The organism is Ollibium composti (assembly GCF_004801285.1).
Lineage (GTDB): Bacteria > Pseudomonadota > Alphaproteobacteria > Rhizobiales > Rhizobiaceae > Mesorhizobium > Mesorhizobium composti.
Genome location: NZ_SSNY01000002.1, coordinates 112125 through 526022 on the forward strand (window position 1 = coordinate 112125; position 413898 = coordinate 526022).

General features: G+C 66.3%; 385 protein-coding genes, 2 tRNA genes and 2 pseudogenes (1 of these 389 cut by a window edge). 208 read left to right on the forward strand and 181 right to left on the reverse strand.

The annotated features are described in order from the left end of the window. The 5 genes in view from hisA to hisB are tightly spaced (at most 8 nt apart) and all read right to left on the reverse strand, a layout consistent with a single transcriptional unit that may run on beyond the window. Positions 1-734, reverse strand: the 5' portion of a protein-coding gene (gene hisA, locus E6C48_RS03890; protein ID WP_136354238.1) for a 1-(5-phosphoribosyl)-5-[(5-phosphoribosylamino)methylideneamino]imidazole-4-carboxamide isomerase. 13 nt of this gene lie to the left of the window's left edge; 734 of the gene's 747 nt are visible here — the first part of the coding sequence; it begins with the start codon at positions 732-734; its stop codon lies beyond the left edge, outside the window. A 4-nt stretch (positions 735-738) separates the two neighbouring features. Next, positions 739-1029, reverse strand: a complete 291-nt coding sequence (locus tag E6C48_RS03895) for a DUF1330 domain-containing protein (protein WP_136354241.1) — start codon at positions 1027-1029, stop codon at positions 739-741. An 8-nt stretch (positions 1030-1037) separates the two neighbouring features. Beyond that, positions 1038-1688 carry an imidazole glycerol phosphate synthase subunit HisH gene (gene hisH, locus E6C48_RS03900; protein ID WP_136354243.1) on the reverse strand — a complete coding sequence of 217 codons (651 nt, stop codon included), beginning with the start codon at positions 1686-1688 and terminating at the stop codon, positions 1038-1040. A gap of 1 nt (position 1689) precedes the next feature. After that, complete coding sequence (locus tag E6C48_RS03905) at positions 1690-2157, reverse strand: DUF2628 domain-containing protein (protein WP_136354245.1); 468 nt, start codon at positions 2155-2157, stop codon at positions 1690-1692. Between the two features lie 2 nt (positions 2158-2159). Next, positions 2160-2759 carry an imidazoleglycerol-phosphate dehydratase HisB gene (gene hisB, locus E6C48_RS03910; protein ID WP_136354247.1) on the reverse strand — a complete coding sequence of 200 codons (600 nt, stop codon included), beginning with the start codon at positions 2757-2759 and terminating at the stop codon, positions 2160-2162. Between the two features lie 132 nt (positions 2760-2891). Between hisB and E6C48_RS03915 the strand changes: the two genes are divergently transcribed. From E6C48_RS03915 to E6C48_RS03950, 8 genes are all read left to right on the forward strand, one after another. Continuing rightward, positions 2892-3296, forward strand: coding sequence for a VOC family protein (locus E6C48_RS03915; protein ID WP_136354249.1), 405 nt, complete (start codon positions 2892-2894; stop codon positions 3294-3296). 128 nt (positions 3297-3424) lie between these two features. Further along, positions 3425-3979 (forward strand): ATP-dependent protease subunit HslV, encoded by a 555-nt coding sequence (gene hslV, locus E6C48_RS03920; protein ID WP_136354251.1) that lies wholly within the window; start codon positions 3425-3427, stop codon positions 3977-3979. Then, complete coding sequence (locus E6C48_RS03925; protein WP_136354253.1) at positions 3966-4484, forward strand: GNAT family N-acetyltransferase; 519 nt, start codon at positions 3966-3968, stop codon at positions 4482-4484. Before hslV ends, E6C48_RS03925 begins: the two co-directional genes overlap by 14 nt. Positions 4485-4525: 41 nt before the next feature. Next, positions 4526-5089: a DUF2585 domain-containing protein gene (locus tag E6C48_RS03930; protein WP_136354980.1), complete on the forward strand. Its 564-nt coding sequence runs from the start codon at positions 4526-4528 to the stop codon at positions 5087-5089. A gap of 20 nt (positions 5090-5109) precedes the next feature. Next, entirely contained in the window at positions 5110-6420 is a 1311-nt protein-coding gene (gene hslU, locus E6C48_RS03935) for an ATP-dependent protease ATPase subunit HslU (RefSeq protein WP_136354255.1), read from the forward strand. A gap of 154 nt (positions 6421-6574) precedes the next feature. Further along, entirely contained in the window at positions 6575-7534 is a 960-nt protein-coding gene (locus E6C48_RS03940) for a DUF1402 family protein (protein ID WP_136354257.1), read from the forward strand. 111 nt (positions 7535-7645) lie between these two features. Beyond that, complete coding sequence (gene iolG / locus E6C48_RS03945) at positions 7646-8638, forward strand: inositol 2-dehydrogenase (protein ID WP_136354259.1); 993 nt, start codon at positions 7646-7648, stop codon at positions 8636-8638. Positions 8639-8850: 212 nt separating this feature from the next. Continuing rightward, the gene (locus E6C48_RS03950; RefSeq protein WP_136354261.1) at positions 8851-9942 is read left to right on the forward strand and encodes a 3-deoxy-7-phosphoheptulonate synthase; all 1092 of its coding nucleotides are present in this window, start codon (positions 8851-8853) and stop codon (positions 9940-9942) included. A 39-nt stretch (positions 9943-9981) separates the two neighbouring features. On the opposite strand, the gene E6C48_RS03955 is transcribed toward E6C48_RS03950, so the two are convergent. The 4 genes from E6C48_RS03955 to E6C48_RS03970 all read right to left on the reverse strand — a co-directional run bounded on the left by E6C48_RS03955 (position 9982) and on the right by E6C48_RS03970 (position 14101). Beyond that, complete coding sequence (locus E6C48_RS03955) at positions 9982-11100, reverse strand: Gfo/Idh/MocA family protein (RefSeq protein ID WP_136354263.1); 1119 nt, start codon at positions 11098-11100, stop codon at positions 9982-9984. Between the two features lie 30 nt (positions 11101-11130). Then, complete coding sequence (locus E6C48_RS03960) at positions 11131-11934, reverse strand: ATP-binding cassette domain-containing protein (protein ID WP_136354265.1); 804 nt, start codon at positions 11932-11934, stop codon at positions 11131-11133. Between the two features lie 11 nt (positions 11935-11945). Next, the gene (locus E6C48_RS03965) at positions 11946-13067 is read right to left on the reverse strand and encodes an ABC transporter permease (RefSeq protein ID WP_136354267.1); all 1122 of its coding nucleotides are present in this window, start codon (positions 13065-13067) and stop codon (positions 11946-11948) included. Between the two features lie 77 nt (positions 13068-13144). Continuing rightward, the gene (locus E6C48_RS03970; RefSeq protein WP_136354269.1) at positions 13145-14101 is read right to left on the reverse strand and encodes a sugar ABC transporter substrate-binding protein; all 957 of its coding nucleotides are present in this window, start codon (positions 14099-14101) and stop codon (positions 13145-13147) included. 220 nt (positions 14102-14321) lie between these two features. On the opposite strand from E6C48_RS03970, the gene E6C48_RS03975 reads away from it, so the two are divergent. From E6C48_RS03975 to iolB, 6 genes are all read left to right on the forward strand, one after another. Beyond that, the gene (locus E6C48_RS03975) at positions 14322-15173 is read left to right on the forward strand and encodes a MurR/RpiR family transcriptional regulator (RefSeq protein WP_136354271.1); all 852 of its coding nucleotides are present in this window, start codon (positions 14322-14324) and stop codon (positions 15171-15173) included. 89 nt (positions 15174-15262) lie between these two features. Continuing rightward, on the forward strand, positions 15263-17233 hold the full coding sequence (locus tag E6C48_RS03980; RefSeq protein WP_136354273.1) for a bifunctional 5-dehydro-2-deoxygluconokinase/5-dehydro-2-deoxyphosphogluconate aldolase: 1971 nt from the start codon (positions 15263-15265) through the stop codon (positions 17231-17233). 153 nt (positions 17234-17386) lie between these two features. Then, positions 17387-19237: a 3D-(3,5/4)-trihydroxycyclohexane-1,2-dione acylhydrolase (decyclizing) gene (gene iolD / locus E6C48_RS03985; RefSeq protein WP_136354275.1), complete on the forward strand. Its 1851-nt coding sequence runs from the start codon at positions 17387-17389 to the stop codon at positions 19235-19237. A gap of 36 nt (positions 19238-19273) precedes the next feature. Further along, positions 19274-20191 carry a myo-inosose-2 dehydratase gene (iolE, locus tag E6C48_RS03990; protein ID WP_136354277.1) on the forward strand — a complete coding sequence of 306 codons (918 nt, stop codon included), beginning with the start codon at positions 19274-19276 and terminating at the stop codon, positions 20189-20191. A 46-nt stretch (positions 20192-20237) separates the two neighbouring features. After that, positions 20238-20453 carry a DUF3329 domain-containing protein gene (locus E6C48_RS03995; protein ID WP_136354279.1) on the forward strand — a complete coding sequence of 72 codons (216 nt, stop codon included), beginning with the start codon at positions 20238-20240 and terminating at the stop codon, positions 20451-20453. An 11-nt stretch (positions 20454-20464) separates the two neighbouring features. Further along, positions 20465-21277 (forward strand): 5-deoxy-glucuronate isomerase, encoded by an 813-nt coding sequence (iolB, locus tag E6C48_RS04000; protein ID WP_136354982.1) that lies wholly within the window; start codon positions 20465-20467, stop codon positions 21275-21277. A 4-nt stretch (positions 21278-21281) separates the two neighbouring features. Here the strand turns inward: iolB and E6C48_RS04005 are convergent, their stop codons facing one another. The 3 genes from E6C48_RS04005 to E6C48_RS04015 are packed head-to-tail and all read right to left on the reverse strand — an operon-like array spanning position 21282 to position 26580. Continuing rightward, positions 21282-24377, reverse strand: coding sequence for an efflux RND transporter permease subunit (locus tag E6C48_RS04005; protein ID WP_136354281.1), 3096 nt, complete (start codon positions 24375-24377; stop codon positions 21282-21284). Beyond that, the gene (locus E6C48_RS04010; protein ID WP_136354283.1) at positions 24374-25450 is read right to left on the reverse strand and encodes an efflux RND transporter periplasmic adaptor subunit; all 1077 of its coding nucleotides are present in this window, start codon (positions 25448-25450) and stop codon (positions 24374-24376) included. Before E6C48_RS04010 ends, E6C48_RS04005 begins: the two co-directional genes overlap by 4 nt. Next, a complete protein-coding gene (locus E6C48_RS04015; protein ID WP_136354286.1) occupies positions 25447-26580 on the reverse strand; it encodes an efflux RND transporter periplasmic adaptor subunit in 1134 nt (377 codons plus the stop codon). The genes E6C48_RS04010 and E6C48_RS04015 overlap by 4 nt, the downstream gene beginning before the upstream one ends. A gap of 228 nt (positions 26581-26808) precedes the next feature. Here E6C48_RS04015 and E6C48_RS04020 point away from each other — a divergent pair, with 228 nt between their 5' ends. After that, the gene (locus E6C48_RS04020; protein ID WP_136354288.1) at positions 26809-28083 is read left to right on the forward strand and encodes a 4-aminobutyrate--2-oxoglutarate transaminase; all 1275 of its coding nucleotides are present in this window, start codon (positions 26809-26811) and stop codon (positions 28081-28083) included. A 142-nt stretch (positions 28084-28225) separates the two neighbouring features. Here the strand turns inward: E6C48_RS04020 and E6C48_RS04025 are convergent, their stop codons facing one another. Next, positions 28226-29467 carry an NAD(P)/FAD-dependent oxidoreductase gene (locus E6C48_RS04025; protein ID WP_136354290.1) on the reverse strand — a complete coding sequence of 414 codons (1242 nt, stop codon included), beginning with the start codon at positions 29465-29467 and terminating at the stop codon, positions 28226-28228. Between the two features lie 514 nt (positions 29468-29981). Between E6C48_RS04025 and E6C48_RS04030 the strand changes: the two genes are divergently transcribed. The 6 genes from E6C48_RS04030 (at position 29982) to E6C48_RS04055 (ending at position 36224) form a co-directional block, all read left to right on the forward strand. Then, positions 29982-31283: an imelysin family protein gene (locus E6C48_RS04030; protein WP_136354984.1), complete on the forward strand. Its 1302-nt coding sequence runs from the start codon at positions 29982-29984 to the stop codon at positions 31281-31283. Between the two features lie 57 nt (positions 31284-31340). After that, positions 31341-31652: a (2Fe-2S)-binding protein gene (locus E6C48_RS04035; protein WP_136354292.1), complete on the forward strand. Its 312-nt coding sequence runs from the start codon at positions 31341-31343 to the stop codon at positions 31650-31652. Beyond that, positions 31618-32115 (forward strand): bacterioferritin, encoded by a 498-nt coding sequence (bfr, locus tag E6C48_RS04040; protein WP_136354294.1) that lies wholly within the window; start codon positions 31618-31620, stop codon positions 32113-32115. Before E6C48_RS04035 ends, bfr begins: the two co-directional genes overlap by 35 nt. A 12-nt stretch (positions 32116-32127) precedes the next feature. Next, positions 32128-33693 carry a di-heme oxidoreductase family protein gene (locus tag E6C48_RS04045; protein WP_136354296.1) on the forward strand — a complete coding sequence of 522 codons (1566 nt, stop codon included), beginning with the start codon at positions 32128-32130 and terminating at the stop codon, positions 33691-33693. 209 nt (positions 33694-33902) lie between these two features. Beyond that, positions 33903-34961, forward strand: coding sequence for an imelysin family protein (locus E6C48_RS04050; protein WP_407940943.1), 1059 nt, complete (start codon positions 33903-33905; stop codon positions 34959-34961). Between the two features lie 162 nt (positions 34962-35123). Beyond that, entirely contained in the window at positions 35124-36224 is a 1101-nt protein-coding gene (locus tag E6C48_RS04055) for a DUF1513 domain-containing protein (RefSeq protein ID WP_136354300.1), read from the forward strand. Between the two features lie 729 nt (positions 36225-36953). On the opposite strand, the gene E6C48_RS04060 is transcribed toward E6C48_RS04055, so the two are convergent. The 11 genes from E6C48_RS04060 to E6C48_RS04110 form a co-directional block, all read right to left on the reverse strand. Beyond that, the gene (locus E6C48_RS04060) at positions 36954-37703 is read right to left on the reverse strand and encodes an ABC transporter ATP-binding protein (RefSeq protein WP_136354302.1); all 750 of its coding nucleotides are present in this window, start codon (positions 37701-37703) and stop codon (positions 36954-36956) included. A 139-nt stretch (positions 37704-37842) separates the two neighbouring features. After that, positions 37843-38679 carry an ABC transporter ATP-binding protein gene (locus tag E6C48_RS04065; RefSeq protein WP_136354986.1) on the reverse strand — a complete coding sequence of 279 codons (837 nt, stop codon included), beginning with the start codon at positions 38677-38679 and terminating at the stop codon, positions 37843-37845. An 11-nt stretch (positions 38680-38690) separates the two neighbouring features. Then, the gene (gene nikC, locus E6C48_RS04070) at positions 38691-39617 is read right to left on the reverse strand and encodes a nickel transporter permease (protein WP_136354304.1); all 927 of its coding nucleotides are present in this window, start codon (positions 39615-39617) and stop codon (positions 38691-38693) included. Between the two features lie 148 nt (positions 39618-39765). Then, positions 39766-40830 carry an ABC transporter permease gene (locus tag E6C48_RS04075; RefSeq protein WP_136354306.1) on the reverse strand — a complete coding sequence of 355 codons (1065 nt, stop codon included), beginning with the start codon at positions 40828-40830 and terminating at the stop codon, positions 39766-39768. A gap of 16 nt (positions 40831-40846) precedes the next feature. Further along, positions 40847-42487, reverse strand: coding sequence for an ABC transporter substrate-binding protein (locus tag E6C48_RS04080; protein ID WP_136354309.1), 1641 nt, complete (start codon positions 42485-42487; stop codon positions 40847-40849). A gap of 118 nt (positions 42488-42605) precedes the next feature. Beyond that, positions 42606-43664, reverse strand: coding sequence for a D-alanine--D-alanine ligase family protein (locus tag E6C48_RS04085; RefSeq protein ID WP_136354311.1), 1059 nt, complete (start codon positions 43662-43664; stop codon positions 42606-42608). Positions 43665-43759: 95 nt separating this feature from the next. Then, positions 43760-44635, reverse strand: a complete 876-nt coding sequence (locus E6C48_RS04090; RefSeq protein WP_136354313.1) for an SMP-30/gluconolactonase/LRE family protein — start codon at positions 44633-44635, stop codon at positions 43760-43762. Continuing rightward, positions 44632-45273 carry a 2-dehydro-3-deoxy-6-phosphogalactonate aldolase gene (locus E6C48_RS04095; RefSeq protein WP_136354315.1) on the reverse strand — a complete coding sequence of 214 codons (642 nt, stop codon included), beginning with the start codon at positions 45271-45273 and terminating at the stop codon, positions 44632-44634. The genes E6C48_RS04090 and E6C48_RS04095 overlap by 4 nt, the downstream gene beginning before the upstream one ends. Beyond that, complete coding sequence (locus tag E6C48_RS04100; RefSeq protein WP_136354317.1) at positions 45270-46214, reverse strand: 2-dehydro-3-deoxygalactonokinase; 945 nt, start codon at positions 46212-46214, stop codon at positions 45270-45272. Before E6C48_RS04100 ends, E6C48_RS04095 begins: the two co-directional genes overlap by 4 nt. Next, complete coding sequence (locus E6C48_RS04105) at positions 46211-46975, reverse strand: SDR family NAD(P)-dependent oxidoreductase (RefSeq protein ID WP_136354319.1); 765 nt, start codon at positions 46973-46975, stop codon at positions 46211-46213. The genes E6C48_RS04100 and E6C48_RS04105 overlap by 4 nt, the downstream gene beginning before the upstream one ends. Before the next feature lie 150 nt (positions 46976-47125). Next, positions 47126-48475 (reverse strand): putative bifunctional diguanylate cyclase/phosphodiesterase, encoded by a 1350-nt coding sequence (locus E6C48_RS04110; protein WP_136354322.1) that lies wholly within the window; start codon positions 48473-48475, stop codon positions 47126-47128. A 224-nt stretch (positions 48476-48699) separates the two neighbouring features. Between E6C48_RS04110 and gshB the strand changes: the two genes are divergently transcribed. Beyond that, positions 48700-49641 carry a glutathione synthase gene (gshB, locus tag E6C48_RS04115; RefSeq protein ID WP_136354324.1) on the forward strand — a complete coding sequence of 314 codons (942 nt, stop codon included), beginning with the start codon at positions 48700-48702 and terminating at the stop codon, positions 49639-49641. A gap of 872 nt (positions 49642-50513) precedes the next feature. Here the strand turns inward: gshB and E6C48_RS22475 are convergent. Further along, positions 50514-50675, reverse strand: coding sequence for a hypothetical protein (locus E6C48_RS22475; protein ID WP_168734445.1), 162 nt, complete (start codon positions 50673-50675; stop codon positions 50514-50516). Between E6C48_RS22475 and E6C48_RS04125 the strand changes: the two genes are divergently transcribed. Next, positions 50674-51330, forward strand: coding sequence for a DUF3800 domain-containing protein (locus E6C48_RS04125; RefSeq protein WP_136354326.1), 657 nt, complete (start codon positions 50674-50676; stop codon positions 51328-51330). The genes E6C48_RS22475 and E6C48_RS04125 overlap by 2 nt on opposite strands. Before the next feature lie 233 nt (positions 51331-51563). On the opposite strand, the gene E6C48_RS04130 is transcribed toward E6C48_RS04125, so the two are convergent. Then, positions 51564-52529: an IS1595 family transposase gene (locus E6C48_RS04130; protein WP_136354328.1), complete on the reverse strand. Its 966-nt coding sequence runs from the start codon at positions 52527-52529 to the stop codon at positions 51564-51566. Positions 52530-52691: 162 nt separating this feature from the next. On the opposite strand from E6C48_RS04130, the pseudogene E6C48_RS04135 reads away from it, so the two are divergent. Next, positions 52692-53333, forward strand: a pseudogene (locus E6C48_RS04135) (magnesium chelatase domain-containing protein); the annotation flags it as partial. Positions 53334-53398: 65 nt separating this feature from the next. On the opposite strand, the gene E6C48_RS04140 reads toward E6C48_RS04135, so the two are convergent. From E6C48_RS04140 to E6C48_RS04155, 4 genes are all read right to left on the reverse strand, one after another. Continuing rightward, complete coding sequence (locus E6C48_RS04140) at positions 53399-54355, reverse strand: MrcB family domain-containing protein (RefSeq protein WP_136354332.1); 957 nt, start codon at positions 54353-54355, stop codon at positions 53399-53401. Between the two features lie 321 nt (positions 54356-54676). Continuing rightward, a complete protein-coding gene (locus E6C48_RS04145; protein ID WP_136354334.1) occupies positions 54677-55738 on the reverse strand; it encodes an AAA family ATPase in 1062 nt (353 codons plus the stop codon). Next, a complete protein-coding gene (locus E6C48_RS04150; protein WP_136354336.1) occupies positions 55735-56418 on the reverse strand; it encodes a hypothetical protein in 684 nt (227 codons plus the stop codon). Before E6C48_RS04150 ends, E6C48_RS04145 begins: the two co-directional genes overlap by 4 nt. Before the next feature lie 731 nt (positions 56419-57149). Then, positions 57150-57830 (reverse strand): recombinase family protein, encoded by a 681-nt coding sequence (locus E6C48_RS04155; protein ID WP_407940944.1) that lies wholly within the window; start codon positions 57828-57830, stop codon positions 57150-57152. Between the two features lie 900 nt (positions 57831-58730). Here E6C48_RS04155 and E6C48_RS04160 point away from each other — a divergent pair. Next, a complete protein-coding gene (locus E6C48_RS04160; RefSeq protein ID WP_168734446.1) occupies positions 58731-60116 on the forward strand; it encodes a reverse transcriptase domain-containing protein in 1386 nt (461 codons plus the stop codon). A 132-nt stretch (positions 60117-60248) separates the two neighbouring features. Here E6C48_RS04160 and E6C48_RS04165 read toward each other — a convergent pair whose 3' ends face one another. Continuing rightward, the gene (locus E6C48_RS04165; RefSeq protein ID WP_136354343.1) at positions 60249-61778 is read right to left on the reverse strand and encodes a recombinase family protein; all 1530 of its coding nucleotides are present in this window, start codon (positions 61776-61778) and stop codon (positions 60249-60251) included. Positions 61779-61811: 33 nt separating this feature from the next. Here E6C48_RS04165 and E6C48_RS04170 point away from each other — a divergent pair. Both E6C48_RS04170 and E6C48_RS04175 read left to right on the forward strand, forming a co-directional pair. Continuing rightward, positions 61812-62714 (forward strand): annotated as a pseudogene (locus E6C48_RS04170) (YifB family Mg chelatase-like AAA ATPase); the annotation flags it as partial. A 232-nt stretch (positions 62715-62946) separates the two neighbouring features. Beyond that, positions 62947-63465, forward strand: a complete 519-nt coding sequence (locus E6C48_RS04175; RefSeq protein WP_206086434.1) for a GNAT family N-acetyltransferase — start codon at positions 62947-62949, stop codon at positions 63463-63465. Between the two features lie 206 nt (positions 63466-63671). Here the strand turns inward: E6C48_RS04175 and E6C48_RS04180 are convergent, their stop codons facing one another. The 3 genes from E6C48_RS04180 to E6C48_RS04190 all read right to left on the reverse strand — a co-directional run bounded on the left by E6C48_RS04180 (position 63672) and on the right by E6C48_RS04190 (position 66382). Next, complete coding sequence (locus tag E6C48_RS04180; RefSeq protein ID WP_136354347.1) at positions 63672-64295, reverse strand: transglutaminase-like cysteine peptidase; 624 nt, start codon at positions 64293-64295, stop codon at positions 63672-63674. Between the two features lie 191 nt (positions 64296-64486). Beyond that, positions 64487-65764: a polyhydroxyalkanoate depolymerase gene (locus tag E6C48_RS04185; RefSeq protein WP_136354349.1), complete on the reverse strand. Its 1278-nt coding sequence runs from the start codon at positions 65762-65764 to the stop codon at positions 64487-64489. Positions 65765-66022: 258 nt separating this feature from the next. Beyond that, complete coding sequence (locus E6C48_RS04190; protein WP_136354352.1) at positions 66023-66382, reverse strand: septal ring lytic transglycosylase RlpA family protein; 360 nt, start codon at positions 66380-66382, stop codon at positions 66023-66025. Between the two features lie 435 nt (positions 66383-66817). On the opposite strand from E6C48_RS04190, the gene E6C48_RS04195 reads away from it, so the two are divergent. Beyond that, entirely contained in the window at positions 66818-68194 is a 1377-nt protein-coding gene (locus E6C48_RS04195; protein WP_136354354.1) for an ATP-binding protein, read from the forward strand. Between the two features lie 156 nt (positions 68195-68350). On the opposite strand, the gene E6C48_RS04200 is transcribed toward E6C48_RS04195, so the two are convergent. Then, positions 68351-68435: transfer RNA gene (locus E6C48_RS04200), tRNA-Leu, on the reverse strand. Positions 68436-68568: 133 nt separating this feature from the next. Between E6C48_RS04200 and E6C48_RS04205 the strand changes: the two genes are divergently transcribed. Continuing rightward, positions 68569-69942, forward strand: a complete 1374-nt coding sequence (locus E6C48_RS04205; RefSeq protein ID WP_136354356.1) for a lipopolysaccharide biosynthesis protein — start codon at positions 68569-68571, stop codon at positions 69940-69942. 15 nt (positions 69943-69957) lie between these two features. Here E6C48_RS04205 and E6C48_RS04210 read toward each other — a convergent pair whose 3' ends face one another. The 8 genes from E6C48_RS04210 to E6C48_RS04245 all read right to left on the reverse strand — a co-directional run bounded on the left by E6C48_RS04210 (position 69958) and on the right by E6C48_RS04245 (position 78528). Next, positions 69958-70575, reverse strand: a complete 618-nt coding sequence (locus E6C48_RS04210; protein WP_136354358.1) for a 2,3-bisphosphoglycerate-dependent phosphoglycerate mutase — start codon at positions 70573-70575, stop codon at positions 69958-69960. Between the two features lie 29 nt (positions 70576-70604). Beyond that, the gene (gene dapB / locus E6C48_RS04215) at positions 70605-71444 is read right to left on the reverse strand and encodes a 4-hydroxy-tetrahydrodipicolinate reductase (RefSeq protein ID WP_136354360.1); all 840 of its coding nucleotides are present in this window, start codon (positions 71442-71444) and stop codon (positions 70605-70607) included. Beyond that, positions 71441-73342 (reverse strand): ABC transporter ATP-binding protein, encoded by a 1902-nt coding sequence (locus E6C48_RS04220; protein WP_136354362.1) that lies wholly within the window; start codon positions 73340-73342, stop codon positions 71441-71443. The genes dapB and E6C48_RS04220 overlap by 4 nt, the downstream gene beginning before the upstream one ends. Before the next feature lie 43 nt (positions 73343-73385). After that, complete coding sequence (locus E6C48_RS04225) at positions 73386-74411, reverse strand: glucokinase (protein ID WP_136354364.1); 1026 nt, start codon at positions 74409-74411, stop codon at positions 73386-73388. Between the two features lie 70 nt (positions 74412-74481). Beyond that, positions 74482-75648, reverse strand: a complete 1167-nt coding sequence (mepA, locus tag E6C48_RS04230) for a penicillin-insensitive murein endopeptidase (protein WP_407940945.1) — start codon at positions 75646-75648, stop codon at positions 74482-74484. 25 nt (positions 75649-75673) lie between these two features. After that, positions 75674-76579, reverse strand: a complete 906-nt coding sequence (locus E6C48_RS04235; protein ID WP_136354368.1) for an SDR family oxidoreductase — start codon at positions 76577-76579, stop codon at positions 75674-75676. Positions 76580-76718: 139 nt separating this feature from the next. Next, the gene (gene queG, locus E6C48_RS04240; protein WP_136354371.1) at positions 76719-77855 is read right to left on the reverse strand and encodes a tRNA epoxyqueuosine(34) reductase QueG; all 1137 of its coding nucleotides are present in this window, start codon (positions 77853-77855) and stop codon (positions 76719-76721) included. After that, complete coding sequence (locus E6C48_RS04245) at positions 77836-78528, reverse strand: glutathione S-transferase family protein (RefSeq protein WP_136354374.1); 693 nt, start codon at positions 78526-78528, stop codon at positions 77836-77838. The genes queG and E6C48_RS04245 overlap by 20 nt, the downstream gene beginning before the upstream one ends. Positions 78529-78696: 168 nt before the next feature. Between E6C48_RS04245 and E6C48_RS04250 the strand changes: the two genes are divergently transcribed. Then, positions 78697-79635: an undecaprenyl-diphosphate phosphatase gene (locus tag E6C48_RS04250; protein WP_136354376.1), complete on the forward strand. Its 939-nt coding sequence runs from the start codon at positions 78697-78699 to the stop codon at positions 79633-79635. A 173-nt stretch (positions 79636-79808) separates the two neighbouring features. On the opposite strand, the gene E6C48_RS04255 is transcribed toward E6C48_RS04250, so the two are convergent. Continuing rightward, positions 79809-80798, reverse strand: coding sequence for a complex I NDUFA9 subunit family protein (locus E6C48_RS04255; RefSeq protein WP_136354377.1), 990 nt, complete (start codon positions 80796-80798; stop codon positions 79809-79811). Positions 80799-80925: 127 nt separating this feature from the next. Continuing rightward, complete coding sequence (locus E6C48_RS04260) at positions 80926-81255, reverse strand: hypothetical protein (RefSeq protein WP_136354379.1); 330 nt, start codon at positions 81253-81255, stop codon at positions 80926-80928. Between the two features lie 586 nt (positions 81256-81841). Between E6C48_RS04260 and E6C48_RS04265 the strand changes: the two genes are divergently transcribed. Next, positions 81842-83188, forward strand: coding sequence for an NAD(P)/FAD-dependent oxidoreductase (locus E6C48_RS04265; protein WP_136354381.1), 1347 nt, complete (start codon positions 81842-81844; stop codon positions 83186-83188). Between the two features lie 211 nt (positions 83189-83399). Here the strand turns inward: E6C48_RS04265 and E6C48_RS04270 are convergent, their stop codons facing one another. Then, positions 83400-85682 carry an NADP-dependent malic enzyme gene (locus E6C48_RS04270; protein WP_136354383.1) on the reverse strand — a complete coding sequence of 761 codons (2283 nt, stop codon included), beginning with the start codon at positions 85680-85682 and terminating at the stop codon, positions 83400-83402. Between the two features lie 189 nt (positions 85683-85871). Between E6C48_RS04270 and mutS the strand changes: the two genes are divergently transcribed. Continuing rightward, entirely contained in the window at positions 85872-88568 is a 2697-nt protein-coding gene (gene mutS, locus E6C48_RS04275; protein WP_136354992.1) for a DNA mismatch repair protein MutS, read from the forward strand. Positions 88569-88789: 221 nt separating this feature from the next. Here the strand turns inward: mutS and blh are convergent, their stop codons facing one another. Continuing rightward, positions 88790-90085, reverse strand: coding sequence for a bifunctional sulfur transferase/dioxygenase Blh (gene blh / locus E6C48_RS04280; RefSeq protein WP_136354385.1), 1296 nt, complete (start codon positions 90083-90085; stop codon positions 88790-88792). Positions 90086-90261: 176 nt separating this feature from the next. On the opposite strand from blh, the gene E6C48_RS04285 reads away from it, so the two are divergent. Beyond that, positions 90262-90954, forward strand: coding sequence for a DUF899 family protein (locus E6C48_RS04285; RefSeq protein ID WP_136354387.1), 693 nt, complete (start codon positions 90262-90264; stop codon positions 90952-90954). A 24-nt stretch (positions 90955-90978) separates the two neighbouring features. Here the strand turns inward: E6C48_RS04285 and E6C48_RS04290 are convergent, their stop codons facing one another. From E6C48_RS04290 to E6C48_RS04305, 4 genes are all read right to left on the reverse strand, one after another. Beyond that, positions 90979-91365, reverse strand: coding sequence for a tautomerase family protein (locus tag E6C48_RS04290; protein WP_136354389.1), 387 nt, complete (start codon positions 91363-91365; stop codon positions 90979-90981). Positions 91366-91467: 102 nt separating this feature from the next. Next, on the reverse strand, positions 91468-92307 hold the full coding sequence (locus tag E6C48_RS04295; RefSeq protein WP_136354391.1) for an aldo/keto reductase: 840 nt from the start codon (positions 92305-92307) through the stop codon (positions 91468-91470). A gap of 289 nt (positions 92308-92596) precedes the next feature. Beyond that, positions 92597-92989, reverse strand: a complete 393-nt coding sequence (gene copM / locus E6C48_RS04300) for a CopM family metallochaperone (protein ID WP_136354393.1) — start codon at positions 92987-92989, stop codon at positions 92597-92599. Positions 92990-93026: 37 nt separating this feature from the next. Then, positions 93027-95618, reverse strand: coding sequence for a heavy metal translocating P-type ATPase (locus tag E6C48_RS04305; RefSeq protein ID WP_136354396.1), 2592 nt, complete (start codon positions 95616-95618; stop codon positions 93027-93029). 423 nt (positions 95619-96041) lie between these two features. On the opposite strand from E6C48_RS04305, the gene E6C48_RS04310 reads away from it, so the two are divergent. Both E6C48_RS04310 and murJ read left to right on the forward strand, forming a co-directional pair. Beyond that, positions 96042-98837: a [protein-PII] uridylyltransferase gene (locus E6C48_RS04310; protein ID WP_136354398.1), complete on the forward strand. Its 2796-nt coding sequence runs from the start codon at positions 96042-96044 to the stop codon at positions 98835-98837. 241 nt (positions 98838-99078) lie between these two features. Beyond that, on the forward strand, positions 99079-100677 hold the full coding sequence (murJ, locus tag E6C48_RS04315) for a murein biosynthesis integral membrane protein MurJ (protein ID WP_136354400.1): 1599 nt from the start codon (positions 99079-99081) through the stop codon (positions 100675-100677). 57 nt (positions 100678-100734) lie between these two features. Here the strand turns inward: murJ and E6C48_RS04320 are convergent, their stop codons facing one another. Beyond that, positions 100735-101121, reverse strand: coding sequence for a hypothetical protein (locus E6C48_RS04320; RefSeq protein ID WP_407940946.1), 387 nt, complete (start codon positions 101119-101121; stop codon positions 100735-100737). 2 nt (positions 101122-101123) lie between these two features. After that, complete coding sequence (locus tag E6C48_RS04325; protein ID WP_230978665.1) at positions 101124-101582, reverse strand: lysozyme inhibitor LprI family protein; 459 nt, start codon at positions 101580-101582, stop codon at positions 101124-101126. Between the two features lie 145 nt (positions 101583-101727). Here E6C48_RS04325 and trpS point away from each other — a divergent pair, with 145 nt between their 5' ends. The 3 genes from trpS (at position 101728) to E6C48_RS04340 (ending at position 104095) form a co-directional block, all read left to right on the forward strand. Beyond that, positions 101728-102807, forward strand: coding sequence for a tryptophan--tRNA ligase (gene trpS, locus E6C48_RS04330; RefSeq protein ID WP_136354402.1), 1080 nt, complete (start codon positions 101728-101730; stop codon positions 102805-102807). A 105-nt stretch (positions 102808-102912) separates the two neighbouring features. Next, positions 102913-103404, forward strand: a complete 492-nt coding sequence (locus E6C48_RS04335; RefSeq protein WP_136354404.1) for a universal stress protein — start codon at positions 102913-102915, stop codon at positions 103402-103404. A 121-nt stretch (positions 103405-103525) separates the two neighbouring features. Then, on the forward strand, positions 103526-104095 hold the full coding sequence (locus E6C48_RS04340) for a NifU family protein (protein ID WP_136354406.1): 570 nt from the start codon (positions 103526-103528) through the stop codon (positions 104093-104095). Positions 104096-104152: 57 nt separating this feature from the next. Here E6C48_RS04340 and E6C48_RS04345 read toward each other — a convergent pair whose 3' ends face one another. Continuing rightward, positions 104153-105118, reverse strand: coding sequence for a threonine ammonia-lyase (locus E6C48_RS04345; RefSeq protein ID WP_230978666.1), 966 nt, complete (start codon positions 105116-105118; stop codon positions 104153-104155). After that, positions 105115-105876 (reverse strand): GntR family transcriptional regulator, encoded by a 762-nt coding sequence (locus tag E6C48_RS04350; protein WP_136354408.1) that lies wholly within the window; start codon positions 105874-105876, stop codon positions 105115-105117. The genes E6C48_RS04345 and E6C48_RS04350 overlap by 4 nt, the downstream gene beginning before the upstream one ends. Positions 105877-106028: 152 nt before the next feature. Between E6C48_RS04350 and E6C48_RS04355 the strand changes: the two genes are divergently transcribed. The 4 genes from E6C48_RS04355 (at position 106029) to kynU (ending at position 110052) form a co-directional block, all read left to right on the forward strand. After that, complete coding sequence (locus E6C48_RS04355; RefSeq protein WP_136354410.1) at positions 106029-107015, forward strand: ABC transporter substrate-binding protein; 987 nt, start codon at positions 106029-106031, stop codon at positions 107013-107015. A gap of 66 nt (positions 107016-107081) precedes the next feature. Continuing rightward, a complete protein-coding gene (locus tag E6C48_RS04360; protein WP_136354412.1) occupies positions 107082-107861 on the forward strand; it encodes an ABC transporter ATP-binding protein in 780 nt (259 codons plus the stop codon). Between the two features lie 6 nt (positions 107862-107867). Continuing rightward, positions 107868-108791, forward strand: a complete 924-nt coding sequence (locus E6C48_RS04365; protein WP_136354414.1) for an ABC transporter permease — start codon at positions 107868-107870, stop codon at positions 108789-108791. Positions 108792-108804: 13 nt separating this feature from the next. Further along, a complete protein-coding gene (gene kynU, locus E6C48_RS04370) occupies positions 108805-110052 on the forward strand; it encodes a kynureninase (protein ID WP_136354416.1) in 1248 nt (415 codons plus the stop codon). 240 nt (positions 110053-110292) lie between these two features. Here kynU and kynA read toward each other — a convergent pair whose 3' ends face one another. Together kynA and E6C48_RS04380 are read right to left on the reverse strand one after the other, a co-directional pair. Continuing rightward, on the reverse strand, positions 110293-111132 hold the full coding sequence (kynA, locus tag E6C48_RS04375) for a tryptophan 2,3-dioxygenase (protein ID WP_136354418.1): 840 nt from the start codon (positions 111130-111132) through the stop codon (positions 110293-110295). 2 nt (positions 111133-111134) lie between these two features. Beyond that, complete coding sequence (locus E6C48_RS04380) at positions 111135-112754, reverse strand: AMP-binding protein (RefSeq protein WP_136354420.1); 1620 nt, start codon at positions 112752-112754, stop codon at positions 111135-111137. A 307-nt stretch (positions 112755-113061) separates the two neighbouring features. On the opposite strand from E6C48_RS04380, the gene E6C48_RS04385 reads away from it, so the two are divergent. Then, a complete protein-coding gene (locus tag E6C48_RS04385) occupies positions 113062-113889 on the forward strand; it encodes an alpha/beta hydrolase (protein ID WP_136354422.1) in 828 nt (275 codons plus the stop codon). Between the two features lie 210 nt (positions 113890-114099). On the opposite strand, the gene E6C48_RS04390 is transcribed toward E6C48_RS04385, so the two are convergent. Beyond that, positions 114100-114999: a D-alanyl-D-alanine carboxypeptidase family protein gene (locus E6C48_RS04390; RefSeq protein WP_136354424.1), complete on the reverse strand. Its 900-nt coding sequence runs from the start codon at positions 114997-114999 to the stop codon at positions 114100-114102. Positions 115000-115310: 311 nt separating this feature from the next. On the opposite strand from E6C48_RS04390, the gene E6C48_RS04395 reads away from it, so the two are divergent. The 3 genes from E6C48_RS04395 to E6C48_RS22790 all read left to right on the forward strand — a co-directional run bounded on the left by E6C48_RS04395 (position 115311) and on the right by E6C48_RS22790 (position 117609). Beyond that, positions 115311-116411: a hypothetical protein gene (locus tag E6C48_RS04395; protein WP_136354426.1), complete on the forward strand. Its 1101-nt coding sequence runs from the start codon at positions 115311-115313 to the stop codon at positions 116409-116411. 114 nt (positions 116412-116525) lie between these two features. Beyond that, complete coding sequence (locus E6C48_RS04400) at positions 116526-117146, forward strand: nucleoside triphosphate hydrolase (protein ID WP_136354428.1); 621 nt, start codon at positions 116526-116528, stop codon at positions 117144-117146. A gap of 70 nt (positions 117147-117216) precedes the next feature. Continuing rightward, complete coding sequence (locus E6C48_RS22790) at positions 117217-117609, forward strand: hypothetical protein (protein ID WP_230978667.1); 393 nt, start codon at positions 117217-117219, stop codon at positions 117607-117609. Positions 117610-117639: 30 nt separating this feature from the next. Here E6C48_RS22790 and E6C48_RS04410 read toward each other — a convergent pair whose 3' ends face one another. The 4 genes from E6C48_RS04410 to E6C48_RS04425 all read right to left on the reverse strand — a co-directional run bounded on the left by E6C48_RS04410 (position 117640) and on the right by E6C48_RS04425 (position 120491). Continuing rightward, the gene (locus E6C48_RS04410) at positions 117640-118344 is read right to left on the reverse strand and encodes a glutathione S-transferase N-terminal domain-containing protein (RefSeq protein WP_136354430.1); all 705 of its coding nucleotides are present in this window, start codon (positions 118342-118344) and stop codon (positions 117640-117642) included. 92 nt (positions 118345-118436) lie between these two features. Then, positions 118437-119645 carry a beta-ketoacyl-[acyl-carrier-protein] synthase family protein gene (locus E6C48_RS04415; protein ID WP_136354432.1) on the reverse strand — a complete coding sequence of 403 codons (1209 nt, stop codon included), beginning with the start codon at positions 119643-119645 and terminating at the stop codon, positions 118437-118439. A 9-nt stretch (positions 119646-119654) separates the two neighbouring features. Further along, positions 119655-119912 (reverse strand): acyl carrier protein, encoded by a 258-nt coding sequence (locus E6C48_RS04420; protein WP_136354434.1) that lies wholly within the window; start codon positions 119910-119912, stop codon positions 119655-119657. Between the two features lie 138 nt (positions 119913-120050). Then, positions 120051-120491 (reverse strand): hypothetical protein, encoded by a 441-nt coding sequence (locus E6C48_RS04425; protein WP_136354436.1) that lies wholly within the window; start codon positions 120489-120491, stop codon positions 120051-120053. Positions 120492-120655: 164 nt separating this feature from the next. Between E6C48_RS04425 and E6C48_RS04430 the strand changes: the two genes are divergently transcribed. The 5 genes from E6C48_RS04430 (at position 120656) to E6C48_RS04450 (ending at position 123581) form a co-directional block, all read left to right on the forward strand. Continuing rightward, the gene (locus tag E6C48_RS04430) at positions 120656-121012 is read left to right on the forward strand and encodes a GFA family protein (protein WP_136354438.1); all 357 of its coding nucleotides are present in this window, start codon (positions 120656-120658) and stop codon (positions 121010-121012) included. 8 nt (positions 121013-121020) lie between these two features. After that, positions 121021-121617, forward strand: a complete 597-nt coding sequence (locus tag E6C48_RS04435) for a hypothetical protein (RefSeq protein ID WP_136354440.1) — start codon at positions 121021-121023, stop codon at positions 121615-121617. A gap of 27 nt (positions 121618-121644) precedes the next feature. Continuing rightward, a complete protein-coding gene (locus E6C48_RS04440) occupies positions 121645-122229 on the forward strand; it encodes an urease accessory protein UreE (protein WP_136354442.1) in 585 nt (194 codons plus the stop codon). A gap of 57 nt (positions 122230-122286) precedes the next feature. Further along, positions 122287-122727, forward strand: coding sequence for a DUF3995 domain-containing protein (locus tag E6C48_RS04445; protein WP_136354444.1), 441 nt, complete (start codon positions 122287-122289; stop codon positions 122725-122727). 86 nt (positions 122728-122813) lie between these two features. Further along, positions 122814-123581: a class II aldolase and adducin N-terminal domain-containing protein gene (locus E6C48_RS04450; protein ID WP_136354446.1), complete on the forward strand. Its 768-nt coding sequence runs from the start codon at positions 122814-122816 to the stop codon at positions 123579-123581. A gap of 141 nt (positions 123582-123722) precedes the next feature. Here E6C48_RS04450 and E6C48_RS04455 read toward each other — a convergent pair whose 3' ends face one another. Next, a complete protein-coding gene (locus E6C48_RS04455) occupies positions 123723-124361 on the reverse strand; it encodes an HAD family hydrolase (RefSeq protein WP_136354448.1) in 639 nt (212 codons plus the stop codon). A gap of 186 nt (positions 124362-124547) precedes the next feature. Between E6C48_RS04455 and E6C48_RS04460 the strand changes: the two genes are divergently transcribed. Continuing rightward, entirely contained in the window at positions 124548-125510 is a 963-nt protein-coding gene (locus E6C48_RS04460) for a sugar-binding transcriptional regulator (protein ID WP_136354450.1), read from the forward strand. On the opposite strand, the gene E6C48_RS04465 is transcribed toward E6C48_RS04460, so the two are convergent. Then, positions 125470-125706: a hypothetical protein gene (locus tag E6C48_RS04465; RefSeq protein ID WP_136354452.1), complete on the reverse strand. Its 237-nt coding sequence runs from the start codon at positions 125704-125706 to the stop codon at positions 125470-125472. The two genes, E6C48_RS04460 and E6C48_RS04465, sit on opposite strands and share 41 nt — an antisense overlap. A gap of 117 nt (positions 125707-125823) precedes the next feature. On the opposite strand from E6C48_RS04465, the gene gcvA reads away from it, so the two are divergent. From gcvA to E6C48_RS04505, 8 genes are all read left to right on the forward strand, one after another. Then, a complete protein-coding gene (gene gcvA, locus E6C48_RS04470) occupies positions 125824-126720 on the forward strand; it encodes a transcriptional regulator GcvA (protein WP_168734447.1) in 897 nt (298 codons plus the stop codon). A gap of 172 nt (positions 126721-126892) precedes the next feature. Continuing rightward, the gene (locus tag E6C48_RS04475) at positions 126893-128206 is read left to right on the forward strand and encodes an ABC transporter substrate-binding protein (protein ID WP_136354457.1); all 1314 of its coding nucleotides are present in this window, start codon (positions 126893-126895) and stop codon (positions 128204-128206) included. 231 nt (positions 128207-128437) lie between these two features. Beyond that, complete coding sequence (locus E6C48_RS04480) at positions 128438-129310, forward strand: carbohydrate ABC transporter permease (RefSeq protein WP_136354459.1); 873 nt, start codon at positions 128438-128440, stop codon at positions 129308-129310. A gap of 9 nt (positions 129311-129319) precedes the next feature. Beyond that, a complete protein-coding gene (locus E6C48_RS04485) occupies positions 129320-130144 on the forward strand; it encodes a carbohydrate ABC transporter permease (protein WP_136354461.1) in 825 nt (274 codons plus the stop codon). A 224-nt stretch (positions 130145-130368) separates the two neighbouring features. Beyond that, positions 130369-131370 (forward strand): ABC transporter ATP-binding protein, encoded by a 1002-nt coding sequence (locus E6C48_RS04490; protein ID WP_136354463.1) that lies wholly within the window; start codon positions 130369-130371, stop codon positions 131368-131370. A 9-nt stretch (positions 131371-131379) separates the two neighbouring features. Continuing rightward, entirely contained in the window at positions 131380-132150 is a 771-nt protein-coding gene (locus E6C48_RS04495) for an L-iditol 2-dehydrogenase (protein ID WP_136354465.1), read from the forward strand. Between the two features lie 176 nt (positions 132151-132326). Then, positions 132327-133799 (forward strand): mannitol dehydrogenase family protein, encoded by a 1473-nt coding sequence (locus E6C48_RS04500; RefSeq protein ID WP_136354467.1) that lies wholly within the window; start codon positions 132327-132329, stop codon positions 133797-133799. A 248-nt stretch (positions 133800-134047) separates the two neighbouring features. Then, entirely contained in the window at positions 134048-135634 is a 1587-nt protein-coding gene (locus E6C48_RS04505) for an FGGY-family carbohydrate kinase (RefSeq protein WP_136355000.1), read from the forward strand. A 234-nt stretch (positions 135635-135868) separates the two neighbouring features. Here the strand turns inward: E6C48_RS04505 and E6C48_RS04510 are convergent, their stop codons facing one another. After that, positions 135869-136453, reverse strand: coding sequence for a histidine phosphatase family protein (locus E6C48_RS04510; RefSeq protein WP_136354469.1), 585 nt, complete (start codon positions 136451-136453; stop codon positions 135869-135871). Between the two features lie 226 nt (positions 136454-136679). On the opposite strand from E6C48_RS04510, the gene E6C48_RS04515 reads away from it, so the two are divergent. From E6C48_RS04515 to E6C48_RS04555, 10 genes are all read left to right on the forward strand, one after another. Continuing rightward, positions 136680-138080, forward strand: coding sequence for an MATE family efflux transporter (locus tag E6C48_RS04515; protein WP_136354471.1), 1401 nt, complete (start codon positions 136680-136682; stop codon positions 138078-138080). Between the two features lie 66 nt (positions 138081-138146). Beyond that, entirely contained in the window at positions 138147-138275 is a 129-nt protein-coding gene (locus E6C48_RS23015) for a hypothetical protein (protein ID WP_269142497.1), read from the forward strand. A 153-nt stretch (positions 138276-138428) separates the two neighbouring features. Further along, positions 138429-139730: a nicotinate phosphoribosyltransferase gene (pncB, locus tag E6C48_RS04520; protein ID WP_136354473.1), complete on the forward strand. Its 1302-nt coding sequence runs from the start codon at positions 138429-138431 to the stop codon at positions 139728-139730. 218 nt (positions 139731-139948) lie between these two features. Further along, positions 139949-141328, forward strand: coding sequence for a hypothetical protein (locus E6C48_RS04525; RefSeq protein WP_136354475.1), 1380 nt, complete (start codon positions 139949-139951; stop codon positions 141326-141328). Between the two features lie 154 nt (positions 141329-141482). Next, positions 141483-142787 (forward strand): ABC transporter substrate-binding protein, encoded by a 1305-nt coding sequence (locus E6C48_RS04530; RefSeq protein WP_136354477.1) that lies wholly within the window; start codon positions 141483-141485, stop codon positions 142785-142787. Between the two features lie 66 nt (positions 142788-142853). After that, positions 142854-143138: an antitoxin of toxin-antitoxin stability system gene (locus E6C48_RS04535; RefSeq protein ID WP_136354479.1), complete on the forward strand. Its 285-nt coding sequence runs from the start codon at positions 142854-142856 to the stop codon at positions 143136-143138. Between the two features lie 406 nt (positions 143139-143544). Further along, positions 143545-144426: a branched-chain amino acid ABC transporter permease gene (locus E6C48_RS04540; protein WP_136354481.1), complete on the forward strand. Its 882-nt coding sequence runs from the start codon at positions 143545-143547 to the stop codon at positions 144424-144426. Continuing rightward, complete coding sequence (locus E6C48_RS04545) at positions 144423-145385, forward strand: branched-chain amino acid ABC transporter permease (RefSeq protein ID WP_136354483.1); 963 nt, start codon at positions 144423-144425, stop codon at positions 145383-145385. Before E6C48_RS04540 ends, E6C48_RS04545 begins: the two co-directional genes overlap by 4 nt. A gap of 14 nt (positions 145386-145399) precedes the next feature. Continuing rightward, positions 145400-146137, forward strand: a complete 738-nt coding sequence (locus tag E6C48_RS04550) for an ABC transporter ATP-binding protein (RefSeq protein WP_136355002.1) — start codon at positions 145400-145402, stop codon at positions 146135-146137. Beyond that, the gene (locus tag E6C48_RS04555; RefSeq protein ID WP_136354485.1) at positions 146134-146847 is read left to right on the forward strand and encodes an ABC transporter ATP-binding protein; all 714 of its coding nucleotides are present in this window, start codon (positions 146134-146136) and stop codon (positions 146845-146847) included. The genes E6C48_RS04550 and E6C48_RS04555 overlap by 4 nt, the downstream gene beginning before the upstream one ends. Before the next feature lie 221 nt (positions 146848-147068). Here E6C48_RS04555 and nagA read toward each other — a convergent pair whose 3' ends face one another. From nagA to E6C48_RS04575, 4 genes are read right to left on the reverse strand one after another with little or no spacing between them, the layout of a single operon-like run. Further along, positions 147069-148223 (reverse strand): N-acetylglucosamine-6-phosphate deacetylase, encoded by a 1155-nt coding sequence (gene nagA, locus E6C48_RS04560; RefSeq protein WP_136354487.1) that lies wholly within the window; start codon positions 148221-148223, stop codon positions 147069-147071. A 13-nt stretch (positions 148224-148236) separates the two neighbouring features. Further along, positions 148237-149268 carry an SIS domain-containing protein gene (locus E6C48_RS04565; RefSeq protein WP_136354489.1) on the reverse strand — a complete coding sequence of 344 codons (1032 nt, stop codon included), beginning with the start codon at positions 149266-149268 and terminating at the stop codon, positions 148237-148239. Next, entirely contained in the window at positions 149265-150053 is a 789-nt protein-coding gene (locus E6C48_RS04570) for a GntR family transcriptional regulator (protein ID WP_136354491.1), read from the reverse strand. The genes E6C48_RS04565 and E6C48_RS04570 overlap by 4 nt, the downstream gene beginning before the upstream one ends. Further along, positions 150050-150922, reverse strand: coding sequence for an N-acetylglucosamine kinase (locus tag E6C48_RS04575; RefSeq protein ID WP_136354493.1), 873 nt, complete (start codon positions 150920-150922; stop codon positions 150050-150052). The genes E6C48_RS04570 and E6C48_RS04575 overlap by 4 nt, the downstream gene beginning before the upstream one ends. A gap of 203 nt (positions 150923-151125) precedes the next feature. Here E6C48_RS04575 and E6C48_RS04580 point away from each other — a divergent pair, with 203 nt between their 5' ends. From E6C48_RS04580 to E6C48_RS04605, 6 genes are all read left to right on the forward strand, one after another. After that, positions 151126-152064 carry an N-acetylmuramic acid 6-phosphate etherase gene (locus E6C48_RS04580; protein ID WP_136354495.1) on the forward strand — a complete coding sequence of 313 codons (939 nt, stop codon included), beginning with the start codon at positions 151126-151128 and terminating at the stop codon, positions 152062-152064. Positions 152065-152086: 22 nt separating this feature from the next. Next, entirely contained in the window at positions 152087-153346 is a 1260-nt protein-coding gene (locus E6C48_RS04585) for an ABC transporter substrate-binding protein (RefSeq protein WP_136354497.1), read from the forward strand. Positions 153347-153606: 260 nt separating this feature from the next. Beyond that, the gene (locus E6C48_RS04590) at positions 153607-154527 is read left to right on the forward strand and encodes a carbohydrate ABC transporter permease (RefSeq protein WP_136354499.1); all 921 of its coding nucleotides are present in this window, start codon (positions 153607-153609) and stop codon (positions 154525-154527) included. Between the two features lie 10 nt (positions 154528-154537). After that, on the forward strand, positions 154538-155377 hold the full coding sequence (locus E6C48_RS04595) for a carbohydrate ABC transporter permease (RefSeq protein WP_136354501.1): 840 nt from the start codon (positions 154538-154540) through the stop codon (positions 155375-155377). Between the two features lie 11 nt (positions 155378-155388). Further along, positions 155389-156441, forward strand: coding sequence for a Gfo/Idh/MocA family protein (locus E6C48_RS04600; RefSeq protein ID WP_456238541.1), 1053 nt, complete (start codon positions 155389-155391; stop codon positions 156439-156441). A gap of 11 nt (positions 156442-156452) precedes the next feature. After that, positions 156453-157451, forward strand: a complete 999-nt coding sequence (locus E6C48_RS04605) for an ABC transporter ATP-binding protein (protein ID WP_136354505.1) — start codon at positions 156453-156455, stop codon at positions 157449-157451. Positions 157452-157467: 16 nt separating this feature from the next. On the opposite strand, the gene E6C48_RS04610 is transcribed toward E6C48_RS04605, so the two are convergent. The 3 genes from E6C48_RS04610 to E6C48_RS04620 all read right to left on the reverse strand — a co-directional run bounded on the left by E6C48_RS04610 (position 157468) and on the right by E6C48_RS04620 (position 159443). Further along, positions 157468-158082, reverse strand: coding sequence for a pseudaminic acid biosynthesis-associated methylase (locus E6C48_RS04610; RefSeq protein ID WP_136354507.1), 615 nt, complete (start codon positions 158080-158082; stop codon positions 157468-157470). 28 nt (positions 158083-158110) lie between these two features. Further along, on the reverse strand, positions 158111-159013 hold the full coding sequence (locus E6C48_RS04615) for a class I SAM-dependent methyltransferase (protein WP_168734448.1): 903 nt from the start codon (positions 159011-159013) through the stop codon (positions 158111-158113). A gap of 139 nt (positions 159014-159152) precedes the next feature. Beyond that, a complete protein-coding gene (locus E6C48_RS04620; protein ID WP_136354511.1) occupies positions 159153-159443 on the reverse strand; it encodes a DUF1127 domain-containing protein in 291 nt (96 codons plus the stop codon). Between the two features lie 176 nt (positions 159444-159619). Here E6C48_RS04620 and E6C48_RS04625 point away from each other — a divergent pair, with 176 nt between their 5' ends. Continuing rightward, positions 159620-160579 (forward strand): LysR substrate-binding domain-containing protein, encoded by a 960-nt coding sequence (locus E6C48_RS04625; protein WP_136354513.1) that lies wholly within the window; start codon positions 159620-159622, stop codon positions 160577-160579. A gap of 18 nt (positions 160580-160597) precedes the next feature. Here E6C48_RS04625 and E6C48_RS04630 read toward each other — a convergent pair whose 3' ends face one another. After that, positions 160598-161545: a DMT family transporter gene (locus E6C48_RS04630; RefSeq protein ID WP_136354515.1), complete on the reverse strand. Its 948-nt coding sequence runs from the start codon at positions 161543-161545 to the stop codon at positions 160598-160600. A 146-nt stretch (positions 161546-161691) separates the two neighbouring features. Here E6C48_RS04630 and xseA point away from each other — a divergent pair, with 146 nt between their 5' ends. Then, a complete protein-coding gene (gene xseA, locus E6C48_RS04635) occupies positions 161692-163302 on the forward strand; it encodes an exodeoxyribonuclease VII large subunit (protein ID WP_136354517.1) in 1611 nt (536 codons plus the stop codon). An 18-nt stretch (positions 163303-163320) separates the two neighbouring features. Beyond that, positions 163321-164457 (forward strand): DmpA family aminopeptidase, encoded by a 1137-nt coding sequence (locus E6C48_RS04640; protein WP_407940947.1) that lies wholly within the window; start codon positions 163321-163323, stop codon positions 164455-164457. 54 nt (positions 164458-164511) lie between these two features. Here E6C48_RS04640 and E6C48_RS04645 read toward each other — a convergent pair whose 3' ends face one another. The 3 genes from E6C48_RS04645 to E6C48_RS04655 all read right to left on the reverse strand — a co-directional run bounded on the left by E6C48_RS04645 (position 164512) and on the right by E6C48_RS04655 (position 165711). Further along, a complete protein-coding gene (locus tag E6C48_RS04645; protein ID WP_136354519.1) occupies positions 164512-164772 on the reverse strand; it encodes a DUF768 domain-containing protein in 261 nt (86 codons plus the stop codon). Positions 164773-164928: 156 nt separating this feature from the next. After that, positions 164929-165005: transfer RNA gene (locus E6C48_RS04650), tRNA-His, on the reverse strand. A gap of 247 nt (positions 165006-165252) precedes the next feature. After that, entirely contained in the window at positions 165253-165711 is a 459-nt protein-coding gene (locus tag E6C48_RS04655) for a phasin (protein WP_136354521.1), read from the reverse strand. Between the two features lie 231 nt (positions 165712-165942). Here E6C48_RS04655 and E6C48_RS04660 point away from each other — a divergent pair, with 231 nt between their 5' ends. Then, positions 165943-169581 carry a histidine kinase dimerization/phospho-acceptor domain-containing protein gene (locus E6C48_RS04660; protein ID WP_136354523.1) on the forward strand — a complete coding sequence of 1213 codons (3639 nt, stop codon included), beginning with the start codon at positions 165943-165945 and terminating at the stop codon, positions 169579-169581. 259 nt (positions 169582-169840) lie between these two features. Here E6C48_RS04660 and E6C48_RS04665 read toward each other — a convergent pair whose 3' ends face one another. Next, entirely contained in the window at positions 169841-171799 is a 1959-nt protein-coding gene (locus E6C48_RS04665) for an acetoacetate--CoA ligase (protein WP_136354525.1), read from the reverse strand. A 173-nt stretch (positions 171800-171972) separates the two neighbouring features. On the opposite strand from E6C48_RS04665, the gene E6C48_RS04670 reads away from it, so the two are divergent. Then, positions 171973-173922, forward strand: coding sequence for an AsmA family protein (locus E6C48_RS04670; protein WP_136354527.1), 1950 nt, complete (start codon positions 171973-171975; stop codon positions 173920-173922). Between the two features lie 36 nt (positions 173923-173958). On the opposite strand, the gene E6C48_RS04675 is transcribed toward E6C48_RS04670, so the two are convergent. From E6C48_RS04675 to E6C48_RS04700, 6 genes are all read right to left on the reverse strand, one after another. Then, positions 173959-174777: an ABC transporter permease gene (locus E6C48_RS04675; protein ID WP_136354529.1), complete on the reverse strand. Its 819-nt coding sequence runs from the start codon at positions 174775-174777 to the stop codon at positions 173959-173961. A 4-nt stretch (positions 174778-174781) separates the two neighbouring features. Next, positions 174782-175750, reverse strand: coding sequence for an ABC transporter permease subunit (locus E6C48_RS04680; RefSeq protein WP_136354531.1), 969 nt, complete (start codon positions 175748-175750; stop codon positions 174782-174784). A 10-nt stretch (positions 175751-175760) separates the two neighbouring features. Further along, positions 175761-176900 (reverse strand): ABC transporter ATP-binding protein, encoded by a 1140-nt coding sequence (locus E6C48_RS04685; protein ID WP_136354533.1) that lies wholly within the window; start codon positions 176898-176900, stop codon positions 175761-175763. A 116-nt stretch (positions 176901-177016) separates the two neighbouring features. Beyond that, positions 177017-178072, reverse strand: coding sequence for a polyamine ABC transporter substrate-binding protein (locus E6C48_RS04690; RefSeq protein WP_230978676.1), 1056 nt, complete (start codon positions 178070-178072; stop codon positions 177017-177019). 352 nt (positions 178073-178424) lie between these two features. Continuing rightward, entirely contained in the window at positions 178425-179375 is a 951-nt protein-coding gene (locus E6C48_RS04695) for a DMT family transporter (RefSeq protein WP_136354537.1), read from the reverse strand. 141 nt (positions 179376-179516) lie between these two features. Then, positions 179517-180968, reverse strand: coding sequence for a helix-turn-helix domain-containing protein (locus tag E6C48_RS04700; protein ID WP_136354539.1), 1452 nt, complete (start codon positions 180966-180968; stop codon positions 179517-179519). 249 nt (positions 180969-181217) lie between these two features. Here E6C48_RS04700 and aceA point away from each other — a divergent pair, with 249 nt between their 5' ends. The 3 genes from aceA (at position 181218) to E6C48_RS04715 (ending at position 183549) form a co-directional block, all read left to right on the forward strand. Continuing rightward, positions 181218-182507, forward strand: a complete 1290-nt coding sequence (aceA, locus tag E6C48_RS04705) for an isocitrate lyase (RefSeq protein WP_136354541.1) — start codon at positions 181218-181220, stop codon at positions 182505-182507. 118 nt (positions 182508-182625) lie between these two features. Next, positions 182626-182868, forward strand: a complete 243-nt coding sequence (locus E6C48_RS04710) for an SMc00767 family acetate metabolism repressor (protein WP_136354543.1) — start codon at positions 182626-182628, stop codon at positions 182866-182868. A gap of 162 nt (positions 182869-183030) precedes the next feature. Further along, positions 183031-183549: an ANTAR domain-containing protein gene (locus tag E6C48_RS04715; protein WP_330998558.1), complete on the forward strand. Its 519-nt coding sequence runs from the start codon at positions 183031-183033 to the stop codon at positions 183547-183549. A 45-nt stretch (positions 183550-183594) separates the two neighbouring features. Here the strand turns inward: E6C48_RS04715 and E6C48_RS04720 are convergent, their stop codons facing one another. Next, positions 183595-184296, reverse strand: coding sequence for an HAD family hydrolase (locus E6C48_RS04720; protein WP_136354545.1), 702 nt, complete (start codon positions 184294-184296; stop codon positions 183595-183597). Positions 184297-184392: 96 nt separating this feature from the next. Here E6C48_RS04720 and E6C48_RS04725 point away from each other — a divergent pair, with 96 nt between their 5' ends. The 4 genes from E6C48_RS04725 to E6C48_RS04740 all read left to right on the forward strand — a co-directional run bounded on the left by E6C48_RS04725 (position 184393) and on the right by E6C48_RS04740 (position 188610). After that, positions 184393-185814 carry a glutamine synthetase family protein gene (locus tag E6C48_RS04725; RefSeq protein WP_136354547.1) on the forward strand — a complete coding sequence of 474 codons (1422 nt, stop codon included), beginning with the start codon at positions 184393-184395 and terminating at the stop codon, positions 185812-185814. A gap of 45 nt (positions 185815-185859) precedes the next feature. Further along, positions 185860-186234, forward strand: coding sequence for a four helix bundle protein (locus E6C48_RS04730; RefSeq protein WP_136354549.1), 375 nt, complete (start codon positions 185860-185862; stop codon positions 186232-186234). Between the two features lie 40 nt (positions 186235-186274). Continuing rightward, positions 186275-187561 carry an NAD(P)/FAD-dependent oxidoreductase gene (locus tag E6C48_RS04735; RefSeq protein ID WP_136354552.1) on the forward strand — a complete coding sequence of 429 codons (1287 nt, stop codon included), beginning with the start codon at positions 186275-186277 and terminating at the stop codon, positions 187559-187561. Between the two features lie 176 nt (positions 187562-187737). Then, positions 187738-188610: an SH3 domain-containing protein gene (locus tag E6C48_RS04740; protein WP_168734449.1), complete on the forward strand. Its 873-nt coding sequence runs from the start codon at positions 187738-187740 to the stop codon at positions 188608-188610. A 24-nt stretch (positions 188611-188634) separates the two neighbouring features. Here E6C48_RS04740 and E6C48_RS04745 read toward each other — a convergent pair whose 3' ends face one another. Genes E6C48_RS04745 through E6C48_RS04760 form a run of 4 tightly spaced genes read right to left on the reverse strand, consistent with a single transcriptional unit; the run spans position 188635 to position 191552 of the window. Next, positions 188635-189384 carry an SDR family oxidoreductase gene (locus E6C48_RS04745; protein ID WP_136354556.1) on the reverse strand — a complete coding sequence of 250 codons (750 nt, stop codon included), beginning with the start codon at positions 189382-189384 and terminating at the stop codon, positions 188635-188637. Beyond that, positions 189381-189734: a HepT-like ribonuclease domain-containing protein gene (locus tag E6C48_RS04750; RefSeq protein ID WP_136354558.1), complete on the reverse strand. Its 354-nt coding sequence runs from the start codon at positions 189732-189734 to the stop codon at positions 189381-189383. Before E6C48_RS04750 ends, E6C48_RS04745 begins: the two co-directional genes overlap by 4 nt. Continuing rightward, a complete protein-coding gene (locus tag E6C48_RS04755; protein ID WP_136354561.1) occupies positions 189724-190020 on the reverse strand; it encodes a nucleotidyltransferase family protein in 297 nt (98 codons plus the stop codon). Before E6C48_RS04755 ends, E6C48_RS04750 begins: the two co-directional genes overlap by 11 nt. A gap of 56 nt (positions 190021-190076) precedes the next feature. Continuing rightward, positions 190077-191552 carry an aldehyde dehydrogenase family protein gene (locus E6C48_RS04760; protein ID WP_136354563.1) on the reverse strand — a complete coding sequence of 492 codons (1476 nt, stop codon included), beginning with the start codon at positions 191550-191552 and terminating at the stop codon, positions 190077-190079. A 193-nt stretch (positions 191553-191745) separates the two neighbouring features. On the opposite strand from E6C48_RS04760, the gene zwf reads away from it, so the two are divergent. The 3 genes from zwf to edd all read left to right on the forward strand — a co-directional run bounded on the left by zwf (position 191746) and on the right by edd (position 195897). Beyond that, a complete protein-coding gene (zwf, locus tag E6C48_RS04765) occupies positions 191746-193215 on the forward strand; it encodes a glucose-6-phosphate dehydrogenase (protein WP_136354565.1) in 1470 nt (489 codons plus the stop codon). Continuing rightward, positions 193197-193934, forward strand: coding sequence for a 6-phosphogluconolactonase (gene pgl / locus E6C48_RS04770; RefSeq protein ID WP_136354567.1), 738 nt, complete (start codon positions 193197-193199; stop codon positions 193932-193934). Before zwf ends, pgl begins: the two co-directional genes overlap by 19 nt. Positions 193935-194076: 142 nt before the next feature. After that, entirely contained in the window at positions 194077-195897 is a 1821-nt protein-coding gene (gene edd / locus E6C48_RS04775) for a phosphogluconate dehydratase (RefSeq protein WP_136354569.1), read from the forward strand. Position 195898: 1 nt separating this feature from the next. Here edd and E6C48_RS04780 read toward each other — a convergent pair whose 3' ends face one another. The 5 genes from E6C48_RS04780 to E6C48_RS04800 form a co-directional block, all read right to left on the reverse strand. After that, positions 195899-197548, reverse strand: a complete 1650-nt coding sequence (locus tag E6C48_RS04780) for a vWA domain-containing protein (protein WP_136354571.1) — start codon at positions 197546-197548, stop codon at positions 195899-195901. 108 nt (positions 197549-197656) lie between these two features. Next, on the reverse strand, positions 197657-198439 hold the full coding sequence (locus E6C48_RS04785; protein WP_136354573.1) for a hypothetical protein: 783 nt from the start codon (positions 198437-198439) through the stop codon (positions 197657-197659). 114 nt (positions 198440-198553) lie between these two features. After that, positions 198554-199504, reverse strand: a complete 951-nt coding sequence (locus E6C48_RS04790) for a GlxA family transcriptional regulator (RefSeq protein ID WP_180375726.1) — start codon at positions 199502-199504, stop codon at positions 198554-198556. 78 nt (positions 199505-199582) lie between these two features. Next, positions 199583-200482, reverse strand: a complete 900-nt coding sequence (gene folD / locus E6C48_RS04795) for a bifunctional methylenetetrahydrofolate dehydrogenase/methenyltetrahydrofolate cyclohydrolase FolD (protein WP_136354577.1) — start codon at positions 200480-200482, stop codon at positions 199583-199585. Positions 200483-200649: 167 nt separating this feature from the next. After that, the gene (locus E6C48_RS04800) at positions 200650-202800 is read right to left on the reverse strand and encodes a GumC family protein (RefSeq protein ID WP_136354579.1); all 2151 of its coding nucleotides are present in this window, start codon (positions 202798-202800) and stop codon (positions 200650-200652) included. Between the two features lie 270 nt (positions 202801-203070). Between E6C48_RS04800 and proC the strand changes: the two genes are divergently transcribed. The 4 genes from proC (at position 203071) to E6C48_RS04820 (ending at position 207699) form a co-directional block, all read left to right on the forward strand. Then, the gene (proC, locus tag E6C48_RS04805) at positions 203071-203886 is read left to right on the forward strand and encodes a pyrroline-5-carboxylate reductase (protein ID WP_136354581.1); all 816 of its coding nucleotides are present in this window, start codon (positions 203071-203073) and stop codon (positions 203884-203886) included. 288 nt (positions 203887-204174) lie between these two features. Then, on the forward strand, positions 204175-205269 hold the full coding sequence (locus E6C48_RS04810) for a branched-chain amino acid ABC transporter substrate-binding protein (RefSeq protein ID WP_136355008.1): 1095 nt from the start codon (positions 204175-204177) through the stop codon (positions 205267-205269). A 200-nt stretch (positions 205270-205469) separates the two neighbouring features. Then, on the forward strand, positions 205470-206792 hold the full coding sequence (locus E6C48_RS04815) for an NAD(P)H-dependent oxidoreductase (RefSeq protein WP_136354583.1): 1323 nt from the start codon (positions 205470-205472) through the stop codon (positions 206790-206792). 67 nt (positions 206793-206859) lie between these two features. Further along, on the forward strand, positions 206860-207699 hold the full coding sequence (locus E6C48_RS04820; protein WP_136354585.1) for an amidohydrolase family protein: 840 nt from the start codon (positions 206860-206862) through the stop codon (positions 207697-207699). A gap of 19 nt (positions 207700-207718) precedes the next feature. Here the strand turns inward: E6C48_RS04820 and E6C48_RS04825 are convergent, their stop codons facing one another. Then, positions 207719-209149 (reverse strand): aldehyde dehydrogenase family protein, encoded by a 1431-nt coding sequence (locus E6C48_RS04825; protein ID WP_136354587.1) that lies wholly within the window; start codon positions 209147-209149, stop codon positions 207719-207721. Positions 209150-209326: 177 nt separating this feature from the next. Here E6C48_RS04825 and E6C48_RS04830 point away from each other — a divergent pair, with 177 nt between their 5' ends. Then, on the forward strand, positions 209327-209680 hold the full coding sequence (locus tag E6C48_RS04830) for an ArsC family reductase (RefSeq protein WP_136354590.1): 354 nt from the start codon (positions 209327-209329) through the stop codon (positions 209678-209680). An 8-nt stretch (positions 209681-209688) separates the two neighbouring features. On the opposite strand, the gene E6C48_RS04835 is transcribed toward E6C48_RS04830, so the two are convergent. After that, positions 209689-210045 carry a DUF488 domain-containing protein gene (locus E6C48_RS04835; protein ID WP_136354592.1) on the reverse strand — a complete coding sequence of 119 codons (357 nt, stop codon included), beginning with the start codon at positions 210043-210045 and terminating at the stop codon, positions 209689-209691. Positions 210046-210073: 28 nt separating this feature from the next. Further along, positions 210074-211333: an aminopeptidase gene (locus E6C48_RS04840; protein WP_136354594.1), complete on the reverse strand. Its 1260-nt coding sequence runs from the start codon at positions 211331-211333 to the stop codon at positions 210074-210076. A gap of 124 nt (positions 211334-211457) precedes the next feature. Here E6C48_RS04840 and E6C48_RS04845 point away from each other — a divergent pair, with 124 nt between their 5' ends. Together E6C48_RS04845 and sbmA are read left to right on the forward strand one after the other, a co-directional pair. Then, entirely contained in the window at positions 211458-212615 is a 1158-nt protein-coding gene (locus E6C48_RS04845) for a YbfB/YjiJ family MFS transporter (protein ID WP_136354597.1), read from the forward strand. A 140-nt stretch (positions 212616-212755) separates the two neighbouring features. Then, complete coding sequence (sbmA, locus tag E6C48_RS04850; RefSeq protein WP_136354598.1) at positions 212756-214033, forward strand: peptide antibiotic transporter SbmA; 1278 nt, start codon at positions 212756-212758, stop codon at positions 214031-214033. An 18-nt stretch (positions 214034-214051) separates the two neighbouring features. Here sbmA and E6C48_RS04855 read toward each other — a convergent pair whose 3' ends face one another. Next, positions 214052-215083, reverse strand: a complete 1032-nt coding sequence (locus tag E6C48_RS04855; protein ID WP_136354599.1) for a polysaccharide deacetylase family protein — start codon at positions 215081-215083, stop codon at positions 214052-214054. A gap of 204 nt (positions 215084-215287) precedes the next feature. On the opposite strand from E6C48_RS04855, the gene E6C48_RS04860 reads away from it, so the two are divergent. The 10 genes from E6C48_RS04860 (at position 215288) to E6C48_RS04905 (ending at position 222323) form a co-directional block, all read left to right on the forward strand. Further along, complete coding sequence (locus E6C48_RS04860) at positions 215288-215968, forward strand: tetratricopeptide repeat protein (RefSeq protein WP_136354600.1); 681 nt, start codon at positions 215288-215290, stop codon at positions 215966-215968. Between the two features lie 11 nt (positions 215969-215979). After that, entirely contained in the window at positions 215980-217413 is a 1434-nt protein-coding gene (gene der / locus E6C48_RS04865; RefSeq protein ID WP_136354601.1) for a ribosome biogenesis GTPase Der, read from the forward strand. A 64-nt stretch (positions 217414-217477) separates the two neighbouring features. Next, on the forward strand, positions 217478-217774 hold the full coding sequence (locus E6C48_RS04870; protein ID WP_136354602.1) for a type II toxin-antitoxin system HigB family toxin: 297 nt from the start codon (positions 217478-217480) through the stop codon (positions 217772-217774). Continuing rightward, positions 217774-218166, forward strand: coding sequence for a helix-turn-helix domain-containing protein (locus E6C48_RS04875; RefSeq protein ID WP_136355010.1), 393 nt, complete (start codon positions 217774-217776; stop codon positions 218164-218166). Before E6C48_RS04870 ends, E6C48_RS04875 begins: the two co-directional genes overlap by 1 nt. Positions 218167-218271: 105 nt before the next feature. Further along, on the forward strand, positions 218272-219462 hold the full coding sequence (locus tag E6C48_RS04880; protein ID WP_136354603.1) for a cell wall hydrolase: 1191 nt from the start codon (positions 218272-218274) through the stop codon (positions 219460-219462). Positions 219463-219706: 244 nt separating this feature from the next. Then, positions 219707-220105: an AtpZ/AtpI family protein gene (locus E6C48_RS04885; RefSeq protein WP_136354604.1), complete on the forward strand. Its 399-nt coding sequence runs from the start codon at positions 219707-219709 to the stop codon at positions 220103-220105. 34 nt (positions 220106-220139) lie between these two features. Then, positions 220140-220901, forward strand: coding sequence for a F0F1 ATP synthase subunit A (locus E6C48_RS04890; RefSeq protein WP_230978668.1), 762 nt, complete (start codon positions 220140-220142; stop codon positions 220899-220901). Between the two features lie 39 nt (positions 220902-220940). Beyond that, positions 220941-221165 carry a F0F1 ATP synthase subunit C gene (locus tag E6C48_RS04895; protein WP_136354606.1) on the forward strand — a complete coding sequence of 75 codons (225 nt, stop codon included), beginning with the start codon at positions 220941-220943 and terminating at the stop codon, positions 221163-221165. Between the two features lie 71 nt (positions 221166-221236). Continuing rightward, entirely contained in the window at positions 221237-221821 is a 585-nt protein-coding gene (locus tag E6C48_RS04900) for a F0F1 ATP synthase subunit B (RefSeq protein ID WP_136354607.1), read from the forward strand. 10 nt (positions 221822-221831) lie between these two features. After that, positions 221832-222323: a F0F1 ATP synthase subunit B gene (locus tag E6C48_RS04905; protein ID WP_136354608.1), complete on the forward strand. Its 492-nt coding sequence runs from the start codon at positions 221832-221834 to the stop codon at positions 222321-222323. Between the two features lie 212 nt (positions 222324-222535). Here E6C48_RS04905 and E6C48_RS04910 read toward each other — a convergent pair whose 3' ends face one another. Together E6C48_RS04910 and E6C48_RS04915 are read right to left on the reverse strand one after the other, a co-directional pair. After that, positions 222536-223207, reverse strand: a complete 672-nt coding sequence (locus E6C48_RS04910; RefSeq protein WP_136354609.1) for a ribonuclease HII — start codon at positions 223205-223207, stop codon at positions 222536-222538. Positions 223208-223367: 160 nt separating this feature from the next. Next, on the reverse strand, positions 223368-224522 hold the full coding sequence (locus E6C48_RS04915) for a PA0069 family radical SAM protein (protein ID WP_136355012.1): 1155 nt from the start codon (positions 224520-224522) through the stop codon (positions 223368-223370). Between the two features lie 151 nt (positions 224523-224673). Between E6C48_RS04915 and E6C48_RS04920 the strand changes: the two genes are divergently transcribed. Further along, positions 224674-225180, forward strand: a complete 507-nt coding sequence (locus E6C48_RS04920; protein ID WP_136354610.1) for a glycosyl transferase family 2 — start codon at positions 224674-224676, stop codon at positions 225178-225180. Between the two features lie 9 nt (positions 225181-225189). Here E6C48_RS04920 and E6C48_RS04925 read toward each other — a convergent pair whose 3' ends face one another. Further along, the gene (locus E6C48_RS04925; protein WP_136354611.1) at positions 225190-226212 is read right to left on the reverse strand and encodes a substrate-binding domain-containing protein; all 1023 of its coding nucleotides are present in this window, start codon (positions 226210-226212) and stop codon (positions 225190-225192) included. 355 nt (positions 226213-226567) lie between these two features. On the opposite strand from E6C48_RS04925, the gene E6C48_RS04930 reads away from it, so the two are divergent. The 5 genes from E6C48_RS04930 to E6C48_RS04950 all read left to right on the forward strand — a co-directional run bounded on the left by E6C48_RS04930 (position 226568) and on the right by E6C48_RS04950 (position 233182). Further along, complete coding sequence (locus E6C48_RS04930; protein WP_136354612.1) at positions 226568-227923, forward strand: ABC transporter substrate-binding protein; 1356 nt, start codon at positions 226568-226570, stop codon at positions 227921-227923. Between the two features lie 273 nt (positions 227924-228196). Then, a complete protein-coding gene (locus E6C48_RS04935) occupies positions 228197-229210 on the forward strand; it encodes a carbohydrate ABC transporter permease (protein ID WP_136354613.1) in 1014 nt (337 codons plus the stop codon). A gap of 1 nt (position 229211) precedes the next feature. Next, complete coding sequence (locus tag E6C48_RS04940; protein ID WP_136354614.1) at positions 229212-230366, forward strand: carbohydrate ABC transporter permease; 1155 nt, start codon at positions 229212-229214, stop codon at positions 230364-230366. Between the two features lie 2 nt (positions 230367-230368). After that, entirely contained in the window at positions 230369-232036 is a 1668-nt protein-coding gene (gene bglA / locus E6C48_RS04945) for a beta-galactosidase BglA (RefSeq protein WP_136354616.1), read from the forward strand. Positions 232037-232066: 30 nt separating this feature from the next. Next, a complete protein-coding gene (locus tag E6C48_RS04950) occupies positions 232067-233182 on the forward strand; it encodes an ABC transporter ATP-binding protein (RefSeq protein WP_136354618.1) in 1116 nt (371 codons plus the stop codon). A 115-nt stretch (positions 233183-233297) separates the two neighbouring features. On the opposite strand, the gene E6C48_RS04955 is transcribed toward E6C48_RS04950, so the two are convergent. The 4 genes from E6C48_RS04955 to E6C48_RS04970 all read right to left on the reverse strand — a co-directional run bounded on the left by E6C48_RS04955 (position 233298) and on the right by E6C48_RS04970 (position 236716). Then, positions 233298-233543, reverse strand: coding sequence for a hypothetical protein (locus E6C48_RS04955; RefSeq protein WP_136354620.1), 246 nt, complete (start codon positions 233541-233543; stop codon positions 233298-233300). A gap of 387 nt (positions 233544-233930) precedes the next feature. Further along, positions 233931-234650 (reverse strand): MBL fold metallo-hydrolase, encoded by a 720-nt coding sequence (locus E6C48_RS04960; protein WP_136354622.1) that lies wholly within the window; start codon positions 234648-234650, stop codon positions 233931-233933. 15 nt (positions 234651-234665) lie between these two features. Beyond that, positions 234666-235832 carry a diphosphate--fructose-6-phosphate 1-phosphotransferase gene (locus E6C48_RS04965; RefSeq protein ID WP_136354624.1) on the reverse strand — a complete coding sequence of 389 codons (1167 nt, stop codon included), beginning with the start codon at positions 235830-235832 and terminating at the stop codon, positions 234666-234668. Positions 235833-235990: 158 nt separating this feature from the next. Then, positions 235991-236716: a L,D-transpeptidase gene (locus E6C48_RS04970; protein WP_230978669.1), complete on the reverse strand. Its 726-nt coding sequence runs from the start codon at positions 236714-236716 to the stop codon at positions 235991-235993. Between the two features lie 278 nt (positions 236717-236994). Here E6C48_RS04970 and E6C48_RS04975 point away from each other — a divergent pair, with 278 nt between their 5' ends. Together E6C48_RS04975 and xylB are read left to right on the forward strand one after the other, a co-directional pair. Further along, positions 236995-237618: a LysE family translocator gene (locus E6C48_RS04975; protein WP_136354628.1), complete on the forward strand. Its 624-nt coding sequence runs from the start codon at positions 236995-236997 to the stop codon at positions 237616-237618. A gap of 115 nt (positions 237619-237733) precedes the next feature. Then, positions 237734-239185 (forward strand): xylulokinase, encoded by a 1452-nt coding sequence (gene xylB, locus E6C48_RS04980; RefSeq protein WP_136354631.1) that lies wholly within the window; start codon positions 237734-237736, stop codon positions 239183-239185. Between the two features lie 29 nt (positions 239186-239214). Here xylB and E6C48_RS04985 read toward each other — a convergent pair whose 3' ends face one another. Continuing rightward, entirely contained in the window at positions 239215-239577 is a 363-nt protein-coding gene (locus E6C48_RS04985; protein WP_136354633.1) for a nuclear transport factor 2 family protein, read from the reverse strand. A gap of 118 nt (positions 239578-239695) precedes the next feature. Between E6C48_RS04985 and xylA the strand changes: the two genes are divergently transcribed. Together xylA and E6C48_RS04995 are read left to right on the forward strand one after the other, a co-directional pair. Continuing rightward, positions 239696-241006, forward strand: coding sequence for a xylose isomerase (gene xylA / locus E6C48_RS04990; protein WP_136354635.1), 1311 nt, complete (start codon positions 239696-239698; stop codon positions 241004-241006). A gap of 124 nt (positions 241007-241130) precedes the next feature. Continuing rightward, on the forward strand, positions 241131-242387 hold the full coding sequence (locus E6C48_RS04995; RefSeq protein WP_136354637.1) for a hypothetical protein: 1257 nt from the start codon (positions 241131-241133) through the stop codon (positions 242385-242387). Here the strand turns inward: E6C48_RS04995 and E6C48_RS05000 are convergent. From E6C48_RS05000 to E6C48_RS05020, 5 genes are all read right to left on the reverse strand, one after another. Then, positions 242378-242884, reverse strand: coding sequence for a hypothetical protein (locus tag E6C48_RS05000; RefSeq protein ID WP_136354639.1), 507 nt, complete (start codon positions 242882-242884; stop codon positions 242378-242380). The two genes, E6C48_RS04995 and E6C48_RS05000, sit on opposite strands and share 10 nt — an antisense overlap. A gap of 29 nt (positions 242885-242913) precedes the next feature. Further along, on the reverse strand, positions 242914-243507 hold the full coding sequence (locus E6C48_RS05005; protein WP_136354641.1) for a hypothetical protein: 594 nt from the start codon (positions 243505-243507) through the stop codon (positions 242914-242916). Beyond that, positions 243504-244097, reverse strand: a complete 594-nt coding sequence (locus E6C48_RS05010; protein ID WP_136354643.1) for a hypothetical protein — start codon at positions 244095-244097, stop codon at positions 243504-243506. The genes E6C48_RS05005 and E6C48_RS05010 overlap by 4 nt, the downstream gene beginning before the upstream one ends. 191 nt (positions 244098-244288) lie before the next feature. Then, positions 244289-244558, reverse strand: coding sequence for a hypothetical protein (locus E6C48_RS22700; protein WP_206086436.1), 270 nt, complete (start codon positions 244556-244558; stop codon positions 244289-244291). Between the two features lie 7 nt (positions 244559-244565). Further along, positions 244566-245546, reverse strand: a complete 981-nt coding sequence (locus E6C48_RS05020; RefSeq protein ID WP_136354645.1) for a GlxA family transcriptional regulator — start codon at positions 245544-245546, stop codon at positions 244566-244568. An 81-nt stretch (positions 245547-245627) separates the two neighbouring features. On the opposite strand from E6C48_RS05020, the gene E6C48_RS05025 reads away from it, so the two are divergent. The 6 genes from E6C48_RS05025 to E6C48_RS05050 all read left to right on the forward strand — a co-directional run bounded on the left by E6C48_RS05025 (position 245628) and on the right by E6C48_RS05050 (position 252885). After that, on the forward strand, positions 245628-246545 hold the full coding sequence (locus E6C48_RS05025; RefSeq protein ID WP_136354647.1) for a BKACE family enzyme: 918 nt from the start codon (positions 245628-245630) through the stop codon (positions 246543-246545). Between the two features lie 12 nt (positions 246546-246557). Further along, a complete protein-coding gene (locus E6C48_RS05030) occupies positions 246558-247634 on the forward strand; it encodes a 3-hydroxyacyl-CoA dehydrogenase NAD-binding domain-containing protein (protein ID WP_136354649.1) in 1077 nt (358 codons plus the stop codon). Positions 247635-247802: 168 nt separating this feature from the next. Beyond that, positions 247803-248966 (forward strand): acyl-CoA dehydrogenase family protein, encoded by a 1164-nt coding sequence (locus tag E6C48_RS05035; protein WP_136354652.1) that lies wholly within the window; start codon positions 247803-247805, stop codon positions 248964-248966. Between the two features lie 9 nt (positions 248967-248975). Further along, positions 248976-249710: a DUF2161 domain-containing phosphodiesterase gene (locus E6C48_RS05040; RefSeq protein WP_136354654.1), complete on the forward strand. Its 735-nt coding sequence runs from the start codon at positions 248976-248978 to the stop codon at positions 249708-249710. Then, complete coding sequence (locus tag E6C48_RS05045) at positions 249707-252106, forward strand: acetate--CoA ligase family protein (protein WP_136354655.1); 2400 nt, start codon at positions 249707-249709, stop codon at positions 252104-252106. Before E6C48_RS05040 ends, E6C48_RS05045 begins: the two co-directional genes overlap by 4 nt. Beyond that, positions 252103-252885, forward strand: coding sequence for a carnitinyl-CoA dehydratase (locus E6C48_RS05050; protein ID WP_136354657.1), 783 nt, complete (start codon positions 252103-252105; stop codon positions 252883-252885). Before E6C48_RS05045 ends, E6C48_RS05050 begins: the two co-directional genes overlap by 4 nt. A gap of 9 nt (positions 252886-252894) precedes the next feature. Here E6C48_RS05050 and E6C48_RS05055 read toward each other — a convergent pair whose 3' ends face one another. The 8 genes from E6C48_RS05055 to puuE form a co-directional block, all read right to left on the reverse strand. Continuing rightward, complete coding sequence (locus E6C48_RS05055) at positions 252895-254559, reverse strand: ABC transporter ATP-binding protein (RefSeq protein WP_136354660.1); 1665 nt, start codon at positions 254557-254559, stop codon at positions 252895-252897. Beyond that, positions 254552-255382 carry an ABC transporter permease gene (locus E6C48_RS05060; RefSeq protein WP_136354662.1) on the reverse strand — a complete coding sequence of 277 codons (831 nt, stop codon included), beginning with the start codon at positions 255380-255382 and terminating at the stop codon, positions 254552-254554. Before E6C48_RS05060 ends, E6C48_RS05055 begins: the two co-directional genes overlap by 8 nt. A gap of 9 nt (positions 255383-255391) precedes the next feature. Beyond that, positions 255392-256351 (reverse strand): ABC transporter permease, encoded by a 960-nt coding sequence (locus E6C48_RS05065; RefSeq protein WP_136354664.1) that lies wholly within the window; start codon positions 256349-256351, stop codon positions 255392-255394. A gap of 91 nt (positions 256352-256442) precedes the next feature. After that, the gene (locus tag E6C48_RS05070) at positions 256443-258032 is read right to left on the reverse strand and encodes an ABC transporter substrate-binding protein (protein ID WP_136354666.1); all 1590 of its coding nucleotides are present in this window, start codon (positions 258030-258032) and stop codon (positions 256443-256445) included. 209 nt (positions 258033-258241) lie between these two features. Continuing rightward, entirely contained in the window at positions 258242-258835 is a 594-nt protein-coding gene (locus tag E6C48_RS05075; protein WP_136354668.1) for a nucleoside deaminase, read from the reverse strand. Continuing rightward, positions 258832-259341, reverse strand: coding sequence for an ureidoglycolate lyase (locus E6C48_RS05080; protein ID WP_136354670.1), 510 nt, complete (start codon positions 259339-259341; stop codon positions 258832-258834). Before E6C48_RS05080 ends, E6C48_RS05075 begins: the two co-directional genes overlap by 4 nt. A 2-nt stretch (positions 259342-259343) precedes the next feature. After that, the gene (locus tag E6C48_RS05085) at positions 259344-260177 is read right to left on the reverse strand and encodes a bifunctional allantoicase/(S)-ureidoglycine aminohydrolase (RefSeq protein ID WP_136355014.1); all 834 of its coding nucleotides are present in this window, start codon (positions 260175-260177) and stop codon (positions 259344-259346) included. Between the two features lie 28 nt (positions 260178-260205). After that, on the reverse strand, positions 260206-261636 hold the full coding sequence (puuE, locus tag E6C48_RS05090) for an allantoinase PuuE (RefSeq protein WP_136354672.1): 1431 nt from the start codon (positions 261634-261636) through the stop codon (positions 260206-260208). Between the two features lie 181 nt (positions 261637-261817). Between puuE and uraH the strand changes: the two genes are divergently transcribed. From uraH to xdhC, 4 genes are all read left to right on the forward strand, one after another. Beyond that, positions 261818-262189, forward strand: coding sequence for a hydroxyisourate hydrolase (gene uraH, locus E6C48_RS05095; protein ID WP_136354676.1), 372 nt, complete (start codon positions 261818-261820; stop codon positions 262187-262189). A gap of 2 nt (positions 262190-262191) precedes the next feature. Continuing rightward, positions 262192-263673 (forward strand): xanthine dehydrogenase small subunit, encoded by a 1482-nt coding sequence (xdhA, locus tag E6C48_RS05100; RefSeq protein ID WP_136354678.1) that lies wholly within the window; start codon positions 262192-262194, stop codon positions 263671-263673. A gap of 3 nt (positions 263674-263676) precedes the next feature. After that, entirely contained in the window at positions 263677-266031 is a 2355-nt protein-coding gene (xdhB, locus tag E6C48_RS05105; RefSeq protein WP_136354680.1) for a xanthine dehydrogenase molybdopterin binding subunit, read from the forward strand. A gap of 62 nt (positions 266032-266093) precedes the next feature. Further along, a complete protein-coding gene (xdhC, locus tag E6C48_RS05110) occupies positions 266094-267119 on the forward strand; it encodes a xanthine dehydrogenase accessory protein XdhC (protein WP_136354682.1) in 1026 nt (341 codons plus the stop codon). 245 nt (positions 267120-267364) lie between these two features. Here the strand turns inward: xdhC and dps are convergent, their stop codons facing one another. After that, positions 267365-267853, reverse strand: coding sequence for a DNA starvation/stationary phase protection protein Dps (gene dps / locus E6C48_RS05115; RefSeq protein ID WP_136354684.1), 489 nt, complete (start codon positions 267851-267853; stop codon positions 267365-267367). A 119-nt stretch (positions 267854-267972) separates the two neighbouring features. Further along, the gene (locus E6C48_RS05120; protein ID WP_136354686.1) at positions 267973-268893 is read right to left on the reverse strand and encodes a LysR family transcriptional regulator; all 921 of its coding nucleotides are present in this window, start codon (positions 268891-268893) and stop codon (positions 267973-267975) included. A 136-nt stretch (positions 268894-269029) separates the two neighbouring features. On the opposite strand from E6C48_RS05120, the gene E6C48_RS05125 reads away from it, so the two are divergent. From E6C48_RS05125 to E6C48_RS05140, 4 genes are all read left to right on the forward strand, one after another. After that, positions 269030-270247, forward strand: coding sequence for a urate hydroxylase PuuD (locus tag E6C48_RS05125; protein ID WP_136354689.1), 1218 nt, complete (start codon positions 269030-269032; stop codon positions 270245-270247). A 184-nt stretch (positions 270248-270431) separates the two neighbouring features. Next, complete coding sequence (guaD, locus tag E6C48_RS05130; RefSeq protein ID WP_136354691.1) at positions 270432-271754, forward strand: guanine deaminase; 1323 nt, start codon at positions 270432-270434, stop codon at positions 271752-271754. Positions 271755-271801: 47 nt separating this feature from the next. After that, the gene (locus E6C48_RS05135) at positions 271802-272305 is read left to right on the forward strand and encodes a heme-degrading domain-containing protein (protein ID WP_136354693.1); all 504 of its coding nucleotides are present in this window, start codon (positions 271802-271804) and stop codon (positions 272303-272305) included. A gap of 177 nt (positions 272306-272482) precedes the next feature. Beyond that, positions 272483-273745, forward strand: a complete 1263-nt coding sequence (locus E6C48_RS05140; protein WP_136354695.1) for a glycerate kinase type-2 family protein — start codon at positions 272483-272485, stop codon at positions 273743-273745. Positions 273746-273932: 187 nt separating this feature from the next. Here E6C48_RS05140 and E6C48_RS05145 read toward each other — a convergent pair whose 3' ends face one another. The 7 genes from E6C48_RS05145 to E6C48_RS05175 form a co-directional block, all read right to left on the reverse strand. After that, the gene (locus tag E6C48_RS05145; protein ID WP_136354697.1) at positions 273933-274556 is read right to left on the reverse strand and encodes a UdgX family uracil-DNA binding protein; all 624 of its coding nucleotides are present in this window, start codon (positions 274554-274556) and stop codon (positions 273933-273935) included. A gap of 54 nt (positions 274557-274610) precedes the next feature. Next, positions 274611-275999, reverse strand: coding sequence for a glutamine synthetase family protein (locus E6C48_RS05150; protein ID WP_136354699.1), 1389 nt, complete (start codon positions 275997-275999; stop codon positions 274611-274613). A gap of 31 nt (positions 276000-276030) precedes the next feature. After that, on the reverse strand, positions 276031-277410 hold the full coding sequence (locus tag E6C48_RS05155) for an aspartate aminotransferase family protein (protein ID WP_136354701.1): 1380 nt from the start codon (positions 277408-277410) through the stop codon (positions 276031-276033). Between the two features lie 74 nt (positions 277411-277484). Further along, positions 277485-277781 carry a type II toxin-antitoxin system RelE/ParE family toxin gene (locus E6C48_RS05160; RefSeq protein WP_136354704.1) on the reverse strand — a complete coding sequence of 99 codons (297 nt, stop codon included), beginning with the start codon at positions 277779-277781 and terminating at the stop codon, positions 277485-277487. Continuing rightward, on the reverse strand, positions 277778-278053 hold the full coding sequence (locus tag E6C48_RS05165; protein ID WP_136354705.1) for a ribbon-helix-helix domain-containing protein: 276 nt from the start codon (positions 278051-278053) through the stop codon (positions 277778-277780). The genes E6C48_RS05160 and E6C48_RS05165 overlap by 4 nt, the downstream gene beginning before the upstream one ends. Before the next feature lie 57 nt (positions 278054-278110). Beyond that, entirely contained in the window at positions 278111-279085 is a 975-nt protein-coding gene (locus E6C48_RS05170; protein ID WP_136354708.1) for a WD40 repeat domain-containing protein, read from the reverse strand. Between the two features lie 161 nt (positions 279086-279246). Continuing rightward, a complete protein-coding gene (locus E6C48_RS05175) occupies positions 279247-280266 on the reverse strand; it encodes a CobW family GTP-binding protein (RefSeq protein WP_136354710.1) in 1020 nt (339 codons plus the stop codon). A gap of 273 nt (positions 280267-280539) precedes the next feature. Here E6C48_RS05175 and E6C48_RS05180 point away from each other — a divergent pair, with 273 nt between their 5' ends. The 4 genes from E6C48_RS05180 to E6C48_RS05195 all read left to right on the forward strand — a co-directional run bounded on the left by E6C48_RS05180 (position 280540) and on the right by E6C48_RS05195 (position 283694). Beyond that, positions 280540-281034 carry a MarR family winged helix-turn-helix transcriptional regulator gene (locus tag E6C48_RS05180; protein ID WP_136354712.1) on the forward strand — a complete coding sequence of 165 codons (495 nt, stop codon included), beginning with the start codon at positions 280540-280542 and terminating at the stop codon, positions 281032-281034. Between the two features lie 122 nt (positions 281035-281156). Continuing rightward, positions 281157-282179, forward strand: coding sequence for a LacI family DNA-binding transcriptional regulator (locus tag E6C48_RS05185; RefSeq protein WP_136355016.1), 1023 nt, complete (start codon positions 281157-281159; stop codon positions 282177-282179). A gap of 51 nt (positions 282180-282230) precedes the next feature. Next, the gene (locus E6C48_RS05190; RefSeq protein WP_136354714.1) at positions 282231-283223 is read left to right on the forward strand and encodes a 2-hydroxyacid dehydrogenase; all 993 of its coding nucleotides are present in this window, start codon (positions 282231-282233) and stop codon (positions 283221-283223) included. A gap of 81 nt (positions 283224-283304) precedes the next feature. Beyond that, positions 283305-283694 carry a hypothetical protein gene (locus E6C48_RS05195; RefSeq protein ID WP_136354716.1) on the forward strand — a complete coding sequence of 130 codons (390 nt, stop codon included), beginning with the start codon at positions 283305-283307 and terminating at the stop codon, positions 283692-283694. Positions 283695-283710: 16 nt separating this feature from the next. On the opposite strand, the gene E6C48_RS05200 is transcribed toward E6C48_RS05195, so the two are convergent. After that, positions 283711-284484 carry a gamma-glutamyl-gamma-aminobutyrate hydrolase family protein gene (locus tag E6C48_RS05200; RefSeq protein ID WP_136354718.1) on the reverse strand — a complete coding sequence of 258 codons (774 nt, stop codon included), beginning with the start codon at positions 284482-284484 and terminating at the stop codon, positions 283711-283713. 239 nt (positions 284485-284723) lie between these two features. On the opposite strand from E6C48_RS05200, the gene E6C48_RS05205 reads away from it, so the two are divergent. Continuing rightward, the gene (locus E6C48_RS05205) at positions 284724-285833 is read left to right on the forward strand and encodes a TRAP transporter substrate-binding protein (protein WP_136354720.1); all 1110 of its coding nucleotides are present in this window, start codon (positions 284724-284726) and stop codon (positions 285831-285833) included. A gap of 93 nt (positions 285834-285926) precedes the next feature. Here E6C48_RS05205 and E6C48_RS05210 read toward each other — a convergent pair whose 3' ends face one another. The 3 genes from E6C48_RS05210 to E6C48_RS05220 form a co-directional block, all read right to left on the reverse strand. After that, on the reverse strand, positions 285927-287765 hold the full coding sequence (locus E6C48_RS05210) for a TRAP transporter large permease (RefSeq protein WP_136354722.1): 1839 nt from the start codon (positions 287763-287765) through the stop codon (positions 285927-285929). Then, positions 287762-288346 carry a TRAP transporter small permease subunit gene (locus tag E6C48_RS05215; RefSeq protein WP_136355018.1) on the reverse strand — a complete coding sequence of 195 codons (585 nt, stop codon included), beginning with the start codon at positions 288344-288346 and terminating at the stop codon, positions 287762-287764. The genes E6C48_RS05210 and E6C48_RS05215 overlap by 4 nt, the downstream gene beginning before the upstream one ends. A gap of 300 nt (positions 288347-288646) precedes the next feature. After that, the gene (locus tag E6C48_RS05220) at positions 288647-289552 is read right to left on the reverse strand and encodes a branched-chain amino acid ABC transporter permease (protein WP_136354724.1); all 906 of its coding nucleotides are present in this window, start codon (positions 289550-289552) and stop codon (positions 288647-288649) included. 93 nt (positions 289553-289645) lie between these two features. Here E6C48_RS05220 and E6C48_RS05225 point away from each other — a divergent pair, with 93 nt between their 5' ends. The 10 genes from E6C48_RS05225 (at position 289646) to E6C48_RS05270 (ending at position 301595) form a co-directional block, all read left to right on the forward strand. Further along, positions 289646-290257, forward strand: a complete 612-nt coding sequence (locus tag E6C48_RS05225) for a CGNR zinc finger domain-containing protein (protein WP_136354726.1) — start codon at positions 289646-289648, stop codon at positions 290255-290257. After that, complete coding sequence (locus E6C48_RS05230) at positions 290250-290780, forward strand: hypothetical protein (protein ID WP_136354728.1); 531 nt, start codon at positions 290250-290252, stop codon at positions 290778-290780. The genes E6C48_RS05225 and E6C48_RS05230 overlap by 8 nt, the downstream gene beginning before the upstream one ends. Before the next feature lie 110 nt (positions 290781-290890). Continuing rightward, entirely contained in the window at positions 290891-294415 is a 3525-nt protein-coding gene (locus E6C48_RS05235; protein ID WP_330998561.1) for an indolepyruvate ferredoxin oxidoreductase family protein, read from the forward strand. A 140-nt stretch (positions 294416-294555) separates the two neighbouring features. Then, the gene (locus E6C48_RS05240) at positions 294556-296874 is read left to right on the forward strand and encodes a putative bifunctional diguanylate cyclase/phosphodiesterase (RefSeq protein WP_136354732.1); all 2319 of its coding nucleotides are present in this window, start codon (positions 294556-294558) and stop codon (positions 296872-296874) included. Between the two features lie 150 nt (positions 296875-297024). Then, complete coding sequence (locus E6C48_RS05245) at positions 297025-297786, forward strand: N-acyl amino acid synthase FeeM domain-containing protein (RefSeq protein WP_136354735.1); 762 nt, start codon at positions 297025-297027, stop codon at positions 297784-297786. 92 nt (positions 297787-297878) lie between these two features. Beyond that, on the forward strand, positions 297879-298028 hold the full coding sequence (locus E6C48_RS05250) for a DUF3096 domain-containing protein (RefSeq protein WP_136354737.1): 150 nt from the start codon (positions 297879-297881) through the stop codon (positions 298026-298028). Between the two features lie 156 nt (positions 298029-298184). Then, complete coding sequence (locus E6C48_RS05255) at positions 298185-298412, forward strand: aa3-type cytochrome c oxidase subunit IV (RefSeq protein WP_136354740.1); 228 nt, start codon at positions 298185-298187, stop codon at positions 298410-298412. Positions 298413-298499: 87 nt separating this feature from the next. Continuing rightward, positions 298500-299768, forward strand: coding sequence for a Re/Si-specific NAD(P)(+) transhydrogenase subunit alpha (locus tag E6C48_RS05260; RefSeq protein WP_136354742.1), 1269 nt, complete (start codon positions 298500-298502; stop codon positions 299766-299768). Beyond that, positions 299768-300193 (forward strand): NAD(P) transhydrogenase subunit alpha, encoded by a 426-nt coding sequence (locus E6C48_RS05265; protein ID WP_136354744.1) that lies wholly within the window; start codon positions 299768-299770, stop codon positions 300191-300193. The genes E6C48_RS05260 and E6C48_RS05265 overlap by 1 nt, the downstream gene beginning before the upstream one ends. 1 nt (position 300194) lies before the next feature. Continuing rightward, positions 300195-301595 carry an NAD(P)(+) transhydrogenase (Re/Si-specific) subunit beta gene (locus E6C48_RS05270; RefSeq protein WP_136354746.1) on the forward strand — a complete coding sequence of 467 codons (1401 nt, stop codon included), beginning with the start codon at positions 300195-300197 and terminating at the stop codon, positions 301593-301595. Positions 301596-301656: 61 nt separating this feature from the next. On the opposite strand, the gene E6C48_RS05275 is transcribed toward E6C48_RS05270, so the two are convergent. The 3 genes from E6C48_RS05275 to E6C48_RS05285 all read right to left on the reverse strand — a co-directional run bounded on the left by E6C48_RS05275 (position 301657) and on the right by E6C48_RS05285 (position 305110). Further along, positions 301657-301857, reverse strand: coding sequence for a hypothetical protein (locus E6C48_RS05275; protein WP_136354748.1), 201 nt, complete (start codon positions 301855-301857; stop codon positions 301657-301659). 4 nt (positions 301858-301861) lie between these two features. Beyond that, complete coding sequence (gene gyrB, locus E6C48_RS05280) at positions 301862-304339, reverse strand: DNA topoisomerase (ATP-hydrolyzing) subunit B (RefSeq protein WP_136354750.1); 2478 nt, start codon at positions 304337-304339, stop codon at positions 301862-301864. 198 nt (positions 304340-304537) lie between these two features. Continuing rightward, complete coding sequence (locus E6C48_RS05285; RefSeq protein WP_136354752.1) at positions 304538-305110, reverse strand: NADPH-dependent FMN reductase; 573 nt, start codon at positions 305108-305110, stop codon at positions 304538-304540. A gap of 273 nt (positions 305111-305383) precedes the next feature. On the opposite strand from E6C48_RS05285, the gene E6C48_RS05290 reads away from it, so the two are divergent. Next, the gene (locus E6C48_RS05290; RefSeq protein ID WP_136354755.1) at positions 305384-306775 is read left to right on the forward strand and encodes a cytochrome P450; all 1392 of its coding nucleotides are present in this window, start codon (positions 305384-305386) and stop codon (positions 306773-306775) included. After that, positions 306772-307053, forward strand: coding sequence for an acylphosphatase (locus tag E6C48_RS05295; protein WP_136354757.1), 282 nt, complete (start codon positions 306772-306774; stop codon positions 307051-307053). The genes E6C48_RS05290 and E6C48_RS05295 overlap by 4 nt, the downstream gene beginning before the upstream one ends. Positions 307054-307098: 45 nt before the next feature. Here E6C48_RS05295 and E6C48_RS05300 read toward each other — a convergent pair whose 3' ends face one another. The 5 genes from E6C48_RS05300 to E6C48_RS05320 all read right to left on the reverse strand — a co-directional run bounded on the left by E6C48_RS05300 (position 307099) and on the right by E6C48_RS05320 (position 311421). Then, entirely contained in the window at positions 307099-307476 is a 378-nt protein-coding gene (locus E6C48_RS05300) for a YraN family protein (RefSeq protein ID WP_136354759.1), read from the reverse strand. Then, positions 307469-308368, reverse strand: a complete 900-nt coding sequence (gene rsmI / locus E6C48_RS05305) for a 16S rRNA (cytidine(1402)-2'-O)-methyltransferase (protein WP_168734452.1) — start codon at positions 308366-308368, stop codon at positions 307469-307471. Before rsmI ends, E6C48_RS05300 begins: the two co-directional genes overlap by 8 nt. A gap of 197 nt (positions 308369-308565) precedes the next feature. Next, complete coding sequence (locus E6C48_RS05310; protein ID WP_136354763.1) at positions 308566-308997, reverse strand: EamA family transporter; 432 nt, start codon at positions 308995-308997, stop codon at positions 308566-308568. 117 nt (positions 308998-309114) lie between these two features. Continuing rightward, a complete protein-coding gene (locus E6C48_RS05315) occupies positions 309115-310296 on the reverse strand; it encodes an ABC transporter substrate-binding protein (protein ID WP_136354765.1) in 1182 nt (393 codons plus the stop codon). A gap of 186 nt (positions 310297-310482) precedes the next feature. After that, positions 310483-311421 (reverse strand): LysR substrate-binding domain-containing protein, encoded by a 939-nt coding sequence (locus E6C48_RS05320; protein ID WP_136354767.1) that lies wholly within the window; start codon positions 311419-311421, stop codon positions 310483-310485. Positions 311422-311526: 105 nt separating this feature from the next. On the opposite strand from E6C48_RS05320, the gene E6C48_RS05325 reads away from it, so the two are divergent. The 12 genes from E6C48_RS05325 to E6C48_RS05380 all read left to right on the forward strand — a co-directional run bounded on the left by E6C48_RS05325 (position 311527) and on the right by E6C48_RS05380 (position 322968). Then, entirely contained in the window at positions 311527-312684 is a 1158-nt protein-coding gene (locus E6C48_RS05325) for an FAD-dependent oxidoreductase (protein ID WP_136354769.1), read from the forward strand. A 2-nt stretch (positions 312685-312686) separates the two neighbouring features. Continuing rightward, entirely contained in the window at positions 312687-313481 is a 795-nt protein-coding gene (locus E6C48_RS05330) for an alpha/beta fold hydrolase (protein WP_136355020.1), read from the forward strand. A gap of 2 nt (positions 313482-313483) precedes the next feature. Beyond that, positions 313484-314365 carry an alpha/beta hydrolase gene (locus E6C48_RS05335; RefSeq protein WP_136354771.1) on the forward strand — a complete coding sequence of 294 codons (882 nt, stop codon included), beginning with the start codon at positions 313484-313486 and terminating at the stop codon, positions 314363-314365. A gap of 42 nt (positions 314366-314407) precedes the next feature. Then, positions 314408-315364, forward strand: coding sequence for a dihydrodipicolinate synthase family protein (locus E6C48_RS05340; RefSeq protein WP_136354773.1), 957 nt, complete (start codon positions 314408-314410; stop codon positions 315362-315364). A 47-nt stretch (positions 315365-315411) separates the two neighbouring features. After that, on the forward strand, positions 315412-315966 hold the full coding sequence (locus E6C48_RS05345; protein WP_136354775.1) for a 3-hydroxyanthranilate 3,4-dioxygenase: 555 nt from the start codon (positions 315412-315414) through the stop codon (positions 315964-315966). Positions 315967-316079: 113 nt separating this feature from the next. Continuing rightward, positions 316080-317246: an ABC transporter substrate-binding protein gene (locus tag E6C48_RS05350; protein WP_136354777.1), complete on the forward strand. Its 1167-nt coding sequence runs from the start codon at positions 316080-316082 to the stop codon at positions 317244-317246. Between the two features lie 82 nt (positions 317247-317328). Beyond that, on the forward strand, positions 317329-318243 hold the full coding sequence (locus E6C48_RS05355) for a branched-chain amino acid ABC transporter permease (protein ID WP_136354780.1): 915 nt from the start codon (positions 317329-317331) through the stop codon (positions 318241-318243). A gap of 13 nt (positions 318244-318256) precedes the next feature. Then, positions 318257-319240: a branched-chain amino acid ABC transporter permease gene (locus tag E6C48_RS05360; RefSeq protein ID WP_136354782.1), complete on the forward strand. Its 984-nt coding sequence runs from the start codon at positions 318257-318259 to the stop codon at positions 319238-319240. Beyond that, positions 319237-319995, forward strand: a complete 759-nt coding sequence (locus E6C48_RS05365) for an ABC transporter ATP-binding protein (protein WP_136354784.1) — start codon at positions 319237-319239, stop codon at positions 319993-319995. Before E6C48_RS05360 ends, E6C48_RS05365 begins: the two co-directional genes overlap by 4 nt. After that, positions 319989-320690: an ABC transporter ATP-binding protein gene (locus E6C48_RS05370; RefSeq protein WP_136354786.1), complete on the forward strand. Its 702-nt coding sequence runs from the start codon at positions 319989-319991 to the stop codon at positions 320688-320690. Before E6C48_RS05365 ends, E6C48_RS05370 begins: the two co-directional genes overlap by 7 nt. After that, complete coding sequence (locus E6C48_RS05375; RefSeq protein ID WP_136354788.1) at positions 320677-321504, forward strand: aspartate dehydrogenase; 828 nt, start codon at positions 320677-320679, stop codon at positions 321502-321504. Before E6C48_RS05370 ends, E6C48_RS05375 begins: the two co-directional genes overlap by 14 nt. A gap of 24 nt (positions 321505-321528) precedes the next feature. After that, positions 321529-322968 carry an NAD-dependent succinate-semialdehyde dehydrogenase gene (locus E6C48_RS05380; protein ID WP_136354790.1) on the forward strand — a complete coding sequence of 480 codons (1440 nt, stop codon included), beginning with the start codon at positions 321529-321531 and terminating at the stop codon, positions 322966-322968. Positions 322969-322981: 13 nt separating this feature from the next. Here the strand turns inward: E6C48_RS05380 and E6C48_RS05385 are convergent, their stop codons facing one another. From E6C48_RS05385 to E6C48_RS05405, 5 genes are read right to left on the reverse strand one after another with little or no spacing between them, the layout of a single operon-like run. Continuing rightward, complete coding sequence (locus tag E6C48_RS05385; RefSeq protein ID WP_136354793.1) at positions 322982-323761, reverse strand: cyclase family protein; 780 nt, start codon at positions 323759-323761, stop codon at positions 322982-322984. Positions 323762-323784: 23 nt separating this feature from the next. Beyond that, complete coding sequence (locus E6C48_RS05390) at positions 323785-325014, reverse strand: SDR family NAD(P)-dependent oxidoreductase (RefSeq protein WP_136354795.1); 1230 nt, start codon at positions 325012-325014, stop codon at positions 323785-323787. Further along, a complete protein-coding gene (locus tag E6C48_RS05395) occupies positions 325014-326195 on the reverse strand; it encodes a thiolase family protein (protein ID WP_136354797.1) in 1182 nt (393 codons plus the stop codon). The genes E6C48_RS05390 and E6C48_RS05395 overlap by 1 nt, the downstream gene beginning before the upstream one ends. A 3-nt stretch (positions 326196-326198) precedes the next feature. Next, positions 326199-326630, reverse strand: coding sequence for an organic hydroperoxide resistance protein (locus E6C48_RS05400; protein ID WP_136354799.1), 432 nt, complete (start codon positions 326628-326630; stop codon positions 326199-326201). A 19-nt stretch (positions 326631-326649) separates the two neighbouring features. Then, positions 326650-327441: an aspartate/glutamate racemase family protein gene (locus E6C48_RS05405; RefSeq protein ID WP_136354801.1), complete on the reverse strand. Its 792-nt coding sequence runs from the start codon at positions 327439-327441 to the stop codon at positions 326650-326652. Between the two features lie 269 nt (positions 327442-327710). Here E6C48_RS05405 and E6C48_RS05410 point away from each other — a divergent pair, with 269 nt between their 5' ends. Then, complete coding sequence (locus E6C48_RS05410; protein ID WP_136354803.1) at positions 327711-329324, forward strand: AMP-binding protein; 1614 nt, start codon at positions 327711-327713, stop codon at positions 329322-329324. A 16-nt stretch (positions 329325-329340) separates the two neighbouring features. Here E6C48_RS05410 and E6C48_RS05415 read toward each other — a convergent pair whose 3' ends face one another. Both E6C48_RS05415 and E6C48_RS05420 read right to left on the reverse strand, forming a co-directional pair. Then, a complete protein-coding gene (locus E6C48_RS05415; RefSeq protein ID WP_136354805.1) occupies positions 329341-329820 on the reverse strand; it encodes an acyl-CoA thioesterase in 480 nt (159 codons plus the stop codon). 154 nt (positions 329821-329974) lie between these two features. Next, positions 329975-330661: a GntR family transcriptional regulator gene (locus E6C48_RS05420; protein WP_136354807.1), complete on the reverse strand. Its 687-nt coding sequence runs from the start codon at positions 330659-330661 to the stop codon at positions 329975-329977. Between the two features lie 136 nt (positions 330662-330797). On the opposite strand from E6C48_RS05420, the gene E6C48_RS05425 reads away from it, so the two are divergent. From E6C48_RS05425 to E6C48_RS05470, 10 genes are all read left to right on the forward strand, one after another. Beyond that, the gene (locus tag E6C48_RS05425) at positions 330798-331925 is read left to right on the forward strand and encodes a cupin domain-containing protein (protein ID WP_136354809.1); all 1128 of its coding nucleotides are present in this window, start codon (positions 330798-330800) and stop codon (positions 331923-331925) included. Positions 331926-331954: 29 nt separating this feature from the next. Next, a complete protein-coding gene (locus tag E6C48_RS05430) occupies positions 331955-332875 on the forward strand; it encodes a fumarylacetoacetate hydrolase family protein (RefSeq protein WP_136354811.1) in 921 nt (306 codons plus the stop codon). Positions 332876-332908: 33 nt separating this feature from the next. Next, on the forward strand, positions 332909-333562 hold the full coding sequence (locus E6C48_RS05435; protein ID WP_136354813.1) for a flavin reductase family protein: 654 nt from the start codon (positions 332909-332911) through the stop codon (positions 333560-333562). A gap of 91 nt (positions 333563-333653) precedes the next feature. Next, the gene (locus E6C48_RS05440) at positions 333654-334706 is read left to right on the forward strand and encodes a peptidase M29 (protein WP_136354815.1); all 1053 of its coding nucleotides are present in this window, start codon (positions 333654-333656) and stop codon (positions 334704-334706) included. An 82-nt stretch (positions 334707-334788) separates the two neighbouring features. Next, on the forward strand, positions 334789-336099 hold the full coding sequence (locus tag E6C48_RS05445) for an acyl-CoA dehydrogenase family protein (protein ID WP_136354817.1): 1311 nt from the start codon (positions 334789-334791) through the stop codon (positions 336097-336099). Positions 336100-336105: 6 nt separating this feature from the next. Beyond that, positions 336106-337395 (forward strand): alpha/beta fold hydrolase, encoded by a 1290-nt coding sequence (locus E6C48_RS05450; RefSeq protein ID WP_136354819.1) that lies wholly within the window; start codon positions 336106-336108, stop codon positions 337393-337395. Further along, positions 337392-338075 (forward strand): TetR/AcrR family transcriptional regulator, encoded by a 684-nt coding sequence (locus tag E6C48_RS05455; RefSeq protein WP_136354821.1) that lies wholly within the window; start codon positions 337392-337394, stop codon positions 338073-338075. Before E6C48_RS05450 ends, E6C48_RS05455 begins: the two co-directional genes overlap by 4 nt. Next, positions 338072-339412 carry a glutamine synthetase family protein gene (locus E6C48_RS05460; RefSeq protein WP_136354823.1) on the forward strand — a complete coding sequence of 447 codons (1341 nt, stop codon included), beginning with the start codon at positions 338072-338074 and terminating at the stop codon, positions 339410-339412. The genes E6C48_RS05455 and E6C48_RS05460 overlap by 4 nt, the downstream gene beginning before the upstream one ends. A 5-nt stretch (positions 339413-339417) precedes the next feature. Continuing rightward, positions 339418-340617 (forward strand): LysR substrate-binding domain-containing protein, encoded by a 1200-nt coding sequence (locus E6C48_RS05465; RefSeq protein WP_136354826.1) that lies wholly within the window; start codon positions 339418-339420, stop codon positions 340615-340617. Positions 340618-340657: 40 nt separating this feature from the next. After that, the gene (locus E6C48_RS05470) at positions 340658-342115 is read left to right on the forward strand and encodes an APC family permease (protein ID WP_139954360.1); all 1458 of its coding nucleotides are present in this window, start codon (positions 340658-340660) and stop codon (positions 342113-342115) included. A gap of 162 nt (positions 342116-342277) precedes the next feature. Here E6C48_RS05470 and hemW read toward each other — a convergent pair whose 3' ends face one another. From hemW to rph, 4 genes are all read right to left on the reverse strand, one after another. Further along, on the reverse strand, positions 342278-343435 hold the full coding sequence (gene hemW, locus E6C48_RS05475) for a radical SAM family heme chaperone HemW (RefSeq protein ID WP_206086438.1): 1158 nt from the start codon (positions 343433-343435) through the stop codon (positions 342278-342280). 172 nt (positions 343436-343607) lie between these two features. Beyond that, a complete protein-coding gene (gene rdgB, locus E6C48_RS05480; RefSeq protein WP_136354830.1) occupies positions 343608-344255 on the reverse strand; it encodes an RdgB/HAM1 family non-canonical purine NTP pyrophosphatase in 648 nt (215 codons plus the stop codon). A 1-nt stretch (position 344256) separates the two neighbouring features. Next, on the reverse strand, positions 344257-344685 hold the full coding sequence (locus E6C48_RS05485; RefSeq protein ID WP_136354832.1) for a VOC family protein: 429 nt from the start codon (positions 344683-344685) through the stop codon (positions 344257-344259). A gap of 10 nt (positions 344686-344695) precedes the next feature. Beyond that, on the reverse strand, positions 344696-345412 hold the full coding sequence (gene rph / locus E6C48_RS05490) for a ribonuclease PH (protein ID WP_136354834.1): 717 nt from the start codon (positions 345410-345412) through the stop codon (positions 344696-344698). Positions 345413-345561: 149 nt separating this feature from the next. Between rph and hrcA the strand changes: the two genes are divergently transcribed. Further along, positions 345562-346647 carry a heat-inducible transcriptional repressor HrcA gene (hrcA, locus tag E6C48_RS05495; protein ID WP_136354836.1) on the forward strand — a complete coding sequence of 362 codons (1086 nt, stop codon included), beginning with the start codon at positions 345562-345564 and terminating at the stop codon, positions 346645-346647. Positions 346648-346680: 33 nt separating this feature from the next. Continuing rightward, a complete protein-coding gene (locus tag E6C48_RS05500; protein WP_136354838.1) occupies positions 346681-346866 on the forward strand; it encodes a hypothetical protein in 186 nt (61 codons plus the stop codon). 104 nt (positions 346867-346970) lie between these two features. Here E6C48_RS05500 and E6C48_RS22480 read toward each other — a convergent pair whose 3' ends face one another. Beyond that, the gene (locus E6C48_RS22480) at positions 346971-347141 is read right to left on the reverse strand and encodes a hypothetical protein (protein WP_168734454.1); all 171 of its coding nucleotides are present in this window, start codon (positions 347139-347141) and stop codon (positions 346971-346973) included. A gap of 253 nt (positions 347142-347394) precedes the next feature. Between E6C48_RS22480 and E6C48_RS05505 the strand changes: the two genes are divergently transcribed. The 3 genes from E6C48_RS05505 (at position 347395) to E6C48_RS05515 (ending at position 350881) form a co-directional block, all read left to right on the forward strand. Beyond that, positions 347395-348723 (forward strand): PQQ-dependent sugar dehydrogenase, encoded by a 1329-nt coding sequence (locus E6C48_RS05505; RefSeq protein ID WP_136354840.1) that lies wholly within the window; start codon positions 347395-347397, stop codon positions 348721-348723. Positions 348724-348895: 172 nt separating this feature from the next. Then, on the forward strand, positions 348896-349876 hold the full coding sequence (gene cysK, locus E6C48_RS05510; RefSeq protein ID WP_136354842.1) for a cysteine synthase A: 981 nt from the start codon (positions 348896-348898) through the stop codon (positions 349874-349876). A 378-nt stretch (positions 349877-350254) separates the two neighbouring features. Continuing rightward, on the forward strand, positions 350255-350881 hold the full coding sequence (locus E6C48_RS05515; protein ID WP_136354844.1) for a glutathione S-transferase family protein: 627 nt from the start codon (positions 350255-350257) through the stop codon (positions 350879-350881). Between the two features lie 200 nt (positions 350882-351081). Here E6C48_RS05515 and E6C48_RS05520 read toward each other — a convergent pair whose 3' ends face one another. Beyond that, the gene (locus E6C48_RS05520) at positions 351082-352338 is read right to left on the reverse strand and encodes an RNA polymerase sigma factor (protein ID WP_136354846.1); all 1257 of its coding nucleotides are present in this window, start codon (positions 352336-352338) and stop codon (positions 351082-351084) included. A gap of 10 nt (positions 352339-352348) precedes the next feature. Continuing rightward, positions 352349-352711, reverse strand: a complete 363-nt coding sequence (locus E6C48_RS05525; RefSeq protein ID WP_136354848.1) for a YciI family protein — start codon at positions 352709-352711, stop codon at positions 352349-352351. 266 nt (positions 352712-352977) lie between these two features. Here E6C48_RS05525 and E6C48_RS05530 point away from each other — a divergent pair, with 266 nt between their 5' ends. The 3 genes from E6C48_RS05530 to E6C48_RS05540 all read left to right on the forward strand — a co-directional run bounded on the left by E6C48_RS05530 (position 352978) and on the right by E6C48_RS05540 (position 356676). After that, positions 352978-353934, forward strand: a complete 957-nt coding sequence (locus E6C48_RS05530; protein WP_136354850.1) for a TAXI family TRAP transporter solute-binding subunit — start codon at positions 352978-352980, stop codon at positions 353932-353934. Between the two features lie 274 nt (positions 353935-354208). After that, entirely contained in the window at positions 354209-356311 is a 2103-nt protein-coding gene (locus E6C48_RS05535; protein ID WP_136354852.1) for a TRAP transporter permease, read from the forward strand. Beyond that, positions 356308-356676 carry a DUF1850 domain-containing protein gene (locus E6C48_RS05540; protein ID WP_136354854.1) on the forward strand — a complete coding sequence of 123 codons (369 nt, stop codon included), beginning with the start codon at positions 356308-356310 and terminating at the stop codon, positions 356674-356676. The genes E6C48_RS05535 and E6C48_RS05540 overlap by 4 nt, the downstream gene beginning before the upstream one ends. Positions 356677-356680: 4 nt before the next feature. On the opposite strand, the gene E6C48_RS05545 is transcribed toward E6C48_RS05540, so the two are convergent. Both E6C48_RS05545 and E6C48_RS05550 read right to left on the reverse strand, forming a co-directional pair. Next, on the reverse strand, positions 356681-356827 hold the full coding sequence (locus E6C48_RS05545) for a hypothetical protein (RefSeq protein ID WP_136354856.1): 147 nt from the start codon (positions 356825-356827) through the stop codon (positions 356681-356683). Between the two features lie 203 nt (positions 356828-357030). Then, a complete protein-coding gene (locus E6C48_RS05550) occupies positions 357031-357711 on the reverse strand; it encodes an ArsR/SmtB family transcription factor (protein ID WP_136355024.1) in 681 nt (226 codons plus the stop codon). An 80-nt stretch (positions 357712-357791) separates the two neighbouring features. Between E6C48_RS05550 and E6C48_RS05555 the strand changes: the two genes are divergently transcribed. The 3 genes from E6C48_RS05555 to E6C48_RS05565 all read left to right on the forward strand — a co-directional run bounded on the left by E6C48_RS05555 (position 357792) and on the right by E6C48_RS05565 (position 358739). Continuing rightward, positions 357792-357995, forward strand: coding sequence for a DUF1127 domain-containing protein (locus E6C48_RS05555; RefSeq protein ID WP_136354858.1), 204 nt, complete (start codon positions 357792-357794; stop codon positions 357993-357995). A 70-nt stretch (positions 357996-358065) separates the two neighbouring features. Continuing rightward, on the forward strand, positions 358066-358398 hold the full coding sequence (locus E6C48_RS05560; protein ID WP_136354860.1) for an NIPSNAP family protein: 333 nt from the start codon (positions 358066-358068) through the stop codon (positions 358396-358398). Continuing rightward, positions 358395-358739 (forward strand): antibiotic biosynthesis monooxygenase family protein, encoded by a 345-nt coding sequence (locus tag E6C48_RS05565; protein WP_136354862.1) that lies wholly within the window; start codon positions 358395-358397, stop codon positions 358737-358739. Before E6C48_RS05560 ends, E6C48_RS05565 begins: the two co-directional genes overlap by 4 nt. A 3-nt stretch (positions 358740-358742) precedes the next feature. Here the strand turns inward: E6C48_RS05565 and mbfA are convergent, their stop codons facing one another. Continuing rightward, positions 358743-359726: an iron exporter MbfA gene (gene mbfA / locus E6C48_RS05570; protein ID WP_136354864.1), complete on the reverse strand. Its 984-nt coding sequence runs from the start codon at positions 359724-359726 to the stop codon at positions 358743-358745. A 162-nt stretch (positions 359727-359888) separates the two neighbouring features. Between mbfA and E6C48_RS05575 the strand changes: the two genes are divergently transcribed. Then, a complete protein-coding gene (locus E6C48_RS05575; protein ID WP_136354866.1) occupies positions 359889-360206 on the forward strand; it encodes a hypothetical protein in 318 nt (105 codons plus the stop codon). Positions 360207-360572: 366 nt separating this feature from the next. On the opposite strand, the gene E6C48_RS05580 is transcribed toward E6C48_RS05575, so the two are convergent. After that, positions 360573-360965, reverse strand: coding sequence for a hypothetical protein (locus tag E6C48_RS05580; protein WP_136354868.1), 393 nt, complete (start codon positions 360963-360965; stop codon positions 360573-360575). Positions 360966-361206: 241 nt separating this feature from the next. Between E6C48_RS05580 and E6C48_RS05585 the strand changes: the two genes are divergently transcribed. Continuing rightward, the gene (locus E6C48_RS05585) at positions 361207-362190 is read left to right on the forward strand and encodes a threonine/serine dehydratase (protein WP_136354870.1); all 984 of its coding nucleotides are present in this window, start codon (positions 361207-361209) and stop codon (positions 362188-362190) included. 7 nt (positions 362191-362197) lie between these two features. Here the strand turns inward: E6C48_RS05585 and E6C48_RS05590 are convergent, their stop codons facing one another. The 4 genes from E6C48_RS05590 to E6C48_RS05605 all read right to left on the reverse strand — a co-directional run bounded on the left by E6C48_RS05590 (position 362198) and on the right by E6C48_RS05605 (position 366312). Beyond that, positions 362198-363334 (reverse strand): ABC transporter permease, encoded by a 1137-nt coding sequence (locus tag E6C48_RS05590; protein WP_136354872.1) that lies wholly within the window; start codon positions 363332-363334, stop codon positions 362198-362200. 316 nt (positions 363335-363650) lie between these two features. After that, entirely contained in the window at positions 363651-364568 is a 918-nt protein-coding gene (locus tag E6C48_RS05595) for an ABC transporter ATP-binding protein (RefSeq protein ID WP_136354874.1), read from the reverse strand. A 92-nt stretch (positions 364569-364660) separates the two neighbouring features. Beyond that, the gene (locus E6C48_RS05600) at positions 364661-365623 is read right to left on the reverse strand and encodes an HlyD family secretion protein (RefSeq protein WP_136354876.1); all 963 of its coding nucleotides are present in this window, start codon (positions 365621-365623) and stop codon (positions 364661-364663) included. Next, the gene (locus E6C48_RS05605) at positions 365620-366312 is read right to left on the reverse strand and encodes a CerR family C-terminal domain-containing protein (RefSeq protein ID WP_136354878.1); all 693 of its coding nucleotides are present in this window, start codon (positions 366310-366312) and stop codon (positions 365620-365622) included. Before E6C48_RS05605 ends, E6C48_RS05600 begins: the two co-directional genes overlap by 4 nt. Before the next feature lie 110 nt (positions 366313-366422). On the opposite strand from E6C48_RS05605, the gene E6C48_RS05610 reads away from it, so the two are divergent. Next, the gene (locus E6C48_RS05610; protein ID WP_136354880.1) at positions 366423-366896 is read left to right on the forward strand and encodes a CYTH domain-containing protein; all 474 of its coding nucleotides are present in this window, start codon (positions 366423-366425) and stop codon (positions 366894-366896) included. A gap of 268 nt (positions 366897-367164) precedes the next feature. Further along, positions 367165-367995 (forward strand): YiiX/YebB-like N1pC/P60 family cysteine hydrolase, encoded by an 831-nt coding sequence (locus E6C48_RS05615; protein ID WP_136354882.1) that lies wholly within the window; start codon positions 367165-367167, stop codon positions 367993-367995. Here E6C48_RS05615 and E6C48_RS05620 read toward each other — a convergent pair. The 5 genes from E6C48_RS05620 to E6C48_RS05640 form a co-directional block, all read right to left on the reverse strand. Next, positions 367992-369716: a SulP family inorganic anion transporter gene (locus E6C48_RS05620; protein WP_136354883.1), complete on the reverse strand. Its 1725-nt coding sequence runs from the start codon at positions 369714-369716 to the stop codon at positions 367992-367994. The genes E6C48_RS05615 and E6C48_RS05620 overlap by 4 nt on opposite strands. 166 nt (positions 369717-369882) lie before the next feature. After that, positions 369883-370134 carry a helix-turn-helix domain-containing protein gene (locus E6C48_RS05625; protein WP_136354885.1) on the reverse strand — a complete coding sequence of 84 codons (252 nt, stop codon included), beginning with the start codon at positions 370132-370134 and terminating at the stop codon, positions 369883-369885. Positions 370135-370224: 90 nt separating this feature from the next. Continuing rightward, entirely contained in the window at positions 370225-370950 is a 726-nt protein-coding gene (locus E6C48_RS05630) for a phosphatase PAP2 family protein (RefSeq protein ID WP_136354887.1), read from the reverse strand. Then, positions 370947-371285 (reverse strand): hypothetical protein, encoded by a 339-nt coding sequence (locus tag E6C48_RS05635; protein ID WP_136354889.1) that lies wholly within the window; start codon positions 371283-371285, stop codon positions 370947-370949. The genes E6C48_RS05630 and E6C48_RS05635 overlap by 4 nt, the downstream gene beginning before the upstream one ends. Further along, on the reverse strand, positions 371286-372452 hold the full coding sequence (locus tag E6C48_RS05640; RefSeq protein ID WP_136354891.1) for a flavin-containing monooxygenase: 1167 nt from the start codon (positions 372450-372452) through the stop codon (positions 371286-371288). A 154-nt stretch (positions 372453-372606) separates the two neighbouring features. Between E6C48_RS05640 and E6C48_RS05645 the strand changes: the two genes are divergently transcribed. Further along, positions 372607-373647, forward strand: coding sequence for a phosphatidylglycerol lysyltransferase domain-containing protein (locus E6C48_RS05645; RefSeq protein WP_136355026.1), 1041 nt, complete (start codon positions 372607-372609; stop codon positions 373645-373647). 181 nt (positions 373648-373828) lie between these two features. Here the strand turns inward: E6C48_RS05645 and E6C48_RS05650 are convergent, their stop codons facing one another. From E6C48_RS05650 to E6C48_RS05660, 3 genes are all read right to left on the reverse strand, one after another. After that, positions 373829-374590, reverse strand: coding sequence for an ABC transporter permease (locus tag E6C48_RS05650; protein WP_136354893.1), 762 nt, complete (start codon positions 374588-374590; stop codon positions 373829-373831). Beyond that, positions 374587-375513: an ABC transporter ATP-binding protein gene (locus E6C48_RS05655; RefSeq protein WP_136354895.1), complete on the reverse strand. Its 927-nt coding sequence runs from the start codon at positions 375511-375513 to the stop codon at positions 374587-374589. The genes E6C48_RS05650 and E6C48_RS05655 overlap by 4 nt, the downstream gene beginning before the upstream one ends. 321 nt (positions 375514-375834) lie before the next feature. Further along, positions 375835-376164, reverse strand: coding sequence for a hypothetical protein (locus tag E6C48_RS05660; RefSeq protein ID WP_136354897.1), 330 nt, complete (start codon positions 376162-376164; stop codon positions 375835-375837). A gap of 495 nt (positions 376165-376659) precedes the next feature. On the opposite strand from E6C48_RS05660, the gene E6C48_RS23105 reads away from it, so the two are divergent. Together E6C48_RS23105 and E6C48_RS05675 are read left to right on the forward strand one after the other, a co-directional pair. Further along, positions 376660-376926 carry a PepSY domain-containing protein gene (locus E6C48_RS23105; RefSeq protein ID WP_136355028.1) on the forward strand — a complete coding sequence of 89 codons (267 nt, stop codon included), beginning with the start codon at positions 376660-376662 and terminating at the stop codon, positions 376924-376926. 59 nt (positions 376927-376985) lie between these two features. Continuing rightward, the gene (locus tag E6C48_RS05675) at positions 376986-378290 is read left to right on the forward strand and encodes a glucoamylase family protein (RefSeq protein ID WP_136354899.1); all 1305 of its coding nucleotides are present in this window, start codon (positions 376986-376988) and stop codon (positions 378288-378290) included. Between the two features lie 200 nt (positions 378291-378490). On the opposite strand, the gene E6C48_RS05680 is transcribed toward E6C48_RS05675, so the two are convergent. The 3 genes from E6C48_RS05680 to E6C48_RS05690 all read right to left on the reverse strand — a co-directional run bounded on the left by E6C48_RS05680 (position 378491) and on the right by E6C48_RS05690 (position 382064). Then, a complete protein-coding gene (locus tag E6C48_RS05680) occupies positions 378491-380413 on the reverse strand; it encodes an acyltransferase family protein (protein ID WP_136354901.1) in 1923 nt (640 codons plus the stop codon). A gap of 473 nt (positions 380414-380886) precedes the next feature. Continuing rightward, a complete protein-coding gene (msrA, locus tag E6C48_RS05685) occupies positions 380887-381603 on the reverse strand; it encodes a peptide-methionine (S)-S-oxide reductase MsrA (RefSeq protein ID WP_136354903.1) in 717 nt (238 codons plus the stop codon). A gap of 143 nt (positions 381604-381746) precedes the next feature. After that, positions 381747-382064 (reverse strand): hypothetical protein, encoded by a 318-nt coding sequence (locus tag E6C48_RS05690; RefSeq protein ID WP_136354905.1) that lies wholly within the window; start codon positions 382062-382064, stop codon positions 381747-381749. A 197-nt stretch (positions 382065-382261) separates the two neighbouring features. On the opposite strand from E6C48_RS05690, the gene E6C48_RS05695 reads away from it, so the two are divergent. The 3 genes from E6C48_RS05695 (at position 382262) to lepA (ending at position 385313) form a co-directional block, all read left to right on the forward strand. Beyond that, positions 382262-382798 carry a sigma-70 family RNA polymerase sigma factor gene (locus tag E6C48_RS05695; RefSeq protein ID WP_136354907.1) on the forward strand — a complete coding sequence of 179 codons (537 nt, stop codon included), beginning with the start codon at positions 382262-382264 and terminating at the stop codon, positions 382796-382798. A 1-nt stretch (position 382799) separates the two neighbouring features. Further along, entirely contained in the window at positions 382800-383435 is a 636-nt protein-coding gene (locus tag E6C48_RS05700; RefSeq protein WP_136354909.1) for an NrsF family protein, read from the forward strand. Positions 383436-383498: 63 nt separating this feature from the next. Next, positions 383499-385313: a translation elongation factor 4 gene (lepA, locus tag E6C48_RS05705; protein WP_136354912.1), complete on the forward strand. Its 1815-nt coding sequence runs from the start codon at positions 383499-383501 to the stop codon at positions 385311-385313. An 88-nt stretch (positions 385314-385401) separates the two neighbouring features. Here lepA and E6C48_RS05710 read toward each other — a convergent pair whose 3' ends face one another. Beyond that, positions 385402-385590, reverse strand: a complete 189-nt coding sequence (locus E6C48_RS05710) for a hypothetical protein (protein ID WP_136354914.1) — start codon at positions 385588-385590, stop codon at positions 385402-385404. Positions 385591-387090: 1500 nt separating this feature from the next. On the opposite strand from E6C48_RS05710, the gene E6C48_RS05715 reads away from it, so the two are divergent. After that, a complete protein-coding gene (locus E6C48_RS05715; RefSeq protein WP_136354916.1) occupies positions 387091-387708 on the forward strand; it encodes a hypothetical protein in 618 nt (205 codons plus the stop codon). Here E6C48_RS05715 and hutC read toward each other — a convergent pair. Further along, entirely contained in the window at positions 387651-388412 is a 762-nt protein-coding gene (gene hutC / locus E6C48_RS05720; RefSeq protein ID WP_136354918.1) for a histidine utilization repressor, read from the reverse strand. The genes E6C48_RS05715 and hutC overlap by 58 nt on opposite strands. Next, on the reverse strand, positions 388409-389755 hold the full coding sequence (locus E6C48_RS05725) for a formimidoylglutamate deiminase (RefSeq protein ID WP_269142498.1): 1347 nt from the start codon (positions 389753-389755) through the stop codon (positions 388409-388411). Before E6C48_RS05725 ends, hutC begins: the two co-directional genes overlap by 4 nt. 148 nt (positions 389756-389903) lie before the next feature. On the opposite strand from E6C48_RS05725, the gene hutI reads away from it, so the two are divergent. The 10 genes from hutI (at position 389904) to E6C48_RS05775 (ending at position 400675) form a co-directional block, all read left to right on the forward strand. Next, positions 389904-391118 carry an imidazolonepropionase gene (gene hutI, locus E6C48_RS05730; protein WP_407940951.1) on the forward strand — a complete coding sequence of 405 codons (1215 nt, stop codon included), beginning with the start codon at positions 389904-389906 and terminating at the stop codon, positions 391116-391118. 10 nt (positions 391119-391128) lie between these two features. Further along, positions 391129-392664 carry a histidine ammonia-lyase gene (hutH, locus tag E6C48_RS05735; protein WP_136354925.1) on the forward strand — a complete coding sequence of 512 codons (1536 nt, stop codon included), beginning with the start codon at positions 391129-391131 and terminating at the stop codon, positions 392662-392664. Between the two features lie 237 nt (positions 392665-392901). After that, positions 392902-393702 (forward strand): N-formylglutamate deformylase, encoded by an 801-nt coding sequence (gene hutG, locus E6C48_RS05740; protein ID WP_136354927.1) that lies wholly within the window; start codon positions 392902-392904, stop codon positions 393700-393702. Between the two features lie 15 nt (positions 393703-393717). Further along, complete coding sequence (gene hutU, locus E6C48_RS05745; RefSeq protein ID WP_136354929.1) at positions 393718-395403, forward strand: urocanate hydratase; 1686 nt, start codon at positions 393718-393720, stop codon at positions 395401-395403. A 9-nt stretch (positions 395404-395412) separates the two neighbouring features. Next, positions 395413-395982 carry a HutD/Ves family protein gene (locus E6C48_RS05750; RefSeq protein ID WP_136354931.1) on the forward strand — a complete coding sequence of 190 codons (570 nt, stop codon included), beginning with the start codon at positions 395413-395415 and terminating at the stop codon, positions 395980-395982. Positions 395983-396043: 61 nt separating this feature from the next. Continuing rightward, positions 396044-396529, forward strand: coding sequence for a hypothetical protein (locus tag E6C48_RS05755; protein ID WP_136354933.1), 486 nt, complete (start codon positions 396044-396046; stop codon positions 396527-396529). 121 nt (positions 396530-396650) lie between these two features. Continuing rightward, positions 396651-397529 carry an ABC transporter permease gene (locus tag E6C48_RS05760; protein WP_136354935.1) on the forward strand — a complete coding sequence of 293 codons (879 nt, stop codon included), beginning with the start codon at positions 396651-396653 and terminating at the stop codon, positions 397527-397529. Continuing rightward, complete coding sequence (locus E6C48_RS05765) at positions 397526-398368, forward strand: ABC transporter permease (protein ID WP_136354937.1); 843 nt, start codon at positions 397526-397528, stop codon at positions 398366-398368. Before E6C48_RS05760 ends, E6C48_RS05765 begins: the two co-directional genes overlap by 4 nt. Further along, positions 398365-399507: an extracellular solute-binding protein gene (locus tag E6C48_RS05770; protein ID WP_136354939.1), complete on the forward strand. Its 1143-nt coding sequence runs from the start codon at positions 398365-398367 to the stop codon at positions 399505-399507. Before E6C48_RS05765 ends, E6C48_RS05770 begins: the two co-directional genes overlap by 4 nt. A gap of 4 nt (positions 399508-399511) precedes the next feature. Then, positions 399512-400675 carry an ABC transporter ATP-binding protein gene (locus E6C48_RS05775; RefSeq protein WP_136354941.1) on the forward strand — a complete coding sequence of 388 codons (1164 nt, stop codon included), beginning with the start codon at positions 399512-399514 and terminating at the stop codon, positions 400673-400675. 18 nt (positions 400676-400693) lie between these two features. Here the strand turns inward: E6C48_RS05775 and dapF are convergent, their stop codons facing one another. After that, positions 400694-401593 carry a diaminopimelate epimerase gene (gene dapF / locus E6C48_RS05780; RefSeq protein WP_136354943.1) on the reverse strand — a complete coding sequence of 300 codons (900 nt, stop codon included), beginning with the start codon at positions 401591-401593 and terminating at the stop codon, positions 400694-400696. A 366-nt stretch (positions 401594-401959) separates the two neighbouring features. On the opposite strand from dapF, the gene E6C48_RS05785 reads away from it, so the two are divergent. Further along, entirely contained in the window at positions 401960-404290 is a 2331-nt protein-coding gene (locus tag E6C48_RS05785) for a membrane-bound PQQ-dependent dehydrogenase, glucose/quinate/shikimate family (protein WP_136354946.1), read from the forward strand. A 24-nt stretch (positions 404291-404314) separates the two neighbouring features. Here the strand turns inward: E6C48_RS05785 and E6C48_RS05790 are convergent, their stop codons facing one another. The 4 genes from E6C48_RS05790 to E6C48_RS05805 form a co-directional block, all read right to left on the reverse strand. Further along, a complete protein-coding gene (locus E6C48_RS05790) occupies positions 404315-405430 on the reverse strand; it encodes a helix-turn-helix transcriptional regulator (protein ID WP_136354948.1) in 1116 nt (371 codons plus the stop codon). Between the two features lie 160 nt (positions 405431-405590). Then, positions 405591-406928, reverse strand: a complete 1338-nt coding sequence (locus E6C48_RS05795; RefSeq protein ID WP_136354950.1) for an AcvB/VirJ family lysyl-phosphatidylglycerol hydrolase — start codon at positions 406926-406928, stop codon at positions 405591-405593. After that, complete coding sequence (gene mprF, locus E6C48_RS05800; RefSeq protein ID WP_168734455.1) at positions 406925-409543, reverse strand: bifunctional lysylphosphatidylglycerol flippase/synthetase MprF; 2619 nt, start codon at positions 409541-409543, stop codon at positions 406925-406927. The genes E6C48_RS05795 and mprF overlap by 4 nt, the downstream gene beginning before the upstream one ends. Positions 409544-409725: 182 nt before the next feature. Then, a complete protein-coding gene (locus E6C48_RS05805; RefSeq protein ID WP_136354954.1) occupies positions 409726-411264 on the reverse strand; it encodes a DegQ family serine endoprotease in 1539 nt (512 codons plus the stop codon). On the opposite strand from E6C48_RS05805, the gene E6C48_RS05810 reads away from it, so the two are divergent. Next, the gene (locus tag E6C48_RS05810) at positions 411263-411478 is read left to right on the forward strand and encodes a hypothetical protein (RefSeq protein WP_136354956.1); all 216 of its coding nucleotides are present in this window, start codon (positions 411263-411265) and stop codon (positions 411476-411478) included. The two genes, E6C48_RS05805 and E6C48_RS05810, sit on opposite strands and share 2 nt — an antisense overlap. A gap of 193 nt (positions 411479-411671) precedes the next feature. Here the strand turns inward: E6C48_RS05810 and uxuA are convergent, their stop codons facing one another. Next, positions 411672-412862 (reverse strand): mannonate dehydratase, encoded by a 1191-nt coding sequence (gene uxuA, locus E6C48_RS05815; protein ID WP_136354958.1) that lies wholly within the window; start codon positions 412860-412862, stop codon positions 411672-411674. A 213-nt stretch (positions 412863-413075) separates the two neighbouring features. On the opposite strand from uxuA, the gene E6C48_RS05820 reads away from it, so the two are divergent. Together E6C48_RS05820 and E6C48_RS05825 are read left to right on the forward strand one after the other, a co-directional pair. Continuing rightward, positions 413076-413525 carry an Rrf2 family transcriptional regulator gene (locus E6C48_RS05820; RefSeq protein WP_136354960.1) on the forward strand — a complete coding sequence of 150 codons (450 nt, stop codon included), beginning with the start codon at positions 413076-413078 and terminating at the stop codon, positions 413523-413525. 85 nt (positions 413526-413610) lie between these two features. Continuing rightward, positions 413611-413787, forward strand: coding sequence for an MFS transporter (locus tag E6C48_RS05825; RefSeq protein WP_136354962.1), 177 nt, complete (start codon positions 413611-413613; stop codon positions 413785-413787). Positions 413788-413898: the final 111 nt, after the last annotated feature.

A 413898-nucleotide genomic window follows, 5' to 3' on the forward strand; every position in this document is an offset into this window, starting at 1 on the left:
TCCACGGCGGCTCCCCGCAGCACGTCCAGCGCTTCCGCCGGATCGATGCGGCCGTCATAGAGCGCGCGGCCGGAAATCGCGCCTTCGAGACGGGCGGCGTCCGACATGGTCATGCGCACGATGTCGGCGATGGAGGCGAGGCCGCCCGAGGCGATGACGGGGATGGAAACGGCCTCGGCAAGGTCGATGGTGGCATCCCAGTTGATGCCGGAAAGCACGCCGTCGCGGTCGATGTCGGTATAGACGATCGCCGCCACGCCGGCGCCCTCGAATTTTTGCGCCAGTTCGATAACGCCCAATTCGGACGCCTCCGCCCAGCCCTCCACCGCGACCTTGCCGCCCTTGGCGTCGATGCCGACGGCGACTTTTCCCGGATAAAGCCGGCAGGCTTGCCTGACCAGATCGGGGTCGCGCACCGCCGCCGTGCCGAGGATGACGCGGGCGAGCCCCTTGTCCAGCCAGCTCTCGATATGGGCCAGCGTGCGGATGCCGCCGCCGAGTTGCACCGGGTTCTTCGTCGCCTTGAGGATCGCCTCGACCGCCGCGCCGTTGACGCTCTGTCCCTCGAAAGCGCCGTTGAGATCGACCACGTGTAGCCACTCGAATCCCTGAGCCTCGAAGGCTCTGGCCTGCGCCGCCGGGTCGGCGTTGTAAACGGTGGCGGTCGCCATGTCGCCGAGCTTCAGGCGCACGCACTGGCCGTCCTTGAGGTCGATGGCGGGGAAGAGGATCATCCGCTCAGGCGCCTTCGACGATGACGATGCGCGCTTCCGAGGCGGGGAGGCGATATTTCAACGCCTCCTGGTATTCGGGCGACTGGTAGCAGGCCAACGCCGTCTCGTATGACTCGAACTCGATGATGACGTGTCTGTTGCCGGTCGGCCCCTCCGGGTTGGAATACTGCCCGGATCGGACGAGAAAACGAGCGCCGTATTTGGAGAAGGCGGTGGCGTTGGCCTCGATGTATTTCTTGTAGGTGTCGGGGTCGCGCACATCGACCATCGCCATCCAGTAACCCTTCTTGCCCATGCTCGCTCCTATGGTTTCCACCGCAGAAAATTGGCGATGAGGGCCAGGCCGAGCGCCTGGCTCTTTTCGGGATGGAACTGCGTGCCGACGCGGTTTTCGTGAGCCACGGCGGCCGTCACCGGCCCACCATAGTCGGTGACGGCGAGCACCTCGCCCGCGTGTCTCGCCGCCAGATGGTAGGAATGAACGAAATAGGCGTGCAGCCCGCCCTCGCCAGTCGCGATGCCGTCGAAAAGCGGATGCTCGCGCCTCAATTCGATGGTATTCCAGCCGATCTGCGGCACTTTCAGCGCCGGGTCGGCGAGCTCGATCAGTTTCACGTCGCCGCCGACCCAGCCGAAGCCCTGCGTCACCGTCTTTTCCAGCCCGCGTTCCGACATCAGCTGCATGCCGACGCAGATGCCGAGGAACGGCCTGGCCTTCGGCCCGGTCGCTTCCTCGATCGCTTCCCACATGCCCGGAACGGCATGCAGCCCGGCGGCGCAGTCGGCATAGGCGCCAACGCCCGGCAAGACGATGCGGTCGGCCGTACGGACCCGCTCGGCGTCCGCCGTAAGTTCGATTTCGGCCGCGATGCCGGCCTCGCGCGCGGCGCGCTCGAACGCCTTGGTGGCCGAGCGCAAATTGCCGGAACCGTAGTCGATGATGGCGACGCGCATGTCAGACCCGTCCCGGATTGTGCGACAGGCCGAGCGCCATGCCGGTGTGGATCGGCCGCGCGCGCGCCGCATCCGGCACGAGCGCCGGCGCCTGCGGCTCCGGTTGGGCTTCCAACGTCGCCGCATAGCGGATTTCGCCGTCGGCCAGCCCTTGCGCCTCGACCACGCCGCTCTCGCGCCAGCCGCGCCGCCGCAGCGCCGCGATCTTCAAGCCCTGCCCCTCCAGCCCGACGAAGAGCGAGACGAGCAGGGTCAAAAGCGATCCGGCAAGGCCGAGGCCGGCCGTTTCGCTCAGCGCCGAAAGCAGGCCGAGCACGATGAAAGCCAGCAGCGCTTCGACCCACAGCCGGTGCCACAGCAGCCACAGCGGCGAAAAGAAGAAGGCGAGCCACGAAAAACCGTCGCGCACCAGGATGGCCTCGCCGTTGCCGGCCCGGCCCGGAGGCTCCATGACGACATAGGAGGCCATGGCTACCCTTTCAGCGAGCCCTTGGTGGAGGGCACGGCGTCGGGCTGGCGCGGGTCGCGCTCGACGGCGGTGCGCAGCGCCCGCGCCACGGCCTTGAAGCAGGTCTCGGCGATATGGTGGTTGTTGGCGCCGTAGCGGTTGTTGACGTGCAGGGTGATGCCGGCGTGCTGCGCGAAGGCCTGGAAGAATTCGCGCACCAGTTCGGTGTCGAAGGTGCCGATCTTCGGCGCCGAGAAGGCGACGTTCCAGACAAGGAACGGCCGGCCGGACACGTCGATGGCGGCCGCCGTCAGCGTCTCGTCCATGGCGAGGTCGATCGAGGCATAGCGCATGATGCCGCGCCTTTCGCCGAGCGCCTTGGAAAGCGCCTGGCCGAGCGCGATACCGGTGTCCTCCACCGTGTGGTGGTCGTCGATATGCAGGTCGCCCTTGGCCTCCACCGTCATGTCGATCAGCGAATGCCGGCAGAGCTGGTCGAGCATATGGTCGAAGAAGCCGACGCCGGTGGCGATGTCGGCCTTGCCGGTGCCGTCGACATGAACGGACACGGAAATCTCGGTTTCCTTGGTCTTGCGGCTGACTTCGGCGGAACGGGCGGCCATTGTCTATCCCTGGACCCTGATGCTGTAACGCGAGCCTTCTAGCAGCATGATCCCGCGATGACCAGTTGGAGCATAGCCGACAATTGTATGTCGCGGTTTGGAACCGATCGGCAAGCCGGGTATTGTATTTTCATGCTCGACCACACCGGCATCGTCGTAACCGATCTCACGAAGGCGCGCCGCTTCTACGACGCGATCGCCGAAGCTCTCGGTCTCGCCACGAAAACCAATAGCGAGCAATCGTTTCTGTTCGGCCGCAGCGCCGAGGAGCCGATCCCGTATCTGTGGATCGGGACCTTGCGTCCGTCCTACTGGGTGGAAGGTTCGCGCGCCGGGCTGAACCAGATGCACATCGCTTTCATCGCTGACAGCAAACAGATGGTCGATGCCTTTTACGATGCTGCTCTGAAGGCTGGCGGGCGCGACAACGGCCCGCCCGGCCCTCGCGAGGGAGCCGGCGACTACTATGGCGCTTTCGTCCTTGATCCGGACGGCAACAACCTGGAAGCCTGCGTGCGCGGGCCGGCGGCGCGCTGATCTGTTTTTCGACAAGGTGCTGCCCTTGCGACGACCGTTTGCAAAGGGCTCTCCGTTGCATACATAGTGACCAACCCAACTCGTACCGCGCGGCTGCCTGAGCGGGGCCGCGCGAATCGGAGCAAGACATGGCAAACGAATTGAGCATGCACGCCACGACCATCGTGACGGTGCGCAAGGGCGGCAAGGTGGTCATCGCCGGCGACGGCCAGGTGAGCCTTGGCCAGACCATCATGAAGGGCAACGCCAGAAAAGTGCGCCGCATCGGCAAGGGCGGCTCTGTCATTGCCGGATTCGCCGGCGCCACCGCCGACGCCTTCACCCTGCTGGAGCGGCTGGAAGGCAAGCTGGAGCAATATCCCGACCAATTGATGCGGGCATCCGTCGAACTCGCCAAGGACTGGCGCACCGACCGCTACCTGCGGCGTCTGGAAGCGATGATGCTGGTGGCCGACAAGAACGTCTCGCTGGCTCTCACCGGCAACGGCGACGTGCTGGAGCCGGAACAGGGCGTCATGGCCATCGGCTCGGGCGGCAATTACGCGCTGGCCGCGGCCCGCGCGCTCATCGACACCGACAAGGACGCCGAGGAGATCGCCCGCAAAGCCATGCAGATCGCGTCCGACATCTGCGTCTACACCAACAACAACTTCGTCGTCGAAACGATCGATGGCGCCGCGTAACGACGCGCCGCGCTACGTCTTCCGGCCGGTGAGCGAGGCGGACCTGCCGCGCATCGCCGGCTGGCTGGCCGAGCCGCACGTCGCTGCCTGGTGGGACGAACCGGAAACCGAGATCGCCGCCATCCGCGACCATATCGACAGCGTTTCGGTCGAACCGCTGATCGTCGAGCTTTCCGGCAAGCCGATCGCCTACCTGCAAAGCTACGATCCGCATCTGGAAGACGACCATCCCTATGCCGACCAACCCTTCGGTACGCTGGGCATCGACCTCACCATCGGGCCGCCGGAGATGGTCGGTATCGGCCATGGCTCGGCCATCGTCAGGCAATTCGTCGAAGAGCTTTTCGACGAGGGGGCGCCGCGCGTCGTCATCGACCCGCATCCGGATAATGCGCGTGCCATCCGCGCCTATGAAAAGGCCGGTTTTCGCGAGATCGGACGGCGGTCGTCGGTCTATGGCGATGTGGTGCTGATGGCGGTGGATGAAGACGGGGACGATGAATGACGCTTCCGACGGAACGCAGTGAAGACACCGCGCCATCCGCGATGGCGTGGCAGCTCGGCCTGATCGTCGCGGCCATCGTCGTCGGCCTGCAGGCGCTGGCGCTCTACATCGAGGGCCATCCGGCGATCTGCACCTGCGGCTACGTCAAGCTGTGGCACGGTGTCGTCGTCAGTTCGGAAAACTCCCAGCACATTTCCGACTGGTACACACCCTCGCACATCATCCACGGCTTCCTGTTCTATGCGCTGGCGCACTGGCTGTTCCCGAAGCGGTCGATCTGGTTCAGGCTGGCCTTCGCGCTGCTGATCGAGGGCGGCTGGGAAGTGCTGGAAAACAGCCCCTTCATCATCGACCGCTACCGCGCCGGCACCATCTCGCTCGACTATTACGGCGATTCCATCCTGAATTCCGTCTGCGATACGCTGGCGATGGTGCTGGGCTTTGCGATGGCCAGAACGCTTCCTATATGGCTGGTCGTGGCCGTCGCGCTCTTCTTCGAGATCGGCACCGGCTATGTCATCCGGGACAACCTGACGCTGAACGTGATCATGCTGCTGCATCCGTTCGACGCAATCAAGCAGTGGCAAAGTGCAATTCCCAGATAGGGAAATCGGGTTTTTGTGACATGAGCAATTTTTCCCCCCGCGAGATCGTTTCCGAACTCGACCGCTTCATCATCGGCCAGAAGGACGCTAAGCGCGCCGTGGCCATCGCCCTGCGCAACCGCTGGCGCCGCCAGCAGCTTGAAGGCCAGATGCGCGAGGAGGTGATGCCGAAGAACATCCTGATGATCGGCCCGACCGGTGTCGGCAAGACCGAGATTTCGCGCCGTCTCGCAAAGCTCGCCAGCGCGCCCTTCGTCAAGGTCGAGGCGACCAAGTTCACCGAGGTCGGCTATGTCGGCCGCGACGTCGAGCAGATCGTGCGCGACCTCGTTGAGATCGCCATCACCTTGCAGCGCGAGAAGATGCGCGAGGACGTCAAGGCGCGCGCCCACATCAACGCCGAGGAGCGCGTGCTGGAGGCGCTGGTCGGCAAGACAGCGAGCCCCGCCACCCGCGATTCCTTCCGCAAGAAGCTGCGCGACGGCGAACTGGACGACAAGGAGATCGAGGTCGAGGTGGCTGACACCGGCACCGGCGGCATGCCCGGCTTCGAGATCCCCGGCATGCCCGGCGCCAACATCGGCGTCTTGAACATCAACGACATGCTGTCGAAAGCGATGGGCGGCAAGCGCACCAAGACGCGCAAGACGACGGTAAAGGAAAGCTACGACATCCTGATCCAGGACGAATCCGACAAGCTGCTCGACCAGGACGAGGTGGTGCGGCGCGCACTGGAATCGGCCGAGAACGACGGCATCGTCTTCATCGACGAGATCGACAAGATCGCCGCCCGTTCCGACATCTCAGGCGGGCCATCGCGCGAAGGCGTGCAGCGCGACCTGCTGCCGCTGGTCGAAGGCACAACGGTGGCGACCAAGTATGGGTCGATCAAGACCGACCACATCCTGTTCATCGCCTCGGGCGCTTTCCACGTCTCCAAGCCGTCCGACCTTTTGCCGGAATTGCAGGGCCGCCTGCCGATCCGCGTCGAACTGCGCGCGCTAGAGAAGGCGGATTTCGTCCGCATCCTCACCGAGACGGAAGCCAGCCTGATCAAGCAGTACATCGCGCTGATGGCGACCGAGGGCGTGACGCTGGACATCACCGACGACGCCATCGATTCCCTGGCCGGCATCGCCGTTGACCTGAACGCTACCGTCGAAAATATCGGCGCCCGACGCCTGCAGACGGTGATGGAACGGGTGCTGGACGAGATTTCCTTCGACGCCGCCGACCGCAACGGCACGACGGTGAAGATCGACGCCGACTATGTGCAGAAGCATGTCGGCGACCTGTCGAGGAACACAGACCTGTCGCGGTTTATTCTGTAGACGGCTTTCTGCCCTCCCTTTGTGTCGGGAGGGCAGAAAGCCTGGTGTGGCGAAATGGAAGCATTGCGGCGCCTTTTGGCGTCGCCCGCGACGGAAGCCTCGACTTCGCCACCCGCGCCCCCTAGTTTGCGCCCATCGACACCTTGGGCGGCGCATGAAGAAGTTTTTCCTTCCCTTGTTCCTTGCTGTTTTCGCGGCAGGCATCGTTGCCGCCAGCGCCGCAACCCTTGTGCCTCCGGGCAACCGCAATGCCGAGCAGCCGCCCATTCCCGGCGCTTCCACCCATCGCACGCAGGCGACCAACACCACCTTCCAGGCCAAGTACCGCAAGGTCTATGCGCTGCTCGCCAACGACGCCAAGCTGCGCGGCAAGATCAAGCAGGCAGCGGCCACCTATGGCATCAGCCCGCTGCACATAGCCGGCGCCATCGTCGGCGAGCACACTTATAACGTCGACGCTTACGACCGCCTGCAGACCTACTATGTCAAGGCGATCTCCTACCTCTCCTCCAGGCTCACTTTCGCCTATGGCGGGGAGGACATTTCCGATTTCGTGCGGCGGCCGCAATTCGCCCCCTGCGCCGGCAAGAGCGACAGCTATGCGCTGTGGACCTGCCGCGAGAGGGTGTGGAACAGTGCTTTCCGCGGCAAGACGGTGGGTGGCACAAGCTTCCCCGACAATCGTTTCGGTGCCGTTTTCTTCCAGCCCTATTATGCCGGCCAGACCTTCGGTCTCGGCCAGCTCAACCCGCTCACCGCCTTGCAGATGAGCGACCTGGTCCATAAGGTATCCGGCCTGCCGAGGCTCGACGTCGGCGATCCGAACCAGGTCTACAAGACCATCATGGATCCCGACCTGACGCTGAACTACGTCGCGGCAACGCTGAAGAAGTCGATCGACGCCTACAGGACCATCGCTGGCTTCGACATCTCGCAGAATCCCGGCATCACCGCCACGCTCTACAATGTCGGCAATCCGGACCAGCGCGCCTACGCGCTGAAGGCGGAAAACGACAAGCGCCGCGCCGCCGGCGAGCCGGAAAAGCTGCCGGAGGAGAACTATTATGGCTGGCTGGTCAACGACAAGCTGACGGAGCTGCAGGCGCTGTTCTGAGAAATCGCGGCGCGGCCTAGGGCGAGGCTTGACGCTCGATCGCAGAATGGAATAAACATTTCATAGAAAGAGCGTATCGCTCTTTCATTCCATTCTGTGGAGGAAGACGTCATGACGGTTCGTTTCGGCCTGCTGGGCGCCGGCCGCATCGGCAAGGTGCACGCGCGCGCCGTCGGCTCCAACCCGCAGGCAAAGCTGGTCGCCGTCGCGGACGCCTTCGACAAGGCTGCGAAGGAGATTTCGGCAACCTACGGCGCCGAGGTGCGTTCCATCGAGGAAATTGAGAAGGCGAAGGATGTCGACGCCGTCGTCATCTGCACGCCGACCGATACCCATGCCGACCTGATCGAGCGCTTCGCCAGGGCCGGCAAGGCGATCTTCTGCGAGAAGCCGATCGACCTCGACGTCAAGCGCGTGGCGAAGTGCCTAGCCACTGTGGAGAAGACCAAGGCCACGCTGATGGTCGGTTTCAACCGTCGCTTCGATCCGCATTTCGCGGCGGTGAAGAAGGCAATCGACGACGGCGCCATCGGCAAGGTCGAGATGGCGACGATCACCTCGCGCGATCCCGGCGCGCCACCGGTGGACTACATCAGGCGCTCGGGCGGCATTTTTCGCGATATGACCATCCACGATTTCGACATGGCCCGTTTCCTGCTCGGCGAGGAGCCGGTTTCGGTATCTGCCCATGCGTCCGTTCTGGTGGACAGGAAAATCGGCGAGGCGGGCGACTACGATTCCGTCTCCGTCATTCTCGAGACGGCATCCGGCCGGCAGGCGCTCATCTCCAATTCGCGCCGCGCCACCTACGGCTACGACCAGCGCATCGAGGTGCACGGTTCGAAGGGCATGGTGGCGGCGGAGAACCAGCGGCCGGTGTCGATCGAACTTGCCAACGACAAGGGCTACACCCGCCCGCCGCTGCACGATTTCTTCATGACCCGCTACATCGATGCCTATGCCAACGAGATTTCGGCTTTCATCGCCGCTTTGGCGAAGGGAACGAAGCCGTCGCCGAGCGGCGCCGACGGATTGGCGGCGCTCAAACTGGCGGACGCCGCGCTGAAATCGGTGAAAACGGGCAAGAGCGTCGCCGTTCAATGACGCATTGGCGCGTGACAAACGCCGCCATTTCGGTTATCTGACCGGTATGATCCACCTGACCGCCACGTTCTGGTACTTTAGCTACGGCAGCTCGCTGGCGGCGGGAGGATTGCGCTCGATCTGAAGATTGCAGCATCAAAATCCGAACAGCCGCCAGACCTGGCGGCTTTTTTGTTTCAGCCGGCGGGTCTCCAAATCAGGAGCGGAAAGCCGTGTTGACCACCACAGACGACCTTCGGGTCACCGAACTCAAGGAACTGAGCACGCCTGAAGAGGTGATGCACGAGATACCGCGCACGCTGACGGCGACGCGCACCGTCTCCGCGTCGCGCAACGCCATTCACGACGTGCTGGCGGGTAAAGACGACAGGCTGATCGTCGTCGTCGGGCCATGTTCCATTCACGATCCGGCCGCGGCCGTCGACTATGCCAGCCGTCTGGCGGCGCTGCGCGACAGTCTGTCGGACCGGCTCGAGATCGTGATGCGCGTCTATTTCGAAAAGCCGCGCACGACGGTGGGCTGGAAGGGCCTCATCAACGATCCCGACATCGACGGCAGTTTCGACATCGACAAGGGGCTGCGGCTGGCGCGCAATGTGCTCGCCGCCGTCAACAATCTCGGCCTGCCGGCGGCGACCGAGTTCCTCGACATGACGACGCCGCAATACATTGCCGACCTCGTCAGCTGGGGCGCCATCGGCGCGCGCACGACGGAAAGCCAGATCCACCGCGAGCTGGCGTCCGGCCTGTCGTGTCCCGTCGGTTTCAAGAACGGCACGGACGGCAACCTGCGCATCGCCGTCGACGCCGTGAAGTCGGCGGCCCAGCCGCACCATTTCATGGCGGTAACGAAGGCAGGCCGCAGCGCCATCGCCGCGACCGTCGGCAACGAGGATTGCCACGTCATCCTGCGCGGTGGCGTGACGCCCAATTATGACGCGGCGAGCGTCGAGGCGGCGAGCGCGCTGCTGCTTCGCGCCGGCCTGGCGCCTCGCCTGATGATCGACGTCAGCCACGCCAACAGCAACAAGAAGCCGGAAAACCAGCCGTCGGTCGCCGCCGAGGTGGCGGGTCAGGTCGCGGCCGGCGACGACCGCATCGTCGGTGTCATGATCGAGAGCAATCTGGTCGCCGGACGACAGGACGTCGTGCCGGGTAAGCCGCTGGTCTACGGTCAGAGCATCACCGACGGCTGCATCGATTGGGCGACGACGGAAGCTGTGCTTGAAAATCTCGCCGATGCGGTCCGGCTGCGCCGGCAGGCACATGGGACGGCGGCTTTGAGCAAGTCTGGGGCCGCCTGAGCTCAGACGGGAAGCGGCAACCGCCGCTTCCCGCCCGGCTCAGCGCACGTCCACCCAGCCGCCTTCTTGATGCGAGCGCGCCATGGCGTGCACTGTGCGCTCGATCTCCAGCCCTTCGTCGAAGCCGATCAGGCGCGCGCCGATGTCACCGCCGATGCGCGCGATCAGTTCGCGGCATTCGATGATCTTGAGGTCGTTGAAGCCGAGCCCATGGCCGGGCGCCGGCACGAAGCTGCTGTAGGGCTGGTGCTGCGGTCCGATCAGCACGGTGCGGAAACCTTGCTCCTCGGGCCGGTCGCTCGTCAGGTAGAGCTGAAATTCGTTGAAGCGCTCCTGGTCGAACAGGATGGTGCCTTCCGAGCCGAAGATCTGCACGCAAATGCGCCCCTTGCGGCCCCAGGCCGCGCGGTTGACCTGCAAGGTCGCCGACAGGCCGCTCTCCAGCCGCATCAGCACGCTGGCGATGTCCCATGTTTCGACAGCGCGTGCTTCGCCCGAAGCGGTGATACGCTCGGCATGAGGCTTCGCCATATCGCAGACGACGCGCGCGACGCGGCCGAACAGCACCGCAATCAGCGACAGCGGATGCACGGCGAAATCGTCCAGCGCGCCGTAGCCGGAAGCGGCGTCGTGCCGCCAGCCGAACGGTGCGTGCGGGTCGGCCATGAAATCCTCGTCCATCTCGATGCGGAGATGGTTGAGCGTGCCGATCCGCCCTTCCGCGAGCAGCGCGCCGATCTGCCGGATCGCCGGGCTCTGGATGTAGTTGTAGCCGAGTATGGCCACCGTGCCGGCCTTCCTGGCCGCCGCGGCCATCGCCTCGGCCTCGGCGAAGGTGGGCGCCATCGGCTTCTCGCACCAAAGGTGCTTGCCGGCCTCGAGTGCGGCGGTCGCCATTTCGGCGTGGAACTTGTTCGGTGTCGTCAGCGAGACGACGTCCACCCCCGGATCCTCGATCACCGCGCGCCAGTCGCCCGAGGCTTTCTCGAAGCCGAATTCGGCGGCGCGGGTGCGGGCGAGCTCGGCGTTCGCCTCGCCGAGATGCACCAGCCTCGGCCTGCCAGCCTCGGCGAAGACGCCGCCGACGGAGCGCCATGCGAGTGCGTGGCACTTGCCCATGAAGCCCGTGCCGATCAGGCCGACGCCGATATCCTTCATCTGTGCTTCCTTACCGGTGTCGGGTCGAGCTCACACCATGCCGCCGAGATCGTCGGACAGCAGTTGCAGTTCCTTGTCGCCGGCCATCAGGTTCTGCAATTCCTCGATGCCGATGGCCGCCTTCTCATAGGTGCCGAGCGTGCGGCCGCGGTTGAGCACGGTGAAAGTGTTGCCGACCGCATAGGCGTGGCGGACATTGTGGGTGATGAAGATGACGCCGAGCCCGCGCGCCCGCACCTGGTTGACGTAGTTCAGCACCATCGAGGTCTGCGCCACGCCGAGCGCCGAGGTCGGCTCGTCGAGGATCAGCACCTTGGCGCCGAAATAGACGGCGCGGGCGATCGCCACGCATTGCCGCTCGCCACCCGACAGCGTGCCGACCGCCTGGCTGGGGTCGCGCACGTCGATGCCGATCTTCTTCATCTCCTCGCGCGCCACGCGCTCGGCGAAGGCGAGGTCGAGGACCTTGAACGGGCCGACCCCGCGCATCGGCTCGCGGCCCATGAAGAAGTTGCGGGCGATGGAGGTCAGCGGCACCATCGCCAGGTCCTGGTAGACGGTGGCGATGCCGGCATCCAGCGCGTCGCGCGGCGTCGAGAACGACACCGGCCGGCCGTCGACGAGGAAGCTGCCGCTGGTCGGCTTGTGGACGCCCGACAGCGTCTTGATGAGGGTGGATTTGCCAGCGCCGTTGTCGCCCAGCAGGCAAAGCACCTCGCCCTTGCGCACCTTCATGGAAACGCCGTTGAGCGCCACGACGGGGCCGAAATGCTTGACCAGATCGCGCACCTCGATCAGCGGGGCATCCGTGGAGAGATTGACGGTGTCGTTCATGGCCCTCTCCCTCAGCGCTCGCCGGTGGCGCGGCGGCGGATGTAGCTGTTGAACAGCACGGCCGTCAGCAGCATCAGGCCGAGGAACACTTGGAACCAGTCGTTCGGCGCGCCGGTGAACAGGATGCCCATCTGTACCACGCCGAAGATCAGTGCGCCGAAGAAGGCGCCGACGACGGAGCCGTAGCCGCCGGTGAGCAGGCAGCCGCCGATGACGGCGGCGATGATCGCCTCGAATTCCTTCAGCACGCCGCGGTCGGCGGCGGCCGAGCCGAATTCCATGACCTGGCAGGTGGCGTAGACGGTGGCGCAGAAAGCGGTGACCATGAACAGGGTGATCTTCACCCGCGCCACCGGCACGCCGACATTGCGCGCCGCATTGGCATCGCCGCCGGCACCGAAGATCCAGTTGCCGAAGCGGGTCCGGGTGAGCACGATGTGGCCGACCAGCGCGATGACGAAAGCCCAGATCACCACGGCCGGAATGCCCTGAACCGAAGGCTGGCCGTTCGGCAGCGTGCCGATGATGCCCGCCTCCGCCATCCAGACGAACAGGCCGGGGAAGGCCTTGCCGGAAAACAGCGGCACGACGAACGAGTCGCCGGCGAAGTTCTTCACGCCCGAGACGATGGTGCGGTTGGCGAACAGGATGGAGAGCGCGATCGTCATGCCGCGCAGGATATAGAGCGAGGCCAGCGTGACGATGAAGGACGGCAGGCGGGTGCGCACCACGATCAGCCCGTTGAGAAAACCGATCAGCAACGCGCCGCAGAAGGCGAAGACCACGCTGATCTCGACCGGCCAGCCGAAATAGACGGTGGGGATGGCGATCATCATGCCAGCGAAGCCGATCATCGAGCCGACCGAAAGATCGAACTCGCCGCCGACCATCAGCAATGCCGCGCCTGTGGCGATGATGGTGAGCTGCGCCGTGACGGTGATCCAGTTCATGATGCCGTCGGCGGCGAACATGCCGGTGCCGTGCGCGGTGGCGCCGAAGAACAGGAAGACCAGGACGGTGCCGGCGATGGCTCCCAGTTCAGGCCGTGACAACAGCTTGCGCAGGCCGGATTGCTTTTGCAGGCGTTCGTCGGCGGGCCGTCCGGCAGCCGCGACGGTTGGGTTCTCGGCCATCGCAGTCTCCCCGTCAGAAGATGAAGTGGATGCGCGCGGCCGCTGGCTTTTGCCGGCCGCGCGCGTCTCGCCGTTGCCTAGCGGTATTCGCCCGCCAGCTTCTCGACCATCTCGATGTTCGCCTTGGTGACGAAGCCCGGCCCGGTGTTGACGTTGTTGGCCGGCAGCACGCCGTAGCGCTTGTATTCGGTCAGGAATATGACCGGCAGGTAGCCCTGCAGGTAGGGCTGCTGGTCGATGGCGGACTCCACGATGCCGTCCTTGATGCCCTGCGAGATGTCGGACGACAGGTCGAAGGTGATGAAGTTGTACTTCGACGTCTCGCCGGTGTCGCGCAGGAGCTTGATGGTCGGCTCGGCCGCGTTCGGGCCCAGCGTCAGGATGCCGTTGGTGCCCGGATGTGCGGTTAGGTACGCCTTGACCTTGTTGTAGACCCCCGTCGGGTCCTGGCCGGAATCGACCATGTGGTCGCCGAGCGGCACGCCGAGCCCGTCGGCATAGCCCTGGCAGCGCTCCACCGAGGCGGCGTTGGTGATGTAGTGGTTGACGCAGACGAAGTCGGTGACGCCCGCCGCCTTGGCGCGTTCGCCCGCACCCTTGCCGGCGTCGTATTCGGGCTGGCCGATATGCATCAGCGCGCCGAGCTGCTTGGACTGGTCGGCGGTGCCGGAATTGACGGTGATGACCGGGATGCCCTTGGCGATGGCGTCCTTGATGGCGCTCTGTAGCACGTCGAAGTCGGCGATGGTGGTGATGATGCCGTCAGGATTGGTGGCAGCCGCCTGCTGGATGATGCGCGCCATGTCGGCGATGTCGCCGGTCGGCGGGTTGCGGTAATCGACGGTGGACTTGGTGTCGGCGGCCGCGTTCTTCAGCGCGTTCTTGATGACGTTCCACCAGGAATCGGTGTCCGGCGCGTGGCTGACGAAGACGAAGTGCTCGCCGTCGGCATGTGCGGTGACGGCGCCGAGGCCGACCAGCAGCGGCACGGCGGCGACGGCCGCCGCCAGAAGTTTCTTCAACTGAGTTTTCATGATCTCCTCCCTAGAGATTGCCGTGAAAATTGGAATTTCTCTACCAAAGTATCACTTTTTGGATTATGTATTCCATTTTTTAGCGATACGTCAAGCGGATCGCGAGGAAATCGCGGGGAAGGGAATCGGCGGCTGTCGAAGCGCTCTTGCGCTGACCGGGCCGGGCATGATTTTCCTCAGGGAGACTGACTTTGGGCCGCGCGTTGCGGAAAGGAAAACGATGAGCGACGTGGAAACGATCAACGCCCCTCGCGACTTCGATTCGTTGCGCGCCGCGATCCTAGAGCGGCGCGACAGTCTGCCGAAACGCATCGCCCAGGTCGCCGCCTATGCGCTCGACAATCCCGACGATATCGCCTTCGGCACCGCCGCCTCCATCGCGACTTTGGCGGGCGTGCAGCCGTCGACCCTCGTGCGCTTCGCCCAGCAGCTCGGCTTCGACGGGTTCACCGCCATGCAGGGGGTGTTCCGCGAGCGGCTGCGCGAGCGCACCTCTTCCTACGACGAGCGGCTGTCGACGCTGCGCGCCAAGGCTGACGCAGGCGCCGGCCACCGTGCCGTCTTCGACGGCTTCGTGACGGCAGCGTCGACCTCGCTGGCCGATATCGCGCGCAGCATCGACGAGGCGCACCTGGAGCAGGCCGTCGATCTGCTGGCCGGGGCGGGCACGGTCTATATCCTCGCCAAGCGCCGCTCCTATCCGGTTGCCTCCTATCTCGCCTATGCGCTGGGCAAGCTGAAGATCCGCAGCCAGCTCATCGAATCGGCCGGCGGCCTGAATGCCGAGATGATCGGCTTCGCCACGCCGAAGGATGCCGCCATCGCCATTTCCTTCTCGCCTTACGCATCGGCCACCGTCGACGAGGCGCGCGCGATCGCCAGGCAGGGCGTGCCGGTCGTCGCCATCACCGACAGCGCCTTTTCGCCGCTGGCGCAGGTCGCCACTGTCTGGTTCGAGGTTGCGGAAGCCGATTTCGGCGGTTTCCGCTCGCTTTCGGCCACCATGGCGCTGGCCATGGCCATCGCGGTTTCGGTTGCGGAGAAGCGCCGCTTGCTCGGCGGCAAGCGATAGCAGTTACCGGCAATCCCTAGCAGGGAATGTATGTTCCATATTGACTGTAATATGGAATTGATATTTCATCAGAGCAAATGTGCCGAGCAATGATCGGCAGCACGAAGAAAAATCCAGGAAGCAGGGAGGTGCGGGTGAAAGAAGCTGCCGACAAGCCGCTTGATGTCATCGCCGTCGGCCGCGCCTCCGTCGATCTCTACGGCCAGCAGATCGGCTCGCGGCTGGAGGATATCGCCTCCTTCGCCAAGTCCGTCGGCGGCTGCCCGGCCAACATCGCCATCGGCACCGCCCGGCTCGGCCTGAAATCGGCGCTGCTGACGCGAGTCGGCGACGAACAGATGGGCCGCTTCATCCGCGAGCAGTTGGTGCGCGAGGGCGTCTCCGTCGCGGCGCTCAAGACCGATCCGGATCGCCTGACGGCGCTGGTTCTGTTGTCGGTGGAGGACGAAGGCGTCTCGCCCATGATCTTCGTGCGTACCGACTGCGCCGACATGGCGCTGGAACCGGACGACGTAGACGAGGCCTTCGTCGCCTCGGCGCGCGCCGTCGTCGTCACCGGCACGCATTTCTCGCGTGAAAATACCGCCGCCGCGCAGCGCAAGGCCATGCGCGTCATGAAGCAGAGCGGCGGCAAAGTCGTCTTCGACATCGACTATCGGCCGAACCTGTGGGGCCTTGCCGGCCACGCTGAGGGCTTCGGCCGCTACGTCAAGTCGGATCGCGTCTCGGCTGAAATGAAGGCGGTGCTGCCGAAGTGCGACCTGATCGTCGGCACCGAGGAGGAGGTGCTGATCGCCTCCGGCGAAAGCGACCTGTTGGCGGCGCTGAAGACGATCCGGACGCTCACGCCCGCCACCATCGTGCTCAAGCGCGGCGCCATGGGCTGCATTGTCTATGACGGGCCGATCCCGGACGATCTCGAAGCCGGCATAGTCGGCAAGGGGTTCCCGATCGAGGTCTACAATGTGCTCGGCGCAGGCGATGCCTTCATGTCCGGCTTCCTGCGCGGCTGGCTGGGCGGCGAAAGCCTGGAGACGGCGGCGACCTGGGCCAATGCCTGCGGGGCGTTTGCCGTATCGCGGCTTTTGTGTTCGCCAGAGTACCCGACCTTCGAGGAACTGACCTTCTTCCTCGATCACGGGAGCAGGCATCATGCGCTGCGCAAGGACGAGGCGATCGCCCACATCCATTGGGCGACGACGCGCCGGCGCGAAATTCCCTCGCTGATGGCCTTCGCCATCGATCATCGCGTCCAGTTGGAAGCGGTGGCCGAGAAGGCCGGCGCCGACTTTTCCCGCATCGACGCCTTCAAGGTGCTGGCGGTGAAGGCTGCGGCAAAGGTCGCCGAGGGCCGCGCAGGCTACGGCATGCTGATCGATGAACGATATGGCCGCGAAGCGCTGTTCGAATTTGCCCGCCATTCCTTTGCCTGGCTCGGCCGGCCGGTCGAACTGCCGGGCTCGCGACCGCTGCGCTTCGAATTTTCGCAGGACATCGGCTCGCAGCTTGTCGAATGGCCGGTGACGCACTGCATCAAGTGCCTGTGCTTCTACCATCCCGACGATCCGCCGGCGCTGAAGCAGGAGCAGCAGGAGAAACTGCGCGCTTTGTTCGACGCCGCCCGCAAGGTAGGACGCGAACTGCTCGTCGAGATTATCGCCTCGAAGAACGGAGCTGTCGACGGCCGCACCGTGCCGCGCGCGCTGGAAGAACTCTATGCGCTCGGCATCAAGCCGGACTGGTGGAAGCTGGAGCCGCAACGCTCGGCAGCTGCCTGGAAGGCCATCGAGGCGACGATCACCGGAAACGACCCGTGGTGCCGCGGCGTCGTGCTGCTCGGGCTGGAAGCGCCGCAGGACGAGCTGGAATTGGCCTTCGCCGCAACGGCGGACGTGCCGGTGGTCAAGGGTTTTGCGGTCGGCCGTACGCTTTTCATCGACGCAGCCGAGAAATGGTTCGCCGGCGCACTATCGGACGAGGAAGCGATTGGCGACATGGCCGCCCGCTTCGACGCGCTCACCCGTGCATGGCTTGCCGCGCGCGGCCGCAAGGCGGCATAACATAAATAATATGGCTCTCCGTCAAACAACCCCCACCCCTAACCCCTCCCCGCAGGGGGGAGGGGAAGCTGCCGCGCCCAAATCCCCCTCCCCCTTGCGGGGAGGGGTCAGGGGTGGGGGTATCGCCGCCGGCCCGATACCGGGAGGAATCTCGTGACCAAAACCATCCGCCTCACCATGGCGCAGGCGCTGACGCGCTTCCTTGCCCGGCAGATGACCGAGATCGATGGTGAGAAGCTGCCGATCTTTGGCGGCGTCTGGGCAATCTTCGGCCATGGCAACGTCGCCGGCATCGGCGAGGCGCTGTACGGCGAGCGCGAGGCTTTGCCCACCTTCCGCGCCCATAACGAGCAGGCGATGACGCATGCGGCCATCGCCTATGCCAAGGCGAATTTCCGCCGGCGCTTCATGGCCACCACGACCTCCATCGGGCCTGGCGCGCTCAATATGGTGACGGCGGCGGCCCTTGCCCATGTCAACCGGCTGCCGGTCCTGCTCCTGCCCGGCGATGTCTTCGCCAACCGCATTCCCGATCCGGTGTTGCAGCAGGCCGAGGACTTTTCCGACGGCACCGCCACCGTCAACGACTGCTTCCGTCCCGTTTCGCGCTATTTCGACCGCATCACCCGGCCCGAGCAGATCGTGCCGGCGCTCAACCGCGCCATGCAGGTGCTGACCGATCCGGCTGAATGCGGGCCGGTGACGCTGGCACTATGCCAGGACGTGCAGGCCGAGGCTTGTGACTATCCCGAAAGCTTCTTCGCCGAGCGCCTCTGGACGCCGCGCCGGCAGCGTCCGGATCGAGGCGAACTGGCCGCTGCTGCGGCGGCGCTGAGGGCGGCGAGGAAGCCGCTGATCGTCGCCGGCGGCGGCGTGCTTTACTCCGGCGCTTCCGATGCGCTGGCCGATTTCGTCGAAGCGACCGGCATTCCCGTCTGCGAGACGCAAGGCGGAAAATCCTCGCTGCCGGACGATCATCGCCTCAACATGGCTGCCGTCGGCGTCACCGGCACATCCGCCGCCAACCGTCTGGCCGAAGAGGCGGACGTGGTGCTGGCGGTGGGCACACGGTTGCAGGATTTCACCACCGGCTCATGGGCGCTGTTCAAGGGCGAGGGCAAGACGCTTGTCGGCCTCAACGTCCAGCCTTTCGATGCCGGTAAGCACCGCGCGCTGCCACTGGTCGCGGATGCGAAGGAAGGCTTGGCTGAACTGTTTACTGCTCTGAACGGCTGGAAGGCGCCTGCTGGCTGGACCGACAACGCCGTGAAAGGCAAGGCAGAATGGCAGGCCGAGGCCGGCAAGGTCACGGCATCGACCAACGTCGCCCTGCCGTCGGATGCGCAGGTGATCGGCGCCGTGCAGCGGGCGATGGGGTCCGGCGTCATCGCCCTGCACGCGGCCGGTGGCCTGCCGGGCGAGATGCACAAGCTCTGGCAGGCTGGCGCACCGGGCTCCTACCATGCCGAATACGGCTTCTCGACCATGGGCTACGAAATTGCCGGCGCGCTCGGCGTCAAGATGGCGCGGCCGGACAAGGAAGTCGTCGTCATGGTCGGCGACGGCTCCTACCTTATGCTCAATTCCGAGATCGCCACGTCCGTGATGCTCGGCCTGAAGCTCACCGTCGTGCTGCTCGACAATCGCGGCTTCGGCTGCATCAACCGGCTACAGATGGCGACCGGTGGCGCCAACTTCAACAACCTGTTGAAGGATGCGCGCCACGAGACATTGCCCGATATCGACTTCCCCGCCCATGCCTCCAGCCTCGGCGCGATCGCGCAGAAAGTGTCGTCCATCTCGGAATTGGAGACGGCGCTGGCGGCGGCGAAGACCAATGAACGCACCACCGTCCTCGTCATCGACACCGATCCGCTGGTATCGACCGAGGCCGGCGGCCATTGGTGGGATGTTGCCGTGCCGGAAGTGTCTTCGCGCCCGCAAGTCGTTGCCGCACGCAAAGAGTACGATGAAAAGCGCAAGGCGCAGCATGTCGGCGATTGAGCCGTCACTGGCCACAAGCAAAAACCGGAGATCACCGTGAAGGCAAAACTGGGCATGTCGCCCATCGCGTGGTGGAACGACGACCTTGTCGAACTCTCCGACGACGTGTCGCTGGAGGAGTGTCTGCGCCAGTCCCGCTCGGCCGGCTTCACCGGCATGGAGAAGGGCCGCCGCTTCCCGGACGATCCGGACGTCATGCTGCCGATCCTGAAGGCGGCGGACGTGACGCTGTGCGGCGGCTGGTTCTCCGGCACGCTGACGGTCGAGGACCTAGCCGCCAACAAGGACCGCATCGCGCCGATGATCGCCCTGTTCAAGGCGGTCGGCGCGCCCTGTATCGTCTATGGCGAGGTCGGCCGCTCGATCCAGGGCGACCGGACGAAGCCGCTGGCACAAAAGGCCGTGCTCTCCGACGCCGAGATGAAAGCCTATGCCCGCAAGGTGACGGACTTCGGCGAATGGTGCGCGGGCCAGGGCATGCCGCTGGCCTACCATCACCATATGGCCGCCGTCGTGCAGTTCGAGCACGAACTGGACGCCTTCATGAACCAGTCGGGCGAAGGCATTCCGCTGCTGCTCGATGCCGGCCATCTCGCGTTCGCCGGCGGCGATGTGCTGCGCGCCATCGACAGGCACCACAAACGCATCAGCCATGTCCATGTGAAGGATATCCGCCAGCCGGTGATCGATGCGCTGGACTGGAAAAAGCAATCCTTCCTCGATGCCGTGGCGCTCGGCGCCTTCACCGTGCCGGGCGACGGCTCGCTCGATTTCGGCGCCATCGTGCGGAAATTCGCCGACTATGGCTACGAGGGCTGGTTCGTGGTCGAGGCCGAGCAGGACCCGAAAAAGAATCCGCCGCTCAGGATGGCTGAGGTCGGCTACAAGGAACTGATGCGGGTGATGCTTGCTGCCGGCTATACGGTCGAGACTCAAGGTTTTCCGAAGGGTTGAGCGACGGCCGGGCGTGGCATAGGGATGGGATTTTCGGGAGCCGCACATGAAAGACGCCGATCATCCGTTTTTCCGGCCGCTGTGGCGGCGTGTCGCCCTGGTGGTCGTCTGCCTTTCGTGGGCGGGGCTGGAATTCTACAACGGCTCGCAGACCTGGGGCCTGATCGCGTTGGCCTTCGCCGCTTACGGCGCCTGGCAATATCTGTGGCTCTACAAGCCGCCCTGCGATCAGCCGTCCGACCCGTCGCTTCCGAAGGAATGATCGAGGACATCATGCCGAACCTGATCGTCAAGGCGAACCACGGCCACGGCCGCGTCGCCCACGTCACCCCGCAAAGCGCCGGCTGGACCTATGTCGGCTTCGACCTTCACCGGCTGCGTCCCGGCGAGACGGTGTCGGCGGAAACCGGCGCCAGCGAAGTCTGCCTCGTCTTCGTCACCGGCAAGGGCAGGGCCAGCGCCGGGCGCAAGGATTTTGGCTCGCTCGGCGAGCGCATGTCGGTCTTCGAAGGTAAGCCGTGGTCGCTCTATATCCCGCAAGATTCCGGCTGGTCGGTGACGGCCGAAACCGAACTGGAACTGGCGGTCTGCTCGGCGCCCGGCCTCGGCAGCGGCCTGCCCGCACGGGTGATTTCGCCCGACGATCTGGGCCAGGAAGTGCGCGGCAAGGGCACCAACACGCGCTATGTCACCAACATCCTGCCCGAGGGCGAGCCGGCGGATTCGCTGCTGGTCGTCGAGGTCATCACGCCGGGCGGCCACACCTCCAGCTATCCGCCGCACAAGCACGACCGCGACGCTCTGCCGGCCGAATCCTATCTGGAAGAGACCTACTATCACCGTCTCAACCCGCCGCAGGGTTTCGCCTTCCAGCGCGTCTACACGGATGAGGACGCCAATGGCGTGCGCGAGCTGGACGAGACGATGGCGATCGAGGACGGCGACGTCGTGCTGGTGCCGAAAGGCTACCATCCCTGCGCCGCCTGCCACGGCTACGACCTCTATTACCTCAATGTCATGGCCGGGCCGAAGCGGACGTGGAAGTTCCATAACGCGCCCGAGCACGAATGGCTGTTGAAAGCCTGAGGCATCAGCCGGCCGGCGACGTTTCTCCGGCCGCCTCGTCCGATCCCTGTTCGTCCGCCGGCTTCGGCTCCTTCAGCCGGAACCAGGCGATGTAGAGCGATGGCAGGAAGAGCAGCGTGATCGCCGTGCCGGCGAGGATGCCGCCCATCATGGCATAGGCCATCGGCCCCCAGAAGGATTCGCGCGCGATCGGGATCAGCGCCAGCGAGGCCGCCGCCGCCGTCAGCGCGATCGGCCGCATGCGGTGCTCGGAAGCATCCACGACCGCTTTCCAGCGGTCCATGCCGTCGCGCACTAGATCCTCGATCTGCATGACCAGGATCACCGAATTGCGGATCAGGATGCCGATCAGGGCGAGGATGCCGAGGATGGCGACGAAGCCCATCGCCGAATTGCTGAGTAGCAGGCCGATGACGACGCCGACCAGCCCGAGCGGTGCCACGGCGACGACGAGGAACAGCCGCTGGAAGCTCTGCAACTGGATCATCAGGATGGTTGCCATGATGAACAGCATCAGCGGCACCACGGCGGCGATCGGCCCCTGGCTCTTGCCGCTTTCCTCGACCGAGCCGGCGGTGGCGAGCGTATAGCCTTCCGGCAGCTTGGCGGCGAAGGCATCGACCGACGGCTTCAGTTCCTTCACCACCGTGTCGGGCAGCGCGTCGCCGACAAGGCCCGCGCGCACGGTGATCGTCGGCACGCGGCCACGCCGCCAGATCGCCGGTTGTTCCAGCGCGTAGTCGAAATTGGCCAGCGCCGCCAGCGGGATGGCCTCGCCGGTCGGTGTCGGAATCTGCATGTTCCTGAGCGTATCCAGCGAGGCGCGGTCTGCCTCGCGCGAGCGCACGACGACATTGATGAGATAAGTGGAGTCGCGCACTTGGGTGATGGCCGCGCCGCCGACGGTTGTGTTCAGCGCGCTGGCGATGTCCTGCGAGGTGATGCCGAGCTGGCGCGCCTTGTCCTGCAGAACATCGACCTTCAAAACGCGCTCCGGCTCGTTCCAGTCGAAGGTGGGGGCTGCGACCTTGGGATTGGCGGCGATTATGCCGGCGAACTGCCGGGCGAGGTCGCGCACCTTCTGAATATCGGAACCGCCGACGCGGTACTGGATCGGCCGCCCGACCGGCGGGCCGAGCTCGAGCGTCTTGACGAAGGTGTCGGTGCCGACGAACTCATCGCGCAGGATCTTCTCCAGCGCCGGCTTCACCCGCTCGCGCGCCTCGATGCTCTTGGTGACGATGACGACCTGGCCGAAATAGGGATTGGCCGGCTGCAAGTCGAGCGTCAGCACGAAGCGCACCGCGCCCTGGCCGATATAGGACGACCAGTGGTCGATGTCGTCATTGCCGGCCAGCGCTATCTTTTCGAAACGCTCGACCTGTTCGCGTGTCTCGGCGATGGAGCTGTTCTGCGGCAATGTAAAATCGACGATCAGTTCCGACCGGTCGGAGGGCGGGAAGAACTGCTGCTGCACCAGCGTCATCCCGCCGAGCGAGACGAGGAACAGCAGGATTGTGGCGACGATCGCCAGCCAGCGGTGCCGCACCGAAAAGAGCAGCACGCGCCGGAAGGCCCCGGTGAAGCGGCCGGGATTTTCGTGATGCGCCTTCATCGTCGCCGGCAGGAAGGTGATGCCGAGCAGTGGCGCGAACAGCACCGCGACGATCCACGACACCACGAGCGACACGGCGATGACGACGAACAGCGTATAGGTGTATTCGCCGGCATTGGAGGAGTTGAGGCCGATGGGAATGAAGCCGGCCACCGTCACCAGCGTACCGGTCAGCATCGGGAAGGCGGTGGAGGTGTAGACATAGGTCGCCGCCTTGCGCAGCGGGTCGCCGGCCTCCAGCCGGGCGACCATCATCTCCACCGCGATCATGGCGTCGTCGACCAGCAGGCCGAGCGCGATGATGAGCGCGCCGAGCGAAACGCGCTGCAGCGATATGCCGAGATATTCCATCGCGACGAAGGTGATGGCCAGAACCAGCGGGATCGACAACGACACGACGAAGCCTGCGCGCAGGCCGAGGCTGACGAAGGAGACGGCGAGGACGATGGCGACGGCCTCGAACAGCGCGCGGGTGAAGCCTGACACCGCCTCCTCGACGATCACTGGTTGGTCGGCCACCTTGTGCACGCCGACGCCGACCGGCAGTTCGGCAAGCACCGCGTCCATCTTGGCGTCCAGCGCCTTGCCGAAATCGAGCAGGTTGGCGTTCGGCTTCATGCCGATGGCGAGGCCTATGGCATCCTGCCCGTTGTAGCGGAACAGCCCGGCCGGAGGGTCGGTATAGCCGCGCCGTATCGTGGCGACGTCGCTCAGGCGGAAGAAGCGGTTGTCGATGCGCAAATTGATGGCGCGCAGGCTCTCTTCGGAAGTGAACTGGCCGGTCACCCGCACGGCGACGCGCTCCGGCCCCGCCTCGATGACGCCGGACGGCGCGATGGCGTTCTGCGCCTGCAGGCTCTGCACGATCGCCTGTTCGTTGATGCCGAGCGCGGCGATCTGGCGGGTGGAAAATTCGAGGTAGATCACCTCGTCCTGCGCGCCGATCAGGTCGACCTTGCCGGCGTTCGGCACGGTCAGCACCTCGCTGCGCACTTTCTCGACATAGTCGCGCAGCTGCCGTCCGGTCAGCCCGTCGGAGGTGAAGGCATAGATGTTGCCGTAGACGTCGCCGAAGCGGTCGTTGAAAAACGGCCCCTGCACGCCTTGCGGGAACTGATACCAGATGTCGTTGATCATGTTGCGCACCTGCAACCAGGTGGGCACGACATCCTTTGCCTTGGTGCTGTCCTTCAGGTTGACGAACACGATGGTGCGCCCGGCGGTGGTGAGCGAGCGGGTGAAGTCGAGGCTGTCCAGTTCCTCCAGCTTCTTCTCGATGCGGTCGGTGACCTGCCTGGCCTGCTCGTTCACCGAGGCGCCCGGCCAGTTGGCCTGGATGATCATCGTCTTGATGGTGAAGGAAGGGTCTTCCTCGCGGCCGAGGTTCAGGTAGGAGGCGACGCCGGCGACGACGAACACCAGCATGAAATACCAGACCAGCGAGCGGTGCGAGAGCGCCCAGTCGGAGAGGTTGAAGCCTTTCATGGCGTGGCCCCTTCGATCCTGACCTTCTGGCCTTCCTTGAGGCTGTGCACGCCGGCGGTGACCACGCGCGCGCCTGGCTCCAGCCCGCCGGCTACGGTGAAGGAACCGCTCGCCTTGCCGGAAACCTGAACGTCATGCGTGGCGACGGTCATGGCCTGCGGATCGACGACCCAGACCTTGGTCTTGCCGCCCGCTTCCAGCAGCGCCGACAGCGGCAGCTCGATGGCCGGCGTGGCGGCCGTGACGCGGGTGGCGGTGACGGTCGAGCCGAGCCGGAAGGATGCCGGCGGATCTATGAGGGTAAGCTTGACGCGGCGCGTGCGCGTCGCCCCTTCGGCCTGCGGCGCGATCTCGCGCAGCTTCGCCTCAGCCTTGATCGTCGGCAGCGATTGCAGTGTCACTTCGAACGGCGTGCCGGCGATAAGATCGTCGGTCAACTGGTCGGGAATGTCGACCACCGCTTCGCGTACGTCGGCGCGCGCCACGGTGACGATCATCTGGCCGGGCGAGACGGTCTGCCCCACCTCGGCGCCGACCGCCGTGACCACGCCGTCGAAGTCGGAGAACAGGCGCGCATAGCCGAGCTGTTCCTGCGACTTCGCGAGTGCGGCTCGCGCTCGCTCGACATTGGCCTGCGCTGCCTGCATGGCCTGCCTGGCCGCGTCGTAGACCGCCTGCGAGGTGTTTTTCGATTCCAGCAGCTGGCGCTGGCGTTCCTCGCTGGCGGAGGCGTTGGCGAACTGCGCCTCGGCGTTGGAAAGCTCCGCCTTGGCCGCCTGCACGCCGAGGTCGAGCGCGGTCGGGTCGAGCGCTGCCAGCGTCTCGCCCTTCGTCACCAGGTCGCCGACCTCGACGTCGCGCGCCACCACGCGGCCGAGCAGGCGGAAGGCGAGGTTGGCGCTGAATTCCGGCTCCACCGTGCCGACGAAGCCGAGCGTGCGGCTGGCCGTCGGCGTCACCACCATTGACAGCACCGGCCGCACGACTTCCGGCGGCGGCGTTTCCTTTTCCTGCGAGCAGGCGGCGAGCGGCGCAAGGACACAGAGCGTTAGCAGCAGCGCGCGCCGCGTCATGGCTTGGCCTCCGCCACCTCGACCACCTCCCCGGGACTGAGCAGCTGGCCGCCGGCGGTGACCACCTGCTGGCCCGCCTCCAGCCCCTTGTCGACGACGATGATGCCGGACTCGTAGGCAAGGATGCCGATCGGTGTCACCGTCACCGCCTTCGAGGCGGGATCGAGAAGCCAGACCGCCGGCTTGCCGTCCTGCGAGGTCAGCGCCTGCCACGGCAGGACGATGCCCTTTTGCGCCCTGGCCGAAACCGTGCCGACGACGGCAGCGCCCAATGGCAGCGCGGCCGGTGTCTCGGGGATCGCCACCTTGACGCGGATGGAGCCGGAAGCCGGATCGACGGCCGGCGAAATTTCACGCACCCTGCCCGTCGCCGTCACCTTCGGATCGGAAACCAGTGCGATCGTTACGGCCGGATCGGGCACGGTGCTGACCACCAGCGTTTCCTGCACGTTGAAGACGGCGTCGCGGTCGCCGTCCTCGGCGACGGTGAAGACGGTCTGCGCGGCCTGCACCACCTGGCCCGCCTCGACGGCGCGGGCGGTGACGACACCAGGGGCGCCGGCGCGCAACTCGGTGAAGGTCAGGTTCTCCTTGGCATTGGCGAGCGCGCTTTGGGCCGCGTCGACGCTGCCCTGCGCAACCTTCGCCGCCTGCTCGGCAGCGTCGTAGTCACGCCGCGTGGTAAAGCCCTGCGCCAGCAGCGCCTTCTGCCGCTCGAAGGCGGCCTTGGCCTGCGTCAGGCTGGCATTGGCGGCATCGAGGTCGGCTTGTGCGGAACGCAGGTCCGATTCCTGTTCCTGCGGGTCGAGCAGGGCCAGCACCGTGTCCTTGTCGACATGCTGGCCGACCTCGACCAGCCGTTCGGCGACACGGCCGCCGACGCGGAAGGCGAGATTGTTCAACGTACGTGCCGCGATGACACCGGTCAGAGAGGTCTTCGGCGCGTAGTCGGTCACTTCGGTCGTGGCGACCTGCACCACCACCGGCAGCTTGGCTTCGGCGGTTTCCTTCTTCTGGCAACCGGCGACGAGCAAGGCGGCCGCGCCGGCAAGCGCGAGGACGAGGGAACGGGGGACACGACGACGGAAGGGTGGCGATGACGTGGCAGACGATGGCACGCTTCCCCTCATGGCGGTCTCCGATCCGTCGCGCTTCGGCAAAGGATTGCCGCGGCGTTGCCGAAACAATACCCGTTCTCCATGCGATTGAAACCGGTCTTGTGGAGGAGACCGGAGTTGCGGGACCACCGGCAGGCCCAACGGACGGCGCACGGTGCCGGCTTGAGGAAACGGCGGAAAGAGGCCAGAAAGGCAGGGAAGCCGGCATATGTGTGCCATCGACCGTCCCGGAGAGAACCCATGAAGAATTCCGACCTGTCCCAGCGCAAGAACGCCTCGATCGCCCGCGGCGTCGGCATGACGACGCAGATCTATGCCGACAAGGCGGAGAATTCGGAGATCTGGGACGTCGAGGGCCGGCGCTACATCGATTTCGCCGGCGGCATCGCCGTGGTCAATACCGGCCACCGCCACCCCAAGGTAATCGAGGCAGTGAAGGCGCAGCTCGATCGCTTCACCCACACCTGCCACCAGGTCGTGCCGTACGAGAACTACGTGCATCTGGCCGAGCGGCTGAATGGCGTGCTGCCGGGTAATTTCGAGAAGAAGACCCTTTTCGTCACCACCGGCGCGGAAGCCGTGGAGAACGCCATCAAGATCGCCCGCCACGCCACCGGCCGGCAGGCCGTCATCGCCTTCGCCGGCGGCTTCCACGGCCGCACCTTCATGGGCATGGCCCTGACCGGCAAGACGGCGCCCTACAAGCTTGGCTTCGGCGCCATGCCGGGCGATGTCTTCCATGCGCCCTTCCCGGTGCCGCTGCATGGTGTGACGGTGGCCGATTCGCTGGCCGCGCTCGACCGCCTGTTCAAGGCCGACGTCGATCCGTCGCGCGTGGCGGCCATTATCCTCGAGCCGGTGCAGGGCGAGGGCGGCTTCTACGAGGCGCCGCGCGACTTCACCTCGGCGCTGCGCAAGATCTGCGACCAGCACGGCATCCTGCTCATCGCCGACGAGGTGCAGACCGGTTTCGCCCGCACCGGCAAGATGTTCGCCATGCAGCATCATGATGCTGTGCCCGACATCACCACCATGGCGAAAAGCCTTGCCGGCGGCTTCCCGCTCTCGGCCGTCACCGGCCGCGCCGAGCTGATGGATTCGCCCAACCCCGGCGGTCTCGGCGGCACCTATGCCGGCAATCCGCTGGGCATCGCCGCCGCCCACGCCGTTCTCGACGTGATCGAGGAGGAAAAGCTGGTGGACCGCGCCAACTTGCTCGGCTCCCGCCTCAAGCAGCGGCTGGAATCGCTGCGCGCCGACGTGCCCGAGATCGTCGACATCCGCGGCCCCGGCTTCATGAACGCCGTCGAGTTCAACGACGTGAAGAAAAACCTGCCGTCGGCGGAATTCGCTAATGCCGTGCGCCTCAAAGCACTGGACAAGGGCCTGATCCTGCTCACCTGCGGCGTCTACGGCAACGTCATCCGCTTCCTGTCGCCCATTACCATCCAGGACAATGTGATGACCGAGGCCCTGGACATTCTGGAAACGTCGATCCGCGAGGCGCGGGCCTGACCTTCCTTCTCCCCGCTTGCGGGGAGAAGGTGTCACGAAGTGACGGATGAGGGGCGGCGCGAACATTTCAGGACTTGGCGCCGCCCCTCACCTGCCTGCCGGCATCCTCTCCCCGTAAACGGGGCGAGGAGCGCCGGCGTCTCTACTCCGCCTTCTCCTGAAAAGTCGCCAGCGCCGCCTTCAAATCCCCACCGCTGGCAATAAGGTCCGGGGCCGGAGAAAAGCCGGCGCCCATCATCTTGCGGCCCATCATGTGATCGGCTGGGCGATTGACGGATTCGATGCCGAGCAGCCGGTCGCCGAGATAGTGGTAGACCGAGAACCTGTTCTCGGCCGGTTCGCCGACGACGATCTCGCGGTTGCCTCCGGCGGTCAGGCCGACCATCTGCAGCTTCATGTCGCCGATGTCCGACCAGAACCACGGCACAGCCGCGTAAGGTTCCTCGTGGCCGAGGATGGTGCGGGCTGCCAGCTTGGCCTGGTCGGTGGCGTTCTGCACCGATTCCAGCCGCACGTCCTGCCCGGTGAACCAGTGCCGGTAGTTGACCGCGTCGCCCACCGCCAGAACCTCCGGGACGGAAGACCGCATCTGCGCATCGACGCGCACGCCGTTGGCTGTCTGGATGCCGGCAGCCTCGGCAAGCTCCGTCGCCGGCACCACGCCGACGCCGACGATGACCATCTGCGCTGGCAGTCTCTCGCCGTCCGAGGTGACGGCGGCGGCGACATGGCCGCCGGCATCGCCCTCCAGCTTCGAGACGGTCGTGCCGGTGAGGATGCGCACGCCCAACGCCTCCAGCCGCTGGCGCACATGCGCCGCCACCGCCGGCGCCACCGCGCGGCCGAGCAGGCGGCCCATTGCCTCGATCACCGTCACCTTGCAGCCCGCCGCGGTCAGCGTCGCGGCGATCTCCAGCCCGATGAAGCCGCCGCCGAGCACCACGACTTCCCGCGCGGTTGCGATCAGGTCGCGGATCAGCCGTGCATCGCCGAGCGTGCGCAGCGACAGCACGCCGGCAAGTTCCGTGCCCGGCAGCGGCAGTGCGCGCGGCCGCGAGCCGGTGGCCAGCACCAGACGGTCGAAGGGCAGCGCTGCACCGCCGGCGAGCTCCAGCTTGCGGCCGGCGAGGTCGATGCGTTCCACCCGCGTGCCGGGGCGGTAGTCGATGGCGCTGCCGGTATAGAACGCCTCCCCGCGTAGCGGCTGCGGCTTGGCCTGCGGGTCCTTGATGAAGGTCTTCGACAGCGGTGGCTTGTGGTAGGGCAGAGCCTCGGGTTCGTCGCCGAGCAGGATGAGCGGGCCGTCATAGCCTTCCTCGCGCAGGCTGGCCGCAGCCTGCACCCCGCCATGTCCCGCGCCGACAATGACTACGCCGTTCTTCATCGCAACCCGTCCCCCATCGTTGGCGCTGCCGCACCGATGAAACTATGCCGAAGCACCACATGGCGATTGCCCGGCTGCGCCGCAAGACGCCTCGGGCGTCGCACCTGCGACGGTGCGCTGTCAATCGGGTTGTGGGTCCGGTCGTCGGTCCCGCTGCCGGGCGACAGGCTTCGGCAGCAGCGCATAAACCTGACCGTATTAGTTTAGAATAATTCTAAACTCTTGTTTCAATTGGATTTTCCTGCCGATTTAATTTGACTTTCCTTTTCTTCTCAACTTTATGGAGGGGCGCTTCTGGCGCATCCCTTTGATGTCTGGGCCTTGAACCCTTTCGATTGGAGGCTTCGGTGTTGTTCTTGCGCGCGAACCATGGCGTCGCGGCCGGTCAGCCGGCTGGGGATGCGAACTGCGTTGCGCTGTCGCCACCTTCCGCTTCCAGCCCTTTTGCCGATGCGCCGGCTTCGCCGCCGGGATCGCATCCATTTGCCATTTTCGAGGAGAGAGACGAACGATGATGAGGACGAAGGTTAATGCGCGATATGGCGGCAGGCTTGCCGCGGTGGGCGCCACGGCGTTGCTGACGGCCACCGCATTCGTGCTGCCTGCCCGCGCCGAAACCGATGCCAGGGCGGTGGTCAAGACCTACGCCGACATCGCGCTCGCCAAATACGAGGATTCGCTGGCGACGGCCAAGGCGCTGGATACCGCCGTCGACGCTTTCCTCGCCAAGCCGTCGGCCGAGACGCAACAGGCTGCCAAGGACGCCTGGAAGGCGGCGCGCATCCCCTACCAGCAGACCGAGGTCTACCGCTTCGGCAACCCGGTCGTCGACGACTGGGAAGGCAAGGTGAACGCCTGGCCGCTGGACGAGGGCCTGATCGATTACGTCGATGCCAGCTACGGCACCGAATCCGACGAGAACGCGCTCTACACGGCCAACGTCATCGCCAACAAGGAGATCGAGATCGACGGCAAGAAGGTCGACGCTTCCGAGATCACGCCGGAATTCCTGTCCGGCACCTTACAGGAGGCCGGCGGCATCGAGGCCAACGTGGCGACCGGCTATCATGCCATCGAGTTCCTGCTGTGGGGCCAGGACCTGCATGGCACCGGGCCGGGCGCCGGCGAACGGCCTTACACCGACTACGACCTTGCCAACTGCACGCACGACAACTGCGACCGTCGTGCCCAGTACCTGAAGTCCGCCACCGACCTGCTGGTCTCCGATCTGGAGGAGATGGTCGGTGACTGGAAGGACGGCGGCGCGGCGCGCAAACATCTGGAAGAGATCGACGCCAATGCCGGCATTTCCACCATCCTGACCGGCATGGGCTCGCTCTCTTACGGTGAACTGGCGGGCGAGCGCATGAAACTCGGCCTCCTGCTGCACGACCCGGAGGAGGAGCACGACTGCTTCTCCGACAACACCCACATATCGCATCTGGAAGACGCCGTCGGCATCCGCTCGGCCTATCTCGCCAGCTACAAGCGCGTCGACGGCACCGAGGTTTCCGGCCCGTCCGTCTCCGACATGGTCAAGGCGGCCGACGCCGCGCTTGACACCGAACTGAGGGGCAAGCTGGAGACGACCGTCGCCGCGATGGAAGCGATCAAGGCGCGCGCCGACTCCGGCGAGGCCTATGACCAGCAGATCGCCGAGGGCAACACGGAAGGCAACGCCACCGTGCAGGCCGCCATCGACGCGCTGGTCGACCAGACCAAGTCGATCGAGCGAGCCGTTTCGGTGCTGAAGCTCGACGCCATCGCCTTCGAGGGTTCCGACAGCCTGGACGCGCCCGACAAGGTCTTCCAGTAACCATCAACGACAGCGAGCGGCGTGCAGGACGCGCCGCCAGCCATCCGGATCAGGGACATGCTCGTCTGCCATTGCAACATCATCACCGAGAAGGAGATCGAGCAGACGATCGTTCGGCTGCTCGACGAGGATCCCTGGCAACTCATCGTTCCGGCCAAGGTCTACCACGCGATGCATAAGCGCGGCCGCTGTTGCGGCTGTTTCCCAAATGTGGTGGAAACGATCATTCGGGTCACCGAGGACTACCACGCCCGTGTTCACACGGGCGGAGCCGACATCGTTTCACACCTCGACCGCGTGAGGGAGTTGCGCGGCCAATACGGGAGCAGAACCCATGAAAGGCGACAAGCAGGTCATCGAGCGGCTTAACGAGGCGCTTTTTCTCGAACTCGGCGCCGTCAACCAGTACTGGGTGCATTTCAGGCTGCTGGAGGACTGGGGCTACACAAAGCTGGCAAAGAAGGAGCGGGCCGAATCCATCGAGGAAATGCACCACGCCGACAGACTGGTGGCGCGCATCATCTTCCTCGAAGGCCATCCGAACCTGCAGTCGGTGGCGCCGTTGCGCATCGGCCAGAACGTCAAGGAAGTGCTGGAATCGGACCTCGAAGGCGAATACGACGCACGCACCGCCTACAAGCGCTCACGCGAGATCTGCAACGAACTGGGCGACTATGTGTCGATGAAATTGTTCGAGGAGCTGCTGGCGGACGAAGAAGGCCATATCGACTTCCTCGAGACCCAGCTCGACCTGCTCGCCTCCATCGGCGAGGAGAAATACGGCCTGCTCAACGCCGAATCCGCCGACAACGCCGAGATCAACCAGGACTGAGGACATGGGTAAATGCGGCGCGCCTTAGAACTGCTGCGCGCGCCGCGCCATCTCCCGTTCGGCTGCCTCATCGCCGGCCTCCTGCTGACGGCATGGCCGGCGACGATATTTGCCGACGCATGGGCCGATCTTTCCGCCACCCGCACAGACCTGACGCCTGAAGACCTTGCCCGCGTTGAGTCTGTCACTGCGCCGACCAAGGACTTCTCCAAGCCCGAAGACTACGAAACGATGCAGGGCGGTGCCGGCACGTCGAGGAAGCGCGTCAATGCAGACGCCTTCTCTCAAGCTTCGGCCAACATCACTTTCGCGCAGCAGGCCACCTTCAAGCTGGGCAACGCACTCTTTCGCAAGAACTGGGTGTCGTCGCCGTCCTCGACGCAGGCGTCCGACGGGCTGGGGCCGCTGTTCAACGAGCGCGCCTGTCAGAACTGCCATCTCAAGGACGGCCGCGGCCGGCCGCCGCTCGGCGCCGATGGCACCACCTCCATGTTCCTGCGGCTGGCGCGGGCGGCGAGCAACGCCGAGGAGCAGGCGACGATCGCTCGGCACGAGGCGCTGAATTTCCCCGATCCCGTCTACGGCACGCAATTGCAGGAACTGGCCGTGCCCGGTCTCGCCGGTGAAGGCCGCATGAGCGTGACCTATACGGAGGAGCCGGTGACGTTGGGCGACGGCGGGACAGTCTCGTTGCGCCGCCCCGCCTATTCTGTGAACGATCTTGCCTATGGCCCGCTCGATTCGGCCACCACACTGTCGCCGCGCCTGACGCCGCCGATGATCGGCCTCGGCCTCGTCGAGCAGATCCATCCCGCTGACATTCTCGCCCATGCCGATCCGGGTGACCGCGACGGCGACGGCATTTCCGGCCGGCCGAACATCGTGCCGGCCGAGACGACCGGCAAGCCGGCGCTCGGTCGCTTCGGCTGGAAGGCTGAGGCCGCCTCGATCCGCCAGCAGTCGGCCGACGCGCTGGCGACCGACATCGGCATTTCCTCGCCGGAAGCGCCGCGCCATTGGGGCGACTGCACCGAGGCAGAGCCGGCCTGCCTTGCCATGGCGGATGGCGTGCAACCCCGCCTCGGCGACACTGAGGCGCCGGTGCCGGTGATGGACCTGATCACCTTCTATGCGCAGAACCTCGCCGTGCCGGCGCGCCGCGACGTCGGCGGCAAGGACGTTCTCGCCGGCAAGCGGGCTTTCTACGAAATGGGCTGCGCCGCCTGCCACACGCCGAAATTCGTTACCCGCCGCGATACGCCGGACAAGGCGCAGGCCTTCCAACTCATCTGGCCGTATTCGGATTTCCTGTTGCACGACATGGGTGAAGGCCTGGCCGACGGGCAGCCGGTGGGCGATGCCACCGGCAACGAATGGCGCACGCCGCCGCTCTGGGGCATAGGCCTGACCGGGCGGGTCGGCGGCGGCCATGCCTTCTTCCTGCACGACGGGCGCGCCCGCAATCTCACCGAGGCTATCCTGTGGCACGGCGGCGAGGGCACCAAGGCCCGCGACCGCTTCGCCGCCGCCGATGCCGCCACGCGCGCCGCGCTGATCAGGTTTCTGGAGTCGCTGTGATGATTGTAGATGTGATGGAAGAGCGGGACGTTTCCTGTCCAGGTGGCAAAGTCCCCCCTCTCCGTCTCGGCTTCGCCGAGCCACCTCTCCGCCCGTTTCGGGTGGAGAGGATGCGCCGGCCGCAAGGCTTGGCACCCATCCTCTCCCCTACGAAGTGGGGGAGAGGTGGCTCGGCGAAGCCGAGACGGAGAGGGGGACTTGTCGTTGCCTTGACCGTTTTCCTCTCTTTCGCTGCTACCCAGCCAGCCCCAGCCGCTCCGGTGAAAACCGCCGACGTCATCGGCCGCGCCGTCGACGGTTTCGTGCGGCCCGCCTACGCCGCCTTGCACGAGAAGGCCTCCGCCGAGGCAAAAGCCGTCAAGGCGCTGTGCGCATCGCCCTCGCAGGCCAGTCTCGACGCCGCCCGTACCGATTTCTCCGCCCTCGTCGATGCCTGGTCGGCGATCGAGATCGTCCAGTTCGGGCCGATCCGCGAGGACAACCGGCTGGAGCGCATGCTGTTCTGGCCGGACCGCAAGTCGATCGGGCTGAAGCAGGTGCAGGCCGCTCTTGCCGCCAAGGACCCGACGGCCGCCGATCCCGCCGCCATCGCAGGCAAGAGCGTCGCCATGCAGGGGCTGGGCGCGCTGGAATACATTCTCCACGGCACCGGCGCCGATGCGCTGGCGAGCACTGATGGCGCCTATCGCTGCGCCTTCGGTGCGGCGGTAGCCGGCAACATCGAGACCATTGCCGCCGAAGTTGCAGCGGCCTGGAACAAGCCGGACGGCTTTGCCGCCATCTGGCGGAACCCGGGACCGGACAACTCGGTCTACCGCGACGGGCCGGAGGCGGTGACGGACCTGCTCGGCGTCCTCATCGACGGGCTGGAGCTTGTCCGCGACGTGCGGGTGAAAGGCTTCCTCGGTGCGAATGCCGATGCCGACAGGCCGAAGCAGGCGATCTTCTGGCGCTCGGGCAAGACTGCCGATTCGCTGGCAGCCAACCTCGACGGCATGGACCGGCTGTTCACCGTCTCGCGCATCGGCGAGGCACTGTCCGACGACGCGCGCTGGATGGCCGAGTCGACGCATATCCAGCTCGCCAATGGCGTCGCCGACGCCCGTGCTGCCTCCGGTCCCATCGACGCCGTGCTGGCCGATCCCGAAAAGCGGGCGAAGCTGGAACATTTTCGCCTCGTCACCAGCAGCCTCTCCAGCCTCGTCGGCACGCGCATGACGGCGGAATTCGGCCTGACAGCAGGGTTCTCCTCGCTGGACGGGGATTGAGCGAGAGACAATGGCCGACCGTTCGCGTGATCGACCCCCACCCCTAGCTCCTCCCCTCAAGGGGGAGGGGGACTTGGCTGGCGGCAGCTTCCCCTTGAGGGGTGGGGGTACTGCGACTTCAAAGCGGGCCGACTTCCGGTCAAGGCACAGGAGGTTCACCCCATGCGCACCCCGCTGATCGACCGCCGTGACTTCCTGCGCGCCGCCGGCGCCGGCTTCGCGGCGGCCATGGCGCCATCCGCATGGGCGGCGACGCTTGCCGCCGATGCCGTCTTCGCCACCGCCTTCGTGCGCCGCGACGGCAGCTATGGCGCCGGCATCCTGTCGGAGGAAGGCAAGCTGCTCTACGCCGTGGACCTGCCCGACCGCGGCCACGGCATGACCCTCGACCCGGCCTCGCGCCGCGCCATCGTCTTCCCGCGCAAGCCGGGCACGCTGGCCGTGGCCTTCGACCATGGCGGCAAGGACGAACCGGTCACCATCGCCGCACCCGCCGGACGGCATTTCTACGGCCATGGCGTCTTTTCGCCGGACGGCGCGCTGCTCTACGCCACCGAGAACGATTTCGACGCGGCGGCGGGCATGGTCGGCGTCTACGATGCCGGCGACCGCTTCCGCCGCGTCGGCGAGTTCGCCACCCATGGCGTCGGCCCGCACGAAATGGTGCTGCTCGGCGACGGCCGCACGCTTGCCGTGGCCAATGGCGGCATCGAGACGCATCCCGACTTCGGCAAGGCCAAGCTCAATCTAGCCACCATGAAGCCGTCCTACGTGCTGATCGACCGGCTGACCGGCGACCTCCTCGAAAAGCACGAACTGCCGGCCGACCTGCACAAGCTGTCGATCCGCCACATGGACATCGACGCGCAAGGCGCCGTCTGGTTCTCCTGCCAGTACGAGGGCGCGACGCTGGATCGGCCGCCGCTGGTCGGCAAGGCCGAGCGCGGCAGGGAACTGCAACTGCTCGACATGCCGGAAAAGGTGCTGAACGGCTTGCGCAACTATATCGGCGCCATGGCGGCCAACCGCGAGGCCGGCACGATGGCGGTGTCCTCGCCGGCCGGCAACAGCTACGTCGTCTTCGACACCGCAAGCGGCGGCATCGTCTCGGCCATCAGCCTGACCGAAGTGTGCGGTATCGCGCCGGACCGCGCCGGCTTCATCGCCTCCAGCGGCGCCGGCGCCATCGTCGCGCCGCACCGGCCGGCCGTGTCGGAGCCGGACTATGTGTGGGACAACCACATGCTGCGGATAACAGCCTGACCCTTTCCCGCTTGAGGGGGTCCGAAGGACGCCGGGCGTAGCCCGGTCGGGAGGGGTAACCTCAACCGCTCCGACGCACAGAAGCCTCGCTCTACGGCCAGCGACCCCTCTCCCTGGGTGAGCTTCTTCGTTGCCACGCCCGGATTTTCGTCCGTCTGGCCATTGTCAAAGAGCGGACCTTGCGAAAAAGGTCGGGAAGCGGGCGCGGGGGCCGTGCCTGCTAAGTTAAGGTATGGCGCGGCATCCCGCGCCCGCCGGTGTCTTGCCTCCCCGAGGGTCGCTGCCGCCTTTCTGGGGCGGCCCGCTGGCTCGGTCGAGGCCCGGACTTGGGGGCTCATCACCCAGCAGCGTACCGTTACGCTGCCAGCCCGGCACCGTCCCCTGCCACAAGCGCCCGGTTCGCGACCCGCGTTCCCGCACAGGAGATAACGGGCAGTATGGAGCGGGTGAAAAGGACGGGGATAGATTTCGGGAAAATTCTTTGCGGAAGGAGGCGCGGCATGGGCGTCTCCCTCTCCCCGTTCACGGGGAGAGGGTAAGGGTGAGGGGCAGCGCCAACGTCGCAGAACGTGGCGCCGCCCCTCACCTGCCTGCCGGCATCCTCTCCCCGTAAACGGGGCGAGGAAAGCAGCTTCCGCGTTGCACTCCGTCCACTCTGTCCGTCGCCAATGTTCTCATGCAAGGACTGGCGATGGCATGACGGGGCCGACAGGGCGGTCGCCCCGCGGCTCACCCGGCGCGGGCGAATCCTTCCGAGGCCTTCAGCAGGCGCCTGGTGTAGTCGTTCTCGACGCGGTGCGCGGCGAGGTCGGGGGCCGCGAGCGTTTCGACCACCTCGCCGTTCTGCATCACAGCCAGCCGTCCGCACATATGGGTGACGACGGCGAGGTCGTGGCTGACCATCAGGAAGGTGAGGCCGCGCGCGCGGCGCACCTGCTCCAGAAGGTTCAACACTTCGGCCTGCACCGAGGCGTCGAGCGCCGAGGTCGGCTCGTCGAGCAGGAGGATCGACGGTTCGAGGATCAGCGCACGCGCAATCGCCACGCGCTGGCGCTGGCCGCCGGACAACTGGTGCGAATAGCGGAAGCGGAAGCCGGACCCCAGCCCCACCTCGTCCAGCGCGCGGCGGATGCGCTGTTCGCCGTCGCCGATGCCGTGGATGGCGAGCGGCTCCTGCAACAGCCGGTCCACCGTCTGGCGCGGATGCAGCGAGCCGTAGGGGTCCTGGAACACCATCTGCACCTGTCGGTAGAAGGCTTTGTCGCGACGGCGGCCGAGCTGTTTGCCGTCCAGCGCAATGGTTCCGGCTGTGACCGGCGCCAGCCCGGCGACGGCCCTGAGCAGCGTCGATTTGCCGGAGCCGGATTCGCCGACCAGCCCGAAGGATTCGCCGGGCTGCACGGCGATGCTGACGCCCTTGAGCGCGCGGAAGCGGTCGAAGACGACTTCGAGGTCGGTGACGGCGAGGGCGTGGGTCATCGCGCCAACCCGTGAATGAAAGTAGCCCCACCCCTGACCCCTCCCCGCAAGGGGGAGGGGGAGCTGCCGCATGCCAAGTCCCCCTCCCCCTTGAGGGGAGGGGCTAGGGGTGGGGGTAGCTTACTGCGAAGATTTCCCCTCACTGCGCCCACTCCGCCTGCCGTTGCAGCACCGGCAGCGGGTGCCGGTCGGCGCCGATCTTGGGCATGCAGTCGAGCAGGCCGCGCGTGTAGGGATGCTCAGCCCGCGACAGTTCCGATGCCTTCAGCTGCTCGACCACCTTGCCGGCATACATGACGACGACGCGGTCGCAGAAGGAGGAAACCAGCCGCAGGTCGTGCGAGATGAAGATCAGCCCCATGCCGCGCTCCGCCACCAGCCGGTCGAGGATGGCGAGCACGTCGAGCTGCACGGTGACATCGAGCGCCGAGGTCGGTTCGTCGGCGATCATCAGTTCCGGCCCGGCGATCAGCATCATGGCGATCATGGCGCGCTGGCCCATGCCGCCGGAGACTTCGTGCGGGTGCAGGTCGAAGACGCGTTTGGGGTCGCGGATCTGCACGGCCGCCAGCATGTCCAATGCCCGCTCGCGCGCCTCGGCCTTCGTCACCCTCTCATGGGTGCGCAGCGTCTCGATGATCTGCCGGCCGATGGTCATCACCGGGTCGAGCGAATATTTCGGGTCCTGCAGGATCATGGCGATGCGTTTTCCCCGCAGCGCGCGGCGCTCGCGCGGCGGCAGCGCAAGCAGGTCGAGCCCGTCGAAGGCGAGTGTCTTCGCCAAGACCTCGGCCTGCGGCGGCGTCAGCCCCATGATGGCGCGGCCGGTCTGCGACTTGCCCGAGCCGCTCTCGCCGACGATGCCCAGCCGCTCGCGGCCGAGCGCGAAGGAGACGCCGCGTACCGCCTCGATGCGGCCGGTGCGTGTCGGGAAGGTGACGCGCAGGTCCTCGATGTCCAGCAGGTTGCCGCTCATTGCCGCCTTGTTCATTGGTCGCCGCTCCGCGGGTCGAGCGCGTCGCGCAGGCCGTCGCCGAGCAGGTTGAAACCCAGCGAGACGATCAGGATGGCGACGCCCGGCGCGCCGGCCACCCACCACTGGTCGAGGATGAAGCGGCGGCCCGACGCGATCATCGCGCCCCATTCGGGCAGCGGCGGCTGTGCGCCCAGCCCCAGGAAGCCGAGGCCGGCGGCGGTCAGGATGATGCCGGCCATGTCGAGGGTGACGCGCACGATCAGCGAGGAGAGGCACAGCGGCATGATGTGGCGAAGCACGATGCGGAAGGGCGAGGCGCCCATCAGTTCCACCGCCTTGATGAAATCGGAATTGCGCACCGTCAGCGTCTCGGCACGGGCGATACGTGCGTAGGGCGGCCACGACGTGATGGCGATCGCCAGCACCGCGTTCTCGATGCCGGGGCCGAGTGCCGCGACGAAGGCCAGCGCCAGCACCAGCTTGGGGAAGGCGAGGAAGATGTCGGTGATGCGCATCAGGACGGCGTCGATCCAGCCGCCGGCATAGCCGGAGACGGTGCCGACGGCCAGGCCGACGGGGGCCGCGATGATCGCCACCAGAACCACCACGAAGAGCGTCAGCCGCGAGCCGTGGACGATGCGCGAATAGATGTCGCGGCCGAGATCGTCGGTGCCGAACCAGTAGTCGGCGGACGGCGGCAGAAGCCGCGCGTTTTTCAGGTCGCCGATATAGGGCGAATGGGTGGCGAGCACGTCCGCGAGGGCGGCCACCACCAGAAGGGCGATGATGATGAACAGCCCGACCATGGCGAGCCTGTTGGCCGAGAAACGCCGCCAGGTGACATAGGCGCGGCCGAGCCGCGCCTGCATGCGCGAGGCCGGACGTTCCGACAGCAGCCATTCGCGGCGGGAAAGGGGGGCAGCGTCGGAGGTGGTCATGGTAGGGCCTCCGGCGAGAGATGGTTGCGCGAAATACCCCCACCCCTAGCCCCTCCGCTCAAGGGGGAGGGGGAGTTGGCATGCGGCAGCTCTCCCTCCCCCTTGAGCGGAGGGGCTAGGGGTGGGGGTGGCCAATGAAGTTCCGCCCTCATCGCACCTTCGTCCTCGGGTCGAGCAGCTTGTAGAGCAGGTCGGAGAACAGGTTGATGGCGATGAAGACCGAGCCGATGACGATGGTGCCGCCGAGCACGGCGTTCATGTCGGCGTTCTGCAACGAATCGGTGATGTAGAGGCCGATCCCGGGCCAGGAAAACACCGTCTCGGTCAGCACCGAGCCTTCCAGCAGCCCGGCATAGGAGAGCGCGATCACCGTCACCATGGGGACTGCCGCGTTGCGCAGCGCGTGGCCCCAGATGATGCGCGTTTCCGACAGGCCCTTGGCGCGCGCGGCGACGACGTATTCCTGGCTGAGCTCGTTCAGCATGAAGGAGCGCGTCATGCGGCTGATATAGGCGAGCGAAAAATAGCCGAGCAGCGCGCCGGGCAGGACGATGTGGCGGAACACGTCCCAGAACACGTCCCACTGGCCCTGCAGGGCCGAATCCAGCAGGTAGAAGCCGGTGACCGGCGTGAAGGTGTACTGATAGACGATGTCGATGCGGCCGGGGAACGCCACCCATTGCAGCTTGGCGTAGAACAGCACCAGCGCCAGCAGGGCCAGCCAGAAGATCGGCACCGAATAGCCGACGAGGCCGACGACGCGCACGAACTGGTCGGCGAGACTGCCGCGCTTCACCGCCGCCAGCACGCCGAGCGGGATGCCGAGGACGGTGCCGATCAGGGTGCCGACCGTCGCCAGCTCGATCGTCGCGGGGAAGACGCGGCGGATGTCGGCCATCACCGGGTTGGTGGTCAGCACCGAGGTGCCGAAATCGCCGTTCAGCGCCGCCTTGATGTAGATCCAGAATTGCTCGATCAGCGGCAGATCCAGCCCCATCTCGCGGCGGGTGCGCTCGACCACGCTCTCGGGCGCGCGGTCGCCCAGCACCGCCAGCACCGGATCGATCGGGATGACGCGGCCGATGAAGAAGGTCACGGCGAGCAGGCCGAGATAGGTCGTTGCCGCAATCAGCAGGAAGCGGCCGATGCCGCCCGCAATGGCAAGCGCGCGGCCGCTGCCGCGCGCCCCCGCCTGTTGTTCAACCGCGCTCAAGGAAACGGCCTTCCGGCTATTCCTTGGAAACCTGACTGACGAAGTTGGTGTCGAAGCTGGGGCCCAGCTTGAAGTCCTTCAGGTTGGCGCGCAGGCCGGCGACTTCGAGCTGCTGGTGGATGATGACGAAGGGGCTTTCCTCCAGCGCCTTCTTCTGCAGCTCCTGGTACATCGCCGCGCGCTTGGCCGTGTCCTTCTCCAAAAGGGCGGCTTCCGTCTGCTTGGTCAGTTCCGGGATGTCCCAGGCGTTGCGCCAAGCCAGCGTCTTGGTCTTGCCGTCGTCGGAATTGTCGGGGTTGGAGACGAAGGTCTGCGCGTTCGAGTTCGGATCGAAATAGTCCTGCCCCCACTGGCCGATATAGATGTCGTGGTTGCGGGCGCGGTACTTGGTCAGGGTCTGCTTGCCGTCGCCGGGGATGATCTCGATCTTGACGCCGGCCTGCGCCGCCGTCTGCTGGATCGATTCGGCCATGGCCGTCGTCGGCTGGCCGTTGCGCACGTCCATGGTGACGCTGAAGCCGTCCTTCAGCCCGGCTTTCTCCAGCAGTTCCTTGGCTTTGGCGACATCGAGCTTGAAGGGGTTCTCGTCCAATTCGCCGAGGTCGCCCTTGGGCAGGAAGGTCTGGTGGATCTCGCCGATGCCCTTGAGGATGGTCGAGCCCAGCGCGTCGTAGTCGACGAGGTACTTGAACGCCTGGCGCACTTCCGGCTTGGCCAGCTTCTCGTTCTTCTGGTTGAGGCTGATGTACCAGACCGTGCCCTTGGGTGCGCTCACCGTGGCGAGGTCCTTGTTGTCGGCGATGGCGTTGAGGTCGTTCGGCTCGAGGTTGCGGGCGACGTCGATGTCGCCGGCCTGCAGGGCCAGGCGCTGCGCCGAGCTTTCCTTCATGTGGCGATAGATGACGCGGGCGAGCTTGGGCTTCTCGCCCCAGTAATTGTCGTTGCGCTCCATGACGACGGCCTCGTTGGCCTTCCATTCGCGCAGCTTGAAGGGGCCGGAGCCGGCGTAGCCGGTCTTCATCCAGCCGTTGCCGAAGTCGTTGTCCCACTTATGGTCGGCGTCCGGCGTCACCGCCACGGCGTGTTCCTTGACCAGCTTGGAATCGACCACGGAGCCTACCGTGGAGGACAGGCAGTTCAGCACGAAGCTCGGCGCATAGGACTTGTCGACGGTGAACTGGAAGGTGGTGTCGTCCACGGCCTTGGCCTTTTCGGCGACGTTGTCGCCGGTGATGCCGAACTGGTTGATGATGAAGGCCGGGCTCAGGTCGAGCTTGACGACGCGCTCGAAGGAGTAGGCGACGTCGGCGGCGGTGATCGGGTTGCCGGAGGCGAACTTCAGGCCGGGCTTGAGCTTGAAGGTGTAGACGAGGCCGTCGTCCGAGATCGTCCAGCTCTCGGCGAGGTCGCCCTTGACCTTGGAGGTGTCGTTGAGGTCGATGCGGATCAGAAGGTCGTAGGTGTTGCCCGTCACTTCCGCCGTCGACAGTTCGAACGCCTCGGCCGGGTCGACGCTGATGATGTCGTCGATGGCGAAGCCCTCGACCAGCGTGTCGGCCGGCGTCACGGCGAAGGCGGGCGATGCCGCCACGAAAGCGGACAGGGCGGCGCCTGCCAGCCACATGCGGGAGCGCAGGGCGATCTTTTCCATCATCATCGGAGTGTTCCCTTTGTTTTGTTAGAGGGTTCGATCAGGGTGCGTTCAGGCCGGATCGAACGATGGCCCGAACCATAGCGGGCGGTTTCGTCGCCAGCAACAGCGCTTTTGACGGTCATCACAGGCGGCCGGTGAGCCGGTTGGCGGCGGTCGCCGCCATCGCCTCGGGCAGGCTCATCGCCCAGCGATCGCGGCAATAGGCGCGGAAATCGAAGCAGGGCAGGCCGGGACAGACCTCGAATTCGATGAGGTGGAGCGTGTCGTCGGCCTCGACGCGCAGGTCGAGCGAAAAGACGTCGCGCAGGCCGAGCCCTTGCATCAGCCTGCCGGCAAGCGTGCGAATGCGGGCGTCGGCGCCGGGCTGGCTGCGCGCCACCGGCTCCAGCACCGGTTCGGTGTAGCGGCCTTGCGCCTTCGCCGCTGTGCCGGTGTTGCCGTAGAGGGCGAGACTGTCTTCCATGGTCTGGAAGTCGGCGCCGGAATCGACGAAGGAGATGCCCAGCGCCTCCGTGCCGGCGGCAGGTTCGACGGCGAGGAAGGAGGCGCGCGCGTTGCGGCCTGCGACATAGGGCTGGACGATGGCGTCGTCACGGTAATAAGCGAAGATGCGCCGGCTAAGTTCAAGCGCGTGATCCAGCTCAAAACAGCGGGAATCCGGCCAGATGCCGATCTTGGCGCCGAGCCGGTTCGGCTTGACGAACCAGCCTTGCGGCGATGCGGGCGGCGGCGCCAGCCATTTGCCGTCGCGCGCCAGGCCGGCGGGCGGAACCGGCAGGGCGAGAGCTGAAAGCACGGCGCCGGCGCGGAACTTGTCCTGGCACAGCGCGAACACCGAATCCTCGGCGCCGATGGTCCCGAAACCGCCCAGCCGCGCCAGCGCCGGCGCCGCCCCGCCACGGAAATAGGCGATGCCGTCGGTCAGCGTCCACACGAGCGTCGATGCCGGATCGCGCTGGGCAAGGGCCGCCGCCGCATCGTCCAGTTCCACCGGCGCAAAGCGCAGGCCACGCTCCGCGCAGGCGGCGGCGATGGCGTCGAATTCGACGGCGAGATCGGTCGATTGCGCGAGATAGGAGGCGATCTCGGCAGCGCGCTGCGCTTCGAAACCCTCGGCGGCCAGCCGGTCGAGGCAGGCCCGTTCGGGCTCATGGATCAGGACGAGTTCCGGGCTGGGCATGCTTCTTGGGGGTCCGATGATCCGGTCAGTCTCGCATTCGCGCAGGGCTCGGCATCCGATAAAACCGACGCGGGATCACCAGCGGCGCGACATGCTCAGATCAGCACGCGCGGCTCGAAGCGGCCGCGCACCGGCAGGTCGATCAGGAAGGTCTTGCCGGCTTGCGGGTCGGCGGCGCGCTGGTCGGCGTCCATGTCCGCCCAGGCCGAGGTGACGGCGAGCCGGTCGGCCTTGGGGCCGTAGAAGGCAGGGCAGGAGGGCTGCCTTGTCGGCATGCGGACCGAGCGCGTCAGCTTGCCGTCGGGAGAATAGGCGTTGACGCACGCCTCGCCCCAGCGGGCGTTCCACAGCGTCCCGTCGAGATCGACCACCGAGCCGTCGTGGTCGCCGCTGCCGTCGCCACGGTCGGCGAACACTTTCGGCTCTCCGGCCGGCAGGCCGGTGGCGGGGTCGCAGGCGGTGCGCATGATGAGGCCGGTCTTGGAATCGGTGTAGTAGGCGATCGCGCCGTCGGCGGTGAAGGCGATGGAATTGGGGATGGAGATGTCGGCGAACAGCCGCCGCAACTCGCCCTTGAAGAACCAGTAGATCGAGCCGGCGCCCGTCTCGGCCTTCTTGCCCATGGTGCTGAGCCAGAAGGCGCCGCAGGGATGGACGCGGGCGTCGTTGGAGCGCGTCACCGCATTGTCGGCCTCGACCGGCATGTGCAGCGTGAGTTTGCCGGTGGCGGTGTCGCGCAGGTAAAGCCCGTCCTCGGCTGAAATGAGCTGCCGGTCGCCGTCGACGATGGCGATGGCGCTGGCCATGCGGCCGAGCGGATGGGTCTTCGTTTCGGTTCCGGAACGATGCTCGACCAACAGGCCATTGACGATATCGAACCAGTAGAGCGTGTCGGTTCCCGGATCGTAGCTCGGGCCTTCGCCGAGTTCGCAGACGGTGTTCGACAGGGCCGTGACGGCAGGTCCGCTCATGTGCTTCTCCCGAAGACGGAATCCCAGGCGGCGACGGCGGCGCGGGCCTTCGCCGCCACTTCGGCCACCGTCATGCCCGGCTTGAACAGGCCAGAGCCCAGCCCGAACACGCTGACGCCCGCTGCCTTGTAACCGGCGAAATCCTTGTCGGAGACGCCGCCGACGGCGCCGACTAGCGTTTCGCGCGGCAGCACGGCGCGCATCGCCGCGATGCCGCCCGGCCCGAGCACGCTGGCCGGGAAGAATTTCAGCGCCGAGGCGCCGAGGCGGATCGCCTGGAAGGCCTCGCTCGAGCTGAACACGCCGGGCATCGTCACCATGGCATGGCGCGCGGCGCGCTTCATCACGTCCGCGTCGATGTTGGGGCTGACCAGCAGGCGCCCGCCGGCACCGTGCAGGCGGTCCACGTCGGCTTCCGTCAGCACGGTGCCAGCGCCGATCAGCGCGGTGGCTGGCAGGGCGGCCGCCAGCCGCTCGATCGACACGAACGGATCGGGCGAATTGAGCGGCACTTCGATCGCCTCGATGCCGGCGGCGAAAACCGCCTCGCCGATGGCCACGGCCTCGTCCGGCTTCAGTCCACGCAGGATGGCGACCAGCCCGCGTGCGAGTTTCGGAAAGGGGGCGGTTTGTGTCATGCGGGCTCCTGCGTCGAAGCGATCATGCCGTTCTCCCGTGCCGCGGCAAACAGCCCGGCGCGCACCGCCTCGTCGGCATCGACCGGCCGGATCGTGTGTCCGGCCAAGCCGAGGGCAGCGCCATAGAGCACACCCAGCGCTCCCGAGGCGACGAGCGCGACCGGCTCCTTGCCGGCCGGGTATCGCCGGTTCGCCGAGGCGATCTCGGCGCCGATCAAGAGGCCGGAAAGGCAGGCGGCGGCATCGTCCGGCCCCAGCCCATGCAGCAGGCCGGCGGCGCGGATGGAAAACAGCCGGCCCATGATGTCGCCGCCTTCGGCAAGCGCTGCCTCGCACCAGCGCCGGAACGCCGGGCTGTCGGCGGTCACGGCGGTGGGATGCTCTCCCAGCGAATGGCGCAGGATGGAGTGCGCGGCCAGAACGGAAAACAGTTCGCCCGTCGGCCATGTGCCGAAGCCGGTCACCGCCCCGTCCTCGACCGCGACCCATTTGGAATGCGTGCCGGGCATGCAGACGATGTGCCGGCCACGCCCCGCCAGCCCGGCGCCGGCAAGCTGTGTCTCCTCGCCGCGCATGACGTCCGGCGCATCCGCCAGCCGTTGCGCCATGCCGGGCACGATGCGGATGTCGCGGCCGGCGTCCGGCACGCTCAGCGCGCCGCGCAGCACGGCCGAAAGCGGCGAAGGCACGTCGACATAAGGGGCTTCCAGCCAGCCCTGGCGGGCGCCGACCATGCCGCACATGATGACCGGCAGGCCGGCCGGCGCGCCGGCCGCCGCTAGATGCTTTTCCAGCACCGTGGCAAAGCCTTTGTCGCGCGCGCTGATGAGGCCGTCGTCGCCGCGCCGCTCGGCCAGCACCGTGCCGGCGCCGTCGAGCAGCCAGAGCCTCAGCCGCGTCGTGCCCCAGTCGACCGCAGCGATGGCCGGTGCGGCGCTCACAGCACCCCTCCGTCGACGATCAGCGTCTGCGCCGTCAGCATCGCCGAGGCGTCGGAGGCGAGGAACAGGCAGGGTCCGACCATGTCGTCGGCCACCATCATGCGCGGGATCGCCTGGCGCGCGATGTGGCTGTCGAGATTGTCTCCCTTCACCCACAGCTTCCGCTGCCGTTCGGTGACGACCCAGCCCGGCGCGATGGCGTTGACGCGGATACCTTGCCGGCCGTAGCGCCCGGCCATGCCCTTGGTCAGGCCGACGATACCCGCCTTGGCGATCGTATAGGCCGGCATGTCGCCCATGTTGAGCATGAAGGAGGTCGAGGTGAAGTTGACGATGGCGCCGTGGCCCGCCTCTTTCATGCCCGGCACCACCGCCTGCACGGTGAAGAAATGCGGCCTGAGGTTGACGGCGAGGTTGGCGTCCCATTCCTCCGGCGTGACGTCTTCGGCGGCGTGGCGGTCGTCGCGCGCTGCATTGTTGACCAGCACGGTCGCCGGGCCGTGGCGGGCTGCCGCCTCTGCCACCGCCGCGCGCAGGGCGCCGACATCGGCGAGGTCGGCCTTGAGATGGAGCGGGCGGTTTCCGGTTTCGGCGAGCGCCTCGCACAGCGCCCGGCTGGGTTCCTCGGCGATGTCGATGAAGGCCACCCTGGCGCCCTGCCGCACGAAGCCTTCGGTCAGCGCCGCGCCGATGCCGGAGCCGCCGCCGGTGATCAGCACCGAGGCGCCCTCAAGGTCGGCGAACCGCGCCGATGGCATCATGATTGTCTCCCTCCACCGGCGGCGACAGGCCGCGATGCGCGGGCGCATCCTAGCCGGCCGCGATGCGCGGGCAAGCGCGAAAAGCAGCACCTGGCCTGTTTTGTCGGACAAAATCGCGGGAACGGCGGCTCGGTCGCCTTCCGGCTGTCGTCACACCGCCTTGATGCGTTGCGCGCCACGGAAGGAATCACGCAGGTAGCCGAGCGTGGCCTCAGCGTCGGCCGGCTTGCCGAACAGGTAGCCCTGGCCGCCGCCGCAGCCGAACTGGATGAGCCTGTCGGCCTGCGCCTCCTCCTCGATGCCCTCGGCCACCACGTCCATGCCCAGCCCCTCGCACATGGCCAGGATGGCGCGGATGATGTGCTCTGACGGTTTGTCCTCCAGGATGGAAGAGACGAAGGCGCGGTCGATCTTGAGCTTGTCGAAATGGAATTCGCGCAGGCGGCCGAGCGACGACTGGCCGGTGCCGAAATCGTCCAGCGAGACGCGGATGCCCACCCGCTTCAGGTCCTCGACGATCTTCTCGGCCGAGGCCGGGTCGTTCATCAGGCCGGTTTCGGTGATCTCGACCTCCAGCCGGCGCGGATCGAAGCCGTTGCGGTCGAGGATCGACAGGATGTGCAGGCCGGTGTTCTGGTCGACGAGCTGCGAAGGCGACAGGTTGAACGACAGGAAAAGGTCCTTCGGCCAGGCGCGCGCGGCTTCCGTCGCCTTGCGCAGGATCAGCTGCGACAGCGGCCCGATGATGCCGCGTTCCTCGGCGATCGGGATGAAGACGGCCGGCGAGATAGGCCCGAGGTCGCGATCGGTCCAGCGCGCCAGCGTTTCGAAGCCGATGACGCGGCGCGTAGCAAGATCGACGATGGGCTGGAAGTGCGGCTCCACTTCGCCCGCCGAGACGGCGCGGCGCAGCGCCTGCTCGATGCGGGTGACGTGCTTGGCCGCCTCCTCCATCTCGCGCGTATAGACCATCACCTTGCCGCGCCCCGAGCGCTTGGCGTGGTAGAGCGCGGTCTCGGCCTTGTTGACCAGGATTTCGGTCGTTTCGTCGCCGGAATAAAACAGCGAGCAGCCGACGGAGGCCGAAAGGCGGGCGGTGCGCTCGCCGACGTCGTAGGGCGCCGACAGGATCTCGATCAGCATGCGCGCCCTCTCGGCGGCCGCTTCCTCGGAAAACACCATCGGATAGAGGAAGGCGAACTCGTCGGCGCCGATGCGGCAGACGCTGGAATGCGAATCCATCGAGGCGCGCAGGCGCATCGCCACCTGGATGAGGATGTCGTCGCCGGCCTTGTGGCCGAACAGGTCGTTGATGGGCTTGAAGCCGTCGAGGTCGACGATGCCGACGGCAAAGGGTGCGGGGTCATCGGCACGGTCGGCGATCAGCCGCTCCACCTTGTCGAAGAAGCGGCGGTGATTGCCCAGTCCCGTCAGCGGATCGGTGAAGGCCAGATCCGTTCCATCCCTGTATGCCTGCCCGGTGCCAAACGAAGTTTGCATCGGTTTTCCTGTTCTGATGCCGGAAATTGCGGCGACCATGGCAGAAAACCGTTTAGGAAAAGTATCTCCGGCGCATTTCTATGACGAAATACGCCGGATTGTGGACAGATGTGTCCGGTTCCTCGTTTCACGCTGCTGACGGCAACGTTCAAAACGGAACGATTGGCAGCGCCCCGCCAAGCCTGTAGAGCAGGGCGCACCGCCAGCCGGAGACTGAGACCGCCATGCCGCTCGATATCGCCGTCCAGATGGACCATGTCAGAACCGTCAACATCGTCGGCGACACGACGTTCGCGCTGTCGCTGGAGGCGCAAAGGCGCGGCCACAGGCTTTATCATTACACGCCCGACCGGCTGGCGATGGTCGGCGGCAAGGTCTTCGCCCGTCTCGAGCCGATGACGGTGCGCGACGAGAAGGGCGACCACTTCTCGCTCGGCGAGCCGGTGCGCACCGATTTGTCCGAGATGGACGTGGTGCTGCTGCGCCAGGACCCGCCCTTCGACATGAACTACATCACCACCACGCACATGCTGGACCGCATCCATCCGAAGACGCTGGTGGTCAACGACCCGGCCTGGGTGCGCAACAGCCCGGAAAAGATCTTCGTCACCGAGTTTCCCGACCTGATGCCGGAAACGCTGATCACCAAGGACCCGGCCGAAGTCGCCGCCTTCCGCCGGGAGCATGGCGACATCATCGTCAAGCCGCTCTACGGCAACGGCGGCGCCGGCGTCTTCCACCTTCCCGAGGCCGACCGCAACCTCGCCTCGCTCTTGGAGATGTTCGCCCAGCTTTTCCGCGAGCCGTTCATCGTCCAGCGCTACCTGAAGGATGTGCGCCAGGGCGACAAGCGCATCATCCTCATCGACGGCGAGCCGGTCGGCGCCGTCAACCGTGTGCCGGCCGAGACCGAATCGCGCTCCAACATGCATATCGGCGGCCGCGCCGAGAAGACCGAGCTGACGCCGCGCGAGCGCGACATCTGCGCCGCCATCGGCCCGGAATTGCGGCGCCGCGGCTTCATCCTCGTCGGCATCGACGTGATCGGCGACTATATGACCGAGATCAACGTCACCTCGCCGACCGGCATCCGCGAGATCAAGCGCTTCGGCGGCGCCGACGTCGCCGCCCTGTTCTGGGACGCGGTGGAAGCCAAGCGCACGTAAGGCATTATGTCGAAAAGTTGATGCCGGTTTTCGGCAAAAGCGATGCGGAAACAGAAGCTGCGCCTGGTGCGCCGGATTTGTTCCACCGGCGCAACCGGATGCAACCGCGCTACAGCTTCGGCGCGAAATTGTTCTTGAAATGTTCTTGATCTGATCGGGCGATTATATATTTGACAAACCCGCTTCCGAGCGCATAAAGACATCCGCATATCTGCAAAATGAAATATGCAATGAACTCAGCGGGTTACGAATCACCCGCGCCGATTCGGTCGTGCGGCACCGCACAAACTGGACTGCCCAGCGAGAATCACGGTAACGTAGCCCATTCAGACGCCTTGGCGCCTGTGGAAAACGGCTTATGGGAGGAACCTTAAGCCATTGAATTTAAGAGTTTTTGTCACGACAGTTTGGGATGCATCCCAAACTGCGGTGGTTGAGCATTGACTCGAACATAAGCCGCGCCTCATATCCAAGTGTCTTATGAACAAAGAAACCGCCGCCAACTCCCCAGCCGGCGACGGTCCTTTCTAAGTTCATATCCCGCTCATTTGTCGATGGGCGCGGGACACGGCTATATTGCAAGCTGGTTTTGAGTCAAAAACCGGCCGTGGTCAAGCCCATCGTCTTCACAAACGGAGACAAGGCCAGTGGCCATCTTCCCCAATGAACCGAGCTACAAGCTCACATTTGACGACGCTGTTGAAGTCCACCGCATGTTGTGGGAGGGCTGGTTTCAGAACCGCATCGCCGCTCATTTCGATGTAAACCCTGCTCGCGTCTCTGACGTGAAACATAAGCGAACGCACATGGGCAGTTACGAAGCCGCTCGGAGCAAGTATGGCGGGCGCGCAGCCTAGCTGCTTGGAAGCCCGTCATTTACTGGCGGGCTTCTTTTCCTTTTGTCGCGATGCCGTAGCTATCTTCTTCAGCTGCGCATCAAAGGCTTCTTCGCTGTCGTCAGCCTTTAGCTCACGGGCAGCTTCCTTAAATTTCTGATATTGTGACAAATCAGATTCTTTTGGCTTGTGTGTCATGAGTGAACACTTTGTTTTTGCCGACGAGGCGGGATGTTTTAAATTTGAGGCTGGCAACCATGCCAGTCGATACTTCATTCTTTGCACCGTCCGCATGCAATCTTGCGAAGTTGGTGCAGACCTTTTGGATCTTCGCCGCCGCCTCATGGCGAAGAAGCAAATAGATGACGAAGGCTTCCATTGTACCACGGATAAGCAGCGTGTCCGTGACCAGGTTTTCGCTATTCTTGGCAACCACAAATTCGAGATAGACGCGACGATCCTGGAAAAGGCGAAGGCGCTTCCAAAGACGCGTCCGGACGAGCCGACCTTCTATAAATACGCGTGGTACTACCATGCCAAAGACTTACTGCCTCGCCGGTTCAAGGATGGCGACAACGTGCTGATTTCGGCAGCGGCGCTAGACACAGCGAAGGGCAAGGCTGCATTCCGCAACGCCTTCAATGAAGTGATTCAGCAAACGGGGAAGCATCTAGAACATACGACCGTTTTCCACCTCGCCAAAACAGACCCGTGTCTGCAAGTCGCTGACTACTGCGCGTGGGCATTGCAGCGAAAATGGGAAAGAGATGACAAGCGTTCTTACGATTTAATCGCTGACAAGGTCACGTCAGAGTTCGATCTTTGGCGCTTTGGGAAGACGCTACACTACTAAAAAGTTGTGCGCCCCGCTATCCCGATTATCTCCTTTTCAGGAGCGGCCCGTTTGGGCTTTTCGTCAGGCAAGGGGCGCACGAACCGTCGATAATATAATCGATGCTAAAGAATCTGGCAACCGGTCATGGCTGCTTTTTCCGTTTCGGACTCGAAACAGCCGTTGAAAAAGGCCGATTTTTGCCCTCGTATCTCCAAAGCGGAAGCTTTAGCTGTATCGGCTTCCGATAGTGATCATGCTTCGCCGTGGCGAGGTCCATGATAGGTAAGCCGCTTGCCCTTGGCGCCTTTCAAGGCAACCAGCGAACGTACGGCATCGTCAATGCCCATCGCCGAACGGTGCGAATAGCGGAAATCAAACTCCGCCAGATAGCGGTGTAGGTGGTGTTCGGCACAATGCTGGTAGACGCCCTTCATGCCGCGCTTGAAGATCGAATAGAAGCCTTCGACGGTGTTGGTGTTGACCTTCACGTCACCTTCGGTGCGGCCATACTCATTCGCGGAATGCTCGACGCGGCCATGAGAGGCAAACTCACCGCCGACGCGGACGTAGTGACGGGCTTCGTCGGTCATGAGCGCGCTTTCCTTGGCAATGTTGGCGCGGACAATTGGGACGATACGGGCAACCGTGGTGCCGTCGATATGGAAGGAACGGGCGATGCCGCCGCGCTCGACAAGAGTAAGCACCGTGTTCTTGTGGGCGCGGCTGTCACGGAGCTTGGGCATACCGGAAAGGCGACCGATGAACGTCTCATCCACTTCCACGGTCTTGCCGTTGCCGCCCATGGGCGTGAAGTCATCGGAGCGCATGGCTTCGCGAATACGGTGCGCAAGGAACCATGCGGTCTTGTAGGTGCATTCCAGAACGCGGTGAAGCTGGTGGGCGGAAATGCCCTTCTTCGAGGAACACATGAGGTGGATCGCCTGCAACCACTTGTGCAGCGGCAGGTGAGTTTCCTCGAAGATCGTACCCATGCGCACGGTGAACTGCTTGCGGCAGGCGGCGCACTTGTAGAGGCCGTGACGTTCGACACCATGCGGGTTCTTCTTCGAAGGCTTCGTGCGAACGCCCTTTAATGCGTAGTGCTTGTCCATTGAGCCGCAATGGAAGCAAACCGGACCCTGCGGCCACATCATCGCCTCGACATGCTCGAAGGCGGCGGCTTCGTCGTGGAAGTAGGGACGGGACAGAACGGACATGGCGATAACTCCTTGAAACGGTTATCGCTCAATCCGTTGGGTTTGTCAAATATATAATCGCCTCTGATCGGCGATCCATGCTTGTCTTGCATGGGGTTGCGCCGGCAAGGCGCAGGTCCCATCGGGCGGGTGCGGACGGTTCCGCATCGGGATGGGGACGAAATGGTTTCTCGCGTGCGCACGGTCGCATTTCAGGGCATCGAGGCGGTGCCGGTGGATGTGCAGGTGATGGTCGCGCCCGGCAAGGTCGGCATCTCCATCGTCGGCCTGCCGGACAAGGCGGTGGCCGAGAGCCGCGAGCGGGTGCAGGCCGCGCTGCATGCCTCCGGCCTGTCGATGCCGGCCAGGAAGGTGACCGTCAATCTCGCCCCGGCGGACCTGCCGAAGGAAGGCAGCCATTACGATCTGCCCATCGCGCTCGGCCTGATGGCGGCGCTCGGCGCCATACCGGGCGATGCGCTGGCCGGCTATGTCGTGCTCGGCGAACTGTCGCTCGACGGCACCATCGCGGCTGTGGCCGGCGCGCTGCCGGCGGCCATCGGCGCCAATGCCGAGGGCAAGGGCCTGATCTGCCCGCACGCCTGTGGCCCGGAGGCGGCGTGGGCGGGTAGCGACATCGATATCCTGGCGCCGCGCAGCCTGATTGCCATGGCCAACCATTTTCGCGGCTCGCAGGTGCTGTCGCGGCCGGTGGCGGGGGTGCGCGCCGCGCCCGGCGACCTGCCGGACCTCGCCGACATCAAGGGACAGGAAAGCGCCCGCCGTGCGCTGGAAGTGGCCGCGGCGGGCGGCCACAACATGCTCACATTGTGAACAAAAGACCCGCCGGGTAAAGTTGCCATTGCTGTTGGTTTAGCGGCCTACTCGATCTAGTCCAAAACCCGCGTCTCTTGGATGGCGGAGACGAGCGCGCCTATGTCTGACGGGTCTGGCAATCTGTGGATCATCTTGTGGCAGTTTGAGCACAAGACCGCGAAGTCGGTCGCAACGTCATAGGTCACCGTCGTACCCTGGTTCAACGAAGCTATTGGGGTGAGGTGGTGGGCTTCAATGAAGCCGGCGCCAATCGTGCCGTAGTGCCGCTGGAAGTCGAAGCCGCAAGCCTGACACACCGTCCCGTGAAATGCCTTAGCCAGTTTGGATGCCTTTGGGTTCCGCTCTATCCGGCGGTGCATTCGGTAGCGCCTCTCTTCGTCGACCGTAGCCCCTTGCTCAGGCTGGTCGTTATTCGTCAACCCAAAGTCGAGACCGCCTCGAAAGATCAGCGCGCGGTAGCAGTCAATCATCGTTGCCAGGTCGAAGGCTAGACGACCTTCGTCGGGCAATTGGTTGACGTTGTAGCTGAGCCCCAAAGCGTGGCCAGCCGCGTAGTCACCTGCCAGCGTCTGACCTTTGCCGAGGTTGATGTTCAACTCTGGTAGTTGCGACAAGTAGTCAGACGTTCGCTTACGCATAAGTGCCGCACGATCTAACAAGACCTGTTGGGTAAGTCGCCCGAACTCCTGTCGTACCGTGGTCGTTCCTTGGTTTAGGCTGAGGTGGACCTGCTCCCCCGCAATGTCGAACAAATACACGGGATAGAAGCCGCGTGTGGCGCTCGTCGTGATGCTCGGTTCAAAGATGGCGACCCAAGGAACCCTTGCCCAATTCCCTTGCCCAGGGCTGCCCTCAACCAACAAGCCGGTGCGGCGGGCGCCCAGCGTGGTTTCTATAGCAACCGCCAAATCTACTCGAATTGCGGCCGCTACGGGGTGGTTTGTCAGTGCCTCTCGTGAGGCGGCTGAGTAAGACGCTGCTATGAATTGAAGTGTGTCGCGGAATGCCATGAAGTACCCCTCCCTTGGGGATTTGTACGTCTGAGCATGGGTGCGAAGTCAAGCGTCGGCAGATCAGCCTATCCAAATTGGACACCGTAAGGAGTATTCAGGGGCAGCCCAGGACTGTCCTTGCCGTCCTGCTCGGGAAGCCGCCGCAGCTTCCGCGGCGACGGCCTTATACATGGGAGCGTGAATAGCCGCCCTATCTCAACGCCCTCAAACCCCTGCATTTCCGGGCTTATTCACCATTCACCAACTAGAGTTGATTGAATTGTGAATGAATGGATGGCCAGCGAAGAAGGCAGAGCCTCCTTCTGAGCGCCACGCGCCCTAGAACTCCTCATTGATGCCCGGCAAAACTTCTTCGGCTGGTTCCGCTGTGTCGGCGAACGGGTCCTTCTCCGCCCGCCGCATTTCACGTGCTTTGATGAACAGGCGTTCCACCTCATCCTTTCGCGGCGCACCAAGAGCCGCCGCTCGGGTAAGGGCACGTGACACCGTGGGTTGGGACATTCCCAGCGCCTTGGCGAGTTCCGCTTGATTGACGTATCGCAGCGTTTCCAGTGCTGCGACGACACGCCCGTTCACGCTGTCGGCATCCTCCTCGACCGACCATCCGGCTTCACTCAGCGACCACGTTCGCGGGCTGAGACTGTCGTCCCCGCGCCCTCGGAACTTGCCGAACGTCGTGACGAAGGCCGCGCTGCCGGGCTTGGAAACGGCGGGCCGCTGCAATCCCAGCTTGACCTCGAACGTCGCTTCAAGGGCCGTTGACCCCCGGGCATCCGTCCCGGTCTTGTTGGCATAGTGGACAACGATTGCCGTCTTGTCGGCCTGCTTCATCTTCATCAGGAACGACATAATGGATCGAAAGGCCGTCGCCGCGTTCTCGTCGTCGAGCCCATCGGCGCATGTCGTCAGATTGTCGATGATGATGGCCTCTGCTTCCTGCTCTTCCATCAAAGCCAAGATACGGTGCTGGTCGTCCGTATTCGTGATGTCGAAGAAAGTTGACCGTGGGTCCTGATACTGGCGCGGCATGAACAGGATGTTGCGATCCAGTTCACGGCGATCCACGCCGTCCACTCCACGGGTGTCAAGAAGGAACCGGACGCGCTCTTGAAGGTCCTGAACGTTCATTTCTCCATCGATGATCAGGACCTTGCGGGGCTTGCTGGCTTTCCATTCCCAGACACGCCCGCCGCCCGCTATTGCCATCGCAAGGGACAGCGTGAGCCACGTCTTACCGACACCGGTCGCGGCCCAGATCAAGGCGCTCTCCCCGGTCCGCAGCCACGGGTCTATGACGAACTCGCGCGGCGGGAATTGGCGGGCCAGCAGTTGCGCCGCCGTCAGTCCCTTCAGCGCCGGTTCTGTGTGGCGCGCCGTCATGCTGCGCCCTCGGCATTCTGATCGTCCCCGAAGAAAGCCGCGCGTTCGCGCTTAACCTCCCGCTGCCGGGCTTCCCTTGCCGCCGCCTCGCGCACGGCTATCTCCCCGCCGTAGCCGACGAAGCCAGTGCCGTGAACGATGGCCCAAAGTGCCCTGATGGTGCCCGGACGGACATCACGGTAGACGCTACGCTCCATTTTGCCATCATGCCATTTGTAGGCGGCCTCTCTCGGATTGAGGCGCAACAACATGCGCACGGTCTGGAAACGAAATCCGTCGTCGTGTCGCCAGAAACGCGGCTGATCCTGGTACCAGTAGCCCATAGCGATAAGCAGGACCCCGATGGTATCGGCGTCTTGCTCCTCGGCAAGGGACAAGACCGCTTGGTAGGCTTCCCGGTCGTAGACCGACTGCGCACGGCCCTGATAGGCTTGGTCCATGAACCGTCGCGCCTCCCGCACGGTGCGGTCCCATGCCCCTTGGATAACGGTTTGAGCTTTGCCAGGATGATTGCGCTCGAGGAACGCGCGAACTGCTTTGATGTAGGGTTTGAGATCGGCCTTGGTCACGCCGGTCTGGTGAGGATGCCCGTGACGGGCCATAGTGCGTTTATGTCGCTCGCAATAGGAGCTGTAGCCCTTGGTCTGCGCATGGCAGCCATCGGCCTTGCAGGTTCTCATGTGTGAGTTCGTTCTCGTCGATTTGGGAAAGGTCTATCGCGGACGCTTGGGCGCGCCCGTTCATGCGCTATACGCATGGCCGCATCCGTACCTAGACCCACAGGCACGGGGGCGAAGACTTATTTGAGCAGTTCGGTGATCTAAGCTGTCGTGGTGTTGAAGGTAACGCCGATGTCGCTGGTTCTCCGCCATGCACCGTCCAGTCGCCGCGTCAGCAACCAGCATCGGTTTCAATGCAGATGGAACACTACGAGAGCAAGGGTTGCCTCTCGATCTTCCAGTGTTCGCTGCACAGTTCAGCTTCCCGGTTAACCGACCGGGCTGCCTTGCCACCGCTGACGGCTCTCCGAGCCGCCCCTGCTTCGCGTCCTGCTATTCCCCTTCTGGCGGGGCAGGCTTTGGTTCCGCTCTACAGGAACGGCCAGCACCGTCCCCTGCGCCAGGGTGTTGTCCCCGGTCCCATCCGACTGGGCGTCGTTTGGTGGGACAGATATGAGCTATCCGGGCGGCCCCCGCAAGCCATGGAAGGCGAAGAATAATTCCGACAAGATGGGGAACTAGATCATAGTTCCAGTGCAGAGGGATTATACATCCCTTGGGAAGATAATCGGCTCAAAGGCTTGCGATCCCGTTGTGGGAATTTGTGGCAGAGCTTGTGACAATTCCGGTGACAAACTAAGTTCAAAACATGCCAATTTGTCGCACCCTTGGCGCCCTTTGCGGAGGCGGCGCTACATACCCCATGATGCCAACGCCTTCTCAGCACCGGCCCGCTCTTCCCTGATCCTGAGAACGGTCTGCCTGGTCAACCCCGTCTCCTTGGCGATGGCCGATGCCCCGGCATCCATGTCCAGCATGGCGGTTACCTTCTCGAAGACCTCACGGTCATAGCTAGGTTTCCTGCCCCGGTACGCTGGCGCGCCCTTCTTCGGATGCACCTTGGCCAATTCAATCCCAGCCTTCTGAGCTTCCTTGGTGGCAACCGCCTGTGCCTCTGCCGTCGCCGCCATGAAGGCTATCAAAGCGTCCCGCACGGCCTGTTGTATCGGGTCCGTGGTCGCGCCATCGAACACCATGCCGTTGATGACAGTCTTGATCACCACGCCGTCGCGCATGAAATGGCGGATACTGTCCGATACATCCCGGTAGTCGCGGCCCAGCCGGTCGACCCAGCGCACCACCAGAGTGTCGCCGGGGCGGAGGATGTCGAATAGGCGCTTTCCTTCCGACCGTTCTGCCAGCTTGGTCGAGACGCCCGACACGCCATGGTCAGCCACCACCTGATCAATCTTGAAGCCAGCGGCCTCGGCCTGCTTCCTCTGGTGTTCAAGTGTCTGATCGGCAGTCGAGACGCGGGCGTAAAGGACAGTCTTGGACATGGGGTCTCCGATGTACGAAAGGGTTGTGTCCATTGTCTATCCTGTCCGTTGACCATCGTCAACCCTAACGGACATCCTCTCGGCCACCTTTCGGAATGACCGCTAGGCTATACCCTTGCGGACGTGCCTCGCCTCCCATCCATTACTAAGCGAACTCGTAACCCCGATCCTCCACTTATCCCTGCGTGACCCCGAGGGTCGCCGGAGAGGGTGGCGCCTCATAGGGGGGCTGGGGCGAATTAAGGAGAACACGGCGGGGGTGCGGGGGAGGTATAGCGCGTTCTATAATCAGATGGGGCGCTCAGAAATTATTGCTCAAAATTTCGGCCCTGGTTGCCCTGACAGACGCAACCGTTATCTCCCGCCAACGCGGGGAGTGACAAAGGATGGTTGCTCGTAGCTGCGCAAACGATGGAAATTACTGCGCCGAGTACGCGCCCGGCATAACAAGCAGCAAACATGCATCGAGGAAACCGGTCGTGTGCTGATTGTTGTGGGAAACGCTAAGAATAAGTATTTCCTCTATTGAAACGCGGACTTCTGCGCGCCATTTTGTAGTGACGCTACTTTACGTGGTGGCGCTATCCGATCACGAAAGGCTTGTTTGCTTGGGGGGACCGGAGAGATAGTTGAAACTGTCAAGCCCGAAGTGAGCCAGCAGTATCAGAGTGACGAGGTCCATTATGATCTCCATGAGATACCGGCAGCGACGGACTGCACACGAGCTTCGTGCCGTGCCGATAGTATACAACGTTATGTCGTTATTTAGTGCCGAAAGAGCTTATGGCTCGTTTTTAACGGTGTGGGGCAGGAGACTATGGTCAAGGCACTTGGCTATCCTGCCCCCTCTCGACATCCATCCCCCTCTTCACATCTAGAATGACGATTGAGTGGAAACCCGCGCTTAAGGGCTATTGTCACTTTGATGGGCATATGTCCGTTAAAGATGCCGTACTTCTAGCCACTGATCCTGTGCGGGTTGCCCGACATCCGTTCTATCCTTTCATCAGATACCATCAGCGCTGGACAAAATACGCGGAGAAAGGGCAGTCCGGTAAAGAAAAAATCCGTCCTATTCGATATGCTGCGCGCGCGGACGCATATATCTTTAGCTACTATCGATATTTATTATCTAGGGATTACGAGGCGAGATTGCAAAATGAGAACCTTACTGAAAATGTACTCGCGTATAGACGCATATTAGACAGTTCAGGTAGCGGTAAATGTAATATCCATTTCGCGATGGATGGTATTAAAAAGATAAGAAACTTAGGAAGATGCTGCGCAATTGCTATGGACATTAGTAATTTCTTTGAGAGTATCGATCACGGAGTACTCAAAGAGGCTTGGAAAGATGTTATTGGTGGATCGCGCCTGCCGCCTGACCATTATGCTGTATACAAAGCAATAACTGCCTATTCTGTTGTTGATAAAGAGAAACTTTACGAGCGCCTAGGATACTACGGCGTCAAAGGCCACAACAAAACCGGAGACCCTATAAAGGGGTATTTGAAACCTCCAAGAGATATCCCGACGAAATTGACGACTGGCGCCGAGTTTCGCCGCGCTGTCGCTGGCGGAAATGGCTATCGCTCACTTATAGATCAAAATCGAAAGCCTTTTGGCGTGCCCCAAGGGGCTCCGATCTCGGACCTTCTAGCTAATCTGTACTTGCTCAAGTTCGACATGGAAGTTCGTGATCGCGTGGCAGCGTTGGGGGGTGCTTATTACCGCTACTCTGATGATATTCTTATTGTTACTCCTCAGGAGCCAAATGAGGCATCTGATTTAGAGGCCTGGGTTCGGAATACTATCAGGAAATATGGCGACAAGATAAAAATAAAACCGGAAAAATCAGCGCTATTCCATTTTCAACCCAGTGGAGATAACCAACTCTGGACCAGAGTTAGCGGAGATCAGGGAAAAAATGGTTTAGAATACTTGGGGTTTCGATACGATGGTCGATATATGTACCTCAGGGACAGCACTATCAGCAACTTTCTTCGCAAAGTGACTAGAGGTGCCAAGCGCGCCGCCCATTTCGCTGCGAGGCGATATCCGAATAAATCAGCGGTCCAGATATTTGACCTCTTCGATGTTGATGGTTTCATACAGAGATACGGGCGAGTAGAGGACTTTGAGAGCAAAGCTGGCGATGTCCACAACTGGACATTTTGGACTTATGTCACACATGCGGCAGATGTGTGCGGACCATTGGGACGGCCAATATTCAAGCAACTAAGGCACCAGCGCGGCGCGATCTCGGGCCGAATAATGGGTGCAATCGTGAATGCGGTGAAGTGGAGAGATCGGGCTTAAAATACCGATCGGGCAGTCACAGCCACTCATGGCTCACCTCGGCAGGCCATCGGCTGAGGATAGCTTGGCGTGAGACCCAGGGTGATCCGCAGCACCTTCCTCATCGTCCGTGCCACTGTGATCTTGTTGCCGTCACTCGGCTGTATCTTCCGCCGGCCAAGCAAACATAACCTCTATCGTCTCATCTGGGACATGCCGCCAGTGGAACGTTAGGTTCCCGCTTCGCCAGTCCACAACCGTCGTGTTGAATAGGCTCCGAAGCTGCACGTTTGCCGTCCCCACGTCATCCGCTTCAAGGGCCTCGACAAGCCGCCCCACGGTGTTTTGAGTACGGTGGGTCAGGGCGGCGGCTATTTCCCTCTCGACTTGGTCAAGTTGGTCATTGTGATTGTCCTTGTCGGCTTCCAGCAGGGCGAGCCGGTCAAGCAACGCCTGGCTATGGCCTGCCCGCCCCACGGCCTCTACGATTTTGTCAATCGCGTCCTCTATGCCGCCGATCGCTGCTTGCAGTCGGGACCGTTCGACCTCCAACTCTGCATCGGCTGACGGTAACTCCACGTCGAACCTGTACGCATTCCCCTGTATGGCGTCCTGCACGTCTTCAACCGGCACGGATTTGTAGGGCCTGCACAGCCCGCCTTTTGCCCTGACACAAACGAACGATGGCCTTGACCTCTTCCCCTTGTTCATCCGCGTCATGGTCGCCCCGCACAGCGGGCAGCTGGCGAGGCCGGCAAGAATGTTCTGTAGCGCGTCCGCTGTCGAGGATGAGCGCCCGGAACCAAGGGCTTGCACCCGTTCCCACACAGCCATGTCGACCACGGCGGGGAAATAGCCTTCAACCGGCGTCTCGGGTATGCGCCTGCCGTTGACCTTTCGGTGCGGTGTATACCTCCCCACGGTCGAGGGGTCTGCCAGCATCTTCTTGATGTACGAACGGTGCCACATTACTCCTCGCCCAAAGACCGGAACTCCTTCCCTGTTCAGGGTGTCAGCAATCCAGTGCTGCCCTTTACCCTCCAAGGTCCAGGCGAACACCTGACGCACTATAGCCTCGCGCTCGCCTATCGGGTCGTATCCGCTCTTATCTTCCCGGAGCCGTAACCAGCCGGGACATAGGCGCGTCATAGGGCGTCCTTCCGACATGGCCTTGGTGCGCTTGGCCGCCCATGCTTCTTTGAGACGTCGTGCCTTAGTTTCACTTTCTTCGTTCGCGCGCATGAACATCATGACGGCGACCATTAGGTCTATCGGGTTCCTACGAAGGCTTTCGTGGGTGTATTCCCTGCCGTCGTTCAGCGTGACGACTGTAATGCCCGCCTTAGCGATGTCTTTGAGCGTGTCGAGAGCGTCTAGCGCGTTCTCGCGGGAAACACGGTCTAGGTTCTCAACTAGAAGGTATGATCCCTTGGCAATGTCGCCGGATCGAACAAAAGACAGAAATTCCCCGAGCATCCCCTCGGCTTTGTTTCGACCTTGAAACGCAGACATACCCAGATCGTGGAATGAGAACTTGTCATCCAACATCAGACCATGCGTAGCCGCGTATCTGGCGGCGGCCTCAGTCTGTCGCCGGAAGCTGTCCCCCTTTGCCTGCTCGGGGGTCGAGAAACGCACGTAAGAGTAGGCTCGTGGCCGGTCTGTGTTGTGTGTGTCGGTCATTGAGGAGCTCTATCAGGGTTAAGGTCTTCCGTCCATACCATGCTGATGGTCGGCCCGCCCGGCTCCGGCAAGTCGATGCTGGCGCAACGCCTGCCATCGATCCTGCCGCCGCTGACGCCGAAGGAACTGCTGGAAGTCTCGATGATCGCCTCCGTCGCCGGCGAGCTGGCGGAAGGCCGGCTGACCGACCGGCGGCCGTTCCGCGCGCCGCACCACTCGGCCTCGATGGCGGCACTTGTCGGCGGCGGCCTGCGCGCCCGGCCCGGCGAGGTTTCGCTCGCCCATCATGGTGTGCTGTTCCTCGACGAACTGCCGGAGTTTTCGCCGCAGACGCTGGATGCGCTGCGCCAGCCGCTGGAAACCGGCGAATGCATGATCGCGCGAGCCAACCACCGCATCACCTATCCGGCCCGCATCCAGTTGGTGGCGGCGATGAATCCGTGCCGCTGCGGCATGGCCGGCGAGCCGGGCTACCGCTGTGCGCGCGGCGAACGGTGCCGCAGCGATTATCAGGCGCGCATTTCCGGTCCGCTGCTCGACCGCATCGACCTCAGGGTCGAGGTGCCGGCGGTCTCGGCCGGCGACCTGATCCGCTCCGAGCGCGCGGAAGAAAGTGCGGCTGTGGCCGCCAGGGTGGCGCGGGCGCGCGCCGTCCAGCGCGAGCGCTTCGAGCAGAACGGCGCCGGCGCGGTGGCCTGCAACGCGCAATGTCCGGCCGGCCTGATCGAGACGCTCGCCGCACCCGATGCGGCGGGCGTGGCCCTGTTGCGCGACGCCAGCGAGAAGCTCGGCTTCTCGGCGCGCGCCTATCACCGCGTGCTGAAGGTGGCGCGCACGCTGGCTGACCTCGACGGCAGCGACACCGTCGGCCGCATCCATCTGGCCGAAGCGATCTCCTACCGCATGGCGTCCGAAAGGCTGGCGCAGGCGGCGTAGGGTGCACTGTCTCTGCGGCACGGATGGTCCGGCCTCGGCAAGACCGTTGGGACGAGGCGGCAAGAGAGCGTCCCTGCTTGAGCCTGTTCCCTGTCTAGCTGCATTCGTGCGACGCCGGACATTCCGTCTGGCTGCAAAATGCCCTGCCTTTTTGGTTTGGGCGCATTTCGGGGCGCGAAGCCGTTTCACGCTTTCGCTGGAAATGCTCTCCGCGACCGGTCCATAGTCGGCCATGTCCGGCGATCCGCATGAAGCAGTCGAATATCGTGAAGCCGTCGAGAAGGACTTCGACGGTATCGCGCATGTCTGGCGCGAAGGTGCCCGTTCCGCGCTGGGGCCGGCCATGGAGCCTCCCTCCGTCGATGAGCTGCGATCCCGGATCGACGGGGAACTGGCCTCGGGATGGGTGCTGACGGTGGCTGTCCGCAGTGGCGGCGTCGTCGGATTCCTCGCGCTGAAACCGAGGCTTGGCATTCTGGATCAGCTGTTCGTCCTGCCGTCCGCGCAGGGACAGGGAATAGGCACGGCGCTTCTGGATCGGGCGAAACGTGAGATGCCGGGCGGCTTCCGGCTCCGAACGGCTGCCGCCAACGAGAAGGCACGCCGATTCTACCTTCGCTCAGGGCTTTCCTTCATCGGGGAGGGAATCCATCCGAAAAACGGCACCGCCGTCTGCCACTACGGATGGCAGGACAATCGGATATGGCGCGGTACCCCCACCCCTGTCCCCTCCCCGCAAGGGGGAGGGTGACGCCGACACCCTGTTTCATTCGGACTCGGCAAGGTCGGCGGTCTGTAGTCGCGCCGCAAAGTCCCCCTCCCCCTTGCGGGGAGGGGTTAGGGGTGGGGGTAAACGCTGGCCGGAATCGAAAATACTCCATATGCGATTGCCCTGCATGGATGGAGCGTCGCCAAGGATTGAGCGGGACCTGTGCTGTGCCGTGCTTCGGCGCGCGGCTACTGCACCGAGCCGACCAGTACCTGCTGGCCGTCGCGGATGGAAACCCAGCGGCCGGTGTTGTTGATCGCCTGCCGCTTGAGGTAGCGGTAGCCGGTCTGGTCCCACGCCCGCACCTTGTCCGTCAGGTTGTCGAGGATGTAGTCGCCCTTGTCGGTGCGCACCGTCAGCACCGCATGGCCTTCGCCGTCCGGCTTGCGCACCACGGTGATCAGAAGATCGGCCAGCGACATGCCGAGCCGGTTCAGCCGCCGGCGCTTTTCCAGCACATAGTCCTCGCAGTCGCCGACACCCTTGTCGGGATAGGCCCAGACCTCGTCCTTGCCGTAGATCTCGAGATCGCTCATCGGCTTGACGGCGGCGTTGACGGCGGCGTTGACGCTGCCGAGCTGGCGCCACAGCGCGGTCGTCATCCTGGCCGGGCCGAGATCGCTGGGCCGGATCGAGCACTCGCCGGGATTGGCCTTGCAGAACTCATAGTGGCCGATCGGCTGCGAGGTCAGCCCGCCGGTCGCCATGCCGCCCGCTGCCGAAGCCACGCCACCGGCCCATCCGGCTGTCGCCAGTGCCGCCGCAGCCGTCGCAAGAAGGCGCAGACCCAGCGCCACCGGTGAGGAATGCATGATCCCCGTTCACCCCTGTTGTTAACGAAACGTTAAGGGGAGTTTACACTTCGTGTCAATTAACGCCTTCGGCCGATTGGCGGCATGGTTACTCACATCGCCGTGAGAGCGGCACTTGTGCAACAGTGCCCTGAGCGCCCCGTCTCTATGTGCGAGGGGTTTGCCGCCATGGCCCGGCGAGCGGCCCTGTTTCAGGCTCCGTTCGAGCGGACCAGCCGCGGCTTGGCCCTGGCGCGCTCGCCGCGACCATGGCTTGCCATGAAGGAAACGATGCGCGGCACGATCTGGGCGCGGAAGCGCGAGCCGTTGAAGACGCCGTAGTGGCCGACGTCGGGCTGCATGTAATGCGCCTTCATGGCGTCGGGGATGTTGGCGCACAGCGCGTGCGCCGCCCGCGTCTGGCCGATGCCGGAAATGTCGTCGTTCTCGCCTTCGACGGTCAGCAGCGCCGTGTTGCGGATCGCCGCCGGCTCCACCGGCACGCCGCGATGCGTCAGCTCGCCCTTCGGCAGGGCGTGGCGCACGAAGACGGTGTCCACCGTCTGCAGGTAGAATTCGGCGGTCAGGTCCATCACCGCCAGATATTCGTCGTAGAACTCGCGGTGCTTGTCGGCGCCGTCGCCGTCGTTCTTCACCAGGTGAACGAAGAAGTCCTTGTGCGCGATGATGTGTCGGTCGAGGTTCATGCTCATGAAGCCGGACAGTTGCAGGAAGCCCGGATAGACCATGCGCCCGCAGCCCGGCACCGGCCAGGGCGCCGGCATGATGACGTTGTCGCGGAACCATTCCGTGCCCTTTTCCTTGGCCAGCACGTTCACCGCCGTCGGGTGGCTGCGGGTGTCGATCGGCCCGCCCATAAGGGTCATGGTGGCCGGCGCGAAGCGGTCGCCCCTGGCCTCCATCAGCGCCACCGCCGCCAGCACCGGCACGGACGGCTGGCACACGGCCATGACGTGGATGTCGGGGCCGAGCTTGTGCAGCATGGCGATGACGTAGTCGATATAGTCGTCGAGGTCGAAGCGGCCCTCCGTCATCGGCACCATGCGGGCGTCGACCCAGTCGGTGATGTAGACGTCGGCATGCGGCAGCATGGCCTCCACCGTGCCGCGCAGGAGGGTGGCGTAGTGGCCCGACATCGGCGCCACGATCAGCAGCCTGGGATCGGACTGGCGGCCGGCGGGCAGGGCGCGTTCGAAATGCAGGAGGTTGCAGAACGGCCGCGACCAGACGGTCTTCTGGGCCACCGGCACGGTCTTGCCGTCGACGGTCGTGGCGTCGAGGCCGAAGGCCGGCTTGCCATAGCGGCGGGTGGTGCGCTCGAACAGTTCCGCCATGGCGGCGACGGAACGCCCCCAGGTGGTGTGGGCGACGGGGTTAAGCGGATTGGAATAGAAGATGCGCGTCGCATCGGCCAGCGCGCGTGCCGGCTGCAGCGCGGCATGGTTCATTTCATAAAGCTGATAGAACATCGAGACCTCTGCTGTCCGCCACGACCAAAAGGTCGACGCGCGGCGCCGAGCCCTCATTACGCTACAGGAAAGTTAACGCGAAATTGCTGCGGCGCAATACGTTACGGTGCGTAAGTGGGTCGATACTTTGGTCCAACGGCCGGATTTCTCTGCGATTTGGCCGCAGCCGGCTAGGAATTCGTGGCGCGCGGATGCGGCAGCGCAAAACGAAGACGCCGCCCGATGGCCGCGTCTTCGTTGATTCGGCCCGCCGAAGCGTCAGATACGGGCGGAGCAGACGGGCGCGTGGCCGGAGCCGATCATGCCGATCTGCCTGGCGGCGGCGCGCGAGAGGTCGAGCACGCGGCCCTTGATGAACGGTCCGCGATCGTTGATGCGCACCACCACGCTCTTGCCGTTGCGCTGGTTGGTCACCTTCAGGCGGGTGCCGAAGGGCAGGGTGCGATGGGCGGCCGTCAGCGCGGCGGGATTCATGCGCTCGCCCGAGGCCGTGCGCGAATGCAGTGCGTACCAGGAGGCGCGGCCGCATTGGGCGGCGGCGGGGCTGACGGAGGCGCCGAGCGTCAGGCCGGCGGCGACGGTCGCCACGGCGAGCGCGGCTGGTGTGCAGATCTTCATTCCTTGGGAGGGCTCCGTTGACAATTACGGAGGCGCGTAGGGTCAAATGAGGCGGCAAATGGGGCGAGTTTCTGTCGGTTCCGTGGCAGAGGCACACGTTTGGAGTCGCCGCGAAACAGTATGTCAGGAGTCCAGGTGTCCTAGACTGGCCGGATTTATCAAATTGTTAACGCTTCATCCAACGCCAGGACAGCGGCGTTGCTGTTCAATTCGCGGTCTCGATTGTCCGAAACTCCCCTTTTGCTTCCAACGCGGAAGCGGGAGGCCGGCACATCCGAAAGCGGCATATCCATTGCTCTTTCGGACGAATGTCCGGCTCGCTTGGGCCTCTATACTGTAGCGCTGCCACCGTATGCGGGGACAGATGCCGAGAACGCCGCTGCCGCCCGTGCCGTGTCTCAAACCGGACACTGTCGGCCTCGGGACGAGGTAGTCATGAAGCCGCGCGTTTTGTTCCTGTCGCTGCTCAACAATGTCGGGCTGGGCCGTATCATTTGCGCCATGGCGTCCAGCGGATGCGAATGCGGCATCCTCAGCCCGCCCGGCTTCTACTATGCCCAGACCCGTTTTGCCGAACGCAGGTTCCAACTGCCGCGCCATCTCGGTGTGTGGCGGGGGCTGCTGGCGGTCCAGTACGCGCTGGAGACCCTCCTTTGGCAATGGCCTCCGGACGTCGTCTTCCCGTTGGACGATGTCGCGTCGTGGCTGCTGAGGGGCATGGTGCTCGGCGGCCTCACATCGATCAGGCTGACGCAAGTGATCGAACGATCGCTGGGACCCTCGAAAGGCTATTCAGCCTGCCTCAGCCGCTTCGAACTGATGTCGTTGGCTTCCGGACTAGGGGTAAGAACGCCGCACACGGTACAGGCGCGCACACGCGCTGCGTTCTTCGACGCCGTCGAATCCTGGGGATATCCGGTCGTGGTGAAGTCGGAATTCACCTGCGGCGGCGCCGGCGTGACCGTGGCCGCGGATCGTGGTGAACTGGAAAATTGCGCGGCGAGGTATTTTCCCGCATCGCCGGCCCGGCTGCGTTCCCTGAGGAGCGGGGTCAGGAAAATGATATGGCGCCGCGCCGGCATTCCGCAACCGCGCGGCAATGCGCCGGTGTTGCAGAGCCATATAGCGGGCGGGCCGGCCATGACGATGGTCGCCGCGCGGGAGGGCCATGTCCTGGAAAGTGTCAGCTTCGTCGCCGAGCGCGTCAATCCGGCGGTCACCGGTGTCAGCACCGTCGTCCGCCACATCGAGCACGAGGAGATGAGGCAGACGGCCCGGCGGATCGTCGCCGCCCTTGGCTGCTCCGGCTTCATCAGCTTCGATTTCATGCTGAGCCCGGGAGCCCGGGAGGCCTTCCTGATCGAGATGAACGCCCGCGCCATCGGCACGGGCCATCTCGGGGCCATGTTCGGTCACGACGTCTGCGGAGCCTTGGCCGCCGACCTTGGCGGGTGGCCTCGGCCGATGCCGCGTCCGCTCTGGGATAAGGAAAAATCGATCGCCCTGTTCCCCAGGGACCTCGAGCGCGAGCCGGAAAACCTTGCGCGGTACAAGGCGGGAGACATCCATCTCGACCTGCCAACCGACGATCCGGCCCTTGTCGAGGCCTATCTCGGCTACCTGGCCAAACAGGTGCCCGGCGGCGTCGACGGGATCCGGACGGCGCTGGCCCTGCCGCCCGGCCAGCCGAAATGGAGAAGCACCGTTGCGGCCGGGCTGAAGCGGCTCGCGGGTCCTGGCCCGTTGGCCGGCGAATCCCCCGATGTCGCGCTCGGAGCCTCGCGGCCCAAGAAAGCCGAAGACCGGGGATGACCCGCTCAGCCTCGGCTTTCCGTCCATCACGGTGAACCGGCCGTCTCTGCCCGCATGACCGTCGAAAACCATCGCGTCCGGCGGCGTTGCCATCCGGATTCGGCTGCTCGAACAAAACGGTGGAAAGCGGAAAAAACCGTCACCCCTGAAAAGGGATGGTGCCCAGAAGAGGACTCGAACCTCCACTCCTTGCGGAACACGGACCTGAACCGTGCGCGTCTACCAATTCCGCCATCTGGGCTGGTGGGCGCTCATGTAAGCGGGCAGGCGATGCCTGTCAACGCGCTTTTTTCGGGCAACGCGCGGCCCGCTCGCGGCGGCACCGAATATTAGCCTTTGCGCGCTAGCCTGGCTGCAACAGACAAGGACAGGCGATGGCGACGGAACCGGCCGGCCCGCTGCGGGCATGGAGACGCTGGCGGCTGCCGGGGCGCGGCGGCGACGGCGCCGATTCCGAGCGCGGCATTCGCCGCGCCGCCGGCTCGGCATTCCTCATCCGCATCGCCAATGCCGGGCTCGCCTATGTGTCGCAGATCCTCATGGCGCGCTGGATGGGCACCTTCGAATATGGCGTCTACGTCTATGTCTGGACCTGGGTGCTCCTGGTCGGCACCGTGGCCGACCTCGGCTTCGCGGTCACCGCGCAGCGCTTCATTCCGCGCTACACGCAGGAAGGCGATCTCGACCGTGTGCGCGGCTTCATCCTCGCCAGCCGCTGGGTGCCGGGCTTCTTCGTCACGCTTCTGGCCGTCGTCGCGGCAGTGTCGATCTGGCTGCTCGACGGCAGGATCGACGCCTATCTGGTCTTCCCGCTCTATCTCGCCTGCCTTGCACTGCCGCCCTACGGCCTGACCGGCGCTCAGGACGGCGTGGCGCGCGCCTTCGGCTGGATCAACCTGGCGCTGGTGCCGCCATTCATCCTGAGGCCGCTGCTGCTGCTCGCCATCATGCTCGGCCTGTTCGCCGCCGGCCTGCCGCTCGACGCGACGGCCGCCATGTGGGCGGCGGTGGCGGCCACATGGCTGACCTCCATCGGCCAGATCGCGATCCTGGACCGGCGTGTCGGCGCACGGCTGGAAAGCGGGCCGCGACGTTATGCGCACCGGCTGTGGGTGGTCTCGGCGTTGCCGATCCTGTTCGCCAACATCTTCCAGTTCATGCTGAGCTATGTCGGCGTGATCCTGTTGCAGGCCTATCGCTCGCCCACCGACGTCGCCATCTTCTATGCCGCCACCAAGGTCACGGCGATCGTCTCGATGGTCTATTTCGCCGTCTCGGCCTCGGCCACGCACCGCTTCGCCGCGTTCGAGGCGGCGGGCGACCGGCCGGGCCTCGCCGCCTTCTATGCCGGGTCGATCCGCTGGATGTTCTGGCCGACGGTTCTCGTCGGCACCGTCATCCTTGCGTTCGGCAAGCCGCTTCTGTGGCTGTTCGGCGCCGAGTTCATGGCCGGCTACTGGCTGATGTGGGTGCTGGTCGCCGGGCTCGCGCTCCGCGCGGCGATAGGGCCGGGCGAGCAGTTCCTCAACATGATGGGCCGGCAACGGCTCTGCGCGGCCATTTATGCCGCCGCCTTCGCCTTCAACCTGGCGCTCTGTCTGGCGCTGGTTCCCGGCTGGGGCGCCATGGGTGCGGCGGTCGCCGCCACCGCATCCATCGCGCTGGAATCGCTGCTGATCTTCCTCGCCATCCGGCAAAACTTCGCCATCCGGGCCTTCATCGGCCTTGCCGGAGCAACGCGAGGCTGACGCGTGTGCGGCCGGTCAGGCCAGCACTTCCTTCGAGGCGACCGTGGAATCGGCGTTGAGCCGGTAGACGATCGGCACGCCGGTTCCGAGTTCCATGCCGACGACCTCTTCGCCGGAGAGCCCGTCGAGCGCCATGATGAGGGCGCGCAGCGAGTTGCCGTGCGCGGCCACCAGAACCGTGCCGCCGGCAAGCACATGCGGCTGCAGGTCGTGCAGGTAGTAGGGCCAGACGCGCGCGCCGGTATCCTTCAGGCTTTCGCCGCCGGGCGGCTGCACGTCGTAGGAGCGGCGCCAGATGTGCACCTGTTCCTCGCCCCACTTCTTGCGCGCGTCGTCCTTGTTGAGGCCGGAAAGGTCGCCGTAGTCGCGTTCGTTGAGCGCCTGGTCGCGCACCGTCTTCAAATCGCCCTGGCCGACGCCGTCGAGGATGAGCTGGCAGGTCCTCTGCGCCCGCTTCAGCGCCGAGGTGAAGGCGATGTCGAATTTCAGGCCGCGCGCCTTCAGCTTTTCGCCGGCGGCCTTGGCTTCCGCCACGCCCTGTTCGGTCAGGTCGACGTCACGCCAGCCGGTGAACAGGTTCTTCAGGTTCCATTCGCTCTGGCCGTGGCGCACGAGCACGAGGGTTCGCGACATTTTTTCTCCCTTCACGATTGCGCGGGGCGTCAGCTCAGGCCGAGCACGTCCCGCATCGAATACAATCCCGGCTTGCGGCTGCGCGCCCACAGCGCCGCCTTGACGGCGCCGCGCGCGAAGATGGCGCGGTCCTCTGCCTGGTGCGTCAGCGCGATGCGCTCGCCCTGTCCCGACAGAAAGACCGTGTGCTCGCCGACCACGGAACCGCCGCGCAGCGAGGCGAAGCCGATGGCGCCGGTGCGGCGCGCGCCGGTGAGGCCGTCGCGTCCGCGCTCGCTGTTCTCGGCAAGGGCGATGGCGCGGCCTTCCGCCGCCGCCTCGCCGAGCAGAAGTGCCGTGCCCGACGGCGCATCGACCTTGTGGCGGTGATGCATCTCCAGCACCTCGATGTCGAAATCCTCCGGAGCGAGCGCGCGTGCGGCCTGTTCCACCAGCACCGCAAGCAGGTTGACGCCGAGGCTCATATTACCGGACTTGACGATGGTGGCGTGGCGCGCGGCGGCGGCGATCGCCGCGTCGTCCTGCGGCGTGCAACCGGTGGTGCCGACGACATGGACGATGCGCGCCTGCGCCGCGTAGCCGGCGAATTCGACCGACGCCGCGGGCTGGGTGAAGTCGAGTACGCCGTCGGCTTTCGCGAAGGCGGGCAGCGGATCGTCGCCGATGACGATGCCGTTGGCGCCGATGCCGGCGAGTTCGCCGGCATCCCGGCCGAGCGCCGGCGAGCCTGTCCTCTCGATGGCGGCGGCGAGGCGCGCGCCGGGAATGGCGGCGATGGTGCGGATCAGCGTCTGTCCCATGCGTCCGCCGGCGCCGACGACGACGAGGCCCATATCTGTGGCTTGCGGCGTGGCTTCCTGGGCACTCATGCCTTGCTCCTCGCGGTCTTGCGGCCGCGTCCCTGTTCGGGGGCCTGCGGCGCCGGTTCTTCGACTTCCGCGCGATCGTCGACGAGGCCGAGCCCGTGGCCGCCTTGCAGGCGGTGGAAGCGGGCGTAGACGCCGTCGGCGTCCGCCAGCAGCTGCGCGTGGGTGCCCTGTTCGGCCAGCCGCCCTTCCTCCAGCACGACGATATGGTCGGCGTTGACCACGGTCGACAGGCGGTGCGCAATGACGATGGTGGTGCGCCCCTGCATGATTTCGCCGAGCGCCTGCTGCACGCGCGCTTCCGATTCGTTGTCGAGCGCCGACGTCGCTTCGTCGAGCAGCAGGATCGGCGCGTCGCGCACGATGGCGCGCGCGATCGACAGGCGCTGGCGCTGGCCGCCCGAAAGCGTGACGCCGTTCTCGCCGACCTCGGTGTCGTATCCCTGCGGCTGCTGGCGGATGAACTCGTCCGCCGCCGCCAGCCCGGCCGCCTGTTCGATTTCGCCGTCGGTGGCGTCGAGGCGACCGTAGCGGATGTTGTCGCGGATGGTGCCTTCGAACAGGTAGGGCTGCTGCGAGACATAGGCGATGGCGCCGCGCAGCGACTTCTTCGTCACCTTCGAGATGTCCTGCCCGTCGACGGAGATGGTGCCGGCGTCGACATCGTAGAAGCGCTGCAGCAGCGCCACCAGCGTCGACTTGCCGGCGCCCGAGGCGCCGACGATGGCCGTCGTCTTGCCGGCGGCGGCGACAAAACTCAGGTCGCGCAGCACCGGCGCGTCCTCGGCATAGCCGAAGCGGATGGCGTCGAAGCGCACCTCGCCGTTCTTGACGTGCAGGGCGGTAGCGCCCGCCGAATCACCCTGTTGCGGCTCGAGGTCGAGGATCTCGTAGATCATGCGGGCGTTGACCAGCGCGCGCTCCATGCCGACCTGCACGCGCGCCAGCCGCCTGGCCGGGTCGTAGGCGAGCAGCAGCGCGGTGATGAAGGCGAAGATCGTTCCGGGCGGCTCGCCGGCGACTGTGGCGCGGTAGCCGGCATAGGCGATGACGCCGGAAACGGCGAAGCCGGCGAGGATCTCGGCGATCGGGTTCAGCCGCTCGGAGACGCGGGCGATGCGGTTGGCGCGCTGCTCGGCGGCGCTCACCAGCTCGCTGATGCGCCGCGACAGCACGTCCTCCATGGTGAAGGCCTTGACGATGGCGATGCCCTGCGTCGCCTCCTGCATGGCGCCGATCAGCCGCGAATTGATCTGCACGGCCTCGCGCGTCGCCCGCCTCAGTCGCTTCATCAGGTAGACCACGGCATAGATCAGCGGCGGGCCGATGAGCAGCGACATCAGCGACAGGAACGGATCCTGCACCACCATCACCGCGATCAGGCCGACCAGCGAGACGGCGTCGCGGGCGACGGAGGTGAGAGTCATGGAGAGCAGATCGCGCACGCCGTTGACGTTCTCGTTGATCTGGGCGGCGAGGCGGCCGGAGCGCGTGTCGTTGTAGAAGCCCATGCCGAGGCGCATGAGATGGTCGAACAGGCGCCGCTGGTAGCGGGCGACGAGATTGTTGCCGATCTTGGCCAGCGTCACCGCCTGGCCGTAGGTCGCCAGCCCCCGGATGACGAAGGCGGCGAAGAGCGACAGGCAGATGAGGGCGACGAGGTCGCCGCGCTGGCGATAGAAGATCTCGTTGATGACGTCGCGCATGATCCATGCGGTGAAGGCCGTCGTGGCGGCCACCGCGACCAGGCAGACGATGGCGAAGACGTAGTGCCAGACATAGTCGCGGCCGTTCTCGGCGAGGATGCGGCGGATGACCGTCGCGATCTCGCGGGATTTCGTCTGCGGTGCCTTATCTGCGTTCAAGGAGCCGTTCCGTGTCTTGGGCCGGGCGCCCCTCATAACGCCCCGAAAGCGGATTGCCTATGCCCCGAAGCCGAAAAGCTCAGCCCCGCCAGCGGCGGCCGTCGGTCTGGACGCCGAACAGCGACGGCGCGCGCGCATAGGCGGCGAGACCCAGCAGGGCGGCGAGCGGATGGGTGATGACGTAGACCGGCATGTCGCGCATCAGCGCGCTGTGCGGCGCCTTGTCCTCGAAGGCGGCGCGGAAGTTGCCGGCCTTCAGCGCCGGCACGATCTTCTGCGCGATGCCGCCGGTGAGGAAGACGCCGCCGCGGCTCATGAACACCAGCGCGAGATCGCCGGCGGTGCGGCCGAGGCAGGTGACGAACAGCGAAAGCGCTTCCTCGGCCACCGCGTCGGTGCCGGCGAGAGCCGCCGCCGTCACCTCCGACGGCTTGGTGAAGGGCGCGGCCTTGCCGTCCGCCGCGGCCACCGCGCGATAGACGTTGACGAGCCCGCGTCCGCACAGGATCTGCTCGCCCGAGATGCGCCCCTCGATCGTCTCGATATGCGGAAACACTTCGAAGTCGCGCGGCGTGCGCGGGCCGATGTCCATGTGGCCGCCCTCGCCGGGCACCGGAATCCAATGGTCTAACGCATGAATGAGGCCGGCGACGCCGAGGCCGGTGCCCGGTCCCAGCACGACCCGGCCGGCATTGGGCTCGGGCGTGCCGCCGCCGATCTTTTCCATATGCTCTTCGCCGAGCGCCACCACGGCCAGCGCCTGCGCCTCGAAATCGTTGAGCACGACGATGTCGGCGAGGCCGAGATTGGCGATCATCTCCTTCGGCCGCACCACCCATGGGCAGTTGGTCAGTTCGATCTCGTCGCCGTCGACGGGGCCGGCGACGGCCAGCACGGCGGATTTCGGCTGGACCGAAGAGCGGTCGAGCACGGCGGCCTGGATGGCGGCGTCGATGGTGGGAAAGTCCGCCGTCTGCACGATCCGCGGCTCGCCGGCCTCGGAATTGGCGTCGAGCACGACGGAAAACCGCGCATTGGTGCCGCCGATGTCGCCGATCAGGATCGGAAACCGCAGGCCCGTTCCGTCCTCGCTCGCGCCCTGCATCCTGTCCCGCTCCATGGTTCGCTTTCGCGTCGCTATAGCCAAACCATGGCCGCTGCGGAAGACGCCTCGCTCACGGACCCGGCCGCGGACGCGGCACCGGCACGCCGATCTGCGGCGTTTCGGCGAAGGCGCTGAAAGCCGGCAGGCCGGTCGTGCCGGCCAGGACGGGAGCGGGCGGCGAAGCCGGCTCCGGCACGACGGCTTCCGGCGCCGGAGCGGTCGCCACCGCGACCGGGGCGCGGCCACCTTTGAACAGGGCCGCCTCGAAGGAAGGCGGGCTCGGCTGGGTCAGCACCGCCTGGCACTGCTTCGGCAGCGCCGCCATCGTCATGATGTCGCGCGCCTTCGGCGCGTCGGGGTTCTTCGCCGGCCGCCATGGTTCCTCGGTGAACCACCACGCAAGCTCCTTGCCGCAGCCGTCGCCCCTGCCGGTATCGTGCTGCGGCTTGCAGTTCGGTGAGCCCGGCTGGCAGCCGATGCGGACGTGGAAATGCTCGTCATGGCCCCAGAACGGCCTGATCTTGTTCAGCCAGCTGCGGTCGCCGCTGACCGTATCGCACAGCTTCTTCTTGATGCCGGGATGCACGAAGATGCGCTCCACCTCCGGATAGCTGGCGGCGCGCTTCAGCAGGCGGGCGCGCGACTCGGTCCAGCGGCGGTCGTCGACGACAAGCGATTTCGGCTTCAGCATGGAGACGGCGCCGATCTTCTCGCGCCCGCTCATCGAATAGGGCTGGTCCGGCATCGGGCTGAACCAGATATCGGCATCCAGCCCGAGCTGGTGCGAGGCGTGGCCGGTGCGCATCGGGCCGCCGCGCGGCTGCGAGATGTCGCCGACCAGAAGGCCGCGCCAGCCGTCCTGCACCGCATCGCGCGACAGCTTTTCCAAAAGCGCGATCATCGCCGGATGGCCCCAGTTGCGGTTGCGCGAAGGGCGCATGACCTGCCAGGTCGGCCCGTCCAGCGGCAGGCCGACGCCGCCGGCGAAGCAGCCCTTGGAATAGAAACCGTAGGATTGCGGGGCCACCGCCGAGGGCAGCGCCTCCGCGCCGAACAGGTTCTTCGCCAGTTCGGCAGCACCAGCCGTGTCCGCGCCGGACAACAGGCCGGTCAGCGCCACCGTCATTGCCAGCAGGACCGACCGGGGCGCGGAGAGCCATTTCGACTGTGTCATGCGATTTCCCCTGCCTGCCCGTCCGCCGCAAGTCGCCGCCGAAGCGGCCGGTTCGCGAATCATAGCACGGCCTGCCCTGTCGGGGCGATCACGACCGTTTCATCGCGCTGCGCGCCGCCCCGTCCGCCCAGTCGCCCGCCGCCCATAGGGCATCGAAGGCGACGCGGTAGTCTGGGAAGCGGAAGGCGTAGCCCGTCTTCCTGATCGCGGCGTTGGAGACGCGCTTGTTCTCGCCGTAGAAAGACCGCGCCATGGGCGAAAGTTGGGCGGTTTCGAAGGGAATTTCCGGCGGCGGCTCCACGCCCATCAGTAAGGCCGCATAGGCGACGACCTCCTGCGGCGGCGACGGCAGGTCGTCGGTGACGTTGAAGACGCCGCCAAGGTTTCGCTCGGCCAGGTGCCGCAGCGCGCCTGCGATATCGTCGCGGTGGATGCGGTTGAACACCTGGTCCGGCTTGACCAGCCGCTTGGCGGTGCCGTCGCGCAGGTTGACGAAGGCATTGCGGCCCGGCCCGTAAATGCCGGAGAGCCGCAAGACCGCGACCGGCAGGCCGGCGCGCGGCCCAAGCTCCAGCCACTGCCGCTCGGCCTCCAGCCGGCGGCGCGAGCGCTGCGACACCGGCCGGCATTCGCTGGTCTCGTCCACCCAGCCGCCGCCATGGTCGCCATAGACGCCGACGGTGGAGAGATAGCCGATCCATTGCAGCGCTGGCAGGCCGGCGGCGAGCCCGGCCGCGACGACATCGAGCGCCGGGTCGCCGGCCTCGTCCGGCGCGATCGAGACGACGACGTGGGTGGCCTGCCGGAGTGCCGCGAGCAGTTCAGGCGTCGAGGCGCCCTCGAACGGCAGCGGCGTGATGCCGGCATCGCGAAGTGTGGCGAATTTTTCCGGTGAGCGCGTCGTGCCGACGATGGTGGTGCCCGCAGGCAGCGCGCGGGCGAAAGCCTGGCCCGAATAGCCGGCGCCGAAGATGAGAACGGTTTTCATGGTCATTTGTACTTGGCGCGCTGCCCCTCACCCTTACCCTCTCCCCGTGAACGGGGAGAGGGGGACGCCGGCGTCGCAGCTTCTCCCCTCTCCCCGTTGTTCACGGGGGGAGGATGCCGGCAGGCAGGTGAGGGGCGGCGCGGAGCTACCATCGATTCACTGCCATCCATTCTTGCCTGACGTCCTCATCTTCCTCGTTCTCGACCCGCCCGGCGCAGCTCAAAAATGCCTCCGGCGCCAGCCGCGACAGCGCCCATACGGCAGCGCCCCGCACCAGCGGCGAAGGATCGCCAAGCAGGCTGCGGACCTGTTCCGTCAGTGCGCCGTCGCCCGAATTTCCGGCGGCGATCAGCACGTTGCGGATAAAACGGTCGCGCCCGATGCGCTTGACCGGCGAGCCGGAAAACAGCGCCCGGAAAGCGGTGTCGTCCAGTTCGAGCAGGTCGATGAGCTTCGGCGCGCGCAGATCGTCGCGGGCGGCGAGCTTCGCCTCCGAAGCCGCCTGCGCGAACTTGTTCCATGGGCAGGCGGCGAGGCAGTCGTCGCAGCCATAGATGCGGTTGCCAATCGCCTCGCGGAATTCGGCCGGGATCGGTCCCTTGTTCTCGATGGTGAGGTAGGAGATGCAGCGGCGCGCGTCGAGCCGGTAGGGCGCCGGGAAGGCGTTCGTCGGGCAGGCGTCGAGGCAGGCGCGGCAGGAGCCGCAATGGTCGTCCTCGCGGCTGTCCGGCTCCAGCTCCGCCGTGGTGAAGATCGAGCCGAGGAACAGCCAGGAGCCGTGGGCGCGGCTGACGAGGTTGGTGTGCTTGCCCTGCCAGCCGAGCCCGGCGGCTTCCGCCAGCGGCTTTTCCATCACCGGCGCCGTATCGACGAACACCTTCACGTCGCCACCGGCACGCGCCACGATCTTGCCGGCGATTTCCTTCAGCCGCCCCTTCATCACGTCGTGGTAGTCGCGGTTCTGCGCGTAGACCGAGATGGCGGCGCGATCCGGCCGCGACAGGATCTCGCGCGGGTCGCTGTCGGGACCGTAGTTCATCGCCAGCACGATCACCGAGCGCACCTCGGGCCACAGCACCGAGGGGTCGGCGCGGCGCGCCAGCGTCTCCTCGATCCAGCCCATCGAGCCATGGAATCCGTCGGCGACGAAGCGCGCCAGCCGCGCCGGCGCCTGCGGGATGGCGTCCGGCCTTGTCACCGCGACGGCGGCGAAGCCGGCGGCTCGCGCCTCGCGCTCGATCAGCTCGCGCAGGCGTTTCGGATCAGAAATCGAGGTCCGCATAGTGCGACACCGGCGAAAGGCCGCGCACGCGGTCGGCCAGCAGCGGCCGGAACGACGGCCGCGACTTCAGCCGCGTATACCATTCGCGCGCGGCGACGTGCTCGCGCCAGTCGATCTCGCCCAGATAGTCGAGCACCGAAAGCGTGGCGGCGGCGGCGAGGTCGGCATAGGTGAGCCGCGATCCGGCCAGCCAGTGGCGGGTGCCGGCCAGCCAGTTGGTGTATTTCATGTGCTGGCGGATGTTGGCCCGCGCCGCGCGGATGGCGGTCGAATCGGGCGAGCCGCCGCCGGCCTCGGCCGGCATGTGCGGCTTCAGCGCGCGTTCGCGCACGAGGTGCCGCGTCACCTCGCTCTCGGCCTTGACGAGGTACCAGTCTGTCAGGCGGCGGATCTCGGCGCGCTCCATCGAGCCTTCCACGAACAGCCGCTTGTCGCGCTTCAAAACGCCGCGCGTCTCGTCGAGATATTCGGCGATGACGGAGGCGCCGACGATCGGCACGTCGCCCTCGGCCAGAAGCACCGGCAGGTTGCCGGCCGGGTTCAGCGACAGGAACTCCTTGCGCCGCATCCACGGCTTTTCCTCGATCAGCGCCAGTTCCTCGCCGTATTCGCCGAAGGCGAGGCGCACGAACCGGCAGGAGGCGAACAGTGGGTGATGAAAAAGCGTCAGCATGATACCGCGATTGACATGCGCTCTGGCGAATCGCCCGCCGCATCGCTAAAGCTTTGCCGCGACGGGTCGGGGCCGGCAAGGGTGCTGCGACCTATAGGGTGGTTCCCGCGCCGTGACAAGCAACGCCTTTTCGAACCCCCGACGCCAAGGACGCGCCAAAGGACCATCATGGACAGCCAGACCCTGATCGAAGCCCTCCTGCTCGGCCTGCTGGAGGGTTTTACCGAATTCCTGCCGGTGTCCTCCACCGGCCATATCCTGCTGGCGGGGCATTTCCTCGGCTTCAATTCGACCGGCAAGGTGTTCGAGGTGCTGATCCAGCTCGGCGCCATCCTCGCCATCCTTTCCGTCTATGCGAACCGTTTCTGGGATTTCATCAGGCGCCCCGACGCCTTCGCCCGGCTGGTCGACGTCGCGGTCGGCGTGGTGGCTGCCCTGATCTGGCTGGCCGGCTGCACCTGGGAACTCCTGGTGTCGGTGTTCCGGCGCAAGCGGCCGAACCTGTTTCTGCCGCCCGAGCGCTCGTCCGACCATTCGGTCAGGCTGATGGTCGCCGTGGTGCTGGCCTTCTTGCCGGCGGCGGTGATCGGCGTGATCCTGCACGATTTCATCAAGACGGTGCTGTTCGAGACGCCGAAGCTGATCTGCATCATGCTCATCCTCGGCGGCATCGTGCTTCTGTGGATCGACCGGCTGGACCTGAAGCCGCGCGTCCACGACGCCTCCGAACTCTCCATTCCGCTGGCGCTGAAGATCGGCCTGTTCCAGTGCCTCGCCATGATCCCCGGCACCTCCCGCTCCGGCGCCACCATTGTAGGCTCGATGCTGATGGGCGTGGACAAGCGCGCGGCGGCGGAATTCTCCTTCTTCCTCGCCATGCCGACCATGCTCGGCGCTTTTACGCTCGACCTGCTCAAGAACCGCCACCTTCTGTCGGCGGCCGACTTCCCGGTCATCGCGGTCGGCTTCATCGCCGCCTTCATCACCGCCGTGATCGCCGTGCGCAGCCTGCTCGGCTATGTCTCGCGGCACGGCTACGCGCTGTTCGGCTGGTGGCGGCTGATCGTCGGCGGCCTGGGGTTGATCGCGCTGTACGTTTTCGGGTGAGCGCCCGTAAAAGCAGATCCGTCGGGCGCATGCCCCCACCCCTAACCCCTCCCCGCAAGGGGGAGGGGAAGTTGCCGCGTCCCAAGTCCCCCTCCCCCTTGCGGGGAGGGGTTAGGGGTGGGGGTTCTTGCCGGCGACTGGAGCCGCTGCAAATTCCTTTTTCGGCGGTTCCCTTACGCCTCGGCGTTGCCCGCCGTGTCGCCGCGCTGGAACTGGCCGGCGGCGCGGAAGCGCCACAGGTAGCTGGGCAGGATGGTGCCGAGCGCCTGCGGCTGGATGCCGAGGCCGGGGAGCGTGCGGCCTTCCTTGTCGGCCTTGTCCGAGACGACGTTGTGCTCGCGCAGCTGCGCCACCTGGTCGCGGGTGAGCAGCGGCTTCGGCAGCATGCCGAGGATGGAGGCCTGAAGGTTCGCCAGCCACCAGGGCACCGGCACCAGCATGCGCTTGCGGTCGACGACGGCGAGCAGTTCCTCCATGCACTGGCGGAAGGTCAGCACCTGCGGCCCGCCGAGTTCGTAGGCGCGCCCGCCGGCGACCTGCCCGTCCACCGAGCGCGCGATCGCCTCGGCGATGTCCACCGCATAGACCGGCTGGAATTTCGTCTCGCCGCCGCCGATCAGCGGCAGCACCGGCGAATAGCGCGCCATGTTGGCGAAGCGGTTGAAGAAGGTGTCTTCCGGGCCAAAGGCGACGGAGGGACGGAAGATGACGGCATCGGCAATCGTCTCCAGCACCGCCTTTTCGCCGAGCGCCTTGCTGCGCTGATAGGCGGAGGCGGATTGCGCGTCGGCGCCGAGCGCCGAGACGTGGGTCATGCCGGCGCCGACGGCGCGCGCGGCCTCCGCGACGGCGCGGGCGCCGAAGGTGTGCACGGCGCCGAAGCGCTGGCGTCCGCTCTCATGCAAAATGCCGACGAGGTTGACGACGTGGGCGGCGCCCCGGACCGCGTTGTCGACCGACCAGCGCACGCGCACATTGGCCTGCACCGGCTGGATCTGGCCGACATTGCCGAGCGGCTGCAGGTGGCCGGCGAGGTCGGGCCGGCGGCAGGCGGCGCGCACGCGGTAGCCGCGGCGGGCCAGCGCACGCACCACGTGGCGCCCGAGGAAGCCCGAGCCGCCGAAGACGACGACCAGCGGCGGTGTTTGCAGGATTTCGGTCATGGCTGGCTCCGGCAGGGCAGTTCGAGGCGTGGCTTTGCCGTTTCATAGTCGCTTTCGCGGCGAAGGCAAAGGGACTTGGACGGCCGCCGAGGGTCATCCTTCCGGCCTTGCCTCAGCCGCTGCCGCGTCAGGTATCGCTTTTGCCCAGTTCGTGGAGGAAAGACATCATCATGATCATCCGCCGGACGGCTTGCGGCGGCATGGGGCCGGCCAGGCAAACCAGGCGCGAATCCTCCAGGCGAACGTGGCAGCGGCCTTCGCGGCGGCAGGTGCGGCCTGGACAGCGTGACGGCGCCTCGTCCTCTTCCAGAGCAAGGCGCATGGCGATTCGGCAGGAGCGGGCGAACCGTTCCTTCTCGTCGTCGTCCCACTGATCGTAGGTAAGGTCGGGATCGTAGGGCAGGTCGGGATCGTATTCGCCGACGGGAGCGGCGGCTAAGGCAGGCAGGTCGTCCATGGTTGTTCCTCCGTTCCGATCGTGGGTGGTCGCCGCACCGAAGGCGGCGGAAATCGTTGCCACGCCCGGCTTGTCGCCGTCTGGCCTTTGTTCGTCGCCGCCTTCCGAATACTGGAAGCGGAAGGGAAGCGGGGCGCGGGACCGTGCCTCTTTTTGTTGTTTTTCGTGGCGCGAACCTCGCGCCCCGCCGGCCGCTTGCCTCCCCGAGGGTCGCTGCCGCTCGCGCGGCCCGCTGGCTCGGTCGAGGCCCGGACCTGGGGGTTCATCGCCCAGTGGCGCTACCGTAGCGCCACCGGCCCGGAGCCGCCGTCCTCACCCGATGTCCGGTGCGCACCGGGTTTCCCGCGAGGACGGTCAGACGATTATGGGCAAGACCGAAGTGACGGGGATAACTCGAAGCGAAAGAAATCGCCGTCGACGATGCAAGCCGTTGATCCGGCTTGACGATATCCCGGTATGCAGGAAGCGGTTGTCCGCGTCGCACCGCGCGGCCGTGGCCGAACGGTCTTCCCGCGGCTGTCCTTGAATTGGCGCGACAGGGATGGCAACCAATAGGCGAGGCTTTCAACCCTTCAGGATGCGCTGCGTGCCGACCTTTCCGTTCTCCGAAGCCGACCCGATCCGCTATCCCGGCCCGCCGCCGAAGGCGTCCGAGGTGGTCGTCATCGGCGGCGGCGTCATCGGCGTGACGACGGCGCTGTTCCTGGCGCAGCGCGGCATTCCGGTGACGCTTCTGGAAAAGGGGCGCGTCGCCGCCGAGCAGTCGTCGCGCAACTGGGGTTGGGTGCGCAAGCAGGGGCGCGACGAGGGCGAACTGCCGATCGCCATCGAGGCCGGCCGCCTGTGGCGGCAACTGGCCGGGGAATGCGGCGAGGACATCGGCCTCGTCGAGACGGGCGTGACCTATCTGGCGGAAACCGACAAGGAGTTCGCCGGCTTCGAGGATTTCATGGGGCTCGCCGCCGCCCACGACCTCGACACGCGCCTGCTCGACGGCAGCGAAACCGCCAAGCTTATTCCAGGCATGGCGCGCAAATTCGCCGGCGCGATGACGACGCCGTCCGACATGCGCGCCGAGCCGTGGCTGGCCGTGCCCGCGCTCGCCCGGCTCGCCGCCCGCAAGGGAGCGACCATCGTGGAGAACTGCGCCGTCCGCACCCTCGATATCGCGGCGGGCAAGGTCAGGGGCGTTTGGACGGAGGCAGGCTTCATCGAAGCTTCCACGGTGCTGGTCGCGGCCGGCGCGTGGTCGTCGCTGTTCCTGCGCAAGCACGGCGTCTCCATTCCGCAGCTCAGCGTCCGCTCGACCGTGGCGGCGACCGAGCCCATGCCCGAAATTCATGCGGGCGCGGCGGCGGACGAGCGCATCGCCTTCCGGCGCCGGCAGGACGGCGGCTATACGCTGGCGGCCGGCGGCGGCAGCCAGCTCCATATCGGCCCGGATGCGTTCCGGCATGCCGTCAAATACCTTCCCGCCCTGCGGGCCAACCCGTTCGGCGTCCGCTATTCCCCGGCCGCCCCGTCCGGCTATCCCGACGGCTGGACGACGCCGCGCGACTGGACAGCGGAGACGCAAACACCGTTCGAGCGGATGCGGGTGCTGAACCCGGCACCCGAACGCTCCAAGCTGCAGGCGGTGGAAAAGAATTTCGGCGCCCTTTTCCCGCAGCTCGGCAAGGTCCGCCTGAAGGCGAGCTGGGCCGGCATGATCGACGCCATGCCCGACGTGGTGCCGGTCGTCGACCGCGTCGAGGCGCTTCCCGGCCTGTTCGTCGCCACAGGCATGAGCGGCCACGGCTTCGGCATCGGTCCCGGATTCGGCCGCGTCGTCGCCGACCTGATCCAGAACAACGCGGTGGGCCACGACATGAGCCGCTTCCGCCTGTCGCGCTTCTCCGACGGCAGCGCCCTCAAGCTGGGGCCGGCGCTGTAGGGGAAGATTGCCGTTGGCGGGATTATCGCCGACGGCGGTGCCCCCACTCCGTCGCGCTTCGCGCGCCACCTCTCCCCCACATGCGTGGGGGAGAGGAAGGGTGCCAAGCTTGCGGCCGGCTTTCCTCTCCCCCGTCGAACGGGGGAGAGGTGGCTTGCGAAGCAAGACGGAGTGGGGGTCGACCTATGCACCGCCCTCAAAAAGGTAAGCGCTACTGCCCCGCCGTATAGGCCGCGATCGCCGCCATGTTGACGATGTCGCTGTCCTTGGCGTTGAGCGGCACGATCTGCACCGGCTTGTTCAGCCCGACCAGCAGCGGGCCGATGACGGTCGAGCCGCCGAGTTCCTGCAGCATCTTGGTCGAGATCGAGGCCGAGTGGAAGGCCGGCATGATGAGCACGTTGGCGGGGCCGGTGAGGCGGCAGAACGGGTATTGCTGCTGCATCAGCCGGTGGTTGAGCGCCACGTCGGCGGCCATCTCGCCGTCGTATTCGAAGTCGACGCGGCGCTTGTCGAGGATCTTCACCGCCTCCTGGATGCGCTCGGAGCGCTCGCCCTGCGGATGGCCGAAGGTGGAATAGGCGAGCATCGCCACGCGCGGCTCGTAGCCCATGCGCCGCGCGAAATTGGCCGATTCCTCGGCGATGTCGGCGATCTGCTCGGCGTTCGGCATGTCGTGCACGGCGGTGTCGGCGACGATCACCGTGCGGCCGCGCGAAAGCACGATGGAGGCGCCGATGACGCGGTGGCCGGGCTTGGCGTCGATGACGCGGCGTATGTCCTCCAGCGCGGTGGAGTAGTTGCGGGTGACGCCGGTGACGACGCCGTCGGCGTCGCCCAGCGCCACCATGCAGGCGGCGAAATGGTTGCGGTCCTGGTTGATGAGGCGCTGGCAGTCGCGCAGCAGGTAGCCCTTGCGCTGCAGGCGCTCGTAGAGGAAATCGGCGTAGATGGCGTTGCGCCGCGACAGCCGGGCGTTGATGATCTCGATGCCCGGCTTGTCGAGGTCGATGCCGGCATGCTGGGCGTTTTCGCGCATGACGTCGTCGCGGCCGAGCAGGATGGCGGTGCCGAGGCTCTGGTTGGCGTAGGCCACCGCCGCGCGCATCACCTGCTCCTCCTCGCCCTCGGCGAAGACGATGCGCTTGGGCTGGCGGCGCACGCGGTCGTAGATGCGCTGCAGGGTCGAGGCGATCGGATCGCGCCGCGCCGACAGTTCCTGTGCGTATTTGTCGAGGTTGAGGATCGGCCGGCGCGCCACGCCCGTTTCCATCGCGGCCTTCGCCACAGCAACGGGAATGGCGGAGATGAGGCGCGGATCGAACGGCACCGGGATGATGTAGTTGGCGCCGAACTTCGGCCGGTTGCCCTGGTAGGCGGCGGCCACGTCGTCGGGCACGTCCTTGCGCGCGAGATCGGCCAGCGCGTGGGCCGCGGCGATCTTCATGGCGTCGTTGATGGTGGTTGCGCGCACGTCCAGCGCGCCACGGAAGATATAGGGAAAGCCGAGCACGTTGTTGACCTGGTTCGGATAGTCCGAGCGGCCGGTCGCCATGATGGCGTCGGTGCGGATTTCGGCGACTTCCTCGGGCGTGATCTCGGGGTCGGGATTGGCCATGGCGAAGATGATCGGGTTCTTTGCCATCGATTCGACCATGGCGCGCGTCAGCGCCCCCTTGGCCGACAGGCCGAAGAAGACGTCGGCGCCTTCCATGGCGTCGGCCAGGCTGCGCGCCTCGGTCTTGACCGCATGCGCCGATTTCCACTGGTTCATGCCTTCGGTGCGGCCCTGCCAGACGACGCCCTTGGTGTCGCACAGCGTGATGTTCTCGGGCGCGAAGCCCATCGCCTTGATGAGCTCGATGCAGGCGATGCCGGCCGAACCCGCGCCGTTGCACACCAGCTTCGTCGTCTTCATGTCGCGGCCGGAAATCTCCAGCGCGTTGATGAGGCCGGCGGCCGAGATGATGGCGGTGCCGTGCTGGTCGTCATGGAAGACGGGAATGTCCATCAGTTCGCGCAGCCGTTGCTCGATGATGAAGCATTCCGGCGCCTTGATGTCCTCCAGGTTGATGCCGCCGAAGGACGGGCCGAGGAATTTCACGCAGTTGATGAACTCGTCGGCGTCCTCGGTGGCGACTTCGAGGTCGATGGAATCGACGTCGGCGAAGCGCTTGAACAGCACCGCCTTGCCTTCCATCACCGGCTTCGACGCCAGCGCGCCGAGATTGCCGAGGCCGAGGATGGCGGTGCCGTTGGAGATGACGGCGACCATGTTGCCGCGGCTGGTATAGTCGAAGGCGCGCGAGGGGTCCTCGGCGATGGCCTTGACCGGCACGGCGACGCCCGGCGAATAGGCGAGCGACAGGTCGCGCTGCGTCGCCATCGGCTTGGTCGGCACCACCTCCAGCTTGCCGGGCCGGCCCATGGCGTGGAATTCCAGGGCCTCCTCTGCGCTGACGGAGGGGCCGTCGCTGTCGGGTTTTCTGGCCATGATGCTGGTGTTTCCTCGCCTTGGAACGGCTGCCGGACATGGCGGGCCGCATTGTTTTTGTGGAGTGTCCCCGATTAAGGCTACACTTCCAACCGGTCCTGCGCCAAGCAGGGACCTTTCAGGAATTTTGGAAAGACTTTCTTGAACGACGAAACGGCCATCCAGACCGAAGGGAGTACGCCAGCCGCCATGGGCGGCGGCGCGCCGATGCCGGCTGCCGCCGTCACGCCCATGATGGAACAGTATATCGAGATCAAGACGGCGAACCCCGGTTCGCTGCTGTTCTACCGCATGGGCGATTTCTACGAGCTGTTCTTCGACGACGCGGAGAAGGCGAGCGCCGCCCTCGGCATCGTTCTGACCAAGCGCGGCAAGCACCAGGGCGCCGACATCCCGATGTGCGGCGTGCCGGTGCATGCCGCCGACGACTACCTGCAGAAGCTCATCGCGCTGGGTTTCCGCGTCGCCGTCTGCGAACAGATCGAGGATCCGGCGGAGGCGAAGAAGCGCGGCTCCAAGTCGGTCGTGCGGCGCGACGTGATCAGGCTGGTGACGCCCGGCACCATCACTGAGGACAAGCTGCTCAACGCCGCCGAATCGAATTTCCTGATGGCACTCGGGCGGGTGAAGGGCACGCCGGACGCCTATGCGCTTGCCTGGATCGACATTTCCACCGGCGCCTTCCGCGTCGCCGAGACCGATGCCGGACGGCTGCTGGCCGACATCGCCCGCGTCGATCCGCGCGAGTTGATCGTCGCCGAGCCGGTTTTCCACGATCCCGAGCTGAAACCCGTCTTCGACGGGATCGGCCGCATCGCCGAACCGCAGCCGGCGACGCTGTTCGATTCGGCCTCGGCGCCGGCGCGCATCGCCCGCTTCTATGCGGTGGCGACGCCGGATGCCTTCGGCGCCTTCTCGCGCGCCGAACTGTCGGCGATCGCGGCGGCCATCGCCTATGTCGAGAAGACACAGAAGGCCGAGCGGCCCGAACTCGCGCGGCCCGAACGCGAGGAGAACGGCTCGACGCTGTTCATCGATCCGGCGACGCGCGCCAACCTGGAAATCCTGCGCACGCTGTCGGGCTCGCGCGACGGCTCGCTGTTCAAGGCGATCGACCGCACCGTCACCGGCGGCGGCGCCCGCCTGCTGGCCGACCGGCTGACGGCGCCGCTGACGAGCCCCGACAGGATCGCGGAGCGGCTGGACTCGGTCTCCTTCTTCCGCAGCGAGCCGCGCCTTTGCCAGGCGGTGCGGCTGGCGCTGAAGGGCGTCGCCGACATGCCGCGCGCGCTGTCCAGGCTGGCGCTGAACCGCGGCGGCCCGCGCGATCTCGGCGCTTTGCAGGCCGGTTTCGAGGCCGCCCGCGCCATCGCCGAGACCTTCGCCGCCACGCCGCCGCCGGCCGAGCTCGGCGCGGCCCTTGCCGCGATCGCAGCGCTTCCCGCAGCGCTCGCCGCGCATTTCGGCCGGGCTCTGGCCGACGAATTGCCGCTGCTGAAGCGCGACGGTGGCTTCGTCCGCGCCGGCTACGACGCCGAACTGGACGAGATGCGGGCGCTGGCGTCGGAATCGCGAAAAGTCATCGCCGCCATGGAGCGCGACCTGATCGAAGAGACCGGCATCCGCTCGCTGAAGATCCGGCACAACAACGTGCTGGGCTTCTACATCGAGGTGACGGCCAACCACGCCGCCGCGCTGACCGGTTCGGACGAGGCGAAGGCGCGCTTCATCCACCGCCAGACGATGGCGAGCGCCATGCGCTTCACCACCACCGAACTCGCCGGGCTGGAAACGAAGATCGCCAACGCCGCCGACCGGGCGCTTTCCATCGAACTCGCCGTGTTCGAGACGCTGCTGCGCGAAGCAGTCGCCGAGGCCGAAAAAATCCGCGCCGGCGCCGAAGCACTGGCCGTGCTCGACGTCTCGGCCGCGCTTGCTTTGCTCTCCGAAAGCGAGGACTGGTGCCGGCCGCAGGTGGATTCGTCCCTCGCCTTCGCGGTGGAGGGCGGTCGTCATCCGGTGGTTGAGCAGGCGCTGCGCCGCTCCGGTGAGGGGCCGTTCGTCGCCAACGACTGCGACCTGTCGCCCGAAGGCGACAGGGAGGCCGGCGCCATCTGGCTGCTGACCGGGCCGAACATGGGCGGCAAGTCGACCTTCCTGCGCCAGAATGCGCTGATCGCCATCCTCGCCCAGATGGGTTCCTTCGTCCCCGCCGCGCGCGCGCATATCGGCGTGGTCGACCGGCTGTTCTCCCGCGTCGGCGCCTCCGACGACCTGGCGCGCGGCCGCTCCACCTTCATGGTCGAGATGGTGGAGACGGCGGCGATCCTCAACCAGGCCGGCGAGCGCGCGCTGGTGATCCTCGACGAGATCGGCCGCGGCACCGCCACCTTCGACGGCCTGTCCATCGCCTGGGCGGCGGTTGAGTATCTTCACACAATCAATCGCTGCCGGGCGATCTTCGCCACCCATTTCCACGAGATGACGGCGCTCAGCAACAAGCTCGGCCGCCTCCACAACGTCACCATGCGGGTGAAGGAATGGGAGGGCGACGTCGTCTTCCTGCACGAGGTCGGCAAGGGCGCGGCGGACCGCAGCTACGGCGTGCAGGTGGCGCGTCTGGCCGGCCTGCCCGAGGCCGTGGTGGCGCGGGCGAAGGAGGTGCTGCGCCAGCTTGAGGAAGGCGAGGTGGCCGGCAAGACCGACCGGCTGGTCGACGACCTGCCGCTGTTTTCCGTCGCGGTGAAGCGCGAGGCGCCAAGGCCCGCCGCGCCGCAGAAGGCCGATAGACTGGGCGAAGCGCTCGCCGCCCTGCACCCCGACGAAATGACCCCGCGCGAGGCGCTGGAGGCGCTGTACAGGCTGAAGGGAATGGCGGGGGAGTAGGGCGCGAGCCAAGGCCAGGTTTCGACTGTCGGCGCCGCCCCTCACCTGCCTGCCGGCATCCTCTCCCCGTAAACGGGGCGAGGAAGACTAGCCGCACCGCCGCGCCAATTCTGCACCGATGGCGATTGGCGAAGGCAGCGGCGACAGCGTGCCTCTCCCCGTTTACGGGAAGAGGATGGCGGCAGCCAGGTGAGGGGCGGCGTCGACGGTTGAAAAGGGTCCTACCACACCGCCCCCGGAAACGCCCCGAGCGGGAATTTCAGGTAGCGCTTGCCGTTGGCTTCCGGTTCCGGCAGGCGGCCGCCGCGTATGTTCACCTGCAGCGCGTGCAGGATCAGCTTCGGCATCGGCAGGGTTTTGTCGCGCGTCTCGCGCAACGCGACAAATGCCTGCTCGTCCTTGCCGGCGAGGTGGGTGTTGGCGCGCTTCTGTTCGCCGACCGTGCTTTCCCATTTCGGCGCCCGCCCACCCGGTTGGTAGTCGTGCCCGGTGAACAGCCGCGTCTCGTCCGGCAGCGCCAGGATTGCCTGGATCGAGCCCCACAGCGCCCTGGCGCTGCCACCGGGGAAATCCGCCCGCGCGGTGCCGGAATCCGGCATGAAGATGGTGTCGTGCACGAAGGCGGCGTCGCCCACGACATAGGTGATCGAGGCCAGCGTGTGGCCGGGCGAGAACAGCACCCGGCCTTCCAGCGAACCGATGTGGAAGGTGTCGCCGGCGGCAAACAGCCGGTCCCAGTACGAGCCGTCCGTCTTCAATTCCGGCCAGTTGTAGATGTCCTTCCACAGCGCCTGCACGGCGGTGATGTTGGCGCCGATGGCGGTTGGCGCGCCGGTCCTGCCTTTGAGATAGTGCGCGGCGGAGAAATGGTCGGCATGGGGATGCGTGTCGAGGATCCACTCGACCGTCAGCCCTTCCTTCTCGACATGGGCGAGCAGCGCGTCGGCGCTGGTCGTGGCGATGGCGCCGGATTTTTCGTCGAAATCGAGGACGGGGTCGATGAGCGCGCAGCGCTTGGTCGCCGGGTCCGTCACCACATACTGGATGGAGAAGGTGCGCGGATCGTAGAAGCCGGTCACCTCCGGCACACGTTTCGCCTCGCGCGCCAGCCAGCGCGCCGCGCCCGATAGGTCGAAGCCGTGCGCCTTGCCGAAGGCCTCGACCTCCTCGGCCTTCATGCGTCCGTCCAGCACCTCGGCCAGCGCATAGAGCGTCAGCGCCCGCGTGCCGCCCTTGCAATGGGCATAGACCGGCCCGTCCGAGCGCTGCATCAGGCCGCGGAAAGCCTCGACGTCGGCCCTGCCGATGGTCGGCCCGGTGACCGGCACGAAGCCGTAGGCCATGCGCGCGCCCGCCGCCGCCGTCCGCTCTGTCGCGTTGCCCGGCTGGCCGGGTTCCTCGCCGTCCGGGCGCAGGTTGACGAGGGTGGAAAAACCCCTGGCGGCGATGTCGCGAAACGCCTGCGGGTCCGGCTGGCCGGCGACCGTCAGCCGGTCCGTGATCTTCACCTCGCTCATAGCCTTCCCCCTCGCATGGATTCGCTCATATGGATTCACGACGGCCATCATAGCCCATCGCGGTGCGCCGGCCAGTTTGAAGTGGCGGACGGACTGCGAGGACGAAAAATCTCGGCTGTGTCGGTTTTCGTGCCGGCCCTGCGTCCTAGGTTATCCGTAACCACAGGAGGACCGTCATGCAGTCTCTTGCTTCCGCCAAGGAACTGGCCGAGCGCAACGCCTATCGCATCGCCGGCGAAAGCGCCGAATACCGCAGGGCGCGCACCGCGCTGCTGGCCGAGGAGATCGACCTGCGCCGCCATATCGAGCGCGTCGCCGAGCAGCGGCGGATGCTGCCGCCGGGCGCCGAGATCGAGAAGGACTATGTGTTCGAGGGCGAGAACGGCCCCGCGCATTTCGCCGACCTGTTCGGCGACCACGACACGCTGGTGATCTACACCTACATGTTCGGACCGGAGCGGGCGCGGCCTTGCCCGATGTGCACGGCGCTGGTCGGCGCGCTGGCCGCCAATGCCGCCGATATCCGGCAACGCGTGGCGCTGGCCGTGGTGGCGCGCTCGCCGGTCGAGCGGCTCTACGCCTTTGCAAAGGAGCGCGGCTGGAAGAACCTGCCGCTCTACAGCGACACGACCGAGGAATTCGGCCGCGATTTCGGCAGCTGGACCGCCGAAGGCGACATGCCGGGCTATCACGTCTTCACCCGGCGCGACGGCACGATCCGGCATTTCTGGTCGGGCGAGATGGGCGGCGAGACCGCCGATCCGGGACAGGACCCGCGCGGCGCACCTGACTTCACGCCGCTGTGGAACGTGCTCGACACGACGCCCGCGGGACGCGACCCGCACTGGTATCCGAAGGTGGATTACTGAGGCCGTGCCGGCGGCGGCGAAAGGCTAGTCCTTTACATATTGCGCTTCGCCGTTGCCGAACGACCAGTCGATCAGTTCGTTCTCGGTGAGCACGATCATCACGTCCTGCCTGCGCACGCCGAACCGGGCATGGAGGTTGTCGGCGATGGCGCGGTAGAGCGCCTTCTTCTTCTCGACCGTCCGCCCGCCGCGCATGGTGATCTCGATGATCAGCGCGCCGGCGCCCCGCTCGATACCGAGATAGGTCGGGTCGATGACCAGCCGCCCGGCCGGATAGTCGGCAATGACGTGGAAGCGGTCGGCCGCCGGCACGTCGATGGTCGCCACCATGGCGTCCTGCACGGCGTCGGAAACGCCTTTGGCGAAGCCGGCATCCTTGCCGGCGGGGAGGGAAATGCGCACCATGGGCATGACGGATCCTTTCGCTCTTGTTGAGTCACCGGCAGATGGGCGCGGGAACGCCGAAGTTGATGAAGCCAGACAGCGGAGCCGGTCGAGCCAGACGCGCAGGGTTCAGATCATCTCCAGCGGGCTTTTGCGTCCCGGCGGAGGAAAGGCGCGGTCGAGGTCGGCGAGATCGTCGGCCGAAAGCGCGATGTCCAGCGCCGCCACGTTCTGGCGTACATGCTCGGGCTGCACCGCCTTGGGGATGGCGATGATGCCGTCCTGCGCCAGCACCCAAGCGAGCGCGATCTGGGCGGCGCTCGCGCCGTGGCGGGCGGCGACGGCGTCCAGCCGGGCGTTGCGGGCGAGCCTGCCCTGTTCGACCGGCGAATAGGCCATGACTGGCATGGAGCGCTGCCGACACCAGGGCAGGAGGTCGAATTCCGGGCCGCGGCGGGAGAGGTTGTAGAGCACCTGGTCGGTCTGGCACCGGTTGCCGGCCGGCAGGCCGGCAAGGTCTTCCATCTCGTCGGCGTCGAGGTTCGACACGCCCCAGTGACGGATCTTGCCGTCGCGCTTCAGCGCTTCCAGCGCCTCGACAGTTTCGGATAGCGGTACTGAACCCATCCAGTGCAGCAGATAGAGGTCGATGCGGTCTGTGGAGAGGTTCTTGAGACTGCGCTCGCAGGCGGCGACCGTGCCGCGCCGCGAGGCGTTGGACGGCAGCACCTTGGAAACGATGAAGACCGCGTCGCGCCGGCCCGCGACGGCCTCGCCCACGACGCGCTCGGAGCCGCCGGAACCGTACATCTCGGCCGTGTCGATCAGCGTCACGCCAAGGTCGAGGCCGAGCCGCAGCGCCGCCACCTCATCGGAAAAGCGGCTTTTGTCCTCGCCCATGCGCCATGTGCCGAGGCCGAGCGTCGGCACGGCTTCGCCACTGGGCAGTGTGGTGGTCTTCATCGGCATCGGCGGGCTCCGAGACTGAGGCGGGTCAGGAGCAAAGATACCGCACGGGGAGATTTGGGCCAGTGTCTTGGGAACTACTGGGAGGTCATCGGCTTCCGCCCGATTCTGACCGTCGTGCACCCCCACCCCTGTCCCCTCCCCGCAAGGGGGAGGGAGACGCCGACACCGCCGGTTCACTCAAAGTCGGCAACGTCAGTCGACTGTGGGAGCGCCGTCGCAAAGTCCCCCTCCCCCTTGCGGGGAGGGGTTAGGGGTGGGGGTACTGCGCCGTACGGAAGCTGATATCCTCTCATTTTTCTCCATGCGCCTTTAGCCAGTCCTGCATCTGCCTGATCTCGGCTTCCTGCGCCTTGATGACGGCCTCGGCCAGCTTGCGGATCTCCGGGTCCTTGCCGTGCTCCAGCACGATCCTGGCCATGTCGATGGCGCCCTGGTGGTGCGGGATCATGCCGCGCACGAAATCGGCGTCGGCGTCGCCGGTGTAGGCCATCGCCATCATGTCTGCGTGCATCTTGTCCATCGCCGCCTTGTAGGCTTCGGTCGAGGGGCTGTCCGCCTGCATCGACATGGTGCCCATGTCGTGGCCGCTGTGGCTCTCCTCGGCCGGCACGGTTTCGATGAACGTGGCGAGCAGCATGCCGGCCGCCGTGGCGGCGAGCACGATCTTCTTCGTCCTGGTCATGGTGTCTTTCCTTTTCTGCTTCTTCTTGGGGGGAGGATCACAGTTTCAGCGCGCGCAGGCGCAGCGCGTTGGCGATCACCGACACCGACGACAGGCTCATGGCCGCCGCCGCCAGCATCGGCGACAGCAGCGTGCCGGTGAGCGGATAGAGCACGCCGGCCGCCACCGGCACGCCGAGCACGTTGTAGAGGAAGGCGAAGCCGAGGTTCTGCTTGATGTTGCTCAGCGCGCCTTCGGCCAGCCGCCGCGCCCTGACGATGCCGGCGAGGTCGCCCTTGACCAGCGTGATGCCGGCGCTTTCCACGGCGACGTCCGCGCCGCTGCCCATGGCGATGCCGACGTCCGCCGCGGCCAGCGCCGGCGCGTCGTTGACGCCGTCGCCGGCCATGGCGACGATACCGCCGCGCTTGCGCAGTTCATCGATCAGCGCCGCCTTCTGCTCCGGCAGCAGGCCGGCGCGCACCTGCGCGATGCCGAGCTTGCCGGCGATCGCCTTGGCCGTCAGCTGATTGTCGCCGGTGGCCATGACGACGTCGATCTCGAGCGCCTTCAGCGCTTCGATCGCGCCGGCGGCACTCTCCTTGATCGGATCGGCGACCGCCACCAGCCCGGCCGCACGGCCGTCGACGGCGACGAACATCGCCGTCCTGCCGTCGGCCTGCAGCGCCTCGGCCTTCTGCTTGAGGTTGCCGGCATCGATGCCGAGGTCGGCCATGAGTGCCGCATTGCCGAGCGCGACCTTGCGGCCGGAGACGGTGCCGGTGACGCCCTTGCCGGTGACGGCCTCGAAATCGGAGGCGGCCGCGACGGTCAGGCCGCGCGCCTCGGCACCCTGCACGATTGCCTCCGCCAGCGGATGCTCGGAGCCTTTCTCCAGCCCGGCGGCGAGCGCCAGCAACTCGTCCTCGGCGATGCCGTCGGCGACCACCTCGGTCAGCTTCGGCTTGCCCTCGGTCAGCGTGCCGGTCTTGTCGACCACCAGCGTGGTGACGGCGGCGAGCCGTTCGAGGGCGGCCGCATCGCGCACCAGCACGCCGGCATGCGCGCCGCGCCCGGTGGCGATCATCACCGACATCGGCGTCGCCAGGCCCAGCGCACAGGGACAGGCGATGATCAGCACCGAGACGGCCGAGACGATGGCGAAGGTCAGCCCGTAGCCGGCCAGCAGCCAGACGGTGAAGGCGGCCAGCGCCACCAGCACCACCGCCGGCACGAAGTAGAAGGAGACGCGGTCGGCCAGCCCCTGGATCGGCGCGCGGCTGCGCTGCGCGGTGGCGACCAGTTCGACGATGCGCGACAGCGTCGTCTCCGCGCCGACGCGCTCGGCCTGCATCACCAGCGTGCCGTTGCGGTTCAGCGTGCCGCCGGTGAGTGCCTCGCCCGGCACCTTCTCCACCGGCACCGGCTCGCCGGTGATCATCGATTCGTCGACGGACGAGCGGCCTTCCAGCACGCTGCCGTCCACCGGCACGGCCTCGCCGGGGCGCACGCGCAGCCGGTCGCCGGTCTTCACCTCGTCCAGCGGCACGTCGGTCTCGGAGCCGTCGGCGGCGATGCGCCGCGCCGTCTTCGGCGCCAGGTCGAGCAGGGCGCGGATGGCCGAGCCGGTCTTCTCGCGCGCCTTCAGTTCCAGCACCTGGCCGAGGAAGACCAGCGCGACGATGACGGCGGAAGCCTCGAAATAGACCGGCACGGCGCCGCTATGGCCGCGCATCTCGTGCGGGAAGAGGTCGGGGAACAGGATGGCGACGACGCTGTAAAGGTAAGCCGCGCCGACGCCGAGCGAGATCAGCGTCCACATGTTGGGGCTGCGGTTGACGACGGACGCCCAGCCGCGGCGGAAGAAGGGAAGGGCTGCCCACAACACCACCGGCGTCGCCAGCATCAGTTCCAGCCAGCCGGCCAGCGGCTCGCCGATCCAGTCACGCACGGGCAGGCCCAGCATCGGCCCCATGGCGACGACCAGAAGCGGGATCGACAGTGCGGCACTCACCCAGAAACGGCGGGTGAAGTCGATCAGTTCGGGATTCGGCCCTTCCTCGCCGGTCGGCACGCCCATCGGCTCCAGCGCCATGCCGCAGATCGGGCAGTCGCCGGGGCCGTCGCGGACGATTTCCGGGTGCATCGGGCAGGTGTATTTCGTCCCCTTCGGCGCGGGCACCGGGGCTGGGCGGCCGTCGCGGTATTTTTCCGGATCGGCCTCGAATTTCTTCATGCAGCCTTCGGAGCAGAAATAGTGCTTCTGCCCCTCGTGCTTGAGGAAATGCCGGGCCGTGGCGCGGTCCACCTTCATGCCGCAGACAGGGTCGGTTGCCGTGAGATAATCCTGCGGCGCCGCCTCGAACTTGGTCCGGCAGCCCTGGCTGCAGAAATGGAAGGTACGGCCGTCGTGCTCGGTGGTCGGCTTGGCCGAAGCCGGATCGACCGTCATGCCGCAGACGGGATCGCGGACGACGGCGGGCGCCTCGGCGGCGGGGGCCGAACAGCACGAATCGCCGTCCGCCTTTGCATGGCTGCCGCAGCAGCCGCCGTCGCCGTGCGAGTGGCTGTGGTCATGGCCGTGCGTATGTTCGTGGTCGTGCCCGTGAGCATGGTTGTGCCCGTGGTCGTGCTTATGCGAATGCGTCATGTCAGTCGTCCGGATTTCTCGATTTCACCGGAGATAGGGCTTCCAGTCACTGGAAGGTCAAGGGGTGATTTTTGAAGGCGGCGGACTTTTTTCACCGATCGCTCAGCCGTCCTCGCATCAACTCTCCGGTAAGAGTCGGCCGCCTATGGCGCATGCCCCTCTCCGTCGCGCTTCGCGCGCCACCTCTCCCCAGAGGGGCGAGGAACCCAAGCTGGAAAAGTGCCGGCATCGCAGCAGCAGTTCCTCCCCCTATTGGGGGGAGGTGGCGCCGCGAAGCGGCGACGGAGCGGGGTAGCGCCCTATACGGCGGCACGGCCTTGTGAGCAGAGAGGCACCCGCCTGCAATCGCCCGCCGAACGCCCATACCCAGCGCCGCCGAAACAGTTTATACACCGCGCCGGACGAAACGAACCCGGCCGGTATATGGCGAAACTTCCCCTCAGGCTCGAGGAACTGATCGACGGCGAGGCCTTGCGCTGCGACCTGACCGCGCTGACGGCCGAGACGCAGGGCGACGGTTCTTCGTCGGCGGTGCGCGCCGCCGTTTTGAGCCTCCTGAAACAGTATCGTGCCGCCGGGCGCCGCACCGCCGAGCTGATGCTGATGGAGGACGGCGGCGGCATCGCCTGCGCGGCGCGGCTGTCGCATGTCATGGACGAGATCGTGCGCGCCCTCTACGATTTCGCCGTCACCCACGTCTATCGCACCCGCAACCCTTCGGCGGCCGAGCGCATGGCCATCGTCGCCGTCGGCGGCTATGGCCGCGGCACGCTGGCGCCGGGCTCCGATATCGACCTGTTGTTCCTGCTGCCCTACAAGCAGACGCCGTGGGGCGAGCAGGTCGTCGAATACATGCTCTACATGCTGTGGGACATGGGGCTGAAGGTCGGCCACGCCACCCGCAACATCGACGAATGCCTGAGGCTGGCGCGCGGCGACATCACCATCTCCACAGCACTTCTGGAAGCGCGCTTCCTGTGGGGCGAGGAGCCGCTCTACGACGAGATGGTGCGGCGCTTCGACCACGAGGTGGTGCGCGTCACCGGGCCGGAATACGTCCAGGCCAAGCTCGCCGAGCGCGACGCCCGCCACGCCAAGGGCGGCGAGAGCCGTTACGTGGTCGAGCCCAACGTCAAGGACGGCAAGGGCGGCCTGCGCGACCTGCAGACGCTCTATTGGATCGGCAAGTATTTCTATCGCGTGCCGACCGGCGCCGAGCTGGTGGAGAAGGGCGTCTTCACCGGCGCCGAATACCGCGAATTCGTCAAGGCCGACGACTTCCTGTGGGCAGTGCGCTGCCACATGCATTTCCTCACCGGCAAGGCGGAGGAGCGCCTGCATTTCGACATCCAGCGCGAGATCGCCGAACGGCTGGGCTACACCAGCCACCCCGGCCTGTCGGCGGTCGAGCGTTTCATGAAGCACTATTTCCTCATCGCCAAGGACGTCGGCGATTTGACCCGCATCTTCTGCGCCGCGCTCGAGGAAGAGCAGGCCAAGCATGTGCCGGGCTTCAACCGCCTGATCGCCGGCTTCTCGCGCCGCAAGCGTAAGCTCGCCGGCACGTCCGACTTCATCGTCGACAACGAGCGCATCAACATCGCCGACGAGGAGGTCTTCCGGCGCGATCCGGTCAACATGCTGAGGCTGTTCTGGTTCGCCGACAAGCACGGGCTGGAATACCATCCCGACGCCCTGAAGCTGCTCACCCGCTCGCTCGGCCTCGTCGACAGGACGCTGCGCCGCGACCCGGAAGCCAACCGGCTGTTCCTCGACGTCCTGACCTCCGACCGCAACCCCGAACTGAACCTCAGGCGCATGAACGAAGCCGGCCTGCTCGGCCGGCTGATCCCCGATTTCGGCAAGATCGTCGCCATGATGCAGTTCAACATGTACCACCACTACACGGTGGACGAGCACCTGATCCGCTGCATCGGCGTGCTGGCCGAGATCGAGCACGGCGATTCGCAAGATATCCATCCGCTGTCGCATTCGCTCATGCCCGGCCTGAAGAAGCGCCGCGAGGCGCTCTACGTCGCGGTCCTCCTGCACGATATCGCCAAGGGCAGGCCGGAGGACCATTCGACGGCCGGCGCGAAGATCGCGCGGCGCATCTGCCCGCATATGGGCCTGTCGGCTGCCGACACCGAAACGGTGGCCTGGCTGGTGGAAAACCACCTTCTCATGTCGATGACGGCACAGACGCGCGACCTGAACGACCGCAAGACCATCACCGATTTCGCCGACGTCGTGCAGTCGGTGGAGCGGCTGAAGCTGCTGCTCATCCTGACCGTCTGCGATATCCGCGGCGTCGGGCCGGGCGTCTGGAACGGCTGGAAGGGCCAGCTCCTGCGCAACCTCTACTACGAGACGGAGCTGCTGCTTACCGGCGGCTTCTCCGAACTGTCGCGCGCCGAACGCGCCGTCGCCGCGCGCGAAAACCTCGCCGGGGCGCTGGCCGCGTGGCCGGAAGCGGAGCGCCGTCGCATCGTCAGGCTGCACTACGAGAACTACCTGCTCACCGTCGATCTGGCCGACCAGCTGCGCCATGCCGAATTCATCCGAGAGGCGGACGCTGCCGGCCGGAAGCTCGCCACCATGGTCAAGACGCACCAGTTCGAGGCCGTCACCGAGATCACCGTGCTGGCGCAGGACCATCCGCGCCTCTTGTCCGTCATCGCCGGCGCCTGCGCGGCGGCCGGCGGCAACATCGTCGACGCGCAGATCTTCACCACTTCGGACGGCAGGGCGCTGGACACCATCCTGATCAACCGCGAATTCGAGCACGACGAGGACGAGCACCGCCGCGCCATGCGCGTCGGCAAGCTGATCGAGGACATGCTGTCGGGCAAGGCTTTCCTGCCGGAGATGATCGAGAAGCGCACGAGGCCGAAGCGCGGCCAGAAGGTGTTCCGCATCCCGCCGCGCGCGGCGATCCGCAACGCGCTGTCGAACCGCTTCTCCGTCGTCGAGGTGGAAGGGCTGGACCGGCCCGGCCTCTTGTCGGAGATCACCGGCACGCTGTCCGACCTGTCGCTCGACATCGCCTCCGCCCACATCACCACCTTCGGCGAGAAGGTCATCGACACCTTCTACGTGACCGACCTGACCGGCCAGAAGATCGAGGGCGCCGCGCGCGAGAAATCCATCCGCCAGCGGCTCATCGCCACGCTGGAGGGCAAACCTGCGATGGCCAGGGCGAAGGCGGCGGCGGAATGAGGAGCGGTTCGCGAAGCGAACGAAAAGCCCCTGAATGGGCTTTTCGAGCGACGAATGCCCTGAGCCGTAGCGAAGGGCTAGTTGTGCCGTTCCTCTCCCCCCTTGAGGGGGAGATGTCGCCAAAGGCGACAGAGGGGGTCGGCGGAGGCAGCGCTCGGGGTAAAAAAATGGTGTGCTCTACGACCAGCGACCCCTCCCGACCCGCTGCGCGGGCCACCCTCCCCTCAAGGGGGAGGGGGTCATGAGCCTCATAAAAAAATTCGCAACCGTCGCGTCCGGCACGCTGATGAGCCGCGTGCTCGGCTTCACGCGCGAGATGCTGATGGCGGCCGCCCTTGGCACCGGGCCGGTGGCGGACGCCTTCTACGCCGCCTTCCAGTTCCCCAACACCTTCCGCCGCTTGTTCGCCGAGGGTGCGTTCAACACCGCGTTCGTGCCGCTCTTCGCCAAGGAGATCGAGGCCGGCGGCATGGACGGCGCCAAGCGCTTTTCCGAGGAAGTGTTCGGCGTGCTGTTCTCGGCGTTGATCGTGCTCACCATCGCCATGGAACTGGCGATGCCGTTCCTCGTCAGCACCATCATCGCGCCCGGTTTCACCGGCGATCCGGAAAAATACAACCTGACCGTTGCGCTCGCCACCGTCATGTTCCCCTATCTGGTGTGCATGTCGCTGGCCTCGATGATGGCCGGCATGCTGAACTCGCTGCGCCGCTATTTCGCCGCAGCGATCGCGCCGGTGTTCCTCAATGTCATCCTGATCGGCGTGCTCTACTGGGCCTGGCGCAGCGGCGCCGACGGGCTGGCCGTCGGCCACTGGATGGCCTGGGGTGTCATGGCGGCGGGCGTCGTGCAGCTTGCCATCGTCTGGGTCGCGGCGCGCCATGCCGGCATTTCCATCGGTTTTCGCCGGCCGCGGCTAACACCGGGCGTCAAGCGATTATTGCTGCTCGCCCTGCCGGCGGCGGTCACCGGCGGCATCACCCAGATCAACACGCTGATCGGCACGGCCATCGCCTCCACGCAAGCCAGCGCGGTTTCCTCGCTGGCGCTGGCCGACCGCGTCTACCAGCTGCCGCTCGGCGTCGTCGGCATTGCGGTGGCCATCGTGCTGTTGCCGGAACTGTCGCGGGCGCTGAAATCCGGCAACGAGGTCGAGGCGGCCAACCTGCAGAACCGTTCGGTCGAGTTCACCCTGTTCCTGACCCTGCCGGCGGCGGCCGCCCTTCTGGTCATGGCCGAGCCGATCGTGCGCGTGCTCTATGAGCGCGGTGCCTTCGCCGCCAACAATTCGACACCGACGGTGGCGGCGATCCTCGCCATCTTCGGCCTCGGCCTGCCGGCCTTCGTGTTGATAAAGGCCTTCACGCCCGGCTATTTCGCCCGCGAGGACACCAAGACGCCGATGGTCTTCGCCGCCGTCTCAGTGGCGGTGAACGTGGCGACGGCACTGGCGCTTTTCCCGTCCATGGGCGCGCCGGGCATTGCGGTGGCCTCCGCCGTCGCCGGCTGGCTCAATGCCGGCATGCTTTTGTTCGTGCTGGTGCGGCGCGGCCATTGGGGCAGGGAAGCGGCGCTGATGAAGCGCATCCCGCGCCTCGTGCTCTCGGCGGCGCTGATGGGCGCGGCGCTCTGGTATGCGCAAGGCTGGCTGGCGGCGGAATTGTCGTCCTCGGCCCGCCTCGTCACCAAGGCGGCGACGCTGGCGCTGCTGTCGGGTGCCGGTGCCGTGCTCTATTTCGCGCTCGCTTTCGCCACCGGCGGCGCCGATATCGGCATGATCCGCCGCAACATGCGGCGGGGCGGCAAGGCTCAGGTTACGAATCCATCTCCGGACCCGTGAGCCGGCGTCCGGAGTTTTCCGCTCCCCAAGCGGGCGTCGTCTGTCGGCCGCCAGCCTTCAGTTGTCATCGTCGGGGTTGTCGACCTCGCACCCTATGCCACGGCATCCCTGGTAGTTGCCCTGGGTGTCGAAATTCGGATTGCCGTCCCTGTCGTAGCTCGGCCGGGTATCGATCACGTCGTCCTGTCTGCGGCGCGCCTCCCTGCGCTCGCGGTCCCGCCGTTCCATGCGATCCTCGAAACGCCGTTCGTCGTCGTCGCGCTGCACGCTCTGTTTCATCATGCAGTCGGCGAAGCTGTCGGTCCCTGGCCGGTAGCCGAAGGACGCACACTTTTCCTGATCCATCGCACGCTGGTCTTCGGCGCTGACGCAGCCGGCGACGGCCAGCGGCACCAGGGCGAGCAGCACATATCTCATTCTGAAATTCGGCATCTTGCTGCTCATGGTCATTCCGAAGGAACCGGGCAAGCGAGATCGCCTTCCTGGCAGTTCAGGTATGCTTTCAACTGTTTCGTGCGGTCGTTGGTCAGGTCTGCCCGACAGCCGGCGGCAACCATGGGCGCAGCCGACCCGCCGTCGTCTCCGCTGGACTGGAATGTGCATTCGGCATCGCGGAACGCGATCCATGCCCGTTGCGCTTTCACGAGCCGCGCCTTGCCGCCGGCGTCGTCGTCGAGCCGCTTCTGGATTTTCTTGAAGGTCTGATTCAGCGCCTGGTCGGCTTTCTTGAGGTCGGACCCCGGATCGGCCAGGACAGCCGTCGCGGTGAACGAAAGTGTGATTGCCAAGGCAGTCATTAAACGCATGGTTGCATCCATCAATAAAAAAGCAACCGGAGGAAAGCACGCACCCATTCGGGCGGCAAGCCTTGCCATGCCGCATGGTAAGCAAAAGGTTTTCTGCACGCGCTGTTTTTCTTTCAGCGAAGCTTGCCCGGGCGGACGGCGACGCCGAAACCCTTGCCTGACCCCGCGACTTGGTTCATAAGCCCGCGCGTCCGAAATTTCGCCGCGTGCGAAACGGCCCTCCACAAGCCAAGGAAACTTGAAAATGACCGATCAGACTTCGCCGTTCCGGCAACTCGTCTTCTCGGGCGTCCAGCCCACCGGCAACCTCCATCTCGGCAACTATCTCGGCGCCATCCGCAAGTTCGTCGCCCTGCAGGAGGAGTACGACTGCATCTATTGCGTCGTCGACCTGCATTCGCTGACGGCGCAGATGGTCTATGACGACCTCGCTGACCAGACGCGCCAGATCACCGCCGCCTTCCTCGCTTCCGGCATAGACCCGAAGAAGCACATCGTCTTCAACCAGAGCCGGGTGAAGCAGCACGCCGAGCTTGCCTGGATCTTCAACTGCGTGGCGCGCATCGGCTGGATGAACCGCATGACGCAGTTCAAGGACAAGGCCGGCAAGGACCGCGAGAACGCCTCGCTCGGCCTGCTCGCCTATCCGAGCCTGATGGCTGCCGACATCCTCGTCTACCGCGCCACCCATGTGCCGGTCGGCGAGGACCAGAAGCAGCACCTGGAGCTGACCCGCGACATTGCGCAAAAATTCAACAACGACTTCTCCGGCCGCATCGCCGACCTCGACGTCGGCGTCGAGATGCAGGTCGGCGACGAGACGGTCAACGGCTTCTTCCCGCTCACCGAGCCGGTGATCGGCGGGCCGGCGGCGCGCATCATGAGCCTGCGCGACGGTTCCAAGAAGATGTCGAAGTCGGACCCGTCGGACCTGTCGCGCATCAACCTGACCGACGATGCCGACGTGATCTCGAAGAAGATCAAGAAGGCCAAGACCGATCCCGACGCGCTGCCCGGCGAACTGGCCGGGCTGGAAAGCCGGCCCGAGGCGAAGAACCTCGTCGGCATCTATGCCGGGCTTGCCGACATCTCCAAGGAAGACGTCCTGAAGGCGTTCGGCGGCCAGCAGTTTTCCGCCTTCAAGCCGGCTCTGGCCGACCTTGCGGTGGAAAAGCTCGCCCCGGTGGCATCCGAGATGCGCCGCATCATGGCCGACACCGCCTATGTCGACGCCGTGCTGAAGGACGGCGGCGAGCGCGCCGGCGCGCTGGCCGAGGAGACGATGAAGACGGTACGCGACATCATCGGCCTGGTGCAGGACTGACCGTTCAGGCGCTCATGCCGGGAAATATCCTGACAGCCACCCGCTTGCCGCCGACCGGCGCGGGTGGCAGATTGTCGGGCCTCCACACCACTTTTCACGGATAGCATGGTCTCCAAACGCCTCAGCCGCCAAGCCGGGCACCGGCGCAAGTTCCTTTCGATCGTCGATGCGACGCCGGAAGGCGAGCGCGCCGCCGCCTATGCCTCGAGACGGGCTCAGAACACCGGCGGCGTACTCGTCCTGCTCTACGTCATCGAGCCGGACGACTTCCAGCATTGGCTGGGCGTGGAAAAGATCATGCGCGAGGAGGCGACCGCCACGGCGCGCGCGGCGCTCGACACCCAGGCGGCCAAGATCCGTTCGACGCTCGGCATCGAGCCGGAACTGGTGGTGCGCGAGGGCAAGGCGGTGGAGGAAATCCACAAGCTGATCGAGGAGGACCAGGACATCGCCATCCTGGTGCTCGCCGCCGGCGCCGGCAAGGAGGGGCCGGGGCCGCTGGTCACCTCCGTCGCCGGCAAGGGCGCGGCCTTCCCCATCCCCGTCACCGTCGTGCCGCAGAATCTGTCCGACGAAGACCTCGACAATCTGGCCTGAGCCCGCGCCGGCACCTATATGCGCCTCGACAGGGTCGCTTGTTTCGCTTGAACCGGCGCCCGATCGGGTCTATTTAGAATTATTCCAAACTGTATCGCCCTGAGCGGGCGTGGAGACGGCGATGTTCATCCAGACCGAATCGACCCCCAATCCGGCGACGCTGAAGTTCCTGCCCGGCAAGGAGGTCCTGCGCGACGGCACCGCCGATTTCCGCGATGCGGCGACCGCGTCGGATGCTTCGCCGTTGGCCGCGCGCCTGTTCTCCATCCCCGGCGTCACCGGCGTCTTCTTCGGCTACGATTTCATCACCGTCACCAAGGACGGTCCTGACTGGCAGCACCTCAAGCCCGCCATCCTCGGCGCCATCATGGAGCATTTCATGTCCGGCCAGCCGGTGATGGCCGATTCCGGCTCCTCTCACCACGAGGAGCATGGCGAGGAGTTCTACGATAAGGAAGACGAGGAGATCGTCGTCACCATCAAGGAACTGCTCGACACCCGCGTCAGGCCCGCCGTCGCCCAGGACGGCGGCGACATCACCTTCCGCGGCTATGAGAAGGGCACCGTTTTCCTGCACATGAAGGGCGCCTGCGCCGGCTGCCCGTCGTCCACGGCGACGTTGAAGCACGGCATCCAGAACCTGCTGAGGCATTTCGTGCCGGAAGTCGAGCACGTCGAGCAGGTCGCTTAAGGCCGCTTTCGCCACATCGATAGGATCGTCGCGCGGGCATAATGCCCGCCTGGTCAGTCACGGCTCCGGAATGCCGCCGGCCAGAACGGTCGCATAGGCGTCGGCGTCGATGTTACCGCCGGAAATCACGCACACGACGTTTCCTCGTGCCCGCTCGTCGGCGAGGGCGACTGCCAGTGAGGCCGCCCCCGCGCCTTCGGCCACCACCTTCGCCTTGGAGAACAGCATCCGCATCGCGGCGGTGATCTGCTCCAGGCCGACGGCAGCCGCGCCGTCGATCAGCGTTCGCGCCACCGGCCAGAGCTGCGGCACCAGCGACGGTCCGCCGATGCTCTTGACGAAGGACGGCCGCGTCTCGATCTCGACGATCTTTCCCCCTGCGGCCAATGCCGCCGTCGCCGGTGCGGCGTTCTCGTCCTCCGCCGCCAGCACCGTCGCCTGCGGCCTCAGCGCCTTGACGGCGCTGGCGACGCCGGTGGTCAGCGAGCCGCCGCCGTAGGGCGTCACGACGACGTCGACGTCCGGCAGGTCCTCGACGATCTCCAGCCCGATCGTGCCGTTGCCGGCAAGCACCGCCTGGTCGGTGACGGGATTGATCAGAAGTTCGGGCGCGTCCGGACGTTCGGCCTCGACGATGTATTGCCACCATGTCTCCATCGAGATGAAGCGCACCGCGCCGCCCAGCCGCTGCACGCCCTCGATCTTCGTCTTCGGCGCGCCGGAATACATATAAGCGGCCATCGGCACGCCGAGCAGGCGCGCCGCCGCGGCCATGCCGTAGGCCATGTTGCCGGAGCTCGCCACGGCGACGCCGGCGGCAAGTGTCGCGCGGTCGCGCGACAGCAGCGCATTCAGCGCCGGCCTGATCTTGAAGGCGCCGATCGGCTGCAGCGTCTCCAGCTTGAGGAAAATCGCGCGATCCGGCAGGCCGAGGTCGAGCCTGACCAGCGGTGAGCGCACGATATGGGGCATAAGCCGCTCGCGCGCGGCCTCGACTTCGGCGAGCGTCGGGCGGCGGGTCACTCGGCGGCCGGCATGGTCATAAGCTCCAGCCCGCCTTCCGCCGTGCGCGTGTAGACGTTGAGCGTAAAGCCGATGTGGTCGATCATCAGCGCCTTCGTCCGCTCCAGGTCGCGGTCGAGCGCGGCCTGCATCAGCGCCGTGTGCGAGCCGATGGACTGGGCTTCCCTGAGCGCCGCCATGGCGTCCTCCGAGCCGCCTTTGTGGCCCGCGGCGGCGGCGCGCACGGCCGGCGTCAGGCTGAGCGCGCGATGGTGGCGTCGCAACTGGTCCGAGATGGTCGCGCGGAAGCGCATCAGCCAACCGGCGTCGGCGGCGCCGATGAGCGCGGCATGGAAGGCTTCGTGGCATTCGTCCCAGGCGTCGATCGCCGCGTCGGAGGGGTCCTCCAGCGCCGTCTTGCAGCGCGACAGCCGGTAGTGCGTCGTCACCACCGCTTCCTCCCAGTCGCTGCCGCCCTTTTCCACCGATTCCATCAGCAGCGGCACCTCGACCACCAGGCGCGCGCGGGAGAGGTTCTCCAGCTCATGGCGCGAGACAGGCGCGACGGCGAAGCCGCGATTGGAAACGGCGGTGACGAGGCGCTCGGCCTCCAGCCTGGACAGCGCCTCGCGCAACGGCGTCCAGCCGACGCCGTAGGCCTCTCCCAGCATGGCGAGCTTGAGCGCGGCGCCCGGCATCAGCCGCGCCGTGAGGATGTCGCGTCGCAGCAGCCGATAGGCCGTCTCCGTCTTCGTCGCGCGTTCCTTGCGGTCGTCCATCGCAGTCTCCGCTGCCCCCAGACCGACGAAGGATTATATATCATGGGCGCTATCGGCAAGAAATATATATAATGTTGACGCAGCCGCCGGAACCTGCTCATGTTGCGGGCAAGCTGCCATGGCAATGGCGGCGTGGACGATGGGAGGAGTTCATGAAGAAGTTCAAGACGGGCCTGTTGTCGGGCCTGATCGTGGCTGGCGCGTTCGCCGCAAGCCTCGCCACCGCCGCCGCCGACCCGATCAAGATCGGCATCGCCAATTTCGGCGAGCATCCGCAGCTCAACGCCGCCATCGCCGGCTTCAAGCAGGCGCTGACCGACAGCGGCTATGCCGAGGGCAAGGACGTCGTCTACAGCGAGAGCCACACCAATTTCGATGCTTCGCTGGTGCCGCAGATGATCGCCAAGCTGCAGGCCGAGAACCCGAAGCTGATGTACACCATCACCACCCCGGTCTCGCAGATCGCCAAGAAGGCGCTGGCCGGCTCCGGCATTCCGATCGTCTTCGCGGCGGTGACCGATCCGGTCGCGGCCAAGCTCGTTCCCTCGTGGGAAGCGGGTGACGAAGGCATGACCGGCGCCACCGACCTGCAGGACATGGCCGCCGTCATGGCCTTCACCAAGAAGCTTTTGCCCAACGCCAAGCGTTTCGGCGTGCCCTTCAATCCGGGCGAGGCCAACGACGTGGCGCTGGTCGCCAAGATCAAGGAAGTGGCGCCGGCGGCGGGCTTCGAGGTGGTCGAGGTCGGCGTCGACAACGTCAACGACATCCAGCAGCGCATCGCCTCGCTGGCCGGCAAGGCCGACGTCATCTACACGCCCGCCTCGAACCTGTTGCAGCCGGCCATCGCCGCCGTCTCGGCCGCCGCCCGCCAGGCCGGCATCCCCATCGTCAATTCCGACGACGGCGCCGTGCGCAAGGACATCGTGCCGGCGTCCTTCGCGGTCAACTACACCCAGGTCGGCATCAATGCCGGCAAGATCGCCGTCGAGATCCTCAAGGGCAAGGACCCCAAGGAGATCCCGCCGTCGCGTCCCGCCTACGAGGACCACGCGCCGACCATCTCGAAGAAGGCGATGGCCGATTTCGGCATCGAGATCCCGGCTTCGCTGGCCGATTGCGGCTGCATCGTCGACTGACTTCGGTCCTTCACATCAATCGCGGCGGCGCTCCCGGCGCCGCCGCCACCGTTCTGGGAGGGGCGGATGCTTGAGATCAGATCGGCGCGCAAGGTCTTCCACCGCGGCCAGCCGGACGAGAAGGTGGCGCTCGACGGGCTTGACCTGAAGCTCGCCACCGGCGAGTTCGCCGTCGTCATCGGCTCGAACGGCGCCGGCAAGTCGAGCATGCTCAACGCCATTTCCGGCGCGCTGGTGCTCGATTCCGGCAGCATCGTCATCAACGGCGACGACGTCTCCGGCCTGCCTGTCTACAAGCGTGCGGTAAGATTGGCGCGCGTCTTCCAGGACCCGATGAAGGGCACCGCCGCCTCCATGACGGTGGCCGAGAACATGCTTCTGGCGGAGCTGAGGGCGACGAAGCGCACCCTTCGCCAGGGTCTCAACGTCAAGCGTCTGGCCGACTACAAGGAACGGCTGGCGCTGCTCGGGCTGGGACTGGAAAACCGCCTCAACACCCGCGTCGACCTGCTTTCGGGCGGCCAGCGCCAGTCGCTGTCGCTGATCATGGCCGTCGGCGGCAAGCCGGACCTCCTGCTGCTCGACGAGCATACGGCGGCGCTCGATCCGCGCACCGCCGACATCGTCATGCAGGCGACGGTGCGCGCGGTGGACGCGCTGAAGCTGACCACGCTGATGGTGACCCACAACATGCAGCACGCCGTCGATTTCGGCCACAGCGTCGTCATGCTCGACGCCGGCAAGGTGCGCCTCGAAATTTCCGGGCAGGAGAAGGCCGACGTCACCGTCGCCGACCTCATCGGTCATTTCGCCGTCAAGACCGACCGCATGCTGCTTGCGAGCTAGAGACCCATGGATTTCATCCAGACGACCGTCGAGAGCTTCATCTCGCTCATCCCCGTCACCTTGGCGCAGAGCCTGATCCTGTCCTTCGTGGTGCTGGGCATCATGATCCCGTTCAGGACGCTGAACTTCCCGGACCTGACCAGCGAGGGCGCCTTTCCGCTCGGCGGCTGCGTCTGCGGCGTGCTGCTGGCAGCCGGCGCCGGGCCGCTGACGGCGATCGCGGCCGCGCTCGTCGCCGGTTTCGCCGCCGGCTGCTGCACGGCCATCATCCATCTGCGCTTCCGCATCCACACCCTGCTCGCCGGTATCCTGATGCTGACCATGCTCTATTCGGTCAACCTGAGGATCATGGGCAAGTCGAACCTGTCGGTGTTCGGCCAGCCGACCGTGTTCGACTGGGCGCCGTTCATGCGGCCGGGCTTCCCGGCGTCGAAAATCGTCATCGCGGGCCTGATCGCGCTGGTCGTCTTCCTCGTCCTCAATTTCTATTTCAAGACGGAGAAAGGCACGGCCATCCGCGCCGTCGGCGCCAATCCCGACATGGCCGAGGCGCAAGGCATCAACGTCTGGGCCGCCACCATCGGCGGCATCGGCCTCGCCAGCGCCTTTTCCGCCACCAGCGGCGCGCTGATGGTCCAGAGCCAGGGCTTCGCCGACGTCAACATGGGCCTCGGCATCCTCATCAACGGCCTTGCCGCGCTGATGATCGGCGAGGCGATCGTCGGCAAGCAGACGGTGCTGCGCCAGCTCGCCGCCCCCTTCGTCGGCGCGGTGGTCTATTACCAGCTCGTGTCGGTCTGCCTTGCCGCAGGTATGCCGCCGCCCGACCTCAAGCTCGCCACCGGCCTGTTCGTGCTCATCATGCTGGCGGCTCCCACGCTCGGCCGCAGCCGCGGCCCGCTGCCCGAGCGCGAAACCATCCGCGAATAGAAGAGAAACCGCAATGACCCGATCCGTCGATCTCGCCGCCGCCGAGGCCATGGACGCCGCCGACCCTCTGCGCGCCATGCGCGACCGCTTCGTGCTGCCGCAAGGCGTCATCTATCTCGACGGCAATTCGCTGGGGGCTGCTTCGCCGACGGTGTTTGCCGAGGTCGATATCGCGGCGCGGCAGGAATGGGGCGAGGGCCTGATCCGCAGCTGGAACACCGCCGGCTGGTTCGACATGCCGTTGGAGCTGGGCCACCGCATCGGCCGCCTGATCGGCGGCGCCGCCGGCCAGACGGTGGTGACCGACACCACTTCGATCAACATCTACAAGGCGCTGCATGCGGCGATGGGCCTGCGCCCCGGCCGCAACGCCATCGTCGCCGAGGGCGGCTCCTTCCCGACCGACCTCTACATGGCCGAGGGCGTCGCCGCCACGCGGCCGGGCGCTCGGCTCAAACTGGAAGGCGTCGACGCGCCGGCGATAGAAGACCTGATCGACGACACGGTCGCCGTGGTGCTGATCAACCACGTCAACTACAAGTCGGGCGAACTGCGCGACATGGCGGCGCTCACCAAGCGCGCGCACGACGCCGGCGCGCTGGTGGTGTGGGACCTGTGCCATTCCGCCGGCGCCCTGCCGGTCGAGCTCGATGCGTGCGGCGCCGATTTCGCCGTCGGCTGTACCTACAAGTACCTCAACGGCGGACCGGGCGCGCCGGCCTTCATCTATGTGGCGAAGCGCCACCAGGCCGAGGCCCACCAGCCGCTTTCCGGCTGGTGGGGCCATGCGCGGCCCTTCGCCTTCGAGCAGGGCTACGACGCCGACGCCGGCATCCGCCGTTTCCAGTGCGGCACGCAAGGGATGCTGTCACTCAGGGCGCTCAAAGGCGCGCTCGACGTCTGGGACGAGGTCGACATGCAGGCGCTGCGCAAAAAGAGCATCGCGCTGGCCGATCTGTTCATCGAGCTGGTGGAGGCGCGCTGCGCCGGCCACGGGCTGGCGCTGGAAAGCCCGCGCGACGGGTCGAAGCGCGGCAGCCAGGTCTCGTTCACGCAGGACAATGCCTACGCCATCATGCAGGCGCTGATCGCGCGCGGCGTCATCGGCGACTTCCGCGCCCCGTCCACCCTGCGCTTCGGCTTCACGCCGCTCTATATCGGCTACGCCGACGTCTGGAAGGCGGTGGACGTGCTGGCGAATGTGCTCGCCACCGGCGCCTGGAAGGACCCGCGCTTCGCGGTGCGGGCGGCCGTGACGTGATCCCATCTTCGGAAATGATAATCGCGTAACGCACCGTACTTCTCTTGCGTCGTCGTCCCCCTCTCCGTCTCGGCTTCGCCGAGCCACCTCTCCCCCACTTCGTGAGGGGGAGAGGATAGGTGTCCAGCTTGGCTCCCATCCTCTCCCTCCGGAACGGGGGGAGAGGTGGCTCGGCGAAGCCGAGACGGAGAGGGGGTAATGCGCCCCTGTCTTTCGGAGAGGAGCGAGCAGCCCCAACCCTCACAACCGCGTGCGCACGTTCCACAGTTCGGGAAACAGCACCACCTCCAGCATCTTCCGGAGATAGGAGACGCCGCCGGTGCCGCCGGTGCCGCGCTTGAGGCCGATGATGCGCTCCACCGTGGTGACGTGGTTGAAGCGCCAGCGGCGGAAATAGTCCTCGAAATCGACCAGCTTCTCGGCCAGCTCGTAGAGCGTCCAGTAGCGCTGCGGGTCGCTGTAGACTTTCTGCCAGGCTGAAAGCACTTCCTCGCTCTCGGCCCGCGTCTCGCGCCAGTCGGAGCGGTTGGCGTCGGCGCCGATGTCGAAGCCGCTGCGGCCGAGCAGCAGGATCGCCTCGTCGTAGAGCGATGGCTGTGCAAGGATAGCTTCCAGCTTCTCCATCAGGTCCGGCCGGTGCCGGTGCGGGCCGAGCATGGCGAGGTTGCGGTTGCCGGCCAGGAATTCGATGGCGCGGTATTGCCAGGACTGGAAGCCGGAGGACTGGCCGAGCGCGCCGCGGAACTCGGTGTACTCGCTGGGCGTCATCGTGCGCAGCACGTCCCAGGCGTTGTTGAGCTGCTCGAAGATGCGCGCCACGCGCGTCAGCATCTTGAAGCTGGGTTCCGGCCTGTCGGCGCGGATCGAGGCGATCGCCGCCCTGATCTCGTGCAGCGCCAGCTTCATCCACAGCTCCGAGGTCTGGTGCTGGATGATGAACAGCATCTCGTCGTGGGCGCTCGACAGCGGCGCCTGCGCGGTGAGCACCTTTTCGAGGCCGAGATAGTCGCTGTAGGACATGCGGTCCTTGAACGACATCTGCGCCCCTTCCGTGGAAGGATCGTAGGGCTTGCCGCTCATGGTCATCCCTCCGCGCGCAGGCGAAAACGCTGGATCTTGCCGGTCTGCGTCTTCGGCAGGGCGTCGACGAACTTGACCGAGCGGGGATATTTGTAGGGCGCGATGGTCGCCTTGACGTGGTCCTGCAGCAATTTGACCATCAGCGCATCGCCGACAGCGCCCTTGGCGAGCACGACATAAGCCTCGACGATCTGGCCGCGGTCGGCGTCGGCAGCGCCGATGACGGCGCATTCGGCCACCGCTTCATGGGCGAGAAGGGCGGCTTCCACTTCCGGCCCTGCGATGTTGTAGCCGGCCGAGACGATCATGTCGTCCGAGCGGGCGGCGAAATGGAAGAAGCCGTCCTCGTCCTGGTAGAAGGAATCGCCGGTCAGGTTCCAGCCGTCGCGCACGTAGTTCATTTGCCGGTCGTCGGCCATGTAGCGGCAGCCGGTCGGCCCGCGCACCGCCAGCCTGCCGACCGTGCCGCGCGGCACTTCGTTCATCTCCTCGTCGACGATGCGCGCCTCGTAGCCGCCGACCGGCTTGCCGGTCGAGGCCGGCTTCATGTCCTCGAAGCGGTTGGAGATGAAGATGTGCAGCATCTCGGTGGCGCCGATGCCGTCGAGGATCGGCTTGCCGGTCTTTTCCACCCATTCCTCGAACACCGGGCCGGGCAGCGTCTCGCCGGCCGAGACGGCGACGCGCAGCGACGACAGGTCGGCGCCCTCGTCCATCGCCTTCATCATCGCCCGGTAGGCGGTCGGCGCGGTGAAGGAAATCGTCGCCTTGTAGGTCTCGATGATCTCGATCATGTTCGGCGGCGAGGCGTTTTCGAGCAGCGTCGCGGTGGCGCCGAAGCGCAGCGGGAAAATCGCCAGCCCGCCGAGGCCGAAGGTGAAGGCGAGCGGCGGCGAGCCGACGAACACGTCGTCGGGCGTGACGCCGAGGACTTCCTTCGCATAGCCGTCGGCGATGATGAGCAGGTCGCGATGGAAATGCATGGTCGCCTTCGGCACGCCGGTCGTGCCGGAAGTGAAGCCGAGCAGGGCGACGTCGTCGCGGCCGGTCTTGACCGCTTCGAAGCGCACGGACTTGGAGAGCGCGATGCGGTCCAGTTCGGCGTCGTGGTTGGCGGTGCCGTCGAAACCGATGACCTTCTTGAGGAAGGCGCTGTCCTTGGCGCAGGCGACCATCTCATCCATCAGCCGCGTGTCGCACAGCGCCAGCGAAATCTCGGCCTTGTCGACGATCTTCGACAGTTCGCCGGCGCGCAGCATCGGCATGGTGTTGACCACCACCGCGCCGGCCTTGGTGGCGGCCAGCCAGCAGGCCACCATGGCCGGGTTGTTGGCCGAGCGGATGAGTATCCGGTTGCCCGGCCTGACGCCGTAGTCCTCGACCAGCGCATGCGCCAGTCGGTTGGTCCAGTCCGACAGTTCCTTGTAGGTGCGCCGCCGTCCGTTGCCGATCAGCGCCGTGTGGTCGCCGAAGCCCTTGTCGACCATGCGGTCGGTCAGCTCGACGCCTGCGTTGAGATGGTCGGGATACTGGAAGCCGTCGAGCAGGAAGGCCGGCCACTGGTCTGCCGGCGGCAGGTTGTCACGCGTGAAGGTGTCGGTATGCGCTGACGGTCCAAGCATTCTGCGGTTGCCCTTGTCGATCCGGTCACGGCATCAGTATGCCGGTTCCTGGGAAAATGTCTTGCGTGAAGAGGTGCGGGGCCGCTCGCATCCGGCTCGGAAGGCCGGGAAACGGCGCCTTGTGAAGGCAAAGGGCGCCGTCGGTCTGTCTTGCGGGTGACACAGCCAAACCTCCCACTCGGCTGATCGCCGACCATCGCACCGCAACCGTGTTATTTCAAGCATAAAGTTTTTCGCCGTGGCGCATTGACGGCCCCGCGCAGGCCGTTCATTGCTGCCGTGTTGCGATGCCGAAGGGAGGACGCCGGTGCTCGAACGACAGATCAGCGATTGGGACGACGCCTACGCCAACAGCCCCCATATCGTCGGCAGCGAGGACCTGCCCGATCTCTGGGCAAGGCAGGCGAAGACCTTTCGCGACGAGCTTGCGGCGGCAGGCCGCGCCAGGCTGGACATCGCCTATGGGTCCGGCGAGCGCAACCGCCTCGACCTGTTCCTGCCGCAGGGCACGCCCGCCGGCCTCGCCGTCTTTATCCATGGCGGTTACTGGATGGCGTTCGACAAGGGCTCGTGGTCGCATCTGGCGCGCGGTGCCGTGGAGCGCGGCTATGCGGTGGCCATGCCCTCCTATACGCTGTGCCCCGATGCGCGGATCGCCGACATCTCGCGCGAGGTCGGCGCGGCGATTGCAAAGGCCGCCGACCTCGTGCCCGGCCCGGTCGTGCTGACCGGCCATTCCGCCGGCGGCCATCTGGCGAGCCGCATGGTCTCGGTCACCACGCCGCTGCCGGCCGCCGTGCAGGCCCGCATCCGCAACACCGTTTCGATCTCCGGCGTGCACGACCTGCGTCCGCTGATGACGACCGGGATGAACGAAACGCTGCATCTCGACGAGGCCGAGGCGCTGGCCGAAAGCCCGGCCTTGCTCAGGCCGATGGCCGGCGCCCGCATCACCTGCTGGGTGGGCGGCGGCGAGCGCGGCGAGTTCCTGCGCCAGAACGCGCTGCTGGCCAATGTTTGGACCGGTCTCGGCGCCACGACCACCGCCGTGGTCGAGCCCGACCGGCATCATTTCAGCGTCATCGAAGGTCTTGCCGATCCGGATCACGCCCTGACGCGCACGCTGCTGGGGTGAGAAAGGCGCAAGGCGCTGCCCCCTCTCCGTCGCCGCTTCGCGGCGCCACCTCTCCCCCGGTCCGGGGGAGAGGATGGGAGCCAAGCTGGACGCCTATCCTCTCCCCCACGAAGTGGGGGAGAGGTGTCCGCGAAGCGGACGGAGAGGGGGCAGCGCCCTACGCGATAGCATTACTCTCGAGAGGGAAATGGATGCTGAAGCGCGCCGGCGTCAGTACGCCGCCGCGGCGGCCCCTTGGTCCGAAAACACCAGTTCCGTCCTGCCGCCCGACGGCGATAGCGCGCGTTGCAGCAGGGCCTCGGCATGGTCGTTGCGCTGGCGGGCGCTGTCGGCGCCCATCACCACCACGACGATCTGCCGGCCGTCGGCATTGTAGGAGGTGACGATGTTGAAGCCGGAGGCGCGGATGTAGCCGGTCTTGATGCCGTCGACGCCGCGCACCCGGCCGAGCATGTCGTTGTGGCCGCGCACCAGCCTACCGCGGAACATGAAGTCGGTGGCGGAGAAATAGGAGTAGTATTGCGGGAAGTGCTTGCGCAACGCCATGCCGAGCACCGCCATGTCGCGCGCCGTCGTGTGCTGGCCGTCGTCGGGCAGGCCGGAGGCGTTGCGGAAGACGGTGGCGCGCATGCCGATCCGCCGCGCCTTGTCGGTCATGGCGGCGGCGAAAGCCTCCTCCGAGCCGGCGAGATATTCGCCCACCGCCACCGCGACGTCGTTGGCGGATTTCACCACCAGCGCGCGGATGGCGGAATCGACGTCGATCGTCTCGCCGGGCTTGAAGCGCAGCTTGGTCGGCGGCTGCGAGGCGGCATGCGCCGAGACGGGGATTTGCGTGTCCCGGGTGACGCGTCCGCTCTCCAGCGCATCGAACAACAGGTAGAGCGTCATCATCTTGGTCAGCGAGGCGGGATAGCGCGGCTGGGTCGAGTTGGCCTCGAACAGCGTCTTGCCGGTCCTGGCGTCGACCACGATGGCGGCGTATTTCTGCGGCGGCGCGGGCACGGCAAGCACGCGCTCGGGCGGCGTGGCGGCGGTACAGCCGGCCAGGAAGACCAGGACGAGGAGGGCCGCGAGGCTTCGGCGGGCGAGCAGGCTCAGGATCGGCAAGGCTGGCTTTTCTGACGGAACGTTGACGAACTTCCCTCTAGCCTAAGCCAATCCCCGCGTCCATTTGGTTAATGTGGCGCACGCTTCGGCCCCACTCCGTCCCGGCTTCGCGGGCCACCTCTCCCCCGTTCGACGGGGGAGAGGAAAGACGGCAGCGATCTTGGCGCCCTTCCTCTCCTCCAGGCAGGGGGAGAGGTGGCTTGCGAAGCAAGACGGAGTGGGGGGTGGTTCGGCGCCATGACCGCGTATGACCGGCTTGCACGGCCGTCGCCGAAAGCGTCTTCTGGCGATCCAGCGATTCGGGAGGAACCATGGACACCGTCACCATCGCGGCGCGCGGCATTTCGGTTTCGCTCGACCTCGCCGTCGGCCATATCGCCAGAATGGCGGTCGAGGCGGATGGGCGCACCCTCGAACCGCTGCACCGCGCGCCGTGGATCGAGGAGCCGCGCGAGACGCTGCCGCCGGGCCTGCCCGAAGGCGTCGTCCGCCTTTCGGGCGATTTCCTCTGCGCGCCCTTTTCCGTCGCCGACGTCGAGAAAGCGCCGCTGCACGGCTGGCCGGCGAACAGCGCATGGGAGGCAGTGGACAGTGCTGCCATCGAAGGCGGCTGGCGCGCGACCTTCCGGCTCGCCCGCACCGTCATGGGCGCGACGGTGGAAAAGACGCTGACTCTGCGCGACGGCCATCCCTTCCTCTACCAGGAGCATGCCTTCGTCGGCGGGCAAGGCGCCATCTCCGTCGCCCATCATACCATGACGGTGATGAAGGACGGCGGCCGGCTCGCCTTTTCGCCGAAGCGCGTCGCGGCGACGCCGGCCGACGCGACGGAGCCGGACCCGGCGCGCGGCCGCTACCTGCTCGCCTATCCGGCGCGCACGCACGATCTCGCAGCCTTCCCGGCGGCGGCCGGCGGCATCGCCGACCTGACGGATTACAGCATGGACCGCCGGCACGAGGATTTCGTCACGCTGGTCGAGGCCGGTCATGGCGGCCCCGGTTGGACGGCGGTGGCGCGAAGGGCGGAAAAGGATCTCGTCCTGGTGCTGAAGAACCCGGCCGAATTGCCGGTGACGATGCTGTGGATCTCCAACGGCGGCCGTGACTATGCGCCGTGGAACGGCCGCCATCGCGGCGTGCTCGGCATCGAGGACGGCCGCGCGGCCATCGGCCATGCCGCCTCGCTGGGTGACAATTGGCTCAGGCGCGAAGGCGTGCCGACCGCCTTCGACCTCGCCGAAGGCCGCCGCGTCGCCTTCCGGCAGGTCGTCGGCGCCGTGCCGCTCGACGGCGGCGAGCCGCCGCTGTCGGTGACAGTGCGGCCCCGGCATCTGGAACTGGCCTTCGCCGACGGCGGCACGCGCGACATTCCCCATGACGGCAGCTTCCTGCGCGCCGCAGGGGCCGCCTGACGGGAACCGCCGTTGCCGGCGGGCGTTGGGATGTGCAACCATCCGCCACGGCAACGCATGTGGAAACCCGGAGCCTTCCGGCCGCCCTGAAGGCTCGAACCCGAGGCCATCGCCATGTCCGAGATCGCCCATATCGCCGCCACCCTGTTCAAGCGCGCCGGCAAGGCCTCCCGCTTCGTCGTCGCCATCGCCGGTCCACCGGGATCGGGCAAGTCGACGCTGTCGGCCGCGCTGCACGACGTGCTGGCCGAGCACGGCGCCGAGGTGGTGCCGATGGACGGCTTCCACTTTGACGACGCCGTGCTCGAACGGCGCGGGCAGCGCGCCCGCAAGGGTGCGCCGGAGACGTTCGACTTCGCCGGTTTCGAGACGCTTCTGAAGCGCATTCGCGCCGGCGAGCCGGACGTCGCCGTTCCGGTCTTCGACCGTTCGATGGAGCTGTCGCGCGCCGCCGCGGCGATCGTCGGCGCAAACACCCGCTTCATCCTGGTCGAGGGCAACTACCTGCTGCTAGACGAGGCGCCGTGGTCTCGGCTGGCGCCGCTGTTCGACTTCTCCGTCTTCGTCGACGTGCCGCGCAACGAGCTGGAATTGCGGTTGCGCCGGCGCTGGTACGAGCACGGCAGGAGCGACGAGGACGCCGCCAACTGGATCGCCTCCAACGACATGCCCAACATCGAGCGCGTGCTGACCCGCCGGCGGGCGGCCGACCTGGTCGTCGGCGCCTGGGACTGAGCCGCAGGAACCTTGCCGCGCCTCTGCCGTTATCGGCAAACGGCGATCCTGCCGAACGACGAGGGATGTCATGGCTGCGAATGTGAAGAAGGCCGCGCCGCGTGCCGCCAAGGCAGGGGCCGGCAAAGGAACGGGCAAGAGCGCCGGCAAGGCCACCCAGACGCGGGCCGGCGCCGGTCCGGCGGTGGCCGAACGCTCCAAGGACGCCAAGCCGGCCTTCGGCAAGGCCGCGCCAAAGCGGGTCGTGCCGGCGACCGAGGCCAAGGCTTCCAAGCCGGCGGCGTCGAAAAGCGCCGTCCGCAAGGCCGCTTCCCGTTCTTCCGAAAGCGGTGACGGTTCCGTCGTCGCCAAGGTGGCGCGGGTCGCCAAGACGACGGCGGCGGTTGCCGTCGGCGCCGTGGTGGCGACGGCAAGGCTTGCTACGCCCTCGCGCAAGCGCAAGGACGACAAGACGGCCAAGTAGGCGCGCGCCTTCCGTTAGCGTAAGGCGGCGTCAGCCCTTCGACGGGATCGTCAGCCCGCGCTGCACCGCCGGCCGGGCAAGCCCCCGCTCCAGCCATTTCGCGACTGTCGGGAAATCGTCGAAGCCGACGAGGTCGCGCGCCTCGTAGAAGCCGATCAGGTTGCGCACCCAGCCCAGCGTCGCCACGTCGGCGATGGTGTAGTCGTCGCCGGCGATCCACGGCCGGCCGGTCAGGCGCGTCTCCAGCACGCCGATCAGCCGCCGCGATTCGGTGGCGTAGCGCTCCAGCGGTCGCTTGTCGGCGATCTCGCGGCCGGCGAATTTGTGGAAGAAGCCGACCTGGCCGAAGATCGGCCCGATCGCCGCCATCTGGAAGAACACCCACTGGATCGTCTCGTAGCGAAGGGCGGCGTCGGCCGGCAGCAGCTTGCCGGTCTTCTCGGCCAGGTAAAGCAGGATGGCGCCGGATTCGAACAGGCCGAACGGCTTGCCGTCAGGACCGTCCGGATCGACGATCGCCGGGATCTTGCCGTTCGGGTTGAGCGCGAGATACTCCGGCGTCCAGGATTCGTCCTTGCCGATGTCGACGTAGTGAGGCTCGTAGGGCAGGCCGATCTCCTCCAGCATGATCGACACTTTCACGCCGTTCGGCGTCGGCGCGGAATAAAGCTGCAGGCGGTCGGGATGCCTGGCCGGCCAGCGCGCGGCGATCGGGAAAGCGGAAAGGTCGGCCATTGGGAAAACTCCTGAAGAGGGTGCGCAGGAATGCGGGGAGGGCGAACTTTAGGTAAATCCGCGCGCCGTCTCCTGCAACGGATGCGCCGCCCTCAGACCGCCTTGAAGGCCAGCACCGCGTTGGTGCCGCCGAAGGCAAAGGCGTTGGAGAGTGCTGCCCGCACAGGGCGCTCGCGCGCCACGTTGGGCGTGACGTCGAGGTCGCAGTCCGGGTCCGGCTCGCGATAGTTCGCCGTCGGCGGCACCAGCCCCTCGCGGATCGCCATGACGCAGGCGATCATTTCCAGCGCGCCGGATGCGCCTAGGCAGTGGGCGTGCATGGATTTGGTCGAGGAGACGGACAGGCTGTAGGCATGCTTGCCGAAGGCGCGCTTGATGGCCTGCGTCTCGATCTGGTCGTTGGCCTTGGTGCCGGTGCCGTGGGCGTTGAGGTAGTCGACATCCTCCGGATTGAGGCCGGCGTCCCTGAGGCAGGCGCGCATCGCCTGCTCGGGGCCTTCGACGGTCGGCGCCACGATGTCGGATGCATCGGCCGTAAGCCCGACGCCGGCGAGTTCGGCAAGGATGGTGGCGCCGCGCGCCGTTGCATGCTCGTAGCTTTCCAGCACCGCCATGCCGGCGCCTTCGCCGAGCGACAGGCCCTGGCGATCGGCGGAAAAGGGACGGCAGGTGTCGGGCGCCAGCACGCGCAGTGCCTCCCAGCCCTTCATGACACCCCACACCAGCGGCGCGTCGCTGCCGCCGGCCAGCATCACGTCGGCGCGGCCGGCGCGGATCTGGTCCACCGCCGAGGCGATGGCATGATTGGCCGAAGCGCAGGCCGAGGTGACGCCGAAGACCGGGCCGCGCAGGCCGAGCGCCATCGAGACCTGGCCCGCCGCAGCACCCGGCATCACCTTCGGCACGGTGAAGATGCCGGCGCGGTTGCGGCCTTCCGTCAGGATCGCGCGGTAGTTCTCCTCGATCGCCTCCCAGCCGCAGACGCCGACCCCGACGGTGGCGCCCATGCGGTGGCCCTCCACCCTGCCGGGCTCCAGTCCCGAGTTTTCGAGGGCCTCGCGGGCGGCGAGCACGGCCAGCAGGCTGAAGCGGTCCATCGACACGGTCTGCTTCCGGTCCAGCCCATGCTCCGGCAGGGCCTTGATCTCGCAGCCGGTGCGGACCTTGATGTCATGCAGGGACTGGTTCTCGATCGGCCCGATGGCCGAGCGGCCAGCGCGCATTTCCTGCCAGATGGCCCCGGCGCTGCTACCCAGGCCGCAGATGCCGCCCAGCCCGGTGATGACGACGCGTGCGGCCATGGAGGACGATCAGGCTTTCTGCTTGGCGATCAGCGCGCGAACGGCTTCGACGATGTCGCCGACGTTCTTCAGGTTGCTCCAGGCGTCGGAGGTGCTCATCTCGATCTCGATGCCGTAGGCCTCCTCGAGGTCGAAGATGATCTCCGTCAGTTCAAGCGAGTGGATGCCGAGCGCGGTGAGTTCGGTCTTTTCCGTGATCTCCTCGCCGTCGGGCTCGGCATGAGCCTTGATCTTCGCGATGATATCCTGGGCCAGCTCGTCAGCCATACGCATCCTTCCCCATGCCACACGGTGCCCGAAGGCTTGGCCCTGTATAGAAACCGAAACCGCGGGAGGCAACAAGCCATATCGACAAAGCGGGCGCGTGCTTAATCGTCCGCAACGGCGGATCGCACGGCGGAGACCTCAGCCGGCCGGCTTGGCCGCGGCGTAGACGATGACCTTCTTCGGCCCGTCGAAGGCGACGGCGAGCACGTCGGCGACCAGAACGCGCTTGGAATCGATGGCGTGGTAAAGCAGCGCGTTCGCCTCGACCTCCTGGCGCAGCAGCGCGATCTCGTCGCGGTGCTGCTCGATCTTCCTGGCGATCTCCGGCGGCGGCCCGCCCTCGCTGCGGGCGGTGTCGGCGAGGAAGACGATATCGACATGATCGACGCTGGAGGTCTTGCGCACCATGCTGGTCGCCTCGGCCGTGGTGTCGATGGCGGCCAGCACCTTCGCCTGTTCGTCCGCCGCCGTCTTCTCCTCCTCGCTGATGCCGGAGCCGACGATGCTCTTGACCGTGGTGTCGTCGAGGCTCTGGGCCGCGGCGGGCCCTGCCAGTGCGGTGAAGGCGGTCAATACCATGGCGATTTGTCTTGCAGTGTGATGCAAGGATACTCTCCCTCAATTCATGCCGATCCTTGCGCCGGGTCTTCCCGACGTCTTGCGGAAACGGGACGGGATCGGCATGGTTCCCTGCAATCTTGTCGCAACCGCGACACGGCAGGGAAAAACCGGAAAGGAAGACGATGGGTGCCCAGCGCTACAACGGAAGCTGCCAGTGCGGCGCGGTCCGCTACGAGGTGACGGCCGATCTGGACAACACCATAAGCTGCAACTGCTCGCGCTGCGGGCGGCTGGGCTCCATCCTCACTTTCGCGCCCGAGCAGGATTTCACCCTGGTTTCGGGCGAGGACAGCCTGAGCGAGTACCTGTTCAACCGCCACGCCATCCATCACCTGTTCTGCAAGGTCTGCGGCATCCAGTCCTTCGCCCGCGGCTCGACGCCCGACGGCAAGGCGATGATCGCCGTCAACGCCCGCTGCCTCGAGGGGGTCGAGCCCGACCGGCTCAACCCCAAGAAGGTCGACGGCCGCAGTTTCTGAGCGACGCGATGCCCGCCGAAACGCTTCCCTCCGCGCACGACATCTTCCCGCACTTGCGCATCGTCATGGGCATGGTGGTCGGCCTTGGCGTCACCCGGCTGTTGTCGGGCGTGGCGCGCATCGTCCAGCATCCGAACCAGTACAAGCTCTACCCGGTGCATCTTGCCTGGGTCGCCCTGCTCCTGCTCATGCTGGTGCATTTCTGGTGGTGGGAATTCGGCCTCTACGCCATCCAGGACTGGACCTTCGGCAAGTACCTCTTCATCATCTTCTACGCCGTCGTGCTTTTCCTGCTCAGCGCGCTGCTGTTTCCTGATTCTCTGTACGATTATGCCAGCTACGAGGATTTCTTCTTCAAGCGGCGAGCGTGGTTCTTCGGCCTGCTGGCGCTGACCTATGTACTCGATATCGCGGATACGCTGATGAAGGGCGAGGCCCATTTCGCCCGCTTCGGCAGCGAGTATCTGGTGCGCACGCCGGTCTTCATCCTGCTCTGCCTTGCGGCGATATGGACCTCCAACCGGCGTTTCCATGCCCTGTTCGTCGCCGCCGCGCTGGTCTATCAGGTGTCGTGGATTTTGCGCCTGTTCGACACCATCGTGTAGCGGCAGGCAAAAAGAGGAAAGCCCCCCGTGAAACTCAACATCCAGACGGATTTCACCAAGTTTCCGCGTGCGACGGCGGTGGTGCGCGCCGCCGATGCCGGCTCATCGCAGCCTTTCGACACCGCAGCGCTCGCCCATGACGAGCGGCAGTTGCGCCGCCGCGTGGTGGAGCTGGCGGGCGGCGACAAGGTTCTGGCCGACCTGCTCGAACCCGTCACGCTGGAAGACGGCGACCGCCTCGTGCTGGAAGACGGCCGCCAGGTCGGCATCACCGCCGCCGCCGAGGAGGTCTACAAGGTGCGCGGCCGCGACGGCGCCCATCTAGCCGAACTCGCCTGGCATCTCGGCGAGCGGCATCTCGCCGTCGCCGTCGACAAGGACCGCATCCTCGTCCTGCGCGATCCCGCCGTCAGAGCCGCACTGGAAAAGCTCGGTGCCGAGGTCAAGGAAGGCTCGGCGGCTTTCCGGCCGCTGCACAGCGCCCATGAGGGGCACGGGCATCACGACCACCATCATGGCCATGGCGGGCACGACCATCACCACGGCCATGGCGAGCCCGACGCCTTCGGCCGCCTTCCCGGCGATCCGCATTACGGCCACAACCATGCCTGATTGCCGAGGGGCGGACGCGACTTCGCCCTCCAATCCGGTTGACGAGGTCTTCCGCCCATGATCGTGCTCGCTTTCGTCCTCTCGGCGATCCTGCTTCTCATCACTGCCGCCCATGTCTATTGGGGCATCGGCGGCATCTGGCCGGGCCGCGACGGCGCCTCTTGCGCCCGCGCCGTGGTCGGCTTCCGCGGCGTCGATGCCATGCCCTCGTCCTTCGCCTGCTTCGCCGTGGCCGCCTGCCTGTGCCTCGTCACCTTATGGCCGCTGGCGCTGGAAGGCGTGTTCGCCACGCCCTTCGATCACGCCGGGCTGGCGGCGACCGCCGTCATGATCGGCCTGGCGGTCCTTGCGCGCGGCATCCTCGGTTTCACGCCCTGGTGGCGGCGCCTTGCCCCCGAACAGCCTTTCGCCCGGCTGGACCGGCGCTTCTATTCGCCGCTCTGCCTGCTCATCGCCGCCGGCTTCCTGGTGCTTGCCTTTTCCGCATTTCCCGTCTGAGCCGCGCTCCCGCCGCTGCACCAACCGAAACCGGTTGCCCGCGCGGGCGCCGCGCGTCATCCTGCGGCAAACGGGAGAACACGCCGATGCCGGTCGCCAGTCTGCGCAAGGAGAACCTCACCAACCTGCCGTTCGCCGAGGAGCGCGCCGACATGGCCGCCGCCTTCCGCTGGACGGCGCGGCTCAACATGCACGAGGCGGTGGCGAACCATTTCTCGCTGGCCGTCAACGACGACGGCACGAAATTCCTGATGAACCCGAACCAGGTGCATTTCTCGCGCGTCAAGGCGAGCGACCTGCTCCTGATCGACGCCAACGATCCCGAAACCCTGTCGGGGCCGGACGCGCCGGACCCGACCGCCTGGGGCCTGCACGGTGCCATCCACCGCAACGTGCGCCATGCGCGCTGCGTCATGCACGTCCATTCCATCCACGCCACCGTGCTCGCCTCGCTGGCGGATTCGCGCCTGCCGCCGATCGACCAGAACTGCGCCACCTTCTTCAACCGCCATGTCGTAGACGCCCATTATGGCGGGCTGGCCTTCGAGGAGGAGGGCGAGCGCTGCTCGGCGCTGCTGGCCGACCCGAAGAACAAGGTGATGGTCATGGGCAACCACGGCGTGCTGGTCATCGGCGACACGGTGGCCGACGCCTTCAACCGCATGTTCTATTTCGAGCGCGCCGCCGAGACCTACATCAAGGCGCTGTGGACGGGCCGGCCGCTGCGGGTGCTTTCGGATGAAATCGCCGAGAAGACGGCCGCCGAACTCGACGCCTATCCCGGCCAGGCCGACCGGCATCTTGCCGAACTGAAAGCGATCCTCGACGAGGAAGGCTCGAATTATCGGCATTGAGCTTTCCTCGCCCCGTTTACGGGGAGAGGATGCCGGCAGGCAGGTGAGGGGCGGCGCCCCTACTATGGAAATTCGCGCTGCCCCTCATCCGCCCTTCGGGCACCTTCTCCCCGTAAACGGGGCGAAGGAAGAGGGGTGTGCCTACCTCAGCCCCAGTGCCGCCCGCAGCTCGTCCGCCGAGTTCACCGTAACGGCGCCGTCCGGCCCTTGCATGGCCGGCCGCTCCGGCCAGAAGATCGCCTTCATGCCGGCGGCGAGCCCGGCGCTGGCGCCGATGACGCTGTCTTCCACCACCGCCGCCTCGGCCGGCTCGACATCGACCAGCCAGGCGGCGCGCAGGAAGGGCTCGGCGTGCGGCTTGCCTTCGCGCACGTCGTTGCGGCTCACCGTCTTCATGCCCGGATAGAGCAGGCCGACGGCGCTCAGGTTGGCGTCCACCACCATGCGGTCGGAGTTCGACACCACCGCCTGCGGGATGCCCCGCGCGTTGATCTCTCGGAAGATCTCGATGGCGCCGGGCCGTGGCCTGAGGCCCGAAAGGTCGGCGAGATAGTGGCTGTACTTGCGCTCAATCCAGTCGGGGAAGGGCAGGGTCAGCCCGAACTCCTCGCGCATCATCGCATAGATATGCGCTGCCGTCTGGCCAAGTGCCCGCTCGTGCAGGTCGGCCGGAGGCACCAGCCCTTCGCTCCGCATGGCGGAGGCAAGGGCCGCCGCATGCAGCGGCTCGCTGTCGACCAGCGTTCCGTCCATATCCCAGAAGACCGCTTTCGGCGTCATGACCCTTCCAATCGGTTTGCGGCAGAAAGGAATAGACCGTTTGGCGCGCGCCACCAACCCTTTCCTGATAACGTGGCAAATGTCGGGCGATTCCATCGGTCGCTTATCGGGCAATTGTCCTTGATGCAGGGCAATTGCGTATCGGCAAAATCCCTGCGAAACTGGATCGGGGAGAAAGGGAGCGCCATGAACGCGCGACAGGAAGGCGGCAGCGGCCATAGCCGGCTCGACGACGCGGCCCGCGCCGGCTGGCTCTATTACGTCGCCGGCAACACGCAGGACCAGATCGCCGCCAAGCTCGGCATCTCGCGCCAGACGGCGCAGCGGCTGGTGTCGCTCGCCGTCTCCGAGGGCCTGGTCAAGGTGCGGCTCGATCACCCGATCGCCGCCTGCCTCGACCTTGCCGCGCAACTGCGCAGCCGCTTCGCCCTTGATCTCGTCGAGGTCGTGCCGAGCGATCCCGGCTCGTCGTCCACCACCATCGGTGTCGCCGAGGCCGCCGCCGCCGAGATCGAGCGCTGGCTGCGCAAGCCCGAGCCGATCGTGCTGGCGATCGGCACCGGGCGCACGCTGAAGGCGGCCATCGAGCAGTTGCCGCCGATGGAGTGTCCGCAGCACAAGGTCGTGTCGCTGACCGGCAACATCTCGCCCGACGGCTCTGCCGCCTTCTACAACGTCATCTTCACCATGGCCGACCGCATCAAGGCGCGCTCTTTCCCGATGCCCTTGCCGGTCATCGCCTCGTCGCCGCAGGAGCGGGAAATGCTGCTCGGCCAGCCGATGATCCAGCCGACATTGGATCTCGCCGCGCGCGCCGACGTCACCTTCGTCGGCATCGGCGACCTCGGCCCGCAGGCGCCGCTCTACGAGGACGGCTTCGTTTCCGAAAGCGAGCTCAAGGCGCTGCACAAGGCCGGCGGCATCGCCGAGATCGTCGGCTGGGTATTCGACCGCGAAGGCCGACTGATCGAGGGCATCACCAACGACCGCGTATCCTCCGCGCCGCTGCCGTCGCGCGAGAAGTCGCTGGTGGTGGCGCTGGCCATGGGCGAGAAAAAACTGCCCGGCATCCTTGCCGCCGTCAACCGGCGCCTCGTCAACGGGCTGATCACGGACGAACGCACCGCATCGGCGCTGCTGTCCGCATGAAGGGCCATTCGGCGCGCGACCTGTGCAGGCGACGGGCGATCTCCTCCTCGCCGTCGCACAGGCCGATGTCGCGCTGGACATAGGCGGAAAGGTCGCGCACGTCGATCAGGGATTGCCGCCGCCGTCCGCTCGCCGAAAGCCGGGAAAACAGCGAGCCGGCGGGTGCCGAAAAGAGCTTGTCGAGCATCGTGGTCATGGGTTCCAACCTTCGCTATGCTTGAAGCCGTTTGATGACTGAGGATGGAATCTCGGTGCGCTCGCGCCTATTTTCCAATTGAATCTCGATCATCATCCATAAGCAGGATTTATGCATATGGGCCTTCAGCTTCCGCCCCTGGCGGCGATCCGGGCGTTCGAGGCGGTGGCGCGCCACCTGTCCTTCACCAGGGCGGCCGAGGAACTCGGCATGACGCAGGCGGCGGTGAGCTATCAGATCAAGCTCCTGGAGGAACGCGTCGGCGCGCCGCTGTTCCTGCGCAAGCCGCGCCAGATCGCGCTGACCGACACCGGCCAGCGCATGGCGCCGAAGGTGGCCGAAGCCTTCGCCCTGCTCGGCGAGGCCTATACGGACGCGCGCGGCGGCGCCGACGGCGTGCTGTGCGTCTCGACGCTGCTCACCTTCGCGGCCAACTGGCTGGCGCAGCATCTCGGCCTTTTCCAGCTCGCGCACCCTTCGCTCGCGGTGCGCGTCGATACCTCCAACCGCGTCGTCGATTTCGCCCGGGAGGAGGTCGATGTCGCCATCCGCTCCGGCAGCGGAAAGTGGCCGGGCGTCGAAACCCACATGCTGTTCCGCGCCGATTTCACGCCGGTGCTCAGCCCGAAGCTCGCCGCGAGCATCGGCGGCGTGAAGGAGCCTGCCGACCTCCTGAAGCTGCCGATCCTCGATCCCGGCGATATCTGGTGGAAGACGTGGTTCGAACTGGCCGGCGTCGAGGCCGACGGGCTGGCGCAGCGTCCCGGCAGTTCGTTGGGCGCCCAGGCCTATGAGGCCAATGCCGCGATCGCTGGCCAGGGCGTGGCGATCGTCACCCGCGCGCTGTTCAAGGTGGAGATCGCCGACGGCAGGCTGATCCAGCCTTTCGACATCGTCGGCGACGACGGCCATGCCTACTGGCTGGTCTATCCGGCCGGCCGGCGCAACGTTCCCAAGATCCGCCTTTTCCGCGAGTGGATCCTGGCCGAAGTGAAGGATTCGCTCGGCCCCTGACGGCGCGCGCCGGCTTTTCCCATATCCGCAGAATCCGCTGCCGTCGAAGCGGCGGCAGGGACAGCCGCTCGCGCTGCTGCAACGCAGCAACGAATCCGCTTGACATAATTCATTCTAAGTGAGTAATTGCCCAAGAAGAAAGCAATTGCTCATTTCATCTGGGAGGATTTCGATGAAACTTCGCACGCTCGTTCTTGGCCTGTGCTCGGCCAGCGCGCTGGCCTTCGCCGCGCATGCCGAATCCATCACCATCGCCACCGTCAACAACGGCGACATGATCCGCATGCAGAAGCTGACGGACGACTTCACCTCGAAGAACCCCGACATCCAGCTGAACTGGGTGACGCTGGAGGAGAACGTGCTGCGCGAGCGCGTCACCACCGACATCGCCACCAAGGGCGGCCAGTACGACGTCATCACCATCGGCAACTACGAGGTGCCGATCTGGGCCAAGCAGAACTGGCTGCTCGCGCTCGACAACCTGGGCGCCGACTACGACGTCGACGATCTCCTGCCGGCCATCCGCGGAGGCCTTTCGGTCGACGGCAAGCTCTATGCCGCGCCCTTCTACGGCGAATCCGCCATGATCATGTACCGCACCGACCTGATGGAGAAGGCTGGGCTGAAGATGCCCGACAAGCCGACCTGGGAATTCATCGGCGACGCTGCCCGCAAGATGACCGACCGCGCCGCCGGCATCAACGGCATCTGCCTGCGCGGCAAGGCCGGCTGGGGCGAGAACATGGCCTTCCTGACGGCCATGGACAATTCCTTTGGCGGCCGCTGGTTCGACGAGAAATGGCAGCCGCAGTTCGACCAGCCGGAATGGAAGGACACGCTCGATTTCTACGTCAAGCTGATGAAGGACGCCGGCCCCGAGGGCGCCTCCTCCAACGGCTTCAACGAGAACCTGACGCTGTTCCAGCAGGGCAAGTGCGGCATGTGGATCGACGCCACCGTGGCGGCGTCCTTCGTCTCCGACCCGAAGAACTCGACCGTCGCCGACAAGGTCGGCTTCGCCATCTTCCCGAGCAAGGAAGGCGTCGACAACCACGGCAACTGGCTGTGGTCGTGGAACCTGGCGATCCCCGCGTCCTCGCAGAAGGCCGAGGCGGCGGAAAAGTTCGTCTCGTGGGCGACCAGCAAGGGCTACACCGAACTCGTCGCCTCGAAGGAGGGCTGGGCCAGCGCCCCTCCCGGCACCCGCACCTCGCTCTATAACAACGAGGAATACAAGAAGGCGGCGCCCTTCGCCGGCCCGACGCTGGCCGCCATGGATGCCGCCGACATCACCAAGCCGAGCGTCAAGCCGGTGCCCTATACCGGCGGCCAGTTCGTCGCCATCCCCGAGTTCCAGGGGCTGGGCACGACGGTCGGCCAGCTGTTCTCGGCCGCCCTTGCCGGCCAGTCGAGCGTCGACGATGCGCTGAAGCAGGCGCAGGACGCCGCCACCGCCTCGATGCAGGAAGGCGGCTACCTCCAGTAAGGGGAGAGCTTTCTTCTCCCCGTTCACGGGGAGAAGATGCCGGCAGGCAGATGAGGGGCGGCGTCTCGTTCCGCAACGTCTGCGCCGCCCCTCACCCTTACCCTCTCCCCGTGAACGGGGAGAGGGGGCGTCGACGCCGACGCCATGATTTGCCACCGGAATGCGGCTTGATCCGCATTTTGGAATGATTGGCTAGGAGCGCGCTGGAGACACGCGTTCGGGGAGAGAACAATGGCCACCAGACAGACCAGCACGCTTGCGCGCTTCATGATGGCGCCGTCGGTCATCCTGCTCCTGGTCTGGATGATCGTGCCGCTGGCGGTGACGCTGTGGTTCTCCTTCCTGCAGTACAATCCGCTGAACCCGATCCGCGACGGCTTCATCGGCTTTTCCAACTACGCGCTGTTCTTCAAGAACCCGGCCTTCGCCGCTTCCATCGTCAACACGCTGGTGCTGGTCCTGGCGGTGCTCGCCATCACCATCGTCGGCGGCATCCTCCTTGCGCTGCTGCTCGACCAGCCGATGTGGGGGCAGGGCATCGTGCGCATCCTGGTGATCTCGCCCTTCTTCGTCATGCCGCCGGTGGCCGCCCTTGTGTGGAAGAACATGATCATGCATCCGGGCTACGGCGTCTTCGCCGACATCGCCCGCTTCTTCGGCGTCCAGCCGGTCGACTGGTTCGCCGACCTGCCGCTTTTTTCCATCATCATCATCGTTGCCTGGCAGTGGCTGCCCTTCGCCACGCTGATCCTGCTCACCTCGCTGCAGTCGCTCGACGGCGAGCAGAAGGAGGCGGCGGAGATGGACGGCGCCGGTTTCCTCGCCCGCTTCCGCTACCTGACGCTGCCGCATCTGGCCCGCGCCATCACCGTGGTCGTGCTGATCGAGACGATCTTCCTTCTGTCGGTCTATGCCGAGATCCTCGTCACCACCAATGGCGGCCCCGGCTACGCCTCCACCAACCTGCCCTTCCTCGTCTACCAGAAGGCGCTGCTGGAGTTCAAAATCGGCCAGGCGTCGGCCGGCGGCATCATCGCCGTCATCCTCGCCAACATCGTCGCGCTGTTCCTCATGCGCGCCGTCGGCAAGAACCTGGACAAGTAGGAGGCGACCATGGCCCGTGCCGTCACCAACCGCCACAAGACGATCGTCACGATCGCCGCCTGGATCGTCGCGCTGCTGATCTTCTTTCCGATCCTCTACACCATCGTCACTTCCTTCAAGTCGGAGCAGGAGGCGATCGCCGGCTTCAACCTGATCCCCTCCGGCACGCTGGAGAGCTACACGGCGGTCGAGGAGCAGAGCGGCTATTTCAGGTTCTTCCTCAACTCGGTGATCCTGTCGGTCGGCTCGACCATCCTGGCCCTCCTCGTCGCCGTTCCCGCCGCATGGTCGATGGCGTTCTCGCCGACGAAGCGCACCAAGGACATCCTGATGTGGATGCTGTCCACCAAGATGATGCCTGCGGTGGCGGTGCTGTTTCCCATCTACCTGATCTTCCGCGACTGGGGCCTGCTCGACAGCCGTATCGGCCTGACCGTCATGCTGATGCTGATCAACCTGCCGATCGTGGTGTGGATGCTCTACACCTACTTCCGCGAGATTCCCGGCGAGATCCTGGAAGCCGCGCGCATGGACGGCGCGACGCTGTGGGGCGAGATCGTCTATGTGCTGACGCCGATGGCGGTGCCGGGCATCGCCTCGACCATGCTGCTCAACATCATCCTCGCCTGGAACGAGGCGTTCTGGACGATCCGGCTGACCACCATCAACGCCGCACCCTTGACCGCCTTCATCTCATCCTTCTCCAGCCCGCAGGGCCTGTTCTGGGCGAAGCTCTCGGCCGCCTCGACGCTGGCCATCGCGCCGATCCTGATCATGGGCTGGTTCAGCCAGAAGCAACTCGTGCGCGGCCTGACCTTCGGTGCGGTGAAGTGATGGACACGGCTGTGCCATCGACCCCCACTCCGGTCTGCTTCGCAGACCACCTCTCCCCCGTTCGACGGGGGAGAGGAACACCGCCGAGTTTGCGACCAGCCTTCCTCTCCCCCAGGCAGGGGGAGAGGTGGCCCGAAGGGCCGGAGTGGGGGTGCTTGCGCCGGTTGCCGCAAATCTCGCAGGTCAAAGAAGCTGACGAACGGTAGCGTCGGGAGAGGAACATCATGGGCAATATCGTGCTGAGAAACGTCCACAAGGCGTTCGGCGCTACGACCATCATTCCCGATATCGACCTCGATATCGCCGACGGGGAGTTCGTCGTCTTCGTCGGCCCGTCCGGTTGCGGCAAGTCGACTTTGCTCAGGCTGATCGCGGGGCTGGAGGACACGACCTCGGGCCAAATCATGATCGACGGCCGCGACGTCACCGACGAGGCGCCCGCAAAACGCAAGCTCGCCATGGTGTTCCAGTCCTACGCGCTCTATCCGCACATGACGGTGGCCAAGAACATCGCCTTTCCGCTGAAGATGGCCGGCGAGAGCCCGGACGTCATCGACAGGAAGGTCAAGGACGCCGCCCGCGTGCTCAACCTGACCAACTATCTGGAACGCCGGCCGGGCCAACTCTCCGGCGGCCAGCGCCAGCGCGTCGCCATCGGCCGCGCCATCGTGCGCCAGCCGTCCGCCTTCCTGTTCGACGAGCCGCTGTCCAACCTCGACGCCGCCCTGCGCGGCACCATGCGGCTGGAGATTTCGGAACTGCACCAGCAGCTCAAGACCACCATGATCTACGTCACCCACGACCAGGTGGAAGCCATGACCATGGCCGACAAGATCGTCGTGCTCAACGCCGGCAACATCGAGCAGGTCGGCTCGCCGATGGAGCTCTACCAGACGCCGAAGAACCTGTTCGTCGCCGGCTTCATCGGTTCGCCGAAGATGAACTTCGTCGAAGGTGCTGCGGCGGGCAAGCACGGTGCCGCGACCGTCGGCATCCGGCCGGAGCATATCGCCATCTCCACCACAGCCGGCGACTGGAAGGGCAAGGTCGGCGTCGCCGAACATCTCGGCTCCGACACCTTCGTCCATGTCCATACCGACGACCATGGCACCATCAACGTGCGCGCCGGCGGCGACGTCTCGGTCCGCCACGGCGATACCGTCTACCTGACGCCCGACGCCAGGCGGCTGCATCGCTTCGGCCCGGACGGCAAGGCGCTCGGATAAGGATTGGTCATGCGGCTCAAGGGCAAATCGGCGCTGATCACCGGCTCGGCGCGCGGCATCGGCAGGGCTTTTGCGGAAGCCTATGTGCGCGAGGGCGCCACGGTCGCGATTGCCGACATCAATATCGACGCGGCCGAAAGGACCGCGCGGGAGATCGGCGACAAGGCCTATGCGGTGAGGCTCGACGTCACCGATCAGGCCTCGATCGACGCGGCGGTGAAGGCGGTCGAGGACAGGACCGGCGGGCTCGATATCCTCATCAACAACGCCGCCCTGTTCGACGCCGCGCCCATCGTCGAGATCGCCAGGGGCAGCTACGAAAAACTGTTTTCCGTCAACGTGGCGGGCACGCTGTTCATGCTGCAGGCGGCAGCCAGGTCGATGATCGCCCGGGGCAAGGGGGGCAGGATCATCAACATGGCGAGCCAGGCCGGCCGCAGGGGCGAGGCCTTGGTGGCGGTCTACTGCGCCACCAAGGCTGCCGTCATCTCGCTCACCCAGTCGGCGGGGCTCGACCTCATCAGGCACGGCATCAACGTCAACGCCATCGCGCCCGGTGTCGTCGACGGCGAGCACTGGGACGGCGTCGACGCGCTGTTTGCAAAGTACGAGAAGCGCCCGCTCGGCGAGAAGAAGAAGCTGGTCGGCGAGGGTGTGCCCTACGGCCGCATGGGCCGCGCCGAAGACCTCACCGGCATGGCGGTTTTCCTCGCCAGTGCCGAGGCCGACTACATCGTCGCCCAGACCTACAATGTCGATGGCGGCCAGTGGATGAGTTAGCGCTCCTCGCCCCGTTTACGGGGAGAGGATGCCGGCAGGCAGGTGAGGGGCAGAGCCAAGTTCCGAAACGTTCGTGCAGCCCTCATCCGGCCCTTCGGGCCACCTTCTCCCCGTAAACGGGGAGAAGGAATCGCCGATGCGGCGGCGCCCAACGGTGAATGGGAAGGCATATTGAAATGACCACGAAACTCTCGCTATCGAACCTTGCTTCCCTTCCCGCCACCGTCGCCCGTCCTCGATACGGTCGCGAAAACCTCAAGGCCGGCATCCTGCATTTCGGCGTCGGCAATTTTCATCGCGCCCATCAGGCGGTCTATCTCGACGACTTGTTCAATCTCGGCCTCGGCCACGACTGGGCGCTGGTCGGCGCCGGCGTCTTCGAGGGCGAGAAGGCGGGCCGTGAAAAGCTGGCGCGGCAGGACTGGCTGACCACAGTGGTCGAGCAGGACGAAGGCCATATGAGCGCCCGCGTCACCGGTGCGATGATCGATTTCCTGACGCCGGGAAACGCCGCCGCGATCATCGAAAAGTTGGCCGATCCCGGGATAAAAATCGTCTCGCTGACCATCACCGAGGGCGGCTATTTCATCGACCCGGCGTCCGGCCGGTTCGATCCGACGCATCCCGACATCGTCGCCGATGCGAAGGACGTCGCCGCACCCCGCACGGTATTCGGCATCATCCTGGCCGGGCTGGTGCGGCGGCGCGCCGACGGCATCGTGCCGTTCACGGTCATGTCCTGCGACAACATCCCCCATAACGGCCGCGTCACCGCCGACGGCGTCGTCGGCCTCGCCCGGCTTGTGGACGAGGACCTTGCCGCATGGGTGCGCGACACGGTCGCCTTTCCCAACGCCATGGTCGACCGCATCACGCCGGCGACCAGCGAGCGCGAGCGCAAAATCCTCGCCGACGACTTCGGCGTCGAGGACGCATGGCCGGTCTTCTGCGAGCCGTTCCGGCAATGGGTGCTGGAGGACCGCTTCACCGACGGCCGGCCGCCGCTGGAGAAGGTCGGCGTGCAGTTCGTGCCAGACGTGTCGCCTTACGAACAGATGAAGATCCGCATCCTCAACGGCGGCCATGCGGCGATCGCCTATCCGGCCGGGCTGATGGACATCCATTTCGTCCACGAGGCGATGGCCGAGCCGCTGGTGCGCGGCTTCCTGGAAAAGGTCGAGCGCGAGGAGATCATTCCCACCGTGCCGCCGGTGCCGGACACCAGCCTGCAGGATTATTACCAGCTGATCGAGAAGCGGTTCTCCAACCCGAAGATCGGCGACACGGTGCGGCGGCTTTGCCTCGACGGCTCGAACCGCCAGCCGAAATTCATCATCCCCACCATCGCCGACCGGCTGAAGGCGGGCAAGGACGCGGCGGGACTGGCGCTGGAATCGGCGCTGTGGTGCCGTTACTGCTTCGGCACCACCGATTCGGGCGCCGTCATCGAACCCAACGATCCCAACTGGGACCGCATGCAGGCGACCTCCGCCAAGGCCAAGGACGATCCGTCCGCCTGGCTCGCGATGGAGGACATCTACGGCGAGGTCGGCCGCTCGGCCTCCTTCGCCGCCGCGTTCGCCAAGGCGCTGGACGCACTGTGGAAAGACGGCGCGCGCGCGACGCTGACGCGCTATCTGGCAGGGTAGCGCGGCGCACTCGCCCCCACGCCGTCCCGGCTTCGCCGGCCCACCTCTCCCTCGATCAAGACGGGGAGAGGAAAGCCGGCCGCGATCTGACCTCCCTTCCTCTCCCCCGGGAAGGGAGAAAGGTGGCTTGCGAAGCAAGACGGAGTGGGGGTGATCCTCAGCAGGTGACTACCCCCGCCTTGCCTCGGCCGAACCCGTCCTTATAGTCGCCCCCGGTTGCGGTTCGCCGCAATGTCGGGAGAGGCATGGTGAGCAGCGGTTTCGTCTGTGCGGTCGACGTCGGCACCGGGAGTGCCCGTGCCGGCATCCTGGATGCGGACGGCAGGCTGCTCGGCCGTGCCGATCGGCCTATCCGGATGAACCAGCCGAAGCCGGATCACGCCGAGCATGATTCCGAGGACATCTGGGCGGCGGTCTGCGCGGCGGTTCGCGAGGCGCGGCAGAAGGCGGGCGTGGCGCCGGAAGCGGTCGCCGGCATAGCCTTCGACGCCACCTGCTCGCTGGTCGTGCGCGACCGCGACGGCCAACCGCTCGGCGTTTCGACTGGCGGCGGGCGGAACTGGGACACCATCGTGTGGCTCGATCACCGCGCCATAGCCGAGGCCGACGAATGCACCGCGACCGGGCATCGCGTGCTCGATTTCATCGGCGGCGTCATGTCGCCGGAGATGCAGGTGCCGAAGCTGATGTGGCTGAAGCGCCATATGCCTGAAACATGGGCGCGCGCCGGCCATCTGTTCGACCTCGCCGATTTCCTCGGCTGGAAGGCGACCGGCTCGCTCGCCCGCTCGCAATGCACGCTGACGGCCAAATGGACCTATCTGGCGCATGAGGAACCGGGCTGGCAGGAAGACTTCTTCGCCACTGTGGGGTTGGCGGACCTGTTCGACCATGCCGGCCTGCCGGACAGGGCAAGTCCCGTCGGCGCCGACCTCGGCCCGCTGACGCCGCAGGCGGCGGCCGATCTCGGCCTGAGCGAGGCCTGCCGGGTCGGCGCCGGCGTCATCGACGCCTATGCCGGCGCGCTCGGCGTGCTGGGCGGTTTCGCCGCCGACGCCGAAAACATCGGCCGGCACCTGGCGCTGATCGCCGGCACGTCGAGCTGCGTCATGGCGATGTCGCCCGAGCCGCGGCCTTTCGCCGGCGTCTGGGGTCCTTATTTCGGCGCCGCCCTGCCTGAGCTCTGGCTGTCGGAAGGCGGCCAGTCGGCCACCGGCGCGCTGCTCGACCATGTTATTCGCTGGCACGGCGCCGGCGGCGAGCCGAATGCGGCCATGCATGCGCGCATCGCCGCCCGCATCGGCGAACTACGCCGGGCGGAAGGGCTCGACCTCGCCGGCCGCCTGCATGTGCTGCCGGATTTCCACGGCAACCGCTCGCCGCTGGCCGATCCGCACGCCGTCGGCGTCGTCAGCGGGCTGACGCTGGACGCCTCCTTCGACAGCCTGTGCAAGCTCTATTGGCGCACGGCGGTGGCGATCGCCCTCGGCGTGCGTCATATCCTCGAGGCGCTGAACCGCAACGGCTACGTCATCGACACGCTGCACGTCACCGGCGGCCACACCCGCAACCCGCTCCTGATGGAGCTCTATGCCGACGCCACCGGCTGCACGGTTGTGGAGCCGGAGCTGGACGAGGCGGTGCTCACCGGCACCGGCATGGTCGCCGCCACCGCCGCCGGCCTGTTCCCGAGCCTTCCCGCGGCTTGCGTCGCCATGCGGCAGCAAGGCCGCGCGCGCAAGCCGAACCCCGCCGCCGCGCACCGCTTCGACCGCGACCACCGCATCTTCCTCGAAATGCACCGGCAAAGGCGGGCGCTCGACGCCATGGCCTGAAGCCGGTGCGATTTGATTGCTGGCGTCACCCCCTCTCCGTCTTGCTTCGCAAGCCACCTCTCCCCCACCTCGCGGGGGAGAGGATCGGAGCCAAGCTTTCGGCCGGCCTATCCTCTCCCTCCGGAACGGGGGAGAGGTGGCTCGGCGAAGCCGAGACGGAGAGGGGGCTTGCGCCATACGTGATTACGCTATCGTCGTCGGAAGAGAGGCGGCGTCGGCGGTTGACGGGAGCAGTCAGCGCTGGTTCCAGCCGCGCACCACCGGCTCGGCGCGGCTATGGTGTTCGTAGCCCAGCACGCTGATGCTGGCCGTGTCGAGCGTAAACAGGGCGCCCTGTTCGGGTGGCAGGCCGAGCCAGCGCGCCGCCAGCACGCGCAGGAAATGCGCGCTGGAGAAGATCAGCACAGCGCCGTTTTCGGCGCGCAGGGCCGCGACGATCCTGTCGGCCCGCCGGCCGGCGTCCGCCGCCTGCTCGCCGTCCGGGCAGCCGTCGCGGAACAGCAGCCAGCCGGGGCGTTCCTGCAGGATTTGCGGCGTCGTCAGGCCTTCGTAGGTACCGTAGTCCCATTCGGCGAGATCGTCCTTAACGATGCAGCGGTCGCCGAAGCCGGCCAGTTCGCAGGTCCGGCGCGCTCGCTGCGACGGGCTCGACCAGACGGCGGCGAACGCCTGTCCCTCCAGCCTTCCGGCCAGTCCGCGCGCCGCCGCCTCGCCGGCGGCCGTCAGGGGAATGTCGCTGCGCCCGGTATGGCGGCCGGACGCGCTCCATTGCGTCTCGCCGTGGCGCACCAGCCATATGTCCGAGACCGCTCCGCTCATGCCTAACCTTTCCTTTTCGTCCTGCTTTCGTCGCAGGAGCGGGCGGCGAATGCAACGGCCCCGGCGAGGGTGCCGCCGCTGGTCCGGCGCTTGTGGCGGTGCCCCTCTTGTCTTTTTGCGCCTTTTCGTCGACAAACCGCATCTTGCCCGCGGCGCCATGACGTGCTGCGGCGATTCGTGCGGCTTCCGGCCGATTTGCCGACGCGCCGTGTGTGGATTGACGACCATGTCCGTTATGGAAGCCGGAGCGCGCGCGCCGGAAAATCTCTGGCGCTCCGAAATCAAGGCGACGGTGGCGCTCGCCTGGCCGATGGTGCTGACCAATCTCGGCCAGACGGCGATGACGGCCACCGACGTCATGATGATGGGCCGGCTCGGCCCGGCGAAGCTGGCGGCCGGCGCGCTCGGCTCCAACCTCTATTTCATGCTGATGATCTTCGGCCTCGGCCTGATGCTCGCCACCTCGCCGATGATGGCGACCGAACTCGGCCGCAAGCGCCATTCGGTGCGCGACATTCGCCGCACCGTGCGGCAGGGCCTGTGGCAGGCCGTTCTGGTCGCAATTCCCATCTGGCTCATCCTGTGGCACGGCGAGGCGCTGCTGCTCCTGATGGGGCAGGAGCCGGACTTGGCACATCTGGCCGGCATCTACCTGCACTGGCTGCAATGGGCGGTGCTGCCCTTCTACGGCTACATCGTCCTGCGCTCCTTCATTTCGGCGCTGGAGCGGCCGGGCTGGGCGCTGGTCATCGTCTTTCTGGCGGTGGCCGCCAACGCCCTGTTCAACTGGCTGTTCATGTTCGGGCATTTCGGCTTCCCGGCCATGGGCATCGCCGGCTCCGGCCTCGCCACCACGCTGTCCTCGACGCTGATGTTCATCGGCATGACGGCGGTCGTGCTGGTGGAGCGGCAGTTCCGCCGCTACCGCCTGTTCGGCCGCTTCTGGCGTTCCGACTGGCCGCGCTTCATGGGCCTGTTGAAGCTCGGCCTGCCGATTGCCGGCATCCTCGCCTTCGAGGTGACCATCTTCAACGCGGCCGCGCTCCTGATGGGCCTGATCGGCGCCGATCCGCTGGCGGCGCACGCCATCGCCCTGCAGGTCTGCTCGATCACCTTCATGGTGCCGCTCGGCCTGAACCAGGCGGTGACGGTGCGCGTCGGCCTCGCTCACGGCGCCGGCGACAAGGAAGGGGTGAGCCGCGCCGGCTGGACGGCCTTCATCCTCGGCGTGTCCTTCATGGCGCTGATGGCGCTGGTCATGCTCTTGTGGCCGCGCCCGCTCATCAGCGCCTTCGTCGATGTCGCCGATCCCGCCAACGCGCCGGTCATCGTGCTGGCGGTGTCGTTCCTCGCCTTCGCCGCCCTGTTCCAGATATTCGACGGCGCGCAGGCGGTGGCTTCCGGCATGCTGCGCGGCCTGCACGACACCACCGTGCCGATGATCTATGCGGCGATCGGCTATTGGGGCATCGGCCTGCCGCTCGGCGTCGTCCTGGCCTTTTACGTCGGCCTGCAAGGCAACGGCATCTGGATAGGCCTTTCGGTCGGGCTGGCGTCGGTGTCGATCCTACTTCTGGCGCGCTGGCTGCGGCGTGGCCGGCTGGCGCCGGCGCCGGATTTCGGCTGAGACGGACCCCGCGCCGCCGTCGCCGTCCCGGCGGACGGCATCGGGAACCTCGGCAATGGGATTTCCGTGCCCGGCCCCGGCACCAGGCACGCGGTGCCGGATGCGCTCGACCGGCTGGCCGAAACCGGCAAGGCCGGTGATCTCGTTGTCTTCTATTGGAGCGGCTACTGCGAATATGTCTGTTACTGCTACTGATGCTATCGGCGCGTTCCCGATAAGAAAACCTCGCGGCGAAGGCCGGGGTTTTCTTATGGACCAAGGGCAAAGCGGGCAGCGCATCGCGCGATTCGATGCTAGAAGGCCTGTCGCAACCGCCTGATCAGCCACTCCGACCCGGGGCCGGACCGCATGACCAAGACCGATATCGCACGGCGCGTCTACAACCACACCTGGAAGCTCGATCCGATCGTGCGCTCCCTGCTCGATACGGATTTCTACAAGCTCCTCATGCTGCAGATGATCTGGGGCATGTACCCCAAGGTCGACGCCACCTTCTCGCTGATCAACCGCAGCCCGGTGCGACTGGCCGACGAGATCGACGAAGGCGAGTTGCGCGAACAGCTCGACCATGCCCGCACGCTGCATTTCTCCAAGAAGGAGATGATCTGGCTGGGCGGCAACAATTTCTACGGCCGCAAGCAGATCTTCGAGCCGGAATTCCTCGCCTGGCTGGAGGATTTCCGCCTGCCTGAATATCATCTGGAAAAGCGCGACGGCCAGTTCGAGCTGACCTTCGCGGGGCCGTGGATGCTGACGACGCTGTGGGAGATCCCGGCGCTCGCCATCATCAACGAACTGCGTTCGCGCGCCGCCATGCGGCAGTTCGGCCCCTTCGCGCTCGACGTGCTCTATGCCCGCGCCAAGGCCAAGATGTGGGCCAAGACCGAGCTTCTGAAAAAGCTGCCCGGCATCAACATCTCGGATTTCGGCACCCGTCGCCGCCACTCCTTCCTGTGGCAGCGCTGGTGCGTGGAGGCGCTGAAGGAAGGCATCGGCGACGCCTTCACCGGCACTTCAAACGTCAAGCTCGCCATGGACACCGACCTGGAGGCGCTGGGCACCAACGCACACGAATTGCCGATGGTGCTGGCGGCCCTTGCCGATACCGAAAAGGACCTGAAGGCGGCGCCCTATCAGGTGCTGCTGGACTGGCAACGCTACTATGGCGGCAATCTGCTGATCGTGCTGCCGGATGCGTTCGGCACGGCGGCTTTCCTGCGCGACGCGCCCGACTGGGTGGCCGACTGGACCGGCTTCCGCCCCGACAGCGCCCCGCCCATCGAGGGCGGCGAAAAGATCATTTCCTGGTGGCGCGAGAAGGGCAGGGACCCGAAGAAGAAGCTCTTGATCTTCTCCGACGGGCTGGAGGTCGACACCATCATCGACACCTATAAACATTTCGAGGGGAAGGTGCGCATGGCCTTCGGCTGGGGCACCAACCTGACCAACGACTTCGAGGATTGCGCGCCGACCCCGACCGACCGGCTGAACCCCATCTCGCTGGTCTGCAAGGTGACCGAGGCGAACGGCCGGCCGGCGGTGAAGCTGTCCGACAATCCCGAAAAGGCCACCGGCGACAGGAAGGAAATCGCCCGCTACCTGCGCATCTTCGGCGAGGAGGATCGCGTGCGGCAGCTGGTGAAGGTGTAGAGGCTTCGGCAGGGCGATCGCAGATGGAAATTTTGCCGACACCGCCCCGCCGGCACCCCGACCCCTTACCCTTCCCCGCAAGGGGGAGGGGATCATCGATGCCGGCACCCTTCGATGCCGGCGTCAGTGCGTTATGGCGCGACTGCGAAGTTCCCCTCCCCCTTGCGGGGAGGGATAAGGGGTGGGGGTCTGCGCCGAGTGTGAAGCAGAGAAGGGACATGCTTTGCCTCCTCGCTGTCATTGCCCCGCTTCTCCCCACCTCCGCCTTCGCCCATGCCTCCGACCGCGGCCATGTGCTGCTTCTGCCGACCGGCTACTACCTTCTCGGCGGCGCCGTTGCCGTGGCCGTGTCCTTCCTCGTGCTCGCGCTGCTGCCGGCCACCGCGCCGGCGCGGCTGTGGCGCCGCCGCCTGCCTTTGTTCAAGGTCGGGGAAGGTGCGCGCCTCGCCGTCTCGCTGCTGTCCTTCGCCGTCTTCGCCGCGCTGATCGTCGCCGGCTTCGTCGGCAGCCGCGATCCGCTCTCCAATCCGCTGCCGCTGACGATTTGGACGCTTCTATGGGCCGGGCTGGTCCTGGTGCAGGGCCTGCTCGGCGATATCTGGCGATGGCTCAATCCCTGGTACGGTCCCTGGCGTCTCGCCGTCGGCCTGCTCGGTCCGCGCGCGCCATGGCGGCTGCCGGCATGGCTCGGCTGCTGGCCGGCTTTCGTCCTGTTCTTTGCGTTCGCCTGGTTCGAGCTGGTCGACCCGGCGCCCGACGATCCGGCCCGGCTGGCGACGGCCGCCGGCCTCTACTGGCTGGTCTCCTTCGCCGCCATGCTCGCCTTCGGCTACAGGCCGTGGAGCCGCAAGGGCGAATTCCTGACGCTGTTCTTCACCATGGTCGCGCGCTTCGGCGTGGTCGAGCGCACGGGCCGCCGGTTCGTTCTCTGCCTGCCCGGTGCCAAGCTTTTCGGCGCAGCACCGCTGGCCGCCAGCGGCATGGCGTTCATCCTTCTGGCGCTGTCTTCCGTCTCCTTCGACGGCCTGTCCAAGACCTTCTTCTGGCTCGGCCGGTTCGGCGTCAATCCGCTCGACTATCCGGGTCGCACGGCGCTCATGGGCATCGGCGCCTTCGGCCTCGTGCTGACGTTCCTGCTGCTCGCCGGCGCTTTCCTGCTTGCTGTATGGCTCGGCCAGCGCCTTGCCGGCGACGGCGTCCCGTTCGGCCGCGCCGCCGGCCTCTTGGTATGGTCGATCGTGCCGATCGCGCTCGCCTATCATGTCGCCCACTACCTGACGGCGCTGCTGGTCGACGGCCAGTATGCGCTGGTCGCGCTGTCCGACCCGTTCGCGCGCGGCTGGAACCTCATCGGCACCGCGCACCTGCATGTCTCGGCCGGCATCGTCGCCGGCGCGCATTCGGCCTGGTGGCTGTGGAACGTGCAGGCCGGCGCCATCGTCGCCGGCCATGTGCTCGCCGTGCTGGTGGCGCACGGGCTCGCGGCCCGGCTGCACGGCGGCGCCCGTGGCACTGTCTTCAGCCAGGTGCCGCTGACGCTTCTGATGGTCGCCTACACCGTCTTCGGCCTGTGGCTCCTGTCGGCGCCGGCGGTATGATCGCGAGCGGGCCGATTGCCGTTGCGGAAAGCTCGCTTGTCAGGCCCCGGCTTTGATGATTTAGTTTGTACACATGCAATTTTCCGCGTCCGTCGCAGGAGCGCCGCTCTCGTCTTCATCCGTTGGTCGACGTCGATAACAAAGGGGAACCGCCATGACTGACCGCAAGGGATTTTTCGACCTCTCCGGCAACCGGCTGAGCCGCCGCACCGCGCTGAAGGGCCTGGCCGCCGGCGCCGGGCTGGCGGTGGCGCCGGGCTTCGTGCGCTATGCCCAGGCGCAAAGCTCCGAGCCGATCCGGATCGGCTTCCAGGCGCACCGCACCGGCATCGGCGCCGCCTATGGCCGCTGGTACGAGCGCACCACCAACGCCGCCGTCAAGGCCATCAACGATGCCGGCGGCATCAATGGCCGCCCGATCGAGATCATCGTCGAGGACGACGGCACCGATGCCGCCCGAGGTGCGGAGGTGGTGGCCAAGTTCGCCAACCAGCACAAGACCGACATCGTCTACGGCACGCTGTTCTCCCACGTCGTCATCGCCTCGGCGCCGACCGCCGGCGAACTGAAGATCCCCTACTACGTCGTCTCCGAGGGCTACCACGTCGCCTCCGGCAAGATGAACCGCTGGTGCCTGCAGCCCGGCATCACCGACGTGCGCGCGCAGGTGACCTCGGTGGCGCCGTGGATCGCCGCCAACGCCGGCAAGAAGGTCACCATGATCTTCCCCGACTACGCCTTCGGCTACGACCATCGCGACTACCTGCCGCCGGCGATCGAGAAGGCCGGCGGCAAGGTGGTGGCGCAGATCGCCATCCCGCCGACGGAATCCTCCTTCACCAAGTATTTCCCGCAGATTCCGGCCGAGACGGAGGTTATCTACCACGTCATGGTCGGCCCGGCCGTGCTCACCTTCGTCAAGGAACTCGGCGACTTCTACGGCTCCAACGGCCCGAAGCTGTTCGGCTTCATCGATTCGCTGGAGGCCGTCGACATCAACAGCCCCGGCCTCGAATACCTCGACGGCAGCCACTTCTGGGAAGGCTCGCCGCGCTATGCGCAGGCGGGTGACAGCGAGGCCGAGAAGGCCTATCGCGCCGCCGTCGGCATCGACGACAACGGCGCCGCCGTCGGCGACGCAAAGGACGTCTCCACCGCCGCCCACATGTTCGGCTGCTGGGAGACGCTCTACGTCATCAAGAAGGCGATGGAGGACGCGTCCTACAAGGGGCCGCAGGACCGCGCCAAGCTGGTCGAGGCGACCGAGGCCCTGACCGAGTTCGCCGAAGGGCCGGAGCACCCGCAGGGCAAGAAAGTGTTCAACGGCAAGATCCACCAGGTCTTCGGCAGCCAGAACATCTCCAAGCTGGAAGGCGGAAAGCTCAACGTCGTCCACAAGACGACGATCGAGGACGGCCTATACGAGCCGGAAGCCGACTACACCACCCAGCCGCTGTAGGCTTTCCTTGTCGCCTAGATACTGACGGCGTATATACGTCGTCAGTATCGAAAGGGAGCCTTTGCCATGGCCAAGGAAGCTGTCTTCACCATGAAGCTGGAACCGGAACTACGCGACGCCTTCATGGCCGCCGCCGCCGCCGCCGACCGTCCCGCTTCGCAGATCGTGCGTGAATTCATGCGCGACTACGTCCAGCAGGATAGGGAGTATGTCGAGTTTCTGCGCCGCAAGGTGGAGAAGGCAAGGCAATCTATTGCCGAAGGGAAATGGTCCACCCAAGAGGAGGTCGGAGCCAGAGCCGCAACTCGGCGCGCGGGACTTCGGCGCCGGATCGATGAGGCCACCGAGTGAAGCCTGTCGTTGTGCACCATAACCTCTCCTCACAAAGGCAGGGCTATCGCACATGGCGCGTTACCCCCTCTCCGTCGCGCCCTGCGGGCGCGCCGCCTCTCCCCCCGTTTCGGGTGGAGAGGATACGCCGGCCGCAACCTTGGTGCCCATCCTCTCCCCTCACGAAGTGGGGGAGAGGTGGCTTGCGAAGCAAGACGGAGAGGGGGAGCGCCATGTGCGATAGCCCTGCCTTTGTGAGGAAAGGTTAGGGTGGGGGAGCGCCGCCATATGCAATCACCATGCCCACATTGTGGGAAGAAATTTGCGCGCTGCTGCTTGTGTTCCTTGTCTTCGCCGCCCAGCAGTGCGACTGCACTTCCATACGTCCCGCCAATGGCCTCCGATCGAAGACCAAGGTGACGCCTGAATGGCCTTCGGTCCGCATCTCCTTCTCGCCGTCCTCGAAGGCCTCGTCACCGCAGCCGTCCTGTCGCTGACGGCGCTCGGCCTGTCGCTGGTGTTCGGCGTCATGCGCATCGTCAACGTCGCGCATGGCGAATTCTTCATGCTGGGCGCGGTGCTCGCCTGGGCGGTGGCGAACGCGCTCGGCGGCCATCCCGCCCTCGGCTTCGTCGCCGCGCTGGTGATCGCGCCGCTGATCGTCGGCGCGGTGGCGTGGCTGGCAGAGCGGCTGGTGCTGTCGCGGCTGAACTACAATCCCGAATCCACCATCGTCGCCACCATCGGCCTGCTCTACATCATCCAGCAACTGGCGCTGACCTTCTACGGCCCCGAAGCGCGGCCGGTGGCGCCGCCCTTCAACGTCCGCCTGTCGCTGCCGTGGTTCGGCTATTCCGCCTACAAGCTCTCCATCATCGCCACCGCCGCCCTTTTGCTGATCGCCACCTGGCTGGTGCTGACGCGCACGAAGATCGGCCTCACCATGCGCGCCACGCAGTATGACAGCGAGACGGCGCAGGCCTTCGGCATCCCGGTCGGCCGCGTCTATGCCGGCGTCTTCGCGCTCGGCGCCATGCTGGCCGCCCTTGCCGCCGTGCTGATCGTGCCGATCAGCCAGGCGCACTACCTGATGGGGCAGGACCCGCTGCTGCTCTCCTTCATCGTCGTCATCATCGGCGGTCTGGGCTCACTGCGCGGCACGGTGGTGGCGGCCGTGCTGATCGGCGTCTCCGACGGCGTCGTCTCCATGTTCTTCTCGCCGACGCTGGCCAAGATGATCGCCACGCTGGCGGTGGCGCTGGTGCTGGTGTTCCGCCCGCAGGGCCTGTTCGGGACGGCGGCGCGATGAGCGGGGACGACAGATCCGCGAAGGTTTACGCCCTGCACCTTGCCGTGCTCGCCGTCCTGTTCGCGCTGAATTTCGTGCTGCCGGCCTATTATCACGGGCTGATGGCACGCATCATGGTGCTGGCGGTGTTCGCCATGGGCTACAATGTGCTGTTCGGCTATGCCGGCCTGCTCAGTCTCGGCCATGCCATGTTCTTCGCCGCCGGCATGTACGGCACCGGGTTGACGATCGTCCATTTCGGCTTCTCCGTGCCGCTGGCTTTCGTCAGCGGCATTGCCTGCGGTGCGGTGCTTGCGTTTGTCATCGGCCTGTTGGCGCTGCGCACCTCCGGCGTTGCCTTCATGATCGTCACCATGATGTTCGCGCAGGTCTTCGCGCTGTCCCTGATCTATTTCGCCGGCTGGACCGGCGGCGACCAGGGGCTTGTCATCCCGCAGCCGGCGCGCATCCTGAATCTCGGTGCCGCCTTCGACCTCACGGACCCGACCGTGCGCTACATGGCGGCGCTGGCGTTGTTTGCCGCAGCGCTGTTCGCCACCCTGGCGCTGGTGCGCTCGCGCCATGGCCGCGTGCTGGTGGCCATCCGCGAGAACGAGGAGCGCACGAAGATGCTGGGCTACGACACCTTCGCCAACAAGCTCGCGGCCGTAACCGCCTCCGGCACGATCTCGGCCGCGGCAGGGGCGGCCTTCGCGCTGCTGTTCGGCTATGTCGGGGCCAACTTCGCCGGCGTGCAATATTCCATCCTGCCGCTGCTTTGGGTGCTGCTCGGGGGTGCCGCCACGACGCTCGGGCCGCTCCTCGGCACGCTTGTCATGTATGTCGTCACCGACACGGCGAGTTCCTTCACCTCCGCCTGGCTGCTCATCGTTGGCGTCGTGCTCATCCTTCTGGTGCTGTTTTTCCCGAAAGGCATCCTCGGCACGCTGCGCGCCCGCTGGCTTGGATGGCTGCCATGATCGGCCCGCTGCCCATGGACCCGCTGCTCGTCACCAAGGGGCTGACGCGCCGCTTCGGCGGGCTGAAGGCTGTCGACGGCGTCGACTTCACGCTGATGCCGGGCGAGATCCGCGCCGTCATCGGCCCCAACGGCGCCGGCAAGACCACCTTCGTCAGCATGGTCTGCGGCCGCGTCCTGCCGAGCGCCGGCATGATCCTGTTCGACGGCGGCGACATCACCGACATGCCGCCGCACAGCCGCGTCAGGCAGGGCATCGCCTACACCTTCCAGATCACCAGCGTCTTTCCCAATTTGAGCGTCTACGACAACGTGGCGCTTCCGGTGCAACGCACCTTGACCGACGGACGCTCCCGCGGCGCCATACACACCGGCGTCCTGACGGCGCTCGAAAAGGTCGGCCTCGCCGACCGCGCCGCCATGCAGGCCGGCCAGCTTGCCTACGGCCACCAGCGCCTGCTGGAGGTCGCCATGGGACTGGCGCTGAAACCGCGCCTGCTCATCCTCGACGAGCCGACGCAAGGCCTGTCCGACGCCGAGATCGAGGATTTCGTCCGGCTGGTGCGCACGGTCGCCGAGGACGCCACGGTGCTTCTGATCGAGCACAACATGCCGCTGGTCATGCAACTTGCCGACCGCATCACCGTCTTCGATGCCGGCCGCGTGCTGGCCGAAGGCACGCCCGAGCAGATCCGCTCTGACGCCGCCGTGCAGGCGGCCTATCTCGGCACCGGGGCGGGGGAAGCCGCATGAGCGACAGCGCCATCCTCGCCATTGCCGGCCTCGACGCCTTCTACGGCGAAGTGCAGGTGCTGTTCGGCCTCGACCTTGCGCTGGAGCGGGGCGAAGTGCTGTGCCTGCTCGGCCGCAACGGCGCCGGCAAGACGACGACGCTGAAGGCGATCATGGGCCTTGTGCCGGCTGCGGCCGGCTCGATCCGGTTGGAAGGGCGGGACCTGGCCGGCCTGCCGGCGCACGAGGTGCCGAAGGCCGGCATCGCCTACGTTCCGCAGGGCCGGCGCCTGTTCGCCGACATGACGGTGGCCGAGAACATCGAGATCGGGCTGATGGCGCGTGGCAAGGGCGCGTCCGTCCGCGAGGCCGTGCTCGACCTGTTCCCGTTGCTGCGCGAACGGCTGAAGCAGCGCTCCGGCACGCTCTCGGGCGGCGAGCAGCAGATGCTCGCCATGGCCCGCGCGCTCTGCCTCGAACCGAAGGTGATGCTGCTCGACGAGCCGACCGAAGGTCTGATGCCGTCGATGATCGCGAAGATCCGGGAGACGGTGGCGAAGCTGCGTGAGCAGGGCGTCTCCACCATCCTGGTCGAGCAGCGGGTCGACGCCGTCCTGCCGGTCGCCGACCGCGTCGCCTTCATCGAGAACGGCCGCAACCGCGAGACGGTCGGTGTCGAGGTGCTGCGCGCCGATCCCTCGGCGGTGAAGCGCTATGTCGGGGTGGGGTGACGTCTATGGCGAAGGTCGCGCCGCCCCTCACCCTTACCCCCGTAAACGGGGAGAGGGGGATCGCCGACGTTGCGACCAGCTTTCCTCGCCCCGTTTACGGGGAGAGGATGCCGGCAGTCAGGTGAGGGGCGGCGCCAGCTTCCGATCGTTAGCACCGCCCCTCATCCGGCACTTCGGGCCGTCCTGCGGACCTTCCCCTGAACGGGGAGAAGGAAAAGAGGTTATCCGGCCACCCGCTCACCGCCGATCCACACGCCCTTGACGTCGAGCGTGTCCGACAGCGCCACGATGTCCGCCGCCGTGCCCTTGGCGAAGCGGCCGAGCCGGTGCGCCTGGCCGACCGCCTCGGCCGGATAGAGCGAGGCCATGCGCAGCGCCTCGGCAAGCTCGATGCCGATGGTGCGATGCATGAAGCGCACCGCCGAGATCATGTCGAGGTCGGCGCCGGCGAGCGTTCCGTCCGCCAGCCTGAGCGATCCGTCCTTGCGGAAGATGGTGCGGCCGTTGAGGGTGAAGGACGCCATGTCGGTGCCGATGGTCGCCATGGCGTCGGTGACGAGGAATATCTTTCCCGGCCCCCGTTTGGACCGCACGGCGATGCCAATGGTCGCCGGATCGACATGGATGCCGTCGGCGATCAGGCCGGCCGACAGGCCTTGCGTGTCGAGCGCAGCGCCCGCCAGCCCCGGTTCGCGGTTGCCGATCTGGCTCATCGCGTTGAACAGATGCGTGACCACCGAGGTGCCGGCTTGCGCATAGGTCTGCGCGGCGGCGAAATTCGTGTCGGTGTGCCCGAGGCTGACAACGATGCCGGCCTGCGCGAGGGCCGCCACCTGCTGCGGGTCGACCGATTCCGGCGCCACCGTCGTCAACAGCACCGGCAGGTGCCTGCGTGCCGCGATCAGCGCCGCCTGGTCGGCCTCCGTCATCGGCCGGATCAGCTTCGGGTCATGCGCGCCCTTGCGGGCTAGCGACAGATGCGGGCCTTCCAGGTGCAGGCCGAGGAAGCCGGGCACGGCCTCCCGCGCCGCTTGTTCGCCGGCGGTGATCGCGGCGGCGGTGATTTCGGGCGTGTCGGTGATCAGCGTCGGCAACAGTGCGGTGGTGCCGAACGGCGCGTGTGCCGAGCAGATGGTGCGGATCGAGGCCACGTCGGGATGGTCGTTCAGCATGACGCCGCCGCCGCCGTTGACCTGAAGGTCGACGAAGCCGGGCGCCAGCAGGCCGCCGGTGTCGATGCGCTTCATGGCCTTCGGCAAGGCGTCCGTCGGCAGGATGGCCTCGACCAGCCCGTCGCGGACGACGAGCGCGGCATCCTCGTGCCAGCCGTCGCCGTCGAAGATGCGCCTGGCGGTGAGGGCGAAGGATTCGGTCACGTCGCGGCCCTCGTCACAGCGTTTCCGTCACCTTGCGCAGGTTGCGCGGCGTGTCGGGGTCGAGCCCGCGATGGCGCGCGAAGGCCTCGACGAAGGCGTAGAAGGAGACGATCAGCGGCAGCGGGTCGGTCAGCGGATGGCCGGTCGCGACATGGGGCAGCTGGTTTGCGGCCTTCGCCAGCGCCGAGGTGACAAAGACGTCCGCGCCCTTGGCGGCGAGCGCGTCGGCGGCCTCGGCCAGCGACGGCTCCGAGGCGTCGCGCGCCGCCAGCGTCAGCACCGGGAAGCCGGGGCCGACCAGCGCCAGCGGGCCGTGCATTACCTCAGCCGCGCTGTAGGCCTCGGCGTGCATGGCGCAGGTTTCCTTGAACTTCAGCGCCGCCTCGGCGGCGATCGCGGCGGACGGGCCGCGGCCGAGCACGAACAGCGAACTGTCGCCTTCGAGCGCGGGGGCGAGTGGCATCCAGTCGCAACCGATGGCCTGTTCCAGTTGGCCGGGCAGCGCCTTCAGCGCATTGAGCAGGCCGGTATTGCCGGTCGCGTGCGCCATCAGAGCAAGGGCGGCGACGGCCGAGTTGACGAAGGTCTTGGTCGCCGCGACGCTCCGTTCCGGGCCGGCAAGGATGTCGATGGCGTGGTCGCTGGCGGTGGCCAGCGGAGAGCCGGCGGTGTTGGTGAGCGCGATGGTGAGCGCGCCGCTTGCTTTCGCGCTTTCGGCCATCGCCACGATGTCGGGGCTCTTGCCGGATTGCGAGACGGCCAGGCAGGCGGAGCCGGCGAGCCTGAGTTTCGCGCCGTAGATCGAGGCGACCGAAGGGCCGACCGAGGCGACGGCGAGGCCGGCGGTCAGTTCCACGGCGTATTTCATGAAGGCGGCGACATGGTCGGAGGAGCCGCGCGCCACCGTCACGAGGAAATGCGGGTCGCGCCTGGCGATGTCGCGGCCGGCGGCCTCGAGCGCGGCGCCCGAGCCGTCGAGCAGCCGCGCGGCGGCTTCGGGGATTTCCTCGACTTCGCGCCGCATATGGGTCTTGTGGTCGCTCATGCGCCTCTCCCTGTTTCGTCGGCGGTGATGCCAAGCCTGAGTTCGGCGACGAAGTCATAGGCGTCGCCACGATAGACCGAGCGGGTGAATTCGATCACCTTGCCGCTGGCCAGATAGGATATGCGCTCGATGCGCAAGCCCGCCGCGCCCGGCGCCACGTCGAGCAGGCGCGCGTCGCCCTCGCCGAGATTGGCGGCCGAGATGCGCTGCACGGCGCGTACGGGGCGGTTGCCCGTCGCCTCCAGCGCGGCATAGAGCGAGGAGCCTATCCCGGCCGGATCGGGCAGCACGCGCGCCGACAGCGAGGCGCGCTCGATGGCGAGCGGCGTGTCGTCGGCGATGCGCAGGCGCGCCACCCGCGCCACCAGTTCGCTGGCGGCGAGGCCGAGCACCATCATCTCGTCGGGCGAGGGGGCGTAGAGGCCGCGGTCCAGCCATTGCGAGCGCACCGCCATGCCGCGCCGCGCCATATCCTCAGTGAAGGAGGTTAGCCTCGACAGCGACTGCTCGACGCGCTCCATGCGCGGGGCGACGAAGGTGCCGGAGCCGTGGCGCTGCACCAGGATGCCACCCTTGACCAGATCCTGCACCGCCTTGCGCACGGTGACGCGCGAGATTTCGGCCTTGGTGGCGATGTCGCGCTCAGAAGGCAGCGCGTCGCCGGGGCCGATGAGGCCGCGCCTGACGGCGTCCTCGATGCTTCGGCGCAGTTGCAGGTAGAGCGGCGCGCCGCTCTGGCCGGATTGCCGGAGCGTGGCGAAAATCTCGTCGGCGGCCTCGCTCATCGGCCCTGCTCCGAAAACAGCCGCGCCGCCATGCTGACGGCACCGCCCAGCGCGTCGTCCAGCGGTTGTCTCAATTGCGCCCGGTAGCGTTCGGTGAGGCGCGACGCATAGAGCCCGGCGAGCCCGCCCAGCAGGCAAAGCGGATCGCCCGGTCTCAGCTCCAGCGCTCCGAGCGCCGCCTCGACGTCGTCGACCGCCTTGTCGACGATCCATTGCGCGACCGCGTCGCCTTTCGCCGCGTGTTCGAACACCTTGGGCGCGAAGCCGCCGAAATCGCCCGGCTTGGCGTTAGTGGTGAATTCGACCACGTCCTCGGGATTGTTGCGGAAGACGGCGAGCATCTCGTCGGTCAGCGGTGAGGCCGGGCGGATGCCGTCATGGGCGAGCAGCGTCTGTTCCAGGAGGTCGCGGCCGATGCGCGCGCCGCTGCCCTGGTCGCCGATCTGGAAGCCCCAGCCGCCGATGGCGCGCGATTTGCCGTCCTTGCGCGCCATGTAGGCGGTGCCGGTGCCGACGATGGCCATGGCGCCGTCGCCGGCGCCGACGGCGCCTTCCAGCGCGATCTCGGCGTCGGTCTCGACCCGGCTCGCGGCGAACGGCAGGATGGCCTGCAACTGCTGGCGGTAGGTGCCGACATTGGCGCCGGCGAGGCCGAGAACGGCCGGCGTTTCGGGGATGAGATCGGGGTCCTGCCCGGCGGCGAGGAAGGCCTGCCTGGCGGCGTCGACGATATGGGTGCGGGCGCCGGTGAGGTCGGTGCGGATATTGGCGGCGCCGCTCCTGGCGCGGCCGATCACGGCGCCGTCCGCTGTCGCCAGCGCGGCCTTGCAACTGGTGCCGCCGCCATCGATGCCGAGCACGAAACGCACGATTGGATCCTCCTCCTCGGTGATAATACCAATAAAATACCAATAGCCAAGAGTTAATTTGTGCGCCACGGGATGAACTGCGCAATTTGAAGCAAAATCAACCAGATGTTCGCATTTATCGGACCTCCGGCGACAAATTCGTTAATGCATCTGGACAAGTGGTATTTTTTTGGTATTGTCAGCCCATCGGGAGGATCAAGGGCATGGCGCAAACGCGCACGGAAGCGTTGCACCGCAATGCGGAGGGGCTGGACACCCGCTCTCCGCAGGAAATCCTGTCGTCGCTCGCCGAAGGCCAGATCGAGGCCGCCCAGGCTGTTCGCGCCGCCGTCCCCGCCATTGCCGAAGCCGCCCTGCTCGTTGCCGGAAGCCTCAGGGCCGGCGGCCGGCTGGTCTATGCCGCCGCCGGCAGCTCGGGCCTGATGGCGCTGGCCGACGCGCTGGAATTGCCGGGCACCTACGGCATCGAGCGCGAGCGCATTCTCATCCTGATCGCCGGCGGCGAAGAGGCGCTGCGCGACCTCGCCGGCGCGCCGGAAGACGATGCCGGCGCCGCCGCGGACGCGGTCGCGCAGGCCGGCGTCGGTGCCGGCGACTGCGTGATCTCGCTGTCGGCCAGCGGCTCGACCCCCTATGCGCTCGGCGCGCTGGACGAGGCGAAACGGCGGGGTGCCGCCACCATCGCCATCGCCAACAATCGCGGCGCGCCTTTGCTCGAAAGGGCGGACGCCGCCATCCTTCTCGAGACGCCGCCGGAAGTGATCGCCGGTTCGACTCGCATGGGCGCCGGCACCGCGCAGAAGATCGCCCTCAACATGCTGTCGACGCTGGCGGCCGTGCATCTCGGCCACGTCCACGACGGCTACATGGTCAACCTTTTCGCCGACAACGCCAAGCTGCGCGGACGCGCGGCCCGCATCGTCGCCGCCGTCGCCGGCATCGCGCCCGACGAGGCCGAGCGCCGGCTCGAGGAAAGCGGCGGCGCGGTCAAGACGGCCATTCTGCTCGCCGCCGGCGCCAAGGACGCCGGCGCTGCGCGCACGATGCTGGAGAGAAGCGGACAAAAGCTCAGGCCCGCCCTTTCCGAAATCCGAGGGGAACGGAAGGGCGACCGCCTTCCGTCTCGTCAAAACCGAACCTGACAGGTCAACTGGGAGAGTGAACATGACAAAGAGACTTCTGACGGCCCTGCTCGGCGGCGTGAGCCTGCTCGGCACCGCTGGCATCGCGCTCGCCGCCGATGCGACGCTGACCATCGAAAGCTGGCGCAACGACGACCTGTCGATCTGGCAGGAAAAGCTGATCCCGGCCTTCGAGGCGAAGAACCCCGGCATCAAGATCACCTTCGCGCCCTCGGCGCCGACCGAATACGACGCGGCCCTCGGCGCCAAGCTGCAGGCCGGTTCGGCGGGCGACCTCATCACCTGCCGTCCGTTCGACAAGTCGCTGGAGCTCTACAACAAGGGCAACCTGGCCGACTTGACCACGCTGTCGGGCATGGAGAACTTCTCCGACACCGCCAAGGCGGCCTGGACCACCGACGACGGCAAGGCCACCTTCTGCGTGCCGATGGCTTCGGTGCTGCACGGCTTCATCTACAACAAGGACGCCTTCGACCAGCTCGGCATCAAGGTTCCCGAGACCCGCGACGAGTTCTTCGCCGCCCTCGACAAGATCAAGGCCGACGGCACCTACATCCCGATGGCCATGGGCACGAAGGATCTGTGGGAAGCCGCGACCATGGGCTACCAGAACATCGGCCCGAACTACTGGAAGGGCGAGGAAGGCCGTGTCGCCCTTATCAAGGGCGAGCAGAAGCTGACCGATCCGGACTGGGTGGCGCCGTTCGAGGAACTGGCCAAGTGGAAGCCCTATCTGGGCGACGGCTTCGAGGCGCAGACCTATCCCGACAGCCAGAACCTGTTCACGCTCGGCCGCGCCGCCATCTACCCGGCCGGCTCGTGGGAGATCTCGGTGTTCAACGCGCAGGCGCAGTTCAAGATGGGCGCCTTCCCGCCGCCGGTCGGCAAGGCCGGTGACACCTGCTACATCTCCGACCACAACGACATCGGCATCGGCCTCAACGCCGCTTCCAAGAACGCCGACGCGGCCAAGACCTTCCTGACCTGGGTGGCCTCGCCGGAGTTCGCGGAAATCTACGCCAACGCGCTGCCGGGCTTCTTCAGCCTGAATTCCAAGCCGGTGGAAATGAAGGACCCGCTGGCGCAGGAATTCGTCTCCTGGCGCGGCAAGTGCAAATCGACCATCCGCTCGACCTACCAGATCCTGTCGCGCGGCACGCCGAACCTGGAAAACGAGACGTGGGTGGAATCGGCCAACGTCATCAACGGCACCGAGACGCCCCAGCAGGCGGCCGAGAAGCTGCAGAAGGGCCTCGACAGCTGGTACAAGCCGGCGAAGTAAGGCACGGCCTGGCCCTCTCTCGGAAGGGAGGGGGCCGTTCCGGCGCCGGAGCGCCGGTCGAAAACCAAGCCGGGATGGAAGCGACACGCGCTGGCGCGGCCTTCCATCCCGCGCTCGAAACCCCGCAATGTCAGGCTTGCCTGCGTCCCTCGGAATGAGGAGCGCGAAGGACTTGCCCTGCCTTGGGAAACAGTCGCCAAAGTGACTACGAAAGCTATACTGTCCGCAATCGGGTCCTGAGAGGGGATGGATCAAGTCCGATGACCGCACCGAAAAGAGCGATCCGCTGGCACATCGGCGTTTTCCTGGCGCCGGCGGTGCTGATCTACACCGCCATCATGATCCTGCCGCTGGTCGGCACGCTCCAGCTTGCGCTGTTCAAGGCGGTGGAGAATGTGCAGACCTTCGTCGGCCTCGACAATTTCCGCACCCTGTTCGGCGATCCCAACTGGTCGACCGGCTTCTGGAACGCGCTGAGGAACAACGTCTGGTTCTTCGTCATCCACATGCTGGTGCAGAACCCGATCGGCGTCATGCTGGCGGCCCTGCTGTCGTCGCCGAAGCTGCGCTTCTCGGCTTTCTATCGTACCGCGATCTTCGTGCCGACGGTGCTGTCCTTCGTCATCGTCGGCTTCGCCTGGAAGCTGATCCTGTCGCCGCTGTGGGGCGTGGCGCCCAACCTGCTCGACCTCGTCGGCCTGAAATTCCTGTTCAGCCCGTGGCTCGGCAAGGAAAGCAGCGCGCTGATCGCGCTCAGCCTCGTTTCGGTGTGGCAGTTCGTCGGCATCCCGATGATGCTGATCTACGCGGCCCTCCTGTCGATCCCCGACGAGGTGATCGAGGCGGCCGAATGCGACGGCGTCACCGGCATGGCGCAGTTCTGGAAGATCAAGCTACCACTCATCCTGCCGGCGATCGGCATCATCTCGATCCTCACCTTCGTCGGCAACTTCAACGCCTTCGACCTGATCTACACCGCGCAAGGGGCGCTCGCCGGGCCGAACTATTCGACCGACATCCTCGGCACCTTCCTCTACCGCGCCTTCTTCGGCTTCCAGCTCCAGGTCGGCGATCCCAACATGGGTGCCGCGATCGCCACCATGATGTTCCTCATCATCCTGGTCGGCGTCTGCTTCTACCTGTTCCTCGTGCAGACGCGCCTGCGTCGCTATCAGTTCTGAGGAGGCGATCATGAGCAAGGCAACCGCTTCCCCGGCCCGCAGCATCGCCGCCCATGGCATCCTGATCCTCTACACGATCATCGCCCTGTTCCCGGTCCTCATCGTCATCGTCAATTCCTTCAAGTCGCGGCAGGCGATCTTCCGCGAGCCGCTGATGCCGCCGACCGCCTCGACCTTCGACCTTATCGGCTACGTCACGGTGATGAAGCAGGGCGACTTCCTGCTCTATTTCCAGAACAGCTTCGTCGTCACCGTCGTGTCGCTGTTCTTCGTGCTTCTGTTCGGCGCCATGGCGGCCTTCGCGCTGTCGGAATACCGCTTCCGTGGCAATACGCTGATGGGGCTCTATCTGGCGCTCGGCATCATGATCCCGATCCGGCTGGCGACCGTAGCCATCCTGCAGCTGATGGTGGCGAGCGGGCTGGTCAACACGCTGACTGCCCTCGTCCTCGTCTACACCGCGCAAGGCCTGCCGCTCGCCATCTTCATCCTGTCGGAGTTCATGAAGGGCGTCTCCGACGACCTGAAGAACGCCGGCCGCATCGACGGCCTGTCGGAATATACGATCTTCTTCCGCCTCGTGCTGCCGCTGGTCAGGCCCGCCATGGCGACCGTCGCGGTCTTCACCATGATCCCGATCTGGAACGACCTGTGGTTCCCGCTGATCCTCGCGCCGTCGGAGTCCACCAAGACGGTGACGCTCGGCGCCCAGCTCTTCCTCGGCCAGTACGTCACCAACTGGAACGCCGTGCTGGCCGCGCTGTCGCTGGCGATCCTGCCGGTGCTCATCCTCTACATCGCCTTCTCGCGGCAACTGATCCGCGGCATCACTTCCGGAGCAGTCAAGTAATGAGTCAACCGTTGAAACCGCTGCGCGTCGTCGTCGCCGGCCTCGGCAATATGGGCCGCAGCCATGCGCTGGCCTATTTCGAGAATCCCGGCTTCGAGATCGCCGCCCTCGTCAACCGCTCCGACGTGCCGCTGCCCGGCGGCTTGGCCGGCCACGAGATTCGCCGTTCCTTCACCGACGCCCTGCGCGACGAGAAGCCGGACGTGGCGGCCATCGCCACCTATTCCGACAGCCACGCCGACTATGCGGTGGCGGCCCTCGAAGCCGGCTGCCACGTCTTCGTGGAAAAGCCGCTGGCGACGACCGTGGCCGATGCGCGCCGCGTCGTCGATGCGGCCAAGGCCAACGGCAGGAAGCTGGTCGTCGGCTACATACTGCGCCACCATCCGTCCTGGATGCGACTGATCGCCGAGGCGCGCAAACTCGGCGGCCCCTATGTCTTCCGCATGAACCTCAACCAGCAGTCTTCCGGCAAGACGTGGGAGACGCACAGGCAATTGATGCAGACCACCTCGCCCATCGTCGACTGCGGCGTGCACTATCTCGACGTCATGCTGCAGATCACCGACGCGAAGCCGGTCGAGGTGCGCGGCATGGGCGTCAGGCTCTCCGACGAGATCGCGCCGGACATGTACAATTACGGCCACCTGCAGGTGCTGTTCGACGACGGCTCGGTCGGCTGGTACGAGGCGGGCTGGGGGCCGATGATCTCCGAGACGGCCTTCTTCGTGAAGGACGTCATGTCGCCGAAGGGCTGCGTCTCCATTGTCATGGCCGAGGGCGTCAAGTCCGACGACATCGACACCCACACGAAAACCTCGACCATCCGCCTGCATTCGGCTGCCACCGGCCCGGACGGGCGCTTCACGAAGCCGGACGAGCTTCTGTCGATGGAAGGCGAGCCCGGTCACCAGGAATTGTGCGACGCCGAGCAGGCCTTCCTGCTCAAGGCGATCCGCGAGGATATCGACCTGACCCGCCACATGGACGATGCGGTGAAATCGCTCGCCGTCTGCCTCGCGGCGGACGAGAGCGTGCGCACCGGCAAGACCGTCAAACTCTAGGGGGAATAGCCGTGGGTTCTCTGAAAATCGAGCAGGTTAAGAAGTCCTTCGGCAACGTCGACGTCTTGAAAGGCATCGACCTGGCGGTCGAGGACGGCGAGTTCGTCGTCTTCGTCGGTCCGTCCGGCTGCGGCAAGTCCACGCTGCTGCGCGTCATCGCCGGCCTCGAGGACGCGACTTCCGGCCGGGTGCTGATCGACGGCGACGACGTTTCGGCCACCCCGCCGGCCAAACGCGGCATCGCCATGGTGTTCCAGACTTATGCGCTCTATCCGCATCTCACCGTGCGCGACAACATGGCGCTCGGCCTGAAGCAGGCCGGCGAGCCGATCGCCGAGATCGACAAGCGCATCGGTGCTGCTTCCGCCATGCTCGGGCTGGAACCCTACCTCAAGCGCCGCCCGGCGGAGCTGTCCGGCGGCCAGCGCCAGCGCGTCGCCATCGGCCGCGCGGTGGTGCGCGAGCCGAAGCTTTTCCTGTTCGACGAGCCGCTGTCGAACCTCGACGCAGCACTTCGCGTCAACACCCGCCTCGAGATCGCCCAGCTCCACCGCCGTCTCAAGGCGACCATGATCTACGTCACCCACGACCAGGTGGAAGCGATGACCCTGGCCGACAAGATCGTCGTGCTGAACGCCGGCCGCGTCGAGCAGGTCGGCGCGCCGATGGAGCTTTACAATGCGCCCGCCAACGAATTTGTCGCCGGCTTCATCGGCTCGCCGAAGATGAACTTCATCGACGGCGGCCGGCTCGGCGAAAGCGTCAAAACGGTCGGCGTGCGGCCCGAGCACATCACCGTCGACCCGGCCAAGGGCGACTGGAAGGGTACGGTCGTCCATGCCGAGCATCTCGGCGCCGACACCAACCTGTTCCTCGACTGCGAGAAGACCGGGATGCTGACGGTCCGGCTGTTCGGCGAATACGCCGCCGAACCCGGCATGACGCTCCACGCCACGCCGCAGCCGGGCCGCCTCTACCGCTTCGACGCCGACGGCCGGGCGGTGAAGTAGCGGCTATTGCCGGCGCTCATCCCTTTTCCATCAGGAACCAGGTCACGTCGTCCTGCGGGCACCAGCTGTCGCGCTTGTAGACGAAACCGTAGTCGAGCAGCTTCAGCCCGTACCCGTCGATCAGGTCGCCCGCGAAGTCCCGCTTGAACAGCCTGTCGGCATGGCCGCGATAGGGCACGGACGTCGGAACCGGGTTGTAGTATTCGGCCACCAGGACATAGTGCCTGCTGTTGCTGACGAGGTTGTCGTAGACGGCTTCGAGGAACTCGGGGTTGATGTGGATGAGCACGCCCGAGGTGAAGGTGAGGTCGACCGGGCTGTCGGCGACCGGATCGAGGATCGTGCCGTTCCTGATCTCGGCGACGCCGAGCGCCGCCGCCTCGTCCGCCGCCGCCCTGTTGATCTCGATACCGCTCAGGGCAAGGTCGGGCCTCAGCCGCTTGAGGGCGAGCAGGTTCAGTCCGATGTTGCAGCCGAACTCCCGGATGGAGCCGACGCCATGAGCGCCGCGCAGCATGCGCGCCCATAGCGCGACCTTGGAGGACAGAAGCTGTTCGGAATTGTTGCGCTTGATGTAGTCCTTGCCGAAGGTGCCGGCCCAGAAGCTTTCCTGTTCGGTCTTGAAGTTCATCCTTTTGGCGCCTTCCGCGATTCCGGGTTCATGCGGGTATGGTCGTGTTCGCGTCGAGGACGGTTGCCAGGACGCCGGCGCTCTTGCGCAGGATCGGCACGCCTTTGAGGACGGGATAGGCCAGGCCGGATTCGTGCGAGTAGAGGAACCCGTCGATTTCGCCCAGGCGGTCGTTGGCGACGGGACAGGCCCATGCGGCCGTGTTCGCGCTGTCGCTTGCCGGCGGCCGGATCACATAGGCATGGGTGGGGTTCAACGGGTTCTGCGGTTCCCGGATGGGGATGCAGGCGAGCAGGTCGCCGCCGGCGGCGGCGATGGCGCCCGGAAGGTCCTTCACATAGCCCAGGCGGTCCATGCGGGCACGGCCGTCCGGCGAGTTCTTCTCATAGGACGGCTCGAACAGCACCGCGCAGGACCGGCAGACCCGCAGGATCTCCTCGATCGCCGCCAGTTCGTTGCCGGCGTTGGGTTCGAGCGCATGCGACGACCAGACGATGTCGACGCTCTTCGCCTGCAGCGGCAGGTGCAGGAGATCGGCCGCGAAAAGGTCGACCGGACGGCACCCGGCATGGTCGAGGAATGCCCGCCCGTAGCAGAGCCTCGACCAGCTGATGTCGCAGGCGAGCATGCGGCCGAGCGAGGAGGAAAGCCGCCGTTCGAGATGCGCCAGCGTGGTGCATTCGCCCGTTCCGATATCGAGAAAGACGTCGCCGTCGCGCAGGCAGGGCGAGAGGATCGCGGCGACCTGGTCGGCGTATGATTCCAGGCGGTCGGCGTTCTTCAGCGCCGCGCTGGAATACGACCCGGCCTGCAGGTCGTAGGCGATCTCGATGATCTCGGCGTCGTTCCGGGATTGGCCGCGCGCCTGCCTGAGATAGTCGGTGACGTTGCCGCCGCTCTCGTAGACCTCTTTCGCGCGCCGGATGTCCATGCCAAACCTCCAGTCCGCAACGGCCGCCAAGGGTCGTTGCGCCTTCGATTCGTCATGGATACCGGTTGAATCCTGCGCCAGCCTGACGCCGGCACTGCGCTTGAGGTCGGCTCGACGGCATGAGGCGCGGGCGTGCCCTTTAGGCGGCCCGGCGGGCGGCGTCCTCGATCGTCTCGACGCGTTCTTCGGCGAGCAGCCGCAGCCGTACCGTCGGGTCGGCGCCGAGCGGCGCATCGGTGGCGACGGAGAGGTCGGAACGGGTCAGGCCGATATCGGCAAGCTCGGCGTCGGACATCTCGCCGAGCCGGTGGAAGGCGCGGCGGTTTTTCCAGATGCGGAACACGGTCGACAACGTGCCGAGAACACCGGCCTGCACGGCCGGGCGCGGGGCGACGCGGGAGGATTCGGCGGCAAGATGGGTGGCGGACATGACGGGCTCCTTGACCGTTCGTGCACGCGCGACCGCACGCGGCCACCGGGAGGAGGCGGCCGCGGGTCGCGATTCACATGCCTTCATGTGGACAATGGCAAAATGCCATTGCATGATTGATAAATCCAACGAATGTTTTTAATCTTAAACATCAATCGTCATGATGGATAAGCCCGATGCAAGCGCCGCTCGACCTCGACCAGTTGCAGACCTTCATCGCCATCGCCGACACCGGCTCCTTCACCCGCGCGGCCGAGGAGGTGCATCGCACCCAGTCGGCCGTTTCCATGCAGATGCGCCGGCTGGAGGAACGCATAGGCAAGCCGCTGTTCGAGAAGGACGGCCGCATGAACAAGCTGACCGAGGAGGGCGACCGGCTGCTCTCCTATGCGCGCCGCATGATCCATCTCAACCGCGAAACGCTGGCCGCCTTCGACGACAAGCGGCTTGAGGGCACCATCCGCATCGGCACGCCGGACGACTATGCCGACCGCTTCCTGCCCGAGATCATGGCCCGCTTCGCCCGCTCCAACCCGCATGTCGAACTGACCGTGGTGTGCGAGCCGACGCCGGGCCTTGTCGAGCACATCAAGCGCGGCAATCTGGATCTCGCGCTGGTCACCCACAACGACGCGCGCGGCCAGTCGGAAGTGGTGCGGCGCGAGCCACTTTTGTGGGTCACGTCGGCCAACCACGCCACGCACGAGCAGGAAATCCTGCCGATGGCCTTCGGCCGCCCGAACTGCATCTGGCGGCGCGCCGCCTGCGACGTGCTGGACGAGATGGGACGCGACTACCGCGTCCTGTTCACGTCGTTTTCGGCCACCGTCATCGCCGCTGCCGTGCTGTCGGGGCTGGCGATTTCGGTGCTGCCGGAATGCGCGCTCAGGCCCGGCATGCGGGTGCTAGGCGAGGCCGACGGCTTCGGCGCGCTGCCCGATTGCCGCATCGGCATCATGCGTGGCCAGACCAGCCGGCCGGAGATCGTCGAGGCGCTCGCCCGCCACATTTCCGAAAGCCTCGACAATATTTCGGTGCCGATGGTCGAGGAGGCGGCCGGCAGCTTCGATTTCGCGGCGCTCGCCTTTGCCCGGATGAAGCGCACCAAGCCGAACCCGATCGCGCCGGGCTGGTAAGACCTATGGTTTCTTGACCTATCGCTTGCCGGCGCGGATGACGAGCACGTTGCCGGCCGCCACGAAGACGAGCCCGGCGAAGGCGTAGGCGGTCCACTGGTAGCCTTCCATGACCGTCGAGACCAGCAGCGCGAAGATCGGGAACAGCACCGTCGCATAGCCTGCGCGCGCCGGGCCGATGCGCGACAGCAGCGTCAGGTAGGCGGAAAAGGCGATCACCGTCGAGATAACCGCCAGGAACAGCAGCGAGCCGAGATAGGAAATCGTCGGCTCGACGATGAACGGCCTGCCGAGGAAAAGGGCCAGCAGCGCCGAGAACAGCGTGCCGTAGACCATGCCCCAGGCGGTCATCGGAATGAGCGGCACGCCCCGGCGCAGGCCGGCGGCGGAAATCTGGTTGCCGAGGCAGAAGCAGAGCGTTCCCGCCACGCACAGCGCCAGCCCGATCACGGTGGCGCCCGACAGGCCGTGCGCGGCGATCTCCGGCGAGAACATCAGCGCGATGCCGAAAAAGCCGATCAGCCCGCCGGCCAGCACGCGCGGCGACGGCGTCTCGTGCAGGACGACGGCGGCAAGCAGGATGTTGACGACGGAGGCGAGCGAGAACACCACCGACAAAAGGCCGCTGACCAGATAGCCGGCGGCATAGTAGAAAAGCAGGAAGTTGGTTGAGAACATCAGCACGCCGAGGCCCGCGAACCGCACATGCTCGCGCAGGGGAAAGCGGATGCGCCGTCCCGATGCGACCACCCACACGAACATCAGCGCGGTGGCGATGCCGAAGCGCCAGACCAGGTTGACCTCGTTCGGCACCGTGCCGACCTGCAACCGGATGGCGAACCACGACAGGCTCCAGGCAATCACCGTCAGCGCGTAGAGCCCGTAGTCGCGCGGCTCGAAAGCCCGGTCGCGCGCTGCCGGCTGCGATGCGGCGGCCTCGGGCAGTGTCTGCGATTGGACGGTCATGCGGTTCCTCCTGGCGCGAGACAGGTAGGGACGCGCCGGCCCGCCGTCCATTGCATTCTTTTCATCGAAGGATTGAACGAAGCGATGGGTGGGGCCGGTGGGAACCAGCCCTTGACCCGCGCGGCCGGCCGCGTCCCTATGGCGGCATGAGCGAAATCGATATCGAATCACGCACCAACGCCGCCGAATACACGGTGAGCGAGATTTCCGGCGCGCTGAAGCGCACGGTCGAGGACCAGTTCGGCCATGTCCGCGTGCGCGGCGAGATTTCCGGCTATCGCGGCCCGCATTCCTCCGGCCACGCCTATTTCGCGCTGAAGGACGACCGCGCCCGGCTCGATGCCGTGGTGTGGAAGGGCACCTTCTCGCGGCTGAAATTCCGCCCCGAGGAAGGCATGGAGGTGATCGCCACCGGCAAGCTCACCACCTATCCGGGCAAATCCAACTACCAGATCGTCATCGACAACCTCGAGCCGGCCGGCGCGGGCGCGCTGATGGCGCTGCTGGAGGAGCGCAAAAGGCGGCTCGCCGCCGAAGGCCTGTTCGACCCGGCGCGAAAACAGCTTCTGCCCTATATGCCGCGCGTCATCGGCGTCGTCACCTCGCCGACCGGCGCCGTCATCCGCGATATCCTGCACCGCATCCGCGACCGCTTCCCGCTGCATGTCGTCGTCTGGCCGGTCAGGGTGCAGGGCGAGACGGCGGGTGCCGAGGTGGCGGCGGCCGTCCACGGCTTCAACGCGCTGCCATGGGACGGGCCAATCCCGCGCCCCGACGTGCTGATCGTGGCGCGCGGCGGCGGCAGCCTGGAGGACCTGTGGGGCTTCAACGACGAGGCGCTGGCGCGCGCCGTAGCCGCCTCCGACATCCCGGTGATCTCGGCGGTCGGCCACGAGACGGACTGGACGCTGATCGACCTCGCCGCCGACGTGCGCGCACCGACGCCGACGGGCGCGGCCGAGATCGCCGTGCCGGTGAAGGCCGACCTTGAGGCGACGCTGGGCAACCTGTCGGCGCGGCTGCGCGCCTGCATGTCGCGCGCTATCGACCGCAAGCGGCAGGCGGCGCGGGCCGCCATGCGTGCGCTGCCGCAGCCGGACCAGCTGCTGGCCGTGCCCCGCCGGCGCTTCGACGAGGCGACGGGGCGGCTGGAGCGCGGCCTGTCCGTCGGCGTCGAGCGCAAGCGGGCGCGATTCGCGGCGGCAAGGCTGTCGCCCGCCACGCTGTCGCGCCGCATCGGCGAATGGCGCAGGCTTGCCGACCGCGACCTGTCGCGAGCGCAGGCGGCGTTGCGCGCCTCGCTGGCGCTGAACCGCCGCCACCTTGGCGGCGTCAGGGCCCGCCTCACCGTGCTGCCGTTGCAGCGGGCGACGCTGAAGGCGCGCGAGCGCGTGGCGACCGCCGGCCAGCGGCAGGAGAGGGCGATCGCGGCCCGATTGGAAAGGCTGCGCGCAGCGCTCACCCAGGCCGACCGGCTGCTCTCGACGCTGAAACTTTCCGAACAGGCGATCCTCGAGCGCGGCTATGCGCTGGTGCTGGATGATTCGGGCGCGCTGGTCCGGCGCGCCGCGGATGTCCGGCACGGCATGGGGCTGGAACTGCGATTCGCCGACGGCAGCGCGCATGCCGTGGCCGGCGAGGGAACCCCGGCTCCATCTACTCCCTCCGCACCGAAGCCGGCGCTCCCTGCACCTAAGCTGGCGCCAAGACAGCCGGCGAAGCCGAAGGACGGTGGCGGCCAGGGATCGCTGTTCTGAAATCCGGAAACGTAAGGGATGGCCGTGGCTGACGATTTCCATCGAATGACGCCGGGCGGAAAGCCGAGGGCGCGTGCCTTCGGCATCGCCTTCGACGGCGAGCCGGGGCATTTCAACGCCATCACCGACGTCCCCGGCGTCGCGGTGGGCTACGCCACGCTGATCTCGGGCGAAGGAGCGCTGGCGGTCGGCAAGGGGCCGGTTCGCACCGGCGTGACGGCCATCCTGCCGCGGCCGCGCGCCGATCTCGCCGTGCCTGTCTTCGCCGGCGTCTTCAGCCAGAACGGCAACGGCGAACTGACCGGGTCGCACATCATCGAGGAAACGGGCGCGTTCGACTTCCCCGTGACCATAACCAACACCCATTCCTGCGGCGTCACCCGCGACGCCACGCTTTCATGGATGCACCGGATTGCGCCCGCCGCGCTCGACGGCGCCTGGGGGCTGCCGGTCGCCGCCGAAACCTATGACGGCTTCCTCAACGACATCAACGGCCATCATGTGGGGGCAGGCGACGTCTTTGCCGCGCTCGACACCGCTGCCGGAGGGCCGGTGGAGGAGGGCAGCGTCGGCGGCGGCACCGGCATGATCGCCTTCGGTTTCAAGGCCGGTTCCGGCACGGCTTCCCGCGTCGTGGAATGGAGCGGCCGGCGCTATACGCTCGGCACGTTCGTGCAGGCCAATTTCGGCAAGCGGCACAATTTCGCCATCCGTGGCGAACGGGTGGGAGAGGAACTCGCCGAGCCGGCGATGCGGGAAGGCACGGCTTTCGCGGAAAAAGGCTCGATCATCGGCATCGTCGCCACCGACGCGCCGTTCCTGCCGCATCAGCTGAAGCGGCTGGCAAGGCGCGTGCCGCTCGGCGTCGCCGCGACGGGCGGCTTCGGCTATCATAGTTCGGGCGACATTTTCCTCGCCTTTTCGACCGCCAACGCCGAAGCCGCTCGCGGCGAGCGGGGGCGTCTGCTCGAGGCCGCGTTCATCCCCGACGTCGATATCGATCCGTTCTTCGATGCGGTGGTGCGCACGACCGAGGAGGCGATCCTGAACGCCATGATCGCCAACGAGGACATGACGGGGCGTGACGGCAACTTCGTGCCGGCCTTGCCGAAAGTATGGCTGAAGCGGAAATTCGGCAGGAGAAATGCGGGATAGACTCTAGCCGCATTTGCGCGACGCCGGACGATTCCGTCCGGCTGCAAAAAAGCTTCAGGCCGACCGCTTCGTACCGGGGTCTTCCCGTTCGTCGTTGGCGGCTTCCACGGCGTCTTCCAGGCGCGAGGCGATCAGGTCCTGGATGTCGCCGACCTCTTCCTGGATGTCTTCAAGCGCGATGCCGACCTCGGCCGCCTTGGCCGCGCATTCGCGCGCCAGCGTCTCGGCGTGTTCCTCGATGCGGACCGGCGTTGCCGGGCACTGGCATTTCTCGTCGATCCATTCCTGCAGGAATTCGATTGCATGTTCGCTCATCGTGAACACCCCATCGCTCTTTGCACTGAAATTCGTGGACATTAACGGCCGGCGCCGCGGAAGGATGCGGCCCCGGACAATCCGGGCCGACGGCGCGAATCGCGCGAATGGAGCTGCAAAGCCTCAGGTTTCAAAGGAATCCGCCTTCTGGAGGAATGGTACCGTTGGCTGGGGTCGAACCAGCGACCTCCGGATCCACAATCCGGCGCTCTAACCAGCTGAGCTACAACGGCACGTTTGAAAACCGAAGGAACAACCACCTGTCTGCCATGCTCCTTCGCTCAGCGATGCGCTCTTACGGGCAAACGGAACTTAATTCAAGCCTGTCGGCGACGCAAAGCCGTGACGACTTATCCAAAGAAAAAGGCCGGCGGGAGGAGGGCCGGCCTTTTCCGTCTGGGACCAGCGGGAGGAGGTGCTGGTCTTTCACCGGCAGGCGGAGGGAGGAGGGACCGCGCTGCCGGTTATTTCACAATCGATTCAGGCAACCTTGAGGTTGCTGACGGCCTTGTCGAAGGCGGTCTTGAACGGCTTGGCGACGTCCTCGGCGGCCTTGGTGGCGACAACCTGGAAGTCCTTGGCCTGCTCGACGGACATTTCGACGCGCTTGCGCAGGAAGGCGGTCTGCAGCTCGACGACTTCCGACAGCGACTTGGCGCCGACGAGGGCCTCGAGGTGCGAGAAGTTGGCTTCGGCGTTGGCGCGCAGCGTGGCGATCGCCTTCAGCGACAGATCGCTGGAAACGGCCTTGGCGGTCTCGTAGCCGGCCTCGAAGGTCTTCTGCGTCTGCTCGGCGCTGGTCTTGAGCTTGGCATAGGCCTCCTTCGACTGCTCGACGCCCTTCTCGGCGAAGGTGCGGAACTGTTCGGTGGCCTTGGAAGCGTCGAAGCTCGGGAACTCGACGGTCTCGGCGAACTCAGCGGTCTTGGTCTTGGACATCTTCAATCCTCTCGGTGACGGTTCGCGGCCGAACCGTGCGTGTTCATTCATGCAGCCTATATAGCACCTGTTATTGTGCATTGCAATATCTTTGTTGCGGTGCAGCAAAACCCGGTTCCGCGGCGTTAACCACGCGGGTCGAATTGTGCCGGCTGCACGCTCTGGCTTGTGGACCTTGCCGCAGGCTGCTTTTATTAACAAAGCGTTAACCGCGAGAGACGCCGAAGCCGCATGCCCTCCGCCAGCTACTCGTTCCTCGACGTTGTCGTGCTCGATGCCGTGCGCGGCCGCTTTGCCGCGGGCGATGCGCTGGCGATCCTGTCGGCCGGCCTCGACGACGTGCTGTGGGCGAACGGGCCGGGCGCGGCCGTCCTCGGCTACGCAAACATCGAAGCCGCCGTCGGCGCCGCCACCGGCCTGCCGCCCGTGGCGCGCCGGCAGATCATGGCGACCGCCGCCTATCCGGACATCGGCACCGACCGCGCCATCGCGCTCAGGCTGGCGAGCGGCATGACCAGTCGCGCCGTCAATTTCCTGGCCAGCGCGGTGACGATGCCGGACGGCGAGAAGGCGATCCTGCTGGCGGTTCCGGCCGCCCACGCCGCCTCGCGCGACGCCGCCGAGATCGCCGCCCATGCCATCGGCGGCTTCACCGAAGATGGCCAGTTCCTCGCCTTCGTCGACGGCCAGGGCCGCATCGAGGCGGCCTCGGAGGGCTTCGCGGCACTCGGCATCACGGAGCAGACATTGGCCGGCCTCGTGACGGAAATTGCGGGGCAGGCCGACCGTCTGCTCAAGCGCCGCATTCCGGCGGCCGGCGGATCGTTTCCCGCCGGCTTTGCCCGTCTCTGCGACGATCCGGCGCGGCATCTGCTCGTCGTGGTCGAAGAGCCGGAGCCGGCCTCCGTGTGCGCGCCGCTGGCGGCCGAGTCGGAGGCGATCCCTGTCGACTCCGTGCCGACGGTCGAAGACGCGCCCGCACCGGTTGAGGAGGAACGCCAGAATTCCGAGCCGCAAGCCGCCGCAGCCGATGACGACGTGGGAGAGCCGCCTGCGGTAGAAGCGGCGGAAGCTCATCCGGAGGCGACGGACCGCAGCGCGGCGCCCGTGCGCTTCGTCTGGCGCACAGACGCGGAAGGGCGCTTCAGCGCCGTTTCGCCGGAATTCGCGGCCGCCGTTGGCGAGCCCGCCGCCGCGATCATCGGCAAACGCTTCGGCGACGTCGCGACCGCCTTCGGGCTCGACCCGTCCGGCGAGATCGCCGGCCTGCTGGAGCGCCGCGACACTTGGTCCGGCCGCACCGTCCTGTGGCCGGTGGCAGGCACCGCCCGCGGCGTTCCCGTCGATCTGGCGGCGCTGCCGGTCTACGGCAAGGGTCGCGCCTTCGAGGGCTTTCGCGGCTTCGGCGTCGCCCGCGTCGCCGATGCAAGGCCCGATCCCGCAGGCCGGGGCCTTTCCCTGACCGAATCTGCCGCCAACGCGACCGATATCGGGCCGGCGCCGGAAACCGCCAGCACGCCGGACATGCCGCCGCAGGCGGGTTCGCACGACCCGTTCCAGGGCGAAGTGCCGGCGCTTGCCGTCGAGCCGAAGCCCGACCGCCGCTACTCCGACAAGGTGATCCGGCTGGCCGAGCACCGCCAGCCTGCCGCCAACGACAAGGGTTCCGCCGGCGACAAGGGTTCCACTGGCGACAAGGGTACTCAGACCCCCGAGCGAAGCCTGTCGAGCGTCGAGCGCAACGCCTTCCGCGAGATCGGCGAGCGGCTGCGGCGCGAAGAACAGGCCGGCGCGGAAACGTCGGAGCCCGAGGCCGTATCCGATGCAGCCAATGCAGCCGAAGTCCCGGCCGAGAACGAGGCGCCCGCCGAACCGGCCGAGGCCGGCTCCGTGCCGCATCATCGCGCCCTGACGCCGGCCAGCGAGCCGGGCAAGCTGGCAGACGGCCTGCCGCCCGCGACGGAAGAAGGGACGGCCGCCCTGTCGGAAGAGCCGTTCGACGACGACGTGCAAGAAACGGACGACGTCGACGACCTCGCACGCCTCGACGGCGTGACGCCTGCCGAAGCTGAGCAGGCCGTCACCGGCCGTTCCGGCTCGCTGCTCGACTACGCCGAGGAAAAGGCACCGGCTGCCGGAAACGGCGCCGGCATGGATGACGACGAGACAGGCGACGACCAGCCGGACAGCATGGCCGCCGCCGATTTCGCCGACGCGCGCGACGACGAGAGCCTGCCGGTGCGGGCCGACGAGGCCGGTGCGCCGCCGCAGGAGCCGGCGCTGCCGCCACAGCCGCGCTCGCCGGCGCCGGCCTTGCGCAAGGAAGGTTTCGTCCCGTCGGCCTTCTCGCTGGCCGCCGGCCCGGACACCTCGATCCTGGCCAAGCTGCCGGTGCCGCTGCTGATCCATTCGGGCGACGTCCTGCACTATGCCAACGATGAGTTCCTGCGCCTGTCCGGCTATCGCTCGCTCGCCGCGCTTGCAGATGCCGGCGGCCTGGACGGCCTGTTCGCCGCGCCCTATGCCGAGGACAGTGCCTCCGACGGGACGGAGCGGCAGTTGCGGCTGAGGACCAGCGAGGGGCAGGAGTTCCCCGTCGAGGCCAATCTGCGTTCGGTGCCGTGGCGCGACGGCAAGGCGCTCATGCTGATGCTGCATCGCTCGCAGGGCGGCGAGAGCCGGCCCGCCGCGCCGCAGGCGGTCCAGCCGGCCGTTGTTGTCACACAGCCGGTGCAGCCCGACATTGCCGAGCTGAAGGCGCGCATTTCCGAAATGCGCACCATCATCGACACCGCCACCGACGGCGTCGTGCTGATCGCGCCGGACGGCACGATCCGTTCGATCAGCCGCCCCGCCGAGGCGCTGTTTTCCTTCGACAGCGACGAGGTGGCGGGCAAGCCCTTCGCCTCGCTGTTCGCCATCGAGAGCCAGCGCGCCGCGCGCGATTATCTGGCCGGCCTTTCCGAGCCCGGCGTCGCCAGCGTGCTGAACGATGGCCGTGAAGTGATCGGCAGGGAAGCACAGGGGCGCTTCATTCCCTTGTTCATGACCATCGGCCGGTTGCCGGACGACAGCGGCTATTGCGCCGTCGTGCGCGACATCACCCAATGGAAGCGGGCCGAGGAAGATCTCACCCAGGCTCGCGCCGTCGCCGAGCGGGCGTCTTCGCAGAAGACCGATTTCCTCGCCCGTATCAGCCATGAGATCCGCACGCCGCTCAACGCCATCATCGGCTTTTCCGAGCTGATGATGGACGAGAAGTTCGGCCCGGTCGCCAACGACCGCTACCGCGACTACCTGCGCGACATCAACCGTTCGGGCAACCATGTGCTCGACCTCGTCAACGACCTGCTCGACATCTCCAAGATCGAGGCCGGCCAGCAGGAGATGCAGTACGAGGCCGTGTCGCTCAACGACACGCTGGCCGAGACGGTGGCGCTGATGCAGCCGCAGGCCAACCGCGAGCGCGTCATCATCCGCTCCAGCTTCGCCTCGCGCCTGCCCGATATCGTCGCCGACCTGCGCTCGATCCGCCAGATCGCCCTCAACGTTCTGTCCAATGCCATCCGCTACACGCAGGCCGGCGGCCAGGTCATCGTCTCGACCGCCTACGAGACGTCCGGCGATGTCGTCATGCGCGTGCGCGATACCGGCGTCGGCATGACGCCGGCCGAGATCGAGCAGGCGTTGAAGCCGTTCAAGCAGATCAATGCGCTGAAACGCGGCCGCGGCGACGGCACGGGGCTCGGCCTGCCGCTCACCAAGGCGATGGTCGAGGCCAACCGCGCCCGCTTCGCCATCGCCTCGACGCCCGGCGAGGGCACACTGGTCGAGGTCGTTTTCCCGTCGACCCGTGTTCTGGCCGACTGATCTGTCCGACCGGGCGGTTTCGGACAAAAGAAAGGCGCCCGGACGGACGCCTTTAAGGAAATGGGATTGTGTCACAACGGGCTTGAGAGAACGAGCCGACCGAACGACGGAAGGAACAGGTTTCCCTCTCAAGTTGCCGCCACTATCGCGGCGGGGAGCTTAACAAGTCCTTACCGTCGCGCCGGAAAATTTACCAAAGTGTACCACCCGTGAAATCTAGGTAAATTCTCCGGTCATCTTTCATTTACCATGTTGCGGATCAGTTCTGCAGCGCCGCAATGTCCCGGAATAGCTCCAGCGCCTCGGGATTGGCCAGCGCTTCCTTGTTCTTGACCGCCCTGCCGTGAACCACCTCGCGCACGGCCAGCTCTGTGATCTTGCCGGACTTGGTGCGCGGAATGTCGGCGACGGCGATGATGCGGGCCGGCACGTGGCGCGGGCTGGCGCCGGTGCGGATCTTGGTCCGGATGCGCTTTTCCAGCTCCTCGTCCAGCGCGACGCCGGGTGCCAGCCGCACGAACAGCACGACGCGCACGTCGTTGTCGAAATCCTGACCGATGGCCAGCGCCTCGGCGATCTCGGGCATCTGCTCGACCTGGTTGTAGATTTCGGCGGTGCCGATGCGCACCCCGCCGGGGTTCAAGGTGGCGTCGGAGCGGCCATGGATGACGATGCCGCCATGGCCCGTCCACTCGGCGAAGTCGCCATGGCACCAGACATTGTCGAAGCGCTCGAAATAGGCGCCCCGGTACTTCCTGCTGTCCGGATCGTTCCAGAAGCCCACCGGCATGCAGGGGAAGGCCTTGGCGCAGACCAGTTCGCCCTTCTCACCTCTGATCGGCTTGCCGTCGTCGTCCCACACGTCAACCGCCATGCCGAGGCCGGCGCCCTGGATCTCGCCTTCCCAGACGGGCTCCGTCGGCACGCCGAGCACGAAACAGGAAACGATGTCGGTGCCGCCGGAGATCGAGGCGAGATGCACGTCCTTCCTGATGCCGTCGTAGACGAAGCGGAAATCCTCCGGCGATAGCGGCGAGCCGGTGGAGGAAATGGTGCGCACCGAGGTGAGCGCATGCGTCTCGATCGGCTTCAAGCCTGCCTTGCGCACCGAATCGATGAATTTCGCCGAGGTGCCGAAATAGGTCATCCGTTCCGCGTCGGCATAGTCGAACAGCACGTTGCCGTCGGGATGGAAGGGCGAGCCGTCATAGAGCAGCAGCGTCGCCCCGGACGCCAGGCCGGAAATCAGCCAGTTCCACATCATCCAGCCGCAGGTGGTGAAATAGAAGAAGCGGTCGCCGTCCTTCACGTCGGCATGCAGGCGGTGCTCCTTCAGATGCTGGAGCAGCGTGCCGCCGGCCGAATGGACGATGCATTTGGGCACGCCGGTCGTGCCCGACGAAAACAGGATGAAGGCCGGATGCGAGAACGGCAGGCGTTCATAGGCGAGCGGCGCCGGCGCAAAGGGTGCCAGCGCGTCCGCGAGCGTTGCCGCCTTGCCGATGCCGGCGGCTGCCTCCGCAGCCGAGCCGAGGTAATCCACGACGAGGACCTTGCGCACGCTGGGCAGTTTTTCCGCCACTTCGGCCACCTTGGCGGCCACGTCGATGCGTTTTCCGGCGTACCAGTAGCCATCGGGGACGATGAACAGCACCGGCTCGATCTGGCCGAAGCGGTCGAGCACCCCGCCGGCGCCGAAATCCGGCGAGCAGGACGACCACACCGCGCCGATCGACGTCGCCGCCAGCATCGCCGCCGCCGTCTCGGGCATGTTGGGCATCATCGCCGCCACGCGGTCGCCGGCCTTGACGCCGAGCGAGACGAAAAGCTGCTGCAGGCGTGAAACCAGCGCCGCGAGCTCGTCCCACGTCAGCCGCTTTTCGACCTTGTCCTCGCCGCGGAAGACGATGGCGTCGCCTGTTCCCGTCCTCCTCAAAAGGTTTTCAGCGAAGTTGAGCCGGGCGTCGGGGAAGAAGGCGGCGCCCGGCATCTTCTCGCCATCGACCAGAATGCGTTCGCCCTTCTCGCCGACGACGCCGCAGAAATCCCACACCAGGTCCCAGAACGCGGCGCGGTCGCCCACCGACCAGCGGTGCAGCGCGTCGTAGGATGCCAGCGGCCGCCCCGCCCGTTCCGCGGCGGCTTTCGTGAAGGCCGTCAGCGTCGCCTTGCCGATCCGTTCGGACGACGGGGTCCAAAGGGGCATGTCATGACTCATCTCGCAATTCCTCCGCGTTAACGGTCGATTAGCATATAGTCGGCGACGAACAAGACCGGGTTGCTTCTGCGGTACCCTGTACGGGAAATGCCATCGCCGGGCCACAATGACTTGAAATGCGTCGGGTACGAACTACACCTGACGCCACTGCGGCGGACATGAAACGGGGCACGATGCCTTCACCTTGGATATGGCGGGCGATTTGGGCGGTCGGCATTGCGCTGATCGTCGCCACCTTGGCTTTCGCCGCCTTGCCCTATGTCGCCTCGACGCGCATCGTGCGCGACCGCATCGCCTGGGAAATGAGTGCCTGGAGCGGCTTCCGCGTCGCCATCGACGGGGCGCCCCAGATCGAGATCTGGCCGCAGTTCCGCGCCATCCTGACCGACGTCACGCTGTCGAAATGGACCGACACCACCAACGCGCCCGTCGTGCAGGCCGAGCGTGTCGAGGTCGGCCTGTCGGCGATGGCGGCGCTGCGCGGCGACGTGGTGTTCCAGTCGGCCGTGCTGATCAGGCCGACGATCCGGCTCGAACCGCTCGCCAACGGGCTTTTCATGCCACCGACCTCCTCCGGTGGCCGCATCGCCCGCTCCATCGACGCCGCCCGCAAGCTGGTCGCCGCCGATCCGGCCAAGCCGGATCAGGGCGCATTGCCTTCGGATGCCTTCGGCACCGTCGAACTGCGCGACGGGCGCATGATCTCCGCCGTCGGCGGCAAGGACCAGGAGGTTTTCACCAGCCTGAACGGCCAGCTCGACTGGCCGGCGCTGAATGACGGGGCGACGCTGTCGGCCACCGGCATCTGGCACGGCGAGACCGTCGCGCTCGACCTGTCTTCGGCCAAGCCGCTGCTCCTGTTCGCCGGCGGCACCGCACCCGTCACCGTGTCGGTCAAGGCGCCGCCGGCGACCTTTTCCTTCGACGGCACCGCCAACCTGTCGCAGAACGCCTATTTCGACGGCCAGGCGAAGTTCGCCGCGCCCTCGCTGCGGCGGCTGCTGGAATGGTCCGGCACCGGGCTGGCGTCCGGCAGCGCCATCGCCGCGGTCGCCCTGTCGAGCAAGATCAGCGGCGAGCCGAAGCGGCTGAAGCTGGCCAACACCGAGGTGACGCTCAACAACAATCCCGGCATGGGCGCTCTCGACCTGTCGCTGTCGGAGGCGGTGCCGGCGATCTCCGGCACGCTCGCTTTCGACACGCTCGACCTGCGCTCCTTCCTCGCCGCCTTCACGCCGCTGGCGTCGCCGACGGGCCGGCAGGACCAGGCGGTCGGCGCGGGCATCACCGACCGCCTCAACCTCGATCTCAGGCTGTCGGCCGCCCATGCCAGCGCCGGCCCCATCCAGCTTGCCAATGTGGCCGCCACCGCGCAGGTGAAGGACGGCCTCGCCGTCTTCGACATTTCCGATGCCGCCGCCTTCGGCGGCAACATCCAGTCCAGCCTGCGCTTCGACCGCAAGCCGGCGGGCACGCAGGTGGAAATGCGGCTGCTCGCTTCGGACGTCAATGGCGCCCAGTTCGGCGCCGCAGCCGGCATGACGCGGCTGATGCCGACCGGGACCGGCACGATCTCGATCATCCTCAAGGGGCCGGGCCGGGCCTGGGATTCGATCCTGGAGAGCGCCAACGGCTCGATTTCGGCGACATTCGGGCCGGGCAAGCTCACCGGCCTCAACCTGCCGGCCTTCCTCAAGCGCAACCAGCAGGGCGGCTTCTTCGCCCTCGACGAGGTCTCGGACGGCACGGTGCCGATCGACGGCGCCGAGCTCAAGGCCAGCATCTCCAACGGCGTCGCGCGCATCGACAAGGCCGAGGCCAAGTCGGCCAAGACGAAGATCTGGCTGTCCGGCATCGTTCCCTATGCCGGACATGGCCTGGCACTGTCGGGCGGCATAACCTCGGCGGCCCAGCCGCCGCCTGCCCAGCCGGCACAGCCTGCCCAGCAACCCGCCCAGTCCGCTGACGCCGGAACCGGGGCGGATGCGGCGACGCCGCCGGCCCAACCGCCTGCGCAGCCTGCACAGCCGGCCCAGCCCGCGCAGCTGTCGTTCTTCGTCGGCGGGACATGGAACACGCCGTTCATCTCGCCGATCACGCGGGCCGTTCCCAGCGGCGGCTGAGGCTTTTTTCTTCCTCGATGGAAAACCGGCGCCAGCTCAGCCGCGCTGGGCCGCCTGCTCGTCGCGCAGCCGCTGCACCTCGCGGCGTTTGTTGACGATCGAGGCGGCGATGACGCTGGCGGTGACGATGCCGATCAGGATGGTGCAGGCGGCGTTGATCTCCGGCGTCACGCCGAGGCGGACCTGGCTGTAGATCTTCATCGGCAGCGTCGTGGCGCCCGGACCGGAGGTGAAGGAGGCGACGACGAGGTCGTCCAGAGACAGGGTGAAGGCCAGCATCCAGCCTGAAATGATGGCCGGCGCGATCACCGGCAGGGTGATCTGGAAGAAGGTCCTGACCGGCGGCGCGCCGAGATCCATGGCCGCCTCCTCCAGCGAGCGGTCGAAGGTGACGAGGCGCGACTGCACCACCACGGCGACGAAGCACATGGTGAAGGTGATGTGGGCGAGCGTGACCGTGTAGAAGCCGCGGTCGAGGCCGACGGCGACGAACAGAAGCAGCAGCGACAGGCCGGTGATGACGTCGGGCATGACCAGCGGCGCGAAGATCATGCCGGAAAACAGCATCCGCCCGCGGAAGCGCGTGTAGCGCGTCAGCGCCAGCGCCCCGAGTGTACCGAGCACCGTGGCGACCGAGGCCGAGATCAGGCCGACGCGGATCGTCACCCACGCCGCGTCCATCAGGCCCTGGTTGTGGAACAGCGACACGTACCACTTCGTCGAGAAGCCGCCCCATACGGTGACCAGCTTCGAGGCGTTGAAGGAGAAGATGACCAGAAGCACGATCGGCAGGTAGAGGAAGGCGAGGCCGAGCGTGACGGCGGTGATGTTGAAGCGGCTCCAGGTCGAGTTCATCGCCTTACCTCCCCGCTTCCTGGGCGCGCGCTTGGGCGTTCTGGAAGAAGACGATCGGCACGATCAGCACCAGAAGCAGGATGATCGCCACCGCCGACGAAACCGGCCAGTCGCGGTTGGTGAAGAACTCGGTCCACAGCGTCTTGCCGATCATCAGCGTGCGCGAGCTTCCGAGCAGGTCGGGGATGACGAACTCGCCGACGGCGGGAATGAAGACCAGCAGGCAGCCGGCGACGACGCCGGGGATCGACAGCGGGAAGGTGATCTTCCAGAAGGCCGCGATCGGTTGGCAGCCGAGGTCCTGCGCCGCCTCGATCAGCGAGTGGTCCATCTTCTCCAGCGACGAATAGAGCGGCAGCACCATGAACGGCAGGTAGGAATAGACGATGCCGATGAAGATCGCCGTATAGGTGTTGGTGATGATGAGCGGTTCCTGGATGACGCCGATGCCGAGCAGAAGCTGGTTGAGCAGCCCTTCGGGTTTCAGGATGCCGATCCAGGCGTAGACGCGGATCAGGAACGAGGTCCAGAACGGCAGGATGACCATCATCAGCAGCGTCGGCCTCAGCGAGGCCGGCGCGCGCGCCATGCCGTAGGCGATCGGATAGCCGATCAGCAGGGTCAGGAAGGTCGAAATGCCGGCGACGATGACGCTGGTGATGTAGGCGTTGAAATAGAGCGCGTCCTGGGTCAGCCAGACATAGTTGTCGAAGCTCAGTTGCTTCAGGCCGTCGATGAAGCCGGAGATGCCGTCGCCGAAGCCGAGCACCGGCGCATAGGGCGGCATGGCGATCGCCGTCGTCGACAGCGAGATCTTGAAGACGATGAGGAAGGGGATGAGGAAGAAGAACAGCAGCCACACGTAGGGCACGATGATGACGAGGCGGCTGACGAAGGCGGCCGCCAGCCGCGCCGGCAGCGGCTTCTGCGCGGCGGTGGCCGTGTCTGCGGCCGGCAGGGCGACGTTCGTCATTGTCCGCCTCCTATTGCGTCAGCACGACGCCGGCGTCGGGCCGGAACGAGATCCAGGCCTTGTCGTCCCAGGTCAGCGGATCGTCGACGACGCGGGTGGCGTTCATCGTCGCGGCGCGCACCATCTGCCCGTCGTCGAGGCGCACGTGATAGACGGTCATGTCGCCGAGATAGGCGATGTCGTAGACTTCACCTTGCAACGCGTTGACGGCGTCGGCCGGCCGTTTCGACGAGACGCGGATCTTCTCCGGCCGTATGGCGAAGGCGACGTCGGCGTCCTTCGCAGCTTCGCCGGCATTCTCCACCATGATCTGGGCGCCGGTTCCGCCGGTGATGCGCACGCTGCTGCCGCTGCGCTCGGCGACCTTGCCCTCGAACATATTGACGTTGCCGACGAAGTTGGCGACGAAGCGTGAGGCCGGCGCCTCGTAGACCTCGGCCGGCGTCGCCACCTGCATCACCTGGCCCTTGTCCATGATGGCGATGCGGTCGGCCATGGTCATCGCCTCCTCCTGGTCGTGCGTGACGACGACGAAGGTGAGGCCGAGTTCCTGCTGCAGGTCCATCAGCTCGAACTGCGTTTCCTCGCGCAGCTTCTTGTCCAGCGCGCCGAGCGGCTCGTCGAGCAGCAGCACCTTGGGCCGCTTGGCGACGGAGCGGGCGAGCGCCACGCGCTGGCGCTGGCCGCCCGAAAGCTGGTGCGGCTTGCGCTTGGCGAACGGCTCGAGCTTGACCAGCTTGAGCATCTCGGCCACGCGTTTGTCTATCTCGGCCTTCGGCATGCCTTCCTGCTTCAGGCCGAAGGCGATGTTCTTTTCGACGCTCATATGCGGGAACAGCGCATAGGACTGGAACATCATGTTGACCGGCCGCCGGTAGGGCGGGATGCCGGCGAGATCCTGCCCGTCGAGCATGATGCGGCCCGACGTCGGTTCCTCGAAGCCGGCGAGCATCCTCAGAAGCGTGGACTTGCCGCAGCCGGACGCCCCGAGCAGGGCGAAGAACTCGCGCTCGTAGACGGCGAGCGAGAGATCGTTGACGGCGGTGAAATCGCCGAACTTCTTGGTCACCTTGTCGAAATGGATATACGGCTTCGCGCCCGGATCGTTCCACGGCGCGAAGGCCCTGCGTATGCTGCCCAGTGACTTCATGCTCCACCCGTCCCTGCTGGCCTGCCCCTCTGGCCCGTCCCTTTGGCTTGTCGGCCCCTTGCGCCGTTGGCCGAAGGCCCCCGGCAGTCGCTGCCGGGGCCTGGCGTTAGCAGCGGCTACTGGCCGGTCACCACCTTCGTCCACGTGCGGGTGAACAGGCGCTGGGTCTTGGGGTCGAGCGCGGTGTTGACGAACAGCGTCGACATGGTCGCCTCGTCCGGATAGACGGCCGGGTCGTCCTTCACTTCGGGGTCGAGGAATTCCTGCGAGGCCTTGTTGCCGTTGGCGTAGAACACGTAGTTCGACGACTTGGCGATGACCTCGGGTTTCATCATGTAGTTGAGGAATTCCAGCGCCTCTTCCTTGTGCGGTGCGTCGGCGGGGATCGCCATCTGGTCGAACCACATCTGCGTGCCTTCCTTCGGAATGGCGTAGGCGAGCTCGACGCCGTTCTTGGCCTCCTCGGCGCGGTCGCGGGCCTGGAAGACGTCGCCCGACCAGCCGACCGCCACGCAGATGTCGCCGTTGGCGAGGCCGTTGATGAACTCGGAGGAATGGAACTTGCGCACGAACGGGCGGACCTTCATGAACGCTTCCTCGGCCTTGGCGATGTCGTCCGGCTCATGGCTGTCGGGGTTGAGGCCGAGATAGGCCAGCATGACCGGGATCATGTCCGTCGGCGAATCGAGGAAGTTGATGCCGCAATCCTTGAGCTTGGCGGCCTGCTCGGGATCGAACACCGCCTTCCAGCTGTCGATCGTGTCGGTGCCGAGCGCGGCCTTGATCTTCTCCTTGTTGTAGCCGATGCCGACGGTGCCCCACATGTAGTTGATCGAATATTCGCTGCCGGGATCGAACAGGTCGGTGCGCTTGGTCACCTGGTCCCACATGTTCTTGATGTTGGGCAGCTTGGATTTGTCGAGCTTCTCGAAGACGCCGGCCTGGATCTGGCGCTGCAGGAAGGAACCCGTCGGCACCACGACGTCGTAGCCGCTGCCGCCGGCGAGCAGCTTGGTCTCGAGGATCTCGTTGGAATCGTAGACGTCGTAGACGACCTTGATGCCGGTCTCCTTGGTGAAGTCCTGCAGGATCGAGGAATCGATGTAGTCCGACCAGTTGAAGACGTTGACGACGCGGTCCTCGGCTTGTGCGCCAAGGACGGCGAGCGTCATGAATGCGGTTGTCGCCGAAAGCCGGAGCGCTGTTCTGGCCATGGTATTCTCCCTTGCTGAGTGTTCCCGCCCTGACGCTCGGCCGGGCCGGCGCGACAGGAGATGGTTTCGAAGACTATTGAGCTTGGTGCGGAGCGGCAAGCCGCAATCGGCTGGTCCGGCTCGATCAAGCGAGCCGCCGGTTCCGAAGGATAAGATATGCAGCAGTCTTGTTCGGGCCGGAAGGACTTCAGGCCGTCGCGAAAGCTTGGCAAAATACGCCTGTCTTGTTGTTGCCTTGCCGCCAGCCTGCCCGCCGCGCCACGCGCTTGTCAAGTCGATGGGGGAGCCGGGCGGAAGCGGATGGGGCGCTTCAGTTGGGAGCCGGCAGGCCGGTGATGCCCGGCCGCACCGGTCGCGACTGGCGGCGGGCTTCCAGCGCGATATGGATGATGAGCGCGGTGAACACGACCGCGCCGCCGACCATGGTGCGCGCGGACGGCACCTCGCCATGCACCAGCCAGACCCAGATCGGGCCGAGCAGCGGCTCGAACGTGCCCAGAAGTGCGGCGACCGCCGCCGGGACCATGCGCGCGCCGGTGGCGAAGAAGGCGAGGCCGAGGCCGAGGTTGATGACGCCGAAGGCGAACAGGAAGCCCATGTCGTGGCCGCTGACGGCGAAGCCGGAGGTCTGCGAGGCCGCGAAGGCTGCGGCAAACAGCGTGCCGAGGCAGGTGGCCGGCGTCATGCGCACATGGGCGAAGCGGCGGGTCAGCACCGTGGCGACGGCGATAACGACGGTGATCAGCAGCGCCAGCCCGTTGCCGATGGGCGAAACGGTGCCGTCGAGCGATTCGGAAACCATGATGGCGACGCCGGCGATGACGGCGGCGATCGCTGCCCAGGTCGCGGCGCTGACCCGCTCGCGGAACACGAGCCAGGCCAGGAACGCCGCCAGCAGCGGCACGCCGGCCTGCATCAAAAGGATGTTGGCGACGGTGGTGTACGACAGCGCCACGACGAAGGTCGTCGAAGCGGTGCCGAAGCAGGCGGCGACGATCAGGCCCGGCAGGCCCATGCCGCGAAACAGCGCGACCGTGCCGCGCCAGCCGTCGCGCCAGAGCATGAAGCCGACTAGGAAGGCGGCGGCCCAGACCGAGCGCCAGAACACCACTGTCCAGCTGTCCGGCGTGTCGATGAAGCGGGCGATGGCGCCGCCGAAGCTCCACATCAGCGCCGACAGGAAGACCAGCAGCGAGCCCCAGCGCTCGTCGCGGCGCGATTGGACGGAAGCCGGTAAAGGGGACAGCGCGGTATCGTTCATGAGAGCCACTGTCTGCAAAACGCCGGCCGCGCGATGCGCGGAAGGCGACACATCTATCGCTCGATCGCGTAAAGCGAACGAGGCGTGCCGGCGAGAGCCAGCGCAAGCCAGTTCTGGCGCCAGCATAAGGCCGCTGAAGCGTTACTGAAAATCGAAAGCCGACAGGCCGGTCACCATCTCGTCCAGCCCGAGCGGGCGGGTGACGGGCGGCTCGGCGCGGGCGAGGCAGCCTGCCCGCTCGCACAGCCGGCAGGCGGGGCCGATCGGGGTCGCCGTCGCCCCCGCCGCCCCCTTGCCGGCGTTTCCGGGCGCTGCCGCCGGCAGCGCGGCGCCGTAGACGATCTCGTCCTTGAAGCCGATGTCGCAGCCGATCAAAAGTGCTGTACGGCGCGGGCGCTCGCTGAAGCTGCCCTGCGGCCCCTCCAGCGTGCGCGCCACCGTCAGGAATTCCGCCCCGTCGGGCATTTCCACCGCCTCGACGAAGATCTGGCCGGGCTGGGCGAAGGCGGCGTGCACGGCGAGCTTGGGGCAGCCGCCGCCGAAGCGGGCATGCGGAAAACCTTGCGCACCGGCGCGGCGGAAGCGGTTGCCGGCATTGTCCACCTCCAGCATGAAGAACGGCACGCCGGCAGCACTCGGCCGTTGCAGGGTGGTCAGCCGGTTGGCCGCCTGCTCGAACGAGACGCCGAAGCGCGAGCGCAGCACGTCGAGGTCGTAGCGGGCGCGCAAGGCGGCGGCGTGGAAGGCGCCGTAAGGCATCATCAGCGCGTGCGCGGCATAGCGGCCGAGTTCGAAGCGCGCCAGCCGCCGCGCCTCGTCCGACGACAGCTTCAGTCCCTGGATCTCGCCGGCAACGGCCACCGTCATGCGGATCAGGCAGGCCTCCATCGCCACCTCGCGCAACTGGTCGAAGGGCGACAGCCGCTCGGAGAGGAACAGGCGCTGTGAATGACGGTCGTAGCGACGGCGCCAGTTCGGCATGGTGGCGACAGGCAGCACCTTGACGACGATGCCGTATTCGCGCTTCAGCCACGCCTTGAGCGCGCCGTAGAGATCATCGCCGGGATCGAGCAGGGCGGTGAAGGCGTCGGCTTCCTCCTCGATGCCGGAAAAATGGTTGGGCCGCCGCTCGAACGTCTCGCGCACCTCGTCGATCGGCAGCCGCGCGCCCGAAAGCGCGGTGCCCTTGCCTTCGCGCGCCAGCACCTCGTTGAGGTCGGTGAGCCGCTCGGCCTGCTCGCGATAGGCGCGGAACAGCTTTATCACCGCCGCCGCCGCATTGGGCGCGGCTTCCGCCACCTCGATCAGCTCCTGGTCGCCGGGCAGTTCGCCGGCCAGCAGCGGATCGGCGAAGACCTCGCGCAAGGCTGCGATCGAGCCGCGCGCCTCGCCCTGCAGTTCCTCCGGATCGACATGGTAGACGGAGGCGAGTTTGAGGATGAGCTGCACCGTCAGCGGCCGCTGGTTGCGCTCGATGAGGTTCAGATAGGACGGCGAGATGCCGAGCCCTTCCGCCATCGCCGTCTGGGTCAGGCCCTTGCCGTTGCGGATGCGGCGGATGCGCGGCCCGGCGAAGATCTTCTGCTCAGCCATCGATGACCTTTGACATGGTTTTTACAGCTCGGCCGCGCCAATCCGTTTCCGAGATGGTTTTACAAGTTTGACAAGTTTACAGGCGGCGATTGTCAATCGCAAGACAGTTTTTCCTTTATTCCGAACGCAGAAAGGCGGTTTTTCTGGTCAATTTTGCGATGCAATGTAAATGAAGTCACATGTCGAGGCGGCAAGAAAACGGTTCGCGCCTCGCACCTGACGACGCAGCATCTTTTTCGGAGTGAGACGATGACCGATTTTTACAACCTTGTTCCCTCGGCGGCTGAAGACCGGTTCGACGGCATCGAACGGCCTTACACGCCCGACGACGTGAAGCGGTTGCGCGGCTCCGTGCAGATCAGGCACACGCTGGCCGAGAACGGCGCCAACCGGCTGTGGAAGCTCGTCCACGAGGAAAGCTTCGTCAACGCGCTCGGCGCCATGACCGGCAACCAGGCCATGCAGCAGGTGCGCGCCGGCCTCAAGGCCATCTATCTCTCCGGCTGGCAGGTCGCCGCCGACGCCAATACGGCGTCCGCCATGTATCCCGACCAGTCGCTCTATCCGGCCAACGCCGCGCCCGAACTGGTCAAGCGCATCAACCGCACCCTGCAGCGCGCCGACCAGATCGAGGTTTCGGAAGGCAAGGGCCTGTCGGTCGACACCTGGTTCGCGCCGATCGTCGCCGACGCCGAGGCCGGTTTCGGCGGCCCGCTCAACGCCTTCGAGATCATGAAGGCCTTCATCGAGGCTGGCGCGGCCGGCGTCCACTTCGAGGACCAGCTCGCCTCGGAGAAGAAGTGCGGCCACCTCGGTGGCAAGGTGCTGGTCCCGACCGCGGCGCATATCCGCAACCTCACCGCGGCGCGCCTCGCCGCCGACGTGATGGGCACGCCGACGCTGATCGTCGCGCGCACCGACGCCGAGGCCGCCAAGCTGCTCACCTCCGACATCGACGAGCGCGACCAGCCCTTCGTCGATTACGACGCTGGCCGCACGGTGGAAGGCTTCTATCAGGTGCGCAACGGGATCGAGGCCTGCATCGCCCGTGCCATCGCCTACGCGCCGTACTCCGACCTGATCTGGATGGAGACCTCCAAGCCGGACCTTGCGCAGGCGAAGAAGTTCGCCGACGGCGTGCACAAGCATCACCCGGGCAAGATGCTCGCCTACAACTGCTCGCCGTCCTTCAACTGGAAGAAGAACCTCGACGACGCCACCATCGCCAAGTTCCAGCGCGAACTGGGCGCCATGGGCTACAAGTTCCAGTTCATCACGCTGGCCGGCTTCCACCAGTTGAACCACGGCATGTTCGAGCTGGCGCGCGACTACAAGGACCGGCAGATGGCCGCTTATTCGGTGCTGCAGGAAGCGGAATTCGCCTCCGAGGCGAACGGCTACACCGCCACCAAGCACCAGCGCGAGGTCGGCACCGGCTACTTCGACGCCGTGTCGTTGGCCATCACCGGCGGCCGCTCGTCCACCACCGCCATGCACGGCTCGACCGAGCAGGCGCAGTTCAAGCCGGCGGCGGAGTGAGGCGCGGCCTGTGAACCAGAGCGGGAAGCCCTTGACCGGGCTTCCCGGACGACCAGCCCGGAAGGGCCATCGAGGGAACATCCGAGGCGTAAAGCCGGACATTTGAAGGAGAAAGACCATGGCTTCCATCAGCCGCGTCAAGGAAAGAGCCGAGGAGCAGTCGTCGGCCATGAATTCCGACCAGCAGGCCGCCATCCGCATGCTGGCCAACGACCTGCACAGGTTGAACCAGTCCGTCATGAAGGCGGTCGACGCCGGCGTGTCGGTCGAACTGGTGCGTTCGGCCAGGCATCACGGCGGCGACGGCAACTGGGGCGACCTGCTGATCCCGGTGGTCGTCACCCAGCCGGGCCACAACTGAGTCGGAGGCACCAAAAGCCGTCGTCCGGCCTCTCCCATCGCAACCTGCGCGCCCGCCGCGCAGGTGGTTTTCGTTTTTGCGCGCATGTGGGCAGGCCGCGCCGTGCAAACGAACGATTGCGCGTTTCGTCGCTCACATTCGTGTGCCGGCCGGTTTTGGCGCTTGACAGGGCGCGCGATCTCGCCGCTATTTGCGCGCGGCTTTCAACTCTGCATTGAAACCGGGCGGGGCGGTTCGATGTCCATGTCTTCTTTCGACAACGATAATGCCTGGGCGGCCGGGCACGAGACCTCGACACGGACCGACTTCTCGAAGGTGCTGATCGTCGCCAGGTCGCCCATCAACCGCATCGTCGTGGCCAAGATCGTCGAGCGCGCCGGCCTTAAGCCGATCGCCGAACCGCCGGAAGCCGCGGAGAAGGCCTTGCGTGCGCAGGCGCCCGGCACCGTCGTGCTCGACGGCGGCCCGGACAACCGCGATTGCGATGTCCTGATGGCCGGTATCGCGGCGGCGCGCACGGCCGGCGGCCATGTCCCGGCGGTGATTCTGCTGTCGAACCGCGTTGGCACGCCCGAGAGCCTCGATCTGCCGGGCGTGGTCGACGCGGTGGTGGCCAAGCCGATCACGCCGGAATGCCTGCAGCCGGTGATCGACCGCCTCGCCACCCTCGGTCGCGGCTGAAGCCGGCAGCGTCCACTCCCCAGCCAGCCTATTCCTCCGTCGACCCTATTCCAGAGATTCGATCAGCGCCGGCAGTTCGCCGAGATCGTCGATCTGGCGGAAGCGGGGCGCTGCCAGCGGCGCCTCGACATGTTCCAGCACCCAGGTCAGTTCGTGCGGCACATGGATGCCCCAACCGCCGGCCTCGATCGCCGGCACGACGTCCGACTTCAGCGAGTTGCCCACCATCATGGCGCGGGCAGGCCCGTCGCCGTGGCGGCTGAAGACGCGGCGGTAGGTATCCGCACTTTTGTCGCTGACGATCTCGACGGCCTCGAACAGGTCGCCCAGGCCGGACTGGTTGAGCTTGCGTTCCTGGTCGAACAGGTCGCCCTTGGTCACCAGCACCAGCCGGTAGTGGCCGGCCAGCCGCTCCAGCGTCTCGCGCGCATGCGGCAGGATCTCGATCGGATGTGCCAGCATCTCGCGCCCGGCCGCCACGATCTCGGCGATGACGGCGGCCGGCACGGCGCCACCGCTCACCTCGATCGCCGTCTCGACCATCGACAGCGTGAACCCCTTGATGCCGAAGCCGTAGAGGCCGAGGTTGCGTCGCTCCGCCTCCAGCAGCCGCGCCGCGACATCGACGTCCGGCGCGTGGTCGGCCAAAAGCTCGGTGAGCCGCCGTTCGGTGGCGCGGAAGAACTGTTCGTTCTGCCACAGCGTGTCGTCGGCATCGAAGCCGATCGTCGTCAGGTCTCTTGCCATCTCCCTGCCTTTGCCGGCGCTTCCGGTTGCCGGGGCCTTCCCTTTACCGGGGCGGCATGGCTATAGTCACGGATTATTGCAGCCAATTGGTGATTGATGCCACCCGTAAAGAAGGACGCCCGCCCGAAACGCGCCCGTACCCCTGCCTTCGTCAAGAACCTGCGTGGGGTCAAATCATGGAAGGAAGCCAGCGCCTGGCTCGAATGGCGCGGCATCGAGGATATCGAGTGCATCACGCCCGATCAGGCGGGCGTCGCCCGCGGCAAGATGATGCCGTCGAAGAAGTTCACCTCCAACACGTCTCTGGCGCTGCCGTCCGCCGTCTTCATGGCGACCATCTCGGGCGATTATCCCGAGGACGGCAACGGCTTCGTCTATCCCGAAGACGACGGCGACCTGAAACTTCTGCCGGACCTTTCCACGCTGACCGTGGTGCCGTGGGAGGAAGACCCGACAGCAGCCGTCATCTGCGACCTCGTCCACCAGGACGGCCGGCTGGTGGAGTTCACGCCCCGCAATGTGCTGAGGCGCGTGCTTGCCGCCTATGACAAGCGCGGCCTGAAGCCGGTCGTGGCGCCCGAGATCGAGTTTTATCTGGTTCGCAAGAATCCGGACCCGGACTATCCGCTGACGCCGCCGGTCGGCCGCTCCGGCCGCGCCATCGGCGGCGGCGCCGGCTATTCCATCGCCGGCGTCAACGAGTTCGACGAGCTGATCGACGACATCTATCATTTCTCCGAGAGCCAGGGGCTGGAGATCGACACCCTGATCCACGAGGAGGGCGCCGGCCAGTTGGAGATCAACCTGCGCCACGGCGACCCTATCGAGCTTGCCGACCAGGTGTTCATGTTCAAGCGCACCATCCGCGAGGCGGCGCTGAAGCACGACACCTACGCCACCTTCATGGCGAAGCCGATCCAGGGCCAGCCGGGCTCGGCCATGCACATCCACCAGTCGATCATCGACAAGAAGACCGGCAAGAACATCTTCACCGCCGAGGACGGTTCGGAATCGGACGCCTTCTTCCATTTCATCGGCGGCATGCAGAAGCATGTGCCGAACGCGCTGGTGATGCTGGCGCCCTACGTCAATTCCTATCGCCGGCTGACGCAGGCGGCCTCCGCGCCGGTCAACAACAAGTGGGGCTACGACAACCGCACGACGGCCTTCCGCGTGCCGCGCTCGGACCCGGCGGCGCGGCGCGTGGAAAACCGCATCCCGTCCTCCGACGCCAATCCCTATCTGGCGCTCGCCGCTTCGCTCGCCTGCGGCCTGATCGGCATGACCAACAAGGCCAAGGCCGAACCTCCGGTTTTGACCACGGCCAACGAGGACGAGATCGACCTGCCGCGCGGGCTGCTCGAAGCCGTCGACCTGTTCGAGGCCGACGAGGAACTGGCGGCGGTGCTGGGAAAATCCTTCGCCACCACCTACGCCGCCATCAAGCGCGCCGAGTTCGAGACCTTCATGGAAGTGATCTCGCCGTGGGAGCGGGAGTATTTGTTGCTGAACGTGTGAGGATTTAGGGCAATAAGGCGGTAGGGCAGTAAGGCAATAGGGGGCATGCCTGCGCGGATTGAATCCTACAGAGATATGGTCGTGTGGCAGCAGGCGGTGGATTTGGCTGTCGCGGTCTATACCGTAACGAAGGCATGGCCGAGAGAAGAACTCTACGGGCTGACGTCGCAAGCGCGACGTGCGGCAACGTCGGTTCCGGCCAACATCGCCGAAGGTTTCGCACGCGAGAACCGCGGTTCCTATATGCAATTTCTCAAAATCGCCCAAGGCTCGCTCAAGGAACTTGAGACGCATCTCATCATAGCGCAACGTATCGGACTGGTGACCAAGCAATCCACTGCCGATCTGCTCGCCCGATCGGAAAGTGTCGGCAAACTTCTCAGATTGCTGATCCGCAAGTTGTCGGGAGATCTATCGTGATCATACTGCCCTATTGCCTTACTGCCCTATTGCCTTTCGCATGACCTACCAATCCCCCATCTCCCCCGGCCGTTCCTGGTACGAAGACACCGCAGGTGCGCGGCCGGACTATCCGGCGCTCGACGGCGACCGGGCTTGCGACGTCGTCATCGTCGGCGGCGGCTTCACCGGCCTGTCGGCGGCAACGCATCTGGCGAAGGCCGGCACCAATGTCGTGCTGGTCGAGGCGCACCGCTTCGGCGACGGCGCCTCCGGGCGCAACGGCGGCCAACTCGGCACTGGCCAGCGCGCCTGGGCCGAGGAACTGGAGGCCGAATACGGCTTTTCCCGCGCCAGGGCGCTGTTCGACCTTGCCGAGGAGGCCAAGGCACACCTGCTGGAATTCGCGCAAGCCAACGCCATAGACATCGACTATCGGCCGGGCCAGATGTCGGTGGCGCACAAGCCGCGCTATGTCGACGCCTACCGCAAGCACGCCGAACTGATGGCGGGCCGCTTCGGCTATCCGCACATCGCCTTCATGGACCGACAGGAAACCGCCGAGCGGCTCGGCTCCCAGGCCTTCTTCGGCGGCGTGCGCGACACCGGCACCGGTCATATCCATCCCTTGAAGCTGGTCGTCGGCACGGCGCGGGTGGCCGCCGGCGCCGGCGCGCATCTGTTCGAGAACACGCCGGTCACCGGCATTTCTTCGTCGGGCGGCAAGGTGCGGGTGACGACGCCGCGCGGCACCGTAACGGCAGACAAGTGCCTGGTCGCCGTCAACGCCTATGGCGGCACGCTGGAGCCGGTGAGCGCCGCGCACGTCATGCCGATCGGCTCCTTCATCGGCGCCACCGTGCCTTTGGGCGCCGACAGCCCGGTGCTGCCGGGCTGGGAAGCGGTGGACGATTCCCGCTTCGTCGTGCGCTATTTCCGCAAGGCGCCGGACGGCCGGCTCCTGTTCGGCGGCCGCGAGATCTACGCCGTCAACGATCCGAAGGACATCCACATCCATATCCGCCGCCAGATCGCCGAAATCTATCCGCAGCTGAAGGATGTCGAGATTACCCATGGCTGGGGCGGTTATGTCGGCATCACCCTGCCGAGGAAGCCGTTCGTGCGCGAGGTCATGCCGAACGTCATTTCCGCCGGCGGCTATTCCGGCCACGGCGTCATGCTGTCCAACTTCGTCGGCAAGCTCTATGCCGAGACCGTCTCGGGCAACCGCGACCGGCTGAAGCTGATCGAGGACCTGAAGATACCGCCGTTCCCCGGCGGCCGGCGCTTGCGCGCGCCGCTGCTGTTTCTGGCGCTCAACTGGTATGCGTTGCGCGATCGCCTGTGAACAGGGCGCACCGCGAAGAACGCCGGCGTAGTAATGCCACAATTAATGCGTTAACTTATTCAACCGGCTAGACCTTCCGATAGAGGAGGTGCCGTCGCGAAACAGTCGGGACCGATGCGAGCCGCAGCGTTATTTGCTCCGGAAGAGAACGTCGGCCCTCCATGGAGGTTGCTGGAGTGAAGGGGCTTTTCGGTTTCGGCTCTCCGAAGCAGCGGCGCTTTGCCATGCAGTTCGGCTATGCCGCCCGGCCGTCCTTCTGGCAGGAACTCAAGGCCAATTCCCATCTCGTCATTGCCGCGGTCGGCACTATGGCTCTGCTCGGCGTCGCCGGCACAGCTCTGTGGCTCGCCATGCCCTCCGGCGACAGGCCGGCCTTCGCCGAACCCAAACCGCAGGCGGAGGCCGCCGCCGAAGCGCCGGCCGCCGAACAGGCTGAAACCGTCGCCGCAAATTCAAAAGCCGTGGTGACCGACGACGCCTCGGTGGTGTCGAGCCAGGTGGCGCCGAAGGCCGATGCGGTGAGGCCGGCCGAGGCCGCCGAGGCCGATATCGCCGCTTTGCCGCGCAACGATCCGCGCTGGACGGGCGAGGGCAAGCCGCCCCCCGCCATCGACGCCAAGGCGGTCGCGGTGCAGACGAACGACGGCGCCAAGACGGCTTTCGCCGAGGAGGACGGCGCCGCGAAGGGCGCGGTTGCCGGTGACAAGACCGCGGCCGATGCCGCGAATGAGCAGGCTGCCGCCGCACCGTCGACCGACGATGACGAGACGGCGGCCGACTCTCATTCCGATCCCGATCCGAAGGCGGCGACGGCGGCGATCCCCGCGGCCCGGCCGGAGCCGCCGGCCAATGAGGCGGGCGCCGCCGCGAACGGCCATATCCTGCGCGCCGTCACCATGCGCTCCGGCCCGAAGAAGGGGGCTGCGGCCATTGGCACCATCCCGGCGAAAACGGCGGTCCAGGTGATCTCGTGCAAGTCCTGGTGCGAGGTCGTCTACAAGGGCCGGCACGGCTTCATCTACAAGAGCTTCGTCCGCCGCGACGGCTGAGCGCCGCCCGCAAATCTCGGCTGCTCAGATGCAGCGGCCGCCATCTACTTCCAGCGCCACGCCGGTGATGAAGGCTGCCTCGTCGGAGGCCAGCCACAATGCGGCGTTGGCGATGTCGAGCGGTGTCGAAAGCCGTCCGAGCGGGATCGAAGCGCGGAATTTGGCGCGCAGTTCCGGCGTGTCCTCCCCCATGAACTGCGCCAGCATGCCGGTGTCGCCGGCGACGGGGCACAGACAGTTGACGCGGATGTTCTTCGGCGCCAGCTCCACCGCCATCGACTTGGTTGCGGTGATCGCCCAGCCTTTGGAGGCGTTGTACCAGGTCAGCCCCGGCCGCGGCCTCAGGCCAGCCGTGGAAGCGGTGGTCAGGATGACGCCGCCGCCCTGGCTTTCCATGATCGGCACGACGGTCAGCGCGGCGTGGTAGATCGCCTTCATGTTGACGGCGGTGATGAGATCGAAGGTCGCCTCGTCGACGCCCAGCATGTCGCCGTTGCGGTGGGTGAAGCCGGCATTGTTGACCATGATGTCGATGCGGCCGAAGGCGTCCAGCGCCGATTTCGCCATTTCCTCGAATTCCGAAGCCTGCGACACGTCGGTCTGCGTCCAGATGGCGGCCTTGCCGATCTCGCCGGCGACGCGCTCGGCGCCCTTGGCGTTGATGTCGGAGACGACCACACGGGCGCCTTCCTCAGCGAAGCGCCGCGCCATGCCTTCGCCGAAGCCGGAAGCGGCACCGGTGATGACGGCCACCTTGTCTTTCAGTCTGTTCATGAACGTCCTTTCGCCTGTCCGCTTTCCTGGCGAACGGCATTTTCCAATGTATGCAGATGGTCGCGCACAGTATCCCACAGGATGCTTGCCAGCACGTCCTCATAGTCGTGGCGATAGATGTTCCCGGCACCGGCGATCTGCTTCCATGGCACGTCGGGATGACGGGATTTCAAGTCGTCGGGCAGGCGTCGCACGGCCTCGGAAACGATCTCCAGACAACGCGTCACGGCATAGAGCGTCCGCTCGTCCTCTGCGAAGGTTTCATAGGCCATGCCCTCGATGAACCGGCGCGCGAGCGTGATGTTGTGGTGAATGGCGACGAGGACGCGCTCAGGGTCTTCAGAAGGCATAGATGGCGTCGTTCAGCGCTGCCGGCTTCACATAAGGCTTCAATCCAGCTCTGTTGACGACATCGACCGGCGTCTCGAAAAGCCCGGCGATATAGTCCTTCAAACCGACATAATCGAAAACGCTCAGGTGAGCTTCGGGATCAAGGTCGATCAGGATGTCTATATCGCTGTTCGACTGAGCCTCGTCGCGCGCGACCGAGCCGAATAAGGCAAGGTGCACCACGCCTTGCCTATTCAACTCGTCCTTGTGCCGTCTCAAAGTGGCTATAACGTCCTGCCGATCCATGGCATCCAAGATAGCGTCTGCCCCTTCGTTGTTCAATTCAGCGAATGCCCACCTGCTCACCCATGGTTGAACACAACCGTCTTGGTTGCCGACATGTCGTAGAGGGCCTCGAACCCTTTCTCGCGGCCGTGGCCGGAGCGCTTGAAGCCGCCGAAGGGAAGTTCGATGCCGCCGCCGGCGCCGTAGCCGTTGACGAACACCTGGCCGGAGCGGACGCGCTTGGCGAGCCGATGCTGGCGCGCGCCGTCCTTCGTCCAGATGCCTGCGACCAACCCGTATTCGGTGCCGTTGGCGAGCCGCACGGCTTCCTCCTCGCCGTCGAAGGAAAACAGGGTCAGCACCGGGCCGAACACTTCTTCCTGCGCGATGGTCGAGGAAGGCTCGACGGCGCCGAACAGGGCCGGCGCGAAGTAGTAGCCGCCCTCCGGCGCGCCCTTGGCGACCGAGCCGCGCGCCAGCACTTTGGTCCCGGCCTGCTCGGCTTCGGCGGCCATGGCCGACACGCGCTGCTGCTGGCGTCGGTTGATGAGCGCGCCGAGGTCGAGGTCGGCGTCGTGCGGGCCGGCGACCAGTTTGGAAAAGCGCTCGGCGAGGGCGGCGGCGACATGATCGTAGATCGGCTTTTCGATCAGCACCCGGCTGCCGGCCGAGCAGGTCTGGCCGCCGTTCTGGATGATGGCGTTGACCAGCACCGGCAGCGCCTTGTCGAGGTCGGCGTCGGCGAAGACGATCTGCGGGGACTTGCCGCCGAGTTCCATGGTGACGCCACGATTGTTGGCGGCTGCCGCCTGCTGGATCGCCGTGCCGGTGGCCGGCGAGCCGGTGAAGGTGACGTAGTCGACCATCGGATGGGCGGAAAGGGCCGCGCCCGCGTCGCGGCCGTAGCCGGTAACGACGTTGAAGACGCCCTCGGGAAAACCCGCTTCCAGCGCGAGTTCCGCGATGCGGATGGTGGTCAGCGAGGCGTCTTCCGCCGGCTTGACCACCAGCGTGTTGCCCATGGCGAGCGCCGCACCGGCGACGCGGGCGAGGATCTGCAACGGATAGTTCCAGGGAATGATGCCGGCGACCACGCCATGCGGCTCGCGCAAGGTCAGCGCCGTGTAGCCATCGAGGAAGGGAATGGTGTCGCCGTGGATCTTGTCGGCCGCGCCGCCGTAGAACTCGTAGTAGCGCATCGTCGCCGTGACGTCCGCCTTGCCCTGTCTGGCCGGTTTGCCGGTGTCGCGCGATTCCAGCGCCGCCAGTTCCTCGCCGTGCTTCTCGACCAGAAGGCCGAGGCGGGTAAGCAGCCGGCCGCGTTCCACCGCCGGCGTCTTCGACCACGGCCCGTCGTCGAAAGCGGTGCGGGCGGCGCGCACGGCAAGATCGATGTCCTCCTTGCCCGCTGCCGGGATCGAGGCGAAATTTTCGCCGTCGGACGGGCAGGCGACGTCGAGGCGCTCGCCCGACAGCGCGTCCGCCTGCCTGCCGCCGATGACCTGCCGCCAGGCGCGCCCTTCGGCGGCTCTGCTGGAAAGAGGCTTGTCCATCGCGTTCTCCTTTTCTGTCGTGGCCGCGCTATATCATAGTGCGGCGCCAGCGACATCGCACTCTTGCCGGTCATGAGGTCGGCACAGTGGGCCAGTAGAAAGGGCGCTGCTGTGACACCTTGCCACTGGCAAATTTAAATCGATTAGATTATACCGGCCCCGTCGCATCGACCGGCCTTTGAGCGAACAGAGCATGACCAGCCAGATCATTCCCGTCGACCCCTTCGACTTCATCGTTTTCGGCGGCACCGGCGACCTCGCCGAGCGCAAGCTGCTGCCGGCGCTCTACTACCGCCAGCGCGACCACCAGTTCAGCGAGCCGACGCGCATCATCGGCACCTCGCGCGCGAAATTGTCCGACGCCGACTTCCAGGCCTTCGCCCGCAAGGCGATCACCGATCACGTCAAGGCCGACGATATCGACGAGAAGGAACTGGAAAGGTTCCTCGCCCGCTTTTCCTACGTGCCGGCCGATGCCACCACCGGCGCCGGCTTTGACGCGCTGAAAAAAGCGGTCGGCGACAGCGACCGCATCCGCGCCTTCTACATGGCGGTGTCGCCGTCGCTGTTCGGCGACATTTCGCACCAGTTGCGCGAGCACAGGCTGATCACGCCCAACTCGCGCATCGTGGTGGAAAAGCCGATCGGCCGCGACCTCGCCTCGGCGCGCGCGCTGAACGACCTCGTCGGCGACGATTTCGGCGAGCAGCAGATCTTCCGCATCGACCATTATCTCGGCAAGGAGACGGTGCAGAACCTGATGGCGCTGCGCTTCGCCAACATGCTCTACGAGCCGCTGTGGAACTCCGCCCATATTGACCATGTGCAGATCACGGTGGCCGAGACGGTCGGGCTGGAGGATCGCGTCACCTACTACGACAAGGCCGGCGCCCTGCGCGACATGGTGCAGAACCACATCCTGCAACTGCTCTGCCTCGTCGCCATGGAGGCGCCGTCCTCGATGGATGCGGACGCCGTGCGCGACGAGAAGCTGAAGGTGCTGCGCGCGCTGAAGCGTATCAACGGCAACGAGGCGCCGAAGCTGACGGTGCGCGGCCAGTACCGCGCCGGCGCCTCCGCCGGCGGCCCGGTCGAGGGCTATGTCGAGGAACTGGGGCACGGTTCCGACACAGAGACCTTCGTCGCCATCAAGGCCGAGATCGCCAACTGGCGTTGGGCCGGCGTGCCGTTCTACCTGCGCACCGGCAAACGGCTGGCGACGCGCGTCTCCGAGATTGTGATCGAGTTCAAGCAGATCCCGCATTCGATCTTCGGCGAGAGCGCCGGCAACATCAGCCCCAACCAGTTGGTCATCCGCCTGCAGCCAAACGAGGGCGTTAAGCAATACCTGATGGTGAAGGACCCCGGCCCCGGCGGCATGCGGCTGAGGCAGATCCCGCTCGACATGAGCTTCGCGCAATCCTTTCACAGCCGTGCGCCGGATGCTTATGAGCGGCTGGTCATGGACGTGGTGCGCGGCAACCAGACCCTGTTCATGCGCCGCGACGAGGTCGAGGCGGCCTGGAGCTGGGTCGATCCGATCTTGAAAGCCTGGGAGCAGAACGGGCAGGACGCGCAGGGCTACACCGCCGGCACCTGGGGGCCGTCCTCCTCCATCGCGCTGATCGAGCGCGACGGCCGCACATGGCACGAGAGCAATTGAGCGCGATGACGGAAAGCTTCCACTGGAACGAGTTCGCAGATCGCGAGGCGCTGGCGGAGGCCTTGGCAGGCCGCATCGCCGGACTGCTCTCGGCTGCCGTGGAGCGCCGCGGCACGGCGCTGCTCGCCGTCTCCGGCGGCACCACGCCTGCGCGCCTGTTCGAGGTGCTTTCCAACCAGCCGATCGCCTGGGACCGGGTCACCGTGACGCTGGTGGACGAGCGCTTCGTGCCGCCGTCCTCGCCGCGCTCGAACGCAGCGCTTGTGACGGCCAAGCTGTTGCAGGGCAGGGCGGCCGCGGCGCGTTTTCTGCCGCTGTTCAGGCGAGGCGAGACCCTCGATGAGGCCGCTGCTGACGGCGACCGCGAGATCGCGGCCCTGCCGTTGCCCTTCGACGTCGTCATCCTCGGCATGGGCGGCGACGGCCACACCGCCTCCTTCTTCCCCGATGCGCTGGAACTGCCGGCGCTGCTCGACCCTGAAAACAGCCTCGCTTTGATGCCGGTTCATGCCGACAGCGCCGGCGAGCCGCGCCTGACGCTAACGCTGCCGCGCATCGTCGCCGCCGGCTTCCTGGCGCTTCACATCGAGGGCGACGAAAAGCGCGCGACCTTCGACAAAGCAATGAGCAACGGGGCGACGGGCAAAGGGCCGCAATTGCCGATCCACGCCGTTCTCGACGCCTCGCCCCGGCCCGTCGAGGTGTATTGGGCGCCGTGATGTTGGGCTGTGGAAAGATACAGCCACCCCTGACCCCTCCCCTCAAGGGAGAGGGGGACTTCGCGAGCGGCAGCTTCCTCTCCCCCCCTGAGGGGAGGGGGCAGGGGTCCTTCATGGAACTCTTACGAACGATGATTGAACCATGACCGCCAGAGCCGATATCGAAGCCATCACGAACCGCATCCGCGAGCGCTCGCGCGAAAGCCGCGAAGCCTATCTCGGCCGCATCGCCGGGGCCGCCGGCAAGACGGCCAACCGCGCCGTGCTCTCTTGCGGCAACCTCGCGCACGGCTTTGCCGTGTGCAGTCCTGCCGAAAAGATCGCGCTCGGCGGCAACCGCGTGCCGAACCTCGGCATCGTCACTTCCTACAACGACATGCTGTCGGCGCATCAGCCGTTCGAGACGTTCCCGCAGCTCATCAAGCAGGCGGCGAAGGAGGCCGGCGGCATCGCCCAGGTCGCGGGCGGCGTGCCGGCCATGTGCGATGGCGTCACGCAAGGCCAGCCGGGCATGGAACTGTCGCTGTTCTCGCGCGACGTTATCGCCATGGCCGCGGCCATCGGCCTCTCCCACAACATGTTCGATGCCGCCGTCTATCTGGGCGTTTGCGACAAGATCGTGCCGGGCCTGCTGATCGCCGCGCTCACCTTCGGACATCTCCCGGCGGTCTTCATCCCGGCCGGGCCGATGCCGAGCGGCATTCCGAATGACGAGAAGGCGAAGGTCCGCCAGCTCTACGCCGAGGGTAAGGTCGGTCGCGCCGAACTGCTGGAGGCGGAATCGAAGTCCTATCACGGGCCGGGCACCTGCACCTTCTACGGCACGGCCAACTCCAACCAGATGCTGATGGAGATCATGGGCCTGCACACGCCCGGTGCCTCCTTCGTCAATCCGAACACGCCGCTGCGCGACGCGCTGACCAGGGAAGCGGCCAGGCGCGCGCTGGCCATCACACAGCTCGGCAATGCCTACACGCCGGTGGGCGCGATGATCGACGAGCGCTCCATCGTCAACGGCGTCGTCGGCCTGCACGCCACCGGCGGCTCGACCAACCACACCATCCACCTGATCGCCATGGCGGCCGCCGCGGGCATCAGGCTGACATGGCAGGACATTTCCGAGCTGTCGGATGCCGTGCCGCTGCTCGCCCGCGTCTATCCGAACGGGCTGGCTGACGTGAACCATTTCCATGCAGCCGGCGGCATGGGTTTCCTGATCCGCGAACTGCTCGATGCCGGCCTGCTGCATGAGGACGTGCGCACGGTCTGGGGTGAAGGACTGCGGCCCTATGCGGTCGAGGCGAAGCTTGGCGCCGACGGGCAGGTCGTGCGTGAGGCGGCCCCCCGCGAAAGCGGCGACGCCAAGGTTCTGGCGCCGGCCGCCACGCCTTTCCAGCCCACCGGCGGCCTGAAAGTGCTCAACGGCAATCTCGGCCACGCCGTCATCAAGACGTCCGCCGTGAAGCCGGAGCGGCGCATTGTCGAGGCGCCGGCAAAGGTGTTTGCCAGCCAGCAGGCGCTGAACGACGCCTTCAAGGCCGGCGAACTGACGGGCGATTTCGTCGCCGTCGTGCGCTTCCAGGGGCCGAAGGCCAACGGCATGCCGGAACTGCACAAACTGACCACCGTGCTCGGCATCCTGCAGGATCGAGGCCAGCACGTCGCGCTGGTGACGGACGGGCGCATGTCCGGCGCGTCCGGCAAGGTGCCGGCGGCCATCCATGTCACGCCCGAGGCGCTGGAAGGCGGCGCCATCGGCCGCATCCATGAAGGCGACGTCATTCGCCTCGATGCCGAGGCGGGCAGCCTGGAAGTGCTTGTGACCGCCGACGAGTTGGCGCGGCGCACGCCTGCGCCCGCCGACCTTTCCGAGGGCGAGCACGGCTTCGGCCGCGAGCTGTTCGCCGGGCTGCGGCATATGGCCGGCCGCGCCGACCACGGCGCCAGCGTCTTCGCCGGCTGACCTACTTTACCGTCAGTTCCGTGCGCTCACCGGCTTTCACCGTGAACGGCGTCTCGCTGTCGGGCTTGTCGGTCGTGAAGCCGGTGACCAGGACATAGTCGCCGGCGGCGAGCGTCGTCTGGAATTTCTCGCCGAAGCCGTAGGTGACCTTCCTGCGCTCGCCCTGGATGTCCTTCTTCGCCTCGAAGACGTTGAAGTCGTCCGCGCCCGGTGCCTCGATGGCGACGACGCCGGCATTCAGCGCGATATTGACCTCGTTCAATTCGCCTACCTTGACGCTGAACGGTTGTTCGGCGCTGACGGCCTGTATGTCGACGGCCATGACGTAGTCGCCCGCCGGCAGGTCGAACTTCGCATCGGCGCCGAAGCCATAGGTCACCTGGTCGCGCGTGCCGTCGATCTTCTTCGTCGCCTTGAGGACCTTCCAGGACAGGTCGCCGGAATCGACCTTCTCGCCGCCGGCGGTATAGGAGGCGTTCGCCTGCACCTTGCCGACGCCGACGATGATGTCCTTGTCGACGACCTGCCCGGCCGTGAGCTGCAACGTCTCGCTGGCTTCGCCGGCGCCCAGCTTGACGGTGATTTTCGTCTCACCCGCCGGCACGACGAACTTCGTCTCGCCGAAATTGGCCGAGGAGGTGCCGCCCGGATAGTCGATGACGATCTGGGCGTTGCCGTCGGGCTCGGCATCCGGTGCCGGTCTGGGGCGCAGATAGAGCGCGGCGGCGTTGAGGTTGAGCACCGGCTCGGCCGTCTTGTCGGCGGTCAGCGTAATCTTCTGTTCGGCCTTGGCGCCTCCGCTGGTGGCACGCAGGATATAGTCGCCGGCGGCGGCGTGCATCCTGGCCGGATAGTAGCCGGAATCGACATATTTCCCGTCCGTGCCCTGGGCGTCGTCCTTGAACAGCTTGAAGAAGACGTCGATCCTGGCCGGCGGCTCGCCGCCGTCCTTCAGCACGGCCTTGGGAACGAGGTTGTATTCGACTTCCGCCGCCTTCGGCTCGGGCTCAGGGGCGGGCGCCGGCTGGGGCGCGGCCACTGTCTCGGCCAGCGCGTTCTTGAGCGCCGCCTCGTCGGAAGCCTGGATATACTTGCCGTCGGTGTTGTCCGCGAGGCATGCCACCTGCTTGCCTTCTTCCGCCGTCAGGCCGAAGCCGACGACGTCGGCGGTGAAGTCGACGCCGGCCGCTTCCAGCTCCTTGCCGAGCGCGCAGGGGTCGCCGCCGCAGGTCTCCAGCCCGTCGGTGATGAGCACGACGGTCGCCTTGTCCTCGGTGTATTTCAGCGCTTCGGCGGCCTGCTTGACGGCCGCCGTCAGCGGCGTCTTGCCGAGGAACTTCAGGTTGTCGGCAGCCGTGGTGATGGCGCCGGCGGTGCCGGCCGCCGGCGGCACGATCAGTTCGATGTCGGAGCAGCTTCCCTTCTCGCGATGGCCGTATGCCATGAAGCCGATCTCCCGGTCGGCCGGGATCGATTGCAGCGCGGCGCGCAGCGATTCGCGGGCGATCTCCAGCTTCGGCTTGCCGTCGATCTGCGCCCACATGGAACCTGAGGCATCCAGCACGACGATGACGCGGTCGGCGGCGAAGCCGAGCGCCGTCGTCCACAGAAGCAGGATGGTCGCAGCAATGCACCGCGCGAAAGCCGTCATGAAAATCTCCCGGAAGCCCCTCGGTCGCGGGAAGCTACGTGACGCGCCAGAAACTGGCAAGCGCGCGGCGCGGCTGCCTCGCGCGGATCCGTTTCGTCGCCGGCGGGGTTACAGGCCGCGGGCGCTGCGCACCCACTGCTCGATCTCCGTCAGGTTTGCCGGCACGGGCAGGCCGCACTGGTTCAATTCGCTGGCGAGCTCGAGCGTGATGCCTTCCTTGCCCTTGGCGAAGGCGTCGGCGATGGGGCCGCTGGAGATCTGCGTCTTGGCGTTCTTGAGATCGGAAACGCCTTCGCACAGATGCACGACCTTGCCGCCGTCGCTCCACCATACGAGGTCCTGCCCGACCAGGTGCGTCACGACCTGGGATTCCACCGCCGCCTGCTCCTGCGACAGCGGCTTGAAGTCGACGCCGAGTATCGTCGCGGCCAGCGCGACGATGATGCCGGCGGCACCCGCAATGTTCTTCTGCTTGGCGTCCATGTCCTTGTTCATGAAGATCAGGACGATCAGCGGCAGGAACGCCAGCAGCGAGATGAAGGCGCCGAGCTGATTCTGGATGAAGAACTTCACCGGCTGCGAGCGCGTCGCCGGATCGAGATGATTGGCCTTCTTCCAAAGCATCGAGCCGATGATGGCGAGCACGCCGATGACGGCGATGAAGCCGAGCAGCGTATACCAGCGCCACTGCGGGAAGCCGTGGGCGGCGGCCAGCTCGTCGAACGACGGCCTGAGCAGCCAGAAGATCGCGACCAGTTCGAGGATGATCGCCGCCGCCCAGAGGACGAGCGCGATGATGCGCGAACGCGTCGCCTGGGCCTTCGCCTCGGGCGCCGGCGTGAACATGCGGCCCCCGTCGCGGGTGGCGGTTTGCTTCGAAGCGTCCGTCATGAGCCTGAATTCCCCTGTGCAATGCATCCTGGCGGGAAAAGCCCGCCCTAAACCGCCTTATCCAACGAATCGGCGGGAATGGCAAAGGTCGGAACGCTTCCGGTTGTCCGGCGCTCAATACGTCGTGCGGCGTTCCTCGCTCGGCGGCCGGCCGAATTGCAGCCGGTAGCTCTGGGCAAAGTAGGAATGCGAGGTGAAGCCGGTGGCGATCGCCACGTCGAGGATCGGCATGTTGGTCTGGCGCAGGAGCTCGCGTGCCCGCTCCAGCCTGAGCCGCATGTAGTAGCGGCCGGGCGTGACGCCGAGGTGACGCAGGAACAGCCGCTCGACCTGCCGGACCGACAGGCCGGCGGCTTTCGCCAGCTGCACGGCAGAGCGCGGCTCGTCGAGATGGTCCGCCATCAGTTCGACGATGCGACGCAGCTTCTCCGACTTGCCGGTTAGGTCTCGCTCCGGCCCGACGCGCTGGCGGTCGCCGGCGGAGCGGATGCGCTCGTGCTGGAACTGGTTGGCGACGCCGTTGGCGAGGTTGGTGCCGAAGTCGGAGCGCACGATCTCCAGCATCAGGTCGATCGAGGTGGTGCCGCCGGCGCAGGTGTAGCGCTTGCGGTCGATCTCGAAGACGTTGCCGGTGCAGTCGATCTCGGGGAAGCGCTCCATGAAGCCGGCGCGGTTCTCCCAGTGGATGGTGCAGCGGTAGCCGTCGAGCTGTCCCGCTTCGGCCAGAAGGTGCGAGCCGACCGACAGCGCGCCGAGCGCGCCGCCGCGCCGGCCCCAGGCGCGCAGCGCCGCCAGCACCTTGGACTTGCCGGGAAAATCAAGGTTGAGCGCCACGCAGGCGAACAGGATATCGGCCGGCGGCAGGTCGGCTATCGCATAGTCGACCTTCAGCGGCAGGCCGTTGGAAGCCGCCACCGCCTCGCCGTCCGGCGACACTGTCGTCCAGCTGTAGAAGTCCTGGCCGAGCAGGCGGTTGGCCGAGCGGCACACGTCGATCGCCGCCGTCAGCGAGAACATCGGGAACTTGTCCACCAGAAGGAAGGCGAAGCGCTTTCCCCCCTGCATCGGATCGGCCACGAGGGGCCTTTCTACGGGAAGGGGTGGCGTCGGCACGGCATCGCTTTCTTGCAGGCGGATGAAGAATCAGAACGAGGGGCGATCCAATCCGGCGGCAAGATAGGCGGAAACGACGGTGTTGGCCATCAGCATGGCGATGGTCATCGGGCCGACGCCGCCGGGCACCGGCGTGATGGCGCCGGCAACCTTCTCGGCCTCGGCATAGGCGACGTCGCCCACCAGCCGCGTCTTGCCTTCGCCCTTCTCGGGCGCGGGGATGCGGTTGATGCCGACGTCGATGACCGTGGCGCCGGGCTTGACCCAGTCGCCACGCACCATTTCCGGCCTGCCAACGGCGGCCACCAGGATGTCCGCCGTGCGGGCCAGCGCCGGCAGGTCTTTCGTGCGGCTGTGGGCGATGGTCACCGTGCAGTTGGCGGCGAGCAGAAGGTTCGCCATCGGCTTGCCGACGATGTTGGAGCGGCCGACCACCACGGCGCTGAGGCCCGACAGGTCCTTGCCGCGCACCCGCTCGATGAGCAGCATCGAGCCGGCCGGCGTGCAGGGAACGAAGGCAGTGTCGAGCTCGCCGGTGCCGAGCTTGCCGACATTGACGAAGTGGAAGCCGTCGACGTCCTTCTCCGGCGCGATGGCCTGGATGACGGTGCCCGCATCGATCTGCGCTGGCAGCGGAAGCTGGACGAGGATGCCGTGGATCGCCGGATCGGCGTTGAGCGTGCCGATCAGCTTGAGCAGGTCGGCCTGCGTGGTCTGGGCGGGAAGCGTGTGCTGGACCGAATGGAAGCCGCACTCCTTGGCGGTGCGCGACTTGGAGGCGACATAGACCTGGCTGGCGGGGTCCTCGCCGACGATGACGACGGCCAGTCCCGGCTGGCCCTTGCCCTTTGCCGCGAGGTCCGCCGTCAGGGCCTTGACCTTCGCCACCACATCCGCCGCGACGTTCTTGCCGTCGATCACCTCAGCCATGACCTCTCCTCCCTGCCGAATCCTGTCGGGTGCCGGGGCGCCCTATTTCGGGGCGCATTGTCACGAAAATTCGGCCGCGCAATCCCGCCAATGCGCCGTCCGATGCCGTAAACCCGAAATCGGACGGCCGATTGGGCCGTCGAGGCCCTGAGTTTGCGGGCGGGCTGTCAGAAGTAGCGGCGGCGGGTGCGGCTCTCGGCGAGTTCCCGCACCGCCTCGCGGAATTCGCGCAGGCTGGCGCGGATTTCCTCCAGCGAGGCCTGGTCCGCGGCGGTGGTTGTCTCCGGTCGCGCCGGCTGCGGGTAGCCGCTCATCGACTGGGCGGGCTGGGGATAGGGATAGAAGCCCGCCTGTATCGGCATCGGCGGCTGCGGTTGCCACAGATAGGCCGGCGCGTAGGGCGTGTAGACATAGGGCTGGACCATCTGCGGCATCGCCGGCTGCGTCCCGTAAGGATGGGGCGCTGCGTAGACGGGGGGCTGGAACGGCTGCTGCGGAGCGTCGCCGGGCTGCCGGGGCGCAAAGGCGTGCATCTGATCCGCATAGACGGGATACATGGTGTCCTCCAGGGGATATGGGGTTTCGGCGGTCTCGGTTGGCATGAGCTCGGCGCCGCCGGCGTCGATGGGTTCCTGCGCGGGCGACGCCCGGCGCACGGCTGAAATCAGGTTTTCGATAGCCGGTGCCGGCGCGGCGGGGTTCTCGCCGGAGCCGGATGCCGCTTGTGCCGCCAGGCCGGTGTTTTCGTCGTTGCCGTCTGCGCGCGTCCTGCGCCGGCCGCGGACAGCGCCGATGCCGGCGCCGGCGGCGAGGCCGGCAAGCAGACCGGCCAGCGTGACCGGCAGCCGCGACGGCCCGCTCGGCTCCAGCGGGGCATAGGCTTTGGTGACGACGCTGGCGCCGCTTGTCGCGTCGCGAAGGTCGTCGCTGCGGTTGGGCCTGGCTTCGGCGGCCGCCTGCCGGGCGGCGTCGCGCAGAGTCCGCAATGTCGCGATGCCGTTGGCGTCGAGCCCGCTCTGGGCGCGGCGAGCGGCGAGCCCCTGTTCGGCCTGCACGGCCTCCTTCAGCGTTGCCTGCAAGGAAGCCGTGATGCGGCGCAACTCCGCCGCGATGCGGTCGCGCGCACCGGCCAGCTGGGTGTCGAGCGCGATGCGTTCTGGATTGCGCGGGCCGAGCTGTGCCTCGGCACGGTCGCTTTCGCGCTTGATGGCCAGGTACTGCGAGCGCAAGGCCGCCATCGCGTTGGACTCGAACTCCTGCGGCAGGCCGCCGCCCATGGCGGCATCGACGCCGACCGCCTTCATGGCGGCGATCTTGCCGTTCAACTCTGCTGTGCGGGCGCGCGCCGCCGAAAGCTGGTCGTCGAGCTTCAGCAGCGCGTCGGCGGCGGCGTTCGCATCGCCGCTGCCAAGACCGTGCTGGGCAAGGAAGACCTCCAGCTTCTTCGCCGCCTCGTCGACCTTGCCCGCCGTACCGCTGTCCTGCGGGGCGCTGTGCATGGTCGTTACCGTGGCAAGGAACGCTTCCGCCACGGTGTTGGCGATCAGGGCCGAAGTTTCGCCGTTGCCGGTGGCGGCGGTTACGGCGATCGTTGATGCCCCGCGGCCCTGGCTGACGGAAATGCTATCGGCGAGGCGGCTGGCCGCCATGGCATGGCGATGGCCGGCGTCGGAAGCCGCCGCGCCGTCGCTGCGTGAAAGCAGCGAGCGCAGCAGCGAGACGAAACCGCTGTCCGTCTCGGTGCCGTTGAAGGCCGGATCGTCGGCAAGGCCGAGCTTGTCGACGACCTTGTTGAGGACGATGCCGGACGTGACGACACGGCGCTGGTCTTGCAGGCCGGCGAATGTCGAGACGTCGGCGCCGGCGGCAAGGTGCAGCTCGGCGGTGGCCTCGTAGCGCGCCGGCAGCGACAGTGCGGTAAGCCCGCCGGCCATCGCGCCCAGAAGGCCGCAGGCGGCGATCAGCCGCTTGGAACGGGCCATGCCGCTCGCGGCAGGCATTACCCTGCTTTCCGTACCTGCCGGCGGATCGTCGTTGGTGGGAAGGAACTTGTTCTGAAAGTCCTCCGCCCAAGCCTCATCGTCCGGATGCCGGTCTTCGGCGGCGCCGGAAAAGAAAGCCTCGTTCGCTTCCCGCGTCTCGCGCGCAAGGCGAGCCAGCCGGTGGCGGATGGCCGCATCGTCGAAGCGGGGCGGCAATGCGCTGCCGGCGACGCCCAGCAGCGATCCGGGCGCATCGTCGTTGGCGTGCGGCGCGGCGCCGAATGCCGGCAGGGAGGGCTCGTGCCTCCAGTCGTGACGGTTTTGGCTGTTGCGCATGCTTTGGAACTTGCCTTCGACGGCTCGCCGCAAGGGCGATTGGTTACGGCACGCTAAACAGACATGGAAAACAAAAGGTTAATTTTGGCAGTGACGCAATTAAAAATTGCACCATGAAAATATGCAACTAAAGAGGGATTCGGATGCGAGTCCGACCGGCGGGCTTCTCACCGGCACGGTTTGCTGTAGCTTGTTTTCGCACCGCTTTTACCGAAAACCGGTATCCACTTTTCGGCGCGATGCTTTAAGGAACCGGCAGGAGGATTTTCCATGGCCATCAGACTCGTTCTCGCCGGTTGCGGCAATATGGGCTACGCCATGCTTTCGGGCTGGATCGGCTCCGGCAAGCTGGCGGCGGCGGACGTTTTCGTCGTCGAACCGAACGAGGATCTGCGTGCCCGTGCCGCAGCACTTGGCTGTCACGTCGGCGCCGGTGCCGCCGACATCGCCGCCGGCGCGGCGCCGGAACTGGTGGTCGTCGCCGTCAAGCCGCAGGTCATCCGCGACGCCGTTTCCGCCTATACGCGCTTCGCTGACGGCCGCACGACCTTCCTCAGCGTCGCCGCCGGCACGCCGGTCGCCACTTTCAGGGAAATCCTCGGCGCGCGCGCGCCGATCGCGCGCTGCATGCCCAACACGCCGGCCGCCATCGGCAAGGGCATGATGGTGGTGTTTTCGACGCCCCTGGTGCCTGCCCCCACGCGAGGCTTCATCGCCGACCTTCTGTCCGCCAGCGGCGAGGTCGCCACCATCGACGACGAGGGCCTGATGGATGCGGTGACGGCGGTTTCGGGCTCCGGCCCCGCCTATGTCTTCCATTTCATAGAATGCCTGACGGCGGCGGCCGAGAAGGCCGGCCTGCCGGTGGCGACGGCGAAGCTGCTCGCCATGCAGACCGTCTTCGGCGCCGCCTCGCTGGCGACCGAAAGCCGCGAGGAGCCGGCGGTGCTGCGCCGCCAGGTGACCAGCCCGAACGGCACGACGGCGGCGGCGCTGGAGGTGCTGATGGGCGGCGACCGGCTGAAAACGCTGATGACGGAAGCGGTCGAGGCGGCCCGGCTGCGCTCGATCGAGCTGGGGCGATAGATCGTTCCGTATTCGAGTGGGGGTGGTCCAGCCGTACTTTTGCACCATTTTGGCCGCGGCCATTGCGGCCGTCTGTCGCGCTGCTTGTCCTCGTTTGGTCCTATAGGCAGCCCCACCGCCCTGCTAGCATGCGGGCTCGCATTCGGACGGCGGTGAACCACCCCGCCCGGATTTGAAGAAATCTCTTTTGCTTCGCAGCAGAGGCGCTGGCCACTATTCCGGTCTGCGCCTCGCGGCGACGCGAACGGGTGTCAAACGACAGGGGTATCGAACATGACGAACATCAAGATGCTGTTGGCTGCGGCCATGGGCGTTTCGTTCGCCGCGATCACGGCGGCGCAGGCAGACATCACCATCGGCGTCGTGGCGCCGCTGACTGGTCCGGTCGCCGCCTATGGCGATCAGGTCAAGAACGGCGCCGAGGCGGCCGCCGAAGCCATCAACAAGGCCGGTGGCATCGCCGGCGAGAAGGTGGTGCTGAAGCTGGTCGACGATGCCGGCGATCCCAAGCAGGGCGTCTCCGCCGCCAACAACCTGGTCGGCGAAGGCGTCCATTTCGTCGTCGGTCCGGTCACCTCGGGCGTCGCCATGGCGGCCTCCGACGTGTTCGCCGAGAACGGCGTCCTGATGGTAACGCCGACGGCGACGGCACCGGACCTGACCGACCGTGGGCTGGAAAACATTCTGCGCACCTGCGGTCGCGACGACCAGCAGGCCGAGGTCGCCGCCAAATACGTGCTGGACCACTTCAAGGACAAGCGCGTGGCTGTCGTCCACGACAACGGCACCTACGGCAAGGGCCTCGCCGATTCCTTCAAGAAGGTCATCAACGAGGGCGGCATCACCGAGGTCGCCTATACCGCGCTGACCCCCGGCGAGAAGGATTTCTCCGCGCTGGTCACCAAGCTCAAGGCCGACAATGCCGAGGTGATCTATTTCGGCGGCTATCACCCCGAGGGCGGCCTGCTCGCCCGCCAGCTCCGTGACGTGCAGGTCAACGCCCAGATCATCGGCGGCGAGGGCCTGTCGAACACCGAATACTGGGCGATCGGCAACGATGCCTCGCAGGGCACGATGTTCACCAACGCCACCGACGCGCTGAAGAACCCGGACTCGGCCGAGGCCGTCGCCGTGCTGAAGGACAAGGGCGTGCCGCCGGAAGCCTTCACGCTGAACGCCTATGCCGCCATGCAGGTGTTGAAGTTCGGTATCGAGAAGGCCGGCAAGACCGACGATTCGGCCGCCGTCGCCGCCGCGATCAAATCGGGCGACGCCATCCCGACGGCAATCGGCAAGCTGACCTATGGCGCGACCGGCGACCTGAGCTCGCCGAGCTTCAGCCTGTTCAAGTGGGACAACGGCAAGATCGTCGCCGCCGAGTAAGCGCGAAGCCTCGATGAAATGGAAAGGCCGGCGCGATGCCGGCCTTTTTGCGTTTGGCCTGCCGGCGCGCGCCGTCTGCGACACCAGGCTCAAGCCGGCCGGCGACGGGCACAATCGGTGAGCTGATCGAACATCGTCCTTGATAGGACGGCATGGCCTCAATACTGATGGCTGTAAAAGCCTATGGTGAGAGAGCGGTCATGAGCATAAACGTCGCCCCGATAGGGCTTGCCCGCGATTTGCAGGAGCGGCAGGCATCCGGCAAGCCGATCCGCATCGGCCTGATCGGCTGCGGCGAGATGGGCACCGACATCGTCACCCGCGTCGCCCACATGCAGGGCATCGTCGTCGGCGCCGTCGCCGAGCGCAAGGTCCCGGCGGCGCTGAAGGCGGCCGAGATCGCCTATGGCGAAGGCGGCCACGCGCGCGAAGTGGCGACCGCCTCGGCCATGAGCGAGACCATGGAAGCCGGCAGGATCGCCGTCACCGGCGACGCCGACCTCGTCATCGGCAACGACCTCATCGACGTCGTCATCGACGCCACGGGCGTGCCTGCGGTCGGCGCCGAGATCGGCCTTCACGCCATGGAGCACGGCAAGCATCTCGTCATGATGAACGTCGAGGCCGACGTCACCATCGGCGCATACCTGAAGAGCGAGGCCGAGCGCCTCGGCGTCACCTATTCGCTCGGCGCCGGCGACGAGCCGTCCTCCTGCATGGAACTGATCGAGTTCGTCTCGGCCATGGGCCACACCATCGTCGCCGCCGGCAAGGGCAAGAACAATCCGCTCAACGTCGACGCCACGCCGCCCGCCTACGAGGAGGAGGCGGCGCGCCGCAACATGAACGTGCGCATGCTGGTCGAGTTCGTCGACGGCTCCAAGACCATGGTCGAGATGGCGGCGATCGCCAACGCAACCGGCCTGGTGCCGGACAAGCCCGGCATGCACGGCCCCTCCGCCACGCTCGGCGAGCTTGCGACCACGCTGGTGCCTCAGAAGGACGGCGGCGTGTTGTCGAAGGTCGGCGTCGTCGATTATTCCATCGGCAAGGGCGTTGCGCCCGGCGTCTTCGTCATCGCCGATATGGGCCATCCACGCATTTCGGAACGCATGGAGGATCTCAAGCTCGGCCACGGCCCCTACTTCACCTTCCACCGGCCCTATCACCTGACCTCGCTGGAAGTGCCGCTCACTTGCGCCCGCGTTGTCCTCTACGGCAAGGCCGACATGGTGCCGCTGTCGAAGCCGGTGGCCGAGGTCTGCGCCGTCGCCAAGAAGGACCTGAAGCCCGGCGACCGCCTCGATGCCATCGGCGAATATTGCTACCGCGCCTGGATCATGACCGCGCCGGAAGCGCGTGCGGCGAAGGCTGTTCCCTGCGGCCTGCTGCAGGGCGGTTCGGTGACGGCGCCGATCAGGAAAGGCGAGCTCATCACCTATGCCAATGCCGTTCCCCCGAGCTCGAAGCTGACCGAGCTGCGCACCAGACAGGACAGGCTGGTCTATGGCGAGGCAGGCTGATCGGGCGGCCGCGTGCGCCGATCGAGATTGACGCGGGAGGGCCGTTGAAGCGGGAAGGACAAGGGCGATGATCGTCGATACCCATCTGCACCTGATCGACCGCAAGGCTCTGCGCTACCCGTGGCTCAAGGGCGTGCCGGCGCTCGACTGCGATTTTTCCCACGACGAATACGCCACCGAGGCGCGGCGCGCCGGCATCGAGGCTGCCCTGCACATGGAGGTCGATGTCGACCCGGCCGACATCGCCGCCGAGACCGCCCATGTTGAGGCGCTGTCGAAGCGTCCCGGCAGCCTGATCGCCGGCGCCATCGTCTCATGCCGCCCGGAAGAGCCCGGCTTTCCGGCATGGCTGGACGCGGTGAAGGCAAATCCCTTCGTCAAGGGCTTCCGCCGCGTCCTGCATGTGGTGCCGGACGATCTCTCCGAAGATGTGCTGTTCCGCGAGAATGTGAAGCGCATCGCCGGCAGCGGCCTGACCTTCGACCTGTGCGTCTTGCCGCACCAGATGAAGCAGGCCATGGCGCTGGTCGACCTGGCGCCCGACGTGCAGTTCGTGCTCGACCATTGCGGCGTGCCCGACATCAAGGCCGGCGCCGAGCATCCGTGGCGCGAGCAGATCGCCGAGATGGCGCGCCGGCCCAATGTGGTGGGCAAGATTTCCGGCGTCGTCGCCTATGCCGACGCCGGAACGTGGACGGCCGAGACGCTGCGCCCCTATGTCGAGCACACGATCCGCGCTTTCGGCTGGGATCGCGTCGTGTGGGGCGGCGACTGGCCGGTCTGCACGCTGGGCGGCGGCCTGCTAGCCTGGGTCGCGGCCACCCATGCGCTGCTGTCCGGTGCGAGCGAGGAGGAGCGCCGGAAGCTTTTGTCAGGCAACGCCCGCCGGCTCTGGCGTATGGGCTGAAACCGAACCCGCGCCGCCGTCACTGGCCGTAGCCGATGACGCCCTTGATCTCGAGGAAGTCGTGGATGGCCCAATCGGCGTATTCGCGGCCGTTGCCGGACTGCTTGTAGCCGCCGAACGGCGCGAACGTGTCCCATTCCGGATAGTTGATCGACACCTGGCCGGCGCGCATGCGGGCCGCGACCTTGCGGGCATGCGCGATGTCCTTCGACTGCACGTAGGCGGCCAGTCCATAGACCGTGTCGTTGGCGATCTCGACCGCCTCGTCCTCGTCCTCATAGGAAATGATCGACAGCACCGGCCCGAAGATCTCTTCCTTCTCGATGGTCATGCCGGGCTTGACGTGGCCGAACACGGTCGGCCGCACGTAATAGCCGCGGTTCAGGTGCTCCGGCCGGCCGGGGCCGCCGGTCACCAGCGTAGCACCCTCCTTGATGCCGGCCTCGATCAGCCGCTGGATCTTGTCGAACTGCAACTGGCTGACCACCGGGCCGAGCTTCGTGTCCTCGTTGCGCGGATCGCCGACCTTGTGGGCATCCGCCGCCTTCTTCGCCACCGCCAGCGCCTCGTCGTGGCGGGCGGCCGGCACCAGCATGCGCGTCGGCGCGTCGCAGGACTGGCCGGAATTGCCGAAGCAGGCGTTGACGCCCTTCCTCACCGCCCGCTCGAAGTCGGCGTCGGGCAGGATGATGTTGGCCGACTTGCCGCCGAGTTCCTGCGCCACGCGCTTGACGGTTTTCGCCGCCGTCTCGGCGACGATGATGCCGGCCCGCGTCGAGCCGGTGAATGACACCATGTCGACGTTCGGATGCCCGGCCATGACCTGGCCGACGTCCGGCCCGGTGCCGTTGACCATGTTGTAGACGCCCTTCGGCGTGCCGGCCGCCTCCATCACCTCGGAAAAGACGATGCCGCTGATCGGCGCGATCTCGGAAGGCTTCAGCACCACCGTGCAGCCGGCCGCGATCGCCGGCGCCACCTTGCAGACGATCTGGTTGAGCGGCCAGTTCCACGGCGTGATCAGCGCGCACACGCCGATTGGCTCCTTGACCACCATCGTCGTGCCGCGCTTCTCGGAGAACTGGTAGTCCTCCAGCGCCTTGATGGCGGCTTCCAGATGCGCCCGGCCGGCCCATGCCTGCGCCTCGCGCGCCCAGGTGATGGGCGAGCCGTTCTCCTGGCTGACCGCCTGGGCGATGTCCTCGTAGCGCTCGTTGTAGACTTCCAGGATGCGGCGCAGCAGTTTCAGCCGCTCTTCCTTGGTCGTCTGCGAGAAAGCGGGAAAGGCCGCCTTGGCCGCCGCCACCGCACGGTCGACGTCGGCCTTCGAGCCGGCCGCGATTTTCGTGTAGGCCTCCTCCGTCGACGGATCGATGACGTCCAGCGTGGCCGGCACGGCGGGAGCGACCCATTTGCCGTCGATGAAGAAATCCAGGTGATGATTGCTCATTTAACGTATCCGCTTCGGCTGGAGATCGGTATCGGCACGACCATAGTGCATTCGGCGAGACGGCGCCAAGCAAGGCCGAGATCGAAGATCGCTGGAACGCCATTGTCGCGTGACGGATTGGGGCGGCCTTGGCGGCGCGAATCGGCTACTGCGGACAGAATGATCTAAGGAGCGCACATGCCCGCCACCATCTACGGCATCCCCAACTGCGATACGATGAAGAAGGCCCGCACCTGGCTGGATAGCCATGGCGTCGTCTACGCGTTCCATGATTACCGGGCTTCGGGCCTGGAACCGGAGCGGCTGGACGCCTGGGTGGACAAGCTCGGCTGGGAAGTGCTGCTGAACAAGGCCAGCACCAGCTTTCGCGCCCTGCCGGACGCCGACAGGCAGGGTCTCGACGCCAGGAAAGCCAAGGCCCTGATGCTGGCCAATCCGACCATGATCAAGCGCCCGGTGCTCGACCTCGGCGACCGTCTGCTGGTCGGCTTCAAGCCGGATATTTATGAACGGGAAGTGGGTCGGCGATAGGGAGGAGCCTATTCGTTCTCCTTCAGATAGGCGACCAGCGCCACGGCGTTGTTGTAGCGTTCCTCCTGCGTACTGTAGAGCAGCGTCACGCGGCCGTGCTCCAACAGCGCGCCGAGTTCCCTGAGCGGCTCGGGATTGCCGTCCAGTTCCTTTGCATAGCGCCTGCGGAACTCTTCCCAGCGCTCGGGATCATGATTGTACCAGTGTCGCAATTCGTTGCTCGGCGCGATCCCCTTCAGCCACAGCGTGAGTTCCGCCTTCTCCTTCGACACGCCGCGCGGCCACAGCCGGTCGACCAGAACGCGCTGGCCGTCGGAAGCTTCCGCCGGCTCGTAGACGCGCTTTACCGCGATGTCGAAAGCCATGGCTGCCTCCTGGCGCCGAAGCGCTGCCTCAAGCCGCCCATTCGCCCCTGCGCATCACCGGCACGGCGCGACCGGCCTTGTCGAGGCCGTCGATATCGACCTCGCCGGAGCCGATCATCCAGTCGATGTGGATGAAGCTCTTGTTGCCGCCGCGCGCCGCAACCTCGTCCGGCGTCAGCTTGGCGCCGTCGACGAAGCATTTCGAATAGCACTGGCCGAGCGCGATGTGGCACGACGCGTTCTCGTCGAACAGCGTGTTGTAGAACAGGATGCCGCTGGCCGAGATCGGCGAGGAGTGCGGCACCAGCGCCACTTCGCCCAGCCGCCGCGAGCCCTCGTCGGTGTCGAGCATCTTCTTCAGCACGTCCTCGCCCTTCGACGCCCTGGCCTCGACGATGCGGCCTTCCTCGAAGCGCACCTGGATGTTGTCGATCAGCGTGCCCTGGTAGGACAGCGGCTTGGTGCTCGACACATGGCCCGAGACGCGCCGCGCATGCGGCGTGGTGAACACCTCCTCGGTCGGGATGTTGGGATTGCAGGTGATGCCGTTCTTGGCCGTCGAGGCGCCGCCCATCCACTCATGGCCGTCCGCCAGCCCAATGGTCACGTCCGTGCCCGGCCCGGTGAAACGGAGCGCGTGGAAATTATGGCCGTTCAGCCATGTGCTGCGCTTCTTGAGCTCCGCGTTGTGCTCTTTCCAGGCGCCGACCGGATCATCGCCGTTGACGCGGCTGGCTGAAAAGATGGCGCTGGCGAGCTTGGCCACCGCCACGTCGTCGGTGTCGTCGGGGAACACCTGCTTGGCCCAGGCGAGTTCTGGATAGGCCAGGATGGTCCAGTTGGTGTCGAAATTGGTGATCTTCTCCATCGCCGGCTTGGAGGCGATGGAGGCCGCCTTGTTGGCGCGAGACACCTTTTCCGGGTCCTGCCCCGACAGCAGAGACGGGTCGTCGCCGCGCACGGCAAGCCGCGCCGCGCCCGCGCCATAGGCCTTGGCCATGCCTTCGTAGAGCCAGCCGGCGGCGCGGTCGAAGCCGACGTCCTTGCCGTAGCGGAAGCGCGCCAGCGTGATCTCGTCGTCGGAGAAGATCGGCGTCACCAGCCCGGCGCCGGCCTTGTAGGCCTGCTCGATGATGCGCCGCGTCAGCGGCAGCGCCGCGATCGAGGAGGTCAGCACAAGGTCCTGCCCTTCCTTGAGTTGCAGGCCGACCTTGATGGCCACTTCGGCCATCCGGTCCAGCTTCACCGGGTCGATCGAGGCGGAAAAGTCGCGCGCATGGGTGGTCATTTATGCCTGTCCGTAATCAAGGGAACGATAAAGCCAACATAGTCCGGTGCCTCGGCGGTTTCCATCCTTTGGCCCAATGGTATGCCGCTTGTCTGGGGCGGTCGGGCGATTATTGTGCACTGCAATGAAGATCGCAGCCACCAGTCCCTTGCGCTTCGCTCTCGCCGGCATGGTCGGCATGGCGGCCGCCATGGGCATAGGCCGCTTCGTCTACACGCCGATCCTGCCCGGCATGATGGAGGGGCTGCACCTTTCGGCGGCCGACGCCGGGCTGATCGCGTCGGCCAATTTCCTCGGCTACCTCGTCGGCGCATACGCCGCCGCCGGCGGCTGGGCGCATGGGCGCGAGCGGGCGACCATGCTGGCCGGGCTGGCGGCAAGCACCTTGCTGGCGGCGGCCATGGGCCTGACCGATAACCTCGTTGCCTTCCTTCTCATCCGCTTCCTGGCCGGTGTCGCCAGCGCCTTCGTGATGGTGTTTTTGACGGCCATCGTTTCCAGCCACCTCGATTCGACCGGACGCGGCGGCATGCAGGCGTTGCATTTCGGCGGCGTCGGCCTCGGCATCGCTCTCTCGTCGCTGCTGATGGTGATCCTGGTGGACTACCATGCCGACTGGCAGGCCGGATGGTTCTGGTCGGCCGGGCTTTCGGCCGTCGCCTTCGTGGTCGTCGCGCTGACGGTCGATAGCGGTCCGCTGGGCAACGGCACGACGGGCCGGGAACCGCGCCTGCCGAAAAGCCCGGCGCTGGCGCGGATGATCCTGTCCTACGGCCTGTTCGGCTTCGGCTATGTGGTGACCGCCACGTTCCTCGTCGCCATCGTGCGCGCGGGCGGCGCCGGCCGCGTGTTCGAGGCGGTGGTGTGGATGGTCGCCGGTCTCGTCGCCTTCCCGTCGATCTGGCTGTGGCAGGTGGTTGCGGCGCGCGCCGGGATTTACGCCGCCTATGCCGGCGCCTGCCTTGTCGAGGTCGTCGGCGTCGTCGCCAGCGTAACGCTCGGCGGCTATGCCGGCCCGCTGCTGGCCAGCGTCCTGCTCGGCGCCACCTTCATGGCCGTCAGTGCGCTGGGGCTTCAGGCGGGCCGCCTGCTGGCGCCGCAGGCGCCGCGCCGCGTCCTGGCGCTGATGACGACGGCCTTCGGCATCGGCCAGATCGTCGGGCCTGTCGTCGCGGGCGTGCTGGCCGAACGTTCGGGAAGCTTCGTGCTGCCTTCCCTGCTGGCGGCGCTGGTGCTCGTCGCATCCGGTCTTTGCGCCTGGGATGCCCGCCGCCACGCCTGAGCAAGGCCACGTGGCCACCCACATCATGATCCGGATGACGACAATGTAATGCGCGCCCGGCCGCGCGCACCATTTCTTTGCCGCAAAATCTGTGACTTTATGCGCGCCAGCCGAAGCACCCGCCGAAAGGAACCTCCTGAGTGTTCGTATCCTTCTTTCCCCGGCCGAAGCTGTTCTTCCTCAGCGCCGCCGGCTGGAGCCTCGCCCTTATCCTTTTCTGGTTCTTCGGTGGCGCCGAGCTCGGCGCGCTGGTCGGCCTGCCTCCGGATGCGCCGGGCACACCGCCGATCATCGGCATCGCCGTGCTGTGGTCGAAGCCGTTCCTGTGGTTCTACATCTATTATGCGCTCGGCGTGGCGCTGTTCTTCGGCTTCTGGCGCTGGTTCTCGCCGCATCCGTGGCAGGAATGGTCGATCGTCGTCTCCTCGATCATTTTCTTCCTGATCTATTTCAACGTCCAGATCAGCGTTGCGGTCAACAACTGGTACGGGCCTTTCATGGATTACGTGCAGGGCCTGATGGGCGGCACCACCAATTCGACGCCGGGCGAATTCTACCGCGGCTCGGCCAGCTTCGCCTGGCTGGCGCTGGTCGGCATGAACGTCTCGGTCATCAACGCCTTCATCGTCAGCCACTGGATCTTCCGCTGGCGCACGGCGATGAACGACTATTTCATGAATTATTGGGACCGGCTTCGCCACATCGAGGGCGCCTCGCAGCGTATCCAGGAAGACACGATGCGCTTCTCCCAGATCATGGAGGATCTCGGCACGTCCTTCGTCCAGTCGATCATGACGCTGATCGCCTTCCTGCCGGTCCTGATCGGCCTGCAGAAGCACATCACCGAATTGCCGATCATCGGCGCAGTGCCGCAACCGCTCGTCATCGCGGCGCTGGGTTGGTGTCTGTTCGGCACGTTGGCGATCATGATCGCCGGCGTGAAGCTGCCCGGCCTGCAATTCCGCAACCAGCGCGTCGAGGCCGCCTACCGCAAGGAACTCGTCTATGGCGAGGATCACGACGACCGCGCGCAGCCGGTAACCACGACCCAACTGTTCGAGAACGTGCGGCGCAATTACTTCCGGCTTTACGGCCACTATGTCTATTTCAACATCGTCCGTTACACCTACCTGCAGGCCGACAACATCTTCTCCTTCATCATTCTCGGCCCGTCGCTGGTCGCCCACAAGATCACCTACGGCGCGCTCAGCCAGATCTCCAACGCCTTCGGCCGGGTGACCAACTCGCTGCAGTTCCTGCTCAACTCGTGGTCTACGATCGTCGAGCTGCAATCCGTCCACAAGCGCCTGCGCGCCTTCGAGGCGACGCTGGAAGGCGCGCCGCTGCCGGATGTCGACCGGCACTATCTGGATCGGAAGGCGGCCGGCGTGGCCGAGAAAGACCAGCCGGCGATCTGATCGCCGGCCGGCTCCGCGTCAGGAATTCTTGCCCTCCGGCTGGGCATGGGCCGGCGTGGCCGCGGGCGGGTGCCGCTCGGTCCAGTCGCGGAAGGAGATGCACTCGACGTCGGCTTTGACGCAGACCTCGTCGGCGAAGCGCTCCAGCGCGTCCCAGTAGGCGCCGCCGTTCATCAGCGTGAAATGGAAGCCGAGCTGCAGCGGCACGCGCTCGCCGTCGTACTCCCGTTCGAAGGCGGCATGGAATGCCTGGTAGGCGCGCTCCTCGAACGCTCCCTTCTCTTCCGGCTTTTCGACGGCGCCGGAATGTCGGGCGTAGAGGTTATAGTCCATGGCGATGACCGGCCTGCCCTTCGGGCCTTCCGGGATCAGCGGCAGCGAGAAGTGCAGAATGCCGCCGGAAGCTTGCGGCTCGACCGGTCCCCCGGAGACGCCGCTGGCGTCGTAGCGGAAACCAGCCTCGGCCAGCGCCGCATACATCGCCTTGCCGGTCGAAAGATAAGGCGCGCGGAAACCGGTCACGGCATGGTCGGCGAAGGCGCGCCAGTCCGGCGGCTCGGGCGCGATGCCGTTCAGCGCATAGGCGTTTTCCAGCACATGGCGGAAGGCGGAAAATTCCGTGCGCCAGTCCGTCTTCGTCCAGGCCTTGCCGTCGAAATGGCCGCAGCCATGGCTGCCGATGTCGTGCCCTTCCGTCGCCGCCAGCCTTATCTGCTCCAGCCGCGCCGCCACCTCGTCCTTCGAGGCGGCGAAGCCGACGTTGGATTTTCCGGCGCCCTTGTGCGGCCCGGCGTAGGCCTTGCGCGTCTCGGGCGTCAAAAGGAACACGCAGGACAGGAAATAGGTGAAATGCGCCCCGGTGCGCTTCGCCAGCGCGCGGCTGCGCTGCCATTGCGAAATGTCGCGGGCGCTGTCGAAGGAGATGATGACCGCCTGCTTCGGCCTGGCCGGCTTCCACGCCGACGGCGGGTCGGCGAATGCCGCGCTGGCGGCAAGGCAGGCGGAGAACGTGACGGCAACGCGGAACGCAACGGACTTGGCGGGGAACATGGCAGGCACTTCGACGCACGGCAAGGAGAGGGCGGAGCGCTCCGATTAGCCGCCGAATGTGGCGCCGATGCGATGCGCCCGGCACAGCCGCTCGCCTGCCGTAAAGCCGATTTTGCCGCCGCCCTCTTCCATGCCGCCGAAATTCCGCTAAAACGCGGGCTCATTCAAACACCCGGCAGGGCTCCGGGCGGGACGGATTCATCGATGTCGGACGACAGCTTCATCCGCGAAGTCAACGAGGAATTCCGCAGCGACCAGATGAAGGCGCTGTGGCATCGCTATGGCGTGGCCGTGGTGGCCGTGGCGCTGCTGGTCGTGCTCGGTACGGCCGGCTATGTCGGCTACCGCTATTGGGACGAGGGCCGCGCCAACGTCTCGGGCGACGCCTTCTCCTCGGCGCTCAAGCTTGCCCAGGAGGGCAAGAGCGACGAGGCGCTCGCCGCGCTCGACCAGCTGGAGAAGGACGGCTACGGCGCCTATCCCGTGCTGGCGCGCATGCGCGCGGCCACCGTCAAGGCCGACAAGGGCGATGTCGACGCCGCCGTCAAGGATTTCGACGGCGTCGCCGCCGACGGTTCCGTCCCCGGCAGCCTGCGCGACATGGCGCGCCTGCGCGCCGCCCTGCTGCTCGTCGACCATGGCAGCTTCGCCGACGTTTCCAGCCGCGTCGAGGCGCTGACGGCCGACACCAATCCGCTGCGCCACACCGCGCGCGAGGCGCTGGGGTTGGCCGCCTGGAAGGAAGGCAAGGCTCAGGACGCGCTGAAGCTGTTCGACCAGATCGCCGCCGACGACGGCGCCCCGCGCAACACCCGCCAGCGGGCGACGCTGATGGCCGAGCTGATCCGCGGCTCGGGCGCAGCTTCCGCCGGCGGCGCCTCCTGAAGCGATGGTCGATGAGCTTCAAAGTCGCCATCATCGGCCGGCCTAACGTCGGCAAATCGACGCTGTTCAACCGGCTTGCCGGCCGCAAGCTGGCGCTGGTCGACGACACGCCGGGCGTCACCCGCGACCGCCGCGTCCATCCGGCGAAACTCTACGACCTCGCCTTCGACGTCATCGACACCGCCGGCTTCGAGGATGCGCCCGCCGCCTCGCTGCCCGGCCGCATGCGCGCGCAGACCGAGATCGCCATAGACGAGGCCGACCTGATCTTCTTCCTGGTCGACGCCAAGGCCGGCCTGATGCCGGACGACCGCACCTTCGCCGAAGTGGTGCGCCGCTCCGGCAAGCCGGTGGTGCTGGTCGCCAACAAGGCCGAGGCGCGCGGTTCGCAGAGCGGCTTTCTCGAAGCCTGGGAACTGGGCCTGGGCGAGCCGGTGCCGATCTCGGCCGAGCACGGCCAGGGCCTGCCGGATCTGCGCGACGCGGTCATCGAAGCGCTTGGCGAGGCGCGCGCGCTGGGCGAGGACGAGGACGCCGAAGGCGAGGACGGCTCGGCCGGCTCCGAAGTGCTGATCGGCGAGGACATCGCCGATCCCGATGCCGAACCGGCCTATGACGAAACCAAGCCGCTGCGCATCGCCATGGTCGGTCGGCCGAATGCCGGCAAGTCTACCCTGATCAACGCGCTGATCGGCGAGGAGCGGTTGCTGACCGGCCCGGAGGCCGGCATCACCCGCGATTCCATTTCGGTCGACTGGGACTGGAAGGGGCGCAGGATAAAGCTGTTCGACACCGCCGGCATGCGCCGCAAGGCCAAGGTGCAGGAGAAGCTGGAGAAGCTGTCGGTGGCCGATGGCCTGCGTGCCATCCGATTCGCCGAGATCGTCGTCATCGTCCTCGACGCCACCATTCCCTTCGAGAAGCAGGACCTGCAGATCGCCGATCTGATCGTGCGCGAGGGCAGGGCGCCGGTCATCGCCTTCAACAAGTGGGACATGATCGACGAACCGCAGCGCGTGCTGGCGGAACTGCGCGAGAAGACCGAGCGGCTTCTGCCGCAGGTGCGCGGCATCCAGGCCGTGCCGGTGTCGGCGGAAACCGGTCGCGGGCTGGACCGGCTGATGGATGCGGTGGTGCGCACCCACCGGATCTGGAACAGCCGCGTCTCGACCGGCAAGCTCAACCGCTGGCTGGAAGGCATTCTCGCGCATCATCCGCCGCCCGCCGTCGCCGGCCGCCGGCTGAAGATCAAATACGTCACCCAGGCCAAGACCCGGCCGCCGGGCTTCGTCGTCTCCTGCTCGCGCCCCGACGCCGTGCCGCAATCCTATGTGCGCTATCTGACCAACAGCCTGCGCGAAGCCTTCGACATGCCCGGCGTGCCGATCCGCATCGCGCTGCGCACGTCCGACAACCCGTTCGCGGGGCGGGCGAAGAAGCGGTAGACGCTGTTTCGCAAAATCGCCCAGGACCCGTTGTTCCCAATTCGGGAACGTTCTATATTGGGTTATGCAGATTATCGCGCGGAAGGCGTTGAAGGATTTCTGGACGAAACACAATCAGGCGCAGGCGCCGCTGACGGCGTGGTATCTGGCGGTCTCCAAAGTGGAATGGCATGGGCCGACGGATGTGAAGGATATGTTCGGAAGCGCGGTCGATTTCGTCGGCGACAACCGCATTATCTTCGATATTGCGGGTAACAAGTATAGGCTGGTTGTCCACGTCGCCTATCGTTTCAAGCGCGTGCTCATCAAGTTTGTCGGCACGCATAAGGAATACGACAGGATCAATCCGGAAACCGTATGATGGAAAACATCCGCCCGATCAGGACAGAAGACGATTACGAATGGGCTCTGGCCGAGATTGCCCAATACTTCGACCACGAGCCGGAGGTGGGCTCGCCAGAAGGTGACCGGTTCGATGTTCTGGCGACGCTGATCGAAAACTACGAGGACAAGCACTATCCGATTTCCGCGCCCGATCCTGTTTCGGCGATCCGTGCACATATGAAGATGGCCGATCTTCGGCAGGCGGCCTTGGCAAGCGTTCTCGGTTCCCGTTCGCGCGCATCGGAAGTGCTTTCCCGCAAACGGCCGCTGACGATCGAAATGATCCAGAAGATCAACAGGGAATGGCACATTCCAGCCGATATCCTCATCCAGCCGTATCACCTCGCCGATAGCCGTCGCCTGTCGTAATGGCGGCGCCCGGCCCGTCGCGAGCTCTCAGCTGTTAACGCTCCATCAAGGTTAACGCGGCATTGTGCTTCTCCAGTGGGGTCAGTTCGCGTCCTGGAGAGTTCCGTGCATCGAGGTCTGGTGAAGCGGCTTGCCGAAGCCGCCGGTGAGAAGAAGCGTTTTCTTTCGCCTCTCGTCGTCGGGCTCGGCATCTGGATCGGCTTTCCCACCGTCGCCGCCTATCAGGACATGACCAGCCTGATCAGCGGGCTGGAAACGCCGAAGGACCGCTGGAACGCCGTCATCGAGAAGGCGGTTGCCGGTTCGGTCCAGAGCGCGGAGATGCCTTTCATCGACAAGGATGCCGTAACCGGTTCGGTGGCACGGCAGATTTCCGGCTCCGGCGTTGAACTGCCGGGCATCGGCACCGTCGCCTTCACCAACAAGAGCGGTATCGCCGGCGAGACGCCAGACGAGGACCGCGTCGTGCGCTCTGGCAAGCAGGGCCGCATCCTACAGATGGCCCCGGTGGCGCCGCCGAAGAATTTCTCCGCCGGCTCGATCTTCGAGCGCACCTCGTCGCTGCTCAGGCCCTCGATGGACAGCGGCCTGAAGCTCGCTTTCGCCAAGCCCGACATCAAGGGCAAGGAGGTCCAGATCGCCTCGGCCTTCCATGCCAGGGAGAAGGCCGAACCCGGCGTGCCGGCGATGCTGGCGGCCCTCGTCACCAACGACAAGGCCGATGTGCTGGCCACCGCCTACGCGCCGGCCGCGCCCGACTACGCTTCCGTCTCGCCCTTCGAGGCGCTGCTGAAGGATGAGGAGCCCGACAACGGCCGCTTCATCCCGCCGGTCGGCAAGGGCGACCACGCATGGATGCAGACCGCGCTGCCGGCTTCGGTCTTCTCCAAGCCGGAGCAGATTTGCCTCGCCAACGCCATCTACTTCGAGGCGCGCTCGGAATCGCTGCGCGGGCAGGCCGCGGTCGCCCAGGTGGTGCTCAACCGCGTGCGCAATCCCGCCTATCCAGCCTCGATCTGCGGCGTCGTCTACCAGAACGAGCACTGGCGCAACGCCTGCCAGTTCTCCTTCGCCTGCGACGGTAGGAAGGACGTCGTCACAGAGCCGTCGCGCTACAAGACCGCCAAGGAGATCGCCATGGCGGTCACCGCGGGCAAGATATTCCTTCCCGAGGTCGGCTCCTCGACTCACTATTACGCCAGCTACGTCAATCCCGGCTGGGCGCGCTCCATGCACAAGATGGTCAAGATCGGCCTGCATATCTTCTACCGCACTTATGGCGGCGGCTGGAGCTGAGCGGCGGCGGCCCGCGAGCCGCACCGCCGCAAAAACCTTCCCATCCGGGGCAGATTTCCGGGACTGGCGGGGAAAAGATCGGGCGGGCAGGATGTCGCACCCGTCTAACAGGCTGATTTTTATAGGGAAAATACTTTAGACCTAGACCATGCCTGCGGCTTGACGGGGGCAGGGCCTGAAACTATGTTGCCCGCGAATTTGAAGCGGGCAGACGACCGTCGTCTGACCGGGCGCGGAGGTTGCGATGGCCGGTGAAAAAGGGCCAGGCGGAACCGGAAAGACCGGGCCTGGAAACGAGGACGTGGCCAACCTGCGCGACGACGATCTTGAGCGCCGCCGGCGCGAGCTTGGAGCAAAGCTTGCGACAAGACGCCCGGACCGGCTCGAGGGGGAAGACACGGGCCAGACGCGGAGTGTCTCGGGCTATGCCCAGGCATTCAAGCTGTCCAGCGAGTTCATTGCCGCGATCGCGGTCGGCATCGGCATCGGCTGGGTGCTCGACCGCTGGGCGGGAACCTCGCCCTGGGGGCTGATCGTCTTCCTGCTGCTGGGCTTTTGCGCGGGCATCCTCAATGTCCTGCGCGCGGCCGGGCTGGTTGCCGATTTCGGCCGGGGCGGCAAGCGCTCTGGCGGACAGGATTGAAGAGGCGTCCGAGCGGCGCGACGGGGTAAAGCAAGTGGCTGCAGCCGACAAGGTCGATCCGATCCACCAGTTCCATATCAACCCGATCTTCCCGATTCACGTCGGCGGGTATGATGTGTCCTTCACCAATTCGTCGCTGTTCATGGTCGTCGTCGTCGTCCTGACGGGGGCCTTCCTTTATTTTTCGACCGCCGGCCGCGCGCTGGTGCCGTCGCGTCTCCAGTCGATCTCGGAGATGTCCTACGAGTTCGTCGCCTCGATGCTGCGCGACGCCGCCGGCACGCACGGCATGAAGTTCTTCCCCTTCGTCTTCTCGCTGTTCATGTTCGTGATGGTCGCGAACCTGCTCGGCCTGTTCCCCTATTTCTTCACCGTCACCAGCCACATCATCGTCACCTTCGCGCTGGCGATGCTGGTGATCGGCACCGTCGTCGTCTACGGTTTCGCCAAGCACGGCTTCGGCTTCCTCAAGCTGTTCGTGCCGAGCGGCGTGCCGGTGGCGCTGATGCCGCTGGTGGTGCTGATCGAGGTCGTCTCCTTCCTGTCGCGCCCGGTCAGCCTCTCCATCCGTCTTTTCGCCAACATGCTGGCCGGTCACATCACGCTGAAGGTGTTCGCCGGCTTCGTCGTCTCGCTCGGCGCCATGGGCACCGTCGGCATGGCGGGCGCGGTGCTGCCGCTGGCCATGGTGGTGATGCTGACGGCCCTGGAAGTCCTGGTGGCGGCGCTGCAGGCTTATGTCTTCGCGGTGCTCACCTGCATGTATCTGGCGGACGCCCTGCATCCGTCGCACTAGTTAGAAAATTGCAGCCTTTCCAATTCAAGGAGTGATCAAATGGAAGCTGAAGCAGCAAAGTACATCGGCGCCGGCATTGCCTGCCTCGGCATGGGTGGCGCGGGCATTGGCCTGGGCCACATCTTCGGCAACTACCTGGCGGGCGCGCTGCGCAACCCGTCGGCCGCCGACGGCCAGTTCGGCCGCCTGATTTTCGGCTTCGCCGTGACCGAGGCCATGGGCATCTTCTCGCTGCTGATCGCGCTCCTGGCGCTGTTCGGCTGATCGGGATCAACAAGGCTTGAAGCCCGGCCGCCGCGCCCCGGCGCGGCCGGCCGGAACATGGGAACACCGTCATGTTCGTGACACCTGCCTACGGGCAAGAGGCGGCGCCGGCCGATGCCGGAGCCGACACGCATGCCGGCACGGAAGTGCCCGGCAATGCCGCTCACGAAGGTGGCGGCTTCCCGCCGTTCGATTCCGCGACTTTCGCTTCCCAGCTCGTCTGGCTGGCCATCACCTTCGGCCTGTTCTACGTCTTCCTGAAGCGGGTCATCGTGCCGCGTCTGGGCACCATTCTTGACACGCGCGCCGGCCGTATCCAGCAGGATCTCGACCAGGCCGCCAAACTGAAGGGCGAGGCGGACGCCGCCGTCGCCGCCTATGAGCAGGAACTGGCCGAGGCCAAGGCGAGAGCCAACGCCATCGGCCAGCAGTCGCGCGACGAAGCCAAGGCCGAGGCCGAAACCGCCCGCAAGGCGGTCGAGGCCGAGCTGGACAAGAAGCTGGCAGCGGCCGAGGGCCGCATCGCCGGCATCAAGGCCAGCGCCATGAAGGACGTCGGCGCCATTGCCGAGAGCACCGCTTCGGCCATCGTCGAGCAGCTCGTCGGCAAGGCCGACAAGGCGGCTGTCGCCGCCGCCGTGAAATCGGCCGGCTGAGGAGGACGAGATGGACGCAACAGCTTGGGCATCTGTGTGGGTGCTGGTGGGCCTGGCGATCTTCGTCGCCATCTGCCTCTACATCAAGGTTCCGGCGATGGTGAACAAGGCGCTCGACACGCGCGCCGACCGCATCCGCGGCGAACTCGACGAGGCACGCCGCCTGCGCGAGGAAGCGCAGGCGTTGCTCGCCGACTACCAGAAGAAGCGCAAGGACGCCGAGCAGGAGGCCGCCGCGATCGTCGAGGCCGCCAAGCATGAGGCGTCGGTTCTGGCCGAGGAGGCGCACAAGCGCACCGAGGACTATGTGGCGCGCCGCACCGCATTGGCCGAGCAGAAGATCGGCCAGGCCGAGCGGGAGGCCATTGCAGAGGTGCGTTCGAGCGCTGTCGACCTCGCCGTCGAGGCTGCCCGCAAGGTGCTGGGCGACAAGGTCGACGCCAAGGTCGGCGCCGACCTGTTCAAGGCGTCGCTCGCCGAGGTGAAGGCCAAGCTGAACTGAGTTCGGCGACACCGAGGGAATCGAGAAGCCGCCGTTTTCGGCGGCTTTTTTGTTCGTGCGTCCTTCGAGGCTCGCTCCGCTCGCACCTCAGGATGAGGACCGCCGTAATCCGATCATGTGCTGAATAGCGGGGAAAAGATCCCCCCATTACAACGGTCCTCATCCTGAGGTGCGAGCGGAGCGAGCCTCGAAGGACGCACAAACAGGCAGGTCTATTCTTCCACTTCGACCGCCCCCAGCCGGAACGGCGCGAAGGACGTGCGGTGCAGGCGCGCGACGGGTCCGTGGATCTCGATGGCGCTGCGGTGCCGCACCGTCGCGTAGCCCATATGGACCTCGAAGCCGTAGTGGATGTGGACGCTCCCGCAACCGGCCATCATGCGGTCGCGCATCACCTTGGCGACGATGGAGGCGGCGGCGATCGACTGCGAGCGCTGGTCGCCCTTGATCAGCGCGCGGCCTTCGCAGGGTAGGCCGGGCGGCACGTCGCGCCCGTCGGCCAGCGCCAGCTTCGGCCGCACAGGCAGGCCGCAGACGGCGCGGCGCATGGCCTCCAGGCTGGCGCGCAGGATGTTGATGCGGTCGATACCCTCGGCCGAGACAGAGGCCATCGCCACGCCCTGCGCGCTGGCCAGGATGGCCTCGAACAGCGCCTCGCGCTGCGCCAGCGTCAGCCGCTTCGAATCGTCCAGCCCTTCGGGGATACGGTTTGGATCGAGCACAACGGCGGCGGCCACCACCGGGCCGGCCAGCGGGCCGCGACCCGCCTCGTCCATGCCGGCGACCGGCCACAGGCCATTGGCCGCCGCCTTCGCCTCGATGGCGAAGTCCGGCTTTTCGACCATCTCGAAGAGAAGCGGAGAATCGGAACGCGCGCGAGCCATGTTGCGGCGAGGCTCGCATCGGTTCCGATTCTCCGCAAGGCCTCCCGGCCCGCTGGGGCGGCGGGGCGGGAGGCACCGTCAAGGCCGGGGGACAGGGCCGGACGGGATTTCCATGCCCGCGCCGCCGGGTGGAAGCGCGGGCAAACCGTTGAAAAAGCGGTCACAACAGCAAGAGCTGCTCGTTCTGCTTCGGTGCCGGCACGAACAGGTCGGTGCGCAGCACGCGTCGTTGCAGGTTCAGGCCGAGGCGTTTTGCCGCGATCTCGAAGCGGCGGCCGATCTGCCAGGCATAGGGCCCGCCGCCCTTCATGCGCTTGCCCCACTCCGAATCGTAATCCTTGCCGCCGCGCATGGAGCGCACCAGCGACATGACGTGCCGATAGCGGTCGGGATAGTGCCTGAGCAGCCAGTCCTTGAAGATCGGCGCCACCTCCAGCGGCAGCCTGAGCATCACGTAGCCGGCCTCCAGCGCACCCGCCGCGCGGGCCGAATCGAGGATGCGTTCGATCTCCGGATCGGTCAGGCCCGGCACGATCGGCGCCACCATGACGGAAGCCGGGATGCCGGCGTCGGCAAGCTGGCGAATCGCTTCCAGCCGCTTGGTCGGCGTCGAGGCGCGCGGCTCCATCGTCCGCGCCAGCGCGCGGTCGAGCGTCGTCACCGACAGCGCCACCTTGGCCAGCCCCCGCTCGGCCATGCGCGACAGGATGTCGATGTCGCGCACCACCAGCGCCGACTTTGTGACGATGCCGACCGGATGGCCGCGCGCTTCCAGCACTTCGAGGATCTCGCGCATGATGCGCCATTGCCGCTCCACCGGCTGGTAGGGGTCGGTGTTGGTGCCGATGGCGATGGTGCGCGGCTGGTAGCCCTCCTTCGACAATTCGCGGTCGAGCAGTTTCGCGGCGTCCGGCTTGGCGAACAGCTTCGATTCGAAATCCAGCCCCGGCGACAGGCCCATGAAGGAATGCGTCGGCCGCGCGAAGCAGTAGACGCAGCCGTGCTCGCAGCCGCGATAGGGGTTGATCGAGCGGTCGAAGGAGATGTCGGGCGACGTGTTGCGGGTGATGATGGTGCGCGGCTTCTCCACCTGCACCTCGGTCTTGAACGGCGGCAGTTCCTCGATGGAGTTCCAGCCGTCGTCGAAGACATGCCGCGTCACCGGCTCGAAGCGGCCGGACGGATTGATGCCGGCCGACCGTCCGCGATTGCGGTCGGGCCGGATGCGGATGCCGCTTTCCTCGATCATCGCATTGGCCATGTCGGTGCGTCCTGCTCCGAAGGCTGCAATGTCGGCGCGCACGATCTGTTCCATTTTCGCCCGCTCCCAGGGCTTGTCCGCTGGCTGTCGAATCGCCTGTCTCATGAAATTATTCCTATTTCGATCATCAGAACAAAGCAAGAACTTTTTGAGAAGCGGGCGCACGGCTGGCTCTGCGGCACGCTTTGCGCTATCGGGCTTGCCGATGCTCTCGGTACTGATCGATACCCTGGATGACGAGGAGGGCCTTGCCCGCACGCTCGCCTGCCTCGTCGGCGGCGCGGTGGAAGGCGTCGTGCGCGAAGTCATCGTTCGCGACAACGGGTCGGGCGACGGCACACTCGCGGTCGCCGAACATGCCGGCTGCCATGTCGTGACCGGAGGGCTCGCCGCCGCCGTCGGCGCGGCCAGATCGGACTGGCTGCTGGTTCTCGAGCCCGGCGCCCGCCTCGAAAGCGGCTGGACGGACGAAGTCGCCGCCTATGTCGCCCACTCGTCCATGCCGGCGCGGTTTTCGCGTGCGTCCGGCTCGCGCGCGCCGTTCCTGTCGCGGCTCATGGCCCGCCCGGCGGCGCTGGCGCAGGGATTGCTGATCCCGAAGCGCCGGGCCATGGCTTCAAAGGCTGCCGACGCAGAAGCGCTGGCGCGTGGGCTGGCGATGAAGACGCTGCGCGCCGGGATATGGCCGGCGCTGGGGCGTCAGGGGCGCTGAATATTGATTTTAGACGGACGCGCCGGCGATCGAGCCGCGCACGACCAGGTCCACCGGCCAGACTTCGCCGCGCGCACCGTCCTCCAGGCCTGAGATGCGCGCCGCCAGCCGTTCGGCGACGCGCGCGCCGGCGGCGCGGATGGAGGAGCGCGTCGTCGACAGCGGCACGGAAAAATTCTCCGGCTGCAGCCAGGTGAACACGTCGTCATGCGCCACCAGCGACAGGTCGCCGGGCACCGAAAGGCCGACGTCGCTGACCGCCCGTTGCACGCCGAGCGCCATGATGAGGCTCGAGCACAGGATCGCGGTGGGCCGTCCGTCGCTCTCCAGCAGTCGCCGGGCGGCGCGGTAACCGTTCTCCTCCGTCATTGCCGACGAGACGACGGCCCGGTCTTCGAGCGCGAGCCCGCTGCCCGCCAGCGCCCGGCGCACGCCGCGCTCGCGATGGATGGCGAAGGTTTCGCGTATGTCACCGTTGATGAGGCCGATGCGCCGATGGCCGAGCTGCACCAGAAGCCGCGTCGCCTCGTGGAAGGCGCCTTCGTTGTCAATGTCGATGAAGGGGTAGTCGGCGTCCAGCCCCTCGCTGCGGCCATGCACGATGAAGGGCAAGGCAAGGGCGGCGAGCAGCGCCACCCGCCGGTCCTTCGGTCGCGGCGAGGAGACGTAGACGGCGTCGACCTGCCGGTTGGCGGCGATGCGCCGGTAGGTCGTTTCCTCGTCGTCGGCGTCGGCCGGCGAAAGCACAAGGTCGAGGTCGTGGCCGCGGGCGTAGTCGCCGAGCCCGGACAGGAACTCGACGAAATGCGGATCGATGCTGACGGCTGCGCCTGTCGGCAGCACGTAGCCGATCATGCCGCTCTTACCGGTCGCCAGCCGCCGCGCGCTCGGGTTGGGCCGGTAGCCGTGCCGCTTGGCGGCGTCCATGACGCGCCGCCGCGTTTCCTCGTTGACCTCCGGATAGCCGTTCAGCGCCCGGCTTACCGTCGTCTGCGAAAGCTCCAGCATATGGGAGAGCTGTTTGAGGTTCATAGCTGCCTTCCGGACCTCAAAGCGCTTTAAAACCATCGTCGCGACCTTGTCGGAATCGCGGCGCACGTTTGTCGGACAATAGAGGTTGGGGGAGATTGTTTGAAGCCGTAATGCCTGCTGCATTGCCAAAAATCGGTGTTGCATCGCACATTTGAAATTTCAGGATCAAATTAAATCGATTTATATTGCGACCTCTTGACTCGCCGGACTTTCGGTGGCGAGATGTGGATAAGCCAAAGCGCTTTGAATGACCGATCGAAAGGTTGCGGTTCCTTGACGTCGGGCGCGCAGTCGAAGCGCTGTCGGCGGCGGAATGGAGGTTCCGTCGGCAATTCTTTTCAAGGGAGGACTGCGAATGAGAAAGATGCTTTTGGCAGGCGTGGCCTTGGCCGCCCTCGCTCTCAGCGCACCCGCGCAGGCAGACTTGAAATTCAAGCCGGGCGAGGATGCCCGCTTCCATTGGGACAATTACGAAGCGCTCAAGAAGGTCGATCTCAAGGGCGAGACGCTGACCATCTTCGGGCCGTGGCGCGGCGAGGACGAGGCGCTGGTGCGCTCCGTTCTGGATTATTTCACCGAAGCCACCGGCGTGACGCTCAAATACTCGTCCTCCGAGAATTACGAGCAGCAGATCGTCATCGACACGCAGGCCGGCAGCCCGCCCAATGTCGCCATCTTGCCGCAGCCCGGCCTGATCCAGGACCTCGCCTCCAAGGGCCTGCTCACCCCGCTCGGCGACGACGTCGCTGCCTTCGTCAAGGACAATTACGGCGCCGGCCAGTCCTGGGTCGATCTCGGCACCTATGCCGGCAAGGATGGCGCCAAGGCTTTCTATGCCTTCCCCTACAAGGCGGACCTGAAATCGCTTGTCTGGTACTCGCCCGACAATTTCGACGAGGCCGGCTACGAAGTGCCGACCACCTGGGAAGACATGATGAAGCTGTCGGACAAGATCGTCGCCGACGGCGGCACGCCCTGGTGCATCGGGCTGGGGTCCGGCGGCGCCACCGGCTGGCCGGGTACCGACTGGGTCGAGGACATCATGCTGCGCACCCAGGCGCCGGACGTCTACGACAAGTGGACGAAGAACGAGATTCCGTTCAACGACCCGGCAGTCGTCAATGCGTTGCAGATCTTCGCCGACATCGCCACCAACGACAAATATGTCGACGGCGGCCATGCGGCGGTCGCCGCGACCGACTTCCGCGACAGCCCCAAGGGCCTCTTCACGGTGCCGCCGAAGTGCTACATGCACCGCCAGGCGTCCTTCATCTCTTCCTTCTTCCCGGAGGGCACCAAGCTCGGCACCGATGCCGACTTCTTCTACCTGCCGCCGATGGCTTCCAAGCCCGATCTCGGCAAGCCGGTTCTGGGTGCCGGCACCTTCGCCATGATCACCAAGGACTCCAAGGCTGCACGCGAGTTTATCAAGTTCCTCGAAATGCCGCTCGCGCATGAGATCTGGATGGCGCAGTCGGGCCTTTTGACCCCGCTCAAGACGGTCAATCAGGACGCCTACGCCAACGAGCAACTGAAGAAGCAGGGCGAAATCCTCACCAGCGCCACCACCTTCCGCTTCGACGGCTCGGACCTGATGCCCGGCAAGATCGGGGCCGGCGCCTTCTGGACCGGCATGGTCGATCTCGTCGGCGGCAAGCCGGCCAAGGATGTCGCCACCGATATCCAGAAGAGCTGGGACGCCATCAAGTAGGCGGCGCAAAGGCGCATCCTCCCAAGCCGGCGCTGCCCCTCACCTGCCTGCCGGCATCCTCTCCCCGTGAACGGGGAGAGGGGGCGCTGTCATCGCAGCTTTCGCCAAGCCTCAACGGCGGAATTTGGGCGGCAAGGTTGCGGCAATCCTTCCTCTCCCCGTTCACGGGGAGAGGATGCCGGCAGGCAGGTGAGGGGCGGCGCCGGCATTTGCAGGCAAACAGAAGCAGACTGCAGCCTCCGTATAGATTGGTCCGCATGAGGGGAGGGAATTATGGCATCGCAGATTTTCTCTGCCGTTCTCGTCATCGTCATCGGGGTGGGCGGTTGCGTCGCCTATTTCTGGGGTGCCAACAAGCTGCTCGACCTGGTCTTTCCGGCGCACGGCGTCAGCGGCGGCGCGGCCGTCGACAATCTGCGCCGGCAGGGGCTGATCCGGCCGTGGCTGTTCATCGGCCCGGCCATGCTGATCCTCATCGTCTACCTGATCTATCCGGTGATCGACACGCTGTGGCTGTCCTTCCATGACCGCGGCGGCCAGAACTTCATCGGCCTCGCCAATTACGAATGGGCATTCGGCGACCGCGAGTTCCGCAACTCCATCCTCAACAACGTGCTGTGGCTCGCCGTCGTGCCGGCCGCCTGTACCTTCCTCGGCCTGATCATCGCCGTGCTCACCGACCGCATCTGGTGGGGCACCATCGCCAAGAGCCTGATCTTCCTGCCGCTCGCCATCTCCTTCGTCGGCGCCTCGGTGATCTGGAAGTTCATCTACGAGTACAAGGGCGAGGGCCAGACGCAGATCGGCATCCTCAACGCCATCGTCACCGGCCTCGGCGGCGACCCGCATGTGTGGATATCGATCCCCTTCTGGAACAACTTCTTCCTGATGGTCATCCTGATCTGGATTCAGACGGGCTTCGCCATGGTGATCCTGTCCTCGGCGCTGCGCGGCATTCCCGAGGAGACGATAGAGGCGGCGGTGATCGACGGCGCCAATCCTTTCCAGATCTTCTGGAAGATCATGGTGCCGCAGATATGGGGCACCATCGCCGTGGTGTGGACCACCATCACCATCCTGGTGCTGAAGGTCTTCGACATCGTGCTCACCATGACCAACGGCCAGTGGAACAGCCAGGTTCTCGCCAACCTGATGTTCGACTGGATGTTCCGCGGCGGCGGCGACTTCGGCCGCGGCGCCACCATCGCCATCATCATCATGATCGCCGTCATTCCCATCATGGTCTGGAACATCCGCCAGGCCAACAAGGAAACGGGAGGGCACTGAGATGGCGGGTTCAAGCGGGAAGTCCGTGGTCGGCCGCTTCGGCGTCCACCTCGCCGTGCTGTTCTTCGTCGCCCTGTGGACGGTGCCGACGCTCGGTATCCTCGTCTCCTCGCTGCGCGACAAGGACCAGATCATCGCCTCCGGCTGGTGGACGGCGCTCACCTCCTCCACGCGCACCGAGGCCGGACGCCTCGGCACCGCCGCCGATCAGGTCGAGAAGGACGGCAGGTTCCAGATCGCCGGCAACCTGTTCGAGGAGGGTGAATCCCGCAAGATCACCGCCTTTGGCACGCGCTCGCAGGAGCCGACCAGGTACAAGGCCGGCGAGGTCGCCGACCTCGGCGACGGCGAGACCTTGCAGGTCAACGAGGACGGCTCATACGTCTATGCCTCACCCAAGGCGTTCGAGGGCGAGCGCGGCCGCCGCGTCTATTATTCCGCCTCCTCGCCGCCGAAATTCACCACGCAGAACTACCGCACGGTGCTGTTTTCCGAAGGCATCGGCCGCTCCTTCCTGAATTCGCTGACGGTAACGATCCCGGCGACCGTCATCCCCATCCTGATCGCCGCTTTCGCCGCCTACGCGCTGGCCTGGATGCGGTTTCCGGGCAGGGCGCTGCTGATCGCCGTCATCATCGGCCTGCTCGTCGTGCCCTTGCAGATGTCGCTGATCCCGCTGTTGAAGCTCTACAACGGCGTCGGCACCTTCTTCGGCGTGCCGTCGAAGACCTATCTCGGCATCTGGCTGGCGCATACCGGCTTCGGCCTGCCCTTCGCCATCTACCTGCTGCGCTCCTACATCGCCGGCCTGCCGCGCGAGATCATGGAATCGGCGCGCATCGACGGCGCCAGCGACTTCGAGATCTTCGTCAAGATCGTGCTGCCGCTGTCCTTCCCGGTGCTCGCCTCCTTCGCCATCTTCCAGTTCCTGTGGGTATGGAACGATCTGCTGGTGGCGATGGTTTTCCTCGGAACCGAAGCGGACCAGATCGTGCTCACCGCCAAGCTCAACGCGTTGCTGGGCTCGCGCGGCGGCGACTGGGAGATCCTGACGACCTCGGCCTTCGTCACCATCATCGTGCCGTTGATCGTCTTCTTCTCGCTGCAACGCTACTTCGTGCGCGGCCTGCTGGCCGGCTCGGTGAAAGGAGGCTGATCATGCAAACCGCCCTGCGCAAGGCCGAGAACCCGATGCCCGCCGTCGACCGCGACTGGTGGCGCGGTTGCGTCATCTACCAGATCTATCCGCGCAGCTTCCAGGACACCGACGGCGACGGCATCGGCGACCTGAAAGGCATCACGCAAAGGCTCGGCTACATCGCCTCGCTCGGCGCCGACGCCATCTGGATATCGCCCTTCTTCAAGTCGCCGATGAAGGACTTCGGCTACGATGTCAGCGATTATTGCGACGTCGACCCGATGTTCGGGACGCTCGCCGATTTCGATGCGCTGGTGGCCGAGGCGCACAGGCTGGGCCTCAAGGTGATGATCGACGAGGTGCTGTCGCACACCGCCGACAACCATCCCTGGTTCGTTGAAAGCCGGACAAGCCGCGATAACCCCAAATCGGACTGGTACGTCTGGGCCGACGCGAAGCCGGATGGTACGCCGCCCAACAACTGGCTGTCGATCTTCGGCGGCTCGGCCTGGCAGTGGGACACGCGCCGCCAGCAATATTACCTGCACAATTTCCTGTCCGAGCAGCCGGACCTGAATTTCCACAACGGCGAAGTGCAGGACGCGCTGCTCGATATAACCCGTTTCTGGCTGGAGCGCGGGGTGGACGGCTTCCGCCTCGACACCATTAACTTCTATTTCCACTCCGAGGGGCTGGAAGACAATCCGGCGCTGCCGCCGGAAGAGCGCAACGACCAGACGGCGCCGGCCGTGAATCCCTACAACTATCAGGACCATCTCTACGACAAGAGCCGGCCGGAGAACCTCGGCTTCCTCGAGCGTTTTCGCGCTTTGCTGGATGAATACCCGGCTGCCGCCGCGGTCGGCGAGGTCGGCGATTCGCAGCGCGGACTTGAAGTGGTCGCCGCCTACACCGAAGGCGGCAGGCGCGTGCAGATGTGCTATGCCTTCGATTTCCTCGCGCCGGAAAAGATCAGCGCGCCGAAGGTGCGTCAGGTCTTGCAGGAGTTCGGCCGCGTCGCGAGCGACGGTTGGTCGTGCTGGGCCTTTTCCAACCACGACGTCAAGCGCCATGCCTCGCGCTGGGCCGCCAACGAACCCGATCCCACCGCCTATCTCAAGGTTGTCTCGGCGCTGCTGATGTCGTTGCGCGGGTCCGTCTGCCTCTACCAGGGCGACGAACTGGGGCTGACCGAAGCCGACCTCGCCTTCGAGGACCTGCAGGACCCCTACGGCATCCGCTTCTGGCCGGAATTCAAGGGCCGCGACGGTTGCCGCACCCCGATGGTGTGGCAAAGCCGAGCGAAGAACGGCGGTTTTTCGAGTGCGAAACCGTGGCTGCCGGTGCCGGCCGAACATCTGGCCAAGGCGGTCGATGCGCAACAGGGCGACGAGAACTCGCTACTGGAGCATTATCGTCGCTTCCTCGCTTTCCGCCGTTTCCATCCGGCGCTGGTGAAGGGCGACATCGATTTCCTGCCGAGCGACGGCGATACCGTCGCCTTTACGCGCGGCGAGGGCAACGAACGGCTGGTCTGCGTCTTCAACCTCGGCGGCAAGGCGGCCGAGGTCGATCTCGGCGCCAGCCTGACGGCGCAGCCGGTCTCGGGCCATGGCTTTGCCGGCGAGGCCGCCTCGGGGCGCGTGAAGCTCGGCGGCTACGGCGCGTGGTTCGGGCGTCTCGCCTGACCGGACAAGAGATCAAGAGGGAGGGAAATCATGGCCGATCTGACGCTCAGGCAGGTGAAGAAATCCTACGGCAACGTGCATGTCCTTCACGGCATCGACCTCGACATCAGGTCGGGCGAGTTCATCGTCTTCGTCGGCCCGTCCGGCTGCGGCAAGTCGACCTTGCTGCGCACCATCGCCGGGCTGGAGGAAATCACGTCGGGCGAGTTGAAGATCGACGGCCAGGTGGTCAACGACGTGCCGCCGTCGAAGCGCGGCATCGCCATGGTGTTCCAGTCCTACGCGCTCTATCCGCACATGACCGTCTACGACAACATGGCCTTCGGCATGAAGATCGCCCGCGAGGACAAGGCCGAGATCGACCGCCGCGTGAAGCAGGCGGCCGAGATCCTGCAACTGACCAAATATCTCGACCGTCTGCCGCGCGCCATGTCCGGCGGCCAGCGCCAGCGCGTCGCCATCGGCCGCGCCATCGTGCGCAATCCAAAGGTCTTCCTGTTCGACGAGCCGCTGTCGAATCTCGATGCCGCACTGCGCGTGGCGACACGCATCGAGATCGCCAAGCTGAAGGAATCCATGCCCGAGACGACGATGATCTACGTCACCCACGATCAGGTCGAGGCGATGACGCTGGCGGACCGCATCGTCGTATTGAAAGACGGGCATGTCGAGCAGGTCGGCACGCCGATGGATCTCTACAAGAAGCCCGGCAACCTGTTCGTGGCGCAGTTCATCGGCTCGCCCGCCATGAACGTGCTGCCGGCCACCATCGAGCGGCCGGGCTCGCCGACGGCGGCGCGGCTGGCGGCCGAGACGGTGGCTCATGTGCCGATCGCCACGCCGGCTTCGGCCAAGGGCGAGACGGTGAGCTTCGGCGTGCGGCCGGAGGACCTGTTCGTGACCGAGGACCCCGACAACACATTGTTTCGTGGGCAGGTGGACTACATCGAGCAGCTTGGCGAGGTGCAGCTTGTCTATATCGACATCGGCCACGGCGGCCAGCCGCTGACAGCCAAGCTGCCCGGTAGTGCCGAGGTCAGGCGCGGTGAAACGATCCGGTTGGCGGCTCATCCCGCCGACCTGCACATCTTCGATCAGGACGGCCGCTCGTTCCTGCACAAGGAGCCGGCGGCCGAAGCGGCCTGAGCGGTGGTTCCGAACCTGTGCTTCGTTCTGGAAACTGGTGTCCCGACGGGGACGAGCTGAAAAATAAAGAGCGGCGGGCATGCCCGCCGCTCTTGGTGTCATGCAGGGCCGAACCTTAGCGGTTGCCGAAGTCCCGATGGCCCGTCCTGACGTCATAGATGTTCTGCTCGGCGATCGTGTTGGCGGGGGCCAGCACCTTGACGGCCGGCGCCTCATTCCCGATGGACGAGGTACGGACGTTGTCCAGCTTCTGCTGCTGGGCGATGACGTTGATGTCCGTGCCGCTGTCGGTCGGGCTTTCGGCGAAAGCCGCACCGGTCAGGGTCAAAACGGCAGCGGTAGCAAGAGCGATCTTCTTCATTTTAAGGTACTCCAAATTTGAATTTTCCGTCCGTCTGCGGCGTGTCCTGGGAGGAATTTGCGTCGTTCGGACAGCCCCGATCTGGGGGCTCGAAACGGCGGTTTCCAATCACGAAAATGTTCCGGCTGGACCATGAATCCCGGCCTTGAAACCAGGTAGTAGCTGCTGGTGCCACAATTTTCCGGTGTGATATCAATCGATTGAAAACGAATGCGCTGGCCGATACGCGAAAGCATACCTTGCCCGCCGTTCATACTGTGTTGGACACAGCGTCAACCGAAACGGAACCGTTCGGGAGGGTTAGGCGGCAGACGGGCGAGCCAGCTAACCAATCGTTAACCATGGCGGCGGAACCGGAAGCGATTTCAGATGACGGATGCCGTGCCGTCAGCGCGTTTCGGAGCGATCGAGATAGCCACGCGCGATGGCGCGCATGCGTGCCTGGTCGAAGCTCGGTCCGTGGCCACCGTGGCCGATGCGGATCGGCAGGTCGGTGAGCCGCGCCATGGTGCGCCGGTAGGCTTCGCGGTCGGAGTCCGGCAGGTCGTCGAGCAGCGTGTCGTCGTAGATCGCGTCGCCGCTGAAGAACAGGCCGTCCTTCTCGTCGATCAGGCCGATGGAGTCGGGCGAATGGCCGGGCAGGCAAAGCACCGTGAACAGCCGGTCGCCGAGATCGATCGTGTCGCCTTCATCGAGCGTGCGCGTCAGCGGCGCCGGCGCGATGCGGTAACCGGCCGCGCTCCAGCCGGCATGCGGAGGTCGCGAAACCGGCGCGTCCATGGTGCGGAACTCGTCGGCATAGGTCGCCGCGTCCGGCATGGTTGCGAAGGCGGCGGCGCTCCGTGCCGGCCCGGCACGGTCGGCGAATTCGTGCAGCGAGCCGACATGGTCGAGATGGATATGGGTGGCAACCACCAGCAGCGGCTTGCCGGGCGGCGTGTCGATCTCGGGCGCCAGCGGACAGATGCCCATGCCGGTATCGACCAGGAGGTCGGCGTCGCGCCCCCTGAGGTGCCAGATGTTGGCGCGCATATAGTCATTGACGAACGGCTCGGTCAGCATCGTCGTCGCCGCGTCGACGACGGCCCGGTAGAACCAGCCTTCCATCAGATTCCCGCCGCCTTACACAAAGGGCTTGCCGATCTTGTATTTTTCCGGAACCAGCCGCTTGAAATAGGCCATGCCCGTCTCGGAGAGCGCATTGGCGTCCGGCTGCAGGAAATCGTCCGGCATGTGGCGGGTCTTGCCGGCGACGTTCACCAGCGGCACTTTCTTCAGCACCGTGCGCGTGCCGTCGTATTGCAGGGCGACGGAGCCGCCGCCTTCCGCCGCGACCTGGACGGCGAAGGCGCCGGCGTCGAAGGCTTCCTGCGCATCCACGGCGTTGATGGCCGAGATGGCGCCGCGCGGCATGTAGCCCAGCGCATCCACCCGTGCCCGCTTGCCCGGCAGGCCCGTTGCCAGCGCCCGTTCCAGCGCCGCCGTCAGGTCGCTGCCGGAGAGCTTGACGTTGCCGTGCTGGTCGCGCTCCAGCCGGTCCGCCGGCACCAGGCTTTCGACCAGCGCCTTGCCGTCGGCGGTCGACACACCTTCGGAGACGGCGACGACGCACCGGCCGTGGCGGGCGAGCGAGGCTTTCACGTCGTCGATGAAGCGTTCCGTCGAAAAGGCGCGCTCCGGCACATAGATCAGGTGCGGGCCGCTCTCCGCGTCCAGCCGCCACGCGGCGGACGCGGCGGTGAGGAAGCCGGCATGCCGGCCCATGACGATGCCGACATAGGTGCCCGGCAGCGCGCGGAAGTCGAGGTCGACCGACAGGAAGGCGCCGGCGACGAACTCGGCCGCCGACATGAAGCCCGGCACATGGTCGTTTTCCTCGAGGTCGTTGTCGATGGTCTTCGGCGCATGCACGAAGGCGATTCTGTCGCCGGCGGCGTCGGTAAGGATCTGCTGCGTGCCGGAGGTGTCGTTGCCGCCGATATAGATGAAGGCGTCGGCGCCGGCCTTCTGCAGGCCTTTCAGGATGACGTCGCAATAGGCCGCATCCGGCTTGTCGCGGGTCGAGCCGAGCGCGGCGCCCGGCGTATTGCCGATCAGCCGCAACTGCTCTTCGGGAACGGCGGACAGGTCGACGTAGTCGCCGTCGCGGATGCCGCGCACGCCATGGCGCGCGCCGAGCACGCGGGCGCCCGGATGCCGTTTGCGGACCTCCAGCGCAGCACCCGCCACGGTCTGGTTGATGACGGCGGTCGGGCCGCCGCCCTGCGCGATGACGAAGGTTTCGGGCATTGCGCCGCTCCAGTCTAGGCTCGGCTTACATTCGCTTGTCTTGATGCGCGGCGCAATGGAGAAGAGGGCAGTAGGGCAGTAGGGCAGTAGGGCAGTAGGGCAGTAGGGCAGTAGGGCAGTAGGTGCCCCTTTTCCTATTGCCTTACTGCCCTACTGCCTTAGATAACTACCACAGGATTGCGCTTCGAGACGCGGCTGTAGAGGTCGATGATGTCCTGGTTGATGAGCCTGACGCAGCCCGACGACATCGCCTTGCCGATCGACCACCATTCGGGCGAGCCGTGGATGCGGTAGCCGGTGTCGCGGCCGTCCTGGAAGATGTAGAGGGCGCGTGCGCCGAGCGGGTTCGTCAGGCCGCCGGGCTGGCCGTTCTGCCATTTCACCAGTTCGGGCTTGCGCTGGATCATCTCGGGCGGCGGCGTCCAGGTCGGCCATTCGCGGCCGTACTGGATATTGGCGCGGCCGGACCAGCGGAAGCCGTCCTTTCCGACGCCGACGCCGTAGCGGATGGCGTCGCCGCCTTGCTGCACCAGGTAGAGCAGGCGTTCCTGCGTATGCACCACGATGGTGCCCGGTGCCTCGCCGGTCGGGTCGACGACGATCTGCCGGCGGAATTCGGCCTTGACCTTCTGGTAGGGCACGGCCGGCACGGCGAAGCCGCCGTCGGTCAGCGCGGCGTACATCACGTCGGGGCTGGTCACATGGCTGTCGACGCTGATGCGCGGCACCGGCCGGTTCGGCTTGATCGAGCCGGTGGTGATGGTGTCGAGACCGAGCGCCGGCATGTCCACCGAGCGCGAGCAGCCGGCGATGCCGAGAAGGGCCGCCGCACCCAGGCCGCCGAGCGTGGCGCGCCGGGAAAGGTTGGTCCCGGTTTCGTTCATGCCGTCTTGTCGCGACGGCGCCGGATCATGCAGGTCTCTACGCATGCACGCTCTACCCCAAACCCAAATCCCAACTGAGCCGCCAGCACGCTGCGGCCGAATGACACGCATTTTCACCAGTCATGGTTGAAAAAGGGTGAATCGCACAGCCTGGTGGGTAACGAGTGTGACGGCGTCAGCGCGGCGAGGCCGCCCGACTGGCGTACGGGCCTGCCGTTTTCCCTTTACTTCCCGGCGGGCGTCGGGATTTATCCTTTTCTTTGCGTGAGGAGAAAGTCATGCCGCTCGAAACCTGGGCCGCCTTCGTCGCCGCTTCCGCCATCCTGTTGATCATTCCGGGTCCGACGATCCTGCTGGTCGTCTCCTATGCGCTGGGCCAGGGATGGCGCACCGTTCTGCCCATGGCTTTCGGCGTCGCTCTTGGCGACTTCACCGCCATGACGCTGTCGATGCTGGGCATCGGCGCGCTGCTTGCCGCTTCCGCCACCGTTTTCACCATCCTCAAGATCGTCGGTGCCGGCTACCTGATCTATCTGGGCATAAAGCTGTTCCGAGCTGGCGGTACGCTGCGCGCCCAGCCGCGCACCGATGCCGTTTCGGCTTCCAGGATGGCGGCGCATGCCTGGCTGGTGACGGCACTCAACCCCAAGAGCATCACCTTCTTCGTCGCCTTCCTGCCGCAGTTCCTCGACCGGCACGCGGACTTCTTCACCCAGATGCTCATCTTCGAGGCGACGTTCCTGCTGCTCGCTTTCGCCAATGCCTTCGGCTACGCGCTGGTGGCGGCCCGCGCCCGTGCGGTCGTGCGCAACGAACGGGCGATCCGCGTGCTCAACCGCACCGGCGGCACGCTGCTGGTCGGCGCCGGCATCGCCACGGTGGCGATGCGTTCGGGCTCGTGATGACAATGGCCAGCGGCTCGATTGACCGTCGGCTTTCGTTGCCCTAGAATCTGGTCCGACCAGATTATTTCGAACCCTGAAAGCCCTGCGGCGAGGCGCGCGGACGGAGGAACTCATGTATCTCGGCCTCGATCTGGGCACATCCGGCGTCAAGGCGCTGCTGATCGACGGCGACCAGAAGGTCGTCGGCTCCGGCCATGCCTCGCTGGAAGTGTCGCGTCCGCAGGCCGGCTGGTCCGAGCAGGATCCGGCCAACTGGATCGCCGCCTGCGAGGAGGCGATTGCCGAACTCAAGGCGGCGCACGGCGAGGAACTGGCGGCGGTCAAGGGCATCGGCCTGTCCGGCCAGATGCACGGCGCCACTCTCCTCGACAAGGCAGACAAGGTGCTGCGGCCCTGCATCCTGTGGAACGACACCCGCAGCCACGCCGAGGCGGCCTCGCTCGATGCCGATCCGCGGTTTCGGAAAATCACCGGCAACATCGTCTTTCCCGGCTTCACCGCGCCCAAGCTGGCATGGGTGAAGAACAACGAGCCGGCCGTCTTCGCCAAGGTGGCCAAGGTGCTTCTGCCGAAGGACTATCTCAGGCTCTGGCTGACCGGCGAGCATATCTCCGAAATGTCGGACGCTTCCGGCACGGCCTGGCTCGATGTCGGCAAGCGCCGCTGGTCGCCGGACCTGCTCGCCGCCACCGACCTCGACGAGAACCACATGCCGGCGCTGGTCGAGGGTACCGACAAGGCCGGCGCCCTGCGCGCCGAACTGGCGTCGCGCTGGGGCATGGCGGCCGGCGTTCCGGTGGCCGGCGGCGCTGGCGACAACGCGGCATCCGCCTGCGGCATGGGCACGGTGGGCGAGGGGCATGCCTTCGTGTCGCTCGGCACGTCGGGCGTGCTGTTCGCCGCCAACCGCGCCTATCTGCCCAATCCGGCAAGCGCGGTGCACACCTTCTGCCATGCGCTGCCCGCCACTTGGCACCAGATGGGCGTGATTCTCTCTGCGACGGATTCGCTGAACTGGCTGTGCGAGATCACGGGCAGGGATGCGGCGGCACTCACCGACGAACTCGGCGGGAAACTGAAGGCGCCGGGCGGCGTCACCTTCCTGCCTTATCTTTCGGGCGAGCGCACGCCGCACAACGATTCCGCCATTCGCGGCGCCTTCACCGGTCTTGCGCATGAATCCGGCCGCGCCGCGCTGACGCAGGCGGTGCTGGAAGGCGTCGCCTTCGCCTTCCGCGACAGTCTCGAAGCCTTGCGGACGGCCGGCACCATGCTGACCCGCGTCACCGCCATCGGCGGCGGCTCGCGCTCGCGCTATTGGCTCGGCGCCATCGCCACCGCCCTCGGCATTCCGGTCGACATTCCCGCCGACGGCGATTTCGGCGCCGCCTTCGGGGCCGCCCGGCTCGGCCTCATCGCCGCCACCGGTGCGGACCCGCTGTCCATATGCACGGCTCCGCTTACACAGGAGACGATCACGCCGGATGCCGAACTGGTTGGCGCCTATGAGGACGCCTACCGGCGCTATCGCGCGCTCTATCCGGCGATCAGGGACGTGATGTGAAGACGTCCCTGTCGCCTGTCGAACAGCCTTTATTGCGCCGGCACCTTGTCGAGGAAGCCGGTGACGGTTTTCAGCCGCCCGTCCTCGATGACGCCGATGTCGGTGCCTTCGATGATGGACTCGCTTCCGGCCGGTCCGAGGTTCCACGAAAAGCGGATGGCGTCGCCGAAACCGTCCGGCTCGCCCTTCAACGAAAAGCGGAAGCCGGGAAACTGCGTCTTCACGCCGTCGATCAGCGCGGCGATGCCGGCATGGCCGTCGCCCTGCATGATCGGGTCGCGATAACTGATGTCCGCGGTGAAGGCCGCGGCAAGCAGCGCTTCGCGCGTGGCCGGATCAGCCTCGTTCCAGGCGGCGATGTAGTTTTCGGCGATCGTCTGAAGGTCGGTCATCGTCTTTCTCCGTGTTCGTGTTTTGACGTGACCCTTTTCCCCCGTCCTTGTCGGCAAACCAATTACGTCCCGGGTAATCGCGGCGAGGCCGCAGCCAGAAATTTCAGGAGGACATGACGTGAGCACCGGCTTCTTCGGCGACATCAGGAAAATCCGGTACGAGGGTCCGGATTCGACCAATCCGCTCGCCTATCGCTTCTACGATCCCGACGAGATGGTCGCCGGCAAGCGCATGGAGGACCATCTGCGCTTTTCGGTCGCCTACTGGCATTCCTTCGCCTGGCCGGGCGGCGACCCGTTCGGCGGGCAGACTTTCGAGCGGCCGTGGTTTGGCGACACGATGGACAAGGCGAAGTTGAAGGCCGACGTCGCCTTCGAAATGTTTTCGCTGCTTGGCGTACCCTTCTATTGCTTCCACGACGCCGACGTGCGGCCGGAGGGCAAAAACTTCGCCGAAAGTGCTGCCCGCCTCGACGAGATCGCCGACATCTTTGCCGCCAAGCAGAAGGAGACGGGCGTCAAGCTCTTGTGGGGCACGGCGAATCTCTTCTCGCACCGGCGCTTCATGGCGGGTGCCGCGACCAATCCCGATCCGGACGTGTTCGCTTACGCCGCCGCCACGGTGAAGAGCTGCATCGACGTGACGAAAAAGCTCGGCGGCGAGAACTATGTTTTGTGGGGCGGCCGCGAGGGCTACGAGACGCTGCTGAACACCGACCTGAAACAGGAGCAGGAACAGGCCGGCCGCTTCCTCTCCATGGTGGTCGACTACAAGCACCGCATCGGCTTCAAGGGCACGATCCTGATCGAGCCGAAGCCGCAGGAGCCGACCAAGCACCAGTATGACTACGACGTGGCGACGGTGTACGGCTTCCTGAAGAAGTTCGGGCTGGAGGGCGAGGTCAAGGTCAACATCGAGCAGGGCCATGCGATCCTCGCCGGCCATTCCTTCGAGCACGAACTGGCACTCGCCAACGCACTCGGCATCTTCGGCTCCATCGACATGAACCGCAACGACTACCAGTCCGGCTGGGATACCGACCAGTTCCCCAACAACGTGCCGGAAATGGCGCTCGCCTATTATCAGGTGCTGCAGGCCGGCGGCTTCACCACAGGCGGCACCAACTTCGACGCCAAGCTCAGGCGCCAGTCGCTCGACCCGCAGGACCTCCTGATCGCCCATATCGGCGGCATGGACTGCTGCGCGCGCGGCCTGAAGGCGGCGACTCGCATGGTCGAGGACAAGGCGCTGTCCGACCCGCTGGCCGAACGCTATGCCGGCTGGAAAGGGGCGGAGGCGCAGGCGATGCTTTCGGGCAAGCGCACGCTGGAAGACGTCGCCCGGCGCGTCGTCAAGGACGGGATCGAGCCGGAGCCGCGTTCCGGCCGGCAGGAATTCCTGGAGAACATCGTCAACCGCTACGTGTGAGAAGGAGCGTGCCGCTGCCGGCACGGTAAACTTGCGTTACCGGCGATCAAATCGACCGCGGACGGTTTGAACCCGCCCCCGTCCATGGGAATGATGCCGCGACCCTACGGAGCCGCGAGACGCCATGACGCAGACGCTTGACGACATTGTCCGGCCATTGGCCCTGACGGGCCGGCTGCTCGTCGCCTGCTGGCCGCAATTGCTGCTGATCGGCTGTCTCGGCATGATCGCCCGCGATCTCCTGTTGCAGGGCGCGGTCAAGGTCGGCCTCGGCTTCCCGCTTGGCGGCATGGTCGTCCTCTCTTTCGTCGTGCTTGCCAAGCTCACCGTGCTGGTCATGATGTTCGTGGTGCTGCGTCCCTTCCTGCCGGCGCTCATGGCCCTGCGCCGCAGCGCCGCCGGCAAGGCCTCCGACGAAAACCGGCGCGAACCGATCCTCGCCATCACCGCCGCAGCCGTCCTTCCCTTCTTCGCCTATTATGCCGCCTGGGGCTTTCTCGGCGACACCGTGCGCGAATATTCGCGCATGGCGCTTGCGCAGGTCGCGTTCGGCGAGAGGCTCGACATCTTTTCCATCCTGCAATCCGGCGGCGTCATCCTGTCCATCGTGGCCTGTTGGCTAGTGCGGTTTGCTGCCAAGTGGCTCAACGGCCGCGCATCCCATCCCTACTGGCGTCTGGTCGTGGTGGCGGCCGACGCGACATGGATATTCATTGGTCTTTACGCGCTCAGCGTGTGGAAGGATCAGTTCATCCGCTGGCTCGGCGCTGCCTCGATCCTGCAGCAGAACGCGTTCGATCTTCTTTCGCCGGTAACGGCGGCCTGGGCGTCGGGTGACTTCGTTCCGGTCGAGTTCCGGCCGGTTCCGCTTGGCGATCAGCTGCAGGCTCTCTTCTTCTACGCGCTGCTGCCGATGGTCTGGCTGGTGATGGCCGCCGTCATCAACGGCTACGAGCTTTCGGCGCCACCCGCCGCTTCGCCCGCGCCGTCGCGCTCCAGCACCTGGCGCAGGTGGCTGCAAGATTTCACCCGGCATTTTCTCGGCGGCTATCGCAGCCGCTATGCGCCGGTGTGGACATGCCTGAAGCTGACCCTCGGCGCCGGCCTTGCCACGCTGATCACCTTCGTCATCGCCTATCAGGCGATTTCGTGGACGGGCATGTGGCTATGGTATGGCCTGACAAGACTGATCGGCGCGCATGATCTGGCGACCTGGCAGGTTTTCGCCGATATCATCAGCGTGTTCATCGGCAGTCCGAGCGATATGAACGGCGGCATAGTGCTGGATGCGGTTCGCATCGCCCTGCTGGCGGCCGTGCTGGAAACGGCGGTCGCGCAGGGAAGCGCACGGGAACGCAATGCCGCTGCAATTCAGGGCTGAGGCTCGCTGACGCTCAGATAGGCAGGCAGCGCGGAGAGCAGGGCGACCGACAGTTTGAGGTCGCTCGCCGAAGCAGGGATGGCGAAGCTCGCCGCCATCCTGACGGGCTCGCCGCCCTTGGCCTCAGCGAAACTCGGCCCGCCGCACAAGGCCCTCTGGAGCGCCTCCGGATACATCTTCCTGACAACGGGGTCGCCCAAAAACACCGGCTGCCATGTGCGGCCTTCGCCGTCGGAAAGGCCGATCTGACAGGGAACGTTGGCGAACGCCTTGGGATCGGGGATCACCGCCTCGAATTCGGCGAGCACCACCGCGCGGCCTTCTCCACCGGCCAGCCGTGTCAGGCGCGTCACCGTCCATTGCGCACCGGCGTAGTCGACTTTCTGTCCCACCTGCGCAGCCGTGGGCTCGCGGACGTTCACTGCGCGCCAGTTGACGAAAGAGCCCCAGCCGCTCACGGCCAGCGCCGCCGGCAGGGCAACGGCCAGGGCAGCCATGCTCAGCCAGTAGCCGCGCCGGGACGGTGTCATCGCTGCGGTAGGACGGTCCAAGGAAAGCCCTCGTTGTTGCGGCGGAGCGTGATCTTCGGCTCCGTCCGGTCAGTGTCGGCATCCACGGCGATCTGCACCTCGTCGTCCAGCGGCGACAGCTTGCTGCGCGTCACCGCGACGGAGCCGCCGGCGACCGCCTCCTGCGGCATCTCGAAGACGAGCAGCGCGCGGCGCGGCAGACCCGGCTGGTTCACGTCTCCCGGCAGCATCTCGATCGTGGCCGGTATGCGGTCGGTCAGGGCATAGCGGACGCCCGCCGTGCTGATCCAGTCGGCCGAGGTGAGGGAAAGCGTCTCGTGGCGCGCTTCGGCCGTACCCTCGACAACGACCCACACGCCCGGCGTCGTATAGGCTTTCGTCTTGCCAAAGGTTTCGACGTCGAGTGCGCGGGCCACCCGCACGCTGTCCAGCGACAGCGCGAAATTGCCGGTCTGGACCCGTTCGTTCATGCCTCCCGTCGTGACGATCGGCGAGGTGATCTGGCTGTAGCGCGGCCGCGTGTGCTGCAGGCCGTAGAGCACGGCGGCCGCGAACAGAAGGGCGAGCGCCGTGCGCAGCGTGCCGATCACGGAACCCGCTCCACCGGCAGTTCGACGGTCGCCACCGGATCGCCGTCATACCAGCCGGTTGCGCCGTAAAGATTGTCGCGCAGCTTGTAGATCTCGCCCTTGACGATGACTGTCAGCGTCTCGGGCACCGGCATGTCCTGCGGCCAGGTCCAGGCCATCGTCACCCGTTCGGGCATGTTCGGGTTTATGTGGTTGGCAAAATACTTGTCCCGATCGAGGTAAGTCGTCGGAATTTCCGGCACTGCGCCCGCCGGGGCTGCCAGCGGGGCGGGGACGACGACTTTGCCGAGGAGATTGTTCGGCATCGCCGAGCGGTTCACCACGTCGAGATCCACCATGATGAGTTGCTTTGGGTTCGAAGGCGGCACGCCGGTCGGCGAAATGGTGCCGATGCGCGCCGAGCGCAAGGTCACGAACCAGCGGCCGGTGTCGATCTGCTGGCCGGCGGCCACCGCCGGCGTCTCGGGTGGATGGGCGGCCTCGTAGACGGCCATCGAAAACGAAACGGCCGATGCGGCCAGCCCGCCCAGGCCCGCGATCAGGAATGCGTACAGCCTTTGCCTTACCGTCGCTCGTGTCGGTTCCGTCATCCGCGGCGGGTCCGTATGCGATGCGCCCCGCCGCCCTTTTACAATTTTCGCGAGCAGTCCCGGCACAACAATTGTTACAGCGGTTAACCGTCGGCCGCGCCGGGGAGGCGATTTCGCAAAGCCGTGATTTCGGGACAAAACTTTGCCCCGGCCGGCCCCTCAATCGCCTTTGTCTTGCCTTCAAACAGCCGTCACGTAACCCGTATAGTCTGGGCATATCGCGACGAACTGGAAAGGAGGCGAACGTCATGCATACAGACTACCAGATCGACGCCCTTCTCTCGCGCGGCGGCGAGGCAGGCTCCATCTTCGACCGGTTGATGGCGATGCCGCGTCCGGCCGCCGATGCCGCCAACGAATGGGACCGCGCCGTCATCGGCCGGCTGGAAACGCATCTCGCCCGGCGCATGCGCGACATGCTCGACGGCGCTGGCGACGGCCGCAAGGACGCCGCCCGACAACTATCCCTCAGCTCTGCCGCAATCGGACGGGCGCCTGCCCGAACGCCCTCGAAAACGCCCTCGAAAACGCCGAGCCGGACGAAAACCCCGTCCGCCCGGCGATTTCGGCGAGTGGCAGGCGTGTGTCGGTGACCAGCTTGCGCGCCGCCGTCAGCCTGAGCCGCAGGTAGTAGGCGCCCGGCGTCTCGCCGATCGACCGGGAGAAGATCGTCTCCAGCGTGCGCGGCGTCACGCCCGCCCGCCGCGCGATGGCTTCCACCGTCACCGGCGCCTCGACATGCGCCTCCATCAGCCGGATCGCCTGTGCCAGTCTCGGGTCGTAGCCGTCGAGCCGGCCGAGCGACACCAGCGGCTGCGCGTCGGTCGCGGCCCGTGCCTGGTCGTAGATGAAGACGCTGGCGACATCGAGCGCCACCGCCATGCCGAGCCGCGAGCGGATCAGGTGCAGCATCAGGTCGAAGGTCGGCGCGGCACCCCCGGTGGTGAAGGCGGGACCGTCGATGACGTAGCGGTCGGGCCTGACGTCGGCATCGGGAAAGGCGGCGGCGAAATCCTCCATATCCTCCCAGTGCGTCGTCGCGGCGCGGCCGTCCAGCAGGCCGGCGCGGCCGACCAGCCATGTGCCGGCCTCGATGCCGCCATAGGCTCTGCACCCGCGCGCTGCCCGCCTGAGCCCCGACAGCAACGCCGCTGTGGCGTAGTTCTGCGTGCCGAAGCCGGCCACCACCGCCAGCATGTCGGTCTTCTCGGTTGGATCGAAGCGGCCGGAAACGGCGACCGGCAGGCCGCAGGTGGTCACCGGCGCCTCGCCAGTGACCGACACCAGCCGGAAATCGAACAGCCTCTCGCCGGCGATGCGGTTGGCGGCGCGCAGCGGATCGACGGCCGACGCCACGCACATGATGGACGCGCCGGAGAACACCAGGAACGTCACCCTCAGCGGCGCATGTTCGGTGCGGAAGACCGTCGCTCTTGCGGTTTGTGGCATGTTGCCTTCGTAAAACGCGAAGCATGGCCGCGCAAGCGGGGCGATGATCGATATCTGGATGCAGCAGCCGGGAGGATGACGATGCCGCTTGCCATGAACCGGGAGGTTTTCATCACCTGTGCCGTGACCGGATCGGGCGGCACGCAGGACCGCAGCCCGCATGTGCCGCGTTCGCCCAAGCAGATCGCTGATTCGGCGATCGAGGCGGCCAAGGCGGGTGCTGCCATCGTCCACTGTCATGTGCGCGATCCCGAGACGGGCAAGCCGCGTCGCGACGTTTCGCTCTACCGCGAAGTGACCGAGCGCATCCGCGCGGCGAACGTCGACGTGGTACTGAACCTCACCGCCGGCATGGGCGGCGACATGGTGTTCGGCGACGTCGAGAGCCCGTTGCCGCTGAGAGAGCAGGGCACCGATATGGGTGGCGCCACCAACCGCGTCGAGCATGTGCGCCAGTGCCTGCCGGAAATCTGTACGCTCGACTGCGGCACGATGAACTTCAACGAAGCCGACTACGTGATGACCAATACGCCCGGCATGCTGCGCGCCATGGGCTCCATGATGACGGAAATGGGCATCAAGCCGGAGATCGAGGCCTTCGACACCGGCCACCTGTGGTTCGCCAAGCAGCTGGTCGAGGAAAAGGTGCTGAAGGCGGATGCGCTGGTGCAGCTCTGCATGGGCGTGCCGTGGGGCGCGCCGGACGACCTCAACACCTTCATGGCGATGGTCAACAACGTGCCGTCGGACTGGACCTGGTCGGCCTTCTCGCTCGGCCGCAACCAGATGGCCTATGCGGCGGCGGCCGTGCTCGCCGGCGGCAATGTCCGCGTCGGGCTGGAAGACAATCTGTGGCTCGACAAGGGCGTGCTCGCCACCAATGCGCAGCTGGTGGAGCGCGCCGTCGGCATCGTCGAGCGCATGGGCGCGCGCGTGCTGGGACCGGAAGAGGTGCGCAAGAAGCTCGGCCTCACCAAGCGCGCGCCGCTGGCGGCATAGGGGGAAATAGTCATGACCATCACCAAGGCAGCCGCCGTCGGCGGCGGGGTTATCGGCGCCGGCTGGGTCGCGCGCCTGTTGCTCAACGGCATCGACGTTTCGATCTTCGATCCCGATCCGGAGGCCTCGCGCAAGGTCTCTGAAGTGATGAAGGGCGCGCGCCGCGCCTACAAGCGGATGCTTCCTGACGGCCTGCCCAAGGAGGGCAAGCTGACCTTCGCCAAAACCATCGCCGAAGCCGTGACCGACGCCGACCTGATCCAGGAAAGCGTGCCGGAACGGCTCGACCTCAAGCACAAGGTGCTGGCCGAGATCGACCTGCACGCGCCTGCCAACGCCATCGTCGGCTCCTCCACCTCGGGGATAAAACCGTCCGACATGCAGGTGGCAATGAAGAAACACCCCGAGCGGCTGGTCGTCGCCCACCCGTTCAACCCGGTCTATCTCCTGCCGATCGTCGAGATCGTCGGCGGCGCCCAGACCTTCCCGGAGGCGATCGAGGTCGCCAAGGAGATCTATGCCTCCATCGGCATGAAGCCGGTGGTCATCCGCAAGGAGATCGAGGCCTTCGTCGGTGACCGCCTGCTGGAAGCGGCATGGCGCGAGGCGCTGTGGCTCATCAAGGACGGCATCTGCTCGGTCGAGGAACTGGACGACATCATGCGCTATGGCTTCGGCCTGCGTTGGGCGCAGATGGGCATGTTCCAGGTCTACCGCGTCGCCGGCGGCGAGGCCGGCATGCGCCACTTCATGGCGCAGTTCGGGCCTTGCCTGAAATGGCCGTGGACCAAGCTGATGGACGTGCCGGAGTTCAACGACGAGCTGGTCGACCTGATCGCCTCCCAGTCCGACGACCAGTCCGCGCAATGGTCGATCCGGGAACTGGAAAAAATCCGCGACGAGAACCTCGTCGGCATCATGGACGTGCTGTCGAAGACCAACAAGGGCAAGGGCTGGGGCGCCGGCGCGCTACACAAGGACTACGTCAAGCGCCTCGGCAAGCTGGCGGCGGCGAAGAAGCCGGTCTCCAAGGCCGCCGCCAAGGCGAAGGCGGCCAAGCCGGTGAAGAAGAAGGCAAAGAAAGCCTGACGTCATGAAATCCGTCGTGCGTCCTTCGAGGCTCGCTTCGCTCGCACCTCAGGATGAGGACCGCAGGGCGCCAAACCCGGCACGAAGCGTTTGCGCTGACCTCCCTCATCCTGAGGTGCGAGCGAAGCGAGCCTCGAAGGATGCACGACCAATGTTACAGGTGAAGCCATGAACTTCGGCCTTTCGGAAGAACAGCGCGCCATCGTCGACACCACCCGCGCCTTCGTCGAGAACGAGCTTTACCCGCACGAGCGGGAGGTGGAGCGCACCGGCAAGCTCGAGATGGACCTGATCAAGGAGCTCCAGCAGAAAGCGCTGGCCGCCGGGCTCTATGCCGCCAACATGCCGGCCGAAGTCGGCGGCGCGGGCTTGGATACGCTGTCCTGGCTGCTCTACGAGAAGGAACTGGGCAAGGCCAACTACGCGCTGCACTGGACCTGCGTGGCGCGGCCCTCCAACATCCTGCTCGCCGGCACCGAGGAACAGAAGGAGAAGTATCTCTATCCCTGCATCCGTGGCGAGACATGGGATTGCCTGGCCATGACCGAGCCCGGCGCCGGCTCGGACCTGCGCGGCATGAAGGCGACCGCCGTACAGGACGGCGACGATTTTGTCCTGAACGGCACCAAGCATTTTATCAGCCATGCCGATATCGCCGGTTTCGCTATCGTCTTCATGGCGTCGGGCGAGGAGGATTCCCCACGCGGCAAGCGTAAGAAGATCACCGCTTTCTTCGTCGACAAGGGCACGAAGGGCTTTGCTGTGCGCGAGGGCTACCGCAACGTCTCGCATCGCGGCTACACCAACGCCGTGCTGGAATTCGACGACTGCCGCCTGCCGAAGGAACAGGTGCTCGGCGAAGTCCACAAGGGCTTCGAGGTCGCCAATTCGTGGCTCGGCGCCACCCGGCTCCAGGTGGCATCCACCTGCCTCGGCCGCGCCGAACGCGCGCTGGCGCACTCGATCGAATATGCCGCGCAGCGCCAGCAGTTCGGCCAGCAGATCGGCAAGTTCCAGGGCGTGTCCTTCAAGCTGGCCGACATGGCGACCGAGCTGAAGGCAGCCGAATTGCTGACCCGCGAGGCCGGCTGGAAATACGACCAGGGCACCGTCACCGACGAGGACATGGCGATGGCCAAGCTGAAGGCGACGGAGGTTCTGGCCTTCATCGCCGACGAGGCGATCCAGATCCACGGCGGCATGGGCCTGATGGACGACCTGCCCTTGGAGCGCATCTGGCGCGACGCCCGCGTCGAGCGCATCTGGGAAGGGACCAGCGAGATACAACGGCACATCATTTCGCGGGCCTTGCTCAGGGCTGTCGGGGGATAGTCCGGCGAAATGGCGAAGACCGGCATCAAGGAAACCGACCTTTACCTGCCCGTGAAGCGTCTGCTCGAAACGCAGGGCTATACGGTCAAGGGCGAGGTCAGCGCAGCCGACGTCGTCGCCATGCGCGAAGGCGACGAACCCGTGATCGTCGAATTGAAGGCCGGTTTCTCGCTGTCGCTGTTCCATCAGGCGATCCAGCGCCAGGCGATCAGCGACGCGGTCTATGTCGCCGTGCCGCGCGGAACGGGGCGTGCATCGTTGAAGGCGCTGGTCGAGAACAGGAAGCTGTGCCGGCGGCTCGGTCTTGGCCTGATCACGGTTCGTCTCGCCGATGGCTACACCGAAATCCATTGCGACCCCGCGCCCTACAAGCCACGGCAGTCCAGGCCGCGAAAGACGCGGCTTCTGCGGGAATTCGAACGGCTGGTCGGCGACCCGAACCTTGGCGGCGCGACGCGGCGCAATCTGGTGACCGGCTATCGCCAGGAAGCGTTGCGCTGCCTCAACCTGCTCGACGAACGCGGCCCGACGAAAGCCGCCGAGGTCGCCCGCCAGACCAGCATCGGCCACGCGCGTCGCCTGATGGCCGACAATCACTATGGCTGGTTCGAGAGGATCGGCGTCGGCATTTACGCCTTGAGCCCGCAAGGCGTGGAGGCGACCGCTCAATATCTGCCGGAACTCGAAAAACTCCGCGCGTCGACGGCCGACGCGAGCAACCCTTCCGTGATCGCCAAACCATGACGCCTGTCCGCGACCTTTCCCGTCTCCTGCGCCCCAAGTCCGTTGCCATCATTGGCGGCGGCGCCTTCGGCACCAACGTCGTCGAGCAGTGCCTGAAGATGAATTATGCCGGCGCGATCTGGCCGGTGCATCCCAGCCGCGCCGAGGTGCACGGCGTGCCGGCCTTCAAGTCGGTCGCCGATCTGCCGGGCGCGCCCGACGCCGCCTTCGTCGCCGTCAACCGCAATCTCACCATCGACATCATCCGCCAGCTTTCCGCCATGGGGGCGGGCGGAGCCATCTGCTTTGCCGCGGGTTTTCGCGAGACGGGCAGCTACGATGCCGACGGCGAGCGCCTGCAGGCGGACCTGATCGATGCTGCCGGTTCCATGCCGATCATCGGCCCGAACTGCTACGGCCTGATCAACTACGCCGACGGCGCGCTTCTGTGGCCCGACCAGCATGGCGGCCGCCGGCTCGGCGCGGGCGAGCGCGGCGTCGGCATCATCACCCAGTCCTCCAACATCGCCTGCAACCTCACCATGCAGACGCGCGGCCTGCCCGTCGCCTTCCTGATGACGGCGGGCAACCAGGCGCAGACGGGCCTGTCGGAAATGGCGCTGGGGCTCATCGAGGACGACCGCGTCACCGCGCTCGGCCTGCACATCGAGGGGTTCGATTCAGTCGCCGGCTTCGAACGGCTGGCGGCGCGGGCGCGCGAATTGAACAAGCCCATCGTCGCCATGAAGGTCGGCCGCTCCGAGCAGGCGCGTGCCGCCACCATCTCGCACACCGCCTCGCTGGCCGGCTCCGATGCCGCCTCCGACGCCTTCCTGCGCCGGCTCGGCATTCCGCGTCTGGATACCATCCCGTCCTTTCTCGAGGCCCTGAAGCTGCTGCATGCGGTCGGGTCGCTGGAATCGCGCACACTGTCGTCCATGAGTTGTTCCGGCGGCGAGGCCTCGGTGATGGCGGACACCGCCGTCGGGCGCGGCGTGCATTTCCCGCCACTGGAGGCGGCGCACAAGGCGCGCGTGCAGGACACGCTCGGGCCGCTGGTGGCCGTCGCCAATCCGCTCGACTACAACACCTATATCTGGGCCAAGGAGGAGGCGCTGACGGCGACCTTCTGCGCCATGGCCTCGGGCGGCTTCGGCCTCAACCTTCTGGTGCTGGATTTCCCGCGTACCGACCGCTGCTCCGACGCCGACTGGTGGATTACGGTCAATGCGTTCGAGAAAGCGCTGAAGGAAAACGGCGCCAAGGGCGCCATCGTCGCGTCAATGGGCGAGAACCTGCCGGAAGGCCATTCGGCCGAGCTGCTGCGGCGCGGCATCGTGCCGATCCACGGCATCGCCGAGGCTTTCGACGCGGCCGAAGCGGCGGCATTTGTGGGCGAGGCGTGGCGGCGTCCGGTATTGACCTCGACGGTGGCAGGTCGACCCCCACACCGTCAGGCTACGCCTGACACCTCTCCCCCGCTCGACGGGGGAGAGAAAGGGGGCGGCGGTGATGGAGGCGCTTCCTCTCCCCCGTCGAGCGGGGGAGAGGTGTCGCGGGCGAAGCCCGGGACGGAGTGTGGGGCGAGCTCTCCCGACGAGGCATCCGCCAAATCCATGCTTGTCGCCGCCGGCCTGCCGGTCCCGCCTGGTCTGCGTGCGGGCAGCGTGCGGGAAGCCGTCTCTGCGGCCGAACAACTCGGCTTTCCTGTCGCGCTGAAAGCGCTGGGCGTCGCCCACAAGTCGGAAGCCGGCGCGGTGCGGCTCAATCTCGAATCCGCTGACGATGTGCGCGCGGCCGCCGAGGCGCTTCTGCCGCTCGGCGCCGGCCTCTATGTCGAGCGCATGGTACAGGGCGGGGTGGCCGAACTCATCGTCGGCTTCACCCGCGACGCCGTGTTCGGCCCGGTGATGACGCTGGGCTCGGGCGGCGTGCTGGTCGAACTGCTGAAGGACAGCGCCACGCTGCTGCTGCCGGCTTCGCGTACGGAGATCGAGACGGCGCTGCGCGGCCTGAAACTGTTCCCGTTGCTCTACGGCTATCGCGGCCGCGCCAGGGCCGATCTGGCGGCGGCGGTCGACGCCATCGCCGGCATCGCTGATTTCGTCGTCGCCCATGGCGATGCGATCGAAGAACTGGACGTCAACCCGCTGATCGTTTGCAAGCAGGGCGAGGGCGCCTGGATCGCCGATGCGCTGCTCGTTCTTTCCTCCCCCCTTGAGGGGGAGGTGGCCGCCCCCGGGTCTGGCCTTTGGCCACGAGGACAGGCTGCACGGCCGGAGGGGGTCGGCGCCGACAGCGCGCCGACTTCCGAAAATGGATCGGCCCCTCATTTGGCCGCGACAACCCCACCCGACCGGACTTCGTCCGGCCACCCTCCCCTCGAGGGGGAGGGGAACGCAGGAGCTTTGCCATGACCGACGTCATCACCACGCGCCGCGACGGCGCGATCCTCGAAGTCACGCTCGACCGGCCGAAGGCCAACGCCATCAACATGGAGACGTCGCGGCTGATGGGCCAGACGTTCAAGGCGTTCCGCGACGATCCGGAACTCCGCGTCGCCATCGTCAGGACGGCGGGCGACAAGTTCTTCTGCGCCGGCTGGGACCTGAAGGGCGCGGCCAGCGGCGACGCGGTGGACGGCGACTACGGCGTCGGCGGCTTCGCCGGCCTGCAGGAACTGCGCGACCTCAACAAGCCGGTCATCGCCTGCGTCAACGGCATGGCCGTCGGCGGCGGCTTCGAACTGGCGCTGTCCTGCGACCTGATCTACGCCTCCGACCACTCCTCCTTCGCGCTGCCCGAGATCAAGGCCGGCACGCTGGCCGATGCCGCGACCATCAAGCTGCCGAAGCGCATCCCCTACCACGTCGCCATGGACCTGCTCTTGACCGGCCGCTGGATGGATGCCGCCGAGGCGCATCGCTGGGGCCTCGTCAACGAGGTGCTACCGAAGGAAAAGCTGGAGGACCGGGTGTGGGAGATCGCTCGCCTGCTCGCAGGCGGCCCGCCGCTGGTCTTCGCCGCCATCAAGGAGACGGCGCGTGAGGCCGAGGGACAAAAGTTCCAGGACATCATGAACCGCGTCACCCGCAGGCAACTCGCCACCGTCGATGTGCTCTACGGCTCGGAAGACAATCTCGAAGGTTTCAAGGCTTTCGCCGAGAAGCGCGACCCGGTGTGGAAGGGACGGTAAGCGTCGTCTTCAGTTCCCCGCGCTCTCCATGCGCCGGCCGGCGATGGCCTTTTCCAGCCAGCCGATCTCCATTTCCGGCACGGAGGAAAGCAGAAGATCGGTATAGGCGTCGAAAGGCGGCGTCAGCACCTTGCTCTTGGAGCCGTAGCGCACCACCTCGCCGCGATACATCACCGCGATGGAATCGGCGATCGACTTCACCGTGGCGAGGTCGTGGGTGATGAAGAGATAGGCGACATTCTCCTGTTGCTGCAGGTTGAGCAGCAGTTTCAGGATGCCGTTGGCGACCAGCGGGTCGAGCGCCGAGGTCACCTCGTCGCAGATGATGAGCTTGGGCTTGGCTGCCAGCGCGCGCGCGATGCAGACGCGCTGCTTCTGCCCGCCGGACAGTTCCGCCGGATAGCGGTCGGCGAAACCCTTGCCCATCTCGATCTCGTCGAGCAGCTGGGTGACGCGGCGGTCGCGTTCGGCACCCCTCATGCCAAAATAGAATTCCAGCGGCCGGCCGATGATGGTTCCGACCGTCTGGCGCGGATTCATCGCCACGTCGGCCATCTGGTAGATCATCTGGAGCTGGCGCAGGTCCTCCTTCGGCCGGTCGGCCAGCCGGTTGGCGAGCGGCCTCCCGTCGAAGGTGACGGTGCCCTGTTCCGGCGGCAGAAGCCCGGTAATGGCGCGCGCCAGCGTCGACTTGCCGGAGCCGGATTCGCCCACCACGGCCAGCGTCTGGCCGGGCAGGATGTCGACCGAAACGTTCTTCAACACCTTCACCGCGCCGCCGCCATAGGCCGCCGTGACGTTCTTCACCGACAGGAAGGGCGCGCCTTCCGCCTTCTGCTCGTGATGCTCGATCTCATGCACCGAAACCAGCGCGTTGGTGTATTCCTGCCGGGGTTCCTTGATGATCTGGCGCGTGCCGCCCCATTCCACCAGACGTCCGTGGCGCAGCACCATGATCTCGTCGGAGACCTGCGCCACCACGGCGAGGTCGTGGGTGATGTAGAGGGCGGCGACATGGGTGTCGCGGATGGCGTCCTTGATCGCCGCCAGCACGTCGATCTGGGTGGTGACGTCGAGTGCCGTCGTCGGCTCGTCGAAGACGATCAGGTCCGGTTCCGAGCACAGCGCCATCGCCGTCATGACGCGCTGCAGCTGGCCGCCCGAGACCTGGTGCGGATAGCGCTCGCCGATCGTGTCGGGATTGGGCAGCGAAAGCTTCTTGAACAGCGCCTTGGCCCGCTTCTCGGCCTCGGCGCGGGTGGCGACGCCGTGCAGCAGCGAGGCTTCCACCACCTGATCCATCAGCTTGTGCGCGGGGTTGAAGGCGGCCGCCGCCGATTGCGCCACGTAGCACACCTCACGGCCGCGCAGCTTGCGGATGCCGCCGGCGCCGACCTTGAGGATGTCGCGGCCGTTGAGCACGATCTCACCACCGGTGATGCGCACGCCGCCGCGGCCGTAGGCCATGGAGGACAGGCCGATGGTCGACTTGCCGGCGCCGGACTCGCCGATCAGGCCGAGCACCTTGCCGCGCTTCAGGGTCAGCGAGACGTCGTGGACGAGCGTGACGGCCTTCGGCGCCTCGCCGGGCGGATAGACGGTTGCCTCGATCCTCAGGTTGCGGATGTCGAGCAGCGTTTCCGGCTTGGCCGTCTGGGTCGTGGTCTTAGCCATTGCCGCGTCCTCCCTTGAGGTCGGTCGTGCGGTTCAGCACCCAGTCGGCGACGAGATTGACGGAGATGGCGAGCACGGCGATGGCCGCCGCCGGGATCAGCGCCGCCGGAATGCCGAAGACGATGCCGTCTTTGTTTTCCTTGACCATGCCGCCCCAGTCGGAGTCCGGCGGCTGCACGCCGAGGCCGAGGAAGGACAGCGCCGAAAGGAACAGCACCGCGAAGATGAAGCGCACGCCGAGTTCGGCGACCAGCGGCGACAGCGCGTTGGGCAGGATCTCGCGGAAGATGATCCAGCGCATGCCTTCGCCGCGCAGCTTCGCCGCCTCGACGAAATCCATGACGTTGATGTCGACGGCCACCGCGCGCGACAGGCGATAGACGCGGGTGGAATCGAGAATGCCCATGACGAGGATGAGCGTCAGCGTGTTGGTCGGCAGGACCGACAGCACGACGAGGCCGAAGATCAGCGTCGGGATCGACATCAGGAGGTCGACGAAGCGCGACACCAGCGTATCGAACCAGCCGCCGACGGCGGCTGCGGTGAAGCCGAGGATGGCGCCGAGCGAGAAGGACAGCGCGGTGGCGAGCACTGCGATCAGGATGGTGATGCGGGCGCCGTAGATCATGCGCGAGAGCAGGTCGCGGCCGAGATTGTCGGTGCCCAGAAGATGCGCCGCCGACATCGGTTCCCACACGTCGCCGACGATTTCGCCGTTGCCGTGCGGCGCGATCCAAGGCGCGAAGATGGCGCAGATGAGGAACAGGCCGGTAAGGACGAGGCCGAGCCAGGCGCCGAGGGGGATGCGTTTCAGGTCAAGCATCGGCGCCCCCTACTTCGGATGCCTGAGCCGCGGATTGGCGAGAATCGCGGCAATATCGGCGATGATGTTCAAGACGATGTAGACGGCGGCGAAGATCAGGCCGACCGCCTGCACCACCGGCACGTCGCGCTTGGCGACGTGGTCGACCAGATATTGTCCCATGCCGGGATAGACGAAGATCACCTCGATCACGACGACGCCGACCACGAGATAGGCGAGGTTGAGCATGACGACGTTGACCACCGGCGCGACCGCGTTGGGGAAAGCGTGCTTGCGAATGATGTCGAACGGCCTGAGGCCTTTCAGTTCCGCCGTCTCGATATAGGCCGACTGCATGACGTTGAGGATCGCCGCGCGCGTCATGCGCATCATATGGGCGAGCACCACCAAGGTCAGCGCCGTCGCCGGCAACACCACCGCCTGCAGCCGTTGCAGGAACGGCATGCCGTCGAAGACGGTCGAGATGGCGGGGAAGACCTGCCATTTCACGGCGAAGAAGTAGACCAGCAGGTAGCCGATGAAGAATTCCGGAAACGAGGTGGAGGCGAGCGCGAAGGCCGAGATGATCTTGTCGATGGGGCCGTTGCGATAGCGCACGGCGAGCAGGCCGAGGATGATGGCGAGCGGCACCGCGACGACGGCCGCGCAGCCGGCGAGGAACAGCGTGTTCTCCAGCCGGGGCCAGATGGAGGAGGCGATGTCCTGGCCGCTGGTCAGCGCCGTGCCGAGGTCGCCGGTGAGCACGCCGCCCAGCCAGCGGAAATAGCGGATATAGGCGGGATCGTTGAGGCCGAGCTGCTCGCGCAGATTGGCCAGCGCCTGCGGCGTCGCCGCCTGGCCGAGGATCGACTGCGCCACGTCGCCGGGCAGGATCTGCGTGCCGACGAAGATCAGGATCGAAACGGCGAACAGGAGAACGATGCCCAGCGCGATGCGCTGCGCGATCAGTTTCAGGATCGGAAAGGACATGGAAAGCCTGCCACGGGGCCTCGGATTGGAGCGGATGCGTGCGTGGAGGAGGAAAGGGGCCGGCGCGCGGCGCCGGCCCCGCAATCGCCGGTCAGGCTTCGAGCCAGCACATCGCCAGCGCGTAGCCGCCGCACATTTCCTGCGCGGGGTTGTTCACCCAGCCCTGCACGCCCTTGCCGGAGGCGTCGATGTACTGGTTGAAGAAGGGCACCAGCAGGCCGCCCTCGTCGCGCATCATCAGGCCCATGTCGCGATACATCTTCTTGCGCTTGGCCTCGTCCAGTTCGCCGCGCGCGGCGATGACCATCTTGTCGAATTCCGGCCGCTTCCAGCGCGTGTCGTTCCAGTCGGCGCTGGAAATGTAGGCGGTGGAATACATCTGGTCCTGCGTCGCCCGGCCGCCCCAGTAGGACAGCGAGAAGGGCTGCTTGTTCCACACTTCCGACCAGTAGCCGTCGCCCGGCTCGCGCTTGATCTCGATCTTGATGCCGGCCTTGGCGCAGCTCTGCTGGTAGAGCTGGGCGGCGTCCACCGCGCCGGGGAAGGCGACGTCCGAGGTTCTGAGAAGGATCGAGCCGGAGTGGCCGGACTTCTTGTAGAATTCGGCCGCCTTCTCGGGGTCGAACTTGCGCTGCTCGATGTCGTCGGAGAACAGCGGGTAGGCCTTGTTGACCGGCATGTCGTTGCCGACCTCGCCGTAGCCGCGCAGGATCTTGTCGAGCATCTCGTCGCGGTCCATGGCGAGCTTAAGCGCCATCCTGAGGTCGTTGTTGTCGAAGGGCGCGGTGTCGCAGAACATGTTGAAGGGATAGAAGCCGCGGCCCGACACCGTCTGGATGGTGACGCCCGGGACGCGCTTGATCAGGTCGACGATCTTCGGCTCGACGCGGTTGATCATGTTGACCTGGCCGCCCTGCAGCGCCGCGGTGCGTGCCGTCGGGTCGTTGATGACGACGATCTCCACCTGGTCGGCGTGGCCGAGCTTGTCGCCCTGCCAGTAGTTGGCGAACTTCTCGCCGCCGTAGCGAACGCCCGGCTCGTTGACGGTGACCTTGTAGGGACCGGCCGAGATGCCGGCGTTCGGGTTGTCCTTGCCGCCGTTCGGCTGGATGACCAGGTGATAGTCCGCCATCAGGTAGGGGAAGTCGGCGTTGGCGTCCTTCAGCGTGACGACGACGGCATCGCCGTCCACCTTCATCGTGTCGATGCCCTGCAGGATGCCGAGCGCGGCCGATTTCGACTTCTCGTCCGCGTGGCGCTCGAGCGTCGCCATCACGTCGGCTGGCGCGACTTCCTTGCCGTCGTGGAACTGGATGCCCTTGCGGATCTTCATGGTCCAGGTCTTGGCGTCGGGGCTGGAGCCGATCTCCTCGGCGATGCGGTTTTCCAGGCCGCCATCGGGCTTCAGTTCGACCAGCAGTTCGCCCCAGCACTTGCCGAAGCTGAAGTTCACCTGGGAAAGGTTCAGCGCAGGGTCGAGCACGTTGGAGGACTCGCCGCCTTGCAGGCCGGCCTTGAGCATGCCGCCCTTCACCGGCCCTTCGGCGCGGGCCGCGTCGGAAAGCAGCGTGTTGGCGAAGGCGGCGCTGACGCCAAGCGCTGCGGCGCGGCCGAGAAAGTCGCGACGGCTGAGTTTTCCTCTGGCCACGCTGTGGCTCAGGAATTCGAGTTCTTTAGACATGGGTTCTCCTCACTGGACGGTTCGGCCGTAGCCATTCTTGTTTTTGTCAGGAGGATAATGGCCGTAAGGGAAACTCCAGCGCAAGGCCGAATGCGACATAGCGTGGCGTAAATGGTGTGTCGTGTTTGGACCAATGCGCCGATAGCGACATTGTCGCGGCAGGCCTTGCCGGCTCTGGAACGATCCGCCGCCTCTGCCCTGGCTGGGAATCAGTTCAGCGGAATGTCGTTGTCCGCCTTGCTGGCCTGGTAGGTGCCGGAAAGTGCGTCGTAACGGTCTGAAATCGCTGCGATGCGCGCCTCCAGCCGCTCGCGCTCCGCCTCGGGCAGCGCCCGCACCAGCCGGCGGATGGAGAAGCTTTTCCAGTAGGCATTCTCGGCATTGTAGCCGCCGGGATCGAGCGTGAAGACCTCCTTCAGGATCTTCAGATCGTGCGGGATGGCGAAGCTATCGCGCGAATCCTCGTGGGAAAACAGGTAGTAGAAATTGTCGAAGCCGGTCCAGGTGATCGCCGACAGGCAGAGCGAACAGGGCTCGTGCGTGGCGAGGAAGATGGCGTCGCCGGTGTCGACGCGCTCGGCCTTCGGCATCTCGTAGAAGCGCTTCAGGCAATGCACCTCGCCGTGCCACAACGGGTTCTCGATCTCGTTGTTCGTCTCCGCGATGACCAGCGAGCGGTCGGTCTTGCGCAGGATGGCGGCGCCGAACAGCTTGTTGCCGTGCGCCACGCCGTCGGCCGTCTTCGGCACGATGTCGTCCTCGATAACGTCGAGCAGGCGGTCGATCAGCGAGACGTCGGTCACGGCGCGAAGTCCTCCGGCAGGCGTACCTCGTAGGGATGCGAGAAATAGAATTCCTCGACGTTCGAGCCGTCGCCGCCGCGGTCGACGACGACGAAATCCTGAGGCGCACCCACCGGCGTCAGCACGCCGTGCCAGAGGCCGCGCGGATAGTTCACGCCCTGTCCGGGTGCGGTCAGGAAGGCGGCCGGCTCGTCCGGGCCGTCCGGCCCGTTGGGGCACACCACCACGACGAAGGGGCGCGGCGACAGCGGAATGAAGGCCTGGCTGCCGAACGGATGGCGCTCGACCATGGAGAGCGTCAGCGGAAAATCATAGGGCGTGCCACGGAACAGGTTGACCAGCACATGCCCGTTCGGCCCGGCCGCTTCCGGCTTCACCAGCGCGTGGTAGCGCTCGCAGCGGCTGTTGTTGATCGGGTAGTGGCTGTCGGTATCGAAGTCGATCACCTCGCCGAACGGCGCGAAGCTCGCGCGGGTAAGGGGTTGGGCGGTGATGACCTTGTTCATCGTCAGCGCCCGAAGCCGCCCAGTCGGGCATGGCGGTTGACGTCCTTGTAGAGCAGGTAGCGGAAGTTGCCCGGCCCGCCGGCATAGCAGGCCTGCGGGCAGAAGGCGCGCAGCCACATGAAGTCGCCGGCCTCGACCTCCACCCAGTCCTGGTTGAGCCGGTAGACGGCCTTGCCTTCCAGCACGTAGAGGCCGTGCTCCATGACATGCGTCTCGGGGAAGGGGATGACCGAGCCCGGCGTCAGCGTCACGATGGTGACGTGCATGTCGTGGCGCAGGTCCGCCGGATCGACGAAGCGCGTCGTCGCCCAGCCGCCGCCCGTATCCGGCATGGTCAGCGGCGCGATGTCGTTCTCGTTGAGGAACAGCGGATCGGGCGCATCCAGCCCGTCGACGGGCTCGTACGCCTTGCGCACCCAATGGAAGCGCGCCGTCTCGCCGCCCTCGTTGCGCAGGCTCCAGCCGCTTTTCGGCGGCAGGTAGGCGTAGCCGCCCGGCGTCAGCCGGTGGCTCTTGCCGGCCACCGTCACCGTCACCTCGCCCTCGACGACGAACAGCACGCCCTCGGCGCCGGCGTCCGGCTCCGGCCGGTCGCTGCCGCCGCCCGCCTGCACTTCCATGATGTATTGCGAGAAGGTCTCCGCGAAGCCCGAAAGCGGCCGCGCGATCACCCACAGCCGCGTCTTGTCCCAGAACGGCAGGAAGCTGGCGACGATATCGGAGAATTCGCGCTTCGGGATCACCGCATAGGCTTGCGTGAACACGGCGCGGTCGCTGATGAGGTCGCTCTGCGGCGGCAGGCCGCCCTTCGGTGCGTAATAGCTGCGCTTGGCCATATTGGTCATGTCCATGGGTGAAGACCTGTTAGGGAAGAATGTCCTTGAGCCTGAGCAGGGCGATGCGCTCGACCTGGGCGCAGGCGGTGGCGAATTCCTGCGGCCGGCTGTTGCCGATGCGCTTCTCGAATTCGTGCAGGATGTCGTCCTTGCCGCGGCCCTTCACCGAGATGATGAAGGGGAAGCCGAAGGTGGTGACGTAGGCGGCGTTGAGCTTGGTGAACAATTCGCGCTCGGCGTCGGTCAGCGCGTCGAGCCCGGCCGAAGCCTGCTCCTTGGCCGATTCCGGCGTCAGCCGCTTGGCCGCCGCCAGCCGGCCAGCGAGGTCGGGGTGCGCCTTCAGCACGCTAAGCTTCTCGGCCTCGCTGGCCGAGCGGAAGACGCGGCAGAGTGCATTGTGCAGGCCGGTCGCGGTGTCGTGGGAGCGTCCGAGCTCCAGTTCGTAGGCGCGTTCGGCGATCCACGGCGAGTGCTCGAAGACCCCGCCGAAGCGATGGACGAAATCCTCGAACTCCATTGTCGACGGGCGCAGCGCCGGCGCCTTGTAGGGGTGGGTGGCGCGCCAGTGGTCGGCGATGTCGATGCGCCGCGGCAACCACACCTTGTCGTGGCTTTTAACGTATTCAATGAAGCGCTTCAGCGCGCCGAAGCGGCCGGGACGGCCGATCAGGCGGCAATGCAGGCCGACCGTCATCATGCGCGGCCGCCCGTCCTTGCCTTCCTCATAGAGCGTGTCGAAGGTGTCCTTCATGTAGGTGAAGAACTGCTCGCCGTTGGAGAAGCCCGCCTGGATGCCGAAGCGCATGTCGTTGACGTCCAGCGTGTAGGGGATGATCAGCAGCGGCTCCATGGCATGGCCGTGGCCGTCATGGTCGAGCCAGTAGGGCAATTCGTCGTCATAGGTGTCGGAGCAGTAGGCGAAGCCGCCCGCCTCGGCCACGAGAGGGACCGTGTTTTCGGAGGATCGGCCGGTGTACCAGCCGGTCGGGCGCTGCCCGGTCACTTCCGTGTGCAGCCGGATCGCCTCCTTGATGTCGCGCCGCTCGTCTTCGGGCGAATGATCGCGGTAGTCGATCCATTTCAGCCCGTGCGAGGCGATTTCCCAGCCGGCCGCCTGCATCGCCGCCACCTGGTCGGGCGAACGGGCCAGCGCCGCCGCAACGCCATAGACCGTGACCGGCACGTTCTGGCCGGTGAACAGCCGGTGCAGTCGCCAGAAGCCGACGCGCGAGCCGTATTCGTAGATGGATTCCATGTTCCAATGGCGCAGGCCCGGCCATGGCTGGGCGCCGGTGATCTCGGACAGGAAGGCTTCGGAGGCCTTGTCGCCGTGCAGGATGCAGTTTTCGCCGCCTTCCTCGTAGTTGACGACGAACTGGACCGCGACATTGGCGCCGCCCGGCCATTTCGGGTCCGGCGGATTGGCTCCGTAGCCGCGCATGTCCCTGACGTACCGCATGGTCCCTCCCTTCTGGCGTTGCCAGACTGGATCGAAGGATAGCCGAAAGCCGCAATCGCTATCCCATCGAAATTTTTGAAAGTGTTTTTGTCGGTCTCCGCTCGACCGGGCCTCATCCTTGGCATTTAATGCCGGCACATTACATTACCGTGTTCGATTGTACCGTGAAGGGAGGCGGCAGTTGACGGGAGATCATACAGCAGGTGGGCGGCTTACTACCCACGTGCTGGATACGGCCACGGGCAAGCCGGCGGCCGGCCTGTCCATAGAGCTGTACCGCATTTCCGGCAACGACCGCACCCACCTCAAAAGCGTCGTCACCAATGAAGACGGCCGTTGCGACGCGCCGCTTCTGGCCGGCGCCGAATTCCGCAAGGGCGAATACGAGCTGGTCTTTTCCGCCGGCGCCTATCTGCGCGCCCACGGAACGAACCTGCCCGAGCCGGCCTTCCTCGACATCGTGCCGATCCGCTTCGGCATGGCGGAGGAAAAGCACTATCATGTGCCGCTGCTGATCTCGCCCTACAGCTACTCCACCTATAGGGGGAGCTGACCATGGCGAAGACGAAGATCCGCTCGCAACTGCGTTTCATCCTCAACGGTCAGGATGTGGCGCTGGACACCGTGGCGCCAGACGAGACGCTGCTCGATTTCTTGCGCTTGTCGCGCTCCTTGAAGGGCACCAAGGAAGGCTGCGCCGAAGGCGACTGCGGCGCCTGCACGGTGCTGGTCGGCCGGCTTTCCGCCGGCACGCTCGTCTATGAGAGCGTCAATGCCTGCATCCGCTTCCTCGGCTCGCTCGACGGCACCCATGTGGTGACTGTCGAGCATCTGGCCGGCACGGACGGCCACCTGCACCCTGTGCAGCAGGCCATGGTCGATTTCCACGGCTCGCAATGCGGCTTCTGCACGCCGGGCTTCGTCATGTCGCTCTACGGCCTGTGGATGAAGTCGCCCGATCCGTCGAACGCCGAGATCGAGAAGGCGTTGCAGGGCAATCTGTGCCGCTGCACCGGCTACGAGGCGATCATGCGCGCCGCGCACGCCATCTCCACCTATGGCAAGGCGTCGAAGGACCCGCTGCTGGCCGAACGCAAGGCGATCACACAGCGGCTCACCGCCCTGCGCGACGGCGCCCGCGTCGAGATCGGCAATGGAAAACACCGGCTGATCGTGCCGGCCGACGTCGACGATTTCGCCAAGCTGCGCACCGCGCTGCCCGAGGCCACCGTCGTCGCCGGTTCCACCGACGTCGGCCTGTGGGTGACCAAGCAGATGCGCGACATCACGCCGGTCATCTTCATCGGCGGGCTGGAAGGCCTGCAGTCCATCACCGAGGACAAGGGCACCGTCACCATCGGTGCCGGCGTCACCTACACCGAGGCGCTGGGGCTCTTGTCGAAGCGCGTTCCGGCGCTCGGGCCGCTGATCGAGCGCATCGGCGGCCAGCAGGTGCGCAACATGGGCACCATCGGCGGCAACATTGCCAACGGCTCGCCCATCGGCGACACGCCGCCGCCGCTGATCGCGCTGGGCAGCACGCTCACCCTGCGCAAGGGCGGCCGCCGCCGCACGATTCCCTTGGAAAAATTCTTCATCGCTTACGGCAAGCAGGACCGCAAGCCGGGCGAGTTCGTCGAAAGCGTCCAGGTTCCGGTGCCCGCCAAGGGTGAGAAATTCGCCGTCTACAAGATCACCAAGCGCCGCGACGAGGACATCACCGCCAGCCTCGGCGCCTTCAAGCTGGCGCTGGCGAAGGACGGCACTGTGAAAGCCATCTGCATTGCCTATGGCGGCATGGCGGCGACGCCGAAGCGGGCCTCCGCGGTCGAGAAGGCGTTGATCGGCAAGGCGTGGACGGAAGAAACCGTGCTGGCGGCGATGGAAAAATACGCCGAGGATTTTGCGCCGCTCACAGACATGCGCGCCACCGCCGATTATCGCGCGCTGGCGGCCCGCAACCTGCTCCTGCGGTTCTATGTCGAGACCACCGGCACGAAGGCGCCGGTGCAGGTTTCGCGCTACGAGGCGGCATAGATCATGACCAAGCACACGCCCAACCTCAAGGCAGCCAGGATCGTCGGCGGCGTTCATGCCTCCAACACCCACGATTCCGCCCATAAGCACGTCTCCGGCACGGCCGTCTACATCGACGACATCACCGAGCCCGCCGGCACGTTGCATGCCGGCCTCGGCCTCGCCACCGTCGCGCACGGCAAGATCAAGTCGATCGACCTTTCGGCGGTGAAGGCAGCCCCCGGCGTCGTCGCCGTGCTGACGGCGAAGGACGTGCCGGGCGACAACGACATTTCGCCGTCCGGCATGCATGACGATCCCATCCTCGCCGACGGCGAGGTGCTGTTCCACGGCCAGCCTGTGTTCTGCGTCGTCGCCGAAACGCGCGACCAGGCGCGCCGCGCCGCACGGCTGGCGAAGATCGAATACCGGGAACTCGATGCCGTCATCGACATCTGGAACCTCGACGCCGAAACGCACAAACAGGTGACCACGCCGCTGGTGCTCGACCGCGGCGACGCCAAGGCCAACTTGGGAAAAGCGCCGCGCCGCATCAAGGGCCGCATGCGCCTCGGCGGGCAGGACCATTTCTATCTCGAGGGTCAGGTTTCGCTGGCCGTGCCCGGCGAGGACGACGACGTCACCGTCCATTGCTCGACGCAAGGGCCGAGCGAGACGCAGCACATGATCGCCCATGCGCTCGGCGTGCCGAGCCATGCGGTGACGGTGGAGGTGCGCCGCATGGGCGGCGGCTTCGGTGGCAAGGAAACGCAGGCCAACCAGTGCGCCGTGCTGGCGGCAATCGCCGCCAAAAAGCTGAAGCGCGCCGTCAAGCTGAGGCTCGACCGCGACGAGGACATGACCGCCACCGGCAAGCGGCACGACTTCGCCATCGACTACGACGTCGGCTTCGACGACGAGGGTCGCATCCTCGCCATCGACTACACCTTCGCGCTTCGAGCCGGCTTCTCGGCCGACCTTTCCGGCCCGGTCGGCGACCGTGCGCTGTTCCACTGCGACAACGCCTATTTCTTCCCGCACGTCCATGCGAAGTCGGCGCCGCTGTTCACCAACACCGTCTCCAACACCGCTTTCCGCGGCTTCGGCGGCCCGCAGGGCATGGTCGGCGCTGAGCGCGTCATCGACGAGATCGCCTTTGCGGTCGGCAAGGATCCGCTGGAAATCCGCAAGCTCAATTTCTACGACGAGATGGGGGCGAAGGGCAGCCGTAACGTCACGCCCTACCACCAGAAGGTCGAGGATTGCATCATCCAGCGCATCGTCGCCGAGCTGGAGGAAAGTTCGGACTACGCCCGCCGCCGCCGCGAGATCGCCGCCTTCAACGCCAACAGCCGCTTCGTCAAGCGCGGCCTGGCGCTGACGCCGGTGAAGTTCGGCATCTCCTTCACCAAGACCGAGTCCAACCAGGCCGGCGCGCTGGTGCATGTCTACACGGACGGCTCGGTACACATGAACCACGGCGGCACCGAGATGGGGCAGGGCCTGCACATGAAGGTGGCGCAGGTGGTGGCCGAGGAATTCCAGATCGACATCGATCGGGTGAAGATCACCGCCACGACCACCGGCAAGGTGCCGAACACCTCGCCGACCGCAGCCTCTTCCGGCGCCGACCTGAACGGCATGGCGGCGCAGGACGCCGCCCGCCAGATCAAGGACCGGCTGATCGACTTCGCCGCCGAGACGCACCAGATCCCGCGCGACCAGGTGGTGTTCCTGCCCAACCGCGTGCGCATCGGCAACCAGGAGATTTCCTTCAACGAACTGGTGCGGCAGGCCTATATGGCCCGCGTCCAGCTTTCGGCCGCCGGTTTCTACAAGACGCCGAAGATCCACTGGGACCGTGCCAAGGGCAAGGGCCACGCCTTCTATTACTTCGCCTATGGTGCGGCCTGCTCGGAAGTCTCGGTGGATACGCTGACCGGCGAATACGTCGTGGAACGCACGGATATCCTGCATGACACCGGCCGCTCGCTGAACAAGGCCATCGACATCGGCCAGGTCGAGGGCGGCTTCATCCAGGGCATGGGCTGGCTGACCACCGAGGAACTGTGGTGGGACGGCAAGGGCCGGCTGCGTACCCATGCACCTTCCACCTACAAGATCCCGCTGGCCTCTGACCGGCCGAAGGTCTTCAACGTGGCGCTGACCGACTGGAGTCAGGCCTACGAGCCGACGGTCCATCGCTCCAAGGCGGTGGGCGAGCCGCCGCTGCCGCTCGGCCTGTCGGTGCTGCATGCGCTGTCCGATGCCGTCGCCAGCGTCGCCGACCACAGGATTTGCCCGCGCCTCGACGCCCCGGCGACGCCCGAGCGCGTGCTGATGGCGGTCGAGCGACTGAAGGCGGAAGCGGCGAAATAGCGCTGCCGGCGATCAGGGCCTATATTGATGGAACGTGCAGTCCTGGTCCGTGGAGGCCGGATATGACGACGAATGTGCAGGATCTGAAGGATTTTCTTGGCATGGCCGGGCCGGTGGCGCTGGTCGAGGTCGCCGCCACCAAGGGTTCGACGCCGCGCGAGACGGGCGCCTACATGCTGGTGTCGCCCGCCGCCATCCATGGCACCATCGGCGGCGGCCAGCTCGAATACATGGCCATCGACAAGGCGCGGCAGGTGCTGCGCAACCTTCCCACTTCACCCCCACCCCTAACCCCTCCCCGCAAGGGGGAGGGGAAGCTGCCGCATGTCAAGTCCCCCTCCCCCTTGAGGGGTGGGGTTAGGGGTGGGGGTAATGACGCCGGCCTTGTCGGCGGCATGCGCTTCGACATCCACGAGGTCTGCGCCACCCTAGACATTCCCCTCGGTCCCGAGATCGGCCAGTGCTGCGGCGGTCGCGTAGAGGTGGCGATCCGCCCGGTCGACGCCGCTGTTGCCGCCGGCCTGATCGCGGCGGCCGAGAGGCAGGAGCAACGCCTGCCGCATCTCTACATCTTCGGCGGCGGCCATGTCGGCAAGGCGCTGGCGGCTGCGGTCGCCCTGCTGCCGGTGCACGCCGTCGTTGTCGAGACCCGCGCCGAGGAGTTGGAAGGCATGCCGGAAGGCGTCGGGACACTGCTGACGCCGATGCCGGAGGCGGCGGTGCGTGAGGCGCCGGCCGGCTCGGCCTTCGCCGTGCTCACCCACGACCATGCGCTGGATTTCCTCATCGTCGCCGAGGCGCTGAAGCGGGCCGACGCCGCCTATGTCGGCATGATCGGCTCGAAGACGAAGAAAGCCACGTTCAAAAGCTGGTTTCTCAAGACGGCCGGCGGCTCGGAAGCGGAATTTGCGCGCCTCGTCTCGCCCATCGGCGGCGAGGTGGTGAAGGACAAACGCCCACCCGTCATCGCGGCACTCGCCGCCGCCGAGATGATGACGGCGCTGGCGCTGCACGGGCTTGGCGCGGCCGCCGAAGACGCGAAGTCGGGTGCGTCCTTCGAGGCTCGCTCCGCTCGCACCTCAGGATGAGGGAGGTCGGGCGCCAATGCTACAGAATAGGACGTCAACGCCATTGGACAAGGTATGTAGGGCGCGGATGCTCCTCTGTTGAGGTTCGCACCAAACGGTCCTCATCCTGAGGTGCGAGCGGAGCGAGCCTCGAAGGACGCACCGACAGGTGAAGCCTCGCCAGCCCTCGGCTACGGCCTCGGGCGTCCGGCTCCTTCAAAAGGTCCACCGGACCTCTTGATCCGCCCTGCGGACGGACCGGACCCTCACTCCTTCTCCTGCGTGTGCGCCTCCAGGAACCACAGCGACTTGTCGAGCGCGCGCGAATAGGCGGTGAAGATGTCGGCGGTGTCGGCGTCACCCGCCTCGTCGGCCTCGTCGATCGCCGCGCGAGCACCCTTGGCCACCGCCGCGTAGTGGTCGATCAACGCGGCCAGATGATCCTTGGTCTTGTGGATGTCGGTCGGGTAGGGTTTCAGCGTGGTTTTCTCGGCGACGACCTGCGAGGTACCGAAAGCGGTCCCGCCGAGCTGCACGGCGCGTTCGGCGATGGTGTCGACATGGACGTCCAGTTCGGTGCGGAACGTGTCCAGCATCTCGTGGATGGCGATGAACTGCGGACCCTTGATGTTCCAGTGCGCCTGCTTGGTGATCAGCGCCAGGTCGATGGCGTCGGCCAGCTGCGCGTTGAGCAGTTCGATCGACACCTTCTTGGCGTTGGACTTCAGGTCGTTCCGGGTCGTGATGGTGTCCATGGGATATCCTCGTCGGTAAGGCATATGGCGGCGATCGCCGCATCAGGAAGGCAACGGCATGGAGAGGGGCATGGCGCCCCCGCGCAAGCGATAACGCCGCTGCCCGGCGCCGGGTTCCGTCAGCGCCCGGCCAGCAGGTCGCGGATCAGCCGCTGGCAGCGCTCGGCCATGAAGTCGAGCAGCAGCCGCACCTTCGGGTCCTGCAGTTTCTTGTGTGGGTAGACGGCGGCGAACTGCACCGGCGTCGGCGGCGTCCCGGTCAGGATGACCTTCAGCCGGCCGTCGCGCAGATAGGGCTCGACCTCGAAGCGCGGTTTGTTGATGATGCCGCGCCCGGCCAGCGCCCAGCCGGTCAGCACATCGCCGTCGTCGCTGTCGAAGGGGCCGTGCACCTCCAGTTTATGCGGGCCTTGCGGCGTCTGCAGCATCCAGAAGAATTCCTTGCTGCCGGGATAGCGCAGCATCAGGCAATCGTGCTTCTTCGAGATCAGTTCGCCCAGATCGGTCGGCTCGCCGCGCGCCTCCAAGTATTTCGGCGCCGCCACCAGCACCCGCTCGCACTCCATGATGCCGCGCATCCTGAGCGAGGAATCCTCGATGACGCCGAGCCTGAAGGCGACGTCGATGCCCTCTTTCAGGATATCGACATTGTGATCGGAGAGCCTCAGCCTGACCTCGATGTCGGGGTACTTGTCGTGGAAGTCCGGAATGCCGGAAGCGATCAGCCGGCGCCCCAGCCCGAGCGGCGCCGTGACCCTGATGGTGCCGCGCGGCTGGCCGGAAAGGGCCGCCACCGCCGCTTCCGCCTCGGTGATGGAATCCAGCACCTGCTTGGCGCCGGTGTAGAAGACGGTGCCGTGCTCGGTCGGCATCAGCTGCCGCGTCGTGCGGTTGAACAGCCGCACCCCCAGATGCTTTTCCAGTTCCTTGATTCGGTTGGAGGCCACCGCCGGCGAAATGCGCATGTCGCGCCCGGCGGCCGACAGGTTGCCGAGTTCGACGACGCGGACGAAGACGGCGATGTTGTCGAGATAGGCCATGCGAAGCGGCTCCCTCCGCGCCGATTTGGAGTGAGCCTAGTATTTTCTATCTTTTTTTGAAAGTCATCGTGTGGCTTGCATCTTTCCGTTTGCGCGGCAGGCCGTAAAGTCGGCCTCTCGTTGAGGAGGACGGGGCATGCTCGATTTCGCCATCTTCTGGGACTGGCTGGCTTTCGCCGTACGCTGGCTGCATGTCATCACCGGCATCGCCTGGATCGGCTCGTCCTTCTATTTCGTTGCGCTCGACCTCGGTCTGCGCCAGCGTCCCGGCCTGCCCGCCGGCGCCTTCGGCGAGGAATGGCAGGTGCATGGCGGCGGCTTCTACCACATCCAGAAATACCTGGTGGCGCCGGCCGAGATGCCGGAGCACCTGACCTGGTTCAAGTGGGAAAGCTACATGACCTGGCTTTCCGGCTTCGCCATGCTGGCGATCGTCTACTATGCCGGCGCCGACCTCTTCCTCATCGACCCGAACGTGCTCGACGTCTCGGTGCCGGTCGGCATCCTCATCTCGCTCTGCTGCCTCGCCGGCGGCTGGATCGTCTACGACCTGCTGTGCCGCTGGCTGATCGGCAAGGCCGACACAGGCCTGATGATCCTGCTCTACGTCATCCTCGTCTTCATGGCCTGGGGGATGACGCACCTGTTCACCGGCCGCGCCGCCTTCCTGCATCTGGGCGCCATCACCGCCACCATCATGTCGGCCAACGTCTTCATGGTCATCATCCCGAACCAGAAGATCGTCGTCGCCGACCTGATCGCCGGCCGCAAGCCGGACCCGAAATACGGCAAGATCGCCAAGCAGCGCTCGCTGCACAACAACTACCTGACCCTGCCGGTGCTGTTCCTGATGCTGTCGAACCACTACCCGCTGGCGTTCGGCACCGAGTTCAACTGGATCATCGCCTCGCTGGTGTTCATGATGGGCGTGCTGATCCGCCACTATTTCAACTCGATGCACGCCCGGAAGGGCAATCCGACCTGGACGTGGCTCGCCACCGCCATCCTGTTCGTCATCATCATCTGGCTGTCCACCGTGCCGAAGGTGCTGACCGGCGAGCCGAAGGTGACGGCGAGCGCCGCGCCGCTGATCGCCTCGGCCGAGTTTTCCAAGGTGCGCGACACGGTGATGGGCCGCTGCGCCATGTGCCATGCGGCCGAGCCCTCCTGGGAGGGCATCTACCATGCGCCGAAGGGCGTGATGCTCGACACCGACGCCGGCATCGCCAACAACGCCCGCGAAATCTACCTCCAGGCCGGCCGCAGCCACGCCATGCCGCCGGCCAGCGTCACGCAGATTTCGGACCAGGAGCGCGCCCTGTTGGTGACGTGGTTCGAGGGAGCAGGGAAGTGAAGCGGGCGCGGATACTTCCCCTCCCCCTTGAGGGGAGGGCGCCGAGCGCAGCGAGGCGGGAGGGGTCCTCTCCGCTGGACTCGACGCGAATCGAACGTCGAGCACGCGCTCGGCGACCCCACCCATCCGATCGCTTACCGCGATCGTCCACCCTCCCCTCAAGGGGGAGGGGAAAGGCAGTGACATGACCGACACCCTCCTGCGCGGCCGCACGCTCTCCTTCCACCGCTGGCCCGAAACCGTCGACGACCATGCCGCCTACGCCTATGAGGAAGACGGCGCTCTGCTCATCCGCGACGGCAGGATCGTCGCCGCCGGCACCTATGCGGACGTGGCGAAGAAGGCCGGCGAAGGCGTGAAAACGGTCGATCATCGCCCGCATCTCATCCTGCCGGGCTTCATTGACACGCATGTGCATTTCCCGCAGATGCAGGTCATCGCCAGCTACGGCGCCGAACTGCTGGATTGGCTGAATACCTACACCTTCCCGGAAGAGACGAAGTTCCGCGACGCCCAGCACGGCCGCCGCATAGCCCGTCTGTTCCTCGACGAGATGGTGCGCCACGGCACCACCTCCACAGTCGCCTACTGTTCGGTGCACAAGGCATCTGCCGAAGCCTTCTTCGAGGAAAGCCACGCCCGCGATATGTTGAACATCGCCGGCAAGGTGATGATGGACCGCAATGCGCCGGACGGCGTGCTCGATACGCCGCAGTCCGGCTACGACGACACCAGGGCGCTGATTTCGGAGTGGCACGGCAAGGGTCGCCAGCATGTCGCCATCACCCCGCGCTTCGCCATCACCTCCTCGCCCGAGCAGATGGACATGGCCGGCACGCTGGTTCGCGAATTCCCCGACCTGCACATGCAGACGCACCTGTCGGAAAACCACGCCGAGATCGCCTATACCTGCGAACTCTACCCGGAAGCCAAGGACTACACCGACGTCTACGCGCGCTACGGCCTGCTTGGGAAAAGAAGCCTGTTCGGCCACTCGATCCACCTGTCGGAGCGCGAGGCCGACGCGCTGTCCGACAGCGGCTCGGTCGCCGTCTTCTGCCCGACCTCGAACCTGTTCCTCGGTTCGGGCCTGTTCGACTATCAGCGCTATCGCAGCCGCGAAAAGCCGCTGCGCATCGCCGCCGCCACCGATGTCGGCGGCGGCACCAACTATTCCATGCTGCGCACCATGGACGAGGCCTACAAGGTGATCGCCCTGCAAGGCGAGAAGCTGAACCCGTTCCAGTCCTTCTGGCAGATCACACGTGGCAACGCCGAGGCGCTGTCGCTGGTAGACCGCATCGGCACGCTGGACGAAGGCACCGAGGCCGACATCGTCGTGCTGGACGCCGGCGCCATCCCGGCGATGCGGCTGAGAATGGAGACGGTGGGCACGCTGGCCGAGGAACTGTTCCTCCTGCAGACGCTGGGTGACGACCGCACGGTGCGCGAGGTCTACGTTTCGGGCCGGCCGGCGAAGAGCGATATGGCGACCGCCGCGGCTTGACCGCGGCTGGGTTGTCGGTCAAAGCGGGGGCCGATCGGGGAAAGACCATGGCCGCGAGCGACGACATCCAGACCATCAAGCGACAGGAAGCCGAACTTGTCTTCGACCGCTTCGACGAGGCCGTCGCTTTCGCGCTCGGCACGGCGATCCGTGAGCGGGCGCTCAAGGAAAACCTGCCCATCGTCGTCGACATCCGCACCTTCGACCGGCCGCTGTTCTACGCCGCCATGCCGGGCTCGAATGCCTCCAATCCGGACTGGGCGCGCCGCAAGATCAACGTGGTGAAGCGCTTTCTGAAAAGCACCTACCGCATGGTGCTCGAGCAGCAGCGGCCAGACCGCACCTTCAAGCCGGGCGAGGGGCTGGACGTTTCCGACTACGTGCTGGCCGGCGGCGGTTTTCCGGCAACGGTGAGGAATGCCGGCGTCGTCGGCGTTATCGCCGTCTCCGGCCTGCCGGAGCGTGACGATCACGGCTTGGTGGTGGAGGCGCTGTGCGCGCATCTCGGCAAAGATGCCGGGGCGCTGGCATTGCCGGCAAATGATGCCTGAAATGCCGCGCCGCCCCTCATCCGCCTGCCGGCGCCTTCTCCCCGTGAACGGGGAGAAGGGGACTGGCCGCGCCGTCGCAGCCTCCTTCCTCGCCCCGTTCACGGGGAGAGGATGCTGGCAGGCAGGTGAGGGGCGGCGCCGGCCGGCGGCCGGTTTGCGAAGCGAGGATTTTTCGGCGTGACCTTCAATCCAAAATCTTTCCTCACCTCCATCTTCGAGGCCGCTGTCGCCGCCGCCGATCCGGAAAAGACCATCCGCGCCCATCTGCCGGCGAAGCCGAAAGGCAAGACCGTCGTGGTCGGCGCCGGCAAGGGCGCGGCGCAGATGGCCGCCGCTTTCGAGAAGGCGTGGGACGGCCCGCTGCAAGGCGTCGTCGTCACCCGCTACGGCTATGGTGCCGCGACCTCCCGCATCGAGGTGATCGAGGCGGCGCATCCGGTGCCGGACGAGAACGGTCTGAAGGCAGCGCGCCGGTTGCTGGAAACTGTTTCCGGCCTGGGCGAGGACGATCTGGTCGTGGCGCTGGTCTGCGGCGGCGGTTCGGCCTTGCTGCCGGCGCCGGCGCCCGGCCTGACGCTGGCCGACGAGATCGCCGTCAACGAGGCGTTGCTGGCCTCCGGCGCTCCGATCTCGGCCATGAACGCCATCCGCAAGCACGTCTCGACCATCAAGGGCGGCCGGCTGGCCGCCGCCGCATGGCCGGCCAGGGTGGTGTCGTTGACCGTCTCCGACATACCGGGCGACATTCCCGCACTCGTCGCCTCCGGTCCGACCGTGCCGGACGAAGCCGGCCGCGCCGAGGCGCTGGCCGCGATCGCCGCCTACGGCATGAAGCTGCCGGCCGCCGTCTTGGCGCATATCGAAACGCCGGCTTCCGAAGCGCCGAAGCCGGCTGACGAAAAGTTTGCCCGCAACGAGGTGCATCTGATCGCCTCCGCCGCCGTCTCGCTGGAGGCGGCCGCCGCAGAGGCGAAGCGGCAGGGCATCGAGGCGGTCATCCTGTCCGACGCCATCGAGGGCGAGGCGCGCGAGGTCGGTTCTGTTCATGCGGCTATCGCCCGCGAGGTCGCGGCGCGCAACCGGCCGTTCCGCAAGCCTGTCCTGATCCTCTCCGGCGGCGAGACGACGGTGACGCTGCGCGCCAAAGGCAAAGGCGGCCGCAATTCGGAATTTTTGCTCGCCTTCGCCATCGGCATCGACGGTGTGGAAGGCATCCACGCTCTCGCCGCCGACACCGACGGCATCGACGGCTCCGAGGACAATGCCGGCGCCTTCTGCGACGGCACGACGGTTTCCCGCATGCGCGCCGCCGGCGTCGACGCCAAGGCCATGCTCAGCAACAACAACGCCTGGACGGCGTTCGATGCCGTCGGCGACCTGTTCGTGCCCGGCCCGACCGGCACGAACGTCAACGATCTCAGGGCGATCCTGGTGTGGTAGCCTTATCGTGCGTCCTTCGAGGCTCGCTCCGCTCGCACCTCAGGATGAGGGAGATCGTGCACCAGTCACAAGATGAGGAAGTTGTGCCTTGAGATGAGGGAGTTGTGCCGCCGCCATGAGCGGAAAGGCCGACAACCAACGGTCCTCATCCTGAGGTGCGAGCGGGCCGAGCCTCGAAGGACGCACATCACCCCATCAGCCGCTTCACTGCCTTCATATCCTGCAAAAACTTCGCCCGCTCGGCCCGCTTGCCGGCCTCGTCGCGGATGCGCAGCAGGAAGGAAGGGTGGACGGTGATGAAGACCTTCAGCCCGTCCGCGCGCTCGATCGTCTCGCCGCGCGCTTTCGTCACCGGCAGCGCCTTGCCGAGCAGCGACTGCACCGCCGTCGTGCCGAGCGCTACCGCGAGCTTCGGCCGGATGATGTCGAGTTCCTTGTCCAGCCACCAGCGGCAGGCCTGGATCTCGCCGGCATTCGGCTTGGAATGGATGCGCCGCTTGCCGCGTGGCTCGAACTTGAAGTGCTTCACCGCATTGGTGACGTAGGTCTTCTGCCGCGCGATGCCGGCTTCTTCGAGGATGGCGTCGAACACCCTGCCGGCCGGCCCAACGAACGGCTTGCCGGCGATGTCCTCCTGATCGCCCAGCTGCTCGCCGACGAAGACGACCTCGGCGCTGTCCGGCCCCTCGCCAAATACGGTCTGCGTGGCATTGCGCCATAGCGGGCAGCGACGGCAGTCCTCGACCGCCTCGCGGACCTCGGCCAATGTCGCGCTGTCGTCTGCCACGGTGAGTTCTGCACGGCTTGCCATCTTCGACCTCCACCTGTGCAATGGCGGAAGGCGAGCTTGGTTCCGCTGGAGTGCTCAGACCTCGTGCAGGTAGAGGTGATAGTCCAGTTCGCTCACCGTGCGCGCCACGCGCAGATATTCCGCGTGCTTGATCTCGGTGAACGTCCGGTGCAGGTCCGGCCCGAGCGCACTTTTCAGGAATTCCGACGCCTTGGCCGCCTCGATCGCAGCGCGCCAGTCCACCGGCATCGCCTTGCCGGCTTCGCTCGTCGCCTCGTAGCCGTTGCCGGTGGTTTCGGGGCCGGGGTCTAGCTTCTCGTCCAGCCCCTTGGCGATACCGGCCAGCACCGTGGCTGCGACCAGATAGGGGTTGGCGTCGACGCCGGACGGCCGGTGCTCGATGCGCCGCGCCTTGACCTCGCCGGCCGGCACGCGCAGCGCCACTGAGCGGTTGTTGACGCCCCAGGTCGGCGCCACCGGCGCGTAGGACTGTGAAACGAAGCGCCGCCAGGAGTTGGCGTGCGGGGCGAACACCAGCATGGATTCGGCCATGGTGGTCGCCAGCCCGCCGAGTGCATGCAGCAGTTCCGGCTTCCAGCCTTCGCCGTCCTTTTCTGCAAAGACGTTGCGGCCGGCGCCGTCCACCAGCGAGACATGAAAGTGCATGCCCGAGCCGGCATATTTCTCGATCGGCTTGGCCATGAAGCAGGCGGTGACGCCGTGCCGGCGCGCCTGCGCCCGCACGATCCTTTTCAGCATGACGAGGTCGTCGGCGGCGCGCATAACGTCGGTGCGGTAGTTCAGTGTCAGTTCGTACTGGCCCGGCGCATATTCGGAGATGACCGTCTCAGCAGGGATTCCCTGTGCCTTCGCCGCCGCATAGATGTCGGAGAACAGCGGTTCCATGCCGTGCAGGTGGTCGACCGAATAAACCTCGGTCTTGCCGCTCTCCCTGCCGTCGAGCACGGCGCGCGCCGGTTGCACCTTGCCGTCGGCGTCGCGCTCGTTGGCGAGCAGAAAGAATTCCAGTTCGAAGGCGCCGGCCGGATGCAGGCCCTTGGCCGCCAGCCGCTCGACCTGCCGAGCGAGCGCGTGGCGCGGATCAGAGGTCATGGCCTGGCCGTCGAGATGGTGCATGGCCATCAGCACCTGGCCGCGGGCCGGACTGGTTCCGTGAAGCGGCACCAGCGTGCCGGGGATCGGCCAGGCACGCAGGTCGCCGTCGCCGGAATCCCAGATCAGTCCCGTCTCGTGCACGTCCTCGCCGGTGATATCGAGGCCGAGGATGGAGATCGGCATGTGCCGGCCGTTTTTGTATATGGCTTCCAGCTCGTGCCGGCGCACGATCTTGCCGCGGCCGACGCCGTTGGCGTCGGTCAGCACGATGTCGATGGCTTCGATCTCGGGATGGGCTTCGAGGAAGGCTTGCGCCTCGGCGGGCGTCGAGCCGGAAGGGGAAGTCATGATCGCTCTCGGTTGGTCTCGCCCGCTTGTCTCACACCGAAATCTTCGCTGCAACGTCGGCGAAGGCTGAGATCAGCCGGTCCACCTGCCGCGCCTTCGTGGCCGGCGAAACCAGCATCATGTTGTGGAAGGGCGCGATCAGCGCGCCGCGGTTGACCAGCGCGACATGGATGGCGGCTTCCAGTTCCGGCGCGTGCGCGCTTTCCGCCTCGTCGCCGTTCTTCAACGGACCGGGGGCGCAAATGAACTCCACCCGTGCGCCGACGCGGGCGACGTGCCAGGGCAGGCCAAAACGGTCGATGACGGCGGTCAGTCCGGCGTCCAGCCGCATCGCCAGCCGCGCCATATGGGCGTAGTTTTCCTCCGTCATCACCTCCTCCAGCGTCGCTTTCATGGTGGCGAACTGCAGCGGATTGGCCGACAGCGTCGTGCCCATGCCGGAATAGCCGGGTTCCTTCGTGCGGTTGTAGGCGGCGTAGCGGTCGGCCACCGCGCCGCTCATGCCCCAGACGCTCGCCGGCACGCCGCCAGCCACCGGCTTGCCCAGCACGAACAGGTCCGGCTCCAGCCCGAAGGCTTTGGTGTAGCCGCCGGGACCGGAGGAAATGGTGTGCGTCTCGTCGATCAACAGCAGCGTGCCGGCCTTGCGCGTCAGGTCGCGCAGCGTTGCATGGAACCCCTGTTCGGGCAGCACCATGCAACTGTTGGTCAGCACCGGCTCGGTGATGACGCAGGCGACGCTTTTGTCGGCAAGCGCTTGCTCCAGCGCAGCGATGTCATTGAACTCGACGATCTTCGTGCGCGCCGTGAGGTCGCGGAATTCGCCGGCAAGGCCGGGCCGGTTGATCGGTTTGCCGTCCTTCATCCGCACCATCGTCTCGTCGACCGCGCCATGGTAGCAGCCGTTGAAGACGAGGATTGTGTCGCGGCCAGTGACGGCGCGCGTCACGCGCAGCGCGAAGCGGTTGGCGTCGGTGGCGGTGGTGGCGATCTGCCAGAACGGCAGGCCGAAATGCGCCTCCAGAAGCCGCCCGAGCCCCAGCGCGTCTTCCGACGGCAGCATGTAGGTCAGGCCGCGCGATGATTGCCTACGGATGGCGCGCGCCACCGGCGGCGGCGAATGGCCGAACATCGAGCCGGTGTCGCCGAGGCAGAAATCGTCCAGCGCATTGCCGTCGATATCGGTGATGCGAGCGCCCTTCGCGCTCTCGACCAGAATGGGAAAAGGCGTCGGCCAGTCGTTCATCCAGTGCATCGGCACGCCGCCGAAAAAGCCCTCGATGCCGTTGCCGATGCGCACCTCGCTTTTCGGCCGCGCCTTGCGGAAGACAGCCGCCTCGGCCTCGCGAAGCTCTGCGATACGCGCGGCGTCTACGCCGCTCCTTGTCGCGATCGGTCGGTCAGCAGTCATTCAGGATCGGCCCCCACACCGCACTTTAGACAATGGCCAAGGCAAACTGCAATCAAGTGAAAGGGTAATTTGGATTACGACCTAAACCTCGCCGCAAAATCCTGGCCGCCGTAGAAAATGCCTTCGATCAACACGGTATCTGGTGAAACCAGAAAGGCGATAGTGACGCGCCGTTCGAAGCCTACGGTCCGCAGACCGGACAGGATGTCGTCATGCCTGGTTCCGCGATTGGGAAATTCGGCGAGCTTCTCGCAGAAAATCACGATACGAGTGATGTATCTTTCCGCGATCTGCTCGCTCGAGTGGTCTGCAATGTAATTGTAGAGATTTTCCAGTTGCCGTTCCGCAAGCAGCGTGAATTCAACTTTCATCTCGTCGCGCGTGCCTGCCGCCGTGCTTTGATACGGCCGAGAACGCCTTCGGACGGGATCGACGAGGATGGGTCGGACAGATATTCCGCGTGTCCGGCTACGACTTCCTCACGCAGCCAGCGGTCGATGTCGGCATCGCGCTGCAGAAGCGCGCGGGCCCCCTCTATCAGCGCGTCCTGAACCGAGCCGTATTCACCCGATTGTACTTTTTGCTCAAGTTCCGCCGCCATTTCGGCGGGAAGCCGGACGTCGAATCTTTGCACGCTGTTCATGGCTCGTCTCCGTGCCGAACATAGCATCGGCAGGCGTGACTTTCAAAGCCGCCGCCGTCACCCCGCTATGTCGATCACGCCGCAGTCGCCGGTGGCGGTGCCGAAGACGATGCGGCGGCCTTCGCCGTCCCACATCAGCGCGGTGACGGCTCCCTTGCCCGGCCGGCGCAGCAGCACCTCCTTCTGGTCGGCGAAGCGCGAGGCCAGCACCATGCCGTCGTCGTAGCCGATCGCCACCACCTCCTCGGAGGGATGGCAGGCAACGCAGGTGACCATGGCGTCGCCGCGCGTGCCGAGTTCCAGCGGCGCCTTGCCCATGGGGCCGTCCTTGCCCTGGAAGGGCCAGACGATCGCCGCTGGCGCGCCGGAACTCGCCAGCCACTTGCCCTTGGTCGACCACGACAGGCTTTTCACCTTGGCCGGATAGCCCGACATGCGCATGTGCTTGCCGTCGGCGAGTTTCCAGCCGTGCAGGGCGTTCTCCTGCATGGTGGTGACGAGGAAGGCGCCGTCCGGCGAGAAGGTGGCGCCGGTGTGCGCGCCGGCCCATTCCAGTTCGGTCGGCTTGCCGTCGGTGGCGGGGAAATGCAGCGTCGCGCCGTTGTAGCGGGCGACCGCGATGCGCATGCCCTTCGGCGCGAAGGCAATGCCTTCCACCGAGCGGGGATGGGCAAACTCCTTCACCTTGCCGTCGGCGAAGCGCACGAAGGCATAGCGCCCCGCGCCATAGGCGATCGCGCCCTGCGGGCCGGCGGCGACACTGGTGATCCACTTTCGGCCGGCGCTCGCCAGTTCCTCGACAGTGCCGTCGGCCCTGATGGAAAAGACCTTGCCGTCCTCGCCGGCGGTGACGAGCCGGTTTGCCGCCGCGTCGAGCGCGGTGCACAACAGGCCATCATTGGCCTGCACGGTCTTGTGGCCATGGTCGAGCCGGTGCACCGCGCCGTCGGCGAAGGCAAAGAAGGGAATGTCGTTCAGGAAGACGGCGGCGAGGCAATGGCCGTCGATGTCAAGCGGGGCGACTGTAGGCACGAAAGATATTCCATCCGATGTTGGCGCTGCCCCTCACCCTTACCCTCTCCCCGTAAGGACGGGGAGAGGGGAATCACCGATGGCGGAACTGCTCTCCTCTCCCTGTTCTCACGGGGAGAGGATGCCGGCAGGCAGGTGAGGGGCAGCGCTGATGGTGAAAATCAGGCCGCCTGGCACGCCTCGAAGCTCTTGCGCAGCCGCTCGGCGTCGAGGTCGCGGCCGATGAAGACCAGCCGGCTCTCGTGTTTCTCGCCGTCCTTCCAGGCGCGCTGGTGGTCGCCCTCGATGATCATGTGGACGCCTTGCAGCACGTAGCGGTCGGGGTCGTCCTTGAAGGCGATGATGCCCTTGAGCCGAAGAATGTTCGGCCCTTCGAGCTGCGTCACCTTCTCGATCCAGGGGAAGAATTTCTTGGAGTCCATCTCGCCGGCGCGCAGCGACACCGACTGAACCGTCACGTCGTGGATGGCGGACGGGTGCGCGTGATCGTGCCCGTGGTGGTCATGATCGTGATGGCCATGTTCCTCGGCGTCGAGGAAATGCGGATCGTTCTCCACCGCCCGCTTCAGGTCGAAGGCGCCGCGGTCGAGAACGTTGGCGAGATCGACGCCGGAGCGCTCGGTGCGGTGGATCTTCGCCGTCGGGTTGATGGCGCGCACTGTGGCCTCGACGGCTGCGAGTTCCTCCGGCGTCACGAGGTCGGTCTTGTTCAGCACGACGACATCGGCGAAGGCGATCTGGTCTTCCGCTTCCTTCGAATCCTTCAGGCGCAGCGGCAGGTGCTTGGCGTCGACCAGCGCCACCACCGCGTCGAGCCTGGTCTTGGAGCGGACGTCGTCGTCCATAAAGAAAGTCTGGGCGACGGGAACGGGATCGGCCAGCCCCGTGGTTTCCACCACGATGGCGTCGAAGCGGCCGGGCCGCCGCGTCAGGCCCTCCACCACGCGGATCAGGTCGCCGCGCACCGTGCAGCACACGCAGCCATTGTTCATCTCGTAGATTTCCTCGTCGGATTCCACGATCAGGTCGTTGTCGATACCGATCTCGCCGAACTCGTTGACGATAACCGCGTAGCGCCGACCGTGATTCTCCGACAGGATGCGGTTGAGCAGCGTCGTCTTGCCGGAACCGAGATAGCCGGTGAGCACGGTGACGGGAATTTGCGTCTGGGCTTCGCTCATGATGGGCCTCGAAAAATTGGAAGGGTTGGGCTCCATATAGGACGCCGCCGGCGCTTTTGCACGGTCGAAGCAATGATCCAGCGGGCGATGATCGGCGTCGTCGGGGCCTGCGGAATTCCTTTGTCATCTAACTGAAATAATCATCTGTCATGAGCGCAGCGGACGGTACGCTGCAGGCGCCGGCAAACTATCCGCCGGCGTCGTGCGCGCATCGCCGATTGCCAATGCGCCCGTCGCGGCTATCGTGGCCGGACGGCCCTCAGGAGAAAGACCATGGCCAAGGCAGACAGGGCAGCGACGATGAGCCGGCTGCATTCGGCCGCTAGGCTGGCGCGCACCGCGCTCGCCGCGCGGCTTCTGGCGCACGGCTTCTATGCCGGACAGGACCAGATCATGCTGGCGCTCGACCGCGAGGACGGCCAGACGCCGGGCACGCTGGCGGAGCGGCTGGGCGTGCGCCCGCCCACCATCACCAAGACGATCAACCGCCTGCAGGCGCAGGGTTTCCTCGACAAGAGGGCCTCCAATTCGGATGCGCGCCAGGCGCACATCTTTTTGACCGACCTCGGCCGCGAGGCCATCCACGCCATCGAGAAATCGGTGAAGAAGACCGAGAAGCAGGCATTGAAGGGCCTCGACAAGAAGGAGCAGAAGGCCCTGTTCAAGCTGCTCGCCCGCATCGAGGCCAACCTGTCGGACGGCGAGACGGAACTGGCCGAAGACGAGGCCGAGGACGTTGCGGAGCCGGTCGTCGAGACGGCGGCGTAGGCCGTCCCGCGCCGCGCCCCGCCGCCGAAATCCACAGGCCGGCGAAAAAGCTTTGATTTGCCCCGGATAGATGGCATAAGCCGCATTTAAACAGTTTAAATGCGGTGCGGGGAGAGTGCGCGCTGGCACAGAAGATCAAGCTTTCGACCATTGCCGACGCGCTCGGCGTCTCGACCGCCACGGTTTCGCTGGCGCTGCGCGACAGCCCGCTGGTGGCGAGCGCCACGCGTGACAAGATCAAGGAACACGCGCGCGAGATCGGCTACATCTACAACCGCCGCGCCGCCTCGCTGCGCACCTCGCGCTCCGGCATCGTCGGCGTCGTCGTGCACGACATCATGAACCCGTTCTATGCCGAGATCCTGCGCTCCATCGAGCATGAGCTGGACCGCAGCCGGCAAACCTTCCTGCTCTCCAACCACTACGACCAGGTGGAGAAGCAGCGCACCTTCATCGACACGCTGCTGCAACTCGGCGCCGACGGCGTCATCATGTCTCCGGCCATCGACACGCCGGCCGCCGATATCCTCATGGCCGAGGAGAACGGCCTGCCGGCCGTGCTGATCGCCCGCGACGTCGAGGGCGCGCATGTGCCGGTGTTTCGCGGCGACGACGCCTACGGCACGGCGCTCGCCACCAATCACCTGATCTCGCTTGGCCATACCCGCATCGCCATGGTCGGCGGCACCGACCAGACGTCCACCGGCCGCGACCGCTACCAGGGTTACGTCAACGCCATGCAGGCGGCCGGGCTCGAGATCAAGCCGGCCTGGCGCATCCCCGGCCCGCGCACCAAGCAGGGCGGCTTCGAGGCCGCCGGCCAGTTCCTGGCGCTGAAGGACAAGCCGACCGCAGCCTGCTGCTGGAATGATCTCGTCGCCATCGGCCTGATGAACGGCATCGCCCGCGCCGGGCTGACGCCGGGCATCGACATTTCCGTCACCGGCTACGACGATCTCGAGGAGGCGGCGATCGCCACGCCGGCGCTGACCACCGTCTGGAACGGCCAGCGCGAGGTCGGGCGTCGTGCCGCCAGCGCACTGCTCGACAAGCTGAACGGCGAGCCGGTGCACATTTCGCAGGACCTCATCAAACCGGAGCTGCATGTGCGCCAGTCCACCGGCCGCCCGGTCGAGCGGCGCTGAGGGCAACATCGTCCCGCCTCGCATTCCATTCCATATCGCAGGAGAACCGGCATGGCCGCCGACCTTCGTTCCGTCACCGTCCTCATCCCCGGCAGGCTGCACGAGCAGTCCGTCAGGCGCATCGGCGAGACGTTCCGGCTGGTGGCCATCGACACCATCGATGCGGCGCTCCTGACCGACGAGATGAAGGCGACGGTGCGCGGCATCGCCGCCTCGCCGGCCATCGCCGGCGGCCTGGTGGGGCCGGATTTCATGAGGGCACTGCCGAAGCTGGAGATCGTCGCCAATTTCGGCGTCGGCTACGACGGCGTCGACGCTCGCCATGCCGGCGCCAACGGCATCATGGTCACCAACACGCCGGACGTGCTGACCGAGGAGGTGGCCGACACGGCACTCGGCCTGCTGATCGCGACCGTGCGCGAACTGCCGAAGGCGGAAGCCTGGCTGCGCGCCGGCAACTGGGCGGCGAAGGGCAATTTCCGGCTGAGCCCGCTGTCGCTGCGCGGCCGCAAGGTCGGCATTTTCGGCATGGGCCGCATCGGCATGGCGATCGCGCGCCGGCTGGAGGCGTTCGGCTTGTCCGTCGCCTATCACAACCGCCGGCCGGTCGACGGACTGGCGTATGCCTATCACGCCACGCTGAAGGGGCTGGCCGAGGCGGTCGACACGCTGATTTCCGTCGTCCCCGGCACGCCGCAGACGGCGAAGGCCGTCAATGCCGAAATCCTCAAGGCGCTCGGCTCCGACGGCGTCTTCGTCAACATCGGCCGTGGCTCGACGGTGGACGAGTCGGCCTTGGCCGCCGCACTCGCCGACGGTACCATCGCCGCCGCCGGACTCGACGTCTTCGCCGACGAACCGAACGTTCCGCCGGCGCTGCTGGATGCGCCCAACACCGTGCTGTTGCCGCATATCGGCTCGGCTTCGGTCCATACCCGCCGCGCCATGGCCGACCTCGTGGTCGACAACCTGATCGCCTGGTTCTCCGACGGCAAGGCGATCACCCCGGTGCCGGAAACGGCAGGCATCGGCCACAATCGTTAACCGGCGCGTTTATGCGTTAACGGCACGGTAACCCTATGGAAACATTCTTCTCTTTGCCGAGGACGGCATTGGGGAGATTCGATGAAAGCACTCGCTGCCGCGATCGGCGCCGTTGCGCTTCTGGGCGGCTTCCATTCCTTCCACGATGAGGGCGATGGAGCCGCTGTCGCCGCCGACCAAGGGCATGCGCCGGGGACCTACAGGCTGATCGCCAACGGCGGCGATGCGGCCTGCACGGTGACGCGCGGGGCGGACCTGGCCGATGGGTTGTCGGAACTGATCGTCGGCGCGGGATGCCCGGCCGTGCTGCCCGGCATCGAGCGCGCGCGGTTCTGGCGCGACCGCAAGGACGGCACCGTCGGTTTCAGCGAGAACGGCGCCGATCCGCTGGTCAGCTTCGAGGCCGGCGACGGCGTCGACTACGAATCCTACGCCCCGGCCCTGCCGCTGCTGACCTTGGTGGCCGAATAATCAAGCTGCCGGCTGGCTACTCCGCCGCCGTCCGTGTCGCGGTCCGCGCCGCCGCGTGTGCGCGCACGGCATCGCCGAAGGCCTTGAAGATGCGCTGCGAGATGCTGTCGGACTTCACCCAGTATTCGGGGTGCCATTGCACGCCGACGGCGAAGGCCCGCGCATCGCGCACCGACACGGCTTCCACCGTGCCGTCTTCGGCGACAGCCTCGACCTGCAATTTCGGGCCGAGCCGGTCGACCGCCTGACGGTGCACCGAATTGACCTTGATGTCGCCGGCGCCGAACACGCCCGCCAGACAGCTTCCCGGCTTGATCGAAACCGTCTGGTGGATGGCGAAGCGCTCGTCCTGGTTGTCGCTCACCGGCGCGCGGTGGTCGAGGGAACCTGGCCGCTCCTGGATCTCGCTGGCGAGCGAGCCGCCCAGCGCGACGTTCATCTCCTGGATGCCGCGGCAGATGGCGAGCAGCGGCACGCCGCGCTCCACCGCCTTGCGGATCAGCGGTAGCGTCGTGGCGTCCCGCGCCTCGTCGTAAGGCCCGTCGCGCTCGGTCGATTCCTTGCCGTAGAGCGAGGGATGGACGTTGGATTTCGAGCCCGTCAGCATCACGCCGTCCACCGCCGAAAGCAGTTCGTCGAGGTCGAGCCGCTCGCCGAAGGAGGGCACCAAAAGCGGCAGCACGCCGGCGCCGGAAAGGGCGGCTTCCACATACTGCTGCGGCGCTGCATGCCAGGTGTAGTTCTCGAACTGTTTGACATCTGTGGAGACGGCGACGAGCGGCTGGAGCATCTGGGTTCCCGAGAAGCGAAACGACGCGATTGCACTTACAAAATAGGCGATTGCAAGGCGATTTGCCACGGCCATGTGCGGCTTGCGCCAGCCCGCCGCCGACGGCGGGTCATGGACCCGGCCGAATGCCCGTGCTGGACACGTCGCCTTCGGTGTGTATTGTCCGCTAACCGGCTCCCGGACCTGATGTTTTCCCGGCGGGCCAGTTCATATTTCGATCAGGCAAGGGAGGAGTTTTCATGGATCGTCGTTCATTCATCCGCAAGGCCGGCGCCACCGGCGCCGGCGCGGCCGCAGCAACCGCCGCTTTGGCCGCACCGGCCATCGCCCAGTCCAACCCGAAGATCACCTGGCGGATGACCTCCTCCTTCCCGAAATCGCTCGACACCATCTACGGCGGCGCCGAGGTGCTGTCGAAGATGCTGTCGGAAGCCACCCACGGCAATTTCCAGATCCAGGTCTTCGCCGCCGGCGAACTGGTCCCCGGCCTGCAGGCGGCGGACGCCGTCACCGCCGGCACGGTCGAGGCCGCCCACACCGTCTGCTACTATTTCTGGGGCAAGGACCCGACCTGGGCGCTGGGCTCCGACGTGCCCTTCGCGCTCAACGCGCGCGGCCGCAATGCCTGGCAGTATCACGGCGGCGGCATCGACCTGTTCAACACCTTCCTTGCCAAGCAGGGCCTGTTCGGCCTGCCGGGCGGCAACACCGGCACGCAGATGGGCGGCTGGTTCCGCAAGGAGATCAACACCGTCGAAGACCTCAAGGGCCTGAAGATGCGCATCGGCGGTTTCGCCGGCAAGGTCATGGAAAAGCTCGGCCTGGTGCCGCAGCAGCTCGCCGGCGGCGACGTCTATCCGGCGCTTGAGAAGGGCACCATCGACGCCGCCGAATGGGTCGGCCCCTATGACGACGAGAAGCTCGGCTTCTACAAGGTCGCGCCCTACTACTACTATCCGGGCTTCTGGGAAGGCGGCCCGACCGTGCACTTCCTGTTCTCGAAGGAGAAGTACGAAGCGCTGCCGGCGGCCTACAAGTCGCTGCTGCACACCGCCTGCCAGGCGGAGGACGCCGACATGCTGCAGAAGTACGACTACCTGAACACCAAGGCGATCAAGTCGCTCGTCGCCAACGGTGCCAAGCTCAAGCCGTTCAGCCAGGAGATCCTGTCGGCCTGCTTCGACGCCGCCAACAAGACTTACGACGAGATGATGGCGTCGAACGCGGACTTCAAGACGATCTGGGAATCGATCGTCGCCTTCCGCAAGGAGGCCTATCTGTGGGATCAGGTGGCCGAGTACAACTTCGACACCTTCATGATGATCCAGCAGCGCGCCGGCAAGCTGTAGGCCGCGCCGCGTCGTCGGAACACGAAAAACCCCGGAGCGCCGCTCCGGGGTTTTTCTTTGCGCGTCGCGTTTCCTGTCGCGAATGAAACTTGCTCAGTCGAAGCTGGGCGGCTTCGACAGGTCCGGTGCGGCAGGCGCTGCCGGCTGTGCCGGGGCGTCGCCGAAGTTCGGCGGCTGCGAAAGATCGGGTGTCGCAGGTGCGGCCGGTTGCGGCGCCGGCGTCCCGCCGAAATTCGGCGGCTGGGAGAGGTCCGGCGCCGCCGGTGCGGTGCCGCCCTGCGGGGCGGCGGGCGCGCCGAGCGGCGGCAGCGACAGGCCAGGCAGTTCCGGCATCTTGATCTCGATCGAGCCGGGATCGACCACCTTGCCCTTGTAGTGCATGACCATCTGCGGGAACAGGATGGTCAGCGCGATCATCAAGACCTGGATCAGCACGAAGGGCACCGCGCCCCAGTAGATCTGCCCGGTCGTCACCGGCGCGATCTGCTTGCCGGTGATGCGGTCGAGATAGGGAACGCGCGCCGCCACCGAGCGCAGGTAGAACAGCGCGAAGCCGAAGGGCGGATGCATGAAGGACGTCTGCATGTTGACGCCGAGCAGCACGCCGAACCAGATCAGGTCAATGCCGAGCTTTTCCGCCGCAGGCGCCAGTAGCGGCACGATGATGAAGGCCAGCTCGAAGAAATCGAGGAAGAAGGCGAGGAAGAACACCAGCAGGTTGACGACGATGAGGAAGCCGAGTTCGCCGCCCGGCAGCGAGACCAGCAGGTACTCCACCCACAGGTGTCCGTTGACGCCGTAGAAGGTCAGCGAGAAGACGCGCGAGCCGATCAGGATGAACAGCACGAAGGACGACAGCCGCGTGGTCGAGGCGAGCGCCTGTTTGACCACGTCGAGCGTCAGCCGCCGCTTGGCGGCGGCCATGAAGAGCGCGCCGACGGCGCCCATGGCGCCGCCTTCCGTCGGCGTGGCGATGCCGAGGAAGATGGTGCCCAGCACCAGGAAGACCAGCGCCAGCGGCGGGATCAGCACGATGACGACCTGCTGCGCCAGCCGCGACATCAGGTTGAGGTTGAGCGCCTTGTCGACGATGGCGACGATGTAGATGGCGATGATGCCCACCGTGGCGGCGAGAATGTCGGCGTTCTCGCCCTGCGTTGGCTCGAGATAACGGTAGGCGCCGTAGGCGATGGCCACCGCGGCGAGCAGGGCAAAGATCAGCGAGGTGATGCCGTGGCCGAGCGTGCGCGCTTCCGCCGGCAGTGCGGGCGCCCAGTCCGGCTTGATGATCGAGGTGACCAGCACGTAGCTCATATAGAGGCCGGTCAGCACCAGGCCGGGGATCAGCGCGCCGGCATACATGTCGCCGACCGAGCGGCCGAGCTGGTCGGCCAGCACGATCAGCACCAGCGAGGGCGGGATGATCTGCGCCAGCGTGCCGGAGGCGGCGATGACGCCCGACGCCAGCCGCCGATCGTAGCCATAGCGCAGCATGATCGGCAGCGAGATCAGCCCCATGGCGATGACCGAGGCGGCGACGACGCCGGTGGTGGCGGCGAGCAGCGCGCCGACCAGGATGACGGCATAGGCGAGCCCACCGCGCACCGGGCCGAACAGCTGGCCGATCGTATCGAGCAGGTCCTCGGCCATGCCGGAGCGTTCCAGCACGATGCCCATGAAGGTGAAGAAGGGGATGGCGAGCAGCGTGTCGTTGGCCATCACGCCGCCGTAGAATCGGTCGGGCAATGCGTAGAGCAGCGGCCATGACAGGTTGATGGAGCCGGCCGAAAGGGGCGCCAGCTCGACACCGATGACGAAGAACAACAGGCCGTTGGCGGCAAGCGAGAAGGCGACGGGGTAGCCGATCAACAGGAAGATGATCAGCGAGGCGAACATGATCGGCGCCATGTTCTGCGCGATGAACTCGATCACGGCTTGAGCTCCTCGACCAGCGCTTCGCCCTCGAGCTGGGCCTGCTCATGCTGTGTGACGTACGGGTTCGGATCGTCCATGTTGCCGTTCATGATGGCGATCTTCTTGATGATCTCCGACACGCCCTGCCAGGCCAGCAGGAAGAAGCCGGTGAGAAGCATCGCCTTGGCCGGCCAGATGATGAGGCCGCCGGCGTTGGTCGACATTTCGCCGCTGCGATAGGAAACCGACACATAGGGGACGAGATAGAACACCATCAAAAGCGCGAACGGCATCAGGAACAGGATGTGGCCGACGAGGTCTATCCAGTGCTGGATGCGCCGCGAGAACAGGCCGTAGACGATGTCGATGCGGATGTGCTCGTTCTGCTTGAGCGTATAGGCGGCCGCAGCCAGGAAAGCGGCGCCGAACAGGTACCATTGCAGCTCCAGCCAGGCGTTGGAGGAGGTGTCGAAGATCTTGCGGATGGTGGCGTTGCCGGCGCTGACCAGGATCGAGGCCAGGATCAGCCAGGAAATCCATTTGCCGATGAACTCGTTGACCGCGTCGATGACCGACGAGATGCCGATCAGCACGCGCATGCGGTGGTCGAACAGGAGCGTCAGCACGATGGCCGCGAGCACGATCGCGAAGATGGCAAGCAGCGCGCGTCCGCCCGGCGTCTCGATCATGACGCGGGCTGCGGCATAAAGCAGGTCCATAGATGTTCCTCCCTGGCGGGCGCTGTCGCTTTCTGCGCGCGATGCGCCTTCGTGGCCCAAGCCTATGCCGCGTGTGGCCGCATCGGTCAACACGGGCGGGAGCGATAGGCGTCATCCTGTGGGCAAGCCAGGGAGAGGTATAGGCGGCTGCCGCCGCGCGATGCGCTGGAAACGGGCGGTTCAGGCGGCCTGGCGGCTGTCGCGGCCGGCGCCGATCAGCACCAGCATGGCGACGAGGAACAGGTACATCCAGGCGTCGCGCCACTCGATCGGGAAATAGCCGGCCCACAGTGATTCGGCCATGCCGAAGGCGACGCCGCCCAGTGCCGCGCGCGATGGCGATAGATAGCCGCCGACGGCGGTGACGAACAGCACCTTGAGGCCGTAGACGAGGCCGGTGCCGAAGGAGATGTTGCCATAATAGAAGGCGGCCAGCATGCCGGCGAGCGCCGCCGCCAGGCCGCCGCCCAGCACCGCGCTGCGGAAGACGGCGCGCTGGTCGACGCCGCACAGTGCGGCAGCCAGCGGATCGTCTGAGACGGCCCGCCAGCGGCGCCCGAAGCGGGAGCGCGCCAGCATCCACCCGCCGGCCGCGATGGCGGCCGCGATCAGCGCGATGTCGATGAGCTGGACCACCGTCAGCGTCGCCCGGAAGCCGGGTCCTTCCGCGAAAGTGACGGGCCAGGCAAGCATCGGCGGCAACCAGAAATCCTTGGTGTCGGCGGCGATGCGGGAAAGCTCGCTCAGCACCAGAAGAACGCCCAGCGTCGCTGCCGCTATCGTGTTGGGCGAGCGGTCGGCCAGCGGCTCGAACACGCCGCGCGACAGCACATGGCCAAGCAGCACGGCATAGGCGAAGGCCATGGCGACGCCGAAGGCGACGGTCGCCGGCAGCGTCAGCCACAGCACCTGCCAGCCGTAGACGGCGGCCAGGATCATCGTCTGCCCGCAGAAGGCGAAGACACCGCCATAGGCGAGGTTGGTGCGGTGCAGGATGCCGTTGGTCAGTGCGTAACCGAAGGCGAGCAGCGCATAGAGCGCGCCCGAATGCAGCCCGTTCAGCACCTGCTGGATGAAATAGAGCATGACCCGTCCGGTCCTCCCGATCATCCGAACGGCAACAGGGTGCCCCTTGTGATATAACTTGTCAAATGACGTTTGATGGTTAGAATTAGCGACATGACGGTATCCTGGACCCCGCATCGCTTCCAAGGCGGCGCACTGGCACTCGACGCGGCCAACACGGTCGTGCTGCGCGGCGATCCGGAGCGCAGCTTCGACCGCTTCGACGATCCCGCCGAGATCGCCCGCTTCGCCGAGGCGGCCGGCACCTTCCGTGCCGACGAGCTCGGTGGCCGTCGGCTTGCCGTGGCTGACCCGCATCGGATCGCGCCCGTGGTGCTGGCGATCCGCGAGGCGACCGACCGGCTCTATCGCAATGCCGTCAAGGCCGGCGGGGCGGTGGCGGCGGCCGACATGGAGCCGTTCCTGCGCGCCTGCGCCGATGGGCTGGCCGGCGCCGACACGGTGTTCGGAGCGCCGGGCAGGCCGTTCGGCCACGCCGATACGCCCATCGCGCTGGAAGCGGCGCTGGCGGTGTCGGCGCTGTCGCTGCTTTCCGGCGGCTCGCTGGCGCGGCTCAAGCTCTGCCGCAACTGCAACTGGCTGTTCCTCGACCGCAGCCGCAATGCCAGCCGCCTATGGTGCGACATGGCCGTCTGCGGCAACCGGCAGAAGGCCAGTCGCCATTATCGCCGCCGCAAGGCGGCACTGGAGGACGAAGATGCGTAGCTATCTCATCCGGGGTGTGATGGCGGCCGCCGTCCTTGCGGCGGCGCTGGCGCTGGGCGCCTGCCGCGAATCCGGCGCCGACAGGCCGTTCGAGATTTCCGGCCGCCTGTTCGAGTTCAACTATCGGCTGGGCATCGCCACCTATGTCGTTACCTTGAATCCGCTGAGGCCGATGGGTGAGGGGCAGGTGGCCGAGGTCGATTTCGAGAATCCGGCCGGCGGCCCGCCACTTCTCGTCACCCAGAAGATCTGGCCGAAGATGCGCCACATCACGCTGACCAGCCCGCCGCTGAGCTGTGTGGTCAAGGATAAGCCCTATGCCGTCACGATCCGCATCAAGGACAAGGACGGCACGGTGCTGCAGAAGCTCGACACGACGCTGGTCTCCTCCCAGGACCAGAGCGACCTGCCGGATGCGCCGCTGGTCACCGGCTCGCGCTACGAACTCAATCCCGCACTCGCCGGCCATCCAGACGGCAGGCTGCCGGACGCCCGCAAGCCGGTCTGCCCCAAGGCCGGCTGAAAATCTCGCCGTTCGTGGCTGGGGCGGGCGGAGGAAACCGGATGTGGATTGATCCCGGCGCGGCCGATTTCATTTGACCTCTCTGCCAAGGGAAGAAAGACTGCCCGTCGATCTCGACGCAGGCGGCTGCTTCGGATGCCGCTTCCGCAGAGGACCAGTTGATGACGCTGCACGACGTCGCGCTCGACGACAAGTTCGATCTTGCCAAGGAGCGCGTCTTTCTCACCGGTGCGCAGGCCGTGGTTCGCATGCTTCTGATGCAGCGCGAGCGCGACCGGCGCGCGGGCCTGAATACGGCGGGCTTCGTGTCCGGATATCGCGGCTCGCCGCTCGGCGGGCTGGACCAGCAGCTCTGGCACGCGCGCCAGCAGCTCGTCGGCGCCGACATCGTCTTCCAGCCCGGCCTCAACGAGGAACTCGCCGCCACCGCCTGCTGGGGCTCGCAGCAGGCCGAACTGCTGGGCGAGGGCAAATACGACGGCGTCTTCTCCGTCTGGTACGGCAAGGGTCCGGGCGTCGACCGCTCCGGCGACGTCTTCCGTCATGCCAATCTCGCCGGCTCGTCGAGAAATGGCGGCGTGCTTGCCCTGATGGGCGACGACCATATGGCCGAATCCTCGACCAACGCGCACGCCACCGAATTCGCTTTCGTCGATGCGATGATCCCGATCCTCAACCCGGCCGGGGTGCAGGAGCTCATCGACTACGGCCTTTACGGCTTCGCCTTGTCGCGTTTCGCCGGCACCTGGGCCGCCATCAAATGCGTCAAGGACAACATCGAATCCACGGCCAGCGTCGACGCCTCGCTGGAGCGGCTTTCCATCGTCCGGCCTGAGTTCGACATGCCGCCGGGCGGCCTCAACATCCGCAACGAGCTCGACATGCTCGGCCAGGAGACCCGCCTGCATGAAGCCAAGCGCGCCGCAGCCAGCGCCTTCATCCATGCCAACGGGCTGAACCGAATCGTCTATTCCGGCGGGCAGGGCGCGAAGCTCGGCATCGTCACCGTCGGCAAGAGCTATCTCGACGTTCGTCAGGCGCTCGACGACATCGGCATCGACGAAGCGGCCGCCAACCGCATCGGCGTGCGCCTGTTCAAGGTCGGCTGTCCCTGGCCGCTAGACTTCCAGCACATCGCCGATTTCGCCCGCGGCCTCGACGCCATCGTCGTCGTCGAAGAGAAGCGCTCGCTGATCGAGGTGCAGTTGCGCGAGCACCTCTACGGTAGCGCCATGCAGCCGCTGATCGTCGGCAAGACGGACGAGCGCGGCGACCGGCTGTTTTCGGCGACCGGAGCGCTCGACCCCAACGACATCGCCATTGCGCTCGGCGAGCGCATCCTGCGCACCATCGGCCCTTCCGAGGAGGTCGCAGGGCGCGTGGCGAGGCTGAAGCAGTTCCAGGCGATGCTCGCCGACACGAAAGACGTCGGTTCCCGCACGCCCTATTTCTGCTCGGGCTGCCCGCACAACACATCCACCAATGTGCCGGAAGGCTCAATCGCCGCCGCCGGCATCGGCTGCCATTTCATGGCCTTGTGGATGGATCGCTCCACCGTCGGCTTCACCGCCATGGGCGGCGAGGGCGCGCAGTGGGTCGGCCAGGCGCCGTTCTCCAAACGCGATCACATCTTCCAGAATCTCGGCGACGGCACCTACAACCACTCCGGCTCGCTGGCGATCCGCTTCGCCTTGGCCAGCGGCACCAACATCACCTACAAGATCCTTTACAACGACGCGGTGGCCATGACCGGCGGCCAGCCGCACGAGGGCGGCCTGACGGTGGACATGATCGCCCGCCAGATTCGGGCCGAGGGCGTCGAGCGCATCGCCGTCGTTACCGACGAGCCCGGCAAATATGCCGGCCGGCTCACCTTTCCGGCGGGCGTCAGCATCGACCACCGCGAGGATCTCGACCGTATCCAACGCGAGCTGCGCGAGGTTCCGGGCGTCTCCGTGCTGCTCTACGACCAGACCTGCGCGGCCGAGAAGCGGCGGCGGCGCAAGCGCGGCACCTTCCCCGATCCGGATCGCCGCGTTCTCATCAACGAACTGGTGTGCGAAGGCTGCGGCGACTGCGGCGTGAAGTCGAACTGCGTGTCGATCCAGCCGGTGGAAACCGAGTTCGGCCGCAAGCGGCGCATCGACCAGTCGTCCTGCAACAAGGATTTCTCCTGCCAGGACGGCTTCTGCCCCTCCTTCGTCACCGTGCATGGCGCCAGGATCAGGAAGGCGGAAGGCATCGCCGGCAGCGCCGATCCGCTCGACGGCGTGCCCGAACCGGTTCCCTTCGCGCTCGGCCGCGACGGCTGGGCGGGCGTCATCGACGGCGTCGGCGGCACCGGTGTCGTCACCATCGGCGCCATTCTCGGCATGGCCGCGCATCTGGAGGGCAAGGGCTGCGGCATGATCGATATGGCCGGTCTCGCCCAGAAGGGCGGCTCGGTCTTCAGCCATGTCCGTATCGCCGAGACGCCTGCCGACATCCACGCCATCCGCGTCTCGGCCGGCAAGGCGGACCTCGTGCTCGGCTGCGACCTCGTCGTCTCCGGCGCCAGGAAGGTGCTGGCGGCGGTGCGCGAGAACCACACGCTGTTCCTCGTCAACACCGCCGAGGTGATGCCGGGCGAATTCGCCCGCTCGGCCGATTTCTCGCTGCCGACGGAACGGCTGAAGCGGACGATCCGCGCGGCAGCCGGCGACAGCCGCGCGCATTTCTTCGACGCCACGCGCGCCGCGACGGCACTCTTTGGCAATTCGCTCGGCGCAAACATGTTCCTGCTCGGCTTCGCCTTCCAGCACGGCGGCCTGCCGCTGTCGGCCAAGGCGGTGGAGAAGGCGATCGATCTGAACGGCCAGGCTGTGGCCATGAACGTCGCCGCCTTCCGCTGGGGCCGGCGCGCCGCGCACCAGCCGGACTATGTGCGCGCCATGGTCGAGCGCGCGAGCGCGGCACCCCTGACGTTCGCCAAAACGCTGGACGAGGTGATTGCCCGCCGCGTCGAATTCCTGACCGGCTACCAGAACGCCGCCTACGCCCGTCGCTACGCCGACCGCATCGCCGCCCTTCGCGCCGCCGAGGCGAAGGCGGTGCCCGGTTCGACGGCGGTGACCGAAGCGGCCGCGAAAAGTCTGTTCAAGCTGATGGCGGTCAAGGACGAGTACGAGGTCGCCCGCCTCTATACGGACGGCAGCTTCAAGCGCCAGCTGGCCAGCCAGTTCCAGAGCTACGACAGGCTGGAATTCCATCTCGCCCCACCGATCCTCGGCCGCCGCGACGCCGAAGGCCGGCCGCGCAAATCGGCGTTCGGACCGTGGATGATGAAGGGGTTCCGGCTGCTGGCGGCGATGAAGGGCCTGCGCGGCACGGCCTTCGATGTCTTCGGCCATAGTGCCGAACGCCGGGCCGAACGGGCGCTGCTGGCTGAGTACGAACAGGACCTCGATCTGATCGGGCGTTCGCTGGAGCCGGGCCGCGTCGAGGCCGCGGCGGCGCTGGCCGCGGTGCCGGCTCTGGTGCGCGGCTACGGCCATGTGCGGCAGGCGTCCGCCGAAAAGGCAGCCGGCGAGCGCGCGCGGCTGCTGGCCCGCCTCGACCGCGCGGTCGCCGAACCGGCGCTCAAGGCGGCCGAATAGCGATACCAACTGTTTACCGAAGTTCGGCTTTCCGCCGTTTTTGCTGGTTCCGTGGCCGCTCACGGAAGGCAAATCCTCTATATCTAAGCCTTTCTTAAGGCCGATATGGGATGACGGGCTCTACCATTGGGCCGCCATGAATGGGCAAAACGAAGACCGAGAACATCCCGGCGGATGTCTATATCCAGTTTGTGAGGTCGTTGTTCGACAACGCCCACATGATTCTCATCGGCGCTGTGTGCTACTGGATCCTCGGATTCATGATGTACATGCGCACGGACAATCCGGTGTTCATCGCCTTTTCGTTCCTGCTGCTGTTCGTCAATATTTTCCGGTACTTGGGCATTCGCAGCTTTCACAAGGCGGGGGGAACCATCGCCGATGTGGAAGAGGCGCGGCGGTGGGAGCGCCACTATATCTTCAGGGGCAGCCTGCAGGGCCTGGGCCTGGGCGCGCTATGCTTCGTTTCGATCTACATCTATCCCGACCCTTACGCCGAACTGGCGGCGATGTCGCTGACGCTCGGGAGCCTGGTCACGGTCGTCGGCCGCAACTATGGCTCCACGCGCATGGTCGTTTTTCTGTCCATGGCGGTCATCGGGCCCGCGTCCCTTGCATTGCTGCTGCGCCTGGACCTGCCGTCGGTCGCGCTCGGCCTGATGATCTTCCCGATGACGTTCATCATCATCGGCAGCGCCGATCACGTCCGCGACGTGCTGTTCTCGGCCGTCATCGGCCACAAGGAGGCGAGGAAGCTGGCGCTGCGGTTCGACCGGGCGCTCAACACCATGTCGCATGGCCTCATCATGCTGGGACCGGAAGGCAAGGTCGTGGTGGCCAATGCCGAGGCCGCGCATCTGGTGTCGCTGGAAACGCCCGACGCGCTGCTCGGCCGCTCCATCCATTCGCTGCTGCTGCGCGGCGTCGCCGGCGGCATGCTGGCGCCGAAGGATTGCCGCTACATCGAGGCGCAGCTTACCCGCGCCTTGCGCGAGGGGCGTGACCGCAAGGTGCTGGTGCCCTTCTCCAACGGCCAGCACTACGAGTTCTCCGCCCGCGAAGGCGACCAGGAGCTTGGCGTCATCACCTTCGAGGACGTCACGGCGCGCGTCGAGGCGGAGGAGAAGATCCGCACCATGGCGCGCTACGACAGCCTGACGGGGCTCGCCAACCGCGCCTATTTCCACGAACTGGTGGGCGAGGCGATGGCGGCCGGCGACCGCGAGCGGCTGTGCGGCGTCGCCATCATCGATCTCGACGATTTCAAGAGCGTCAACGACACGCTCGGCCATCCGGTGGGCGACGGGCTGATCTACGCGGTGGCCGAACGCCTCGCCGCCTTCGCGGCCGAAGGCATCCGCATCAGCCGTTTCGGCGGCGACGAGTTCATCCTGTTCTTCGACCGCGTCGAGGACGAAAGCCATCTGGCCGCGCTGCTCGACCGGGTCTTCGCCGGCCTGCAGGGCGAGGTCGACGTCGCTGGCCATGCGTTGCGCATCCAGGCCAGCGGCGGCGCCGTCATTTCGCGCGTCGCCGGCACCGACGTGGACGAGATGATCGTCAAGGCCGATCTCGCCCTCTACAAGGCCAAGGAACTGGGCAAGAACGGCTGGCGGCTGTTCGAGGCCGCCATGGACGCCGCCTTCCGCAACAAGCAGCTGATGAAGGCCGACCTGCGCGCCGCCGTCGACGCCAAGGCGCTGCGTGTCGTCTACCAGCCGATCGTGGCGCTCGACACCATGCGCATCGCCAGCTGCGAGGCGCTCTGCCGCTGGGATCATCCCGATCTCGGCCCGGTCTCGCCGGCCGTCTTCATCCCGCTGGCCGAGGAGATGGGCATCATCGCCGACATCAGCACCTTCGTGCTGGAAGCGGCCTGCACCGAATGCGCGAAATGGCCGAGCCACACCAGCGTTTCGGTCAACCTGTCGGCCAATGATTTCCGCAGCCGTTCCGTCGTGCAGAAGGTGCGCGACGTCCTGGCCGCGTCCGGCCTGGAGCCGCGCCGCCTGGAGATCGAAGTGACCGAGACGGCGCTGCTCGACGACAAGTCGGCGACGCGCGAACTGCTGGAGGAAATCCGCGCGCTCGGCGTGCGCATCGCCCTCGACGATTTCGGCACCGGCTATTCGAGCCTCAGCTACTTGCACAAGCTGCCGCTCGACAAGATCAAGATCGATCGTTCCTTCCTCATCGACGTGACCAGGAACGCCCGCTCGCTGGAACTGTTGAAGGGTATCGTCAATCTGTCGCGCCCGCTCGGCCTGTCGGTCACGGTCGAGGGCGTCGAGACGTTCGAGCAGCTCAAGATCCTTGCCCGCCAGGTCGAGCCGGACCTCGTCCAGGGCTTCCTGTTCGGCGCAGCGCTCAGCGCTTCCGGCATCGAGACGATGTCGAGCATGACGTGGCCGTTCCAGAGCCAGATCAAGGCGCTCGGCGCCGCCACCGCCCGATCCTGAAACCTTTTCCCGCGGTCTCGCGCGCCGCCGCCCGCATGCGGCTCCGCCATTAAGGTTAATAAGCGGTAAATGAACTCCATCGCAGTTTCAGCTTGTGTCGCGTTGCAACTCGGGTAGCCTCATTTGCGGGCGGACTACGAGGGCAAGTAAATGGACGGTATCGGTAAAGGCGTTGCGCCGGAGGCCGGCGCGCATGCGGGTTCGGCATTGAACCGCTCGATCATGCAGCTTCTGGAGCATGTCGAATACAGGCTCGTTACCGGCGGCGAAGATCTGGAGGAAATCTATCGTCTTCGCTACCAGTCCTATCTGCGGGCCGGGATAGCCACTCCCAACGACAGCGGCTTGTTTGAGGACCGCTGGGACAATCTTCCCAATTCTTACCGTTTCGGCGTCTATTGTTATGAGCGGTTGGTCAGCACGCTGCGCCTTCACTACATCTCCCGCGAACATCCCTATTCGCCGTCCATGGACGGCTATCCGGAAATCTTGAAGCACAGGGTCGAGCGCGGCGAGACCTTCATTGAGGGGACCCGCTTCGCCACCGACCCCGACAGCGCGCCGGCTCCCGGCATGTTGCCGTTCCTGACGCTCAGGCTGGGCATGGTCGCGTCCTGCTACTTCGGCCAGACGTCGGTGCTGATACCGGTCAAGATCGAGCACGCGGCTTATTACGCGCGCATCTTCAACGCCAGGCAGATCGCCGAAGGCAAGGCGTTCCCCGGCGTGCTCGTCCAGGGCGCCCTGTTCGAGATCCCGTGCGGCGAGAACCTGCGACTGACGCTGGAAAGGTTCCCCTTCTTCAAGTCGACGCCGACGGAACAGCGGCTGATGTTCTCCAACCCGGCGATCAATCCGCTGACGCCTCAGACGATCGTGCCGACAGCCAAATATCTGCGCGAAGCGGCCTGACCGCATCGTTACGCATGGAGCTTTTCGCCCGCGGCGCCGTTTAGGGTGCGGCGGGCGCATCGCCGTGCCCGCGGCACTGGAAGGATTCTGCCATGACCATATCGACGATTGCCCTGACGCCGCTGATCTCGCTGGTGGCGGGCGTGCTCATTCTCGTCATGCCGCGTCTGTTGAACTACATCGTGGCCATCTACCTCATCGTCGCAGGCCTGCTCGGCCTGTTCCCGCATCTGGCCGGATAGCGATCGGCCGCCGCGGCGCGGGCGCTTGCGATCTTCCTCGTCCGTGCTTTCAAGTTTTCCTTGATTGACTTGCACGGCACTGCGTCAACAGTACCATTGCCCTCGGCTTGGCTTTTCGCTATCAGCGCAGAAAGCTGTTTTAGGAGGGGTATTTCCATGGCAGATCATACGCCGGCCGGCCCGGTCGAACTTGGCGCCGATATGGACTATGCCGAGCACGACCGCACCTATCATGGTTTCCTGGCGCTGGCCAAATACGGCGCGCTCTCCTGCGCGGCCATTTTGATCGCCATGGCGTTCGGCTTCTTCACCGCCGCCGGTTTCTTCTCGTCGCTGATCCTGTTCGTCATCATCTGCGCGGTCGGCGGCTACCTCCTGCGCTAGGCCTTCGCCGGTCCTGTCTTCCGGATGCCGTCGCCTTGGCGGGCGGCACCGTGCCGAAATTGAAGTTCCAGCCGAAAGGATTGCGCGGTGGGACAGACGGTTTTCATTCCTCGTGAGGTTGACCCAACGGAAGGCCGCGTCGCGGCTTCGCCGGATACGGTGAAACGACTGGCCGCCCTCGGCTTCGACGTGATCGTCGAGGCCGGCGCCGGCACTGCTTCGCGCATTCCCGACGAGGAGTTCGCCAAGGCGGGCGCTTCGATCGGCAAGGCTGCCGACGCCGGCAAGGCCGACGTGGTGCTCAAGGTGCGCCGCCCGACCGACGCAGAGCTGAAGGGCTATAAGAAGGGTGCCGCGGTGCTGGCCACCATGGACCTCTACGGCAACGACGCCGCTGTCGCCGCCATGGCCAAGGCCGGCATCACGGCGTTTGCCATGGAGTTCATGCCCCGTATCACCCGCGCGCAGGTGATGGACGTGCTGTCTTCGCAGGCCAACCTCGCCGGCTATCAGGCGGTGATCGACGCCGCCGCCGAATACGACCGCGCGCTGCCGATGATGATGACGGCGGCGGGCACGGTTCCTGCGGCGAAAACCTTCATCATGGGCGTCGGCGTTGCCGGGCTTCAAGCGATTGCTACGGCGCGCCGCCTCGGCGCTGTCGTCACCGCGACCGACGTGCGTCCGGCGGTGAAGGAGCAGGTTCAGTCGCTCGGCGCCAAGTTCCTCGCAGTCGAGGACGAGGAGTTCAAGGCGGCCGAGACGGCGGGCGGCTACGCCAAGGAAATGTCCAAGGAATACCAGGCCAAGCAGGCTGCGCTGACGGCCGACCACATCGCCAAGCAGGATATCGTCATCACCACGGCGCTGATCCCCGGCCGTCCGGCGCCGAAGCTGGTGTCGGCCGCCATGGTCGCCTCGATGAAGCCGGGCTCGGTGATCGTCGACCTCGCCGTCGAGCGCGGCGGCAACGTGGAAGGCGCGGTCGCCGGCAAGGTCGTCACCACCGCCAACGGCGTCAAGATCGTCGGCCATCTGAACGTTCCGGGCCGCATCGCCGCGTCTGCCTCGCTGCTCTACGCCAAGAACCTGTTCGCCTTCCTGGAGACGATGATCGACAAGGCCTCGAAAAGCCTCGCCATCAACCGCGACGACGAACTGGTCAAGGCGACCATGCTGACCGACGCTGGCCGGGTCGTGCATCCGAACTTCGCCAAGGCGGCCGAATCCTATCAGGAGCCGGCGGCCGTTCCGGCCAGGACCATGGTGGCCGACGCCTCCGCCAAGCCGAAGAAAGCCGCGGCGAAAAAGCCGGCGGCGGCGAAAAAGTCTTCAACCGGTAAGGGGACCGCGTGATGGACGAACTGCAGAAAGCCCTCGACCAGCTCGACCAGGCAGGCGCCGCGGTGCGGCTCGCCGTGCAGGACCTCGCCAATGCGCCGGGAGGTGCTGCGGACGCAGCCGGTGCCGCCGCGCACACGCTGTCGGGCGGCGCCATCGATCCCTTCGTCTTCCGCTTCGCCATCTTCGTGCTGGCGATCTTTGTCGGCTACTACGTGGTGTGGTCGGTGACGCCGGCCCTGCACACGCCGCTGATGGCCGTCACCAACGCCATCTCTTCGGTCATCGTGGTGGGCGCGCTGCTCGCCGTCGGCGCCTCGGCGGCGGGGGCTGCGACCGGCTTCGGCTTCGTCGCGCTGTGCCTCGTCTCGGTCAACATCTTCGGCGGCTTCCTGGTCACCCAGCGCATGCTCGCAATGTACAAGAAGAAGGAAAAGTGACGTGAACGTCAATCTCGCTTCCTTCCTCTATCTCGTCTCCGGCATCCTGTTCATCCTGGCGCTGCGCGGCCTGTCGCATCCCACGACCAGCCGCCAGGGCAACCTGTACGGCATGATCGGCATGGCGATCGCCATCCTCACCACGCTGGCTTTGGCGCTGCCTTCGGCCGGTGGGTTCGGCCTGATCGTGCTGGGGCTCGCCATCGGCGGCGGCGTCGGCGCCTTCATCGCCCGCCGCATCGCCATGACGGCCATGCCGCAGCTGATCGCCGCCTTCCACAGCCTCGTCGGCCTCGCCGCCGTCATGGTGGCGGCCGGCGCCATCTATGCGCCGGAAAGCTTCGGCATCGGCGAAGCGGGCGCCATCCACGCGCAGGCGCTGGTGGAAATGTCGCTCGGCGTCGCCATCGGCGCCATCACCTTCACCGGCTCGGTCATCGCCTTCCTGAAGCTGGACGGGCGCATGTCGGGCAAGCCGATCATGCTGCCGGCGCGCCACCTCATCAACCTCGCGCTGGGTGCCGCGCTCGTCGTGCTCATCGTGCTTCTGGTCGGCACCGAATCGAAGTTCATCTTCTGGCTGATCGTCGCCGCCTCGCTGGTGCTCGGCGTGCTGCTCATCGTGCCGATCGGCGGCGCCGACATGCCCGTCGTCATCTCGATGCTGAACTCCTATTCCGGCTGGGCGGCTGCCGCACTCGGCTTCACGCTGGGCAACCTCGCCCTCATCATCACCGGTGCGCTGGTCGGCTCCTCGGGCGCGATCCTGTCCTACATCATGTGCAAGGGCATGAACCGCTCCTTCATCTCCGTCATCCTCGGCGGCTTCGGCGGCGAGACGGCGAGTGCCGGCGCCGACGACGGCATCGAGCGCACCGTCAAGCAGGGCTCGGCCGACGACGCCGCCTACCTGATGATGAACGCGCAGAAGGTCATCATCGTGCCCGGCTACGGCATGGCCGTCGCCCAGGCGCAGCACGCCCTTCGCGAGATGGCCGACAAGCTGAAGGCCAACGGCGTCGAGGTGAAATACGCCATCCATCCGGTCGCCGGCCGCATGCCCGGCCACATGAACGTGCTGCTGGCGGAGGCCAACGTGCCTTACGACGAGGTGTTCGAACTGGAGGACATCAACTCCGAATTCGCGCAGGCCGACGTCGCCTACGTCATCGGCGCCAACGACGTCACCAACCCCTCGGCGCGCGACGACAAGTCCTCGCCGATCTACGGCATGCCGATCCTCGAAGTCGACAAGGCGCGCACCTGCCTGTTCGTCAAGCGCTCGCTCGGCTCCGGCTACGCCGGCATCGACAACACGCTGTTCTACAAGGACGGCACCATGATGCTGCTCGGCGACGCCAAGAAGATGACCGAGGAGATCGTCAAGGCGATGGACCACTGAGCGGTCCCTCTCGCCGTTCGGAATGGAAAAGCCCGGCTCTGCCGGGCTTTTTACTGTCCGGTCAGCGCCAGAACAGCAGGATCAGGATGATGATCGGAATGGGAATGCCGAGCAGCCACAGAAGGATACCACGACCCATAAAAGCCTCCGTTTGAGCATTGTTCCTGTCGGACAATGCCCGCGCGAGGCTTCGGTTCCACCCGGTCCCGCCCGCCGGCAGGCGGAACCCGGCGGTCTGGCCGGACGGCACGCGGAAAAACATCCCCTCAGATATCCAGGTTGGCGACCGACAGCGCGTTTTCCTGGATGAACTCGCGGCGCGGCTCCACTTCGTCGCCCATCAGCCGGGTGAACAGCGAATCGGCGTCGGTGGCGTCGGAGACCTTGACCTGTAAGAGCGAGCGCACGTTCGGGTCGAGCGTGGTTTCCCAAAGCTGCTCGGCGTTCATTTCGCCCAGCCCCTTGTAGCGCTGCATGGTCAGCCCCTTCTTGCCGGTGGAGAAGACGGCGGAAAGCAGCGCCAGCGGCCCGACGATGACCTCCGAATTCTCCTTGCGCCTGAGCACCGGCGGCGTGCCGTAGACTTCGCCGAGGCGGGCCGCGTAGCGGTCCAGCGCGCGCGCGTCGGCGGAGTTGATCAGCCCCATGTCGAGCGCCACGAATTCGCGCACGCCGCGCACCGTGCGCTCGAAGACGTAGCCGCCCGTTCCCTCGTTGGAGGTGGAGGTCGCGCCTGTCCAGCCGCGCTCGGTGTCCTCGGCGATCAGGTCGAGTCGCTCGGCGATCTTCCCAGCCATCGCGTTGGCGCGGCCTAGATCGCTGAACACGTCCGGGCTCAGGCCGCCGGCGATGGCCGCCTGTTCCACCACGGCGCGCGAATAGCGCGTGTGCAGCCCGTTGATGAGCTGGCGCACGGCCAGCGCATCCTCGACCGCCGCGCGCAGGTCGTTGCCGACGCGCACCTCGCCCGAGCCCAGCGTCAGCGACGCCTCGTCGAGGCCGGAATCGATCAGGTATTCCTCGAAGGCGCTCTCGTCCTTCAGGTATTGCGAGCTCTTGCCGCGGCTGACTTTGTAGAGCGGCGGCTGGGCGATGTAGAGATAGCCGCCCTCGATCACCTCCGGCATCTGCCGGAAGAAGAAGGTGAGCAGCAGCGTGCGGATGTGCGCGCCGTCCACGTCGGCGTCCGTCATGATGATGATCTTGTGGTAGCGCAGCTTCTCGATGTTGAACTCGTCCTTGCCGATCGAGGTGCCGAGCGCGGTGATCAGCGTGCCGATCATGTCCGACGACAGCATGCGGTCGAAGCGGGCGCGCTCGACGTTGAGGATCTTGCCGCGCAGCGGCAGGATCGCCTGGTTCTGGCGCGAGCGCCCGCCCTTGGCCGAGCCGCCGGCGGAATCGCCCTCGACGATGAAGATCTCGGATTTCGCCGGGTCGCGCTCCTGGCAGTCGGCCAGCTTGCCGGGCAGCGAGGTGATGTCGAGCACGCCCTTGCGCCGCGTCAGCTCACGCGCCTTGCGCGCCGCCTCGCGCGCGGCGGCCGCTTCCACCACCTTGCCGACCAGCGTTTTCGCTTCGGCCGGATGTTCCTCCAGCCAGGTGCCGAGCGCCTCGTTGACGAGGCTTTCGACCACCGGCCGCACTTCCGACGACACCAGCTTGTCCTTGGTCTGCGAGGAGAATTTGGGGTCCGGCACCTTGACCGAGAGAACGGCCGTCAGGCCTTCGCGGCAGTCGTCGCCGGTCAGCTGCACCTTCTCCTTCTTGGAGATGCCGGCGGAATCGGCATAGCCGGTCACCTGCCTGGTCAGGGCGCCGCGGAACCCGGCCAGATGCGTGCCGCCGTCGCGCTGCGGGATGTTGTTGGTGAAGGCGAGCACGTTCTCGTGGTAGCTGTCGTTCCACCACATGGCGACCTCGACGGCGATGCCGTCGCGCTCGTTCCTGATGGCGATCGGCTTGTCGATCAGCGGCTTCTTGGCTCGGTCGAGGAACTTGACGAACTCCTCCAGCCCGCCTTCGTAGTGCAGTTCCTGCGTCTTGATGTCGGCGCGGCGCTTGTCGGTCAGAAGGATGCGCACGCCGGAATTCAGGAAGGCGAGTTCGCGCAGCCGGTGCTCCAGTGTCGCGTAGTCGAATTCGGTAACGCCCTTGAAGGTATCGGGCGAGGGCAGGAAGGTCACTTCCGTGCCGCTGCGGCCTTCGTTGGTTCCGGGCTGGTGATTGGGCTGGTAGCTGCCGGTCACGGCCAGCGGCGCATCGGCGTCGCCGTGGGAAAAGCGTATTTCGTGGACCTTGCCGTCGCGGCGGATCGTCAGCTTCAGCCACACCGACAGCGCGTTGACGACCGAGACGCCGACGCCGTGCAGGCCGCCGGACACCTTGTAGGAGTTCTGGTCGAACTTTCCGCCGGCATGGAGCTGCGTCATGATGACTTCCGCCGCCGACACGCCCTCGGAAGGATGCATGCCAACCGGGATGCCGCGCCCGTTGTCGATCACCGTGCAGGAACCGTCCGGATTGAGCGTCACCGTCACCAGGTCGGCATGGCCGGCCAGCGCCTCGTCGATGGCGTTATCCACCACCTCGTAGACCATATGGTGCAGGCCCGAGCCGTCGTCGGTGTCGCCGATATACATGCCCGGCCGCTTGCGCACCGCATCCAGGCCCTTGAGAACCTTGATGGAATCGGCGCCGTACCCGGCCGCCTCGCCGTTGCTATTTTCCAGCTCGTCGCTCATCGTCCGCTTTCGTAAAGATGATGCAGAAGGCGTCCGGGGAATATCACCGAATCGGACGCCATAGAACAAACCAGATATAGGCTTTTATGGCCTGTTTTTAAAGGTTTAACGGCTGTTTCCCGGCTTTTCCAAAGCCTGTTGGTCAGGCTTCGGCGCAGCGTCTCGTTCAGCGGACGAAATCGGCGGCGAAAGGGCCGGCTAAGCGGCCTGCCGCATCGGCTTCAGCGCCTCGCTCCAGCGGTAAAGCTCGTCCAGCATCGTCGTCGCACTGGCGGCCACCTGCTCGCTCGGGGCGAAATTGCCCTGTTTGTCGAGATGCGCGGCATAGGTCGGCAACGCCACCGCCTCGGGGATCGGCATGACCTTGACCGTGGCGAGCAGCGGCTTCAGCGCCTGCACGGCGCGCATGCCGCCCGAAACCCCGCCATAGCTCAGGAAGCCGGCCGGCTTGTAGTTCCATTCGCGCGCCAGGTAGTCCACCGCGTTCACGATCGCCGGCGGCGCGAAGTAGTTGTATTCGGGCGTGACGAAGACGAAGGCGTCTGCGCCCTCCACCATCCTCGCCCACGACTTGGTGTGCGTCTTCTCGTATTTGCCGAGGCGCGGGTGGTGCGGCTCGTCGAGCAGCGGCAGGTCGAAGGCGGCTAGGTCGGCCATCACCGGCTCGAACTTCCCGTGCTCGCGCGCGAAGGCTTCCAGCCATTCGGCGAAGACCGGTCCGACGCGGCCCGGGCGGGTGGAGCCGACGACGACGGCGAGACGATGCTTCAAGGTGGTTCTCCTGATGGTTTCCATGAGAGCATTTTGCAGCCAGACGGGATCGTCCGGCGTCGCACAAATGCGGTTAAACAAAGAGGCGACTGTCAGCTATGACAGGCAGCCGCGCCGGGCAAGGCGAATTGTCGGATAAAAGCGCCCGCAGGCTATGAACAGTCCGTTCTGCGGCGGGCGACGGTCGCTCCCGCCGGCCACCTCGTCACATGGACGCCCGGTCACATGGACGCCTGCTTTCGTCGCCATTACAGTGGGCAAACGGAGCATGCCATGGACACCAAGCCGGCCCCTTTCGTTCCGCCCGCGCCGCGGCCGCGCACCTCGCCGCCCTCGACGCTGGAGATGATCCGCATCGTCTATCGCAACCCGCTCGAACTGTGGGGCGAGCCTTCCTACAACGAACCGTGGATTTCCGTGACCGGCGTCGGCGGTCCGCTGGTCATCGCCAACGACCCGGAACTGATCCGCCACGTGCTGGTCGACAATGCGAAGAACTACAGGATGGCGACGGTGCGCCAGAAGATCCTGCGCCCCATCCTGCGCGACGGCCTGCTGACGGCGGAAGGCGAGGTGTGGAAGCGCTCGCGCAAGGCGATGGCGCCGGTCTTCACGCCGCGCAATATCTTCGGCTTCGCGCCGGCCATGCTGGAACGCACGCTGGCCTTCATCGAGCGTTACGAGGCGGGCGGCGTCTCCGACATCGCCCATGACATGACGATGCTGACCTACGAGATTCTCGCCGAGACGCTGTTCTCGGGCGAGATCGCCGGCAGCAAGGACACGTTCGCGCAGGATATCGACCGGCTTCTGGAAACCATGGGCCGCGTCGATCCGCTCGACCTTCTGCGCGCGCCCGACTGGCTGCCGCGCCTCACCCGCATCCGCGGCCGCAAGGTCATGGCCTATTTCCGCGGTATCGTCAGCGACACCATGGCCCTGCGCGAGGAGAAGCTGAAGCGCGACCCCGCCGGCGCGCCGCAGGATTTCCTCACCCTGCTGCTCAAGGCCGAAGGCCCCGGCGGCCTGACGCGTGACGAGATCGAGGACAACATCATCACCTTCATCGGCGCCGGCCACGAGACGACGGCACGCGCGCTCGGCTGGACGCTTTATTGCCTTGCCGAGGCGCCGTGGGAGCGCGAGCCGATCGAGCGCGAGATCGACGCTGTGCTGGCCGCCGAGCCGGACCCGACCAAATGGCTCGACCTGATGCCGCTCACCCGCGCCGCCTTTGACGAGGCGCTGCGCCTCTATCCGCCGGCGCCCTCGATCAACCGCGAGCCGATCGAGCCGGAAACCTTCCGGTCGAAATCGGGGCAGGAACTCTATATCCCGCCGAAGGCGGCGGTGCTGGTGATGCCATGGGTGGTCCATCGCCACCGCAAGCTCTGGGCGGACCCCGAGGCCTTCATTCCCGCGCGCTTCCATCCCGGCAACAGGGAAAAGATCGATCGCTTCCAGTACCTGCCCTTCGGTGCCGGGCCGCGCGTGTGCATCGGCGCCTCCTTCGCCATGCAGGAGGCCATCATCGCGCTGGCGGTGCTTTTGTCGCGCTTCCGCTTCGAGACGGTGGCCGGGACGAAGCCCTGGCCGGTGCAGAAGCTGACCACCCAGCCGCAAGGCGGCCTGCCGATGCGGATCACAAGGAGGACCGGACGATGACCCCCGACAGGCGCTGCGTGATGGTACGCGTGACCGGCCACGTCCAGGGCGTCGGCTTTCGCGACTGGACGGTCCGGCAGGCGCGCGGGCTCGATCTCGACGGATGGGTGAGCAACGAGGCCGACGGTTCGGTCAAGGCGCTGGTCTGCGGCAGCGACCGGGCCGTGTCGGCCATGCTGGAGGCCTTCATGCTGGGACCGGAGCCGGCGCGCGTCACCGACGTCTTGTGGACGCATGCCGGCGACGACGGCCAGTCGGGGTTCCGCATCGCGCCGTAGGGCCGTTCTTGCCTTAGCGAAGTGGAGCCACGGAGAGGGGAGTTCCTACCCCCGTCCCTGGAAAATATTCTCCACATGCACCGGCCAGCGCCACGGCAGCACGGCCATCATGTCGAAGCGGATGGAAAGCCGGCCGAAGTCGCGCTGCCGCGACAGCCACAGGTCGGCCGCGCCCTCGATGCGACGCTCGGACTCGCGCGCGATCGCCTCCATCGCCTCGACCAGCGTCGGCCGCGCCTTCACCTCGACGATGAGCACGAGATCGCCGCGCCGGGCGATCAGGTCGATCTCGCCGAGTTTCGTCCGGTAGCGGCGGGCGAGGATGCGGAAACCTTTCGCCATCAGCGCCATCGCCGCCAGCCATTCGCCGCGATGGCCGCGGCGATAGGATTTGCGTCGCTTGGCGGTGGCGGCGTCAGCCACCGGCGTCGTCCTTCAGCTCCAGCAGCCGGCGATAGAGCGCCTGCTTGGGCTGCCCGGTCATTTTCGCCGCCTCCGCCGCCGCCTTCGAGGCCGGCATGTCGCGGGCGAGCGAGGCGAGCAACGCGTCGACATCGCCGGCGGTCTGCTCGACGGGCAGGGGAGGGCCGACGCACACGACGATCTCGCCCTTCGGCGTATCGGCCGCCGCATAGTGGGCCGCGAGCGCCGCCAGCGTGCCGGTGCGCATTTCCTCGAACGCCTTGGTGAGTTCACGCCCGACCGCCGCCGCACGCCCGCCGCCCAGCGCGTCAGCCATGGCGTCGAGCGCCTCGGAAAGCCGGCGCGGCGATTCGTAGAAGATCAGCGTCGCCGGCACGGCGCGCAGTTCTTCCAGCCGCGCCTTGCGCTGCCCTGTCTTCACCGGCAAAAAACCGGCGAACAGGAAGGTGTCGGAGGGCAGGCCGGAGGCCGTCAGCGCCGCCAGCGCCGCCGACGCGCCGGGCACCGGCACGACGCGGATGCCCTTTTCCAGCGCCTCGCCGACCAGCCGGTAGCCGGGGTCCGAGACCAGCGGCGTGCCGGCGTCGGAGATCAGCGCCACGCTTTTTCCCGCTTCCAGTGCCGCGATCAGCTTAGGCCCGGCTTCCGCCGCATTGTGCTCGTGATAGGCGGTGGTGCGCCGGCGGATGCCGTAGCGCTCCAAAAGCACGCGGCTCACCCGCGTGTCCTCGCAGGCAAGGATGTCGGCGGCGGCCAGCGTCTCCAATGCCCGAAGCGTGATGTCGGCGAGGTTACCGATCGGCGTCGCGACCAGATAGAGCGCCGTCTCCAGCGGCCGCGCCGCGACCTCCGTCTGGCCGATCAGGTAGCTGTGTTTCCCGCCGCTTTCCATGGCCCTGTCTCGCATGGATCGGCGGCGCTTGCAAAAGCGTGATCGGCGCTGCCTTCGCTTTGCCACAGTGGGGAACAAAGCATGGTCGGGCGAATTGAGGGAGCCGAATCAGTCAATCGCAGGGAGCACCCGGCCGTATGGCAAACCGCTTCGACATTCTCATCAGCCGCATCGAATCGGAAGCGCGCGGCATGCCGCTATCCTCGGTAGGCGACCAGCACGGCACCGGCCGCGATCAGGCCGACGCCAAGCCAGTTCACCGCTCCAAGCCGCTCGCCGAGAAACAGCGCGCCGAACACCGCCACCAGCACGACGCTTAGCTTGTCGATGGGCGCGACGCGCGCCGCGTCGCCGAGCTTGAGCGCGCGGAAGTAGCACAGCCACGACGCCCCGGTGGCGAGGCCCGACAGGATCAGGAACAGCCAGGTCCGGCCGGGTATGGCGCCGGGCGCCTGCAGCTTGCCCATCCCCGCCAGGATCGCCGCCAGCACGGCGACGATGACGAGCGTGCGGATGAAGGTCGCGAGGTCGGAATCGACCGCTTCGACGCCGACCTTGGCGAAGATCGCCGTCAGGGCCGCGAACACGGCCGACAGCACGGCCCAGAATTGCCAGGACGAGAGGGTCACGGGTCCGGTTCCCGAAATTGTTGCGCGGCCCACAATGCAGCAGGCCGCGTTTCCGGAAAAGAGGGCGGCGGACGCTGTTCAGGACGCGCCGCCGTTTCCGCTTTCAGGCGAGCTGATCTATTCCGCCGGCTCCATCTTGCAGTCCGCGGCATAGACGTCGCTGTGGTCGCTCAGCACCTTCTTTTCGGTCTTGAGCACCATCTTGCCGTCGGCGCCCTTCTCGGCCGTCAGCGCGTACCAGTCCTGGATCGGGTGCTGGTTCGGGCCGAACTTGAACTTGCCGCGCACGGTCGGGATGTCGGAGGTCAAAAGCGCCTTGCGGAAGGCGGCGAGGTCGTCGGGACCGGCACTCTTCTCCAGCCCGACTCCGAACAGAAGGGCCGCGTCGTAGCCTTGCGCGGCGTAGTAGGTGATCGGCCGGTCGCCGTACTTGGCCTTCCAGGCGGCGACGAAGGCCTTGTTGACGGGATTGTCGAAATCCTCGTTCCAGTGGCTGGTGACCTGCACGCCGGTGGCGGCGTCGCCGACCGCCTGCACGATCGCCTGGTCGAGCGAGGCCGGATGCACCACCATGGGGATTTCCTTGAGCAGGCCGGCCTGCTCGTACTGGCGCATGAAGGCGATGCCGAGGCCGCCCGGCTCGAACTCGTAGACGACGTCGGGCTTGGCGGCGCGGATCTGCGCCATTTCGGCGGCGAAGTCGGTCTGGTCAAGGCCGGTATAGGTCTCGCCCACCACCTCGCCCTTGTAGAAGCGCTTGAAGGCGACCATCGTCTCCTTGCCGGCCTGGTAGTTCGGCGCGATCAGGAACGCCTTCTTGTAGTCCAGCGACTGCGCCAGCGCGCCGGCGCTCTCGCCCTGGCTGTCGTCCTGCCAGGAGCTGACGAAGTAGTTGGCATTGCACTCCTTGCCGGCAAAGGTGGAGGAGGCGGTGTTGGCGCTGATGTAGACGGCGTCGCTGTCGAGGATTTCCGGCACGGCGGCGAAGGCGACGTTGGCGAAGACCATGCCGGTGAACAGTTTTATCCCCTGTTCGTTCAGCATCTTGTCGGCGATCTGCCGGGCGTTGCCGGGCTTCAGGCTGTCGTCTTCGACGACCAGCGCGACCGGCTTGCCGCCGAGCTCGCCCTTGTTCTGGTCGATGGCGAGCTGGAAGCCGTCGCGGATGTCCTGGCCGAGATAGCCGGCCGGGCCGGACAGCGTGGTGATCATGCCGATCTTCAGGGGTTCGTCGGCCTTCGCGGCGGCGGAGACGGCGAAGGCCAGTGCCGCCGCTGCCATGAAACGCTTGCTGAGCATTGTCGAGGGTTCCCTTCCCTTTGTCGTCCTCTCCGGGTCGTGCAGACCGGCTCCCGAGCGAAAGCTTCCTTCGATCGGCAGGCGCGTAAATGGAAAACTGCTCATTCGGCTATGATGGGCGGGAATAGCAGGGGCGCCGCGACTGAGGCCGCGTCATGTCACGGTCGGCATGTCAGGCCCGGCCTGTCACGCCAGTTCGGCGGCGACGGTGCGCAGTGTCTGCAGGAACACTTCGGCCGCCGGCGACAGGCGCATGTCGGCGCGCGTGGTGATGCCGATCAGACCGGCCGTCGCTCTGAGCGCCACCGGCAGGATGACGATGCCGCCGAGCGCGGCTTCCTGCCTTGCCACCTGCGCGGGAAAGACGCCGAGATAGTCGGCGCTGAGCAGCAATTGCCGGTTGGTCAGCAGCGAGACGGAATCCACCGCGTGCACCGGCGGGTCGAGGCCTTCTTCCATGAAGGTGATGTCGATCTGCCGGCGCATGTTGGTTTCGGGCGGCGGCAGGATCCATTCCCATTTCGTCAGTTCGGCCAGCGAGACGTTCTTGCGCCGGGTCAGCGGATGGCCACGGCGCGCGACCACGCTGGCGAAATCCGCCGTCAGCACCTCCTGGCTGAGGCTCATGGTCTCGCGCCGTTCCGACAGCCGGCCGATGACGAGGTCGAGGTCGCCGGCCTTGAGCGCCGGGATCAGCACGTCGTCCATGCCTTCCACCACCTTGACGACCAGCTTCGGCCGCTCGCGGCGCAGCTGCGCGATCGCCTTGGGCAGGAGTTCGGCCGAGGCCGCCAGCAGCGTGCCGATCGCCACCCTGCCGCCCTTGCCGTCGCGCAGGTCCGCCAGATGCTCCTCGGCGTGTGCGAGCTGCGCCAGAACCAGCCGCGCATGGTCGGCCAGCGTGGTGCCGAAAAGGGTCGGCACGACGCCGCGGTTGGTGCGGTCGAACAGGTGGGCGCGCGTCAGCGCCTCGATCTCCTGCAGGGCCTTCGTCACCGCCGATTGCGTCATGTTGAGGCGCTTGGCGGCGCGCACCAGGTTGCCTTCCTCCACGATCGCCACCACCATGCGCAGGTGGCGAAGGGTCAGGTGTGTCGTCAGCGGCTTGGAGCGCGTTTCGTTCATGGCCTCCTGATATTCCATGTCCTCATAGAAAATTCCAGATAATTCACTTGCATGAATTTCCATTGGCCGGGAAACTCTCCGGCGGTGGAGGACAGGGACGGAACGATGCGCGAAAGCGGAGGCAAGCGCCATGCGGAGATCGCCGGGGCCGGCATCGGCGGCCTGACGACGGCGGCCGCGCTGGCGCAGCGCGGCTGGTCGGTGACCGTGCATGAGCGCGCGTCGACCCTGCGCACCTTCGGCGCCGGCATCTATATCTGGAGCAACGGCCTGCGTGTGCTCAAGGCCATCGGCGCCTATGACAAGGCGACCGTCGGCGCCCATGTCGGCCCTGAGTTCCACACCCGCGACCACGACGACATCACGATGGAGGAAATCCCCATCAATGGTCCGGGCGACGCGCGTCTGATCACCATCCTGCGCGAGACGCTCATCAACACGCTTGTCGATGTCTGCCGCGAAGCCGGCGTTGAAATCCGCACCGGCTCGGAAGCCGTCGGCGCGACGCCCGAGGGTGAATTGCTGCTGGCCGATGGCACGCGTTGCAAGGCCGATCTGGTCGTCGGCGCCGACGGCATCAATTCGCGCGTGCGCGATTCCCTCGACCTGCTGCTCTACCGCCGCGACCTCGGCTATGGCGCGATCCGCATGCTGATCCCGCGCGCCAGGGGCGACGTGCCGCATGAGGACGAGAACCGCTACATCGAATATTTCTCCGGCTCGCGCCGCATCCTCTATACGCCGGCCAGCGCCGACGATCTCTATGTCGCGCTGTGCTGCGGCGCCGACGACGCCGAGGCGCTGAAGGTGCCGGCGGACCGGGCGCTGTGGACGCAGTCCTTCCCGCATCTCGCCAACCTGATCGTGCGCTTCGGCGATGCCGGCCGCTGGGACGTCTTCGAAGTCGCCAAGCTGAAGCGCTGGAGCAAGGGCCGGGTGGCCATTGTCGGCGATGCGGCCCATGCCATGCCGCCCTATCTCGGACAGGGCGGCGGCTGCGCGCTGATGAACGGGCTGGCGCTCGCGGTCACCGTCGCCGACGCCGCCGACATCGGCAACGCGCTGGGCGAATGGGAAGCGCGCGAGCGGCCGCTGACCGAGCACACGCAGGACACCGCCGAAAACCTCGGCAGCATGAACACCTGGCCGGACGACGTGCGCTCGGCCGTGCTCAAGATCGTCGGCAAATCGCGCGAACTGGGCGAGGTGCGCATGCGCACGGCCAGGCATGTGCCGACCGGAACGGAGGCATTCCCGCTTTGACCATGAAATCCATCCAGATCGGCGCCAACGCCTTTTCCTGGGACGAGGCCGGGCAGGGCGACGTGCTGCTGCTGCTGTCGGGCTGGTGCCAGGATCACCGCCTGTTCAAGACGCTGGCGCCGGAACTGGCGAAAACCCATCGCGTCATCCGCCTCGACTGGCGCGGCCATGGCGAGCACCGCGAGCACGACGGCGATTTCGTCACCGCCGACCAGGCGACCGACGTCATCGCCTTCCTCGACAAGTTGGAGATCGGCAAGGTCGTGCCCGTCTCGACCTCGCATGGCGGCTGGGCCAACATCGAGACGACCGACCGGCTGGGGCCTTCGCGCATCCCGCGCTCGGTGGTGATCGACTGGATCCAGACGACGCCGAACGAGGATTTCTTCCGTGCCATCGAGGAGTTGCAGGAGCGTTCGGCCTGGGAGAAGGGCCGCGACGACCTGTTCGCCTACTGGATCGGCGACACCGAAAATTGCGATATCGTCGACCATGTCAGCAAGGAGATGGCCGGCTACAGCTTCGAGATGTGGGCGCGTTCGGGCCGCGAGATCGCAAGAGCCTACCGCAAGTGGGGCAACCCCATGCGGCGCATGGCTGCGATGAAGGAGCACCGGCCGATCACCCACATCTATTCGCAGCCCTTCGAGCCGGAATATACGCAGGCGCAGCTCGATTTCGCCGCGCAGAACGCCTGGTACAGGCCGAACAAGCTGCCGGGTCGTACGCATTTCCCGACGCTGGAACAGCCGAAGGCGGTGGCCGACGCCATCCGCGCCTTCCTGAAGGACGCGTGAGGATGGCAAGCCGCATCGCCGAGGAAGCCAGCTGGCCGCGCGAGAGATTGGACCGCGACTACAATGCACGGGCGACCATTCCGGTCGCGGCCTACGAGGCAGAAATGCTGCGCTATCGCGCCATGTCGGATGCGGCGCGCGAATCCGATGCGACGCATCTCGACGTGGTCTATGATGCAGAAAGCGGCCAGACGCTGGACATCTTCGGCACGGCGGCCGGCGAGCTCCGCCCTGTCTTCGTGTTCATCCACGGCGGCTACTGGCGCGCGCTGTCGAAGCGCGATTCCGCCTTCATGGCCGGCATGCTGGCGAAGCATGGCATCGCCTCCGCCGCCGTCGACTACCGCCTCGCGCCGGAAACCTCGCTGGCCGAGATCGTGCGCGAGGTGCGCGCGGCGATCGCCTTCCTGTCGAAGAACGGCCGCGCCTACGGCATCGATCCGGGCAGGATTTACGTCGGCGGCAGCTCGGCCGGAGGGCATCTCACGGGTACCGTGATCGCGGGCGGCTGGCAAAGGGACTTCGGCGTGCCCGACGACGTCGTCAAGGGTGCGCTGCCGGTCAGCGGCCTGTTCCATCTGGGGCCGATCGCGAAGTCCTACGTGCAGGACTGGATGCGGCTGGACGACGCGGCGGTCGGCGCGCTGAGCCCGGCTGAGAACCTGCCCGGCAGCGGCTGCCCCATCGTGGTCGCCTACGCCGCCGGGGAAGCCGACGGCTTCAAGCGGCAGTCGGTGGACTACGACCGGCAATGGCGCGAAGCCGGCTTTTCCTCGGAACTGATCGAGGTGCCGCGCCGCAATCATTTCGACGTCATCCTCGACCTTGCCGACGAGGATACGGAACTGTCGTGGGCCTTGCTGCGCCTGATCGGCAAGGCTTGAAATCAAGACCGGCCGCGGCCGGATGCGGACACTGGAAGAGCGATGAACTATTCGAAGAAAGACGCAAAGGCCCATTCGCGGGCGACGATGAAAGGCATCTGGGCGGCGGCGCTGATGCCGTTCACGGACACGCTCGCGGTCGATGAGGAAGGGTTCCGCCGCAACGTCGACCACTGGATCGAGGATCTCGGCATCGACGGCTTCTTCATCGCCGGCAAGCAGGGCGAGTTCTTCTCCATGTCGCTGGAGGAGCGCAAGCGGAACTTCGAGCTGGCTGTGGAGGCCTGCGCCGGCCGCGCGCAGACCATCATGTCCTGCTCCGACCAGAACATGGACGTGGTGATCGATCTGGCGAGGCATGCTGAGAAGGTCGGCGCCGACTACATCGTCGTCCATGCGCCCATCCTGCATTTCTTCAAGCAGCAGGACGAGACGCTCCTCAACTACTACCGCACCATCGCAAGCAAAGTGGACATCGGCATCGCGCTGTGGAGCCATCCCGACAGCGGCTACCTGATGAGTCCCGAGCTCTGCAACCGGCTGGCCGACATCGAGAACGTCGTCGCCATCAAGTACAGCGTGCCGCGGCCCATGTATGCCGAACTGACCCGTCTGGCCGGCGACCGCATCCTGGTCAGCACCGCCTCCGAGGAGGAGTGGCTGGACAACATTCTGGAGCTCAACTGGCAGCTCTATCTCTGCTCCTCGCCGCCTTATCTCATCCAGACAAAGGCCGACCGGCGCATGCGCGCCTACACCGACCTCGCCTTCGCCGGCAAGGCGGAGGAGGCGCGCAGGCTGCGCGACAGCCTGGACCCCGTGCGCGCCGCGCTCAAGGGCACGCGCCCGGCCGAGAAGCCGCACGCGCACCAGAAATACTGGCAGGACCTGCTGGGGCAGACGGGCGGTCGCGTTCGCCCGCCGCTGCTGGAACTGACGGAAGCGGAGAAGAAGGCCACCCGCGAAGCCTTCGAGACGTGCGGCCTGAAGACCGCGTGAGACTGGAACCGGCGGCGCCCCGCGCCGCGCAACGCAAGGAGGAAGCCATGAGTGGAACACGTCTTTCGGCATTCAATTTCTCGAAATGGATCGACGAGCACGCGCATCTCTTGAAGCCGCCGGTCGGCAACCAGTTGGTATTCAAGGACGCTGACCTGATGGTCACCGTGGTCGGCGGGCCGAACGGCCGCACCGACTACCACGACGATCCGGTCGAGGAGTTCTTCTATCAGCTGAAGGGCGACATGCTTCTCAAGGTGCACGACACCACCACCGGCGACTTCTACGACGTGCCGATCCGCGAGGGCGAGATATTCCTTCTTCCCGCGCATATGCGCCACTCGCCGCAGCGCCCGCAGGAAGGCTCGGTCGGCCTCGTCATCGAGCCGGCCCGTCCCGAAGGCGCCCTCGACGCGATCGAATGGTACTGCTTCGAATGCAAGGCCCTGGTGCACCGCGCCGAGGTCGACCTGGTCTCCATCGTCGACGACCTGCCGCCGATCTACCAGGCCTTCTACGCCGACGAGAAGGCGCGCACCTGCCCAAAATGCGGCACCCTCCACCCCGGCAAGAAAGCGCCGGAAGGCTGGGTGGTCATTTAATTTCAAGCATGTAATTTTGTCTGCCGGGTCGTCCGACCCGGCGGGCCGGAAACGACGGTGCAACGAGAAGCGACCGAAGGCCGCCGAAGCGAAACAGAGGAGAACGAAAAGACATGCTGAGGAGAACTTTTTTGGCGCTTGCCGCGTCCGCCATGGCCGCCTTCCCGGCCCTGGCGCAGGACCCGGTCAAGATCGGCCTGATCACCACGCTGTCGGGACCGGGCGGCTATATCGGCCAGGATATCCGTGACGCCTTCCAGCTCGCCATCGACATGGAAGGCGGCAAGCTCGGCGGCGTGCCGGTGGACGTCAAGGTCGAGGACGACGCCCTGAAGCCAGGGCAGGGCAAGCAGATCGCCGAGAAGATGCTTTCCAACGACGGCGTCAAGCTGTTCACCGGCATCGTCTTCTCCAACGTCGCGGGTGCGACGGTGCCCGACATCGTCGATGCCGGCGCGTTCTACATCAGCCCCAACGCCGCGCCCTCGAACATGGCGGGCAAGGAGTGCAACGAGAACTACTTCGTCGTCTCCTGGCAGAACGACAGCCTGCACGAGAGCGCCGGCCAGCTGGCGCAGAACCTCGGCTACAAGACCGCCTTCGTGCTGGCGCCGAACTACCAGGCCGGCAAGGACGCCATCACCGGCTTCAAGCGCTACTTCAAGGGCGAGATCGTCGGCGAGACCTACACCAGCCTCGACCAGACCGACTTCGCCGCCGAAATGGCGCAGATCCGCGCCGCCAAGCCGGAAGTCGTGTTCCAGTTCCATCCCGGCGGCCTCGGCATCGCCTTCCTGCGCCAGTATGAGCAGGCAGGGCTCTTGAGCACCGTGCCGATGGTGCTGGCCGAGCCTTCCATGGACGCGGTGACGCTGAAGGCCATCGGCGACGCGGCGGTGGGGCTCAACATCTCCTCGCACTGGAACGCGGACTTCGACAATGCGGCCAACAAGAATTTCATGGAAGCGTGGATGAAGGCGTACAACCGCATGCCGACCTACTACGCCAGCCAGAGCTACGATACGGCCTTGGCGATCGCCTCGGCGCTGAAGGCCACCGGCGGTAACATGGACGACGCCGACGCCTTCCGCGACGCCATGCGCAAGGCGGATTTCGAATCCGTGCGCGGCAAGTTCAAGTTCGGCGTCAACCAGCATCCGATCCAGGACTGGTACCACCTCAAGGTGGAAAAGGGCGAGGACGGCAAGCCGGTCATCAAGACCGTCGGCGACGTCTTCAAGGACCACGGCGACGCCTACGCCGACCAGTGCAAGATGTAGCAGACGACGTCTCCACGGCCGCGGCGGCCAGTTCCGCCGCGGCCGCTCCATTCTCTTTCCGGAACGACCAGGGCGCTCCTCGATGACGCTTTTCCTCGAGCAATTGCTGAACGGATTGCAGTTCGGCGTCATGCTCTTCCTGCTGGCGGCGGGCCTGACGCTGATCTTCGGCATCATGGGCGTCATCAACCTCGCGCACGGCTCGATCTACATGGTCGGCGCCTATGCCGGCACCTGGGTGGCGATGCAGACCGGTTCCTTCTTCCTCGGCATTCCGGCAGCGCTTGCCGCCGCCGCGCTGGTCGGCGCGGCCATCGAGTTCCTCATCGTGCGCCGCCTCTACAAGCGCGACCATCTCGACCAGGTGCTGGCGACCTTCGCGCTGATCCTCATCTTCAACCAGGTCGTCACGCTGCTGTTCGGCCGCCAGCCGCTGTTCGTCTCGATCCCGCCGCTCCTCGACGGTTCGGTCCAGTTGCTGCCGGGCCTGCCCTATCCGGTCTATCGCCTCGCCATCATCGTCGTCGGCCTTCTGATCGCCGTCGGCCTTTACCTGCTCATCAACAAGACGCGCATCGGCATGCTGGTGCGCGCCGGCTCCACCAACCGAGAGATGGTGCGCGCGCTCGGCGTCGACGTGCGCGTGCTCTACACCATCGTCTTCGGCCTCGGTGCGCTGCTGGCGGGACTGGCCGGCATGATGGCCGGGCCGATCCTGGCGGTGCAGGTCGGCATGGGCGAGCAAATCCTCATCACCACCTTCGTCGTCGTCGTCATCGGCGGCGTCGGCTCCATCCGCGGCGCCTTCGTCGCCTCCTTGCTGCTCGGCGTCGTCGACACCATGCTGCGCGCCTACCTGCCGTCGATGCTGCGTCACGTCATGGTCGGCCCGGAGGCAGACGCGCTCGGCGCCGGCATCGCCTCCATGGGCATCTACCTGTTGATGGCCCTGGTGCTTCTCATCCGCCCCAAGGGGCTGTTCGCCTCCAATTTCTGATCCGGCCCGCTTCATGGACAACTCGATCAAGAAACAGATCCTGCTGGCGGTAGTCGCGGTGCTCCTGCTCGCCCTGCCGTTCATCGCCAGCGCAACGGGCTACCCGGCGATGACCTCGCTGGCGACACGCGCGCTGATCTACGGCATCGCCGCCGCCAGCCTCAACCTCGTGCTCGGCTATGGCGGCATGGTCAGTTTCGGCCACGCCGCCTTCTTCGGCCTCGGCGGCTACGTCGTCGGCATCCTCTACCAGCACTACACCCAGGACGACCTGTTCCTCGGCCTCGTCCCCGGCACCAACCAGTTGCTCGTCACGCTGCCGGTGACGCTGATCGTCTGCGGCGCGGCCGCAGCCCTGATCGGCGCCCTGTCGCTGCGCACCGGCGGCGTGCAGTTCATCATGATCACGCTCGCCTTCGCGCAGATGCTGTTCTTCCTGTTCGTCTCGCTCAAGACCTATGGCGGCGACGACGGGCTGATCATCCGCCGCACCAACGAACTGTTCGGGCTGAAGATGCGCGACAAGCAGACCTACTACTATGTCTGTCTGGCCATCACGGCGGTGTTCTTCTTCCTACTCTGGCGGCTGGTCAATTCGCGCTTCGGCAACGTGCTCACCGGGCTGCGCCAGAACGCGCGGCGCATGGCCGCCCTCGGCCTGCCGGCCTATCGCTACAAGCTGGTCGCCTTCATCATCTCCGGCATGGGCGCCGGGCTGGCCGGTTGCCTGATGGCGAATTTCCTGCGCTTCGCCAGCCCCGACATGGTGCACTGGACGAAGTCGGGCGAACTGATGGTCATGGTGGTGCTGGGCGGCGTCGGCACGCTGTTCGGGCCGCTGATCGGCGCGGCCGCCTATATCGTGCTGGAATCGGTGCTGGCCTCGTGGACCGAATACTGGCAGCTCGGCCTCGGCTTCATCCTCCTGTTCGTCGTGCTCTACACCAACGGCGGCATCGAGGCACTGTTCGGCCGTCTTCTCGGGAGGCGCGTATGAGCGGGCCGATCCTGTCCGTAAGGGGACTGGTCAAGCGCTTCGGCGGCCTCGTCGCCACCGACGGCGTGACCATCGACGTCCGTCCCGACGAAATCCATGCGCTGATCGGCCCCAACGGCGCCGGCAAGACGACGCTGATTTCCCAGCTCGTCGGCGAGTTGAGGCACGACGCCGGCACGATCGAGCTGGAGGGCAGGGATATCGGCGCGCTGCCTACCGCCCGCCGCATCGGCCTCGGCCTCGGGAGGACCTTCCAGATCACCTGCCTTTTGCCGGAGTACACCGTGCTCGACAACGTCGCGACCGGCGTGCAGGTCCGGCAGGGACACTCCTTCCGCTTCTGGGGCAATGTGCGGGGCGAGACGGCGCTACGCGAGACAGCGCTCAGCTTCCTCGAGACCATCGGCCTGGCGGGACGCGCCGACGAGCAGGTCGCCAACCTGTCGCATGGCGAGCAGAAGCAGCTCGAGCTTGCGGTGGCGCTCGCCACCGAACCGCGTCTGCTGCTGCTCGACGAGCCGATGGCAGGGCTCGGCCACTCCGAAAGTCGCCAGATGGTGGCGCTTTTGATGGCGCTGAAGACCAAGGTCAGCATGCTTTTGGTCGAGCACGACATGGACGCCGTCTTCGCACTCGCCGACCGCATCTCTGTGCTGGTCTACGGCCGCGTCATCGCCACCGGCACGGCCGACGAGATTCGCGACAACGCGGACGTGCGCGCCGCCTATCTCGGCGAGGGAGACGAGCTATGCTGAGCGTCAGCGGGCTGCAATCGGCCTACGGGCCGAGCCAGGTGCTGTTCGACGTGGAACTCGGCGTCGGCGAGGGCGAGGTGGTGACGCTGCTCGGCCGCAACGGCATGGGCAAGACGACGACGGTGCGCTCCATCATGGGGCTGTTGAAGCCCAGCGCCGGCACGGTGCGGTTTACCGGCCGCGAGGTGTCGGGCGCGACGCCGGAAACGGTCGCGCGCCTCGGCGTCGGCCTCGTGCCCGAGGGCCGCCAGACCTTCCCGACGCTGACGGTACGCGAAAACCTCGTCGCCACCGCCTCGAACCGGCTGAAGCGGCAAAACCCGTGGACGCTGGAGCGCGTCTATGCGCTGTTTCCCCGGCTCGGCGAACGCGCCGGCCAGGCCGCCGGCACGCTGTCGGGCGGCGAGCAACAGATGCTGGCGGTCGGCCGCGCGCTGATGACCAACCCGAAGCTGCTCATCCTCGACGAGGCGACGGAAGGGCTGGCGCCCGTCATCCGTGCCGAGATCTGGCGCTGCATCGAGGCGCTCAAGGCCGAGGGCCAGTCGATCCTGCTGATCGACAAGAACATCCATGTGCTGAAGCGGCTCGCCGACCGCCACTACATCCTCGAAAAGGGCCGCACGGTCTGGTCCGGCTCCAGCGCCGAGCTCACCGCCAACGCCGATCTGGTGCATCGCTATGTCGGCATCTGACAGGCAAGGCGGCCGCCGTCTGCGGCTCGGCTTCGTCGGCTGGGGCGCCATCGCCACGCGCGTCGCCCAATTGCTGGCCGAGCGGCAAGCACCCGTCGACATCATCGCCATCGCGGTGCGCGATGCCGACAGGGCACGGCCGGATTTGCCGACCGGCGCGCGGCTGATTTCGGAACCTGGCGAACTGGCCGGCCTCGGCCTCGACATGGTGATCGAGGCGGCCGGGCGTCCGTCCGTGCCGGTCTGGGGCGAAGCGGCGCTGCGCCATGCCAGGCGCTTCGCGGTGTCCTCGACCAGCGCCTTCTGCGACGAGGCGTTGCTTGCCCGGCTTGTCGAGGTTGCGCGCGAGAACGGCAGCCAGATCGTCATTCCGCCCGGCGCGCTCGGCGGAATGGATGCGCTGACGGCTGCCTCCGCCGTTCGCATCGACGAGGTGGTGCATTTTATCGTCAAGCCGCCGCGCGCCTGGAAAGGCACCGCCGCCGAAACGCTGCTCGACCTGGATGCGCTGGCTGAGCCGAAAACCTTCTTTGCCGGCACGGCGCGCGAGGCAGCGGACGCCTTTCCGCAGAACGCCAATGTCGCGGTCATCTCGGCGCTCGCCGGCATCGGCCTCGACAGCACCCGTGTCGAGCTGGTGGCCGATCCGGCCGCGTCCCGCAATTCCCATCGGCTCAGCGCCTCCGGCGCTTTCGGCCGCATGGAGATGCTGTTCGAGAACGAACCGCTGAAAACCAATCCCAAGTCATCGGAACTGACGGCGCTCAACCTCGTGCGGCTGGTCGAAAACCAGGTCGCGCCGCTTGCGCATTAGCCGTCGCGCATCATGGAGACTAGAATGGCGACCTCGTATCCCGACCTCATGCTCTATATCGACGGCGCCTGGCGCAAGAGCGCCGAGACGCTGCCGGTGCTGAACCCGGCCGACGAAACCGTCGTCGGCGCGGTGCCGGTCGCCTCCCGCGCCGATCTCGACGATGCGCTCGCCGCCGCCGACAAGGGGTTCCGGATCTGGAGCCGGACGGCGCCGGCCAAGCGCGCCGCCATCATCCTGAAGGCCGCCGCGCTGATGCGCGAGCGCATCGACGAGATCGCCCGCTCGATCACGCTGGAACACGGCAAGCCCTTCCCGCAGGCGCGGCTGGAGGTCATCCGCGGCTGCGAGTTCTTCGAATGGGACGCCGCCGAAGGCCAGCGCACCTATGGCCGCGTCGTCCCCAGCGAGCCCGGCATCCGCTACATCGTCCACCACCAGCCGATCGGCACGGTCGCCGCCTTCTCGCCGTGGAACTTCCCGATGAGCCAGCCGGCGCGCAAGATCGCCGGCGCGCTGGCCAGTGGCTGTTCCATCATCATCAAGGCGGCCGAGGAAACCCCGGCCGGCGCCTATCACATCGCGCGCGCCTTCCACGACGCGGGCCTGCCCGCCGGCGTCTTCAACCTCGTCTTCGGCGTGCCGGCCGACATCTCCTCCTATCTCATCCCGCAGCCGCAGGTGCGGCTGGTCGCCTTCACCGGCTCGACGGCGGTCGGCAAGCACCTGTCGGAACTGGCGGCCCGCCACATGACGCCGGTGCTGATGGAACTCGGCGGCCATGCGCCGGTGATCGTCTGCGACGACGTCGACCCGGTCGAAGCCGCCGTCACCTCGGCCGTCCGCAAGGCGCGCAACGCCGGCCAGGTCTGCACTTCGCCGACGCGCTTCTTCGTGCAGGAGCGGATCTACAAGACCTTTGCCGACACCTTCGCCGAGAAGGCGCGCGCCGTTTCCATCGGCAACGGCTTCGATGCCGGCGTCGAGATGGGGCCGCTGGCGAACCATCGCCGCATCGAGGCGATGGAGATGCTTGTGGCCGACGCCAGGGCCAAGGGGGCACGCGTGCTGGCGGGCGGCGAGCGGCTCGGCAATCGCGGCTACTTCTTCCCCGTAACAGTGCTCGCCGACCTGCCGGACGACGCGCGCGTCATGCGCGAGGAGCCGTTCGGCCCGCTCGCCGTCATCAATCCGGTTTCGTCGCTCGACGAGGCGATCGAGAAGGCCAACGCGCTGCCCTTCGGGCTCGCCGCCTACGCCTTCACCCATTCGGCCAGCAACGCCGACCGGCTGGCGGACGGCATCGAGGCGGGCAACGTCTCGATCAACACGCTGGAGGCTTCGGTGGCCGAGGTGCCGTTCGGCGGCGTCAAGGACAGCGGCTACGGCCGCGAAGGCGGCATCGAGGGCCTGCTGCCCTATACGGTCGTCAAGAACGTGTCGCACCGCATGGCGATCGCCTGAGGCGAACCGATCGTCAGGGGCGCGTCACCGCCAGCACGCGCAGCGGACTTCCCGAGCCGTTGAGGATTTTCAGCGGCGCCGTGATCAGGATCGCGCCCGTGGGAGGCAGCCGGTCGAGGTTGCACAGGCATTGCAGCCCGTAGCGGCCGGCGCCGTGCAGGAAATGGTGCGCCGGATGCGGCGGTTCGAAATGGCTCGCCTGGCCGGCATCCGTGCCGATCGTTTCGGTGCCGAAACCGAGGATTCCGCGCTCCTCGACCAGCCATTTCATCACCTCCGCGTCTGGGCCGGGCGTATGCGCGCCGTCCTCCTTCAGGTTGGCGTAGTCGCGCGGCGAGCGCTTCGACCAGTCGGTGCGCAGCAGCACCCAGTGGCCTCGGGGAATGCGGCCGTGCTCCTCTTCCCATGCCTCGACACGGGCGCGCGTCAGCAGGAAGTCGGCGTCGGCGGCCGCCTCGCCGGAACAGTCGATGACGCAGGCCGGCGCGATCATGTGCTCGGCCGGCAGCGTGTCCACCGCGTTGTTGGGCAGGTCCTTGCCGGTGTACCAGTGGATCGGCGCGTCGAAATGCGTGCCGGTGTGCTCGCCCAGCGTGATGTTGTTCCAGTACCAGCCGGGCCCCCTGCCGTCGTAGCGCGAAATCTCGCGGATGCGCACGGGTGCCGCCTGGCCGAATTCCGGCGGCAGCACGATGACGGGGAAGTCCGGCGTCAGCGTCGCCGTCAGGTCGACGACGCGCAGCGCGCCCGTCGCGATGGCGGCGGCGAAATCCAGCGGGTCGGGTGCGGCCATGCCTTCTCGTCCTCGTTTCGTTTTCAGGCGCCGAGATCGCGTTCCAGCGCTTTCGGGTTGGCTTCCAGCCGTTGGCGGACGTCCTCGGCGACGTCGCCGACGAAAACCTCCTCGACGCCGCTCTCCAGCGCCGACACGATCGCCTTGGCCACCGCCTTCGGCGCCACCTTGGGCGGCGGCACGGTCTGGAACCATTCGGTGTCGAGCGGGCCGGTGAACAGGTTGACGACGCGCACGCCGCCGGCCCTCAATTCGCCGCGCAGGCAGTGCGACAGCGACACGCAGGCCGCTTCCGCCGCGCTGGTGGTGCCGTAGGCGGCCCAGTTCGCCAGCGCGTAGACCGAAAAGACGTTGACCCAGGCGGCCGCACTGTCGATGCCGTCGGCGCCCCGTGCGCGCATCGCCGGCCCGAACGCCTGCGCCAGATGCACGAAGCCGAGATAGGTCTGCGAAAGCTCGTCCATGATGGTGGCGGTGCCATGCCGACCGATCAGGCCGCCGGGGCGGGTATGCTCGCCGGTATTGATAAGGATATCCACCTTGCCGCCGATGTCGGCGGCGAGGTCGCGAACGGAGCGCTCGTCGGTCACGTCGAGCGGCACCACCGTGCAGGCTTCCAGCGCCTTGCCGGCCTCGAAGGGTTTCCACGGTTCGGCGATCCCGACATGGACCTTGGCGCCGGCCGCGACGAGTGCCGCCGCCGTCGCCTGGCCGACGGCCGAGCGGCCGTTCGTCACCAGCACGCGGCGGAATTTCGGCGACGCCGTCATCTCGCGCCATTGCCGGTCGTCGGCGGCGTTGGCGGTGTCGCCGGCGGGCCGGGCGAAAGCGGCGGCTTGCCCGGCCTTGTCGAGCTGGAGGGACATGCGCACAGGCTCCGCCTCGCCGCAGTCGGCATGAAGATGCGCGATTACGGTCGGGCCGCAGTCGAGCTTGACCATGCCGATGCGCCACGGCGCGCGTTCGCGAAAATAGACGTCGGCGGGCACGCGAACCACGGTTTCGGAGACAAGCGTGCCGCCGTCCGGCGCGTCGGTCAGCTTCAGATCGGTGGACAGGCAGCCGGGGCAGACGTCGTGCGCGGGATAGCAGAAGGCGCCGCATTCGTCGCAGCGTTGCAGCGCGAACCGCCCCTCGGCGGCGGCGCGCGTCAGAAGCATGCCGGCGCGGCTGCGCCCCACAGGCGGCAGCGACGGCTGGCGGGTGCGCCTGAGCGGGTTCCTGCGCTCCGGTTGCTGCAGCGGCTCGACCATCATCCGTCTCCCGAAACGATCACGGCGCCCGACGACAGGCCGCGGTCGTAGTTGATCATGCCGAAGCCGGAGGCGAGCCCGGTGCGCGCGCCGGCGACCTGTGTCGGCCCGGCGCTGCCCAGCACCTGCCGGATCGCCTCGGTGACGCCGAGATAGGCGCCGGCCGCACCCGCCTGGCCGACGGACAACTGGCCGCCCGAGGTGTTATGGGGAAAGTCGCCGCCGATGGTGAGGTCGTGCGCGCGCACGAAGGCGGCACCTTCTCCCTTGGCGCAGAAACCCAGATCCTCGAGCTGCATCATCACGATCACCGGATAGTCGTCGTAGGTCTGCACGAAGTCGAGGGCGTCCGGCCGCAGGCCCGCCATGGCGTAGAGGTCGTCGATGTCGGCCACCCAGCCGCCGTGGTTCTGCACCACGTCGTCGATCCGGGCGTTGTGGCGCTCGATGGAGGCGAGGATCTTCGCGCCTTTCAGGCCGGCGGCGGCCGCCGTCTCCTCGCGCATGACGAGAAAGGCCTCGGCCCCGGCGCAGGGCATCACGCAGTCGTAGAGGTGGATCGGGTCGGCGATCGGCCGCGCCGCCATGTACTGCTCCACCGTCAACGGCGTCTTCATCAGCGCGTGCGGGTTGTTGAGCGCGTTGGCGCGCTGGGCGACGGCGATGCGGCCAAGGTCCTCGCGGCCGACGCCGAAGCGCTTCATGTAATGGCGCGCGATCATCGCGAAGCTGGCATTGGCGCCGCCCGCGCCATAGGGGTAGACCGCGTCCTGCGCGAAGCGGGAAAAATTCTCCAGTGTGCGGCGGAAGGAATCGACATGGTTGGTGTCGCCGGCCACGCAGGCGACGACGTCGCAGTCGCCCGCCTGCACGGCACGCGCCGCCCGCCTGAGCGCGGCGATGGCGCTGGCGCCGCCGAGCGGGATGGTGTCCAGCCAGCGCACGCTCAAGCCGAAATGCTGCGTCAGGCCGATCGCCGTGTCGGGGCCGACGGTGAAGGAGGACAGGCAGAAGCCGTCGAAGTCGCGCGCCGCGATGCCGGAGGCGTCGGCGAGAGCCCGCAGCGCCCGGCCGATCCACCACTGCGCGCTCTCGATCGAATAGCGCTGATAGGGGATGGTGACCGGCGTGGTGATGACCACGCCGTCATAGGGTGTCCTGCGGGAGGCCGGTTTCGCCATCGATCACGCTTCGGCAACGGTCAGCACGACATCGATATTGCCTTGCGTCGCCCTTGAGAAGGGGCAGCGCTCATGCGCGCCGGCGACGAGCTTTTCGGCGGTGGCGCGGTCGATGCCCGGCAGCGCCACCACCAGTTCGGCGGCGAACATGTAGCCGACGCCGACCGGGCCGACGCCGATCTTCGCGGTCACCGTGGCGTCGTCGGGCACGGCCACCTTGTTCAGCCGCCCCGCCAGCTTGACGGCGCTGAGGAAGCAGGCCGACCAGCCGGCGGCGAAAAGCTGCTCGGGGTTGGTGCCGTCGCCGCCGGGGCCGCCGAACTCCTTCGGTATCGAGAGCGACACGGCGAGGCGTCCGTCCTTCGTGGCGGCGCGTCCGTCGCGTCCGCCCGTCGCCGTGGCCTCCGTCCGGTAGACGATCTTTTCCGGTTTCATCGCGTGGCTCCTTGTTCGGTCATCGAGGGGAAGACGTGCCGTTGCGGGCGAGTTGCAGGAAATCCTGCCTCGCCTGCTCGCCGGCCAGCGCGAAGGACGGTCCGCGGCTCGGCTCGATGCCGCTCAAGGCCCGCAACTGCACCCACATCTCCGCCGACTTCAGTGCGACCGCCGCGCAGTCGACGACCGGCGCGTGCTTGACGGTAAAGCCGCGCTCGCCGCCGATCAGCAGGCCGGGCAGCACGCCGGCGGGAACGATCACGTCGGCGCCCTTTTCCACCATCGGCAGCGCGCAGGCGGTGAAATCGCTGAGCAGCCGCGCCTTCGCCGTATCGTCGCCGGAAAAACAGCGGTCGAAATCCTCCGGCCGGCAGCCCATGCCGGTGACGTGGCAGACACGGCTTGCCAGCCCGTAGCGCTCGGCCTGCTCCAGGTGCCAGACCTCGAACACCGGGTCCAGCGTGACCAGCCCGATGCGGCGCCCGAGCTGCGAGGCGGCGAGCAGCGTCGCCTCGCCGGCGCCGACGACGGGAATGCGCAGCGCCGAGCGCAATTCGTACAGGCCGGGGTCCTGGAAATGGCCCATCACATAGGCGTCGAACCCCGCTTCCTCCGCACCGATGCCGGCCTCGACGGCCTGGATGGCGCAGCGGAACTCGGCCAGCCGGCCGAAGCTGCGGTCAGGCGGCGACATGCCGTGCACCGTCACCTCGGTTCCGGGCGCTGCGATGGCGTTAAGGCGGGCTTCGAGCCGCTCCAGATAGGAGGCGCCGATCCTGGCGTCGACGAAGCTTTGCCAGAAGATTCGCATTTCCTCCCCCCGATCCCGTCGTGACATAGGGCGCCGGCAGGCCGCGGATTCGGCCATGCCGGTCAGGCGCATGAGACCATGTCGGCATATCCTCTTACTTATTCCTAGATGCTTCAAGCATAAAGCACTATGGTGGCCGCAGGATCGGTGGCGCGACCGGCGCCGACCGGGAGAGGGGACGCGATGCAGGCAGCGATATTTCCCGGAAGCAGGCAAGCCGCTTCCCCGGCTCGTGCCGGTTACGATCATCCGCAAGGGAGCCGGGCCTGATGCCTGCCGAAACGGTCTATTCCCGTTTTCGCGCCACGGCGCAGGCGCACGGCGAGGCGCCGTTCCTCGAGGTTCTGGAGGAAACCGCCCGCATCTACGGCATCGCCGCCGAAACGGTGAGTTATGCGCAGATGCTCGGGCGCATCGAGGGCTGGCGCGAAAAATTCCGCGCCGCCGGCTACGGCCATGGCCATCGGGTCGGCCTCCTGTTGCAGAACCGGCCTTCTTTCCTCGAAATCTGGTTCGCGCTGAATGGGCTCGGCGTCTCCGTCGTGCCCATCAACCCGGATCTGCGCGCCAGCGAACTCACCTACATCATCGCCCATTCCGAGATGAACGCCGCCGTAGCACTTGCGGCGCGGGTGGATGAACTCGAAAGCGCGGCGCGGGAGGCCGGGCGCGCCATTCCCGTGTTCGCGCCGGATGGGCCGGTACCCGCGCCGTTCGACGGTCCGCGCCATGCGATCGCCGGCGATACGGCGACGGAATGCGCGCTGCTTTACACGTCGGGCACCACCGGCCGTCCCAAGGGCTGCGTGCTGACCAACGAATACTATCTCCATTCCGGCAACTGGTATCGCGACGCCGGCGGGCTGATTTCGCTGCGCCGGGGTTGCGAGCGCATGCTCACCCCGCTGCCGGTCTTCCACATGAACGCCATGGCCGTTTCGGTCATGGCGATGATGACGGTCGGCGGCTGTCTCATCATGCTCGACCGCTTCCACCCGGCAAGCTGGTGGGAGCAGGTGCGGACGAGCCGCGCCACCTGCTTCCATTATCTCGGCGTCATGCCCTCGATGCTGATGGGCGCGCCCGAGAGCGGGCGCGACCGTGAGCACGGCGCCCGCTTCGGTTTCGGCGCCGGCGTCGACAAGGCGCTGCATGCGCCGTTCGAGGAGCGCTTCGGCGTGCCGCTGCTGGAAGCCTGGGCGATGACCGAGACCGGCAGCGGCGGGGTCATCTGCGCCGGCAGCGAGCCGCGCAAGATCGGCACGAGCTGCTTCGGCCGCCCCGGCCCCGAGGTCGAGATCCGTGTGGTCGACGCCGAGGGGCAGGACGCCGCCGCCGACATGCCGGGCGAACTGCTGGTGCGCCATGCCGGCGACCGGCCGCGCTTCGGCTTCTTCCGCGAGTACCTCAAGGACCCGCAGGGGACCGCCGAGGCCTGGGCGGATGGCTGGTTCCACACCGGCGACATCGTCGCGCGCGACGCCGACGGCGATCTTCACTTCGTCGACCGCAAGAAGAACGTCATCCGACGCTCCGGCGAGAACATCGCCGCCGTCGAGGTGGAAACGGTGCTCAACCGGCACCCGCTGGTGCGGCAGGCCGGCGTCGCCGCCACGCCCGACGCCGTCCGCGGCGACGAGGTCGCCGCCCTGATCGTGCCGCGCGAGGCGGGGTCGGGAGCCGCTGCGGCCGAGGAGATCGTCCGCTGGGCGCTGGAGCGCATGGCCTACTACAAGGTGCCGGGCTGGGTCGCCTTCGTCGATGCGCTGCCGCTGACGGCGACGGAAAAGATCCAGCGCGCCGCGCTGAAGACGCTGGTCGCCGGCACGATGGAAGCGGGCGCTTTCCACGACCTCAGGCACCTGAAGAAGCGTCAGGTCTGACGACGGCAGGCTGTCTTTACGCCTTCGCGTAGCCGGCCAGGGCGGCGCGCAGGTCCGGCGGCACCGGCATGGACTTGTGGATGGTCAGGTCGGTGGTGACCACGGTGAAATGGCCGCGCAGCGCCTCCGTGCCGTCGCGGAAGGCATGCAGCCTGAGGGCGAAGGAGGAATTGCCGATCCGCTCGACGATGACGGCGACGTCGAGCGTGTCGCCCATCGTGCAGGGCGAGAAGAAATCCGCATGGGCGTTCACGTAGCCGAGGCCGATGCGCCGCTTGCCGATGAATTCGTAGTAGTCGAGGCCGAGCGCGCCCTCGTACCATTTCTCGATGACGACGTTGAAGATGTCGAAGAATTTCGGCGTGTAGACGATGCCGGCCGGGTCGCAATGGCCGAAGCGGATGTGCATCTCGGTCGACCACAGGCCGGCCGGCAGGTCGGCGCGGCGGAGCGGCGTGGGCCTGCCGTCGACGACGCCCGGCACGGGCTTGTTCATGGCAGCCGTTCCGCCCTCTCGAACGCGCGCGTCATCGTCCGTCATTCTGGAATGTCTCTTAAAAAAATATGATTTTGCATAGTTTTGGCGATCAGGCCTGTCAATCTTCCAGGGCTGGTGCTGCTGGTGCTCGGCACGCCTGGCGCGACTGCCGTCAGACGGCGGCCTTGGCCGGCAGGGCGTCGCCGTCCTGTGCCGGGATCGCCCTTTCGATGTCCTCGGCCGTCCGCAGGTAGTGTTCGCGCAGCACCACGACCGCCTTGCCGGCGTCGCGGTCCAGCGTCGCCTCCGCCAGCGCCTTGTGCTCGGCCTGTACGTCGCGGCCGGCCGGGCGCGTCGCGGCCAGGAGGACCGGGATGCGGTAGCGCTCGGTGGCGGCGTAGAGCCGCTCGAAGAATTCCAGCGTCCAGGGCGAATTGCAGGCGACCAGCAGGGCGCGGTGGAAGGCGTGGTGGCGCGCTTCCAGCGCCCAGATGTCGGCTTGCGCGCCGGTGCGGCCGGCCTGCAGGGTGAGCGCGTAGAGGGCCGAGACGATGCCGGCCGCCCAGGCGTCGTCACCGAGCCGGATGGCGCTGCGCAGCGCCTCCGATTCGATCTGGATGCGCAGCGCGATCGCGTCGTGCAACTCGTCGAGCGACAGCGGCGCGACGCGGAAGCCGCGCAGCGATTCGGCCGTCACCAGCCGTTCGGCCTGCAACCGGTTCAGCGCCTCGCGCAGCGGCGAAAAGCCCATGCCGTAGCGCTCGCTGAGGTCGGCGAGGCGCAACGGGCTCTCGGGCGCGAACGCGCCGCGAATGATGTCGTGGCGGAGCGCGTCGTAGGCTTTTTCGGCGAGGGTCATGCTGCTGCTCCCGGATCGGGAGGATTATCGCATGGAATGTCGCTTCGGCAATTCCAAAAACTTTCGAAAATCCTTCTTGCTTTCGAAAGACCTATGACCCATTCTCTGTGAAGCTCAAAAGCGGAAGGAAAGCGAGATGGCCGATAAGCAGCGGGAAAACCATCGCGAGGACGTCGCCGGACGCGCCAATGTCGAGGATACGCCGGAACTCCTGGCCTATTACGAGGATCTCGAACGCTACAAGGCCGGCGCGCTGTGGACGGTTGCCAACAAGATCGAGCCGTGGGAGCCGAAGTCGCAGTCGGAGCCGGTGGTGTGGCGCTATAAGGACTTGCGCCAGCACGTCCTGCGTTCGGTCGAGCTGGTGACGCCGGAAAAGGCCGGCCGCCGGGTGATCTATCTCAACAATCCGGGCCGCACGGACGTCGCGGCCGCCGTCGGCTGGATCTATGGCGGCCTCCAGGTCATGAATCCGGGTGAGGTGGCGAGCGCGCACCGGCATTCGGCCTCCGCCATCCGCTTCATCATGGAGGGTGCTGGCGCCTATACGGTGGTCGACGGCCACAAGATGACGCTCGGCGCCAACGACTTCGTGCTGACGCCGAACGGCACCTGGCACGAGCATGGCGTCGAGGCGAGCGGTTCGCCCTGCATCTGGCAGGACGGGCTCGACATTCCCTTCGTCAACGCCATGGAGGCGAATTTCTACGAGGTGCATCCGGACCTCAGCCAGGCCGTCGGCTACGAGGTCGACGACATGACCAGGACCTGGGGTAACCCCGGCCTGAAGCCGATGGTCGGTGACGGCTGGAACAAGGGCTACAGCCCGATGTTCAAGTACGAATGGCTGCCGACCTATGATTCGCTGCAGAAATACGCCGGCTGCACCGACGGCTCGCCCTTCGACGGCGTCTTGATGGAATACGTCAACCCGGCCACCAACGGCCCGGTGATGCAGACGCTCGGCGCCTCCATGCAGATGCTGCGCCCCGGCGAGGCCACCAAGGCGCACCGCCACACCGGCAGCGGCCTCTACCACGTCGCCAAGGGCAGCGGCCATTCCATCATCAACGGCAAGCGCTACGACTGGGCCGAGCACGACATCTTCTGCGTGCCGTCCTGGGCCTGGCACGAGCATGTCAACGGCTCGGACCGCGACGACGCCTGCCTGTTCTGCCTGTCCGACCTGCCGGTGATGCGCGCGCTCGGCCTCTATCGCGAGCAGGCGTTCGGCGACAACGGCGGCAACCAGCCGCTTCTTTAAAGCCCGCCTTTTCTCAAAAGGAAGACATCATGAAGCTTGTAACCTATCGCGCCTCGGTCGAGGCGGCGGCCCGGCTGGGCGTCGTCGTCGACGATCTCGTGGTCGACGTCGAGGCGCTGGGAAAGACGTTCGGCGAGGACCTGCCCGATACCATGCTCGGCCTGATCGATGCCGGCCGGCCGGGGTTGGAAGCCTTGCAGGCAAGCCTGGACGGCGCCGAGGGGCGCTTCGCGCCGGGCACGGCGACGGCGCTGAGCAACGTCCGGCTGATGGCGCCGATCCCGCGCCCGCGCAAGAACATCTACGGCATCGGCCTCAACTTCGTCGAGCACGTCGCCGAAAGCGCCCGCTCGCTCGACACCGCCAAGGACCTGCCGAAGCAGCCGATCGTCTTCACCAAGCCGCCGACGGCGGTGATCGGCCCCGGCGAGGGCATCGAGCACAACAGGAAGATGACCCAGCAGCTCGACTGGGAAGTCGAGCTGGCCGTCATCATCGGCAGCGCCGCCAAGCACGTCTCCAAGGCGGACGCGCTGAAGCATGTGTTCGGCTATTCGGTGATGATCGACGTGTCGGCTCGCGACAACCGCCGGGCAGGGCAGTGGATCTTCTCCAAGGGGCAGGACACCTACGCGCCCTTCGGCCCCTGCATCGTCACCGCCGACGAGATCCCCGACCCGCAGGTGCTCGACCTGTGGCTGACGGTGAACGGCGTCGAGAAGCAGCGCTCCAACACGCGCCACATGCTGTTCAAGGTCGACGACCTGATCGCCGACATCTCCACCGGCATGACGCTGGAGCCGGGCGACGTCATCGCCTCCGGCACGCCGGAAGGCGTCGGCGCGGGCCGTTCGCCGCAGGAATTTCTCTGGCCGGGCGATGTGGTGGTGGCCTGCGTGGAAGGCATCGGCACGTTGCGGCATCCGGTGGTCGACGCGACCCCGGCATAAGCCGTATTCACGACAGGCGATCCGCGAGGGCCGATGCGCTTCGATCCAGACGAAATAGGCACCCAGAACACCTACAAGCTGCTGGTGGCGACGGTCATGCCGCGCCCCATCGCCTGGGTGGTGACCAAGGACGCCGAAGGCCGCGTCAACACCGCGCCCTACAGCTTCTTCAACGTCATGGGGCCGTCGCCGCCGACGGTCGCCATCGGCATCATGGCCGATCCCGAAAAAGGTTTTAAGGACACGTCCCGCAACATCCTCGACACCGGCGAGTTCGTCGTCAACCTAGTGCCCGAGCGGCTGGTGAAGGCGATGAACGTCACCTCCATCGACGCGCCGCGCGGCATCGATGAGCTGGAGCTGGCCGGCCTCTCGACCGTCGCCTCGGATCGCGTGCGGCCGCCGCGTATCGCTGAAAGCCCGGTCTCCTTCGAATGCGTGTCGCTGTCGTCGGTCGTCACCGGTCCCTCGCAGGTGGTGGTGATCGGCCGGGTGCTGGCCATCCATGTCGCCGACGACTGCGTGCTCGACGCCGAACGCGCTCATGTCGACACGCCCCGCCTCGATCTTGTCGCCCGCTCCTACGGCAGCGACTACGTGCGCAGCCGCGACACGTTCAGTCTCGTGCGCCCGAAATGGAGCGAGTGGGACGGTCGCGACTCGGACGAGATATCGAAAGGCTCCTGATTTTCGAAAATCCTGTTGACAGGCTCCGCAAAAAACTTAACTTGCCAGTTAAGCAATTTGCGGAGGCGCAAACTGTCACGGGAGGACGGCAATGCTGCAGGAGCGCGTCGAAGGACGCTGGCTGGATTCGTTCCGCCGCGTCTTCAGGCTGAACGGTATCGGCAGGGGCACGAAGGTCGCCATCCTGTCGGAGACCCAGTCGCGCCCGGTGCTGGTGCACCTCTCCGACCTCGCCTTGCACGACCTCGGCGCCGAATACTGCATGATCCAGATGCCGACGCCGCGCCAGACCGCGCCGGTGCCGGTCAAGTCCACCGGCACCTCCTGGGCGATCCAGCAGAACCGCGCCGTCATCGAGGCGCTGAAGCTGGTCGAGATCATCGTCGACTGCACCGTCGAAGGGCTGATCCACGCGCCGGAATGGCCTCAGATCGAGGAGGCCGGCAACACCCGCCTGCTGGTCGTCTGCAACGAGCATCCCGAGATTCTGGAACGCACCGAGCCGTTCGCCGAACTCGGCCCGAAAGTGGCGCGCGGCGTCGAGATGCTGCGCGCGGCCAGCGAGATGCGCGTCACCTCCGCCGCCGGCACCGACCTCGTCATCGACCTGCGCAACGCCCCTTGCGGCGGCACGCCCGGCTTCGGCACGACGCCCGGCGCGGTGGCGCACTGGCCGGGCGGCCTGTGCCTGGCCTTTCCCGGCAACAATTGCGTCAACGGCCGCATCGTCATGGACGTCGGCGACATGAACCTGACGTTCAAGACGACGCTGACCAGCCGCATCGACTTTACCGTGGAGAACGATTTCGTCACCGCCATCAAGGGCGACGGCGTCGATGCCATCCATTTCCGCGAATACATGGAGGCCTGGGACGACCGCAACGCCTACGGCATGAGCCATGTCGGCTGGGGCATGCACCCGAGCGCCCGCTGGGTGTCGGCGGCCATGTACGACAAGCGCGACATGCAGGCGGTCGAGTTCCGCGCGCTGGCCGGCTCCTTCCTGTGGTCGACCGGCGCCAACCAGTATGCCGGGCGCTACACGCTCGGCCATTTCGACCTGCCGATGCGCAACTGCACCATCGCGCTGGACGGGACCGTCGTCGTCAAGGACGGCGTCCTGCAAGGGGAACTGGCGGTTTAACCGGGTACTTTTCGCATTTCCGGACGGAAAGCCGGTGTCCGCTTTTCCCGGAAATGCTTCTGACGGCTTCGGAGACAAAAGCATGAGCGATATTGCCGACTACTACGATCTCGACCGCATCCGCCCAGAGGTGCAGGCCAAGCTTCGGCTGGTCAACGAGATGGGCCGCGACAAGTTCGCTGCCCGCGCCAGGGCGGTGGACGACGAGGCGTCGTTCCCGGTCGAGAACTACAGGGACCTCGCCGCCGAAGGCTTCCTCGGCCTGTGCATTCCCGAGGAATTCGGCGGCTGGGGCTTTTCGATGTTCGAATACGCCATGGTCGGCGCCGAGATCGGCAAGTATTGCGGTGCCACCGCGCTCACCTTCAACATGCACAATTCCTCCATGGCGTGGTCGCGCTTCATGTTCGACATGCCGAACCTGACGCCTCAGGAGAAGGCGACCTTCGCGCCGCTGCGCGAGCGCCAGTTCCGCCGCGCCATCGCCGAGAAGGCGATCTTCTCGCAGCCGATCTCCGAGGGTGGCCAGAACTGGACGTCGAAGCCGAACCAGACCCAGTGCCGCAAGGTCGACGGCGGCTGGAAGATCAACGGCTTCAAGAAGTTCGCTTCGCTGGCCGGCTATTGCGACTACTACACCATCGTCTGCACCGAGGTGTTCGAGGGCCAGGAACCGCGCCATGAGGACACGATGCTGTTCGTTGTCCACAAGGACACGCCCGGCCTCACCGTCAAGGGCGACTGGGACCCGCTCGGCATGCGCGGCACCAACAGCCGCGACCTGATCCTGAAGGACGTCTTCGTCACCGCCGACGACCTCCTGATGCCGCGCGGCATCTTCAACAAGACGCTGCCCAACTGGCCGCACATGATGATCACGCTGTCGCCGACCTATATGGGCGTGGCGCAGGGCGCCTACGATTTCATGGTCGACTACCTGAAGGGCAGGATCCCCGGCCAGCCGCCGGTCGACCGGCGCATGTACGCCACCAAGCGCATCGCCGTGGGCAAGATGTATGCGCGCCTCGCCAACATCCGCGCGCTCTGGTGGCAGGCCTTCGGCGAATCCAAGGGGTTCCCGAGCAAGGCCGAGGTGCTGCGCATGTATGCCGCGCAGTACAACGTCATGGAGGGCGCGGCCGAGATGACCTCGATGGCGATCCGCACCTGCGGCGGGCAGTCCATGCTGAAGTCGCTGCCCCTGGAGCGCATGTACCGCGACAGCCGCTGCGGCGCGCTGATGCTGCCCTTCACCTCGGAGATCATGGAGGACTATCTCGGCGTGCTCGCCCTCTATGATATGGACGAGCTGGACCACGCGCCCGGCGACGAGGGCGGCGCCCGCATGTCGCTGTGGCGGGGCGACGCCGCTTCGGTCGGCGGAGCCCGGTAGGCACCCATGCCGCGCGATCGCGTCCAGGTCATCGGGCAGTCCCCGGCCTCTCCCGAGGCGGCCTGGGCCGTTGCCGGCGATTTCTGCGGGCGCTGGCATCCCGCCATCGCCACCATGCGCGAGGAGCGCGACGACCGGGGTTCCCTGATCCGCGCCTTCACCGTGCAGGGCGAGGACACGCTCTACCGCGAGCGGCTGACATGGCAAAGCGACAGCGACCGCACGCTCGGCTACACCCACCTGCAAGGCATAGCCGGCGTGGACCGTTACGATGCGCGCATCAGCATCGCCGCGTCCGGCAGCGGCTGCACCATCGAATGGACCGCGACCGTCGAGGCGCCGGACCCGGCGCGGCTGTCCGCGATCTGCGAAGGCACGAAGGCCATTTTCGAGGCCGGCATCGCCGCCCTGTCGGCGGCGCATCGCGCCGGCAAGCCGGGCGCGGCAAGGGCGATGCCCGCATCGGTTCCGCTGGCAAACATCACCGTCGATACGGCCCCCCGGCTGGCGCTCACCGTCACGCCGCAGAAGGGCGGGCCGCTCTGCCTGTTCCTGCACGGCATTGGCGGCGCGCGCGGCAATTGGGACGCCCAGCTCGGCGCGGCCGGCACCGTCATGCGCGCCGCCGCCCTCGACCTGCGCGGCTACGGCGGCAGCGCGCTCGGCCCCGGCCAGTCCACGGTCGAGGACTACTGCGCCGACATATTGCGCGTGCGCGAAGCGCTGGGCGCCGACCGGCTTGTGCTGGTCGGCCTGTCCTATGGCTCGTGGATCGCCACCTCCTTCGCCATGCGCTATCCCGACATGCTCGCAGGCCTCGTCCTGTCGGGCGGCTGCACCGGCATGTCGGAAGCGGGCCGCGCGGAACGCGACGCCTTCCGCACCAGCCGGCAGGTGCCGCTCGACGCCGGACAGACGCCGGCCGACTTCGCGCCGGCCGTGGTCGAAGTACTGGCCGGGCCGCACGCTTCGGCACAGGTGAGGGCGCAGCTTCTGGCGTCGATGAAGGCGATCCCGTCCGGCACCTATCGCGATGCGCTGTCCTGCTTTACCAATCCACCGGAGCGGTTCGATTTTGCGCGGCTTTCCATGCCGGTCCTGATGATGACGGGCGAATACGACCGGCTGGCTTCGCCGGCCGAGATCCGCGGCGTCGCCGGCCGCATCCTGGCCGAGTCGCCCCGGCCCGACGTGCGCTACGAGACGATTTCCGACGCGGGCCACGTCTGCAACGTCGAGCAGCCCGAGGCCTATAATCGCGTCCTGCTCGACTTCCTCGAAAGGCTGCCGCGATGAGCGCCCTGCCGCGCCGCCAGCAGAACCGCATCGAGCGCGAGCGGCGCATTCTCGACGCCGCGCTGAAAGTGTTTTCCGAGACGGGCTATTCGGGCGCGACGATGGACGGCGTCGCCATCGAGGCCGGCCTGTCGAAGCCGACCCTCTATCAGTATTTCTCTTCCAAGGAAGCGCTGTTCTCGGCCATGCTGTTCGGCGAGCGCGACCAGATGCTGGAGTTCTTCCTGCATCCGTCCGGCAAGGGCATGGTCGCCGACCTGCTGGGCTTCGCCTGGGACTATGCCGCCACGGTGCTGCGCCCCGACATGCTGTCGCTCGCCCGCCTCATCATCGGCGAGGTGCAGCGGTTTCCCGAGATCGGCCAAGCCTATCAGGAGAGTGGCCCCGACCGGCTGCTTGCCGGCATCATGGACTATCTGGAGGGCCGCCGCGCCGCGGGCCAGCTCGCCTTCGACGATCCCGAACTGGCTGCCGAGGACCTGTGGGGCCTGATCCTGTCGGCACCGCGCAACCATGCGCTCTACAGGCCCGACCGCGTTCCCGGCCGGCCCGAACTGGCACGCTACATCAACAACGGTTTGCGGGTTTTCCTGAAGGCCTATTCGACCCGGCCGGACGAAGACCTCCACGCTTTGCAGGCGCTCATCGGCGCCCAACCCTTTCCAGCAGGTGACCCATGACGATCGAGGACTACCTGGCCGATCCGGCCAGCCGCTTTGCGACTGTGGCGATGACCGACACCAACGGCCTGCTGCGCGGCCAGATGGTCTCGGCCGGCAGCCTGAAGGGCATCGCCAAGAACGGCATGGGCATGTCGCCGGTGACGCTGGCGCTCGACCCGACCGACGTGGTGCTGCCCATTCCCGGCGTCTCGGACGGAACCTCGGATTTCCACGACGATCCGCTGGTCCTCGACCCAGTTACGGTGCGCCGCCTGCCGTGGTCGAAGCCCGGCCACGACATGCTGGTGCTGGCCAACTATTCCGGCGGCACCGCCGAATTCTGCCCGCGCTCCATGCTTGGCCGCGTGCTCGCCCGCGTCGGCGAGGCCGGCTACCGGCCCCGCTACGGCATGGAACTGGAATACACGCTGTTCGACGAGACGCCCGAAAGCGCCCGCGCCAAGGGCTATCGCAACTTGAAGACCGCCACGCAGCACAACAGCCACGACCTCGTCCTTTACCAGGTGCAGCAGACGGAATGGTACGAGGCGGTGGCCGAGATGTGTGTGCCGCTGCGCATCGACCTCGCCAAGATGCACGAGGAGATCGGCGGCGGCTTCCTCGAAGCCTGCATCGCCGCCGGCGAGGGGTTGGAGCCGGCCGACCAGCTGGTGCTCTTGAAGAACTTCATCCGTGCGCTGGCCCAGCGCCAGGGCCGCTGCGTCACCTTCATGCCGCGCTGGACGGAAGCCGCCGACAGCCAGTCCATCCACGTCCATGTCTCGCTGAAGGACAAGGACGGCAAATCGGTCTTCCACGACCCGTCGCAGAAGAACGGCGTGTCTGAGACCTTCCGCCACTTCATCGGCGGCATGCAGACCTATCTCGGCGACCTCACGCTCCTGTTCCAGCCGACGGTCAATTCCTACCGGCGCTTCGCCCCCGGCACCTTCGCGCCGCCGGGCCTCAGCTGGGGCTACGAGAACCGCACCACCTGCTTTCGCATCGTCGGCCACGACGCCGGCTCGCTGCGCGTGGAAAACCGCCTGCCGGGCGCCGACACCAACCCCTACCTGACGGTCGCCGCCACGGTGGCGGCCGGCGTCGCCGGCATCCTGGAAAAGATCGAGCCGGAAGCCGAGACCGTCGGCAACGGCTACGCGCAGGAGACGCCGCGCGACTTCGCCCGCTCCATGCCCGAGGCAGTCGAGCGGCTGCGCGGCTCCGCCTTCGCCAGGGACTGGCTCGGCCCGCGCTTCGTCGAGGCGTTCTCCTCGACGCGCCAGAGCCAGTACGACGAGTTCCGCCGCAAGGTGCCTGACGTTGAACTGGAACGTTTCTTCGACCTGGGGTGAAAGCCATGGATGCCGAACTTCGCGCCCGTTTCGTGGAAAGCATGAGCCGCGTCGCCTCCGCCGTCACAGTCGTGACCACGGATGGCGAGGCGGGCCGGTTCGGCGTCACCGTCTCGTCCATGACCTCGGTGTCGGCCGACACCAGCCGGCCGTCCCTGCTGGTCTCCATCCATCATCTCAGCCCCGCCGGCGAGGCGATCAGGAAGAACCGGCGCTTTTGCGCCAATGTGCTGAGCGGCAACCAGACCTTCGTGTCCGATCTTTTCTCCGGCCGTCTCAAGCACCTCAACGAGGACAGGTTCGGCGAAATTCCGTGGCATTCCGGCGTCACCGGCGCGCCGATCATCGAGGGCGCCATCGCCTCGCTGGATTGCGAGCTGAAGACCGCCCTTTTGTGGGGCACGCATTTCATCCTCATCGGCGAGGTCGAGCAGATCGAGCTGTCGCGTCAGCGCTCGCCGCTTGTCTACGCCAATCGCGGCTATCGCCGCGCCATCCCGATCGCGCCGGAAGACCGGCAGCCGCATGATCCGCACAACCAGCTGCGCGTCGGCTTCTTCATCACGCTGGGGCCGGAATTCGTGCCGTCCCTCGTCGCCGACTTCGCCAGCCGGACGCCCGCCGTCGACATCCGCCTGCTGGAGGCCGACCACGACGATCTGGTCGAGCAGATGCGCGCCGGCAAGATCGACGCCGCGGTCACCTTCGGCACGGTCGACGAGCCGGAACTCGAGGCCGAGGTTATCTGTCCAGCCGATCCCCATGTGCTTTTGAGCGCCGACCACCCGCTCGCCGCCAAGCCGAGCCTGCGGCTTGGCGATGTGGCCGAGCTGCCGATGATCCTGCTCGACTATCCTTCGGTGCGCGGCGCCGTCGCTGCCTTGTTCGAGCGTAACGGCCTGAAGCCGAACGTGCGCCTGCAGTCGCCGTCCTTCGCCATGGTGCGCGGGCTGGTCGCACAGGGGCTCGGCTACACGTTGGTGCCGCAGGCCCCGCGCAACCGGGACCGGCGCGGCGGTGAGACCAGGGCCGTGCCGCTGAAGGTGGATTTTCCGGAGGGTGCGCTGGTCGCGCTGGCGCGGCGGCCGGATCGGCAAAGCGAATTGGCCAGGGACTTTCTTGCCCGCTGCAAGAGGTCCTTTCAAATTCAGCCCGATCAAGAACGGGTAGGTGGCCGGCCGGCGGCGGGCACGAAGGTGCGATAGGCCGCCGCTGGTGATGTGAAGGAAACAACAGGAGGGGACTATGGCTCAGGAAAACGTTTTGGATGTGAGTAGCGGAGGCGCGAACCGGCTCCGCAAGAATTCGCTGGGGCTGATCGCCGTCACCTTCATGGTGATCTCGGCCGCCGCGCCGCTGACGGGCGTGGCGGGCGCCATGCCGCTGGCCTTCATGCTCGGCAACGGTGCCGGCGTGCCGGCCATCTTCATCTTCGTCACGGCGGTGATGCTGGCCTTCGCCGCCGGCTATGTGGCCATGTCGCGCCACGTCACCAATGCCGGCGCCTTCTACGCCTATGCCGCGCGCGGCCTCGGCGGGCGCACGGCAGGTGCTGTGGCGATCACCGCGCTCGTCGCCTACAACGCCATGCAGTTCGGCCTCATCGGCCTGTTCGGCGGTATCGCCGCCGGCATCTTCGGCGAACTCGGCCTCGTGCTGCCCTGGTGGCTGTGGAGCCTGGCGGCCATCGTGCTTGTCGGCGCCCTCGGTTACCGACAGGTCGACCTGTCGGCCAAGGTGCTGGTCGCGGCGGTGCTGCTCGAATACATCATCGTGCTGATCGTCGACTTCGCCATCCTCGGCAAGGGCGGCGCCGGCGGCCTGTCGATGAACTTCTTCGACGCCAACGCCTTCTTCTCCGGCTCGATGACGGCGGCGATCCTGTTCTGCATGGGCTGCTTCATCGGCTTCGAGGCGACGACGATCTACGCCGAGGAAACGCGTGATCCGGAAAAGACCATCCCGCGCGCCACCTATCTTTCTGTGCTGATGATCGGCCTGTTCTTCATCTTCACCACGTGGCTGATGATCGTCGGCGTCGGCGCCGACAAGCTGGTCCCGACCATCCAGGGCCTGCCCGATCCGTCGCTGTTCTTCTTCAACCTGGCGGCCGACTATGTCGGTGGGCCGATCCCGACCATCGCCGGCATCCTTCTGGTGTCGAGCCTGTTCGCGGCACTCTCGGCCTTCCACAACTACATCGCCCGCTACAGCTACGTCGCCGGGCGCGAGGGCCTGCTGCCGGACGTGTTCGGCCGCACCCACGGCACCCACCAGAGCCCGCATATCGGCTCCGTGGTGCAGACCGTCGGCGCGCTGATCGTGCTCGCCCTATTCGCCGGGCTGGGGCTCGACCCGGTGCTCAACATGTTCACCTGGATCAGCCAGATCGGCACGCTCGGCGTGCTCGCCATGATGACCGTCACCTCGCTTGCGGTGATCGTCTTCTTCCGCCGCGAAGGCCATGCCGGCTCGCCGCTGGTGACATTGGTCCTGCCGATCCTGTCGGGCCTGGTGATGGCGGCACTGTTCGTCTACATCTTCCTGCATTTCGGCGACCTGACCGGCACCACCGGCGGCGCGCTGGGCGTCATCCTGCCCTCGCTGATCCCGCTGGCCGCGATCGTCGGCTACCTTTTGGCGGCACGCCTGGAAAAGACCGATCCGGCCCGCTTCGCCCGCATGGGCAACAACGGCAACTGATCGCCCCGGCGATTGGCGACGGCCTGCCCGGACAGGGCAGGCCGTTTTCGTTTCGATAGGCTAGAGCGAAATGCCGTTTCCTTAAATCGGTATTTCGCTCTAACCATTTGTTTTTGAAGCATGATGTTTTCCGAAAAGTCTGCAACTTTTCGGCATCATGCTTTATCGCGCCAGATCGGCGACCACGGCGTCCAGCACGATCATGCCGGCGGGCGTGGCGCGCAGGCGCGAATTGCCGAGCGGCGCCACGAGGCCTTCCTCCTGCAGGATGGAAAGCCGCGCCGGGGGCAGGCCGCGCCCGGCATAGTCCTCGTAGCGCGCGAGGTCGATGCCTTCGGCCAGCCTGAGCCCCATCAGCAGGAACTCGTCGGCTTCCTCGGCGCGCGTCAGCACCTCGCCGCCGACGACGCCGTCGCCCTTGGCCTCGACCAGCGAAAGCCACGTCTCCGGCATCTTCTCGGTGAACGTCACCACCCGCCGCCCGTCCTCGACGAAGCGGCCATGCGCGCCGGGGCCGGCGCCGACATATTCGCCGTAGCGCCAGTAGGTCAGATTGTGCCGGCTCTCCGCGCCCGGCCGGGCGTGGTTGGAGATCTCGTAGGCCGGCAGGCCTTTTGCTGCCGTCACCTCCTGCGTGAGCTGGTAGAGGTCGGCCGCCAGATCGGGATCGGGAATGGCGAACTTCCTCGCCTTGTGCAGGGCGTGGAAGGGCGTGCCTTCCTCGATGGTGAGCTGGTAGAGCGACAGGTGGTCGGCGGCGTGGCCGATCGCTTCCTCCAGTTCCGCCTGCCAGGCTTCAAGCGTCTGGCCGGGGCGGGCGTAGATCAGGTCGAAGGACAGGCGCGGAAACGTCTCGCGCGCCAGCCGGATCGCCTTCAGCGCCTCTTCCACATTGTGCAGCCGGCCGAGGAACCTCAGGTCGCGGTCGTTCAGCGCCTGCACGCCGAGCGACACCCGGTTGACGCCGGCCGCCCGGTAGCCGCGGAAGCGCTCGGCCTCGACCGAGGATGGATTGGCTTCCAGCGTCACCTCGATGCCGGCCGGCACCGTCCAGTTCGCCGCCACGGCGTCGAGCACGGCGCCCACCGTTTCCGGCTTCATCAGCGACGGCGTGCCGCCGCCGAGGAAGATGGAGGTCACGTCGCGCGCCCCGGTGCGGGCGCGCATCGTCTTCAGTTCGGTGGCGAAAGCGCGTGCAAAGCGCTCCTGATCGACCGGCTGATGGCGCACATGGCTGTTGAAGTCGCAATAGGGGCACTTGGCCGCGCAGAACGGCCAGTGGATGTAGACCCCGAAACCGGGTGTGCGGTCGAGCATCATGGGTGCATTCCGACGCCATGCGGGCGCTGCCCCTCACCTGCCTGCCGGCATCCTCTCCCCGTAAACGGGGAGAGGCGAGCTGCTGCGACGTGGGCGCTCCCCTCTCCCCGTTTACGGGGAGAGGGTAAGGGTGAGGGGCGGCGCTGATGATGGCCGTTTATGCCGGGGCGCATCAAATCTGTCCCAGCCGCGCCTCGGCGAATTTCTTGAAGGCCCGCGCCCGGTGCGACAGCGCTTCAGCGTCGCCCGGCTTCCAGCCATGCTTCTCCTCGGCCGACATCTCGCCGAACGTCTTGTCATAGCCGTTGGGCAGGAACACCGGGTCGTAGCCGAAGCCGAGGTCGCCGCGCGGCGGCCAGACAAGCCGGCCCTCCACCTCGCCGCGATAATATTCCGCCTCTCCGTCGGGGAAGGCCAGGCAGATGACGGCGACGAAGCGGCCGGTGCGCTGCGCCGGCTCGGTCGCGCCGACCTCCTGCAGGGCGACCTCGGTGCGCTGCATGGCCATGCCGAAATCGCGCCCGCCCTCGGGCTTTTCCGCCCAGTTGGCGGTGTAGACGCCGGGCGCACCGTCGAGCGCGTCCACGCACAGGCCCGAATCGTCGGACATGGCGGGCAGGCCCGTCACCACGGCCGCCGCGTGAGCCTTGATGTAGGCGTTCTCCTCGAAGGTCGTGCCGGTTTCGTCCGGTTCCGGCAGGCCGTACTCCTTGGCCGACTTCGCCTCCAGCCCGAAGGGGCCGAGCAGGTCCGCGAACTCGCGCAGCTTGCCGGCGTTGTGGCTGGCGACGACGATCTTCTTGTCCGTCAGGGCGTGCATTCTAGAGGTTCCAGATTTTCGGTTCGGCGAATTCCAGCGAGTTGCCGGACGGGTCGCGGAAATAGATCGAGCGGCCGCCCCGTTCCTGCCCCGGTTTGGGCGGCCAGATGAAATCGGCCTCGATGGCGACGCCCTTGCCCGTCAGATGGGCCTTCCAGCGCTCGATGTCATCGCCGGAAGCGGCAAAGCACAGATGCCCTTGCCCATTGGCGCCGTGCGGCGGCACCGGCAGCTTCGCGCCGGGCGGGGGCGGCTCCCGCGTCGCTTCGGCGACGAACAGCAGAAGCACGCCTTGGCCGCAGCGGAAGAACGCATGCCGGCCTTCCACTTTCGCAATCCGCTCAAGGCCGAGGACTTCGGCATAGAAGTTCTCGGCCGCGTCAAGGTCGGTGACGTAGAGCGCCGATTCGAGGATGGCGGAAGGTTGCATCTGCGCCCCGTCAGTCCACCGCCATCTTCTGCAAATCCACCAGCCGCGAAATACCGCGCTTGGCCAATCCCATCAGGGCGGAAAACTGTTCCTCCGAGAACGGTTCGCCCTCGGCCGTGCCCTGGATCTCGACGATGCCGCCCTTGCCGGTCATGACGAAGTTGGCGTCGGTGCCGGCCGACGAATCCTCCAGGTAGTCGAGGTCGATCACCGGCTGGCCGTCGTGGATGCCGCAGGAGATCGCCGCGACATGGTCCTTCAGCACCTTGTCGACCTTCACCATCTGGCGCGCCTCCATCCAGCGCAGGCAGTCGTAGAGCGCCACCCAGCCGCCGGTGATGGAGGCGGTGCGGGTGCCGCCGTCGGCCTGCAGGACGTCGCAGTCCACCGTGATCTGCACCTCGCCCAGCGCAGCCAAGTCGACCACGGCGCGCAAGGAGCGGCCGATCAGGCGCTGGATCTCCAGCGTGCGGCCGCTCTGCTTGCCGGCGGAGGCCTCGCGGCGCATGCGGTCGCCGGTTGAGCGCGGCAGCATGCCGTATTCGGCCGTCACCCAGCCCTTCCCGGAATTGCGCATCCAGCCCGGCACCCGTTCCTCCAGGCTCGCCGTGCAAAGCACATGCGTGTCGCCGAACTTCACCAGGCATGAGCCCTCCGCATGCTTGGAGACGCCGCGCTCGAAGGAGATGGCGCGCATTTCGTCGTTCTGGCGCTTGGAGGGACGCATTCGGGCTCGCTTTCATGGATTTTGAATCGTGCCGGGCTTTTAGCCCCGGCAGGCGTGGCGTGCAAAGGAAAACGCCCTGTCCCGGACGGGACACGTCCTTGCGTCGGCGCCGTTCCCGTCTATATCCTTGAACCGGAGGTTTTGCCCGCATGACCCGGCCGATCACCGACGCGACCGTGCAGTCGCCCACTTTGCAGACGCTCGACATGCGCTCGCGCGACATCTTCCGGCGCATCGTCGATTCCTACCTGCGCGACGGCGAGCCCGTCGGTTCGCGCTCGCTCTCGCGCATCCTGCCGTCGTCGCTGTCGCCGGCGACGGTGCGCAACGTCATGAGCGACCTCGAACATCTCGGCCTCATCTACGCGCCGCACGTCTCGGCCGGCCGCCTGCCGACACAGGCGGGCCTGCGCTTCTTCGTCGATGCCTTCATGGAACTGGGCGACCTTGCGGAAGAGGAGCGCCGCGCCATCGAGGCGCAGATGAAGGCGTCGGGCGAGGGGACGAGCCTAGAACACATGCTGACCGAGGCCAGCCAGTTGCTGTCGGGCATGTCGCGCGGCGCGGGGCTGGTGCTCACCGCCAAGAGCGAGGCCGCGCTCAAGCACATCGAGTTCATCCAGCTGGAGCCGACCAAGGCGCTGGCGGTGCTGGTGTCGCAGAACGGCGACGTCGAGAACCGCATCATCGAGCTGCCGGCCGGCATCACCGTCTCGCAGCTGCACGAAGCCTCCAACTTCCTCAACGCCCACATCCGCGGCCGCACGCTGGCAGAGGCGCGCGCCGAGATCGAGCGGCGCAAACAGGAAACCCGCGCCGCCCTCGACACGCTGTCGCAGGACCTCGTGGAAAAGGGCCTGGCGATGTGGGCGGGCGCCGAAAGCGGCCTGCCGTCGCGCCTCATCGTGCGCGGCCGCGCCAACCTTTTGGAAAACGTCTCGGCGCAGGCCGACATGGAACTCTTGAAACACCTGTTCGAGGACCTGGAGACGCAGGACGGCCTCGTCCAGCTTCTCGACCTCGCCGAGCAGGGCTCGGGCGTGCGCATCTTCATCGGCTCGGAGAACAAGCTGTTTTCGCTGTCGGGCTCCTCGCTGGTGGTGGCGCCCTATCGCGACAAGGATGCGCGCGTCATCGGCGCGCTCGGCGTCATCGGCCCGACCCGGCTGAACTACGCCCGCATCGTGCCGATGGTGGACTATACCGCGCAGCTCATATCGCGCATGCTGCGCTGAGCGGACGGCGGCAACGACCGACAGGAGGGAGCCATGGCGTTCGAATCGATCAAGGCCGAAATCGACCTTCTTCTCGCCAGCATGGTGAACCAGCCCGAGGATGCCCGCGAGATCCGCGAGCAGGTGCGCGAGAAGCTGAACGAGCTGCGCGCGCTCGGCCTGCCGCTGCCGGCCGACCTGGTGAGGCTCGAGAGCCAGCTCGACGCCGAACTCGGCTGAGGATCTGTCCGGCAAACCCATTTTTGGCGGCCACCCGACGGCGTTGTCCGCGCTTCCGTTACCTGCGGCCCGGATCGAGACCTGACTGGCCGCGACGCGGCTTCCTACTGCTGATTGGGATTGGAAGGCTGAACCGGCTTGTCTTCCGGTATCGGCACGTTGTCATCGGGGATGGGCTGGCAATCCCGTCCGTCGCAGTCGGTCGCCTCGCCGGGTGCCGGCGGATCGCAGTCGCGGCCCTGGCAGGTCTCGGCCGGCTTCGTGTTGTCCTGCATGCAGTCCTGCCCCGTGCAGCTTTGCGCGGGCACGTTTCCGGCCAAGGCCCCGGCCGCCGTGAAGAGCAACGCCGAGGCGACCGCGATGACTGGAAAGGCGGTGCTTGGTCGCATGGCTCAAGCAGACGCCGCACTTGTTGCCGATGCAAGGCGAACCATATGGCAAGGTAAAGGCGGGGTTGCCGGCGGCTGTGCGTCGTCGGCTCGAGGTTGCGTGGAGGAGACGGCATTGGCGGAACAGGCAAGAACCGGAATGCGCGGCTTTTTCCTGGGCGGAGCGGTCTTGCTGGCCTGTGCCGGCACGGTCGCCGCCCAGGACCCGTCCGCACCCCTTGAGGGAGCAAAGGCTTTCGGCGGCTGGCACGACGACCGGCCCGGCCTGTGGCGCGACATCGCTCCCGGCGACCTGCCGAAGCCCTACGCCACCGATTCGGCCTCCAACGGCGCCGACCGGGCGCGGGAACCGAAGGGCGAAGGCCCGCAGCTGCCGCCAGGCTTTTCGGCCGAGCGTATCGCGTCGGGAATCCGCAATCCGCGCGCCGTCCGGGTCGCGCCGAACGGCGACCTGTTCGTCGCCGACAGCCGCGCCGGCCAGGTGCGCAGCTACCGGCTGGGCAAGGACGGCAAGGTGGCGGAGGAAGGCATCTTCGCCAAGGGGCTCGCCCGGCCCTACGGCATCGCCTTCCATCCGGCGGACAACCCGCAATGGGTCTATGTTGCTGAGACCGGCGGCGTCGTGCGTTTCCCCTATCATAGCGGCGAGCTGAAGGCGTCCGGCAAGGCCGAGACGGTCGTCGACGACCTGCCGACCGGCGGCCACTGGACCCGCGACATCGCCTTTTCGCCCGATGGCGCCACGCTCTACGTCTCCGTCGGCTCGGATTCGAATGCCGCCGAGGGCATGGGCAAGGCGCCTGCCGGCTGGATCGACGGGCAGGCTCCGGGCGCCGCGTGGGGCTCGGAGGAGGGCCGCGCCGAAGTCCGCGCCTACGATCCCGACGGCAAGAACGGCCGTGTCGTCGCGACCGGCCTGCGCAACTGTTCGGGCATGACCGTGCAGCCGGCCACCGGCGCGCTGTGGTGCGTCGTCAACGAGCGCGACGGGCTGGGCGACAACGTGCCCTTCGAATACGCGACGACGGTGCAGGACGGCGCCTTCTACGGCTGGCCCTGGTACTATATCGGCGATCACCAGGACCCGCGCCATGTCGGCGCGCGGCCGGACCTCGCCGGCAAGGCGACGGTGCCGGACGTGCTCATCCAGGCGCATTCGGCGCCGCTCGGCATCGCCTTCTACGAGGGCGACCGGTTCCCGGCCGAATACAAGGGCGACGCCTTCGTCGCGCTGCACGGTTCGTGGAACCGCGGCACGCGCACCGGATACAAGGTCGTGCGGCTGAAATTCGAGGATGGCCGGCCGACCGGCGCCTATCAGGATTTCATGACCGGCTTCGTCCTGTCGGATGCCGAGGTGTGGGGTCGCCCGGTCGGTGTCGCGGTGGCCAAGGACGGCGCGCTGATCGTCACGGAGGACGGGTCCGGCACGATCTGGCGCGTCGCCTATGACGGCGCAAGGCCATAGTGGAAAACCATGAAGCGCAATCGCAATCCTGATCTTCGTCGCTCGGGAGAATTTTATTCCAGCCGCACACGGCCTTTGCAACGCCGCCCACTCGGCTATTCTGGCGTGCCGGCCTATCTTCCATGATGAAAAATCCTATCTTGCCTTTCACGAATCTCAGGGAGCCAGACGCATGACCAAGCCCGACCCGTCCGCGCGCGTGCCCGGCCGCGGCCGCATCTTCGCCTCGATCACCGAGACGATCGGCGACACGCCGCTGGTCAGGCTGGAGAAGTTCGCGAAGGAAAAGGGCATCGTCGCCGACCTGCTCGCCAAGCTGGAGTTCTTCAACCCCATCGCCTCGGTCAAGGACCGCATCGGCGTGGCGATGATCGAGGCGCTGGAGGCGGAGGGCCGCATCGTGCCCGGCCGCACCACGCTGGTCGAGCCGACGTCCGGAAACACCGGCATCGCGCTCGCCTTCGCCGCCGCCGCCAAGGGCTACAAGCTGATCCTGACCATGCCCGAGACGATGTCGTCGGAGCGGCGCAAGATGCTTCTGCTGCTCGGCGCCGAACTGGTGTTGACCGAGGGGCCGAAGGGCATGAAGGGCGCCATCGCCAAGGCGGAGGAACTTGTCGCCAGGCTGCCGGACGCCGTTATTCCCCAGCAGTTCGAGAACCCCGCCAATCCCGAAGTCCATCGCCGCACCACGGCGGAGGAGATCTGGAACGACACGCAGAGCGCCGTCGACATCCTCGTCGCCGGCATCGGCACCGGCGGCACCATCACCGGCGTCGGCCAGGTGCTGAAAAAGCGCAAACCCTCGGTGCAGGTCGTGGCGGTGGAGCCGGAAGCCTCCGCCATCCTGTCGGGCGGCCAGCCCGGCCCGCACAAGATCCAGGGCCTCGGCGCCGGCTTCGCGCCGAAGGTGCTCGACACTTCCGTCTACGACGAGATCGTTACCGTCTCCAACGAAGATGCCGTCGCCAACGCCCGCCTTGTCGCGCGGCTGGAAGGCGTGCCGGTGGGCATTTCCTCGGGTGCGGCGTTGCAGGCGGCAGCAGTCGTCGGCGCGCGGCCGGAAAACAGGGGCAAGACGATGGTCGTCGTCATCCCCTCCTTCGCCGAGCGCTACCTGTCGACCGTCCTGTTCGACGGGTTGGGGAACTGAGGCGGGCGTTGGGATGGCTCCTCACCTTTGAGGCGGAGCTATTGCAAATAAGGCTCCCCCTCTCCGTCTTGCTTCGCAAGCCACTCTCTCCCCGTTCCGGGTGGAGAGGATAGGATGACTGCAAGGCTTGGCGCCCATCCTCTCCCCTCACGAAGTGGGGGAGAGGTGGCTCGGCGAAGCCGAGACGGAGAGGGGGGGCACGTCGTAGCCGATAGATCTCCTACGGGGGAGGGGCCAGACTCCAGATTAGCAAAAACCCATCGCCCTTGTCCGGCTCGTGCTGCTGGCCCTCACGAAAAACCGTCTGGCGCGGCTTGAGCGCGGCGGCGGTTGCGGGCACATCCTCCTGTCTCGCGATACGGCGAGGGGAGGATTCGCATGTACAAGCTCTATACGCGGCCCGGCTCCGGCGGTTTCGTCGTCGAGGCCGCGCTGAAGATCGCCGGCGCCCCGTTCGACCTGATCGACGTGAAGAAGACGCCGGACCCGGCGCCGGACTTCCTCGCCATCAGCCCGATGAACCAGGTGCCGGTGCTGGTCCTGCCCGACGGCAATGCCGTGACCGAGACGGCGGCGATGTGCATCCTTCTGGCCGAGCGGCATCCCGGCGCCGGCCTCGGCCCCGTCGCCGGCGAGGCGGGCCGCGCCGATTTCCTGCGCTGGATGGCGTTCATGGCCGCCGCGCTCTATCCGGCCGACCTGCGCTATTTCTATGCCCACCGCTACACCACCGATGCCGGCGGCATCGAGGCGGTCAAGCAGGCCGCGCTGGCCGAGATGGACCGCGAGATCGGCATCCTCGACCGCGCTCTGGAAGGCCGCGACTGGCTCGCCGCCGGCCGGCGCACGCTGGCCGATCTCTATATGCTCATGCTGGTGTGCTGGTATCCGGATGCTGGCAAGACGCGGACCGCCTGGCCCAATGTCGAGCGGGTCTCAGCGACCCTGCGCGCCGATCCGCTGCTGGCCGAACTCAACGTCCGCCACGAGATGTGGGCTGACTGAGAGGAGCTGCCGCTCGCCGGTGATGACCCCCACCCCTAACCCCTCCCCGCAAGGGGGAGGGGGACTTGGGGCGCGGCAGCTTCCCCTCCCCCTTGCGGGGAGGGGTTAGGGGTGGGGGTATGCGACGGCGGAAATGCGGCGCACTTCCATGCCCCCGTTCACAGGCGGACGAGCACCGATAGCCGGCACGACCACCGGCACTACACGGTCCCTCGGTCCAGTGCGTCGCGTTCGGCCAGCAGGAAGCGGCGCACGGCCTCGTCGCGCTCCAGCCCGATGGCGCGGTCATAGGCGGCCGCCGCCTGCTCGCGGTCGCCAAGCTGCGCCGCGAGGTCGGCGCGCGCCGCCCAGAACGGCTGGTAGTCGGCCAGCCGCGGATCGCCTATCGCCTCCAGCGCGTCGAGGCCGGCGCGTGGGCCGTCGAGCCGGGCGACCGCGACCGCGCGGTTGATGGCCGCCACCGGCGAGCCGGTCAGCTTGAGCAGCGCCTCGTAGAGCGTGGCGAGCGCCGGCCAGTCCGTCCCGCCCGTCGTGCGGCTGCGGCGCGCTGAATGCACGGCCTGTATGGCGGCCTCCAGCCTGTAGCGGCCGAGCCCTTCCATCGCCGAGGCGACGACCAGCAGCCGCTCGGCCTCGTCGATCATCGCGTGGTCCCACAGGCCCGTGTCCTGTGCGGCCAGCGGCATGTAGGCGCCGTCGGGACCGCGCCGGGCCGCCCGCCGCGCTTCGGCGAACAGCATCAGCGAAAGCAGGCCGAGCGCTTCCGGTTCGTTAGGCAGCAGCGACGCCGTCAGGCGGCCGAGCCAAAGGCCTTCCGAGGCAAGGTTGCGCCGCCGCGTTTCGGTGCCGGCGGCGTCCAGCCAGCCTTCGGCGAAGGCGGCGTAGATCGCCTCCAGCACGGCGGTGAGCCGCCCGGCCAGTTCCTGCCGCTCCGGGATGCGGAACGGAATGCCCGCCTGCCTGATGCGCGCCTTGGCGCGCACCAGCCGCTGCGCCATCGTGGCGGGCGAGACGAGGAAGGCCGAGGCGATTGCCGCCGCGTCGAAGCCGAGGATGGTCTGCAGCATCAGCGGCGCGCGCATGGCCGGATCGATCGCCGGGTGGGCGCAGGCGAACAGCAGCCTCAGCCGTTCGTCCGGGATCTCCTGTTCGGCCATGCCGGCCTCCAATTCCTCGGCGATCAGCGCCAGGTGGTCCTGGCCGGCCTCGCGGGTGAGCCGGCGGCGCACGGCGTCGATGCCGCGCCGCCGCGCCACGGCAAGCAGCCAGGCTTCGGGGCGGTCCGGCACGCCGTCGCGCGGCCAGCGCTCGAGTGCGGCGGCAAAGGCATCCGCCAGCACGTCCTCGGCGCCGGCGACGTCGCGCGTGCGCGCCGCCAGGAAGGCAACCAGCTTGCCGTAGCTTTGCCGGGCGGCGGCCTCGGCGGCCGCCCGCGCGCTGGCGGCTTCGGCGGCCACCGGGATGCGCCTACTGCGCCTTCCAGATCGGCCGCACCTCGACCGCCCTGTTCTGCGCGGCGGGGCAGCGGGCGGCCCACTGGATGGCGGCGTCGAGGTCTTGCGCCTCGATGATGTAATAGCCGCCGAGCTGTTCCTTGGTGTCGGCGAACGGCCCGTCGAGCACTTCGGTCCTGTCGCCCAGCATGCGCACCCGCGTGGTCGAGGACGACGGCGCCAGCCGGTCGCCGGCCACCCAGGCGCCCGCCTTCTTCAGCGCTTCGTTGTAGGCCATGAAGGGCTGGCCCATCTCGTAGGCCTTGTCGGGCGAGGCGGTCGGCGCGGCGGCAGCCATGGCGGCTTCGTCGACATGGATGAGAAGCATGTATTGCATCGTCGTGTTCCTTCCCTTTCGCGACCGCATCGGTGCGGACACAAGGATGTCGCGCAGCGGACGGCGATTTCGACAGCCGCGGCAAAAATTTCCACGGATTCTTTGCGCCCGGCCGCCGCGGCGCGCAAGCGCTGTGGGCCGCCTGTCTTCGACCTCAAGTCGCCTGTCGCCGATTGCGGGTTGGCAATTTCGCTCCGCTGCTTAAAGTGTCGCCTCCGGGTTGAGGGAGGGTGACCCGGCAAGGCAACCCAGGGAGGAATGAACTGATGCTCCATGTCCGCAAGATCGTCGCCGTCGGCACGATGGCGCTTTCGCTCGGTCTCGGCTCGCTGTCGGCGAAGGCCGACGAATTCATCAACGTGCTGACCGGCGGCACGTCCGGCGTGTACTATCCGCTCGGCGTCGCGCTGTCGGAGATCTACGGCAAGAACATCCCCGGCGCTCATGCGCAGGTGCAGGCCACCAAGGCTTCGGTGGAGAACCTGAACCTCTTGCAGCAGGGCAAGGGCGAGATCGCCTTCGCGCTCGGCGATTCGGTCAAGCTGGCTGCCGAGGGCAACGAGGAGGCCGGCTTCCCCGGCAAGCTGGACAAGCTGCGCGGCATCGCCGCCATCTATCCGAACTATATCCAGATCGTCGCCTCCAAGGAGTCCGGCATCAAGACGCTGGCCGACCTGAAGGGCAAGAGCCTGTCGGTCGGCGCGCCGGCTTCCGGTACGGAGCTCAACGCGCGTGCCATCTTCGCCGCCGCCGGCCTGAAGTACGAGGACCTCGGCAAGGTCGAGTACCTGCCGTTCGGCGATTCGGTCGAACTGATGAAGAACCGCCAGCTCGACGCGACGCTGCAATCGTCCGGCCTCGGCGTCGCCTCGATCCGCGACCTCGCCACCTCGGTGCCGATCAACATCGTCGCCGTGCCCGCCGAGGATGTCGCCAAGATCGGCGCGCCCTATATCGCCGCGGTCATTCCGAAAGGGACCTACGAGGGCCAGGACGAGGACGTGCAGACCGCCGCCGTCGGCAATTTCCTTGTCAGTCACTCCGGCGTTTCCGACGAGACGGCCTACCAGATGACCAAGCTGCTGTTCGAGCACCTCGACCAGCTCGTCGCCGCCCACGCCGCCGCCAAGGGCATCGATCCGGCCAAGGCCATTGAAGGCATGCCGATCCCGCTGCATCCGGGCGCCGAGCGCTATTACAAGGAAAAAGGCCTGATCAAGTAGGCGCTTTTGGTTTGGGGCAAGGTCGTCGCCTATGGCGTTCCCCCTCTCCGTCTTGCTTCGCAAGCCACCTCTCCCCCACTTCGTGAGGGGAGAGGATGGGCGCCAGGCTTTGCGGCAGGCGTATCCTCTCCATCCGGAACGGGGGGAGAGGTGGCTCGGCGAAGCCGAGACGGAGAGGGGGCGCTCTTGATGTGATCCATCCGGCCCCGCTCCGCTCGGCACCTTCCCTTCAAGGGGCAGGGGCGATGTTCCCGATTTCCATGAGAGACAGCCCATGACCGACGCCGCCTCCCAGCCCGAAACCATCCACATCCCCGTCGTCGAGGAGCAGGTGGAAGGCCTGCCGCCCGGTTTCGGCGACGGCCTCGCCGGCAAGGTCGCCTTCCTCATCGCCGTGGCCTTCTCGCTGTTCCAGCTTTATGTGGCGGCCTACGGCGCGATCCCCAGCCCGATCGTGCGCGCGATGCACGTCGGCTTCCTCTTGCTGCTCGGCTTCGCCCTGGTCGCCAACCTCACCATCCGCAGCGTGGCCGGCAAGGCGTTCTACTGGCTATGCGGCATCGCCGGCTTCGCCACCGGCCTCTATCACTGGATCTTCTATGTCGACCTGATCCGCCGCTCCGGCTTCCTGACGACGCAGGACCTCGTCGTCGGCGTGCTTTTGATCGTGCTGGTGTTCGAGGCGACGCGCCGCCTGATGGGCCTGCCGCTGGCCATCGTCGCCTTCCTGTTCCTGCTCTACTGCTTCGTCGGCAACCACCTGCCGCCGCCGTTCATCCATCGCGGCTACGACTTCGCCCAGATCGTCGACACCTTCGCCTTCGGCGTGGAAGGCATCTACGGCACGCCGGTCTATGTCTCGGCCGCATACATCTTCATCTTCGTCGTCTTCGCCGCCTTCCTCGAACGCGCCGGCATGATCGCCCTGTTCAACGATTTCGCGCTCGGGCTGGTCGGCTCCTGGCGCGGCGGGCCGGCGCAGGTCTGCGTGCTCTCCTCGGCACTGATGGGCACCATCTCCGGCTCCGGCGTCGCCAACGTCGTGGCGTCGGGCCAGTTCACCATTCCGCTGATGAAGCGCTTCGGCTTCCGCTCCGCCTTCGCCGGCGCCGTCGAGGCGACCTCTTCGATGGGCGGGCAGATCATGCCGCCGGTGATGGGCGCCGTCGCCTTCATCATGGCCGAGACGCTCAACATCTCCTATGCCGAGGTGGTCAAGGCCGCCATCATCCCGGCCGCCCTCTATTTCGGCGCCTGCTTCTGGCAGGTGCATCTGGAGGCCGGCAAGGCGGGGTTGGCGGGCATGGACAAGGCCTCGCTGCCCAACCCGTGGGCGGCGGTGCGCCAGCACTGGCCGCTGGTGCTGCCGCTATGCGCGCTGATCTACCTGCTGTTCGCCGGCTACACGCCGATCTTCGCCGGCACCATGGGCCTGGCGCTGACCATCGTGCTCATCCTCGGCACGCCGCTGGCGGCCCTCATCGGCCCGCTCGCCTTCCGCATCGTTTTCTGGATCGCGCTGGGGCTCGCCGCGGCCTCCTTCATGAAATACGGCGTCAACCTTCTGGTCTTCGTCATCGCCGCCCTGCTGGTCGCCTGCCTCTTGTTCAAGGGCGGCCGCGAGACGGTGCAGATCTGCATCGACTCGCTGGCCGAAGGCGCCAAGAACGCGCTGCCGGTCGGCATCGCCTGCGCCATCGTCGGCATCGTCATCGGCACGCTGACGCTCACCGGCATCGCCTCCACCTTCGTCGGCTGGATCATTTCCATCGGTGAGAACAACCTGTTCCTGTCGCTGGTGCTGACCATGCTGACCTGCCTGGTGCTGGGCATGGGCATCCCCACCATCCCGAACTACATCATCACCTCCTCGCTCGCCGGCCCGGCGCTGCTGTCGCTCGGCGTGCCGCTGCTCGTCAGCCACATGTTCGTCTTCTATTTCGGCATCATGGCGGACTTGACCCCGCCGGTGGCGCTGGCCGCCTTCGCCGCCGCCCCGATGGCCAAGGAGTCTGCGATGAAGATCGGCGTCCAGGCGACCAAGCTCGCCATCGCCGGCTACGTCGTGCCCTTCATGGCCGTCTACACGCCGGCGCTGATGCTGCAGGACCCCGGCCCCATCGCCGCCGCCTACGGCTATCCGGTCGAGGTGACCTACATCGTCGCCAAGGCCTGCATGGGCATCCTTCTGTGGGGCGCGGCCGCCGTCGGCTTCCTGTTCGCCCGCATCGCCTGGTGGGAACGGCTGCTTGCCTTTGCCGCCGGCATCCTTTTGGTCGCCGCCATCCCGCTCACCGACGAGATCGGCTGGGCGCTGGCGGTCCTGTGGATCGGTTGGCACTGGTGGCGCACGCGCCAGACGGCTGCGGTGGCGTGAGCATCTGCATCCTCGCCGCCGGCAAGGTGACGGTGCTGGCGGGCGCCGCCTTCACACTCGCCTGGACGCATTCGGTGGAAAGGACGCGCTGGGAGGAACACTGGAAGGTGACGCCGGCCGGCCTCCAGGTGGTCGAGGCGCGCATCCAGGGCTCCGGCGCCGGGATGGACCCGCCGGAGGAGTCGGTGTTCAGGGATGGCTGGTGGGTCTACGCGCCGAAGGTCGGGCCGCAGCCGCGGCTCCTGCTCGCCGCCTCAGGGGCGACCGGCGGTGGCTGGACGCTGTGTGCGGAAGGTCGTTGCGCGGTGATCGGCGCCCGGCCGGCAGATCCGGCTGTCGTGACGGCTTGTGAGGGTCAACGATAGGATTTCAGTGAGCGCCGAAGCCCAGCGTGTGCGAGCGGCGCGCGCAGGCCGGACCGGGGCCGCGCATGTAGTAGCGCTCCGGCCGGTAGGTCGGCGCGACGAATTCGCGGATGGCGGCAACATAGAAGGCAATGTGCTTCAGGATACGCATTTTTTACACCAGTCCCTGTCCCGGTTTTCGGAGTCCCTTCCGAATGGGAAACATCGTAGCTCGAAGTGGTGAATCCCTCGTGAATACGAGGTTAATTTTCGCCCGGAAATCAGGCACTTCGTGGCGGGATTGCGGCTAACTGGCGGTCTTTCCGTGGGCGCGGCGACAAGCGTTTCCGTTGTGGTTTTTGCGCCACAGGGACGTCATGCCAAAAATGTCCGCTCGAACGCCGTCCTGCCCTTCGGCGAGAAAGCGACGACGCGGCTGTCCTTCTCGCGCCGAGCCCATTTCTCGGCGAGGATCCTGTCGAGGATCGCGGCCCCCAGCGCGCCGGCCAGATGCGAGCGGCGCACGCTCCAGTCGAGGCAGTCGCGGCAGACCGGCCGGCGTGATGTGCCGAGGTTTGCCGTGTCGATGCCGCGCATGGCGAAATAGGAGGCTCCCAGCGGCCCCAGCGTCACCGTCCGCCCGTCGCGCACGATGACGCCGCGCTCGACGAAACCGTCCATCATCTTCACCGCATGCTCGCCGGCCAGATGGTCGTAGCAGACGCGCGCCTCGCGCATGGTCGCCTCGCGCGGACCGGGCCGGACCCGCTTCGGCCCGACGCTGGCGGCCACGCCCATGATCGCTTCCAGCATCGCCGCGACCTGCGGTCCCGACAGCGCGTAGTAGCGGTGGCGGCCCTCGCTCGCCACGGAAAGCAGTCCGCCGTCCATCAGCTTGGCCAGATGCGAGCTGGCCGTCGGCAGCGTCACGCCGGCTTCCAGCGCCAGTTCGCTCGCCGTCAGTGCCGCGCCGGTCATCAGCGCCGTCAGCATGTTGGCGCGCGCCGGGTCGCCGACAAGACTGGCGATGAGAGCGATGTTCGGTCCGTCCTGCAATCCTTCAGGCATAGTTTGATCTCCATCGAAGCGTGATTGACACGAAATCACTATTCTGTCCGCAGATCAAGGAGACAACGATGCCAGACATTTTCACCATCGCTTTCGTCGATGCCGCCGCCCGCCGCTCCGCCATCCATCGTCTGTTTTCCGAACTGGCATCGTGGCATCGCCGCCATCGGCAGCGGCTCGACCTGGTTGAACTCGACGACCATCTGCTCGCCGACATCGGCGTGACGCCGCACGAAGCCAGGCATGAAAGCGCCAAACCCTTCTGGCGCTGAGCGCCATTCTGGCAGCTTGCTGCGACGAACGCTTCGATCGCGGTCGAACTATCAATCGAGGAGAAAGAGAATGACCGTCACCTGCTTCATCCGCTACGAGATCGACCCCTTCGGCAGGCAAGCCTTCGAGGAATATGCCCGCAACTGGGGGCAGGCGATCCCGCGCTGCGGAGCCGATCTGATCGGCTATTTCGCGCCGCACGAGGGCTCGGCCACCACCGCCTACGGCGTCTACAACATCGAGAACCTCGCCGCCTACGAGGCCTATCGGGCGCGGCTGGCGGCCGATCCGGCCGGCAAGGCGAACTACGAATTCGCGCGCCGTGAGAAATTCATCCTCAAGGAGGACCGCATTTTCCTGAAACTCGCCTCGGTGCCGCACGGCAAGGTGATCCAGCCATGATCGCGGTCATCTTCGAGGTCGAACCCGCCGATGGCGAGCGTGATACCTATCTCGGCATTGCCGCCGGGTTGAAACCGCTGCTCGAAACGATGGACGGCTTCATCTCGGTCGAGCGCTTCCAGAGCCTTGCCGACCCGGCGCGCGTGCTCTCACTGTCGTTCTGGCGCGACGAGGAGGCGGTCAAGGGCTGGCGCAACACCGAGGAGCACCGGCAGGCGCAGCAGGCCGGGCGCGGCGGCGTCTTCGCCGGCTACCGGCTGCGCATCGCCCATGTCGTGCGCGACTACGGCATGACGGAACGCGCCGAGGCACCGACCGACAGCCGCGCCCTGCACGGCTGAGCCTCACGCATTGCCGATCAGGATGCCTGCCGCGAACACCAGCGCGCCGCCCAGCACCACCTGGAAGGCGGCGCGCCAGAACGGCGTTTCCATGTAGCGGTTCTGCACGAAGGCGATGGCCCACAGTTCGAAGAACACCACGACCGCCGCCACGCCCGTCGCCGTCCAGAAGTGCGGGATGAGGTAGGGCAGGGCGTGGCCGAGGCCGCCGAGCGCCGTCATGACGCCGGTGGTCAGGCCGCGCTTGATCGGCGAGCCGCGTCCCGACAGTTTGCCGTCGTCGGAGGCCACTTCGGTGAAGCCCATGGAAATGCCGGCGCCGATCGAGGCGGCGAGGCCGACGAGGAACGTCTGCCAGGTGTCGTGCGTGGCGAAGGCGGCGGCAAAGATCGGCGCCAGCGTCGACACCGAGCCGTCCATCAGCCCGGCAAGGCCCGGCTGCACATAGGTGAGGATGAACTGCCGGCGCTCCATGTCGCGCTCCTCTTCGCGCACGGCGTCCGGCGTGTGCTCGCGCTCCAGCTGCATGGCGCGCGTCTCGTGGCCCTGCTCGGCGGCGGCGAGGTTTCCGAGAAGCTTGCGGGTCGAGGCGTCCTCGCTGCGCTTGGCGGCCTCGACGTAGAACAGCCGCGCCTGCCGCTCCATCTCCTCGGCCTGGCCGCGCACGGCGTCGATGCCCAGCGGCCGCACAAGCCAGTCGGGCTTGCGCTGGTAATAGCCGCGCACATGCTCGCGCCGGATCAGCGGGATGCGCTCGCCGAAGCGGGCGCGATGCAGTTCGATCAGCGCCTCGCGGTGGCCGTCTTCCTCCTTGGCCATGGCCTCGAAGATATCGGCCGAATGCGGGAAGTCGTCGCGCAAGCCGTCGGCATAGGCGCGGTAGATGCGGGCGTCGTCCTCCTCGGAGGAGATCGCCAATGCCAGGATTTCCTGTTCGGAAAGGCTCGAAAAGGAGCGGCGGCCGAAACCGAAGACACGGGAAAGCATTCTTTTATACTCTAGTTTAGAATGATTCTAAATTAGAGTTTCCGCTGCCCTGCGTCAACGGCGCAGGCCGGAAAATCGGGTCGGCGCAGAAATGCCGCGGCACCTCTTTCTATCGGCGAACGTTCGCCTATATGATGGAAACCACGAAATCGGAACAGCCTCATGACGAAGAAAACGGAAGCCTTCGATCCCAAGCCCGTGCTCGACCTCATCGCCTCGATCGAGGCCGATCTCCAGCGCCTCAAGGGCCTCGTTTCCGCCAAGGTCGAAAAATTCGATCCCGCCAACCCGCACAACAAGACGCCCGACGGCAAGCTGACCGGGGAGGGGGTGGAGTGCTGCTACCGCATGTTCGACGAGGGCAAGTCGCGCTACACCGTGGCGCAGCAGATGAAGATTTCCTTCGCCGCCGCCACGCACCGCTTCAACGCCTGGCGCAAGGCCGGCGGCAGCAAGCGCGAACGCACTTTGCTGGGATAGATCGAGCCTAGCAACTTGCCCCCATAGAGGGCAGGGCTGTCACATATGGAGTTTTCCTCGACCTCGACCGTCGCAGTACCCCACCCCCTAACCCCTCCCGGCAAGGGGGAGGGGGACTTTGCGGCACCGTTATAGCGCGCCAATCTCGCCGATTTCGGCTGAAATGGCGGCGTCGGCGTCTCCTTCCCCCTTGCGGGGAGGGGTTAGGGGTGGGGGTATCCCGCCGGCCAGAATAGAGAAAATTCCGTATGCGATAGCCCTGCCATGGAGGAGACGACAGCAATCGGACTGGCCAACAACAAAACCGGCGGAAGCGCCGAAAGCGCTCCCGCCGATCGATGTCCTCGCGTTGCCTCTAGCGGCGGATCAATCCCTGGCCAGCACCGGGCAACGGCCGTCCCTGCGGTCGAACGTCACCACGATGCGGTCGCCGAACCGGTCGCGGCCGCGCACCGAGATGGTGCGCCGGCCGACGTCGTCGATGCGGGCGCGCCGCACACCCATGCGGTCGGCCTTGTCGAGCGCGCGGTCGGGCGTGCATTCGCGGCGGCGGGACCAGCGTTCATCGCCACGGTCCCGGCGGTAGTCGCCGCGGTCCCGGCAGTCCTCCCGGTCCGGATCGCAGTCGCGGCGCAGCCGGAGCTGCGGGCCGTCGTTGCCGAGATGAAGTTCGAGGTCCTGCGCCGAGGCCGCGCCGATCGGAATGCTCGTCAGCGCCATAGCCAGAGCGAGTACGGATGACTTGAGAAGTGCGTGCATGGTCGTGGCCTCCATTTGCCCCGTTCGACCCATAAACGCCGGCCGGCCTGTCCGGTCACATCAGATTTGGTTGCCGGGTCGATATAATCAGTGAAGGCTGAAATACCGGGCATTTTCGTGGCGGAGCGCCGCCCGAGAATTTGTCGCGGTGTCAATTTTCCGGTGGCACGGCGCCCCGTTTTGCTGACACATGGGCGGCATGGCCTTCCATCCCGGCCGAACCGCCCAGGACCCGTCCTCCATGACCGCCATTTCCGCACCGCCCCGCATCGACGATATCCGCGCCGCCGCCGGCCGACTTTCAGGTCTCAGCGTGCGCACGCCGCTGCTTGAATCGCCGGTGCTCAACGAGCGCCTCGGCGGCCGGGTCCTGTTCAAGCCCGAGGTGCTGCAGCGCACCGGCTCCTTCAAGTTCCGCGGCGCCTATAATAAGATCGCCAGCCTTTCCGACGCCGAGCGTGCCCGTGGCGTCGTCGCCTTCTCCTCCGGCAACCACGCGCAGGGCGTCGCCGCCGCAGCCGCCATGTTCGGTGCTCGCGCCGTCATCGCCATGCCGGCGGACGCGCCGCGTACCAAGACCGACAACGTGCGCCGCATGGGCGCCGAGATCGTCCCCTTCGACCGCTTCAGCCAGGACCGCGCGGCGGTGGTGCGGCCGTGGCTGGACGAGGGCATGGCGCTGGTGCCGCCCTTCGACGACGCCTTCGTCATCGCCGGCCAGGGCACCATCGGCCTGGAACTGGTCGAGCAGGCAAGCGCGCTCGGTGCGGCGCTGGACGCGGTCGTCATCCCCTGCGGCGGCGGCGGGCTGACCGGCGGCATCTCCGTCGCCGTCAAGGACGCCTCGCCGAGGACCGAAATCTGGGCCGTCGAGCCCGAGCATTTCGACGATACCCGCCGCTCGCTGGAACAGGGGAAGCCGGTGGCCAACCGTCCCGGCCATACCTCCATCTGCGATTCTCTGCTGACCGCCGAGCCTGGCGCCCTCACCTTCGCCATCAACAAGACGACGCTCGCCGGCGCCGTTGCCGTTTCCGAGGACGCGGTGCGCCACGCCATGCGCGAGGCGATGGCGCTTCTGAAGCTGGTGGTCGAGCCGGGCGGCGCGGTGGCGCTGGCCGCAATCCTCTCCGGCGCCGTCGACGTGCGCGGACGCACCGTCGCCGTGGTTCTTTCCGGCGGCAACGTCGATCCCGACGCCTACGCCGCCGTCCTGGCGGGCTGATCCGCGCTCAATCCAGCGTGCGCCTGAACCGCACCAGCGCGAAGCAGGCGAACAGCACCACGAACCCCAGCAGCCAGCCAATCTCGCCGGCCACCGCCGGCAGTTCGGCGCCCTTCAGCATGACGGCACGGACGATGCGCAGGAAGTGCGTCAACGGCAGGATCTCGCCCAGCGCCTGTGCCCAACCCGGCATACCGCGATAGGGGAACATGAAGCCGGACAAGAGGATCGACGGCAGGAAGAAGAACACGGTGAGCTGCATGGCCTGCATCTGCGTGCGCGACACGGTGGAAATCGTGTAGCCGAGCAGCACCAGCCCGAGCACGAAGATCAGGATGGCGGACAGAAGCAGCGGCAAGCCGCCGACGAACGGCACGAAGAACAACAGCTTGGCGGCGATCAGGATCATCACCACCTGCACGGCGCCGACGCCGGCATAAGGCAGCACCTTGCCCAGCATGATCTCGGCGGGGCTGGCCGGCATGGCGAGCAGGTTCTCCATCGTGCCGCGCTCGGTCTCGCGCGTCAGCGCCATGGCCGTCATCATCACCATGGTCATCTGCAATATGACGCCGAGCAGGCCGGGCACGATGTTGTATTGCGAGACGCCCTCCGGGTTGTAGAGCCGGTGCACCACCACGTCGAGCTGGTCGGCGGCGATCGCCGCCGCCGTCTCGCTCATCCCTTTGGCTCTCAGCAGCGCCTGCCCGGCGATGGTGCCGAGCGTCGAGATGGCGCCGCTGGCGACCGACGGGTCGGTGGCGTCGGCCTCGATGAGGATTTGTGGATGGTCGTCGCGTTCCACCCGGCGGCCGAAATCGGCCGGGATCGTCACCACGAAGGAGACGTCGCCGCGCGCCAAAAGGAGGTCCGCCTCGGCCTCCGTGCGTGCGATGTGGTCGAAGCGGTAGTAGCCGGTGTTCTCCAGCGCCGACACCATGGCGCGCGTATAGGCGTCGTTGCTCATGGCGAGAAGTGCGGCCGGCAGGCGCTTCGGGTCGTTGTTGATGGCGAAGCCGAACAGGATCAAGAGCATCAGCGGCACGCCGAGCATCATCGCGAAGGTGACGCGGTCGCGCCGCATCTGGATGAATTCCTTGACGAGCAGCGCGCCGAGCCGGGCAGGGGAGAAGACGGTGTTCATCGATGCACCGCCTTTCCCCTCCCTCTTGAGGGGAGGGTGGCGCGCGTAGCGGGTCGGGAGGGGTCGCTGGCCGTAAGGCGCGACGCTCCACGCTTCTGCCCGCGGGCTGGGCGCTTACTTGCGAATGGTTCCTTGAACTCGGAGGTCGAGCACCCCCACCCTTGTTCCCTCCCCTCAAGGGGGAGGGAGACGCTGACGCCGCCGTTTCGTTCAAAGTTGCCGACGTTGGCGTATTGCGGCATCGCCCTGAAATCCCCCTCCCCCTTGAGGGGAGGGGTCAGGGGTGGGGGTGCGGCACCATATCCGCTGCTTCTCGTCACGCCATATTGTCCTTCGAGCCGGCCATGAACTGGATGAAAACATCCTCCAGGCTGGTTTCGCCCGGCGCTACCTTGACGTCGTAGGCCTTGCCGACCGCGTCCAGCGCCGCCTTCAGCGCCTTGGCGTCGGAGCCGACGACATGAAGCGTCGCGCCGAACGGCGCCACCTGCTCGACGCCGGGCTTGCCCTTCAGCGCCTCGGCGGCCTGGTCGAGCGCCGGCCCGCTGACGACGAAGGTGGTGAGTCCGGCGTTCTTGACCACCTCGTCCACCGTGCCTGTGGCCAGCAGTTTGCCGTAGGAGATGTAGGAGATGCGGTGGCAGCGTTCCGCCTCGTCCATGTAGTGGGTGGAGACCAGAACGGTGAGCCCGCCATGCGCGAGGCGATGGATCTCGTCCCAGAACTCGCGCCGCGCCTTGGGGTCGACGCCGGCGGTCGGCTCGTCGAGCAAGAGCAGCTTCGGCTTGTGCATGATGCAGGCGGCCAGCGCCAGCCGCTGCTTCCAGCCGCCCGACAGCGTGCCGGCGAGCTGGTCGCGGCGCGAGGTGAGCCCGAGGTCCTCCAGCGTGTCGGCCACATGCTTTTCCGCCGGCTTCAACTGGTAGAGCCGGGCGACGAAGGCGAGGTTCTCGGCGATCGTCAGGTCCTCGTAGAAGGAGAAGCGCTGCGTCATGTAGCCGACCTCACGCTTGATCGACAGGCCTTCCTGCCGGATGTCGAAGCCCAGTACCGTGCCTTCGCCCTCGTCGGGTGTGAGCAGCCCGCACATCATGCGGATCGTCGTGGTCTTGCCCGAGCCGTTCGGCCCGAGAAAGCCGACGATCTCGCCTTCCTCGACCGTCATTGACACGTGGTCGACCACGGTGCGGTCGCCGAAGCGTTTTGTCAGGTTGGTGACGGCGATGGCGGTCATCGGCGCCGACCTTCGGTCGGCAGGGCAATAGGGGGGTAGGGCAATAGGGCAGTATGAAGATCGCCCGCCGGGAGGAAAGCAAACATACTGCCCTACTCCCCTACTGCCCTATTGCCTTCCAGGTCCACATCCACGATCTGCCCCGGCTGCAACGGCCCGGCGCCCCCTTCGGGCCGCGCCTCGACGAGGTAGACCAGCTTCTGGCGGTTCTCGAGCGAGTAGATGACCGGCGGGGTGAATTCGGGGTCCGGCGAGACATAGCTGACGCGCGCCTTCAGGCCCGGCCCGCAGCCGTCGCAGCGCACGGCAAGCTCGGAGCCGACCTTGATCGAGGAAAAGGCGGCTTCCGGCACGTAGACGGTGAGCTTGACCGCGCCGTCGGGCAGCATGGAGACGACCGGCGCGGTCGGCCCCGCCGTGTCGCCGGGGTCGCGGATGACGTCGTTGATGCGGCCCGCCGCCGGCGCCGTGAGCGTCCGCTTCGTTAGCCGCCATTCCGCCTGATCGAGCGCCGCCTTCGCCTGCTTCACCGCATTGTCGGCGGCCTTGATCGCCTCCGGCCGCGCCGGCAGTTTCGCCACCGCGAGATTGGCTTCGCTCTGGCCGATCGCCGCCTGTGCGACTTCCACGGCCGTCGTCGCCTCGTCGAGCTGCGCCTGCGTGGCGATGCCGCGCTTGGCGAGGTCGCGGGTGCGGTCGAGCACGCGCCCGGCCTCGTCGGCCTGTGCCTTGGCCGAACGCACCGCCGCCTCCAGCACGGCGATCTCTTCCGGCCGCTTGCCGACCTTCAGGTCGGCGAGCTGCGCCTCGGCGGCGCCCAGCGCGGCTTGCGCCTGCGCGACCGCTATGCCGGCGTCGGCATCCTCCAAAGTCGCCAGCGCGGCACCCGCCGCGACCTGGTCGCCGCGCCTCACCGAGACCGACTGCACCTGCGCCACCTCGATGGGGGCGAGAAGCACGTAGTCGCCCTCGACATAGCCGACGGCCAGGGGTGCGGCCGGCGCACAGGCGCTGAAAAGCTGCGCGGCCAGCGGCAGCGAGCACAGGAAATTCATGGCTTTTCGCTCCGTGCCGCCAGTATGGCGGAAAGATTGGCGACGGCGACCTCCGCCACCTTGGCGGCTTCCGCCTCGCCGATGCCGTCCCAGCCCATGCGCCGCATCACCGGCTCGCGGCCGATGCGGAAATAGAGGACCTGGCCGATCATGGTGAAGACGGAAAGCCGCGTGCGCTCGCTCTCGGCCGGCTCGCCGGTCGCCTGTTCCCACAGCGCGCACAGCCGGCGGTGGGTGGGCGCGAACACGCCGTCATAGATGCGGTCCAGCGTCGGCGTCGGCTGCGACAGCTCGCGCAGGATGAACTGCACGATCTCGCCGGCTTCCGGCCGCGCCACCATGAAGGCCACCATCTGCCGCGTCGCCTCGATCAGCCGGGCGCGCGCTTCCTGCGGCTCCAGCCGCTCGGGCGGAGCGTCCGTGCCGCCGGTCGCCTGCCGTGCGATCGTCTGGATCATGCCGACGATATGGTCGGCGACGGCGGCGCGCAGCCCTTCCTTGCCGCCGAAATGATAGGCGATGGAACCGATATTGGCCTTCGCCGCCGCCGCGATCTCGCGCGTCGAGGTGCCGTCGTAACCTTGCTGCCCGAACAGTTTCAGCGCCGCGCGGATCAGCGCCATGCGCGTCATCTCTGACGGGGAGGCGGGCGTGGGCGGATGCTCGCCGGGGGTGGAGGTCGATATCATCAATGTAATTTAATCAATCGAATGATTAATGTAAAGGGGTGACCATGTCGCCCCGGAATGCATAGTCGCCACCGGTTGATTTGCCGCCGCCGGCGCGCTTAAGTCGGGCCATGGCCAAGGAGATCGAGCGAAAATTCCTGGTGGAAAGCAGCGACTGGCGCCCGGCGGTGGAGGCCAGCGTCTCGATCGTGCAGTTCTACCTGGCGATCTCGTCCGAGCGCTCGATCCGCCTGCGCATCAGCGACGGCCGCAAGGCCAAGCTCACCCTGAAGTTCGGCTCCGACCTCGCCGCACGCGACGAATACGAATATCCGGTGCCGCTGGCCGAAGCGCGCGACATGATGCAGTTCGCCATCGGCACGGTCATCCGCAAGGTCCGCCACCACGTCCGCCATCGCGGCTATCTCTACGAGGTCGACGTCTTCAACGACACGCTGGACGGATTGGTGGTTGCCGAGCTGGAAACGCCCGACCGCGTGGCGTCCGACATGCTGCCGGCCTGGCTCGGCCGCGAGGTCACCGGCGAGGTGCGCTATTCCAACGCCTCGCTGGCCCTGAACGGCTATCCGGAACGCCCGTCGTGATGCGGCGTCCAAGCAATGCCGGGCTGCCTGAAGTAGCCGCATGCAAGGCGACGACATATGAAACATCGCGTCGAACGATCCGGCCACAGACCCCCACCCCTTACCCCTCCCCGCAAGGGGGAGGGGGACGCAGACACCGTCGTTTCGTCCAAAATTGGCGGCGTTGGCACATCGTGGCCCGGCGGCGAAGTTCCCCTCCCCCTTGCGGGGAGGGGCTAGGGGTGGGGGTCTGCTTGCTATCCACTCGTTCCACGGCCGGAGCCGAGCCATGACCGCGCCGGCCGAAACCGTCCTCGACCGCATCGGCCGCTGGCTCGCCGGCCGCCTGCAGGAGGAATCCTCCGGCTACGAGCCCTACACGCCCTCCGACCCCGAGACCCTGCGCCGTGTCTTGCAGCCGGGCGACATCCTGCTGGTCGAGGGCAACCAGAAAATCTCGGCGGCGATCAAGTACCTCACCCAGTCGACATGGTCGCACGCCGCCCTCTATGTCGGCGACGCCATGCCCGAGCCCGAGGACGGCTCGGAGCGGCCGCGTCTTATCGAGGTGACTATGGGCGAGGGGTGCGTGGCCGTTCCCCTGTCGCGCTACCAGACCTACAACACCCGCATCTGCCGGGCGAGCGGGCTGTCGCCGGAGGATCGGGCAGAAGTGGTCTCCTTCATGGTCGGCAAGCTCGGCCTGCGCTACGACCTGAAGAACATCTTCGACATGCTGCGCTATTTCATGCCGACGCCGCCGGTGCCGGTGCGCTGGCGCCGCCGCATGCTCGCCTTCGGCTCCGGCGATCCGACCCGCGCCATCTGCTCGACGCTGATCGCCGAAGCCTATGGCCGCATCCGCTATCCCATCCTGCCGGAGATCACGCTGGCGCCGGGGCGCGCCTCGGCGCAGTCGCGCTATTCCAGGCAGGAGATCCTGCACATTCGCCACTATTCGCTCTACACGCCGCGCGACTTCGACCTGTCGCCCTATTTCCGCATCGTCAAGCCGACGCTGGAATACGGCTTCGACTACCGCGCCGTGCGCTGGAGCGACGATGCGGCACGCAATGCGGTCGAGCCGGCGCAGGCCGAACCGCAACCGCCAGCGCCTTAGGAAACAGTCTGCGCGGCTGGCTCGGCCAGTTGCGCGCGGGCTTCGGTGACCGAGGCGGCAAAACTCGCCAGCGGCCGCCTGACGCCGTGGGTGATCAGCATGCGCCGGGTCTGCGGCGACGCCCCGGCGATGATGAAGCGCACGCCGGCGCGCTTCGCCTTCTTCGCCGCGCCTTCGATGACGTTGGCGGCGGTCGAATCGAGGAACGGCACGGCCGAGCAGTCGAGGATGAAGTTCTTGCGCTGGTCGGCGATGCGGTCGAGCACCACCGCCACCGTCGCGGCGGCGCCGAAGAAGAAGGCGCCCGAAATGCGGTAGACGACCGTGTCGGGATCGGCGCCGGTCGCCGGGTCGTAGGCGGTGCGGGCGCCGTTGGCGTCGTCGGCGCGGTCGTCCACCAGTTGCGGCGCGTGCGCCTCCACCGCGACCGAGCGCGCCATGCGGCCGATGAACAGCAGCGCGCCGAGCGCGAAGCCGACCACGATGCCGGTGGTGAGGTCGCGGAAGATGACCAGCGCGAAGGTGACGGCAAGCACCAGCGCGTCCCCCCGCGACGAGCGCACGAGGGCGGCGACGGCAGGCTTTTCCACCATGTTCCAGGCGACCGTCGCCAGCACGCCGGCCAGCGCCGCCAGCGGGATGTAGCTGGCCAGCGGCGCGGCCACCAGCATGAACAGGAGGATGAACAGCGAGTGGAAGATGCCGGACGCCGGCCCGTGCGCGCCGGCGCGGATGTTGGTGGCGGTGCGCGCGATCAGGCCGGTCACGCAGATGCCACCGAACAGGGCCGAGCCGATGTTGGCGACGCCCTGCGCCACCAGTTCGCAGTTGGAACGGTGGCGCCGCCCGGTCATGCCGTCGGCCACGACCGCCGACAGGAGCGATTCGATCGCCGCCAGCAGCGCGAAGGAGAAGGCGTCCGGCAGCACAGCCAGCATCTTGTCGAGGCTCAGCATCGGCAGCGCCGGCTCAGGCAGTGTGCGCGGGATGCCGCCGAACTGGCTGCCGATGGTGGCGACTGGAAGCTGGAACAGGACAGCCGCCACCGAAGCGGCGGCGACGGCGATCAGCAGCCCCGGCCAGTGCGGGCGCCAGCGCTTCAGCCCGACGATGACGGCGATCGTCAGCGCGGACAGGGCAACGGCCGCCGGATTGACGGTGCCGGCCGCCCGGCCGAGCGCGATCAGCCGGGGCACGAGGTCGCCCGGCTCCTTGCCGGCCAGCGTCAGCCCGAACAGGTCGTGCAGCTGGCTGGACAGGATGATGACGGCGATGCCGGCGGTGAAGCCGACCGTCACCGGATAGGGGATGAATTTCACATAGGCGCCGAGCCGCAGGTAGCCGGCGGCGATGAGGAAGATGCCCGCCATCAGCGTCGCCAGGATCAGCCCGTCGACGCCGTGCCGGTCTACCGTCGAGGCGACCAGCACGATGAAGGCGCCGGCCGGACCGCCGATCTGGAAGCGGCTGCCGCCGAGCGCGCCGACGAGGAAGCCGCCGACGACGGCGGTGAACAGGCCCCGCGACGGCTCGACATGCGAGGCGATGGCGATCGCCATCGACAGCGGCAGCGCCACGATCGCCACCGTCAGCCCGGCGATCACGTCGGCCTGCAACTGCTTCAGGCCGTAGCCTTCGCGCAGCACCGTCACCAGCTTGGGCGTGAAAAGCTCCGCGAAGCTGGGACCCTTCGGCTTGTGTGCTGTGTCGATCCGGTTCATGACCCGCCATCCGCTCCAAAGCGGCGGGATCGTCGGCTGGCCATGGCAGGCTGGAGGTCGGCGGTCGCCGTCGCGACTTAATCTGGTTGCCGCAATTCCGGACGGAAAACCGGGGCCGCTTTTCCGGGAATCGCTGCGTCTGCCGACTTGCGAACGGGAATCCTGCCTAGGTGCCGGCCTTGAGGCGTACGCCCCGTCCGCCGCGCTCGCTGGCCTGGTTCTCGCCGATCAGCTCCACCCCGGCCTCGTCGAGCGCCTGGATGACCTTCATCAGCGTGTCGACCACGCCGCGCACGACGCCGTCGCTCGCCTCCATGCGCTGGATGGTCGGCAGGGAGACGCCGGCGCGCTCGGCGAGCGTCTTCTGGTCGATGCCGGCCAGCGCCCTGGCGGCGCGCATCTGCGCTGCCGTGATCACCGGTCAGAACTCCCGTCTGAGTCTGCAAGATGCATGTATAATACTGTCATAATGATGTGTCAAACATGAATACAGATAAACGATACCGGATCATTCGCCCTCGTCCACCGTCCTGCGCCGCTGCAGCAGCCGCGCCGCCAGCCAGCACAGCATGGCCCATGCGAAGCCGGCGCACCAGCCCGCCAGCACGTCGGACGGCCAGTGCACGCCGAGGTAGACGCGGCTGATGCCGACCATCAGCGTCACCAGCACCGCCAGCGACAGGAGGTAGATTTTGGTCGCCCGGCCGCGCACGAAACGCGCCGCCAGCGTTCCCAGGGTGAGATAGGTGACGGCTGACAGCATGGCGTGGCCGCTGGGGAAGGACAGCGAGGTCTCGGTGACGAGATGCGACACCAGTTCCGGCCGCGGCCGGTCGACCTCGAGCTTGGCGAGGCTGGCCAGCACCTGGCCGCCGGCCACCGCCGCGAACACGAACAGCGCCGTGGCGCGCCGTCCGGCCAGGAGCAGGTAGACCACCGCCGCAGCCGTGACCAGAACCAGCACGCTGGTGCTGCCGAGCGCTGTGATGTCGCGCACGGCTCCCTCCAGCCGCGCCGACCCGATGGGATTGTCGGGATGCCCGGCTTCGCGGAAGGCGAGCAGGATCTGCGTGTCGAAGGCGTGCGGAGCGGTATCGCGCGCCACTTCCACCAGTTCGACGAAGCCCCATAGCGCCAGTGCGATCGTCAGCCCGGCGAGCAGGATGTCGAATTCGATCCAGCGGCCCGAGGCGCGGGCCTTCTCAGCTTCCGTCTCGTGCGTGCCCTGCGTCATCGGCCTTGCAGATAGGGCCCGAGCGTGATCAGCGCCACCGAGACGACGGCCAATGCCACACCTGCCCCTTGCAGGGTGTTGAGTTTTTCAGCGTAGAAGGCCAGCGCGATGACATTGACGGCGACGAGCTGGATCACCGCCGACAGGCTGAGCGAGATCGACATGCCGAACTCGCGGATCAGCCTGAGCATCACCAGGTTGCCGAGCGTGTAGAGCGCCAGCGTCCAGATAAGCTTGCCGAGGCTCGGCGCCAGCCCCCATTGCTTGGCCGCCGTCGCCGCGAGCAGGAAGATCGCGGTCGAGACGCCGATTTGCACCAGCCCCCAGAAACTCATTCAGGTTCCCCCAACCCCTTTGTTTTCCGCCGCGATCGCCGCGGCGAGCGCCCGGCCCTCGACCGTCGCGCTGTGGAAATGACCCATGATGGTCGGCTTCATGCCGGTGAACCAGAGCCCTTTCTGGCCCGTCGGCTGGCCGCCGCTGGCCAGCGGTCGGCCGGTCGCCTCGTCGAGCACGCCAAGCCCGCCGAGCAGCGTTTCCAGCCCGGTGCGGTAGCCGGTGGCGGCGATCACCACGTCGGCGTCGAGCGCGCCGCCGTCGGCCAGTATCGCCCGGTCGCCGTCGAAGCGGGCCAGCGGCGCCACGATGCCGATCTTGCCGGCCCGCATGGCGGCGACGGCGCCGTCGTCGACGGGAATGGCGATCTGTTCGTCGCGCAGCCGCGTCGCGCCGCCGCGCGGCGCCTTCGGCACGCCGAAGCGGCGAAGGTCGCCCAGCACCGCGCGCTGCGTGGCGGCGATGGCCAGGTCGGTGACCGCCGTCGGCAGGATATCCATGAAACCGGCGAAGCGATGCACGGCGACGTGGCCGATGCGCTTGGGCAGGAGCGACGGCCCCTGCCGCACCGACAACCATATCTTCTCAGCCGTACCGTCGCTGAGGTGCCTCCCACTCAGATGATTGAGCACGTCGAAGCCGGAATTGCCGGCGCCGACGACCAGCACGCGCCTGCCGGCATAGTCCTCGCGGCGGCCGAAATCGGCGGCGTGGACGATGCGGCCGGAAAAGCCGGCCGCGCCCGGCCAGTCGGGCGTCCACGGCACCTTGTCGTGGCCGGTGGCGAAGACGGCATGCCCGGCATGGCGCTGCCTGCGGTCGGTCGAACGAAGGGTCCAGCCCGTGCCGTCGCGCTCGATCCCGGCGACCTCGAAGCCGAATTCGACCGTCAGCCCGCGTTCGCCCACATAGCGCTCCAGATAGGCGATCACCTGCTCGCGCGACGGGAAGGCCGGGGTTCCCGGTGGATAGGGAAGGCCCGGCAGGCTGGAAAAGGCGCGATGGGTGTTGAGGGACAGCCGCTGGTGGCGATGCCGCCACGGGCCGGCCACATGCGCTTCCTTTTCGAGGACGACGACCGGCAGGCCGCGCCGCGACAGCGCATCGGCCGCCGCCAGCCCCGATGCGCCGGCGCCGATCACGATCACCGGTTCGGCTGCTGTCATCGGCGCGAAATCTCCTGCGTCTCGTTTGCCGGTTTATCTTGGCTCTTCATCAGGGCGAGCGAATATGCCAAGACTTGCCGCAGAGCAATGTGCATGGCGCTGATTCCGGTATCTTGAGACTTTCTGCCGCTTGCATGCAGTCGAAGAGTGGATGATGGCTTCGCTTCGCACACGCGTGGACGATTGGCTGGACAGCCGCGCCCCGCCGGTGCCGACGATCGGGTTGAGCGAGCGCCGGCGGCTGGACCTTCTGGCCCGGCATGGCGATTTCTCGCTCGCCTATTCGACCGCCACGCAGGCCGGCCTGTCCTATTTCGGCGACGAGGACGGCTACATCGCCTTCCAGACGAAGATGGGCCGGCATTTCGTCCTTGCCGATCCCGTTGCCGATCCGGCCCAGCGCGCCGGCCTGCTCGCCCGCTTCGTCGAGGCCGCCGGCACCCCGTGGTTCGTGCAGGTCGGCGCGCGCACGGCCGAGACGTTGGCCGGCCTCGGCTATCTCGTGAACCGCATGGGCTTCGACACGGCGCTGCCGCTGCCGGCGTCCGATTTTTCCGGCAAGCGCAACGAGACCGTGCGCTATTCCGAGCGCTGGCTGGACAAGAAGGGTTTTACACTGGCCGAGGACGACGGAACGCTGGTTTCGCCCGCCGACGTCGAGGCGCTGTCGGCCGAATGGCGCTCGGGCCGCATCGTCAGCCGCCGCGAGATGGCCTTCCTCAACCGGCCGTTCCTCGTCACGCCGGGGCCGCTGATGCGCCGCTTCGTGCTGCTCGACGGCGACCGCAGGCTGGTGGCGCTGCTCGACTACGACCCGATGTTCCGCGACGGCGAGGTCGTCGGCTACACCACCGCCTTCAAGCGCAAGGTCGCCGATGCCACGCCGCATGCCGAGGTCGGCCTGACCAAGTTTTCCGTCGACCGTTTTCGCGCCGAGGGTGTGCCGACCGTCACGCTCGGCCTGTCGCCTCTGGCAGACATCGGCCCCAGCGGCTTTGCCGAAAGCGCGTTGTGGCGTTCCGCCTTCGATCGCGCCTTCCGCTCCGGCTTCGTCAACCGAACGCGCTTCAACCTCAAGGGGCAGGCGGCCTTCAAGCGCCGCTTCCATGGTGAGGAAGAGCCCGTCTACATCGCCTTCCCGAAGGGCAGCGCCTTCGGCATGCTGGCGTTGCTCAGGCTGGTCAAGGCGGTCTGAGAACTGCGGTTCTTGAGAATGGGGCTATCCGCATAGAGCGCTGACCCCCTCTCCGTCGCCGCTTCGCGGCGCCTATCCTCTCCACCCGGAATGGGGGGAGAGGTGGCTTGCGAAGCAAGACGGAGAGGGGGAACGCCGTATACGTAGCTCGCTTTGAGGGCAGGGGTAATGCCCAGCGAGCTCAGGTCCTGAGCCGGTATCCCGTGCGGAAGATCCAGGCGATGACGGCGATGCAGGCGGCCAGAAACACCAGCGTCATGGCAAGGCTGATCGTCACCGACACGTCGCCATGGCCGAAGAAGGCCCAGCGGAAGCCGCTCACCAGATAGACCACCGGGTTGAACAGCGTGATGGTGCGCCAGATGCCTGGCAGCATGTCGATGGAATAGAACGAGCCGCCGAGGAAGGTCAGCGGCGTGACGATCAGCAGCGGCACCAATTGCAGCTGTTCGAAATTCGCCGCCCAGATGCCGATGATGAAGCCGAACAGCGAGAACGTCACCGCCGTCAGGATGAGGAAGGCGACCATCCAGAACGGGTGCTCGATGTGGAGGTCGACGAACAGGGCGGCGGTGGCCAGGATGATGAGCCCGATCGCCACGGATTTCGTCGTCGCCGCGCCGACATAGGCCAGCACCACCTCCAGATAGGAGACGGGCGCCGACAGGATTTCGAAGATGGTGCCGATGAACTTCGGGAAATAGATCCCGAAGGAGGCGTTGGAGATCGACTGGGTGAGCAGCGAGAGCATGATCAGCCCCGGCACGATGAAGGCGCCGTAGCTGATGCCGTTGATCTCCGAGATGCGCGAGCCGATGGCCGCGCCGAAGACGACGAAGTAGAGCGAGGTCGAGATGACCGGCGAGATCACGCTTTGCAGGAGCGTGCGCAGCGTGCGCGCCATCTCCACCCTGTAGATCGCCCATACGGCGCGAAAATTCATGGCGTCTTCCTCACCAGGTTGACGAAGATCTCTTCCAGCGAGCTCGCCTCGGTGTCGATGTCCCGGAAGGCGACGCCGGCGCTTTCCAGGTCGCGCAGCAGCGAGGCGACGCCCGGCCGCTCGGCCTGGTTGTCGTAGGTGTAGGTGAGCGCATTGCCGTCGCCCGAAAGCTCCAGCCGGTAGGCGCCCAGCGCCTCCGGCACAGCCTTGAGCGGCTCGCGCAGCTGCACGATGAGCTGCTTGCGGCCGAGCTTGCGCATCAGCTCGGTCTTTTCCTCCACCAGCACGATCTCACCCTTGTTGATGACGCCGACGCGGTCGGCCATCTCCTCGGCTTCCTCGATGTAGTGCGTGGTCAGGATGATGGTAACGCCGGCATCGCGAAGGCCGCGCACCAGCGCCCACATGTCCTTGCGCAACTCGACGTCGACGCCTGCCGTCGGCTCGTCGAGGAACAGGATCTGCGGCTCGTGGGCGAGCGCCTTGCCAATCATGACGCGCCGTTTCATGCCGCCCGACAGCGTGATGATCTTGGAGTCGCGCTTGTCCCACAGCGACAGGTCCTTCAGCACCTTCTCGACCAGCGCCGGGTCGGATTTCTTGCCGAACAGGCCGCGGCTGAAGGCGAGCACGTTTTTCACCGTCTCGAAGGTCTCCACCGTCAGCTCCTGCGGCACCAGCCCGATCAGGCTGCGCGCGGCGCGGTAGTCGCTGCCGATGTCGTGGCCGTCCACCGTCACCGTGCCGGACGAGCGGTTGACGATGCCGCAGACGATGGAGATCAGCGTCGTCTTGCCGGCGCCGTTGGGGCCGAGCAGGGCGAAGATCTCGCCGCGCCTGATCTCCAGGTTGATGTCCTTCAGCGCGGTGAAACCGGTGGCATAGGTTTTCGACACGCCGGCGATGGAGATGATGGGCTGCATGGCTAAAAGGACTTCGTGAAAAATGGATTCGCGCTTGTGGCCCCGAATGTCGGATCGCGCAACTGGATTTCAAGGCGCCTGCTGACATCTCCCGCCGCCGGGTACCCTATCGCCTATGGCGCAGACCCCCACCCCTGTCCCCTCCCCGCAAGGGGAGGGAGATTTCGCGCGGCGCATCGACGCCGGCGATTTGCCGAAACGGCGGCGCAAGCGTCCCCCTCCCCCTTGCGGGGAGGGGACAGGGGTGGGGGTGGATGCGACGCCACCGGACTTCGGGGAAATTCCATCTACGGGTGTCCCGCTGCAGTACCGCCCGCCCGTTCAATCCTGCTTCGGTGGCTGCGGCGGCACTTCGCCCGGTTTGATGATCGGCGTGTTGCCTTCGTCCGGCGCCGGCTTGGTCGCTTCGCTGTCGCCGGTTGGCGGCGGCTGGAGCACGCCGCCGCAGGGCGCGAGCTTCCCGGTCAGGCTGTCCTTGCCGGCGCTTTGCTGCTCCTCGCCGTTCGTCTTCTGCTGCTGGTCCTGTTTCTGCTCGGGCTCGGCCTGGCAGGGCTGCTGCCCGTCGGGCTGCGGGGCGCCGGTCTGCGCGGTGGCGGGCAGCGACAGCGCCAGCAGGGCCGCGCCCATCCAGGCGATGAGGAGCGGTTTCATGATCCGCCTCCGTTTTGTTTGCACCTCGAGCAAAGCCTCGCCGGCGCGAATGGTTCCCAACGGCGGTCGAGCGAGGGAACGAACAGGCCGGCGCGCGAGTTGAGCCTGTCGATGCCACAGGAGCGTGAGATGAGACCCGACGAAGAAGGACCGCGCAGGGCACCGGTCGACCGAAGCCGGTTCGACAGGCCTTCCCGCCCCGATATCCCGGCCGGCGTCGACGCCGAGGCGCCGGAACCGGCCGAGCAGGATTGGGACGCGCTGGAAGGGGCGCCGATAGCGCCCGGCGGCGTGCCGGAAGACGCGGAGGGCCGCCCCGATACCGCGCAGGACGAGGAATTGCCCGAGGAGGACGACGACAATCCCGATCAGGAAAGCGACGAGGCGTTGCCCGACGACGAGGAGGAGCGCGCCATACGCCGCGACATGGGTGGGCTGGCACGCGCTACGAGCCCGAGTAGACTGCAAGGCACCGCCAAACCGACGAGGGAAAACATGCTGAAGCCGATGATCGCCGCCGCCGCCCTGTCCCTGACGCTGGCCGGCACCGCCGCAGCCCAACAGGCCATGCGCGAACCGCCGCAGAACAGCAAGAAGCTTTCCGAGATCATCGCCAAGGTCGAGCAGCGGCCGGACTTCCGCTACATCGGCGAGGTCGACTGGGACGACGGCGGCTATGAGGTGACCTACTACACCACCGACAACGCCAAGGTGGAGATCAAGTTCGATCCGGTGTCGGGCGAGACGAAAAGCCTGCAGTAGCGGTGGAATTCACCGACGTTTGACTGTGCCGGCGCGGCGAAGCGGCTATACCGGCAGGCATGGATGCCTTCGCCCATACTTCGGCCGATGACGCGCTGCTGGATGATATCCTGCGGCTTGCCTTCGACTATTTCCTGAAGGAGGCCAATCCGGCAAACGGCCTCGTCGCCGACCGCACGCGGCCGGGTGCGCCCGCCAGCATCGCCGCGACGGGGCTGGCGCTGTCGGCCTATCCGCTCGGCGTCGAGCGCGGCCTGATGAGCCGGCAGGCGGCGGTGCAGCGCACGCTTGCCACGCTGCGCTTTTTCCTGAACGCACCGCACGGCCCCGAGCCGCACGCCACCGGCCATCGCGGATTCTACTATCATTTCCTCGACATGGAGCACGGCCGGCGCGTGTGGAAATGCGAGCTGTCCACCGTCGACACGGCGCTGCTGATCGCCGGCGTTCTGGTGGCGGGGGAATATTTCCGCGCCGACGACGGGGCCGAGGCCGAGATCCGCGCCCTGTCGGACGCGCTCCATCGCCGCGTCGACTGGCAATGGGCGCAGAACGGCGGCACCACCGTCACCCACGGCTGGCGGCCCGAGCGCGGCTTCCTGCGCTACCGCTGGGAGGGCTACGACGAGGCGCTGATCCTCTATGTCCTCGGTCTCGGCTCGCCGACCTTTCCGCTGCCGCCGCAAAGCTACGAAGGCTGGCTCGCCGGCTATCGCTGGATGAACGTCTACGGGCACGGCATGGCCTATGCCGGACCGCTGTTCATCCACCAGATGTCGCATGTGTGGATCGATTTCCGCGGCATCCGCGACGCCTTCATGCGCGAGCACGCCAGCGACTATTTCGAGAACAGCCGCCGCGCCACTTACGTGCACCGCCAGTATGCCATCCGCAACCCGCGCCACCTGCGCGGCTATCATGAGAATGCTTGGGGCGTCACCGCCAGCGACGGCCCAGGCCCGGCGCGCCGGACGGTCGACGGCGTCGAGCGCCGGTTCTTCAGCTACGGCTCGCGCGGCGCGCCGCACGGCCCGGACGACGGCACGCTGTCGCCGTGGGCGGCGGCGGCCTCGCTGCCCTTCGCTCCGGAAATCGTCATGCCGGCGCTCAGGCATTTCCATGCCATCGGCCTGAAGAACGGCAATCCCTACGGCTTCACCGCCAGCTACAATCCCACCTTCGCTGCCGACGGCGAGCCCGGCTGGGTGGCGCCCGACCATGTCGGCATCAACCAGGGGCCGATCCCGCTGATGATCGAGAACCACCGCTCGGATTTCCTGTGGCGGCTCATGCGCTCCTGCCGCCCGATCGTCACCGGCCTGAAACGCGCCGGCTTCACCGGCGGCTGGCTGGACAAGGCCTGAGGCAGGAGCTGTCGCATATGGAATTTGCGCCAGCTGGGTGTGTTGTGGGAGACCTCTATCACGCTCCCGAGGAAGGCATGATCAATGGCCAGCAACATGATCGGCATGCCTTCCGCTGGCGCAGGCGGGTGCTTTTTGGGACGCCTTGAGATCGGCTCGATGACGCACCACTACATTCAGGAACTGCACAACCGGGGCGGTTAAGGCTGGCCGGCAATCGCCTCATTGTCCAATGGCCATAGCTGTTTGGCCAACAGCTTGGCCACGCGCCTTGCCGCAAACATGGAGAAGTGATCTGTGTCAGCGAGAACGGCGTGACCGTCGATTATCAGACTGCATTTGACTGTGTCGCATAGAATTTGAGAGGGATCGAAAATGGTGACGCCGGGATACCGGCTGCGCCAGCGATCAAGGATCTCATTCACCTCGGCATATTGATGAATAAACCGGTTCAAAGGGATATCTATTCTCGGATCGGAGTTTGTCATCGCGATCCGTGCGGCGTTCTGAGGCAATGAGAAATCGACTTGAGGGTGTGGCCCCAATATGAAAACGCGTTTTCCAGCCTCCGATAGTTTGGCCACACTTTGCTCAAAGCCGGACCAGAATTGATCACGGTTTTCGGAATAGAGATCGTAGTTCGCGGCCATGATAACTGTTGTCACGGACGTGTTTGAAACCAGATAGTCGAGGGCTTTCCTGTTGAACGCCTCGCAGCCTACCTGCAACGGCGAGTGGAAGGACTGTGCTGGCGGGCAAGACGTGTACGTCATGTTGGTAAGGGCAAGACCGCGGCGCGCGGCTATCTCACCGAGAGCATCCGCTATTTCTACAGCATGACTATCTCCCCATGCCGCTACCGATGGCGTGGCGGATTGATCTCCGTATTTGCAACTCTCGCTCAGCGGAGGATTGAACTTGTCGGTTCGATGGCAGTTTGGACGATGTTGGCTGTAGTCGGTTGCACCGTTCGCCAACACTGCGGCGGTCGGCGGGAGGCGGAACGGAAACCCGGCAGCCTGCTTGATGACAAAAGCTACACCGACTGTCGCCAGAGCGGCCGCTATCGAAAGCGTCGCTGTGCGACGGACAGACAAGCGCCGCATCGGCTGCTCGACGAACCGGTAGCTCAAGATAGACAAAGCGAATGTCAGGCCGATCAGGGCCATGGCCGTGTTAAACGCTGGAAATTCTTCGGCGTTTGCCAATCGATAAAAGACCAGGATGGGCCAATGCCACAAATAGAGGCTGTAGGAAATCAGCCCGATACGGCGGAGTGGCGGTAGCGCCAAGAACGCACCCGTACGCGACGTCGCCCGCGGCCAGACCAGCAGCGCTGCCCCGATAACGGAAGGCGCCAACGACAGTCCGGTTGCTGCGTCGTTGCCGGGAAGGAGGAAAAGAGTGGCGGCGATCAGAATCATCCCAATGATGCCAAACGCCTCTGACGCTGTGTGGTTGGAGATCGGTGGGAGGAGTGCGACCAGAGCGCCAACCGCAAGCTCCCAAGCCCGGGCATGAGGCAGGAAGAAGGCGGCTTTCGGATCGCGGGTCGCCATGTGCGCCGTCAAGGCAAGACCGGCGACGACGGCGAAGGCCAAGAAAGAGGCCACGATATGCATCCGCCGCCCGGTGAGGTGAAGCAAAGCGAACAAGAGAGCTGGCCAAAAAAGATAGTATTGTTCTTCTACACCTAAACTCCATGTGTGGAGCAGCGGAAGCAACTCTGCGGCCCGGTCAAAATAACCAGTGTTCCAATAGAAATATAAATTTCCTGCGCCAACGGCAGAATATCTCGCACTGGCTGAGAGCGAGATATAGTCGCTCGGAACCAGAAAGAACCATCCCGCAATCAAGGTGGCGGTCAAAACCAGGATCAAGGCTGGAAAGATACGGCGGATACGTCGGCCGTAGAAGTTCACGATATTCGAGGCGAATCCCGTCGATTCATTGTCGGTTACCAACTGCCTGGTGATCAGATATCCGGAAATGACGAAGAAAATATCGACACCGGCAAAGCCGCCAGGCAGAACGGTCCGCCAGTAGTGAAACGCGATTACCGAAAGGACCGCGACTGCCCTAAGGCCATCGATATCAGGCCGATAATCGAAAGACCTTGTCATTGCTGATCGCGGTTCCCGTGCCTTCCGTCTCTCCGTCGCTCATTATCCGCCGGGCTTGATGTGGGCAACATGTCAAATTGGAACGCCGGGGCTCGGCCCCGTCCGGCAGCTTCGCCGTCGTCGACTATCTGCAAATGAAGCCGCGGCGTCTTCCTCCCCCTTGAGGGGAGGGTGGCTCGCGTAGCGAGCCGGGAGGGGTCGTCGGCCGTAGGGCGAGGGCTTCTTCGCGTCGGAGTGGTTGAGGTGACCCCTCCCGACTGGCCTGCGGCCTGCCACCCTCCCCTCAAGGGAGAGGGAGACGCCGGTGCCACTCAGCCGCCCCGCCTTCCACTATGGCTCCCAGCCCTTCGGGCATTCAAGACCTTCAAAACGTCCACCGGACGTTTGATCCGCCCGAGGGCAAACCGGTCTTTCATCGTTCGTCGCTCGAAAAGCCCATTCGGGGGCTTTTCGGTCGCTTTGCGAGCCGCTCCTCACCCCTTGGCGTCGGCCATCACCAGAACGGGCTTGTCGCTGTAGAGCGTCGGGAACAGCGCCTTCAGGTTCTCGATCTTCGGCAGGTCGTTGTAGACGATGTAAGGATAGGTCGGGTTCCGCGTCAGGAAGTCCTGGTGGTAATCCTCGGCCGGATAGAACGTCTTGCCGGTCTCGATCGTCGTCACGATCGGACCGGAAAACAGCTTGGCCTTGCCGAGCTGGGCGATGTAGCTCTCGGCGATGGCCTTCTGCTCGGCGTTCGCCGCGAAGATGGTCGAGCGGTATTGCGGGCCGTGGTCCGGCCCCTGGAAATTGAGCTCGGTCGGGTTGTGCGCCACCGAGAAATAGACCTGCAGCAACTGGCCGTAGGTCACTTCAGCCGAATCGTAGGTGATCTCGACGGATTCGGCATGCCCGGTGGCGCCGGTGCCGACCGTCTCGTACTCGGCGTCCTTCTTCGCGCCGCCGGCATAGCCGGAGACGGCGTCCTTGACGCCCTTGACGTGCTGGAACACGCCCTGCACGCCCCAGAAGCAGCCGCCGGCGAAAACGGCCTTTTCGGTGCCGGCGGCGGCCTTCTCGTCCTGCGCCGGCGGCGGGATCCTCACCGCTTCCTCGCTGGAAAGGGCAGGTGCCTGCCACACCGCGAAGGCGGCGACGACGGCGGCTGCGGCAAGGATGCAGCGGGACGGGGAAATTCCGGATATCGACATGGCTGGCTCCGCTCTCTTTGCGGCTGATCTTGAAGGATTATACGACGCATCGGCGCTGACGGACGCGTCACGATTTCGTGCGTTGCGGCGGCCCACCAACCGGAGGCGGGATCGGCCCGCGACCGGCCCCGGACCGCTCCGGCTCAGTTCGAGGACGCCGGCTTCATCGTATCGGTTTTCATCGAGCCGCTCTTCATCGAGTCGGTGTCGGACTTCATGGCGCCATCTTTCATCGCCCCGTCTTTCATAGCCATGTCGTCGCAGGCTTTCATCGCCTCGTCCTTCTTCATGCTGTCGCTCTCCATGCCGGCCTTCGCCTTGCAGTCGGCCGTCATCTCGTCGGAACTCATCGCGGCGGGCTTCATCGCGTCATCGGCATAGGCGTTGCTCGCAAGTCCCAGCGCGGCCGAGGCGAGGGCGAGCGCGAAGGCGGCGGACGTGATCCGGGCGGAAAGGGTCATCGTGGTCTCCTGTGTCGTCGGGGCGCCCGCTCCGGGCGATGGCAAGATCGCCTTGCTCATGGCGGGGATTTCGGCGGCGGGCGGCGGATGTTACCGTAGCCGTGCTACACGGATGCGTGATCGCGCCGTTGCTTGGATAATTTCCGCCGAGGCCGTAACAACGGGCGGCAACCGCCGAAGCACAGGGAGACGACTGCGTGCGCAGCGCCGGCGAAGAGGAGCTTGCGGATTTGCTGAGGGCATCGATCGCCGGCGACGAGCGGGCCTATGCGGCGTTTCTGGAAAACGTCGCCGCGCGCGTGCGCGCCTTCGCGCGCCGCCGCATGGCGCTGGGCGGCGCCGATGCCGAGGACATCGTGCAGGAAACGCTGCTGGCGATCCACCTGAAGCGCCACACCTGGCGGCAGGACGCGCCCGTGCTGCCGTGGGTATTCGCCATCGCGCGCTTCAAGATGATCGACGCATTCCGGCGCTCGGGGCGGGTGAAGGAGGTCGACATAGAGGCATTCTCCGAGACGCTGGCCGAGCCGGAGACGGAAAGCGCCAGCAGCCGCGACATCGGCCGGGCGATCGAGGCGCTGACGCCGGCGCAGAAGGCGGTCGTCTCCTCGATCTCGGTCGAGGGCTGCTCGATCGCCGACACCGCCCGCGCGCTCGACATGAGCGAGGGCGCCGTGCGCGTCGCCTTCCATCGCGGGCTGGCGGCCATCGCCGCCCGCTTCGGGAAGTCCTGAGATGGAAACCGACGACCTCATCAAGGCCCTGGCGCGGGACGCGCGCGCCGCCGGGCCGTCGCTCGCGGCGACGCTGGCCGGCGCGCTGCTGCCGGCTTTGCTGGCCGCCGCCGTCGTCTTCTTCGCCGTGCTCGGCCCGCGCCCCGATTTCATGGCCGCCGCCGCCACGCCGCGCTTCCTGCTCAAGTTCGTCGTCACAGGCGTGCTCGCCGCCACCGCCTTCGCCTGCCTGCCGGCTTTGCTGCGGCCGGGCGCCAGGAACCGCGCCATGCCGCTGCTGCTGCTCGCCCCGGCGATCATTGCCGTCGCCGTGCTCGGCGAATTCGCTGCCATTCCCCGGGCGTACTGGGCGGCGCGCTGGATCGGCACCAACAACCTGGTCTGCCTCGCCTCCATCCCGCTGATCGGCGCCGGCCCGCTGGCGCTGTTCCTGGCGGCGGCGCGCCGCGGCGCGCCGACGAGTCCCGCTCTGGCCGGCGCCGTCGCCGGGCTTCTGGCCGGCGGCATCGGCGCGCTGTTCTACGCCGCCCACTGCACCGACGACTCGCCCTTCTTCGTCGCGACCTGGTACGGCATCGCCATCGCCGCCCTCGCCTTGCTGGGCGCGGCGCTCGGCCGGCGCCTTCTGCGCTGGTAGGGATGCGCCGGCGCGTTCGCTGCCGCTTGCCGCTCAACGGCTTGCCTGCTAAAGGCCGCGCCCATGACAACGCCGCTTTCCCACATCCGCAACTTCTCCATCGTCGCCCATATCGACCATGGCAAGTCGACGCTCGCCGACCGGCTGATCCAGCTCACCGGCGGCCTCGACGCGCGCGAGATGGCCGGCAAGGAGCAGGTGCTCGACAACATGGACATCGAGCGCGAGCGCGGCATCACCATCAAGGCGCAGACCGTGCGCCTGAACTACCGCGCCAGGGACGGCGAGAATTATGTCCTGAACCTCATCGACACGCCCGGCCACGTCGACTTCGCCTACGAGGTGTCGCGCAGCCTCGCCGCCTGCGAAGGCTCGCTGCTGGTGGTCGACGCCAGCCAAGGCGTCGAGGCGCAGACGCTGGCCAACGTCTACCAGGCCATCGACAACAACCACGAGATCGTCGTGGTGCTGAACAAGATCGACCTGCCGGCGGCCGAGCCCGAGCGCATCAAGGAGCAGGTCGAGGAGGTCATCGGCCTCGACGCATCCAACGCCGTGGAAATCTCGGCCAAGACCGGCCTCAACATCGACGCCGTGCTGGAGGCCATCGTCCACCAGCTGCCGCCGCCGCGCGAGGGCGACGCCTCCGCCCCGCTGAAGGCCATGTTGGTCGATTCCTGGTACGACGCCTATCTCGGCGTCATCGTGCTGGTACGCGTCATCGACGGCGTGCTGAAAAAGGGCCAGACCATCCGCATGATGGGCACCGGCGCCAAATACCCGGTCGAGCGCACCGGCTTCTTCACGCCCAAGATGGTGCAGGCCGACGAGATCGGCCCCGGCGAGTTCGGCTTCATCACCGCCTCGATCAAGGAAGTGGCCGACACCCGCGTCGGCGACACCATCACCGAGGACCGACGCCCGACCGCGAAGGCCCTGCCGGGCTTCAAGCCGGCGCAGCCAGTTGTCTTCTGCGGCCTGTTCCCGGTCGACGCCGCCGACTTCGAGGATTTGCGCGCCGCCGTCGGCAAGCTGCGCCTCAACGACGCCAGTTTCTCCTACGAGATGGAAACCTCGGCCGCGCTAGGCTTCGGTTTCCGCTGCGGCTTCCTCGGCCTGCTGCACCTGGAGATCATCCAGGAGCGGCTGGAGCGCGAGTTCGACCTCGACCTGATCGCCACCGCGCCCTCCGTCGTCTACCGCATGAACCTCAACGACGGCACGACGAAGGAACTGCACAACCCGGCCGACATGCCCGACGTGGTCAAGATCGCCTCGATCGAGGAGCCGTGGATACGCGCCACCATCCTGACGCCCGACGATTATCTCGGCGGCATCCTGAAACTGTGCCAGGACCGGCGCGGCATCCAGGTCGACCTCTCCTACGTCGGCAAGCGCGCCATGCTGCAATACGACCTGCCGCTGAACGAAGTCGTCTTCGATTTCTACGACCGCCTGAAATCGATCTCCAAGGGCTACGCCTCCTTCGACTACCACCTGACCGACTACCGCGAGGGCGACCTCGTCAAGATGTCGATCCTGGTCAACGACGAGCCGGTCGACGCGCTGTCCATGCTGGTCCACCGCACGGCGGCGGAAAAGCGCGGCCGCGCCATGGTGGAGAAGCTGAAGGAGCTGATCCCGCAGCACATGTTCAAGATACCGATCCAGGCCGCGATCGGCGGCCGCATCATCGCCCGCGAGACGATCTCGGCGCTGCGCAAGGACGTCACCGCCAAATGCTACGGCGGCGACGTCTCCCGCAAGCGCAAGCTGCTCGACAAGCAGAAAGAGGGCAAGAAGCGCATGCGCCAGTTCGGCAAGGTGGATATTCCCCAGGCGGCGTTCATCGAGGCCTTAAAAATGGGCGACAACTAGCGCCAGTTCCTCGCCCCCGCGAAGCGGGGGAGAGGTGTCGCGCGAAGCGCGACGGAGAGGGGGCTTAGAGACGAGCCACGGGTGAGCGCTACGAGTTCTTCGTATCCCGTCCGTCAGGCTCTTTTGCTACGCCCTTGAACGGACCTTCTGTAGACTTGCGCTCCATGAAGTGCCCGGTGCGCTCGTCGCGCTTCTGCCAATCGCCGTTTTCGTGCTGGAACTGCGTCCTTCCAGTTACAGCGCCACGGCGATAGTCGTCACCTGTGTTCTTAGCCATCACGGCCTCCTATCGAACAGAACAGGAACATAGTATGATTCGGGCGTTTCGTCTATTGATTGCAGATGCCGAAAGGGTCTTCGTACGATCTGAAATCGATATGGCTGCGTGCATTTTGGGGTAGCATGTCGGCCTTAACTCTCTGAGAAATTGCATACGAGGCGTTAAGAGCACTAAATTCATGACAGCCGTGCCAGAGTCCGAATATCGGATACGTTATCGGGTAGGTCCTCGGCGGCTGGGCGAAGGTAAAATTGCTTACTTTTTGCCAAGCACGATGCTCACGAAGAGGCACGAAGTCGCGCTAACGATTTCGCTAATTACCAACAGGCCGTTGTTCGGCAGAGTTTATTGGGGTCTGCAACCCAACTACTTCGACAGGATGCCGCCGGATAGCGGTGTCTTTTTACGGCCAATAATTCCGACATCAAGCATTGTGCCAGGGGCCAGAAGGCCGGGTGATATAGATCTTTTGGTGATTCCGTACGAGGGTAAGAATCTGATCCTAGATCGTGTAATGGCAATAGAGATCAAGGTGCTTCGAGGTCGCTTTTCTCGTCAAGGTAAATCACCAAACGATTTTGGTGGTTCTCAGGTACACGCGCTAAAAGAATTAAATTTTCCATATGTGGCTTTGATTCATTTGATAACATCGGACGAAAGTCCGAAGGAGGCTTGGCGAGAAATTGGCATTGCGCGGGTTTTGGACCACGAGGGTAGAGCAGAAATACTCCCCTCGAAACCCGTCGACTGGTTGCCTATAGACCTGATGCGACGATCCTTTGGAAGGCTCGAAGCAGCAATCTCGACCGATTCTGGCATTGGATTAGCCGCTGCATATTTGGGTTCTCGCGATGAACATATCACTGGACGCGGGAGATCGAATTCGCTTTGGCTCCCCATTGTTCGGAGAGCCGCCCCGAGTCCGAAAATAGATCGCAAACTTCTCGATCGAATAGCGGGTCTATTCTTCGCAAATCCAAATTGCTTTCTGGATACGCCCAGATATGACCCTATCAAATAGCTTCAAATTTCAGTAAGATACTGAAATTATTATTTTTTTGTACGGCAAGTGATTGCTGCCACGCCTCTCGCAAAAAACTTATCCCCCTCCTCTCCACCTCCCGCATAATCCTCACCGTCTCTCCTGCCGGGAACGTTTTCCGGAGTCGTTCGCAAGCGGGGAGGGATCGGCGCCTCCGTTCCATGGCCGACGAAGCCGTGGGGCCGGGGAGGTCGCGTCCGAGGGTTCCCCTGGGGGTAATACGGCCCCCGCGCGCTGGACGAGCGCTGCAAGCTTCGGCCGGTGGTGGCGCCAATGCCGTCATCGTGTGCCGTGGCGAAGCGGAACGGACGCGGACAGAAATCGCCGGGCGGCGGTCTTCGGATCGCAGTTTTATAGAATTCGGCAGCGCTCCGAAGGCCGCCGTCTTCCCGGACTTGCCTTTCAACCGGCTTCGCGGCGCGGTGATGCGCCCGCGCGCCCAGCGGAGATTTGCCATGCGCCCCAAGCCAAGACCCGCCGCAAAACCCCTTCTGTCGCAGGCCGGCAATCCCTATCCGCCGGGGCTGGAGCCGGTCGTCATCGACTTCACGCCGCTGCCCGGCGTGCCGCTCGAGCGCATGTGGCCGCGCCCGCTCGATCCCGACCCGCCGCCGCCGGACCGCGCCGGCGTGGTCGCCTTCGACACCTATCTCTATGAGGCGGACCCGGACGTGCCGCACCTGACGCTGTGGCTGGAGCGGCAGCGGTCGGACGAGAGCGACGAGCGCTACGCGCATTACCGCGCCGACCTCGAGCATCACTTCCACGTCCACGCCGTCATGCTCAAGATCGTCCAGCGGCTCGCCACCGTCTCGGGGTCTTGCGCCTCCTGCCGCGAGCATGCCTGCCGCCGGCGGGGAGCCTGCGTTGGCGTGCGCGACACCGGCCGCTTCGACCTGCCGTTCGCCATGTACCCGCCCTGCGTGCCGCTCGACCTGGAGATCATGGAGACGTTCCGCCAGGCGGTCGGGCGGCTGCTCGACGAATGGGAGCGGGAGGAGGCGGCGCGGGCGGCTCAGCCGCCGCCGGCCGGCGTGAAGGAGGCGACCAGCGAGTGGCGCTCGCCCGGATAGGTGAAGGTGGCGTGGGTGATCGGCCCGCCATTGTGCCAGGTGCGGCGCTCCACCACCAGGCAGGCTGTGCCGGGCTGCACGGCGAGCCGCGCGGCGGTTGAGGCGTCGGCGGATGCTGCGTGGATGCGGTGCTCGGCCGCGCTCCACGGCACGCGCTCCACCAGCCAGCGGCCGGGCGCGGTGGCCGAGAAGTCGGCGTCCGCCGCTTCCGGCACGGCGGAAAGGTTGATCAGCCGCTCCTCCAGGCAGAAGGGGGCGGGGCCGGCGCGGTGCAGGGCGGTGACGGCGAGCACCCGGGCCGAGCCGTCGAGGTCGAGCCGGGCGCGCTCGGCGGCGGTGGCGCGGTGCTGGGCGTGCGCGACGATGGTGTAGGAATAGGGCAGGCCGGTCTGCTCGACCTCGCGCGAGATGTCGTGGATCTCCAGGATCGCTGCCTGCGCGCGCGGCTGCGCCACGAAGGTGCCGGACTTGCGCCGCCGCTCCACCAGCCCCGCCTTGGCGAGCTGCGTCATCACCTTGTTCACCGTCATGCGCGCGCAGCCGTACCGGCGCGCAAGGTCGACCTCGAAGGGCAGGCGGTGGCCGGGCGGCCATTCTCCCGAGACGATGCGCGTCTCGATGTCGGACAGGATGCGCTGGTGCAGCGTCCTGTCCGCGCCCGTGCCAGTGACCGCGTCCGGCGGCGGTGTCGTCTCGTCGCTCATGTGGAGGTCAGCGCCCGCATGGCGGCGGTGAAGCGCGCCGAGATCGCCTCGCGGTCGATGTGGCGGCCGTCCTCCACCACGCGCCGCCCGCGCGCCCACACCGTCTTCGGCCCAAGCGCGCCGGCGAAGATCCAGGCGTCGAGGCATTGCGCGGCGTCGAGATACGGCACGGCGGCCGTGTCGAGCGAGACGAGGTCGGCGGGCAGGCCGGGCTCCAGCTTCGCCGCGCAGCCCAGCGCCTGCGAACCGCCGGCGAGCGCGCCGGAAAACAGCGCCGCACCGGTGGACTGGCCGGGCTCGGCGGCGACGTTGCGGGCGCGGTTGCCGAGACGCTGCGAATATTCCAGCAGCCGCAGTTCCTCGACGACCGAGATCAGCACGTTGGAATCCGATCCGACGCCGAAGCGTCCGCCGGCAGCGGTGAAACCGGGCAGCGGAAAGATGCCGTCGCCGAGATTGGCCTCGGTGATGGGGCAAAGGCCCGCCACCGCGCCGGAACGCGCCAGCCTCACCGTCTCGTCCGCAGTCATGTGTGTGGCGTGGATCGCGCACCAGCGGCGGTCGACCGGCGCATGGCCGAGCAGCCATTCCACCGGCCGCGCGCCGGACCAAGCGACGCAGTCCTCGACTTCCTTGACCTGCTCGGCGACATGGATGTGCACCGGCCCATCGCCGGCAAGTTCCGCTGCGGCGATGAGTTCCTCCGGCGTGACGGCGCGCAGGCTGTGCGGGGCGACGCCGACGACCGTGCCCGGCAGGCCGGCAGCGATTTCACGGCTGCGCTCCATCAGCTTGGAAAAACTGTCGAGCGAATTGATGAAGCGGCGCTGGCCGTCGGCGGGAGCGGCACCGCCGAAACCGGCATGGGCATAGAAGACCGGCAGCAGCGTCAGCGAAATACCTGTCTGCGCGGCTGCTGCGGCGATGCGCGCGCCTATCTCGGCGATATCGGAATAATGCCCGCCGTCGCGGTCGTGATGCAGGTAGTGGAACTCGCCGACGCGCGAGAAGCCGGCCTCCAGCATCTCCATGTAGAGCTGCGCCGCCACCGCCTCGACCTCGTCTGGCGTCATCGACAGCGCGAACTTGTACATCAGCGTGCGCCACGACCAGAAGCTGTCGTCGGCCGGGCCGCGCACTTCCGTCAGGCCGGCCATGGCGCGCTGGAAGGCATGGCTGTGCAGGTTCGGCATGCCGGGCACGACGAGGTCGTGCCGCTCGTCGCCGGCCTGCGGCGCGGCGTCGTGCTCGACCGAGCGCAGGAGCATGCCGTCCAGCGTCAGCCGAACGTTCGAGGCCCAGTCGCCGTCGACCCAGGCGTTGCGTGCGAAAATCGTCTCCACCCTGCATCTCCCTTTCGAGCGTATTATCATGCGGCTTGCGGGCGTCGATCGGAAATCGAATCCGCCCTCTTGCCAACGCAATTATTATGTATATACATGATTGCAGGAAAGGGAAGTGGGTCGCATGGCTGCTGGAGGAGAAAAAGTCGTGGGTAAGGGTCGCACGCTCTGGCTGAATGCCCGGCTTGCCACGCTCGATCCCGCGTTGCCGGGGCTCGGGCTGGTCGAGCGCGGCGCCGTGGTCGCGGAAGGCGGGCGTATCCTCTATGCCGGTACGGAGGCCGATCTGCCGGCTGCGCTGCGCACCGGTGCCGAGACGGTCGACGTCGAGGGCCGCCTCATGACGCCCGGCCTGATCGACTGCCACACCCATCTGGTCTATGCCGGCAACCGTGCCCACGAATTCGAATTGAGATTGAAGGGCGCGTCCTACGAGGAAGTCGCGCGGGCCGGCGGCGGCATCGTCTCCTCGGTCAAGGCGCTCCGGGCGGCGAGTGAGGCCGAACTGGTCACGCAAACGCTGCCGCGCCTCGATGCGCTGATCGCCGAAGGCGTCACCACCGTCGAGGTGAAGTCCGGCTACGGCCTCGACCGCGACAGCGAGATCAAGGCGCTGAAGGCGGCCCGCAAGCTGGCCGACGCGCGTCCTGTCGCGATCCGCACCACCTTCCTCGGCGCGCACGCCCTGCCGCCGGAAATGAACGGCGACAAGGCCGCCTATATCGACAGGGTCATCAACGACATGCTGCCGGCGGTCGCGGCTGCCGGACTCGCCGATGCGGTGGACGGGTTCTGCGAGGGCATCGCCTTTTCGCCGCAAGAGATCGCCCGCGTCTTCGACGCCGCCAAAGCGCTCGGCCTGCCGGTCAAGCTGCATGCCGACCAACTGTCCAACCTGCATGGCGCGGCGCTCGCCGCCTCCTACGGCGCGCTGTCGGCGGACCATCTGGAATACACAGACGCCGAGGGTGCCGCGGCCATGGCCAAGGCCGGCTCCGTCGCCGTGCTCCTGCCAGGCGCCTACTATTTCATCCGCGAGACCAAGCTGCCACCGGTCGAGGCTTTCCGCGCCGCCGGCACCCGGCTGGCGATCGCCACCGACAGCAACCCCGGCACCTCGCCGCTGACCTCGCTGCTGCTCACCATGAACATGGCCGCGACGCTGTTCCGGCTGACGGTGGACGAGTGCATCGCCGGCGTCACTCGCGAGGCGGCGCATGCGCTGGGCATCGCCGACCGCACCGGCACGCTGGAAGCCGGCAAGGACGCCGACCTCGCCATTTGGGACGTCGAGCGGCCTGCCGAGCTTGTCTATCGCATCGGATTCAACCCGCTGTGGAAGCGGGTCTTCAAGGGACAGTGAGGAAAGAGAAATGACCATCGTCGTGACGCCGGGCAGCACGCCGCTCGCAGCACTGGAAAAGATCTACCGCGAAGGCATCGCAGCGTCGCTCGATCCGTCCTTCCACGCGGCCATCGAAAAGGGTGCGGCGCGCATCGCCGAGATCGCCGCCGGCGAAGCGCCCGTCTATGGCATCAACACCGGCTTCGGCAAGCTGGCCTCGATCCGCATCGCGCCGGCCGACGTCGCCACCCTGCAGCGCAATCTCATCCTGTCGCATTGCTCGGGCTACGGCGCGCCGCTGCCGGAAAACGTCGTGCGCCTCATCATGGCGCTGAAGCTGGTTTCGCTCGGCCGTGGCGCGTCCGGCGTGCGGCTGGAGGTCGTGTCGCTGATCGAGGCGATGCTGGCCAAGGGCGTCGTCCCGATGATTCCCGAAAAGGGCTCGGTCGGCGCCTCCGGCGACCTCGCCCCGCTCGCTCATATGGCGGCGGCGATGATGGGCGAGGGCGAAGCCTTTTATAAGGGAGAACGCCTGCCGGGCGCGAAGGCGCTGGAAAAGGCCGGGCTGAAGCCGGTGGTGCTGGCGGCCAAGGAAGGTCTGGCGCTCATCAACGGCACGCAGGTTTCCACCGCCTTGGCGCTGGCCGGCTTGTTCCGCGCCCACCGCGCCGCGCAGGCGGCCCTGATTACCGGCGCGCTCTCGACCGACGCGGCGATGGGTTCGACTGCTCCGTTCCATCCCGACATCCACACGCTGCGCGGCCACAAGGGCCAGATCGACACCGCCGCCGCACTGCGCGGCCTGCTGGAAGGCTCCGTCATTCGCGAAAGCCATCTCGAAGGCGACCAGCGCGTGCAGGACCCGTACTGCATCCGCTGCCAGCCGCAGGTCGACGGCGCCTGCCTCGACATATTGCGCCAGGCTGCCCGCACGCTGGAGACGGAGGCCAACGCTGTCACCGACAATCCGCTCATCCTGTCCGACGACACCGTCGTTTCGGGCGGCAACTTCCACGCCGAGCCGGTCGCCTTCGCTGCCGACCAGATCGCGCTCGCCGTCTGCGAGATCGGCGCGATCGCCCAGCGCCGCATCGCGCTCCTGGTCGATCCCGCACTGTCCTTCGGCCTGCCGGCGTTTCTTGCAAAAAAGCCCGGCCTCAACTCCGGCCTGATGATCGCAGAGGTCACGTCCGCCGCGCTGATGAGCGAGAACAAGCAGATGGCCCATCCGGCCTCGGTCGATTCCACGCCGACCTCGGCAAACCAGGAAGACCATGTGTCGATGGCCTGCCATGGCGCGCGCCGGCTGCTGCAGATGACCGACAACCTGTCGGCCATCGTCGGTATCGAGGCCTTGTCCGGCGCGCTCGGCGTCGAGCTGCGCAGCCCGCTGGAAACCAGCCCGGAACTGAAGCGGGCCATCGCCGCCCTGCGCGGGCGGGTGAAGACACTGGAGGTCGACCGCTACATGGCCGACGACATCGCCGCCGCCGCCGCCATGGTCGCCGACGGCTCGCTCGCCGCCTCGATCTCCGCCGGCATCCTGCCGGCGCTGGAGGGTTGAGATGGGTGAAGTTCCCGCCGGTGTGACCACAGTCTCCCCAAGCCGGGCAATCGCAGACGGCGTCGTGCCCCCACCCCTAACCCCTCCCCTCAAGGGGGAGGGGGACTTTGCGGCAGTTCCACAATGCGCCGACATTAGCGATTTTGAACGAAACTGCCGTGTCGGCGTCTCCCTCCCCCTTGAGGGGAGGGGACAGGGGTGGGGGTGCACGACGGTCGAAATGAAGGAGTTCCGCCAATGACCTCCGTCGTCGAAGTCCGCCGCGGCTCCTCGCCCGTCGTCCTCGGCTTTCCGCACACCGGCACGGACGTCCCGGCCGACATCCGCGCGCGGCTGAACGACAACGGCCTGCTGCTCGCCGACACCGACTGGCACATCCACCGCCTCTATGACGGGCTGCTGGACGACGCCACCACCGTGCGCGCCACCTTCCACCGCTACGTCATCGACGCCAATCGCGATCCGGCCGGCACCAGCCTCTATCCGGGCCAGAACACCACCGGACTGGTCCCGGAAACGGATTTCGACGGCAAGGCGATCTGGAAGGACGGCGAGGCGCCGACCGATCAGGACATTGCCGCGCGGCTGGCGGAATTTCATGCGCCCTACCATGCAGCACTTGCCACCGAGATCGAGCGGGTGAAGGCGCTGCACGGCGTGGCGATCCTCTACGATTGCCACTCCATCCGCTCGCATATTCCCTTCCTGTTCGAGGGTAAGCTGCCGGACTTCAACATCGGCACCGATATGGGCAAGACCTGCGCGCCGCAGATAGAGGCGGCGGTGGAGGTCACCTCTGCCGCGCAGGGCTATACCTCGATCCTCAACGGCCGCTTCAAGGGCGGCTGGACCACCCGTCATTATGGCCGCCCGCAGACGGGCGTCCACGCCATCCAGATGGAACTGGCGCAGTCCACCCATCTGGCGACCGAAACCGTCCCCTTCGCCTATGACGAGGGCAAGGCGGATCGGTTGCGCACGCACCTCAAGACCCTTTTGCGGCGGCTGGAAGCGCTCGCCGCCGACCTGAAACCCTGATCCGGGAGAGCGAAAATGTCCGATCCGCGCCACAATGAACGTGAAGTCCGCAGCCCGCGCGGCGACCAGCTCAGCGCCAAGAGCTGGTTCACCGAAGCGCCCTTGCGCATGCTGATGAACAACCTCGATCCGGACGTCGCCGAGCGGCCGCATGAGTTGGTCGTCTATGGCGGCATCGGCCGCGCCGCCCGCACCTGGGCCGACTTCGACAAGATTGTCGCCACGCTGAAGACGCTGGAGGAGGACGAGACGCTGCTGGTCCAGTCCGGCAAGCCGGTGGGGGTCTTCAAGACGCACAAGGACGCGCCGCGCGTGCTCATCGCCAACTCCAACCTGGTGCCGCATTGGGCGACCTGGGACCACTTCAACGAGTTGGACAAGAAGGGCCTTGCCATGTACGGCCAGATGACGGCCGGCTCGTGGATCTACATCGGTACCCAGGGCATCGTGCAGGGCACTTTTGAGACCTTTGCCGAGGCCGGCCGCCAGCACTATGGCGGCAACCTCAAGGGCAAGTGGATTCTCACCGGCGGCCTCGGCGGCATGGGCGGCGCGCAGCCGCTGGCCGCCGTCATGGCCGGCGCCTGCTGCCTGGCGGTCGAATGCGACGAGACGCGCGCCGATTTCCGCCTGCGCACCCGCTATGTCGACGCCAAGGCGCACACGCTGGACGAGGCGTTGGCGCTGATCGACCAGTGGACGAAGGCCGGCGAGGCGAAGTCGGTGGCGCTGATCGGCAATGCCGCCGAAATCTTCCCCGAGCTGGTGCGCCGCATGAAGGCCGGCGGTCCGCGCCCCGACATCGTCACCGACCAGACCTCGGCGCACGATCCCATCCATGGCTACCTGCCGCTCGGCTGGACGGTCGCCGAATGGCGCGCCAAGCAGGAGAGCGACCCCAAGGCGGTGGAGAAGGCCGCGCGCGCTTCGATGAAAAGCCACGTCGCCGCCATGGTCGATTTCTGGAACGCCGGCGTCCCGACGCTCGACTACGGCAACAACATCCGCCAGGTGGCGCAGGAGGAAGGGCTGGAAAACGCCTTCGCTTTCCCCGGCTTCGTGCCGGCCTATATCCGCCCGCTGTTCTGCCGCGGCATCGGCCCGTTCCGTTGGGCCGCCCTGTCGGGCGATCCGGAGGACATCTACAAGACCGACGCCAAGGTGAAGGAGCTGCTGCCCGACAACAAGCACCTGCACAACTGGCTCGACATGGCGCGCGAGCGCATCGCCTTCCAGGGCCTGCCGGCGCGCATCTGCTGGGTCGGCCTCGGCGACCGGCACCGCCTCGGTCTCGCCTTCAACGAGATGGTGGCCAAGGGCGAGCTGAAGGCGCCCATCGTCATCGGCCGCGACCACCTCGACTCGGGCTCGGTCGCCTCGCCCAACCGCGAGACGGAAGCCATGAAGGACGGCTCGGACGCCGTCTCCGACTGGCCGCTGCTCAACGCCCTGCTCAACACCGCCTCGGGCGCCACCTGGGTGTCGCTGCACCATGGCGGCGGCGTCGGCATGGGCTTCTCGCAGCATTCGGGCATGGTCATCTGCTGCGACGGTTCGGAAGACGCGGCGCGGCGCATCGGCCGCGTCTTGTGGAACGACCCGGCCACCGGCGTCATGCGCCACGCCGATGCCGGCTACGACATCGCGCTGGACTGCGCCCGCGAGCAGGGCCTGCGCCTGCCCGGCATCCTCGGCAACTGAGGTCGCGCGATGCGGTTCGTGCCGAGCGCCGAATTCAGGGCGATGCCGTGGAAGAACGGCCTCGGCGTCACCCGCGAGGTGGCGCTGGGTGGCGATGCGGCCACCTTCGACTGGCGCGTTTCCATCGCCACGGTCGGCGCCTCCGGTCCGTTCTCGGCCTTCCCCGGCATAGACCGCACCATCGCGGTCCTGAAGGGGGAGGGGATGCTGCTCAACGTCGATGGCGCAAGGCATGAACTGCTCGCCGCCGGCGAGCCGTTCTCCTTCGCCGGCGAAGCGAAAGTCCACGCCGACTGCATCGGCGGCGAGACAACCGATCTCAACATCATGACACGGCGCGCATCTTTCGCCCATGTGATGACGCGCCGGCGGCCGGCTGAGCCCTTCACCTTCACCGGTCCGGCCGGCCTGACGTTCCTCATCTGCAACGGCCCGTTCCGGCTGGAGATCGCCGGCAAAGACCACGCCGCGCAGCCGCTCGACGCCGTCTGCGATATTGCGGAAGGCGACCGTCTGCGGATCGAGCCGCAGGGGCAGGCGGACCTGTTCCAGATCACGGTCGGGCAGGCACCGCACTGAGGCTTGGAAAATCCCGCTCCCATGCGCTACCCCAGACGAAGAGAGATTCGGGGAACGCGCCATGGCCAAGACCGTCAGCAGCTTCGTGCTCATCACCGTGCTCACGGCGCTCCTGATGGCGCTGTCGATCGCGCTGGCCCGCCACGGCTATGCGAGCTTCGGCGCGCTGGGCGCCCGGCGGCTGGACGGGCTGGCGAGTGCCGCGAGCTTCATCCCGCTGGCGGCCATCTATTTCTTCGGTGTAGCGCTTCTGATGATCCTGCCCTTGCGGGCGGCCGCCTTCGTTCTCGTCAGCGGCGTGGAGCCCGTCTACTGGGCCGCCGTCGTGCTGTTCGCCACCATCGTCGGCTGCCTGCTCGCCCGCGTCGCCTTCGGCCAGACCGGGGCTCTGAAGGTGCTGCTCGACTGGCAGTTCGTCTTCGTCGCGGCCGTCGTCGGCTGCCACGCCATCCTCAACGAACTGCGCCGCAACGTGCTCCTGCGCAGCCTTGCGCTGGTTCTCGCGATTGCCGCGAGCCTAGCCTGCCTGTTCTGGACTTTCAGCTAGCGGCGGCCGCTGGACGAACGAAATTCTGCGCAAGCCCTGTGGACATCGCCGTTCCGATGACCCAATCTTGGCCGCGGGAACAACAAGCGCCGCGCAGACGGCGCCGGTATCAAGAGTACGCATGACCAAGGGATGGACATTGTACGACCCACGGCTGGCATGGATGCTGGTCGCGCCGGTCCTGCTGCTGCTGATCTTTTTCCTGCTGCTGCCAATCGCCATGATGGCGGTCTACACCTTTTTCACCTTCGTCACCGCGGGCGTCGAGCAAGGCACGCTGACGGTCGCGAACTGGCACGAGTTCTTCACCGACAGCTATTATCACGGCTTTCTGTTGAAGACGCTGAGGGTGGGCGCGATGACGGCGCTCATCTGCGGCGTGTTCGGCTACTTCCCCGCCTATTTCATCTGGGCGACGACCTTCAAGCACAAGTGGCTGCTGCTGCTTCTCCTGATCGTGCCGTTCTGGATTTCCTTCACCATCCGCACCTTCTCCTGGATCAATATCCTGGGCGAGCAGGGCGTCATCAACGTTACGCTGCTCAGGCTCGGCCTGATCCATGAGCCCCTGCAGATGCTCTACACCGAGGGCGCGGTCATCCTCGGCCTGTTGCACTTCCTGCTCCCCTACATGATCCTCAACGTCTATGTGAGCCTGGAAAGCATCGACCGCACGCTGATCTCGGCGGCCCGTTCCATGGGCTGCACCAGCGCGCAGGCTTTCCGCGAGGTGACGTTGCCGCTGTCGCTGCCCGGCCTCGCCGCAGGCCTCTTGCTCTGCTTCGTGCTGGCGGCCGGCTCCTACGTGACGCCGCAACTGCTCGGCGCCGGACGCGACGCGCTGTTCGGCAACCTCATCTACGACACCATCATGGGCCAGTTGAACTGGCCGATGGGCGCCACGCTTTCCATCGTCCTGTTCGTCGTGCTCGGCTTCTTCGCCGCCATCTACACCCGCTATATGGGCATGTCGCAGATCGTGAAGGGGCTCGGCGGATGACCGCGCGGACGGGAGACAAGGAAGGCAGATGGGCCTGGCGGCTGACCGGCTTCATCACCGTCTGCGTCTACATCTTCATGTTCGCGCCGATCATCGCCACCGTCGTCCTGTCGTTCAACTCCTCGATGTTCGGCGGCTTCCCGATGACCGGCTTTTCCCTGCAGTGGTATGTCAAGCTGCTGGGCAACGAGCAGGTGCTGGCGGCCTTCCGCACCTCGCTGTGGATCGCGGTGGTGACCGCCATCGTCACCACCGCCGTCGGGCTGGTGACGGCCTTCGCGCTGGTCCGCTTCGATTTCCGCGGCAAGCAGATACTGTCGACGCTGGTGATCCTGCCGGCACTTGTGCCCGAAACCATCCTCGGCGTCGGCCTGCTGGTGCTGATCAAGGCGGTCGACCAGCCGCGCACGCTGCTCATCCTGGTGCTCGGCCACATCCTGCTGGCCGTTCCCTATGTCGTGCTGATCGTGCAGGCGCGCATGGTCGGCGTGCGGCGCGTCTACGAGGAGGCTGCCCTTTCGCTCGGCGCCTCGCGCCTGGCCTCCTTCCGCGAGATCACGCTGCCGCTGCTTCTCCCGGCGGTGATCGCCGGCGCGCTGCTCGCCTTCACCATCTCCTTCGACAACACGTCGGCCAGCCTGTTCTGGCGGCCGGCCGGCGTCGAGACGATGCCGACGCAGATCCTGTCGATGCTCAAGATATCGATCAGTCCCGAGATCAACGCGCTCGGCACCGTCATGATCCTGGTGACGGTCGGCATTCCGCTGATCGGCGGCCTGATCCTGCAAAGCCTTACCCGATTGAAAAGACGTGGTGAACCCAAGGAGGAAACGCAATGAAACTCACCGACACCAAGCGGCTGGAAAGGCTGCACGATCGCTACATGAACGGCGGCCTCGACCGCCGCGCCTTCCTCGGCCTGACTGCTGCCGCCGCGACGTCCGTCGGTCTCACGATGCCGTGGATGGGACGCGCGCTCGCCGCCGTCACCGAAGTGCGCTTCGACGGCTGGGGCGGCACCGTGCAGGACGCGCTCGATAAATACGCTTTCCAGCCCTACACCAAAAAGACCGGCATCAAGGTGGTGCAGGGCACGTTCGGCGACGAGAACGAGATCATCACCAAGGTCAAGACGGCGAAGCCCGGCGACTTCCAGGTCGTCCATTCGTCGGGCGTCAACTATTACATTAAATACGTCAACGCCGGCATGACCTCGGAGATCAACGAGGCCAACATCCCGAACATGGCGAACGTGCTGCAGCCGATGATCGAGCCGTTCCGCAAGCTGACGCCGAAGCTGTCGGCCGTTCCTTACGATTATGGCACCACCGGCATCGCCTACAACACGGATGTGATCTCCGCCGAAGAGGCGAAGGAACAGGGCGTCAAGATGCTGTTCGACAAGAAGTACGCCGGCAAGATCGGCGGCTATGCCGATATGACGACGCGCGTCTGGTATGCCGCGCTCGCCACCGGGCAGGACCCGAACAAGATCGAGGACATGGACGCCATCTGGGCCAAGGTGCGCGAACAGCGCGACATCGCCAAGAAGTTCTGGGGTTCGGGCGCCGAACTGATGGACCTGCTCTCCAAGGGCGAGATCGTGGTGACCGACGCCTGGTCGGGCCGCGTCGCTTCCCTGCAGGATCAGGGACATCCGATCGGCTACCTCGACCCCAAGGGCTCCTACGCATGGATGGAGGACATGCTGGTCCTGAAGGGTTCGCCGATGGCGGAATGCGAGGAACTGATCAACTTCATGCTCGAGACGGATACGTCGATCGCCGTCGCCGAAGGTCAGGGCTATCCGCCTTCGCTCGATCCCACCAAGGTGAAGCTCACCGAGAAGATCGAGAAACTTCCGGCTTTCGATTCGACCGGAAAAATGGAAGCGCTGACCTTCGCCGATCCGAAATACTGGGCGGACAACGAGGACGCCTGGCAGAAGCAGTGGGACCGTATCGCGAAGGGCGCCTGAGCGCATGACAACCACCCAGCAAACGCCCCGGCCGGCTTCGGCCGGGGTTTCGGCCCAGCCGGCGGATGGCTCCGCCGCCGGGGCGGACCGGCACGCGGTCGAGTTCCGCGACGTCCAGATCGCCTATGGCAAATTCGTTGCCGTACGCGATTTCTCGCTGTCGATCGCCAAGGGCAGCTTCGTTACCCTGCTCGGCCCCTCCGGCTGCGGCAAGACGACGATCCTGCGCTCCATCGCCGGGCTGGTCGACATAACCAGCGGCCAGATTTCCATCGGCGGGCGCCGCGTCGACGATGTGCCGATCTACAAGCGAAACATCGGTCTCGTTTTCCAGAGCTATGCGCTGTTTCCGCACAAGACGGTGTTCGACAACGTCGCCTTCGGCCTGAAATACCGCAACGTGCCCAGGGCCGAGATCGCCCGCAAGGTCGGCCAGGCGCTGGAGATGGTGCGGCTGCCGGGAGCTGAGAAGAAGCTGCCGTCGCAGCTTTCGGGCGGCCAGCAGCAGCGCATCGCGCTGGCGCGCGCCATCGTCTTCGAGCCCGAGGTGCTGCTTCTCGACGAGCCGCTGTCGGCGCTCGACGCCAACATGCGCGAGGAGATGCGCGTCGAGATAAAGAAGATCCAGAAGGCGACCGGCATCACGGCGATCTTCGTCACGCACGACCAGGAAGAAGCGCTCTCCATGTCGGACCGGATCGTCGTCATGAACGCCGGTTCGATGGAGCAGATCGGCACGCCGCAGGAAGTCTATGATACGCCGGCCACCGCCTTCGTCGCCGACTTCCTCGGCAAGGCGAACATGCTGGCCGGCACCGTGAGTGCCGTCGACGGGGCGAAGGCCACCGTCGCGCTGGCGGCCGGGCAATCCGTCTCGGTCGTTTCTCCCCGGCCGCTTGCGCAGGGCGCCGCCGTGACGGTCGTCGTGCGGCCGCAGAAACTTTCGGTCGCCCCGGGCTCCGGCGAAAACCGGCTGTCGGGCCGCGTCGTCTCCACCTCCTATCTCGGCGGCAGCGCGATCTATGAGATTGACCTTGGCGGCAAGACGATCGTGCGCGCCAACAACGCCATAACCGGCCGGCTGGCGCGCGAAGGCGAGACTGTCGAGGTCGGCTTCGATCCCGCCGGCTGCGTGCTTCTGGACGACAAGGGGCTGCGCATCGCCTGAGGTGAGACCGGCCGCGCGTCAGTCGAAATCGTACACCGTCTCGGCGACGACGAATCCCCGGCAGCAATACGCAACCGGGCCGGACATCACCGCCGTCGTGTCGTGGATCTCGATCTGCAGCGGCCCGGCCGGCAGATGCACGGTGAAGTGATCGCTTGTCGTCAGGCCCTTGCGGCGCGCGGCGAAGGCGGCGACGCAGGCGCCGGTGCCGCAGGCCTGCGTGGCGATGCCGGGTCTCTCCCAAACGGCGAGCCGGATCGTCGAGGCGTCCACGAGTTCCGCCACGCCGACGTTGACGCCCTCCGGAAACAGCGGGTCGTCATGGATGGGGGCTGCGTCCCGCGCCAGGTCGACGGCGGAAAGATCGTCGACGAAGAAGACGACATGCGGGTTGCCGATCCACAGGCCGATGCCGTGCCGCAGCGGGCCGCTTTCGACCGGGAGGTCGGCCATGTCGACTTCGTGCGACAGCGGAAAATCGCGCCAGTTCCAGCCGATGGGGCCAAGCTCGACACTGACCTCCGTGGCGCCGGTGCGGCGGCATTTCAGCATGCCGCCTCTCGTTTCCAGGGCCAGCGTGTCCGCCCCGCTTTCCTCCATCAGCAGATGGGCGACGCAGCGCGTGGCGTTGCCGCAGGCCGAGACTTCGCGGCCGTCGATGTTGAAGATGCGCATGGCGGCGGGGGCGCCGGCTGCAACGCCGTCCGCCGATGGCGGCTCGATGGTCAGCACCTGGTCGCCGCCAATGCCGACCTGGGGATCGCAGATCCTGACGATGTCGCTGCGCGTGAAAGCGCGGCGATCCTCACGACGGTCGAAGATGACGAAATGGTTGCGCAGCCCGTGCATCTTGACGAACGGCCGCTCGCCGCTTTTCGCCGTCGGCGCCGGCCTCGCAAGGGTCAAGGTATCGATCATCGCGTCTTTCCAGATCCGGAAATCGAGGCGGCGGCCCGCCGCTCTGTCCCGGCATGATGAGAAACCGGACCAGCCTACACGGATCGGCGAACAGGCAACAGGTGAGGGCGCCACTCGGGCCTGGACAAAAGGCAGGGCCAGCCGAAACAAGTGATCTCAGAACGGCGTCGCCGGCGTCGATTTTGCCAGCGCCATCCCTGCTCGCCGCAGTCGAGCAGCGATGGGCGACCCATCTCTTTGTTTCAGCCGCGTTTGGGCGAGGCCAGACGATTCCGTCCGGTTGCAAAATGCTCTAGGGTGCCGCTCGGGGGTTGACTCGCGGCAGCCGGAAGCGCCGCCTCGGTCGAATGCCATCGGAGTGGGACAGTGAATATTCTTGCCAGATTGTATCTCCTCGTTCTGGCCCTCATCGGCCTCGGTCTGGCCGCCGCCGGCGCGTGGCTGATAGGTCTCGGCGGCTCGCCTTACTACTGCATTGCCGGCATCGCCTATTTGGTCTCGGCCTTCCTGCTGATGCGCGGCAGGGCGGCTGGCGCCTGGCTGGCCGTGCTTGTCGCGATCCTCTCAGCGCCATGGGCGTGGTGGGAAGCCGGCAACGATTTTTGGGGATTGTTCTCGCGGTTGATGTCGCCGATTGCCCTGGCCGGCTTCGCGCTGCTCTTCGCGCCCTGGCTTGCCGGCGGGATTCGCCGCGCCACCGGTGCCGGCGGAGCGGTCCTCGCCGCCATTCTCTTCGCGGTGGGATTCGGCATGGCTTTCGTGCCCCACGGCATCGTCAGCCCGTCGCCGGAGATCGCCGCCTACACGCCGGCCAAGGGTGACAACGCCCCGTCGGACTGGACGTCCTACGGGCGCACCACCGAAGGCCTGCGTTATTCGCCCTTCGACCAGATCAACCGCGACAATGTCGGCCAGCTCGAACTGGCCTGGACCTATCGCACCGACAACAACGGCATCGGCCTCGACCAGAACACGCCGCTGCAGATCGGCAACCTCATCTATTCCTGCAACACCAGCAACGTCATCGCCGCCCTCGACGCCGATACCGGCAAGCCGGCCTGGAAGTTCGATCCCAAGGCGTCGGCGCCGTTCTGGCAGCGTTGCCGCGGGCTCGGCTATTACAAGGTGCCGCAGGCCGAGGAGGTAGCCGGCAAGCTCTGCAACGAGCGCATCATCGAAACGACGATCGATGCCCGCCTGCTCGCCATCGACGCCAAGACGGGCGAACCGTGCTCCGAATTCGGCGACAACGGCACGGTGGCTCTCTCCCAGGGCATGGGCGAGGTGAAGTCGGGCTTCTATTTCCAGACCTCGGCGCCGCTGGTCGCGCGCAACCTCATCGTCATCGGCGGCTGGGTGGTCGACAACCAGGAGGTCGGCGAGCCGTCCGGCGTCATCCGCGCCTTCAACGTCGTCACCGGCGCACTCGAATGGGCGTGGGACCTCGGCAATCCCTCGATCACCAAGCTGCCTCCGGAGGGCGAGACCTATACGCGCGGCACGCCCAACATGTGGACGACGGCCGCCTTCGACGACAAGCTCGGCCTGATCTATGCGCCGCTCGGCAACACCACGCCGGACTACTACGGCGCCAATCGTCCGGCTTTCTCGGATGAATACAACGCCACCCTCGTCGCCCTCGACGTGACAACCGGGCGCGAGCGCTGGAAGTTCCAGACCGTCCACCACGACATCTGGGATTACGACCTGCCGTCGCAGCCGGCCCTGCTCGACGTGCCGGACGGCAAGGGCGGCACGGTCCCGGCCGTGCTCCAGACCACCAAGCGCGGGCAGCTCTTCCTGCTCGACCGCGAAACCGGCGAGCCGCTTGCCGAGGTGCAGGAAAAACCCGTGCCGCAAACCGGCGGCGCGCCCGAGGAGAAGCTTTCGCCGACGCAGCCCTATTCGGTCGGCATGCCGACCATCGGCGCCGAGCGGCTGACCGAGCGCTCGATGTGGGGGCTGACCATGTTCGACCAGCTCGCCTGCCGCATCCAGTTCCGCAAGCTGCGCTATGAAGGCGATTTCACGCCGGTCGGCCTCGGCTATACGATCGAGCAGCCCGGCAACATAGGCGGCCTGAACTGGGGCAGCGTGTCGGTCGACGTTCCCAACAACCGCGTTTTCATGAACGACGTCAGGGCGCCCAGCATCTTCTCGCTGGTGCCGCGCGAAGACTATCCCGAATTCGCCAAGAAGGCCCATGCCGACGGCACCGGCCACGGCCCGTCGCCGCAGCAGGGCACGCCCTACGGCATGGCGACGGAGATGTGGACCTCGCCGCTCGGCGTGCCCTGCGTCCATCCGCCCTTCGGTACCATCACCGCCGTCGACATGACGACGCGCAAGGTCGCCTGGCAGGTGCCGGCCGGCACCGCCGAACAGCTTGGCCCGCTGGGCTTCAAGTCGCACCTGCCGATGCCGATGGGCCTGCCGACCTATGCCGGGACCAGCGCCAGCGCCGGCGGGCTCGTCTTCTTCGCCGGCTTCCAGGACTATTATCTGCGCGCCTACGACGCGGCCGACGGCAGGGAACTGTGGAAATATCCGCTGCCCGTGGGCTCCAGCGCCACGCCGATGACCTACGTGTCGCCGGCGACCGGAAAGCAGTACGTCCTGATATCCGTCGGCGGCGCCCCGTACTCGGCCGACAAGGGCGATTACGTGATGGCCTTCACCCTGAAGGAGAAATCCTGAAGCCGCGTCAGCGGCGCTCCGGTATCAGAGCAGGCGACCCAGGAGCGCGATCAACTCGCTCTGCTTGTGGATGCCGGTCTTGTGAAAGATCGCCTTCAGCCGTTGCCTCGCCGTTTCAAAGGCTATTTCAAGCATATCGGCCGACTCTTTCAGGGAATTGCCGAGCAAAAGCATCTCGCAAAGTCTCCGTTCGGCGCGCGTCAGACCGAAGGCGGCGCCGAGCTCGTCCATCGTGTCGGTTTCGGCCGGCTTGGACAGGTTCCGCAGGACAAGCAGGAAGAGCGGGCGCCCGTAGAAAGGTGAACGAATTTCCACTCTCTTGGGTAGCGGCACGACGCCGATCTGGTAGGAGCCATCGGTTAAGAAAATCCGGGTGGTCGCATCCGGTTCCAAGCCGGCCGCGAGAAGGCGAAGCGTGTCCGACAGCCAGCCATTGATGCCGGGTGCCGTGACGCAAAAGCAGCCTGCTCGTATCGTGACAAGCTTCTGCCGGCGGAATTCGAGTTCGGCAGCCGGATTGGCGTCACGGACCCTCAACTGGTCGTCGACGACGCACGCAACGTCGCCGGAGCGGGAAACGAGCGCGGCAGCCGACCTTTCGCGGTCCACGGTCTGCCCGAACAAGCGCGTTGCTTGCATGGATCGGCTCAGGGGCCTGCTGATGCGACGCAGCAGTTCCAACGCGGGCTCGTCATATATGCCGGCCCGATCGATCCCGTAGTTCAGTCCCACGAAAGCGAGGTTCTCGCGGTTCGTTTCCAAAATGAGTGCGGTCGCGGCACGCAAGTCGCGCGGCAGCCAATTGTAGAATTCCGTATGGCTGAAACTGCTGGATGGACAATCTCTTTCGCTGACGAGCACCGTGCCGGACGGTGCGGCGCGTAAAGGCTGCACCCAAGGGTTCAACCCACTGTAGTGCTGTCGATAGCTGGCCTGGTAGTCCGGACCCAAATTCAGGATGCGGTCGTATTCAATCCTCAGCCGCCGCAGGTCGTAATGCTGAAATGCAATGCAGGCGCCTGGAAATGCTCCGCCAAGAATCTCAATGAAATCATCCCATGCAGTCGCATCGAACACTGCGCCATCGGCAATCTCGGCGATCTGAGCGGATGTGTCGGTTATGAATTTCTGATCGAACACTATATTTCGCAATTTCATCCCAGCCGACTGTGATATTTACCACGCAGGGGGCAAGTCATTCTAGCGAAATCGCCGAAAACAGAAGCATACACCAGGCCGGTGCATCGCGACGCATGTTGAAAAAATGGGCAAGCCAGTAATTTGGGTTGCGGCGGCCGATTTACAGCCGGTCCAGGAACTTCTGTGCTATCGCCTCGTAGTTGCCGTCGAAGTGATGGCCGCCGTTGGTTTCGATATGGGTGAATGTCCGTAAAGCCGGATCGCGGCAGGCGCTGGCGTCTTCGTCTTTGCCGGAAACGCAGATGACGCGTTCGACCGGCAGGGAGGCGATCGCTTTGGGGATATCGTAGCCGCTGTCGTCGATACCGAGCCAGCCCGAAATCGTGACCTGGAAGGACGTGGACAGGCCCGGCGCCATCAGGGCGATGACTTTGGTGCGATCCTGCAATGCCTTCGGCAGCAGCGGCCAGGCGAAGGGAATGGTGTCGGCGCCGAAAGAATAGCCGATCAGCATCACCGGCAGCTGGCCGGTCGGGTCCGCGGTCTTGACGAGCGCGCCGACATCGGTCGCGAGGTCCTGCGGCGTGCGCTTGGCCCAGAAATAATGCAGCGCGTCCAGCCCGACGACATGAACGCCTTGCGTCGACAGCCATTCGCCGATGGTCTTGTCGAGGTCGCGCCAGCCGCCGTCGCCGGAGACGAGGATGGCGACAGCCCTCGGCTTGCCACTGGTGGCCGGCAGGTCGATGGCCGGCAGCTTGCCGAAAGGCTCGATCGCATCGGCCAGCGACGAGACGGCGGTGACGATCTGGCCGGCCGGATCGTCCATATCCAGCGCATCGACGGTGATGGTGTCCTGTGCCGACGCCTGGCCGCGCACGACATCGAGCGAGGCTTCGTCGACGAAGAGCGAGGCAGGCTCCGGCAACGCCACGTCGAAGGCGTAGCTGTAGCCCTTGCCGTCCGTCGCCTTAGTGGCGGTGGAGCCGGGGCAGAAGGGTAGCCTGAGCGTCAGCCTGTTGGCGAAGCCGGCGGCGACGGCACCGCCCAGCGTGTTGGCCGGCGCGTCGGCTAGCGCCGCATAGGCGAAGGTGGCTCCCTCCCCTCGCCCGACGACGATCGGCGGCAGGTAGGTCTGGATGTCGAGCTGGCGCTGCGCGGTCTGCGCGAGGTCGGTGATCTCGCCGACGACGTAGAGGCATTGGCCGTCCGCTCCGTCGAGCGCCCGCGCATAGGCGGCAAGGTCGACGCCCAGCACAACGTCGCCGTCCTTACGCAAGGCAGCGGCGACGGCATCGTCGGCGGAAGTCCAGCCGCCACGGTCGGAGAAATAGACGACCATCGCCTTCGGCGCTCCCTCGGAGGGCAGAAGCCGCACGTTCTCCAGCCGCCCGGCGCTCACCGTGGGCGCGGCGGGCGGTTGCGCCGATTGGGCGGAGGCGGAAGCCGAGCCGATGGCTGCAAAGGCAGGAAGAAGAAAGGCAAGAGAGTGTTTCATCGCTTGAAGATCCTGATGGGGCTGCCGGAAATGAGCGTGGTGACGTCGAGCAGGACCTGCGCCATCGCCAGACCGCCGGGACAGGCCAGGTATTGCGGCGTCCAGACCGGGTCGAACTTCTGCTTGAAGGCGCGCAGGCCCTCGAAATTGTAGAATTCGTCCCCGGCCCGGTAGATGAAGGTACCGACGCGGCTCCAGGTAGAGGCGAGCGGATGATCGGCGAGACCGGCCAAGGGTGCCGCGCCGAGGTTGAACCACCGGTAGCCTTCGGCCTTGCCGTAAAGCAGCAGGTGGGCGAACAACGCCTCCATCATCACTTTCGAGACACCGGGCCGGTAGCGCATCAGGTCGATGGAGCACTCGTCGCGGTCGCCGCTGCGCCACAGATTGGCGAAGGCGACGATTTCGCCGTCCCTGCTCAGTACCGCGCAGTCGAACTCGCTCATATAGGCGTCGTCGAAATAGCCGAGCGAGAACCCCTTCTCATGGCCGTTCTTGCTCTTCAGCCAGGCGTCGGACACGGCGCGAAGCTGCGGCAGCGCGTCCGGCACCTCGGCCTTGGGGATGACGGAAAAGGCCAACCCTTCGCGCGTCGCCTTGCCGATGGCGTAGCGCAGCGGCTGCCGCACGGCACCCTCCAGGCAGAAGCCCGTCAACTCGACGCGCGCCACCTCGCCGATCTTGAGGATCGCCAGGTTCATGTCGAGGTAGGCGGGCAGGAATTCCGGCTGGACGGCATAGAACACCGCCCTGACGCCGGCGTGGTCGGCGGCCTCGGCGAAGCGCCAGATCAGCGCCCTGGCGGCCTTGGGGTCGCCGACGGGATCGCCCATGGTGATCCAGCTCCGGCCTGAGACGGCGTACATGAGGAAGGCCCTGCCGCTGGTCGACACCATGAATGTCTTGTCGCCAAGCAGCGCCAGGCAGGACTGTGTGTCGGACGACGTTTCCAGGACATGGCGCACGGCCTCAGGGACAGGCTCCGGTCCGGCGCGTTTCGCTTGCCCCGGCCGGTTGATGATGGCGTCGGCGGCAATCGTGGCGGCAACCATGGCAAGTGCCAGCGTGGCACGCAGGAAGCGCGGGGCGTCGCCATCCCAGGCGAACTGCCACCACAGGTCCGACTGGTACTCGACATGTCGGTAGGCGAGCAGCCCGACCAGCGTGGCGGCAATGATGACGATGGCGATGAGACCGATCCAGGTCGGATCGGGGCGAAAGGAGCGCCAGTCTCCGCGCCGGTAGAAGGCTCGGCGGTACACCAACAGCACTAGCGCGACGGCGATCAGGACGACCGCCTCTTCCCAGTCGAGGCCCTTCAGCAGCGAGAAGGCGGCGCCCGACAAGAGCAGCGCTATCGCCGCGATGCGGGCGAAAGCGATGCGCCGGTAAAGGCCGCGCGCGATGACCACCAGAAGCAGGCCGGTGATCGAGGCGAGCAGGTGCGAGGCTTCGGCGAACGGCAGCGGCAGGATATCGCTCAGCCAGTCGGTGCGCTCGACGGCGGCGGGCGTGTTGCCGGACAGAAGCAGCACCATGCCGCCGGCAAAGGCGAGCGTCGCGGTGATCGGCGGCACCACATGGCGCGTCACCGCGAGCGTGCGCCCGGCAACCGTGGAGACGGTGGAGCGGACGCGGTAGATCTCGAACGCGAGCAGCGCGGAAGCCGCCAGGAGCAGCGGCAGCAGGTAGTAGACGAGCCTGAACAGCACGAGTGCGGCCACCACGTCCGGCCGGGTGCCGGCACCGAGGCCGAGCAGGATCGTCGCTTCCAGCACGCCGAGCCCGCCCGGCGCATGGCTGACGAGGCTGGCGATGATGGCGGCGACGAACAGGATGAGGAAGACCGCGTAGCCCGGCGCGATGTCGGCCGGCAGCAGCACATAGAGGGCGGCCGCAGCAGCACCGATATCGATGGCGCCGATGACGATCTGCGCCAGCGCGCTGCCTGCCGAAGGCAACGGAAAGTCCCAGCCGAGGATGGAGACCTGGTGATTGCCGCGTGACAGCCAGACGACGACGGCGGCCAGGCCGGCCATGATCGCGCCGCCGAGGATACGGTCGCCCGCCGGCGTCAGCACGGCCAGCGCCGGCAAACCGACCGGATCGAACAGAAGGGCGAGCCCGACGATGGTCGAGAGGCCGCCCCAGAAGGTGAGGAAGGAGATGCCGACGATGCGGCCGACATCGGCGGCATCGACGCCGGCCGATTGGTAGATGCGGTAGCGCACCGGGCCGCCGACGAAGACGTGGAAGCCGATGGCGTTGGAAAAGCCGTAGCCGACGAAGCCGGCGAACAGGGCAAGGCGGGCCGGCACCTTGCCGGGCGCGACGCGGCGTACCGCCATGACGTCGTAGCAGGCCATGGCGACGAAGCTGACGAAGGTGAAGGCCAGCGTCGGCGCGACCGTCTTGAACGACGTGTCGGCAAGGGCTGCCTCGATCTGGTGCAGATGCACCTTGCCGCTGATCTCGTGGATGACGAACAGCGCGATCGCCACCGCTGCCGCGCCGACGATCGGACCGAGAACACGCGGCTCGACGATGCGGTCGATGGCGCGCGCCAGAGCGCCGCCGACCTGGCGTTCTTCGGGCGAAGTGTCTGTGTCAGTCATGTCTGCGGCCGGGCCTTGCCTTGCGGGAGTCGCAAGCGCCCAGATTGTGGCAAAGGCAAGGACGGGAGTGCCCGTCTCGCCTTGCCTGATCGGTCCCCGCCCGCTGCGCATCAAGCCGATAAAGATCGTGCCCGCAGCTTGGTGACCACAGGCACGATTTTCATGTCGGAACAGGAACGATGTCAGGCGTTGCCGAACGGCACGCCGACGAACATCTCGGTGTCGCCGCGCTCGACTTGCAGCAGCACGGACTTGCGCCCGGCTTTCTCGGCCGTCTTCAGCACCTTCATCGCATCGCTGGCACTGGTCACTGGCTGCTGGTTGATCGAGACGATGATGTCGCCGCGCTGGATGCCGCTGTCGGCCGCGGGTTTGTCGTTGGCGACCCGCGTGACGATAACGCCCTCGACCGACGGATCGATGCCGAAGCGGTCGCGCATCGTCGGCGTCAATCCTGCAAATCCGATACCCAGAGCGGAATCGGACTGCATCGCCGAACCCGGCTGCGCGCCGTTGCCGTTGTCGACAGACGCCTGCTTCTCCTCGCTGCCCTTGCCGGCGGCGATGGACAGATCAAGCGACTTGCCGTGGCGCCAGACGGTGATGTCGGCCTTGTCGCCGGGGGCCATGTCGGCGACCAGCCGCGACAGGTCCTTCGGCGTGGCGATGGGCTTGCCGCCCAGCGCGGTGACGACATCGCCGCTCTTCAAACCGGCCTTGGCGGCGGGCGAGCCATCGACGACCTGGGCGACCAGCGCGCCAGACTCGCTGCTGAGGCCGATCGCGTCGGCGACGTCCTTCGTCACCGACTGGATCTCGACGCCGATATAGCCGTGCTCGATCTTGGCGCCGGTCTCCAGCTTGGCGACCACGGCCTCGGCCTGATCGGAGGGAATGGCGAAGCCGACGCCGACATTGCCGCCGTTGGGCGAATAGATGGCGGTGTTGATGCCGACCACCTTGCCGTCGGCATCGACCAACGGGCCGCCGGAGTTGCCGTGGTTGATCGCGGCGTCCACCTGGATGAAGTCGTCATAGGGACCGTTGTGCAGGTCGCGGCCGCGCGCCGAGACGATGCCGGAGGTGACGGTCGTGCCGATGCCGAATGGATTGCCGATGGCAAGCACGGCGTCGCCGGCTCTCAGCTTGTCGGAATCGCCCCAGGAAAGCGTGGGAAGCGGCTTGCCGGCATCGATCTTGACCACGGCGAGATCGTTCTTGGCGTCGTGTCCGACGAGCGTGCCCTTGTATTGCTGGCCGTCGTCCAGCGTCACCCGGATATCGGTGGCGCCGTCGATGACGTGGTTGTTGGTGACGATCATACCGTCGGACGAGACGATGAAGCCGGAGCCGAGCGCCATGGCCGTCTGGGTCGGCCGGCGCTGCTGCGGCAGGTGGCCGAACGGGTTCTCCTCGCCGAAGAACTGGCGGAAGAAGTCGTCATAGGGCGAGTTCGGGCCGAACTGCTGCTCGAACTGTTGCTGTCCATCGGCAGAGGTGTCCTGCACCTTCATCTTTGTGGTTATGGTGACGACGGCCGGTTTATCGGCCGCCACGATGTCGGCATAGGAGGGCAGTGCCTGCGAGGCTTGCGGAATGCCGGCGGCACCGGCGTCGCCGACCATCAGCGTCGTGCCGACAGCAAGTGAGACGGCCAGCAGGGCGACGCCGGCGAGCGCGAGGATGCGGTTGCGGTGAGTGGTGAAAGACTGGTTCGACATGGAATATCTCCTCGGAGGTCCCGTCACCGATGCCGCACCGGAACCGTGGAACATCGGCAAGCCGTCTGGTCGCGTCGGGTCGCGGCCGCTGTCCATTGGCCGCCGGCGTTTCCCGGCCTCGATCAAAGAGCTAGCGCTGCACCCGGCCGGCTTCAAATTAATTCGAGGTAATGAAATGAAGGATACTTATATGGATGGATTGGCCGAAAATTGAGCTTCGAAAATACTGAAATTGTCAAATTGTTGGCGTCAGAAACACGAAGCCGATATTGAATATCACGAAGCGGTTACTGGCTTTTTGCGTAGCCTTGCCCTGAGATTCGTCGGGTTGATAAAGAAGAGCCGGTTCTGGAAAGATATCGCGCGCCGCCCAAAGAGAGACGTGATCGCCACGATGGTGCAGTATCTCAGGCCGGGCGCATCGATTGAATGGCGCGGATGATGCCGCGGAGTTCGGCCAGTCCCTTGAGACGGCCGATGGCGGGATAGCCGGGGGTGACCTTCTTGTTGAGATCGTCCAGCATGCGATGGCCATGATCGCTGCGATAGACGATCTGTCGGCCCGGCTCGCGTCGGCGATCTTCTTCCAGCAGCGCCAGCAGCACCTGCACCATATCGACATCGCCGTCGAGATGGTCGGCTTCGTAGAAGCTCAGGCCGTCGGCCTCCCGCCGCGTCGCGCGCAAGTGTGCGAAGTGGATCCTGGCCGCAAAGCGTCGCACCATCGCGGGCAGGTCGTTGTCGGGCCTGACGCCGAGGCTGCCGGTGCAAAAGCACATGCCGTTGGCCACGGAAGGCACGGCCTCGAAGAGTGCCGCATAGTCCGCCTCGGTGGAGGCGATGCGCGGCAGGCCGAACAATGGTCGGGGCGGGTCGTCGGGATGCAAGGTCAGCGAGACGCCGAGACCCTCGGCCACCGGCGCGACGATCTCCAGAAACTCGATCAGGTGCCGGCGAAGTCGCGCGGCATCGACATGCGCATATTGCACCAGGCGATCGCGAAAGGCCTCGATGGAGAGTGGCTCGGTGGTCGAGCCGGGCAGGGCGCTGGTGATGTTCCTGACGATGGTCGCCTTGTCCTCGTCCGACATCGCCTCATGGATAATCCCGGCGCGTTGCCGCTCGGCCTCGTCATAGTCCGCCTGCGCGCCGGGTCGCTGCAGGATGTGCAGGTCGAACGCCGCGAAGCGGCCCCGGTCGAAACGCATTGCCGTGGCGCCCGTCGGCAAGGGATGGTCGATCTCGGTCCGCGTCCAGTCGACGACGGGCATGAAATTATAGCAGACGATGCGGATGTCGCAGGCGGCCACCGCCTCCAGGCTGGCGATCCATGCCTCGATCTCCGCCCTGGCAGCCTTGCCGGTGCGCTTGACCGCATCGGGAATGGGAATGCTTTCCACGACCGACCACGTCAGCGGCGTGCGGCCCGGCGGCGTGGCCTCGATCATCTCCTTGCGGGCGAGGACATCCTTTTCTGTCCAGGGTTGCCCGATCGGCACATGGTGAAGGGCCGAAACGATCTGGCTTGCCCCCGCCTGCCGCACCTCGTCCAGCGACACACCCGCATCCGGCCCGAACCAACGCCAACCTTCAAACACTGACAAATTCTCCATAGCCGATGCCGCGAACAGATCTCGCACTGTCCATGCAATTGGTTGGCACACTAATATATTAGTGTGCCAAGGGCAACAGATGTCCATCCCGGCACGGGCCGCTCTGTCCGTGATTGACCCTTTAGCGGCCGCGCGGCTTCGGCGGCGGGATTGACACTGCCTTGATGTAACAATAATAGTTACATCAAGGAGATCAAGATGAGCGCCAATTCCCGCCTCACCGTGGCCGTCCACATCCTTTCGTGGATGACGCTCGTGGCGCGCACGCGCGCCGATCCGGTCACGTCCGAGCGGATCGCGCTGAGCGTCAACACCAATCCTGTCGTGATCCGGCGCACGCTTGGGCTTATGCAGAAGGCCGGGCTGGTGCGAAGCCATCGCGGCGCGAACGCCGGCTGGACGCTTGCCAGAAGCGCAGGGGCCATCACGCTGCGGGAGGTGTTTGCCGCGCTCGGGGAGGGCGGGCCGTTTGCCCTGCATCCTTCGCCACCCAACGCGTCCTGCCCGGTCGGGCGCGGCATTCAGCCCGTGCTCGGCCGCGTCTACGGCGCGCTGGACGATCTGATCGAGCGACAGCTGTCACAAACGACCATCGAGCAGCTGCTCGATGAAACGCTTTCGGGAACATCTGAACCAAACCGGCCTTAGGCCTGGCGAACCGGCTCTGCGGCAGGCCGAGTTTCACATCAATTGATGTAACAAAGATAGTTACAATTAAAGGGAAGGCTCTGGCATGGATATCCGTCTGCTCGTGCTCGCTTTGGGCACGTTTTCGATCGGCACGGACAGTTTCGTCGTGGCGGGCATCCTGCCCGATGTCGCCCGTTCCTTCGACATTGAAGTGGCGGCGGCGGGGCAGCTGATCACCGTCTACGCGCTCGCCTATGCGCTGATTGTTGATTTCCGCTGAGAGCTGACCCGGGATTGAGGGATTTTTCCATTGAGAAGTGACCCATGTTTGAACCCACCCCTGCTGGTTGATTGCAGGGGACTTTGGAGTGATAGACATGGCGTTACTGAG

Excerpts from the sequence above, each read along its gene's own strand:
- E6C48_RS03895 (WP_136354241.1), bottom strand. The coding sequence starts at position 1,029 with ATGGGCAAGAAGGGTTACTGGATGGCGATGGTCGATGTGCGCGACCCC.
- hisH (WP_136354243.1), bottom strand. The coding sequence starts at position 1,688 with ATGCGCGTCGCCATCATCGACTACGGTTCCGGCAATTTGCGCTCGGCC.
- E6C48_RS03905 (WP_136354245.1), bottom strand. The coding sequence starts at position 2,157 with ATGGCCTCCTATGTCGTCATGGAGCCTCCGGGCCGGGCCGGCAACGGC.
- hisB (WP_136354247.1), bottom strand. The coding sequence starts at position 2,759 with ATGGCCGCCCGTTCCGCCGAAGTCAGCCGCAAGACCAAGGAAACCGAG.
- E6C48_RS03915 (WP_136354249.1), top strand. The coding sequence starts at position 2,892 with ATGCTCGACCACACCGGCATCGTCGTAACCGATCTCACGAAGGCGCGC.
- hslV (WP_136354251.1), top strand. The coding sequence starts at position 3,425 with ATGGCAAACGAATTGAGCATGCACGCCACGACCATCGTGACGGTGCGC.
- E6C48_RS03925 (WP_136354253.1), top strand. The coding sequence starts at position 3,966 with ATGGCGCCGCGTAACGACGCGCCGCGCTACGTCTTCCGGCCGGTGAGC.
- E6C48_RS03930 (WP_136354980.1), top strand. The coding sequence starts at position 4,526 with ATGGCGTGGCAGCTCGGCCTGATCGTCGCGGCCATCGTCGTCGGCCTG.
- hslU (WP_136354255.1), top strand. The coding sequence starts at position 5,110 with ATGAGCAATTTTTCCCCCCGCGAGATCGTTTCCGAACTCGACCGCTTC.
- E6C48_RS03940 (WP_136354257.1), top strand. The coding sequence starts at position 6,575 with ATGAAGAAGTTTTTCCTTCCCTTGTTCCTTGCTGTTTTCGCGGCAGGC.
- iolG (WP_136354259.1), top strand. The coding sequence starts at position 7,646 with ATGACGGTTCGTTTCGGCCTGCTGGGCGCCGGCCGCATCGGCAAGGTG.
- E6C48_RS03955 (WP_136354263.1), bottom strand. The coding sequence starts at position 11,100 with ATGAAGGATATCGGCGTCGGCCTGATCGGCACGGGCTTCATGGGCAAG.
- E6C48_RS03960 (WP_136354265.1), bottom strand. The coding sequence starts at position 11,934 with ATGAACGACACCGTCAATCTCTCCACGGATGCCCCGCTGATCGAGGTG.
- E6C48_RS03965 (WP_136354267.1), bottom strand. The coding sequence starts at position 13,067 with ATGGCCGAGAACCCAACCGTCGCGGCTGCCGGACGGCCCGCCGACGAA.
- E6C48_RS03970 (WP_136354269.1), bottom strand. The coding sequence starts at position 14,101 with ATGAAAACTCAGTTGAAGAAACTTCTGGCGGCGGCCGTCGCCGCCGTG.
- E6C48_RS03975 (WP_136354271.1), top strand. The coding sequence starts at position 14,322 with ATGAGCGACGTGGAAACGATCAACGCCCCTCGCGACTTCGATTCGTTG.
- E6C48_RS03980 (WP_136354273.1), top strand. The coding sequence starts at position 15,263 with ATGATCGGCAGCACGAAGAAAAATCCAGGAAGCAGGGAGGTGCGGGTG.
- E6C48_RS03995 (WP_136354279.1), top strand. The coding sequence starts at position 20,238 with ATGAAAGACGCCGATCATCCGTTTTTCCGGCCGCTGTGGCGGCGTGTC.
- iolB (WP_136354982.1), top strand. The coding sequence starts at position 20,465 with ATGCCGAACCTGATCGTCAAGGCGAACCACGGCCACGGCCGCGTCGCC.
- E6C48_RS04005 (WP_136354281.1), bottom strand. The coding sequence starts at position 24,377 with ATGAAAGGCTTCAACCTCTCCGACTGGGCGCTCTCGCACCGCTCGCTG.
- E6C48_RS04010 (WP_136354283.1), bottom strand. The coding sequence starts at position 25,450 with ATGACGCGGCGCGCGCTGCTGCTAACGCTCTGTGTCCTTGCGCCGCTC.
- E6C48_RS04015 (WP_136354286.1), bottom strand. The coding sequence starts at position 26,580 with ATGAGGGGAAGCGTGCCATCGTCTGCCACGTCATCGCCACCCTTCCGT.
- E6C48_RS04020 (WP_136354288.1), top strand. The coding sequence starts at position 26,809 with ATGAAGAATTCCGACCTGTCCCAGCGCAAGAACGCCTCGATCGCCCGC.
- E6C48_RS04025 (WP_136354290.1), bottom strand. The coding sequence starts at position 29,467 with ATGAAGAACGGCGTAGTCATTGTCGGCGCGGGACATGGCGGGGTGCAG.
- E6C48_RS04030 (WP_136354984.1), top strand. The coding sequence starts at position 29,982 with ATGAGGACGAAGGTTAATGCGCGATATGGCGGCAGGCTTGCCGCGGTG.
- E6C48_RS04035 (WP_136354292.1), top strand. The coding sequence starts at position 31,341 with ATGCTCGTCTGCCATTGCAACATCATCACCGAGAAGGAGATCGAGCAG.
- bfr (WP_136354294.1), top strand. The coding sequence starts at position 31,618 with ATGAAAGGCGACAAGCAGGTCATCGAGCGGCTTAACGAGGCGCTTTTT.
- E6C48_RS04045 (WP_136354296.1), top strand. The coding sequence starts at position 32,128 with ATGCGGCGCGCCTTAGAACTGCTGCGCGCGCCGCGCCATCTCCCGTTC.
- E6C48_RS04055 (WP_136354300.1), top strand. The coding sequence starts at position 35,124 with ATGCGCACCCCGCTGATCGACCGCCGTGACTTCCTGCGCGCCGCCGGC.
- E6C48_RS04060 (WP_136354302.1), bottom strand. The coding sequence starts at position 37,703 with ATGACCCACGCCCTCGCCGTCACCGACCTCGAAGTCGTCTTCGACCGC.
- E6C48_RS04065 (WP_136354986.1), bottom strand. The coding sequence starts at position 38,679 with ATGAGCGGCAACCTGCTGGACATCGAGGACCTGCGCGTCACCTTCCCG.
- nikC (WP_136354304.1), bottom strand. The coding sequence starts at position 39,617 with ATGACCACCTCCGACGCTGCCCCCCTTTCCCGCCGCGAATGGCTGCTG.
- E6C48_RS04080 (WP_136354309.1), bottom strand. The coding sequence starts at position 42,487 with ATGATGATGGAAAAGATCGCCCTGCGCTCCCGCATGTGGCTGGCAGGC.
- E6C48_RS04085 (WP_136354311.1), bottom strand. The coding sequence starts at position 43,664 with ATGCCCAGCCCGGAACTCGTCCTGATCCATGAGCCCGAACGGGCCTGC.
- E6C48_RS04090 (WP_136354313.1), bottom strand. The coding sequence starts at position 44,635 with ATGAGCGGACCTGCCGTCACGGCCCTGTCGAACACCGTCTGCGAACTC.
- E6C48_RS04095 (WP_136354315.1), bottom strand. The coding sequence starts at position 45,273 with ATGACACAAACCGCCCCCTTTCCGAAACTCGCACGCGGGCTGGTCGCC.
- E6C48_RS04105 (WP_136354319.1), bottom strand. The coding sequence starts at position 46,975 with ATGATGCCATCGGCGCGGTTCGCCGACCTTGAGGGCGCCTCGGTGCTG.
- E6C48_RS04110 (WP_136354322.1), bottom strand. The coding sequence starts at position 48,475 with ATGCAAACTTCGTTTGGCACCGGGCAGGCATACAGGGATGGAACGGAT.
- gshB (WP_136354324.1), top strand. The coding sequence starts at position 48,700 with ATGCCGCTCGATATCGCCGTCCAGATGGACCATGTCAGAACCGTCAAC.
- E6C48_RS04125 (WP_136354326.1), top strand. The coding sequence starts at position 50,674 with ATGAGTGAACACTTTGTTTTTGCCGACGAGGCGGGATGTTTTAAATTT.
- E6C48_RS22475 (WP_168734445.1), bottom strand. The coding sequence starts at position 50,675 with ATGACACACAAGCCAAAAGAATCTGATTTGTCACAATATCAGAAATTT.
- E6C48_RS04130 (WP_136354328.1), bottom strand. The coding sequence starts at position 52,529 with ATGTCCGTTCTGTCCCGTCCCTACTTCCACGACGAAGCCGCCGCCTTC.
- E6C48_RS04140 (WP_136354332.1), bottom strand. The coding sequence starts at position 54,355 with ATGGCATTCCGCGACACACTTCAATTCATAGCAGCGTCTTACTCAGCC.
- E6C48_RS04145 (WP_136354334.1), bottom strand. The coding sequence starts at position 55,738 with ATGACGGCGCGCCACACAGAACCGGCGCTGAAGGGACTGACGGCGGCG.
- E6C48_RS04150 (WP_136354336.1), bottom strand. The coding sequence starts at position 56,418 with ATGAGAACCTGCAAGGCCGATGGCTGCCATGCGCAGACCAAGGGCTAC.
- E6C48_RS04155 (WP_407940944.1), bottom strand. The coding sequence starts at position 57,830 with ATGGACACAACCCTTTCGTACATCGGAGACCCCATGTCCAAGACTGTC.
- E6C48_RS04160 (WP_168734446.1), top strand. The coding sequence starts at position 58,731 with ATGTCCGTTAAAGATGCCGTACTTCTAGCCACTGATCCTGTGCGGGTT.
- E6C48_RS04165 (WP_136354343.1), bottom strand. The coding sequence starts at position 61,778 with ATGACCGACACACACAACACAGACCGGCCACGAGCCTACTCTTACGTG.
- E6C48_RS04175 (WP_206086434.1), top strand. The coding sequence starts at position 62,947 with ATGTCCGGCGATCCGCATGAAGCAGTCGAATATCGTGAAGCCGTCGAG.
- E6C48_RS04180 (WP_136354347.1), bottom strand. The coding sequence starts at position 64,295 with ATGCATTCCTCACCGGTGGCGCTGGGTCTGCGCCTTCTTGCGACGGCT.
- E6C48_RS04185 (WP_136354349.1), bottom strand. The coding sequence starts at position 65,764 with ATGTTCTATCAGCTTTATGAAATGAACCATGCCGCGCTGCAGCCGGCA.
- E6C48_RS04190 (WP_136354352.1), bottom strand. The coding sequence starts at position 66,382 with ATGAAGATCTGCACACCAGCCGCGCTCGCCGTGGCGACCGTCGCCGCC.
- E6C48_RS04195 (WP_136354354.1), top strand. The coding sequence starts at position 66,818 with ATGAAGCCGCGCGTTTTGTTCCTGTCGCTGCTCAACAATGTCGGGCTG.
- E6C48_RS04205 (WP_136354356.1), top strand. The coding sequence starts at position 68,569 with ATGGCGACGGAACCGGCCGGCCCGCTGCGGGCATGGAGACGCTGGCGG.
- E6C48_RS04210 (WP_136354358.1), bottom strand. The coding sequence starts at position 70,575 with ATGTCGCGAACCCTCGTGCTCGTGCGCCACGGCCAGAGCGAATGGAAC.
- dapB (WP_136354360.1), bottom strand. The coding sequence starts at position 71,444 with ATGAGTGCCCAGGAAGCCACGCCGCAAGCCACAGATATGGGCCTCGTC.
- E6C48_RS04220 (WP_136354362.1), bottom strand. The coding sequence starts at position 73,342 with ATGAGGGGCGCCCGGCCCAAGACACGGAACGGCTCCTTGAACGCAGAT.
- E6C48_RS04225 (WP_136354364.1), bottom strand. The coding sequence starts at position 74,411 with ATGCAGGGCGCGAGCGAGGACGGAACGGGCCTGCGGTTTCCGATCCTG.
- mepA (WP_407940945.1), bottom strand. The coding sequence starts at position 75,648 with ATGATTCGCGAACCGGCCGCTTCGGCGGCGACTTGCGGCGGACGGGCA.
- E6C48_RS04235 (WP_136354368.1), bottom strand. The coding sequence starts at position 76,579 with ATGACCATGAAAACCGTTCTCATCTTCGGCGCCGGCTATTCGGGCCAG.
- queG (WP_136354371.1), bottom strand. The coding sequence starts at position 77,855 with ATGCGGACCTCGATTTCTGATCCGAAACGCCTGCGCGAGCTGATCGAG.
- E6C48_RS04245 (WP_136354374.1), bottom strand. The coding sequence starts at position 78,528 with ATGCTGACGCTTTTTCATCACCCACTGTTCGCCTCCTGCCGGTTCGTG.
- E6C48_RS04250 (WP_136354376.1), top strand. The coding sequence starts at position 78,697 with ATGGACAGCCAGACCCTGATCGAAGCCCTCCTGCTCGGCCTGCTGGAG.
- E6C48_RS04255 (WP_136354377.1), bottom strand. The coding sequence starts at position 80,798 with ATGACCGAAATCCTGCAAACACCGCCGCTGGTCGTCGTCTTCGGCGGC.
- E6C48_RS04260 (WP_136354379.1), bottom strand. The coding sequence starts at position 81,255 with ATGGACGACCTGCCTGCCTTAGCCGCCGCTCCCGTCGGCGAATACGAT.
- E6C48_RS04270 (WP_136354383.1), bottom strand. The coding sequence starts at position 85,682 with ATGGCCAGAAAACCCGACAGCGACGGCCCCTCCGTCAGCGCAGAGGAG.
- mutS (WP_136354992.1), top strand. The coding sequence starts at position 85,872 with ATGGGCGGCGGCGCGCCGATGCCGGCTGCCGCCGTCACGCCCATGATG.
- blh (WP_136354385.1), bottom strand. The coding sequence starts at position 90,085 with ATGAGCGAGGTGAAGATCACGGACCGGCTGACGGTCGCCGGCCAGCCG.
- E6C48_RS04285 (WP_136354387.1), top strand. The coding sequence starts at position 90,262 with ATGCAGTCTCTTGCTTCCGCCAAGGAACTGGCCGAGCGCAACGCCTAT.
- E6C48_RS04290 (WP_136354389.1), bottom strand. The coding sequence starts at position 91,365 with ATGCCCATGGTGCGCATTTCCCTCCCCGCCGGCAAGGATGCCGGCTTC.
- E6C48_RS04295 (WP_136354391.1), bottom strand. The coding sequence starts at position 92,307 with ATGCCGATGAAGACCACCACACTGCCCAGTGGCGAAGCCGTGCCGACG.
- copM (WP_136354393.1), bottom strand. The coding sequence starts at position 92,989 with ATGACCAGGACGAAGAAGATCGTGCTCGCCGCCACGGCGGCCGGCATG.
- E6C48_RS04305 (WP_136354396.1), bottom strand. The coding sequence starts at position 95,618 with ATGACGCATTCGCATAAGCACGACCACGGGCACAACCATGCTCACGGG.
- E6C48_RS04310 (WP_136354398.1), top strand. The coding sequence starts at position 96,042 with ATGGCGAAACTTCCCCTCAGGCTCGAGGAACTGATCGACGGCGAGGCC.
- murJ (WP_136354400.1), top strand. The coding sequence starts at position 99,079 with ATGAGCCTCATAAAAAAATTCGCAACCGTCGCGTCCGGCACGCTGATG.
- E6C48_RS04320 (WP_407940946.1), bottom strand. The coding sequence starts at position 101,121 with ATGAGCAGCAAGATGCCGAATTTCAGAATGAGATATGTGCTGCTCGCC.
- trpS (WP_136354402.1), top strand. The coding sequence starts at position 101,728 with ATGACCGATCAGACTTCGCCGTTCCGGCAACTCGTCTTCTCGGGCGTC.
- E6C48_RS04335 (WP_136354404.1), top strand. The coding sequence starts at position 102,913 with ATGGTCTCCAAACGCCTCAGCCGCCAAGCCGGGCACCGGCGCAAGTTC.
- E6C48_RS04340 (WP_136354406.1), top strand. The coding sequence starts at position 103,526 with ATGTTCATCCAGACCGAATCGACCCCCAATCCGGCGACGCTGAAGTTC.
- E6C48_RS04350 (WP_136354408.1), bottom strand. The coding sequence starts at position 105,876 with ATGGACGACCGCAAGGAACGCGCGACGAAGACGGAGACGGCCTATCGG.
- E6C48_RS04355 (WP_136354410.1), top strand. The coding sequence starts at position 106,029 with ATGAAGAAGTTCAAGACGGGCCTGTTGTCGGGCCTGATCGTGGCTGGC.
- E6C48_RS04360 (WP_136354412.1), top strand. The coding sequence starts at position 107,082 with ATGCTTGAGATCAGATCGGCGCGCAAGGTCTTCCACCGCGGCCAGCCG.
- E6C48_RS04365 (WP_136354414.1), top strand. The coding sequence starts at position 107,868 with ATGGATTTCATCCAGACGACCGTCGAGAGCTTCATCTCGCTCATCCCC.
- kynU (WP_136354416.1), top strand. The coding sequence starts at position 108,805 with ATGACCCGATCCGTCGATCTCGCCGCCGCCGAGGCCATGGACGCCGCC.
- kynA (WP_136354418.1), bottom strand. The coding sequence starts at position 111,132 with ATGAGCGGCAAGCCCTACGATCCTTCCACGGAAGGGGCGCAGATGTCG.
- E6C48_RS04380 (WP_136354420.1), bottom strand. The coding sequence starts at position 112,754 with ATGCTTGGACCGTCAGCGCATACCGACACCTTCACGCGTGACAACCTG.
- E6C48_RS04395 (WP_136354426.1), top strand. The coding sequence starts at position 115,311 with ATGGACACCGTCACCATCGCGGCGCGCGGCATTTCGGTTTCGCTCGAC.
- E6C48_RS04400 (WP_136354428.1), top strand. The coding sequence starts at position 116,526 with ATGTCCGAGATCGCCCATATCGCCGCCACCCTGTTCAAGCGCGCCGGC.
- E6C48_RS22790 (WP_230978667.1), top strand. The coding sequence starts at position 117,217 with ATGGCTGCGAATGTGAAGAAGGCCGCGCCGCGTGCCGCCAAGGCAGGG.
- E6C48_RS04410 (WP_136354430.1), bottom strand. The coding sequence starts at position 118,344 with ATGGCCGACCTTTCCGCTTTCCCGATCGCCGCGCGCTGGCCGGCCAGG.
- E6C48_RS04415 (WP_136354432.1), bottom strand. The coding sequence starts at position 119,645 with ATGGCCGCACGCGTCGTCATCACCGGGCTGGGCGGCATCTGCGGCCTG.
- E6C48_RS04420 (WP_136354434.1), bottom strand. The coding sequence starts at position 119,912 with ATGGCTGACGAGCTGGCCCAGGATATCATCGCGAAGATCAAGGCTCAT.
- E6C48_RS04425 (WP_136354436.1), bottom strand. The coding sequence starts at position 120,491 with ATGGTATTGACCGCCTTCACCGCACTGGCAGGGCCCGCCGCGGCCCAG.
- E6C48_RS04430 (WP_136354438.1), top strand. The coding sequence starts at position 120,656 with ATGGGTGCCCAGCGCTACAACGGAAGCTGCCAGTGCGGCGCGGTCCGC.
- E6C48_RS04435 (WP_136354440.1), top strand. The coding sequence starts at position 121,021 with ATGCCCGCCGAAACGCTTCCCTCCGCGCACGACATCTTCCCGCACTTG.
- E6C48_RS04445 (WP_136354444.1), top strand. The coding sequence starts at position 122,287 with ATGATCGTGCTCGCTTTCGTCCTCTCGGCGATCCTGCTTCTCATCACT.
- E6C48_RS04450 (WP_136354446.1), top strand. The coding sequence starts at position 122,814 with ATGCCGGTCGCCAGTCTGCGCAAGGAGAACCTCACCAACCTGCCGTTC.
- E6C48_RS04455 (WP_136354448.1), bottom strand. The coding sequence starts at position 124,361 with ATGACGCCGAAAGCGGTCTTCTGGGATATGGACGGAACGCTGGTCGAC.
- E6C48_RS04460 (WP_136354450.1), top strand. The coding sequence starts at position 124,548 with ATGAACGCGCGACAGGAAGGCGGCAGCGGCCATAGCCGGCTCGACGAC.
- E6C48_RS04465 (WP_136354452.1), bottom strand. The coding sequence starts at position 125,706 with ATGACCACGATGCTCGACAAGCTCTTTTCGGCACCCGCCGGCTCGCTG.
- gcvA (WP_168734447.1), top strand. The coding sequence starts at position 125,824 with ATGGGCCTTCAGCTTCCGCCCCTGGCGGCGATCCGGGCGTTCGAGGCG.
- E6C48_RS04475 (WP_136354457.1), top strand. The coding sequence starts at position 126,893 with ATGAAACTTCGCACGCTCGTTCTTGGCCTGTGCTCGGCCAGCGCGCTG.
- E6C48_RS04480 (WP_136354459.1), top strand. The coding sequence starts at position 128,438 with ATGGCCACCAGACAGACCAGCACGCTTGCGCGCTTCATGATGGCGCCG.
- E6C48_RS04485 (WP_136354461.1), top strand. The coding sequence starts at position 129,320 with ATGGCCCGTGCCGTCACCAACCGCCACAAGACGATCGTCACGATCGCC.
- E6C48_RS04490 (WP_136354463.1), top strand. The coding sequence starts at position 130,369 with ATGGGCAATATCGTGCTGAGAAACGTCCACAAGGCGTTCGGCGCTACG.
- E6C48_RS04495 (WP_136354465.1), top strand. The coding sequence starts at position 131,380 with ATGCGGCTCAAGGGCAAATCGGCGCTGATCACCGGCTCGGCGCGCGGC.
- E6C48_RS04500 (WP_136354467.1), top strand. The coding sequence starts at position 132,327 with ATGACCACGAAACTCTCGCTATCGAACCTTGCTTCCCTTCCCGCCACC.
- E6C48_RS04510 (WP_136354469.1), bottom strand. The coding sequence starts at position 136,453 with ATGAGCGGAGCGGTCTCGGACATATGGCTGGTGCGCCACGGCGAGACG.
- E6C48_RS04515 (WP_136354471.1), top strand. The coding sequence starts at position 136,680 with ATGTCCGTTATGGAAGCCGGAGCGCGCGCGCCGGAAAATCTCTGGCGC.
- pncB (WP_136354473.1), top strand. The coding sequence starts at position 138,429 with ATGACCAAGACCGATATCGCACGGCGCGTCTACAACCACACCTGGAAG.
- E6C48_RS04525 (WP_136354475.1), top strand. The coding sequence starts at position 139,949 with ATGCTTTGCCTCCTCGCTGTCATTGCCCCGCTTCTCCCCACCTCCGCC.
- E6C48_RS04530 (WP_136354477.1), top strand. The coding sequence starts at position 141,483 with ATGACTGACCGCAAGGGATTTTTCGACCTCTCCGGCAACCGGCTGAGC.
- E6C48_RS04535 (WP_136354479.1), top strand. The coding sequence starts at position 142,854 with ATGGCCAAGGAAGCTGTCTTCACCATGAAGCTGGAACCGGAACTACGC.
- E6C48_RS04540 (WP_136354481.1), top strand. The coding sequence starts at position 143,545 with ATGGCCTTCGGTCCGCATCTCCTTCTCGCCGTCCTCGAAGGCCTCGTC.
- E6C48_RS04545 (WP_136354483.1), top strand. The coding sequence starts at position 144,423 with ATGAGCGGGGACGACAGATCCGCGAAGGTTTACGCCCTGCACCTTGCC.
- E6C48_RS04550 (WP_136355002.1), top strand. The coding sequence starts at position 145,400 with ATGGACCCGCTGCTCGTCACCAAGGGGCTGACGCGCCGCTTCGGCGGG.
- E6C48_RS04555 (WP_136354485.1), top strand. The coding sequence starts at position 146,134 with ATGAGCGACAGCGCCATCCTCGCCATTGCCGGCCTCGACGCCTTCTAC.
- E6C48_RS04565 (WP_136354489.1), bottom strand. The coding sequence starts at position 149,268 with ATGAGCGACCACAAGACCCATATGCGGCGCGAAGTCGAGGAAATCCCC.
- E6C48_RS04570 (WP_136354491.1), bottom strand. The coding sequence starts at position 150,053 with ATGAGCGAGGCCGCCGACGAGATTTTCGCCACGCTCCGGCAATCCGGC.
- E6C48_RS04580 (WP_136354495.1), top strand. The coding sequence starts at position 151,126 with ATGGCGCAAACGCGCACGGAAGCGTTGCACCGCAATGCGGAGGGGCTG.
- E6C48_RS04585 (WP_136354497.1), top strand. The coding sequence starts at position 152,087 with ATGACAAAGAGACTTCTGACGGCCCTGCTCGGCGGCGTGAGCCTGCTC.
- E6C48_RS04590 (WP_136354499.1), top strand. The coding sequence starts at position 153,607 with ATGACCGCACCGAAAAGAGCGATCCGCTGGCACATCGGCGTTTTCCTG.
- E6C48_RS04595 (WP_136354501.1), top strand. The coding sequence starts at position 154,538 with ATGAGCAAGGCAACCGCTTCCCCGGCCCGCAGCATCGCCGCCCATGGC.
- E6C48_RS04610 (WP_136354507.1), bottom strand. The coding sequence starts at position 158,082 with ATGAACTTCAAGACCGAACAGGAAAGCTTCTGGGCCGGCACCTTCGGC.
- E6C48_RS04615 (WP_168734448.1), bottom strand. The coding sequence starts at position 159,013 with ATGGACATCCGGCGCGCGAAAGAGGTCTACGAGAGCGGCGGCAACGTC.
- E6C48_RS04620 (WP_136354511.1), bottom strand. The coding sequence starts at position 159,443 with ATGTCCGCCACCCATCTTGCCGCCGAATCCTCCCGCGTCGCCCCGCGC.
- E6C48_RS04625 (WP_136354513.1), top strand. The coding sequence starts at position 159,620 with ATGCAAGCGCCGCTCGACCTCGACCAGTTGCAGACCTTCATCGCCATC.
- E6C48_RS04630 (WP_136354515.1), bottom strand. The coding sequence starts at position 161,545 with ATGACCGTCCAATCGCAGACACTGCCCGAGGCCGCCGCATCGCAGCCG.
- xseA (WP_136354517.1), top strand. The coding sequence starts at position 161,692 with ATGAGCGAAATCGATATCGAATCACGCACCAACGCCGCCGAATACACG.
- E6C48_RS04640 (WP_407940947.1), top strand. The coding sequence starts at position 163,321 with ATGGCCGTGGCTGACGATTTCCATCGAATGACGCCGGGCGGAAAGCCG.
- E6C48_RS04645 (WP_136354519.1), bottom strand. The coding sequence starts at position 164,772 with ATGAGCGAACATGCAATCGAATTCCTGCAGGAATGGATCGACGAGAAA.
- E6C48_RS04655 (WP_136354521.1), bottom strand. The coding sequence starts at position 165,711 with ATGTCCAAGACCAAGACCGCTGAGTTCGCCGAGACCGTCGAGTTCCCG.
- E6C48_RS04660 (WP_136354523.1), top strand. The coding sequence starts at position 165,943 with ATGCCCTCCGCCAGCTACTCGTTCCTCGACGTTGTCGTGCTCGATGCC.
- E6C48_RS04665 (WP_136354525.1), bottom strand. The coding sequence starts at position 171,799 with ATGAGTCATGACATGCCCCTTTGGACCCCGTCGTCCGAACGGATCGGC.
- E6C48_RS04670 (WP_136354527.1), top strand. The coding sequence starts at position 171,973 with ATGCCTTCACCTTGGATATGGCGGGCGATTTGGGCGGTCGGCATTGCG.
- E6C48_RS04675 (WP_136354529.1), bottom strand. The coding sequence starts at position 174,777 with ATGAACTCGACCTGGAGCCGCTTCAACATCACCGCCGTCACGCTCGGC.
- E6C48_RS04680 (WP_136354531.1), bottom strand. The coding sequence starts at position 175,750 with ATGACGAACGTCGCCCTGCCGGCCGCAGACACGGCCACCGCCGCGCAG.
- E6C48_RS04685 (WP_136354533.1), bottom strand. The coding sequence starts at position 176,900 with ATGAAGTCACTGGGCAGCATACGCAGGGCCTTCGCGCCGTGGAACGAT.
- E6C48_RS04690 (WP_230978676.1), bottom strand. The coding sequence starts at position 178,072 with ATGACGCTCGCCGTCCTTGGCGCACAAGCCGAGGACCGCGTCGTCAAC.
- E6C48_RS04695 (WP_136354537.1), bottom strand. The coding sequence starts at position 179,375 with ATGAACGATACCGCGCTGTCCCCTTTACCGGCTTCCGTCCAATCGCGC.
- E6C48_RS04700 (WP_136354539.1), bottom strand. The coding sequence starts at position 180,968 with ATGGCTGAGCAGAAGATCTTCGCCGGGCCGCGCATCCGCCGCATCCGC.
- aceA (WP_136354541.1), top strand. The coding sequence starts at position 181,218 with ATGACCGATTTTTACAACCTTGTTCCCTCGGCGGCTGAAGACCGGTTC.
- E6C48_RS04710 (WP_136354543.1), top strand. The coding sequence starts at position 182,626 with ATGGCTTCCATCAGCCGCGTCAAGGAAAGAGCCGAGGAGCAGTCGTCG.
- E6C48_RS04720 (WP_136354545.1), bottom strand. The coding sequence starts at position 184,296 with ATGGCAAGAGACCTGACGACGATCGGCTTCGATGCCGACGACACGCTG.
- E6C48_RS04725 (WP_136354547.1), top strand. The coding sequence starts at position 184,393 with ATGCCACCCGTAAAGAAGGACGCCCGCCCGAAACGCGCCCGTACCCCT.
- E6C48_RS04730 (WP_136354549.1), top strand. The coding sequence starts at position 185,860 with ATGCCTGCGCGGATTGAATCCTACAGAGATATGGTCGTGTGGCAGCAG.
- E6C48_RS04735 (WP_136354552.1), top strand. The coding sequence starts at position 186,275 with ATGACCTACCAATCCCCCATCTCCCCCGGCCGTTCCTGGTACGAAGAC.
- E6C48_RS04745 (WP_136354556.1), bottom strand. The coding sequence starts at position 189,384 with ATGAACAGACTGAAAGACAAGGTGGCCGTCATCACCGGTGCCGCTTCC.
- E6C48_RS04750 (WP_136354558.1), bottom strand. The coding sequence starts at position 189,734 with ATGCCTTCTGAAGACCCTGAGCGCGTCCTCGTCGCCATTCACCACAAC.
- E6C48_RS04755 (WP_136354561.1), bottom strand. The coding sequence starts at position 190,020 with ATGGATCGGCAGGACGTTATAGCCACTTTGAGACGGCACAAGGACGAG.
- E6C48_RS04760 (WP_136354563.1), bottom strand. The coding sequence starts at position 191,552 with ATGGACAAGCCTCTTTCCAGCAGAGCCGCCGAAGGGCGCGCCTGGCGG.
- zwf (WP_136354565.1), top strand. The coding sequence starts at position 191,746 with ATGACCAGCCAGATCATTCCCGTCGACCCCTTCGACTTCATCGTTTTC.
- pgl (WP_136354567.1), top strand. The coding sequence starts at position 193,197 with ATGGCACGAGAGCAATTGAGCGCGATGACGGAAAGCTTCCACTGGAAC.
- edd (WP_136354569.1), top strand. The coding sequence starts at position 194,077 with ATGACCGCCAGAGCCGATATCGAAGCCATCACGAACCGCATCCGCGAG.
- E6C48_RS04780 (WP_136354571.1), bottom strand. The coding sequence starts at position 197,548 with ATGACGGCTTTCGCGCGGTGCATTGCTGCGACCATCCTGCTTCTGTGG.
- E6C48_RS04785 (WP_136354573.1), bottom strand. The coding sequence starts at position 198,439 with ATGACGGACGCTTCGAAGCAAACCGCCACCCGCGACGGGGGCCGCATG.
- E6C48_RS04790 (WP_180375726.1), bottom strand. The coding sequence starts at position 199,504 with ATGCAGGGGGGAAAGCGCTTCGCCTTCCTTCTGGTGGACAAGTTCCCG.
- folD (WP_136354577.1), bottom strand. The coding sequence starts at position 200,482 with ATGGCTGAGGTGATCGACGGCAAGAACGTCGCGGCGGATGTGGTGGCG.
- E6C48_RS04800 (WP_136354579.1), bottom strand. The coding sequence starts at position 202,800 with ATGCGCAACAGCCAAAACCGTCACGACTGGAGGCACGAGCCCTCCCTG.
- proC (WP_136354581.1), top strand. The coding sequence starts at position 203,071 with ATGGCCATCAGACTCGTTCTCGCCGGTTGCGGCAATATGGGCTACGCC.
- E6C48_RS04810 (WP_136355008.1), top strand. The coding sequence starts at position 204,175 with ATGCTGTTGGCTGCGGCCATGGGCGTTTCGTTCGCCGCGATCACGGCG.
- E6C48_RS04815 (WP_136354583.1), top strand. The coding sequence starts at position 205,470 with ATGAGCATAAACGTCGCCCCGATAGGGCTTGCCCGCGATTTGCAGGAG.
- E6C48_RS04820 (WP_136354585.1), top strand. The coding sequence starts at position 206,860 with ATGATCGTCGATACCCATCTGCACCTGATCGACCGCAAGGCTCTGCGC.
- E6C48_RS04825 (WP_136354587.1), bottom strand. The coding sequence starts at position 209,149 with ATGAGCAATCATCACCTGGATTTCTTCATCGACGGCAAATGGGTCGCT.
- E6C48_RS04830 (WP_136354590.1), top strand. The coding sequence starts at position 209,327 with ATGCCCGCCACCATCTACGGCATCCCCAACTGCGATACGATGAAGAAG.
- E6C48_RS04835 (WP_136354592.1), bottom strand. The coding sequence starts at position 210,045 with ATGGCTTTCGACATCGCGGTAAAGCGCGTCTACGAGCCGGCGGAAGCT.
- E6C48_RS04840 (WP_136354594.1), bottom strand. The coding sequence starts at position 211,333 with ATGACCACCCATGCGCGCGACTTTTCCGCCTCGATCGACCCGGTGAAG.
- E6C48_RS04845 (WP_136354597.1), top strand. The coding sequence starts at position 211,458 with ATGAAGATCGCAGCCACCAGTCCCTTGCGCTTCGCTCTCGCCGGCATG.
- E6C48_RS04855 (WP_136354599.1), bottom strand. The coding sequence starts at position 215,083 with ATGTTCCCCGCCAAGTCCGTTGCGTTCCGCGTTGCCGTCACGTTCTCC.
- E6C48_RS04860 (WP_136354600.1), top strand. The coding sequence starts at position 215,288 with ATGTCGGACGACAGCTTCATCCGCGAAGTCAACGAGGAATTCCGCAGC.
- der (WP_136354601.1), top strand. The coding sequence starts at position 215,980 with ATGAGCTTCAAAGTCGCCATCATCGGCCGGCCTAACGTCGGCAAATCG.
- E6C48_RS04870 (WP_136354602.1), top strand. The coding sequence starts at position 217,478 with ATGCAGATTATCGCGCGGAAGGCGTTGAAGGATTTCTGGACGAAACAC.
- E6C48_RS04875 (WP_136355010.1), top strand. The coding sequence starts at position 217,774 with ATGGAAAACATCCGCCCGATCAGGACAGAAGACGATTACGAATGGGCT.
- E6C48_RS04885 (WP_136354604.1), top strand. The coding sequence starts at position 219,707 with ATGGCCGGTGAAAAAGGGCCAGGCGGAACCGGAAAGACCGGGCCTGGA.
- E6C48_RS04895 (WP_136354606.1), top strand. The coding sequence starts at position 220,941 with ATGGAAGCTGAAGCAGCAAAGTACATCGGCGCCGGCATTGCCTGCCTC.
- E6C48_RS04900 (WP_136354607.1), top strand. The coding sequence starts at position 221,237 with ATGTTCGTGACACCTGCCTACGGGCAAGAGGCGGCGCCGGCCGATGCC.
- E6C48_RS04905 (WP_136354608.1), top strand. The coding sequence starts at position 221,832 with ATGGACGCAACAGCTTGGGCATCTGTGTGGGTGCTGGTGGGCCTGGCG.
- E6C48_RS04910 (WP_136354609.1), bottom strand. The coding sequence starts at position 223,207 with ATGGCTCGCGCGCGTTCCGATTCTCCGCTTCTCTTCGAGATGGTCGAA.
- E6C48_RS04915 (WP_136355012.1), bottom strand. The coding sequence starts at position 224,522 with ATGGAACAGATCGTGCGCGCCGACATTGCAGCCTTCGGAGCAGGACGC.
- E6C48_RS04920 (WP_136354610.1), top strand. The coding sequence starts at position 224,674 with ATGCTCTCGGTACTGATCGATACCCTGGATGACGAGGAGGGCCTTGCC.
- E6C48_RS04925 (WP_136354611.1), bottom strand. The coding sequence starts at position 226,212 with ATGAACCTCAAACAGCTCTCCCATATGCTGGAGCTTTCGCAGACGACG.
- E6C48_RS04930 (WP_136354612.1), top strand. The coding sequence starts at position 226,568 with ATGAGAAAGATGCTTTTGGCAGGCGTGGCCTTGGCCGCCCTCGCTCTC.
- E6C48_RS04935 (WP_136354613.1), top strand. The coding sequence starts at position 228,197 with ATGGCATCGCAGATTTTCTCTGCCGTTCTCGTCATCGTCATCGGGGTG.
- E6C48_RS04940 (WP_136354614.1), top strand. The coding sequence starts at position 229,212 with ATGGCGGGTTCAAGCGGGAAGTCCGTGGTCGGCCGCTTCGGCGTCCAC.
- bglA (WP_136354616.1), top strand. The coding sequence starts at position 230,369 with ATGCAAACCGCCCTGCGCAAGGCCGAGAACCCGATGCCCGCCGTCGAC.
- E6C48_RS04950 (WP_136354618.1), top strand. The coding sequence starts at position 232,067 with ATGGCCGATCTGACGCTCAGGCAGGTGAAGAAATCCTACGGCAACGTG.
- E6C48_RS04955 (WP_136354620.1), bottom strand. The coding sequence starts at position 233,543 with ATGAAGAAGATCGCTCTTGCTACCGCTGCCGTTTTGACCCTGACCGGT.
- E6C48_RS04960 (WP_136354622.1), bottom strand. The coding sequence starts at position 234,650 with ATGGAAGGCTGGTTCTACCGGGCCGTCGTCGACGCGGCGACGACGATG.
- E6C48_RS04965 (WP_136354624.1), bottom strand. The coding sequence starts at position 235,832 with ATGCCCGAAACCTTCGTCATCGCGCAGGGCGGCGGCCCGACCGCCGTC.
- E6C48_RS04970 (WP_230978669.1), bottom strand. The coding sequence starts at position 236,716 with ATGAACGAAACCGGGACCAACCTTTCCCGGCGCGCCACGCTCGGCGGC.
- E6C48_RS04975 (WP_136354628.1), top strand. The coding sequence starts at position 236,995 with ATGCCGCTCGAAACCTGGGCCGCCTTCGTCGCCGCTTCCGCCATCCTG.
- xylB (WP_136354631.1), top strand. The coding sequence starts at position 237,734 with ATGTATCTCGGCCTCGATCTGGGCACATCCGGCGTCAAGGCGCTGCTG.
- E6C48_RS04985 (WP_136354633.1), bottom strand. The coding sequence starts at position 239,577 with ATGACCGACCTTCAGACGATCGCCGAAAACTACATCGCCGCCTGGAAC.
- E6C48_RS04995 (WP_136354637.1), top strand. The coding sequence starts at position 241,131 with ATGACGCAGACGCTTGACGACATTGTCCGGCCATTGGCCCTGACGGGC.
- E6C48_RS05000 (WP_136354639.1), bottom strand. The coding sequence starts at position 242,884 with ATGGCTGCCCTGGCCGTTGCCCTGCCGGCGGCGCTGGCCGTGAGCGGC.
- E6C48_RS05010 (WP_136354643.1), bottom strand. The coding sequence starts at position 244,097 with ATGACGGAACCGACACGAGCGACGGTAAGGCAAAGGCTGTACGCATTC.
- E6C48_RS05020 (WP_136354645.1), bottom strand. The coding sequence starts at position 245,546 with ATGCCACAAACCGCAAGAGCGACGGTCTTCCGCACCGAACATGCGCCG.
- E6C48_RS05025 (WP_136354647.1), top strand. The coding sequence starts at position 245,628 with ATGCCGCTTGCCATGAACCGGGAGGTTTTCATCACCTGTGCCGTGACC.
- E6C48_RS05030 (WP_136354649.1), top strand. The coding sequence starts at position 246,558 with ATGACCATCACCAAGGCAGCCGCCGTCGGCGGCGGGGTTATCGGCGCC.
- E6C48_RS05035 (WP_136354652.1), top strand. The coding sequence starts at position 247,803 with ATGAACTTCGGCCTTTCGGAAGAACAGCGCGCCATCGTCGACACCACC.
- E6C48_RS05040 (WP_136354654.1), top strand. The coding sequence starts at position 248,976 with ATGGCGAAGACCGGCATCAAGGAAACCGACCTTTACCTGCCCGTGAAG.
- E6C48_RS05045 (WP_136354655.1), top strand. The coding sequence starts at position 249,707 with ATGACGCCTGTCCGCGACCTTTCCCGTCTCCTGCGCCCCAAGTCCGTT.
- E6C48_RS05050 (WP_136354657.1), top strand. The coding sequence starts at position 252,103 with ATGACCGACGTCATCACCACGCGCCGCGACGGCGCGATCCTCGAAGTC.
- E6C48_RS05055 (WP_136354660.1), bottom strand. The coding sequence starts at position 254,559 with ATGGCTAAGACCACGACCCAGACGGCCAAGCCGGAAACGCTGCTCGAC.
- E6C48_RS05060 (WP_136354662.1), bottom strand. The coding sequence starts at position 255,382 with ATGCTTGACCTGAAACGCATCCCCCTCGGCGCCTGGCTCGGCCTCGTC.
- E6C48_RS05065 (WP_136354664.1), bottom strand. The coding sequence starts at position 256,351 with ATGTCCTTTCCGATCCTGAAACTGATCGCGCAGCGCATCGCGCTGGGC.
- E6C48_RS05070 (WP_136354666.1), bottom strand. The coding sequence starts at position 258,032 with ATGTCTAAAGAACTCGAATTCCTGAGCCACAGCGTGGCCAGAGGAAAA.
- E6C48_RS05080 (WP_136354670.1), bottom strand. The coding sequence starts at position 259,341 with ATGAACAAGGTCATCACCGCCCAACCCCTTACCCGCGCGAGCTTCGCG.
- E6C48_RS05085 (WP_136355014.1), bottom strand. The coding sequence starts at position 260,177 with ATGGCCAAGCGCAGCTATTACGCACCGAAGGGCGGCCTGCCGCCGCAG.
- puuE (WP_136354672.1), bottom strand. The coding sequence starts at position 261,636 with ATGCGGTACGTCAGGGACATGCGCGGCTACGGAGCCAATCCGCCGGAC.
- xdhA (WP_136354678.1), top strand. The coding sequence starts at position 262,192 with ATGGCGAAGACGAAGATCCGCTCGCAACTGCGTTTCATCCTCAACGGT.
- xdhB (WP_136354680.1), top strand. The coding sequence starts at position 263,677 with ATGACCAAGCACACGCCCAACCTCAAGGCAGCCAGGATCGTCGGCGGC.
- xdhC (WP_136354682.1), top strand. The coding sequence starts at position 266,094 with ATGACGACGAATGTGCAGGATCTGAAGGATTTTCTTGGCATGGCCGGG.
- dps (WP_136354684.1), bottom strand. The coding sequence starts at position 267,853 with ATGGACACCATCACGACCCGGAACGACCTGAAGTCCAACGCCAAGAAG.
- E6C48_RS05120 (WP_136354686.1), bottom strand. The coding sequence starts at position 268,893 with ATGGCCTATCTCGACAACATCGCCGTCTTCGTCCGCGTCGTCGAACTC.
- E6C48_RS05125 (WP_136354689.1), top strand. The coding sequence starts at position 269,030 with ATGCTCGATTTCGCCATCTTCTGGGACTGGCTGGCTTTCGCCGTACGC.
- guaD (WP_136354691.1), top strand. The coding sequence starts at position 270,432 with ATGACCGACACCCTCCTGCGCGGCCGCACGCTCTCCTTCCACCGCTGG.
- E6C48_RS05135 (WP_136354693.1), top strand. The coding sequence starts at position 271,802 with ATGGCCGCGAGCGACGACATCCAGACCATCAAGCGACAGGAAGCCGAA.
- E6C48_RS05145 (WP_136354697.1), bottom strand. The coding sequence starts at position 274,556 with ATGGCAAGCCGTGCAGAACTCACCGTGGCAGACGACAGCGCGACATTG.
- E6C48_RS05150 (WP_136354699.1), bottom strand. The coding sequence starts at position 275,999 with ATGACTTCCCCTTCCGGCTCGACGCCCGCCGAGGCGCAAGCCTTCCTC.
- E6C48_RS05155 (WP_136354701.1), bottom strand. The coding sequence starts at position 277,410 with ATGACTGCTGACCGACCGATCGCGACAAGGAGCGGCGTAGACGCCGCG.
- E6C48_RS05160 (WP_136354704.1), bottom strand. The coding sequence starts at position 277,781 with ATGAAAGTTGAATTCACGCTGCTTGCGGAACGGCAACTGGAAAATCTC.
- E6C48_RS05165 (WP_136354705.1), bottom strand. The coding sequence starts at position 278,053 with ATGAACAGCGTGCAAAGATTCGACGTCCGGCTTCCCGCCGAAATGGCG.
- E6C48_RS05175 (WP_136354710.1), bottom strand. The coding sequence starts at position 280,266 with ATGAGCGAAGCCCAGACGCAAATTCCCGTCACCGTGCTCACCGGCTAT.
- E6C48_RS05180 (WP_136354712.1), top strand. The coding sequence starts at position 280,540 with ATGGCCAAGGCAGACAGGGCAGCGACGATGAGCCGGCTGCATTCGGCC.
- E6C48_RS05190 (WP_136354714.1), top strand. The coding sequence starts at position 282,231 with ATGGCCGCCGACCTTCGTTCCGTCACCGTCCTCATCCCCGGCAGGCTG.
- E6C48_RS05195 (WP_136354716.1), top strand. The coding sequence starts at position 283,305 with ATGAAAGCACTCGCTGCCGCGATCGGCGCCGTTGCGCTTCTGGGCGGC.
- E6C48_RS05200 (WP_136354718.1), bottom strand. The coding sequence starts at position 284,484 with ATGCTCCAGCCGCTCGTCGCCGTCTCCACAGATGTCAAACAGTTCGAG.
- E6C48_RS05205 (WP_136354720.1), top strand. The coding sequence starts at position 284,724 with ATGGATCGTCGTTCATTCATCCGCAAGGCCGGCGCCACCGGCGCCGGC.
- E6C48_RS05215 (WP_136355018.1), bottom strand. The coding sequence starts at position 288,346 with ATGCGCGTGCTGATCGGCATCTCGTCGGTCATCGACGCGGTCAACGAG.
- E6C48_RS05220 (WP_136354724.1), bottom strand. The coding sequence starts at position 289,552 with ATGCTCTATTTCATCCAGCAGGTGCTGAACGGGCTGCATTCGGGCGCG.
- E6C48_RS05225 (WP_136354726.1), top strand. The coding sequence starts at position 289,646 with ATGACGGTATCCTGGACCCCGCATCGCTTCCAAGGCGGCGCACTGGCA.
- E6C48_RS05230 (WP_136354728.1), top strand. The coding sequence starts at position 290,250 with ATGCGTAGCTATCTCATCCGGGGTGTGATGGCGGCCGCCGTCCTTGCG.
- E6C48_RS05240 (WP_136354732.1), top strand. The coding sequence starts at position 294,556 with ATGGGCAAAACGAAGACCGAGAACATCCCGGCGGATGTCTATATCCAG.
- E6C48_RS05245 (WP_136354735.1), top strand. The coding sequence starts at position 297,025 with ATGGACGGTATCGGTAAAGGCGTTGCGCCGGAGGCCGGCGCGCATGCG.
- E6C48_RS05250 (WP_136354737.1), top strand. The coding sequence starts at position 297,879 with ATGACCATATCGACGATTGCCCTGACGCCGCTGATCTCGCTGGTGGCG.
- E6C48_RS05255 (WP_136354740.1), top strand. The coding sequence starts at position 298,185 with ATGGCAGATCATACGCCGGCCGGCCCGGTCGAACTTGGCGCCGATATG.
- E6C48_RS05265 (WP_136354744.1), top strand. The coding sequence starts at position 299,768 with ATGGACGAACTGCAGAAAGCCCTCGACCAGCTCGACCAGGCAGGCGCC.
- E6C48_RS05275 (WP_136354748.1), bottom strand. The coding sequence starts at position 301,857 with ATGTTTTTCCGCGTGCCGTCCGGCCAGACCGCCGGGTTCCGCCTGCCG.
- gyrB (WP_136354750.1), bottom strand. The coding sequence starts at position 304,339 with ATGAGCGACGAGCTGGAAAATAGCAACGGCGAGGCGGCCGGGTACGGC.
- E6C48_RS05290 (WP_136354755.1), top strand. The coding sequence starts at position 305,384 with ATGGACACCAAGCCGGCCCCTTTCGTTCCGCCCGCGCCGCGGCCGCGC.
- E6C48_RS05295 (WP_136354757.1), top strand. The coding sequence starts at position 306,772 with ATGACCCCCGACAGGCGCTGCGTGATGGTACGCGTGACCGGCCACGTC.
- rsmI (WP_168734452.1), bottom strand. The coding sequence starts at position 308,368 with ATGGAAAGCGGCGGGAAACACAGCTACCTGATCGGCCAGACGGAGGTC.
- E6C48_RS05315 (WP_136354765.1), bottom strand. The coding sequence starts at position 310,296 with ATGCTCAGCAAGCGTTTCATGGCAGCGGCGGCACTGGCCTTCGCCGTC.
- E6C48_RS05320 (WP_136354767.1), bottom strand. The coding sequence starts at position 311,421 with ATGAACGAAACGCGCTCCAAGCCGCTGACGACACACCTGACCCTTCGC.
- E6C48_RS05325 (WP_136354769.1), top strand. The coding sequence starts at position 311,527 with ATGCGCGAAAGCGGAGGCAAGCGCCATGCGGAGATCGCCGGGGCCGGC.
- E6C48_RS05330 (WP_136355020.1), top strand. The coding sequence starts at position 312,687 with ATGAAATCCATCCAGATCGGCGCCAACGCCTTTTCCTGGGACGAGGCC.
- E6C48_RS05335 (WP_136354771.1), top strand. The coding sequence starts at position 313,484 with ATGGCAAGCCGCATCGCCGAGGAAGCCAGCTGGCCGCGCGAGAGATTG.
- E6C48_RS05340 (WP_136354773.1), top strand. The coding sequence starts at position 314,408 with ATGAACTATTCGAAGAAAGACGCAAAGGCCCATTCGCGGGCGACGATG.
- E6C48_RS05345 (WP_136354775.1), top strand. The coding sequence starts at position 315,412 with ATGAGTGGAACACGTCTTTCGGCATTCAATTTCTCGAAATGGATCGAC.
- E6C48_RS05350 (WP_136354777.1), top strand. The coding sequence starts at position 316,080 with ATGCTGAGGAGAACTTTTTTGGCGCTTGCCGCGTCCGCCATGGCCGCC.
- E6C48_RS05355 (WP_136354780.1), top strand. The coding sequence starts at position 317,329 with ATGACGCTTTTCCTCGAGCAATTGCTGAACGGATTGCAGTTCGGCGTC.
- E6C48_RS05360 (WP_136354782.1), top strand. The coding sequence starts at position 318,257 with ATGGACAACTCGATCAAGAAACAGATCCTGCTGGCGGTAGTCGCGGTG.
- E6C48_RS05365 (WP_136354784.1), top strand. The coding sequence starts at position 319,237 with ATGAGCGGGCCGATCCTGTCCGTAAGGGGACTGGTCAAGCGCTTCGGC.
- E6C48_RS05370 (WP_136354786.1), top strand. The coding sequence starts at position 319,989 with ATGCTGAGCGTCAGCGGGCTGCAATCGGCCTACGGGCCGAGCCAGGTG.
- E6C48_RS05375 (WP_136354788.1), top strand. The coding sequence starts at position 320,677 with ATGTCGGCATCTGACAGGCAAGGCGGCCGCCGTCTGCGGCTCGGCTTC.
- E6C48_RS05380 (WP_136354790.1), top strand. The coding sequence starts at position 321,529 with ATGGCGACCTCGTATCCCGACCTCATGCTCTATATCGACGGCGCCTGG.
- E6C48_RS05385 (WP_136354793.1), bottom strand. The coding sequence starts at position 323,761 with ATGGCCGCACCCGACCCGCTGGATTTCGCCGCCGCCATCGCGACGGGC.
- E6C48_RS05390 (WP_136354795.1), bottom strand. The coding sequence starts at position 325,014 with ATGGTCGAGCCGCTGCAGCAACCGGAGCGCAGGAACCCGCTCAGGCGC.
- E6C48_RS05395 (WP_136354797.1), bottom strand. The coding sequence starts at position 326,195 with ATGGCGAAACCGGCCTCCCGCAGGACACCCTATGACGGCGTGGTCATC.
- E6C48_RS05400 (WP_136354799.1), bottom strand. The coding sequence starts at position 326,630 with ATGAAACCGGAAAAGATCGTCTACCGGACGGAGGCCACGGCGACGGGC.
- E6C48_RS05405 (WP_136354801.1), bottom strand. The coding sequence starts at position 327,441 with ATGCGAATCTTCTGGCAAAGCTTCGTCGACGCCAGGATCGGCGCCTCC.
- E6C48_RS05410 (WP_136354803.1), top strand. The coding sequence starts at position 327,711 with ATGCCTGCCGAAACGGTCTATTCCCGTTTTCGCGCCACGGCGCAGGCG.
- E6C48_RS05415 (WP_136354805.1), bottom strand. The coding sequence starts at position 329,820 with ATGAACAAGCCCGTGCCGGGCGTCGTCGACGGCAGGCCCACGCCGCTC.
- E6C48_RS05420 (WP_136354807.1), bottom strand. The coding sequence starts at position 330,661 with ATGACCCTCGCCGAAAAAGCCTACGACGCGCTCCGCCACGACATCATT.
- E6C48_RS05425 (WP_136354809.1), top strand. The coding sequence starts at position 330,798 with ATGGCCGATAAGCAGCGGGAAAACCATCGCGAGGACGTCGCCGGACGC.
- E6C48_RS05430 (WP_136354811.1), top strand. The coding sequence starts at position 331,955 with ATGAAGCTTGTAACCTATCGCGCCTCGGTCGAGGCGGCGGCCCGGCTG.
- E6C48_RS05435 (WP_136354813.1), top strand. The coding sequence starts at position 332,909 with ATGCGCTTCGATCCAGACGAAATAGGCACCCAGAACACCTACAAGCTG.
- E6C48_RS05440 (WP_136354815.1), top strand. The coding sequence starts at position 333,654 with ATGCTGCAGGAGCGCGTCGAAGGACGCTGGCTGGATTCGTTCCGCCGC.
- E6C48_RS05445 (WP_136354817.1), top strand. The coding sequence starts at position 334,789 with ATGAGCGATATTGCCGACTACTACGATCTCGACCGCATCCGCCCAGAG.
- E6C48_RS05450 (WP_136354819.1), top strand. The coding sequence starts at position 336,106 with ATGCCGCGCGATCGCGTCCAGGTCATCGGGCAGTCCCCGGCCTCTCCC.
- E6C48_RS05455 (WP_136354821.1), top strand. The coding sequence starts at position 337,392 with ATGAGCGCCCTGCCGCGCCGCCAGCAGAACCGCATCGAGCGCGAGCGG.
- E6C48_RS05460 (WP_136354823.1), top strand. The coding sequence starts at position 338,072 with ATGACGATCGAGGACTACCTGGCCGATCCGGCCAGCCGCTTTGCGACT.
- E6C48_RS05465 (WP_136354826.1), top strand. The coding sequence starts at position 339,418 with ATGGATGCCGAACTTCGCGCCCGTTTCGTGGAAAGCATGAGCCGCGTC.
- E6C48_RS05470 (WP_139954360.1), top strand. The coding sequence starts at position 340,658 with ATGGCTCAGGAAAACGTTTTGGATGTGAGTAGCGGAGGCGCGAACCGG.
- hemW (WP_206086438.1), bottom strand. The coding sequence starts at position 343,435 with ATGATGCTCGACCGCACACCCGGTTTCGGGGTCTACATCCACTGGCCG.
- rdgB (WP_136354830.1), bottom strand. The coding sequence starts at position 344,255 with ATGCACGCCCTGACGGACAAGAAGATCGTCGTCGCCAGCCACAACGCC.
- E6C48_RS05485 (WP_136354832.1), bottom strand. The coding sequence starts at position 344,685 with ATGCAACCTTCCGCCATCCTCGAATCGGCGCTCTACGTCACCGACCTT.
- rph (WP_136354834.1), bottom strand. The coding sequence starts at position 345,412 with ATGCGTCCCTCCAAGCGCCAGAACGACGAAATGCGCGCCATCTCCTTC.
- hrcA (WP_136354836.1), top strand. The coding sequence starts at position 345,562 with ATGACCCGGCCGATCACCGACGCGACCGTGCAGTCGCCCACTTTGCAG.
- E6C48_RS05500 (WP_136354838.1), top strand. The coding sequence starts at position 346,681 with ATGGCGTTCGAATCGATCAAGGCCGAAATCGACCTTCTTCTCGCCAGC.
- E6C48_RS22480 (WP_168734454.1), bottom strand. The coding sequence starts at position 347,141 with ATGCAGGACAACACGAAGCCGGCCGAGACCTGCCAGGGCCGCGACTGC.
- E6C48_RS05505 (WP_136354840.1), top strand. The coding sequence starts at position 347,395 with ATGCGCGGCTTTTTCCTGGGCGGAGCGGTCTTGCTGGCCTGTGCCGGC.
- cysK (WP_136354842.1), top strand. The coding sequence starts at position 348,896 with ATGACCAAGCCCGACCCGTCCGCGCGCGTGCCCGGCCGCGGCCGCATC.
- E6C48_RS05515 (WP_136354844.1), top strand. The coding sequence starts at position 350,255 with ATGTACAAGCTCTATACGCGGCCCGGCTCCGGCGGTTTCGTCGTCGAG.
- E6C48_RS05525 (WP_136354848.1), bottom strand. The coding sequence starts at position 352,711 with ATGCAATACATGCTTCTCATCCATGTCGACGAAGCCGCCATGGCTGCC.
- E6C48_RS05530 (WP_136354850.1), top strand. The coding sequence starts at position 352,978 with ATGCTCCATGTCCGCAAGATCGTCGCCGTCGGCACGATGGCGCTTTCG.
- E6C48_RS05535 (WP_136354852.1), top strand. The coding sequence starts at position 354,209 with ATGACCGACGCCGCCTCCCAGCCCGAAACCATCCACATCCCCGTCGTC.
- E6C48_RS05545 (WP_136354856.1), bottom strand. The coding sequence starts at position 356,827 with ATGCGTATCCTGAAGCACATTGCCTTCTATGTTGCCGCCATCCGCGAA.
- E6C48_RS05555 (WP_136354858.1), top strand. The coding sequence starts at position 357,792 with ATGCCAGACATTTTCACCATCGCTTTCGTCGATGCCGCCGCCCGCCGC.
- E6C48_RS05560 (WP_136354860.1), top strand. The coding sequence starts at position 358,066 with ATGACCGTCACCTGCTTCATCCGCTACGAGATCGACCCCTTCGGCAGG.
- E6C48_RS05565 (WP_136354862.1), top strand. The coding sequence starts at position 358,395 with ATGATCGCGGTCATCTTCGAGGTCGAACCCGCCGATGGCGAGCGTGAT.
- mbfA (WP_136354864.1), bottom strand. The coding sequence starts at position 359,726 with ATGCTTTCCCGTGTCTTCGGTTTCGGCCGCCGCTCCTTTTCGAGCCTT.
- E6C48_RS05575 (WP_136354866.1), top strand. The coding sequence starts at position 359,889 with ATGACGAAGAAAACGGAAGCCTTCGATCCCAAGCCCGTGCTCGACCTC.
- E6C48_RS05580 (WP_136354868.1), bottom strand. The coding sequence starts at position 360,965 with ATGCACGCACTTCTCAAGTCATCCGTACTCGCTCTGGCTATGGCGCTG.
- E6C48_RS05585 (WP_136354870.1), top strand. The coding sequence starts at position 361,207 with ATGACCGCCATTTCCGCACCGCCCCGCATCGACGATATCCGCGCCGCC.
- E6C48_RS05590 (WP_136354872.1), bottom strand. The coding sequence starts at position 363,334 with ATGAACACCGTCTTCTCCCCTGCCCGGCTCGGCGCGCTGCTCGTCAAG.
- E6C48_RS05595 (WP_136354874.1), bottom strand. The coding sequence starts at position 364,568 with ATGACCGCCATCGCCGTCACCAACCTGACAAAACGCTTCGGCGACCGC.
- E6C48_RS05600 (WP_136354876.1), bottom strand. The coding sequence starts at position 365,623 with ATGAATTTCCTGTGCTCGCTGCCGCTGGCCGCGCAGCTTTTCAGCGCC.
- E6C48_RS05605 (WP_136354878.1), bottom strand. The coding sequence starts at position 366,312 with ATGATATCGACCTCCACCCCCGGCGAGCATCCGCCCACGCCCGCCTCC.
- E6C48_RS05610 (WP_136354880.1), top strand. The coding sequence starts at position 366,423 with ATGGCCAAGGAGATCGAGCGAAAATTCCTGGTGGAAAGCAGCGACTGG.
- E6C48_RS05615 (WP_136354882.1), top strand. The coding sequence starts at position 367,165 with ATGACCGCGCCGGCCGAAACCGTCCTCGACCGCATCGGCCGCTGGCTC.
- E6C48_RS05620 (WP_136354883.1), bottom strand. The coding sequence starts at position 369,716 with ATGAACCGGATCGACACAGCACACAAGCCGAAGGGTCCCAGCTTCGCG.
- E6C48_RS05630 (WP_136354887.1), bottom strand. The coding sequence starts at position 370,950 with ATGACGCAGGGCACGCACGAGACGGAAGCTGAGAAGGCCCGCGCCTCG.
- E6C48_RS05635 (WP_136354889.1), bottom strand. The coding sequence starts at position 371,285 with ATGAGTTTCTGGGGGCTGGTGCAAATCGGCGTCTCGACCGCGATCTTC.
- E6C48_RS05640 (WP_136354891.1), bottom strand. The coding sequence starts at position 372,452 with ATGACAGCAGCCGAACCGGTGATCGTGATCGGCGCCGGCGCATCGGGG.
- E6C48_RS05645 (WP_136355026.1), top strand. The coding sequence starts at position 372,607 with ATGGCTTCGCTTCGCACACGCGTGGACGATTGGCTGGACAGCCGCGCC.
- E6C48_RS05650 (WP_136354893.1), bottom strand. The coding sequence starts at position 374,590 with ATGAATTTTCGCGCCGTATGGGCGATCTACAGGGTGGAGATGGCGCGC.
- E6C48_RS05655 (WP_136354895.1), bottom strand. The coding sequence starts at position 375,513 with ATGCAGCCCATCATCTCCATCGCCGGCGTGTCGAAAACCTATGCCACC.
- E6C48_RS05660 (WP_136354897.1), bottom strand. The coding sequence starts at position 376,164 with ATGAAACCGCTCCTCATCGCCTGGATGGGCGCGGCCCTGCTGGCGCTG.
- E6C48_RS23105 (WP_136355028.1), top strand. The coding sequence starts at position 376,660 with ATGCTGAAGCCGATGATCGCCGCCGCCGCCCTGTCCCTGACGCTGGCC.
- E6C48_RS05675 (WP_136354899.1), top strand. The coding sequence starts at position 376,986 with ATGGATGCCTTCGCCCATACTTCGGCCGATGACGCGCTGCTGGATGAT.
- E6C48_RS05680 (WP_136354901.1), bottom strand. The coding sequence starts at position 380,413 with ATGACAAGGTCTTTCGATTATCGGCCTGATATCGATGGCCTTAGGGCA.
- msrA (WP_136354903.1), bottom strand. The coding sequence starts at position 381,603 with ATGTCGATATCCGGAATTTCCCCGTCCCGCTGCATCCTTGCCGCAGCC.
- E6C48_RS05690 (WP_136354905.1), bottom strand. The coding sequence starts at position 382,064 with ATGACCCTTTCCGCCCGGATCACGTCCGCCGCCTTCGCGCTCGCCCTC.
- E6C48_RS05700 (WP_136354909.1), top strand. The coding sequence starts at position 382,800 with ATGGAAACCGACGACCTCATCAAGGCCCTGGCGCGGGACGCGCGCGCC.
- lepA (WP_136354912.1), top strand. The coding sequence starts at position 383,499 with ATGACAACGCCGCTTTCCCACATCCGCAACTTCTCCATCGTCGCCCAT.
- E6C48_RS05710 (WP_136354914.1), bottom strand. The coding sequence starts at position 385,590 with ATGGCTAAGAACACAGGTGACGACTATCGCCGTGGCGCTGTAACTGGA.
- E6C48_RS05715 (WP_136354916.1), top strand. The coding sequence starts at position 387,091 with ATGCGCCCCAAGCCAAGACCCGCCGCAAAACCCCTTCTGTCGCAGGCC.
- hutC (WP_136354918.1), bottom strand. The coding sequence starts at position 388,412 with ATGAGCGACGAGACGACACCGCCGCCGGACGCGGTCACTGGCACGGGC.
- hutH (WP_136354925.1), top strand. The coding sequence starts at position 391,129 with ATGACCATCGTCGTGACGCCGGGCAGCACGCCGCTCGCAGCACTGGAA.
- hutG (WP_136354927.1), top strand. The coding sequence starts at position 392,902 with ATGACCTCCGTCGTCGAAGTCCGCCGCGGCTCCTCGCCCGTCGTCCTC.
- hutU (WP_136354929.1), top strand. The coding sequence starts at position 393,718 with ATGTCCGATCCGCGCCACAATGAACGTGAAGTCCGCAGCCCGCGCGGC.
- E6C48_RS05750 (WP_136354931.1), top strand. The coding sequence starts at position 395,413 with ATGCGGTTCGTGCCGAGCGCCGAATTCAGGGCGATGCCGTGGAAGAAC.
- E6C48_RS05755 (WP_136354933.1), top strand. The coding sequence starts at position 396,044 with ATGGCCAAGACCGTCAGCAGCTTCGTGCTCATCACCGTGCTCACGGCG.
- E6C48_RS05760 (WP_136354935.1), top strand. The coding sequence starts at position 396,651 with ATGACCAAGGGATGGACATTGTACGACCCACGGCTGGCATGGATGCTG.
- E6C48_RS05765 (WP_136354937.1), top strand. The coding sequence starts at position 397,526 with ATGACCGCGCGGACGGGAGACAAGGAAGGCAGATGGGCCTGGCGGCTG.
- E6C48_RS05770 (WP_136354939.1), top strand. The coding sequence starts at position 398,365 with ATGAAACTCACCGACACCAAGCGGCTGGAAAGGCTGCACGATCGCTAC.
- E6C48_RS05775 (WP_136354941.1), top strand. The coding sequence starts at position 399,512 with ATGACAACCACCCAGCAAACGCCCCGGCCGGCTTCGGCCGGGGTTTCG.
- dapF (WP_136354943.1), bottom strand. The coding sequence starts at position 401,593 with ATGATCGATACCTTGACCCTTGCGAGGCCGGCGCCGACGGCGAAAAGC.
- E6C48_RS05795 (WP_136354950.1), bottom strand. The coding sequence starts at position 406,928 with ATGAAACACTCTCTTGCCTTTCTTCTTCCTGCCTTTGCAGCCATCGGC.
- mprF (WP_168734455.1), bottom strand. The coding sequence starts at position 409,543 with ATGACTGACACAGACACTTCGCCCGAAGAACGCCAGGTCGGCGGCGCT.
- E6C48_RS05810 (WP_136354956.1), top strand. The coding sequence starts at position 411,263 with ATGGAATATCTCCTCGGAGGTCCCGTCACCGATGCCGCACCGGAACCG.
- E6C48_RS05805 (WP_136354954.1), bottom strand. The coding sequence starts at position 411,264 with ATGTCGAACCAGTCTTTCACCACTCACCGCAACCGCATCCTCGCGCTC.
- E6C48_RS05820 (WP_136354960.1), top strand. The coding sequence starts at position 413,076 with ATGAGCGCCAATTCCCGCCTCACCGTGGCCGTCCACATCCTTTCGTGG.
- E6C48_RS05825 (WP_136354962.1), top strand. The coding sequence starts at position 413,611 with ATGGATATCCGTCTGCTCGTGCTCGCTTTGGGCACGTTTTCGATCGGC.